The sequence below is a fragment of the Anaerobacillus sp. ABR4_321 genome (assembly GCF_056158505.1).
In genome coordinates this window covers 3,164,222-3,622,221 of record NZ_JBSWTK010000001.1, presented here as the reverse complement: position 1 = coordinate 3,622,221, position 458,000 = coordinate 3,164,222, and the positions used below count along the sequence as shown (strand labels likewise).

The 458,000-nt window shown below is 42.4% G+C and carries 510 protein-coding genes, 6 pseudogenes and 1 riboswitch (2 of these 517 running past the window's edge); of the genes and pseudogenes, 374 read left to right on the top strand and 142 right to left on the bottom strand.

Annotation, left to right across the window (positions count from 1 at the left end; genetic code table 11):
• Window positions 1-766, bottom strand: the 5' portion of a protein-coding gene (locus ACXADT_RS19070) for a multicopper oxidase family protein (protein WP_474832380.1). 776 nt of this gene lie to the left of the window's left edge; 766 of the gene's 1,542 nt are visible here — the first part of the coding sequence; the start codon lies at window positions 764-766; the stop codon falls past the left edge of the window.
• Between the two features lie 98 nt (window positions 767-864).
• A complete protein-coding gene (locus ACXADT_RS19065; protein WP_474832379.1) occupies window positions 865-1,167 on the bottom strand; it encodes a hypothetical protein in 303 nt (100 codons plus the stop codon).
• Between the two features lie 291 nt (window positions 1,168-1,458).
• Here ACXADT_RS19065 and ACXADT_RS19060 point away from each other — a divergent pair, with 291 nt between their 5' ends.
• Window positions 1,459-2,157 carry a DUF421 domain-containing protein gene (locus ACXADT_RS19060; RefSeq protein WP_474832378.1) on the top strand — a complete coding sequence of 233 codons (699 nt, stop codon included), beginning with the start codon at window positions 1,459-1,461 and terminating at the stop codon, window positions 2,155-2,157.
• Window positions 2,158-2,308: 151 nt separating this feature from the next.
• Here ACXADT_RS19060 and ACXADT_RS19055 read toward each other — a convergent pair whose 3' ends face one another.
• Window positions 2,309-3,232, bottom strand: a complete 924-nt coding sequence (locus ACXADT_RS19055; RefSeq protein WP_474832377.1) for a DUF6612 family protein — start codon at window positions 3,230-3,232, stop codon at window positions 2,309-2,311.
• A gap of 431 nt (window positions 3,233-3,663) precedes the next feature.
• Between ACXADT_RS19055 and ACXADT_RS19050 the strand changes: the two genes are divergently transcribed.
• From ACXADT_RS19050 to ACXADT_RS19035, 4 genes are all read left to right on the top strand, one after another.
• Window positions 3,664-4,776, top strand: a complete 1,113-nt coding sequence (locus ACXADT_RS19050; RefSeq protein ID WP_474832376.1) for a YVTN family beta-propeller repeat protein — start codon at window positions 3,664-3,666, stop codon at window positions 4,774-4,776.
• Between the two features lie 587 nt (window positions 4,777-5,363).
• Window positions 5,364-5,654 (top strand): hypothetical protein, encoded by a 291-nt coding sequence (locus ACXADT_RS19045; RefSeq protein ID WP_474832375.1) that lies wholly within the window; start codon window positions 5,364-5,366, stop codon window positions 5,652-5,654.
• A gap of 253 nt (window positions 5,655-5,907) precedes the next feature.
• Window positions 5,908-7,107 (top strand): hypothetical protein, encoded by a 1,200-nt coding sequence (locus ACXADT_RS19040; protein WP_474832374.1) that lies wholly within the window; start codon window positions 5,908-5,910, stop codon window positions 7,105-7,107.
• 93 nt (window positions 7,108-7,200) lie between these two features.
• Window positions 7,201-7,563, top strand: coding sequence for a hypothetical protein (locus ACXADT_RS19035; RefSeq protein ID WP_474832373.1), 363 nt, complete (start codon window positions 7,201-7,203; stop codon window positions 7,561-7,563).
• A 195-nt stretch (window positions 7,564-7,758) separates the two neighbouring features.
• Here ACXADT_RS19035 and ACXADT_RS19030 read toward each other — a convergent pair.
• The 4 genes and pseudogenes from ACXADT_RS19030 to ACXADT_RS19015 all read right to left on the bottom strand — a co-directional run bounded on the left by ACXADT_RS19030 (window position 7,759) and on the right by ACXADT_RS19015 (window position 11,126).
• Window positions 7,759-8,874: pseudogene (locus ACXADT_RS19030) on the bottom strand (IS3 family transposase).
• A 118-nt stretch (window positions 8,875-8,992) separates the two neighbouring features.
• Window positions 8,993-9,184 carry a hypothetical protein gene (locus ACXADT_RS19025; protein WP_474832372.1) on the bottom strand — a complete coding sequence of 64 codons (192 nt, stop codon included), beginning with the start codon at window positions 9,182-9,184 and terminating at the stop codon, window positions 8,993-8,995.
• A 427-nt stretch (window positions 9,185-9,611) separates the two neighbouring features.
• Window positions 9,612-10,700: a hypothetical protein gene (locus tag ACXADT_RS19020; protein WP_474832371.1), complete on the bottom strand. Its 1,089-nt coding sequence runs from the start codon at window positions 10,698-10,700 to the stop codon at window positions 9,612-9,614.
• A 294-nt stretch (window positions 10,701-10,994) separates the two neighbouring features.
• Window positions 10,995-11,126, bottom strand: coding sequence for a helix-turn-helix domain-containing protein (locus ACXADT_RS19015; RefSeq protein ID WP_474832370.1), 132 nt, complete (start codon window positions 11,124-11,126; stop codon window positions 10,995-10,997).
• Window positions 11,127-11,613: 487 nt separating this feature from the next.
• On the opposite strand from ACXADT_RS19015, the gene ACXADT_RS19010 reads away from it, so the two are divergent.
• The 10 genes from ACXADT_RS19010 to ACXADT_RS18965 all read left to right on the top strand — a co-directional run bounded on the left by ACXADT_RS19010 (window position 11,614) and on the right by ACXADT_RS18965 (window position 20,512).
• A complete protein-coding gene (locus ACXADT_RS19010) occupies window positions 11,614-11,829 on the top strand; it encodes a hypothetical protein (RefSeq protein ID WP_474832369.1) in 216 nt (71 codons plus the stop codon).
• 214 nt (window positions 11,830-12,043) lie between these two features.
• Window positions 12,044-12,796 carry an SHOCT domain-containing protein gene (locus ACXADT_RS19005; protein ID WP_474832368.1) on the top strand — a complete coding sequence of 251 codons (753 nt, stop codon included), beginning with the start codon at window positions 12,044-12,046 and terminating at the stop codon, window positions 12,794-12,796.
• Window positions 12,797-12,808: 12 nt separating this feature from the next.
• Window positions 12,809-13,963, top strand: coding sequence for a thermonuclease family protein (locus tag ACXADT_RS19000; RefSeq protein ID WP_474832367.1), 1,155 nt, complete (start codon window positions 12,809-12,811; stop codon window positions 13,961-13,963).
• Between the two features lie 171 nt (window positions 13,964-14,134).
• The gene (locus ACXADT_RS18995; protein ID WP_474832366.1) at window positions 14,135-15,142 is read left to right on the top strand and encodes a DUF3895 domain-containing protein; all 1,008 of its coding nucleotides are present in this window, start codon (window positions 14,135-14,137) and stop codon (window positions 15,140-15,142) included.
• On the top strand, window positions 15,135-15,434 hold the full coding sequence (locus ACXADT_RS18990; RefSeq protein WP_474832365.1) for a hypothetical protein: 300 nt from the start codon (window positions 15,135-15,137) through the stop codon (window positions 15,432-15,434). Before ACXADT_RS18995 ends, ACXADT_RS18990 begins: the two co-directional genes overlap by 8 nt.
• Window positions 15,435-15,772: 338 nt before the next feature.
• Window positions 15,773-15,997 (top strand): YolD-like family protein, encoded by a 225-nt coding sequence (locus ACXADT_RS18985; protein WP_474832364.1) that lies wholly within the window; start codon window positions 15,773-15,775, stop codon window positions 15,995-15,997.
• A 439-nt stretch (window positions 15,998-16,436) separates the two neighbouring features.
• The gene (locus ACXADT_RS18980) at window positions 16,437-16,673 is read left to right on the top strand and encodes a hypothetical protein (protein WP_474832363.1); all 237 of its coding nucleotides are present in this window, start codon (window positions 16,437-16,439) and stop codon (window positions 16,671-16,673) included.
• Window positions 16,674-18,149: 1,476 nt separating this feature from the next.
• Window positions 18,150-18,440, top strand: coding sequence for a hypothetical protein (locus tag ACXADT_RS18975; protein WP_474832362.1), 291 nt, complete (start codon window positions 18,150-18,152; stop codon window positions 18,438-18,440).
• Window positions 18,441-19,170: 730 nt separating this feature from the next.
• Window positions 19,171-19,656 carry a transposase gene (locus ACXADT_RS18970; RefSeq protein ID WP_474832361.1) on the top strand — a complete coding sequence of 162 codons (486 nt, stop codon included), beginning with the start codon at window positions 19,171-19,173 and terminating at the stop codon, window positions 19,654-19,656.
• Window positions 19,649-20,512, top strand: coding sequence for a P63C domain-containing protein (locus ACXADT_RS18965; protein WP_474832360.1), 864 nt, complete (start codon window positions 19,649-19,651; stop codon window positions 20,510-20,512). The genes ACXADT_RS18970 and ACXADT_RS18965 overlap by 8 nt, the downstream gene beginning before the upstream one ends.
• Window positions 20,513-20,562: 50 nt before the next feature.
• Here ACXADT_RS18965 and ACXADT_RS18960 read toward each other — a convergent pair whose 3' ends face one another.
• A complete protein-coding gene (locus ACXADT_RS18960; RefSeq protein WP_474832359.1) occupies window positions 20,563-21,432 on the bottom strand; it encodes a DUF7687 domain-containing protein in 870 nt (289 codons plus the stop codon).
• Window positions 21,419-21,670: a helix-turn-helix domain-containing protein gene (locus tag ACXADT_RS18955; protein ID WP_474832358.1), complete on the bottom strand. Its 252-nt coding sequence runs from the start codon at window positions 21,668-21,670 to the stop codon at window positions 21,419-21,421. The genes ACXADT_RS18960 and ACXADT_RS18955 overlap by 14 nt, the downstream gene beginning before the upstream one ends.
• 87 nt (window positions 21,671-21,757) lie before the next feature.
• Here ACXADT_RS18955 and ACXADT_RS18950 point away from each other — a divergent pair, with 87 nt between their 5' ends.
• From ACXADT_RS18950 to ACXADT_RS18940, 3 genes are all read left to right on the top strand, one after another.
• A complete protein-coding gene (locus ACXADT_RS18950; RefSeq protein WP_474832357.1) occupies window positions 21,758-22,639 on the top strand; it encodes a DNA adenine methylase in 882 nt (293 codons plus the stop codon).
• A gap of 97 nt (window positions 22,640-22,736) precedes the next feature.
• Window positions 22,737-23,120, top strand: a complete 384-nt coding sequence (locus ACXADT_RS18945; RefSeq protein ID WP_474832356.1) for a hypothetical protein — start codon at window positions 22,737-22,739, stop codon at window positions 23,118-23,120.
• Window positions 23,121-23,285: 165 nt separating this feature from the next.
• The gene (locus ACXADT_RS18940) at window positions 23,286-26,456 is read left to right on the top strand and encodes a DUF3427 domain-containing protein (protein WP_474832355.1); all 3,171 of its coding nucleotides are present in this window, start codon (window positions 23,286-23,288) and stop codon (window positions 26,454-26,456) included.
• On the opposite strand, the gene mutT is transcribed toward ACXADT_RS18940, so the two are convergent.
• On the bottom strand, window positions 26,445-26,837 hold the full coding sequence (gene mutT / locus ACXADT_RS18935) for an 8-oxo-dGTP diphosphatase MutT (RefSeq protein ID WP_474834589.1): 393 nt from the start codon (window positions 26,835-26,837) through the stop codon (window positions 26,445-26,447). The genes ACXADT_RS18940 and mutT overlap by 12 nt on opposite strands.
• 76 nt (window positions 26,838-26,913) lie before the next feature.
• Here mutT and ACXADT_RS18930 point away from each other — a divergent pair, with 76 nt between their 5' ends.
• The 7 genes from ACXADT_RS18930 (at window position 26,914) to ACXADT_RS18900 (ending at window position 34,397) form a co-directional block, all read left to right on the top strand.
• On the top strand, window positions 26,914-27,240 hold the full coding sequence (locus ACXADT_RS18930) for a pyrophosphohydrolase domain-containing protein (protein ID WP_474832354.1): 327 nt from the start codon (window positions 26,914-26,916) through the stop codon (window positions 27,238-27,240).
• Entirely contained in the window at window positions 27,233-29,653 is a 2,421-nt protein-coding gene (locus ACXADT_RS18925) for a DEAD/DEAH box helicase family protein (protein ID WP_474832353.1), read from the top strand. The genes ACXADT_RS18930 and ACXADT_RS18925 overlap by 8 nt, the downstream gene beginning before the upstream one ends.
• Before the next feature lie 172 nt (window positions 29,654-29,825).
• Window positions 29,826-30,863, top strand: coding sequence for an HNH endonuclease (locus tag ACXADT_RS18920; protein ID WP_474832352.1), 1,038 nt, complete (start codon window positions 29,826-29,828; stop codon window positions 30,861-30,863).
• Between the two features lie 263 nt (window positions 30,864-31,126).
• A complete protein-coding gene (locus ACXADT_RS18915; RefSeq protein WP_474832351.1) occupies window positions 31,127-31,285 on the top strand; it encodes a hypothetical protein in 159 nt (52 codons plus the stop codon).
• Window positions 31,286-31,735: 450 nt separating this feature from the next.
• The gene (locus tag ACXADT_RS18910; RefSeq protein WP_474832350.1) at window positions 31,736-32,218 is read left to right on the top strand and encodes a DUF1643 domain-containing protein; all 483 of its coding nucleotides are present in this window, start codon (window positions 31,736-31,738) and stop codon (window positions 32,216-32,218) included.
• Window positions 32,219-32,275: 57 nt separating this feature from the next.
• Window positions 32,276-33,364, top strand: coding sequence for a serine hydrolase (locus tag ACXADT_RS18905; RefSeq protein WP_474832349.1), 1,089 nt, complete (start codon window positions 32,276-32,278; stop codon window positions 33,362-33,364).
• 199 nt (window positions 33,365-33,563) lie between these two features.
• Window positions 33,564-34,397: a hypothetical protein gene (locus ACXADT_RS18900; RefSeq protein ID WP_474832348.1), complete on the top strand. Its 834-nt coding sequence runs from the start codon at window positions 33,564-33,566 to the stop codon at window positions 34,395-34,397.
• A gap of 82 nt (window positions 34,398-34,479) precedes the next feature.
• On the opposite strand, the gene ACXADT_RS18895 is transcribed toward ACXADT_RS18900, so the two are convergent.
• On the bottom strand, window positions 34,480-34,857 hold the full coding sequence (locus tag ACXADT_RS18895; RefSeq protein WP_474832347.1) for an iron chaperone: 378 nt from the start codon (window positions 34,855-34,857) through the stop codon (window positions 34,480-34,482).
• Between the two features lie 457 nt (window positions 34,858-35,314).
• Between ACXADT_RS18895 and ACXADT_RS18890 the strand changes: the two genes are divergently transcribed.
• The 9 genes from ACXADT_RS18890 to ACXADT_RS18850 all read left to right on the top strand — a co-directional run bounded on the left by ACXADT_RS18890 (window position 35,315) and on the right by ACXADT_RS18850 (window position 42,859).
• Entirely contained in the window at window positions 35,315-36,088 is a 774-nt protein-coding gene (locus tag ACXADT_RS18890) for a metal-dependent hydrolase (RefSeq protein WP_474832346.1), read from the top strand.
• 286 nt (window positions 36,089-36,374) lie between these two features.
• Window positions 36,375-37,733 (top strand): SLC45 family MFS transporter, encoded by a 1,359-nt coding sequence (locus ACXADT_RS18885; protein WP_474832345.1) that lies wholly within the window; start codon window positions 36,375-36,377, stop codon window positions 37,731-37,733.
• A gap of 192 nt (window positions 37,734-37,925) precedes the next feature.
• Complete coding sequence (locus ACXADT_RS18880) at window positions 37,926-38,834, top strand: collagenase (protein WP_474832344.1); 909 nt, start codon at window positions 37,926-37,928, stop codon at window positions 38,832-38,834.
• A gap of 476 nt (window positions 38,835-39,310) precedes the next feature.
• The gene (locus ACXADT_RS18875; protein WP_474832343.1) at window positions 39,311-39,610 is read left to right on the top strand and encodes a rhodanese-like domain-containing protein; all 300 of its coding nucleotides are present in this window, start codon (window positions 39,311-39,313) and stop codon (window positions 39,608-39,610) included.
• Between the two features lie 13 nt (window positions 39,611-39,623).
• Entirely contained in the window at window positions 39,624-40,196 is a 573-nt protein-coding gene (locus tag ACXADT_RS18870; protein ID WP_474832342.1) for a sulfurtransferase TusA family protein, read from the top strand.
• Window positions 40,197-40,220: 24 nt separating this feature from the next.
• A complete protein-coding gene (locus ACXADT_RS18865) occupies window positions 40,221-40,619 on the top strand; it encodes a DsrE/DsrF/DrsH-like family protein (RefSeq protein WP_270181144.1) in 399 nt (132 codons plus the stop codon).
• A gap of 21 nt (window positions 40,620-40,640) precedes the next feature.
• Window positions 40,641-41,774, top strand: coding sequence for an MBL fold metallo-hydrolase (locus ACXADT_RS18860; RefSeq protein ID WP_474832341.1), 1,134 nt, complete (start codon window positions 40,641-40,643; stop codon window positions 41,772-41,774).
• A gap of 19 nt (window positions 41,775-41,793) precedes the next feature.
• Window positions 41,794-42,021: a sulfurtransferase TusA family protein gene (locus ACXADT_RS18855; protein WP_270181146.1), complete on the top strand. Its 228-nt coding sequence runs from the start codon at window positions 41,794-41,796 to the stop codon at window positions 42,019-42,021.
• 52 nt (window positions 42,022-42,073) lie between these two features.
• Entirely contained in the window at window positions 42,074-42,859 is a 786-nt protein-coding gene (locus ACXADT_RS18850) for a sulfite exporter TauE/SafE family protein (protein WP_474832340.1), read from the top strand.
• Window positions 42,860-42,937: 78 nt separating this feature from the next.
• Here ACXADT_RS18850 and ACXADT_RS18845 read toward each other — a convergent pair whose 3' ends face one another.
• From ACXADT_RS18845 to ACXADT_RS18835, 3 genes are all read right to left on the bottom strand, one after another.
• On the bottom strand, window positions 42,938-43,672 hold the full coding sequence (locus tag ACXADT_RS18845; RefSeq protein WP_474832339.1) for a potassium channel family protein: 735 nt from the start codon (window positions 43,670-43,672) through the stop codon (window positions 42,938-42,940).
• A 55-nt stretch (window positions 43,673-43,727) separates the two neighbouring features.
• Window positions 43,728-43,934, bottom strand: a complete 207-nt coding sequence (locus ACXADT_RS18840; protein ID WP_270181149.1) for a zinc ribbon domain-containing protein — start codon at window positions 43,932-43,934, stop codon at window positions 43,728-43,730.
• Window positions 43,935-44,109: 175 nt separating this feature from the next.
• A complete protein-coding gene (locus ACXADT_RS18835; RefSeq protein WP_474832338.1) occupies window positions 44,110-45,045 on the bottom strand; it encodes a hypothetical protein in 936 nt (311 codons plus the stop codon).
• A 355-nt stretch (window positions 45,046-45,400) separates the two neighbouring features.
• Between ACXADT_RS18835 and larE the strand changes: the two genes are divergently transcribed.
• The 11 genes and pseudogenes from larE (at window position 45,401) to ACXADT_RS18780 (ending at window position 57,661) form a co-directional block, all read left to right on the top strand.
• Window positions 45,401-46,219 carry an ATP-dependent sacrificial sulfur transferase LarE gene (gene larE / locus ACXADT_RS18830; RefSeq protein WP_474832337.1) on the top strand — a complete coding sequence of 273 codons (819 nt, stop codon included), beginning with the start codon at window positions 45,401-45,403 and terminating at the stop codon, window positions 46,217-46,219.
• Between the two features lie 18 nt (window positions 46,220-46,237).
• Window positions 46,238-47,005 carry a nickel pincer cofactor biosynthesis protein LarB gene (gene larB, locus ACXADT_RS18825; protein WP_474832336.1) on the top strand — a complete coding sequence of 256 codons (768 nt, stop codon included), beginning with the start codon at window positions 46,238-46,240 and terminating at the stop codon, window positions 47,003-47,005.
• Window positions 47,006-47,018: 13 nt separating this feature from the next.
• Window positions 47,019-48,350, top strand: a pseudogene (gene larC, locus ACXADT_RS18820) (nickel pincer cofactor biosynthesis protein LarC).
• Between the two features lie 26 nt (window positions 48,351-48,376).
• Window positions 48,377-50,140, top strand: coding sequence for a PrpR N-terminal domain-containing protein (locus ACXADT_RS18815; protein ID WP_474832335.1), 1,764 nt, complete (start codon window positions 48,377-48,379; stop codon window positions 50,138-50,140).
• A gap of 289 nt (window positions 50,141-50,429) precedes the next feature.
• Entirely contained in the window at window positions 50,430-51,746 is a 1,317-nt protein-coding gene (locus ACXADT_RS18810) for a four-carbon acid sugar kinase family protein (RefSeq protein ID WP_474832334.1), read from the top strand.
• A gap of 20 nt (window positions 51,747-51,766) precedes the next feature.
• Entirely contained in the window at window positions 51,767-52,798 is a 1,032-nt protein-coding gene (locus ACXADT_RS18805; protein WP_270181155.1) for a TRAP transporter substrate-binding protein, read from the top strand.
• Window positions 52,799-52,870: 72 nt separating this feature from the next.
• A complete protein-coding gene (locus tag ACXADT_RS18800) occupies window positions 52,871-53,362 on the top strand; it encodes a TRAP transporter small permease (RefSeq protein WP_270181156.1) in 492 nt (163 codons plus the stop codon).
• On the top strand, window positions 53,359-54,636 hold the full coding sequence (locus ACXADT_RS18795) for a TRAP transporter large permease (protein WP_474832333.1): 1,278 nt from the start codon (window positions 53,359-53,361) through the stop codon (window positions 54,634-54,636). Before ACXADT_RS18800 ends, ACXADT_RS18795 begins: the two co-directional genes overlap by 4 nt.
• A gap of 17 nt (window positions 54,637-54,653) precedes the next feature.
• The gene (pdxA, locus tag ACXADT_RS18790) at window positions 54,654-55,655 is read left to right on the top strand and encodes a 4-hydroxythreonine-4-phosphate dehydrogenase PdxA (RefSeq protein ID WP_270181158.1); all 1,002 of its coding nucleotides are present in this window, start codon (window positions 54,654-54,656) and stop codon (window positions 55,653-55,655) included.
• 69 nt (window positions 55,656-55,724) lie between these two features.
• Window positions 55,725-56,969, top strand: a complete 1,245-nt coding sequence (locus ACXADT_RS18785; RefSeq protein ID WP_474832332.1) for a nickel pincer cofactor-dependent isomerase, group 22 — start codon at window positions 55,725-55,727, stop codon at window positions 56,967-56,969.
• Between the two features lie 80 nt (window positions 56,970-57,049).
• On the top strand, window positions 57,050-57,661 hold the full coding sequence (locus ACXADT_RS18780) for an urease accessory protein UreH domain-containing protein (RefSeq protein ID WP_474832331.1): 612 nt from the start codon (window positions 57,050-57,052) through the stop codon (window positions 57,659-57,661).
• Between the two features lie 61 nt (window positions 57,662-57,722).
• On the opposite strand, the gene ACXADT_RS18775 is transcribed toward ACXADT_RS18780, so the two are convergent.
• Window positions 57,723-58,802 carry a CdaR family transcriptional regulator gene (locus tag ACXADT_RS18775; protein WP_474832330.1) on the bottom strand — a complete coding sequence of 360 codons (1,080 nt, stop codon included), beginning with the start codon at window positions 58,800-58,802 and terminating at the stop codon, window positions 57,723-57,725.
• Between the two features lie 143 nt (window positions 58,803-58,945).
• Here ACXADT_RS18775 and ACXADT_RS18770 point away from each other — a divergent pair, with 143 nt between their 5' ends.
• From ACXADT_RS18770 to ACXADT_RS18755, 4 genes are all read left to right on the top strand, one after another.
• Window positions 58,946-60,109: a glycerate kinase gene (locus tag ACXADT_RS18770; protein WP_474832329.1), complete on the top strand. Its 1,164-nt coding sequence runs from the start codon at window positions 58,946-58,948 to the stop codon at window positions 60,107-60,109.
• On the top strand, window positions 60,106-61,227 hold the full coding sequence (locus tag ACXADT_RS18765) for a 2-keto-3-deoxygluconate permease (protein ID WP_474832328.1): 1,122 nt from the start codon (window positions 60,106-60,108) through the stop codon (window positions 61,225-61,227). Before ACXADT_RS18770 ends, ACXADT_RS18765 begins: the two co-directional genes overlap by 4 nt.
• Window positions 61,228-61,286: 59 nt before the next feature.
• A complete protein-coding gene (gene larA, locus ACXADT_RS18760) occupies window positions 61,287-62,549 on the top strand; it encodes a nickel-dependent lactate racemase (protein ID WP_474832327.1) in 1,263 nt (420 codons plus the stop codon).
• Between the two features lie 128 nt (window positions 62,550-62,677).
• Window positions 62,678-62,932: a hypothetical protein gene (locus ACXADT_RS18755; protein ID WP_474832326.1), complete on the top strand. Its 255-nt coding sequence runs from the start codon at window positions 62,678-62,680 to the stop codon at window positions 62,930-62,932.
• 483 nt (window positions 62,933-63,415) lie between these two features.
• On the opposite strand, the gene ACXADT_RS18750 is transcribed toward ACXADT_RS18755, so the two are convergent.
• Window positions 63,416-63,946, bottom strand: a complete 531-nt coding sequence (locus tag ACXADT_RS18750; RefSeq protein WP_474832325.1) for a hypothetical protein — start codon at window positions 63,944-63,946, stop codon at window positions 63,416-63,418.
• Between the two features lie 163 nt (window positions 63,947-64,109).
• Between ACXADT_RS18750 and ACXADT_RS18745 the strand changes: the two genes are divergently transcribed.
• The 16 genes from ACXADT_RS18745 (at window position 64,110) to ACXADT_RS18670 (ending at window position 74,189) form a co-directional block, all read left to right on the top strand.
• Window positions 64,110-64,376, top strand: a complete 267-nt coding sequence (locus ACXADT_RS18745; RefSeq protein WP_474832324.1) for a hypothetical protein — start codon at window positions 64,110-64,112, stop codon at window positions 64,374-64,376.
• A 200-nt stretch (window positions 64,377-64,576) separates the two neighbouring features.
• Complete coding sequence (locus tag ACXADT_RS18740) at window positions 64,577-64,777, top strand: helix-turn-helix transcriptional regulator (RefSeq protein ID WP_270181172.1); 201 nt, start codon at window positions 64,577-64,579, stop codon at window positions 64,775-64,777.
• Window position 64,778: 1 nt separating this feature from the next.
• Window positions 64,779-65,090 carry a hypothetical protein gene (locus tag ACXADT_RS18735; protein WP_474832323.1) on the top strand — a complete coding sequence of 104 codons (312 nt, stop codon included), beginning with the start codon at window positions 64,779-64,781 and terminating at the stop codon, window positions 65,088-65,090.
• Between the two features lie 197 nt (window positions 65,091-65,287).
• Window positions 65,288-65,593, top strand: a complete 306-nt coding sequence (locus ACXADT_RS18730; protein WP_474832322.1) for a SunI/YnzG family protein — start codon at window positions 65,288-65,290, stop codon at window positions 65,591-65,593.
• A 240-nt stretch (window positions 65,594-65,833) separates the two neighbouring features.
• Window positions 65,834-66,040: a hypothetical protein gene (locus ACXADT_RS18725; protein WP_474832321.1), complete on the top strand. Its 207-nt coding sequence runs from the start codon at window positions 65,834-65,836 to the stop codon at window positions 66,038-66,040.
• A 26-nt stretch (window positions 66,041-66,066) separates the two neighbouring features.
• Window positions 66,067-67,008 (top strand): phosphotransferase enzyme family protein, encoded by a 942-nt coding sequence (locus tag ACXADT_RS18720; protein WP_474832320.1) that lies wholly within the window; start codon window positions 66,067-66,069, stop codon window positions 67,006-67,008.
• 40 nt (window positions 67,009-67,048) lie between these two features.
• Window positions 67,049-67,666, top strand: coding sequence for a hypothetical protein (locus ACXADT_RS18715; RefSeq protein ID WP_474832319.1), 618 nt, complete (start codon window positions 67,049-67,051; stop codon window positions 67,664-67,666).
• 29 nt (window positions 67,667-67,695) lie between these two features.
• Window positions 67,696-67,953 carry a hypothetical protein gene (locus ACXADT_RS18710; RefSeq protein WP_474832318.1) on the top strand — a complete coding sequence of 86 codons (258 nt, stop codon included), beginning with the start codon at window positions 67,696-67,698 and terminating at the stop codon, window positions 67,951-67,953.
• Window positions 67,954-68,274: a GNAT family N-acetyltransferase gene (locus ACXADT_RS18705; protein ID WP_474834587.1), complete on the top strand. Its 321-nt coding sequence runs from the start codon at window positions 67,954-67,956 to the stop codon at window positions 68,272-68,274.
• Between the two features lie 179 nt (window positions 68,275-68,453).
• Entirely contained in the window at window positions 68,454-69,302 is an 849-nt protein-coding gene (locus tag ACXADT_RS18700; RefSeq protein ID WP_474832317.1) for an ABC transporter ATP-binding protein, read from the top strand.
• Window positions 69,299-70,018: a hypothetical protein gene (locus ACXADT_RS18695; RefSeq protein WP_474832316.1), complete on the top strand. Its 720-nt coding sequence runs from the start codon at window positions 69,299-69,301 to the stop codon at window positions 70,016-70,018. The genes ACXADT_RS18700 and ACXADT_RS18695 overlap by 4 nt, the downstream gene beginning before the upstream one ends.
• A gap of 17 nt (window positions 70,019-70,035) precedes the next feature.
• On the top strand, window positions 70,036-70,569 hold the full coding sequence (locus ACXADT_RS18690) for a DUF6773 family protein (RefSeq protein WP_474832315.1): 534 nt from the start codon (window positions 70,036-70,038) through the stop codon (window positions 70,567-70,569).
• Between the two features lie 6 nt (window positions 70,570-70,575).
• Window positions 70,576-70,770 (top strand): helix-turn-helix transcriptional regulator, encoded by a 195-nt coding sequence (locus ACXADT_RS18685; RefSeq protein ID WP_270181183.1) that lies wholly within the window; start codon window positions 70,576-70,578, stop codon window positions 70,768-70,770.
• A gap of 359 nt (window positions 70,771-71,129) precedes the next feature.
• Window positions 71,130-72,143, top strand: coding sequence for a tripartite tricarboxylate transporter substrate binding protein (locus ACXADT_RS18680; protein ID WP_474813034.1), 1,014 nt, complete (start codon window positions 71,130-71,132; stop codon window positions 72,141-72,143).
• A 63-nt stretch (window positions 72,144-72,206) separates the two neighbouring features.
• Complete coding sequence (locus ACXADT_RS18675) at window positions 72,207-72,656, top strand: tripartite tricarboxylate transporter TctB family protein (RefSeq protein WP_474813032.1); 450 nt, start codon at window positions 72,207-72,209, stop codon at window positions 72,654-72,656.
• 15 nt (window positions 72,657-72,671) lie between these two features.
• Window positions 72,672-74,189 (top strand): tripartite tricarboxylate transporter permease, encoded by a 1,518-nt coding sequence (locus tag ACXADT_RS18670; RefSeq protein ID WP_442865182.1) that lies wholly within the window; start codon window positions 72,672-72,674, stop codon window positions 74,187-74,189.
• 58 nt (window positions 74,190-74,247) lie between these two features.
• On the opposite strand, the gene ACXADT_RS18665 is transcribed toward ACXADT_RS18670, so the two are convergent.
• The 12 genes from ACXADT_RS18665 to ACXADT_RS18610 form a co-directional block, all read right to left on the bottom strand.
• Window positions 74,248-74,934 carry a response regulator gene (locus tag ACXADT_RS18665; RefSeq protein ID WP_474832314.1) on the bottom strand — a complete coding sequence of 229 codons (687 nt, stop codon included), beginning with the start codon at window positions 74,932-74,934 and terminating at the stop codon, window positions 74,248-74,250.
• A complete protein-coding gene (locus ACXADT_RS18660) occupies window positions 74,927-76,534 on the bottom strand; it encodes an ATP-binding protein (protein WP_474832313.1) in 1,608 nt (535 codons plus the stop codon). Before ACXADT_RS18660 ends, ACXADT_RS18665 begins: the two co-directional genes overlap by 8 nt.
• 147 nt (window positions 76,535-76,681) lie before the next feature.
• Window positions 76,682-77,896: an MFS transporter gene (locus tag ACXADT_RS18655; RefSeq protein WP_474832312.1), complete on the bottom strand. Its 1,215-nt coding sequence runs from the start codon at window positions 77,894-77,896 to the stop codon at window positions 76,682-76,684.
• A 5-nt stretch (window positions 77,897-77,901) separates the two neighbouring features.
• Window positions 77,902-78,579 carry an ArsR/SmtB family transcription factor gene (locus ACXADT_RS18650; RefSeq protein ID WP_474832311.1) on the bottom strand — a complete coding sequence of 226 codons (678 nt, stop codon included), beginning with the start codon at window positions 78,577-78,579 and terminating at the stop codon, window positions 77,902-77,904.
• Window positions 78,580-78,793: 214 nt separating this feature from the next.
• On the bottom strand, window positions 78,794-79,924 hold the full coding sequence (locus ACXADT_RS18645; RefSeq protein WP_474832310.1) for an ABC transporter ATP-binding protein: 1,131 nt from the start codon (window positions 79,922-79,924) through the stop codon (window positions 78,794-78,796).
• Window positions 79,925-79,951: 27 nt separating this feature from the next.
• Window positions 79,952-81,232, bottom strand: a complete 1,281-nt coding sequence (locus tag ACXADT_RS18640) for an ABC transporter substrate-binding protein (protein ID WP_474832309.1) — start codon at window positions 81,230-81,232, stop codon at window positions 79,952-79,954.
• A 27-nt stretch (window positions 81,233-81,259) separates the two neighbouring features.
• The gene (locus ACXADT_RS18635) at window positions 81,260-82,087 is read right to left on the bottom strand and encodes a carbohydrate ABC transporter permease (RefSeq protein WP_474832308.1); all 828 of its coding nucleotides are present in this window, start codon (window positions 82,085-82,087) and stop codon (window positions 81,260-81,262) included.
• 15 nt (window positions 82,088-82,102) lie between these two features.
• Window positions 82,103-83,065, bottom strand: a complete 963-nt coding sequence (locus ACXADT_RS18630) for a carbohydrate ABC transporter permease (protein WP_474832307.1) — start codon at window positions 83,063-83,065, stop codon at window positions 82,103-82,105.
• Entirely contained in the window at window positions 83,046-83,507 is a 462-nt protein-coding gene (locus ACXADT_RS18625; protein ID WP_474832306.1) for a hypothetical protein, read from the bottom strand. The genes ACXADT_RS18630 and ACXADT_RS18625 overlap by 20 nt, the downstream gene beginning before the upstream one ends.
• Complete coding sequence (locus ACXADT_RS18620) at window positions 83,429-84,331, bottom strand: alkaline phosphatase family protein (protein ID WP_474832305.1); 903 nt, start codon at window positions 84,329-84,331, stop codon at window positions 83,429-83,431. The genes ACXADT_RS18625 and ACXADT_RS18620 overlap by 79 nt, the downstream gene beginning before the upstream one ends.
• A gap of 1 nt (window position 84,332) precedes the next feature.
• Window positions 84,333-85,130, bottom strand: a complete 798-nt coding sequence (locus tag ACXADT_RS18615) for an HAD-IIA family hydrolase (RefSeq protein WP_474832304.1) — start codon at window positions 85,128-85,130, stop codon at window positions 84,333-84,335.
• A 16-nt stretch (window positions 85,131-85,146) separates the two neighbouring features.
• Window positions 85,147-85,707 (bottom strand): glycerol-3-phosphate responsive antiterminator, encoded by a 561-nt coding sequence (locus ACXADT_RS18610; RefSeq protein ID WP_474832303.1) that lies wholly within the window; start codon window positions 85,705-85,707, stop codon window positions 85,147-85,149.
• 473 nt (window positions 85,708-86,180) lie between these two features.
• On the opposite strand from ACXADT_RS18610, the gene ACXADT_RS18605 reads away from it, so the two are divergent.
• The 14 genes from ACXADT_RS18605 to ACXADT_RS18540 all read left to right on the top strand — a co-directional run bounded on the left by ACXADT_RS18605 (window position 86,181) and on the right by ACXADT_RS18540 (window position 95,641).
• Window positions 86,181-87,167, top strand: coding sequence for a bile acid:sodium symporter family protein (locus ACXADT_RS18605; protein WP_474832302.1), 987 nt, complete (start codon window positions 86,181-86,183; stop codon window positions 87,165-87,167).
• A 279-nt stretch (window positions 87,168-87,446) separates the two neighbouring features.
• Window positions 87,447-88,175: a PAS domain-containing protein gene (locus ACXADT_RS18600; RefSeq protein WP_474832301.1), complete on the top strand. Its 729-nt coding sequence runs from the start codon at window positions 87,447-87,449 to the stop codon at window positions 88,173-88,175.
• Window positions 88,176-88,280: 105 nt separating this feature from the next.
• Entirely contained in the window at window positions 88,281-89,156 is an 876-nt protein-coding gene (locus tag ACXADT_RS18595) for a phosphotransferase family protein (RefSeq protein ID WP_474832300.1), read from the top strand.
• A gap of 156 nt (window positions 89,157-89,312) precedes the next feature.
• Complete coding sequence (locus ACXADT_RS18590; RefSeq protein ID WP_474832299.1) at window positions 89,313-89,714, top strand: hypothetical protein; 402 nt, start codon at window positions 89,313-89,315, stop codon at window positions 89,712-89,714.
• Window positions 89,715-89,750: 36 nt separating this feature from the next.
• Window positions 89,751-90,638 (top strand): EamA family transporter, encoded by an 888-nt coding sequence (locus ACXADT_RS18585; protein ID WP_474832298.1) that lies wholly within the window; start codon window positions 89,751-89,753, stop codon window positions 90,636-90,638.
• Between the two features lie 13 nt (window positions 90,639-90,651).
• Window positions 90,652-90,834, top strand: coding sequence for a hypothetical protein (locus tag ACXADT_RS18580; protein ID WP_474832297.1), 183 nt, complete (start codon window positions 90,652-90,654; stop codon window positions 90,832-90,834).
• Between the two features lie 2 nt (window positions 90,835-90,836).
• A complete protein-coding gene (locus ACXADT_RS18575; RefSeq protein ID WP_474832296.1) occupies window positions 90,837-91,355 on the top strand; it encodes an N-acetyltransferase family protein in 519 nt (172 codons plus the stop codon).
• Between the two features lie 51 nt (window positions 91,356-91,406).
• Window positions 91,407-92,243, top strand: a complete 837-nt coding sequence (locus ACXADT_RS18570; protein ID WP_474832295.1) for a DUF2785 domain-containing protein — start codon at window positions 91,407-91,409, stop codon at window positions 92,241-92,243.
• 131 nt (window positions 92,244-92,374) lie between these two features.
• Entirely contained in the window at window positions 92,375-92,851 is a 477-nt protein-coding gene (locus tag ACXADT_RS18565) for an N-acetyltransferase family protein (RefSeq protein WP_474832294.1), read from the top strand.
• Between the two features lie 223 nt (window positions 92,852-93,074).
• Window positions 93,075-93,458 (top strand): DUF4181 domain-containing protein, encoded by a 384-nt coding sequence (locus tag ACXADT_RS18560; protein ID WP_474832293.1) that lies wholly within the window; start codon window positions 93,075-93,077, stop codon window positions 93,456-93,458.
• Window positions 93,459-93,539: 81 nt separating this feature from the next.
• The gene (locus tag ACXADT_RS18555; protein ID WP_474832292.1) at window positions 93,540-94,034 is read left to right on the top strand and encodes an N-acetyltransferase family protein; all 495 of its coding nucleotides are present in this window, start codon (window positions 93,540-93,542) and stop codon (window positions 94,032-94,034) included.
• A 23-nt stretch (window positions 94,035-94,057) separates the two neighbouring features.
• Window positions 94,058-94,969, top strand: a complete 912-nt coding sequence (locus tag ACXADT_RS18550; protein WP_474832291.1) for a helix-turn-helix transcriptional regulator — start codon at window positions 94,058-94,060, stop codon at window positions 94,967-94,969.
• A gap of 70 nt (window positions 94,970-95,039) precedes the next feature.
• Window positions 95,040-95,291 carry a zinc ribbon domain-containing protein gene (locus tag ACXADT_RS18545; protein ID WP_474832290.1) on the top strand — a complete coding sequence of 84 codons (252 nt, stop codon included), beginning with the start codon at window positions 95,040-95,042 and terminating at the stop codon, window positions 95,289-95,291.
• Window positions 95,292-95,461: 170 nt separating this feature from the next.
• Complete coding sequence (locus ACXADT_RS18540; RefSeq protein WP_270181210.1) at window positions 95,462-95,641, top strand: YjcZ family sporulation protein; 180 nt, start codon at window positions 95,462-95,464, stop codon at window positions 95,639-95,641.
• 121 nt (window positions 95,642-95,762) lie between these two features.
• On the opposite strand, the gene ACXADT_RS18535 is transcribed toward ACXADT_RS18540, so the two are convergent.
• Together ACXADT_RS18535 and ACXADT_RS18530 are read right to left on the bottom strand one after the other, a co-directional pair.
• Complete coding sequence (locus tag ACXADT_RS18535) at window positions 95,763-96,311, bottom strand: CBO0543 family protein (protein WP_474832289.1); 549 nt, start codon at window positions 96,309-96,311, stop codon at window positions 95,763-95,765.
• Between the two features lie 83 nt (window positions 96,312-96,394).
• Entirely contained in the window at window positions 96,395-97,516 is a 1,122-nt protein-coding gene (locus tag ACXADT_RS18530) for a GAF and HD-GYP domain-containing protein (protein ID WP_474832288.1), read from the bottom strand.
• A gap of 154 nt (window positions 97,517-97,670) precedes the next feature.
• Between ACXADT_RS18530 and ACXADT_RS18525 the strand changes: the two genes are divergently transcribed.
• Window positions 97,671-98,018: a DUF3307 domain-containing protein gene (locus tag ACXADT_RS18525; RefSeq protein ID WP_474832287.1), complete on the top strand. Its 348-nt coding sequence runs from the start codon at window positions 97,671-97,673 to the stop codon at window positions 98,016-98,018.
• An 18-nt stretch (window positions 98,019-98,036) separates the two neighbouring features.
• Window positions 98,037-99,824 carry an adenylate/guanylate cyclase domain-containing protein gene (locus ACXADT_RS18520; RefSeq protein WP_474832286.1) on the top strand — a complete coding sequence of 596 codons (1,788 nt, stop codon included), beginning with the start codon at window positions 98,037-98,039 and terminating at the stop codon, window positions 99,822-99,824.
• 35 nt (window positions 99,825-99,859) lie between these two features.
• Here ACXADT_RS18520 and ACXADT_RS18515 read toward each other — a convergent pair whose 3' ends face one another.
• Window positions 99,860-100,381 (bottom strand): CPBP family intramembrane glutamic endopeptidase, encoded by a 522-nt coding sequence (locus tag ACXADT_RS18515; protein ID WP_270181215.1) that lies wholly within the window; start codon window positions 100,379-100,381, stop codon window positions 99,860-99,862.
• 523 nt (window positions 100,382-100,904) lie between these two features.
• On the opposite strand from ACXADT_RS18515, the gene ACXADT_RS18510 reads away from it, so the two are divergent.
• The gene (locus ACXADT_RS18510) at window positions 100,905-101,627 is read left to right on the top strand and encodes a DUF421 domain-containing protein (protein WP_474832285.1); all 723 of its coding nucleotides are present in this window, start codon (window positions 100,905-100,907) and stop codon (window positions 101,625-101,627) included.
• A 119-nt stretch (window positions 101,628-101,746) separates the two neighbouring features.
• Window positions 101,747-102,124: a VOC family protein gene (locus ACXADT_RS18505; RefSeq protein ID WP_474832284.1), complete on the top strand. Its 378-nt coding sequence runs from the start codon at window positions 101,747-101,749 to the stop codon at window positions 102,122-102,124.
• A 51-nt stretch (window positions 102,125-102,175) separates the two neighbouring features.
• Here the strand turns inward: ACXADT_RS18505 and arr are convergent, their stop codons facing one another.
• Window positions 102,176-102,589 carry an NAD(+)--rifampin ADP-ribosyltransferase gene (arr, locus tag ACXADT_RS18500; protein ID WP_474832283.1) on the bottom strand — a complete coding sequence of 138 codons (414 nt, stop codon included), beginning with the start codon at window positions 102,587-102,589 and terminating at the stop codon, window positions 102,176-102,178.
• A 450-nt stretch (window positions 102,590-103,039) separates the two neighbouring features.
• Here arr and ACXADT_RS18495 point away from each other — a divergent pair, with 450 nt between their 5' ends.
• The 10 genes from ACXADT_RS18495 to ACXADT_RS18450 all read left to right on the top strand — a co-directional run bounded on the left by ACXADT_RS18495 (window position 103,040) and on the right by ACXADT_RS18450 (window position 114,898).
• Window positions 103,040-103,846, top strand: a complete 807-nt coding sequence (locus tag ACXADT_RS18495; protein ID WP_474832282.1) for a nicotianamine synthase family protein — start codon at window positions 103,040-103,042, stop codon at window positions 103,844-103,846.
• Complete coding sequence (locus ACXADT_RS18490) at window positions 103,843-105,090, top strand: opine metallophore biosynthesis dehydrogenase (RefSeq protein WP_474832281.1); 1,248 nt, start codon at window positions 103,843-103,845, stop codon at window positions 105,088-105,090. The genes ACXADT_RS18495 and ACXADT_RS18490 overlap by 4 nt, the downstream gene beginning before the upstream one ends.
• Window positions 105,087-105,965: a DMT family transporter gene (locus tag ACXADT_RS18485; protein WP_474832280.1), complete on the top strand. Its 879-nt coding sequence runs from the start codon at window positions 105,087-105,089 to the stop codon at window positions 105,963-105,965. Before ACXADT_RS18490 ends, ACXADT_RS18485 begins: the two co-directional genes overlap by 4 nt.
• Before the next feature lie 24 nt (window positions 105,966-105,989).
• Window positions 105,990-107,513 (top strand): nickel ABC transporter substrate-binding protein, encoded by a 1,524-nt coding sequence (nikA, locus tag ACXADT_RS18480; protein WP_474832279.1) that lies wholly within the window; start codon window positions 105,990-105,992, stop codon window positions 107,511-107,513.
• Complete coding sequence (gene nikB, locus ACXADT_RS18475) at window positions 107,510-108,451, top strand: nickel ABC transporter permease (RefSeq protein ID WP_270181224.1); 942 nt, start codon at window positions 107,510-107,512, stop codon at window positions 108,449-108,451. Before nikA ends, nikB begins: the two co-directional genes overlap by 4 nt.
• Complete coding sequence (gene nikC, locus ACXADT_RS18470; RefSeq protein ID WP_474832278.1) at window positions 108,448-109,260, top strand: nickel transporter permease; 813 nt, start codon at window positions 108,448-108,450, stop codon at window positions 109,258-109,260. The genes nikB and nikC overlap by 4 nt, the downstream gene beginning before the upstream one ends.
• A gap of 2 nt (window positions 109,261-109,262) precedes the next feature.
• Window positions 109,263-110,060 carry an ABC transporter ATP-binding protein gene (locus ACXADT_RS18465; protein WP_474832277.1) on the top strand — a complete coding sequence of 266 codons (798 nt, stop codon included), beginning with the start codon at window positions 109,263-109,265 and terminating at the stop codon, window positions 110,058-110,060.
• Entirely contained in the window at window positions 110,057-110,815 is a 759-nt protein-coding gene (locus ACXADT_RS18460; RefSeq protein WP_474832276.1) for an ABC transporter ATP-binding protein, read from the top strand. The genes ACXADT_RS18465 and ACXADT_RS18460 overlap by 4 nt, the downstream gene beginning before the upstream one ends.
• 141 nt (window positions 110,816-110,956) lie before the next feature.
• The gene (locus tag ACXADT_RS18455; protein WP_474832275.1) at window positions 110,957-112,873 is read left to right on the top strand and encodes a BglG family transcription antiterminator; all 1,917 of its coding nucleotides are present in this window, start codon (window positions 110,957-110,959) and stop codon (window positions 112,871-112,873) included.
• Between the two features lie 102 nt (window positions 112,874-112,975).
• Entirely contained in the window at window positions 112,976-114,898 is a 1,923-nt protein-coding gene (locus ACXADT_RS18450; protein WP_474832274.1) for a fructose-specific PTS transporter subunit EIIC, read from the top strand.
• A 70-nt stretch (window positions 114,899-114,968) separates the two neighbouring features.
• Here the strand turns inward: ACXADT_RS18450 and ACXADT_RS18445 are convergent, their stop codons facing one another.
• Window positions 114,969-115,304, bottom strand: a complete 336-nt coding sequence (locus tag ACXADT_RS18445; protein ID WP_474812968.1) for a winged helix-turn-helix transcriptional regulator — start codon at window positions 115,302-115,304, stop codon at window positions 114,969-114,971.
• A 132-nt stretch (window positions 115,305-115,436) separates the two neighbouring features.
• Between ACXADT_RS18445 and ACXADT_RS18440 the strand changes: the two genes are divergently transcribed.
• Both ACXADT_RS18440 and ACXADT_RS18435 read left to right on the top strand, forming a co-directional pair.
• Entirely contained in the window at window positions 115,437-115,931 is a 495-nt protein-coding gene (locus ACXADT_RS18440) for a lactoylglutathione lyase family protein (RefSeq protein ID WP_474832273.1), read from the top strand.
• A 136-nt stretch (window positions 115,932-116,067) separates the two neighbouring features.
• Complete coding sequence (locus ACXADT_RS18435; RefSeq protein ID WP_474832272.1) at window positions 116,068-116,307, top strand: hypothetical protein; 240 nt, start codon at window positions 116,068-116,070, stop codon at window positions 116,305-116,307.
• A gap of 37 nt (window positions 116,308-116,344) precedes the next feature.
• Here ACXADT_RS18435 and ACXADT_RS18430 read toward each other — a convergent pair whose 3' ends face one another.
• Window positions 116,345-116,605, bottom strand: coding sequence for a hypothetical protein (locus ACXADT_RS18430; RefSeq protein ID WP_270181233.1), 261 nt, complete (start codon window positions 116,603-116,605; stop codon window positions 116,345-116,347).
• A gap of 111 nt (window positions 116,606-116,716) precedes the next feature.
• On the opposite strand from ACXADT_RS18430, the gene ACXADT_RS18425 reads away from it, so the two are divergent.
• Window positions 116,717-117,490 carry a phosphotransferase family protein gene (locus tag ACXADT_RS18425; RefSeq protein WP_474832271.1) on the top strand — a complete coding sequence of 258 codons (774 nt, stop codon included), beginning with the start codon at window positions 116,717-116,719 and terminating at the stop codon, window positions 117,488-117,490.
• Window positions 117,491-117,501: 11 nt separating this feature from the next.
• On the opposite strand, the gene ACXADT_RS18420 is transcribed toward ACXADT_RS18425, so the two are convergent.
• From ACXADT_RS18420 to ACXADT_RS18410, 3 genes are all read right to left on the bottom strand, one after another.
• On the bottom strand, window positions 117,502-118,638 hold the full coding sequence (locus ACXADT_RS18420; RefSeq protein WP_474832270.1) for a glycerate kinase: 1,137 nt from the start codon (window positions 118,636-118,638) through the stop codon (window positions 117,502-117,504).
• 25 nt (window positions 118,639-118,663) lie between these two features.
• On the bottom strand, window positions 118,664-119,383 hold the full coding sequence (locus ACXADT_RS18415) for a GntR family transcriptional regulator (protein WP_474812961.1): 720 nt from the start codon (window positions 119,381-119,383) through the stop codon (window positions 118,664-118,666).
• An 84-nt stretch (window positions 119,384-119,467) separates the two neighbouring features.
• Window positions 119,468-120,562 carry a tartrate dehydrogenase gene (locus ACXADT_RS18410; RefSeq protein ID WP_474812958.1) on the bottom strand — a complete coding sequence of 365 codons (1,095 nt, stop codon included), beginning with the start codon at window positions 120,560-120,562 and terminating at the stop codon, window positions 119,468-119,470.
• Window positions 120,563-120,755: 193 nt separating this feature from the next.
• Here ACXADT_RS18410 and ACXADT_RS18405 point away from each other — a divergent pair, with 193 nt between their 5' ends.
• The 7 genes from ACXADT_RS18405 to ACXADT_RS18375 all read left to right on the top strand — a co-directional run bounded on the left by ACXADT_RS18405 (window position 120,756) and on the right by ACXADT_RS18375 (window position 125,139).
• The gene (locus ACXADT_RS18405) at window positions 120,756-122,390 is read left to right on the top strand and encodes an SLC13 family permease (RefSeq protein WP_474812956.1); all 1,635 of its coding nucleotides are present in this window, start codon (window positions 120,756-120,758) and stop codon (window positions 122,388-122,390) included.
• Window positions 122,391-122,651: 261 nt separating this feature from the next.
• Window positions 122,652-122,879 carry a hypothetical protein gene (locus tag ACXADT_RS18400; protein WP_474832269.1) on the top strand — a complete coding sequence of 76 codons (228 nt, stop codon included), beginning with the start codon at window positions 122,652-122,654 and terminating at the stop codon, window positions 122,877-122,879.
• Window positions 122,880-122,929: 50 nt separating this feature from the next.
• Window positions 122,930-123,097, top strand: coding sequence for a hypothetical protein (locus tag ACXADT_RS18395; protein WP_270181235.1), 168 nt, complete (start codon window positions 122,930-122,932; stop codon window positions 123,095-123,097).
• 36 nt (window positions 123,098-123,133) lie between these two features.
• A complete protein-coding gene (locus tag ACXADT_RS18390) occupies window positions 123,134-123,340 on the top strand; it encodes a hypothetical protein (protein WP_474812952.1) in 207 nt (68 codons plus the stop codon).
• Between the two features lie 132 nt (window positions 123,341-123,472).
• Entirely contained in the window at window positions 123,473-123,970 is a 498-nt protein-coding gene (locus ACXADT_RS18385; protein ID WP_474832268.1) for an SRPBCC family protein, read from the top strand.
• 38 nt (window positions 123,971-124,008) lie between these two features.
• The gene (locus ACXADT_RS18380) at window positions 124,009-124,590 is read left to right on the top strand and encodes a type 1 glutamine amidotransferase family protein (RefSeq protein WP_474832267.1); all 582 of its coding nucleotides are present in this window, start codon (window positions 124,009-124,011) and stop codon (window positions 124,588-124,590) included.
• 39 nt (window positions 124,591-124,629) lie between these two features.
• The gene (locus tag ACXADT_RS18375; protein WP_474832266.1) at window positions 124,630-125,139 is read left to right on the top strand and encodes an N-acetyltransferase family protein; all 510 of its coding nucleotides are present in this window, start codon (window positions 124,630-124,632) and stop codon (window positions 125,137-125,139) included.
• A 52-nt stretch (window positions 125,140-125,191) separates the two neighbouring features.
• On the opposite strand, the gene ACXADT_RS18370 is transcribed toward ACXADT_RS18375, so the two are convergent.
• Window positions 125,192-125,794, bottom strand: coding sequence for a TetR/AcrR family transcriptional regulator (locus ACXADT_RS18370; protein ID WP_474832265.1), 603 nt, complete (start codon window positions 125,792-125,794; stop codon window positions 125,192-125,194).
• A gap of 164 nt (window positions 125,795-125,958) precedes the next feature.
• Between ACXADT_RS18370 and ACXADT_RS18365 the strand changes: the two genes are divergently transcribed.
• The 4 genes from ACXADT_RS18365 to ACXADT_RS18350 all read left to right on the top strand — a co-directional run bounded on the left by ACXADT_RS18365 (window position 125,959) and on the right by ACXADT_RS18350 (window position 130,132).
• The gene (locus tag ACXADT_RS18365) at window positions 125,959-127,146 is read left to right on the top strand and encodes a YhgE/Pip domain-containing protein (protein ID WP_474832264.1); all 1,188 of its coding nucleotides are present in this window, start codon (window positions 125,959-125,961) and stop codon (window positions 127,144-127,146) included.
• A 30-nt stretch (window positions 127,147-127,176) separates the two neighbouring features.
• The gene (locus tag ACXADT_RS18360) at window positions 127,177-128,673 is read left to right on the top strand and encodes an FAD-dependent oxidoreductase (protein ID WP_474832263.1); all 1,497 of its coding nucleotides are present in this window, start codon (window positions 127,177-127,179) and stop codon (window positions 128,671-128,673) included.
• Window positions 128,674-128,762: 89 nt separating this feature from the next.
• On the top strand, window positions 128,763-129,818 hold the full coding sequence (locus ACXADT_RS18355) for an NAD(P)H-dependent flavin oxidoreductase (protein ID WP_270181242.1): 1,056 nt from the start codon (window positions 128,763-128,765) through the stop codon (window positions 129,816-129,818).
• Window positions 129,819-129,841: 23 nt separating this feature from the next.
• Window positions 129,842-130,132, top strand: coding sequence for an RNA polymerase alpha subunit C-terminal domain-containing protein (locus ACXADT_RS18350; RefSeq protein ID WP_474832262.1), 291 nt, complete (start codon window positions 129,842-129,844; stop codon window positions 130,130-130,132).
• Window positions 130,133-130,157: 25 nt separating this feature from the next.
• Here ACXADT_RS18350 and ACXADT_RS18345 read toward each other — a convergent pair whose 3' ends face one another.
• Both ACXADT_RS18345 and ACXADT_RS18340 read right to left on the bottom strand, forming a co-directional pair.
• Window positions 130,158-130,736: a TetR/AcrR family transcriptional regulator gene (locus ACXADT_RS18345; protein ID WP_474832261.1), complete on the bottom strand. Its 579-nt coding sequence runs from the start codon at window positions 130,734-130,736 to the stop codon at window positions 130,158-130,160.
• Window positions 130,737-130,739: 3 nt separating this feature from the next.
• Complete coding sequence (locus tag ACXADT_RS18340) at window positions 130,740-131,651, bottom strand: DMT family transporter (RefSeq protein WP_474832260.1); 912 nt, start codon at window positions 131,649-131,651, stop codon at window positions 130,740-130,742.
• A 210-nt stretch (window positions 131,652-131,861) separates the two neighbouring features.
• Between ACXADT_RS18340 and ACXADT_RS18335 the strand changes: the two genes are divergently transcribed.
• The 6 genes from ACXADT_RS18335 (at window position 131,862) to ACXADT_RS18310 (ending at window position 134,956) form a co-directional block, all read left to right on the top strand.
• The gene (locus ACXADT_RS18335) at window positions 131,862-132,062 is read left to right on the top strand and encodes a hypothetical protein (protein ID WP_474812932.1); all 201 of its coding nucleotides are present in this window, start codon (window positions 131,862-131,864) and stop codon (window positions 132,060-132,062) included.
• 31 nt (window positions 132,063-132,093) lie between these two features.
• Window positions 132,094-132,375 (top strand): hypothetical protein, encoded by a 282-nt coding sequence (locus ACXADT_RS18330; protein WP_474812930.1) that lies wholly within the window; start codon window positions 132,094-132,096, stop codon window positions 132,373-132,375.
• Window positions 132,372-132,980, top strand: a complete 609-nt coding sequence (locus ACXADT_RS18325; RefSeq protein ID WP_474832259.1) for a hypothetical protein — start codon at window positions 132,372-132,374, stop codon at window positions 132,978-132,980. The genes ACXADT_RS18330 and ACXADT_RS18325 overlap by 4 nt, the downstream gene beginning before the upstream one ends.
• A 76-nt stretch (window positions 132,981-133,056) precedes the next feature.
• A complete protein-coding gene (locus ACXADT_RS18320) occupies window positions 133,057-133,452 on the top strand; it encodes a VOC family protein (RefSeq protein WP_474832258.1) in 396 nt (131 codons plus the stop codon).
• 132 nt (window positions 133,453-133,584) lie between these two features.
• Complete coding sequence (locus ACXADT_RS18315) at window positions 133,585-133,755, top strand: hypothetical protein (protein WP_474812924.1); 171 nt, start codon at window positions 133,585-133,587, stop codon at window positions 133,753-133,755.
• Window positions 133,756-133,852: 97 nt separating this feature from the next.
• Window positions 133,853-134,956 (top strand): NADH:flavin oxidoreductase, encoded by a 1,104-nt coding sequence (locus ACXADT_RS18310; RefSeq protein WP_474832257.1) that lies wholly within the window; start codon window positions 133,853-133,855, stop codon window positions 134,954-134,956.
• Window positions 134,957-134,996: 40 nt separating this feature from the next.
• On the opposite strand, the gene ACXADT_RS18305 is transcribed toward ACXADT_RS18310, so the two are convergent.
• Complete coding sequence (locus ACXADT_RS18305; RefSeq protein WP_270181252.1) at window positions 134,997-135,293, bottom strand: DMT family transporter; 297 nt, start codon at window positions 135,291-135,293, stop codon at window positions 134,997-134,999.
• Window positions 135,290-135,637, bottom strand: coding sequence for a DMT family transporter (locus tag ACXADT_RS18300; protein ID WP_474832256.1), 348 nt, complete (start codon window positions 135,635-135,637; stop codon window positions 135,290-135,292). The genes ACXADT_RS18305 and ACXADT_RS18300 overlap by 4 nt, the downstream gene beginning before the upstream one ends.
• Before the next feature lie 183 nt (window positions 135,638-135,820).
• Here ACXADT_RS18300 and ACXADT_RS18295 point away from each other — a divergent pair, with 183 nt between their 5' ends.
• A complete protein-coding gene (locus tag ACXADT_RS18295) occupies window positions 135,821-136,648 on the top strand; it encodes a LysR family transcriptional regulator (protein ID WP_474832255.1) in 828 nt (275 codons plus the stop codon).
• A 32-nt stretch (window positions 136,649-136,680) separates the two neighbouring features.
• On the opposite strand, the gene ACXADT_RS18290 is transcribed toward ACXADT_RS18295, so the two are convergent.
• Genes ACXADT_RS18290 through ACXADT_RS18280 form a run of 3 tightly spaced genes read right to left on the bottom strand, consistent with a single transcriptional unit; the run spans window position 136,681 to window position 140,358 of the window.
• Entirely contained in the window at window positions 136,681-137,823 is a 1,143-nt protein-coding gene (locus ACXADT_RS18290; RefSeq protein WP_474832254.1) for a Ger(x)C family spore germination protein, read from the bottom strand.
• Window positions 137,820-138,911, bottom strand: coding sequence for a GerAB/ArcD/ProY family transporter (locus ACXADT_RS18285; RefSeq protein ID WP_474832253.1), 1,092 nt, complete (start codon window positions 138,909-138,911; stop codon window positions 137,820-137,822). The genes ACXADT_RS18290 and ACXADT_RS18285 overlap by 4 nt, the downstream gene beginning before the upstream one ends.
• Window positions 138,904-140,358 carry a spore germination protein gene (locus ACXADT_RS18280; protein ID WP_474832252.1) on the bottom strand — a complete coding sequence of 485 codons (1,455 nt, stop codon included), beginning with the start codon at window positions 140,356-140,358 and terminating at the stop codon, window positions 138,904-138,906. The genes ACXADT_RS18285 and ACXADT_RS18280 overlap by 8 nt, the downstream gene beginning before the upstream one ends.
• Window positions 140,359-140,472: 114 nt before the next feature.
• Here ACXADT_RS18280 and ACXADT_RS18275 point away from each other — a divergent pair, with 114 nt between their 5' ends.
• From ACXADT_RS18275 to ACXADT_RS18265, 3 genes are all read left to right on the top strand, one after another.
• Complete coding sequence (locus ACXADT_RS18275) at window positions 140,473-140,994, top strand: DUF6886 family protein (RefSeq protein WP_474812911.1); 522 nt, start codon at window positions 140,473-140,475, stop codon at window positions 140,992-140,994.
• 35 nt (window positions 140,995-141,029) lie between these two features.
• Window positions 141,030-141,218, top strand: a complete 189-nt coding sequence (locus ACXADT_RS18270; RefSeq protein WP_474832251.1) for a hypothetical protein — start codon at window positions 141,030-141,032, stop codon at window positions 141,216-141,218.
• Window positions 141,219-141,423: 205 nt separating this feature from the next.
• Window positions 141,424-142,233 (top strand): alpha/beta fold hydrolase, encoded by an 810-nt coding sequence (locus ACXADT_RS18265; RefSeq protein ID WP_270181259.1) that lies wholly within the window; start codon window positions 141,424-141,426, stop codon window positions 142,231-142,233.
• On the opposite strand, the gene ACXADT_RS18260 is transcribed toward ACXADT_RS18265, so the two are convergent.
• A complete protein-coding gene (locus ACXADT_RS18260; RefSeq protein ID WP_474832250.1) occupies window positions 142,187-142,798 on the bottom strand; it encodes a hypothetical protein in 612 nt (203 codons plus the stop codon). The two genes, ACXADT_RS18265 and ACXADT_RS18260, sit on opposite strands and share 47 nt — an antisense overlap.
• Window positions 142,799-142,908: 110 nt before the next feature.
• On the opposite strand from ACXADT_RS18260, the gene ACXADT_RS18255 reads away from it, so the two are divergent.
• Complete coding sequence (locus ACXADT_RS18255) at window positions 142,909-143,676, top strand: SMI1/KNR4 family protein (protein ID WP_474812907.1); 768 nt, start codon at window positions 142,909-142,911, stop codon at window positions 143,674-143,676.
• Window positions 143,677-143,704: 28 nt separating this feature from the next.
• Window positions 143,705-143,977: a DUF3986 family protein gene (locus ACXADT_RS18250; RefSeq protein WP_474812905.1), complete on the top strand. Its 273-nt coding sequence runs from the start codon at window positions 143,705-143,707 to the stop codon at window positions 143,975-143,977.
• A gap of 108 nt (window positions 143,978-144,085) precedes the next feature.
• Here ACXADT_RS18250 and ACXADT_RS18245 read toward each other — a convergent pair whose 3' ends face one another.
• Window positions 144,086-144,721 (bottom strand): spore coat protein, encoded by a 636-nt coding sequence (locus ACXADT_RS18245; RefSeq protein WP_474812904.1) that lies wholly within the window; start codon window positions 144,719-144,721, stop codon window positions 144,086-144,088.
• 182 nt (window positions 144,722-144,903) lie between these two features.
• Between ACXADT_RS18245 and eutH the strand changes: the two genes are divergently transcribed.
• The 5 genes from eutH (at window position 144,904) to ACXADT_RS18220 (ending at window position 148,996) form a co-directional block, all read left to right on the top strand.
• Window positions 144,904-145,980, top strand: a complete 1,077-nt coding sequence (eutH, locus tag ACXADT_RS18240; RefSeq protein WP_474832249.1) for an ethanolamine utilization protein EutH — start codon at window positions 144,904-144,906, stop codon at window positions 145,978-145,980.
• 273 nt (window positions 145,981-146,253) lie between these two features.
• Entirely contained in the window at window positions 146,254-147,123 is an 870-nt protein-coding gene (locus ACXADT_RS18235; protein WP_474832248.1) for a DMT family transporter, read from the top strand.
• Window positions 147,124-147,383: 260 nt separating this feature from the next.
• Complete coding sequence (locus ACXADT_RS18230) at window positions 147,384-147,794, top strand: hypothetical protein (protein WP_474832247.1); 411 nt, start codon at window positions 147,384-147,386, stop codon at window positions 147,792-147,794.
• A gap of 417 nt (window positions 147,795-148,211) precedes the next feature.
• On the top strand, window positions 148,212-148,559 hold the full coding sequence (locus ACXADT_RS18225; protein WP_474832246.1) for a hypothetical protein: 348 nt from the start codon (window positions 148,212-148,214) through the stop codon (window positions 148,557-148,559).
• Window positions 148,560-148,789: 230 nt separating this feature from the next.
• Window positions 148,790-148,996 carry a hypothetical protein gene (locus tag ACXADT_RS18220; RefSeq protein WP_270181268.1) on the top strand — a complete coding sequence of 69 codons (207 nt, stop codon included), beginning with the start codon at window positions 148,790-148,792 and terminating at the stop codon, window positions 148,994-148,996.
• A gap of 366 nt (window positions 148,997-149,362) precedes the next feature.
• On the opposite strand, the gene ACXADT_RS18215 is transcribed toward ACXADT_RS18220, so the two are convergent.
• The 3 genes from ACXADT_RS18215 to pdxR form a co-directional block, all read right to left on the bottom strand.
• Complete coding sequence (locus tag ACXADT_RS18215) at window positions 149,363-150,577, bottom strand: M20 metallopeptidase family protein (protein ID WP_270181269.1); 1,215 nt, start codon at window positions 150,575-150,577, stop codon at window positions 149,363-149,365.
• Window positions 150,578-150,594: 17 nt separating this feature from the next.
• Window positions 150,595-152,154, bottom strand: a complete 1,560-nt coding sequence (locus tag ACXADT_RS18210) for an AbgT family transporter (RefSeq protein WP_474812889.1) — start codon at window positions 152,152-152,154, stop codon at window positions 150,595-150,597.
• A 101-nt stretch (window positions 152,155-152,255) separates the two neighbouring features.
• A complete protein-coding gene (gene pdxR, locus ACXADT_RS18205) occupies window positions 152,256-153,671 on the bottom strand; it encodes a MocR-like pyridoxine biosynthesis transcription factor PdxR (protein WP_474832245.1) in 1,416 nt (471 codons plus the stop codon).
• Between the two features lie 267 nt (window positions 153,672-153,938).
• A riboswitch (cyclic di-AMP (ydaO/yuaA leader) is annotated at window positions 153,939-154,088 on the top strand.
• An 89-nt stretch (window positions 154,089-154,177) separates the two neighbouring features.
• On the opposite strand from pdxR, the gene ACXADT_RS18200 reads away from it, so the two are divergent.
• The gene (locus ACXADT_RS18200) at window positions 154,178-155,506 is read left to right on the top strand and encodes a TrkH family potassium uptake protein (RefSeq protein ID WP_474832244.1); all 1,329 of its coding nucleotides are present in this window, start codon (window positions 154,178-154,180) and stop codon (window positions 155,504-155,506) included.
• A gap of 52 nt (window positions 155,507-155,558) precedes the next feature.
• Here the strand turns inward: ACXADT_RS18200 and ACXADT_RS18195 are convergent, their stop codons facing one another.
• Window positions 155,559-155,873, bottom strand: a complete 315-nt coding sequence (locus tag ACXADT_RS18195; protein ID WP_270181273.1) for a winged helix-turn-helix transcriptional regulator — start codon at window positions 155,871-155,873, stop codon at window positions 155,559-155,561.
• A gap of 145 nt (window positions 155,874-156,018) precedes the next feature.
• Between ACXADT_RS18195 and ACXADT_RS18190 the strand changes: the two genes are divergently transcribed.
• Genes ACXADT_RS18190 through wrbA form a run of 3 tightly spaced genes read left to right on the top strand, consistent with a single transcriptional unit; the run spans window position 156,019 to window position 158,005 of the window.
• On the top strand, window positions 156,019-156,435 hold the full coding sequence (locus ACXADT_RS18190; protein WP_474832243.1) for a DoxX family protein: 417 nt from the start codon (window positions 156,019-156,021) through the stop codon (window positions 156,433-156,435).
• Window positions 156,425-157,279: a VOC family protein gene (locus ACXADT_RS18185; protein ID WP_474832242.1), complete on the top strand. Its 855-nt coding sequence runs from the start codon at window positions 156,425-156,427 to the stop codon at window positions 157,277-157,279. The genes ACXADT_RS18190 and ACXADT_RS18185 overlap by 11 nt, the downstream gene beginning before the upstream one ends.
• A gap of 60 nt (window positions 157,280-157,339) precedes the next feature.
• Complete coding sequence (wrbA, locus tag ACXADT_RS18180) at window positions 157,340-158,005, top strand: NAD(P)H:quinone oxidoreductase (RefSeq protein ID WP_474812880.1); 666 nt, start codon at window positions 157,340-157,342, stop codon at window positions 158,003-158,005.
• Between the two features lie 99 nt (window positions 158,006-158,104).
• Here the strand turns inward: wrbA and ACXADT_RS18175 are convergent, their stop codons facing one another.
• The 6 genes from ACXADT_RS18175 to ACXADT_RS18150 all read right to left on the bottom strand — a co-directional run bounded on the left by ACXADT_RS18175 (window position 158,105) and on the right by ACXADT_RS18150 (window position 165,659).
• Window positions 158,105-159,403: an allantoate amidohydrolase gene (locus tag ACXADT_RS18175; RefSeq protein WP_474832241.1), complete on the bottom strand. Its 1,299-nt coding sequence runs from the start codon at window positions 159,401-159,403 to the stop codon at window positions 158,105-158,107.
• Complete coding sequence (locus ACXADT_RS18170) at window positions 159,396-160,580, bottom strand: amidohydrolase (RefSeq protein ID WP_474832240.1); 1,185 nt, start codon at window positions 160,578-160,580, stop codon at window positions 159,396-159,398. Before ACXADT_RS18170 ends, ACXADT_RS18175 begins: the two co-directional genes overlap by 8 nt.
• Window positions 160,581-160,596: 16 nt before the next feature.
• The gene (locus ACXADT_RS18165) at window positions 160,597-161,868 is read right to left on the bottom strand and encodes a TRAP transporter large permease (protein ID WP_474832239.1); all 1,272 of its coding nucleotides are present in this window, start codon (window positions 161,866-161,868) and stop codon (window positions 160,597-160,599) included.
• Window positions 161,865-162,362: a TRAP transporter small permease gene (locus ACXADT_RS18160; protein WP_474834585.1), complete on the bottom strand. Its 498-nt coding sequence runs from the start codon at window positions 162,360-162,362 to the stop codon at window positions 161,865-161,867. Before ACXADT_RS18160 ends, ACXADT_RS18165 begins: the two co-directional genes overlap by 4 nt.
• Window positions 162,363-162,429: 67 nt before the next feature.
• Complete coding sequence (locus ACXADT_RS18155; RefSeq protein WP_474832238.1) at window positions 162,430-163,455, bottom strand: TRAP transporter substrate-binding protein; 1,026 nt, start codon at window positions 163,453-163,455, stop codon at window positions 162,430-162,432.
• Window positions 163,456-163,583: 128 nt separating this feature from the next.
• Window positions 163,584-165,659 carry a helix-turn-helix domain-containing protein gene (locus ACXADT_RS18150; RefSeq protein ID WP_474832237.1) on the bottom strand — a complete coding sequence of 692 codons (2,076 nt, stop codon included), beginning with the start codon at window positions 165,657-165,659 and terminating at the stop codon, window positions 163,584-163,586.
• A gap of 194 nt (window positions 165,660-165,853) precedes the next feature.
• Here ACXADT_RS18150 and ACXADT_RS18145 point away from each other — a divergent pair, with 194 nt between their 5' ends.
• The 12 genes from ACXADT_RS18145 (at window position 165,854) to ACXADT_RS18090 (ending at window position 172,503) form a co-directional block, all read left to right on the top strand.
• On the top strand, window positions 165,854-166,897 hold the full coding sequence (locus tag ACXADT_RS18145) for a beta-carotene 15,15'-monooxygenase (RefSeq protein ID WP_474832236.1): 1,044 nt from the start codon (window positions 165,854-165,856) through the stop codon (window positions 166,895-166,897).
• Window positions 166,894-167,676 carry a class I SAM-dependent methyltransferase gene (locus tag ACXADT_RS18140; protein WP_474832235.1) on the top strand — a complete coding sequence of 261 codons (783 nt, stop codon included), beginning with the start codon at window positions 166,894-166,896 and terminating at the stop codon, window positions 167,674-167,676. Before ACXADT_RS18145 ends, ACXADT_RS18140 begins: the two co-directional genes overlap by 4 nt.
• A 17-nt stretch (window positions 167,677-167,693) precedes the next feature.
• The gene (locus ACXADT_RS18135) at window positions 167,694-168,443 is read left to right on the top strand and encodes a phosphotransferase enzyme family protein (protein ID WP_474832234.1); all 750 of its coding nucleotides are present in this window, start codon (window positions 167,694-167,696) and stop codon (window positions 168,441-168,443) included.
• 128 nt (window positions 168,444-168,571) lie between these two features.
• Window positions 168,572-169,117 carry a GNAT family N-acetyltransferase gene (locus ACXADT_RS18130; protein WP_474832233.1) on the top strand — a complete coding sequence of 182 codons (546 nt, stop codon included), beginning with the start codon at window positions 168,572-168,574 and terminating at the stop codon, window positions 169,115-169,117.
• 61 nt (window positions 169,118-169,178) lie between these two features.
• Window positions 169,179-169,658 (top strand): GNAT family N-acetyltransferase, encoded by a 480-nt coding sequence (locus tag ACXADT_RS18125; protein ID WP_270181286.1) that lies wholly within the window; start codon window positions 169,179-169,181, stop codon window positions 169,656-169,658.
• A 9-nt stretch (window positions 169,659-169,667) separates the two neighbouring features.
• On the top strand, window positions 169,668-170,237 hold the full coding sequence (locus tag ACXADT_RS18120; RefSeq protein WP_474832232.1) for a 2'-5' RNA ligase family protein: 570 nt from the start codon (window positions 169,668-169,670) through the stop codon (window positions 170,235-170,237).
• Between the two features lie 4 nt (window positions 170,238-170,241).
• Window positions 170,242-170,424 (top strand): hypothetical protein, encoded by a 183-nt coding sequence (locus tag ACXADT_RS18115; protein WP_270181288.1) that lies wholly within the window; start codon window positions 170,242-170,244, stop codon window positions 170,422-170,424.
• Complete coding sequence (locus ACXADT_RS18110; protein ID WP_474832231.1) at window positions 170,424-170,948, top strand: histidine phosphatase family protein; 525 nt, start codon at window positions 170,424-170,426, stop codon at window positions 170,946-170,948. Before ACXADT_RS18115 ends, ACXADT_RS18110 begins: the two co-directional genes overlap by 1 nt.
• 33 nt (window positions 170,949-170,981) lie before the next feature.
• A complete protein-coding gene (locus ACXADT_RS18105) occupies window positions 170,982-171,485 on the top strand; it encodes a GNAT family N-acetyltransferase (protein WP_474834583.1) in 504 nt (167 codons plus the stop codon).
• Entirely contained in the window at window positions 171,482-171,670 is a 189-nt protein-coding gene (locus ACXADT_RS18100) for a hypothetical protein (RefSeq protein ID WP_474832230.1), read from the top strand. Before ACXADT_RS18105 ends, ACXADT_RS18100 begins: the two co-directional genes overlap by 4 nt.
• A 33-nt stretch (window positions 171,671-171,703) precedes the next feature.
• Window positions 171,704-172,126: a FosM family fosfomycin resistance protein gene (gene fosM, locus ACXADT_RS18095; protein ID WP_474832229.1), complete on the top strand. Its 423-nt coding sequence runs from the start codon at window positions 171,704-171,706 to the stop codon at window positions 172,124-172,126.
• 20 nt (window positions 172,127-172,146) lie between these two features.
• On the top strand, window positions 172,147-172,503 hold the full coding sequence (locus ACXADT_RS18090; protein WP_474832228.1) for a hypothetical protein: 357 nt from the start codon (window positions 172,147-172,149) through the stop codon (window positions 172,501-172,503).
• A gap of 113 nt (window positions 172,504-172,616) precedes the next feature.
• Here the strand turns inward: ACXADT_RS18090 and ACXADT_RS18085 are convergent, their stop codons facing one another.
• A complete protein-coding gene (locus ACXADT_RS18085; RefSeq protein ID WP_474832227.1) occupies window positions 172,617-174,425 on the bottom strand; it encodes an LTA synthase family protein in 1,809 nt (602 codons plus the stop codon).
• A gap of 187 nt (window positions 174,426-174,612) precedes the next feature.
• On the opposite strand from ACXADT_RS18085, the gene ACXADT_RS18080 reads away from it, so the two are divergent.
• The 8 genes from ACXADT_RS18080 to ACXADT_RS18045 all read left to right on the top strand — a co-directional run bounded on the left by ACXADT_RS18080 (window position 174,613) and on the right by ACXADT_RS18045 (window position 179,826).
• Window positions 174,613-175,194, top strand: coding sequence for a YdeI/OmpD-associated family protein (locus tag ACXADT_RS18080; protein WP_474832225.1), 582 nt, complete (start codon window positions 174,613-174,615; stop codon window positions 175,192-175,194).
• A gap of 128 nt (window positions 175,195-175,322) precedes the next feature.
• The gene (locus tag ACXADT_RS18075; RefSeq protein ID WP_474812852.1) at window positions 175,323-176,876 is read left to right on the top strand and encodes a flotillin family protein; all 1,554 of its coding nucleotides are present in this window, start codon (window positions 175,323-175,325) and stop codon (window positions 176,874-176,876) included.
• 360 nt (window positions 176,877-177,236) lie between these two features.
• Window positions 177,237-177,443: a hypothetical protein gene (locus ACXADT_RS18070; protein ID WP_474832224.1), complete on the top strand. Its 207-nt coding sequence runs from the start codon at window positions 177,237-177,239 to the stop codon at window positions 177,441-177,443.
• Window positions 177,444-177,469: 26 nt separating this feature from the next.
• Window positions 177,470-177,937 (top strand): GNAT family N-acetyltransferase, encoded by a 468-nt coding sequence (locus tag ACXADT_RS18065; RefSeq protein ID WP_474832222.1) that lies wholly within the window; start codon window positions 177,470-177,472, stop codon window positions 177,935-177,937.
• A gap of 97 nt (window positions 177,938-178,034) precedes the next feature.
• Complete coding sequence (locus ACXADT_RS18060; protein ID WP_474832221.1) at window positions 178,035-178,241, top strand: hypothetical protein; 207 nt, start codon at window positions 178,035-178,037, stop codon at window positions 178,239-178,241.
• A gap of 96 nt (window positions 178,242-178,337) precedes the next feature.
• Window positions 178,338-178,826: a hypothetical protein gene (locus ACXADT_RS18055; protein ID WP_474832219.1), complete on the top strand. Its 489-nt coding sequence runs from the start codon at window positions 178,338-178,340 to the stop codon at window positions 178,824-178,826.
• Window positions 178,823-179,356 (top strand): DUF4489 domain-containing protein, encoded by a 534-nt coding sequence (locus ACXADT_RS18050; protein ID WP_474832217.1) that lies wholly within the window; start codon window positions 178,823-178,825, stop codon window positions 179,354-179,356. The genes ACXADT_RS18055 and ACXADT_RS18050 overlap by 4 nt, the downstream gene beginning before the upstream one ends.
• The gene (locus ACXADT_RS18045; protein ID WP_474832216.1) at window positions 179,353-179,826 is read left to right on the top strand and encodes a DUF4489 domain-containing protein; all 474 of its coding nucleotides are present in this window, start codon (window positions 179,353-179,355) and stop codon (window positions 179,824-179,826) included. Before ACXADT_RS18050 ends, ACXADT_RS18045 begins: the two co-directional genes overlap by 4 nt.
• Before the next feature lie 192 nt (window positions 179,827-180,018).
• Here ACXADT_RS18045 and ACXADT_RS18040 read toward each other — a convergent pair whose 3' ends face one another.
• Together ACXADT_RS18040 and ACXADT_RS18035 are read right to left on the bottom strand one after the other, a co-directional pair.
• Window positions 180,019-180,105, bottom strand: a complete 87-nt coding sequence (locus tag ACXADT_RS18040) for a YjcZ family sporulation protein (RefSeq protein WP_270182026.1) — start codon at window positions 180,103-180,105, stop codon at window positions 180,019-180,021.
• A 188-nt stretch (window positions 180,106-180,293) separates the two neighbouring features.
• A complete protein-coding gene (locus ACXADT_RS18035; RefSeq protein WP_270181302.1) occupies window positions 180,294-180,533 on the bottom strand; it encodes a hypothetical protein in 240 nt (79 codons plus the stop codon).
• Between the two features lie 207 nt (window positions 180,534-180,740).
• On the opposite strand from ACXADT_RS18035, the pseudogene ACXADT_RS18030 reads away from it, so the two are divergent.
• A pseudogene (locus ACXADT_RS18030) lies at window positions 180,741-180,809 on the top strand (YjcZ family sporulation protein); the annotation flags it as partial.
• 247 nt (window positions 180,810-181,056) lie between these two features.
• Window positions 181,057-181,335 carry a hypothetical protein gene (locus tag ACXADT_RS18025; RefSeq protein ID WP_474832215.1) on the top strand — a complete coding sequence of 93 codons (279 nt, stop codon included), beginning with the start codon at window positions 181,057-181,059 and terminating at the stop codon, window positions 181,333-181,335.
• A 9-nt stretch (window positions 181,336-181,344) separates the two neighbouring features.
• Here ACXADT_RS18025 and ACXADT_RS18020 read toward each other — a convergent pair whose 3' ends face one another.
• On the bottom strand, window positions 181,345-181,812 hold the full coding sequence (locus ACXADT_RS18020) for an Lrp/AsnC family transcriptional regulator (protein ID WP_474832214.1): 468 nt from the start codon (window positions 181,810-181,812) through the stop codon (window positions 181,345-181,347).
• A 198-nt stretch (window positions 181,813-182,010) separates the two neighbouring features.
• On the opposite strand from ACXADT_RS18020, the gene ACXADT_RS18015 reads away from it, so the two are divergent.
• The 9 genes from ACXADT_RS18015 (at window position 182,011) to ACXADT_RS17975 (ending at window position 190,343) form a co-directional block, all read left to right on the top strand.
• The gene (locus tag ACXADT_RS18015; RefSeq protein WP_474832213.1) at window positions 182,011-183,621 is read left to right on the top strand and encodes a gamma-glutamyltransferase family protein; all 1,611 of its coding nucleotides are present in this window, start codon (window positions 182,011-182,013) and stop codon (window positions 183,619-183,621) included.
• 26 nt (window positions 183,622-183,647) lie between these two features.
• Window positions 183,648-184,208, top strand: a complete 561-nt coding sequence (locus tag ACXADT_RS18010; protein ID WP_474832211.1) for a chromate transporter — start codon at window positions 183,648-183,650, stop codon at window positions 184,206-184,208.
• The gene (locus tag ACXADT_RS18005; RefSeq protein ID WP_270181308.1) at window positions 184,205-184,735 is read left to right on the top strand and encodes a chromate transporter; all 531 of its coding nucleotides are present in this window, start codon (window positions 184,205-184,207) and stop codon (window positions 184,733-184,735) included. Before ACXADT_RS18010 ends, ACXADT_RS18005 begins: the two co-directional genes overlap by 4 nt.
• A gap of 207 nt (window positions 184,736-184,942) precedes the next feature.
• A complete protein-coding gene (locus ACXADT_RS18000) occupies window positions 184,943-185,869 on the top strand; it encodes a helix-turn-helix domain-containing protein (protein ID WP_474832210.1) in 927 nt (308 codons plus the stop codon).
• Between the two features lie 178 nt (window positions 185,870-186,047).
• The gene (locus ACXADT_RS17995; protein ID WP_474832209.1) at window positions 186,048-186,455 is read left to right on the top strand and encodes a carboxymuconolactone decarboxylase family protein; all 408 of its coding nucleotides are present in this window, start codon (window positions 186,048-186,050) and stop codon (window positions 186,453-186,455) included.
• An 84-nt stretch (window positions 186,456-186,539) separates the two neighbouring features.
• Entirely contained in the window at window positions 186,540-186,788 is a 249-nt protein-coding gene (locus ACXADT_RS17990) for a hypothetical protein (protein ID WP_474832208.1), read from the top strand.
• Between the two features lie 8 nt (window positions 186,789-186,796).
• Window positions 186,797-187,243: a hypothetical protein gene (locus ACXADT_RS17985; RefSeq protein WP_474832207.1), complete on the top strand. Its 447-nt coding sequence runs from the start codon at window positions 186,797-186,799 to the stop codon at window positions 187,241-187,243.
• 40 nt (window positions 187,244-187,283) lie between these two features.
• Complete coding sequence (locus tag ACXADT_RS17980; protein WP_474832206.1) at window positions 187,284-187,535, top strand: hypothetical protein; 252 nt, start codon at window positions 187,284-187,286, stop codon at window positions 187,533-187,535.
• A 351-nt stretch (window positions 187,536-187,886) separates the two neighbouring features.
• A complete protein-coding gene (locus ACXADT_RS17975; RefSeq protein WP_474832205.1) occupies window positions 187,887-190,343 on the top strand; it encodes an EAL domain-containing protein in 2,457 nt (818 codons plus the stop codon).
• Here the strand turns inward: ACXADT_RS17975 and ACXADT_RS17970 are convergent.
• A complete protein-coding gene (locus tag ACXADT_RS17970) occupies window positions 190,340-190,564 on the bottom strand; it encodes a hypothetical protein (RefSeq protein WP_270181315.1) in 225 nt (74 codons plus the stop codon). The two genes, ACXADT_RS17975 and ACXADT_RS17970, sit on opposite strands and share 4 nt — an antisense overlap.
• A gap of 137 nt (window positions 190,565-190,701) precedes the next feature.
• Here ACXADT_RS17970 and ACXADT_RS17965 point away from each other — a divergent pair, with 137 nt between their 5' ends.
• Window positions 190,702-191,073: a VOC family protein gene (locus ACXADT_RS17965; protein WP_270181316.1), complete on the top strand. Its 372-nt coding sequence runs from the start codon at window positions 190,702-190,704 to the stop codon at window positions 191,071-191,073.
• A gap of 255 nt (window positions 191,074-191,328) precedes the next feature.
• On the opposite strand, the gene ACXADT_RS17960 is transcribed toward ACXADT_RS17965, so the two are convergent.
• Window positions 191,329-193,113 carry a M3 family oligoendopeptidase gene (locus ACXADT_RS17960; RefSeq protein WP_474832203.1) on the bottom strand — a complete coding sequence of 595 codons (1,785 nt, stop codon included), beginning with the start codon at window positions 193,111-193,113 and terminating at the stop codon, window positions 191,329-191,331.
• 123 nt (window positions 193,114-193,236) lie between these two features.
• Between ACXADT_RS17960 and ACXADT_RS17955 the strand changes: the two genes are divergently transcribed.
• Genes ACXADT_RS17955 through ACXADT_RS17945 form a run of 3 tightly spaced genes read left to right on the top strand, consistent with a single transcriptional unit; the run spans window position 193,237 to window position 194,805 of the window.
• Window positions 193,237-193,794 (top strand): GNAT family N-acetyltransferase, encoded by a 558-nt coding sequence (locus ACXADT_RS17955; RefSeq protein WP_474812814.1) that lies wholly within the window; start codon window positions 193,237-193,239, stop codon window positions 193,792-193,794.
• A gap of 4 nt (window positions 193,795-193,798) precedes the next feature.
• Window positions 193,799-194,251 (top strand): NUDIX hydrolase, encoded by a 453-nt coding sequence (locus ACXADT_RS17950; RefSeq protein ID WP_474832202.1) that lies wholly within the window; start codon window positions 193,799-193,801, stop codon window positions 194,249-194,251.
• Window positions 194,248-194,805, top strand: a complete 558-nt coding sequence (locus tag ACXADT_RS17945) for a DEAD/DEAH box helicase family protein (protein WP_474832200.1) — start codon at window positions 194,248-194,250, stop codon at window positions 194,803-194,805. Before ACXADT_RS17950 ends, ACXADT_RS17945 begins: the two co-directional genes overlap by 4 nt.
• 51 nt (window positions 194,806-194,856) lie before the next feature.
• Here the strand turns inward: ACXADT_RS17945 and egtD are convergent, their stop codons facing one another.
• A complete protein-coding gene (gene egtD / locus ACXADT_RS17940) occupies window positions 194,857-195,822 on the bottom strand; it encodes an L-histidine N(alpha)-methyltransferase (RefSeq protein ID WP_474832199.1) in 966 nt (321 codons plus the stop codon).
• Complete coding sequence (egtB, locus tag ACXADT_RS17935) at window positions 195,819-197,102, bottom strand: ergothioneine biosynthesis protein EgtB (RefSeq protein ID WP_474832197.1); 1,284 nt, start codon at window positions 197,100-197,102, stop codon at window positions 195,819-195,821. The genes egtD and egtB overlap by 4 nt, the downstream gene beginning before the upstream one ends.
• A 193-nt stretch (window positions 197,103-197,295) precedes the next feature.
• On the opposite strand from egtB, the gene ACXADT_RS17930 reads away from it, so the two are divergent.
• The 6 genes from ACXADT_RS17930 to ACXADT_RS17905 all read left to right on the top strand — a co-directional run bounded on the left by ACXADT_RS17930 (window position 197,296) and on the right by ACXADT_RS17905 (window position 200,782).
• Entirely contained in the window at window positions 197,296-197,604 is a 309-nt protein-coding gene (locus ACXADT_RS17930; protein ID WP_474812806.1) for a hypothetical protein, read from the top strand.
• Window positions 197,605-197,619: 15 nt separating this feature from the next.
• Entirely contained in the window at window positions 197,620-198,114 is a 495-nt protein-coding gene (locus ACXADT_RS17925) for an NUDIX hydrolase (RefSeq protein ID WP_474832195.1), read from the top strand.
• Window positions 198,115-198,490: 376 nt separating this feature from the next.
• Window positions 198,491-198,973 carry a competence protein ComK gene (locus ACXADT_RS17920; protein WP_270181325.1) on the top strand — a complete coding sequence of 161 codons (483 nt, stop codon included), beginning with the start codon at window positions 198,491-198,493 and terminating at the stop codon, window positions 198,971-198,973.
• An 89-nt stretch (window positions 198,974-199,062) separates the two neighbouring features.
• On the top strand, window positions 199,063-199,413 hold the full coding sequence (locus ACXADT_RS17915; protein ID WP_474832194.1) for a DUF805 domain-containing protein: 351 nt from the start codon (window positions 199,063-199,065) through the stop codon (window positions 199,411-199,413).
• 107 nt (window positions 199,414-199,520) lie between these two features.
• Complete coding sequence (locus tag ACXADT_RS17910) at window positions 199,521-200,309, top strand: hypothetical protein (protein WP_474832193.1); 789 nt, start codon at window positions 199,521-199,523, stop codon at window positions 200,307-200,309.
• On the top strand, window positions 200,306-200,782 hold the full coding sequence (locus ACXADT_RS17905) for a hypothetical protein (protein WP_474832191.1): 477 nt from the start codon (window positions 200,306-200,308) through the stop codon (window positions 200,780-200,782). The genes ACXADT_RS17910 and ACXADT_RS17905 overlap by 4 nt, the downstream gene beginning before the upstream one ends.
• Before the next feature lie 38 nt (window positions 200,783-200,820).
• Here ACXADT_RS17905 and ACXADT_RS17900 read toward each other — a convergent pair whose 3' ends face one another.
• Together ACXADT_RS17900 and ACXADT_RS17895 are read right to left on the bottom strand one after the other, a co-directional pair.
• The gene (locus tag ACXADT_RS17900) at window positions 200,821-201,672 is read right to left on the bottom strand and encodes an STAS domain-containing protein (RefSeq protein WP_474832190.1); all 852 of its coding nucleotides are present in this window, start codon (window positions 201,670-201,672) and stop codon (window positions 200,821-200,823) included.
• A gap of 181 nt (window positions 201,673-201,853) precedes the next feature.
• Window positions 201,854-202,741: a TetR/AcrR family transcriptional regulator gene (locus tag ACXADT_RS17895; RefSeq protein WP_474832188.1), complete on the bottom strand. Its 888-nt coding sequence runs from the start codon at window positions 202,739-202,741 to the stop codon at window positions 201,854-201,856.
• A 187-nt stretch (window positions 202,742-202,928) separates the two neighbouring features.
• On the opposite strand from ACXADT_RS17895, the gene ACXADT_RS17890 reads away from it, so the two are divergent.
• The 15 genes from ACXADT_RS17890 (at window position 202,929) to ACXADT_RS17820 (ending at window position 215,576) form a co-directional block, all read left to right on the top strand.
• Window positions 202,929-204,416, top strand: coding sequence for a DHA2 family efflux MFS transporter permease subunit (locus ACXADT_RS17890; protein WP_474832186.1), 1,488 nt, complete (start codon window positions 202,929-202,931; stop codon window positions 204,414-204,416).
• A gap of 96 nt (window positions 204,417-204,512) precedes the next feature.
• On the top strand, window positions 204,513-204,857 hold the full coding sequence (locus tag ACXADT_RS17885; protein ID WP_270181332.1) for a PadR family transcriptional regulator: 345 nt from the start codon (window positions 204,513-204,515) through the stop codon (window positions 204,855-204,857).
• The gene (locus ACXADT_RS17880; protein ID WP_474832185.1) at window positions 204,844-205,803 is read left to right on the top strand and encodes an HAAS signaling domain-containing protein; all 960 of its coding nucleotides are present in this window, start codon (window positions 204,844-204,846) and stop codon (window positions 205,801-205,803) included. The genes ACXADT_RS17885 and ACXADT_RS17880 overlap by 14 nt, the downstream gene beginning before the upstream one ends.
• 63 nt (window positions 205,804-205,866) lie before the next feature.
• Window positions 205,867-207,030: an iron-containing alcohol dehydrogenase gene (locus ACXADT_RS17875; protein WP_474832183.1), complete on the top strand. Its 1,164-nt coding sequence runs from the start codon at window positions 205,867-205,869 to the stop codon at window positions 207,028-207,030.
• A gap of 199 nt (window positions 207,031-207,229) precedes the next feature.
• Window positions 207,230-207,676, top strand: a complete 447-nt coding sequence (locus ACXADT_RS17870) for an LPXTG cell wall anchor domain-containing protein (RefSeq protein ID WP_474832182.1) — start codon at window positions 207,230-207,232, stop codon at window positions 207,674-207,676.
• A gap of 135 nt (window positions 207,677-207,811) precedes the next feature.
• Window positions 207,812-208,615, top strand: a complete 804-nt coding sequence (locus tag ACXADT_RS17865; protein WP_474832180.1) for an MBL fold metallo-hydrolase — start codon at window positions 207,812-207,814, stop codon at window positions 208,613-208,615.
• A gap of 97 nt (window positions 208,616-208,712) precedes the next feature.
• On the top strand, window positions 208,713-209,564 hold the full coding sequence (locus ACXADT_RS17860; RefSeq protein WP_474832178.1) for an arylamine N-acetyltransferase: 852 nt from the start codon (window positions 208,713-208,715) through the stop codon (window positions 209,562-209,564).
• A 365-nt stretch (window positions 209,565-209,929) separates the two neighbouring features.
• Window positions 209,930-210,583 (top strand): ABC transporter permease, encoded by a 654-nt coding sequence (locus ACXADT_RS17855; protein ID WP_474812791.1) that lies wholly within the window; start codon window positions 209,930-209,932, stop codon window positions 210,581-210,583.
• 16 nt (window positions 210,584-210,599) lie between these two features.
• A complete protein-coding gene (locus ACXADT_RS17850; RefSeq protein WP_474832177.1) occupies window positions 210,600-211,592 on the top strand; it encodes an ABC transporter ATP-binding protein in 993 nt (330 codons plus the stop codon).
• 4 nt (window positions 211,593-211,596) lie between these two features.
• The gene (locus ACXADT_RS17845) at window positions 211,597-212,334 is read left to right on the top strand and encodes an ABC transporter permease (protein ID WP_270181340.1); all 738 of its coding nucleotides are present in this window, start codon (window positions 211,597-211,599) and stop codon (window positions 212,332-212,334) included.
• A gap of 24 nt (window positions 212,335-212,358) precedes the next feature.
• A complete protein-coding gene (locus ACXADT_RS17840; protein WP_474832176.1) occupies window positions 212,359-213,267 on the top strand; it encodes a glycine betaine ABC transporter substrate-binding protein in 909 nt (302 codons plus the stop codon).
• A gap of 110 nt (window positions 213,268-213,377) precedes the next feature.
• Entirely contained in the window at window positions 213,378-214,007 is a 630-nt protein-coding gene (locus ACXADT_RS17835; protein ID WP_474832174.1) for a DUF6944 family repetitive protein, read from the top strand.
• Window positions 214,008-214,117: 110 nt separating this feature from the next.
• The gene (locus ACXADT_RS17830; protein WP_474832173.1) at window positions 214,118-214,618 is read left to right on the top strand and encodes an MMPL family transporter; all 501 of its coding nucleotides are present in this window, start codon (window positions 214,118-214,120) and stop codon (window positions 214,616-214,618) included.
• Between the two features lie 4 nt (window positions 214,619-214,622).
• Window positions 214,623-215,180 carry a DJ-1/PfpI family protein gene (locus ACXADT_RS17825; RefSeq protein ID WP_474832171.1) on the top strand — a complete coding sequence of 186 codons (558 nt, stop codon included), beginning with the start codon at window positions 214,623-214,625 and terminating at the stop codon, window positions 215,178-215,180.
• A gap of 24 nt (window positions 215,181-215,204) precedes the next feature.
• Window positions 215,205-215,576: an iron chaperone gene (locus ACXADT_RS17820; RefSeq protein WP_474832169.1), complete on the top strand. Its 372-nt coding sequence runs from the start codon at window positions 215,205-215,207 to the stop codon at window positions 215,574-215,576.
• Between the two features lie 49 nt (window positions 215,577-215,625).
• Here the strand turns inward: ACXADT_RS17820 and ACXADT_RS17815 are convergent, their stop codons facing one another.
• Entirely contained in the window at window positions 215,626-216,993 is a 1,368-nt protein-coding gene (locus tag ACXADT_RS17815) for a LuxE/PaaK family acyltransferase (protein WP_474832168.1), read from the bottom strand.
• 244 nt (window positions 216,994-217,237) lie between these two features.
• On the opposite strand from ACXADT_RS17815, the gene ACXADT_RS17810 reads away from it, so the two are divergent.
• The 21 genes and pseudogenes from ACXADT_RS17810 (at window position 217,238) to ACXADT_RS17710 (ending at window position 233,833) form a co-directional block, all read left to right on the top strand.
• Window positions 217,238-218,173, top strand: coding sequence for a sigma-70 family RNA polymerase sigma factor (locus ACXADT_RS17810; protein WP_474832166.1), 936 nt, complete (start codon window positions 217,238-217,240; stop codon window positions 218,171-218,173).
• 125 nt (window positions 218,174-218,298) lie between these two features.
• Window positions 218,299-219,108 (top strand): aminoglycoside adenylyltransferase domain-containing protein, encoded by an 810-nt coding sequence (locus ACXADT_RS17805; RefSeq protein ID WP_474832164.1) that lies wholly within the window; start codon window positions 218,299-218,301, stop codon window positions 219,106-219,108.
• On the top strand, window positions 219,108-219,452 hold the full coding sequence (locus ACXADT_RS17800; protein ID WP_474832163.1) for a VOC family protein: 345 nt from the start codon (window positions 219,108-219,110) through the stop codon (window positions 219,450-219,452). Before ACXADT_RS17805 ends, ACXADT_RS17800 begins: the two co-directional genes overlap by 1 nt.
• Before the next feature lie 15 nt (window positions 219,453-219,467).
• Window positions 219,468-219,802 (top strand): annotated as a pseudogene (locus ACXADT_RS17795) (VOC family protein).
• Between the two features lie 20 nt (window positions 219,803-219,822).
• Window positions 219,823-220,566, top strand: a complete 744-nt coding sequence (locus ACXADT_RS17790; RefSeq protein ID WP_474832161.1) for an alpha/beta fold hydrolase — start codon at window positions 219,823-219,825, stop codon at window positions 220,564-220,566.
• A 47-nt stretch (window positions 220,567-220,613) separates the two neighbouring features.
• Complete coding sequence (locus tag ACXADT_RS17785) at window positions 220,614-221,195, top strand: sugar O-acetyltransferase (protein WP_474834581.1); 582 nt, start codon at window positions 220,614-220,616, stop codon at window positions 221,193-221,195.
• A 28-nt stretch (window positions 221,196-221,223) separates the two neighbouring features.
• Window positions 221,224-221,970: an SDR family NAD(P)-dependent oxidoreductase gene (locus ACXADT_RS17780; protein ID WP_474832159.1), complete on the top strand. Its 747-nt coding sequence runs from the start codon at window positions 221,224-221,226 to the stop codon at window positions 221,968-221,970.
• Window positions 221,963-222,514, top strand: a complete 552-nt coding sequence (locus tag ACXADT_RS17775; protein ID WP_474832158.1) for a DUF4269 domain-containing protein — start codon at window positions 221,963-221,965, stop codon at window positions 222,512-222,514. Before ACXADT_RS17780 ends, ACXADT_RS17775 begins: the two co-directional genes overlap by 8 nt.
• Window positions 222,515-222,654: 140 nt before the next feature.
• Window positions 222,655-223,668 (top strand): serine hydrolase domain-containing protein, encoded by a 1,014-nt coding sequence (locus tag ACXADT_RS17770; RefSeq protein WP_474832156.1) that lies wholly within the window; start codon window positions 222,655-222,657, stop codon window positions 223,666-223,668.
• A 34-nt stretch (window positions 223,669-223,702) separates the two neighbouring features.
• Window positions 223,703-224,278: a histidine phosphatase family protein gene (locus ACXADT_RS17765; RefSeq protein WP_474832154.1), complete on the top strand. Its 576-nt coding sequence runs from the start codon at window positions 223,703-223,705 to the stop codon at window positions 224,276-224,278.
• Window positions 224,279-224,301: 23 nt separating this feature from the next.
• On the top strand, window positions 224,302-224,502 hold the full coding sequence (locus tag ACXADT_RS17760; protein ID WP_474832152.1) for a hypothetical protein: 201 nt from the start codon (window positions 224,302-224,304) through the stop codon (window positions 224,500-224,502).
• A gap of 59 nt (window positions 224,503-224,561) precedes the next feature.
• Window positions 224,562-225,272, top strand: coding sequence for an alpha/beta hydrolase (locus tag ACXADT_RS17755; protein WP_474832151.1), 711 nt, complete (start codon window positions 224,562-224,564; stop codon window positions 225,270-225,272).
• Between the two features lie 109 nt (window positions 225,273-225,381).
• Window positions 225,382-225,951: an RNA polymerase sigma factor gene (locus tag ACXADT_RS17750; RefSeq protein ID WP_474832149.1), complete on the top strand. Its 570-nt coding sequence runs from the start codon at window positions 225,382-225,384 to the stop codon at window positions 225,949-225,951.
• Window positions 225,926-226,702 carry a hypothetical protein gene (locus tag ACXADT_RS17745; protein WP_474832147.1) on the top strand — a complete coding sequence of 259 codons (777 nt, stop codon included), beginning with the start codon at window positions 225,926-225,928 and terminating at the stop codon, window positions 226,700-226,702. The genes ACXADT_RS17750 and ACXADT_RS17745 overlap by 26 nt, the downstream gene beginning before the upstream one ends.
• Window positions 226,686-227,558 carry an ABC transporter ATP-binding protein gene (locus ACXADT_RS17740; RefSeq protein WP_474832146.1) on the top strand — a complete coding sequence of 291 codons (873 nt, stop codon included), beginning with the start codon at window positions 226,686-226,688 and terminating at the stop codon, window positions 227,556-227,558. The genes ACXADT_RS17745 and ACXADT_RS17740 overlap by 17 nt, the downstream gene beginning before the upstream one ends.
• Complete coding sequence (locus ACXADT_RS17735) at window positions 227,555-228,682, top strand: hypothetical protein (RefSeq protein WP_474832144.1); 1,128 nt, start codon at window positions 227,555-227,557, stop codon at window positions 228,680-228,682. The genes ACXADT_RS17740 and ACXADT_RS17735 overlap by 4 nt, the downstream gene beginning before the upstream one ends.
• Before the next feature lie 125 nt (window positions 228,683-228,807).
• Entirely contained in the window at window positions 228,808-229,365 is a 558-nt protein-coding gene (locus tag ACXADT_RS17730; RefSeq protein WP_270181360.1) for an MEDS domain-containing protein, read from the top strand.
• Window positions 229,366-229,503: 138 nt separating this feature from the next.
• Window positions 229,504-230,544 carry a zinc-binding dehydrogenase gene (locus tag ACXADT_RS17725; protein ID WP_474832142.1) on the top strand — a complete coding sequence of 347 codons (1,041 nt, stop codon included), beginning with the start codon at window positions 229,504-229,506 and terminating at the stop codon, window positions 230,542-230,544.
• Between the two features lie 116 nt (window positions 230,545-230,660).
• Window positions 230,661-231,995 (top strand): FAD-binding oxidoreductase, encoded by a 1,335-nt coding sequence (locus ACXADT_RS17720; protein ID WP_474832141.1) that lies wholly within the window; start codon window positions 230,661-230,663, stop codon window positions 231,993-231,995.
• Between the two features lie 115 nt (window positions 231,996-232,110).
• Window positions 232,111-232,680 carry a nucleotidyltransferase family protein gene (locus ACXADT_RS17715; protein ID WP_474832139.1) on the top strand — a complete coding sequence of 190 codons (570 nt, stop codon included), beginning with the start codon at window positions 232,111-232,113 and terminating at the stop codon, window positions 232,678-232,680.
• 73 nt (window positions 232,681-232,753) lie between these two features.
• Entirely contained in the window at window positions 232,754-233,833 is a 1,080-nt protein-coding gene (locus ACXADT_RS17710; RefSeq protein WP_270181364.1) for an AI-2E family transporter, read from the top strand.
• A gap of 53 nt (window positions 233,834-233,886) precedes the next feature.
• On the opposite strand, the gene ACXADT_RS17705 is transcribed toward ACXADT_RS17710, so the two are convergent.
• Window positions 233,887-234,228 carry a DUF192 domain-containing protein gene (locus ACXADT_RS17705; RefSeq protein ID WP_474832138.1) on the bottom strand — a complete coding sequence of 114 codons (342 nt, stop codon included), beginning with the start codon at window positions 234,226-234,228 and terminating at the stop codon, window positions 233,887-233,889.
• 393 nt (window positions 234,229-234,621) lie between these two features.
• On the opposite strand from ACXADT_RS17705, the gene ACXADT_RS17700 reads away from it, so the two are divergent.
• From ACXADT_RS17700 to ACXADT_RS17660, 9 genes are all read left to right on the top strand, one after another.
• A complete protein-coding gene (locus tag ACXADT_RS17700; RefSeq protein ID WP_270181366.1) occupies window positions 234,622-234,786 on the top strand; it encodes a Flp family type IVb pilin in 165 nt (54 codons plus the stop codon).
• Window positions 234,787-234,854: 68 nt separating this feature from the next.
• Window positions 234,855-235,346, top strand: a complete 492-nt coding sequence (locus ACXADT_RS17695) for an A24 family peptidase (protein WP_474832136.1) — start codon at window positions 234,855-234,857, stop codon at window positions 235,344-235,346.
• Window positions 235,343-235,717 carry a TadE family protein gene (locus ACXADT_RS17690; protein WP_270181368.1) on the top strand — a complete coding sequence of 125 codons (375 nt, stop codon included), beginning with the start codon at window positions 235,343-235,345 and terminating at the stop codon, window positions 235,715-235,717. The genes ACXADT_RS17695 and ACXADT_RS17690 overlap by 4 nt, the downstream gene beginning before the upstream one ends.
• Window positions 235,717-236,616 carry a pilus assembly protein TadG-related protein gene (locus ACXADT_RS17685; RefSeq protein WP_474812743.1) on the top strand — a complete coding sequence of 300 codons (900 nt, stop codon included), beginning with the start codon at window positions 235,717-235,719 and terminating at the stop codon, window positions 236,614-236,616. Before ACXADT_RS17690 ends, ACXADT_RS17685 begins: the two co-directional genes overlap by 1 nt.
• A 26-nt stretch (window positions 236,617-236,642) precedes the next feature.
• The gene (gene cpaB / locus ACXADT_RS17680) at window positions 236,643-237,233 is read left to right on the top strand and encodes a Flp pilus assembly protein CpaB (protein ID WP_270181370.1); all 591 of its coding nucleotides are present in this window, start codon (window positions 236,643-236,645) and stop codon (window positions 237,231-237,233) included.
• On the top strand, window positions 237,230-238,426 hold the full coding sequence (locus ACXADT_RS17675) for an AAA family ATPase (protein WP_474832134.1): 1,197 nt from the start codon (window positions 237,230-237,232) through the stop codon (window positions 238,424-238,426). Before cpaB ends, ACXADT_RS17675 begins: the two co-directional genes overlap by 4 nt.
• 13 nt (window positions 238,427-238,439) lie before the next feature.
• On the top strand, window positions 238,440-239,771 hold the full coding sequence (locus ACXADT_RS17670; RefSeq protein ID WP_270181372.1) for a TadA family conjugal transfer-associated ATPase: 1,332 nt from the start codon (window positions 238,440-238,442) through the stop codon (window positions 239,769-239,771).
• Window position 239,772: 1 nt separating this feature from the next.
• Entirely contained in the window at window positions 239,773-240,732 is a 960-nt protein-coding gene (locus ACXADT_RS17665) for a type II secretion system F family protein (RefSeq protein ID WP_474832133.1), read from the top strand.
• A 3-nt stretch (window positions 240,733-240,735) separates the two neighbouring features.
• Window positions 240,736-241,656, top strand: a complete 921-nt coding sequence (locus tag ACXADT_RS17660) for a type II secretion system F family protein (protein ID WP_474832131.1) — start codon at window positions 240,736-240,738, stop codon at window positions 241,654-241,656.
• Between the two features lie 63 nt (window positions 241,657-241,719).
• On the opposite strand, the gene ACXADT_RS17655 is transcribed toward ACXADT_RS17660, so the two are convergent.
• Complete coding sequence (locus ACXADT_RS17655; RefSeq protein ID WP_474832129.1) at window positions 241,720-242,403, bottom strand: bacteriorhodopsin; 684 nt, start codon at window positions 242,401-242,403, stop codon at window positions 241,720-241,722.
• Window positions 242,404-242,617: 214 nt separating this feature from the next.
• On the opposite strand from ACXADT_RS17655, the gene ACXADT_RS17650 reads away from it, so the two are divergent.
• The 5 genes from ACXADT_RS17650 to ACXADT_RS17630 all read left to right on the top strand — a co-directional run bounded on the left by ACXADT_RS17650 (window position 242,618) and on the right by ACXADT_RS17630 (window position 247,674).
• On the top strand, window positions 242,618-243,154 hold the full coding sequence (locus ACXADT_RS17650) for a DJ-1/PfpI family protein (protein ID WP_474832128.1): 537 nt from the start codon (window positions 242,618-242,620) through the stop codon (window positions 243,152-243,154).
• Window positions 243,155-243,222: 68 nt separating this feature from the next.
• A complete protein-coding gene (locus tag ACXADT_RS17645; RefSeq protein ID WP_474832126.1) occupies window positions 243,223-243,906 on the top strand; it encodes a response regulator in 684 nt (227 codons plus the stop codon).
• A complete protein-coding gene (locus ACXADT_RS17640) occupies window positions 243,906-244,910 on the top strand; it encodes a sensor histidine kinase (RefSeq protein ID WP_474832124.1) in 1,005 nt (334 codons plus the stop codon). The genes ACXADT_RS17645 and ACXADT_RS17640 overlap by 1 nt, the downstream gene beginning before the upstream one ends.
• Before the next feature lie 99 nt (window positions 244,911-245,009).
• Complete coding sequence (locus tag ACXADT_RS17635; RefSeq protein WP_474832123.1) at window positions 245,010-245,771, top strand: ABC transporter ATP-binding protein; 762 nt, start codon at window positions 245,010-245,012, stop codon at window positions 245,769-245,771.
• Complete coding sequence (locus ACXADT_RS17630; RefSeq protein WP_474832121.1) at window positions 245,761-247,674, top strand: FtsX-like permease family protein; 1,914 nt, start codon at window positions 245,761-245,763, stop codon at window positions 247,672-247,674. Before ACXADT_RS17635 ends, ACXADT_RS17630 begins: the two co-directional genes overlap by 11 nt.
• Before the next feature lie 32 nt (window positions 247,675-247,706).
• Here ACXADT_RS17630 and ACXADT_RS17625 read toward each other — a convergent pair whose 3' ends face one another.
• The gene (locus tag ACXADT_RS17625) at window positions 247,707-248,342 is read right to left on the bottom strand and encodes an STAS domain-containing protein (RefSeq protein ID WP_474834579.1); all 636 of its coding nucleotides are present in this window, start codon (window positions 248,340-248,342) and stop codon (window positions 247,707-247,709) included.
• Between the two features lie 6 nt (window positions 248,343-248,348).
• Window positions 248,349-248,552 carry a hypothetical protein gene (locus tag ACXADT_RS17620; RefSeq protein WP_474832120.1) on the bottom strand — a complete coding sequence of 68 codons (204 nt, stop codon included), beginning with the start codon at window positions 248,550-248,552 and terminating at the stop codon, window positions 248,349-248,351.
• Between the two features lie 122 nt (window positions 248,553-248,674).
• On the opposite strand from ACXADT_RS17620, the gene ACXADT_RS17615 reads away from it, so the two are divergent.
• Window positions 248,675-249,454, top strand: a complete 780-nt coding sequence (locus ACXADT_RS17615) for a GNAT family N-acetyltransferase (RefSeq protein ID WP_474832118.1) — start codon at window positions 248,675-248,677, stop codon at window positions 249,452-249,454.
• Between the two features lie 72 nt (window positions 249,455-249,526).
• Window positions 249,527-250,489, top strand: a complete 963-nt coding sequence (locus tag ACXADT_RS17610) for a ring-cleaving dioxygenase (RefSeq protein WP_474832117.1) — start codon at window positions 249,527-249,529, stop codon at window positions 250,487-250,489.
• 83 nt (window positions 250,490-250,572) lie between these two features.
• Here ACXADT_RS17610 and ACXADT_RS17605 read toward each other — a convergent pair whose 3' ends face one another.
• Window positions 250,573-251,184 carry an acetate uptake transporter gene (locus tag ACXADT_RS17605; RefSeq protein ID WP_442865184.1) on the bottom strand — a complete coding sequence of 204 codons (612 nt, stop codon included), beginning with the start codon at window positions 251,182-251,184 and terminating at the stop codon, window positions 250,573-250,575.
• Between the two features lie 160 nt (window positions 251,185-251,344).
• The gene (locus ACXADT_RS17600) at window positions 251,345-252,673 is read right to left on the bottom strand and encodes a hypothetical protein (RefSeq protein WP_474832115.1); all 1,329 of its coding nucleotides are present in this window, start codon (window positions 252,671-252,673) and stop codon (window positions 251,345-251,347) included.
• A 351-nt stretch (window positions 252,674-253,024) separates the two neighbouring features.
• Here ACXADT_RS17600 and ACXADT_RS17595 point away from each other — a divergent pair, with 351 nt between their 5' ends.
• The 3 genes from ACXADT_RS17595 to ACXADT_RS17585 all read left to right on the top strand — a co-directional run bounded on the left by ACXADT_RS17595 (window position 253,025) and on the right by ACXADT_RS17585 (window position 255,949).
• On the top strand, window positions 253,025-254,245 hold the full coding sequence (locus ACXADT_RS17595; RefSeq protein WP_474832113.1) for a GrpB family protein: 1,221 nt from the start codon (window positions 253,025-253,027) through the stop codon (window positions 254,243-254,245).
• Between the two features lie 19 nt (window positions 254,246-254,264).
• Window positions 254,265-254,459 carry a hypothetical protein gene (locus ACXADT_RS17590; protein WP_270181386.1) on the top strand — a complete coding sequence of 65 codons (195 nt, stop codon included), beginning with the start codon at window positions 254,265-254,267 and terminating at the stop codon, window positions 254,457-254,459.
• Between the two features lie 287 nt (window positions 254,460-254,746).
• Complete coding sequence (locus ACXADT_RS17585; RefSeq protein WP_474832112.1) at window positions 254,747-255,949, top strand: alanyl-tRNA editing protein; 1,203 nt, start codon at window positions 254,747-254,749, stop codon at window positions 255,947-255,949.
• 34 nt (window positions 255,950-255,983) lie between these two features.
• On the opposite strand, the gene ACXADT_RS17580 is transcribed toward ACXADT_RS17585, so the two are convergent.
• Window positions 255,984-256,193, bottom strand: a complete 210-nt coding sequence (locus ACXADT_RS17580) for a DUF2642 domain-containing protein (RefSeq protein WP_474832111.1) — start codon at window positions 256,191-256,193, stop codon at window positions 255,984-255,986.
• Window positions 256,194-256,356: 163 nt separating this feature from the next.
• On the opposite strand from ACXADT_RS17580, the gene ACXADT_RS17575 reads away from it, so the two are divergent.
• On the top strand, window positions 256,357-256,740 hold the full coding sequence (locus ACXADT_RS17575; protein WP_474832109.1) for a VOC family protein: 384 nt from the start codon (window positions 256,357-256,359) through the stop codon (window positions 256,738-256,740).
• Between the two features lie 14 nt (window positions 256,741-256,754).
• Window positions 256,755-257,146 (top strand): annotated as a pseudogene (locus ACXADT_RS17570) (VOC family protein).
• A gap of 28 nt (window positions 257,147-257,174) precedes the next feature.
• Here ACXADT_RS17570 and ACXADT_RS17565 read toward each other — a convergent pair.
• Complete coding sequence (locus ACXADT_RS17565) at window positions 257,175-258,611, bottom strand: MDR family MFS transporter (protein ID WP_474832107.1); 1,437 nt, start codon at window positions 258,609-258,611, stop codon at window positions 257,175-257,177.
• A gap of 179 nt (window positions 258,612-258,790) precedes the next feature.
• Window positions 258,791-259,213 (bottom strand): organic hydroperoxide resistance protein, encoded by a 423-nt coding sequence (locus tag ACXADT_RS17560; protein WP_270181392.1) that lies wholly within the window; start codon window positions 259,211-259,213, stop codon window positions 258,791-258,793.
• A 156-nt stretch (window positions 259,214-259,369) separates the two neighbouring features.
• Between ACXADT_RS17560 and ACXADT_RS17555 the strand changes: the two genes are divergently transcribed.
• Window positions 259,370-259,819, top strand: a complete 450-nt coding sequence (locus tag ACXADT_RS17555) for a MarR family winged helix-turn-helix transcriptional regulator (RefSeq protein ID WP_474834577.1) — start codon at window positions 259,370-259,372, stop codon at window positions 259,817-259,819.
• 36 nt (window positions 259,820-259,855) lie between these two features.
• Here the strand turns inward: ACXADT_RS17555 and ACXADT_RS17550 are convergent, their stop codons facing one another.
• Window positions 259,856-261,370: an esterase/lipase family protein gene (locus ACXADT_RS17550; protein WP_474832105.1), complete on the bottom strand. Its 1,515-nt coding sequence runs from the start codon at window positions 261,368-261,370 to the stop codon at window positions 259,856-259,858.
• Window positions 261,371-261,650: 280 nt separating this feature from the next.
• Between ACXADT_RS17550 and ACXADT_RS17545 the strand changes: the two genes are divergently transcribed.
• On the top strand, window positions 261,651-262,115 hold the full coding sequence (locus ACXADT_RS17545) for a hypothetical protein (protein ID WP_474832104.1): 465 nt from the start codon (window positions 261,651-261,653) through the stop codon (window positions 262,113-262,115).
• Between the two features lie 86 nt (window positions 262,116-262,201).
• On the opposite strand, the gene guaC is transcribed toward ACXADT_RS17545, so the two are convergent.
• A complete protein-coding gene (gene guaC, locus ACXADT_RS17540; RefSeq protein WP_474832102.1) occupies window positions 262,202-263,185 on the bottom strand; it encodes a GMP reductase in 984 nt (327 codons plus the stop codon).
• Window positions 263,186-263,305: 120 nt separating this feature from the next.
• Here guaC and ACXADT_RS17535 point away from each other — a divergent pair, with 120 nt between their 5' ends.
• Together ACXADT_RS17535 and ACXADT_RS17530 are read left to right on the top strand one after the other, a co-directional pair.
• Window positions 263,306-263,731 carry a GNAT family N-acetyltransferase gene (locus tag ACXADT_RS17535; protein ID WP_474812694.1) on the top strand — a complete coding sequence of 142 codons (426 nt, stop codon included), beginning with the start codon at window positions 263,306-263,308 and terminating at the stop codon, window positions 263,729-263,731.
• Window positions 263,732-263,872: 141 nt separating this feature from the next.
• Window positions 263,873-264,763 (top strand): annotated as a pseudogene (locus tag ACXADT_RS17530) (alpha/beta hydrolase); the annotation flags it as partial.
• 379 nt (window positions 264,764-265,142) lie between these two features.
• Here the strand turns inward: ACXADT_RS17530 and ACXADT_RS17525 are convergent.
• Window positions 265,143-265,547, bottom strand: a complete 405-nt coding sequence (locus tag ACXADT_RS17525; protein WP_474812692.1) for a TipAS antibiotic-recognition domain-containing protein — start codon at window positions 265,545-265,547, stop codon at window positions 265,143-265,145.
• Between the two features lie 456 nt (window positions 265,548-266,003).
• Here ACXADT_RS17525 and ACXADT_RS17520 point away from each other — a divergent pair, with 456 nt between their 5' ends.
• Window positions 266,004-267,107, top strand: coding sequence for a histidine kinase N-terminal domain-containing protein (locus ACXADT_RS17520; RefSeq protein ID WP_474832101.1), 1,104 nt, complete (start codon window positions 266,004-266,006; stop codon window positions 267,105-267,107).
• Between the two features lie 145 nt (window positions 267,108-267,252).
• Entirely contained in the window at window positions 267,253-267,468 is a 216-nt protein-coding gene (locus ACXADT_RS17515) for a hypothetical protein (RefSeq protein ID WP_474832099.1), read from the top strand.
• 30 nt (window positions 267,469-267,498) lie between these two features.
• On the opposite strand, the gene ACXADT_RS17510 is transcribed toward ACXADT_RS17515, so the two are convergent.
• A complete protein-coding gene (locus ACXADT_RS17510) occupies window positions 267,499-267,675 on the bottom strand; it encodes a hypothetical protein (protein ID WP_270181398.1) in 177 nt (58 codons plus the stop codon).
• Window positions 267,676-267,933: 258 nt separating this feature from the next.
• Window positions 267,934-268,212, bottom strand: a complete 279-nt coding sequence (locus ACXADT_RS17505; protein WP_270181399.1) for a hypothetical protein — start codon at window positions 268,210-268,212, stop codon at window positions 267,934-267,936.
• A 181-nt stretch (window positions 268,213-268,393) separates the two neighbouring features.
• Between ACXADT_RS17505 and ACXADT_RS17500 the strand changes: the two genes are divergently transcribed.
• Together ACXADT_RS17500 and asnB are read left to right on the top strand one after the other, a co-directional pair.
• Window positions 268,394-268,984 (top strand): peroxiredoxin, encoded by a 591-nt coding sequence (locus tag ACXADT_RS17500; RefSeq protein WP_474832098.1) that lies wholly within the window; start codon window positions 268,394-268,396, stop codon window positions 268,982-268,984.
• A 377-nt stretch (window positions 268,985-269,361) separates the two neighbouring features.
• Window positions 269,362-271,275, top strand: a complete 1,914-nt coding sequence (gene asnB, locus ACXADT_RS17495) for an asparagine synthase (glutamine-hydrolyzing) (RefSeq protein WP_474832096.1) — start codon at window positions 269,362-269,364, stop codon at window positions 271,273-271,275.
• A 259-nt stretch (window positions 271,276-271,534) separates the two neighbouring features.
• Here asnB and ACXADT_RS17490 read toward each other — a convergent pair whose 3' ends face one another.
• The gene (locus tag ACXADT_RS17490; protein ID WP_474812682.1) at window positions 271,535-272,932 is read right to left on the bottom strand and encodes a DUF2254 domain-containing protein; all 1,398 of its coding nucleotides are present in this window, start codon (window positions 272,930-272,932) and stop codon (window positions 271,535-271,537) included.
• A gap of 222 nt (window positions 272,933-273,154) precedes the next feature.
• Between ACXADT_RS17490 and ACXADT_RS17485 the strand changes: the two genes are divergently transcribed.
• The 7 genes from ACXADT_RS17485 to ACXADT_RS17455 all read left to right on the top strand — a co-directional run bounded on the left by ACXADT_RS17485 (window position 273,155) and on the right by ACXADT_RS17455 (window position 276,943).
• A complete protein-coding gene (locus ACXADT_RS17485; protein ID WP_474832095.1) occupies window positions 273,155-273,637 on the top strand; it encodes a CBO0543 family protein in 483 nt (160 codons plus the stop codon).
• 196 nt (window positions 273,638-273,833) lie between these two features.
• Window positions 273,834-274,160 (top strand): DUF3889 domain-containing protein, encoded by a 327-nt coding sequence (locus ACXADT_RS17480; RefSeq protein ID WP_474812678.1) that lies wholly within the window; start codon window positions 273,834-273,836, stop codon window positions 274,158-274,160.
• 104 nt (window positions 274,161-274,264) lie between these two features.
• On the top strand, window positions 274,265-274,561 hold the full coding sequence (locus ACXADT_RS17475) for a hypothetical protein (RefSeq protein ID WP_474832094.1): 297 nt from the start codon (window positions 274,265-274,267) through the stop codon (window positions 274,559-274,561).
• 123 nt (window positions 274,562-274,684) lie between these two features.
• A complete protein-coding gene (locus ACXADT_RS17470; RefSeq protein WP_474832092.1) occupies window positions 274,685-275,599 on the top strand; it encodes an AEC family transporter in 915 nt (304 codons plus the stop codon).
• Window positions 275,600-275,852: 253 nt separating this feature from the next.
• Window positions 275,853-276,125: a YkvA family protein gene (locus ACXADT_RS17465; protein ID WP_270181407.1), complete on the top strand. Its 273-nt coding sequence runs from the start codon at window positions 275,853-275,855 to the stop codon at window positions 276,123-276,125.
• 254 nt (window positions 276,126-276,379) lie between these two features.
• The gene (locus ACXADT_RS17460) at window positions 276,380-276,550 is read left to right on the top strand and encodes an FbpB family small basic protein (RefSeq protein WP_270181408.1); all 171 of its coding nucleotides are present in this window, start codon (window positions 276,380-276,382) and stop codon (window positions 276,548-276,550) included.
• A gap of 3 nt (window positions 276,551-276,553) precedes the next feature.
• A complete protein-coding gene (locus tag ACXADT_RS17455) occupies window positions 276,554-276,943 on the top strand; it encodes a sporulation protein (protein WP_474832091.1) in 390 nt (129 codons plus the stop codon).
• 32 nt (window positions 276,944-276,975) lie between these two features.
• Here the strand turns inward: ACXADT_RS17455 and ACXADT_RS17450 are convergent, their stop codons facing one another.
• The 4 genes from ACXADT_RS17450 to ACXADT_RS17435 all read right to left on the bottom strand — a co-directional run bounded on the left by ACXADT_RS17450 (window position 276,976) and on the right by ACXADT_RS17435 (window position 280,185).
• Window positions 276,976-278,139 (bottom strand): FAD-dependent oxidoreductase, encoded by a 1,164-nt coding sequence (locus ACXADT_RS17450; protein WP_474832089.1) that lies wholly within the window; start codon window positions 278,137-278,139, stop codon window positions 276,976-276,978.
• Window positions 278,140-278,149: 10 nt separating this feature from the next.
• On the bottom strand, window positions 278,150-278,749 hold the full coding sequence (locus ACXADT_RS17445; RefSeq protein ID WP_474832088.1) for a TetR/AcrR family transcriptional regulator: 600 nt from the start codon (window positions 278,747-278,749) through the stop codon (window positions 278,150-278,152).
• 141 nt (window positions 278,750-278,890) lie between these two features.
• A complete protein-coding gene (gene splB / locus ACXADT_RS17440; protein WP_270181412.1) occupies window positions 278,891-279,919 on the bottom strand; it encodes a spore photoproduct lyase in 1,029 nt (342 codons plus the stop codon).
• Window positions 279,920-279,948: 29 nt separating this feature from the next.
• Window positions 279,949-280,185 (bottom strand): transcriptional regulator SplA domain-containing protein, encoded by a 237-nt coding sequence (locus tag ACXADT_RS17435; RefSeq protein ID WP_270181413.1) that lies wholly within the window; start codon window positions 280,183-280,185, stop codon window positions 279,949-279,951.
• Window positions 280,186-280,385: 200 nt separating this feature from the next.
• On the opposite strand from ACXADT_RS17435, the gene ACXADT_RS17430 reads away from it, so the two are divergent.
• The 8 genes from ACXADT_RS17430 (at window position 280,386) to ACXADT_RS17395 (ending at window position 287,422) form a co-directional block, all read left to right on the top strand.
• On the top strand, window positions 280,386-280,589 hold the full coding sequence (locus ACXADT_RS17430) for a hypothetical protein (RefSeq protein ID WP_270181414.1): 204 nt from the start codon (window positions 280,386-280,388) through the stop codon (window positions 280,587-280,589).
• Window positions 280,590-280,660: 71 nt separating this feature from the next.
• A complete protein-coding gene (argH, locus tag ACXADT_RS17425; protein WP_474832086.1) occupies window positions 280,661-282,160 on the top strand; it encodes an argininosuccinate lyase in 1,500 nt (499 codons plus the stop codon).
• A 53-nt stretch (window positions 282,161-282,213) separates the two neighbouring features.
• The gene (locus ACXADT_RS17420) at window positions 282,214-282,780 is read left to right on the top strand and encodes an HD domain-containing protein (RefSeq protein WP_474832085.1); all 567 of its coding nucleotides are present in this window, start codon (window positions 282,214-282,216) and stop codon (window positions 282,778-282,780) included.
• Between the two features lie 229 nt (window positions 282,781-283,009).
• Window positions 283,010-283,255 carry a biotin/lipoyl attachment domain-containing protein gene (locus ACXADT_RS17415; protein ID WP_270181417.1) on the top strand — a complete coding sequence of 82 codons (246 nt, stop codon included), beginning with the start codon at window positions 283,010-283,012 and terminating at the stop codon, window positions 283,253-283,255.
• Between the two features lie 90 nt (window positions 283,256-283,345).
• The gene (locus tag ACXADT_RS17410) at window positions 283,346-283,984 is read left to right on the top strand and encodes a FusB/FusC family EF-G-binding protein (RefSeq protein ID WP_474832084.1); all 639 of its coding nucleotides are present in this window, start codon (window positions 283,346-283,348) and stop codon (window positions 283,982-283,984) included.
• Window positions 283,985-284,143: 159 nt separating this feature from the next.
• Complete coding sequence (locus ACXADT_RS17405; RefSeq protein ID WP_474812659.1) at window positions 284,144-285,334, top strand: dicarboxylate/amino acid:cation symporter; 1,191 nt, start codon at window positions 284,144-284,146, stop codon at window positions 285,332-285,334.
• Window positions 285,335-285,615: 281 nt separating this feature from the next.
• Complete coding sequence (locus ACXADT_RS17400) at window positions 285,616-286,659, top strand: M14 family metallopeptidase (RefSeq protein ID WP_270182032.1); 1,044 nt, start codon at window positions 285,616-285,618, stop codon at window positions 286,657-286,659.
• 202 nt (window positions 286,660-286,861) lie between these two features.
• Window positions 286,862-287,422, top strand: a complete 561-nt coding sequence (locus tag ACXADT_RS17395; RefSeq protein ID WP_474832083.1) for a GNAT family N-acetyltransferase — start codon at window positions 286,862-286,864, stop codon at window positions 287,420-287,422.
• A gap of 14 nt (window positions 287,423-287,436) precedes the next feature.
• On the opposite strand, the gene ACXADT_RS17390 is transcribed toward ACXADT_RS17395, so the two are convergent.
• Window positions 287,437-288,561: a CapA family protein gene (locus ACXADT_RS17390; RefSeq protein ID WP_270181421.1), complete on the bottom strand. Its 1,125-nt coding sequence runs from the start codon at window positions 288,559-288,561 to the stop codon at window positions 287,437-287,439.
• Window positions 288,562-288,685: 124 nt separating this feature from the next.
• Between ACXADT_RS17390 and ACXADT_RS17385 the strand changes: the two genes are divergently transcribed.
• From ACXADT_RS17385 to ACXADT_RS17355, 7 genes are all read left to right on the top strand, one after another.
• The gene (locus tag ACXADT_RS17385; RefSeq protein WP_474832081.1) at window positions 288,686-289,309 is read left to right on the top strand and encodes a hypothetical protein; all 624 of its coding nucleotides are present in this window, start codon (window positions 288,686-288,688) and stop codon (window positions 289,307-289,309) included.
• Between the two features lie 70 nt (window positions 289,310-289,379).
• Window positions 289,380-290,006, top strand: a complete 627-nt coding sequence (locus tag ACXADT_RS17380; protein ID WP_270181423.1) for a class I SAM-dependent methyltransferase — start codon at window positions 289,380-289,382, stop codon at window positions 290,004-290,006.
• Between the two features lie 89 nt (window positions 290,007-290,095).
• Window positions 290,096-290,380, top strand: coding sequence for a hypothetical protein (locus ACXADT_RS17375; RefSeq protein WP_474832079.1), 285 nt, complete (start codon window positions 290,096-290,098; stop codon window positions 290,378-290,380).
• Between the two features lie 49 nt (window positions 290,381-290,429).
• Window positions 290,430-291,380 (top strand): hypothetical protein, encoded by a 951-nt coding sequence (locus tag ACXADT_RS17370; protein WP_474832077.1) that lies wholly within the window; start codon window positions 290,430-290,432, stop codon window positions 291,378-291,380.
• A 202-nt stretch (window positions 291,381-291,582) separates the two neighbouring features.
• Window positions 291,583-292,518, top strand: coding sequence for a UDP-N-acetylmuramate dehydrogenase (murB, locus tag ACXADT_RS17365; protein WP_270181426.1), 936 nt, complete (start codon window positions 291,583-291,585; stop codon window positions 292,516-292,518).
• Between the two features lie 69 nt (window positions 292,519-292,587).
• A complete protein-coding gene (locus tag ACXADT_RS17360) occupies window positions 292,588-292,758 on the top strand; it encodes a hypothetical protein (RefSeq protein ID WP_474832076.1) in 171 nt (56 codons plus the stop codon).
• Between the two features lie 28 nt (window positions 292,759-292,786).
• Window positions 292,787-293,284, top strand: coding sequence for an N-acetyltransferase family protein (locus tag ACXADT_RS17355; protein ID WP_474832074.1), 498 nt, complete (start codon window positions 292,787-292,789; stop codon window positions 293,282-293,284).
• Between the two features lie 78 nt (window positions 293,285-293,362).
• Here ACXADT_RS17355 and ACXADT_RS17350 read toward each other — a convergent pair whose 3' ends face one another.
• A complete protein-coding gene (locus ACXADT_RS17350) occupies window positions 293,363-294,919 on the bottom strand; it encodes a catalase (protein ID WP_474832072.1) in 1,557 nt (518 codons plus the stop codon).
• Window positions 294,920-295,201: 282 nt separating this feature from the next.
• Here ACXADT_RS17350 and ACXADT_RS17345 point away from each other — a divergent pair, with 282 nt between their 5' ends.
• The 14 genes from ACXADT_RS17345 (at window position 295,202) to ACXADT_RS17280 (ending at window position 309,542) form a co-directional block, all read left to right on the top strand.
• Window positions 295,202-296,965 carry a PTS mannitol transporter subunit IIBC gene (locus tag ACXADT_RS17345; protein WP_270181430.1) on the top strand — a complete coding sequence of 588 codons (1,764 nt, stop codon included), beginning with the start codon at window positions 295,202-295,204 and terminating at the stop codon, window positions 296,963-296,965.
• A gap of 23 nt (window positions 296,966-296,988) precedes the next feature.
• Entirely contained in the window at window positions 296,989-299,097 is a 2,109-nt protein-coding gene (locus ACXADT_RS17340) for a BglG family transcription antiterminator (RefSeq protein WP_474834575.1), read from the top strand.
• A 1-nt stretch (window position 299,098) separates the two neighbouring features.
• On the top strand, window positions 299,099-299,536 hold the full coding sequence (locus ACXADT_RS17335; protein WP_474832070.1) for a PTS mannitol transporter subunit IIA: 438 nt from the start codon (window positions 299,099-299,101) through the stop codon (window positions 299,534-299,536).
• A gap of 2 nt (window positions 299,537-299,538) precedes the next feature.
• Entirely contained in the window at window positions 299,539-300,678 is a 1,140-nt protein-coding gene (locus ACXADT_RS17330) for a mannitol-1-phosphate 5-dehydrogenase (RefSeq protein WP_474832068.1), read from the top strand.
• Between the two features lie 355 nt (window positions 300,679-301,033).
• Window positions 301,034-301,942 carry an ABC transporter ATP-binding protein gene (locus tag ACXADT_RS17325; RefSeq protein ID WP_474832067.1) on the top strand — a complete coding sequence of 303 codons (909 nt, stop codon included), beginning with the start codon at window positions 301,034-301,036 and terminating at the stop codon, window positions 301,940-301,942.
• On the top strand, window positions 301,939-302,679 hold the full coding sequence (locus tag ACXADT_RS17320) for an ABC transporter permease (protein ID WP_474832066.1): 741 nt from the start codon (window positions 301,939-301,941) through the stop codon (window positions 302,677-302,679). Before ACXADT_RS17325 ends, ACXADT_RS17320 begins: the two co-directional genes overlap by 4 nt.
• Entirely contained in the window at window positions 302,680-303,075 is a 396-nt protein-coding gene (locus tag ACXADT_RS17315; RefSeq protein WP_474832064.1) for a hypothetical protein, read from the top strand. It abuts the gene before it with no gap.
• Complete coding sequence (locus ACXADT_RS17310) at window positions 303,072-303,419, top strand: DUF4260 domain-containing protein (protein WP_474812631.1); 348 nt, start codon at window positions 303,072-303,074, stop codon at window positions 303,417-303,419. The genes ACXADT_RS17315 and ACXADT_RS17310 overlap by 4 nt, the downstream gene beginning before the upstream one ends.
• A gap of 237 nt (window positions 303,420-303,656) precedes the next feature.
• Window positions 303,657-305,624, top strand: a complete 1,968-nt coding sequence (locus tag ACXADT_RS17305) for a phospholipase D-like domain-containing protein (RefSeq protein ID WP_474832062.1) — start codon at window positions 303,657-303,659, stop codon at window positions 305,622-305,624.
• 129 nt (window positions 305,625-305,753) lie between these two features.
• Window positions 305,754-306,155 (top strand): hypothetical protein, encoded by a 402-nt coding sequence (locus ACXADT_RS17300; RefSeq protein ID WP_474832061.1) that lies wholly within the window; start codon window positions 305,754-305,756, stop codon window positions 306,153-306,155.
• Window positions 306,155-306,364 carry a helix-turn-helix transcriptional regulator gene (locus tag ACXADT_RS17295; RefSeq protein ID WP_270181439.1) on the top strand — a complete coding sequence of 70 codons (210 nt, stop codon included), beginning with the start codon at window positions 306,155-306,157 and terminating at the stop codon, window positions 306,362-306,364. Before ACXADT_RS17300 ends, ACXADT_RS17295 begins: the two co-directional genes overlap by 1 nt.
• Before the next feature lie 144 nt (window positions 306,365-306,508).
• Window positions 306,509-307,342, top strand: a complete 834-nt coding sequence (locus ACXADT_RS17290; RefSeq protein ID WP_474832059.1) for an alpha/beta fold hydrolase — start codon at window positions 306,509-306,511, stop codon at window positions 307,340-307,342.
• Window positions 307,343-307,357: 15 nt separating this feature from the next.
• On the top strand, window positions 307,358-308,992 hold the full coding sequence (locus ACXADT_RS17285) for a glycoside hydrolase family 13 protein (protein WP_474832058.1): 1,635 nt from the start codon (window positions 307,358-307,360) through the stop codon (window positions 308,990-308,992).
• A 10-nt stretch (window positions 308,993-309,002) separates the two neighbouring features.
• Complete coding sequence (locus ACXADT_RS17280; RefSeq protein ID WP_474832057.1) at window positions 309,003-309,542, top strand: GNAT family N-acetyltransferase; 540 nt, start codon at window positions 309,003-309,005, stop codon at window positions 309,540-309,542.
• 34 nt (window positions 309,543-309,576) lie between these two features.
• Here the strand turns inward: ACXADT_RS17280 and ACXADT_RS17275 are convergent, their stop codons facing one another.
• The 4 genes from ACXADT_RS17275 to ACXADT_RS17260 all read right to left on the bottom strand — a co-directional run bounded on the left by ACXADT_RS17275 (window position 309,577) and on the right by ACXADT_RS17260 (window position 311,255).
• Window positions 309,577-309,993, bottom strand: a complete 417-nt coding sequence (locus ACXADT_RS17275; RefSeq protein WP_474832055.1) for a VOC family protein — start codon at window positions 309,991-309,993, stop codon at window positions 309,577-309,579.
• A 101-nt stretch (window positions 309,994-310,094) separates the two neighbouring features.
• Window positions 310,095-310,484, bottom strand: coding sequence for an SRPBCC domain-containing protein (locus tag ACXADT_RS17270; RefSeq protein ID WP_474832054.1), 390 nt, complete (start codon window positions 310,482-310,484; stop codon window positions 310,095-310,097).
• A 23-nt stretch (window positions 310,485-310,507) separates the two neighbouring features.
• Entirely contained in the window at window positions 310,508-310,948 is a 441-nt protein-coding gene (locus tag ACXADT_RS17265; protein WP_474832053.1) for an SRPBCC family protein, read from the bottom strand.
• Window positions 310,923-311,255, bottom strand: coding sequence for an ArsR/SmtB family transcription factor (locus ACXADT_RS17260; protein ID WP_474832051.1), 333 nt, complete (start codon window positions 311,253-311,255; stop codon window positions 310,923-310,925). Before ACXADT_RS17260 ends, ACXADT_RS17265 begins: the two co-directional genes overlap by 26 nt.
• A 255-nt stretch (window positions 311,256-311,510) precedes the next feature.
• On the opposite strand from ACXADT_RS17260, the gene ACXADT_RS17255 reads away from it, so the two are divergent.
• Window positions 311,511-311,945: an AhpC/TSA family protein gene (locus tag ACXADT_RS17255; protein WP_474834573.1), complete on the top strand. Its 435-nt coding sequence runs from the start codon at window positions 311,511-311,513 to the stop codon at window positions 311,943-311,945.
• Window positions 311,946-311,996: 51 nt separating this feature from the next.
• Here ACXADT_RS17255 and ACXADT_RS17250 read toward each other — a convergent pair whose 3' ends face one another.
• The 5 genes from ACXADT_RS17250 to ACXADT_RS17230 all read right to left on the bottom strand — a co-directional run bounded on the left by ACXADT_RS17250 (window position 311,997) and on the right by ACXADT_RS17230 (window position 316,684).
• Complete coding sequence (locus ACXADT_RS17250) at window positions 311,997-312,203, bottom strand: hypothetical protein (protein ID WP_474832050.1); 207 nt, start codon at window positions 312,201-312,203, stop codon at window positions 311,997-311,999.
• Window positions 312,200-313,303 (bottom strand): GerAB/ArcD/ProY family transporter, encoded by a 1,104-nt coding sequence (locus ACXADT_RS17245; RefSeq protein ID WP_474832049.1) that lies wholly within the window; start codon window positions 313,301-313,303, stop codon window positions 312,200-312,202. Before ACXADT_RS17245 ends, ACXADT_RS17250 begins: the two co-directional genes overlap by 4 nt.
• An 11-nt stretch (window positions 313,304-313,314) precedes the next feature.
• Complete coding sequence (locus ACXADT_RS17240) at window positions 313,315-314,466, bottom strand: Ger(x)C family spore germination protein (protein ID WP_474832048.1); 1,152 nt, start codon at window positions 314,464-314,466, stop codon at window positions 313,315-313,317.
• A gap of 4 nt (window positions 314,467-314,470) precedes the next feature.
• Window positions 314,471-315,895 (bottom strand): spore germination protein, encoded by a 1,425-nt coding sequence (locus ACXADT_RS17235; protein ID WP_474832046.1) that lies wholly within the window; start codon window positions 315,893-315,895, stop codon window positions 314,471-314,473.
• A gap of 132 nt (window positions 315,896-316,027) precedes the next feature.
• Window positions 316,028-316,684: a peroxiredoxin gene (locus ACXADT_RS17230; protein WP_474832045.1), complete on the bottom strand. Its 657-nt coding sequence runs from the start codon at window positions 316,682-316,684 to the stop codon at window positions 316,028-316,030.
• A gap of 162 nt (window positions 316,685-316,846) precedes the next feature.
• Here ACXADT_RS17230 and ACXADT_RS17225 point away from each other — a divergent pair, with 162 nt between their 5' ends.
• The 5 genes from ACXADT_RS17225 to ACXADT_RS17205 all read left to right on the top strand — a co-directional run bounded on the left by ACXADT_RS17225 (window position 316,847) and on the right by ACXADT_RS17205 (window position 320,358).
• Entirely contained in the window at window positions 316,847-317,695 is an 849-nt protein-coding gene (locus ACXADT_RS17225; protein ID WP_474832044.1) for an MBL fold metallo-hydrolase, read from the top strand.
• 73 nt (window positions 317,696-317,768) lie between these two features.
• On the top strand, window positions 317,769-318,023 hold the full coding sequence (locus ACXADT_RS17220) for a hypothetical protein (protein ID WP_270181450.1): 255 nt from the start codon (window positions 317,769-317,771) through the stop codon (window positions 318,021-318,023).
• 86 nt (window positions 318,024-318,109) lie between these two features.
• Window positions 318,110-318,994, top strand: coding sequence for an aminoglycoside 6-adenylyltransferase (locus ACXADT_RS17215; RefSeq protein ID WP_474832042.1), 885 nt, complete (start codon window positions 318,110-318,112; stop codon window positions 318,992-318,994).
• A 70-nt stretch (window positions 318,995-319,064) separates the two neighbouring features.
• Complete coding sequence (locus ACXADT_RS17210) at window positions 319,065-319,298, top strand: hypothetical protein (RefSeq protein ID WP_270181452.1); 234 nt, start codon at window positions 319,065-319,067, stop codon at window positions 319,296-319,298.
• A 22-nt stretch (window positions 319,299-319,320) separates the two neighbouring features.
• Window positions 319,321-320,358 carry an STAS domain-containing protein gene (locus ACXADT_RS17205; protein ID WP_474832041.1) on the top strand — a complete coding sequence of 346 codons (1,038 nt, stop codon included), beginning with the start codon at window positions 319,321-319,323 and terminating at the stop codon, window positions 320,356-320,358.
• Between the two features lie 32 nt (window positions 320,359-320,390).
• On the opposite strand, the gene ACXADT_RS17200 is transcribed toward ACXADT_RS17205, so the two are convergent.
• Window positions 320,391-321,005 (bottom strand): PH domain-containing protein, encoded by a 615-nt coding sequence (locus tag ACXADT_RS17200; protein ID WP_270181454.1) that lies wholly within the window; start codon window positions 321,003-321,005, stop codon window positions 320,391-320,393.
• 170 nt (window positions 321,006-321,175) lie between these two features.
• On the opposite strand from ACXADT_RS17200, the gene ACXADT_RS17195 reads away from it, so the two are divergent.
• The 6 genes from ACXADT_RS17195 to ACXADT_RS17170 all read left to right on the top strand — a co-directional run bounded on the left by ACXADT_RS17195 (window position 321,176) and on the right by ACXADT_RS17170 (window position 326,691).
• Entirely contained in the window at window positions 321,176-322,063 is an 888-nt protein-coding gene (locus ACXADT_RS17195; RefSeq protein ID WP_474812595.1) for a diacylglycerol/lipid kinase family protein, read from the top strand.
• Between the two features lie 144 nt (window positions 322,064-322,207).
• Window positions 322,208-323,152: a nucleoside hydrolase gene (locus ACXADT_RS17190; protein ID WP_474832039.1), complete on the top strand. Its 945-nt coding sequence runs from the start codon at window positions 322,208-322,210 to the stop codon at window positions 323,150-323,152.
• A gap of 130 nt (window positions 323,153-323,282) precedes the next feature.
• Entirely contained in the window at window positions 323,283-323,891 is a 609-nt protein-coding gene (locus ACXADT_RS17185; protein ID WP_474832038.1) for a serine/threonine protein kinase, read from the top strand.
• Between the two features lie 9 nt (window positions 323,892-323,900).
• Window positions 323,901-325,001: an AI-2E family transporter gene (locus ACXADT_RS17180; protein WP_474832036.1), complete on the top strand. Its 1,101-nt coding sequence runs from the start codon at window positions 323,901-323,903 to the stop codon at window positions 324,999-325,001.
• Window positions 325,002-325,199: 198 nt separating this feature from the next.
• Window positions 325,200-326,102, top strand: a complete 903-nt coding sequence (locus tag ACXADT_RS17175; protein WP_474832035.1) for a zinc-dependent metalloprotease — start codon at window positions 325,200-325,202, stop codon at window positions 326,100-326,102.
• 169 nt (window positions 326,103-326,271) lie between these two features.
• Window positions 326,272-326,691, top strand: coding sequence for a DUF4181 domain-containing protein (locus tag ACXADT_RS17170; protein WP_474834571.1), 420 nt, complete (start codon window positions 326,272-326,274; stop codon window positions 326,689-326,691).
• 69 nt (window positions 326,692-326,760) lie between these two features.
• Here ACXADT_RS17170 and ACXADT_RS17165 read toward each other — a convergent pair whose 3' ends face one another.
• A complete protein-coding gene (locus ACXADT_RS17165) occupies window positions 326,761-327,561 on the bottom strand; it encodes a peptidoglycan-binding protein (protein WP_474832034.1) in 801 nt (266 codons plus the stop codon).
• 191 nt (window positions 327,562-327,752) lie between these two features.
• Between ACXADT_RS17165 and ACXADT_RS17160 the strand changes: the two genes are divergently transcribed.
• The 4 genes from ACXADT_RS17160 to ACXADT_RS17145 all read left to right on the top strand — a co-directional run bounded on the left by ACXADT_RS17160 (window position 327,753) and on the right by ACXADT_RS17145 (window position 330,250).
• Window positions 327,753-328,016, top strand: coding sequence for a hypothetical protein (locus tag ACXADT_RS17160; RefSeq protein ID WP_474832033.1), 264 nt, complete (start codon window positions 327,753-327,755; stop codon window positions 328,014-328,016).
• 86 nt (window positions 328,017-328,102) lie between these two features.
• The gene (locus ACXADT_RS17155) at window positions 328,103-328,765 is read left to right on the top strand and encodes a type 1 glutamine amidotransferase domain-containing protein (protein WP_270181462.1); all 663 of its coding nucleotides are present in this window, start codon (window positions 328,103-328,105) and stop codon (window positions 328,763-328,765) included.
• A gap of 333 nt (window positions 328,766-329,098) precedes the next feature.
• A complete protein-coding gene (locus ACXADT_RS17150; protein WP_270181463.1) occupies window positions 329,099-329,377 on the top strand; it encodes a hypothetical protein in 279 nt (92 codons plus the stop codon).
• 24 nt (window positions 329,378-329,401) lie between these two features.
• Entirely contained in the window at window positions 329,402-330,250 is an 849-nt protein-coding gene (locus tag ACXADT_RS17145) for an aldo/keto reductase (protein WP_474832032.1), read from the top strand.
• A gap of 93 nt (window positions 330,251-330,343) precedes the next feature.
• On the opposite strand, the gene ACXADT_RS17140 is transcribed toward ACXADT_RS17145, so the two are convergent.
• Entirely contained in the window at window positions 330,344-330,859 is a 516-nt protein-coding gene (locus ACXADT_RS17140) for a cupin domain-containing protein (RefSeq protein WP_474832030.1), read from the bottom strand.
• A gap of 250 nt (window positions 330,860-331,109) precedes the next feature.
• Between ACXADT_RS17140 and ACXADT_RS17135 the strand changes: the two genes are divergently transcribed.
• From ACXADT_RS17135 to ACXADT_RS17115, 5 genes are all read left to right on the top strand, one after another.
• Window positions 331,110-331,610 carry a PTS sugar transporter subunit IIA gene (locus ACXADT_RS17135; protein WP_270181466.1) on the top strand — a complete coding sequence of 167 codons (501 nt, stop codon included), beginning with the start codon at window positions 331,110-331,112 and terminating at the stop codon, window positions 331,608-331,610.
• Between the two features lie 61 nt (window positions 331,611-331,671).
• Complete coding sequence (gene treP, locus ACXADT_RS17130) at window positions 331,672-333,075, top strand: PTS system trehalose-specific EIIBC component (RefSeq protein WP_270181467.1); 1,404 nt, start codon at window positions 331,672-331,674, stop codon at window positions 333,073-333,075.
• A 108-nt stretch (window positions 333,076-333,183) separates the two neighbouring features.
• The gene (treC, locus tag ACXADT_RS17125) at window positions 333,184-334,863 is read left to right on the top strand and encodes an alpha,alpha-phosphotrehalase (RefSeq protein WP_474832028.1); all 1,680 of its coding nucleotides are present in this window, start codon (window positions 333,184-333,186) and stop codon (window positions 334,861-334,863) included.
• Window positions 334,864-334,874: 11 nt separating this feature from the next.
• The gene (treR, locus tag ACXADT_RS17120) at window positions 334,875-335,591 is read left to right on the top strand and encodes a trehalose operon repressor (protein WP_270181469.1); all 717 of its coding nucleotides are present in this window, start codon (window positions 334,875-334,877) and stop codon (window positions 335,589-335,591) included.
• A gap of 100 nt (window positions 335,592-335,691) precedes the next feature.
• Entirely contained in the window at window positions 335,692-336,183 is a 492-nt protein-coding gene (locus ACXADT_RS17115) for a GNAT family N-acetyltransferase (RefSeq protein WP_474832026.1), read from the top strand.
• A gap of 33 nt (window positions 336,184-336,216) precedes the next feature.
• Here ACXADT_RS17115 and ACXADT_RS17110 read toward each other — a convergent pair whose 3' ends face one another.
• Window positions 336,217-336,348: a hypothetical protein gene (locus ACXADT_RS17110; RefSeq protein ID WP_270181471.1), complete on the bottom strand. Its 132-nt coding sequence runs from the start codon at window positions 336,346-336,348 to the stop codon at window positions 336,217-336,219.
• A 138-nt stretch (window positions 336,349-336,486) separates the two neighbouring features.
• Between ACXADT_RS17110 and ACXADT_RS17105 the strand changes: the two genes are divergently transcribed.
• Window positions 336,487-337,071, top strand: coding sequence for a kinase (locus ACXADT_RS17105; protein WP_474834569.1), 585 nt, complete (start codon window positions 336,487-336,489; stop codon window positions 337,069-337,071).
• 254 nt (window positions 337,072-337,325) lie between these two features.
• Window positions 337,326-337,520, top strand: a complete 195-nt coding sequence (locus ACXADT_RS17100) for a hypothetical protein (RefSeq protein WP_270181473.1) — start codon at window positions 337,326-337,328, stop codon at window positions 337,518-337,520.
• Window positions 337,521-337,541: 21 nt separating this feature from the next.
• Here the strand turns inward: ACXADT_RS17100 and ACXADT_RS17095 are convergent, their stop codons facing one another.
• Window positions 337,542-338,180, bottom strand: a complete 639-nt coding sequence (locus tag ACXADT_RS17095) for a LysE family translocator (protein WP_270181474.1) — start codon at window positions 338,178-338,180, stop codon at window positions 337,542-337,544.
• Window positions 338,181-338,350: 170 nt separating this feature from the next.
• Between ACXADT_RS17095 and ACXADT_RS17090 the strand changes: the two genes are divergently transcribed.
• From ACXADT_RS17090 to ACXADT_RS17040, 11 genes are all read left to right on the top strand, one after another.
• The gene (locus tag ACXADT_RS17090; protein WP_474832025.1) at window positions 338,351-341,587 is read left to right on the top strand and encodes a DEAD/DEAH box helicase; all 3,237 of its coding nucleotides are present in this window, start codon (window positions 338,351-338,353) and stop codon (window positions 341,585-341,587) included.
• A 104-nt stretch (window positions 341,588-341,691) separates the two neighbouring features.
• Complete coding sequence (locus ACXADT_RS17085) at window positions 341,692-341,976, top strand: HNH endonuclease (RefSeq protein WP_474812568.1); 285 nt, start codon at window positions 341,692-341,694, stop codon at window positions 341,974-341,976.
• 174 nt (window positions 341,977-342,150) lie between these two features.
• Window positions 342,151-343,710, top strand: coding sequence for a glycine betaine uptake BCCT transporter (locus tag ACXADT_RS17080; protein ID WP_270181477.1), 1,560 nt, complete (start codon window positions 342,151-342,153; stop codon window positions 343,708-343,710).
• 140 nt (window positions 343,711-343,850) lie between these two features.
• On the top strand, window positions 343,851-344,561 hold the full coding sequence (locus ACXADT_RS17075; RefSeq protein WP_474812564.1) for an NAD-dependent deacylase: 711 nt from the start codon (window positions 343,851-343,853) through the stop codon (window positions 344,559-344,561).
• A gap of 142 nt (window positions 344,562-344,703) precedes the next feature.
• Window positions 344,704-345,300 carry an LOG family protein gene (locus ACXADT_RS17070; RefSeq protein WP_270181479.1) on the top strand — a complete coding sequence of 199 codons (597 nt, stop codon included), beginning with the start codon at window positions 344,704-344,706 and terminating at the stop codon, window positions 345,298-345,300.
• Window positions 345,301-345,533: 233 nt separating this feature from the next.
• Complete coding sequence (locus tag ACXADT_RS17065) at window positions 345,534-347,093, top strand: fatty acid--CoA ligase (RefSeq protein WP_474832023.1); 1,560 nt, start codon at window positions 345,534-345,536, stop codon at window positions 347,091-347,093.
• Window positions 347,094-347,251: 158 nt separating this feature from the next.
• Entirely contained in the window at window positions 347,252-348,493 is a 1,242-nt protein-coding gene (locus tag ACXADT_RS17060) for a DHH family phosphoesterase (protein WP_474832022.1), read from the top strand.
• Between the two features lie 277 nt (window positions 348,494-348,770).
• On the top strand, window positions 348,771-349,445 hold the full coding sequence (yknW, locus tag ACXADT_RS17055) for a YknW family membrane protein (RefSeq protein ID WP_474832020.1): 675 nt from the start codon (window positions 348,771-348,773) through the stop codon (window positions 349,443-349,445).
• Between the two features lie 4 nt (window positions 349,446-349,449).
• A complete protein-coding gene (locus ACXADT_RS17050) occupies window positions 349,450-350,568 on the top strand; it encodes an efflux RND transporter periplasmic adaptor subunit (RefSeq protein ID WP_474832019.1) in 1,119 nt (372 codons plus the stop codon).
• Window positions 350,565-351,254, top strand: coding sequence for an ABC transporter ATP-binding protein (locus tag ACXADT_RS17045; protein ID WP_270181484.1), 690 nt, complete (start codon window positions 350,565-350,567; stop codon window positions 351,252-351,254). Before ACXADT_RS17050 ends, ACXADT_RS17045 begins: the two co-directional genes overlap by 4 nt.
• Window positions 351,251-352,438 carry an ABC transporter permease gene (locus tag ACXADT_RS17040; RefSeq protein WP_270181485.1) on the top strand — a complete coding sequence of 396 codons (1,188 nt, stop codon included), beginning with the start codon at window positions 351,251-351,253 and terminating at the stop codon, window positions 352,436-352,438. The genes ACXADT_RS17045 and ACXADT_RS17040 overlap by 4 nt, the downstream gene beginning before the upstream one ends.
• 308 nt (window positions 352,439-352,746) lie before the next feature.
• On the opposite strand, the gene recQ is transcribed toward ACXADT_RS17040, so the two are convergent.
• Window positions 352,747-354,825 (bottom strand): DNA helicase RecQ, encoded by a 2,079-nt coding sequence (gene recQ, locus ACXADT_RS17035; protein ID WP_474832017.1) that lies wholly within the window; start codon window positions 354,823-354,825, stop codon window positions 352,747-352,749.
• 147 nt (window positions 354,826-354,972) lie between these two features.
• Here recQ and ACXADT_RS17030 point away from each other — a divergent pair, with 147 nt between their 5' ends.
• The 4 genes from ACXADT_RS17030 to ACXADT_RS17015 all read left to right on the top strand — a co-directional run bounded on the left by ACXADT_RS17030 (window position 354,973) and on the right by ACXADT_RS17015 (window position 356,835).
• The gene (locus tag ACXADT_RS17030) at window positions 354,973-355,668 is read left to right on the top strand and encodes a DUF421 domain-containing protein (RefSeq protein WP_474832016.1); all 696 of its coding nucleotides are present in this window, start codon (window positions 354,973-354,975) and stop codon (window positions 355,666-355,668) included.
• A gap of 11 nt (window positions 355,669-355,679) precedes the next feature.
• Window positions 355,680-355,859 (top strand): Fur-regulated basic protein FbpA, encoded by a 180-nt coding sequence (gene fbpA / locus ACXADT_RS17025; protein WP_474832014.1) that lies wholly within the window; start codon window positions 355,680-355,682, stop codon window positions 355,857-355,859.
• A 182-nt stretch (window positions 355,860-356,041) separates the two neighbouring features.
• Complete coding sequence (locus ACXADT_RS17020; RefSeq protein ID WP_270181488.1) at window positions 356,042-356,233, top strand: aspartyl-phosphate phosphatase Spo0E family protein; 192 nt, start codon at window positions 356,042-356,044, stop codon at window positions 356,231-356,233.
• Between the two features lie 359 nt (window positions 356,234-356,592).
• A complete protein-coding gene (locus ACXADT_RS17015) occupies window positions 356,593-356,835 on the top strand; it encodes a type B 50S ribosomal protein L31 (protein WP_270181489.1) in 243 nt (80 codons plus the stop codon).
• Between the two features lie 34 nt (window positions 356,836-356,869).
• Here the strand turns inward: ACXADT_RS17015 and ACXADT_RS17010 are convergent, their stop codons facing one another.
• On the bottom strand, window positions 356,870-357,346 hold the full coding sequence (locus ACXADT_RS17010) for a sigma-70 family RNA polymerase sigma factor (RefSeq protein WP_474832013.1): 477 nt from the start codon (window positions 357,344-357,346) through the stop codon (window positions 356,870-356,872).
• A 597-nt stretch (window positions 357,347-357,943) separates the two neighbouring features.
• On the opposite strand from ACXADT_RS17010, the gene ACXADT_RS17005 reads away from it, so the two are divergent.
• A complete protein-coding gene (locus tag ACXADT_RS17005; protein WP_474832011.1) occupies window positions 357,944-358,777 on the top strand; it encodes an STAS domain-containing protein in 834 nt (277 codons plus the stop codon).
• On the opposite strand, the gene ACXADT_RS17000 is transcribed toward ACXADT_RS17005, so the two are convergent.
• The 3 genes from ACXADT_RS17000 to ACXADT_RS16990 all read right to left on the bottom strand — a co-directional run bounded on the left by ACXADT_RS17000 (window position 358,772) and on the right by ACXADT_RS16990 (window position 360,229).
• Window positions 358,772-359,107, bottom strand: a complete 336-nt coding sequence (locus ACXADT_RS17000; protein WP_270181492.1) for a hypothetical protein — start codon at window positions 359,105-359,107, stop codon at window positions 358,772-358,774. The two genes, ACXADT_RS17005 and ACXADT_RS17000, sit on opposite strands and share 6 nt — an antisense overlap.
• 212 nt (window positions 359,108-359,319) lie before the next feature.
• A complete protein-coding gene (locus tag ACXADT_RS16995; protein WP_224882924.1) occupies window positions 359,320-359,406 on the bottom strand; it encodes a YjcZ family sporulation protein in 87 nt (28 codons plus the stop codon).
• Window positions 359,407-359,560: 154 nt separating this feature from the next.
• Entirely contained in the window at window positions 359,561-360,229 is a 669-nt protein-coding gene (locus ACXADT_RS16990; RefSeq protein ID WP_474832010.1) for a haloacid dehalogenase type II, read from the bottom strand.
• 180 nt (window positions 360,230-360,409) lie between these two features.
• Between ACXADT_RS16990 and lepB the strand changes: the two genes are divergently transcribed.
• Together lepB and ACXADT_RS16980 are read left to right on the top strand one after the other, a co-directional pair.
• Window positions 360,410-360,964 carry a signal peptidase I gene (gene lepB / locus ACXADT_RS16985; protein ID WP_270181494.1) on the top strand — a complete coding sequence of 185 codons (555 nt, stop codon included), beginning with the start codon at window positions 360,410-360,412 and terminating at the stop codon, window positions 360,962-360,964.
• 300 nt (window positions 360,965-361,264) lie between these two features.
• On the top strand, window positions 361,265-361,993 hold the full coding sequence (locus tag ACXADT_RS16980) for a CAP domain-containing protein (protein ID WP_474832008.1): 729 nt from the start codon (window positions 361,265-361,267) through the stop codon (window positions 361,991-361,993).
• 49 nt (window positions 361,994-362,042) lie between these two features.
• Here ACXADT_RS16980 and ACXADT_RS16975 read toward each other — a convergent pair whose 3' ends face one another.
• The 3 genes from ACXADT_RS16975 to ACXADT_RS16965 form a co-directional block, all read right to left on the bottom strand.
• Window positions 362,043-362,726, bottom strand: a complete 684-nt coding sequence (locus tag ACXADT_RS16975; protein ID WP_474832007.1) for a DNA alkylation repair protein — start codon at window positions 362,724-362,726, stop codon at window positions 362,043-362,045.
• 635 nt (window positions 362,727-363,361) lie between these two features.
• Window positions 363,362-364,378, bottom strand: a complete 1,017-nt coding sequence (locus ACXADT_RS16970; RefSeq protein ID WP_474832005.1) for an SEC-C metal-binding domain-containing protein — start codon at window positions 364,376-364,378, stop codon at window positions 363,362-363,364.
• A 111-nt stretch (window positions 364,379-364,489) separates the two neighbouring features.
• Window positions 364,490-366,145, bottom strand: a complete 1,656-nt coding sequence (locus ACXADT_RS16965) for a PAS domain S-box protein (RefSeq protein ID WP_474832004.1) — start codon at window positions 366,143-366,145, stop codon at window positions 364,490-364,492.
• Window positions 366,146-366,318: 173 nt separating this feature from the next.
• Between ACXADT_RS16965 and ACXADT_RS16960 the strand changes: the two genes are divergently transcribed.
• Window positions 366,319-367,332: an LCP family protein gene (locus ACXADT_RS16960; protein WP_474832002.1), complete on the top strand. Its 1,014-nt coding sequence runs from the start codon at window positions 366,319-366,321 to the stop codon at window positions 367,330-367,332.
• A gap of 232 nt (window positions 367,333-367,564) precedes the next feature.
• A complete protein-coding gene (locus tag ACXADT_RS16955) occupies window positions 367,565-368,410 on the top strand; it encodes a YihY/virulence factor BrkB family protein (protein WP_474832000.1) in 846 nt (281 codons plus the stop codon).
• 77 nt (window positions 368,411-368,487) lie between these two features.
• Here ACXADT_RS16955 and ACXADT_RS16950 read toward each other — a convergent pair whose 3' ends face one another.
• The 4 genes from ACXADT_RS16950 to ACXADT_RS16935 all read right to left on the bottom strand — a co-directional run bounded on the left by ACXADT_RS16950 (window position 368,488) and on the right by ACXADT_RS16935 (window position 371,154).
• Window positions 368,488-368,697 (bottom strand): heavy-metal-associated domain-containing protein, encoded by a 210-nt coding sequence (locus ACXADT_RS16950; protein ID WP_270181501.1) that lies wholly within the window; start codon window positions 368,695-368,697, stop codon window positions 368,488-368,490.
• A gap of 77 nt (window positions 368,698-368,774) precedes the next feature.
• On the bottom strand, window positions 368,775-368,900 hold the full coding sequence (locus tag ACXADT_RS16945) for a DUF6254 family protein (RefSeq protein WP_270181502.1): 126 nt from the start codon (window positions 368,898-368,900) through the stop codon (window positions 368,775-368,777).
• 59 nt (window positions 368,901-368,959) lie between these two features.
• Window positions 368,960-369,787 carry a polysaccharide deacetylase family protein gene (locus ACXADT_RS16940; RefSeq protein ID WP_474834567.1) on the bottom strand — a complete coding sequence of 276 codons (828 nt, stop codon included), beginning with the start codon at window positions 369,785-369,787 and terminating at the stop codon, window positions 368,960-368,962.
• A gap of 89 nt (window positions 369,788-369,876) precedes the next feature.
• Window positions 369,877-371,154, bottom strand: coding sequence for an NCS2 family permease (locus ACXADT_RS16935; RefSeq protein WP_270181503.1), 1,278 nt, complete (start codon window positions 371,152-371,154; stop codon window positions 369,877-369,879).
• A gap of 192 nt (window positions 371,155-371,346) precedes the next feature.
• Between ACXADT_RS16935 and ACXADT_RS16930 the strand changes: the two genes are divergently transcribed.
• Both ACXADT_RS16930 and ACXADT_RS16925 read left to right on the top strand, forming a co-directional pair.
• Window positions 371,347-372,624, top strand: a complete 1,278-nt coding sequence (locus ACXADT_RS16930) for a purine/pyrimidine permease (RefSeq protein ID WP_474834565.1) — start codon at window positions 371,347-371,349, stop codon at window positions 372,622-372,624.
• A gap of 84 nt (window positions 372,625-372,708) precedes the next feature.
• Window positions 372,709-373,143, top strand: coding sequence for a universal stress protein (locus tag ACXADT_RS16925; protein WP_270181504.1), 435 nt, complete (start codon window positions 372,709-372,711; stop codon window positions 373,141-373,143).
• 30 nt (window positions 373,144-373,173) lie between these two features.
• Here the strand turns inward: ACXADT_RS16925 and rpiA are convergent, their stop codons facing one another.
• Complete coding sequence (gene rpiA / locus ACXADT_RS16920; RefSeq protein WP_474831998.1) at window positions 373,174-373,836, bottom strand: ribose-5-phosphate isomerase RpiA; 663 nt, start codon at window positions 373,834-373,836, stop codon at window positions 373,174-373,176.
• A gap of 226 nt (window positions 373,837-374,062) precedes the next feature.
• Here rpiA and gndA point away from each other — a divergent pair, with 226 nt between their 5' ends.
• The 3 genes from gndA to ACXADT_RS16905 all read left to right on the top strand — a co-directional run bounded on the left by gndA (window position 374,063) and on the right by ACXADT_RS16905 (window position 377,461).
• Window positions 374,063-375,475, top strand: a complete 1,413-nt coding sequence (gene gndA, locus ACXADT_RS16915; RefSeq protein WP_270181506.1) for an NADP-dependent phosphogluconate dehydrogenase — start codon at window positions 374,063-374,065, stop codon at window positions 375,473-375,475.
• Between the two features lie 146 nt (window positions 375,476-375,621).
• Window positions 375,622-376,890 (top strand): MFS transporter, encoded by a 1,269-nt coding sequence (locus ACXADT_RS16910; protein ID WP_474831997.1) that lies wholly within the window; start codon window positions 375,622-375,624, stop codon window positions 376,888-376,890.
• A complete protein-coding gene (locus tag ACXADT_RS16905) occupies window positions 376,844-377,461 on the top strand; it encodes a TetR/AcrR family transcriptional regulator (protein WP_474831995.1) in 618 nt (205 codons plus the stop codon). Before ACXADT_RS16910 ends, ACXADT_RS16905 begins: the two co-directional genes overlap by 47 nt.
• Before the next feature lie 26 nt (window positions 377,462-377,487).
• Here the strand turns inward: ACXADT_RS16905 and ACXADT_RS16900 are convergent, their stop codons facing one another.
• Window positions 377,488-378,111 (bottom strand): cyclase family protein, encoded by a 624-nt coding sequence (locus tag ACXADT_RS16900; protein ID WP_270181509.1) that lies wholly within the window; start codon window positions 378,109-378,111, stop codon window positions 377,488-377,490.
• 74 nt (window positions 378,112-378,185) lie between these two features.
• Window positions 378,186-379,682, bottom strand: coding sequence for a glucose-6-phosphate dehydrogenase (gene zwf / locus ACXADT_RS16895; RefSeq protein ID WP_474812522.1), 1,497 nt, complete (start codon window positions 379,680-379,682; stop codon window positions 378,186-378,188).
• Between the two features lie 378 nt (window positions 379,683-380,060).
• Between zwf and ACXADT_RS16890 the strand changes: the two genes are divergently transcribed.
• The 6 genes from ACXADT_RS16890 to ACXADT_RS16865 all read left to right on the top strand — a co-directional run bounded on the left by ACXADT_RS16890 (window position 380,061) and on the right by ACXADT_RS16865 (window position 386,216).
• Complete coding sequence (locus ACXADT_RS16890; protein WP_270181511.1) at window positions 380,061-380,651, top strand: putative periplasmic lipoprotein; 591 nt, start codon at window positions 380,061-380,063, stop codon at window positions 380,649-380,651.
• Window positions 380,652-380,773: 122 nt separating this feature from the next.
• Window positions 380,774-381,304 carry a DUF420 domain-containing protein gene (locus ACXADT_RS16885; RefSeq protein WP_270181512.1) on the top strand — a complete coding sequence of 177 codons (531 nt, stop codon included), beginning with the start codon at window positions 380,774-380,776 and terminating at the stop codon, window positions 381,302-381,304.
• A gap of 422 nt (window positions 381,305-381,726) precedes the next feature.
• On the top strand, window positions 381,727-382,434 hold the full coding sequence (deoD, locus tag ACXADT_RS16880) for a purine-nucleoside phosphorylase (RefSeq protein ID WP_270181513.1): 708 nt from the start codon (window positions 381,727-381,729) through the stop codon (window positions 382,432-382,434).
• A 117-nt stretch (window positions 382,435-382,551) separates the two neighbouring features.
• Entirely contained in the window at window positions 382,552-384,003 is a 1,452-nt protein-coding gene (locus ACXADT_RS16875; protein ID WP_270181514.1) for a spore germination protein, read from the top strand.
• A 37-nt stretch (window positions 384,004-384,040) separates the two neighbouring features.
• Complete coding sequence (locus ACXADT_RS16870) at window positions 384,041-385,126, top strand: GerAB/ArcD/ProY family transporter (RefSeq protein WP_474831994.1); 1,086 nt, start codon at window positions 384,041-384,043, stop codon at window positions 385,124-385,126.
• Window position 385,127: 1 nt separating this feature from the next.
• The gene (locus ACXADT_RS16865) at window positions 385,128-386,216 is read left to right on the top strand and encodes a Ger(x)C family spore germination protein (protein ID WP_474834563.1); all 1,089 of its coding nucleotides are present in this window, start codon (window positions 385,128-385,130) and stop codon (window positions 386,214-386,216) included.
• On the opposite strand, the gene ACXADT_RS16860 is transcribed toward ACXADT_RS16865, so the two are convergent.
• Entirely contained in the window at window positions 386,217-386,834 is a 618-nt protein-coding gene (locus ACXADT_RS16860) for an NAD(P)-dependent oxidoreductase (RefSeq protein WP_474831992.1), read from the bottom strand.
• Window positions 386,835-387,065: 231 nt separating this feature from the next.
• Here ACXADT_RS16860 and ACXADT_RS16855 point away from each other — a divergent pair, with 231 nt between their 5' ends.
• Window positions 387,066-388,250 (top strand): amidohydrolase, encoded by a 1,185-nt coding sequence (locus ACXADT_RS16855; RefSeq protein ID WP_474831990.1) that lies wholly within the window; start codon window positions 387,066-387,068, stop codon window positions 388,248-388,250.
• 30 nt (window positions 388,251-388,280) lie between these two features.
• Entirely contained in the window at window positions 388,281-390,131 is a 1,851-nt protein-coding gene (locus ACXADT_RS16850; protein ID WP_270181518.1) for a helix-turn-helix domain-containing protein, read from the top strand.
• Here the strand turns inward: ACXADT_RS16850 and ACXADT_RS16845 are convergent.
• Entirely contained in the window at window positions 390,122-390,406 is a 285-nt protein-coding gene (locus ACXADT_RS16845) for a hypothetical protein (RefSeq protein ID WP_270181519.1), read from the bottom strand. The genes ACXADT_RS16850 and ACXADT_RS16845 overlap by 10 nt on opposite strands.
• Window positions 390,407-390,607: 201 nt before the next feature.
• On the opposite strand from ACXADT_RS16845, the gene ACXADT_RS16840 reads away from it, so the two are divergent.
• Entirely contained in the window at window positions 390,608-392,410 is a 1,803-nt protein-coding gene (locus ACXADT_RS16840; RefSeq protein WP_474831989.1) for an ATP-binding protein, read from the top strand.
• A 98-nt stretch (window positions 392,411-392,508) separates the two neighbouring features.
• Here the strand turns inward: ACXADT_RS16840 and ACXADT_RS16835 are convergent, their stop codons facing one another.
• Window positions 392,509-392,745 carry a helix-turn-helix domain-containing protein gene (locus ACXADT_RS16835; protein ID WP_474831987.1) on the bottom strand — a complete coding sequence of 79 codons (237 nt, stop codon included), beginning with the start codon at window positions 392,743-392,745 and terminating at the stop codon, window positions 392,509-392,511.
• A 395-nt stretch (window positions 392,746-393,140) separates the two neighbouring features.
• Here ACXADT_RS16835 and ACXADT_RS16830 point away from each other — a divergent pair, with 395 nt between their 5' ends.
• The 10 genes from ACXADT_RS16830 (at window position 393,141) to ACXADT_RS16785 (ending at window position 402,414) form a co-directional block, all read left to right on the top strand.
• Window positions 393,141-394,064, top strand: coding sequence for a metal ABC transporter solute-binding protein, Zn/Mn family (locus ACXADT_RS16830; RefSeq protein ID WP_270181522.1), 924 nt, complete (start codon window positions 393,141-393,143; stop codon window positions 394,062-394,064).
• Window positions 394,065-394,094: 30 nt separating this feature from the next.
• Window positions 394,095-394,847, top strand: coding sequence for a metal ABC transporter ATP-binding protein (locus ACXADT_RS16825; protein ID WP_474812510.1), 753 nt, complete (start codon window positions 394,095-394,097; stop codon window positions 394,845-394,847).
• 15 nt (window positions 394,848-394,862) lie between these two features.
• Complete coding sequence (locus tag ACXADT_RS16820) at window positions 394,863-396,194, top strand: metal ABC transporter permease (protein ID WP_474812508.1); 1,332 nt, start codon at window positions 394,863-394,865, stop codon at window positions 396,192-396,194.
• A gap of 2 nt (window positions 396,195-396,196) precedes the next feature.
• Entirely contained in the window at window positions 396,197-397,081 is an 885-nt protein-coding gene (locus ACXADT_RS16815; protein WP_474831986.1) for a metal ABC transporter permease, read from the top strand.
• 242 nt (window positions 397,082-397,323) lie between these two features.
• Complete coding sequence (locus ACXADT_RS16810; protein ID WP_474831984.1) at window positions 397,324-398,166, top strand: DUF1206 domain-containing protein; 843 nt, start codon at window positions 397,324-397,326, stop codon at window positions 398,164-398,166.
• Between the two features lie 4 nt (window positions 398,167-398,170).
• The gene (locus ACXADT_RS16805; protein WP_474812505.1) at window positions 398,171-398,503 is read left to right on the top strand and encodes a thioredoxin family protein; all 333 of its coding nucleotides are present in this window, start codon (window positions 398,171-398,173) and stop codon (window positions 398,501-398,503) included.
• 254 nt (window positions 398,504-398,757) lie between these two features.
• Window positions 398,758-398,904, top strand: a complete 147-nt coding sequence (locus ACXADT_RS16800; RefSeq protein WP_474831983.1) for a hypothetical protein — start codon at window positions 398,758-398,760, stop codon at window positions 398,902-398,904.
• Window positions 398,905-398,921: 17 nt separating this feature from the next.
• Window positions 398,922-399,836 carry an aldolase/citrate lyase/malate synthase family protein gene (locus ACXADT_RS16795; protein ID WP_474831982.1) on the top strand — a complete coding sequence of 305 codons (915 nt, stop codon included), beginning with the start codon at window positions 398,922-398,924 and terminating at the stop codon, window positions 399,834-399,836.
• Window positions 399,837-399,857: 21 nt separating this feature from the next.
• Window positions 399,858-401,132 (top strand): isocitrate lyase, encoded by a 1,275-nt coding sequence (gene aceA, locus ACXADT_RS16790; RefSeq protein ID WP_270181530.1) that lies wholly within the window; start codon window positions 399,858-399,860, stop codon window positions 401,130-401,132.
• 101 nt (window positions 401,133-401,233) lie between these two features.
• Window positions 401,234-402,414, top strand: a protein-coding gene (locus ACXADT_RS16785; protein ID WP_474831670.1) for an IS3 family transposase whose coding sequence is annotated in 2 segments (ribosomal slippage) — window positions 401,234-401,525 and window positions 401,525-402,414 — 1,182 coding nt in all. Because the reading frame shifts where the segments join, the coding sequence is not laid out codon by codon here.
• A gap of 56 nt (window positions 402,415-402,470) precedes the next feature.
• Here ACXADT_RS16785 and ACXADT_RS16780 read toward each other — a convergent pair.
• Both ACXADT_RS16780 and ACXADT_RS16775 read right to left on the bottom strand, forming a co-directional pair.
• Complete coding sequence (locus tag ACXADT_RS16780; RefSeq protein WP_474831980.1) at window positions 402,471-402,695, bottom strand: hypothetical protein; 225 nt, start codon at window positions 402,693-402,695, stop codon at window positions 402,471-402,473.
• Window positions 402,696-402,734: 39 nt separating this feature from the next.
• Complete coding sequence (locus ACXADT_RS16775) at window positions 402,735-403,208, bottom strand: glycine/sarcosine/betaine reductase selenoprotein B family protein (protein WP_474812500.1); 474 nt, start codon at window positions 403,206-403,208, stop codon at window positions 402,735-402,737.
• Window positions 403,209-403,379: 171 nt separating this feature from the next.
• Here ACXADT_RS16775 and ACXADT_RS16770 point away from each other — a divergent pair, with 171 nt between their 5' ends.
• Together ACXADT_RS16770 and ACXADT_RS16765 are read left to right on the top strand one after the other, a co-directional pair.
• Entirely contained in the window at window positions 403,380-403,583 is a 204-nt protein-coding gene (locus ACXADT_RS16770) for a YuzI family membrane protein (protein WP_474814827.1), read from the top strand.
• Between the two features lie 124 nt (window positions 403,584-403,707).
• Window positions 403,708-404,022 carry a hypothetical protein gene (locus ACXADT_RS16765; RefSeq protein ID WP_474831978.1) on the top strand — a complete coding sequence of 105 codons (315 nt, stop codon included), beginning with the start codon at window positions 403,708-403,710 and terminating at the stop codon, window positions 404,020-404,022.
• 36 nt (window positions 404,023-404,058) lie between these two features.
• Here the strand turns inward: ACXADT_RS16765 and ACXADT_RS16760 are convergent, their stop codons facing one another.
• On the bottom strand, window positions 404,059-404,898 hold the full coding sequence (locus ACXADT_RS16760; protein WP_270181534.1) for a superoxide dismutase: 840 nt from the start codon (window positions 404,896-404,898) through the stop codon (window positions 404,059-404,061).
• Window positions 404,899-405,032: 134 nt separating this feature from the next.
• On the opposite strand from ACXADT_RS16760, the gene ACXADT_RS16755 reads away from it, so the two are divergent.
• Window positions 405,033-407,825 (top strand): transglycosylase domain-containing protein, encoded by a 2,793-nt coding sequence (locus ACXADT_RS16755; protein ID WP_474831977.1) that lies wholly within the window; start codon window positions 405,033-405,035, stop codon window positions 407,823-407,825.
• A gap of 73 nt (window positions 407,826-407,898) precedes the next feature.
• Here the strand turns inward: ACXADT_RS16755 and ACXADT_RS16750 are convergent, their stop codons facing one another.
• The 6 genes from ACXADT_RS16750 to ACXADT_RS16725 all read right to left on the bottom strand — a co-directional run bounded on the left by ACXADT_RS16750 (window position 407,899) and on the right by ACXADT_RS16725 (window position 409,869).
• On the bottom strand, window positions 407,899-408,114 hold the full coding sequence (locus ACXADT_RS16750) for a spore germination protein GerPB (RefSeq protein ID WP_474812496.1): 216 nt from the start codon (window positions 408,112-408,114) through the stop codon (window positions 407,899-407,901).
• A 14-nt stretch (window positions 408,115-408,128) separates the two neighbouring features.
• Entirely contained in the window at window positions 408,129-408,344 is a 216-nt protein-coding gene (locus ACXADT_RS16745) for a spore germination protein (protein WP_270181537.1), read from the bottom strand.
• A 43-nt stretch (window positions 408,345-408,387) separates the two neighbouring features.
• Window positions 408,388-408,795 carry a spore germination protein GerPE gene (locus ACXADT_RS16740; RefSeq protein WP_474812493.1) on the bottom strand — a complete coding sequence of 136 codons (408 nt, stop codon included), beginning with the start codon at window positions 408,793-408,795 and terminating at the stop codon, window positions 408,388-408,390.
• Window positions 408,792-408,968 (bottom strand): spore gernimation protein GerPD, encoded by a 177-nt coding sequence (locus ACXADT_RS16735; RefSeq protein WP_224881323.1) that lies wholly within the window; start codon window positions 408,966-408,968, stop codon window positions 408,792-408,794. Before ACXADT_RS16735 ends, ACXADT_RS16740 begins: the two co-directional genes overlap by 4 nt.
• Entirely contained in the window at window positions 408,965-409,576 is a 612-nt protein-coding gene (gene gerPC, locus ACXADT_RS16730) for a spore germination protein GerPC (RefSeq protein WP_474831975.1), read from the bottom strand. The genes ACXADT_RS16735 and gerPC overlap by 4 nt, the downstream gene beginning before the upstream one ends.
• Window positions 409,577-409,647: 71 nt before the next feature.
• The gene (locus ACXADT_RS16725; RefSeq protein ID WP_270181540.1) at window positions 409,648-409,869 is read right to left on the bottom strand and encodes a spore germination protein; all 222 of its coding nucleotides are present in this window, start codon (window positions 409,867-409,869) and stop codon (window positions 409,648-409,650) included.
• A 204-nt stretch (window positions 409,870-410,073) separates the two neighbouring features.
• Here ACXADT_RS16725 and ACXADT_RS16720 point away from each other — a divergent pair, with 204 nt between their 5' ends.
• The 9 genes from ACXADT_RS16720 (at window position 410,074) to ACXADT_RS16680 (ending at window position 416,460) form a co-directional block, all read left to right on the top strand.
• Window positions 410,074-410,733, top strand: coding sequence for a DUF4397 domain-containing protein (locus ACXADT_RS16720; RefSeq protein WP_270181541.1), 660 nt, complete (start codon window positions 410,074-410,076; stop codon window positions 410,731-410,733).
• Window positions 410,734-410,791: 58 nt separating this feature from the next.
• A complete protein-coding gene (locus ACXADT_RS16715) occupies window positions 410,792-411,043 on the top strand; it encodes a hypothetical protein (protein WP_474812487.1) in 252 nt (83 codons plus the stop codon).
• Between the two features lie 48 nt (window positions 411,044-411,091).
• Window positions 411,092-411,298 carry a DUF2188 domain-containing protein gene (locus tag ACXADT_RS16710; RefSeq protein ID WP_474831973.1) on the top strand — a complete coding sequence of 69 codons (207 nt, stop codon included), beginning with the start codon at window positions 411,092-411,094 and terminating at the stop codon, window positions 411,296-411,298.
• Window positions 411,299-411,387: 89 nt separating this feature from the next.
• Entirely contained in the window at window positions 411,388-411,870 is a 483-nt protein-coding gene (locus ACXADT_RS16705) for a ribonuclease H-like YkuK family protein (RefSeq protein ID WP_270181544.1), read from the top strand.
• 119 nt (window positions 411,871-411,989) lie between these two features.
• Window positions 411,990-413,009, top strand: coding sequence for a GTP 3',8-cyclase MoaA (gene moaA / locus ACXADT_RS16700; RefSeq protein WP_474831972.1), 1,020 nt, complete (start codon window positions 411,990-411,992; stop codon window positions 413,007-413,009).
• A gap of 5 nt (window positions 413,010-413,014) precedes the next feature.
• Window positions 413,015-413,803 (top strand): formate dehydrogenase accessory sulfurtransferase FdhD, encoded by a 789-nt coding sequence (gene fdhD, locus ACXADT_RS16695; protein ID WP_474831970.1) that lies wholly within the window; start codon window positions 413,015-413,017, stop codon window positions 413,801-413,803.
• A gap of 90 nt (window positions 413,804-413,893) precedes the next feature.
• Window positions 413,894-414,166 carry a hypothetical protein gene (locus ACXADT_RS16690; RefSeq protein WP_270181547.1) on the top strand — a complete coding sequence of 91 codons (273 nt, stop codon included), beginning with the start codon at window positions 413,894-413,896 and terminating at the stop codon, window positions 414,164-414,166.
• 132 nt (window positions 414,167-414,298) lie between these two features.
• Window positions 414,299-416,137 carry an LTA synthase family protein gene (locus ACXADT_RS16685; RefSeq protein WP_474831969.1) on the top strand — a complete coding sequence of 613 codons (1,839 nt, stop codon included), beginning with the start codon at window positions 414,299-414,301 and terminating at the stop codon, window positions 416,135-416,137.
• A gap of 68 nt (window positions 416,138-416,205) precedes the next feature.
• Window positions 416,206-416,460 carry a hypothetical protein gene (locus ACXADT_RS16680; protein ID WP_270181549.1) on the top strand — a complete coding sequence of 85 codons (255 nt, stop codon included), beginning with the start codon at window positions 416,206-416,208 and terminating at the stop codon, window positions 416,458-416,460.
• 376 nt (window positions 416,461-416,836) lie between these two features.
• Here the strand turns inward: ACXADT_RS16680 and fosB are convergent, their stop codons facing one another.
• The 4 genes from fosB to ACXADT_RS16660 form a co-directional block, all read right to left on the bottom strand.
• Complete coding sequence (gene fosB, locus ACXADT_RS16675) at window positions 416,837-417,259, bottom strand: metallothiol transferase FosB (RefSeq protein WP_270182345.1); 423 nt, start codon at window positions 417,257-417,259, stop codon at window positions 416,837-416,839.
• Between the two features lie 56 nt (window positions 417,260-417,315).
• Complete coding sequence (locus ACXADT_RS16670; RefSeq protein WP_270182346.1) at window positions 417,316-418,089, bottom strand: carbon-nitrogen hydrolase family protein; 774 nt, start codon at window positions 418,087-418,089, stop codon at window positions 417,316-417,318.
• A gap of 85 nt (window positions 418,090-418,174) precedes the next feature.
• On the bottom strand, window positions 418,175-419,395 hold the full coding sequence (locus tag ACXADT_RS16665; RefSeq protein WP_270182347.1) for an MFS transporter: 1,221 nt from the start codon (window positions 419,393-419,395) through the stop codon (window positions 418,175-418,177).
• Between the two features lie 351 nt (window positions 419,396-419,746).
• A complete protein-coding gene (locus tag ACXADT_RS16660; RefSeq protein WP_474831967.1) occupies window positions 419,747-420,184 on the bottom strand; it encodes a hypothetical protein in 438 nt (145 codons plus the stop codon).
• A gap of 403 nt (window positions 420,185-420,587) precedes the next feature.
• Between ACXADT_RS16660 and ACXADT_RS16655 the strand changes: the two genes are divergently transcribed.
• From ACXADT_RS16655 to ACXADT_RS16615, 9 genes are all read left to right on the top strand, one after another.
• Window positions 420,588-421,433: a transporter substrate-binding domain-containing protein gene (locus tag ACXADT_RS16655; RefSeq protein ID WP_442865160.1), complete on the top strand. Its 846-nt coding sequence runs from the start codon at window positions 420,588-420,590 to the stop codon at window positions 421,431-421,433.
• A 16-nt stretch (window positions 421,434-421,449) separates the two neighbouring features.
• A complete protein-coding gene (locus tag ACXADT_RS16650) occupies window positions 421,450-422,127 on the top strand; it encodes an amino acid ABC transporter permease (RefSeq protein ID WP_270181550.1) in 678 nt (225 codons plus the stop codon).
• Window positions 422,128-422,269: 142 nt separating this feature from the next.
• Window positions 422,270-422,995: a SurA N-terminal domain-containing protein gene (locus ACXADT_RS16645; protein WP_270181551.1), complete on the top strand. Its 726-nt coding sequence runs from the start codon at window positions 422,270-422,272 to the stop codon at window positions 422,993-422,995.
• Between the two features lie 46 nt (window positions 422,996-423,041).
• Window positions 423,042-423,674 (top strand): HD domain-containing protein, encoded by a 633-nt coding sequence (locus ACXADT_RS16640; RefSeq protein ID WP_474812481.1) that lies wholly within the window; start codon window positions 423,042-423,044, stop codon window positions 423,672-423,674.
• 63 nt (window positions 423,675-423,737) lie between these two features.
• A complete protein-coding gene (locus ACXADT_RS16635; RefSeq protein WP_270182040.1) occupies window positions 423,738-423,908 on the top strand; it encodes an H-type small acid-soluble spore protein in 171 nt (56 codons plus the stop codon).
• A 646-nt stretch (window positions 423,909-424,554) separates the two neighbouring features.
• Window positions 424,555-424,704: an aspartyl-phosphate phosphatase Spo0E family protein gene (locus tag ACXADT_RS16630; RefSeq protein ID WP_270181553.1), complete on the top strand. Its 150-nt coding sequence runs from the start codon at window positions 424,555-424,557 to the stop codon at window positions 424,702-424,704.
• Between the two features lie 69 nt (window positions 424,705-424,773).
• Window positions 424,774-425,013 carry a hypothetical protein gene (locus tag ACXADT_RS16625; RefSeq protein ID WP_270181554.1) on the top strand — a complete coding sequence of 80 codons (240 nt, stop codon included), beginning with the start codon at window positions 424,774-424,776 and terminating at the stop codon, window positions 425,011-425,013.
• Window positions 425,014-425,123: 110 nt separating this feature from the next.
• Window positions 425,124-426,986 (top strand): PAS domain-containing sensor histidine kinase, encoded by a 1,863-nt coding sequence (locus ACXADT_RS16620; protein ID WP_474831965.1) that lies wholly within the window; start codon window positions 425,124-425,126, stop codon window positions 426,984-426,986.
• Between the two features lie 113 nt (window positions 426,987-427,099).
• A complete protein-coding gene (locus ACXADT_RS16615; RefSeq protein ID WP_270181556.1) occupies window positions 427,100-427,237 on the top strand; it encodes a hypothetical protein in 138 nt (45 codons plus the stop codon).
• A gap of 51 nt (window positions 427,238-427,288) precedes the next feature.
• On the opposite strand, the gene ACXADT_RS16610 is transcribed toward ACXADT_RS16615, so the two are convergent.
• The 3 genes from ACXADT_RS16610 to ACXADT_RS16600 all read right to left on the bottom strand — a co-directional run bounded on the left by ACXADT_RS16610 (window position 427,289) and on the right by ACXADT_RS16600 (window position 430,179).
• Window positions 427,289-428,698 (bottom strand): SulP family inorganic anion transporter, encoded by a 1,410-nt coding sequence (locus ACXADT_RS16610; RefSeq protein ID WP_270182041.1) that lies wholly within the window; start codon window positions 428,696-428,698, stop codon window positions 427,289-427,291.
• A gap of 231 nt (window positions 428,699-428,929) precedes the next feature.
• Window positions 428,930-429,697 carry a DUF3891 family protein gene (locus ACXADT_RS16605; RefSeq protein WP_270181557.1) on the bottom strand — a complete coding sequence of 256 codons (768 nt, stop codon included), beginning with the start codon at window positions 429,695-429,697 and terminating at the stop codon, window positions 428,930-428,932.
• Between the two features lie 35 nt (window positions 429,698-429,732).
• Window positions 429,733-430,179 carry a protease complex subunit PrcB family protein gene (locus ACXADT_RS16600; protein ID WP_270181558.1) on the bottom strand — a complete coding sequence of 149 codons (447 nt, stop codon included), beginning with the start codon at window positions 430,177-430,179 and terminating at the stop codon, window positions 429,733-429,735.
• A 183-nt stretch (window positions 430,180-430,362) separates the two neighbouring features.
• Between ACXADT_RS16600 and ACXADT_RS16595 the strand changes: the two genes are divergently transcribed.
• From ACXADT_RS16595 to ACXADT_RS16575, 5 genes are all read left to right on the top strand, one after another.
• The gene (locus ACXADT_RS16595; RefSeq protein ID WP_270181559.1) at window positions 430,363-430,581 is read left to right on the top strand and encodes a transcription initiation factor IIE subunit beta family protein; all 219 of its coding nucleotides are present in this window, start codon (window positions 430,363-430,365) and stop codon (window positions 430,579-430,581) included.
• Window positions 430,582-430,816: 235 nt separating this feature from the next.
• Window positions 430,817-431,335 (top strand): hypothetical protein, encoded by a 519-nt coding sequence (locus ACXADT_RS16590; protein WP_474831963.1) that lies wholly within the window; start codon window positions 430,817-430,819, stop codon window positions 431,333-431,335.
• Window positions 431,336-431,419: 84 nt separating this feature from the next.
• A complete protein-coding gene (locus ACXADT_RS16585) occupies window positions 431,420-432,775 on the top strand; it encodes a hypothetical protein (RefSeq protein WP_474831962.1) in 1,356 nt (451 codons plus the stop codon).
• Window positions 432,776-432,985: 210 nt separating this feature from the next.
• Window positions 432,986-433,441: a pyridoxamine 5'-phosphate oxidase family protein gene (locus ACXADT_RS16580; RefSeq protein WP_270181562.1), complete on the top strand. Its 456-nt coding sequence runs from the start codon at window positions 432,986-432,988 to the stop codon at window positions 433,439-433,441.
• 121 nt (window positions 433,442-433,562) lie between these two features.
• A complete protein-coding gene (locus tag ACXADT_RS16575) occupies window positions 433,563-434,177 on the top strand; it encodes a TVP38/TMEM64 family protein (protein ID WP_270181563.1) in 615 nt (204 codons plus the stop codon).
• A 1,084-nt stretch (window positions 434,178-435,261) separates the two neighbouring features.
• Here the strand turns inward: ACXADT_RS16575 and cotJC are convergent.
• From cotJC to ACXADT_RS16555, 4 genes are all read right to left on the bottom strand, one after another.
• Window positions 435,262-435,831: a spore coat protein CotJC gene (gene cotJC / locus ACXADT_RS16570; RefSeq protein WP_270181564.1), complete on the bottom strand. Its 570-nt coding sequence runs from the start codon at window positions 435,829-435,831 to the stop codon at window positions 435,262-435,264.
• A 20-nt stretch (window positions 435,832-435,851) separates the two neighbouring features.
• Window positions 435,852-436,118, bottom strand: a complete 267-nt coding sequence (locus tag ACXADT_RS16565; protein WP_270181565.1) for a spore coat protein CotJB — start codon at window positions 436,116-436,118, stop codon at window positions 435,852-435,854.
• A 2-nt stretch (window positions 436,119-436,120) separates the two neighbouring features.
• Window positions 436,121-436,330: a spore coat associated protein CotJA gene (locus ACXADT_RS16560; protein WP_270181566.1), complete on the bottom strand. Its 210-nt coding sequence runs from the start codon at window positions 436,328-436,330 to the stop codon at window positions 436,121-436,123.
• 114 nt (window positions 436,331-436,444) lie between these two features.
• Window positions 436,445-436,642: a hypothetical protein gene (locus ACXADT_RS16555; protein WP_270181567.1), complete on the bottom strand. Its 198-nt coding sequence runs from the start codon at window positions 436,640-436,642 to the stop codon at window positions 436,445-436,447.
• A gap of 189 nt (window positions 436,643-436,831) precedes the next feature.
• Here ACXADT_RS16555 and addB point away from each other — a divergent pair, with 189 nt between their 5' ends.
• The 8 genes from addB (at window position 436,832) to ACXADT_RS16515 (ending at window position 453,018) form a co-directional block, all read left to right on the top strand.
• Window positions 436,832-440,338, top strand: coding sequence for a helicase-exonuclease AddAB subunit AddB (gene addB / locus ACXADT_RS16550; protein WP_474831960.1), 3,507 nt, complete (start codon window positions 436,832-436,834; stop codon window positions 440,336-440,338).
• A complete protein-coding gene (gene addA, locus ACXADT_RS16545; RefSeq protein WP_474831959.1) occupies window positions 440,322-444,041 on the top strand; it encodes a helicase-exonuclease AddAB subunit AddA in 3,720 nt (1,239 codons plus the stop codon). Before addB ends, addA begins: the two co-directional genes overlap by 17 nt.
• A gap of 75 nt (window positions 444,042-444,116) precedes the next feature.
• Window positions 444,117-445,277 carry an exonuclease SbcCD subunit D gene (locus ACXADT_RS16540; protein WP_474831957.1) on the top strand — a complete coding sequence of 387 codons (1,161 nt, stop codon included), beginning with the start codon at window positions 444,117-444,119 and terminating at the stop codon, window positions 445,275-445,277.
• Window positions 445,278-445,295: 18 nt separating this feature from the next.
• Window positions 445,296-448,637, top strand: coding sequence for an AAA family ATPase (locus ACXADT_RS16535; protein ID WP_474831956.1), 3,342 nt, complete (start codon window positions 445,296-445,298; stop codon window positions 448,635-448,637).
• 151 nt (window positions 448,638-448,788) lie between these two features.
• The gene (locus tag ACXADT_RS16530; protein ID WP_474831954.1) at window positions 448,789-449,439 is read left to right on the top strand and encodes a hypothetical protein; all 651 of its coding nucleotides are present in this window, start codon (window positions 448,789-448,791) and stop codon (window positions 449,437-449,439) included.
• A 19-nt stretch (window positions 449,440-449,458) separates the two neighbouring features.
• Window positions 449,459-450,589 (top strand): efflux RND transporter periplasmic adaptor subunit, encoded by a 1,131-nt coding sequence (locus ACXADT_RS16525; protein WP_474831952.1) that lies wholly within the window; start codon window positions 449,459-449,461, stop codon window positions 450,587-450,589.
• Window positions 450,590-450,648: 59 nt separating this feature from the next.
• Window positions 450,649-451,527, top strand: a complete 879-nt coding sequence (locus ACXADT_RS16520) for a fumarylacetoacetate hydrolase family protein (RefSeq protein WP_474831950.1) — start codon at window positions 450,649-450,651, stop codon at window positions 451,525-451,527.
• A gap of 66 nt (window positions 451,528-451,593) precedes the next feature.
• Window positions 451,594-453,018 (top strand): NAD-dependent succinate-semialdehyde dehydrogenase, encoded by a 1,425-nt coding sequence (locus ACXADT_RS16515; RefSeq protein ID WP_474831949.1) that lies wholly within the window; start codon window positions 451,594-451,596, stop codon window positions 453,016-453,018.
• A gap of 39 nt (window positions 453,019-453,057) precedes the next feature.
• Here ACXADT_RS16515 and ACXADT_RS16510 read toward each other — a convergent pair whose 3' ends face one another.
• Window positions 453,058-454,251, bottom strand: coding sequence for an ornithine--oxo-acid transaminase (locus tag ACXADT_RS16510; RefSeq protein WP_270181576.1), 1,194 nt, complete (start codon window positions 454,249-454,251; stop codon window positions 453,058-453,060).
• Window positions 454,252-454,417: 166 nt separating this feature from the next.
• Here ACXADT_RS16510 and ACXADT_RS16505 point away from each other — a divergent pair, with 166 nt between their 5' ends.
• The 3 genes from ACXADT_RS16505 to ACXADT_RS16495 all read left to right on the top strand — a co-directional run.
• Window positions 454,418-454,768, top strand: coding sequence for a DUF1516 family protein (locus ACXADT_RS16505; protein WP_270181577.1), 351 nt, complete (start codon window positions 454,418-454,420; stop codon window positions 454,766-454,768).
• Window positions 454,769-454,974: 206 nt separating this feature from the next.
• Window positions 454,975-456,723, top strand: a complete 1,749-nt coding sequence (locus ACXADT_RS16500) for a sensor domain-containing protein (protein WP_474831947.1) — start codon at window positions 454,975-454,977, stop codon at window positions 456,721-456,723.
• A gap of 129 nt (window positions 456,724-456,852) precedes the next feature.
• Window positions 456,853-458,000, top strand: partial view of an FAD-dependent oxidoreductase gene (locus tag ACXADT_RS16495; protein ID WP_474812444.1) — the 5' portion only. Its footprint extends 181 nt past the window's final position; the window shows 1,148 of its 1,329 coding nt (coding positions 1-1,148); the start codon lies at window positions 456,853-456,855; its stop codon lies beyond the right edge, outside the window.

The following is a 458,000-nucleotide window of genomic DNA, read 5'->3' as shown; positions in this document are numbered from 1 at the left end:
CATTCGCCCCGTTCAATATTCGAAAGCGATATTTCCGAGGTTCCACTTCAAGATAAGGCCAAACCTTCCCATTAACAAGATTCGTTTTACCAAAAAAGTCAGGAATAACAGATGGATCAACGCCTTCCACTGGAGGAGTAGGTTCTGAAGGGTAATACAAAGACCCATCATTGTGAAAAGACCGATCTTGTATAACGAGCGGGATATCATACTCTCCTCGTGGTAACGGGAGAGACAGTTCCACCTCATCATGCACGATATACATCCCGGCAAGCCCCGCATATATGTTCAACCTTGTGATACCCATCGCGTGGTCATGGTACCAGAGGTTCGTCGCAGCCTGACCGTTCGGATACTCATATACCACATTTGTGAAATAGGGACCAACCTGTTGAAACCCTGGCGTAAACCACGCTTCCGGATACCCGTCGCTCGTATCAGGTGTCACCCCGCCATGTAAGTGGACAACCGTACGAACTTCAGGAGCACCATGGTCCGCTCCGTGAACCGTCTTATCGATCGGAAGAAAGTGCTTCTCCGGGAGTTCGCTTTTCCAAAGAACACGTACAGGGTGATCCCGGAACACATGAAACGTAGGACCTGGAAACAGACCGTTATACCCCCAGACTCGCGTCGGTGGTAAATCACGATGAAGCTTCAGCATGCTTTCTTTCATCGTCACTTCATAAAAGGAAATCTGATCTTTAAATGATTGAGGTTGAATCACTGGCATGATGGGGAGGCGATCCACAAACTGTTCGAGCATGTGTGCCACTCCTTCCAAAACACGGTTTTATAAAAGCATATGTGTTGGAAGTGATATTTTGCGTCTTGAAGAAGAGAAGGGGGAGAAAGAGAAAAGGATTAGGATGCGCTAATCCCAACCCATATAAAGTAAAGCGTGATGACGACGTTGAAGATTGTAAAAAGGAGTGCAATACTTGCTAGTCCTTTTTTCTCATCACTCGATCGAAAAACGATAAAAGCGAACAGAATAGAAAGCGCACAACCAACAAAGATAAAGATGAGAACATTGAGGGCAAGGGCTTCACCTGAGTTATTTGCGATTGGATCGATCAGGAACATCGCGAGTGTTGTTAACAGGCTTATGATTAAGAAGAGATATGATTTCCAGGTCGTCATCTTTGATCGATACATGTTGTACATGAGTGGGCTCCTTTCCAAGTTGACCGGTGTAAGTGACATCGTAAGGAATACGTTTTAAACGATAGTTTATGTAAGTAAAGTAAAATGAATACGCTTTAATTCTTATATCTATTTGATCGTAACATAATTATATGAAAAGAGACGAACCAATGACTTACCTATTGTTGGGGGACAACGGACCTGCCCCTGCGTCTAACCCTGCTTGCATAGTCCTAAAGGATATAACAGATAGTACATATAGATGCTATATATACATAGTGAGGACTGTTTAAGATAGAAGGGTGATTTACCATGAGCATGTCAGAACTATTACTTCGATTAGCGGTTACATTTGTTGTGCTATTTGCTCTCGCGAGAATAGCCGGCAGGAAAGAAATCAGTCAGATGACGTTCTTCAATTGGGTATCATCTGTAGCAATTGGATCTCTAGCTGCGGATATCGTAGTCAATAAGGAACTCAGTTTATTACAAGGGGTAATTGTGCTTGTGGCATGGCTTGCAATCCCAATACTGATTGGGTTTATCGATATTAAATTTAAAGCCGCACGTAAGGTGACGACGGGGGAGCCAATCATTGTCATTAGAGAAGGCAAGATTATGGAACATTCTCTTCGCAAAACCCGTTTGGATATTGATACGCTACGAACGCTCTTAAGAGAGAAAGATGTCTTCCAATTATCAGAGGTTGATCTTGCGATATTTGAAACGAATGGGAAGCTGTCTGTTTTGAAAACTGATCCTCATCAGTTCGTAACGAGAACCGATATGAATGTTTCTATTAGACCAAAGCAGTTTCCAATCGCAACGGAGGTCATCTCAGATGGTGTCGTTAACTTTAAGAACTTATTGTTGTTGAATCTGAATGAGAAATGGTTGACTGAACAAATGGAGCGAGCAGGGGTTACTTCACCTTCCGAAGTTTTCTATGCAGAGGTGCAGCAAGATGGGACACTTCATGTGGATATGAAGGATGGTTATATTGTTCGTTAGAGGCGAGGGGATAGTAGGAACGCTTATTTGATCATATGTAGGACGGTGAACCTGTCCCTTTGTTCCATAGAATTAGAAAACCTGTATCATTGGTTGCATAATCAACGATACAGGTTTTGCATTTTTAATGCTCTTAGCTTTTTTTATTTAGTTAAATAGTGACCCTCCGTCTTCTGAAAACTAGTAAGCTACCTCCGAGAGCAATTAATGCTAATCCGCTCAATGCAAGAGTAGGGTATGGGGTGGCTGTATCAGGTAATTCTCCGCCTTCTTCCGTTGGTTCCAGGGGTACTGCCGAATCGATTACATCTTGTGGAATGGTAATTGTACCAACTTGGTTGTAATTAGTAAGTGACATTTCCATTGATTGCTTCATATTTATAGTTTTATCTTCGATCGTCATTTCCATATCTAAATCCATCATAATTTGTTGTACATAATATGTTTCTTTATCAATGGTCACTTTATAATTTACGTTGTTAATCGTAATCTGTTCCATAAGACCTTCCATTGGGGGTGACTCTTCATTCCCTGACATATTCTGTGTAAGCATCTTCATGGACGATTCTAATAGTGTTTCTCCATCTCCCTCATACGTTAACACGTATGCGTCATCTGTATCTTCAACCTTCATTTCTTTAGCAAGTTCTTTTGCTTGAGCCATTTGTCCTTTGGCGGTCGACATGCCTTGAAGTTTCTCTAAATCCTGAGTGAGTTCATCAGGCATTTTTACCCAACCTTTTTCAGGATCTTCTTGATAAAAACCTTCCTCTGTCCAGTAAGACTCTAATGTGATCTCTCCTTGTTGAGCGGAAGATGTTGTCATCGTTTGGTGCATTGCAAAAGGTTCTAAGGTGATGTCTGCTTTTGATTGGCTTGAGGTCATCATTGATTCTCCCTCGATAGGGCTAGACTGTTCTGTCTTCATTTCGGTAGAGTAACTTTTCACTTCTGTCATCGCATCACTAGACTTTACTAAGATGTCTGAGGCGCTCATTTCATTCGCAGACGTGTGAAAAGGGGCTCCTACAAAAACGATTGCTGCTACTGATAAAGGGACTAACTTCTTTAACATCCAAACACTCCTATTCGTTTATTTGGCAAAAGAAAGACAAAGAAATAGTGTGGCAGTAAGAGTATGTATTGTGCTACCTGGTGATGCACATTAATCTCTAGCTCCTTCGACCTATTCCTTATTTTCCCAAGTAGTTAGAAATAAAACATTTATTTACATTTTTATAGGCACAAGGGGACGGGTTGCTTGTCCCACTTAAAAGTCTAAAAGTGATGGAATTTATGGGTGAGTGTTACTAGCCTGCTAGCAACGTTAATTCTATTTGCAAATGAAACGTATGATTCAGTCCATTGCATATAGCATACTAGATAATTGTTGGGACGGTGCCCCTGCCCCTGTGTCCTCCAGGTGTTGATAAACGCTATTGTCTATACCAAATTACATTTACTGCATATATTAATAGATATACAAGCTTAGGAAGGAGGAAAGTCATGGATCCTTTAAATCCTTCATGTATTTGTAATTTGTTTAAAAGAATTCAGTCAGGTAAAGTAGTTAGTGTAATATTTAAAGGCTCTTTATTACCTATAGCAGTAGAATTCCTTGAAATTAAAGAACATACAAATTGCGTAAAATGTTTAAGGGACGGGCAGGTTTTTATCTTTGATTGCAATACGGTTTTGGGAGTGAGCAATAATCCTGCTATAACGTGTGGATTTCGTGCTTATGTCGGAAATCGATTAGATGATACTATATCCGTAATAGATACGGCGACAAACATGGTAATTGAAAATATAGCTACCGGAAACTCTCCAACTGGAGTAGCACTAACCCCAAACGGAAAGAGAGCTTATGTTTGTCTTGAAGATGACAATAATGTTTCTGAAATAGATACAGTAGCGAACATGGTAACTAATACTGTTTCCGTTGGAGTTTCTCCACTCGGAATAGCCATTACGCCTGAGGGAAACAAAGTTTATGTCACGAATGCTAATGGAAACACAGTTTCGATTATTAGTACTTTAACAAATACGGTTGTTGATACAATTTCTGTCGGAAACACCCTACGTGAAATAGCTTTATCTCCTATTGGAAACAAAGCCTATCTTGTCAGTAGAGGTGATGATACAGTATATGTAATTGACACAATAAGCAATATGGTAATTGATACGGTTATAGTTGGAGATGATCCATTTGGAATATCAATAAACTCGAGTGGAACCCGGGCTTACGTAACCAATCAACGAGATAACACTGTCTCAGTTATTAATACAATAACTAATATGATAACCAACACTATTAACGTTGGTGATAATCCGCTAGGAATAGCAATAACGCCAGATGGAAGTAAAGCTTATGTAATCAATGTGGGAGATGACACAGTTTCCGTGGTAAATCTTGCTACAAATTTAGTAGTAGATACTATCCCTGTTGGGAACGCCCCTCTTGGAATAGCAATAACGCCAGATGGAAGCCGAGCTTATGTTACCAATGCAATTGATAATACAGTATCTGTCATAAACACGATCACAAATTTAATGATTGATACTATTCCTGTTGGTAGAAATCCATTCGGAATAGCTATTGGTACTGTCTGTGAATGATGTAATAACATACCTATCTATTCAAATGAGACTAAAAAGAATTGAAAGGTTCAATTTGTAATGGTTAATACAGCCGGTTAAAAATAATTAGAGGGCGTAGGTCTTCCTTCGCCTTCTTTGTTATACACTATTTTATTCCTCGTCGTCTTACACAGCTTCATAATCCATTGTTCTAATTTCTTCAATAGAAGGTTTTTTCCCAAAATGTTTTTCAGCCAACGTGTTGAGAAGTTTGAAAAGATCCCCATTATCCATTTTATCAATTGCCTTAATGATGTGTTCAGCGGTCATTTTATCTTACATGGTAGGTACCCCCTAGTGAAACAAGGGGACAGGTTGCTTGTCCCGCTCAATAGTCTAAAAGTGATGGGATTTATTTGTGAGTGTTACTAACCTGCTAGCAACGTTAATTCTATTTGCAGAAGAAGCGTATGATTCGATCCATTGCATATAGCATACTAGATAATTTTTGGGACGATGTACCTGTCCCTGTGTCTTATCGACAGCAATCCTAACTGGATATTTATGTTAATATAGTTGTAACATCTTTTGGAAATCGATCCGAAGAAAGAAAGGATGTGGTCTTGATGAAAATAAACATCACTTACATCATCAATTCGATTATTAGTGGCGTGCTGGCAGTCCTGATCTCTACCTTTTTTGCTGGTGGGGCGATTGCCGAGAACTATACGGATAAAACGTGGGTTGCACCCGAGTTTTTTATGATTCTCCTTATCTGGGTCCTGGGATTTCTAGTCGGTTTGCTCATTTATCGTGGAAAAGCTCGTGGGATGTATTTGTTTTTGTCTATCTTAATCACCTGGGCATCAATTCCACTCGGAGTACAGTTGGGCGCTCGTTTAGCTACAGCATCGTAGATTTGTAGTTTATTAGATTGAAAATTATCATGTTTAGAGGTAAATGATGAGCAATCATAAACAGACTTCTAGATTCAAATTATGGCGAATGAAATATGGATTTTTTGTAATTGCGCTATGTTGTTTAGCTAGCACAATCAGTGTTTGGGGCGTAAATTGGATACTTGCCTGTGTACTCCAAAAAAATACACATATAAAGACAATTATTGTAAAATAAAATCAACAAATTTATACAGAATGGGAACGTGATCTCATGAATCAAGATGTCTTAACAATCCCGGCGAGTGGAACGATTAACATCTTACGTGAGCACAGTATCCATGCCTATCCCCACGCTCGCCCCTACCGCGACACTCCTTATGTAGCCTTTAGAGAAAAAGGCGGTTATATGAATGAATTGTACAATGTGTATGGTCAAGTAGTTCTTCACCCAACGAATGATAACCTTGAAGAAAAGCTAAGTCATTTAGATCACAACTCAAGAAAAAGGATTCTATCATACATTAATGCTCGTAAAGCGGGATTTGGGTTTGAAAAGCCAGATAAGCACTACATGTTCTGGTTATTAGAGCGAGAAGAAGTCCTGCAGCACAAACCAAGATTAATACAAAATACACCTTCTCACCAATATTTTGACTACCACTACCTCAAAAACAATGCTGAAATACGCTCAACGAAAGGCACCCATTCAAAAAATGGCGTATTCGAGTTCCACGACTTTCGAGACAACCTGATCATCGATAAATACCATCCAACACTTCAAGCCATGAGAAGCATGAAAACTAAACATCTCAGTAGCGAAAATAGTGAAGACGCCATCACATGGAATGTGTTCAAATCTCTTCAACAAATTTATCCCGAGCACTGGTTTCCTCAATTGATTTCAAAAGGAATAAAACGTATACCAGAAGACGGCACAACAAAGCAAACCTTTCATCAGGTTCCAGAAAAGCTTGAAATGAAACTCTGGCAATCTATTAAACCACCAGCTGCACTACATAAAACCGAGGGAGCAACTGAAGTTGATATCGTGATTGAGAGTGACGCATTTGTGTGGGTGATTGAAGCGAAATACAAATCAGATATATCGACCGGAACGACTCACAATAGAGAACGGAATCAGGTACTGCGCAACATCAATGTGGGATCGAACTATGCAGGAAAAAAGGACTTTTACTTTTCGTTGTTAGTATTTGGTGAGAAGCAGTCCCCTAAAGGTGTGAGGACAGTTAACCAATACTACGAAGAGATTGTTCAGGATAGGGAACAATTCTTAGAGCATTTTCAATATCGTAATAGGAGTCTCCAAAAACTCAAAGGACTCGGAGTGCTTTATTGGAAGGACATAACTGAAATCTTTAAGCATTGTACAGATAATGTGAGTGATGAGTTTGAGAGTTATGTTGCTGGACGGGCTTATGATTGGTTGGTGGGGAAGGGACTCGACAACTAGGGTGATTGGTTCCTAATGATGTTAGACTACCAAAGTGTGAGTGGGAGTGAGTGTATGTATGGAATATAAAACCGTAAAAGATATATCCCTCTGATGAAAGATGATTATCACCGAAGGTTGGCCGAAAAGATCTACTATCAAATAGAAGAGAACTATGAAGTTATAGAAGTGGTGTCCCTTAGGTCATGTATTTCAATTGCTAAGAAAGGCTTTATAAAATTTGTTACCATTACACCGAGTAATTCTAACGCCTTACTGCTTCACTTTCCCCACCAAGTGAGAGATAACCTTTTGAGGAGAAGAGAGGAGTTAGGTGTACAGTTTGATGAGCCAGAGCGGGCACAGTATATCAATCAAATCAATATCCCATTTGCAAATATTCATGAAGTGAACCAGTTAAAAGAATTAATTAAAATAGCTTACGAAAATCCGAGGATGAAGAGGCATAGAAAGTAATAGACGAGGTGAAAGAAGTGGAGCGGTGATAGCTGGTTCACTTCAAAAAGTTTAGCCAAATCCTTCCTTTAACCTTTATAGGGTAACTACTTGAAAACAAGTGTAATTGCATTATAAGAATTGTGGAATATACTATGATATAAAAAACAAGGAGCGAAATGGAGTGACACACTTAAGTAAGACTAAATAAAACACCTAGGCTGCCATAGTCCTGAATTCAACAGGAGTATGGCAGTTTAGTTTTGTGAAAGGTCGACTATAATTATAGTAATACATGTACGTGTCCACTTTTTCTCGTACTGTATGGCTATCTATTTTTCCTCGGCTATGAGGGCTGAATTCTTCCGACTTTAACGAGGAGTGGAAGGATTCAATGACGGCATTATCAAAGCAGTTTCCCCGGCGGGACATGCTTGTGATAATGCCTCTTTTTTTGGCTTCTTCCTAATAGTCGTATGACGTATATTGCGCACCTTGATCACTGTGAAGGATCAATTCATAGACGTCTCGCCCTCTACAAGCTTCTCTCAATGTCTCTAATACAATTTCTTTATCTTGTTTATCACTAATGGTATAAGCAACGATCTCGTTATTATAGAGGTCCATAATCGTTGATAAATATAACATTTTCTCCCCATATGGAAGGTAGGTAATATCTGTCACCCACTTTTCATTAGGCTTAGAAGCGTGAAAGTCACGCTCTAAATAATTCGGTACGATCACCTTACTTTCCCCAGCTATATAATTCTGCCTCTTTGGTTTTACGCGACATTGAACCTGGTATTTCTGCCTGATTTTTTGAACCCCGTGTTTCGGTTTACCAAAGTGTGATCTTCCTTACGTAAAAGGTCTCGGACCATCCGGTGACCCACTCTAAATTTTAGATCCTTACACATGGTTATGATCTTTTTTTCTAAGTCAGATGGTCCCCATGACTTTCCCCGCCAACGGTAATAAGTGGCTTTCGCAACACCAAAACAGTCACAGATCATCTTGACTGTATATTTGTGCTTTAGCCCTTCGACGGTTTGGATGAATACTTCCTGGTACTTTCCCAATAGTTCTTCTCGCATCTCATAGTAAGCAATTTTCTTCTTCAAATTCATAATCTCGCTCTCATCTTCTGGTCCTTTACCGTAAGCATACTGTTTACCTAAGGGTTGAGCGAACCGATGGCTTTCCCCGTTTCGAAACCATTTGACCCACGTTTTAATTTGAGAAACATTCTTGATCCGAGTGTTTGCCCTCTAACTTTAGTTGAACAACTTTCTTTTTTACCTCTTCAGGATAATGGACTCTTTTTTTACCCATAAGAAAAACACCTCCAAGTGTAAGTAGTATTTACAACTTTGAAGGTGTTTTATTAAGTCTCAGATTATTAGGTCACTCTAAAATGCTCCCTATCTTATAATGATTTTTATGTAAGTTATTAAACTTCAGTAACTTTTTCAATCCTATTTTCTGCTGTGCCTACGATTCCATATTTTTCATTAAATATTTTTTTAGCTTCTTCCTCACTGTTAGCCTCAATTTCTTTGTAACTGTTACTAGTAACTCCATAGTTTTGCCCAGGTTCCGAGTCAGTCTCAATTGAAGAATATTCAATTTTGTATTTTGTCATTTTACATTCACCTCACTTTTAGAATATTATACCATTTATTTTGCGGATTTTCATAGTTTCATAATTGAATATAAATGAAGAGGGACAGGTTCATCGTCCCATCCAAAGATTCAAAAGCGATGAAAAGTTACTAACCTTGCTCTTTGGTTTATTAGATCATTGTTGGGACGGTGTACCTGGTCCAGTGGTCCTCTAGTACTTACTATTAATTTTATTTTCAAATATAATAGTATCTATCTTAAAAGTTCTGATAAAGTCTAATACTTATCGATATCACACTATCTGTTAATGTAGTACATATAAGTTTATTAAATGAATATGAATTTATTAAAGGGCAACCACCTAATGGAGTTAGTGGTGCCCTTTTGTATAACAATTAATCTGAGTTTTTTGTTTTGCGAATCTATGCTTGAAATTCACATTTATTCTATATATGCTCAATAACCTTATGTTTAGCTTGTTGATTCGTACCATTGTTTAATACTCCAAAATGCTTTTCGGCTTTTATTACATATGCAAGGGGATTATTATTTAAACTTTTTCTATTGTCTAAGCCTCTTTTCAAGACATCAAATCCACCTTTGGCAATAGTGGTAGAATAAGCTAATGTTGTTAATAAACTGTCTTCTATATTCGTATTCGAGAGAAGGCTAGCTGTTGGAGTCAACCATATTAGTGAACCGAAGTCACCCACCGACCAATACCTACTCATTTTTTCTCTTATTAAAATTTTTTCTTCGTTTATCTCTTTTAATGAATCATCTATCCTTAACCTCTGTTTTTCCTCAGAGAAACAGTAAGTGTCAGATACAGTTTTCTCGATTAATCTTCGAAAATTTAATAGTAATTCATTGTTTTTTTGTTTAAAGTCGATAATTTTATGAGTGTCAGAAGTAATATCTAGGGGGATAGAAAATACCCCTTCAAGGATATGAGTGCGAATAGCACTTTTTTGTATATTATCTTCATTTGATGTATTTTCTGAACTGAATGGTGTTCTGACTTCATTATATATAGGGCTTATATAATTCATAGAATCAGTCGCAGGTGTTAGCTCACTGTTATTACCAATTAATATTGCTAAATAATTCATAAAATCTCTAGCAATATCCTGTCTAACTAATAACCATTTTCCATTGCCTCTATATGCTAATCCCTCTTCTCTCAAAAAGCTTCCTAAACGATAGTTCATTTTTTCTAAATGTATTTTTGTGTAGCTATAATCATCAATAGGTATTCTTGTGTTTTGATCATTTGAATTACTTAGATAATTACGTCTAATAAGTTTAATAAAATTCCCTTCAAAATTGCTTATATGGTGGATGTATGCAGAAGGAGAAAACTGCTTTACTAAGCCTTCTCTAATCAACAATTGCATATGTTCTTCAAACTTATTCGGAAAATCAAGATATTCAATAGGAGTTATGGTGTGGATTGTATCTGAATACAATAGCGTTTTACATAGCCATGGTGACTTTTGAATTGATATATATGGGAAATACAATAAATTTTCCATACTATCGTTCCTTTCTTTTCAAAAATAATTAATATAACCAAGTGTGTGAAATTAATAAAACATTGATTTAAATGAAATTTGTTTTAGGAATAATTTATTGAAAAGGGTTCATGCCTCACCATCTAGTAATTATATTGAGTTTTCCATGATCCTCAAGAACAATCTTAAGCGTTCAGGTCAGCCTTTGAGACAGCAGCTATTTTGTGTTTAATTTTTTGAAGATGTAAATTCAGTTCCTTTTCCAGCTCAATAGAATTAAAAATGGAGTATAGCCTATCTCCTGGATCATTTTATTTAAAATGGTGAATGAATCTTTTCTGTTTTGCCATTCTCTAATTTACTTAGATATCCTGATGGAACCTTTAGTCTATTTGCTAGCTCTTTTATGTCTATACCTTTTTGCTTCCTTATCTTCCTTAGTTCCATCCCTACTTGGTATGCAACATTATCCCCTCCTTTTCTTTAGTTTTAAATTCTAGAAATGAATACACTATACCTTTGAAAGAGGGGCTGTTATTTGTTTGTATATCCACCTGAAATTTATTGTGATGAAAGTCTTAGTAGTTATTTATTTAGAATTTCAAATGCAAACTATTTAAAAAACTGTAAGGGTTTTGAAAGAAACTACTAGTTTATTAATATCAAAGTAAATATTGGGCAATATATATGAGAAATGTTATTGATCACCTTGCTAGGATGTTATACGAGCTACAACTTCTCTCTTACTAAAAGTGGTGAATGGTCTTTGTTTACAGCAAGGTTGAATGATAGTGATCTAAATCTAATCTTCGAAGAGTTCTTGCTACGGTTCTATCATATTGAGTAAGATCAATATCATGTTCAATCCGAAACATTGTAATGGGAGCTTAATGGGAACATATCTCTACTACCTGGAATGCGGACTGATGTGTCGATGATGCATAAGAATGGAAAAGAAAAGATCATCATCGATGCTAAGTTTTATAGAGAAATCTTTCAGACTTACTATGATAAAAGTTCATTTGGCATCGTCTGCGAATGGAACTATCAGACAAGCAACAGTGCCAGTAAGAATAATAGGTTCTGCCTACGAAGCATTCCAAATGCACCAAAGTCATTAGTTGAGTGGAGTCTAGATTTTAAATATTAGCAGTGGAACCAATGATGGTAGATGTGTTGCCATCATTGGTTTTTTATATTTTTAAGACCTGAAAAGGGAGACACTTTTACTGATTATCTATCTTTGTAAGACCTATTATGTGGTAAAATAAGGATATAATTTGTATTTTATAACTTTTTCCAAGCATTTCTTTTTTAGGAGGTTCGTCAAATAGTTTATAAGAGTAAAAAAGGAGGAAGGTTGGATGAGTTTTTGGAAAAAGGTGATTGGCAGAACTGAATTGACTACAGAGGAAAGAGCCAGAAGAGAGAAAGAACAGGAAGAGAAAAAGAAACGAAATGCTGAAGCAGCGCAACGTTATCAGGAAGAGCAAGAAAGGAAGCGAGAAGAAAAGCGAATTGAGAAGGAAAGAAGAAAATCTGAGGAATTAAAAGCAGTCGAACGGTTCTTTGGTCCTGCACCAGGTATGGGGAAAAAGGTAACCTACTCTGTATACAAAGAGGCTTTCCAATACGTCGATCATCACTTGCTACGTGCAGATGAAGAAGTCTTAGGTGTTCTTCAAGCTGAATATGACAAGACGAAAAAGCGTGAGATAAAAGGTGTACTCATAGCAGCTGAAGAGAAGATGATCTTTGCATTTGTTAAAGGTAGTAACCAGTATATTGAAGAGTTCGACTACTCAAAGATGAAGGGTATTACCCTTGCGAGAGATGGATTTGCATCTAAAGAGCTTTATATAGATTATGGATCAGGTAGAAAAAAGTTTGATGACATTATTGATGATGATAACTTTAAGTCGTTTTTAGCTGTAATCAACGGAAAAATCACTGAGTTTAGACAAAAGCCTGTAACGAAGACTACAAAACGAAAAACTCCTAAAACCGAAGAAACATCGGATAGGTACGAACAACTTGAACGAATTGCTGAATTGAAGGAGAAGGGCATTTTAACTGACGAAGAGTTCCGTGCTGAAAAGGAAAAAATTTTAGGATAATGAGGTGAATGTATGAAATTCATTCGTTGGTTTTTAGCTGTTTTAGCAATACTTTTCACATTGTTTTTTACTCTTTTATCTCCCTGGGCATGGCTAGGATTGTTGATACTTGTTTTTGGGTTATATCAAAGTGCTCAGAAGAGAAAAGGAATGATGACCTTCTCAAAACCAGGTTGGTTTATTGCAATTGGGATTATATTTACTGTCATAATGTCAGCGGTCACTCCACAGCCCGTTGAGGAAGCAGCAAAGGTTGTCCAACAGACCGAAGTAGACAGTGAAGAGGCCGAAAATAAAGCCAAAGAGGAAGCTGAAGAAGAAGCAAAAGCAGAAGAAGAGGCAAAGAAACTAGCCGAAGAAAAAGCGAAAAAAGAGGCCGAGGAAAAAGCTAAAGCTGAAGAAGAAAAAAAACTAGCTGAAGAGAAAGCAAAAAAAGAGGCTGAAGAAAAAGCTAAAGCAGAGGAAGAAGCAAAGAAACAAGAAATGGTGAATCAGTTCAACCTTGAAGCTGTCACCATATCAAGAGCTGTAGATGGTGATACCGTTGAATTAGAAGATGGTCGGAAGATTCGCTTAATCGGCGTAAACACTCCTGAATCCACCAGCAGACAAGAAGAATATGGAAAAGAAGCAAGCAATTATACTTCTGAGCAACTTGAAGGTAAGCAAGTATGGATACAAAAGGATGTGTCTGATACCGATCGGTACGGTCGTTATCTTAGGATCATCTGGATGGATATTCCCGAAGATGATATGAATGAGGAAGAGATCCGCTCCAAAATGTTCAATGCCAACCTTGTTTTAAATGGTTATGCAGAACCTTCTACCTACCAGCCGGATGTAAAATATAGCGAGCACTTTGTTAAATTCGGACGTGAAGCTCGTGAAGAAGATAAAGGTCTATGGGCGTATGGAGAGAATGGTACGACAAAAGGTGATTTAGACCCGAAAGAAGAAAAGAAGACTGTTACAACAACCAAACCGTCTTCATCCTCTAGCAGTTCAAATGAAAATACAACAAGTCCGCCAAGTACAGCACCTAAGCAGGAATCATTTAAAAACTGTACTGAATTACGAAAGGTATATCCTAATGGTGTAGCTTCAGACCATCCCGCGTATGCATCTAAGCATGATCGAGACAAAGATGGATGGGCTTGTGAACGGTAAGTAGAAACTAAATGAGCTCATAATAATCTGACCCTTAAATGAGTTAGCGATAGCGTAGAGCTATAGCTAGCTCGTTTTAATAATAGAAGTAAATAAATTACAATAATTTCTAGGAATCTGCCAAAAAGATGAGTAAAATAAGGATAAGACAATCTAAGTGGAGGATATATCATGGGGGATACTCTTACGATTACGCAGCGTGATCAATTGCTTAACCAACTTAATGAAGAGCAACGTACATATCTAACTCAATATTTGAAGCGCGGTAGAAAGACTGCTTTTGCTAATGTTCTTGCAGGGAGTAAGGGGAGGAATATACCGCCGGGTGCAACTGATGAAGAAATTGAAATGCTTATGGATGACTGGATCTTAGATGACTATATTGATGCGGGGGTTGTATCTGAAGACCATAAGTGCGAGTGTGGCCGACCATTGAGGTATCAATACATCGTCAGACATTTAGGTACGAATGAAACAAAACGTTTTGGTATCACACATTTTGAGGAACATACTGGACTACCCTCAAAAATTGTGAAGGATGTTGTTCGAGGATTTAATAAGATTGATTACGAGCTAGACGAAATTCTAACAAAGGTTAGTAATGGTCGAGATGCTAAATACGATATTCCATCGGACATTGAACTACCAAAAGATATTAGTGAGATGCTCGAGTTAAATCTCCCATTGTTAGATAGGCAACAAGACAGGTTATTCATATTGTTGAGGAGAAAGAGGGAGGAAAGAGAACCGACTAATAAAGCACCTATTCCGTCTCCAATGCACTATTCAAATGGTTCAATGGACAGAGACGATGAAGAGAAAAAAGAGAAACCATCTCAACCCTCTTTTGATTTTTTTGAACCAGAACCGGTTGCTGCAGCACCTGTTAAGAAATCTGTTAAGCGCATTGAACCAAGTGTAGAAGAACAACTTCCAACAGAGATACAAGATGCCATAGATGGGTATTTGGATACGGGTGTAGAAAGCGCTCTGATAGTTTGTGAGCTCCTAATTAAGAATCATAACTTGTCCAATAAGCGGTATATTACGCAAAAGCCTAAAATATATTATTCTGTTTGCCGATACTTAGATTCATATGTTCTTTCAGATCAAATGACAGTGGAACTAGTAGGGTTAGAAGATAGGATATATAGGAAAAAGGTAAACTCAAATGGTTAAGTTAGGTACGGGAGAAGATGCAATTTTATCCTTAGATCTTGTTTATGAGTATTTGTTACATGCAGAAGAAGCGCTCTCAAGCCCTGAAGCTGTAACAAAACTTAGAAAGATGAAAAGCGATGTTCTTACTTTAATGGATGAGATTCCTAAAATGGAAAGTGATTCAATGAGATACTCTCGTAACCCTCTTCAACAGGGTTCTGGTCTCTCCTTCAAAACTCCTAGTAAGGTACATAACGTCACAGGATCACGTGCACCTTTGGTAGAACAAAGGGGGAAGCGGTTCTTTTAATGGGGACCGGGTAGTAACTTTCTGGAGGTGAAAAATGAATAACAAGGAAGAACATACAAATAAGTCCAGGGTAATTCATTTTAAATCACAGAAAAACAAATTAATGATGAGCGTAGGCGCAAGATCGATGATAAACTCAAAGCTTTTAGAGCCCGTGTGGAAGAGATTAAAAAAGCAATGAAATAATGCAATAACCTCTACGAAAAGTTACCACTCAGTTTGGTAGCTTTTTTATTATCCTGAAAAAACTTTAAACTAATAAACATCTTGTTTAAAGAACGTATGTTCGTTATCTTATAATAAAGAACATAACTAATAGGGGAAAGGGGATGATGTGTTTGATTCAAAAGACTAAACCTGAACAAAACATTCTACCGAGGATATATTCTGCAATGGAGACAGTTGAGGAGCTGTATCTCACAATTAATAATAATAAGGAGCAGTTAAATAAAGTAATTGGTACCGTTCATTTTATTGATTTCCCAAAGAAAGAAATAAGAGTAGTGGATCGACAACACAACGTTATTTATATACCCTGGTCCAACATCGTACATATTAAATAGTAAGTAGATGTAATTAGTTCGATAGGGGGCGGAATTAAAATTGAGCAAAGTAGAAGTTATACGAAATCCTTGTGCGTCATGTCAATTTTGCTTTAAGGTTGTTGGCAATGAAATAGATGCTGTTGGAAAACTGTATAGCTGGTCTGACCTAGAACATAAAAGACCTCCGCATATATTGTGTAGGGAACACTATGTAATGGCTCAAAAGGAGCAAACTAAGGAGATACTACGCTTTCTTGAATGTTATAGCTTAGCAGAAAGTCGTAAAGTTCTGCCAGCAGCTTCATTAAAGCTTTATCACTATTTAGTGGAAAAATATACTTAGTAAAGGAGCTTATTTCAATGTGGTAAGAGGAATTTAATGACAAAAGTAGTATTCTTATATAGATAGCTGAATTTCTGTCTGAATAAAAATATCCTATCCTGGGAGGTGCTAAACTTGACTCAATCACAAACTTTTAGGAGGAAAGAAATTCATAGGGCTGATAGGACTATTACTTTTGTGGTGAATTTCTGGCAAGACAAAAATGACAAAGAAAAGATTTGGGTTGGTTCTAATGGAATTCTAGCTCCAACAGAAGTTAACAATCATTCAAATTCGGTAAATTATCATCCTAAAATGTTTAGGAGATTAAAAGACATTTTAATCAATGAAGACAGGTGGGTTGAAGAGTAAATACAGGTGGTCTCTAATCTTACCTATCTCATATTTACGGAGTTATAAAATAACTTCATAAATATGAATTTGATGGACTTTATTCCTCAGTTTATTAGTGATAAAATAATTTACACACTTTGTACTTATAGCCCAGTGTCCAGCGTGTTAGGTTCAATTCCTGATGGCTTAATGATTGCAATTACGTTATTACTGACAGCAATCCTACTGGAGGTGGTTAATATGACAAATAAAAACATAGTTAACAAAGCAATATGCACTGTGATGACCGGCATCTTAGTGAATCTCACAACTGATAAACTAAAAGCGGTGGCTCCAGCGCTGGGCTAAAAGTATACTTGAAATAAGCCAAAAGCTTCCTAAAAGGGAGCTTTTGGCTTATTTTAACATCTCATGTTACTGTTCAATTAGCTGTACAAAGTGCAAATGGAACATACACAGCCGGATTTAAATACAAATCTTGTTACTGTTCAATATTTATGTGTTACTGGACCTGATAGACGCAGTCTAATTTAAATACAACAAATGTTACTGTTTACACTAATTATATCATCTACATATTATTTATAAACTATACCAAGGTGTTTTCCAAAACAAAGGGGCTTCGAGATACCTAACTAGTAAAACCTTCTATTTGTTATTAACGGGTTTACTTCAAAGGTGCACTTATACGAAATCGCATATAAATTCACATTAAAAATCACGTCCTATTTCACCGGTGTGATTTTATTGTTAAATCAGTGTTTTAGGAGGTTTCACACACCAAATCACATATCATTTCACAGCTTAATTCACCCTGATGAAAAATCTGAAATAAATATTTCAGATTGAAAATAGCTGTGATTTCAGGTGTGAATACAGTAGCTTGCAGGGAGCATGGAATTAATCTTATAGCACCGTTTACAAAATCGTATTGATAAACCGCAAATGACCGATTTGAAAAATATGCAGGTGGACCTCCAATAAGAGCATGCTAAATTAGTTTCTGCCATGTATTCAGTTGAAATTCCTAATAATTTATGTGAAACAATTAAATGAACTATTGAAACAAACAATGATAAATTTTGAAAAAGTTATTGGTGAAAATTATTTTGTGCTCGCATTTTGGCAGTAAGAGTATGTATTGTGCTATCTGGTGATGCACATTAATCTCTAGCTCCTTCGACCTATTCCTTATTTTCCCAAGAGATTAAAAATAAAACATTATATACATTTTGAGACAAGGGGACAGGTTGCTTGTCCCACTCAAAAGTCTAAAAGTGATGGAATGTATTGGTGAGTGTTACTAACCTGCTAGCAACGTTAATTCTATTTACAAATGAAACGTATTATTCGATCCATTGCATATAGCATACTAGATAATTGTTGGGACGATGAACCTATCCCTTTGTCCCTGTAATTAGATATTTATGTTAATGTAGTTGTAACATCTTTTGGAAATCAGCTCGATTCGAAGAAAGAAAGGATGTGGTCTTGATGAAAATAAACATCACTTACATCATCAATTCGATTATTAGTGGTGTGCTGGCAATCCTGATCTCTACCTTTTTTGCAGGTGGGGCGATTGCCGAAAACTATACGGATAAAACGTGGGTTGCACCAGAGTTTTTTGTGATTCTCTTAATCTGGACGCTTGGATTTCTAGTCGGTCTGCTTATTTATCGAGGAAAAACTCGTGGGATGTATTTGTTATTGTCTATTTTAATCACCTGGGCTTCAATTCCACTCGGGGTACATTTGGGCGCTCGTTTAACTACAGCATCGTAGGTTTGTAGTTCTTTAGATTTATCACGTCCAGAGGTGAATAATGAGCACTCATAATCAACCTTCTAGATTCAAAATATGGCGAATTAAATATGGAGCTTTTATATGTTTCTGGCGAAAATTGGATACTTACCTGTGTCCTCGTAGTGAATGTAGTTGTTCTTAATGTGATTGGTATTGATGATATGAAGAAAGTATAAATAACCATTCGCTGAAAGCAATGCCTTTATTGAATTTGCAATCTTGGTGTTTGGGGGAAACAGAAGATTTAAAGGTCGTAAAGACGAGTTCAAAACGTCTTGGATTTTTAAAATCAACTTAGAGCAGTATGGAAAAGATCAGCCACAGGTTGATCTTTTTTCTATGCAGTGGACATTAGTGAAACTTTTATCAAGAGTGATTGAAACTTCTGCACTTCCTGATGCTGCGTTCCATGAATAAGTGTTCAGAGAAGAGGACCTCATGAGTTGAACGTGGATGAGTAATGCTTAGTAGAATAAATGGAGCGAGTGGATGTTACTTCACCTTCCGAAGTGTCCTATATAGAGGTGCAACAAGATGAGTTAAATGAGAGGGATAGAGGGAGAGCTTATCTGATCATTGATGGGACGGTGCCCCTGTCCCTGTGTCCTAATGGAGAGTAAATTCTAATTTTGTATTACTTAACGGTAGAAGATTGTATTTTCAAAAAAAACAAAAAAATGTATAATTGTTTTCAAAGAGGTGGGTTTAAATGGAAATGACAGATGTGTATAAATCTTTTGGAAACAGATCCGATTGTATTCACTTATTGGAGAAGGTTCGCTGGAATGGAAATGCATCTTGTCCTTACTGTAGTTCTTTTTATAAAACCTCAATGTATAGCGAGAATAGGCATCACTGTAATACATGCAATACATCCTATAGTGTAACCACCAAGACAGTCTTCCACAAGACAAAGGTAGAGTTGCAAAAATGGTTTTTCTCTATGTACTTAATTGTAAAGTACGATGGCTATATCTCTTGCCGAAGACTTGCTAATGAAATTAAAGTTAGCGTGAAAACAAGTTATTATATTATTCAAAGAATTAATGCAGTGATTCATGATAATCAACTAGAGTTTCAAAAATTGATAGAGACAAATGTTATTGGTGAATTGGATAAAGAATTATTCAATGAAAATACAATTCTCAATAAAGGAATTGAATTCTTATTGCTAGGAGGAAATAGATTTGAGTAAACCATTAAAGGCAACACATTATGGAAAGTTAACAATTGGTGACAAGGAATTAAATTGTGCTGTTTTAGAAGATAACTCCAGAATTATAAGTTACACGGCAGTATTTGAAGCGTTTGATAGACCTGTAAGAGGCCAAAGGAAAGTTAAAGGGATTATAAAATCTGAGATGCCAGGTTTTGTGGATGCTAGTAATTTGCAAGATTATATTACTCCAAAGCTTTATGACATGCTTCAAAACAAAGTATCCTATTATGCTAAAAATGGTAGGGTGGTAAATGGATTTAAAGCTGAGATTATTCCTCTATTATGTGAGGTGTATTTGGCAGCTAGACAGCACAACAAATTAACTAAAAAACAAGAGTCCTTGGCATTTTCCAGCGAAATAATAGTACGCAGTCTTTCCAAGGTTGGAATTGTAGCTTTAGTGGACGAAGCAACAGGGTATCAATATGAAAGAGAACGTCATGAGTTGCACAAAATATTAAGTGCATACATTAGTGAGGAATTATTACCATGGACTAAGCAATTTCCTGACGAATTTTATAAGCAAATGTTTCGCTTACGAGGTTGGAATTATGATCCCTCAAGTGTTAAGAGACCCCAATATGTTGGTAAACTAACTATGGAACTTATTTATGACAAATTACCAGAAGGCGTTGCAAGTGAGTTGAAAGGGAAAGTTCCAAAAAACAAAAAATTACATCAGGGATTAACAATTGATGTTGGGAATCGACATTTACAACAGCAACTGACAAGTGTAATTACTCTTATGAAAATTTCGCCAAACTGGAAAACATTTATTCAACATTTTAATAGAGCTCATGGAGACAGTGAACAAATCGAATTCGACTATTAATTACATTATAACACCTATTCAAAAAAGCTTCGTACGAAGCTTTTTTGAAATCATTTATTGAATGAAAGTTCATCTTTCACAATACCATCTAAAACATCTCTCCACCTTGAAACAACTTCTTTACCAACTATAACTTCATCAACGAGGCCGATATGAAGCATGTCAATGATCCTACACAAATATGATTTTCCATCCTTCCACCAACAATCTCTTGCATCAATAAAGTAAACATGCTTTATATCTCCCTCAACTTGATGCGATAATTCATTAATTTCAAAACCATCAAGTTGGGTTTCATACACTCCATCAGCTATTCTGCTACCAAAAGTCGTAGTATAGTAATATTCTTTTATCTCCCAGATAGCTTTGGGATTTATTGTATTTGGATAAGCTCCATCAAATCTTCTTGAAAGAGTGCCTAGGATTTCATTATTGCTGTCCTTCAGATAAGTTAAGTTTGAAGGGTCATCATTAAAACATATATCAAATCCATAGGTAAGATTGTTCATAGAAGCGAAATTTCTAAGGTGATTTTCAGTTAATATATTTATAATACATGTAAAGAATGCAAAGTCAGATTTTTCATTTTTTTGTTTGTTGTATGGGAGCTTGCAAGTGAAATTGTTATCTCTGTAGATATTGTGCAAATGAGTAAAAAGAGTTCGAGCCTCATTTAGATCCATAAGGTTGTTACGGACTTCATTATTAATAGTATTGGCCCTATATTGTAAGTAAGAGATTATATCGTCTATTAAACTCGGTGGTATACTAATGTCAACTTGCTTTAACTTTTTATAAATTTCATGTTCATCAGGTTCTTTAACAATGCCTCCTTTTGAATATTTTATCTTCTCTGATATTACTCGAACATAACCCCAGAATTGCTGTGATTTACCTAAAAATTGCTTATTTGGTTGCATTTATGAACTCCTTTTCCATAGTCGATAAAAGGAATGATGATTTTACACCTAATCCCTGTGAAATCTTAATTATATTTATTAATGAAACATTTCTAACTCCACGTTCTATTTCACTTATGTACGTTCTGTGAAGTCCAGTCTTTTCTGATAAGTGCTCTTGAGATATTCTTCGTATACTCCTCAAGTGTTTGACAGACTTTCCGAAGCTTTTTTTGTAATTAAATGACTCGTTATCCATAAATTACTATTCACTTCTCCTTTTGTCTACAGACTATAAGTAACATCTGTTATAATGAATTTGAATATTGAATTGAGAGGTAACTATATGACAACTACAACTTACACAAAGGTACCACAATTATTAAAGTGGATAGGTAATAAACATAGGTTCGCTAATGAAATTCTCGGTTATATGCCTGAAAATATCAATACTTATTTTGAACCTTTTCTTGGTAGTGGAGCAGTATTAGCTACATTAGCAGAAAGCAATAATACATTAACTCCTTCAACTAAGTATAAACAAGCCATAGCTTCTGATGTCTTGGGTCCTGTCATTCAGATATTTAATCATGTTAAATTTGATCCTGAAATTTTAATAAATTATTATCGCGAGCACATTGAAAATTACAATGAAAATCGAAGCGAGAAATATTTAGAGATACGAGATAGATTTAACAAAAAACGGAGTCCGTTAGATTTCTTATTACTCACTAGGACTTGCTATTCAGGTATTATTAGGTTTAGAAAATCTGATGGGTATATGAGTACTCCGATCGGACCTCACAAACCAATATCACCAGATGAATTTGAAAAAAGAGTATTAATATGGAATAAACTTGTGCAAAACACAATGTTCTTTGAATCGGATTATAAGAACATCATGAGCCTTGCTGGAGAAGGTGATTTGGTATATTGTGATCCACCTTATACACATAGTCAGACGATCATATATGGAGCACAGTCATTTAATATAAACGAGTTATATGAGGAAATAAGAAAGTGTAAAGCTAGAGGAGCTAAGGTAATACTATCTATCAATGGAAAACGTAAATCAGGAACACTCGATTCAGAACTAAGTTTACCTGAAGGATTGTTTGAAAGGGAGGCTTATGTTAACTGTGGAGTCTCCATGATTAATAGACTTCAGAGGCAGGGGCAAACTATGTTAAACGAGAATGTGCAAGATCGACTTTTACTAACTTGGTGATAAATTAAGGGATGAAGCATTTTAGCTTCATCTTTTATTTTGATAAGTAAAATATATAAAGAACTTAGTGAATACATGCTGAAGGTGTGATGCAAGTATGGATTTTTCCTTAGCACAGTTACACCGTATGAGAGATGGCTACCTATGTCTATTCTTAATTGAAAATAATTTAAGAAGATTAGGTGCATACATACTAGAAATGAACTTTGGAGCTAATTGGCAGCACAACACTCGAAAAAAATATAAAATGAAGATTTTAAGCAAGAATTTATTTGAAATGGAATTTTATGAGCTAATTATTATTATTAATTTACCAGAGATGAAAGGTTACTTTAGCGATCAACTTATCTTAGATTTGAAGAAATTATTAAATACGAGGAATAAACTAGCTCATTCCAGGTTGATTGACGAGAAAGAATTGGAGTTACTCAAGAACGTTTGTCTGAAAATTAAGAAAACAAAAGAAGCTTGGACAGTATAGTGAATAGTTTATCAGAATAGCTTAATCGAATAAATTCAAATGAAAATTTTTAGATGATTACGTAAATAATATTAATTTTGATGAAAGTTTTATTGGAAAAAAACTTTCTTGAAGATGTATTCTTAAAAATAAATAATAATTTTTTTTAATAAGGAATGACAAGATATGACTTTAAATCCAGGTACTTTTGAAGAAGTTAAGAGAGCAAATAAAGATTATCCGCATAACCAAAAACAATATACAGTTTCACCTAATGACTATAGTGAGTCGTTAATCCATCAAAGTGCACTCGCAATTGGACGGAAATTTAAAGATATGTTACAAGATGGAGATTTAGAAGAAGCGATTAAACTTACGCAAAAAGTTATAAAGGTTATGGGTAATAAAGACGAAAACTTTGCACTTCCACTTACGAACGTACTTTATCGGTACGATGACCAAGAGATACCAGAGTTTGATGATCAACAATTATCTTCGATCAAACTCTTATCAAACGATAAGCAAGGAATGCAAAACTTATTTAAGTCATTGAAGTTTGAGATGCTAACAGCTGATTCAGCTTTTTTTATGGTGAGTTTCATTAGATGGTCTGGATTGCAACTGCTGATTCGGTCTTTGAATGAATTATGCAACAGAGGTGTAAAAGTAAAGATAATAACCTCATTCTATATGAATATAACGGAACCAAAAGCGCTTCGCATGCTCCTTGCGTTTCCTAATGTTGAAGTCCGAATATTTGATTCTGGAAAAGAATCTTTTCATACGAAAGCCTATTTGTTTGAAAGAGCATCAGGTCTTCATACTGGCATTATAGGTTCTTCAAACTTATCACAAGCTGCTCTGACAAATGGACACGAATGGAATGTTAAAATCCCAGACACTAGCTATCTACCAATTTTTAGGCAAGCTATGGAGAAGTTTCATGATGCCTGGGAAGATAAGCGGTCATATGCTTTAACTGAAACGTTGTTAAACCGTTATGAACAGTACATAGGTTTACAAGAAAAGAAAACAAATAATCTGCAAACATTTCAGGTTTCTCAAGTGGGTGAGGATTCTTTTAAATATTCTTATCGATCAAATATTAAGCCGAATGATATGCAAAAAAAAGCATTACAAGCCTTGAAGCAAACTCGGGAAAATGGACATCAAAAAGGTGTAGTTATCGCGGCGACAGGTACAGGTAAGACTTTTTTATCAGCGTTTGATGTACATGAGATGAAACCGAAGAGAATGTTGTTTCTAGCTCATAGAGAAGAGTTGTTAGATAGTGCAAAGGAAACGTTTGAATTAGTATTTAATTCTGATAATATGTGTGGGAAGTTAACAGGAAGAGAGAAGGATATAAATAAACCGTTTCTCTTTAGTACTGTCCAGTCACTCCATACTGAGAGTGCACTGCAACAATTCGAACAAGATGATTTTGATTACATTATTGTTGATGAATTTCATCACGCAGAAGCACCGACGTACTTAAGAATTCTCCAGTATTTTAAGCCTGGATTTTTACTTGGATTAACCGCAACACCAGAGCGTATGGATGGTCGTGATGTGCTAGCACTATGTGATTATAATGTTGTTTATGAGATAAGATTACGTGATGCTCTTGAGGCTGAACTATTGGCTCCCTTTCATTATTTTGGATTAGCAGATGATACTGTTGATTACAATGAGATTAACATTCGTAATGGATTATTGGATGAGCGCCAGCTGGTAAAGGCATTGAAAACGAATGAGCGCGTTGATTATGTCGATAAAATGATAAAACGGTATGGCTATGATGGAGACCGTCTTATTGGGTTAGGCTTTTGTGCAACGATAGAACATGCGAAGTTTATGAGTGAATCCTTTAATCGCAGAGGCTATGTAACGACGGTATTAACAGGACAAGATTCTGCTCGAGAGAGAAGGTCAGTGATTAAGAGATTAGAAGATGATACCGATCCGCTACAAATAATTTTCTCTGTGAATGTTTTCAATGAAGGCGTAGATATTCCGCGTCTAAACCTTATTTTGTTCTTAAGACCTACTGAATCTTCAACCGTATTTATTCAGCAGTTGGGTCGTGGCTTGCGCAAGGTAAAAGGAAAAGACTTTGTTACGATTTTAGATTTCATTGGAAACTACCAAAAATCGTTTATTGTGCCATTAGCTTTAGCTGGAGAAACAAGTTCAAAGGCATTTGATAAGGATGCCCTTCGCATTGCTGTTCAGCATGAATTCGCAGATCTTCCAGGGGCGTCATATGTCGATTTAGATCAAGTCTCACAAAAGCGAATCTTAGAGAGAATTGATAGCATTCGAATGGACTTAGTTGCAATGTTAAATAACCTTTATGCACAGTTTAAGAGAGAGCTAGGTAGATCTCCTGATGTGATTGACTTTCTATATTCTGAAAGTGCTCCAAATCTTCACTTCTTCATTAGAAAGTTTGACTCATGGGTAAACACCAAAAAGAAAATGAAGGACTTAACTGATATAGATCAGGCTGTCTTAGAAAATAAGCAAGTAAGTGAGCTATTCGAAAGAATAGAAAATATGTATCCAATAAAATGGCCATATGAGTTGGCAATTATAGAAGCTGCTACACAAAAAAGATTTGTAACTCAGACTGTAGTATTGCAAGTGCTTAAAAAAAGGTTCGGTTTAGAACTAGAGGAAGAGAAGCATCGTACTCTAATAGAAGACGCAATGGTAAAGCTTACGCAACAGTATAAAAGGCATAAATACAAAATAGGAACTGTAGATAATGGCTCTTTTGTTTTGGATGAGGATTTATGTAATTCTTTAAGAAATCAGGTTATGTATAAGCAACTTATGGAGCGGGTTGAGTATGGAATAGTTGAGTTTAGGCGTACATTCAAACCGGAGCGTTTTTTAGGAGAAGGAGAACGAATTATTCTCTATCAAAACTATACGCGTAATGATTTAATCTTCTTGTTTCAAGCGGGAGTACAAGAAGGATCGTGGCGTGAAGGTGTTAGTAAAGTAGGAAACGACTATCTGTTATTTATTAATTTAAATAAAGATGAAGAAGTGTCAGACCATCTTGATTACAAAGATTACTTTATTGATCAGAACCACTTTCATTGGCAAAGTCAAAATCAAACTTCTCACAATTCTTCAGTGGGACAAGCCTATATCTATCATAAAGAGAAGGGTATACGTATTCACTTGTTTGTTAGAAAGTTTGATAGTATGCACGGAATGACGTTGCCATTTACGTATCTAGGAGAAGTCGATTATGTTTCCAGTCATGGAGACAAGCCTATGAATATCAAGTGGCAGCTCCACCATCCCGTGCCAGAAGACCTGTTCATCGATTTAATTAGATAGCAGTTTATCAATTGTAGGGATATCAGCCGGAGCCCAGTCAAGAGAACGAAGATTTTCCAGTGTTACCCACTGCAGTTTAGCGTGTTCCTTGGCTTGCGGCTCACCGCTAATAATCTGTGATTCATATGTACTTAGGTTTACAAGTACAGAAGGATATTCATGACTGACTTCTTCAATTTTTTGAGTGACTGTAATCTCGCAGCCTAATTCTTCATTGATTTCTCGTACTAGTGTCTCCTCAGGGGTTTCTCCATCTTCAATTTTTCCACCAGGAAACTCCCAATAGTTTGGTAGTGACATAGTTGGAGATCTTAATGCACAAAGAATTTCATTGTTTTGGTTTCGTATTACAGCACCGACTACGTTAACTTTTTTCATAATGACAGCAACTCCTTTTTTGCAATTTCTCATTCTATATTATCATTTAATCATCTTAAAATGCGAAGGGTGGATAATTATGCCAACTTACAACAAACTCATTCGAGATAGAATCCCTGAAATCATTGAAGCATCAGGAAAAGAATACACTTCTAAAATTCTAAACGAGAAAGAGTACAAGAAAGAGCTCCAATTAAAACTAAAAGAAGAACTTCAAGAATACTTAGAAGCAATTGAAGACAATGATTCTATCGAAGAACTCGCAGACATATTAGAATTAATTCACTCGTTAACCTCAGTACACAATTCGTCTATAAATCAGCTTGAACAAGTACGAAAAGACAAGAAAGATAAACGCGGAGGGTTCGATAAAAAAATCTTTCTAATCGATGTTGAAGATGAGTAATATTAAATTAATTACAGATAGATTATACGAATTTTTAACTCCTGAGATTGAACGGTCAGATTCGATTTATATTCTTACATCCTTCATTATGCGTTCAGGTGTTGAGTTGCTCTATCCTTATTTGAAGTCAGCTCTTGATAAGGGAGCAAATGTTAAGATATGCGCTGGAGACTATCTTTATATTACTCAACCGGAAGCTCTAGAGATGCTACTTGAACTGGAAGGTATTGAAGTTCGACTTTATCAAAGTAACGGTCGTTCTTTTCATCCGAAAGCATACATATTCGGTCAAGAGGAAGGTGAAGGAGCATTTCTAGTTGGCTCATCTAATCTCTCGAGATCAGCTCTTACAGGTGGAATTGAGTGGAATATCTACCTGCCCGAGAGTAGTTCTCCTTCTACCTATGAAGAAGCAGAAGATCAATTCTTACATACGTTTTATCATGACAACACGCTGCCTTTAAACAAAGAAACCTTAGAGTTGTATCAAGACCGATATTCACATTATCATCTCAAGCATCCAGAACTAAAAGATACTTGGACTAAATTAGAAGAAGTTGATATGACTCTGGGAACTTCAGTTGAAAATTCCTCAATAAAAGAAAGCCTAGGTGTGTATAACGTTCAAGCCGAGGAGAAGTTAACACCTAGGCCAGCTCAAGTTGAAGCACTTGAAGCGCTGGATACAACCTTAGATGAAGGTTATTCTCGGGCAATGGTAGTTTTACCAACAGGGATAGGGAAGACCTATCTTGCTGCGTTTTTTGCTCGTTCATTTAAGCGAATTCTTTTTGTGGCGCATCGTGAAGAAATCTTATATCAGGCAAAGAGTTCGTTTAAACATGTTATTCCGGTACGTACTACTGGAATATACAATGGTAAGCAAAAAGAGATGGCAGATATGATGTTTGCTTCAGTTTTTACTATTGGACAGAAGAAGAATCTGCATCAGTTTTCTCCTGATGAATTCGACTTAATTGTAGTAGACGAGTTTCATCACGCAGCGGCTCGTTCCTATCAGGGAATTATTGATTATTTCAACCCAGACTTTTTACTCGGGATAACAGCTACTCCAGACAGGATGGATAGTAAGGATGTATATGGGCTGTGCGATGGTAATGTCGCTTACCAGATGCATTTTACAGAGGCTATTGAGAAGGAGTGGTTAACGCCATTTCGTTATTACGGGGTTTATGATGAGACGGATTATGCTAGTATCACTTGGTTAGGAAATAAGTATGATAAGGAAGAGTTGCTGCAGGTTCAATTGAAGGAGGAACTAACTGAGAAAATATTAGATGCTTGGCTGAAGCATAAACAATCTCGTTCAATAGGATTTTGTTCTTCTATTAGGCAAGCAGTCTTTCTAGCAAATTATTTCAGTGAGAGAGGTTACTCAGCTATTAGCTTACATTCCCAATCTGATTACAAGAGAAGCGATGCAATTAAAAAGTTAGCTTCTGGTGAGATTGAAATCATTTTTACAGTAGACCTTTTTAATGAGGGTGTCGACATTCCTCCAGTTGATACGTTGTTGTTTGCACGACCAACGGAGTCCCTTACTGTATTTACTCAGCAGGTTGGGAGAGGCCTGAGACTATTCGAAGGTAAGTCACACTGCAACATTATCGATTTAATAGGGAACTATCGTAATGCAGATATCAAACTTTCTTTATTCGATACTAATCCTTCCTCTACAAAAGGTAATATTAATATTCAACCTGATGTTCCAGCCAATTGCGAGTTGAATCTGGATTTAAAAGTTGTAGATCTACTTCAAGAACTGAGTCGTAAACGACAGCCTCGTAAAGAAAAGTTGCTGGAAGCTTTTCGTGATTTGAAGTTAGAAATGGGGCGGCGACCCACGTATTACGAATTACACCTCTACGGTAAAGAAGACAGCAAAGCTTATAAGCAGGAGTTCAAGTCCTATGTTGGCTTCTTAAAGTGGGCTGGAGAGCTTACTGAAACAGAAGGAACCGTCTATAAAGAGCAAGGCAGCTGGATACATGAGGTAGAGAAAACAAACATGTCGAAAAGCTATAAAATGATCGTCCTTCAATATATGTTAAGTAGAGGTTTGGAGGACTGGCTAAAGCCAGTAACCCCTAATGAAGTAGCACCTTATTTTCATGAGTACCTTACAAAGAAAGAGTATCGTAAAAAGATAGATTTCTCAGATAAAGGCTCAAAGAGATTATGGGAATACGATGAAGCAAAAGTTAGTAGGCTCATTGCCACTATGCCTATGACCAAATGGAGCAGTAATTCTAAGGGGTTAGTGTCTTTCGAAGATAACGAGTTTAAGCTTAATTTAAATTTTTCAGATGAAGAGAATCGTTACTTGTATCAATGGACGAAAGAGATATGTGAATACCGTTTACATGAGCATTTTGAAAGGAAGGCTAAGTAAAAAATTATTTGGCTCTGGAAGAGGCGGAGGAGTTTATCTTAAAAAAGATAAACTCCTTTTTGCTTGGTGGAATAATAGATTGCGTGATTAAGTTTTTTTGAAATAATTGGTAGAATGGTTGAAGAATAACTTATTACACAATCTAAAATATTATGAAGAAAGAGGTAACTACGTGGCTACTCCTATAACGATTATAAAAAATGATGATGTTTTGTTCGAAGCAAAGGGTATCCAAGATGCAGCTAGATTTCTGGCAGAGCACCTTAGCATATCAAAATATAAATGCTACGATCCTATTGAACGCGGCTATGCTTATAGTATTCCATATTCACATCAAAATGACCAATATCGATTCATAGCTCCTGAATCATTGGCGTATAAACGTCGCTCAGAACTTGAAGAAAGCGATCATAAAAATGCTCGTCGTATTTGGTTAGTTTCAGCAAACCCAAGTGACTTTGATTTGGAAGGTGCTTTTAGTAGTCACGACGAAATTGACTGGAAACGATCTGCTAAATATGAAAATGGCGATATCTTTTTCTTTTATATATCAAAGGCGTTTCAAAAGGTTAGATATAAAGTTGAGGTAGTCCAAGGTAAAGTCCCAATAGAATCTGTTAACTATAACGAGAAATTCTGGTTAAATAAAGAGAAGTTAGAGGACGCTAAACAATCAGATTGGACTCGTATTAGAATTTTAGATGAGGTAGATAGTGATGAGCTTTCCCTTGAGCAATTGCGTAATCATGGGCTTAGAGGTAATCTTCAAGGACCTATGAAACTGCATGGAGAGCTTTGTGACTTTATTATGTCTTACTTTGATAGAGATATGACCAATGACTATTTCCCGGATGAAGTCCCTGAAGAATTAGAAGAAGGTAAGCGTAAAAGTGTTACTGTAAATGTGTATGAACGTAACCCGATAGCTCGAAAAAGATGTATTGAAAAGCATGGAGTTAAATGCAAAGTATGTGAGTTAGACTTTGAAGAAACGTATGGAGATGTAGGGAAAGACTTCATTCATGTGCATCATCTTAAGCCGCTTCACGATATTAGGGAACATTATGTTGTTGATCCTGAGAATGACCTCATTCCAGTATGTCCAAATTGTCATGCAATGCTACATAGGAAGGAAAACGGAGTGTACCTTTCTGTGGATCAGTTAAAAGAACGAATTTTAAATACGCGCTTAGTTTACGAAACTAAATAAGTTAATTATTGGAGAACAATTTTTGCATAGCCACAACAAGCTATGCTCTTTTATTTATATCCAATAATTATTGTATTCTTGTAACAAGCGACAGAATCAAATAGGGAAGATCTAATCCTAAACAAGTATACTTCAAACCGATCCTACTCTTAGTTTTGCAATTGTTAAAAATACTTTCCAATCAAAGGAGATAAATGCATAGACTGTAGTTAGATGCCTTTTCCTTAAGAGCAATGAAAATACCTTAAAAGGTTGTGAATTTGTTGGAGAGAAAATCCGAGGACATACGAAAACGTCATCAAGAAATCCTGCGAAATTTAGATGAAACGATTCATATCTTGCGAAAAGCCATAAAAGAAGACGAGGCAGAAATTAAGAGGTTAAAAGAGAAGATGAAGAAGGATGAGAGAAGTCAGGAGTGAACCTGAATTCTTTTTATAACATGTTAATAATTAACTTATAATAAAAGGAACGAATGAAGTGGAAAAAGAAGCTTGGATACAAATAAACTACTGGTTAAAGAAACGCCTTAAGAAAACTGGGGAAAGAAGAACGCTATGAATTAGGGAAAGGCTGGCACATACCCATTCCTCTTAACCCACATCATATTAATCTTTTAGGAGCCTAGGATAGGAAATGCTTATCCTAGGCTTTTTGTGTAACAAAACATTAAATGAAGTTTTAAAAAGGAATATAAGGTTGAGTGTAAAATTACTTAACTAACAGGAAATGTAAATTTGATATTTAATAGGAATGAAGGCTCTGAACATAGCGACGAACCAGGTGATGATGCTTAGGGTATTGATTGTGAGACGTGAGGAGGTGTGAATGAGTACGTTGAAGGGGTTACGTACATTTCAAAGGAGGATAAAATGGGAGCAATTATAAGTTCCTGTGGAAGTTATCGATATGTTCTTGAACGACCTTCTGAAGTAGAACAGCCTCAATTCGGTCCAGCACTTTTCATTATGTTAAACCCTTCAACCGCAGATGCTGAAAAAGATGACCCAACAATTAGACGGTGTAGAAGGTTTGGTAGAGATTGGGGGTATGCTGGAATAAAAGTTGCAAATTTATATGCACTGCGAGCGACAAAGCCAAGAGAGCTATGGGTTCACGATGACCCGGTTGGCATTGAAAATAATCAGTACTTAATGAACCTATTACTAGAACACAAAGATATTATATGTGCTTGGGGAGTGAATGCAAGGAAGAAACGAGTAGACCATTTTATTCGGTTAGCTCAACAAGCAGATGCTCGGTTGTGGTGCCTCGGAACAACCAAAAGCGGAGCACCGAGACACCCACTCTACGTGAAACGCACAGAACCTTTAAGGCAATGGGTTCGTTACTAATCCACCATCAAGCTAATAACATTCTGTTTTATGTTCACAGATAAAAAGGAGTTTATCATGAAACTACTATTCACACTTATTGTAGGGGTGCTGATTCTCTTCATCATTACCCCTATACTTATGCTACTTTTCGTAAAAAAGAAAAACGCATCCAAAACGAAAGAAGACCTCCTCACCTACATCGAGGAGCACAGAGACGCCTGCTCAGTAACGTTACTAGAAAATAAGTATAAGCTGCTCACTTTCAACGAAACGAAAGGAATGCCGCTCGCCAGTACCGTTAAGTTGATCTACCTAATCAACTTCGTTGAAGCGGTAAGAGAAAAGAACGTGACGCTCGATGAAAAGGTGAAAGTCGATGACCTTGACGCTCTCTATTTCGAAAATACGGATGGAGGGGCTCATCCAAGATGGAAGAAAGAGCACAACATCGGAGAAGAAGTTACCTTGTTTCAAATCGCACAGGGGATGATGCAGTTTAGCTCGAATGCGTGTACGGACTTTCTTTTTCATAGATTAGGTGCTGATCGTATCAATCACACGCTTACGAAGTACGAGCTCAATCCTCATTCACCGATTTATGCGATCAGTTCAGCGATGTTGGTTCCTGCTTATTTAAAGGTTGAGTATGGCTTGAAGAAAGCTCAGATTGCCCAGGCAATGAAAGAGATAGAGCAGCATGAATTTGAAAGCTTAGCCAATACGATGCTACATAACGTGTTGAACGAAAAGGCTGCACCTTTTCTTAAGGAATTATCGACCATCAACGATATGACCATTCAGCGCGTTCTGATGGACAAGTTGCCTTCTTCAACCACAGAGCAATACGCAACTTTCATGATGCGAGTAGGGGAATCGAATGATTTATCGATCGATGACAAGGAATTGATTGACCGCATACTTGGAGGGGCAGAGGAGAGCGGAAAACGACGCTGGTTTAAGGGAGGATCCACGGCGTTTACGCTGACTTCGGCGATGTATCAATGTGATGGTGAAGATTCTGTAGCGCTTTCGGTGTTCGTTCAAGATGAGAAGCGGTATGAGTTGTTGTGGATTCGGAATGTTTTTCATGATTTTTTGAAGGCGTTGGTAGAAGATCATGCGTTTAGGGAGAGAGCAATTCATAAGTTAGGGAATATGAACTAGGTGGTCTGGCATTATGCCGGACCACCTTTTTTGCGATGGAAGTAGCTTTCATCTTACAAAACCTACTGGTACTTGTAAAACAGGTGATTGAGGTGAAAGGTATAAAGAACTATTTTATCCCTGGAATTCATGAGACCTGCATTTTCGGTGGTGAGGTACATAGCTTTAATAGAGCTATGGTGGAAGGAGGAAGTGGTCGTTGAAAAAAACGCTCGTTGTTTTGCTTATTGTTTTACTAGTTGGAGTGGGAGGGTTTGTGGTTGATCAGTTTTTAGATGATGAATCAGTACCTGCGGTGTCTGAGGTCGAGGAAAATGAGCGAGTGGAAGAGGAAGCGGAGGAAACATTAGAACCAGCTGTTGAAGTGAAGCCAGGTGACTTAACAGGAAAATGGACTCGGAATATCCTCCATTACACGGGACATCTCAACATAATAGACGTAACGGAAGAGCGTTTTCGATTCACGCTGAATGTCATCGCAGGTGCGAATGTTGGGGGTATGGAAGGGGAGGCGGTGATTTCAGGGGACAGTGCAACATTCAAGACGTCTGAAATCGATTGTGAGCTTACGTTTCATTTTTCAGAGGACCTCATCACGATCGAACAAAGTGATGAATGCATGATCTGGGGTGGTGTCGGAACGTTCTTCAACGGAGAGTATGAGCGAGGGGATGTGAAGATCGAGACAGATCTCATCGAGCAAGGCGTTCTCTCTGAATCAGAAGATCAACTTTTTAAAGATGTGGTTGGGAACGACTATGAGCTGTATTTAAATAATTTCAATGTCTATATGGAAGTTGAAGATCACGATGGACTTGAAACAAAAGTGATAAAAGGCTTTGTGAGAGGAATCGCGGCTTCAAATGGCGGAATCATCATGATCAACGAGCAGTATGTTTATGCTGCTGTGACGGATTCTGATGTGATTCGTTATCACTCGAACGATCCAGAGTACAAAGGGAAGTTGCCGGTTACGATTTCGGAGTGGGTAGATGAGATGGTGATGGATGAGGTTGTGATGGAGAGTGACTAGCTAGTACCAAAAATAAGAGCCTGGAGGCATGGTGCTATTCCGGGCTCTTCGATATAACAGTAGCGTTATAGCTATTACGTAATTAACAGGATGTGTCTTTGCCGGTCTTCCATGTTTCAATCGTTTTCTTTATAAAATCCTCAAGCCCGCTGTCCTCTAATGTCACAGTTTTTTTGATGCGCACACAACCCTTACCATAGTCCAACCCATTAAGGAGCTGTTTGGCATTCTCGATTTTTTCTACATTGCCAACATACACACTGACATAAGATTTCTGGGCGTTTAGATGAAAGAGATTGAATGATTCATCGCCGTAACAAAGCATTTTGTATTGAATGCCTTCTTGAAGCTCAGGTCCGTTTTGTAAAATGAACTGTCTGATCTTTAGCAGCTTGTCTTTTCTCCAATCATCTTCTAGCGCTTCAAAATATTGTTCTGGTGTGTCTACCTCGTATTGCAATGGTAATCCCCCTTTACAGTAGGTTTTGCGATTCTTTTATGAATACTCCTCGTACTTTATTTTACTTAAAAGAATCATAGAAGTCTTCTTATTAGTAGAGAAGATGAGGAATCTTAGAGAAGCTGATGAAGTGGTGAAACAAAATCCATATTCAATCGTATATAAGGTAAACCAACGATCAAAAGGTGGGGTAGCGTGGATACTGCTTTCTGGATTGCTGTTTTCTTTGTACTCTTTTTAGCGTTCAGTAGTTTTAGGAGGAAGAAGAAGTAGTTGTTGTAGTTCATTCTCATATCTAATGGAACAAACAAATTACTAAGGGACGATCCAGAAACGCTCACAAATTTGAGCGTTTTTTATTATGATTTGATGGAAGGTTTAGATCGAAGCACACCGAAGTTTTATTAAGTGAAATAGGATTTTTAGTCTGAAGGTATTATTCAAAGGAGGAATTCGTATGAAACTCACTCGTCTTGGTCATGCGATGTACTTGTTCACAAGTAAAGGTGGAAAGCGGTATTTGGTTGATCCATTCTTTGATATGAACCCTGGGTGTCCGGATGACTTTCAAACTGAGGAATTTATGAAAAGTATCGATACGGTGTTTTTGACGCATGGGCATTTCGATCATGCAAGCGGGCTTGAGAAATTGCTTGTACATAATCCGGAGTGTACTGTTGTGGCGCAGTATGAACTAGCGATGATTTTGATGCAAGAGGGTGTTCAGAATGCCTACCCACTCAATTTCGGTGGAACGCTTCAGCTAGATGGTGTGGCAGCAACGATGGTACAGGCGAAGCATACTTCGAGCTACAAGGAAACAGAAGGGACCCCGATCTATGCTGGGGAGTCGGCAGGTTATGTGTTTACTTTTACAGATGACCATACCGTCTATCATTCAGGCGATACCTCACTCATGATGGATATGAAGCTGATCCAGGATGTGTATGAACCGAACATCGCGATTCTGTCATCATCCGGTCAGTTTACGATGGGACCTAAGGAAGCTGCGTACGCGGTGAAACATCTATTGAATGTGGAAACGGTAATTCCGAGTCATACCTTTCCGACGAAAGAAACAGCTGCTCAACCTGAAACACTAGAAAAATTGCTGGATGCATTTCCTGTTGTTCAAAGCATGATGGGGAGAGATGATGAGCTTGCACATGAGTTGGCGGGAACGAATACGAAGGTTCTCGTGATGGGGTACGGGGAAGAAGTTGAGCTGTGATCGGCGGAAGAGAAGAAGGGTGGCCAACAGGGCTATCCTTCTTTTTACATACCTTTTCATTTTTTTACTATTCAATTTTGTGCAAACGGTTGCTTAACTGCACTACTTTGGTATATACTGTTAAAGTATAATTTTCCAGTGACGTAAAAGGATAGATTCATTGCACGCAGTCAGTCGATCAATGTGGAATCAGCCTACTTTTTTAATCTTTAATGCAAGCGATTGCACAAAACTATAATAAACACATTTCACTTCGCAGCTGTTCGTGCACGTATAGGAGGAAATCATGCTACAAGAAACAGTAGAACAAACAAATGACCAAAGGTATCAAAAAGAATTGCCGTTTCTCCCGATCACGACGATCTGGTTGATCAGTTTCGGGTTTCTAGGCGTACAGATGGCATTTTCACTGCAAAGTGCCAACATGGGGCGTATCTTTCAAACAATCGGTGCGGACCCGCATAATTTAGGAATCTTCTTTATCCTGCCACCACTGGCTGGATTAATCGTTCAACCGTTAGTCGGGTACTTTTCCGATCGAACATGGATGCCGAGGCTCGGTCGACGAATTCCGTATCTTTTAGTTGGAGCGGTGGTTGCGGTCATCGTGATGTGTTTATTGCCGAACTCCGGTAGTTTTGGGTTTAGTGCCGTTACGGCGATGACGTTCGGTGCGATTGCGATCCTGTTTATGGACCTTTCGTCAAACATGGCGATGCAGCCGTTTAAGATGATGGTTGGGGACATGGTCAACAAGGAACAAAAAGGATTCGCTTATTCGATTCAAAGTTTTCTATCAAACAGTGGTGCAGTACTCGCGAGTATTTTTCCGTTTGGATTAACGCTGCTTGGTGTATCGAATAGTGCACCTAAAGGCGTCGTGCCACAGTCTGTTGTTATTTCATTTTACGCTGGTGCGGTGATCCTCATCGTATGTAGTTTGATCACAGTCATCAAAGTGCGTGAGTATGACCCAGATGAGTATGCGATGTATCATGGCATTACAAAGGAATCGACGAAGGAAAAAGTAAACTTTTTCAAATTACTTGGAAGCGCTCCAAAAGTGTTCTGGACAATCACACTCGTTCAGTTGTTCTGTTGGATGGGATTCCAGTATCTATGGACGTACGGAACAGGCGCGATTGCGCTTAACGTGTGGAATACAAGTGATCCGTCAAGCCCCGCGTATCAAGATGCAGGGAACTGGTTCGGTATTATGACAGCGGTTCAATCGATCGGCGCAGTTGTCTGGTCGCTCGTGTTGGCGCGTATTCCAAACAATCAGAGAAAGCCGTATTACTCGATCAGCTTGTTGCTAGGTGGAATCGGATTTGGCTCGGTCTTCTTCATTCAAGATCAATGGGCATTAGTTATTTCGTTCACACTGATCGGAATCGCTTGGGCAGCGATGATGACGTTCCCGTTCACGATCTTAACGAACGCCTTGAAGGGAAGCAACATGGGTACATACCTTGGCCTGTTTAACGGAAGCATTTGCTTGCCGCAAATTATCGCTTCACTATTAAGCTTCGTGTTATTCCCACTGATCGGTTCTTCCATGCCGTTCATGATTTTGATCTCAGGAATCTTGCTTGTTCTTGGGGCGCTGTCAGTACCGGTGATTAAGGAGACGTATGCGAAGTAGGATTTATGGAGTAAGGTTATAAAGAATGAATGTAAAAGGGGGTGCAGATTGCATCCTCTTTTTGTATGTAGGGACGGAGGGACAGGTTCCATGTCCCAGTGGATGTAACAGGTGAGAGGGACAGTGAACCTGTCCCCGTGTCCCTCTGAATTATGGTACGATTACACATATAAAATGGACGAGAGGGTACCTATGAACGCAACTTTAAAAATAACGCTAATCGTTATCTCAAGTGTTCTGACACTCACGCTGCTACTCGTAGGAACTGCCGTTTTCTTCATTCATAGTTTCATCGAAGAGAGTGCGGGTGAGACTGTGTCCTACTATCATGCCGTTGAAGCGATCGTTACGTTAAACTTCGATGGGGAGTTGGAGAAGGAAGCAAAGCAGTCGAGGGACGAAATGTTAGATAGGGACGTCACGATTTATGTAGAAGATGAAGATACAGATCTCTTTCCACTCGTAAAAGATACACTCAAGCAAGCAAGAACGACAACGAAGGCGTTAATCGGTGAAGTGGATGAGAGAAACGTCGACCTTATTCTGTTTACGAATGAAGAAGAATTTAATGGATTGAGTGAATTGAGTCACGTGGAAGGTTTCTATGATCGCTTTGCGATGATGATTGGTGTGCTCGTTGATGACAAACAGGGCGTAGTAGAAGGTAATGAAAAAGCGCTTTATCATTTTCAACGTAAGATTCTGCACGAATACACGCATTATGCGTTAGATCGTAAAGTAGAAGTGACGAACGCTGGGCTGCATTTCTATCCACTATGGTTCCAAGAGGGCGTAGCGGATTATGTAGCGAACAAAGGTAGTAACGTAGAAACGTGGGACTATGAACTCGTCCCGTTCGATCAGCTCATCACTCACGAACAGTGGGAAGAAGCAGGGGCAAGAGAGATGACAGACGTGTACAGGCAGAGCTACTTCACCGTTACGTACGTGATTGAAGAAAATGGGGAAGAAGTGATCAAAGAGATCATCGACGCGACGAGTGAATCGGGTGATTTTGAACAAAGCTTCGAAACCATAACTGGATTGTCTTATGGTGATTTATATAAGAAGCTAAAAGATGATACAAACGATATCAATTAGTACGTCTTCCTTTTATACAATTATTTATATAGTGTACAAACTCAAAGCATAAAGCTTTGAGTTTTTTTATAAAATGATGTTTATTCAGTACCCATACGGGTTATAGCATTACTGAAAGCATTGATGGGGCAATAATAGGCACAAGCACCTCTGTTTGACAATATACCTGTAGGGGTATAAAATAACAACTGTAAATCGCAAGAAAAACCATGCCTCATGTACCCTGGTAGGTTTAAAGCGGATTGCAGTAATCTAGCTTTAAGAGGGTATTAGGAAAAGTGAAAATGCTGTGATGAATCCAATTTTAGTTAGAAAGTGGTAGAACTACTGCGTTTGACAATATACCCACCGGGGTATACAATTGCATCGTAGTCGACAGAAAAGTGATAAAAAATTTTTAGTTTTTCTTATACCCCGTAGGGTAATTATGAAAAGAGATTACAAGGTAATACTACGAATTCAAGGAGGTACGAATGATGAAGGAAATTAAACCAGAAGAAGTAGCGAAGAAAGTGAAGAACAATGAGGATGTAAGCATCATCGACGTGCGTGAGGATGAAGAGGTTGCTCAAGGTAAGATTGCTGGTGCAACGCACATCCCATTAGGAGAACTGGAAGATCGCTTGGATGAGATCGATCAATCGAAAGAGCATATTATGGTTTGCCGCTCTGGCGGTCGAAGTGGGAAAGCTTATCAGTTCCTTGAAGAGAAGGGCTACAATGTTCAGAACATGACGGGCGGTATGCTCGAGTGGAAAGACGACGTAGAAAAATAAGGAGGATTTCAGCATGAATCTTGTAGCGAATGAAACGCTTGATGCAAAGGGCCTTGCATGCCCGATGCCGATCGTAAAAACGAAGAAGGCGATCAAGAACCTTGAACCAGGTCATGTGATCGAGGTTCAGGCAACGGATAAGGGTTCAACAGCTGATATCAAAGCATGGTCAGAATCTACCGGGCATCAGTATTTAGGAACCGTAGAAGAAGGTGACGTGCTAAAACATTACATCAGAAAGGCGAGCGAAGCAGAGACATCTGAAGAGAAGAAGCATGGGGATGTACTCGATTTAGATGGTCTCCGAAGTAAGATCGATGGCGATGAAACCATTTCGATTCTTGATGTTCGTGAGCCTGCTGAATATGCATTTAGTCATATTCCTGGCGCAATTAATATACCCCTCGGGGAGTTGGAAGAACGCTTTGAAGAGTTGAATAAAGACGATGACATCCACGTCATTTGCCGTACGGGAAGCCGAAGTGATTTAGCTGCACAAAAGCTAAGTGAAAAAGGCTATCAGTATGTAAAAAACATTGTTCCTGGAATGAAAGAATGGCAGGGACCGACTGAAACAAATAATTAATTTTATTATGGGAGGATTTTTAAAATGGCAGACACAAAGGTAGCGATTATCGCAGCAAACGGAAGTCTTTTCGATGCATATAAAGTATTCAACGTTGCAACAGCAGCGGCAGCTTCTGACGCAGAAGTAGGGATCTTCTTTACATTTGAAGGCTTGAACTTAATTCACAAAGAAGGACACAAGAACCTGCCTATTCCTGAAGGAAAAGAGCATTTCAAAGAAGGCTTTGAAAAAACTAACGTACCGTCGATCGAAGAGCTTGTTGGCATTGCACAAGAACTTGGCATCAAACTAATCGCATGTCAGATGACGATGGACGTTATGGGTCTTGAAAAAGATGAATTTGTAGACGGCATCGAAGTAGGCGGTGCTGCATCATATATCGAATATGCGAAGGATGCTAACATCTCGTTAACATTCTAAGAATAAAGGAGGATTATTGTTTTGGCTGTAAAGCATATTACGACGAAAGAAATCGCAAGAAAAGTTGTGACGAATGAAGAGACAACAATTCTTGATGTTCGTAACACGGATGAATTCGATGATTGGAAAATTGAAGGCGGAAGTGTGCACGTGATCAACGAGCCATATTTCAACCTTCTTGATGGGATTGAAGATGTGGAGCATAAATTGGACAAGGATCAGGAAATCATCGTTGTCTGTGCGAAGGGCGGTTCATCTCAGATGGTTGCGGAGATGTTCGATGAAGCTGGCTTCACAGATGTTTATTCCCTTGAAGGTGGAATGAAGGCATGGAGTGAGCACCTTGAACCAACGAAAATCGCAGACCTTAACGGCGGAGGAAGCCTTTATCAATTCGTTCGTCTAGGAAAAGGGTGTCTTTCATACTTCATCGAGTCAGACGGAGAAGCTGCAATCGTCGATGCGAACCGTATGATCGATGTGTATGAGAAATTCGCAGAAGAAAAAGGTGTGACGATCAAGCATACGATCGACACTCACCTTCACGCAGACCATATCTCAGGTGGACGCAACCTAGCAGAAAAGGCTGGTGGAACATACCACCTTCCTGAAAAGGATGCGACAGAAGTAACGTACGAATACTCGCCGCTTGAAGAAGGCAACGATATTACAGTCGGAAATACAACGGTTAAGGTTCAGCCTCTCTATTCACCTGGGCATACGATCGGAAGTACGTCACTCATCATCGATGATCAGTATCTTTTAACAGGTGACATTCTGTTCGTCGAATCGATCGGCCGCCCTGACCTTGCTGGTAAAGCTGAAGACTGGGTCGGCGATCTTCGTAACACGCTATACAGTCGTTACAAGGAGCTCTCGGATGATTTGATTGTTCTCCCAGCACACTTCTCGTTCTCAAGCGAACTAGGAGAAGGCGGACAGGTATCTGCGCGCCTTGGTGAACTTTATGAGAAGAACAAAGGTCTACAGGTTGAGGATGAAGAGAAGTTTAGAAGTATGGTGACGGATAATCTCCCGCCACAGCCTAACGCTTATGAAGAAATCAGAAAAACAAACATGGGTAAAGTTACCCCTGATGATGAAGAACAACGTGAAATGGAAATTGGACCAAACCGCTGTGCGGTTCACGAATAAACGTAAGGAGGATAAGACAATGGAATCAACAAAAGTATTAGACGCAAAAGGACTCGCATGCCCAATGCCAATCGTTAAGACAAAGAAAAGCATCCAGGAACTAAACTCTGGTGACGTACTTGAAGTCCATGCTACAGACAAAGGCGCAAAAAGCGATATCGCAGCATGGGTGAAATCCGGTGGCCATGAGCTTCTTCAAGATACGGAAGAAGACGGCGTACTGAAATTCTGGATTAAAAAAGCATAAATCGAAATAAGGACCTTGAACGGTCCTTATTTCAATAAGAAGGTGAACGGACATGGACTATAGCATTTATTTTTTAATCGTCATCTTTCTAATTGGTTTCATCGGTTCATTCGTATCTGGAATGGTAGGAATCGGTGGATCGATCATCAAGTATCCGATGCTGCTTTATATCCCAGCACTTCTCGGACTCTCTGCATTCACGGCGCATGAAGTAGCGGGGATCTCGGCCGTCCAGGTGCTATTCGCCACCATCGGCGGCGTTTGGGCATACCGAAAAGGCGGTTATTTAAACAAGACGTTAATACTCTATATGGGTGTTAGCATTTTGATCGGGAGCTTTATCGGTGGATTTGGCTCTAAATTCATGAGTGATGATGGCGTCAATCTTGTCTACGGGGTCCTCGCGACAATCGCTGCGATCATGATGTTCATTCCGAAGAAGGGCATCGACGACCAGCCTTTGGATGAGGTAACCTTCAATAAATGGTTAGCTGCATTCTTTGCGTTTCTCGTTGGAATCGGTGCAGGAATCGTCGGCGCAGCAGGTGCGTTTATTCTCGTGCCGATCATGCTGCTCGTGCTGAAGATTCCAACCCGCATGACCATCGCATCATCGCTTGCGATCACATTTATTTCTTCCATCGGTTCGACGGCTGGTAAGGTGTTTACAGGTCAGGTGCTGTTTATTCCTGCGATTGTGATGATCGTCGCAAGTCTGATCGCATCACCGCTCGGAGCGAACTTCGGGAAGAAAGTAAATACAAAGATCCTGCAGGTGATCCTCGCGCTCTTGATCTTAGGAACCGCGATCAAGATCTGGATGGAACTCCTTATGTAACGATAATTCGACAGGTACCAGGCACTAGGAAGATTCGACAGGTGACAGGCACCACGAAAAGAAGGATAGCGCGCAGCGCTATCCTTCTTTCATTTTCTTGATTTGCTTTACCATCTCATCGTAATCTTCATCCGTCAGTACCGGATACTCATCAATCTTATTATGAACGTATTCGAGTTCTGGAGGCAGCGTCGTCTTCTTCTGTTTTGTAATTAAGGAAGCGACGGTACCCGTTACGATCCCGATCAATGAAATCCCGACAAGCATATAGAAGATCGCGATGATTCGACCGATACCCGTTACAGGATAAAGGTCACCATACCCAACAGTCGTCGTCGTAACGATTACCCACCATAATGCATCCCCATAATGTTCGAAGGCAGGTTCTAACCACACCATCGGGAGTGATGCGATGAACATCGATGCGATGAGAAGGATGATGTAGCGGTCGATGTTCAATCGACTGAACACTTCGTTCAAGGACGACTTCCGCTTCTTGATGATCGCAAGCAGTCTTATCACTCGGAAGAGGCGAATTAATCGTGCGGATTGGAAGATCTCGCCTAGAGGGATGATAGCGATCAATTCCAACACATTCGATTTCACGAATTCAACCTTGTTATCACTAATGATAAGACGAGTGAAGTAATCGATCACAAAGATCCCCCAGATGAACCAGTCTAAGCTGTAGTTCGTATCCACAATAATGGAATAGATCACGAGAGATGCAAGCGTGACCTCATAAATAATATGTAATCTTCCGGCAGTATTCGAAGTGATGTACCGTTTAAAGAAGTCGATCAGAGAAATCACCTCACAGTTTGTTATGGTCGTTAGTAGAGCACTCTAGGTGAGGCATTACAATGAGTTAACCGCCGAAGAAAAAGTCTAACACGTTTCCAGCTTTCGAGGCGTCCTTCGAGTAGAATTCAGAGTATCCACAGTTCTTGCAGTACACGACCTTGAATTTATTGTTTTGTACATCGAGAAACTTGGCAACGCCTGCTCCCGTCATCGCCACTTCTTTCTCCCCAGCATCGGTGCTTCCGCATTTGATACAGCCTTTTTCGCTCATAGTCAACAACTCCTTTTTACTAATCAAAACTAAGCTTTCTTTCATTAATGGAAGAAAAACCTATGTTCTAGGTCTAGTTTAACATGAAGTGGAGAGCGTCTACCTGTCTATGAAAACATCGTAAGCGTCTAGAACATAAAAAGAACCTTCGCAATGAAGGTCCTTTTAATTTATCTTACTGTGATTCAGGATCACCCGCAGGATGTGTCTCGATATACTCTTTGTATGCTTCAAAGGTATGAACGTTAAACTGCTTGAAGCTATCATAGGTGTGAAAAACGCTGTACCCATTGCTCAGGTAATCGTTCAATTCAGCACGCGTGAAGGAAGACAGAGAGATCCAGTCTAGCTCAGGCGTACCACTTAAAAACTCGGAACCTATTGAGACTTGCTTACCTGCAGCCTCAGCTGCCTTCAAAAATTCTACGCCTGCATCAATATAAACACTGTTGAATCTCGTATAATTCATGACCGCAACTTCATCAACGATACCGAATAGCTTCGGAAGGAACTTGCGTCCATCTGAAAACTTGTAGTCGTGAAGCCAGTATGGAACAACGACGACTAACCGAAGCGAGTCTGAAGCAGCGATATTATGCTGATCGATTAAATTCCTTACCTTTCTCAAGTTCGCCAAGTACTGTGTTAAGTACGACTCTTTGTTTTGCTCCCAGTCTGCAAACGTATGAGGCTCGATATCGAGATGGAGCGCATCGAACCGGTTGGAGTAGTCACGGTTGTAATCGAGTACGATTTGTACATTCTTTCTTAAGTGCCAGTAGTAGGCATCTAGCGCCCAGTCGGAATTGCCGTAAAGCGCTTCGACTTCTCGCCCTTGTTCATGCAGCGTCTGGATAAAAGAATCATAGCTTTCAGGTTTTGACTGTAGCACGTGCGCCTTTAGGTTCGGGTCATACCCGACGTTCATGATCGCCGTGTCGATCTCGAGCGCGTCTAACTCACCGAAAAATGTTTGGTCCTGGTTGTACATGTAGGAGGCATCCCACATCCAGGATCCGTACCGAGCATCGTTATGGGTACTAGCCGTTGCAGTTGAATGAATAGGGAAACACATCAAGACGATTGTAAAACCGAGCAGCCAACGTTTCATGAAAAGTTCTTCCTCTCTAATGATGTTACTATCATTATCGGTTGGAAGTTGAAAGTAGTGTAGTGTTTGGTGTGAAAATGGTAAGAAACGCATAGGGGTATAGGCGAAAGAGTTTACTAGTTTCACTAGTATGCATCTGTTCTACTTTTACTATAAAAAAGATAAATCCATCCTTTTACTTTCTCCAGGTATTGGTTTATAATTGGGGTGTTGCAAAATGCATAAGGGTAGAATTGTTGTTTAATAAAACGTAGATGAACCGACTTATTTTGCAACGTTTTTTTATATCATTGTTGTAAACGGTTACAGTCGGCTTTTCTTAAGACGATACATAAGTCGGAGAGGTGATGAACGGGTGTTAGAACATAAATACGAAAATTTGAAAGCGATTTTACGAGAAATGAAGAGTGTGGTCGTCGCGTTTTCTGGCGGTGTGGATAGTACGTTCCTATTAAAAGTAGCGATCGACGAACTTGGAAAAGAGAACGTTCTCGCGGTAACGGCGGATTCTGAGACGTATCCGAGCAGTGAGTTAGAAGAAGCGAAGGAGCTTGCGGTCTTAATCGGTGCGCATCATCAGGTGATCGAGACGTCAGAGCTTGCGATCCCAGGGTATACGCAGAACGATGAAAATCGATGCTATTTCTGTAAAAACGGTTTGTTCGAAGAAGTGATGCCGATTATGAAAGAAAAAGGATTTGAGAATGTCGTGTACGGTTTGATTGCGGATGACATGAGTGAATACCGACCTGGTGCGCGGGCAGCGAAGGAACATAACGTGCGTGGACCGCTTCAGGAAGCGGAGTTTTACAAAGAAGACATTCGTACATTGTCAAAAGAACTGGGACTCCCGACTTGGGAGAAGCCTTCCTTCGCTTGTTTATCATCGCGCATCGCGTATGGGGAAGAAATCACGCAGGAGAAATTGACGAAGGTCGATAAGTCTGAGGCGTATGTGAAGAGTCTCGGCATCAAACAAGTTCGCGTTCGGACGCATGGGGATATGGCGCGTATCGAAGTCGAGCCGAAGGATATGCAGGTGGTGATGGACAATCATCGCAGCATTTCTAAGAAGCTGCAGTCGTTTGGATATCAGTATGTCACGATCGACCTTGAAGGATATAAGAGCGGCAGCATGAACAAAGTGTTAGAAGTCGAACAATCTACTATATAAACGAAGAGGTGTTTCACGATGAGAGAGAGAAACGTAGATGACGTTCTACAGCGAGTGAAGGATGGGAGTCTAGGAGTTGAAGATGCGAAGAGCCTTCTCTCGAAGTTTGAAGATATCGGGTTTGCAAAGGTCGACCATCAGAGAGAAGAGCGGACGGGCTTTCCTGAAGTCGTGTACGGAGAGGGCAAGACGCCTGAACATATGGTCGAGATCTTAAGTTCTCTGAAGCGCCATACAAACCGCGTTCTTGCAACGAGGATCTCACCTGAGAAGGCGGCATTTGTGATGGAACAAGTAGAAGATCTTACGTACAATGAAGCAGCTCGAACGCTGTACTGGAAGCATCCAGACGAACCAGAGGTCCTCTATGGCGGGTACATTGCAGTCGTGTGCGCAGGCACGTCCGATCTTCCTGTTGCAGAAGAAGCAGCTGTCACGGTTGAAGCGTTCGGTGCATCCGTCAAACGGATTTATGACGTTGGTGTAGCAGGCATCCATCGCCTTTTCCATCACCTTGACGAGATCGAGAACGCGACGGTCGCGATCACGGTCGCTGGGATGGAAGGCGCGTTAACGAGCGTTGTTGGCGGGTTGATCAGTAATCCGATCGTAGCTGTGCCAACAAGCATCGGGTACGGAGCAAACTTCCAGGGGCTCTCCTCTCTTCTTTCCATGCTTAACGCCTGCTCACCAGGCATCAGCGTGATGAACATCGACAACGGCTTTGGAGCAGGATACTATGCGACATTAATTCATAAAAATCATCGTGATACGATAATCGATTAACTGGGGGAAGAAGATGAAAACACTATACCTTGATTGTTTCTCAGGAATCAGCGGCGATATGACGATCGGAGCGCTCCTCGATCTAGGTGCGGACTACTCCGTTCTTGAGCGAGACATCGCGAAGCTTAATATTGAATCAGAATACAAGTTAAAAACGTATAACGTGGTGAAGCAGGGCGTTTCTGCAACGAAGTTTGATGTGCTCCTTACACATGAGGAAGAGCATCACCATGACCACGACCACAGTCACGATCACGGTCACGAACACGAACATAGTCATGACCACGACCACGGTCATCATCATGGCCACGATCATGATCATAGTCACGATCACGATCACCACCATCGCCACTACACGGACATCGTTGACATGATCAATCGTGCTGAACTGAATGAAAACGTGACGAAGATGGCGCTTTCTGTTTTTGAAAAAATCGGCCGAGCGGAAGCGAAGATTCACAACATGCCGTTTGAAAAAGTACATTTTCACGAAGTGGGAGCGGTTGATTCGATCGTGGATATTGTGGGTGCGTGTATCTTGATCGATTCTCTCAACGTGACGAGGATCGTTTCTTCTCCTGTTCCAGTAGGCAACGGGCGTATCCGCATCGCGCATGGGATTTATCCGGTACCGGCGCCTGCGACGTTAGAGTTACTGAAAGGGATTCCGATTCAAGAGACGGCGATCAAAGGAGAAGTGACAACGCCGACAGGGGGCGGTATATTAGCTGCGCTTGCGAACGATTTTGGTCCGATGCCTTCGTTTGTTGTCGAGTCAGTCGGGTATGGAGCGGGTACGAAGGATTTCCCGGATCACCCGAACGTTCTCCGAGCGGTTCTAGGCAGTTAAGAAAGGAGGTCGGTTTTGATGTCTCAACCTTTTTCGCATAAGGAGGAACATATCGACGACGAGATGCTGAAGGTCGAAGTGAACCTCGATGACATGCCGGGCGAGTGGCTTGGGTATGTGATGGAAAAGCTGTTCGATCACGGTGCGAACGACGTGTTTTATTCGTCGATCTATATGAAGAAAAACCGTCCTGCCATTTTGCTTCAATTACTATGTGACAGGGAAAAGTTAGATGACATTAAGCGTGTGCTGTTCGAAGAAACGACGACGTTTGGGATTCGTTACTACCCGATCTCCGTTCATCGCCTCGAGCGATCGTTCGATGAAATCGAGACGGAGTGGGGACCTGTGACGATTAAACGAGGCGTCCATCGTGGAGAAGCCGTCGAAAGTGCTCCTGAATACGAGGATTGCAAAGCGATCGCGGAGAAATATGAGATTCCGATCAAAGAGGTATACCGCGTCGTATGGGAGAAGCTTCGTCATCAGAAGTAGGAATTTTAACCAGAAGGTGAAACGATATGATTAAAGCATTAGTAATCGCTCCTTACGAGGGGCTTATCGAAATCATGCGTGACATAGACGTTGAAGATTTCGAGATCCATACCGCGCTCGGGAACCTGTATGAAGGGGTAGAGGTCGCGAAACAGTATGAGAAGAATGGGTTCGACATGATTATCAGCCGTGGGGGAACCGCTTCACTCGTTCAAGAAGTCGTGTCGATTCCGGTCATCGATATACAGGTGTCGGGCTATGATATCCTCCGTCTTTTGACGCTCGTGAAGGGCTTTTCAGGAAAAGCTGCCATCGTAGGGTTTCCGAATATTTCTCAAGGTGCTTCAACGATTTGTGACCTCCTCGATCTTGATATCAATACGCTCACGATCGAGAAGGACCATGAAGTTGAGGAAAAGTTGAAGAGCTTGAAAAACGACGGATATGAAGTTGTGATCGGAGACGTGGTCACTATTGAAACAGCGAAGCAGCTTGGCATGAACGGGGTGCTCATCACATCTGGCAAGGAAGCTGTGATGGAAGCGCTGGATGAAGCGCGACGAGTGTTTGGCCTATTTTCAGAGCTACATAAAGAAGTATCGCTGTATCAGTCGATCATCGACTCTGATGAGCGGTTGATCGGTGTGATGGATAGGAAAGGGAAAGTGATCTGTTCGAATAAACGGTTTGAAAACGCGTTTTCTAGAGAGAAGATCGAGAATTCTCCTCCGATTCTAGACATCGTAAAAAACACGTCATCTACGCTGCAAAAGAAAATGGTGACGGTTGAAAATCAGCTCTGGCACCTCACGACGAATGAGGCGGAAGAGCGCGTGATCCTGTATATGGAGAAAGCTTTTCCGAATCAATCCCAAGGTGGGATAGAAGAGCGGAAGGAATATGCGATCGATGTTGTCACAGCCGTTCCTCACTTTCTCTTGACTGGAAAGAGTGAACAGATGCAGGAAGTGATCAAACAGGTCGAAAAGTATAGTCGAATGGACGAGCCGCTGTGGGTGATCGGAGAAACCGGCACAGGGAAGGATTCGGTCGCTCAGTCGATCTACTTGAAAAGCAAGCGAAACAATGAACCGTTCATTACGATCAACTGTGAATTACTAAAAGAAGGTCAGATATCTGATTTGATTGAGGAACAGTTCTTTACGAACCATGCTGAAGGGGTCGTGCACCTGAAGCGAATCGACCGGTTAGACGTACGGGCTCAAAAAGAACTGTATCATTATTTGCGTAATGAAACAGATAAGCTTCCAAGGTTGATCGTTTCATCGAAAGATGAGCTTCGTATGGATGAAGGGGATGCGACGATCGATCATGATTTATTCACGCTCCTCGCACGCTTAATCATCTATCTTCCACCTCTTCGAGAACGTGCGCAGGATATCGAGAACTTGATTCCTGTGTTCATTTCTGAATTTCATTCGAAATATGGAAAACAGATCGTCGGGGTAAGACAGGATGCGATGCATGAGCTGAAGGAATATGACTGGCCGCGTAACGTCGATCAGCTGAAGCAGGTAATCGAACAACTCGTGCTCCACTCGAAATCGTACTACATCGAGAAAGACGCCGTATTATCACTGATCGACCTGTTAAAGCAGCGTCCGAAGGTTGAAGGAGATGGCAGCTGTACGATTGAAGTTAGCGGATCATTAAAGGATATCGAAAAGAAAATCATTCAGAAAGTTCTTGAGGAAGAAGAGATGAATCAATCCAAGGCTGCGAAGCGGCTTGGTATTAATCGATCCACACTTTGGCGCAAGCTTAAATAAAGCTTGCGTCTTTTTTTTGTTGTAAAGAAAAGGAAATGAAGCACTGAAAAACAGCTCTAGTGTTTCAATTTGCAACGAATATGAGGTGTTTGCTGAGTTTTTAGAAAATAATTCGGTTTTTTACTAGATTTGTTTGAAATTTGTATTGTTAAATGCAACGCTTTCATTTACTATAATTCTTGTAAGCGTTTTAATGTGTTCGAAAATAAAACATCATGACTTTGTTGCTGGTCTAAAAGGCTTAGGTTTAGAGAAAGAGAAACATAGCGGAAAGGGGGGAGAAGCGGGTTTGAAATTAGCAGTGATCGCAGATGATTTAACAGGAGCAAACGATACGGGCGTCCAATTTGCGAAGCAAGGGTTAGACACGACCGTCTTGTTTCCAGATACGGTCTTACAGCCAGCGCATCTTGATGGAGACGTCATCGTGTTGAATTCAAACAGCAGAGCGCTGCCAAGAGAGAACGCGTATCGCATCGTGAAAGACGTATCGTCACAGCTTTATGAGTTAGGCGTAACATCAGTCTTAAAGAAGATCGATTCTACGATGAGAGGAAACGTTGGTGCAGAAATCGACGCCGTGATGGATGTGTATGATTTTACAACAGCATACGTTGTTCCGGCTTTTCCGAAAAGCGGACGCATCACCGTTGAAGGTGTCCACTATGTCGATGGCATTCCGCTCGATGAAACTGAAACGGCGAACGATCCGACTTGCCCGGTCAATAAGAGTTACTTGCCAGAACTATTGCAAGAGCAGAGTAAACGAGAAATCGCGCGTATTTCGATAAGTGATGTTCGAGAAGGAAAAGAACAGCTCGCATCAAAAATGAAAGCGCTGTCCCGTGGGGGATCTAAGCTGGTCGTCGTCGATGCTGAAACGGACGAGGAGTTACATACGATCGTCGAAGCGAAGAAGCTTTTAGATGAAGATGTCCTTTGGGTCGGATCGGCCGGAATCGCGTATCACCTTTGTAACTCGATTCAAGAACGCGCGAAATCGCAGCATCAGGTTGAGACAGAGCTTCCATTACTCGTGGTTGCAGGAAGTATCAGCGCTATCACCCAAAAGCAAGTGGAGGAATTAAAGAAAAAGACGGCGATTCAAGAAGTTGTGATTTCGCCCCATCACTTTTTAAGTAACGAGACGCGAGGAAGTGAGATCGACCGAGCTGTCGAACTCGGAAACGCGTACTTGGAGCAAGGTGATGTGATCGTCTCCACAAAACGTGATCCTGAAGCGATCGACGAGGTGAGGAAGGTTCAGCAGTCGCTCGGCATCACGAACATGGATGTTGGCAGCCGAATCGCAGATGCGCTAGGTGAGATCGCGGGTCGTTTGATCGACAGGAAACGAATTCAGGGCGCTGTCTTAACGGGTGGCGACATTGCCGGCGCAACCTGCAAAGTTCTGAATGGAAAAGGCATCCGCATCATTGGAGAAGTGGAAGACGGACTTCCTTATGGAGAGTTGCTTGGTGGCCGATACAACAGGCTGCCGCTTGCGACGAAAGCAGGGTCGTTCGGCAGTGAACAGGCACTTGTGAAAGCTCTTGAAACGTTACGGGCCGTTACGAAACACGCATATGAAAAGGTTCAAAAATAACTCATATTGGAGGAAACAAGATGAAGAACATTAAGAAGAAAGTATTGGGTGCTGTGTCAGTACTAAGTCTGGGTGCACTTGTTGCTTGTGGTGGAACGGATCAGGAAGCAAGTTCGAACGGTGAAGCGGCTTCTAACGACACGAAAACGCTGCAAGTCGGCATCACGCTTGCTGAGGATTCTCATTACTACAAAGGTCTTGAGCATTTTGGTGAACTCGTTGAAGAAAAGTCTGACGGTGAGCTTGCGATCGAAATCTTCCCGAACGGTTCATTAGGTGGAGAGCGTGACATGGTTGAAAGTCTACAGGTTGGCTCTCTTGATATGGTCTTATCTTCAACTGGTCCTCTAGGTGGATTCGCGCCAGAGATCAACGTCGTTGACCTTCCATTCCTTTTTGAAAGTCGTGAACATGCGTACAAAGTCCTTGACGGTGAAATTGGACAAAGTCTACTAACAAACCTTGAAGACCAGAGCTTAAAAGGCCTAGCATGGTGGGAAAATGGATTCCGTCACGTGACGAACAGTGAGCGTGCGATCGAGAAGCCTGAAGATCTTGAAGGCTTGAAGATCCGTACGATGGAAAACAACGTACACCAAGATTCCTTTAAAGCACTAGGTGCAGACCCGACTCCAATGTCCTTTACTGAGCTATTCACAGCACTACAACAAGGCGTTGTCGATGGACAAGAAAACCCAGTTCCGATCATTTCGACTTCTCGTTTCTATGAAGTTCAAGATCACTTAACGCTAACGGGTCACTTCTATTCTCCAGCTGCACTTCTCGTAAGCTCTCAAGTGTTTGATGGTTTAACAGAAGATCAGCAAAAAGCGCTACAAGAAGCAGCAGTTGAAGGTGCAGAGTATGAGCGTGAGCTTGTTGCTGAGATGGAACAAGAAATGATTTCTGGATTAAAAGACGAAGGCATGAACGTGGTTGAAGAAGTTGACAAGAAGGCATTCCAAAAAGCGACTGAATCTGTATACGAAACATATGCGGATCAAGTTGGAGAAGATCTGATCAAGAAAATCCAGGATGCTGCAAACGAATAAGAAAGCATGAGACTTATGATGCGGGGATGACCTCCCCCATCATATTGTTGTATGGGGGAGGTTTAGATACATATGAATGCCATCATAAAGACGATCGATCGATTTAATAAACTACTAGGTGTCGTCCTTGCTCTTCTCATCATGGTGATGTCCGCCGTTATTTTCTATCAAGTTTTCTCGCGGTTTGTTTTAGAAGATTCATTGCGCTGGTCAGAAGAATTGGCAAGGTACATCATGGTCTGGAGCGTGTTTATCGGTTCTGCACTTGCGATCAGAAAACGCGATCTCATCTCGGTCGATGCGATCAAAGAACTGATGTCCGCTCGCGCAAGGAACATCTTGAATATTGCCGTCTATTTAGTGAGCATCGTGTTTCTGGCGATTCTCGTAAACTATGGATTTGTTTTAGTAGGAAATATCTCGGCACAGCTTTCTCCTGCGATGAATATTTCGATGGCGTGGGCGTATTCAGCCATTCCGATCGGCTCTCTGTTGATGATCATCAACTGTGTGGCCGTGATTTTAGAAGTGATCTTGGACCTAAAGGGGGGCAGTGAACAATGACAACGGTATTATTAACAACGATGTTAGTTCTGTTCCTCTTCACGGTTCCAATCGCGCTTGCGATCGGATTAGCTTCAGCGATCGCCATTTGGCTAACGAGTGATCTCCCGATGCTCGTTATCGTTCAGCGTATCTTTACGTCGCTCGATTCGTTCCCGCTGATGGCGATTCCGTTCTTCATTTTGGCAGGTGCCTTGATGGAAACGGGAGGCATCTCAAAACGACTCGTCCATTTCGCAAATACGCTCGCTGGTTCCATGACGGGTGGACTTGCAGGTGTAACGGTCATCACGTCGATGTTCTTTGCTGCGATTTCTGGATCGAGTCCAGCGACGGTAGCGGCGATCGGTTCGATCATGATTCCGGCGATGGTTGCGAGGCATTATGACGTAAACTTCGCATCCGCTGTTCAAGCTGTATCGGGTGCGCTCGGCGTTATCATCCCACCGAGTATTCCGATGATCCTCTACGGAGTAGTCGTAGGTGTTTCAATCGGGGACTTGTTTATGGCAGGCATCATTCCTGGTCTATTGATCGGGTTCTCATTGATTTTAACCGCGTTTATCTTTTCAAAGCGACGCGGGTACAAAGGAACAGAGCACTTTACATGGGGGGAGCGCTTCACAGCATTTAAAGATGCAATCTTCGCCCTGTTGATGCCGACGATCATCCTTGGTGGAATCTACGGAGGGATCTTCACACCAACGGAGGCAGCGGTCGTCGCTGTTGCATACGCCCTCATCATCGGCGTGTTCGTTTATAAAGAAATCAAACTGAAAGACCTGATTCCAGTGTTTGTGAAATCAGGGTTAACGACGTCCGTGATCATGCTGATCATCGGTACGGCAGGTCTACTAGGCTGGCTGTTGACGAAGGAGCGCATTCCTCAAACGGTCGCACAGTCCTTTATGAGCTTTTCGGATAACCCGTTCGTGTTTTTATTGATCGTGAACATCTTCCTACTCATCGTAGGAATGTTCTTCGAAACGTCTGCATCGGTCATCATCTTAGCGCCGATCCTCGCACCGATTGCGATCCAACTCGGTGTTGATCCGGTCCATTTCGGAATCATCATGGTCGTGAACCTTGCGATCGGAATGGTAACACCACCGCTTGGCGTCAACTTGTTCGTTGCGATGCAAATATCCAGGATACGATTAGAAACGTTATCAAAAGCGGTCCTGCCGTTTTTATTCATCTTGATCGTCGATGTGTTACTCATCAGTTATATACCGGAGATATCACTATTCCTAGTGGAACTTTTCGATAAGTAAAAAAGGAGGACGAACGCATGGCTAAACCAATTATTGCGATTACGATGGGCGATCCGTCTGGCGTAGGACCTGAAATTATCGTAAAATCATTTCAAGACAAAGCGGTACATGAAAACTGTGACCTATTTGTGATCGGTGATGAAAAGATGCTCAAGAGGGCGATCGACGTAACGGGTGTCGACCTTCAAGTGAGAAGCATCACTTCACCTGAGGAGGCATCATTTACACACGGAACGATCGATGTTGTCGATCTTGATCTCGTTAGTGAAGACCTTCCGTGGGGCGAAGTGTCAAAAGAAGCTGGAAACGCAGCGTTTCGCTATTTAGAAAAAGCGATTTCGTATGCGAACGAGCAAAGCATCCAGGGCATCTGTACGGCACCTCTTAATAAAGAAGCGCTTCATAAAGCGGGGCATATTTACCCGGGCCATACCGAAATTTTAGCAGAGCTTACAAATACGAAAGACTTTGCGATGATGCTTTCCGCTCCAGGACTTCGCGTCATCCATGTGACTACACACATCGGTCTCATCGATGCGGTGAATAAGATCGACGTTGAGCGTCAGTACACGGTGATCAAGCTTGCACACGAAACGCTCCAAAAAGCTGGGATCGAGAAGCCGAAGATCGCGGTTTGTGGGATCAACCCTCATGCTGGGGAGAACGGGCTTTTCGGAAACGGTGAAGAAGAAGAGAAGATCATTCCTGCCGTTGAAAAAGCGCAAGCTGAAGGCATCGATGTTGTCGGGCCGCTCCCAGCAGATACGCTTTTCTTCAGAGCGAAGCGCGGGGACTTCGATATCGTCGTCGCGCAGTACCATGATCAAGGTCACGGACCGATCAAGGTGCTCGGGCTTGAGTCTGGCGTGAACATCACGGTTGGACTCCCAACGATCCGTACGAGTGTGGACCATGGAACGGCATTCGATATCGCTGGGAAAAACATCGCAGATGAAAAGTCGTTGAAAGAAGCGATCCGGATGGCCTATGAGTTAGCGCCGACAAAGGTAGTAAAATAAAGAACTCAGCGATAGCAAGAGACACCTCTGTCTCTTGCTATAGTCGTTATAAAAAAGGAGTGGAGACAGATGGCATTTCCAAAGGTTGCGAAGATCAGGCAATCGTTTGACGTTGAAAGCATTCAAGACGTTTCAACCGTCATCGAAGAGCAGTTTTCATCGATCGAAGCGAATCAGAAAATAAAGCCAGGGATGGAGATCGCGATTACAGTCGGAAGTCGCGGCATCGCAAACATCCCGACGATCGTGAAAGGAATCGCGGATGAAGTGAAGAAGCGTGGCGCGACACCTTTTATCATTCCTGCGATGGGAAGTCACGGTGGCGCGACAGCGGAAGGTCAAATCGAAGTGTTGGACGGACTCGGGGTGACGGAAGCGTCGACGGGTTGTGAGATTCGGTCATCGATGGATGTTGTTGAGATTGGGAAAACATCTGCAGGGATTCCCGTCTACATCGATAAGCATGCGTATGAAGCAGATGGCATCATCGTCATGAACCGCGTCAAGCCTCACACTGATTTTAAGAAAGATATCGAAAGCGGCGTCCTGAAGATGGCTTCGATCGGCATGGGAAAACACAAGCAGGCGCTCGCTTTACATACACACGGAATCAAAGGTATCCGAGACATGATGCCTGAAGTCGGGCAAGTTGCAATCCAAAACTCGAAGACGCTTTATGGTGTTGCAATTGTAGAAAATGCGCACGAAGACACGGCAATCATCAAAGTAATGGAGCCAGAGAACATTCTTGAAGAGGAAAGAAAGCTTCTAAAACGTGCTTTTGCGTTCATGCCGAGCTTACCGGTCGAAGACATCGACATCCTCGTCGTCGATGAAATCGGGAAAAACTACAGCGGAACCGGGATGGATACGAACATCATCGGACGCATCCGCGTGCTTGGAGTCGAGGAGCCTGAGCTTCCTCGAGTGAAGTATTTGATCGCATCGAACTTAAGTGAAGCGAGCCACGGGAACGCGCTTGGTATTGGACTTGCTGATCTCACAACGAAAAGACTCTACGAAAAGATCGATATGAAAGCGATGAACGAGAACGTGATCACGAGTACGTTTCTTGATCGCGCAAAGATTCCGATCGTGCTTGAAAACGATCAAGATGCACTGAAAGCTGCCCTTCGCGCGACATGGGGAGTTGAGGATGAAGAAGCGAGAATCGTTCGGATTCCGAATACGCTTCATATCGGTGAGATGTTTGTTTCAGAAGTGATCTATGATGAGCTGAAACATCTTAATAATATTGAAACGTTAGAAGAACCGCGTGAAATGGTGTTTGATGAAAACGGTTATTTTGTATAGGATTAAAGAACAGCTTTAGGTAGAGCTGCCTCTTTTAGGCATCTACCTTTTTCTATTGAATGTAAGAAAAGAGGGAAGATATGGTCAGCAGCTTAATGTCGGTTTTATTCGTTGGACTTATTCTTGGTATCAAACATGCGATCGAACCCGATCACGTGATTGCGGTTTCGACTGTTGCGAGCAATACGAAGAAATGGTGGCGTTCCTCCTTGGCGGGAATTTTCTGGGGGATCGGTCACACAGCGACGCTTTTTATCGTCGGCATCATGGTCATCGCGCTGAAAGGCACGATACCTGAGGGATGGTCACTTTGGATGGAAGTGATCGTAGGTGTGATGCTCGTTTATCTTGGATTTAAGAGTATCGTACTTGCTAGAAAGCAGAAAGCTGGTCACGCACACGATCAGAAATCTCCGTATTTGAAGTCAGTCGTAATCGGGAGTATTCATGGGTTAGCGGGAAGCGGTGCGCTCGTTCTTCTCACGATGTCATCCGTCGATCACATCTGGGAAGGCGCGTTGTACATTCTTATGTTCGGACTTGGGACCGTTGTTGGTATGCTCTTTTTCACGACGGTTCTCGCGGTACCATTTCTGCTGAGTAAATCAAAGAGCATTCACTACAACCTGACGCGATTCGCAGGCCTTGTCAGCGTAGTGTTTGGGGTTTATTACATGTATAGCGTGTGGTAGGAAAACATTTTTAGCACAAAAAAAGCATCTGTTCAACAGGTGCTTTTTCTATAGCGTATCGTTAATCACTGCTCTCCGGCATCCACAGTGCCATCTGAAGGGTTAGCGCATCTCGAAATTCCCTCGGGTCGTAGCCGGTGTCTTTTGTGATTTTGTTCAAGCGGTACACGAGCGTATTTCGGTGGATGAACATGGCTTCAGACGTTTGTTGGATGTTGAGGTTGTTTTCAAAAAAGGCTGTTAACGTACTTGCATACTTTTCGACGGTGTCCGTGACGATTCTTTTTCGAAACCGAACGGCTTCAGTGGAATTCGTTTGATGAAGAAGGGCCTGCGGTTCAATGTCCGCATAAAAAATAAGCTGTTGATCAGTGACGATCTCGAGTGCGAGCTTACAGTCCTGATAGGCCTGGCTAAAGTCATCGAACGTGGTAATCACATTACTAACGGCAAGTCGATAATCAAGAGACAGTCGGTTCAATTCTAAAGAAATTTGGTCAAGAGGCTTTTTCTCATCCCCAACGCCACAGAGGCTAATAAACAACGTGTTCACATTGATGAATCCAACGAGCGCATCGTGTTGAGAGATGCAACGTTCGATCCGTTGAATCAACTCATGATTCGGCATGGAGCGGTTGCCGATCTGAACGACTAAAATCGTATAAGGAGAAGGGAGGTTGAGTTCGATCAATTTCATCCCACGTTCAATTTGTTCGTAGGAAGGGGCGGACCTCAACAGTTCCTCGATGATCATCTCTTTCGTTCGCTGCTTCCATTCTAGCTGCCGTGCGATAAATTCCTGTTTGATCATGAGTTCTGTCGTCATTTTTACAAGGCCGCCAACATCGTTCATTTCATCAGGATTTCCGGTGATTCCGATAACACCGACCACTTGGTTTTGGAATGAGATGGGAAGGTTGAGACCAGGTTGGGTGCCGCGCCATTTTCCATCATCATTTTTGTAGATCGCTAAAGGCTCTTTTGTATTCAGTACTTCGAGGGCACCTTCATGGATCTGGTCGATTCTCTCAGCGTCTCCAGAACCGATGATGACGCCCTTTTCGTTCATGATGTTCACGTTTCGGTTCAGGCGGAGTGAGGTCTCGATGACAATCGTTTTGGCGATTTCTCTCGTTAACATGGATGACGAACCTCCTTTTAGTTACTATTGACAAAATATTTAGATGAATCTGTATCTTTTTTATACATTATAGACAACGCATTCATTCGTCAAGGGACGTATAATTGGTTGTAAGATGAAAGCGTTTTCTAGGAGGTGCAGACATGAAGATTGTTATTGCTCCAGACTCATTTAAAGGGAGTTTATCGGCCGTTGAAGCTGCTGAAGCAATCGAGCGGGGAGTGAAGAAGGCTCTCCCTGAAAGCGACGCGATGATGGTTCCGATCGCAGATGGCGGCGAAGGAACGTTAGAGACGCTTGTCGTCGCAACAGGCGGTTTTACGAGAAGCGTTACGGTGATGGGACCGCTTGGTGATGACGTGGAAGCGATGTACGGCATTCTGGGTGATGATGAAACGTGTGTGATCGAGATGGCGAGTGCTTCAGGAATCGGCCTCGTGCCGAAGGGGGAGTTAAACCCATTTCTCGCGACGACATACGGTACAGGTGAACTGATCGCTGAGGCGCTTGATGACGGATACCGGAAATTCATTCTGGCGATCGGAGGATCTGCGACGAACGATGGCGGTGCCGGTATGCTGCAGGCATTGGGTGCTCGTCTTCTAAATGAATTAGGTGGCTCAGTAGGCTTTGGAGGCGGTAATCTAAAACACGTTCGTAAAATCGACCTGGAGGGATTTGACGAGAGAGTTGCAGACAGCACGTTTCTCATCGCTTCGGATGTTGAAAACCCTCTGATCGGACCGACTGGTGCTTCTTACGTATTCGGTCCTCAAAAAGGTGCGAGTGCTGAAGGTGTAGAGGTATTAGATCAACACCTCGAACACTGGGCAGACGAAGTTGAGCGCACAACAGGGGTTAGACTTCATGACAAGCCTGGCGCAGGTGCAGCAGGAGGAATAGGCGGTGCGTTTCAAGCGTTCTTCCCTTCTAGGATGGAACGAGGGATCGACGTTGTGATCGCGTATACGGATCTTGAGGAAAAGCTCGTCGGCGCGGAACTCGCCATAACCGGTGAAGGACAGGTGGATTCACAGACCGCATCCGGTAAAACGCCGATGGGTGTTGCGCAAGCAGCGAATGACCTTGGTATTCCAACGGTCGTTATCGCTGGTTCTGTTGGGGACGGAATCGAAGCTCTTTACCCTTATGGCGTCATAGGCGTACATAGTATGGTGAACCGGCCGATGACGTTAGATGCCGCGATGAAGGAAGCGTCACGTTTATTAGAAAGCAGTACAGAACAAGTCGTTCGATCGTTTTTCCATAGTCATGTTCAAAACAAACAAGGGGGTCTTGTTTTATGAGAATTAAGCAGACGATTGAAAAAGTTCCTGGTGGTTTGATGGTTGTCCCATTGATGTTTGGTGCCTTGATCAACACGATCGACCAGATGCACCTTCCTTTTATCATGAATGCGTTAGAAGCGCTCGGCGTTTCTCCAACTGAAGAAGGGTATTACGAAATGCTTCGTATCGGAGGCTTTTCTGAAGCCCTCTTCAAAAACGGTGCACTCGTGTTGATCGCACTCTTCCTATTCTCAGCTGGTAGTCAGATGAACTTACGTATCGGCGGATCCGCACTGAAAAAAGGTGTGCTCCTCACGACGACGAAGTATCTTACAGGGCTATCTGTTGGTCTATTGTTCGGTTATTTCTTCGATCCGATGTCAGGCTTATTCGGACTATCCACGCTTGCGATCATCGCAGGGATGACGAATGGAAACGGCGGAATGTACGCCGCATTGACGAGTCAGTATGGAAACCGTTCAGATGTCGGTGCTGTCGCGATTCTATCGTTAAACGATGGTCCGTTTTTAACACTTCTTGCGCTAGGATTATTAGGTTCGAGCTTCCCGATCATCGCCTTTATCGCAGTGCTTCTACCGATTGCGATCGGAATGCTGCTTGGTAACCTAGACAGTGAGATCAGAGAGTTTTTAAAGCCTGGAGAAATTCTACCGGTTCCATTCTTCGCATTCGCGTTAGGGGCTGGAATGAACCTTGTGAACTTCTTTAACCCAGAAGTTGTAGCAGCAGGTCTAACGATCGGTATCCTAACGACCGTTCTGACAGGTGGTACAGGAATTCTTGTCTTTAAACTATTCAAAGAAAAAAGTTACATCGCACCGGTTTCAGAAGCGTCAACGGCAGGTAACGCAGCGGCAACTCCAGCCGCGATCGCAGCAGCCGCGTCCGTTTCAGCAGGTTCAGGCATGATGTCCGCTGGGGAAGCGGCGTCGTTTCAAAGTATCGCTGCGATTGCGACAGCACAAATATCCATCGCGACACTTACAACAGCGATCTTATGTCCGATCGCCGTCATCCTCGTCGATCGTTATCAGCGGAATAAAGGCATCGACGGAACGGCTGAACAGACTGAACAAAAGAAAACAGCTGAGCGTAATGCGGTTGAATCTGCGTAGTAAGCGCCTTTTAGGGTATACAACGAGTAATCTTTGCTAGAGAAAGAGAGGGAGCGCACTTGGAAACGACATTACTTTATGGAAAAGAGAACTTGACCATCGATTTGCCTGAAAATGCATTCGTGGTCGAACCAAAGAACCTGAAGCCTCTAGAGGACGAAAAGGGAAGCATTAAAGATGCATTTAAGAATCCGATCGGCACACCGCCTCTAAAAGAGATGGTGAAGGAGTCCGATACGGTCGCGATCGTCATCAGTGACATCACACGACCAACGCCGAACCATATTTTAGTTCCACTTTTGATTGAAGAACTAAGCCATGTTCCGCTAGAAAACTTCGTGATCATCAACGGAACTGGTACTCACCGCGATCAGACGCGTGAAGAGTTCGTCGGGATGCTAGGGGAATGGGTCGTCGATAACATCCGCATCATAAACAACCAATGTCACGACAAGGAGACGCTCGTGAACCTCGGTGAAAGCAAGTTCGGTTGCGATGTGTATTTGAACAAAGAATACGTGAACGCAGATTTCAAAATCGTAACGGGATTCATCGAACCGCATTTCTTCGCAGGGTTTTCAGGAGGTCCAAAGGGGATTATGCCTGGCATCGCCGGAATCGAAACGATCATGACGTTTCATAACGCGCGCATGATCGGTGACCCGCTCGCGACCTGGGGAAACATGGTCGATAATCCTGTTCAAGATATGACGAGAGAGATCAATGCGATGTGTAAAGCAGATTTCATGCTGAACGTGACGTTAAATAAAGAAAAAGAAATTACAGAAGTGTTCGCAGGAGAACTTTACGAAGCGCATGACAGAGGCTGTGAGTATGCGAAGGAGCATGCGATGGTTAAGTGCGATGAACGGTTTGATGTTGTTATCACGTCGAACTCCGGTTATCCGCTCGACCAAAACTTATACCAAGCTGTAAAAGGTATGAGTGCGGCGCATAAGATCGTAAAGGAAGGCGGCGCGATTCTCGTCGCGTCTGAGTGTTCGGATGGCTTACCGAGTCACGGAAATTATTCGAAGATCTTCGAAATGGCAGACAGTCCACAAGAGCTGCTCGACATGATCAACAACCCGGAATTCAAGATGTTCGATCAGTGGCAGGTACAGAAGCAAGCGGTGATTCAAGTGTGGGCGGATGTACACGTGTACTCGAAGCTTACGGAAGAACAGGTGAAGGGTGCTATGTTGAAGCCGATCCACAACATGGAAGAGACGTTAGATGAATTAAAGAAAACGTATGGGGAAGATATGTCGGTCGCGGTGCTGCCGCTCGGACCGCTCACGATTCCTTATGTTGAAGAATGACTCCTGGATAGGGGTCATTTTTATGGGACGGAACCTCCAGGGGAATTCACTTCTATAGGCTTTTGCCCAATCGCCTCTCCGCCACACCACATAGACTATCGTGTAGGAACGAATGAGGGGGGCTTTTGGTGTATCGAGCGTTTGGAAGACCCGTGTACCATACTGGTCACGGCGGCTATATTCCTGGGTATGGGTATCATCACGGGCATGGCACCTATATCCCAGGCTACGGGTATCATCACGGGCACGGCACGTATGTACCAGGGTACGGCTATCATCATGGTCAAGGCGGATATGCTCCTGGATACGGCTATCATCACGGACAAAGCGGCTATTCCCCGTGGTATGGGTACCACCACGGACATGGATCGGTTTATCGATAGGGAATCTGGAATCATGGGGTAGTGCTCATGGTTCTTTTTTGTTTTGGGGCTATAAAAACGGGGCGTGGATTCTGGTTTCGCCGATAAAATCTCGGTTTCGCTGATAAAATTGATGTTTCGCCGATAAAAGTAGTGAAATCGCTGATATACGCTCTTATTTCGCTGATAAAATGAAAAGATCGCCGATATGTGCTCCCTGGAGTGCTCCGAGCACCCTAGGGAGCGCTCAAAATAACCGAAAGTCCGCGCGGGACTTTCGGTTTAGTTCGTTAGCGAGTCTTTCAAACAGCTTCGACAGTAAATCGTGCCGTTTTCTTTGTAGTATCTTTTTAAGTTCGTCATTCCAAGACCGGTTTGTAGGTTACTTTGGAAAAAGTAGTCTTCTAAGTACTCAATTTTCTTTTTGCATACGTCACAATAAATTTTTGCGGTAAACAGAGTGATCCCTCCAACATGTTTTCTTGATAGTTTACTAACTGATTTCTACTTCCTTTGCTGAATGATTGAGTTTGCAATCTCCACCATATTTTCTTCATTGAAAGGTGATTCTTCACCAGGGGCCACAACGCCTTGTATTGAGAATAGTGCATTCTCGTTTTTACTCAGCCACATGAGCTCCCTTATCCCGTCGCTTTCATTGTAGAAACCATCGATATCATTACTAAGTTGTTGATTTGGCTCACTGCTCATCGATACGCCTATGTCTTTTTGATTTTTTATCCATAGATTCAATTGCTTCTTGCCATCTTGGTAATAGATGTCCATCGTATTGGGGGTGAGCTTTGTTCCTGCTTCTCCTTCAATCGTAGGATCATCAAGAGGAATGGCATCGATATCTGGAACCGTAATTTCATTTCTAAATTCCTCTGGTAGTTTTTCAAGTTCGCTTTCTATTTCAGGATGGTTGTCCTTAAGCGCTTCGAGTTCATTTTCAGTGGAGCTAGCACCGCTCGTATTGCAAGCAGCTAATACGATGAGTAAACCAGCGATTAAAAAAGTTAGTTTGAATTTCATATGTAGATCCCTCCTAAATAAGGTTACGAAACAGAACGGCATTCGTTTCAAAAGAATAGGAAATGAACTGGAAAGGGACCAAAAGTCACAGCACTGTCAAACTTATTCCCAAAGAGTCCTGCTATAATTAGGTTAGAAGTCATGACAGGAAAGAGGGAATGGTATGAGTACAGAAGCACAGTCCAAACTATTATATTCATTAAGTATTGTTCAGGTGGTTCTTGCTACCTCAATTCTCTTCTTACCACTGATGTACCTAATGTATCCTGAACAGGAAAGTCTTCTATTAGGAAGCTTGATCACGTTTGGTGCGCTGAATCTACTAGCTGGTCTTTCGAATCGAATCAAAGGCGACAACCGTTCCGGCTTATTCTTTTCGATTGCAGGTGTTGTGATTTTTGCGACGGGTGTAAGTCTATTACTCTTTTAAATATAGGACGATCGATAAAGGGAACTTCTTGATTACTCAAGAAGTTCTTTTTTTTGAGTTAATTCGACAGGTACCAGGCACCACGACAGGTTCGACAGGTGACAGGTACTTGTCGAATGTGTCAAAACATTTTGACACACGGTTGGTATTATATTACAGTATTGGTGTAAAGAGTATTTGACATATGAGAGGTGATGGATGTGGAAAATAACATTAAGTTGCTTCGCCAGAAAAGGAACCTCTCGCAGAAAGATCTCGCAACGGCTTGTTCCGTTTCGCGCCAAACGATCAATGCGATTGAGAACAATAAGTATGATCCTACGCTTCATCTTGCGTTTGAATTGGCTTCTGTTCTCGAAACTCCGCTAGAGGAGTTATTTAACTACAAAAGGAGTGAATAAGATGCAGTTATTAATCCAAGGAGTCGTCGTTATTATCTGGATATTCTTAGCAGGATTTCTAACCGGCAATCGAGACTATCCATTTGGTAAGAGTGACGATGAGAGGAAGCGTGAAATCAAGAAGCGCTCGATTACACAGAGTTGGTTAACGGTCTTGTTATTCCTCGTGATCAACGTTCTTTATGGGCTTTTTAACGTACGTGGTGGTGTCACTGAAATCAGTAATACAAACTTGGAGTTGTTTTACATAGGGATTGCGATCTTGTCGTACATCATGTTTTATGGGATTAATTCAAGAAAGATGAGTGCGTAATCTTACCACAAAGATTGAATAAGAATACGAAAAAGTGCTACAGGAACTGTGTAAGATAGGTTCCTGTTTTTTTTTATGGATTCCTTGTCGAGAAGATTTCTTCATATAACGTTTATTACAACCTGTACCATGGAAATTAATTGAAACTTTTCACCCAGCCATTCGTATCTAATACTAAGATGACGGGAGTGAATCACATGCACTTATTTGAGGTTAATGTGACGAAGAAAGATGAAAACCTTGTGATTAAATGGCAGCTAAGTAAGATTGAGATTCCATTATCGGAAATCGTTGAAGTCAATTATGACAATACGTTTGGTGGGAAAGTGAAATCGGCTATTCGGATTGGCAACCCTTATGCCAGCACGGATACAGTCGTGATTAAGACTACAAAAGACACATACATTTTATTTACCAATATTGGTGGAATGAAGGAAAGAATTTTATCGTACGTAGCGACGTTGGAGTATGAGCTTAACATTAAATTGAAAGGAAGTTATTAAATGGAGATCTACGTGGTGGTTCTATTTACGGCAGCTTTTCTATATGTAGCCAATAAAGTAGGAGAAAAAGATACCTACCATATTCATTTACCTACCATTCGATAAGAAGCTTATTCAAGGTAAGCTTCTTTTTTCATGGAAACAACAATTGCGGAAACTACCCTGTTTTGAAATAATTGGTAGGTATACTCAAGGAGGACAATTGCCGCGAACTACCTAATTCCTTATGGAGGGAGACGTTTGAAAAAACTAGTAAGGACTGCCATCTACTTGATCATGACATTCTTCATCTTCTTTATCGAGTGGAGAGTGGTAGGGTGGCTTTGGAATAAGTACATACCCTTTCATTATAAGACCGATCTGATTGGACTCCTTTTCGTATTACCGGTAATGGTTGGGAGCTCCTTCTTACTAGCAAGTCTCGCAATGAAGGTTTTAAGAGAATAATAGATTTCATGAAGGGATGAATGACGTTGGTAGAAACGATACGTGAACGACTAAATGAACGATACCCAGTTGATCTAAACGATGTAGAAGAAGTCACAGATGAGATGTACCGGTGTCATGCTGAAGATGGAACGTACTATGCGAGAGTTACAAATTACAAGAGTTTCGATGAGCAAGCAGAGGAAGTGCGCTATACGGAATTTCTACGAAACGAAGGCGTCGGCACATCTCCTGCAATACCGTCACGAAATGGTAACGTTGTTGAAACCCTTTCGCTTCCAGATAAAGATGTGCTAACGGTGCTGTACGAAGCTGCGCCTGGCAAACACCTGCCGATGAGTCAATGGGACGCAGATGTGTTAAAAGAGCTGGGGCGTCAGATTGGACGCTTGCACCTTGCTTCTAAAAAGTTTGAACAAACGCATCCGACCGAGCACATCGATGACTGGTATGCTAGCGGGGAATATGACTTTCTTGCTCATATTCCAGAGGAAGAACGTGCGATCCGAGCAATTGCGGAAGACGTTCATACAACGATTAAGAACATACCGAGAACAGATGAGAATTATGGATTACTGCACGGCGATATCTGGCTAGAAAACACCGTTGTTGATGATGATGGGAATATGACGTTTATCGATTTTCAAGATTGCGAGAAGCATTTTTATATTTTTGACCTAGCCGTACCGATCTATAGTGCGATCGAATATACGTACACAGGTGGAGGCAACATGGTGGACTTTGGACGTGAGATTACGCGTGCGATCCTCGAAGGGTACGAAGAGGAGAATGAACTTTCACAAGAGATGGTGGAGAAGCTTCCTCTATTTATGAAGTTAAAAGAACTCTTTGAGTACAGCTTGATGCACATGTACTGGGATAAAGAGAAGCTTACTGAGGACCAGATGCGGATCATGAATCATTTTAGAATGAGGATCGAACGAGAGCATTCGTTTCTTGATCTGTAAGGTTCACTTCTATGAATTTTAGTTGAAAAGAGGAGTGCAGATGAATTTACGATCGAAAAAACTAGGAAGTGTACTAACAAAGTTTCTATGGGTGGATATTATCCTATCGACGATTTTATTAATCAATATTTCTATAGTGAGAACGATTGGTGTTAGTGAATCTTTCTTGTACTATGATTCCGCCGTCACAGTTATTTTGAGCATTAATTTTCTTACTTGTATCGTGCTTTACCTTGTATGGCTTTACAAAGTACATAACGATTTACGAGAAATGAATGCCTCGTACCCAATCACTCCAGGTGGAGCGCTAGCACGCGTGATGATCCCGATTTACAACCTATACGGTTTATGGAACGTGTACGCCACGATGGCGAAGTATTTTAAAGAGAGCTCTCCAGCCTTTGAAGCAGGAAAGAAGCTCGCAATTTACACACCAATCTATTATTTTCTCTACGTGATTACGAGTGTTATCAATTCGTCTCTCAACATGCAGTCAGATTACGATCCCTTTACGTTCATTTGGGTCGTTTCGTATATAGGAGATGCTGTGCTAGTCTTTATGTTTATTCTGATTGTAAAAGTGGTGGCTACTGCTTTAATGAACTTGTCTGAGGAGCATTCAAACCAGGATGAAGAAGAGAATGCTCATTCGCTCTAACTGAAGGTTACTTGAAAAGAGGAGAGCAGATGGTTAATCAAGTGAAAAGTGAAAACATCACGGATGACGCGGTTCAATCGTTTTTGCAACAAGGCTATGAATTAGTATTTATGGAATATGTGATGGAACATGACTTGTCAGAGATTCCTAAACTGGTCCACTCAGTTCCTTTGACACTTAAAAGTTGGACAGCATCTTCTCAAAAAGACTTTTACGATGTGTATACTGCGTCGTTCAAAGATCGGCCAGGATTCCCAGGGTGGTCGATGGAGAAATGGGTGGAGTGAATCTCATCGAGTCCGACCTTTCTTCCTGAGCGTTCGTATCTCGCAATTGTTGAAAATGTAGTAGTTGGGTTTATTGCGACCGATGCTGACGAGGAGTTTCCAGATGAGAAAGGGTATATTGTTCAAGTTGGGGTTATCCCGAAGTGGCGTCGTAAGGGGATTGCTGCGGAGTTAACTTGCTGCTGTTTAGAGGCGTTTCGTCAAGAGGGAAAGAACTCGGTCGTGCTCCATGTTAATCAAAATAATCCAGGTGCGATCCAGCTATATGAAGAGTTGGGATTTAAGACGATACGTAGAAGAGGAACGTTTGAGCGAGTTTAATAATGAGAGCTTGGAAGGCAAGACTGCCTCCAGGCTTTTTTTTATTAAACACTGGAACATCAAGGGATTTTAATTAATATACTAATCTAAATGACATATATATGTTGCAAAAAGACATTCTTATTATATAATGGAAAAAGAAGGTATTTACTAACAATTTGTGGGGTGGGGAAATGAGTATGGAATTGAAACGTCTTTCAAAGTCGTTCAAGAAGGGTGAGTTTGCCCTGTCTGAGATCGACTTTACGCTACAGAGGGGAGAAATCGTTGGGTTAGTTGGTCCTAACGGAGCTGGGAAGACGACATTGATGAAAGTGTTATCAGGACTGATCGTTACGTATGATGGGGAGTTCGTTCACGATTCAGTGAAAGTCGGAAGCTTGATCGAGAAGCCAAAGTTTTTTCCAAGTAAGAGTGGGGCGTACAACATCAAGTACTTTCGTGCACTGTATGGAGCTAGCACTGAGCAGGTTGATGAAGTTGTTCAGTCACTTGGAATGGCTCCTTATTTAAAAAAGAAAGTAAAGCATTACTCGCTCGGTATGAAGCAGCGATTGGGAATTGCGCTTGCGCTCGTCTCGAATCCGGACTACCTCATTTTAGATGAGCCGACGAACGGGATGGATCCTGATGGGATACGAAATATCTTAAACTACCTCAAACGTCTTGTGGAGGAGAGGAACATCGGATTGCTAATTTCGAGTCACATCTTAGAGGATGTTGAGAACATTAGTGACCGTGTTTATGTGATTAAAAACGGGGCGATCATCAGCGAGTATACCGGTAAGCAAGTTGAGCGTATCTTGAGCATCACGCTATCTAAGCAAGATCGACAGAAGGCGGTCGCCACTTTAAGTCAGCGCTGGGATGTGACGCATAACGGGGCAGAGGTAAGTGTACTGTCGGAGGATGTAAAAAGTGTGTTGAAGGAGCTTGCTGAGAAAGGTATCTATCCAGAAAACGTGGAGAAAAAGCAGGCGACGTTAGAGGACTTTTATTTTGAACAGATGGAGAGTGAAGCGACATGAACGTTGGAAAATTCCTAGCACTTGAACTAAAACGAAATGTGATCAGTCTTCCGTTATTTTTATCGATCGTACTTTCACTTGCACTTGGGAGCGGCATCATTTATTCGATCCATGAACTAGGTGGACCATTTCAGCCAAGAAACGTTGCGGGTCTATATGCGACGATCGCGATGGTTGCACTTGGCATCTACTCTGCAAAGGTAGTTGTCGCTGATCTTCATCACGGTACGATCTACCTGCTTTTTTCTTCTACTCGTGACCGTATCACGTACTTGATTTCAAGGCTTGTCGTGATGGGGGCTGTATCGACGCTGTTCGGAATCGGCTGCGGAGCACTTCTGTATGTGAACCATGTGCTGAACGGGCAGGCTTTTAGCTTGAGTGACGTTGGGGCGGCTATTCTTCATTACGTGCTATTCGGACTGTTTTTCACGCTCCTGTTTTTCGTCATCTCGATGTTTTATCAGAAGACGATGAACATCATGATTATTGCGCTTGTGACGATTCTCGTTTTACCAGGCATCCTCGGTATGGTCCAAATGGTTGAAAGCTTGCCTGCTTTTGCGAGAGAGTTCATCGGTCATCTTCCTCTGTATACGCTGCCGAATAAAATTGGCTTTCTTGCGATGGAAGGGTACGATATGATGATTACGGTGCTTGTGACGCTCGGCTTATTCGCGTTCGCTTTTATAAAACTACCTAAGGTCGATTATTGATAGGAGGGGGAAGAGGCATGGGATTGTTTAGACGAAAAGTGTTAGATGAGCGGGTAACGGCGCTTCAGGACGGTATTTTTCGAGAACTTTATGCGATCGTCGTAGGGCTCTGTGGATTGTCGATTTTCTATGAGCAGTTCTTTGGAGACATTAGTTTGGGGAAAGTCTGGCTTGAGCTCGTGATCATTATTGGGGGCGGGGCTTATTATCTTCTACGTTCGTCGATGCTCGGCATTTTCACAGATGAGGTTGAGATGCATGATCGGTCGAGTAAGTGGAAGATGAATACGAAAAATATGGTGATCAGCGTGCTTGTTGGATTGGGGATTTCGTTAACATTCGCAACAATCAATTCACAGCGATTTGGTGAAACGAGAGCAGAGACGATAGAGTTTTTCTTCGTTATCTTTTTCGTGAGTATGATGATTTATATTCCCTTTATGTTTGCCATTCTTGTCCTTCCTTACGCGATGGCGAAGTACCGGAGTGATAACGTGAACGAGGAAGAACTCGAGGACATGGACGATGAAGATGAACAGGATGTGCGGTGATCAACGTTGAAAAATAAAAAGCTGAAAATGGCCAGAGTCGAACATGACTTATCGCAGCAGGAGCTTGCGAAAAAGGTAGGTGTCTCAAGGCAAACGATCGGACTGATCGAACTTGGAAAGTATAACCCTACGCTTCAACTATGTGTAGCGATCTGTAAGGCGCTCGGAAAGACGCTGGACGATTTGTTTTGGGAGGAGTGAGGGACGGGGGAGGGACTGAGGGACAGGTTCCTAGGGACGGAGGGACAGGTTCCTTGTCCCAGCTGATGTATCGAGGGAGAGGGACAGTAAACCTGTCCCCATGTCCCAACAAAAACCGGAGTGTATGCGAATGATGCATACACTCCGGTTTTCGTTTAGCTTTCAACCTCCGTCTACACTTGAAACGTCAGACCGGAGGGACATAGGGACAGGTTCTATGTCCCTGATGAACTTTATGAACAAAATGCTCAAAATGAAACAAACCTTTCTTATTTCCGTTTTATTAAAATCTTACAAAAGATTAGATATAGTTTGGTTATCGGGAATGTAAGCGATTACAAATTAGGAGGGTTATCAAGATGAAAAAAAGAAAAAGCATGTTCATGTCACTATTGTTAGGAAGCGCACTTGTCTTGAGCGCGTGTGGTAGTAGTGAAAGTTCTAGTAGTTCATCAGCAGATGGTGGTGAATGGAGTCCAACAAAACCGATTGAGATGATCGCACCAGCCGGAGCGGGTGGTGGTTGGGATACCACGGCTCGAACCATCTCAAAAGTGATGGAGAAAGAAAACGTGATCGATAAGCGTATGGCTGTTGCCAATAAACCTGGTGGTGGAGGAGCCGTAGGTTGGTCTTATGTGGATAAGAAAGGCGGCGATCACACCCTTTTCGTCACATCACCGCCGATCTTGTTCGTTCCGTTAAACGGTCAATCTGATCTTGGTCATAATGATTTTACGCCGATCGCTGGTGTTATCGCAGACTATTCAGCTTTTACAGTCCCTGCTAATTCACCGTACGACTCTATGAACGATCTTGTTGAAGCTCTAAAAGAAGATCCAACTTCCGTTTCGGTTGTGGGGGATTCTTCTCCTGGTAGTATGGATCACATGGCCTTCGTTAAAGCGGTAAAAGCAGCAGGTGTTGATATTAAGCAGCTGAAATACGTGTCAGCTCAAGATGGCAGTGGGATGAGCATGCTGCTTGGTAACAAAGTCGATGTTTACTCAACGGGCCTCGCTGAAGCAACGGAACAGGCACGCGCTGGTAAAGTGAAAGTGCTTGCCGTGACGTCTCCTGAGCCGCTTGAAGGTGAAACGGTATCAGAATTTCCAACGCTAAAAGAACAGGGAATCGATGACGAATTCATTGTTTGGAGAGGGATTATGGGACCAAAAGATATGAGTCCTGAAGCGAGAGCATTCTATGAGCAAGCTGTGAAAGATATGATGGAAACGGACGAGTGGAAAGCTCAGCGCGATAACTTTGGTTGGAATGATAATTTTATGTCAGGTGAAGAATTCCAAGCGTTCCTTGATCAAGAAAAAGAAACGATGGAATCACTTTTGAAGGAAGTCGGTCTAGCAAAATAAGAAGGGAACGAAAGGTTAGCACATGCTGACCTTTCGTATTACATAAAAGGCAGGTGACACGCTATGCTCGCTAGTGTTGAACGAAAAGTAGCTTTGTTTTTGTTCGTATTTTCGTTTGCATATCTCGTCTTTACTTTTAACCTACCAACATTTCCGTATGCCATCGTCGATGCTGATGCGCTTCCGAAAGGACTCGGATTTTTACTCGCGGCACTATCAATTCTATTGTTTATTCAAAATCCTGTTCATGACAGAAAGAAAAGTAATATGAAAAAAGATGAAGTGCTGATGTTGCTTGCAGTTGCTGGCCTCATATTCGTCTATATTCTTTTATTTGAGCTACTTGGATTTGTTGTGGTCACGATTCTTTTCTTACTCGTTACGTCGCGATTGTTAGGTTATACAAAATGGAAGTCGTTGATTGCCGTTGCGGTTGGCTTTACGCTTGTGCTCTATTTTTCCTTTAATTACTTACTACAAATCTATTTACCTCAGGGGATCTTACCCTTTTAGAAAGGAGGAAAGATGATGGATACGATTTCGAATATGCTGTATGGCTTTCAAGTTGTTTTAACGTTCCAAAATATCCTGTTTGTCTTTATCGGCGTTCTTGCTGGGACACTAATCGGAATGCTCCCTGGACTTGGTCCTATCTCAGCGATTGCGATCATGATTCCGTTAAGTTATGGCATGGACCCGGCATCTGCTCTTATTCTCATGGCTGGGGTTTACTACGGGGCCGTTTTTGGCGGTTCAACATCATCCATTTTATTAAACGCACCGGGAATATCGGGGACCGTTGCAACCTCCTTCGACGGGTACCCGCTCGCGAAGCAAGGTATGGCAGGGAAAGCACTAGCCATTGCCGCCATCTCATCATTTGCGGGTGGGACAGTGAGTGTCGTTGCCCTCATGTTAGTTGCTCCCCTGATGGCAAGCTTTGCGGTCTCGTTCGGACCAACTGAATACTTTGCTCTCATGCTGCTCGGGTTAACAGCCATCGCGAGCTTGTCGGAAGGCTCAACTGTAAAAGCATTGATATCTGCTACAATTGGATTGATCATCGCTACGATTGGCGTCGATCAGCAGACAGGGACACAGCGTTTCACGTTTGGTAGCCCGAATCTTCTTGAAGGTATCGACTTTTTGATCATTGCACTTGGACTGTTTGCGCTTGCTGAAGTATGCTCACTAATTCTGTCTAGGAAATCGAAAATGATGGGCGGAAATACGAACGTTGGCTCGTTGAAAATCACGAAAAAAGAAGCAAAAGACATCTCGGGACCGATTGCGAGGCACTCAGTGCTCGGATTTATCCTTGGAGTGCTCCCAGGTGCTGGTGCAACGATCGCTTCGTTCATGTCGTATATTACAGAGAAGAAGATTTCAAAGGACCCTTCTTCGTTTGGAAAAGGGAACATCAAAGGACTAGCTGCACCTGAGACGTCGAATAATGCTGCAACGAGCGGGGCTTTCGTTCCACTTTTAACACTAGGGATTCCAGGGTCTGGGACCACTGCAGTTCTTCTTGGGGCTCTCCTCGTTGTTGGTGTTCAACCTGGACCTTTGATGCTTACTGATCACCCGGATGTATTTTGGGGTGTGATTGCAAGTATGTATCTCGGTAACATTTTCTTACTTGTCCTAAATTTGCCGCTCATTCCGTTTATCGCGCGTATTCTCTATATTCCAAAAGCGCTGTTGATCTCGCTTGTGATTATTTTCTGTATGATCGGAGTGTATGGGGTTAGCTTCAGCACGTTTGATCTTTATCTTCTACTAGCATTTGGGATAATCGGGTTTATTATGAGACTCATAAACTTTCCAGCAGCGCCACTCATCCTTGCATTTATTCTAGGAGGAATGATGGAACAATCCTTTAGGCAAGCACTTACGATTTCAAACGGAAGCTACATGACGTTTTTTGATAGCACGGTAACCGTCGTTCTACTTGTTCTTTCAGTTCTTTCTCTTACGCTGCCTTTCATCAAAAGCAAGCTAAGTAAAAAGAAAGAAGAAGAGGAGAAAGAGCATCTAGCATCTTAAAAGAAAGAGAGAGAGCCGCTTTCATGATAGTTTGAAAGCGGCTCTTTACATTTATTAGTTATACTGGATGATAGCGTCGCTCAGGTCGGCCTACCGATCCATAGGACAGATCAGCATCCACATTTCCTAGCGAAACCATGTATTCTAAGTATCTTCTTGCAGTTGTTCGACTACATCCCATCACACTGCCAACTTCTTCTGCCGTCATGCCTTGAGGCGTGTGCTCTAGCAGAACTTCTTTCAATTTCGATAGTGTTAGAGGATCGATTCCCTTTGGAGCGGCTTCGGTTACAGTAGCCCTTTGAGCGCCATGTCTCGTAAACAAGTGATCTACTTCTTCCTGACTCACGATTTTCTGACGGTTCATTTCTCCACGGGTTTGCTTGAATTTTTCAAGGGTTTGCTTAAAACGATCAAAGATAACCGGTTTAATGATGTAATCGATCGCACCGCCACGAAGCGCTTCTTGAACTGCTTCTATTTCTTTTGCAGCGGTTATCATCATGACGTCCGTTTCTTTGTAATGTTCACGAATGTGCCACAGCAATCCCAGTCCGCTTTCTTCTGGAAAAAAGATATCGAGTAGAACGAGGTCTGGCTCTAGAATTTCAAGAAGTTCTTTTCCTTCGGTAATGCTTGAAGCAACTCCAATAACAGTGTAACCAGGGACGTTTTCCGTGAACTTCTGGTTGATTCGAGCAATTCGCTGATCATCCTCAACAATCAATACTTCAATTTCAGACATTGGTATCATCCTCCTTAGGAATCACAACTGTGAAAGCAGCGCCACCGTAACGGCTTCTGGATATCGTGACATATCCGCCGAGATAATCGAGTGCATTTTTCACGAGAGAAAGTCCGATTCCTCGATCTTTTCCATCCTTACGACTAAACCCTCTTACAAAGATCTGTTCCATTTCATCATCATGTATGCCGTTCCCCGAGTCTTCTATTTCAAAGATCAAGTCTCTTCCAATATCCGTCATGAAGAGGTGAATCATTCTCTCATCTTCCTTTTTCTCAAGGACAGCATCCATGGCATTATCGATTATGTTTCCAACGATCGTAACGATTTTTTCTTGCTCCAGCCATTCAGGAAGGTCACTCATATTGCTTTCTTCATCGATTGAAAACTGAATATGCAGCTCATGAGCTCGGTGGTACTTACCCAGTATTAGCGCTGAGATGATAGGGTTTGGCACAGCCTTCACTAATAGCTGAACAACCTCCTGATATCCAATCGCTTCCTTATGTACTAAGTCGATGGCTTCATCATATGCACCTAACTGAATCAATCCTAAAATGGTATACAGCTTATTGGCGTATTCGTGTGTTTGAGAGCGAAGCACATTCGCGTAGCTTTGGACTTGAGAGAGTTCTCGTGATAGCGCTTCGATTTCAGTTTTTCTTCTAAAACTAGAAACAACGCCCGTGACCTCACCTTTTTGAATGATTGGAATTCGGTTCACAATGACATGATCTTCCCCTATGATGCTTTCTTGATCATATTCTGCTTTTCCGGAATGTAAAACATCTGGCATTCTTGTGTTTGGTAAAACGGACAGAATATGTTGTCCTTCTAAACTTTCTTTTTCATCTCGATTCAGCATGCGATGCGCCTCTTGATTGGCAAGTGTGATTTCACCCTTCTTATCAACCGCAATAATGCCTTCTCGAATCGTTTGAAGAATGGTATTTCGCTCTAAAAACATCGCTCCGATTTCGGAAGGTTCGAGACCAAAAATAGACCGCTTTACGTTTTTTGCAATGAAAAAACCACCTGCTAAACCGAGTAACAAGATCGTTCCTATTAAACTCATCACTTTTAACTCGAATCGATCGACTTTCTGTTCGATATCCTCTATTAGAAAGCCTACGGAGACGATGCCGATAATCTCTCCATCGTCAAAGATTGGAGTTTTTCCTCTTAAGGAGGACCCAAGAGATCCTTTTGCTTTTGAGACGTAGGATTCCCCGCCTACCAAAGCTTGCTGGCTATCTCCACCTACCATCGGTTTTCCAATCCGATCAAGTACAGGGTGGGCTACACGGATGCCATCTTTATCGCCAACCACAATAAATTCAGCTTCTGTTTTAGACCGAAGATCCTCAGCGATCGGTTGAATGATTTCTGATGGATTCTCTGACTTCATCGCTTCGATCACCGCTGGCATCATCGCGACAGATTGCGCTACATTTAACGCCCGCTCTCCCATCTGCTCCTCAACACTTGTTGAATATAAATGTGTAAAAATCAGTCCAATACTAAACAAAACTGTAAATAAGAGTGCCAATATCATTAATGATAATTTAGTTTGAAGAGAAAGTGATTTCATTCTATTCATTTAGTTGCATACACTTCCTGACTGAATTGTCTTACTATTATTCTACCGATGACATTGGAAGAGTACAAGGAGGGACGTAGGGACAGGTTCCATGTCCCAGTTGAGATAACAGGTGAGCGGGACAATGAACCTGTCCCCATGTCCCTCCTATGTGAGCGTCTCTCTCATCCTCGTCATAGCCAGAACACCGGCTAAGATAGGAAGGAGGGCGACGAGTCCGATCGCCCAGGATACTGATAGCATGTCGGCGACGACTCCGGCTATAATTGCTCCGAACGCATAGCCACTGTCACGCCAAAAGCGGTAGATTCCTAGTGATGTCGCGCGCCATTTCGGATGAGCGACATCGCTGACAGAGGCGATGATAGTCGGATAGACGAGTGCTGTTCCGATTCCTAACAAGATGGCTGAAGATAGCCACAGAGAAAACGTGCTGACGAGCAGCATAAGCCAGAGTGAGAGTCCTTGGAGTAGCATTCCCGATACGATGAGCTTCTTTCGTCCGATTCGGTCACTCCACATCCCCGTGAAAAGCTGGAAGAAACCCCAGGCGGCAGGATATGCGGCGACCACCGTTCCGATTTGGCCAACGGTTAGCCCGCTTGTTGCGAGGAAAATTGGAAACAGTCCCCACGCCATGCCGTCTTTGAGGTTTGTCGTAAGCCCAGCGAAGCTGCTCGTAGATAAATTACGGTCACTCCAGGAGGTTCGCTTAAAGACCTCTATCGAGGAAAGAGGATCTTCTGATTCTTGCTTTGCTTGAACGTTGACGTGTTCGTCGGTATTTTGGACGGCGAGTGATAAAACGAACCCGATTACGACGAGAGCGATGCCGATATAGAACGGTTCTGGACTTAGAGAATAGACGGAGGCAATGTATCCAGAAACGATCGCCATAAGAGCGACGCCGATGTAGCCTGCGAATTCGTTCAAGCCAATTGCTAGCCCCCGTTGATTCGCTTTTGCGAGGTCGACTTTCATGTTGACCGTCATCGACCACGTCAACGCCTGGTTGATTCCAAGTAATACGTTCGCGGCGACGACGACCCACCACGCATGAGCGAAGATGACCATAAGAGGGACGAAGAATCCGAACGCCCACCCAATGAGAAGGACACGCTTTCTTCCGTAGCGATCTGCAAGTTCCCCAGCGAAAAGGTTTATGATTGCTTTTGAAAATCCAAAGCTCACGATGAAGGAAAGAGCTGCACTCGTGGAAGCGAGCCCAAACCGCTCTTCACCGATTATTGGGAGGATCGTTCGCTCAAGCCCGACCATCGACCCGACAAATAGGTTGATAAGGACGAGAAGAGAAAACGGTATGAGATTTTGTTTAATTCCAATTTCCACAGGTTTTGTCAAAGGTATCACCTCTTTCTTACGAAGTCGTCTGTTTGTTTATGATAATGTTCGCGCCATTCATGTACACCGGCCTCTAACCGGACCGCTTGATAGCCTAGAACCTTCAGACGCTCGACGGCTTCTGTCGCATACACGCAGTATGCTCCACGACAGTAGGCGATGACTTCTTTGTCCTTAGGCAGGAGACTGATGTGCTCGTTCAATGCCTCGATTGGAATTGATAACGCGCCATCGATATGTTCGTTCACATATTCTTCTTGAGGGCGGACGTCGATGAGAACATGTTCGTTCGTATCTCGGCGGTTAAGCCATTCCTCGAGCGTGATCGTTTCAAGATCGTCGCTACGGACGATAAATTCATCACGTAATCGAGTGACGTCCTCGATCTGTTCTTCTGCAATTGTCTTGATTGCGAAAAGGAGGTCGACGACTTTTTCGTTCGCAAGTTGGTAGATGACGTAGTTTTTTTCTTTCTCATAGCGGACTAGCTGCGCTTCCAATAGAGCGTGGAGATGCTTGGACGTGTTCGCAGTGCTCATCGCTGTCTCCTTCACTAGCGTTTCAACGGTTTTTGGGGATTGCGAAAGCAGATCGAGAAGCTCGATTCGTTTAGGGCTCGATACTACTTTTCCAATTTGTGTGAATCCCGCATAGATTTGGTCTTTGAACGTTCTTGGATCCAATGGAAGTCCTCCTATCTATTCAACTAATTAGTTGAATAGTAGCGTATGGTTGCTTCTTTGTAAAGGAACATGTTTGTTAGAGAAAGCGTAAGACAGCGTTAGTTTGATGGATAGTATAGAGGAATACTTAGAATATTTTTTTTTGGTGAATAGTGAGAGGATATTCATAAATGCAAAAACCACCCGCCTCACAAAAGGAGGCGGGTGGTTTTCATTATCCAACAGCAACTATCTCACGAACTTCTTCGAGCTGAATACGCTGCTCTGTCTCATAATCGAAGTAGTGACAGCGATCCATGTCGAGCTTCAGGGTGACGGGTTCCCCTGATTCCGGACGGATTGCGGCGTCCACTCTTGCAAGGAGAGGGAGGTCCGTTGATTCTGTGTACAAGTACGTTTCGGCACCGAGTGATTCAACGACGTCGACGGTGGTGGTAATCGTGGTCGCGTTCGTGAGCTCAGTTTGATCATTCTCGTGATACAAGTCTTCCGGTCGGATGCCGAGCGTGATTGGCTTGTTCAGGTAGCCGTCTGCCTTTAGCTTCGTCATGTGAACATGTGGAACGGTTAGGTTTGTGCCCTTGATCTCCACGTACCCGTCTTTCAAAACACCGGTTACGAGATTAATAGAAGGAGAGCCGATGAACTGACTTACGAACGTGTTAACGGGATAATCGTAAACATCCTTAGGTGAGCCAACTTGCTGGATCACACCGTCCTTCATGACGACCATGCGGGTTGCCATCGTCATTGCCTCCGTTTGGTCGTGCGTAACGTAAATCGTCGTCGTCTTCAGCCTGCGGTGCAGCTTAATGATTTCCGCGCGCATTTGACTACGAAGCTTTGCATCGAGGTTTGAGAGCGGCTCGTCCATGAGAAACACCTTCGCATCTCTCACGATGGCCCGTCCTAATGCGACGCGCTGTCGCTGTCCGCCAGATAGTGCCTTTGGCTTCCGGTTTAGCAACGCTTCGAGTCCGAGAATTTTCGCTGCTTTTTGAACGCGTTCATTGATCTCCGCTTTCTTCATTTTTCGAAGTTTTAACCCAAATGCCATGTTGTCGTACACGGACATGTGTGGATAGAGGGCATAGTTTTGAAACACCATGGCGATATCACGATCTTTTGGTGCAACATCGTTCATGTGCTTTTCGTCGATGAACAGGTCACCGTCTGAGATTTCTTCAAGCCCAGCAATCATCCTGAGTGTCGTCGACTTCCCACAACCTGATGGCCCGACGAGGACGATAAACTCCTCGTCTTTGATGTCGATGGAAAAGTTGTCGACGGCTTTTGTTTTTCGATCATAATATTTGTTAACGTCATGTAGCTTTACTTCAGCCATTGGAAGACCTCCCGTTACGCTTAGTCTTTACTTTACGATGTTCTCAGCTTTCTTTTGGGCATCGTCGAGCGCTTTGTCCGCTGAGATGCCTTCTACGAAGACTTGATCGAACGCCTTGTTGATCGCTTCGGTTTCCACTTGGTTCCATTTCGGGAAGAGTGGGGTAGGGCGAGCGTATTTCAGTTCATCGACCGCGACTTCGAAGTTTGGATTCTCACTTAAAAATTCCTGCATGTTTTCTTTCGCTGAGTATCGGACTGGTAGATAGCCGGTACCTTTCGACCATTGTGCGGTCACTTCTGGTTTTGAGAAGTAGGTCATGAATTGAAATGCAGCCTGTTTCTGTTCATCAGATGCTTCCTTTGGTATAACGCCGCTCGATCCACCGATCGGAACGCTGAGCTCTTCTCCTTCAAACTTCGGGAAGAACGCCGCCCCGATGTTCTCATCCATCGCAGCCATGTCCGCCGTTGATCCTGTTACCATTGCGGCTTTTCCTTTAGACAAATCTCCGATGGTGTCATACCAGTACGCCCAGCCTTCACCGCCGTAGTGCACCTTGCTGACGCCGTCCTTATGAATCATGTCGCCCCAGAACTGGAGTGCTTCTTTCGCTTCTGGTGAGTTAAGCGAAACCTGTTCTGCCGTATCGCCTAGCTCTGCGCCGTTAGACCAAGCGAGTCCTGAGAAAAACCATGGGTAGCGGATCGGTTCGAAACCAATGTCTACTGCGCCTTTTTCCACGAGTTCGTTCGAAACGCTTCTCACACCTTCCCACGTTTCAATGCGAGAAGGATCGATTCCATTTTGTTCAAACATGTCTTTTCGATAGTAAAGCATCGGTACGCTTCGGTTTAATGGGAGGCCATAAATACTGTCGTCCTGTGAAGCTGCTTCAATAAAACCATCTACATAGTCATCGAGTTCGAGATTGCTTTCTGTAATCGAATCGTTTAGTTCGTGTAGGTGACCGGAAGACGCAAACGTTTGAAGGGTCGCATCATCTAACTGTAAAAGCGCCGGATACTGTTTAGACTGAAGAGCGAGTTGGAACTTGTTTGTGATTGTCGGATAGTCTTTCATAAAAACGAGTTTCACGTTGATGTCCTCGTGCTTTTCGTTGAACTCCTTCGTGATCGCTTCAAGTTCTTCCCCGAGGTTTCCACTCATCGCATGCCAGAATTCAATTTCAACAGGCCCAGAGGCGTTGGTGTTTTCACCCGAATTGGTAGTGCTTGATCCACAGCCTGCTAGAACGACGAGAAAAAGAAGTGCGAACGTAAACAGTTTGAACGGTTTGAAAGTCATGAGAAAGCTCCTTTTTGGATGGTTTTGTTAATCCTTCATGCCCTGGTACATAACACCTTGTATATAAAGCTTTTGTAAAAGCAAGAACAGCACCATGACCGGTAGAACGCTGACGGTGTTTGCCGCCATGACGATCGGCCACTGGATGCCGTAAGCCCCGTCAACCTGAACGAGCTCAGATAGCGCGAGGGAAATCGTCTTCACGCTGTCGCTCGTTGTAACGACGAGCGGCCAGAAGTAGTTGTTGTATTGATACGTAAACACGATGATGCCAAGCGTTGCCATCGTTGGGAGCGTGAGTGGCGTGACAATTTTAAAAAGGATGCGGAGGTGCGAAGCCCCGTCAATTTTCGCCGACTCAATTAATGCCTTTGGAATTTGTCTCAAGCCTTGATACATAAGAAAAATGTTGAACCCTGTCACGGCACTCGGGATGATGAGTCCTTTGTACGTATCGAGCCAGTTAAGGTTTGCGAGCGTCAAATACGATGGGATGAGCGTCATGTGTGCTGGCAAAAACATCGTAAAAATGAAGATGATTAATAAGAGTTTTCTGCCTTTGAACGAGATGAACGTGAGCGCGTAGCTCGCAAACAGCGCGAACAAAACGGAAAGGACCGCGACAGAGGTGGCATACACCATCGTGTTGGATAAGTATTGTAGAATCTCACCAGATCGGAACACTTCCACGTAGTTTGACCACTGTGGGTCTGATACCCAAAGGGACATGCGGGATGAATTCGCTTCGTCCTGCGTTTTCAAGCTCGTTAAGATCATCCAGAGGAGCGGAATGCTCATGAGAAAGCTGATGATCGTGAGCACAGTATATTTTGTGAATTTGGCTGCAATAGACACGTGTTTCTCTCCCTCCTAATGGTGAACCCATTTTCTTGAGATGACGTATTGAACGATTGTAAATGCGATTAAGAACAAGAAAATAATGATCGCAATCGCAGACGCATAGCCGATGTTAAAGAACTGAAACGCATGTCGGTAAAGCATATAGACGAGCACGTTCGATGAGTTCGATGGTCCTCCTTGCGTCATAACAGCGATCTGGTCGAACGTTTGGAACGCTTCAATGATCGCGACGATCACGACGAAAAACGTGACTGGTGAAATGAACGGTAGTGTGATGTAGCGGAAGAGCTGCATCCGGTTCGCTCCGTCAAGTTTGCCTGCTTCAAAGAGATGGTGCGGTACCGACTGGAGTCCAGCCAGGAAAAACATCATGTAGTAGCCGATCGCCTTCCAAAGTCCCATGATGATAAGGGAGAGGAGTACCGTGTCTGGCGAAGAGAGCCACGCGCTTTCTGGGAGTCCGAGTGCTCGTAGTATCTGGTTGAACAGCCCATCGTCGACATCGTAAAGGGACATCCACACAATCGACACCGCGATAATCGGTGTGATGTGCGGCGAGAACAAAAGCGTACGGTACAGCGAAATGCCCTTGATGTTGTCATTGACGAGTAGGGCAAGAATGAGCCCTAGCACAACGACTCCTATCACATAGAACGTCGTGTAATAAAATGTGTTCATCATCGACTTAACAAATGCTGGATCGTTTAAGAGCGCATCGTAATGCTCGATCCCGATGAACTGCGGCGTGCTCAACATGTCCCAATCGAAAAAGCTCAAGTAAAACGAATACCCGATTGGATACAGCCAGAACACGGCGAGAAGAACGAAGGCAGGGAGGATGAACAACCAACCTGAGATATTTTCGACAGTAAAAATTGCTCGTCGTTTTCTTGGACCCGTCTTCTCCCGCCTCTTATCAAGAGAGGAGGAGCGAGGAATCGCGTAGTTGGAATTAGTAAGCTGGTTCTTCAATCGTGTTTCCTCCTTTTGTCAGAATCGAAGAGAGCGGATCGCCGTCCATTTTATGAGGCGTGATGTCTCGTGTTACTGCGATTGTCGGTGCGATGTCCACGATGTGCGCCTCATTGATGTTACTTCCTCTGGAGAAAGAAGGGCCGCTCGCAATCATAAACCCTTTTAAAAGTGGATGTTCAGGTGAGTAGCCGTGCGTTGCCAAGTAAGAACTATCACCTAGAACATCTCCCTTTTCTCCGTCATCTTTTGAAAGGTAGCCTTCTTTTAGCTCAACGATAAAGTCAGGCGTATGACCAAATTCGTCGAGGTCGATCTTCGGTAAGCCTCGTTCAGGGAAGGCGTCCGTTGAAAGAACGTCAGCTACGTACGGCAGCGATTGGAACAGGTCCTTTGCTTCCTGTTGGCGGTCGATCGTCTGGTCCGTTCCGTAAAGAGGCACCCGTCGTTGCTGACAGCAGTGAAGGAATCGCCGAGCCCGTTTTCGTTCAGTAGGCGGTTCGGATAAAACGCCGTATGCACGTCGAGGTGACCGTGATCGGAATAAAGGATCACGTCCGTCTCTTGCTGATCAAGGTACGCCATCAGTTCGCCAACGAGTTCGTCGATATGGGTGATGGCGTCGTACACTTGTGATGAACGATTCCCATAATCGTGTAGCAAGCTGTCGATGGAGAGGAAGTGTCCCATGATGAAATCAGCGTCTTTTTCTTTAAGGATGTAGAGCAAGATTTCCTTTGTGAGCCAGTCCTGTTTATCTCCTAGTGTAAAATCTGAACTCCACTCACCATAGCGATCGACCGGGAGAGTTTTCTTCAGCTCTTCCCAGAAGTCTGGCGTAGCGTATTGCTCAAAAAGCGCCTGGTCATAAAACTCAGGAATGTTGTAAGAAATGTTTGTAGCCTCTCTCGTTAGCGGCCAGCACACCGACGCCGTCTTCATTCCTTTTTCAGCGAAGAGATCATAGAACGTTGGAACTTTGATGATGTCCTCTTTCGACCCAAGCTGATCGCCCCAATGATGCTGAATTTCGTTCGTTGTTCGGTCATAAACAGAATTGCCTAGAACCCCATGACGATCAGGATGACATCCTGTGATTGCACTCGTGTTCGCCGTCCATGTTACGCTCGGATACGTCGTCATCAATCTGGAAACGAGACTGCCTTCTTTGATCAACTTTTTAAGATGAGGCGCATTTACGGAAGGGTCTTCCAAATATGCTCCAGCTAATCCATCGATACAGATGAGAAGCGTTCGGTTGTTCATTTCACAATCCTCCTGTTACAAGTGATTGACGATAGGCAACATAAAGGTCCTTGAGTCGTTCGACGGTGCGAACGTCTCCCGTCATTGGACGCATTTTCTTACCATGTAAATCGATTAGAACGGAATGGAGACCTGCGTTGATGCCACCCTGAATGTCTGTAAGCGGGTTGTCGCCGATCATCACCGTATCCTCTGGCGTAAGCCCGAACCGTTTCAAAGCGGTATCGTATAAGTAGGCGTCAGGCTTTCCAATAATAAGTGGCTCGACGCTCACGGTTGCCTGTATGGCCGCAACGAGTGCACCTGTTTCTGGAACGTCATCACCCGTTTGAATTGGATGCGTGTGGTCCATGTTTGTAGCTACGAGCAGAGCGCCTTTTTGAACATGGATGGACGCCTCCTCGAGCTTCCTGTAAGTGAATTCGAGGTCTCTTCCGACGAGGACGACGTCACAATGGGCATTTACGCTATCTAAAAGCGAATGACCGCTTCGTGCGACGTTTTCCTTAAGTGCGTCTGAGCCAATCACGTATACATTAGAAGGACCGAAGTGGTCGGTTAAGAATGTCCCTGCGCAATCGGTTGGGCAAATGATTTCCTCTTCTTCAGCGGGAACACCGAACTTTGCGAGCTTCATTCTGATCTCTGCAGCGTTCAACGTCGAATTGTTTGTCATGAACGCGATCGTTTTTCCTTCGTTGCGTAAAAGGGTAAGTAAATCAGTTGCCCCGTCGATCAGCTTTGTGCCGGCATAAATCGTGCCATCTAAATCAAATATAAATCCTCTGAAGTTGTTCATCCTTACTGCTCCAATCCTAAAGTTTCAAGTTCCAAAGCTCTGGTTTCCCAGATACAACTGCGCTTGCTCCGGCTTTGAGGATTTCCTCGATCTCTTCCTGTGTGTTCAACAACCCACCGACGATGAGTGGTTGTTCAATCTCCGTTTTTAGATCCCGTATCACACGAGGCATCAAGCCTGGCATGATTTCAATCGCATTCGGTTGATTCTGCTTCACAGAACGAATGCTCATCGCGAATGCCTGCGTGTCGATAATGAAGTTATGCTGAATTGCGAGAAGTCCGGACTCCTTCGCCCGTTTGATCAAGCGTCCCTTCGTCGTCACAATGCCTGTTGGCTGAACTCTATTTGCTAGGTAGTCGACAGCTTCGTTGTTGTTTGCGAGCCCTTTGATGAGATCGACGTGAAGGAAGGAGTATTTTCCTGCCTCATGGATTGTCTTCACAATGTCTTCGATGTTCGACAGGTTCCCCGTCATCATCGAGATGATATCGACGTTCGAATCGATCGCCTCCTGTACGTGCGCTTCTTCGCGAACGGCAGCGACCATCGGGTTTAGATCAGTTAATTGAATCATGTAAATTCCCTCCTGAACTCACGAAATAAAAAAGAGAAAATCCATCCATGTCAAAAGAGGACGCGCCGAAAATAAGAGCATAGTGCTCCGGAACGTGTTTCCTTCTTTTGACATGAACAAGATTTTCTCCGTATGATCTCCACTTGTTCTATCAATCAGTTATTCAATTACAACTACAGCTTACAACGTGTTTATAAAGTCGGTATTAAGGAAAACGTCGAATTTTGTAAATAAATATGGAGGGTTTGTAAAGAGGAGGGACGTGGGGACAGGTTCCTTGTCCCAAATTAGTAGAGATGGAAGAGAGGGACGTGGTACCTGTCCCTCCGTCCCAAAGAATTGCGATATTACTATTGAAATATTTAGATTATTGTGTATAATTCGATTCATTAGCTATTCGACTTGTCATACGAGGTGAGCATTTGATCCGTCGATTTACCTGTCGAAACCACTGGCATAAGGGAGTGTAGTCTATGAAAATCTTAGAATCAATCAGTAATCTTGCAGGAAAATACTTCGCTCTATGGGTGATTGGAGTAGCGCTAATTGCTTACTTCATTCCAACACCGTTCTTAGGGTTAGGAAGTTACATTACGATTCTATTAGGAGTCGTGATGTTTGGGATGGGACTTACACTAAAGCCAGTAGACTTTAAATTGGTTCTAAAAAAGCCTGTTCCTGTCATCATAGGAGTTGCGGCTCAATTCATCATCATGCCTTTGATCGCCTTGCTTCTAGCCATCGTCTTTCAGCTGCCCGCTGAATTAGCTGCTGGTCTCGTATTGCTAGGATCTGTACCTGGTGGAACATCGTCGAACGTGATGGTTTATTTAGCAAAAGGGAATCTTGCTCTTTCTGTTGCGATGACATCGTTGTCTACTATGCTCGCACCGATCGTAACTCCACTCATATTGTTAGCACTAGCAGGGCAATGGTTACCAGTGGATCCCATCGCTATGTTTCTATCGATCGTACAAGTCATCATCGTACCGATAACTTTAGGGGTACTCGTTCGAAAAGTGTTTCCAACCGCGGTTGATAAAAGTTCTGCCGTTATCCCTCTGATTTCAGTCATGGCGATCATTATCATCGTGTCTGCTGTTGTTTCAGCAAACGTTGAAAGTATTACAACGTCAGGTTTGTTGATCTTCTCAGCTGTGATGGTTCATAATCTATTAGGACTCTCGCTCGGCTACGTTACAGCATTAGTGATGAAGTTAGATGAAAGTAAGCGCCGTGCGATTTCGATAGAAGTCGGTATGCAAAACTCTGGACTCGGTGTTGCCCTCGCAACAGCTCACTTCGGTCCACTAGCGGCACTTCCAAATGTTATCGCAGCAGTTTGGCATAATATATCGGGGCCGATTCTTGCTACGATTTGGTCGAAGAAACCGATTGAAGGAAAAGAGAGTGATTCAAGCACTCAGGTTAAAACTGAATTGCAAAGAACCGGAATTTAAACGAAAGCCCAGGTCATATCGTCGATGACCTGGGTTTTCTATGAATAAATAAGCCATAGCGTGTCAGACCGACAAAGTCTGACACGCTATATGTTTAGTAGATGGATCGCTTCAAGCATGTTCCACGCTCCCTGTAGGTGAGAGGGACAGTGAACCTGTCCCTCCGTCCCCCAAAAAAAGGAGACATGACGAACGATGACGAATTAATAGAGAATAGTTCCTATATCTAAAGGACGGCATAAAACAACAAACACTCAAGTAGTGAAGGGGGAATTAAGGGTGGACAGCCTTTCTCGTGCTGTGCTAGATCACGTTTCTTACGGAGTCTTAGCCATCGACACGGAATATCGAATCACGTTACTTAACAAATCCGGAGCAAGTTTACTAGAATTATCACCTGAAGAAGTGCTGGGGAGAGACATGTATGAGGTGTTCCCTGATGCTCCTGAAGAGGTTCGGCATGTAGAGAGGACGGTTAAAACTCATAAAGAATATCACATCGATGTGATGCCTTATCAATATGGGAAATACGATACATTCCTCTCGATTCAAACGAGACTGCTAAGAGAAGATGACATCGTCGTCGGTGCAATGGTTGAGTTTACAGATGTCACGGACCTCTATAAAAAACAATTGCAGCTCGTAAGTCGTGTCGAAAGCTTGTCAGTAAACGTCATTCCTCTTAGTGAAGGAATCGCGGTACTTCCTCTTCAATCCACGATGGATGAAAATGAGTTTAATCATATCATCGATAAAGGGGTCGAAAGGGTTTCGGAGCTCAGGGTGAGTAGATTGATCCTCGACCTTTCCTCGATTGGAAACATTGATCCAGTTCTTCTCGCTAACATTCAAAAGCTAGTGAAAACAGTTTCTCTTATCGGTACGAACGTCATCATCACTGGAGTCCGTCCGTCTGTCGCAATCGAGTGGAGTAAATCGCATGAAGAGAACGTTCAAGCTGCTTTTTATCAGAATTTAGGAATCGCTTTAAGAGACGTGTTTGGGTGAGGGACGAAGGGACAGGTTCCTTGTCCCAGTGACATATCAGATGAGCGGGACAGTGAACCTGTCCCTGGGTCCCATGTCCCTGGGTCCCAGAAAAGAGGTATGCCCATGGATGAATTACAGAAAGTAATCGACACCTTCAAGTTGAACGTGCTAGCAGTCGAGAATGTTCCAGAGTCATTTAGTTCGACTGTATATAAGGTGAAACTCAGTGATCAACACCTTGTATATATTAAAATTCCATACTCCAAGGTCAAACGGGACCGTGAAGTAACGGTTCTCAAGCGTTTAGATAACGAGCTGCCTGTGCCGAAACTGCTAGATTACTGGGAAGGTGATGATGACATCACTGGAGCACTATTATTATCTGCAATCGATGGGATTCCTCTTTCTGAAAAAGTTGATCCCGCTTTGGCGTATGATATCGGTGTTCATCATGCCAAACTACATGCCATCGTTCCAGAGAAATCGGATTTCGAGAGCGCAGTTTCGAACGAGTATGACGAATGGGCTCAGTTCATTGAACGACAGTTTTATTCATTTGCGGAGGATGTGAAGGAAGTGATCGATCACAGGTTGTATGAGCGATCACTTCACCATTTTCACCAGCTCCAGCATTCTCTTCCACCTAAAGATGGTCCGAGTTTTGTACATATGGATTTTCGTCCAGGAAATATTTTGGTTAATGAGAACCGCGTTGCAGGGATTATTGATTTTGAAAGTGTCAGAATCGGTTCAACAGAAATCGACTTTACAAAGATCAATCGTGATATCTTCAGCGTCTTTCCTGGGACATTAGAAGCCTTTGAGGAAGGGTATCGAACGGTTCGCCCACTTATCGATCTAGAAAAAGTGTTACCGTTCTACGCATTCGTCGATGCGTTCAATTCGATTGGCTGGTGCAAAAGAAGAGGGGTTGAAAAGAATCGGTCATTTATGGAGCGGAACTATGGTTTGTTAAGAGGGTTTCTCCATAAGACTTGAGGGACAGAGGACCTGTCCCCGTGTCTTGCAATCTGTTAAACTATGGAAGGAGAGAGGGACGTAGGGACAGGGTCCATGTACCAGTAAAACTAATTGATATTCACGTGAGAGGGACAGTGAACCTGTCCCCTTGTCCCGCAAAAGGAGCAAATTACGTTGAGAAGACTACATAAAGTAAATGTCACATTGTTTAGCTTATTACTGATCAGCTTAATGCTCATGATGCTAATCGTCTACAGAGACATAAACAGCAACCTAGGAATAGGATTCGTGATCGCTGGTTTGGTGTTCCTGTTTCTCTATGTTTTCTATCTTGCCATCCTTGCAATCGTGAAATTGTTTGGAATGGACCGAGATGAAAAGAAGGGGAGGCTTCTAAAGTTTTTAGCTTGGTTTGGAGGTCTGACCGTGATGGATGTTGCGGTCTCGTTGATCACGTCAACGGACATCCGTCCCCTTGATTTCTTCACGTCGTTCGGGATTGCAGTTGGGATCACGTTCTTCGATGTGTTGTTTTTCAAGCGGCAACGGTACGACAAAGGCGTAACTCCTAAGTAGGGGTGCGTCTTTTTGTTTAGGGAAGGAGGTAACGGTATGAAGATAAAAGGAATCACCTATGTCCTAATCGGGGCAGGAAGCTTTGGATTCACGCCGATCTTCGTGAAGACAGCCTTTGGCTATGAGTACACATTAGGGCAGGTCAATCTTGTTCAAATGCTACTCGCCTTTTTATTATTGCTCGGTTTATGCCTGTTACAAGGGTTAAGAGTTAACCAGTCGAAAAATGATTTGATAAAAATCATGATGACAGGGACGGCGATGGGACTAACGAGCATCTTCTATTACGGTGCCATGTTGTATTTGAGCGCATCATTAGCCATCATCATGCTCTTTCAATTCGTTTGGATCGGCATGATCTACGAGTGGATTTTCAGCAAGGTCAAGCCGACAAGAATGAATTTCCTCTCATTGCTCGTCACGTTGACAGGAGTTGTGTTCGCATCAAATATCATCGTTAGCGGGGTGTCGTTACTTCATCCCCTCGGCTTATTGTTAGGATTTCTCGCAGGTGCATCTTATGCCGGGTTCATTTTCTTTAGCGGACAGGTTGCAACAGAGTCCAATCCAATCGTACGGAGTATGCTGATGGTGGCTGGTTCTCTCGTTCTCGTCATGATCGTGTTCATTCGAGACATCCCAACGATCGCCGTGATAGACGGTCGTTTGTGGTTATTAGGGGTAGGACTCGCGCTTGTTGGAGGCGTTATCCCGACGCTGTTCTTTGCGAAGGGCGCTCCGCTCATTACAGGAAGGCTAGCGAACGTATTAAGTTCCATCGAACTGCCTGTTGCCATCATTTCGGCGATGATCGTGTTGTCGGAAGCCGTTTCGTTTTTACAGTGGATAGGGGTGCTGTTGATCGTCGCAGCGATCGTAATCAATGAACTCGGGGATATGGTGAGAGACAAAGCTCATGGGTAAGGACGTGATAAATATGGATGTTATTGCAGTTGCCCTGATGTCGATCGGACTCATACTAGCCCCGGTAATCGGATTCTTTTATCCTGCTTGGTTAAGGATGAAGGGAGAAGAGGTTAGTGAGAAGAAGCTTTATGGGATACGCGCTGCTGCTCATGTATGTGTTAACGCAGGCAATAAGGTGATGAGAGGGGGATAACGTTGATCAGAAAGATGACATCAGAAGATCTACCAGAGTTGGTGGATATCTATATAGAAGTATTTCTATCAAGTCACGCAGTCATTCTACCACGAGATTTCTTAGAAACAGTTACATATAAAACGGTTCTCGATCGATTTGAGCGCATCTTCCAAAGTGATGTCCGACGTCCTTTTGCCTTCGTAAAAGTATGCGATGAGAAAATCGTAGGATTTGTTCTTGGAACGTTCGCGGTACATCCTCCAAAAGGTCATAAAGGTGAAATTAAGATGCTCTATGTCTTGCAGGAGTATCAACATGTTGGAATAGGGAAGCAGCTCATACAAAAAGCGGTTCAGCATTTCTTAAAACATCATGTGGAATCGATGTTTATCGGGACTTTCAAAGCGAACGAAGCTGCCAGAGCTTTTTATGACCGATTGGATGGGGAGGTTTTCAGTGAGCAGACCGATCTTATCAACGGCCATCCTCTTGTCACGGTAAACTATGGATGGTCTTCGATTCGTCGGTTGTTAGATTAAGTCTGACATTCGTAATAAACCTGTTAAACTATGGAAAAAGGGGTGTTGTCAGTGAGTGTTGAAACGCTAGAGAAGACGTTACGAGAGTTAGATTGTGAAGCCGTTGACATGGATGCGCTTCTTCAAGAGATGCTAAGTGAAATCGGGACAACGGATCCGGTGCTACGGGATGAGTTAATCTATCGCACGTTTTGTCATCTTGTGATGGAGAACCATCTAAATGAAGAGCAGTTAATCGAAACGTTGAAGACATGTCTTGATGATCAGCATCTTTTCTATAAAATAGTTGAGGAAAAAGGTGATGCTGTTTTTACTCGCTCATTTTCTGTACTGGTCATCGCATTGATTTTACATAAAGACCGTGAATCCTCTTTTTTACCAGATGAACTGATTCAAGATACAACTGAAGCAGTCGTGCGCTACCTTCAGGAAGAGTGTGATGTAAGAGGTTATGTGAAGGGGAAGGGCTGGGCGCACAGTATCGCGCACGGTGCTGATGCACTTGATGAAGCGATTCGTCATGATGCGTTTCGTAGAGAACAGATCGATACTTGTATGAATACGATTGCGGGCTGTCTCTTTAAAAAAGGTGTGTACGTTGACGATGAAGACGAGCGGTTACTGATGGCGATAGAGGCACTTCTTCATAAAGGGTTAAAAGATAATGTCCTCGCAACATGGGTGAAGCGAGTTGACGATGAGCTCACTTCTTCGTTCGACCAAGAAGGATTTAGCGCCGCGTTTTCTCATACAAAAGCGAACGTATTAGGCTTTCTTAAAAGTTGTTATTTCAGACTAAAATTTCGTCATGAGGCAGAAGAAACAATGACTGCGATCGAGCATGTACTAGAGAAATGGATGAAGAAGTTTTATGGAAGCGGTGAGTAACGGTGAGAAAGCGGAAAGAAAAAGGGCTTCTACGGGAACTTGGAGAATATACGTTTCTCGAGATCATCGCAAATATCCTCATGTTCATTCCACGCATGATCATGCGATTTTTCTGTAAAAGGAGAGGGAGAATGATTACATTTGTACCATGTGATGGCACGCAGCTCGAAGTTGAGAAGGAGATTTTCAATCGTAACCCTGCTTATAATGTGATCGCGTTTGATAAAGAAACGCTAGATGACTCAGATCTACAAGAGCAGTATCGTGATGTGGAGGAGTTTCATACTGAACGGTACTTGGTGAAGGAGAATGAACACGTTCTAGGGGTCATCGAATACGGCATGGAGAGCCCGCAATCTCGAAAGCCGTGGTTAAGTTTATTGATAATCGATGGGCAATACCAGGGGCGAGGCTATGCTAGGAAAGTGTACGGTCTTTATGAGAGTAAGATGGTTGAAAAAGGTGCCGATCTCATTCAGATCGCTGTTCATGCGGAAAATACATACGCGTTACGTTTTTGGCGTTCGATTGGGTTTGAAGTTTATGATGAGCGGGTGTACGAAGGGAAGCAGTACTATAGTTTAGATAAAACGTTAGCGAGGTTCTAAGAATGAAAGAAGAGGAGAATAAGAAAAAAAGCAGGTTTTTTGTTACTTTTGCTAGTTTGTTTTTAGGTCATCTTACTGTAGATACCTTCAACGGAAGCCCCTTCACGTGGGGGGAATATTTCATGGTGTCGTTTTTAGCGATGCTCATTCATATGTTTTTCTCTTGGGCATGGAATTCAAAGGAGTATAGGCAAGAACAGTAGATTGTAGAGGAGGCGGTACTGTGTTGTTCTTCTATTTAATCGTTTTAACCGTCATCTATCTCTTCGTAAGCGAAATTTACATGAAGCGAATGCTAGGTATTAAAGAGCGTAGTAGATGGATTTTCCATGATGAGCGGTATAAAGTTTCGATGATCATCGATGTTGTGATTGTGCTTGCCTTCATTTTTACTTCATTTGAATTCATCGTTGAGAGACCAAATTCCCCAGCGATCGTGATGTTAATGCCATCGATGATCATGGCCTTTCTCATATCCATCAATCGTGGAGTGGAGGATTATCTTCAAGATCCAACGAGTAAAGCACATTACCATGAGTGGTTAGCTGCATGTATGGTCGTTCTTGCATTTGGAGTATTCTATTTATGGGAAAGAGGAAGCATTTGAATTGGATGAACTTCTCGCTAGGAAGTTTTCTGCTTTTAGGTCGTATAAATACCGCTAGTCGATCAAATAAGGAGTTTAACAATGACCAACATTCGAGAAATGACGAGGGAAGACTGGGAAGAAGTGAAAGAAATCTATCGGTTCGGAATCGAGACGAGTAACGCAACATTTGAGCATAGCACACCTACCTACGAAGCGTTCATCTCGAACGCTGTTAATGAATGTACCTTGGTCGCAGTGGACGAACGTGGTGTTCAAGGGTGGTGTAAATGCAATCGATCGTCGAGTCGGTACGTGTATCGCGGAGTCGGAGAGGTGAGCGTCTATGTTCATCCGCGTGAAAAGGGGAAGGGAATCGGGAATTTGTTGCTGCAAACGTTAATCAAAAGGTCTGAAGAGGCGGGCTTTTGGACGCTAAGTGCTGGGATCTTTCCTGAGAACATCGGTAGTATTACGTTACATAAGAAGAATGGTTTTGAAAAACTAGGAATTCGGAAAAGGGTGGGACGCATGCAAGATGGGCGATGGCGAGATGTGATTCTATTCGAAAGAAGAAGTGATGTGGTAGGTGTTTAGTGCAGACGGTGGGGTGTTGATTGATGAAGACAGAGCGTTTACTCGCCATTGTGATTAAACTCTTGAATCAAAAGAAGATGACGGCAAAAGAACTAGCGGATTATTTCGAAGTTTCCGTTCGAACCATTCAACGTGATATGGAGTCCATTGAACTAGCGGGTATTCCAATCACTTCTGAAAAAGGGGTGAACGGTGGGTACGCTATTTTGGAAACGTTCAAGATTCATAACGGCTACTTTAACGACGTCGAACATCAACTTTTAATGACGGCGTTGGATGGTGTATACAAAACGTATGACGATAAGAACTTAAAGAACATCATTGAAAAACTTGCAACGATAAAAATGAGCCAACCCGTTTCAACTAATCGGTCTCTTATTCTCGATTTCAGTGCTTGGGGACCGGAATTGAAAAAGCAAGAGAAAGTGAATGTGATACAAAAAGCGATTGATCAGCAAAAAGCCATTCATTTTCAATACATCGATATTAACGGGAATGTTACGTCTCGTGAAGCTGAGCCCGTCTCCTTAATTTTAAAAATCAACAAATGGTATCTATATGCGTTCTGTAACCTTCGAAATGATTTCAGATTGTTTAAATTAGGCAGGATGTATGAGGTGCAGACGACAGAAAGAACCATCGATCAAAAAAGAGAGGTTCCGCCATTCGATTTTACTGAGGATGAACGTGAACGAGTACTTGTTCGATTAAAGTTCAATAAACAAGCGCTCAATCAGTTGGAGGATTATTTCGAGCTCGATCGCTTGGCGTTTCATGAAGATGGCTTCATTTATGTTTCGGAATATTATCCTGAAGATGAATGGGTATATGGGATGATTCTCCATTTTGGAGATCAGGTGGAAGTGATTGAACCAAACCATATTCGATCGATAATCAAAGACCGTGCGGAGAAAACGTTGAAAAAATATCTGTAATTACGACATAACGGTGTCGTTTTCCTTTCTTATAATAAGGTTAGATTTTACTTATTAAGGAGGAGTCAAAATGAACAAACCAGTATGTCAAAGTTGTGCAATGCCGATGGAAGATGAAAAGCTTTTTGGTACAAATCAAGATGGATCCAAAAACGAAGAATACTGCGTCTATTGTTATGAAAATGGATCATTCACTGCGAATGTCACGATGAACGAAATGGTGAACATCTGTGTTCCTCATCTCGTCGAGGAAGGCATGAAGGAACCCGAGGCGCGAGACATGATGAAAGACGTTTTACCAAAGTTAAAAAGGTGGGCGTAATTTAGAAAAGGCGGACTCTATGAGCTCCGTCTTTTTCTATGGATTCTTAAAGATATGATAGACAGTACTAGAGGTAGATGCCTCTTTTCGCGTAACTTCAATTCCTGCCTATCCAGTCATGGTAGCTTGGACATACACTGTATAGAAACTAGAATAGGGAGGTTGAGAAGATGGGTGCTGACAAGAAGCATAGACGCGATGATGGCAGACTATTTGCTTTAGTTGTGGTTCTATTTATTCTATTAATTATCGTTGGTGCTGCTGGCTACGCAGGCGGAAGAGGTCGTTGCTGTAATGTTGGAGGCAACTACGGCGGAAACTACGGTGGTTTCGGAGGCGGCTTCTACTAAAATGAGCTGCTGGGCATTGGACATGCCCTTATAAAACCAGTGGAAAAGAGCGTTTCGTTTATGGAACGCTTTTTTTATTGGATGCGAATGCGATCTTTTCATACTTTAGCAGATGGTTTTCTTACGAGCGGATCGATGCTTTACTAAAGATAGTCATCTGAACTTTCACGATGATACCGATCAATAAATAAGCAATCATGGAATAAACATTATTCCATTTGATATATTCGTACACGTTCACCCAGCGAAGAAGGTTTTCTACAATGAAAGCGAGTAGTAACGATGTGATAATCATAGCCAGCATATAGCTCTTCCAAGTGAAAAAGTATTGATATAACAGCATGAAGATCACTGGTAAAACGATGTAGGTTGAAACAAAAAACGATGGGCTTAATGGTGTTATACTTGTTGGATAGGCAGTAAAACCATATTGTATCAGAATAACATCCATCAACGTACTGATGGCGATGACGATTCCACCAACAGTCAATAATTCAAATAAACGTTTGCGATCAATGAGTTTGAATGCTACATATAGAAAGATTAGATTGATGATCAGTATTAACCACCAACCAAATGAAAACAAATCATCATGTAACCAATGGTTCCAATATTGTACTTGAAAAGACTCTCTGATGGATGTAATCGATTCCCATGAAGGTGCTCCCATTTCCATATTACCTCGCCACTATTATTTTTTCGGTTAGTACTTAAAGTTGGCTAGTTTGTTATTTTTATACACATAATCCTTCATTACGAATACTGCTCTTTAATCTTCACAAACGCTTCAACATTCCGAAGAAACATATCGACTAACATCGGATCAAAGTGTTTGCCTCTTTCTTCTCTAAAGTATGTAAGGATGCGATCGAGCTCCCATGCTTCTTTATACGGGCGGTGTGATGCAAGGGCATCGAAGACATCAACGACGGCGACGATCCTCCCATATAGGTGGATGTCTTCTCCGCTCCGGCCATTAGGGTAACCCTTACCATCCCAGCGCTCATGGTGTTGCTCTGCGATGATCGCAGCGGCTTGAAGAATCGATCTTTTTGAGCTCTTCAATAAGTCGTACCCAATCTTTGAGTGGTTTTTGATCAATTGAAATTCTTCCGTAGATAGCTTTCCTGGTTTATTCAGTATAGCGTCTGGAATCCCGACTTTTCCGATATCGTGCATCGGAGAAGCAACTTTGATCAGTTCAGCTTCATCTTCATCTAACCCTGCCTTTAATGCGAGGAGTTTCGCATACTCAGCGACACGTTTCACATGTGCACCGGTTTCCTTCGAGCGTCCTTCTCCGATCTCTCCCATCTTGAAGAGGATTTCCTTTTGCGTTTCTTCGATTTCGATGTTGACGAGCATCGCTTCTAGTGCTTGACCTGTATAGGAGGCTGCAAGACTTAAGTACTTCAAGTCATTCGGATGAAATATAGACTCTTCCGTTAGCTTATTGATCACCTGATAAACACCGATCGTTTTATTGAGTTTGTTCTTCACAGGGATCACCATGACGGATTTCGTTCGATACCCGGTCTGTATATCGATGACAGAATGAAATCTCTCATCTTGATAAGCATCATCGATTACAAGAGGTTCCCCGGATTGGAATACGTGTCCCGCGAGACCTACTGATGAAGGGACCCGAACTTCTTCCATTCCATGGGCGACCCGTGCCCATAGCTCATTTTTTGTTTCATCATAAAGCCAAAGTGTACACCGATCCGCTAAGGTCATCTTTCGTCCCATATCTGCCATCAACATCAGCAAACGATCGAGGCTGTTTTCGGTCGTGATCTGTGCAGCATAATCGAATATGATTTGGAGAAGTTCTTCAGAATTTAATTCACTTTTATGATACCGATTCGATTCCAAAACTCGAGACCTCCTCGTCTACCTATTTGGGATTCTAGTCTATTCGTTCTATTTCTTTCTATAAAAAATGGTATGATAAGAAAAATAAGGATTTGTAGGATAATTCTATCATACACGCTGATGTATTAAAGCGGTAGGTAAAGGAAGGCAAAACATGACTCCGTTTGAATATTTATTTATCGCCCATTTGATTGGAGATTTTCTTTTTCAGACGAAATGGATGGCTGAGCATAAGCATAACAGGTGGCTTCCGCTGTTATCTCACGTCTCGATCTACACAGCCGTGTTAGGTACCGTTGCCTGGTTCGGATTCGGAGGCCTTTCGATGTTACAGCTCGGCTTCATCTTCATCACTCATGTCATTCTCGACCGGAGAACGTTCGTTACATGGTGGACGAGGACTGTAATGAGGGATGTTGATGATTCTGTAGGGTGGTTGAAAGTAATCACAGACCAAGTGTTTCATCTTATCGTTATTGCGATCATCGTATCGATTTTATAATGTCTGGGAGGTTACTAGATGAAGGAACGTCACTTTTCACTTGTGAAGCAATTTCCAATACGGAAAGAAGAAGCGTGGGATATTCTCGCAACAAACGATCATTTGAACAGGCTCATCGGTTTGTTTCCAGTAGAATTCTCAGATGCGCGATTCGATGAATCTCTTTTTTACCGTCCTGCAAAGGCAAAGCTAGGTGGCGTCTCGCTTGAATGGAAGGAGTATCCGTTCGAATGGGTGAAGGGAGAACAGTATTCGGTTCAAAGGCTGTACACAGCAGGTCCACTCGCTGAATTTTATGCAGGAATCAAAATGAGGGATGTATCGGTCGATGAGAACCCAATGACAGAAGTCGAGGTTTTTTCGATGTTACGCCCGGCAAACATCATCGGAAAACTCGCGATCCCTGCAATTGCGATTCCTGGTATGAAAAAAACGATCGCATATATTGAAAAATACATAGCGCTCGACTCACGAATCGTTGTGTTGCCTCCACCAAAACACCTTTCATCCACAAACAAACAAGCCCTTTCCTATGCGATGGACAAGCTCGAACCTTCGAAAGCAAAAGAGTTCCTCAAGCAGCACATCAATCAGTCTCATGATCAAGCGCTTGTTGAGATGCAGCCGTATAAACTTGCAGATCAATGGGGGATCGATCGCGAAGAAGTGTTAGTGCTGTTTCTTGAAGCAACAAAAGCTGGCGTTCTAACCTTATCCTGGAGCTTGATGTGTCCGACGTGTCGTGTCGCAAAAGAGAGCGCGTCTTCCCTTCGAGATGTGAAAAACGAGGTGCACTGTGACCTTTGCGGCATAACGTACGACATGACGTTCGATGAAACGATCGAACTGCGATTTACGGTCCACCCGGCGGTTCGAAAAGCCGTTTCACAGACTTATTGTATCGGAGGGCCAAATATTACGCCGCATATCCTTTTGCAGAAACGCATCCGTTCAGGGACTTCAAGTGAACTCCCTGCGATTCATTCAGAAAAAGACGTGAGGCTCCGCATTTTAACAAGGAGTCATCTCGTTTCTCAACGTGATGATGAGGGTGTGGCGCTAACGTATCGTGATGATGGATTTGATAGCGATCATTTTTCAATTCAAGGCTGCACCCTTCAAAATGAGAGCAGCCGCGATATCGTAGCGGTGGTTGAAGAAGTCGAGCGCGATCCGAACGTTGTGACCGCTGCTAACGTAACGACGATGACAAAGTTTCGACGACTCTTTTCGTCTGAGGTACTAGCAGAAGGCCAGGAGATCGGCGTTGAAAATGTGACGATCGTTTTTAGTGACTTGCGAGGCTCAACTTCCCTTTATGAATCAGCAGGAGATGCGCGCGCTTATCGCCAGGTGAACGATCACTTTCAGTTTCTATCAGAGAAATTTAAGAACCATAAGGGAACGATTATCAAAACGATCGGCGACTCTGTGATGGCAGCCTTTTTTGTACCAGAGAATGCGGTAAAAGCGGCGCTCGACATTCAACATTCGATCGGCGATTTCAATGCAGAGCATGGAACGAACTTAACGATTAAACTCGGCATGTATACAGGTCCCGCGATCGCGGTAACGGCGAACAACCAACTGGATTACTTCGGTCATACCGTCAACATGGCTTCAAGAATCGAGCAAGAAAGCAAAGGGAACGATATTATGTTTTCCTCTGATATGCTTGAACGGAAGGAGATTCGAGCGATGCTAAAAGTGTACGAAATGGAATCGTACGAAGCAGCGTTGATGGGAATTCGAAAGGAAGTTCCGCTTGTTCGAATAAAGACAACGAGGGCATTTGTTACTGTGTAAAAAGGAGCTTGCCTTCGCAAGCTCCTTTTTTATATCTAAAGCAGTGGAATAAAGACGAGGATGAGTAGGTCGAACAAAATATGTGAGAGAAGCGGCACCCAGAAATTCTTCCGTTTCTCATAAATCCATCCCCACACGATCCCGCCAACAAGAGCGGCGACAATGAGAAGCGGTGCACCAGAATAAAGGTGCGCGACTGCATAGAGAAGCGTTGCGAGAACGATGGTATCCCCACTTTTGTATTTTTTGAACTGCTGCTGGACGTAGCCTCTCCAGTAAATCTCCTCACCTGGAATCACGATGAGAATAAGACTGATGAAGTGCCAAGGTTTAACAGGCTGCACGATATCATAAAACTGTTCCATGTTATCAAATAGAGAGGGAGTCGCCCAGATGATGAGTTCGATCCCTACATAGCTTAATCCGTACAGGAAGAGTGCACTGACGATGATGTATATGAGGTCTGTTCCTGTAATCTTCTTAAATACCAGCTTGCCGGTCGTGATGCTGATCACGATTAAGATCGCAAGCGTTACAGAGAAAACAGGCCAAAACATGATTGGAAAGTAGACGAAGCTAATAAAAAGAAGTGCATGAGCTAGAAACAGAGAGCTGAAAAGTATTGTTTTTTGAATATGTCATCATCCTATCTGGTCTCTGATTTCTCCGTATCTACCTATGATTACCCATGGAGTGATGCAATCATGCTGAAAGGAGCACATCGTAGCACATCGTAGCACATCGTAGCACATCGAAGTGAAACGAAAGCCGTTCTGTATCGTAAACACTACTACGGGGTGATTGTATGAAAAGATTTGTCGTATTTATCGCAAGTTTTATCGTGGTGTTTTTTTCTTTTACAATGGGGCTCAGGGTTTCTCCTAACGGCGTTCCATACACCGGGTGCTGATGAGTCCACGTTCCTACAAACGGTTCAATTTGGAGAAAACAGCGTCTCATTCATCTTACTCTTACTCAGTGTAGCGATCGCTTACGTTGTGTCGAGAGTCATTAAAAGCGTTTAATGGATTAAGGAGAGTTTGGGAATGATGAGCGTAAAGAATGAAAGAGGTGCTCATCATGGACATTTTAATGGACTCCTTGAAGGTTATCTTTCGTATTGCGACAATTCTTCCGCTCATGCTTGCGATCGGACTATATATGGGGAAGCGCTCGATCGGAGAGCTCCCAGTTTTTGATTTTCTCGTCGTACTCGTATTTGGTGCTGTTGTCGGAGCGGATATCGCAGATCCTAAGATCGACCATGTTCATACGGTTATCGCGATGATTGCGATTGCGCTTTTACAAAAGTTGATTATTAAAGTGAAACTAAAGAACCCAAAGCTAGGGAAGCTTTTTACTTTCGAGCCAACCGTTGTGATGTACCAAGGTACGTTTCTAAAGAAAAATATGAAACGCATTCAGTATTCGGTCGACAACATCCTGCAGATGTTACGAGAAAAAGATGTGTTTCATACGAGTGACGTTGAGCTTGCGATTGTTGAAGCCAACGGACAGCTGAGTGTAAAACTCTATCCAGGTAAAGAAGGCATTTTGCGGGAAGATATGCAGATTTACAAAGCTGGGAACGACTATGAAATTCCTGTGATTTTAGATGGCAAGGTGCAGAGGGATCTGCTTGAGCGAATCGGCAAGACGGAGCAATGGCTATTGAATGAACTACATACGACTGGAAAAGGCGACGTAAGTGAGATTTTTTATGCTGGTGTTACGGACCAGGGAGAGCTTTCCGTATCAAAGAAAGATCTTCAAACGAATGATGCTCCTCCTATTGAGCATTAATCGGGCTTATTTTCCTACCGACTTTCTTCTCATCATTTCGACATTTAAAGGATATCTTTAAGCGCTTAGAGAAAAGAAAAGGCGCAAGAAAGAATTGAAGGAAACGAGGAGGGAAATCCATGATCGCAAAGCTTGGACAGGTAATGGTGTATGTGAAGGATCAAGATCAAGCCGTCACGTTTTGGACAGAGAAAATGGGGTTTGACGTTATCTCAGAAGAAAATAAGGGGATGCGTTGGATCGAAGTAGCACCGTCTACATCTGCAGAAACGAGCATCGTTCTTCATAACAAAGACGTTATCGCAAAAATGCAGCCAGATATGAATCTCGACACGCCTTCACTCATGTTTTTTACTAAAGAGCTCGATCATCTGCATGAAGACCTCAAACTGAAAGGTGTGAAGGTTGGGGAAATCGTGAAGATGGGAACAAATCGCGTTTTTAACTTTTCGGATTTAGAAGAGAATTATTTTGCGGTTGGGGAGAGGGCGGAGTAGTTGCAAGAGAGTCTGGTTTAAACCAGACTCCCTTTTTTATAATACAAAGAATCAGTCATAGATTACGTCTTTTCCTTCTTCACGCAATTTTTTCAGTGAAGTAAGCATTTGGTTGATTTCTTCATCTGAGTGCCTTTCCCATGACTTTAACTCCGCTATGATCTTCAAAGGTGATTTCGAGCGATAAGAGCGTGTTGGGTTTCCTGGAAATCTTTTGTCCGTTAGATTTGGATCGTTTTCAAACTCACCTAGTGGTTCAACGATGTAAATCCTTTCTTTTTCGGTTGATTTCGCTAGTTCAGCACCCCATTTTGCAGCATTTAACGTCGCGGTAAAATAAATGTGGTTCGATTTTTTGTCCTGATAATTTGATAAATGCTGCGGCTTCAAATGGTCTCCGATGTTGAGTTTCGCTTTCGTTCCATGAAAGAAAGGACCGTTATCCAACACATCTTTATCATTCATTCGAATCCACCTCTCATTTGATTTGTAAGTAAGAGTATAGGGGAGAAATATTAAAAAAAGTAGTCTATAAATTTTCTGATTTCAGGATTATAATAAAAGTAGAAGGAAGAAATGTAAGTCGTTTATAGGATGAATTAATGAGCAGTGCCGTTTTTGGCGGTGCTTTTTTCTATTCTGTGTACATACGACCGGTAACGAATCGTGAATAGGTATTTTGACCTGTTCATCACCTTTTACTCAGTAATAAAAGAAATGTATAGATCACGCCAACACCCACGTTTGAGAATGATACCGTGGGTGTTTTTGATGGAGTCAGCGTTACAAAGACTATTGGCTCATTTATATAGAAATTGGAAAAAAGAATTTACAGAGCAAAAGGGTTTACCTATACTATAGCTTATAAATCGAAACGATTTCGATTTGTGAAAACATTATTGTGAGGTGAACTTATTGAAAGAAAAATATGAACTACTTTGTTCGTTGAAAGTAATCGAAGTCGAAATTGCAGAACTCGCCAGGTATGCAAAGGAATTCGATGGTTGCTATGATCTCTTAAAGAGCAAGTTGGATGATTTGTGTACGTTCATCACGAGCAAAGAGAACGACCAAAAATGGGACCAATGGGGCGCGATCGAAGAAGTTCAAGTCCTTTCGCATCAACTCCGCGAAACATCAGTCAATGCGTTATGTGACGTAGAGAAATACCAGTCCATTCGCGCTCAGCAGGTGGGACTTCCCGTCGGACAATATTTATCCTCGTTAGCGAAAACGGTAAGGGATGAGTACAACAACTTCGGTATACATAGTGATTCAAACGTTTTATTTATTGGCTCTGGTGCATTTCCAACGACAGCTTTAACGATCGCGAAAGAGACGGGTGCTGCGGTGATTTGTTTGGACATCGATCAAGAAGCGATTACCTTATCTCGAGAAGTGGCGCGTGCTTCAGGACTAGAAGAGAAGATCTCATTTTTCCACGGTGACATCCACGCTCACCATAGCTTCGAGGGCATCACACATGTTTTTATTGCTTCACTTGTGAAAGACAAACATGAAGTCATCGAGGTGCTTAAGGAGAAGGTATGGGAAGGTACAAAAGTCATCGTACGATTCGGGAACGGTTTGAAGTCGATCTTTAATTACCCAATCGATAACATAATCACAGGAAACTGGGTTCAGACGTACATTCACACTGAAAACAGTGACAGAATCTATGAAACACTCGTTCTTGAGAAAAAGACTCAGGTGATCTCATGAGTGGAAGGCATACATTGATTGTCGGGGCAGGTCCTGCGGCCATCCAAACAGCAGTTGCTGTTAAGAAGAGCTGGAAGGGAGACGTATCGATTGTAAATCGTAATGGATCCTATTCAGGACGCGTGCAAAATCAACTAAAGAATACTCAACATGTGGTCACGGCAATCGCCCCGAATTGGCCTTCCCTTTCTGGAAAAGTAGAAATCTCTCGTTTCTACAATGGCTTAGAGAGCGTTGAAGATCGGTTCGACACGATGATCGTCTGTGTTCCAAGCTACAGTTATGAAGATGTCCTTCGATCGATTGGGATTGGAAGGCTAACAAAACTTAACAAGATTATTTTGCTGTCACCCGTAATCGGATCGAACGAACTTGTTAGAGAGATCGTTTCTGAAACAGATAAGAGCATTGAAGTAATTAGCCTTTCAAATTATTATGCCGCAACTAAATTCGTGCCTGAGGGCGACCTTGTTGCGTTTACGAAGGCGGTAAAAAAACGGGTTTACTTAGCTACGAGTAAAGAAGGGTCTCTAGCTCTAGAAGAAGTCAAAATGTTATTACAGGAAGCTGGGGTCGAGACCGTTGTAAAAGAAAACCCGATCGATGCGGAATGTCGGAACATCACGACCTATGTGCATCCTTCATTCTTCATCAATTCTTTTTCATTGAATGAGATCTTTTCAGAGAAGAAATCCTTGAAGTCCCTCTACAAGCTTTATCCTGAAGGACCGATCACGAAAGAAACGATCATGGTCATGGTGAAGCTGTGGAAAGAGATCTCAGCGCTAACTGTGAAATTAGGAGGGGAACCGATCAATTTACTTCAATTCCTTAACGATGATAACTACCCTGTACACGAGGAGTCGCTTTCCCGTTCGGATCTTGATGGCTTTCAAGAGTTCGAAGCTGTGAAACAGGAGTATTTACTTTACATTCGCTATGCGTCGATCTTGATCGACCCCTTTTCACAACCTGATAAAAACGGTGCATACTTTGATTTCTCGAAAGTACCTTTTCCACAAATTTCAAGGACGCCTTCTGGGGAATGGTGCGTTCCTAGAATTCCATTCGAAGATTATATGAACTTAAAGCAAATGCACCACCTTGGGTTTGAAAGGGGAATCAGATTACCAGAAATGTTTCGCTTGATTCAATCTTTCGAGCAAAAAGTCCATGAGTGGCAAAGCTTGAAGGGTGAACAGGTAAGAGGGTTTCAGAGACTTGCAGAAAGGGAGATTCGATGAAAAATGGCGTCCTGCTTGCAATACTATCTTCCTTGATCTTCAGTATCATGAACGCCCTCGTGAAAAGTATAAGTGACACGGTGCCGACTTCTGAAATCGTGTTTTTTAGAAGTTTCATAGGAACTGTGCTGATTTTCTTCTTTATGAGGAGCAGAAAGGTTTCTTTCTCGAGAAAAGGAATTCCGTTTCTGATGCTGCGAGGTGCGCTTGGAGCGCTGTATTTGCTCGCATATTTCTATACGATTTCTAAGATACCGCTAGCGGATGCGAGTATTCTCGCGCATCTATCACCTTTCTTTGCGGTGTTCTTTTCATACATGTTCTTAAAAGAGCGGGTGTCTAAGCAAGTTTTGGTCATCCTACCGCTTGTTCTTGTTGGGATCGTGCTGTTAGCGAAACCTGGTGCGTATTCATCATACTCACTCTATGCGCTCGTAGGAGTCGTGAGTGCACTATTTGCGGGTGCGGCGGCAACGAGTATCCGATTCTTAAGTAAAACACATCACTCGTTTGAAATCGTCTTTTATTTTCTGGCAACTGGGACACTCGTCTCCATTCCGTTGATGTGGAATGATTTTGTGCTTCCAACTGCCGCAGACTTAACGATTCTTGTGGGAATAGGGGTCGTCTCCTTACTCGGACAAGTGTTTTTAACGAAGGCCTTTACTCATGAAAGTGTGGTCGTCGTTGAAATCGCGCGCTACATAGGGATTGTCTTCAACATCCTTTGGGGCTTTCTGTTCTGGGCAGAAGTGCCAGATCTACTTACGATTTCTGGAGGGATTTTCATCGTCTCCGCGTGTATTTTACTATCGAGAAAAAAGAAACAGGTGAGGACGAAGGTGTCCTTACGACCTGTATTGAGAAGGCAATGACATGATAAAAAGGAGCAACAGTTGATGACTAGAAAAAAAGGATTTTATATCGTTGTATTATGTTTAATCACGCTTCTTTCTGCTTGTTCGTCTGCTTCTAACACGAGCGAGACAGAAGGAGATAAAGAGATTACGTTTTTATCGAATTTTCCAAGCGATACGCTTGATCCACATTTAAGCTATACGCCAGTACGAGCAGGAATCAATGAAACGCTCGTTAAGATCAATGAAGACCTTGAACTAGAGCCATGGCTTGCGACAGGCTGGAAGAGTAAAGATAACGGAAAAACTTGGACGTTCACGATTCGAGAGGACGTTACATTCCAAAATGGTAAGACGTTAGATGCAGAAGCTGTGAAAAAATCACTCGAACGAAGTGTTGAAGTTAGCGAATCTATGAAATCCGCATTGAAACTTGATTCGGTTGAAGCGGAGGGCCAGACGCTTACCGTCACATTACAAGCCCAGGTTCCTGAGCTCCCATCAGAGCTCGTGCATCCTAATACCGCAATCGTTGATAGTGAGGAGGACGATATCGAACAGAACCCGGTTGGAACTGGATCGTTCGCAGTCGCATCATTCTCACCAAGCAGTAAAGTTGAGTTGAAAGGAAATGCTGACTATTGGGACGGAGAGCCTAACCTCGATCGTGCAACGTTCACATTTAATGAAGACGCGAATGCACGAGCACTTGCGCTTCAGTCGGGTGATGCTGACATCGTCTATCGCCCTGCCTTTGAAAGTCTTGATGTATTAAAAGAAGATGGATCCATCAAAGCAGACGTGGTGCCAGGCATTCGATCCCAGCTGTTTCTCTATCATTTCGGCAGTGTCTTCAAGGATGAAAACATGCGAAAAGCATTTGATCTTATGATCGATCGAGAAGTCGTTGCAGAAAGTACACTTGCTGGTTATGCAACAGCGGCCGGTGGTCCGTTCTCCACAGAGCTCCCGTTTGCATCTAACGAAGAAAAAGCGTTTGATCTCGAACAAGCGAAGAAATACCTCGAAGAAGCAGGAGTCGAAATGGAAGATGGAAAGGCGATCAAAGATGGAGAGCAGCTTTCGTTAAAGGTGTTGACGTATTCGTACCGACCTGAACTACCATTGATGGCACAAATTCTTCAGTCGAATGCAAAAGAGCTTGGAATCGACATCAAGATTGAACAAGCGGAAAACATCGATGAAGCAATGGCTACCCAAGATGATTGGGACCTTGCAACTTACAGCTTATTAACAGCCCCTAGAGGCGATGCGAGCTATTTCATGAATGCGGCCTATCGACCAGGCGGTTATTTGTATGAAGCAACAAGACTGAATGACCCAGAGATCACGAAGGTGGCAGATCAGCTCAATGCCACTGTTGAGCGAGAAGAACGACAAAAGCTAGCCATCGAAGCAAGTCAACACATCAATGAACATGCGCTTCACTCATTTATCGTGCATCCGAGTAATGTTGTTGCTTACAAAGACAGTGTGAAGAATTGGGTGACGAGTAAGAGTGAATTTTATGTGTTAACAAAAGACCTAGATGTAGAGACAAAATGAAGCATGTAATAAGACGCATCCTTGAGCTAATCATTTTTCTCATGTTTCTATCATTCGTAAGCTTCAGTTTTATTAAGATGGCTCCTGGTGATCCGGCTATGTCGATGATGAAAACAGATGAAGTAGCGGTTACAGATGAACAGCTGAATCAGCTTCGGGAAGAGCTAGGATTCAATGAGCCGATCTATGTTCAATACTGGAAGTGGATGCAAGGGTTCTTTCGCTTTGATTTCGGCAACTCGTATATGACGAAACAACCTGTGGGAGAGGAACTGTTAGAGAGATTACCAGCTACCCTTGAGCTGACGATTGCCTCCCTCTTCATCATGGTGGTCGTTGCTTTTCCGCTCGGTAGTCTCGCAGCGATCTATCGAAACACATTGCTCGATGAAGCGAGTCGTCTGTTTGCACTTCTTGGAGCGTCAGTCCCTAGCTTTTGGCTAGGGCTGATTTTCATTCATCTCTTTGCAGTAGAGTTAAACCTGTTTCCTTCGATGGGGATGGGGTCATGGGAGCACCTGTTTCTACCATCACTGACGCTCGGGCTTGCGATGGCAGCTGTCTACGTGCGCATTCTTCGATCAAGTTTATTGAATAGCTTCGGACAAGAATTTATACGAGCTGCCAAGGCAAGGGGGTTATCTCGCCCCCGCGTTTTCTTTCACCATGCATTTCGCCATAGCTTGCTTCCTGTTATAACGATCTTCGGCGTTAGTCTTGGAAGTCTACTAGGTGGGACGGTCATCATCGAAGTGCTTTTCGCTTATCCGGGGATCGGTAAGTTAGTGGTCGATGCGATTATGAAACGAGATTATCCAATCATCCAAGGTTATATTTTTCTCATGGGGATCCTCATCATGCTAATTAATCTAGCTGTTGATGCTTCCTATCATCTGGTTCATCCGGAGCTTCGCATTAGAGAGGTGAAGCAGAGATGAAGCGACGTAGGTTACGAAGAAAAAGCATCGTTGTCATTTGGTCGTGTTTGGTGTTGGGGTTTATCGCGGCTACATATCTTGCACCTCACGATCCGCTTTCGATCGATCCAACGAATCGCTTGCAACCACTAACTCTTGAGCACATGTTTGGGACCGATCACCTCGGGCGCGATGTCCTGTCACGAATTCTCCACGGTGCAAAGACCACGGTAGGAACGAGCATACTCGTGATTCTCATCGTTCTTAGTATCGGTGTTCCGATTGGAATTATCGCAGGGGGAATCGGTGGTGTAGTAGACCGAGTATTTATGAGGATCACGGATGCGTTCATGGCGTTCCCTGATTTTATCGTTGCCATCGTCTTAAGCGGGCTGCTTGGTCCTGGAATGGTTAACTTAATGATGGCAATCATCCTTGTAAAATGGACGAGTTACGCTCGACTCGTACGAAGTACCGTCATCGAAGAAAAAGGAAAGAATTATATTTTAATAGCGGAGTTAAACGGTGTACCGCCTTTGATTATTCTCTTTAAACACCTTTTTCCACACGTGATCGGAAATGTGCTTGTGCTAGGGACGCTCGACATTGGAAAAGTCATCTTGATGATCGCTTCGTTATCTTATATCGGCTTAGGTGCACAGCCGCCGGCACCTGAATGGGGAGCGATGTTGAACGAAGGACGAGCGTACTTTCAACTAGCACCACATCTTATGGTGGTGCCAGGTCTTGCGATCGTCCTCGTTGTGTTAGCAACAAACCTACTTGGTGATCGTTTACGAGATCATTATGATGTGAAAACGGGGGGATGATGATGCTAGAGATAGAGAATTTGTCGATCACTTCAAAGGAAGAAACGCTCGTGAAGAATCTATCGATGTCGATCCAACCGAAAGAATGGTTTGCGCTCGTAGGAGAAAGTGGGAGCGGGAAGAGCCTGACTGCTTCAGCGATTGGAGGGCTGCTTCCTAGTAATCTTTCTATCAAAAGCGGATCGATTCGAGTATGCAACCAAGATACTTTGACGTTAAAGAAACGTCAGAGCCTTCTCGGAAACACAATCGCTTATATTTTTCAGGATTATAGCGGTGCGTTTACCCCTTTTTTAAAAATTGGAGCGCAGTTAGACGAAGTGCTTAAAACACATACGAGCTGGTCACGTTCAGAAAGGCGAATAGCAGTGGAAGAGGTGTTACAAAAAGTAAAGCTCCCTGAAACGGTGTATGATAAATACCCTCTTCAACTAAGTGGTGGACAGCTGCAGCGAGCTGCGATCTCGTCTGCGATGATGCTCAAACCTTCTTTGCTCATAGCTGATGAACCGACAACAGCACTCGATGCTTTAACAGCACAGCATGTTCTTACTCTTATTCATGAATTAGCGTCTGAAGCAGGGTGTGCGGTGCTATTCATCACTCACGATCTAAGGCATGTCAAAAAACACGCAACACGAGTCGGCGTGTTGAAGGAGGGAACCTTAGTGGAGACAGGTACGAAGAAAGAGGTGTTTACGAACCCAAAACATCCCTATACGAACATGTTGTTGAGGTCGATTCCTGATTTGAAGAGTGAGACAACGAGATTGATTACGAGTGAGTATGATGCCTTATGACTGAACCTCTCCTAAGCGTTACGAATCTATCAAAGAGCTATCATCCTGGACATCCAGTCATCGAAAATGTAACCTTTTCGATTGGAAAAGGGGAGTGTCTTGGGTTAGTAGGAGAAAGTGGAAGTGGGAAAAGCACCATCGTTCGCTGTTTACTTCAGATGCAGCAAGACAGTGGGGACGTACAGTTTCAATCGCATAATCTACACAGATTAAAAGGCAGCGCACTACGCCGAGCGAGGCAAAACATGCAGGTTGTTTTTCAAGACGCTTCAGAAGCGTTGAACCCTAAATTAAAAATTCTGGACTCGCTTATGGAGCCCTATGACGTTATGAGAAGAAAACTTTTTCATCGAAAGGAGAGAAGGGAGAAAGCGATCGAGTTGCTACGGATGGTGAAGCTTCCACCATCCGTTCTCGATGCCTATCCGCATCAACTAAGCGGAGGCATGAGGCAGCGCGTCACGATCGCCCGTGCGATCAGTACGAATCCGTCTCTTCTTCTACTCGATGAACCCACTTCAAGCTTAGACGTTTCGGTTCAAGCATCGATCTTAAATTTGTTGAAAGACCTTCAAGATAAACATGGGTATTCCTACTTGTTTATCTCGCATGATCTATCAGCGGTAGCATTTATGAGCGATCGAATCATGGTAATGAAAAATGGAAGTCTTGTCGATTCCTTTAAGAAAACAGAGCTGTTTCGTCCAAATCGGAATACGTATACGAAAGAGCTGTTGAGTGTTTATGAGAGTTGATTAAAGGTGAAGTAGTCATTCTTTATGGGTGACTGCTTTTTTTCTTATGAAGAATGCTTGCAATAGAGGAAGTATTCCTTTTATCCTAATACTTTTGATATACTACCTATATTTAGGAAAGCAATGAAGTAGGTGGATAGGATGAATCGTAGACAACAGAAACTGTTGCTTATGTTACTAGAAAGCAAAGAAACAGAACGAGTGAGCAAACTTGCGGAGCATCTTTCTTGTTCTGAGAAGACTGTCCGGAACGACCTTGGGACGATAAAAGAATACGTTGAGAACGAAACGAACGGTGAGCTTGTTAAGAAGCCGGGGCTAGGGGTTTACATACAGGTGGATGAATACGAACGTTCGAGGCTTTATCAAACGTTCAGCTCAGTAGATACGAAGAAAGAAGAAGTCATCGAACGGCAGCGAAAAGTTGAAATCGTCTATGAGCTGCTGATGACGAAGGATCCAGTTTCAATTCAGGGTCTTTCAGAGCGCTATTACGTGAATCGACTCGTTATCCGAAAAGACCTTGAGGATATCCGCACCTGGTTAGAAGAGTTTGAACTTGTCCTTCATTTTAAGCAAAAAGTTGGTGTGTTGGTAGATGGAGAGGAGATGGCAAAAAGGAGGGCACTCGCTCGTTTACGGGAGTTTGTACATGATGACACTCTTGTACAATCCTTCTTTAAAAAGCAGTTTTCACCTTATGAAATCAGTCTCGTCGAAACTGAATTACGCACGCATCAAGCCGAGCATGATATTTCGTATACAGATGAAGCGTATGAAAATCTTCTCATGCATACGTTGTTTACGATCAAACGGGTGAAGCAAAGACACGTGGTTACACTTCGTGAAGAAGATGTTGAGAGAGTGACGTCAACTGCGGAATATCAGTGGGCGAAAAGCCTGTTAAAGAAGCTTGAGTTTGTGTTTGTCGTGCATTTTCCACAAGAAGAAATCGCCTATCTCGCCCTTCATTTTATCGGTGCCAAACGACGAGGTATGAAGGAAGATGAGCTAGAAATCGATCCCATCGCAACAGACCTTGTATATAGGATGTCGGAACTGACGTCTCTTTCTTTTCATGATGACGATGATTTGCTAGAAGGACTGCGCGTTCATTTGTATGCTGCTCTTAACAGGATTACATACGGTCTGTCTGTCACAAATCCGATGCTTCAAGAAATTAAGCAGATGTATCCGTATTTATTCGATCTTCTCATCGGACTATCTACAGAATTTAGTGAAAAGCATGGGGTGATGATTCCAGAAGATGAAGTCGCCTATTTAACGCTGCATTTTGAAGCGGCTGTTGAACGGCTTCATTCAAATAGAGGAAAGCAAAAAAGAGTCGTCATCGTGTGTCATCTCGGTGTAGGAATGTCCCAGCTTTTACGAACAAAGCTTGAGCGGAAGTTCGCATCGCTTACGATTTTGGACTGTATTTCCCAGGTAGAACTTCCTTCATTTTTGAAAAAAGAAGAAGTCGATCTCGTTATCTCAACGGTCGAGCTTAAGTCCGTGCAGGCTGTTCCGTCGATCGTGATTTCGCCGTTACTGAACATCGAAGAAGAAAGTAAACTAGAGGCATTTATTCAGGAGATCGATCAAAGCAGCGCGATATTTACGGACTATGTAAAGCCTGAATTTGTGTTTATTTATGAAGAACCTGTTCATCGATTCGACGTCATTGAAGAACTGTCGAACGCACTCTCTCGGAGCGGGTATGTCGCGAAGGAGTATGCGACGCGTGCGCTTGAAAGAGAGCGAGCTTCATCCACAAGCATCGGGTCTGGTATTGCGATTCCACATGGTGATCCTAAGCTTATTCATAAGTCAGCGATTGCGGTAGGAATCATGAAAGAACCTATCGAATGGGAGAAAGAAAACGTGAGCCTCGTCTTTCTATTAGCGGTAAAGAACGATAATAGTGAGGCTACGAGAGCACTGTTTAGGGAGATCTCCTCTCTGAGTGAAAACCCGCATTTGCTTAGGGAAATTGTGAGTAAGAGTGACCCTGAATCCGTAATCGACATTCTTGGTGGAAACCGTTCATCACAATAAATAGTCATATTTCCGGAAGTTCCGGTAAACTTTCTTTCTTTTTCCCTACTCTTTATAAGATACGATATGTGTAAGCGATATCAAAGAAAGAGGGGGAAGCACATGAAGTTGTTAGCGATTACATCCTGTCCGAACGGGATCGCTCATACGTATATGGCAGCTGAGAATTTACAAAAAGCTGCAGAGAAATTAGGCGTCGAGCTAAAAGTAGAAACGCAAGGGTCCATCGGCGTTGAGAATGAGTTTACAGAGAAGGACATTCAAGAAGCCGATGGCATCATCATTGCAGCCGATAAAACGGTAGTGAAAGATCGCTTTCACGGTAAAAAGGTACTTAGCGTTGGTGTTCAAGAAGGAATTCGTAATCCTGAAGGGTTGATAAAAAAGCATCAAAACGGTGACGTACCTGAATTTCGCAGCAGTGGAGCAGAAACGGCGAAGGATGATAAGAAAGGAAAAGAAAATCCGATCTACAAACACCTTATGAACGGCGTTTCGTATATGATTCCGTTTATTGTGGTCGGAGGGCTATTGATTGCGATTGCACTAACGATCGGCGGAGAGCCAACAGAGAACGGTCTAGTGATCCCAGAAGGTTCCTTCTGGAAGACGATCGAACAGCTAGGCGGGGCGTCGTTCACGTTCATGATCCCGATTCTTGCAGGATTCATTGCTTACAGTATCGCGGATCGTCCTGGACTCGCACCTGGTGTGATCGGAGGGTTCATCGCAGCAAACGGCAGCTTTTATGGAAGTGAAGCAGGAGCTGGGTTCATCGGCGGGATTATCGCTGGTTTCTTGGCAGGTTACGTTGCACTTGCGATTAAGAAAATCAAGGTTCCAAAATCTGTTCAGCCGATCATGCCGATCATCATCATCCCGGTTCTTGCATCACTGATCGTTGGACTCGCATTTGTCTTTATCATCGGTGCGCCAGTTGCGCAGGTATTTGAAACGTTAACGAACTGGCTTGCAGGCATGCAGGGAACGAGTTCAATCCTTCTTGCGGTCATTCTTGGGGCAATGATTTCCTTCGATATGGGTGGCCCAGTAAACAAGGTTGCGTTCTTATTCGGAGCTGCCATGATCGGAGAAGGAAACTATGAAATCATGGGACCGATCGCAGCCGCGATCTGTATTCCACCGATCGGAATGGGCCTAGCAACATTTCTTAAGAAACGGAAGTATCAAGAAGCTGAGATTGAAACTGGAAAAGCGTCGTTTACGATGGGGCTTTTCGGAATCACGGAAGGTGCAATTCCGTTCGCAGCTCAAGATCCACTCCGCGTTATCCCGAGTATTATGGTCGGTTCGATTACAGGGTCTGTCATCGCAATGATGGGGAACGTTGGGGACCGTGTCGCACACGGTGGACCGATTGTAGCGGTACTTGGTGCTGTTGATAACGTGCTCATGTTCTTTGTGGCAGTGATTGCAGGTGCACTCGTGACTGCGCTTCTTGTTAACACATTGAAAAAAGACGTAGCTGCGATGGAAGTCGTAGGCACTGATGTACAGGTCGAAGCGGCACCAGCAGAGGAACAGACGGTATCAAGGGTTACAGAGGTAACGAAACTAACAGACATTACGAACGAACGATTGGTGAACATTGCGTTAAAAGGATCTAAGAGAGACGACGTGATCGATGAAATGATCGACATGCTTGAAATGGAAGACGTGCTCGATTCAAAAGAGAGCTTTAAGGAAGCGATCATTGCGAGAGAAAATGAAAGCTCAACTGGAATCGGCATGAACATCGCCATTCCTCATGGGAAGTCGACGGCTGTACGCGAACCTCGGGTCGTGTTTGGAATCAAGCGCGATGGCATCGATTGGAACAGCCTTGACGGTACAGAAGCGAGACTGATCTTCATGATCGCGGTACCGAAAGAGAGCGAAGGAGACGCACACTTAAAGATTCTTCAGATGCTTTCAAGGAAACTTATGGATGATGAGTATCGAGAGAAGCTGCTTGAAGTGAAATCTGATGAAGAAGCGTACGAGTTGTTGAAAGAAGTTCAGTAAAGTCAAATGAGCGCCATTCTCGATCGAGAATGGCGCTCTTTTTCGCATAAAACCGTTTGTTTAGGAAAATCTATTGATTGTCCATCTGTTCGGTTCCCCATTTGTGCATTTGTTCGAGAATGGGCAAAATCGTTTTTCCTTTTTCCGTCATCGAGTATTCCACTTTTGGCGGGATTGTGTTGAACTGTTTCCGGTCGATGAACCCGTCATCTTCTAATTCTTTTAACTGCTCACTGAGGACTTTATGCGTAACGCCTGGTAATAACCTGCGTAACTCGTTATATCTAAAATTCCCATCGACTCCGAGGTGCCAGAGAATGACCGTTTTCCATTTCCCGCCGATTTTCTTCAATGTGTATTCGATCGAACAGTTTAGTTTTCCATCTTGATTGATCGGTGCGTCCATCTTTTTTCAGTCCTTTACTTACTTTTAGGTTAGTGTCTCACATAAAAGTGCCTTCTTCTCATGTATAAAAACTCATTATATAATGTGTTCTGTAATCAAATAAATTACAATTTCTAAGGAGGAATTACTACTATGGTAACATATCCAAGAAACTTTTCTCATATTGGACTATCTGTCCCAAACGTTGAAGACGCGGTTAAATTTTACACAGAAGTATTCGGTTGGTACGTCATTATGGAGCCTTCCGATGTAGAAAATGACGATACACCGATTGGCCAAATGTGCCGTGATGTGTTCGGTAACGACTGGGAGAAATTCCGAATCGCTCACCTTTCAACGGGCGATAAGATCGGTGTCGAACTATTTGAATTCCCAGAGAACGAACAGCCTGAAAACAACTTCGAGTATTGGAAAACAGGTATCTTCCATTTCTGTATTCAGGATCCTGATATTGAAGGAATGGTTGAGAAGATCAAAGCACACGGTGGTAAACAGCGTATGCCGATCCGTGAATACTACCCTGGTGAAAAACCATTTAAGATGGTGTATGTAGAAGATCCATTCGGTAACATTTTTGAGATCTATACACATAGCTATGAGCTAACGTATTCAGAAGGTGCTTACTAGGAAAATGCAATAATGAGCAAAGGAGCTTACTTTTAGTAGGCTCCTTTTTTGATGGAATAAAGTATTGAGTTCGTCTGCTCATTTTGAAATAATTGGTAGGAGTGCGTACAACACAATTACATAAGGAGTATACACAATGAAATTAAGAGTAACGTTAATCATTTTAACCTTATTGTCCATGAGTGCGATGGTTTGGGCTGGGTTCACGAGACAGTCAGAACTTTTTCCACTTTTATTAAGTATTACAATCGCATTCTCAATGGCTAACATATCTTTTGATAAGAAGAAGGAAGAAAGGGAGAAGACGATTTATAAGGTTGCGATGAGCTTAGCCATTTTCGCTGCGATACTAAGCGCCGGGAATTTTTTCTTTTAGAGATCTAAGTGAAAAAACACCCTCTACTTGAGGGTGATTAGGCATTGATCGTAAACCCATCGATACGGTGACAGTCGATAACAAAGGGACTCGCGCCGCCACCGGCATCAAATGTTGCACAGCAGTCGGTATGGTCGAAGCTTTGTAAAATCAACGTGCCACTTCCAGGTACTCTGACGCCAGACACTCTTAATGCGACAGATGTACCTGGTTGGAGCCTGCTTAACCTCTTGCAGATGCTGCTCGTACATTTCTTGTGTGAAGGTATTCCGCAAGGCTGTTGCTCGAATAAGCTCATACTACTCAGTCCTTTCTTAAAAGATTGCTATAGTAGTAGTAGATTCAAATTTCTTACATATTGGCACGGCGAATGGACGAGTAGTTCCCGTGCGTTAAAGGAGTGGCGTGAGTGAAGGAAGCTGTTCAGATCGCAGAAGGAAATACTGCGACCATCTATCTGCAGGATGATCGCGTGATCAAAGTGTTTAAGGAGCATTTACCAAGTTCTGAAGCTGTCACTGAAGCTGATAAACAAAAGCACGCATATGCTTGTGGTCTACCTGTTCCGAAGATTTACGACGTAACGAAGGTCGATGGAAAACAGGCGATCATCATGGCGTACATCAAAGGCAAAACGCTTGGTGACCTTGCTCTTGAAAATATGGAGAAAGCGGAAGACTACATGAAGCTATCAATCGATATCCAGTGCGGGATCCATGACATTACGACGGATTCGCTTGAACCTATGAATGAGAAATTAAAACGACAGATTCAGTCAGCTTCGGTGTTAGAAGGTCGACAAAAGCTTGCGCTTCTTAGAAAACTTGATCGGATGAACGTAGAGAATAAGCTTTGTCACGGTGATTACCACTTATTTAATTTAATCCAATCGGATAACGATGTGACCGTCATCGATTGGGTGGATTCGAGTGCAGGTGATCCTCGTGCGGATGTGTATCGAACGTACTTGTTGTATGCGGGGTTTTCTATGGAGTGGGCTGAGCGGTATGTAAAACTAGCATGTGATCGTAGCGGCTTCTCCTTGGACGAGGTGTTTGAGTGGGCGCCGATTATTGCGGGGGCTAGGCTTGCTGAAAATGTGGCGTCTGAAAACAATCATCGATTGAAGGAAATTGTAGAGCGTCATATCTTGAATGAAAACGAAGAAAGGTCTTCCTATTAGGAAAGACCTTTTTATGAAGCGTTGCTTTTGTATACTCTCATCACGTTTTTAACCGCTTCTTCTACAAGCTCACTTGCGTTGTCTCTCAATTCTTTCAGAGAGGCAGGGGAGTTTGCGATACTAAAAAAAGCGTTTATTCCATGTTCTTCTAATACCGTATAGCCTTCGCTCAGACTGCCGGATATGCAGAAGACTGGTATGCCGTGCTTTTTCGCTCTAAGCCCGACTCCCATCGGTGCTTTTCCATAAGCTGTTTGGTTATCGGTTTTGCCTTCTCCGACAAGAACGAGGTCCGCATTCGTTAATTCATCTTCAAACTGAATAAGATCTAGAATAAGATCGATGCCTGGCTGTAGCGTTGCATCAAGAAATGCCATTAGTCCGCCGCCTAAACCTCCGGCAGCGCCAGCGCCTTTTTCATCCATGATTTTCTTATGAAGGAAGACCTCGATTTTCTGACCATAGTTCGCTAAGCTTTCATCAAGTTCCTTTACCATTTCAGGGGTAGCACCTTTTTGGGGACCGAAGATGGTTGACGCGCCTTCTGGTCCACATAGCGGGTTTGTTACATCGCACGCGACGATGATTTCTGTAGCGTGAACTCTTGGATCTAAATTCTCAACATCGATCGTATGCAGGTGTTTGAGAGCCTGACCGCCAGGAGGAAGAAGGGTACCTTTGTTATCTAAGAACGTGACCCCTAGAGCGGAGGCCATACCAGCACCTCCATCGTTTGTCGCACTTCCTCCGATCCCTAAAATGATTTTACTGCATCCATGATCGAGCGCTTTTGTAATCAGTTCTCCTGTTCCATATGTGGAGGTACGCAGTGGATTGAGTTCAGCTTCTGACAGCAGTGTTATTCCTGAAGCTTCCGCCATTTCGATGACCGCGGTCTTCCCATCTCCTAATATTCCCCACTTTGCATTTACTTTCTTACCGAGGGGGCCATTGACTTCATGCCTGAAAGATCTTCCGTTTGTAATCGTTACGAGCGAATCAACTGTTCCTTCGCCGCCGTCAGCTAAAGGAAGTGTTTTGATTTCGCTTGTTGGAAAGACTTTTTTAATGCCTCTTTCCATACTTTGTGCTACTTCTAAAGCAGACAAACTCCCTTTAAAAGAGTCAGGAGCCAGGATACATTTCATATACCTTTTCCTTTCTGGGCATCATTTATAAAGCTTTTAAAATTTCATTTCTAGCACGTTGACGGTGAGATTGCATGGACATTTGTGCTGCCCCACCATCGTTTGCCCGCATACAAGCGATGATTGCGCGATGCTCGATGATCGATTGGTAGGGGAGTGGTCGATTGTTTATTGTGATTAATCTAGCGCGATACAGTTGATCATCGTGAACTTCAATCACACTTGAAAGCCTTTTGTTTTGGGCATATTGAATAATGTTAAAGTGGAAAAGATTATCAAGCTTTGCCCATTCACTAAGATTATTTTCATCGATTGCTTTTTCTTGAAGTTCGATTAAAGTCTCTAATTTTTTCAGTTCTTCAGAAGTGATCGTTTCGGTAGAGAGCTTAGCAGCTAAGCCTTCGAGCATCTCTACAACTTCATAGATTTCACGCAAGTCTTTCGCTGAAATCGGTTCGACTTCAAAGCCCTTTCTAGGTATTAGGTTCACCTTCCCTTCAGCTTGAAGACGAATTAGCGCTTCTCTGACAGGAGTACGGCTCATGCCGAGAACTTCAGCAATCTCTCTTTCCAAGATCGTATTACCAGGTAAGAGTTTGAGCTCCCTAATCGCTAATCTAAGAATTTGATAGGCGCGCTGTGGAAGCTTTCGTTCCGTTACAGTTGAGAAGATCGGCTCTAATTCTTGTTGGACCTTTACAATATCGATTGATCCTTCTGTGTTCATCACATGTTGATTTGTCATTATGCATCACGTCACCTTTGGTCTTTCTACCAATTATAACAGGAAGAGAAAAGGAGGGCAGTCCCTCCCAAATCCTTCAGACATTTAAACCTTTGCGTAAAGGCTGGAAAGGTGAGAGATAATTGAATCGGTCACTTCCCTTGTTGTACTTGTTCCACCTATATCCGCTGTTAGGATACCGTCTCTTGTCGTAGAGCGAATCGCTTCATTAATGAGGTTCGCTTCTTCTGCTAAACCTAAATGTTCTAACATCAATGCTGCACTGCCGATTGTTCCAATCGGGTTTGCGATCCCTTGTCCAGCGATATCAGGAGCGGATCCATGTACGGATTCAAACATGCTTGGGAAACGACCATCGAGATGAAGGTTCGCACTTGGAGCGATACCAAGACTTCCAGCAAGTGCACTCCCAAGATCAGATAGAATATCTGCATGCAAGTTCGAAGCAACGACCACTTCTAGTTCTTCTGGATGAAGGACGAAGCGGGCTGCCATCGCATCGACTAACCACTGATCGGTTTCTACCTCAGGATATTCCTTACTTACGCGCTTAAACACATCGTCCCATAGGACCATACCGTACTGCTGTGCATTGCTTTTCGTAACGCTTGTTACTTTCTTTCGATCCCGTTTCATGGCCAGTTCAAATGCGTGGCGAATGATTCGCTCGCAGCCTTCTTCAGTAAAGACAGAGGATTGAACGGCTACTTCTTTCCCAGGACCTCTACCTGTAAAGTTGCGTCCGCCAACGCCTGAGTATTCACCTTCTGTATTTTCTCTTACTAGAATCCAGTTTAACTTTTCTTTATTAGGGTGGTTCAGTTTGCCTTCAACACCAGGGAGGAATTCAACTGGTCGAATGTTTGCCCACTGATCGAATCCTTGACAAATCGCTAGGCGCAGGCCCCAAAGACTGATGTGATCTGGTACAGTAGGGTAGCCGACAGCACCAAAGTAAATCGCGTCGTGATTCTTAATTTGTTCTAATCCATCTTCCGCCATCATCTTTCCTTCTTCTAAATAGTACTCACATCCCCAAGGGAAGTAATCGCTTTCAAAAGTGAACTTGTTAGACATCTTAGAGAGGTGTTCTACCACACGAAGACCTTCGCTGATAACTTCTTGACCAATTCCATCACCAGGGATAACAGCTAATCGAAAATGTTTCTTATTTTCCATACATCGTTCCTCCTATTAGGGTAGAATTTTATTAACTATTCTAAATATTAAATAACGTATACGTAAATGTCAATTAAATAATACAAAACAGCACTTTTATAATAAATTATCAGAAAACATTGACTTTAATGTATACGTAAAGTATGATTCGAATATGAAAGCGTTATCAAACTGAAGGAAGGATGATAGGTGAATGTACATACATTCCGTATGGCAGCAATTATGGCGATGGGATCATAAGATCAGGAAAGACTTTCGGAGTATGGTGTCTTTATCATTTATTAAGAGTTCAGGCAGTGCAGCGATGAAACAAGATGTCGACGAATCGAACGGTGAAGTGGGTGACAAACCACCTGAGCCAGGAAAGTATACGTTTCCTCAGCGAGTTGGACTTTTTCTAGGACCGTTTCTTTATTTTTTGATCACCTTACTTCTAAGTCCTGAAGGAATGAGCGGAGAGGCAGTCCAAATGCTAGGTTTAATTTCGTGGATTGCGACATGGTGGGTAACTGAAGCACTACCGATCCCAATCACTTCGTTGCTTCCACTACTGTTGTTTCCGATTACAGGTGTTATGGAAACAGGCGACGTTTCTTCTTCATATGGAGATCCTCTAATCTTTTTGTTTGCAGGAAGTTTCATGATCGCCTTAACGATGGAAAAATGGAACCTTCATAAGCGAATTGCACTAGCCATCATTGCTTTTATTGGAAGCAGTCCAAACATGATCATTCTTGGCTTTATGACGGCTACTGGATTTTTGTCGATGTGGATTTCAAACACTGCGAGTACGATGATGATGGTACCGATCAGTTTAGCCGTAACAAAACATGTAGCGAATTCTTTCAAAGATAATAGTGGTACAGATACATCACCTGGAAACTTCCCTTTTGGAACGGCGATCATGCTAGGAACAGCGTATGCTGCAACGATCGGAGGGTTTGGGACACTGATCGGTGCTCCTGCAAACACGATCTTAGCAGCAACAGTTAATAATTTATACGGTATCGATATTTCCTTTGCAAGATGGATGTTATTCGGCGTTCCGATGGTCGTGTTACTCATTCCTTTGATTTGGCTCTATCTTGTTAAGATCGCTTATCCGATGAACGTTAAGAATATTCCTGGTGGAAGAAGCATCATTAAGAAAGAGCTAAAAGAGCTTGGTAAGATGAGTTACGAAGAAAAGATTGTGTTGACGGTATTTTCCATTACGGCTTTAGCATGGATTACTAGAAGTCTTTTCTTGCAGAAGTTTATCCCAGGAATCGATGATACGCTAATCGCTTTGTTTGGTGCATTTCTACTTTTCTTGATCCCCGCTAAAAACAAGAGTGGCAGTATCCTAGATTGGGAGACGGTTTTGAAGTTGCCTTGGGGAATTCTCTGGCTATTTGGAGGTGGTCTTGCACTAGCGGCGGGTATCGTAAGTTCTGGTCTAGATAAGTGGATCGGGAACCAACTCGTTAACTTTAGTGATGTGCCATTCTTTCTCATGGTAGGCTTGATCATCGCAGTGATCACGTTACTTACAGAGTTCACGTCGAATACAGCGACATCCACGATGGTGTATCCGATCGTTGCTGCGGGTGCAGCGGCGCTTGGAACAGATCCGATTATCTTAATGGTTGCGGCTTGTATGGGGGCAACGTTCGCATTTATGTTCCCAGTAGCAGCCCCACCAAACGCAATTGTGTTCGCGACTGGGTATATCAGGATGGGGAAAATGGCGATGACAGGAATTTGGTTGAACCTTAGTTGCATCATTTTTTCAGTAATCATAGTGTACTATTTTGTACCTATAATCTTTGGTTCGTTATTGAAATAGTATCTATGAGCAGTTCAGATTGGAGCGTATTGTTCCGAACTGAACTGCTTTTACATTTTAAATGAAATAATCGTATTTGGAATGGGTGGATAATTTTGGGTTATGGAGAGGTTTGTCTCATTCAATATGGAATTATGTTAGAAGGAGGTTTTCATAGAGTTAAAGGAGGACAATCTCATTCGTGATTATTATGTTGAAAAAGTAGGGCAAGGTGAACCAGCAATCCTCCTCCCTGCCGGTGGTTTTACTGGTAATGAAGGTTTGAATATTGCTAACCTGCTTAAAAAGGTAGAGGTGCCGACTTATTTAGTTTACGGTACGTTTGAAGATATGAACGAGAAAGAGTGCAGAAGCACTGCTCAATACATACGAAAAATAAAGCAGCATGACCTTCCGATTACCTATCACCCAGCAAAAGGTGGTCATTACGTTCATTGGAATAGAGAATTATCGTTAAGTGAGCTGAGGACTTTTCTAACATCAGCATAACAGGGAAGGTATTGAAAAAGGTAAACTCTTTAAAACGTTTGGAGGCAGAAATGCTAAAGAAATGGATTAAAATGATATTAAGAACCACGCCGTTAGGAATTGGGATCGCAACGATTAGCTTAGTGATGCAAGGGGCTATCAAAGCAAGCAGTCCGATTACGTTCTTATCGATCGGAATGATCTGTTTAGCTCTGTTACATTTTGATGATAAGGAATGAACCGAGCATTGGGAATTTCATATAGAGGAGGCAATCATGAGGCAACTCATAAGTAAATACTTACACTGGATAATACTTGCGATCGTCGGAATTAGTTTTATTACGATGTTCTTTCCATTTGAAGGTTCTGCACATCATATTATCGCGTTAACCATGAGCGGAATCGGATTTGTTTTCCTCATTTACGTAACTTATACGATAGAGAAAAATAAAAGAAAAGAGAAAGACAAGGCTGCTGAATAAAGGTATAGACTACGACTCTTCAAGTTTACTTCTTCCTTTTACGAATAAGAAAAGGAAGAATCTCTATGACTGGATCGCTGGAACAGAAGTGGTTCGCTGATAAGAATCTAGAATAGTAAAGGAGATGACACGATGGATAATGTCTCAACGGTACCATTAACCATGGAGAGAACGTTCAAGGAAAAGCCTGAAACGGTTTATGAAGCATGGGTGAATCCAGACATGATGAGAAAGTGGTTATTCACGTTAGAAGGAACGAACAAGCTCGTCCACAATGATCCGAAGGTCGGAGGCAGTTGGGAAATCATCGACCATCGAGAGGGCGTCGATTACCGAGCGGTAGGGGAGTACCTCGAACTCAACGCTCCAAACCAATTGGTCTTCACATTCAAAATGCCGCAGTTTAGTGAGTTAGAAGATAAGATCAAGGTTGAGATTATTGAGAATGTTAGCGGAGCACAGATGACGTTTACTCAGCTTATTCACGTTGAGCGAGAAGAAAGTTGGACAGACGCTGATATGGAAAAAGCGCTATCTGAGTACCATGACGCAACAGAACATGGATGGGATTTAATGTTTAGAGGACTAAAAGAATTAGTTGAGACAGGGGATACGAGCTACAAAGGGTAGCGTGTTACACTATTTTTTGGAAAAGGGAGCGTTTTGAAATGAAAAAAGTATTAGTTGTGCTCACGGATGGTTTTGCTGATTGGGAAGCAAGTTACGTCACGCCAGAATTGAATAAGTCAGGTACGGGCTACTATGTTCAAACCATTGCGATCGACAAAGATCCTAAAACATCGATGGGCGGGTTCACTGTTCTACCTGATTATAGTTTACAAGACTACTCGGTTGCATCAGATTTAGCGATGGTGATCATTCCTGGTGGAACAGGGTGGAGAGAAGAAAAGAATCAAGTGGTAAAAGAGCTCGTTGCAGCGTGCTTTAAGAACGACATTCCTGTTGCAGCAATCTGTGATGCGACTACGTTCCTCGGCATTCATGGCTTTCTCGATCACTATAAGCATACAGGGAATTCATTGCCTTATTTAAAAGAAAGTGCACCTCACTACAAAGGTGAAGAGAACTACATAGAGAAACAGTCGGTTAGTGACGGAGGTTTGATCACCGCTAATGGAAGTGGCGCAGTCGAATTTTCAAGAGATATTTTACGAACGTTAAGCGTGTTAGAAGGAGACGCGCTTCATGAATGGTATGAGATGTTCAAGAAGGGTTTCTTAAGCGCGTAATGGATTTGCTGTTCTTAAATGAATGTGAGGTGGATCCCGATGAAAGATTCGGTGACAATCAGAAAAGCTCACAAAAATGACACAGTTAAACTGATTCAGCATACAAAAAAGGTGTTGAGCGAGAACGCTCACTTTTTAAGTTCTACGTTAGAAGAGTTTACGACAACGGTTGAGGAAGAAGAAGAATGGATCAACGCTCACGATTCAAACGGTTTAGTGTTAGTTGCGGAAGTAAATAGTGAAATCGTTGGCATGCTTAACTTTCGTCGTTCCACTAGGAAAAAGTTCTGTCATCAAGGAATGTTCGGAATGAGTGTACAAGAACAATTTTCGGATAACGGCATCGGCAGTTCGTTACTAACGGAACTATTGGACTGGGCGAAAGAAAACGAAGTAGAAAAAGTATCTCTCGAAGTATTTTCAAACAATCCGAGAGCCTTTCACTTATACTCTAAGTTTGGGTTTACTGTAGAAGGTAGACGAGTAAGGCAAGGGAAACTCGGTCCAAACGAGTATGTTGATGATATTTTGATGGGGAAATTTCTATAACGGCAGAAACCCGCCATTCTTTAAAAGAGTGGCGGGTTTTGCATGGAATAGGCTAGTTCAATCCAGCCTCAATCCCTGGTCCTAGAATGGTGAGTCGAGATAGGATGAGGGCAATTTCTCGTGGCGACTCGTTCATCCCAGATTTCAGCCAGTGCTGAATCACGCCTAAATTGGCGGAACTCACGTATGCGATCAAATAATCAGTAGGAATAGGAGAGTCGCTTAACCGTTGTTCGATGAGCACGGTGAGGTTCTTCTTCATGAGATCTTTCAGCTTCTCCTGAAAAGATGGATCACCTTTTGGGCCTAAGATGGTCTTTAAGAAGGCAGAGTTATCACTAAGGTATTCTACTAGTTTGAGGATGTGTGTAAGGGGGTCTGTCTGAACGAGCTTTCTATAGTCATTCTGCTGAGTTGGGAAACCTTCACGCACAATTCGTTCGAACTCTTTCAGGATTTCATCCTCACATCTATCCAACAGGTCATATTTATCTTGATAGTGAATATAGAAAGTACCACGATTGATGTCCGCTCTTTCCGTTAAACTGCTTACCGTTAATGCTTCAAATCCCTTTTCTTCCATAAGCTCAGTTAAAGCCTGACGCAGCATCCGCTTTGTACGTAGAATTCGTCGATCGGTCGTATCTCTGTCCATCGGTTCTTCATCGCTCCCTTTTTAATCAACACTTTCTACAGTTGTGTTAAGTACTGTTCATCTCGACTAGTATTGTGCATTGTAATCACTTGTAAACAAATTATAATATACAGTGTGAACGTTATTCAACACAGTGTTTATTAAATAGATAAGGGGGAAGGATCATGATAGATCGCAAAATGTGGGTGGTTTTACCTGTAATCGTATTGCTTATTCTAGCTATTTTTTCGCTGACACTTATTCCATCTGTTAACCAGACACCGAAAAACATACCGGTAGCCGTCGTAAATTTGGATGAGGGAGCAGAGATTCCCGAGCAGGGGAAACTAAATGTAGGGAATACCATCGTAGAATCGATGCAAAAGATGGCAGCATCAGCGGAGGAACCGCCAGTTCAGTTGGTGGAACTTAGTAGCGTTGAGGAAATGATGAAAGGGTTCGATGACCAAAACTACTATGCTGGATTGGTTATTCCAGAAACGTTTAGCATGAATCAAGGTTCATTACAGTCACCAAATCCTACTTCACCTCAATTAGACGTGTATACCAATGAAGGAATGAACAGAATGGCGACGATGGTCGCACAATCGATGTTGGATCAAGTAGTTACCAACCTGAACGAAAACGTTCGGAAGCAAGTGATCACTGGTTTTGAACAGCAAGGGATGACCCTTTCACCAAGTCAGGCTGAACAGCTAGCAACACCGATTACAAAACAAGACATTCAGGTAAATGAGGTTGGTGAAAATAGTGCGAACGGTAATGCGCCTGTTTCTCTGTTTCAACCTCTTTGGATGGCCTGTATGGCGGGTGCTGCGCTAACGTTCTTCTTTCTTCAGAAACGTTCGCGTAAGCAAGATTTAAAAGCAAGAGGGATTCAGCTAGTGCTAGGTCTTGTTCTCGCACTAACGGCAGGCTTTGGATTAACCTGGTTAGCTGAAGTGATGGTCGGTTTAACGATTCCGAACTTTGTAGATATGGCTTTCTTCTTATCGCTCGTCTACTTCAGCTTCTTTGTGATGATCTCTGCAGTGTTATCGTGGATTGGGATAAAAGGAATAGGAATCTTCGCGCTGTTACTATTCTTTGGAGCGCCACTCTTAACGATTCCAACCGAATTTATGACTTCTTTTTATCATGATTGGATTTACCCTTGGATGCCGATGCGCTTCATGACAGAAGGTTTGAGAGATTTATTTTACTTTGATAAAGCCTTGGAATGGAATGAACCTACGTCTGCGCTCGTTTGGATCGCTGTTGGAAGTCTCGTTGTCCTTTTTTCTTCACGTTTTAAACGGTCATCTGTCGAGATGAAAGAAGGGGCTTCCGTACAAAAACAAGAATTGGTGTAGGAGGAACTTTTTTAAAGAGGAGTTGGGAGGATGAAAGCAACCGTATTGATCGTAGGAGCGGGGCCAACTGGTCTAGCGATGGCGTTAACCCTTACCAAGCTTGGCGTACCGTTTCGCATCATTGAGAAAAATAAAGGGCCAGGTGAAACATCGCGTGCTTTAGTAACCCAAGCTCGTATCCTCGAACATTACCAGCAGCTAGGTGTTTCTGATAAGTTCGTGAAAGAAGGGATTCCGCTTACTGCTGTTCACATTAGAAATGGAGGGGAAGACAAAGCGGAACTGAGACTGAAGGACATAGGGGGCGCATTAAGCCCGTTCCCCTATGTGCTGAGTCTGCCTCAAGATGTTCATGAAAGATTGCTAGTGAAAGAGTTGGAGAATGCGGGAGTTGAGATCGAGTGGAATACAGAGCTCGTTTCGTTCACAAATCAGGAGGACGGAGTCAAAGTTATTCTTAAACAAGATGGTCATGAGGAGTGTCAGTTCGATTATATTTGTGGCTGTGACGGCGCACATAGTACGGTTCGCCACGGAATGGAAACCGATTTTCCTGGTGGAACGTATGACCAGCAGTTTTTTGTCGCAGATGTTGAAGCAGAGAGTGACTCTCTCGTACTAGGTGACATGTATATGAACATGGAAGCGAACGGCTTTTTTGTTTTTATGCCGGTGAGAAAAAAGGGGATCATCCGTCTGATCGGAATCGTACCGGAGGACGTTCGTGCGATCGACTTCTGGGAGATCTACCCGACAGTTCAGAAAAAGCTTGATCTTACTGTATCTCAAGTAAACTGGTTTTCTACTTATAAAGTCCATCATCGAGTAAGTGAGAAATTTAGAGAAGGAAGGGTGTTCCTTGCAGGTGATGCGGCTCATATTCATAGCCCAGCAGGAGGGCAAGGGATGAATACGGGGATCGGAGATGCAGTTAATCTAGCTTGGAAACTAGCGAGCGTGGTAAAAGGAAAAGCGTCACGTGATCTATTAGAGACGTATGAACAGGAACGCCGTGCGTTTGCGAACAGTCTCGTTTCAACGACGGATCGTGCATTTACTAACATCATCGGTCAGCATCGAAGAGGGAAAGTGTTACGAACCGTTTTCTTTCCTTATGTTCTACCATTTCTATTGCGATTCCCATCAACACGTAAAGGCGTATTCAAGACGATCTCGCAAACGCGCATTCATTATCATGAAAGTATGCTGAGTGTAGGCACAGCCGGAAAACGTCGAGGAGGCGATCGGCTGCCATGGGTACAAAACCACAATAATTATGAAGCGTTGCAATCGTTTGATTGGCAGATTCATGTTTATGGAACGGTAAAACAACAGGTGAGAGACGAACTATCTTCTGTCTCGATACCTGTGCATGCATATGAATGGGACTCTTCTGTGGAAGCTGCGGGGTTGCAGGAAAGTGCGCTATATCTCGTTCGTCCAGACGGTTATATCGGCTTTGTGGGTGAGGACGTGGAAGATATGAAGCGCTATTTGAATAAGTTCCAAATAGAGACGTTTTTTTAATAGAGAAAGGTACTAGCTTTCTTTTCCTACGTCAGTATGCTCCGTAATCGTGGTAAACTGTAAAAAAGGTTACGGAAGGAGAAGATTGCATGTGGAAGCATAGCCGGTTACTTGAACTTCTGAAACTTGAACATCCGATCATACAAGCAGGAATGGCTGGAGGCGTTACGACGCCAGCGCTCGTTGCTACCGTTTCTAATGCAGGAGCACTCGGTACGCTAGGGGCTGGGTATATGACACCAGAGGCGATGAAAGAGGCGATCGAAGAGATCCAGACGTTAACCAACAGGCCGTTTGCTGTGAATGTGTTTGTCCCTGAATACCCTAAGGCTACAGAGCGAGAAATGAAGCATGCAAACGAGCTTTTGAACCCTTTTCGAGACGAACTAGGACTAGCGGAAGAACCCTCTCCAGAGATAGATAAATCACTTTTTGAAAACCAAATTGAGGTGATCAAGGAGCTGAACGTTCCTATTGTAAGTTTTACATTTGGACTACCGGATCAAGAGGTCATTCAAGACCTTAAGGGTGAAGGAATCATCTTGATTGGCACAGCGACTTCCGTGGAAGAAGCAATCGTGAATGAGAAATCTGGTATGGATGCTGTCGTCGCACAGGGTAGTGAAGCTGGCGGTCATCGTGGAACGTTTTTAGCGACGAACGAAGGCGTTGGGACGATGTCACTCATCCCTCAAGTCGCAGATGCAGTGAAGATTCCTGTCATCGCAGCGGGTGGCATCATGGACGGAAGAGGGGTTTGTGCTTCCATGGTTCTAGGGGCAGATGGCGCGCAGCTCGGGACCGCGTTTGTCACTTGTGATGAAAGTGGAGCGAACCCACATCATAAAGAAGCGATCGTACATACGAAAGAAACAGAAACCGTACTAACTTCTTCCTTTAGCGGGAAGCCAGCGAGAGGCATTCGAAACACCTTTATCGATAGAATGGAAGGTCATGAACACGAGCTGTTGGCTTATCCCTTACAAAACGCGTTAACAAAAGGTATTCGAAAAGAAGCCGCAAAACAACATAATCCCGAATTTATGTCTCTCTGGTCAGGGCAAAGCCCTCGATTAAGCCGCCAAGAATCAGCGTCTAAAATCATTATGTCGATCGTTGCTCAAGCAAAGAGGATCAATAGCTGAACGGTGCTTGAAAGGAGCTGCTCATGTCTTCAAAAACGAAACGGATTTGTGAAAAGGGACACTGTTATTTCAAAAGCAGTGACTGTCCAACTTGCCCGATCTGCGAACAGGAACGAAAGCCTGAAAGCGGGTTTCTTTCATTGCTTTCAGCACCAGCGAGAAGAGCTCTCGAAAATAATGAAATCACAACGTTAGAAACGCTCTCGACTTATAGCGAGAAAGAGCTGCTAACGTTTCATGGGCTGGGACCTTCCTCCATTCCAAAGCTAAAGGAAGCTCTTGCGAACAATGGATTATCGTTTAAAAGACACTAAAAAGAAGGGCGGCGGCCCTTCTTTTTTATCGATTCGCATTAATGAGTAGTGCTGCTGTCTCTTTGACTGATAAAATGCCGTCTTCATAAAGGTTCATGGAAAATGTCACGGTTACCCCTTCGTGCAGTACGAGAAGACGTTCACCGAGCTGTTCAGCGTTCTTGATTTCTAGCTCTTCGAGGTACGTTGTGAAAAGCTGTTTCATCCATCTTTTTTCTTCGATGATAACTTCCCTTCCAGGGTGAGACTCTTCTGGAAGTTCGGCTAATGCGTTTACGAACGCGCAGCCTCTTTTGTTGTGCGTTTCTAACCAGTTTTCTAGTGCGTCAAAGATGCTTTGGATTTTTTCATAAGGCTCGTCATCTGAAACACGGTCTAAATAGGAAGTCAGGTGCGCTTTATACAGTTCGTCCCTATTTTTCAAATAAGCTACGATCAGCTGATCTTTTGAACCGAAGCGGTCGTACAATGTCTTTTTCGTAACGCCTGCTTCACTCGCGATCGTTTCGACCCCAATCATATGGATCCCTTTCCAGTAAAACAAATCTGATGCTGTTTCTAGAATGCGAAGCGCTGCAGGCGTCATTTTGATGTTTTCATCCATCTATTACACAACCTCTTTCTTAAATTCACGTTTTTTCAAATTCGATGAACGATCTCTACTGATCACCCATACTCCTAATGAACATACTACCATTCCGACAATCGTTAAGAAACCAATTCTATCCCCGAACATCGCGTAGGACCACACCATCGTCACGGGTGGCGTCAGATACAAGAGACTGCTGACTCTCGTGATGCTTCCTAGCTTAAGGTTCAACCAGTAAAATCCATATCCTCCAATCGTAGATAAGCCAGCTACCCACGCGACTGCGATCCAGAAACCAGTTGTTGCTGGCGGTGTCGCTTGGCCAGTGTTCACGGCGATGATCGTAAAGAATAGTGCACTGATCAACGTTTGAATCGGCAGTGCATCTGTAATGGAGATGGAGCTCTTAAGCGTCTTTTCATAAAGCGTCGCAAAAACGAGGCTGATCATCGCCATGAATGATAGCGCATATGCCCATAAAGGAACGGAAGTAGAACTTCCAAGATCTCCGTAAACGACGAATAACACACCGAGGATCCCGAGAACTAATCCACCCCATTGCTTCTTTGAAGTCGACTCGTTAAGAATGGGACCTGCGAGTGCAGCGGCGACGATTGGCTGAAGTGTCGTGATTAAGTTTGATGTCCCCGCAGAAACCCCGTTTTCAACAGAGAGAAACACACAGTAAAGGTAGCCGCTTTGAGCAAAAAGTCCGATGAGTGCCTGCGTTGCAACGCTCTTCACAGAAAGCTTCTTCCGTTGTTTCCATAACCACCAAATCGCAAGAATACCTGATGCGACGATAAATCGCCACATCAAGATCGTCATGGAACTCGCTTCCGCTGTCCCTAATCGTGCGCCAACAAACCCCGAGCTCCACATGATGACAAAGCCTACTGCTGCTATGATGCTATGTTGTTTCGAAAGCATCTTACCACTCCTTTATTTTACCAAAAAATAAACCGATCGGTATACTTACTACCAAGTATGTAACCATACCGGTCGGTTTACTGTCAAGGTGTAAGTTTTTATATGCATATTCCTAAAGTTATACCTCTTTTTAATAAAGGAGATTGTTCTTTTTAAGAAAATTTGAAATAATTGGAAGGGGCGAACCTTAGTATGGGGGGAGGTAAAGGAATGAAAGAAAACTTAACACTTGCGTGGATTGCGACTTGGTTTGCATTGGTTGGGCAGCTTGTGTTCTTCATTATCGTGGCATCCTTAACAGGTGAATGGCGGTATGTGATGTGGAGCTTTATTGTCAGTATGATGGCCGGCGTGCCATGTTTGATTCAAACGTTAAGAGCTCAGAAAAAGCGTAATAACCTTGAAGTGTGAGCTTCCGTAGCGTAGGTAAGGAGGAAGGATATTGGGGTTTTACATTGTCACGATCGGCTTATTAATTGGAAGCTGGACTCTTTACGTTAAGAAGAGTATAAATCACTATCTTCTCAGTTTCGTAGCGATGGCTTCAGCAGTCATCTTCCATATTGTTGGTTTACTTGTATCAGGGATGTTGCACAGCCAAGGAGCGGCGTTCGTCACGGCTTATTGCGCGATCGGTCTACTTCTAAATGGAATCCTGATGTTAGTGGTGACCATTATTAGAAGCGTTTTTGGAGGGAGATTCAGTAAGGAGAGAACGGGATGAAGCAACTATTGACGCTGCTCTTGGTGCTCGTTTTAGTAGCATGCACGAATGAAGAGACGACCGGTACAGAGGAGAAGACTTCAGCAAAAAGCGATTCAACGTTGACGATTAAGTCAGCATCATTAACTGAGCGTGAGCAAAGGATCATCGATCAAATCGGCATCGATTACAAAACGTTTTTTACCGTTGATGGTGAACTAGCGGATGGTGAGCATTTAGTTAGTTCAATCGTTGTTTTTCAAAATGGTGACGGTGGGAAGGAACAATTCCAAACGTATGGTGACGATCAAACGTTTAAAAAAGCGCTGCATTCCTTTCAACTTCACATGGAAGAAGGCACCGCTTTTTACACGATGGGATCACCGACTGGCTACAGCAAAGGTTCGACCGAAATGCCTCGTGATCTTCAAGGCTATGGGTTTGAACAGCTCGAAGGAGAAGTCACGCTAAAAAGTGGAGAAACCGTTTATCTCGCTTACGTAAAGGGGTCGAGTGAGAACCACATGGATATAGGAGGGCTTGATGACTATAAAACCCTTCCTGAATCAGTGAAAGATGCAGAGTATGCAGTTGTCGCTCAACTTTACATAACGGATAAACCATAAAACTGGAGAAGGAGAATGTACCGAGTAAGCGAATATAGTTAGGTGAACGCTAAGGCAAAACTATTTGGAGGTTTTTATGGGTAGAGTCATTCATTTCGAAGTTCATGTTGACGACATGGACCGTGCAAAAAAGTTTTATGGAGAAGTGTTTGGATGGACGTTTGAAGACTGGAGCGAGTACGCTGGCATGCCTTACTTTGGAGTCGTAACTGGCGACTCGAACGAGCCTGGAATCAACGGCGCGTTGATGCAGCGACAGACGCCTCCTCCAGAAGTGAACAGCGCGATGAACGGGTATGCATGTACGATGGGATCAGAAGACATCGAAGCGACGGAAAAGGTCATTCTAGCGAATGGCGGAAGAGTTGCCCTTGCAAAATACGCGCTCCCAGGCATGGCTTGGCAGGCCTATTACATGGATACTGAAGGGAATATTTTCGGTGTTCATCAACCGGATGAGAACGCAAAATAAACGGTAAACAAAAAACCCTGTGAAAAGGGTTTTTTCGTTGGGTAAGAAAGGATGAACAGAAAGTTTTTACGGATCAACGTTTGGCATGAAAGTATTAACGATAGAGAAAAGCTATTAAAAAGGAGCAACTGTATGAACGTAAATATTGGAGATATTCTTTATCAGCTCTTCGCATTTATGATGCTGTTATCCATTCCTACCCTTATAATTGTGCTGGTATTGGTATTAAAGGGAAGAAAATCTAGACTGGATCGCCTGGAGCAGAAGGTCGACCAGCTGCTTTCTCAGAAAGAGGAGAGGTGAGGGCAACCGGCTAACCTCTACCTACAAACAGATTACTTTCTTTCCAATAATGAATCTGTAATAATAAAAATTGCATTAATGGAAGGAGAGGAAACCATTGAGTAAAACAACGAGTTCATTAAAACCACTATTCGAATCATTTACAAGTGAAAACCTAAACTTAGAAAACCGCACGGTGATGGCCCCGATGACGCGCGGCTTTTCTCCTGCTAACGTGCCTGGAGAGGATGTTGCAGCGTATTATCGTAGACGCGCGGAAAACGGTGTTGGTCTTATCGTGACAGAAGGAACTGGAATCAATCATCCTGCCTCTGTTTCTGGTGCGAGTATCCCTGTCTTTCACGGAGAAAAGGCACTGAGCGGCTGGGAAAATGTTGTGAAAGAAGTACACGAAGCAGGCGGAAAAATCGTGCCACAGCTTTGGCATGTTGGAATGACACGTAAAGCAGGCGACCTACCTAATGAGGAAGCACAGCCAGTTGGCCCATCTGGTCTTGATCTGTCAGGAGAAAAGGTGAACGAACCGCTGACTGAAAAAGAAGTAGAAGAATTAGTAGAAGCGTATGCGCAAGCTGCAGCTGACGCAAAGCGAATCGGCTTTGACGGCATCGAACTGCACGGCGCACATGGTTACTTGATCGACCAATTCTTCTGGGAAAGAACAAACAAGCGTACTGACCGTTACGGCGGTGACCTTGTTGGTAGAACGCGATTCGCAGCTGAGATCATCGAAGCGTGTCGACGTGCAGTTGGACCGGACTTCCCGATCATTTTCCGTTTCTCACAATGGAAGATGTTCAACTTTGATGCGAAGTTAGCGGAAACACCAGAAGAACTAGAGCGTTTCTTACAGCCGCTCGTTGAAGCTGGCGTAGATATCTTCCACTGCTCAACGCGTCGTTTCTGGGAGCCAGAGTTCGAAGGGTCTGATCTGAACCTTGCTGGATGGACGAAGAAGCTAACAGGTAAGCCTGTTATTTCCGTTGGTTCAGTTGGACTTGACGGTGAGTTCACGAGCTTTGAAGGTGCAAACACGACGAGCCTTGATGGCCTTGTTGATCGATTAGATCAAGATGAATTCGACCTTGTCGCAATCGGACGTTCTCTATTGATGGACCCTGAGTGGGTGAAGAAAGTTCGTGATGGAAGAGCGGATGATCTACTTCCATTCGATAAGGAAGCATTAAAGAAATTAACGTAAATATAAGGAAGCCGATCGTGCACGCTACGATCGGCTTTTTTTATAGAATAACAACGCCAGCGATGATGACGGCGATCGATAGAAACTTTCTTTTGTTTGCTTTTTCATTAAAAAGCAGGATGCCAGCAAGCGTGGTACCAGCGATGGATACACCTGACCAAACGGCGTAGGCGATTCCGACATCGATCGTTTGAACAGCGAGTGTGAGAAAATAGATACAGAAGCCAAACAAGAGGAACGACATCACGCTGGGGATGTGCTTTTTAAATCCTTTAGACAGTTTGACACTGATACTTCCTAACACTGAGCAGATAAGTGAGATGGTTAAAAACATCATGTCGGTTGTCCTCCTCTTTCAGCATGTTTACCTGGTGTGTTCAACCCAACGATACCGATCACGATGAGTGTGATGCCGATTAGTTTTGTAACGGTCGTTGCTTCGTCGAAGAGTGCGATTCCGATGACGGCGATCGTAACCGTTCCACCACCTGACCAAAGTGCATTGATGATCCCAAGATCGTGGTCTCTTGTTAGAATGATATAGAAGGTGAGTGCTAAGGCATAGCTCAGAAAAACGATGCCGCTATAACCCGTGTTCGTAAACCCGTCTGCAAATTTCATAAACGTTGCGCCGATCACTTCAAACAGAATCGCGACAATGAGAAGAACAGAATGTTTCATAATGAAGTCTCCTTTTGAGTGCGCTGGTTTTATACTTCTAGAATAACGGGTGTGAGTAGAAGTGTGGTAATACATAAAATGCATTAAATGATAACTTCAGGTTATGATAAAGTGTTAAGCAGAGTGATATTAAGAAATGAGTGTTCCGTTTAAATAATGTGAAGTTATGGAGGCCGTGGGGACATGCTACTGCATAAACTGAAGTATTTTATTGAAATTGCAGATAAAAGAAGTTTTACAAAGGCGGCCGAAGCGTGTTTTGTTTCGCAGCCGGCGCTTAGTAAACAGATGAAACTCCTTGAGGAGGAGCTAGGTTTTGCGCTGTTCAATCGTTCGATCAGAGGGGTGGAGCTAACGAGAAAAGGTAGGTCGCTCTATGAAGATCTCTCTCCATTGTTTTCAAAAATCGATCAAACTGTCCATCACTATAAGCAGTTTGATCATATCCGGTTTGGTTCTACGCCACTGTTAAGTTCGTACTTTTTACCGAGTTATTATAAAAAGCTACAATATACGAACCTGCACGTAACTGTTGTTCAGAATGACAGCCGTGATCTCGTTCCATTATTAAAAGCGCACGACATCGACGCTGCAATCGTTCAAGATACGCCCTCGATCGAAGGGATATATTCAACGTTATTGTTTCAAGAACCTTTCGTGGCAGCGATTCCGGTTTCTTACGCACTTTCTTCAAGAAACGAGGTAACGATGGAGGAGTGCTTTATTTATAAGCAGATCCTTCCCCCAGAAGGGAGCCTTTCAGAACAAGTTACGAACATGATGCAGGAAAAGGGCATTGAAATAGACGTGCTTGAAACCCACTACCTCGGCATGGTTGGACTTGTATCGATCGGGATCGGAATCGCTTATCTTCCAAAGATGATGGCTGATGCGATCGAACATAAAGGCGTTACGTTCGTACCTATAAAAAGCGGCGTTTTAGAAAGGAAGATGTACCTTCATGCGGTTTCTCCTTCTATATTAAAGCTTTTATCAGATACGATGCGCTAGAAAAAAGCTCCTCTCATGATGTTAAGAGGAGCTTATTGTAGATCCTGCGTTCCATATCCATCGACATCAACCTTAACGTCTACAGAAATGGGGACATCTCTAAACGTCTCGTTCCAGTTCTTTTTATGAGACTTGTAGAAGGCAGGTTCTTTGATCTTTACCCATTTAGATAAACCAAGAAAATCTAACTCATATTCGTTTTGAGCTGGTTCAATGACTTTTTGTATGGACCTTTCAATGTGGTTCTCCGCATCCTTTGTTATCTTATCATCCCAACCTTGCTTAAACACATCTCTTTCAATGTTCCAATCTTCTCCTAGACGGACAGTCGTCTTAACCATAACTCCTATCTTTAGCTTACCGTCTTCTACCTTAGGATGGATCTCTGTACCAGATTTAATAATTTCGAGAACAACATGGTCTTCTGAATTCTTTTCTTTTTGGTCAGTTAAGGACACTAAACCGCCTTTTACGGTGTCGGTAAGCCACTTGAGACCCTCCACTTGCTCACGGTTTAGCCAACCTGCAAGTTTGAAATCTTGATCTGAAATGACAGCTGCTCCTGATAATCGAATACGGTTTTGGTTGATTTCAATTTCAGGGATAACAAAGCTCACATCTTCTGAAATATAACTTGAAAGTTCGCTGAACTTGGTGTTCTCTAAAATCTCCAAACTTTTATCATTATTTTGTGTAAGTTCCTTAATTTGGACCGCAGGGAAAATTTCCTTTGTAGGCTCAACGCTCATGATATCTTCCACTTTTTCTTTCGTAACAAATACGGCGACTGTTCTTCGGAATTCATGATCTCGTAAAAAGAAGCTGATCAGTTTCCGAACAGATTCTTCTTCAATAAGTTTCTCTGAAAGAACAAGTGATTTTAAATGTGTAAAGTTTGGTGGACGATCGGTTTCAAGAGAATTTTCTCTTATGATTTCAAAAAACGATTCTCCTTCAAGGGTCAGGTTTTGAAATGGTTTTCCGGATGCCTGACTGCCTTGGGATCCTTGGATGTTATTCGGCACGACATACTGGTGTGTCATTGAAAATTTTTCATCCTCCCCAAAATCAAGTCCAACTCCAATGATCAAGCCAACATCTTCAATTTCATTACTATCCCAGCAGGCTGAAAGAAAGAGTAAACAAGCAATGGTAAACACCATCTTTCTTATCATCGTAAAGACCTCCTAATGGATGAAATGAGTAAGAGGATGAAAGGAATACCAATTAGTGACGCATAAGACAAATAGTTGATGTATGTTCCATACGAAAACAGTTCGGTTATTCCGTCTGGGAATATAGACAGAACAATGATAATAGAACCGATCAGGATGTTTAGGTAAATATTCTTATTGCAACGTAACGTTTTACATAAACCTAATAAAGCAGCGTAGTAATAGGCAACGACAGTCGTGAAGATGGTGATGATCCATCCGAACAGAAACAATAGCTCGAAGCGTTCAAAAAAGAACCCTTGAAATTCGATCGACTTTGCCATCTCGATGGTTGGAAACGTGGTCACCTTCAGTTCCTCGAGGCTCAGAATCCCAATATTCAAAATAAAAAAGAGAACGTAGATCGTACATACAGTACCAAGGCTTATTAACATGATAATCGACATCGATTTCCACCCCGATATTGACTTCCGATTCGATAGAACCATGATCAGTTCATATCCAACAAAAGAGAAGAATGTCGTTTTTGCACCTATGATGAGAGGAACAATGTCATTTACGAAAACTGGACGTAAGTTTGTAACTTCAATGTTCCGGACACTAAGGATGGTCAATAACAGGAACATCAGCAAAATGATAGGAAAATAAAGTTGCAAAAAAGCCATAATATTTGTGATTCCAGTTTGAACAAGGTAGACACATGCGACGATTAGAACGGAAATGACGACCAATCTAGGTGTTAAGTCAAGCAGATAATAATTTACGATTTCAGCCATCATTCTCATAATAAAAGCAGAAATGCAGATCGCGTACAAAACGAATATGATGTTGAATACACTCCCGAGAAGTCTACCTACGACGTTTGGTCCAATATCATAGATCGTCTGTTCAGGGTAGCGCTTGATGACAGAAAAAATCAACAGCCCATTCAGAAAAGCAATCGCAGCACCTAGTACAACACTGACCCACATATTCGGTTGATCGATAACATTAGCAGCTTCACGTGGTAACGTTACAATTCCGACACCGATGATCGTCGAGATGATGAACACAATGATGGGGAAGTTGGACAGTTGTTTGTCATTCATGTAGCTTCCCATCCTTTTTACCTAGTCTGAAAAACAAACGAATTACTGAGTCTTTGAGTTGTCTGAATCGAATTGGTGCAAAAGGTTCCATGTATGGAACGTTAAAGCTTCTGAGTGAAACCAGATGTGTTGAAAGAATAAATAGCGCGATTAGGATTCCATAGATGCCGAGTATCGCAGCAAAAAACAACAGGAAAAACCGAATCGAACGTAGTGCAAGGCTCAGCTGATAATTCGGTACAGTGAATGAACAGATCGCTGTAAATGAAATTACCATCACCATCATGGGGCTTACGATTCCTGCACTCACAGCCGTTTCACCAATAACGATCGCTCCGACGATACTCACCGTCGAGCCGATTGGCTTCGGAAGGCGTATACCAGCTTCTCGTAAAATTTCGATTGTAAGTTCCATCAAAAACGCTTCAATTACCGATGGAAACGGCACGCCCTCTCTTGTTTTTGATAAAGAGATGGCGAGGTCCGTTGGAATGAGACCGTGATGAAAGGAAATGAGCGAAATATAAACAGCAGGCAAGACGAACGAGATGATTGCAGCAAAATAAGTAAGGATTCGTGTAAGAGAAGCCGGAATCCATTTGAAATAATAGTCATCAGGGGTTTGAAGCAGCATGTTTAGTGTGGTAGGTGCAATGAGTGCTGTAGGCGAACCATCTGTCAAAATGGTAATTTTCCCTTCCATCAAAGCGTTTGTTACTTTAAGAGGGAACTGCGTATTCGTTAATTCTGGGAATGCTGAGAACTTGCTTTTCCCAATCGCTTGCTCGAGCAATCCAGCGTCTCCTAAGTATTCTGCCTCAACGGATTGAATTCGCTCTCTAGCTTCTGTTATTAACTCTTCCGAGGCTTTCCCTTTTATATAAGCTAATTCAACATACGTTTTGACTTCCGTCCCTACAGCAAACCGTTCAAAAACTAAATCATTCGAATGAAGGTGCATCCGAATCAGTGATTTGTTATCTTGAATCGATTCAACAAACCCATCACGTGGTCCACTGATCGTTGGTTCATTAACGGGTTCATTCGTTTTACGTTTTACGAAATTACACGTTTCAATCGCATAGACGACTTCTGTTTCTCCTTTTGCTATGATGATCGTAAAGCCATCCATCAAGTAGGTGTTGATCTTATCGTAGTTCTTTACAACTTCCATCGATTCTACTGGTAATTTGCCAGTGATCGAAAATGGGGTAATGGGTTCATTTTCTTGTGCTAGAAACAGAAGTGGCGCTATGATCAGTTTTTGAATCGTTTTTCGATTGGTGATATCTGCGATAAACAAAATTGTGATCTCGATCTCTGGCACTTCAAAAGACTTGCAGTGGAGATCACTGCTATGATGAAAATCGTCCATGATTCGTTCTTTAATGCTTTTGCTTTCTTTTGAAGAATCTTGTTGTTTGTTTGAATGTCGTCTTATTTTCATGTCAGAATCACTCCGAACATAAGCTATCTGTTAGTATTCACAGACTAAGGTATTCTATCCAATGTAGCTTCGCGTTTTTATTTGTAGAAAGAATTAATGAGGGAGAGATCTTCAGTGAGGTTATTTCATGTTAGCGAAGAAAGTGACATAGAAGTGTTTGAACCAAGAATTCCAACACGTAAGGATCTTGATCAAACAAAAGGGCTCGTGTGGGCGGTTGAAGAGAGGTGCTTACCGAATTTCTTAACACCGCGAGATTGCCCGAGGGTTTGTTATCACGTTGGAAGGGAGACGACCGACAACGATAAACAGCTTTACCTTTCACCACAGCAGCATCATCATGTGGTCGTCATCGAACAAAAGTGGCTAGAAGCCATGATGAACACGACGTTAGTTTTGTATGAATTTGCCCCGACGTCTTTTCAAAGTTTCGATGAGAACGCTGGGTACTACATAAGTGAGGAAGCGCAAATACCGATTGCTAAACACAAGATCGATGATTTGTTTCAAGAACTGTTTTCGTACGGCGTTGAACTTCGGATCACACATGACTTATGGGAGATGCATGATGCGATTCAACAAACGACGTTTCATTGGTCGATGTGCAGGATGAGAAACGCATTGCCGAGGGGGTAAGGCTGCGTTAGGTTTGTTTGCGTTAAGGGTAGAGTATGAGTAAAATCTCGGCAAAGGAGATGGACCATGCTAACATGCCCTTATTGTGGAAACAAAGCGATGTCGTGGAAAAGAAAACTGGTGACGAGCCCTATGATGAAGGAAAGGTGTCGCTCGTAAGGGTGTGGACGAGGCTAGTGAGCTTTAATTGCTTACGTCAAGATGGCGATTACTCGTACGATTAAAGAGAAGTCTTCTAACTGCAAGTAAGAGGTTTTTTTCCCTTATAAAGGTAAATTTTTTTAAAAAAGTGTGACGAACCTCGCAAAATCCGACAAAAAGAGCACATTTGTCGCGTTTGGTTATTTATTTCTTTACCCTTTTAAGGTTATACTTGTTCTTTAGAAGAAGGACACAACACCCCTTTTTTATAGAGAGGATTGTATCACCATGCTTGATTATAAATACTACAAATGTAACGACAAAAATAATGAAACGATCGTTTTGCTACACGGTCTTGGAGGTAACTATGGTATCTTTAGTAAACAGATCGCAACGTTTAAAAAACAGTTTCATGTATTAGCGATCAATTTACCTGGACATGGAAAATCACCTGGGACTTCAACTTATGATAAACCATTTACCAGTGACTTAGTTGTCGATAAACTTTTGCATACTCTAGATGAACTTAAAATAGATAAGGCTCACGTGGTAGGAATTTCACTAGGATCTGTAGTTGCTCATCACATGCTACAACGTGCGCCAGAGAAAGTGAAAAGTGCAGTACTTGGAGGGGCTATTACACGGTTCACCCCACTCGCAACTTTTCTCTTATTGGCTGGCACTGCGGTGAAACGGTTTGTGCCTTATATGTGGTTGTACAAGCTGTTTGCTTACATCATGATGCCAAAAGCAAATCATGCAACAGCAAGAAAAGTGTTCATTAGAGAAGCTGTTAAAATGAATCGTCAAGATTTTTTAGCGTGGTATAATTTAGCGTTTACCGTGAAAGAAACGTATGCGGATGTGCAAAAGAAAGGAAAGAACGTCCCGAAGCTATACATTTCTGGAGAAGAAGACCACCTTTTTGTAGAACCATTGCTAGAAGACACGAAGAGCGACAAACTCGCCCGTCATTTGGTATTAGAAGAATGTGGCCATGTATGTAACGTTGAAAAGCCAAAAGAGTTCAATGCTGCTTCGTTAGAATTTTTTAACAAGCATCGTTCGAAGCATGAGCCCGTTTCATCTGCGCTTTAAGCGTTTGAATAGTAGGAGAGAGACTCGTCGATGACGAGTCTCTTTTACGTTGTAATTCTGAGATTGTGGTGAACATTCTATTATAGACGTCTAGTATGTTTTCTTGAGACATTTCCTGATTATAGAGACCGTAACCCCAATGGAGATGACCATCTTCTTGAGCATAATAACCTACCGCATATTCTGAATTACTTAGACTTGGAGCACTTTCGTAAGTTGAATCCGCATTCCAGAAAGCGTAGGGTATTTTTTCTGATCCTATGAAAAAGAAAGGAAGGTCCGTTGTTTTGTATAGTTCGGCATATTCCCTTTCCGCAGCCTTTTGTAAGTGCTTTTTCATAATGAATACCGCGTCAAAATCGAATGGGTCGATCTCCTTTAAACCTTCGAAATCCATCGGAACGAATGTGATCGACCGCTCTTCTTTTATCGTTGGTTCCGTTCCAACAACAGCGATGGTTAACGGTGGTCCGTCATAACTTTCAAATTTTGTTTTACCGCTATCGTTCGCTTGACACGAGGCTACTACCAGAATTGAAAGACATAGTAGTAAAAAACGTTTCAATCCTATTCCTCCCTTGCAATCGACTTCTACTATTCTACCATAGTATATTGCCATCATATGGAAGGGAGGTATACTAATAGAGTAAGCTTTTTCAACGAGGAGGAACGTTTTTGGAAGTATGGGATGACCAAAGAGGAAGCATGTATAAAGTAAAACCTATGACTGAACGTACAATAAATAGGTATGAGAAGAAAATAAACCGTACATTGCCAGAGAGTTATAAGGAGCTCGTGCTGAAGCAGAATGGTGGATACATCAAGCAAAATGCAGTGAAAATTGCTGATGAAACCTATCTAGCAATAGACCATATCTATGGTATCGGTCGTCCTGGTTTACTCGATAGTCCAGACCTCATTAAAGAGTGGGGACTTAAAGACAACATCATCCTTTTCAGTGGAGAGGGGAACGATTGGTTTGCCTTTGATTATTCCACTGAGTCGCCTGCGATCATCTACATCGAAGGAGAAAGCAATGAAGTGATAAAGGTGGCTTCTAGTTTTGATGAATTTCTGACGAAGCTGAGTGTCGGTTTTCCCGAAGGTGATGAGGAACTTTCGTGGACAAGAGAAGAAGCTGAGGTGATCTTCTCAAGTAAGGACGAATCTCTTATTCAAGAGGTCCTCTTTTATATGCAGCATGCAGGTGATCTCGATTGGGTTGTGACGAAACTTTCGCAGCTCAGCAAGCATTCGAGTTTACTCGTGAGAGAAGCGGTGGTCAGTGTGCTTGAAACGAGTATGGATGAATATATCCATGAGTTACCTGAAGCTTCATTTAATCATATAAACAAAGCTGTGAGCAATCTAACAAACGATGATAATGAAGAGATTCGAAGGATGATAGAGGAGTTAAAAGAGGAGCATCCGTTTTTAAGATAAGACGGTTCAAAGAGAAGGAGGTCGGATCATGTATGACGCTAGCCAGCACCTTCATATAGGCTATTACGAAGACGGCTATGATTATGAAGTGATCGCTTATAAAAGGGAGAAAGAAGCTGTATGGGATGTCTTTGTAGAGGAGTATGATCCAAAGCTGTATCGATCTGTGAGTAAGGTGGGGAATTGGGTATCTGTTAAAGGTCACGGGTTGCACATCTTTTCAATCTCAGACAACGACCTCTCATATGAACATGGGGCTCGTTTGTTTAAGTGTTTTCTTATTGATAACGGTATTGTTTAAGCGGTTAGTACTTTCAATGGTCGAGCACTGCCATTTTGATGGAACAACGTTAAACGAATGTATTTGGATATAAAAAGCTGAACGATTTTATCCGTTCAGCTTTCGTCATTATTGAAGCGTTCCCTGATCAGAGACAGGAGTATAGCTTTGCAGCATGAGGTTCATATCCTGGCCTGAAAGTTGTGGAACTTGGTAGTAGCTATGCTTGTTCTGATAAAGAAAGATTTCATAGCTTAATTCGATCAGGTTCGGCACACTGTCACTGACAACTCGACGTAATACGGGGTTCGTCATTTCAAGTGCAGTCATTGTAAATAAGGACGCTAACGACTTCGTGTGACCTAACATATAAGCTGACAATCCTTGATCAGATAAGTCACGGACTGACTGATTTGGTTTCTTAGGTGGGCTAGGCTTGATCCCATACACAACCTCATTCGACTGTTGCATCGTATAGTTTCCTGTAGGGTTCACTGGATCTTGTCCGGTTTGAAAACTTTGGACGATTGAATTGTACATAGTCGTGATGAAGTTCGTTTGATGATGTAGAATTCCTTTTAATTCAGGATCTTGTATATGCTGGTCATACATCTGATACTGATCGAGCAAATTGATCATGCTTGATATGATTTCATGGGCGTCGTACAACTCGTGACCGCCATGATTAGTATGTGCTGTTTCCCCTGTGTCTGGCGGAGGTTGTTGGACGTTTGGCATATTCATTTGATTTTGTTGATGATTCATCTTCTTCCCTCCTATGTTATTCATCTGTTGTATTATCTCTAAAGGAACCCGTCATATGTATGGCGTGATTAAAAATTACGCGATCACTCACACCAAACCGAACTTTCCGTGTTACCATAAATGGCAGTTGTCACTGCATAGAAGAATAGTGATCTAAGTGATTGAAGATGGGGGATAGAAGGTTGGGAATCAATGACATCATTGTCTATATCGTTATCGGCTTTTTATGTATAGGTGCGATCGATAAAGTAATGGGAAATCGATGGGGGTTTGGTGAAAAGTTTACAGAGGGATTTATGACGATGGGGTCGTTAACCCTTGCGATGGTGGGAATCATTTCATTGGCTCCTGTTCTAGCAAGTATCTTGACCCCAATTGTAGCTCCCATTTATGGGTTGGTTGGAGCAGACCCTGCTTCATTTGCGAATACCTTGTTAGCTCTTGATATGGGAGGGTACTCGCTAGCAACAGAGATGGCAGAAAGCAAGGATGCTGAACTTTTTGCATGGGTATTTTTAGGAACGATGATGGGGCCGACGTTAGCATTTACGATTCCCGTAGCATTAAGCATTATTACAAAAGAAGATCATCCGTATTTCGCTAAAGGGATATTAGTAGGCTTAATCACTGTTCCTATTGGCTGCTTAGTAGGTGGAATCGTTGCAGGTTTGGATCTTCTCGTTATTGTAGCGAACTTGATACCTACGATCATTTTGTCTGTTCTTATTTCAATCGGATTATTTAAATATACGAATAAGATGATCGCTGGATTCGCTGTGTTTGCGAAAGGCATACAGGTAGTAGCGATCATCGGGCTAGCTGCGATCAGTGTTGAAACGTTTACGGGTTTCGTTATGATTCCGAATATGACACCACTGATTGAAGCTATTGAAATTGTGGCCAAGATCGCTGTCTTTCTTGCGGGTGCATTTCCGCTAGTCACATTTATCTCATTCATCTTAAAAAAACCACTGAATAAAATAGGGAAATCGATGGGGATAAACGACGTATCAACTGCCGCGATGATCGCAAGCTTGGCACATAATATCCCAATGTTATCGTTACTTAAAGAGATGAACCCAAGAGGAAAAGTTATGAACGTCGCATTCGCTGTAAGTGGGGCGTTCGTATTGGGAAGCCATTTAGGGTTTGTAGCAGGAGTGAATAAGGAAATCGTTTTTGCCATGATCGTTGGAAAATTGGTCGGTGGAATGAGTGCCGTCGTGTTAGCTGTTTTTGTAACTAGAAAAGAGGTCTAGCTTGTAATTTTTGAATATGCCACAGCAGCAGGGGATCAAATTAGATTCTTACAGGAATCTTGATCATCGGTGTTTTCGTCTGTGGGATGTTCGGTGTGTATGATTTCAAAAAAGCGAGAACGATGACGAAATGATTTTCAGAGAAACTTCCCCTGAAATTGATGAATTTAACAAAAAATATACCAGTAATCTCCTATTTCGAGTTTTATTCAATGTATGTGTGGGAATTGCTTCTGAACATGAAAGCAATCACATCGATTAAAGGAGAAGAAAATGCATTATTTTGGTATATGGTTCGTGGTGTTAGCAGCGATGTTATGGGGAATTTCTGGTGGTCTTGCAGGAATTCTCATGGAGAAAGACTGGGATCCTCTTGTTATCTCGTTTTATCGAGGAGCAGTTGGACTTGTGTGTCTTTCCATTTGGCTTTTATTCAAACCAAAGCTTAAGGGCGAGGTGAACAAGAGAAAAACCTTCCTCTGGTCGATTTTAGCGGGAATTGGAGTAGCAGGAAACTTTAGCTTCTATTTTCTAAGTATTTCGCAGTCTGGCGTGGCGGTTGCGTCCACGCTAATGTATACAGCGCCACTGTTTGTTTTTATCATTTCCTTTTTCTTGCACCTTGAGCGTGCGACAACATTCAAGGTGGTTTCGATCTTTGTCGTAATGATTGGCATTATGCTATTAACGAATGTCTTTGAAGTAGGACTCGGAAGCTTAAATCTAATCGGAATCATAAGTGGATTACTATCTGGTCTTTCATATGCGCTTTTCATATTTGGTTTTAAGTTTGCGACGGAACATGGCCATCCGCCGTTTGTATTAACAGTAGCATTCGCTGCGTTTACCGCCTTGATGCTGACAATCATCGATCTAGACGAAACGGTATCTGTGCTTCGTTCAGATGATCTTGTTTGGTTTATTACGCTAGGAATCATCGGAGCGGGGATCTCGTTCTTCGCTTACTTAGAAGGATTGAAGAAAACGAAGGCGTCTCTTGCGGCTGTGATCGCCATGGTGGAACCTGTGACAGCTTCCTTGTTCGGTGTGCTGATCTTAGGTGAAGTGCTTAATGGTATTCAAGTTGTTGGGATCGTGATCATATTAGTCACCATCACATTGTTAAGTAAAAAGCAGAGCTAGGTTTATAAAATAGTAGAGGAAGAAGCAGTTCGTTTATGGAGCGTATCGCATAGTCCATATTTGAACTGCTTTTTTGTTAGTTTAGCAGGAATATAAAGGAAGTGTTTATCTTCAATCTACTATTAGATGTGCTAAAATATGGTAATATATAAATGGCTAATTATTGGAACGCTTTAGTCAGGGAGTGTAAGAGGGTATCATTTTAGGATTATTCAATATTAATGATAGGAAAGCACATTTTACAGGGAAGAGGAATGTAAATGGCGGTATTTCTAAAAAGAAAAGATAAAACATTTTCACTGAGAGATTTGCATTTCTATCTGTTGTACTTGTTGTTAGCAGGTGTATTCTTCTATTATTTTGTATTTATGTCTCCTAAAAACTCAGTGGAGTTGTACGAGACCATTTCATTCTCAGAGGATTATGAGGCAGTACAAAGTCTTGTTTTAAAAGGGTATGAAGCCAATTTCAAAGAAGAGGATTTTATTTCATTACAAAAACTAGGCCCAACTATGAACAGAGTTAGTCAAGTTACTCTATTGGAATATGAAAACAGAACATTTTTAGTCATGACTTCCCCAGGTACAGAACAATTAAAAGTGCTTGCAGTTGAAGAGTTGCCTGAAGAGATTAGAAGTTACTTCCTTGGGCTGGATCCATCAAGCAGGTAAAAAACAAACCATTGATTTAGGGGGAAGATATGACAAAAGATAAAATGAGCAAGTTAATCGTTATCTCGGTGTATCCACTTTTTCTATCTTTTTTAATCTATGACATAAAAAGCATCGAATTATGGGGTTACATAGGGATAACCATGGCAATTTTTCTAATGATATTTTATTTAGTAGAAATAAGAATGTATTATCCAAGAGTTTCTTTTGCAGTAGGCGCGGTCATTTGGACAGTGTTATGTTCGTTTTTGTTTAGTGACACATTCATAAGCATAGGGTTATCTATCATTTTATTAGGTAGTGTAGGAGTATTTATCCTTTTATATAAAAGAAATTAAATTAACTCAATAGCGCAGGAACCGTTCATTCACTCAGATTAGTTCTACGTAGTTAGAAACAGGGAAAAGGGGGGATCCTTTGAATCAACTATTTCTTGTTCTTTTCATAATTGGAACGTTACTTGTAATTCTTGCTTGGTATCGGGGGCGTGGAGAAGGTAACAAACAATATACGTGGCTTAGTTATCTTTCGTTAGGGGTTCCAGTAATCATAATCCTTCTGGTGTACATCATACCTAAAGGTTCAATGGTAACAATCTATCTAACACCTTTTGGTACTCTCATTGCATTTATTCTTATAGGGATTGCACTATTTAAAAGAAATGAAAAAAACCTTCTGGCTGCAATTGGCTTATTTCTATCATTACTATTGCTTGGAATCATAATCATCTTTGGAATATTTATCATAACGCCACTTCAACCTTAATGTATACATGCTAGAACAGCTCATAGGTAATTTCCTGTATAAAATAGTTCGATTTTGAATTTATGGATAATATTAGTTTAGTAAATTGTGATTAGTACGATTGCTCTACCGGTTTTCCTACATATTTTAGCAAATAGGTATTAAATCCGTGAAGAACGTGTTAGGGTGTATGACAAGAGAATGGCTCCTCTTCTCCAAACATAAATGGAAAGAAAGGAGCATACTGATTGATGCTAGTTAGTAGATATAGCATGATTTTCTATCAGACTAGAACTGCAATTGACCGTTTGCAGCGAGAATCAACAGAAAAAATCAAGATTGGAACGTTGTCTGTTATTACAGGTTTCTCGGAAGAATCCATTCTTGAATCTCTAGAATTTGGAAATATTCCTGCAAACCACTCTGCAGAATTACAATCAAAGATAGCCTCTTCTTAATGTCATGATGGAAGAAGAGGAGGGTTCTCTTGTAAGAATCGAATAACGACTTCTATTGATCTTATACTAACGGTGAGTATAGGATGTTTTTTTTGTTTTTTTATAGACTAATAGCGATGATCAGGAGATTTCCTGCTTAACATTCAGTGTGATGGAAGTTGATTGAGAAGGAATGAGCTTATATCAGCGAAATTTTGCTTTTATCGGCGAATTTGGAGAAGATATCAGCGAAATTTTCAATATATCAGCGAAAGTCAGCCATTTATCGGCGAAACGGTGATTATATCAGCGAAACCGTTAGAAAAGAGCTTGGGACCGAATCCCAAGCTCTTTTCGTTTAACTACGCATTCCGCTTTAATCATTCCCTAGCTGTTCCCTTGAGCGATCTCCTCGCGAGTGGAAGTTTTATTGCCCTCAAGAAAATCCAGCGTCACAAGTGCAAGTGTTTTCGCCGCGATCAGCATCGCTCTCTCATCAAAGTTAAACTTCGGATGGTGGTGAGGGTAGGCGTTCGCTTCGTCTTCCACCATCGCTCCAGTAAAGAAGAACGTGCCAGGGACGTGCTCTAAGTAATAGGAGAAATCTTCTCCGCCCATCTGTTCTTTATATTCTCTGATCGTAGTCGCTTCTTCGACTTGAGTCGCGACGTTTGCCAGCTGAAGCGTTTCTTTCGCGTGATTTATCGTTGCAGGGTATCCGTCGACATAATTGAGCGTATAATCAGCATCCGCTGCAAGACACGTCCCTTTAATGATGCGCTCCAATTCTTCCTTAATCATTTGCTGAACTTCCTTCTTGAACGTGCGTACCGTTCCTTTCAGAACGACTTTATCTGCAATAACATTGAAGGCATTCGTTGCATCGAATGAGCCGATCGATACGACAGCTTGATCGAGTGGATCCACGCGTCTTGAGACGAGCTGTTGGAGGTTGACGACAACTTGAGAGGCGATCACGATGGAATCCTTCGTTAGGTGCGGCTGAGCGCCATGACCTCCTTTTCCTTGAATGACCAATTCGAAGCGGTCTGCTGCAGCCGTTAACGGACCTTCTTTGTATAGAATTTCTCCTAGTTTTTCAGTAGCCCATAGGTGCGTACCATAGATTACGTCGACACCCTCCAAACAGCCATCCTCAATCATAGCGATCGCCCCACCCGGCTGCATTTCTTCCGCATGCTGGTGGATAAATACGACGCGACCTTCTAATTCGTCCTTGATGCTATTCAATGCTTTCGCTACTCCTAAAAGGGTTGCGGTATGACCATCATGACCACAGGCGTGCATGACTCCGTCCACTTTTGATTTATAATCCACATCGTTTTGTTCTTGAATCGGAAGGGCGTCGAAGTCAGCTCTCAACCCAACCGTTTTACCGGGCTTTGCGCCATTAAGAATCGCGACAACTCCTCGTCCACCAACCTGTTCTCGGACTTCATGTCCAAGATTCCGGTGGTATTCTGCAATGAACTTCGGGGTTTCAACTTCTTCAAAGGATAGTTCAGGGTTCATATGAAGGTGACGCCTTACTTCCACCATTTCGTCGTAAAGGTTTTCGAGTACAGCTTTAATTTTCATCATGCAAAACTCCTTTTCAATTAGTTAAGTCTTATATAAGCATCTGGGCCAATTGGTAGCCCTAGAAGATACCACACGGTGAAAAGTAGGATCCAGAAGACCATGAATGCTAGCGAGTAAGGCAGTAACGCTGAAATTAACGTTCCAACACCCATCTTCGGATCGTATTTTTTCGCAAAGGTTAAAATGATCGCAAAATATGCAAGCATCGGCGTGATCATGTTCGTGATCGAGTCTCCAATGCGGTAAGCGAGCTGTGTAAATTCTGGGCTGAATCCTAAGATCATGAGCATCGGAACAAATACAGGCCCGAGGATTGCCCATTTTGCGGATGAACTTGCGACGAGTAGATTGATTAATGCTGAAAGTAAGATAAAGCCAATCAGAAGTGGTAACCCGACTAGTCCAATATTTTGTAACCACTCAGCGCCTTTGATCGAGAGGATGGCTCCAAGGTTACTCCATGCAAAGTATGTGATCATTTGCGCGGCGATGAACGTAAGGACGATGTAGTATCCCATTCCAGACATCGCTTTTGTAAGGTGACTAGCGACATCTTTATCTGACTTGATCGTCTTCGCTCCGATTCCATACGCTAACGCCGGAAGGAAGAAGAATAAGAACATGATGGCAACGAGTGAACTCATGAAAGGAGAGTCCATGATAGCACCAGTCTCCTGGTTCCTTAAGATCCCGTTTTCAGGGATAATCGTTAGGGCGATGAGTATGGAGAAGACAGCAACAGTGATCGTTGCAAAACGCAGGCCTTTTTTCTCTGCACGAGAAAGTTCTGTTTTCTGGTCATCCATGACGGTTGAAACTGGTAGTGCTCCTAATCTTGGTTCAACAACTTTGTTTGTAATCCAAACCGTAATCGGTAATAAAACGAACGTGGATGCAAAGACGAAGTAGAAGTTCATCGCTGGATTCGCTTTATAAGATGGATCGATGATCTGAGCACTTGATTCAGTAAACCCTGCTAAGAGAACATCGAGGGAGGTGATAATCAAGTTAGCACTGAACCCTCCAGCAACTGCCGCGTATGCAGCGACGAGTCCTACGATAGGGTTCTTACCGAGAGTGTAGTAAATCAAGGCTGCGATCGGAGGAAGTACGATTACTGCAGCGTCTGCAGCAGCGTTTCCAAGAATCGCGATCAAGACGATCGTAGGTAGTATCAATTTCTGAGGTGCGGCAAAGACGATTCTTCTCATGAAGCTCGATACGAGTCCTGTTGATTCTGCTAGACCGACACCTAGCATGACGACGAGCACTAAACCGAGTGGTGGGAAGGAGACGAAGTTATTAACCATTTCTGTCATGATTCTCCGAATGCCATCTCCGTTCAGGAGATTAACAGCATCGAGCCGTTCATTCGTTGCAGGATTGATCGCACTGACTCCTAATGTCGAAGCGATCCAAGACGAAATGAGGATGATGGCTGTAATGATGGCAAAAAGCGTGAGAACATCTGGAAACTTATTGCCTCCTCGTTCGATCAGATCTAAAAACTTTTGAGTTACTGTTTTCTTTTTTGTACTTACGTTTCCCTTCTCAGGCGAAGGATTAGGTAGCGCCATCGTGTTGTCCCCTTCCGTTTTAATTTTCTGAATTTTTATTATCATAAAGAAAATCTGTCCCTCTTAAAAGGGGCAGATTTAGAAATTTTATAGGGGGCAGATTAGTTGTGGAACCAGACGTTTCGAAGTGATTCAATTCCTTCTTCGATCTGTTCCTCACTCAACGCGGTGAAGCAAAGCATATAGATGTGGTGAAAATTGGAGGGATGAGTTTTATCAAGGAACAGTTCAACAGAGTCTAGAGCGATTCCGCTATCAGAAGCGAGGGAGTGATAATCGATATCCTTGTCAGGTTCGTTTAGTTTGATCACAACATGATGTCCCGCATGATCTCCGAGAATCGTGACATGATCTCCCATATAACGCTGGATGCATTTTTTTGTCCACTCAAATTTCTTTTTGTAAATTTTCCTCATCCTGCGTAAGTGACGGATCCAGTAGCCTTCTTTCATGAATATCTCAACGGTCTTCTGCAACACCCTTGAGGTGGTTTGTTGATAGATGATCAGCTCTTTTTGATAGATTTCTAAAAGACCAGGCGGCAGAACCATATAGTTGAGTCGAATACTTGGCAAAAGCGATTTGAAGAATGTTCCCATATAGATGATTCTTCCATGATGATCAAGATGCTGTAGAGCTGGGATAGGGTCGCCACTATACCGAAACTCGCTGTTTAAATCGTCTTCGATGATGTAACGATTTCCCTCTACGGCCCATTCGATCAATTTTAGCCTTTGTTGGACGGGCATGATGTACCCTAACGGAATTTGATGGGAAGGGGTCACATATGCCATCACTGCTGAACTTTTATGTAGGTGATTAAGGTCGATCCCGTTCTTATCGACAGGAATGGAGTCAATTTTGTAGCCAAGGAGACGAAACACTTCCCTTGCAGCGTAATAGCCGGGATTTTCAAAAGCGATGGTTTGCCCATTCAAGCCGATCATCTGGCATAACAGGTTGAGAAGGTACTGCGAATGGGGGCCGATGATGATTTGTTCTTCAGAACATGTGACACCACGAGCTTGCTGCAAGTAATGCGCAATTTCCTTTCGTAAGCCGATTTCTCCCTGCGGATGCCCAAAGTGAAACAGTTCATCGACTTGATCTTTCATGCTTTGGTTCGTAATCTTCCTCCAAGTGGATAGGGGGAAATTCGTCGTATCGACTCGATTGCCTCTAAAGTCGTATGTAATGGATGAAGAATCGTTAATTTTATCACTACTGCGGATGGGACTTTCTTTATCGATTTCTCTCATCACATCTGTAGCGAGATCTTGAATAAAATAACCGCTTCTCGCCTTGCTATAAATGTACCCTTCTGAAAGCAGCCGCTCATAAGCTGTCTCCACAGTATTTCTACTGATCGCTAAGTTCGATGAAAGGAGTCGAACGGAAGGCATCTTACTATCTTTAGGCAACGTGCCTTTTAGGATTTGTTTTTTAACTTCATCGTATAGTTGTAAGTAGAGTGGGATGGACCGATCTCGGTCTAATTGGATCATGAACTCATTCATTTCATCACTCCTCATGATCAAGTCTTGTTACTAGTCTACTGTAAAGGATTGAAGATGACTAGCTTAGTAGTACTAACCTCTGAGGGGAACGAGAGAAGCTGTGAAAACAGGAGTAAGGAGGTCCTAGCTAATCAAAAAGCAATATGATTGCGAAGTTTTTGTCGTATATTGCAAAAATTTGAATCGATACGGGGTTTTTTAATTGTTTACAAACGTGACACCGAGGAGTAGACTATGTCTCATTAAGATATTAGTTTAAAAGTTTCTCATTCGAAATCGCTTAATCCAATCGGAGCGGACGACCCAATGATTGATGCAGTAAAGTTACTGCTAGGGGTGAATCCTGTTTAACAGGTAGGGCTACTTCTATGGCCCGAATCCGACAGCTAAGTCCGTAAGCGTTATGGGAGAGGACGGTGAAACTTGTGATCTAGCAATCGGCCACAGGTTTAGTTACCTGTGGTCTTTTTGTGTTCGATTTTTAAAAAAAATTGGAGTGTAATAAAATGACGATTCGGTCAAAACGGTTTAAACGGCTAGAACCTCCACAGGTGCTCATTCTTGTGTTTGGCTGTTTTATTTTAATTGGAGCAGCGTTATTGAAGCTTCCTTTCGCAACAACGGAAGAAATAGGCTGGATCGATGCTTTGTTTACCTCAACTTCTGCGATGACGGTGACGGGACTCGTTGTGGTAGACACCGGTCAGGCATTCACGCTGTTTGGAGAACTTGTTATCGCCTCCCTCATTCAACTCGGTGGACTTGGAATCATGACGTTTGCGGTCATCACGTTCATGATGTTAGGAAAAAAGATTGGGATGAAGCAGAGGCTTCTTGTGCAGCAAGCCACAAACCAGAATTCACCTGGAGGCGTCATTCGATTAGTAAAGACAATCTTCCTTTTTTCTTTAACGGTCGAGGCGATCGGCATGATCATTCTCGCATTCAGGTGGGTACCAGAATTAGGAGTGAAAGATGGCCTTTACGCGAGCTTCTTTCATTCGATCTCAGCTTTCAACAATGCGGGGTTCTCCATCTGGTCTGATAGCTTGATGGGCTATGTTGGAGATCCTGTCGTAAACATTGTTATCTCTGCCCTTTTTATTGTGGGAGGGATCGGATTTACGGTATTAGACGACCTTGTTCGAACAAAGCGGCTGCGTTCTCTCGCGCTTCACTCGAAGATCATGCTCATAGGGACGCTCGTTATCAATGTAGTTGCGATGTTTGGTTTTCTTTTTCTTGAATTCCATAACCCTAATACGCTCGGAGACTTAACGATGTCAGAAAAGCTGTGGAGCTCGTATTTTCAAGGCGTAACGACGAGAACGGCGGGGTTTAACTCGGTAGATATTGGTGCGATTGGAACAGGGACTGCCTTTCTTATGTTTGTTTTAATGTTTGTAGGAGCGGGGAGTACTTCTACTGGCGGAGGGATTAAACTAACGACAGCGGTTGTGATCATTCTTGCTGCATTCACGTTCCTTAAGAGAAAAAGCGATCCTGTGTTGTATGGTCGCACCATTCGGAAGGAAGTTGTTCTGAAATCCTTAACCATCTCGATCATGAGTATCCTCTTGGTTTATCTGTCCATCTTCATATTGGTTCAAACAGAAAACGCAGATGTAACTACGATCATTTTTGAAGCAGTCTCAGCGTTTGGCACGGTCGGTTTATCAATGGGCTTAACGGGTGATCTTTCGCAAGTCGGGAGGATCGTGATTATTTTTCTCATGTTTCTCGGAAAAATTGGACCCCTTACCCTTGCGTTCTCACTTGCTCAGCCTGATCGATCTCGCATTCGCTATCCGAATGAGGACTTGTTAACAGGATGAGTTTTAAAAAAATTGAAAGTAAAAAAGCATGGATGCGGAATCCATGCTTTTTTTATTCTTTTTCTAACCAGTTCTGAGACCAGTCTTCAATGTTTTTCATTAAGGGTTCAAGGGCATACCCTTTATCAGTTAGCGCATACTCGATTCTAACAGGGGTTTCTGGATAGACGTGGCGTTTAACGATGCCTTCTTCTTCAAGGTCTTTCAACCGTTCTGAAAGGAGTCTGCCGCTTATTCCGATCGATTCTTTAATCGTGCAGTTTCGCTGGGGACCGGACAGTAGTTGATAAATGATCAGTCCTGTCCATCGTTGACTAAGAATCGTAATGGCTTTTTCAAACCTCGGACATATCTCTGATTGATTCACTTTAAACTCCTCCTTTCCAATAATAGTATACCACACATAATAATTAATAATAAATTATTTACTTGACGTAATAAAGTTACTTGTTTATAGTTGGTTACATAAAGTAACTTAGTTAATAAAAATAATTAAAGGGGAGTTGCAGAGAATGGTTTCAGAAAAAATTGGCGTGCTCTTACTAAGGATCGTACTAGGCACAACATTTATGATTCATGGGTTCGCAAAGTTTCAAGGAGGAATTGAGAATACCGTTGGATTTTTCCAATCGGTCGGCTTACCGGGGTTTGCAGCGTATGTCGTAGCACTCATCGAATTAATAGGCGGAATTGCAATCATACTCGGACTCGGAACAAGAATTGTTGCAGGGTTATTCGCAATCATCATGATCGGAGCAATTTTTACAGTGAAGTTAAGTGCTGGATTTTTAGGCGGTGAAACGGCGGGCTATGAATTAGATCTTTTATTACTTGTCCTATCTTTTTATTTCGTTACGAGAAAACCGGTCGATCTTTCACTAGATCACATGCTGTTCTCGAATAAAGGAGTGCGATCAGATGTTTCATAAAGCACCGAGCACGTATGTTGGAGGAGTCACATTGAACGTCATGGACATTGACCGATCACTCCAATTTTATAAAGAAATGATCGGTTTTCAAGTTTTGAATCATCGTTCAGGGGCGGTAGAGCTTACGGCGGATGGTGTAACACCATTACTTACGTTGTACCAACCTGAAGAAGCACAGCCTAAGCAATTGCATACGACAGGTTTGTTTCACTTTGCGCTCTTATTGCCGAAACGAGCTGATTTAGGAAGGGTTCTCAATCATCTTGCAGAAAAGAGGGTCCCGATCGGTTCTTCAGATCATCTCGTTAGTGAAGCGATCTATTTAAATGATCCTGATGGAAATGGTATTGAGATTTACTACGATAAACCTTCTTCTACTTGGACGTGGCAAGGTGAACAGGTAAAGATGTCCGTAGATCCGCTCGATACGCAGGCGGTATTAGAAGAAGGAAGAGGGGAAGCGTGGAGTGAGCTCCCAAAGAACACTGTTATGGGGCATATCCACCTGCAAGTTAGTGAACTAAGAGAGGTTGAAACATTTTACACTGAAGGTCTAGGGTTCGTAGTCGTCAATCGCTTTGGAAATCAAGCGCTTTTTCTATCAACAGAAGGCTACCATCATCATATCGGTCTCAATACGTGGAATAGCCTTGGCGGCTCAAAGCCTTCAGAAAAAAGTGTTGGGTTGCAATCGTTCGAACTGATTTATCCAAGTAACGAAAAGCTTCAAGAAACCGTTTTTAACTTAAGAAAGGTCGGAGCAGAGGTTGTTGAAGAAGGTGCGATTGTAAGAACAGAAGATCCTTCTGGAAATCGGATTGATTTAAAAGTAGCGTTCGTCTGATAAAAAAAGTTTTCGAGTAAATAATAGTAGCAGTTCACATTGGGAAGGTAAGGTGCAAGAATGGGCTTTTTAGAAAAAATCTTTGGGAAATCACCTGAAAAGGAGCAAAATAAAATGGAAAACGTTAAAGTCGCAATTATTTATTACAGTTCTACAGGTACAAATTATAAAATGGCTAAGTGGGCAGAGGAGGGCTTGAAGGATACCGGTGCTGAAGTAAAGGTACTTAAAGTTCCGGAACTAGCTCCAAAGGAAGCGATCGAATCGAACGATGCGTGGAAAGCGCACTTGGAAGAAACGAAGGATGTGCCTGAAGTGACGCTTGATGATTTGGAGTGGGCAGATGCGTATATCTTTAGTATTCCTACTCGTTTTGGTAATTTGCCTGGTCAAGTGAAGCAGTTCCTCGATACAACGGGCGGACTGTGGTTTAATGGTAAGCTTGCGAATAAGGTTGTAAGTGCGATGTCTTCAGCGAGCAATGCGCACGGAGGTCAGGAGCAAACGATCCTATCGCTCTACACGACCATGTTCCACTGGGGAGCGATCGTAGCGAGTCCAGGATATACAGACGACTCGATCTTCGCTGCTGGAGGGAATCCTTATGGTACGAGCGTTACAGTTGGTCAAGACGGGAAGATGCAGGAAAACGTCGAACCCGCTGTGAAGCATCAAGCAAAACGTACAGCATCTGTAGCGGAGTGGGTTAAGAACGGAAATCGTTAATTACGGAATATTGTTAGGTCGATCGATAAGCGAATAGCGATGATCATAAATAAATGCGAGCCCACCACAATAGTGATGGGCTCGCATGGTTGTGGAGCTTTAGCTTTCTTTATAACCTGATAAAATCTTCCCAATCGTTCGTTCCATCACAAGAATGCCGTCTAAGCATTCTGTTAACGATGTCCATTCTTCAGGGGTATGACTTTTCCCGTTCTTACTCGGAACAAAAATCATACCTGTAGGAATTTTTTTGCCGACAAGCATGGCATCATGTCCAGCGCCGCTTGGCATTCTACGATACGTTAAGTTTAATTCGTTCGTTGATTCTTCAATCATATTCGTCATCTCATCGTTCATATGAACAGGTTCAACGCGAATGCTGTTTGACGTTTCAAGTAGAAGTCCTCGTGTTTTTGCGATAGAAGATGCACGCTCTTTAATCGCATCGATCAGGTTTTCCCTTGCGTCTCGGTCAATGTCTCGAATATCAACCGTTACCGTTGTTTTCCCTGAGATGACGTTCGTTCCATTTGGAGAGTTGGTGATCTTTCCAACTGTTGCAACGGCGGTATCGCTGTATTTGGCAGGAAGCTGTTCGATCGACGTGATGAGTTCACTTGCGCCGATCAGGGCATCTTGCCTCATGTTCATCGGCGTATTTCCTGCGTGATCTGCGCTTCCGATAAACGTAAACGTTTCTCTGGCAGGACCCGCGATTCCTTCTACAACACCGATCTGCTGCTTGTTTGTTTCTAACACGAGACCTTGTTCGATGTGGAGCTCGAGGTAGCCGATAAACTCGTCCATGTCTCGTTCAGCGCTTTTTAATCCATCAGGATTCAAACCGTCCGCTGTCATCGCTTCACTGAGCGTCGTACCTTCATCATCACGGTATGTGTGGAGCGCTTCTTCGTCGATTTCACCGATCATCGCACGGCTTCCTAACAAGCCATGGTTGAAGCGTGATCCTTCTTCGTCGGCGAAAACAGCGACTTCGATCGACCACTTTGGCATTCCGTTTCGTTCGATGAACGATTCAACTGCTGTTAAAGCGGATAGCACGCCCAACAGGCCATCGAACATGCCGCCGTTCGGAACGGTATCGATGTGAGAGCCTAGCATGAGGCTTTTATGTGTATGGATGCCTTTAATTTTTCCATAAACATTGCCGATCGCGTCCTCTTGAACGGACATTCCGATTTCCCTCATCCATTTCTTAACCCATTCGATCGCTTCTCTGTATTCAGAAGTATAGGGGAAGCGGCTATTGCCGCCGGCTTCCGTTGCTCCAATACTATTGACGGCATCGAAATAGGTGATGAAATGATTCATAGGTAAGTGGGTGTGACGAGGAAGAGGCTTATATTCCTCCTTCCATCGTCTGACTCGGTTATCCATCTGAAACACCCTCCTCATGACTAACTTCGATCAATTTGATGAACATCTTACTCGCTTGTAGCATCGCTTTTTCTTCTATATCGAAGTTCGGATGGTGGTGGGGGTAAGCTTCTTTATGACCTGCTCCAGTAAAGAAGAACGCACCTGGTTTATCCAACAAATAATAAGCGAAATCTTCTCCACCCATCATAGGATCCATCTCCAGTGAGTGTTCAGCTCCAAATAAGTCTTCAGCAGCGCGCTTTACATACGTCGTTTCTTTCTCATGGTTGAATAGGGCTGGATAGCCTTCTTCATAGTTCAAAGAACACGTAGCGCCGTATGCTTTTCCTGTATGTTCGACGATTTCAGCCATCCGCTTTTTCACGGAAACCTGAATGTCTCGTGAAAACGTACGAACCGTTCCTAAAATACTCGCGTGAGACGGGATGACGTTAAAGGGGCCACCTGACTCAAATGCGCCTAGTGAAAGCACCGCTGACTCTAGTGGATTAACGTTTCGACTAATAACCTGCTGTAGATTTTGAACAACGGCAGATCCACAGACGATCGGATCGATCGTTTCGTGAGGAAGAGCACCATGCCCGCCTTTTCCGTCGATTTCAATCGTGAATCGATCGGACGATGCCATCAATGGACCGCTTTTCGTGAACACAGATCCTACTGGGAACATCGACCATAAGTGAGTTCCGTACACTTCATCGACACCTTCGAGGCATCCTGCTTCTATCATAGGCTTTGCACCGCCGGGTGTTTGTTCTTCAGCGAACTGATGGATCAGAACGATCGTTCCATTAAGGTGTTCGCGATTATCGTGAAGAACTTTTGCTGTATGAAGCAGCGTGGAGGTGTGAGCGTCGTGTCCGCAGGCATGAGAAACACCATCCACTTTTGATTTATACGGTACGTCTTTAGCATCCTGAATGGGGAGAGCATCGAAATCTGCTCGAAGTGCGATTGTTTTACCGGGAAGACCTCCGTGAATCTTCGCGACGATTCCTCGTCCACCTACACCTTCTTCGATTTCTTCGATACCGATGTCTCGTAAAAAGCCTGCAATTTTCTTCGGTGTTTCGACTTCTTGAAACGAAAGCTCTGGATTTTCATGGAAGTGACGGCGCCATTCGACCATTTGTGGGTATTCTGTTTCTAGTTGTTCGATCATTTTTCCGTACATGAACAGCGTCCTTTCTTTAATCAAATAGACTTGGAATCCATAGCGTCAAACTTGGAATGTATGCGATCAGTAGGATTGCGATAATTCCAGTGATGAAGAATGGAAATATATCTTTAATTGTATTTTCAATTTTAACTCGAGCGATGTGGCACGAGATGAATAGGGTAGAGCCTACTGGTGGTGTGAATAGTCCCAATGCGAATGAACAAAGCATCACGATTGAGAAGTGGGTAGGGTCCATTCCGACACCAGTTGCGATCGGGAAAAATACCGGAATAAAGATAAACAAGTTTGGAACAAGTTCCATCACCATTCCAGCACCAAGCATGATGACGATCAACAGTAAGATCACGAGTCCATCAGAAAGGCCAAGACCTAAAATCCAGTTTGAAATCAAGTTTGGAATGCCTTCTGAGATCAGCGCATACGTGAAGATCATCGACGTACAGATCATGAGCATCACGACCGTTGTACCGTATACGGTTTCTTTTAATGATTCATAAACCCCTTTAAATGATAGCGAGCGATAGACGAATTTCCCGATAAGGAACGCGTAGATCGCCGCTAGGGCTGCTGCTTCTGTAACGGTTGCGATTCCGAATACGATGGCTCCGATCAAGAAGATAGGAAGGACGAGTGCCCAGAAAGCTTTGAAAAGACTTACGAAAAACTCCTTAAAAGAAGGCATCGATTCACGCGGATATCCACGTTTGACCGAAATGATGACTGTCGTGATGAGATACGTTAACCCGATTAAAATTCCTGGGATCACACCTGCTAGGAACATTTCTGCAACAGAAAGGTTTGCTAGCCATGCGATGATGATCATCGTGCTACTCGGTGGGATGATGATTCCAACTACAGAGCTCGATGCGTTGATCGCAGCTGAGAAGGAAGAAGAGTATCCTTTCTTTTTCATAGAAGGGATCAACACACTACCTGTTGAAGCGGCGTCTGCGACAGAAGAACCAGAAACGCCTGCCATACCCATACTCGTGATGACGGATACGCAGCCAAGACCACCTGGCAGTTGGCGAACCATCGAATCTGCGACTTTGATGATTCGTTGAGCGATATTACCATGGATCATTAAGTTTCCGGCGAAAATAAAGAATGGAATCGCAAGGAATGCGAATGATTGCGTGTTTGAAAAGAAACGCTGTGCTGCGAGTTCCATCGGAATACCGTCGACGATAAAGAAAAGAACGGCCGATATTCCCATGGAGAACGCAATTGGGACTCCGAGTAATAGCATAACGAAAAAGCTGATAATCATAATGGCAATCATTGGGTTTCTCCTCCTTCCATCCACGTACTTTTATTTCGAATAAGTAAACTGATTTGAAGAATTAAAAGGATTGCAACTAAAGCAAACGATACGGTTACAGAGACGTATAGCCACGACTTTGAGATCTGCAGCATCGGTAGAGGCTGCATGCGAATAGCATCTGCTAGTAAGTAACTTGCATAAACCATATAAACCGAGAACAGGAGCATGATGACTTTTGCGAATATCTGTAGCACCCACTGAACGCCTCGGCCGAATTTCTCTTGTAAAACGGTAATTTTCAAATGATCTTCATTCTTCGTAACGGCGATCGTTCCGAGGAAGATCATCCAAGGGAAGAAGATTTGCGTCAACTCAGTAGAAGATGAAATAGGATAGTCGAAAACATATCTTGATAGGACTTCTGCAAACACGACGAGCGTAAGCAAAACCATAAGGATACTTGCGATGATTTCAGTAACCTTCACAAACCTCGATGTGATTTTTTCTAGCATTTCGTTCACCAACTTTCTCCTATAATGAAAATTCAGCGAGCAGAAGACCTGCTCGCTGAATGATGTGTTATTGTTCAGAGCGGTATTCTTCTAGGAATGTTTGAACCTCGTTCATGATTTCAGGTGACATTCTTTCTTCCATTTTTCCGTAAACAGGCTCTACTGCTTTTTGGAATGGTTCTACGTCAGGTTCAGTGATTTCCACGAAAGAATCTTGCATTTTATCTAACATTTCTTTATCTTTGCTTGCTGTGAACTCATAAGATGCATCACGTGCTGCATTCGATGCTTTTTGTACGATTTCTTGAAGCTCGGGCTCAAGGCCGTCAAACGTGCCCTGGTTCATGATGAAGTATGAATAGTAGTAAGTGAAGTTCAGGATCGCAAGGTGATCTTGTACTTCATGGAACTTGGTTTCATAAATCGCATCGAGCGGGTTGAACTGACCATCGACTACTCCTTGGGATAGGGCAAGATAAACTTCAGTAAACGGCATCGTTGAAACAGAGCTTCCTAGTGTCTTGAATGTCTCGATCAACGTTACGTCGTTCGGTGAACGCATCTTTAAGCCTTCTAGATCTTCTGGAGTATTGATCGGGTGGTCGTTGTTCGTGATTTGAGCAAAGCCTAGTTCAACATCAGACAATACTTTCAATCCTTGCTCAGAACCGAGTTCTTTCAATTTATCGCCAGTTTCACTTTCAAGTACTGCATGTGCTTCATCGAAGTTTTTAACTAAGAAAGGAAGCGATAGCGTCGCGTATTCAGGAATCGTGTTCGCCATCATGTTGGCACCAGCGATCTGCATGTCTAGTGCACCGACTTGTACCGATTCGATCATTTCTTGCGCGCTGCCTAGCTCTTCGTTAGGGTAGATTTCAACTGTGACTGCGCCGTCTGTTTCTTCTTCTACAACTTCTTTAAACTTCTTAGCAGCGACATCGCGGACAGAGCCTTCAACCGTGTTAAAGCCGACTTTCCACGTTCTTTCTTCAAAACTTCCGTCTCCTGAATCAGAAGCAGAATCGCTGCCGCTTCCACATGCACCGAGGAAAACAGTTAGAGTTAATAGTAAAACAAGTAATCGTTTCATCTCACGCACTCCTTATTTTTATAATGTTTTTTGAATATTTAAAACCATTGTATCGGACATGCGCTTTCTTTTTATTGTGTGTTTTAACAAAAAAATAATAATTTTACTGAATTTTAAACAAATAGGTGTTAAGAACGGAAGAGCCACTCTTCTTTTGTTCCTAATAAATTCATAATGTTCCACGCCATACGGAGGTGGAAGATGACCTCGGCATCTCGGATATCGACGGATAGAATATCGCTGATTCGTCTTAGTCGATAGTTGAGCGTATTGCTATGAAGGTGTAACGCATCCGCAACTTCTTTTAAATGCTGATGATTGAATAAGTAATGTTCGAGTGTATCGAGTAGCTCGCGCTTATTCTGTTTTGTGTAATCCATCAACGGCTTCACTTGATCGATGACAAATTGGTAGAGCTCTTCTTCCGAACTGTTCATCATCATCTTCGCAACGCCGACTTCTCGATACGTCATCCGCTGATTGGGGCGTTTATGCCGGTTAAAAATCTCGATGCAGTACCACACATCTTTATAGGACGTCCTGATTTCTTCTAGGGAGGTTAATCTTCCTAACGCATAGGAAAACGTTCTTTTCTCGAAATGTCTACGGATATACAGGTCTAGCTGATCGATGAACGTATCCATCTGACTTCGTACAGACTCTTCAGTTGTATCAGGTGGAAATCCGATGATGCCTCGGAGGCCGTTGTTTCGTTTGAAGATGATGTTGCTGTTGTAGTAGTGTGCGATAAACTTCTCAACGATGTGGTGAAGACTCTTCGTTTCTTTGACGCTCCATTCGCTTTGCTGTTGATCGATATGAAGTCCGAAGAACAGGTAGTTTTCTCGATCACTTAAACCAAGAAGTTTTGCTTGATCGATCAATACACTGATGTCCACTTTTCCTTGAATATCCTCTAGAAACTCTCCCTGAATTCGCTGTTTCGTTTCGTAAACTGCTTCTTGTTTTAAAAGCTCGATTGAAATGATGTTCTGCGCTTCTTCGATAAGCATCTTTTCAAGATGGTCGAGAGGAAGCTCCTTGTTTGAGATTGCGAGGAAGCCTCTAGGTTCCCTTCTTGTGATAATCGGAATGACAACAACATCGTAGGTATCTAGCTGAACCGGCTTCAACAAGTCAGGCGTTAATGTATCTAGAAATGGTGGGATCGCAGCTTCGAACGGAACACCGTCTTTTTCATACGATGACACGAGCTGTCTGAACTCATCGTACATAAATACCGAGGCGTTTAACCGCTCGCTGAGAAAAGCGATGATCGGATCCATTCCCTGCTGGTCGATCGCGATCTTCATCAATTCATTATGATTGTGCTGCGTCTGTTCGAGCGTCTGGTTTTTTAGCTGGATGTCATGATTCAGCTTCATCAATTTATCCGCTTGGTTTTCTAGTTCAGTGAAGAGGTACCCTCGATGAACAGCGAACGCTGCCTGGTTACAAATCGCTTTTAGGAGATCGAGGTCTTCATCTGTGAAATGCCCTGTCTGGCGGAACGAATTGATGCTCACGACACCGATACAGTCGTTTTGAATCATAAGAGGACAACACATCGCGCTTTGTGCTTTCATTCGTTCGCCGCCTTCGATCGGCGTCGACTCCTCGAAGTGCTTCCAGTTTTCCTTCGACATCGACTCCATCCCTTGGTACACCTCATCAGTGTGATGGAAGATCTGCGGGCGCTTCGATTGAAACGTGAACCCTGTTAACGATTCGCCCGGCTTAAAACGGATATGCTGCAGATGCTTCCATTTAAAACCGCGCGTCACCCGTGGAATCAGGGTATCTTCCTTGGCATCATATATGTATAGACTGCATGAATCGGATAGTGGAAGAACTTCCATCGCCATGTCCATGATTCTTCTCAGGATTTCATCGAGCCGTTGATAGAGCGCGAGCGTTCTTGAAAGATTTAGGAGGAGATCCTTGCCTTTTTGTTCAACTCCTACGGTCGTGGACATGAGCTGACTTTGCTTTTTGACGAATTCGGTGAGGTCTGAGGATTCTTGTTCTGCTTTGATCACGATCGTATAGCGGCCATTCTCTATCTTGGTAGTCGCACCGCCATGTGTGTCGAATTGTTTCGTGAACACGTTCGTTTGTTTGTAAAAAATAGTGATTTCGGATATTGGTAATGCAATTGCTTTCGCATATTGGATAATTGAGTCGGCGAGTAAAGGATAGACCATTCTTCTACGATTCCTCCGTTACAAGTTTTTATCTCTATCTTATCATGTCGAATTATCTCGAAACTTAACAGGAAGACAACTTTCTATAGAAGGAAAAGAGGAATTTAGATAGAGAAAGGCTAGAGGATTGTCGGACATCGAGGAGAATAACATAGAGTAGATAGCTAAATATGGAAAAATGAGGTGGAGTCATGGTGGCATTGCGTTTTGATACAAAACATTACGTATTATCGATGCTTCTCGTTTTTGTACTCGCAGCAAATTTCCTTGTCTACAGGTTACCAGTCTCGCTGCCCGTTCCTCGAGAGGCCCAGCTGCTCGTGATGGCTTCAATCGTTGATCTAGCCATCGTCGCGCCTATTTTCATACTAGCAATAATAGGAATGTTTTCTGTGAAGCGGCTGCTCCTCACGATGGCAGGTGGACTCCTTCTCGTCAGGTGGGTTATTCCAGTAGAATACCTTTCTTCAGTTTTTAACATGTCTCAAATCGATATGGCGTTAGGAGTCCTTGTTTTCGCGCTTGAAATCGGGTTGCTTATCGCGCTGATCCGCTATGTTCCTTCTATTGTTAGAGGAGTGAAACAAAGTAAAGAAACCTTTTTATTTTCTTTTCCAGTTGCTATGGAACAAAACGTTCGTGATCATTCCGTTATCCGAATCCTCGTCTCAGAAATCCTCATGTTCTATTATGCGTTTTTCTCATGGAAAAAGAGTGCGGATGAAACGAACTTTACGTTACATAAAAAATCAAGTCTTATCATGATTCACATCATGACTATCCACGCGATCGCGATCGAAACGATCGGACTTCACTATTGGTTACATGAGCAGTCAGCGAGCATTTCTCTCGTGTTACTCATCTTAAATGTGTATTCCATCGCCTTCCTCGTTGGAGAAATCCAGGCGATTCGCTTAAACCCAGCAAGATTAGAAGGTGAAAGACTTTACTTATCTCTTGGTTTAACGAAACGAATGATCGTTTCTTTGGATGAAATTGAGTCAATTACGGTTGATCGTGCTTCTTTAGATAGCGCGATCGACAAGAAGACAACCATCGCATTCATCGCAAAAGATTTTGAAGAAGTAAAGCCAGAACTAATTTTAGAACTAAAGAATCCTTGTAAGGCCACGCACCTCTTCGGGATCCAAAAGTCTTATACGAGAGTTGCGTTACGTATCGATGAGCATCACGAGTTTCTGAGTAGATTAGTTAATCATTTGGAGGGACAGGCGTGAACAACATAGAGGAGCAGTATAAGAAATCGACGAACTTACGTACACGCATCAGTATTCACGAGCGATTCAGCACAAACAAAGAAGATTGGCATCGATGGCTCTTCGACCGATACAACCTTCCTGATGAAAGATTGCGCATTCTAGAAATCGGATGTGGAGATGCAACATTCTGGGTGAAAAATCGCGAGCGGGTATCAGAGCGATGGAGCATCACACTGTCTGACTTTTCAAGAGGTATGGTGGAGGCAGCAAAAACGAACGTGAGCTGGTTGGCAAACATTTCTGTGGAGCAAATGAAAATTGAAAACATTCCTTATGAAGAGAACCTTTTTGATGTCGTTATTGCGAATCATATGCTTTACCACGTTCCTGATCGTAACAAAGCGTTATTTGAAGTGCGGAGAGTGTTGAAGGATGGTGGTACGTTTTTTTCTTCTACAATTGGAGAAGAGCACATGAGGGGATTTGGAGACCTTTTAAAAGGGTTCTCTCCTCAACTGGATTATCCATCCGCCACCGTACACGCAAAGGAGTTTGGATTAGAAAATGGAGCGGATCAATTGAGAAGTTTATTTGATAATGTCGATCTCATCGATTTTCCAGGTGACCTCAGCATCACCGATGAGCACGCCATCATCGACTATTTACACTCAACGAATGTACACCGATTTGGTGAGGAAGAAGTGGCAGGTTTTCTACAGTATTTACAGGAAGTAAAGGAAGCGAATGGCGGTGCGATACCGATTACGAAATCTACTGGATTGTTTGTTTCGCAGTAGTAGAAAGGAGAGAGCTTATGCGAGACCAAGAAGAAGTTTTAGAAGGTGGAAACGTGTCGAACGTCTATCGATCAGGTCAAACGGTGAGACGAGAATTGAAGGAAGGCAGCTACAGAATTCATGCGCTGCTCGATCACCTCGAACGTAAGGGATATCTTCATTCACCGAGGTTCCTATGTATCGATGAGCAAGGGAGAGAAGTGCTGACTTTTATTAAGGGAGAGGCGGGAAACTACCCTCTAAAAGAATACATGCTTTCAGACGATTCACTTGTCGAGATCGCGCGGATGCTTCGCACGTATCATGATGCTGTGAGTGACTACGCCTACGATCCCGACTGGCCACCGTTAGAGCATACACCTCCACATCATGAAGTGATCTGTCACAATGATTTTGCCATCTATAACATTATTTTTCACGATAAAGAACCAGTTGGAATCATCGATTTCGATATGGCGGCACCAGGTCCAAGAATCTGGGATATCGCTTATACCCTTTACACGTGCGTACCTTTGAGCAGGTTCATGGTTAAGGAAGGTTCTGAGATCAAGAGGCGGGTCTCCATGTTCTTCGAAGCGTATGGCGAAACGTTTGAAGACGATTGGGTAGAGGTTGTGGTGGATCGATTAGAAGGTCTCTGTCAGACCATTACGAGAAAAGCGTCAGAAGGTGACAAGGCGTTTCAAAAAATGATCGAGGAGGGGCATGTCACGCATTACAAGGAAGAGATCGCGTTTATTAAAAAACATGGTCATGCGTGGAAGTAACCGCTTCGTTTACAAGTATTTCTAATCGTGTTAGAATTTTTAAAAAATGATGGCGTGCAGCTTCACAGATAATCTCGTCCCAAAGCGAGGGGCGGGATTTTTTTATGTTAGCGAAAGGGGGGACCGTGATGCAGCCACTAGATTCAGATCGAATCACATTAAGACCATTTGAAATGGAAGATGCACCTCGCATCCAGCAGTTAGCCAACCATAAAGATGTGGCGAACATCATTGGCTTACCTTATCCGTATCGCTTGGAGCATGCGGAGGAGTGGATCAAGATTCAGCCGGAATTGATTGGAAGCGGCACAGAGTACCCGCTCGTTATGTACTCTAAGGATCACGATGAACTGATTGGGACGATCTGTATACGTGTTGACAAGAAAAACAATCGAGGTGAGCTCGGGTATTGGATCGGAAGGTCATACTGGGGAGAGGGTTTTGCGACAGAAGCCGTCAAACGAATGATCACATTTGGATTTACTGACCTTGAACTAAACAAGGTGTGGGCAACAGCGGTCACTCGAAACAAAGGATCGATCAAGGTGCTCCAGCATGCTGGGATGGTACGAGAAGGCGTCCTGAGAGAGGATCGAATCGTGTTAGGAACCTATGAAGATGCTGAAGTGTATGGGATGTTGAGAAGTGAGTTTGATAGGTCGCGGAATTGCTAATCTATCATTATAAAAAAACAACTGCGATTTTGCGCTCGAGTTTTGAAAGGGGGAGATCACGTTGCACGTGCGGAACGTGAGAAGTTCAGATTATGACCAGCTTGCACCTTTGATCAACGAGTGGTGGGGTGGCAGACAGATGTCAGACCTTTTACCAAAACTGTTTTTTGATCATTTTCAACCTACTAGTTTTGTAATAGAAAAAGAGAATAATATCATCGGCTTCCTCATCGGATTTCTTTCTCAATCGAACTTAAAGGAAGCATACATACACTTTGTTGGCGTCCATCCGGAATTTAGGCAACATAACGTGGGTAGTTCGCTTTACGAGCGATTTTTTAAAGCAGTAACATTCGAAAATCGAGATACTGTAAGAGCGGTGACGTCCCCGGTAAACAAAGCTTCCATCGCTTATCATACGAAGATGGGTTTCGAGATCGTTAAAGGGGATCGATTGGTCGATCGGGTACCGGTTCATTCAAACTATGATGGAGAAGGAAAAGATCGAGTGTTATTCGTAAAGAAACTACGTGATGAATAGAGGGGTAGCATGGATAGAGCTTACTTTATCGGCATCGTACCGCCGGAAGGTTATTTAAAAAGAATACAGCACTTCCAGAATAAGTGGAATGAACATACAGGAGTTGAGCCTCACATTACGTTAAAAGCGCAAGGGGGCTTAACTGCTGATCGAGAGTGGGTCGAAAAAGTGAAGGAAGTGTGTTCGAAAAGTACGCCGTTTCAACTAACGCTCGAGGGTCCTGCGTATTTTGGAGATATCGTTTTATACTTACAAGTTCGTTCACATGAATTGATCGAACTGCACCATCAGCTTGTGAGGGCGGTTTCACCATCAAACGAGATGATCAAGCAGTATTTTGAAGGTGAGGATTTTGTCCCTCACTTAACGCTAGCAAAAGAGACGTATAGTGGCGGTATTTCTAAAGGTGTCTCAAGATCTGATCTTAAGGAAATGGAGAAAAAAGCAAAGGAAGAACTGACGTCTTATCCAACGTTTGACGTGACGTTCATTCGGATTTATGAGCTAAATGCCGATGAGCGTAAGTATGAGCCGTTATTGGATGTGCCTTTGGGTGAGATGATGGAGAGTGGAGGATAAAAGAATGAAGAATTGTTTAAGGTGTGATTCGAAGATGGTGGAAGCAAAATTAGATAGCTCGCCTATTCGCGTTTATAAAGCTTCAGTGAAGCCGAATAAAGAGACGATGAGCAGTGTGGAGGCTTATGCATGTCCAAAGTGTGGCTATATTGAGCTTTATGCATCTTCTCCAGAGAAGTTATCCTGATGATTTACGTCGTTCGCCATGGTCAAACTGACCTGAACAAGGAGAGAAGACTGCAAGGAAGACGTGGTTTGCCACTGAATGAGGTTGGTGTTCATCAAGCAGAACGCGTGAAGGAGAAACTTCAGGATGTTGAGTTTGATCTCGTGTACTCCTCACCGCAGGAACGTGCTGTTCAAACTGCAGAAATAGTGGCAGGGAAAAAAGCCACGCTCGATGATCGATTGAATGTGTTCGACCTTGGGGCAGCTGATTCCTTAGTGGTTAGCGAAGTGAAAAGAGTGAATGGAATTCCTGACCCCTCTATCTACAATGGAGTAGAAGACCCCCGGCTATTTATGAAACGGGTGTTTCATTTTATGAGCGAGCTCGAGACGAACTTTACCGATAAGCAAATTCTTATTGCGGGCCACCGATGTACCACGGGAGGAATCGGTGCTTATTTTAGAGGGATTCCTGAAGATGAAAACATCTTACAATACTCTTCTGATAATGGAGATTATAGGGTTTATGAATTTAAGATTTAAGAAACGATTCTGACCAATGAGAGGTGAAAGATCATATTTAAATTGAATTTAGTGAAGTTCCAAAAGGATGATTTTGAAGACTATTATCGCCTTGTTTCCAATGAAAGCGTGATGGCTCAAATCACCGAGCGTGCCATTCCGTTAGAAGAAGCGCGGTCGAATTATGAGAAGGTATTATTGAGTAACAAGGGTAGTGATTTACTAGGCTCTTATAAGATCATGAGTGAGGACCAATTCCTAGGTCTTGGTCACGTCACGTTGAAAGAAGCTTACGAAGCTGAAATCGGTTATATGCTGCTGCCGCCATTTTGGGGGAGAGGATATGGAACTGAAGTGGCAAGAATGCTGATCGAGCTTGCTGAACAAACAGATGTGAAAAAGCTCATGGCGACGATTGATCCAAATAATATAGCTTCTAGAAAAATTTTGGTCAATCAGCAGTTCGTATCAGAAAAAGTTGGTGAAATAGACGGATTACCAGGTGAAATTCTGAGCAAACGTTTATCGGAATCCATTCGAAAAGAGATCGAACGATGAAAAACAAAGAGAACGTATTGAATGGGATAGGGGTCGTCTTTTTCTTTTTACTGTTTGTCGTGAGCATGTCTTTCTTAAATGAGATGCCGCTCTTAACGATTACTGGTATCTTAGGATTAAGCGGTGTTTCGTATTTTGTTTATCGGTTTGTTTCATTACAGATTAAAAAAAGCGTAGTAAAATGAAGCTGATATCGTTATTAAGGTTAGGGTGGTAGGATGTCTATAACGGGTATAAATCATCTTTTATTTTCGGTTTCTAACTTGGAACATTCTATTACGTTTTACAAGAACGTATTTAACGCTAAATTGTTAGTGAAAGGTAAAACAACAGCATATTTTGATTTAAATGGAATATGGCTTGCTCTTAATGAAGAAAAGGACATACCTCGAAATGAAATAAAGCAATCTTATACGCATATTGCATTTTCGGTAGAAGAAGACGACTTCGAAGAGATGGTCAATAAATTAATAAGTCTTGAAGTCAACATTTTGTCAGGCCGTCCAAGAGCGGAAGAAGATAAGAAATCGATTTATTTCACTGATCCAGATGGCCATAAATTTGAATTTCATTCAGGAATGATGAAGGACAGATTAGATTATTACAGAAAAGAAAAAACACATATGGAATTCTATGATTAAAGAAAGGTGACTTGTATTTAATGACTAGCCCAGAAGCCAAAGAGATGTCCATTAAATCGCTGGAGTCCACTTACAATAAACTTTCAAATGCTTATAAAAGCATAAGCGAAAAAGGTTCAAATACGACGCTCGTCTTAAAGAGACTTAACGCCGTAGAGATCGGAATAAAAAGTTTAAAAGACAATTGGAACAGTGAGGGGTTCTTTTATGACGAAGAACCAATAAGGAATTCTAAAGAAGTTCTAGAAGGCATTATTCCATCTATTGAAAAACAGATTGAACGAGCAAAAAAAGGTAGTGCGCAAAAAACAATAAATGAGCGCCGTTTAACTGCGCTTAAACTAGCAATCGAATCATTGGAGCAACGTCTAAACTAAACCGTCCCTTAACCGTTTTAGAAAAAAGAGCTAAAAACCTATAAAAAAAATAACGATCAGAGGCATTTGGCCCGCTGACCGTTATTTTTGCGATTTTACGGTATATGTTTCATTTACTCAAGCGCATTATTCTCGATGATAGCATCTGATAAGCGCAGTTGCTCCGCGGACTTCTCAATTTGTTCCTCACACTTACTATGGGAAACTTCTTTTTCAGCGGAAACAGAGTAACATGTTCCTTCTCCAGACGCTTCCGTTAAATTGGCTTTGTAATAAAGGTCTTGATAACGGAACGAGCCATCTCTGAAAACGGTCATGTTTTCTTTGTCATCGAGTAATGAGTTTCCAAGCATGAATGTTGGTTCGATGTCTAATACATCCAGAATCGTAGGTGCAATATCGATCTGTCCTCCGTTTCCTTCCATCACTTTTCCTCCGTCTTCATTCGGCAGCTTGATGAATAACGGCACTTGACGGTCGAGTTCGAACGCATCGATATCGTTCTCAACGTTTGCTTCTTCTGCCATTTCATCGTCTGGCATCGTAAGGCCGCTGTCGTGGTCTCCATAAAAGATGACGAGTGCATCGTTCCACATATTCTTCTGCTTCAGCTCCTCGATCATCACCCCAACTGCTTTATCAACAAAATGAACCGTCTGATAATACTTCTTCAGCTGCTCATCTTCATAGCCTTCAAGGTTAAGTTCTCGCTTCTCTTTTGGAATATCGTAAGGCGTATGACTCGAAAGAGCGACCATGAAGGCGAAAAAAGGCTTTTTCAACTTTTCCATCTTTTCGATCGAGGAGGTGAAGAAGGTTTGGTCGTTCAACGCCATCCCCACTTTATCTCCGTCTGGATAATCTTTTTCACTGTAAAAGTGATCAAATCCGACGTTCTCATACACATCATCCCGGTTCCAAAACCCTTCCTTAAAGGCATGCATCGCTGCCGTTTCATAGCCGTAGTTCTTAAGAAGGTCAGGGAGCGCTTTGTATTCGTTCGTTGGAAAGCGCGTGTAAACGGACCCTGATTTCAGCGGGTAAAGTGATGTTATTGTCGTGAACTCAGAATCCGATGTTCGCCCTTCATGGGTTTGGTGATAGAAAGATGGAAAGTAAAGTGATTCTTTTTTCAACTCGTTTAGATTCGGTGTTAACACCTGGTCGTTCACGAATTGGTCGATGACAGAATCCTGAAACGATTCGAGCTGCACAAGGATGATGTTTGGCTTATCAGTTACCTTCTTAGGGTCTGTCTCTTTGTTGAGAGACTTTTTAATATCTGATTTCACTTCGCTCGAAACGTTCGGTTCGTCGTCGATTTGCCGCTTTAGTTCAGTGACAACATCCAGTCCATGATAGCCCCAGAACCCAAGCTGGTAATACTCGCGCATGTTCGAAATCGATTCATCCATCAGCCATTTTTCTTTATTAACGAAACTCATAACGAGCGGTGTCGCAAAAATAACGATTGCCGCGGATAACGAAAGGCCAGCGATCAAGCGCTTTTTCTTTTTTGGTAGTGGATTATCTTTATGACGTAATAGAAAAATTACGACTCCAAAGATGACGAGATCAGTGAAGATGAGAAAATCCTTCACCATGATGAGCTCCATAAATGCACCACCAACGTCACTCATCTGAAGCATCTGTGAGATCAACGCGACCGACAACAGATCGTCGAAGTAGCGGTAGTACCAGAGGTCAGAGAGAATGAGCGTACTATGTAAAAAGAGAAGGATGAAAAGAATCCATCGTCTTTTTTTCGGTTTTAAGAAAAGGGTCCAGAACGAGATCATCACCATGCCTGCTACATTCACAAGGAGGAAATCAAACTGAAACGCTGTGTTCGTATACAAACTAAATAGAAACAATTTTAAAAGTGATAGTATGAGATAAATCCAATAATCGAGCGTTTCCATTTCAACACCTCCTATGATTAGTCCTTGTACTAAGTTATCTCCTAAATTTCCTTTTTTAGTTAACTAGGAAACATTCGGATGTGCTTACAGAAAATCATACGAGATTGAAGAAGGAGTATGGGTGAAGATGAGAAATAGTAGTAGTGAGACGTGAAGAGGTGCACGATCTAAAAAGGAGTGTGTTCAAATGAATGGTAGAAGTCGAAAAGTAGATGGTTTTCTTAAGAAAGCGAAGCAGTGGAAAGAAGAATTTGAGACGTTGCGAGAGATCATTTTAGACTGCGGCTTAACAGAAGACATGAAATGGATGCACCCTTGCTACATGTATGATGATAAGAACATTGTGCTGATCCACGGATTCAATGAGTACTGCGCGATCCTTTTTCACAAAGGTGCGTTACTTAAGGATCCTCAAGGCATCCTCATCCAGCAGACGGAAAATGTGCAGGCTGCACGTCAGGTTCGGTTTACGAACGTGAACGAAATTGTAGAATTAGCGCCGATACTGAAAGACTATATTAAGGAAGCGATCGAGGTGGAGAAAGCAGGACTGAAGGTTGAAATGAACAAAGATATTCAAATTCCTGAAGAGCTTCAGCAAAAATTTAATGAGAGTCCACAATTGAAAAAAGCGTTCGAAGAACTGACGCCAGGACGTCAGCGCGCGTATGGCTTTTACTTTTCAAAAGCGAAACAATCGAAGACAAGGGTTTCTCGCATTGAGAAATATGTGCCACATATTCTTGAAGGAAAAGGATTGAATGATTGATTCATTCATTCATTCATTTCCTTTTTTCTGGGTAATTCGGTAAAATCTGAAACTTTTCTTGTTCTAGTCCGTAGAAAAGGTAAGGCAATTACATAGATTGCAAACCAAGAGAGGATGATGAACGGGATATGATGGAATTTATCGGACTGATTATTTCAGCGGTCATTTTGTTTTTCTTATTGATCGCAGCCGGAATCGGCTTTTTTATTTTCAAAAAGCGGTATAAGACGGCAAGCTCCAATCAAGCGCTGATTATCACGGGGCCAAAACTTGGAGATGCAGAAAAAGACAATCGCATTTTCGTCGATGACAACGGCAGAAGCATGAAGATCGTGCGAGGTGGCGGTATTCGCCTCAAGATGTTCCAAACGAGTACGCCGATCGACCTTACGTCGTTCCAGCTCGAGATCGCTTCACCAAAAGCATACACGTCTGAAGGGGTACCGATTAAAGCGACGAGTGTTGCGGAGATCAGTATCGGAAGCAAGCTCGAGATCGTTGCGAACTATGCAGAGAAATTTCTCGGTAAGGAACAGAAGGAAAAAGAACGTGAGCTGAAGGAAGTTCTAGAAGGTCACCTTCGTGCGATCATTTCTTCCCTTACCGTCGATGAAATCTACAAAGATTTTAATTCAGTAAACAAAAAGGTTAAAAATATCGCAGAAGAAGATTTGAAGAACCTAGGTTTTGAGATCACATCGTTCGCGCTTAAAGAGTTAAAAGATGATGACGAAGAGAACGGCTATCTTGAAGCGCTAGGACGTCCAAGAATCGCAGAAGCACGTAAAGATGCGGACATTGCTGAAGCGAACGCGAGACGTGAAACGCGTATGCATAAAGCAAAAACAGACCAAGAAGCAGAAGAAGATGAGATCAGACGTCAGATCGACATCGCGCAATCTCAAAAAGATAAAGATGTGAAAGAAGCGGAATATAAAGCAGAGGTTGAACGTGGACGTGCGCGTTCTGAGCAGTCTTACAACCTCGAGCAAGCTACGCTTAACCAGAAGGTAAAAGAAGAAGAGATGCAGGTTCAATACATCGAACGTAAGCGTCAGGTTGAACTAGAGCTTGAGGAACAGAAGCGTAGACGAGCACAAGCTGATGCGGACGCATACGATATCCGTGCGAGAGCAGAGGCGGAAGCTGAGAAAGATCGGATCGATGGTGAGACAAAAGCAGAAATCGAGAAGCAAAAAGGGCTTGCAGAAGCTGAGGTTATTCGCGAACGTGGTAAAGCCGAAGCGGAAGCAAAAGAACTGATGGCTCAGGCGATGGAGAAATACGGAGAAGCAGCGATCATAGAAATGGTCGTAGAGATGCTGCCGAAATATGCGCATGAAATTTCTCAGCCGCTTTCTCAAATCTCAGACATGAAAGTGATCGATATGGGCGGAGGAAGCAGCAATGGCTCTGCGAAGATCACCGATAACGTAACGAAAACGATGACGGGACTTCAAGCGAGTCTTAAAGAGTCGACAGGTATGGACTTAAAAGCCATGCTTGAAAGCTTCGTATCGAGAGGAAACTATAATAGTTTCGCTTCAGAGGAGAAGAAGTCTGAAGCAGAAGAAACGGAAGAAGCTGAAGATGCTGAAGCGCACGAGCGTGAGCAAAAGCAGTATGAAAGTGAAGTCGCTTCTGCGTATGAAGAAGAATTAGAGAAAGAACAAAAAGAGTAACGGTAAGCGCGTCGAATTCGTTCGGCGCCTTTTCTTTATACATGCGACCAACATTAAGATAATCGTTACGATCGATAAGGAGAGTGTGTATCTATCAAGAGTCTCTTAAGTAGCGGATTATTCATTATCACTTTTATTGTGGTGACGACCTTAGAATCTTTAACGCCTTTATACAACATGTTGCTTTGTTGTGTATTACTGTATGTGATCTATCAAAGTGAAGAGAAGTTATCTCCATGAAAAAGTAAATGTCATCGCTAATGCTATGTAAGTTGATCGTCTTTCGATAACAGTATTGCGGCATATGGAATAGTTTGGAATAATTAAGAGTGGAGCATGTTTTACGCCTTAGGAGGAACGGTGAACGGAATGAACACAGACGAAAAGATTCTAGAAGAATTGAAAGAAATAAACCATCGATTAGGGAAGATAGAAGAGGCAAATGAAGAGCAACCATCAAACCTTGTTTTTAGTATGATAAAGTCGCTGTTAACCGGTCTATTGATTGGTGGAGTGATTGCTGTAGGATTTGGAATGGTTCAAATCATCGCAAGTTGGATCATGTAACGTTTTTTAAAAGGGGAAATTCATAAATGAATTACGAATTTAACGTGATGACACAAAATCAAGCTGAGGAAATCGCGCGCAACTGGCATTATGATGGGCAGTACGCCTTTTATGATATGGAAGCAGATGAAGAGGATCTTGCTGAATTCCTTGATCCAAATGCGCGGGGAGAATCGATGTACGCTGTGACGAATAACGATGAGCTGATCGGGTTCTTTAGTGCGAACCAGGTTGCTGACATCATCGACATCGGATTAGGGATGAGACCTGATCTTACTGGAAGAGGACATGGAAAAGCGTTTTTGGAGGCTGGCATTTCTTACGTAAAATCTACATATGAACCAAAAACCATCACGCTTGCTGTAGCCACCTTTAATCAGCGAGCGATTTCGTTGTATCGAAAGCTAGGCTTTCAAGATGTAGAAACGTATATGCAGGATACGAATGGGAGTACATATGATTTTCTGAAGATGCGTTATGAGTGCTGGGGCTAACGGTGGAAACACTGGACATTATTAGAGCAGCCACAGCGGATAGTTCAGTGTACGACAACGGTTTTGGAACTCAAGATTGAAAGGAGACTGTTTTTGTATGACGATAAGTAAGAACCGTAACTATACAATTTTCTTCCTCATGCTGGCACCTGCCTTCATCGCAGGTGGTATGGCATTAAGTGACATTGTTCCTTTTTCAATCGTGATCGGTTGGCTAATGGCACTCGCGAGTCAGATCACTGCGATCGTCTTCGCAGTTAGACGTAATCGAATCCATCGTACAAATCAGAACTTGCCTCGTTAGGGAAGTTCTTTTTATTTGCATCAATATAGTCGTAAAGCCCTTAACCTTTTGCATAGGCTGATAGTAATAGCGTATCGATGAAGGGTGGGAATTTTATTGAAAAGTGGACTACCTTTATTAACTTGCGGAAAAACGTTTGCTCCAGAATTGCCAGAACAGCTTGATCGAAGTGAGCCTCCGATTACCATTGCCGAGGTTTTCGTCGATTTGAAATCGATACAAACCCCTTGTGTGCTAACAAAGTATTCAGAGTTTATCCAGTTTACGCTATTTGGATTGAATCCGAAGCTGCGTATTTGTTACCGACTGATTAGAAAAGGGGTTAGAGACGCACAGATTTTACAAGAATGGGAGTTTCTATACGATGCTACCGATCGAGTGGGATTTGGAGATATAAATGCGATACAACCGACGGTTCTCAATAACTGTGATTGCTTGAAGAAGGGGAGAAGGAAGCTCGCGTATCACATTCAAATCATTGAGATTGAGACGAATGGCGTTCGGAGCTATCGTCTTCAAAATCAAAGCTTTACTGCGACTGCCATCACAGGTGAGTCTCAGCATGAAAGGAAGGGAGCTCGATGAGAAAAAAGCGTCCTTCAGTTGTTAAGTCGTATAAGCCTGTCCCAAGCGTGAAGTCCGAAGAGCAACGGTACGTAAACCCTTTTATTGCGTGCGGGAAAGTATTTAATCCAGTGTTACCTTTTGAACTTTCTCAAGATGATCGACCTGTACCATTAACGCGTGTATCGATCACGGTGAAGAGTTCGCTACCTACAAATGTTCTTATTAATTTTTCTTGTTTTATCACATCAGCTCTAAGAGAAGCGGGGGCATTCAACAACCTTGTGTTTCGTCTGGTCCGTGAATGTTCCTCAATGAAAGTACCGTTAAGAGAGTATTCGTTTCAAAGGCAGCTGCCATCTCCTACTGATATAAAGGAGCCGCTCGTCTACAATTTTTGTGATGAGAATCCGCCGATGAGGACGTGTACGTATACACTTTTTCTTGTAAAAGCAAATGTATCGAAATCATCCTTTTACGATATTACGAACAAGAGCATGACGGGACTCGTTTTTCCTGCCCCGATTAAAAGGGAGGATGAAAGGATATGAAGGAATTTGGCATTCCAACATTAGCGTGCGGTGAGATTCTTAAGAAAAAGATTCCTTCTGAGCTCTCGAGAAAAAATCCACCTATCACGCTCGCAAAAGTTGTGGTGAATCCTCGCACCGTTTCGTCTCCTTGCGTGCTGTTGAATTATTCGTTGAATATAAGGTTCGTTACTGAGGGTGTTGAGCCTATTATTAGCCTCCGTTTCCAGTTGGTAAGAACACCGAAAGCCACAAAGAAGACGACCGTACTCGAAGAATGGCAGTTCGAGGGTGCTGAAATTATTCCGACTGATGTTCCGAGTACGAAGACGATCGAACCGATTGTCTTTAACAACTGCGATTGCAATCATTTTTCTAGTCCAGTTATGTATCGCATGCAGCTCGTTGAAATCGTGACGAATAACGTGCGTTTTGTGATCGATGATGAGGAATTTTCAGCCATTGTGATGAGTGGAATGGATCAACGCTAGCGTAAAGGATAACGATATCCGCGAAAAATTCATTTTATCCGCGATAACCAGGATATATCCGCGCTTTTCGCTATTTATCCGCGAATATCAAATTATATCCGCTAAAACGAGTTTTTATCCGCGAAACGAAATTCCCCACTATATTCAATACGAATGAAGGCACCTATTTAGGTGCCTTCACTTTATGAAATCTTACCATTTACAGTAAGCAGTACCAACGATGATCAACAAAATGAACAATACCACGATCAACGCGAAGTTTTTGTTGTATCCTGACATGAATATCCCTCCCAAATCCTAAATAAGAGGAAATTCCCTCTCTTACTACTAGATTATGTAGAAGTTTGAAAGATGTGAAGACAAGCTAAAACTAGTTTTATAAAAAAAAGAAACCTCTCGGATCCTGATCCGGGAGGTGAGGGGTGCGACGAATAGGTCTATCTAATCTACTAAAGGCTACTTCTAGATTACCAGAAGAAAGGTCCGTAGCTAAAAGCAGCGATCGAAGCGAATGCTACTGCGATAAGCGCAGCACCGAAGAAAAAGTAGCTTCCATACCCTGGACCACTGTCTCCGCCGTCTAATGGACGAAGGTAGACGTGGTTGTTGTCGCAGTGATCAACATATCCGCGATGTACTTTTCCATCATGACAGCGAATTTCTACGCATCTGCCAACGTTACTACCGAAATGATCTTGATAAGACATAATTTCACCTCTTCTATAATTCGTAGTATTCGGTACTAGTTTATGTAACCAAGCCATCATTCGCATGGACGGGTAGCCGGTATTCAATTAAAAATATAAATTTGCTGAGTGCCCGAACAAACCATTCACCCATTTCATACGCTGTAAAGAAATGAAAAGGGGGGAATCAGAATGAGTGAAAAGTGTGATGTTCAAGGAGCTTACAGAGGTGGAGCTGGAAAAGGCTTTGCTTTGATCGTTGTATTGTTTATCCTTCTAATCATCGTAGGTGCAGCTGCACTTGGCGGTGCTTATGGATGTAACAATGTAGCGCCTGCATATGGAAAAGGCTGCGGATACGGTGGCGGATACGGCTACTAATCGCCGGAAGAATCGGACCAAACATACAAAAAGGTCCGTACAAAAAGAGGGTGCCAGTGGCGCCCTCTTTTTATATAAAAAAATCTTGAATTCAAATATCTTTAGTTTGAGTTTTTCGGAATAGGGAATTTATCATAGTATTCGGTACCTAGGAGGAGTAAAAATGATTTCAGATCTTGATCTGATCAGTCGCATCATGAATAAGGAGAAGGACGCATTGACACTCCTCTATGATCAATATGATACCCATCTCTATCGAATCGCCGTAAACATGGGATTCGATGAAGCGGTAATCGAGGCAACGATAACAGATTTTTATCGAACGATATGGAGATCGCCTGATATCCTTTTGAGTAAGAAAACACTTTCTTACGCCATGACCCATCTTTACATAGAGATTTGTTTAAAAAGAGATGATAACAAAAAAGCAATTACTGTTTAAAGGCTTAAACTATAACTTTAATCCACTTCTGCTCTTAAACCTTCTCAGCAAGATATGCGATTCCACTCTTGTGATTCCCTCAAGTGCATATAATTCATTGTTTACAAACGACTCCAATTCAATGAAATCCTGTACAAGTACGTGCATATGAAGGGTGCTTGGTCCAGTCATCTGGTAACAGCTCGCAACATATGGATTGTTTGCCAGGTTTTCTGCCACCTCAACGAGCGCCCTCGGTTCACAATCCACTTCGAAAAAGGCTGACACCCCTTTACCTACTTTTTCACTGTTTACCACACATGAAAATTTCTCGATCACCCCACATTCCATAAGCTGATTCACGCGAGACCTCACCGAGACACGGGAGAGGTCTAATTCTTTTCCGATGTCCGCGTAAGACATACGGCCATCCTCTACGAGCAGTACGATGATTTGCTTATCGATGTCATCGATCTTGAGCTTACCGTCCTCTTTCATCGTTTCACATCCTAACTCAATTTTATGTTTTTCATAAAAAGGATTCAATTTTCAAAACATTTCATCTATAATTGGATGTATCCGTTTGTTAATTAAAATAACATAATTGATTAACAAATAGTATAGATATATGAACAACTATAAACAAATTGAAAATAAGTGAATCAGTGAACTGGTAATGAAAGGAGCTTATTAACGATGACAACCGATTATCTTCACCACCCTTATACGTCTCAACGGATGACGACCGTCGCCAACAAAGGCATGGTCGCAACGTCTCAGCCTCTTGCAGCTCAAGCGGGTCTGGATATTTTGAAAAAAGGGGGCAATGCGATCGATGCTGCGATTGCAACGGCTGCAACGCTTACTGTAGTTGAACCGACATCGAACGGAATCGGTGGTGACGCTTTTGCGCTTGTTTGGACGAAAGGAAAACTTTACGGTCTGAACGGGAGCGGTCCTGCGCCAGCATCGATTTCAATCGATTCCTTAAACAGTAGAGGTTACGATGAAATTCCAAAGTATGGATGGGTGCCTGTCACCGTTCCGGGAGCTCCGGGAACATGGGCTGAGCTATCTCGCGAGTTCGGAAAGCTCTCCCTTAAAGAGACGCTCGAACCTGCAGTACGCTATGCAGAAGAAGGATATCCGTTATCACCGGTATTAGCTAAGTTCTGGAAGAATGCGTACGAACAGTTTCGTGAAGCGCTGACAGATAAAGAGTTCGAGCATTGGTTCGAAACGTTTGCGCCGAATGGTAGAGCACCTGAAGTAGGTGATGTGTGGAGGTCTCAAGGTCACGCAGACACTATACGAAAAATTGGCGAAACGAATGCGGAATCGTTTTATAAAGGTGAACTAGCTGATAAGATCGCTTCTTTTTCAAAAAAATATGATGGATACCTCACGAAGGATGATCTCGCTTCCTATAAACCAGAGTGGGTTGACCCGATTTCTGTTAACTATAAGGGTTATGATGTGTGGGAGATCCCTCCAAACGGCCAAGGGTTGATCGCACTATCTGCACTTAATGTCTTGAACGGATTCGAGTTCGATCATAAAGACTCGGTGGAAACATACCATAAGCAGATCGAAGCGCTGAAGCTTGGGTTTGCTGATGGACAGAAATATATCACAGAACAAAGTGAGATGTCGGTTTCAGTTCAAGGGTTGTTATCAAAAGAGTATGGTGATGAACGTAGGAAGCTCATCTCTGACGAAGCGCTGATGCCAGCACCAGGAGAGCCTCCAAAAGGAGGAACGGTTTATTTATCGACGGCTGATTCAGAAGGCAATATGGTTTCGTTCATTCAAAGTAACTATATGGGCTTCGGTTCAGGGTTGGTCGTGCCAGGTACAGGAATTGCCCTGCAAAATCGAGGGCATAATTTTTCTATGGATCAAGACCACGACAACGCGCTTAAAGGCGGTAAGCGTACGTACCACACGATTATCCCAGGATTTCTTACGAAGGATGGGAATGCCGTCGGACCGTTTGGTGTCATGGGTGGCTTTATGCAGCCGCAAGGTCATGTACAGGTCGTTTCAAATCTAATCGACTTTCATTTAAATCCACAGGCTGCACTCGATGCACCGAGGTGGCAATGGACAGAGGGGAAGAAGGTATGGGTTGAATCTACATTCCCACCATACCTTGCGGAATCACTAAGAAGAAAAGGGCACGAGATTGAAGTTCAGCTCGAAAAAGGTGCGTTTGGAAGAGGGCAAATGATTTGGCGCGACCACCAAACTGGTACACTGTATGGTGGAACCGAATCTCGAACAGATGGTTCAATCGCAGCTTACTAACGCGAGAAGTAGAAAGGTGGTACTTCATGAAACAGTGGCAGCTATTCCTTGCCTTTTTTAGAGTGGGGATGCTTGGATATGGAGGCGGGCCATCATCTATTCCTCTTGTGCATAAAGAAGTAGTCGAAAAGTATAAATGGCTTAGTGATGATGAGTTTGCGGATATTCTTGCTCTAGGTAATTCGCTACCTGGGCCGATCGCAACGAAGATGGCCGGCTACATCGGTCACCGCGTTGCCGGAATCACCGGAATGATGAATGCCGTTCTGGCAACGATCGTACCAACGATCACGATCATGATCGTCCTCTTAACCTTTTTGTCCAGTTTCCGTGACAAAGCCTGGGTTCAGGGAATGACGCAGGCGGTTGTTCCTGTTGTCGGTGTGATGCTTGCCGTATTAACGTATGACTTCTTTCGTAAAGCACAGGGGAAATTGGGGTGGGTCCTTACGTTAGTGATGACGTTCGTTTCGTTTGTAGTAATCGAAATCGCTGGCGTTCACCCTGGAATCGTCATCGGGGTGTTGTTGCTTTATGCGCTTCTTAAGCCTTCAAAAAAGGATGAAAAAGGAGGGGAGGTGTCATGATTTATTGGGAGATCTTCGTCGCCTTTTTCATACCAGGGATTCTTGGCTATGGGGGAGGCCCTGCATCGATCCCTCTCGTCGAGAATGAAGTAGTCGGACGCTTCGGATGGATGAGTGTGAACGAGTTCAGTGAGATGCTCGCGATGGCGAATGCATTACCAGGGCCTATCGCGACGAAGATGGCAGGTTATATCGGTTTTCAACAGGGAGGCGTTCTCGGTGCGTTCGTAGGCGTATTCGCAACAGTCGCTCCGTCGCTCATCTTAATGGTCGTCTTATTGAGCATCCTCTATAAATTTAAGGATTCACCGAAGGTCAAGCTGATGACAGCGCTCATCAGACCTACGATTGCCATCCTACTCGGCGTTATGGCATTTCAATTCTTTGCAAGCTCTTACGAAGGAGCGGGCTTCTTGCAAACGATCTTTCTCATCGCCGCCAGCTTCATACTGATGGAACGGATGAAGGTACACCCTGCCTTCGTAATCGTGGGCTCCCTTGTATATGGCGCCGTGTTCTTAGGGTGACAGGTACCACCCGGTTTTAGTCAAAGAATGTCATACTGAAGGAGGTTCTCTTCTTGAGAGCCTCCATATTTGTTTCTATCGTCTCTTTTTCAAAACTACTCAATTTCTAGTTGAGTTATGTAACGTCTATCACTCAAGCAGAAGTTGATAGGCAGACCTCTATGAAAACGATACGATGAATCTATACTAATCAAAGAGGTGATTCACATGTTCGACATGAAAAAGGTAGGGAAGCAAATTGCGTTTTTGAGAAAAGAAAGCAATGTTACACAAATGGCATTGGCTGATAAGTTAGGGGTAAGTTATCAAGCCATCAGTAATTGGGAACGGGGGCTTACGATGCCTGATATCGCAAAACTTCCGGAGCTGGCTAGTGAGTTTGGTGTTACAATCGATCACATTTTGCAAGGGGATATTGGAACGGAACTAGTTAAGACTATTGCTGAAAGTGACACCCTCATCATACACTCGGTGGAAAAAGAAGAGTTGTTGAATGCAGCACCTCTTCTTACGACAGATCAAGCAGAGCGTGTGTATCAGCAGCTAAACAGTGAATTTTCAATAGATGATATCTCTCATATCGCCCCTTATATTAGCCAGGCGTCTATCGATACGCTCGTAAAGAAGCATATGGAATCTAGTGGTCTTGAAGGGTTGTCTTCTGTTGCGCCTTATTTAAGTGATGAAACGATTGATTACATTGCCGTAAAGGGTTTTGAACAGGATGGTCTTCATTCGATCACTTCAATCGTCCCATTTGTAAGCCTGGAGATTCTTGAGGAATTAGCAGGGAAAGAACTTGAGCATAAAGGGATAAAGACATTATCATCGGTCGCCGCATTTTTAAACAAAGAGTTTATCGACGAGTGTGCTAGAAGGGAATACGAATTACGCGGCGTACAACACTTACCGGCACTCGCACCATTTATGAGTGAAGCAGCTTTGAGTGAGCTTGCGAAGAGGAGTGTTGAAATAAATGGAGTGGACTCCATCACAGCAATCGCCCCATTCTTGAAGAAAGAGCTGTTAAATCGTATTGCGTTAGAAGCTATAGCGAATGGAGGCATAAAAGAAGTGAATGCCATCTTGCCATTCATCGACCTAACAGCCATCGAGGAACAAATGAGGAAGTAGTGGTGACAGGTACCACACGGTTTAGCTCGATTGGTGTCGACTAGTTTTATTGCCCTGTGCATTAGCACAGGGTAATTTTTTCTTTGCTAGAATGCTAGTGTTGCTATTTTTACTCAAAACGAATTATGAGTATGGTAAAATGTGGTTGAAAGATAAACTGAACTTATAGGTGATGAAGATGACGATCATACAAAAATCTGATGTAGGGAACACACCGTTCCAAAAGCTTCTAGGACATAATCCTGATGTGATGAAGGCATGGTCATCGTTAGGAGATGTACTTGAAAACGATGGTATCCTTACTTCAACGTTAAAAGAACAAGTAAGAAGAACGTTGGCTCAACAGAATGGCTGTGAATATTGTAAAGCGAAGGGGAAACCAGATCCATCCCTTTTCGGTGAGAAAACCTCTCTTGCGGCCGGCTTTGCTGAAGTATACTTAAAACAAAACGGCGATGTGTCTTCCTCCATAATCAATGTATTAAAGGAGTCTTTTTCTGAGGAAGAGATAAGCGAGCTCTTCGCGTTTATCTGCTTCACCACTGCTCAACAGCACTTCGGAGCGTTAATGAAATTGCAGCCTTAAACGAAGAGTGGACAAGGTTCGCGAACTGTGGTGTGAAAACAGTGATGCGTTCTACAAATCTATTAAAAATGAGGAAGAGACATTATGAAAAAGTATTACCTTGCTGTGACCTATGATGTTTGTGAACATAATGATTTGTTTGTAGATATGAATGAGTATCCTATTAATTCGTCATCAGAAATGGAAGCTCAGGTAAAGGATTTCGCGAAGCAAGATGTTGCACCACTTGTAAGAGTGTATGAGTCAGAGACGAGTGATTTTAAAAACATCACGTTACATAGAGAATTTACATTCAAAGAGTATGAGTGTCGTTGTGAGTCAGATAGCATGTGAGGTGAAACATGAGTGAAGATGTCTTAAAGAAAATCAGGCTTGTTCTTTTCTACATAGGATTTTTAATTATTGCGGTTTCAGTGTCTTATTTTATTGCATATCCGGTTGGGTTCGCACCTAATGGTTACGAATTGATAGAATCAACAGAAGACAAAGCGACCCTACAAACTTATACAATAATGGGAATGAAAGATGAAGAGATCACCTACCGCCCGGAAGAAGAAAATGAGTGGAGGATGACTTACCTGAGTGAGCGAATCGATCAACTGCCACAAGACTATTTCTTTTTCTTCACGTCGGTGACCGTGGCGATTTTTTGGGCAGGAATCGACTTTATTAGAAGGCGTTCCCTTAAAAGGAGCTTGCTTCAGGCAGGGGCATTTATGCTATTTCCTACTTTAACGTTGGTTGGGAGCATCAATGACATTAAGGACGTTATACAGCATTCACTCTAGGGTTCGGTTATGTGATCGATGACAAGTTAGGAGGTATACAATGGATCAAGATAAGCTTCGAGCTGCCTTGATTTTAGGTTCATTAGTAGGATTGATTGGCATAATCATGCTTTTCTTTAGTGTGGATTTCGGTACAGAGATAGCTGAGAACTGGTTAGCTGAAGAAGGAGGGGCAAATATGGAGTATTACCATATTGCTGTCCAGGGCTTTATCAACAACTTTATAGTCGCTGGAGGAATTATGTTTGCTTTTGGACTAATCGTGACATCGGTTGCGCTATACCTCAGGTGACAGGTACCACCCGTTTTAGCTCGATTGATGTCGAACCCCGTCATGTAAGGGTTTAGCGTATGTATGCAAAATGTCCTGTATATCAATACAGGGCATTTTTGTATGCTTTAGTATGGTAGAATATGGGTTGGTGAGTGTTTGTGTTAAGGACCCTTCCAATCGTCCTATTGGAAGGTTCGTCAACGGAGGAAAACACATTTGCTTCACCTACAAAATAGTCGTTATACAAAACTAATGATAAGATTAACTACTAGCAACCTACAAGGGGAGAACGTTCATCCATCTTATAAGGGAGTTAGGTTGGTTACAACATATCGAAAAACGTCGTTAGGGATTAGGGAGAGATGGATGATGGGGGATCAGTTTAGTCAGTATAATGTTTGGTTGGTATCATTGTCTTTCGCAATTGCGGTCCTATCTGCTTTTACATCGTTACATATTGCGAGCCGCTTGCTAGGTTCGAAAGGGAACGATCGTATCGTTTGGGTATCGATAGGGAGTTTTACGCTGGGTGCTGGGATTTGGTCGATGCATTTTGTGGGAATGCTCGCTTATGACACCCACATGACGGTAACCTACGACCCGTTATTGATGTCCATCAGTATTCTTTTCTCCATCGTCTCAAGTGCGATCGCGTTTTACGTGATCAGTTTAGAGGTTAATAAAACGAGTACCTATTTACTTGGATCTGGTCTTATCGGAATGGGGATCATTTCGATGCACTATATTGGGATGGCTGCGATGCAGATGCCAGCAGCCATTACATACAATGGGAAGTTAGTAGCACTCTCTGTCTGTATTGCATTTATTGCTTCTTATACTGCGTTAAAACTTTTTCTTTCTTATGCTCAAACAGCTAGTTGCAAGTGGAGGCTATGGACGAGTGCGTGCGTCATGGGAGTCGCGATCACAGGGATGCATTATACAGGGATGGCAGCGGCTTCCTTCGACGGAATGAGCGTAGCTATTCTTCCTCAAATGGATTCAAGCATTGATCAAGATACATTAGGCTATCTAGTCGTTGGTGGCGTTTTATTAATCATGGCGTTTACGGTCATCGTCATTAAATATCAGGCAAGGATTGAAGATAGCAATCATCGTTTTGCGATTATTGACCGTATGCATCGTTCGATCATCGAATCCGCGAATGATGCCGTCATAACTGCTGACCATGAGGGGAACATCTTATCTTGGAATAAAGCTGCGGAGAGAATTTTTGGGTATCATTCGAAGGAAGTCATCGAGGCACCTCTTGAGAAAATCTTGCCAACTGGTTTTCAAAATGCGCACCAGGATCAGGGAGAGGGAAACGATGAACGAACAGGTCAAACCGTAGAATTAGAAGGTATACATAAATCAGGCCGCGCATTTCCGATCGAACTTTCTTTATCAACGATCAAAGATGGAGCGAATGTTTACTTTACAGGAATCATTCGAAATATAACGGAACGAATCGAAAGCCAAAAGCGAATTGAAGAGCTCGTCTATCGTGACGACTTAACGCATTTGCCGAATCGAAGGATGCTGTATGATCACTTATCTTCATGTATTGAAGAAGCAGCTGCTCGTGCTCAAACCATCGCTGTTATGTTTTTAGATTTAGACCGTTTTAAGCAAATAAATGATGTTTACGGTCATCGCGTTGGGGATCATTTTTTAAAAAAGGTTGCCAGACGAACGCAGTCTTGCCTCACTTCAAACGATTTATTAGCAAGACAAAGCGGAGATGAATTTGTGATCGTATTAACGGAAACGAGTGAGGATCAGGTTAGAAACGTTGCGAAGGAAATCATTCAAGCAATCGCTGAACCTTTCTTTATCGATAAATTAGAACTCTATACATCAACATCTGTTGGCATCAGCTTATATCCCAAGGACGGTACGGATGCGGACACGTTGTTAAAGCATGCGGATACCGCTATGTATGAAGCGAAGAAGGAAGGCGGGAATCAGTATTCCTTTTTTACGAACGAGCTCGACCAAGTGATTTCAAGGAAAATGATGATTGAAACAGGCCTTCGTAAGGCGATTGAACGAGAAGAACTGGAAGTCTATTATCAACCGCAGGTCAATGTGGCCACACAGAAGGTTATAGGATTTGAAGCACTCGTTCGCTGGAATCATCCTGTGCTCGGTCTCGTCTCACCAGGAGAATTTATTCCTCTCGCTGAAGAAGCAAACTTAATCATTCCGATGGGAGAGTGGATCTTACGGGAAGCTTGCATTAAATTTAAGGAATGGGTAGATGATGATCATACGTTGACTCATATTTCAGTGAACATTTCTGCCATCCAGTTTAAACAACCGAACTTTCCTGACATCGTCAAGGCGACTTTGAAAGAAACCAATTTAGATCCATCTTATTTGGAGCTTGAACTAACAGAAAGTAGTGTCCAAGAACCTGAACACGCAATTCCTACCATGCATCGTTTGAAAATGATGGGCGTCAAACTATCACTTGATGATTTTGGAACAGGTTATTCTTCTCTTAGTTATTTAAAAGATTTCCCATTAGATACATTGAAAATCGATCGATCGTTCACGCAGGCCATTCATGAGAATCAAAGGGACAAGGCAGTTGTGGAGACAATCGTGCATATGGCTCTGAAGCTTGGTTTGAATGTGATCGCGGAAGGTATTGAAACGCCTGAGCAGTTGAATAAGATCATTGAAAGTAAATGCCATGAGTATCAGGGGTATCTGTGTAGTCCGCCTTTGCCGCAGCATCAGATCGCAGCGAAGTTTATTAAAAAGGAATTGAGCTTAAACATACAAAAGGAGCCTCTCAATCAAGAGGCCTCCAGTTAATATAACGGCTGTTGGTTCTGACAAGGTGGAAAACCATTGATATCCTGAATCATCGAAAAATCGTATTGTTTCAGGGCGAATTGGGCTTGATACAAATATTCCATCACTAACACTTTACCTTGTGACGTACCGCATAACACGCCAGACGTCCCCTGGCCATTCGTTAATGAGATGCCCACAGGGTGACCGATTAAATATTGAATCTTCTGATGCCAAGGCATAGGCAACACTCCTTCACATCATCTTATTGAAAGGGGAAGTATAGGTGCATGTCTAAATACAAGAAGGAGTAGCGGTCTTTTTATTGAATAAGTGGAAGTGAACCATCGTTAAAATACGTATTACATAAGGAGGAACTATGAATTTAGGAGCATTCTCGATCAGTTTAACGGTAAAAGACCTTGAGAAGTCAAAGGCATTTTATGAGAAACTTGGCTTTAGTGACATGGGCGGAGATATGTCTCATAATTACCTCATCATGAAGAATGGCAATTGCATCATCGGCTTATTTCAGGGCATGTTCGATAAGAATATCCTCACGTTCAATCCAGGATGGGATGAAAATGCGGAGAACTTGGATTCCTTCACGGATATCCGCGAGTTGCAGAAGCATCTGAAAGAAAGCGGCATCGAATTGATTTCTGAAGCGGATGAATCTGGAGAAGGTCCTGCAAGCATCACCCTCGAAGATCCTGACGGAAATCCAATTCTTCTCGATCAGCATCGATAAATTGTAAGCAGTTCAGAAAAGGTATATCGTACGCGGTATCCTTTGCGAACTGCTTTTCATTTGCACGTTTATTAAAAAGCTACTCCGATAGGAGGTTGAGTAGATGGGCTTGTTATACATCGGTGCATTTTTTGCAGGGTTAGGTATTTTTTTCATTGGGATCGCCTCTCTATGGGGGGTATCGCTTTATGATAAGAAAGTGCGTCGTAAATAGAATGAAAGAAGCCCCTCGCATAGGGGCTTCTTTTGCCGGAGTTACTCCTTCACATACTTATCTGTTAGTTCAATAAACTGATCGATTGCGTCGTTGATCGGTTGAAGAGACTGTTTCCAGAATTCACTTTTAGTTAGATCTTCGTTAAGAAACGTTGCGCCTAGCTCTTCGATCGACATTTTACCTGTGTGTCGAAGAAGCTCTACATACTCGTCGGAGAAACCTTCGCTCCCTTGCTTCGATTGTACGTAGATTCCGTTGCTGAAAAGGTATCCTACCGTATACGAAAGGGTGTAGAACGGCTTTTCAGGAGAGTAGTAATGTGAAATCGTCATCCAATTGTATGGATTGTATTCTGCTAACGCATGATTTGTCCAGCGCTTTTCCGTTTCAACCATAAGGTCTGAAAGCTCGTCAGCACTGAGCTTGTTTGATTTGCGCTTTTCATAAAACTGCTTTTCAAAGTCGAATGTGTAAGGAATGTTGGATATGTATTTATTTCCATTCGTAATCTTCATTTCGAGAAGTGACAGTTGATCTTCGACTGTCTCGGCATGTTGAATGGCAGCGTCTAGAACAAGGTTTTCAGCGAACGTTGACGCGCTCTCGGCAAGGGAAGATCCGGTTTCTTGTGAAAATGCCTCTTCCTTTTGTAGAATCGAATTGTGATAAGCATGCCCGAGTTCGTGCGCTAATGTTACGACATCTTGATAATCACCGTTGAAAGAAAGCAGGATACGACTTTGGTCCTCTAACGGCATCTTTGCACAGAATGCACCGAACTGTTTCGTCTTCCTCTTCTCGGCATCGATCCACTGTTCGTCAAACGCACGCTCGGCGAACGTCCCCATATCCTCACTAAACAGATGAAACTGCTTTTTCACGATTTCTGCCGCTTGTTCATAGTCGATGCTTGCTTTCGAAGAAAAGTACGGAACGTCGATATCGTAGTAACTGAGTTTCTCAAGGCCCATAAGCTCCGCTTTCCTTTGTAAAAAACGCTGTTCCTTCTCATTGTGTTCTCGAAGAGCATTCATCATGCTTGTGATCGCTTCTTCGCCGATCCGATTCTTTTCATAGAATTCAGCTTGCGTCTTTTCGTAGCCTTTTAATGCGTATGTATCAAGGCGAAACCCAGCAAAGTGATTGAAGATCGACGCAAAGGTATCTTTTTGTGGCTCGAGTACCCGACGGATCGCTTTACTAGCAGATTCCCTTTTGTTCCGGTCTTGATCAAAATGAGATTGGATGAATGCTTCGTATAGTGATAGATTCTTCGTTTCATCTCCTTCAGAAAGAGGCACTTCTAGCTTGTATAAAAGCTGTTCGAAATGATCTTCCCAACCATGAATGCCGTTGATCGAGAGCGTGTTGATCGCATTTTCAATTGACTGTGGCAGCTTCTTGCTTTGTTTTTTCTGTAAAAGGTAAGGCTTAACGGATTGAAGCGAATCACATTCCAATAACTGATGCCATTCTTCTTCATTTAGTTTCGAGAACAAGCCATCAAGCTCCGCTTTTAACGTTTTCACTTTCGTTTGAAGCTTCGTGCTTCGCTCCGTTAATTTCATTGATTCTTGATCCTGTGTATCTTGTGAAGAGAGGCAAATGCAGTACTCATCGATTTGAAAAGCCTTCAAGATGATGTGTTGAACCTTTTGTAAAAGCTGCTCAATCTCTTTTGTAGGGAGAGGCCAATGCATTTGATCAATTAAAACTGGTATCTCGCTCTCTAGTTCATTGAAGTGCTGGTGTAGTTTGTCTGAGTGTTTTCCACCTGGATAAATACTGTCTAAATCCCATCGTTTTGTTAATGTATGTTCCAACGATAATCCCCCTTTTTTCACTCTACGTACTAGGTTACTAGAAAAAGGAAAAAAATTCATGTATTTGAGAGAAAATTATGATAGTTTTGTATGTAGTGTAAAATGAAGGTGTGAGGTGAGAGTATGAAAGAATTTAGTCCGATTCAAAGTGCACGATTAGCATTAAGACCATTCAAAGAGTCCGATCTCGATGAGTTCGTCGCGTACCGCGCTGATCCTGACGTCGCGCGATATCAATCGTGGGACGATTATACGAAAGAAGATGGCATCGCGTTCTTTGAAGAGATGGCGAATGCTCGTTTCGATGCACCCGGTGAGTATTATCAAATTGCATTCGAGCTCATGGAAACGAATGATTTGATCGGAGATTGCGTTGTGCATCCTTTAGCAGAAGATCCACGTCAGGTTGAGATCGGATTTACCCTAGCACGCAAGTTTCAAGGAAAAGGGTATGCTTACGAAGCGTTAACAACGCTTTTAGACTATTTATTTGTAGACCTTAAGAAGCACCGCGCATTCGCTGTTACGGATGTGAAAAATGAAGGGTCGGTAAGGTTACTAGAAAACCTCGGAATGAGAAGAGAAGGTCATTTTGTTCAAAACATCTGGTTTAAAGGTGAGTGGGGAAGCGAATATTTGTATGCGATCTTGAATAAGGAATGGAGTCGCGGAAGGAGGTAAATCATTGGATTATGTAAAAGAATTAAGAGAGCTTGTAGGTCATAGACCGCTCATCTTACCTGGGTCTGTTGTGATTATCCTTAATGATAAGGATGAACTGCTGCTTCAGCATCGAACTGATGGAGGATGGGGACTGCCTGGTGGCATCATGGAACTCGGTGAGAGTCTTGAAGAAACTGCAAGAAGAGAAGTGAAAGAAGAAACCGGATTAACGATAGGGAGCCTGGAGCTCGTGGATGTCTTTTCGGGATCGGATTATTACCTCAAGGTTTCAAACGGTGATGAACTATATTCGGTCACCGCGGTTTATGTAACGAGGGATGTTAAGGGTACGATCACGATGGATGAGTCGGAGTCCTTAGACATGCGCTACTTTTCCGTAGAGAATCTCCCGGATGGTTTAACGAATGAGTACCGTCATTACATCGAAACGTATGTAGGGAAGAGCGGCGTATGAAGTTTGTCTTGATATTCGGACCGCAGGCCGTTGGGAAAATGACGGTCGGAGCTGAGTTAGCGAAGCTAACGGGACTGAAACTTTTTCATAACCATATGACCATCGATCCACTCGCGCCGCTATTTGGGTTCAGTTCAGAAATGTGGCGACTCTCATCATTGTTTCGCGAGGAAATATTTAAAACGTTCGCGCGTAGCGAGCAATACGGCATGATTTTTACATACGTATGGGCCTTCGATGAGAAGAAGGACTGGGATAGCGTCGAGAAGATGTGTAGGTTTTTTACCTCGGAAGGCGCAGAGCTATACTTCGTAGAATTAGAAGCGAATGTTGACGAACGGTTAAAACGTAACCGTACTCCGTATCGTCTTGAACAAAAGCCTACGAAAAGAAACATCGAACAATCTGAACACAACCTGCTTGAAACGTTGAAAACAAACAGGTTAAATTCGTATGAAGGTGAGATCGATCAACAACATTATCTTCGGATCAATAATGAAAACCTGAAACCAGAAGAAGTGGCACATATGATAAAGGAACGGTTTATGTTATAGAGAAAAGAGAGCGAATCGATGTGATTCGCTCTCTTTTACTAGATTGAGAAGTTATTCAACCTTAAGATAGTGGATGCTGAACAATTGATCGTCATCTGTCCAGATCGCTTCAGACAGGAACCCTGAACGCAATGCGAGTTTCTTAAACTCATCGATGCTATATTTATAGGAGTTCTCGGTATGAATCGTCTCATGCTCTCTGAAAGAAATCAATTCGTCTCCAATCGTAACGGTCTGCTCGATCATGCTGACGAGATGCATCTCGACCCGTCCCATCGGCGCGTTGTAATACGCATAGTGTTTAAACGTATCGAGGTTAAAATCGGCGTCGAGCTCCCGGTTTAAGTGTTCAAGCATATTGAGGTTAAAACGTGATGTCACACCTTTTCTATCATTATAAGCATCATGGAAAACGGAAGGATCTTTCTTTGTATCGACTCCGATCAATAACCCATCTCCTGGCAATAGTAGATTCGCGATAGTTGATAGAAAGCTTTCCGCTTCTTTTTTCTCAAAGTTTCCGATCGTCGAGCCTGGAAAGAAGACGGTTTTTTTCTTTGAAGGATCAAGGATTTCTTGAGGGAGCTTCAGTTCTCCGGTATAGTCGGCCACGATTCCGGTAATGTCGACGTTAGGATAATCAGTAGCAAGCTGCTCTGAAGATTCCTTAAGGAACGATTTTGCGATGTCGATCGGTACGTATTCAGAAATCATACCTGACTCGAGCAACAGACGGATCTTTCGACTCGCGCCGCTACCAAACTCGATGATTGTGGAACCCGTTCCGATGAGACGCATCATCTCATCGAGCGATTCTTCCATAATCGAGAGTTCTGTTCGAGTAGGATAATATTCTTCAAGCTTCGTGATCTGTTCGAACAACTCTGATCCCGTCTGGTCATAGAGAAACTTAGGAGGCAGGGTTTTCTTTTGTGCTGTTAAGCCTTCGAGAGCTTCATGAAAACGATCGGGCTGTGTAGTGAGCTGGTCGATGATTCGGAGGCTCGCGTTGATCATGTCTGGTCTCCTGCAAGGCGAATGCCTGTAAACTGCCAGCGTTTGTCAGGTCCGAAGAAGTTTCGGTACGTTGGACGTATATGAGACGCAGATGTAACGCAAGACCCGCCGCGCAGTACCATCTGACTGCTCATGAACTTTGCGTTGTATTCACCGAGCGCGCCGTCTAGAGGTTTGTTCCCTGGGTACGCCATGTATGGACTTTTCGTCCACTCCCACACGTCGCCGTACGCTTTTTTGATCTGGCCTTCGTCGTCTTTAATAGAGGCGACTGGATGATAGATACCGTCTTCAACAAAGTTTCCTGAAATCGGTTGATCTCGGACGGCAACTTCCCATTCCGCTTCAGTTGGAAGACGTTTCCCTGCCCAGCTTGCGAATGCTTCTGCTTCATAGTAGCTGACGTGTGTGACAGGATCTTCTTTGTTAAGGGGAACGAAGCCATGCATTGTGAGCGTGTACCATTCTCCATTTCGCTCTTCCCAATGAAGCGGTGCCTTCCATTGTTGATTCTTTACCGTTGCCCAGCCGTCTGACAGCCAGAATTCAGCTCGTTCATACCCGCCGTCTTCTATAAAAGCAAGGAACTCTCCGTTCGTAACCGTTCTTGTCGCTAGTTCAAACGGGTTTAGCCAAACCTTATGTACCGGCCGTTCGTTATCGAACGAAAAACGCTCTCCTTCATCGATTCCGATCTCAAAAAGTCCACCTTCAAAACGTGCCCATTCGAGCGGAGGTGCTACGTCTTTTGTGGTCGTTTCGAGTTCAAGGTAAATTGGCTTCAACGGATTGATCGAGAAATTGTATTTCACGTCTGTCATAAGAAGTTCCTGGTGCTGCTGCTCATGATGCAGTCCGATTTCAATTAAATTCGCTACTTCACGTAATTTCTTTTCGTCGAGTTCTTCGATCAAAAGAGTGATCTCAGAATCGATATCAGACCGATACTGCTTTACCTTTTCAACGCCTGGTCGACTTAATAGTCCTCTTGAATGTCTCGGAAAGAAGCTGCCGACGCTTTCGTAGTAGGAGTTGAACAAATACTCAAACTCCTCATGAAAGGAAACGTAGTTTTCACGGTAGTCTTTTAAAATAAATGTTTCAAAAAACCATGTCGTATGTGCCATATGCCACTTAGGAGGGCTGACATCAGGGTGCGACTGGATCACATAATCTTCTGTTTCGAGTGGTTGAACGAGTTTCATCGTCATCTCTCTTACGTCTCTATAAGACTTTCGCAAATGATTTCGTAACTCAGTGGATTCAATGTGTTGTAACATGTGTTCCTCCTCGAATCGGTTATGGATTATCAAAAGAAAATACTTTCCTGCATTCTTACAATTACACACCGTCTCTTAAAAATCCTGTTTTTCAAGTGTGATGTGCGATAATCTATTATTCTGTTGCTCTAGTTGGATAAGTTTGGAATAATAAAGTGGGAATTGCCAAACTTGGATGGAGTGAAGAAACAGTATGAATGATGTATATGAGCCAATGTATATTCCTATTTTGTTGCTTTTGTTAGGAATCGGTTATCTTGTTGTATTTTCGACGGTCGTGATGAAATACCGGTTCGCGCTTTCTGGGAAGATTCTCATCTCGATTTCTGTAATGATTTATCTTCTTGTTGGCATGTATATGATTGGTGGTGGTTATTACACCGATGGCCATAATGAAGGACCGATGCTCTTCGGAATTGGATTTCTTGAGATGATCATTCTTTCGTATGCGTATATTTTCATTGGATTAGCGGTTGGGATAGGGAAGCGGGATTCGAGATAAGAGGATGGTGATGAGGTGTTAACATCTACGGTCGTAACATGGGGAGAGTCACGTCTAACGTTAACGTGGAGACCGGGCAGTGAGCTTCCCGAACGTGAGCTCATTACGAGCGTACACGGCTTTTGTTTTAAGGATGGTGAGCTTCTTCTTGTGAATCTGAATGATAGAGGATGGGATTTCCCGGGCGGGCACATTGAAGAGGGAGAAACAGCTGAGACATGTTTTCGACGAGAAGCTTTTGAAGAGGGGTATGTGTCTGGAAACTGTACGCTGCTCGGCTCCATCGTCGTCGATCACAGTGAAAATGAACAGTGGAATGAGTCGAGCCGCTATCCTAAAGTAGGTTATCAAGTGTTCTACAGCATGGAAATCACGGACGTTCATCCTTTTGGCGGTGAGTATGAATCAAGTGAAAGGCGCTTCATCTCCCCGGAAAAAGTAAGTGCCTACTATCCGAAATGGAATGCCGTGTACCAAGAAATCATTCATGAAATCGAGAGAAAGTCTTAATGCTGGTAACCTTTGAACGGTTATCAGCTGTTTTATTTTACAATGAAAATAAAATAGGTAAAATCTACCTAAAAAGTATTCCTAAATTTCAGATAGTTCATTATAATCGGATTAGGAGGTGTGAAAATATTCCAGAAATTAAAAAAGGAGTTGGCAGTCCTCGTGTTCGCATGAGGGTTTTGAAGTGTGCAATTTTTGATGTCGATAGGAGGATGGACTGGTACATAAGAGACCTCTGAATGCAGTTCCTGGTAAGAGTACATTCAGAGGCGTCGCTGGTTTAAGAAACCAACTTTCATAAGTATACCGCTTCTTAACCATAAGTGGAACTGAAATGGGTGTTCCTGAACAATATACTGAAGGGGATAAAAAGAGAATGACAATTTTATGCGAAGAAATGGTTTTAGAGTACGAAATCAGCCGTACAACGGAAGCGTTGCTACCGGCAAAAGAACTTGTGAACGAAACGAGAATCTACGATCGATCAGGCGTTTATTTATCGAAACGAACTCAGATCGATTTGATTCGAGATGCTTGCCTTGAAGGGGGATCTACATATGAAGGACGACGAAAAGCGATGGTGTATCACCTGAAATATGAGCACCAAACGCCAATCGTCATCTCTACCTCAAACGGAATATGCGCCTTTCCTACTGAATCCCCTGATAATCTTGAGTGTTCCTGGATCTTCTATCACCATGTGAGGAACATGACATCACTAACTAAGAATTCGTCGATGGTCCATTTTCATAGTGGTTTAAAGCTAGAAGTCCCCGTATCGCTTTCGAGGCTTCAGAAACAAATGGAAAGGATGGGACGGTGTATCAGTCACTACTCAAATAATCCGGTCTATTGTTAGCACAAAAAAAGTCGTACATTCCTCTCTGTCCGAATATACATTTAGTTGTAGCTTGCAAATCATCAATGTGAGACAGAGGAGGAATCGCGATGAGCTGGTATTTGAAGGTGCTAAAGGATTATGTGAATTTTAAAGGAAGAGCTCGACGGAAAGAGTATTGGATGTTTTTTCTAGTTCACGTCATCATTTGTGTTCTTCTTTCATGGATTCAAACTGCAGCGGATATGGGGGTTGTGCTCACTTCTATCTATACACTCGCCGTTTTCCTGCCATCGTTAGCCGTCGCCGTTAGACGCTTGCATGATACTGGTAAAAGTGGTTGGTGGGTCCTGATTTCACTCATCCCGATCATTGGTTCGATCATTTTGATTGTTTTCCTAGTACTCGATAGTGAGGATGAAAACAAGTACGGTTCAAGTCCTAAACTTGCTCAGATTTAATGAAAACTGCCAGTGCTTCGGTGCTGGCAGTTTTTTTTATGAAATGGATAGTATTTTCTAATATAAGTAAAATAAAGAATGACTGATAAATAGAAGGTGTTTAAAACATGGACAGTTATTCGAACGACAATACAGCAAGGCGCTATAGGGCACATGTGAGTACGTGGGGAACCACACAACTTCATTTGCGGAATCCGTATGTAATGGCATGGTGGTCAGCAGCGTTTCCCGGGTTTGGTCATTTGCTGCTTTCAAAGTATATACGAGGGTTCATGTTATTTGCTTGGGAAGTCATCGTAAATATGAATGCACATGTCAATACCGCTATGATTTATTCATTTCAAGGTGAAATACAGCAGGCAAAGGAAGTATTGGATACAAGGTGGTTACTTATCTACATACCAGTCTACCTTTTTGCGATATGGGATACTTACCGAACGACCGTAGATATGAATAAAGTGTATATTTTAGCTGATATGGAGGATCATCGAATCAATACATTTAGTATGGGTGCGTTTGAGGTGAACTATTTGGATAAACGGAGTCCAATCATGGCTGCATTATGGTCTTTCTTAATGCCGGGCCTAGGGCAATTGTATATTCACCGCATTTTCACAGCCTTTTTTATTGTTGTATGGGGGGTAACGTTTTTCTACTATTCACAAGCTCTTGAGGCTGTCTCCTTACTTTTCTTAGGTGAAACGAGTAAAGCGACTTCAGTAATCCAGCCTGATTGGCTGTTGATGCTTCCTTCTCTTTATGGTTTTGCGATTTTCGATGCATATATAAATACCGTAGAAAATAATAAGCTTTATAAAAAAGAACAAAGGAGATATCTCCTAAAGACGTATCAGTCTCCAAGTTTCATTATTAAGAAAGGAACGAAGATGTCATGAAGCGTGTGCAACTATTCTCCACGTTCGAAAATCATTCCTACCTTGAAATTGCAATTTCAAACCTTGAAAAGCAGGGCATCTCACGTGAAAAAATATACGCAGTGCCGCTTGACAAACGAGCAGAAACGAAAAAGCTTTTTGATACACTACACAGCTCTGATGGTATATCCCTTATCGACATTGGCTTGCCGTTAGCTACTGCATTTTCCGTTATTACTGCAAGCATCGGATTTGAGTTAGCATGGGGACCGATCTATTGGGGGCTGATCGGAGCGGCATCGGGTTTCGTATTAGGTGTTATCATCAGGTTAATCATCTTTTGGCAAACAGAGAAGGGGAAGAAAAGAGTGAGGCGGAAACAAGCGGATTTAATTTTGATCGTAGAGTGTGAGTCATCTATTAGTGAAAAGGTAGAGAAGATCTTATGGGAACATTTTGCGATGGGTTTAGCAAAAGTGGAAAGCGGCTCGTAACGATAAAGGCTGTAGAGATGCACTCTACAGCCTGTTTTTTATTCTTCAATTTCCATGTCTGTACTATTTGTCATTGCCTGAGCAAGGTTCGATGTGATGTTCACTGATCCGAAGTCGATACCGAGCTGTACGGCGGTTTGAGCGATCTCAGGGCGAATGCCTGAAAGTGTAGCTGATACACCGATGAGCTTGAGACCTGTGAGCAATTGGAAGATTTGTTGAGCGACCATCGTGTCGACCATGTAGACGCCTGACAGATCTAAGAACAAATGATTGACACCTTTTTCAATACAGCCTGTCAGCGTGTTATCGATGATGGCTGAAGCGCGTTCATCATCGATGTCGCCGATGATCGGAAGAAGTGCCTGTCCCTTTTGTAAAGAGATGAGTGGAGAGCTTAAGTCATTGATCGTTTTCTGCTGCTCTTCAATTCTCTTGTTGAGATGCTCCGCCTTTCCTTCAAACACACGCATCATGACGATATCAAACGAGTCATAGATCACCGTTTTCCAAAGATCGATCTTTTCTTGTGGAATCGGGTAGTCTTGCTGGTTGATAAATTCTTGTATGTACGTAAGGTACTGCTCACGAACCCTTAAAAACTCCCTCATAATCAAATGGGTAGGGGTTTTAATGTGCTCTGCATCCGTAGCAATCTCCATGATCCATTCATCGAATTCTTTAAAAAACTGTTCTTTTTCCATCACAAATATTTTGCAAAGATGGTGATGAAACGCCATGTTTTGAGCTTTAAGGTTCTCGATCACCTTCGGATCATTTGATGAGTAAACGCCCTCTGGATCTGATTTATCAAGTGATTGGTACCATTCTTCGTTTAGCTGCTCTGCTTTATTTAACAGAAAATCATGGAGCTCTATATTACGTTGCATATCATTTTCTCCTCTCAAACCTTCTCGATCTCGTATCTGATTTAACCTTAGGTCTAGATGTACAGTGGTATATCATTCAATAGAAGACAAAATGAGCGTGCATTCGTCAAAAGATTGCATCATTCCTTCTCATGTTACTGAAGAAAATGGAGAAGTGCAAACATTAAATAGTAAAAGGGAGTTAGGCGCGTGCCTGGCTCCCTATAATAATCTTTTCTACTTTCTCAAGGTCGCGAGAAACAGAGGAGGGAATAGAAGATTGAAGTGTTGTGAGGGCGCTCTTCATCAAGTGATGACGAGGGTCTTTTGACTGCGTGAATTCGTCTCTAATAAATTCAAGAAGCTCATTGTACTGCGCATAATCATTTGAAGATTTTAGCTTCTTCTTCATACATAGGATCGCGTCGTTCAGTAACTCTTTCCGAGATTGGTCTTTAAGCTCTGCATCAGGAAGCCAGTTTTTGAGATCATCTGGTTCGATCAATTGTTCACCGCTCTCAGTTACTTCTTTCACGATTCTCTCAATTCGGTTAACCGTGTAGTTCACGACGAGCTGAATGTTCACGGTAGAACCGTGCGTGCGCGCGTAATATTTTGTGTTGTGGTGAAGAATGCCTAGAAACATAATCGCACAATCGAGTAAGTAAGGTTTAGCATCCACGCTGAACAAATCCTCAAAACGATGATAAACCCACTGCAGCATCCTTGCCTGACTTTCCTTGATGTACTCTTTAATCTCTTCATCTGGTGATAGAACAACTTCTTCAAAAAGCGTGAGAAGGCGGTTCTTTCGATTCGTGTTCATTTGTGTTTCGATCTGCTTCTTAAAAACTTCGATACTTGCAGAATCTTTTCCAGTTAATAAGCGATCGCGCTTTGCCTCCATCTCATTCAATAACGTTTTGAAGAGCGCGATCAAAAGCTCGTTCTTTGATGAAAAGTAGTTATAGAACGTTCCTTTTGAAATACCTGTATAGTCGAGAATATCTTGAATCGACGTTGCGTGAAAGCCTCTGTCGATGAAAAGTTCATGAGATTTAATGATTACCTGTTGTTTTCGATCGTTCACTGTATCATCACCCTGTGTATTAATGTACTACCTGTATAAATTTGATAATACATCATTTTCTGATAAAGAACAAATGCCTTTGTAGAAGGAGATACAAAGGTGTTGATTAAAATGAACCGATGGTATAAAATAGTCGTAGTGAACTTATGGTATAAAAAATGAACTGGTAGTATAGGAGAGGATCAACATGAATGCAGCAGTTAATGAAACACCTCGTCCACAGTATGGCGTTCTTGCTGTACTCATCGTCGGAGCGTTCATTGCATTTTTAAATAATACACTTTTGAATATCGCACTTCCGTCCATTATGGCGGATTTACAAATCGGTACAGCTACCGTTCAGTGGCTGACGACTGGATTTATGCTCGTGAATGGAATCCTGATTCCTGCCACAGCTTTTTTAATTGAAAAATTTTCTGTGCGACGCTTGTTTTTAGTAGCGATGGCATTGTTCTCAATCGGAACGATCATTGCGGGGATGGCAGATGTATTTCCTGTTCTGTTAGGAGGAAGAATGCTGCAAGCGTCAGGGTCAGCAATCATGATGCCGCTACTGATGAACGTAATGCTTGTTAGTTTTCCGATCGAAAAGCGCGGCGCAGCGATGGGGGTTTTCGGCTTAATCTTGATGGCAGCACCAGCAATCGGCCCAACCCTATCAGGGTGGATCATCGAACATTACGACTGGAGAATGCTGTTTCACTTCGTCACGCCGATCGCAATCAGTGTGTTACTGCTAGGTTTCTTCTTATTAAAGGATAAAAAAGAAAAAGTAACGTTAAAGCTCGATCTTATGTCACTCGTTCTATCTAGTGCAGGTTTCGGAGGCATTCTTTATGGATTCAGTTCTGCAGGCAGCAAAGGATGGGAAAGCCCGCACGTGACGGTCACACTTGCTGTAGGCGTCATTTCACTCGTTACTTTTATCATCAGACAGTCGAAACTAGAACGACCGATGCTGAACTTTACGATTTTTAAATATCCAATGTTCGCCTTATCGTCTTCGATTACGATGGTGATCAATATGGCACTGTTTTCTGGCATGCTGCTATTGCCGATTTATGTTCAGACCATTCGTGGAATCTCGCCGTTTGATGCTGGACTCATGATGTTACCAGGTGCGCTCGTGATGGCACTCATGTCACCGATAACCGGTAAACTTTTTGATAAATATGGTGGTCGCATCCTAGCGATGACCGGTCTAACGATTACGGTAGCAACTACTTACTTATTTAGTACGCTATCGTTCGAAACGACCTACACGTATTTAATGATTCTTCATGCCGTACGAATGTTTGGAATGTCGATGGTGATGATGCCTGTCTCAACGAATGGGCTGAATCAGCTGCCAGCGAAGTTTTATCCGCACGGAACAGCTATGAACAACACGTTGAATCAGGTTTCTGGTGCGATCGGTACGGCACTGCTCGTTACGGTGATGTCGACTCGAACCGAATCAACAGCTTCAGAGCTAGCTGTTTCGGGAGTGAGTGAGCAGCAGATCATGATGAAAGCGATGCTTGAAGGCATTAACTTTGCTTTCTTCGTCGCAACATTTATAGCGGGTGTCGCACTGCTGCTAGCATTCTTCATCAGGAGACCAGGAAGAGTCGAAGAGCAATCAGACAAACAATCAGACGAAACGATCATCGTAAGGGGTCAGGCGCGTGCCTGATCCTTTCTTTATTTTCTATTGCTGTTTCTCACACATTACTGTATGATACATAGTATAGATAGTGTACGACATACAGTAATAGAAAGCAGTGATGGTATGACGTTGTTGAATTCTTTAGTAACCGAGCTTAGAAGGGGGACATTAACCCTTGCTGTGCTCAGTCAGTTGAGATCTCCGCAGTATGGGTATTCACTCGTTCAGTCTCTTGAAAAGTCAGGGGTCACGATCGAACAAAGCACGTTATATCCACTTCTACGAAGGCTAGAAAAGCAAGAGCTTGTCACGAGCAGTTGGGATACGACGGAGAAGAGACCAAGAAAGTATTATGTACTGAGTGAATTTGGAACAGAAATTTATGGCCAATTAAAGGAAGAGTGGGAGAAGACTTCTGCGGAACTTCACTCCCTTCTGAAAGGAGACGAATCACGTGAAGTTGATTGAAGCGTATATTGGAGAAGTGACGAGAAGGCTGCCAGAAAAGGAGCGGGAAGATATCGCCCTAGAACTAAGGTCAACGATCTATGATACGCTGCCTGAAGATTACAGTGAAGAAGAGGAGAAGGCTGCATTACGTGAACTTGGAAGTCCGTTTATGTTGGCGAACGGTTATAAAAATTGGCCTATGCATCTTATTGGGCCGAAGTATTTTGAGTCGTACGTTTTGCTACTGAAAATTCTTCTGCCAATCGTCCTCCTCATTTCTTTTCTTTCGTTATTAACCGTGGATTTCATCGAACATTCCGGAGTCATCTCGGTAATCGAGATCTTCTGGATGGCGATAGGAAATGCGTTCGCTGTCTTCTTTGATGTTACGCTCCAGGTCCTCTTCTGGGTGACGCTTGGGTTTGTGATTTTTGAAAGAACAGAGCATAAAAAGGAAACGATAAAGAAATGGTCACCTGACGACTTGAAAAAATCACCGAGTTATTTAACTGAGAAAGCTGTTAAGAAGATGGAGATCTTTTGGGATCTTTTTTGGACGGCTGTACTTGCGGCACTTTATTTCAATGCATCGAGTCTGATCGGTGTGATCCAAAATGGAGAAATGGCCGCACCTCTATTCAATAACGACGTGTTGCTTTCATATTGGCCGCTTGCCGTAGCTGCTTTGATCGGTGAGGTTCTCCTCGCAGCGTATAAGCTAGTGGCTGGGGTTTGGACGAAGCGAATGGCGATTCTAAATACGCTTCAACTTGCCTTTTCGACAACCGTCTTCCTCTTGATCATTTTTAATAACAACATTATTCATTCCAAGATCGCAACTTATTTTCCATTACCGGAAAGTTATCTAGAACGTACTCTCATCATCACTGCGATTGTGGTGGTTGGGATCAACGCATACGAAGCTTGGAAAGGATTCAAAAGAGGGAGTCAGGCACGTGCCTGACTCCTTTCTGTTTCTATATGATAAACTAACTAACGTAATCAAACTTAAAACTGAGGTGCAACCATGAATACATTTCTACAATACAATCCAACAAAGCTTTATTTTGGTAAAGGTCAGATGGAGCAGCTATCATCTGAAATCAAAAAGCAATCGAACGTGCTCGTCGTATACGGAGGCGGAAGCATTAAGAAAAACGGTGTTTACGATAAAGTGATGGAGCAGCTCTATTCTGTAGGTGCAGAGATTCATGAGTTATCAGGCGTAGAGCCAAACCCGCGGTTAACCACAGTTCGTAAAGGGGTCGAGATCTGTAAAAATGAAGGGATCGATTTTCTTTTAGCAGTAGGTGGAGGTAGCGTGATCGACTGCACGAAGGCAATCGCAATCGGTGCGAAGTATGATGGTGATGTGTGGGAGCTCATCACGCAAAAAGCGCCGATTGAGGATGCACTACCGATCGGAACGGTACTTACGCTAGCCGCTACAGGTTCAGAAATGAACTCCGTATCAGTAATCACCAACTGGGAAACGAAAGATAAGCTCGGCTGGGGATCTGTGCTTGTTTATCCTACGTTTTCGATTCTAGACCCTGAGAATACATTCTCAGTACCAGAAAATCAGACGGTGTACGGTATTGTCGACAGCATGTCTCATGCACTCGAGCACTACTTCCATCGAACGGAGAACACGCCGATGATCGATGGGTTCATCGAATCTCTTTTACGTACTGCGATCGAAACTGGGCCGAAGCTCGTAAACGACCTTCACTCGTATGAGCATCGAGAAACGATGATGTACATCAGTACGACGGCGTTTAACGGGACGCTGATGAACGGTACTGACGGTGGGGACTGGGCGACACACCGCATCGAGCATGCGATTTCAGCTGTGTACGATATCCCGCACGGTGGAGGACTTGCGATCCTATTCCCAAACTGGCTCGAACATGTGCTTGAAGAAGATCCATCTCGTGTGAAGCAGCTTGCGGTTAACGTGTTGGATGTCGCTCCATCAGGCAAGAGCGATGAAGAGGTTGCACGTGAAGGGGCGCGCAAACTTCGAGCGTTCTGGAACTCGATCGGAGCACCGAGCACGTTGCGTGATTATGACATCGATGACAGTGAGTTCGAAACGATCGTAGAGAAGACGTTCATCAAGCCAGGGGTAGGGACGTATAAAGAGCTTGATGGTGAAAGTGTAATGGATATATTGAATCGTTCGAAGTAAGGAATAGCTTTGAGCCACACCCTAATCTACTAAGATTCAGAGTGTGGCTCATTTTTATTCGGTTAGATTCTGCAGGTTCTGGACGTAGATACTTCTTACCATTTTTATGGATATCAAGCCCTATTGTGTGACTTTCCAATTTATGGTTGATAGTCTGGTGGTGGGATGATTTAGAAAATTCTGAACAAGGAGGAGTTTTATGAAGAAGGTAGTATCTACAGTCGTTACGCTTTTGATGGTGTTTGGTTTTGCTAACATTGGTCTTGCAGAAACTGACAAAGATTGTGGAGATTTTAGCACTTGGCAAGAAGCCCAAACTTTTTTTAACAACAATGACCCAGCAAACGATCCACATGACTTAGATCGAGATGATGACGGCATTGTGTGCGAAAGTTTAAGTGGCTATGACAGTACATATGTCGCTGGCACACCGGTAAATGGGTCTGACGACGCAACGTCGGATGAATCTTCTGATGAAGCTTCAGACGATTCAGCAACGGATGATACAACAGAAGCAAGTGACTCTGAAGAACAAGGCGATGCAATGCCAGACACTGCTACGAACTACCCTGCCTTTATGCTTTTAGGAATGCTCGTTATCGTGATTGGTGCATTACTTTTTGTTAAACGTAAAGCTCATGAATAAAGTGTAAATCATCCCAAATGAAAGACAGGCTGGCGCCTGTCTTTTTTTGTGGGATCTGTCACAGGAACCACCCGTTTTTTGTCGAAGGGAATGTGGAATAGGAAAGAGAAATGTTAGTTATAGGAGCGTGAAGGTATGATTCAATTCCAGAAGAAGAATGTAACCGTGTTTCAAAGTTCGTTGTATATGACGACCTCAGCAGTGATCGAGACAGATGATGCCGTGATCATAACGGATCCGAACTGGCTGCCGGTCGAGGTAGAAGGGATTAAGAAGTACGTTGAAAGTCTTCTCGGCAGCAAGCAACTTTATATCATCTACACACATAACGACTATGACCATATCATTGGAGCGGGTGCCTTTCCTAATGCGGTCGTTTTCGCTTCTGAAGCGTTCGCTACGTATCCAGATAAAGAGAAAATCGTTCAAGAAAACCGAGAGTTTGATGAAGCTCGTTATTTAGAACGCTCGTATGAGCATGTTTATCCTGAAGTCGATGTGGTCGTAACACATGATGAACAGAAGCTTGAAGTGGGAGACGTCACGTTAACGTTTTACAAAGCGCCGGGACACACAGACGATGGGATCTTCACCGTCGTCGAACCGTACGGCATCTTTCTGTCGGGTGATTACTTATCAGACGTCGAATTTCCTTTCATAACAGGCAGCTATCTCGATTATGTTCGGACGATCGAGAAAGCTGAGATGATTTTTTCTCGATACGATATCAAGCTGCATGTGCCAGGACACGGTCGAACAACGGAAGAGAAGCGTGAAATGGAGAGCCGCCTCGACTTTACGATGCACTACCTTCAACAACTACCAAATGAAGATGATGGATTACAAGAACACATGAAGGAGAAGTTTACGTTCTTCAATTTTATGAGTGGTGTTCATGATGATAATAAAATGGTCGCTAAGCGGGAGCTCGGAAAGTGAAGCGTCTAGATACAAAGTCTAAGGTGAATTTCCTCCTTTAGAAGGCTGAACGATGAGTCTTTTTGAAATAAGATAGAAGACAGAGAGGAGGAACACGATGACGTTACCGTATTGGGCACAGAGATATCTAGAGCGATTAGGGATCGAACAGGAGCCGCCAACATTATCTTTTCTTGAAAAAGTGTGTCGAGCACACTTAAACGCTGTCCCCTTTGAAAACATTAGTAAGCTTCTGTATTTGAGAGATTTTGAGAAAAATGGCTTTCATATTCCGCCGATCGACGTATACGTAGAAAACATGTTTCAGTTCGATTATGGCGGCACGTGTTACACAAACAACTCTCATGCTTTGACTCTATTAAAAGAGTTAGGATTCATAGGCTATCATGTACAGTTAGGTTCTTCTCATATCGGCATTATCATCGAGCTCGATGGAGAAAGGTGGTATGCAGATTTTGGTTCTGCCTCTCCTTTTTTCAAGCCGGTTAACTTTGAGAAGGATCATGATAATCTGACCGCATATGATATCGAGGAAATAAGAATTATTCCGGACCCAAACCAAGAAGGCTTTTATCGCTTCGTACGCTATCGAGATGGCAAGGTTGTGAAAGATGACTGGGACTTCAAGCCGGATGAAGGGAAGGAGTTTGGAGAGTTCACTGAAACAGTAGAGCAATCCAATAAATCAGGTGCTTTCTTTCTTACTCATTTACGCTGCCACCACTATCAGTTAGAACAAAACCGGACGCTTTCTCTCATCAACAACAAGCTGTCGATCAAGTATGACGACCAGCGTGTGGAAGAAGTAATGTTAACTACGCGAGAAGAAGTCAAGGAAGTGATGGAGAAAGAGTTTCACCTCCCTAACCTTCCTGTAAAAGAAGCGATCGATGTCCTAGGTGAATTAGGAGTCGATGTATTTAATAGAGAGAACGCGACGAAAGTTTAAGAAGTTTATGTTAATCCCAGAATGTGGTAAAATTAATGATAAACACTGCATGAAAGGAGGGAATGCGGTGGGATTTATCATTGCCCTTTTAACGATCCTATCATCTGCAGGTTTCCTTTATTACATGGGGAAGTCCGGACAAAAGTGGGACATGAGTCAGGGTGAAGAAGAGTAACCTCTTCTCTTTTGATCGTGTTATTAAGGGATTTAACAAGTTGATTAGGAAAGCACATTCCAAGCTGAGGAATGTGCTTTTTTACGTTCTCGAATGAGCGTATTCTTGGGAAAGAAGACGAATTACAGTTATTATGTTAACATGGTACCTGTTGTAATTTTAGGGAATTAAAGGTTAAGGAGGGATTATATTGGATAAATGGTTTAAGTTTCTTGAGATTAATGCACCGCGAATCTTTGATTTAACGATAGAACACGCCATCTTGGTCGGAGCAGCGATCCTTGTTGCACTATTGATCGGAGTTCCTCTTGGCATTTATTTAACAACGAATGATTATCTGGCTGAGACGGTTCTTCAGATTGCGTCAGTCATGTTGACGATCCCGAGTATCGCGCTATTTGGCGTTATGATTCCGATCTTTTCGATTGTGAACCTTGGTATTGGATTCGTGCCAGCTTTCGTTGCGCTAGTGTTATACGCGCAGCTACCCATTATACGGAATACATATACCGCAATCCGTAACGTAGATCCTGAGATGAGAGATGCAGCGATCGGGCTTGGGATGAAGCCGATTCAGAGGCTGTTTCGCGTCGAAATACCGAACGCTTTTCCTGTCATTATGGCAGGTATTCGAACGGCAGTCGTGATCAATATTGGTATCGGTGTAATCGCAGCTTATATCGGGGCAGGTGGTCTCGGCGTTCTGATCACGCAGGGAATCACGCGTGGAGATAATTACTTAATCATAACTGGGTCTGTTGCAGTAGCAATATTAGCAATGATCGCAGATGGATTCTTGATGTGGATTCAAAAAAGGTACACACCAAAAAGCATTGCGAATTAAAGAGTGAGGTGCAGAGATGATAACTTTCGATAAAACGACGAAAACATACGATGGCGGCGTCACTGCTGTTAAAAGTGTGGATTTTACAGTTGAAAAAGGAGAAATCGTTGTGTTGCTCGGACCATCTGGGTGTGGGAAAACAACGCTACTCCGCATGGTAAACCGTCTGGAATCGATATCTGATGGGAAGATCATGATTGATGGTGAAGATTCGATGTCACTAGATTCGATCGAATTACGAAGAAAGATCGGGTACGTGATTCAAAGTAACGGATTGTTCCCGAACATGACGATCGAAGAAAACGTCATGATCGTTCCAGATCTTCTAGGATGGAGCAAAAAGGATAAGAAAGAACGATTCAAAAAGTTGATGAACATGATTAGCATGGATAGTGAGAAATTCGGTAAGCGCTACCCGCATGAACTTTCTGGTGGACAGCAACAGCGAATCGGCGTCATTCGTGCGCTCGCTGCAGATCCTCCCGTTATGCTCATGGATGAACCGTTCGGTGCGCTCGATCCGATCATTCGTGAAAAGATTCAAGATGAATTTCTACAGATTCAAAAAGAAGTGAAGAAAACGATTCTTTTCGTTAGTCATGATATCGATGAAGCGATCAGAATGGCGGATAAAATCGTGCTACTACGTGGAGGCGAGCTGATGCAGTACGACACGCCATCCGAAATGCTCGTTCGACCGAAGAGTGAATTCGTGCGAGAATTTTTTGGGAAGGACCGGGCGATCAAGAGCTTGAGCCTCCATACCATCCGTGAGCTGCAAGACATCATCGGTCTTGCGGAGTTTGATGAGGGCATCACGGATACAATCACGATCAATGTAAACCATGACCTTCGTAATACGCTCTCGATGCTATTAAACCAGGAAGCAGATCAGGTGATCGTTGTCGATGATGAAGGAAATAAGCTCGGTGCGATCACAATCGATATCGTGCAGAAGTATCTACACTTCGAAATCAAAGCGAAGCCGACCCTGGTAGAGAAAGGGTGATGGTATGAATAAGAAGAAGGTTATTAGTCAAATCGTTCGCTATTCTGTTTATGGACTGGTCGCTTTGTTCTTTTTCTACGCGATCAGTAACAATTATTTTGGCTATATTTTCAGTGAAACATCGACGTTTCTATTACTTGTGAAGCAGCATATGCAGCTTGTCTTACTCTCTTCTGGACTCGCTTTGATCGTAGCGATTCCTGTAGGCATTCTTGTTACGAGGAAAAGCTTTCGACGAGCTGAGTGGATCGTTTCGAATACGGTGAACCTCGGTCAGACGATTCCGAGTCTCGCTGTACTCGCTTTGATGATCAGTATTCTTGGTATCGGATTTCAAACAGCGGTTTTCGCCCTGTTCGTTTATTCATTGTTACCGATGTATCGAAATACGGTAGCTGGCATCGACTCGATCGATGAGAATTTAATCGATGCTGCAAGAGGGATGGGGATGAAGCCCCTTCAAATCCTTTTAAGAATCGAGCTTCCGAATGCGGCGTACTCGATTTTAGCTGGTGTTCGAACAGCAATCGTATTGAACATCGGTACGGCAGCCCTTGCCTATGTTGTTGGAGGCGGAGGTCTTGGCGTTTGGATCTTCACTGGAATTCAACTTTTCGATAACGGCTACTTAATATCAGGGGCGATTCCTGTCACGCTACTCGCCATTTTTGTTGACTACTTACTGCGTCTACTCGAGCGACGAATCGTGCCAGAAGGGTCTCGTCCACCGCAAGAATTGTAACGGTTATGACAGGAGGTGTTTTTTATGAAAAGAAAATTAATGAGCGGCGTCCTTCTCGTCGCGATCATTTCGATGCTGACCTCTTGCTCCACACTTGGAATCGGAGGGAAGCAAGTTTCTGTTGGGGGTAAGAACTTTACTGAACAGTACCTTCTTTCTGAAATGACGACGTTCTTATTGGAGAAAGAGGGGTTTGATGTGAAGCAGATGAACAACTTGGGAAGCTCGGTTGTTCGAAAAGCACTCGAAAACGAACAGGTCGATTTGATGTGGGAATATACCGGAACAGCTCTCATCACGTACATGGGACAAGATAAGATCTCTGATCCAGTTAAGGCGTTCGAAAAAGTAAAAGAACTCGATAAGAAGAATGATATCGACTGGATGAACATGTCTAACGTGAACAATACGTACGCGATTGCGATGAAAGAAGAGAAGGCAAAACAACTCGGAATCGAATCGATCAGTGATCTCGCAGCGTATATCAATGAGAACCCAGGAGAGCTTTCGATCGCTTCCGATGCAGAGTTCGCAAACCGACCGGACGGTATTCCTGGCGTAGAAAAAACGTATGGCTTTGAATTTGATTCGAGTCAAATCAAGCAGATGGACATCGGATTAACGCAACGAGCGCTGGATAATGGACAGGTTGATCTCTCAGTAGCTTATGAAACGGATCCAACGATCGTAAAATACGGCTTGGTTACATTAGAAGATGATAAGAACTTCTTCCCGCCGTACCGAGCAGCTCTAACGATCAATAAAGAAATCTATGAAAAATACCCAGAGATCGAGGAAATTACTGCACCACTAGCTGAAGAATTAAACAGCGACATCATGCGTGAGTTGAACTACAAAGTGGATATTGAAGGAAACCCTGTTTCGATCGTTGCCCACGATTGGCTTGTGGAAAATGGATTATTGGAGGAATAGGGAGAAGGTGGCAGACATCAGCGTCTGTCACCTTTTTTGTGAGTTGGGGGAAAGCTGTTACGCGTTCGTTTTTCTAGAATAAGATAAAGAAGGTGAGGAGCGTGTGTAGAATGGAGGGGAACGGCGAAGGATTAATCGTCACAGGAGCATGGATTCAAACGATCGGGGCAGCGGTGGCTGCGATCGGGAACACGATTGCTGCTATGGATAGAAGCGAAGAAGATGAACGAGTCAGCAGCGAACTTTATATTCTAGGTAACGCAGTCGAAGCAACGGGAAATTCCCTCCAAGCGGTTGGTCAAACGAAAATTCAGGAAAGTGAAGCAGAAACGCTCGGGATTGTAGGAGACTGGTTTCAGGCTGCTGGAAATATTGCAAACGTAGTCGGCGGAACGATCGTACTCAATGATGAAGTGGAGGAAGGACTGAGCATTGATATTCTTGGTGACGTTATCCAATCGATCGGTGCGAGCTTCGAAGCTCAAAGTTCTAGTCTGCTAGATTCAGATTATGCGGCGCTCATTGCAGCAGGCCAGAGGGTGCAATCGATCTCTGTTGCGATCGAGGCGATTGGTCTCGTGTATATAACGAAAGGAAAAGATAAGGTAGGACAGCAGCTGATCGCGATCGGAAGCTATGGACAAACAGCTGGTGCCGCGCTTTCTGCAATCGGGTATACGAAAGAGTACAACCGACCGCGGTTATTCCATGATTGGAATAGCGGATATTATTATTTGTAGGTAATGCCTTTATGAGAAAAAATGGAACTTCATGCTTTTCAAATTCGTACATAGTAGTAGCGCTACTTTTGGAGGTGGTTTAGTGGAGCTGCTCGTGATAGAACAATACGATGTTGTCATGCGGAATCGCGATACTATTGATCTTTTTGTATATGGTTTGGAATTACCTTTATCTGGGGATGATTTCGGTTCTTTGCATGGTAAGCTACCTGTATTTGACGTTCGCCATCTTTGTATTCTTAGAAGGTGTGCTCACGCTAACAGGATTGGCAGCGTTTATTCTTGGCCTCGGGATGGCGGTCGATGCGTCGATCCTAACGTTTGAGCGTTTGCGGGAAATCAAGAGAAGGGGAGCTTCGTTCGAAACGCTCGTGATGGAAGCCTCTAACCGTTCGTTTATAACGATTGGGGATGCACAAATAACGACCGCAATTGCTGCTTGTGGACTGTTTATCTTTGGCGTTGGCGCAGTAAAAGGGTTTGCGGTCATGCTATTCATCTCAATTGTTGCTGGGTTCTTAACCTGTTATGCATTGTTAAGACTGCTACTCTACATGATTGGTGAGGCGAGAATCGTAGAGTGGTATGAGAGAAGAAATAGAAAGGGTTGAAGGGATGAAGGCATTATTTTTACTGTATGATGGCTATGTAGAATGGGAAATCAGTACGCTTAGCTATATTTTTAGTGAAACGGACGTCGATATCGAGACCACCGCTCTGTACCGTGAAGTGACGAATAGCGGGAAGTTCAATATACGTGTGAGCAAGACCGTGAGCGAGTGTTCACCAGACGACTATGATATTTTAGTTATCCCGGGTGGTGACCCAGTGCCACTATTAGAGGAAGAGAAGTTTTTGAACCTTATCCAGAGTTTTGATGAGAAAAAGAAGTGGATCGCGGCGATATGTGGAGCTTCAACATTCCTCGGCGCGAGTTCAGTATTAGGTGAAAGGAAGTATTCGACTTCAATTGAAACAGAAGAGTTTCCAACGATCTTTGAGGTTGCAAACAAAAACAAATCGGACGTAACGGTTTGTGAAAACTTGATTACCGCTGAAGGAAATGCGTACATAGAATTTGCGGTAGCAGTCGCAAAACAGCTAGGTCTGTTTGAGGACCGTGAAGATGAATTGGAAACGGTCTTGTTCTTTAAGAATCAGCTGAGAGGCTAGCGCTTTAGTAGAGGAGGGAATGGAGTGGAAACGTTTGAAGACTATCTTAGCAAAATCGAAGAGCCTGAGCACCGCGCTCGAATGGAGGAAGTGTTCGATTGGGTTGAGGAGAAGTATCCAAACTTAGAGCGAAGGATTGCATGGAACCAACCGATGTATACCGACCATGGCACATTTATTATCGCTTTTAGTAAGGCGAAGAAGCACATGTCGGTCGCACCAGAGCGGGTCGTGATGGAGCATTTCGCTGATGATATCGATGCAGCTGGATATGATGTTACAAAAGAGCTCGTGCGAATTCCGTGGAACAAACCGGTGAATTATGGGCTGCTTGAGAAGATGATCTCGTTTAATATTCGTGATAAAGCGGAATGTACGAGTTTTTGGAGGAAGTGACTGTGTTGCAAAAGACGCCTGCTTTATAAGCAGACGTCTTTTTGTGTACCTAGTTCTGTTCGACAGCCTTCGAGCTAATCCGGGTGGTACCTGTCACCGTAGCGGTGCGATGGTCAAAGACTCGCTTTGCTTTTCCTTCAGAGCGGGGAAGGGCAGACGGTTCTTTTAAGAAGACTTCCATCGAGACGAGTGCTTCGGTTTTCACCATCAATGCGATTCTTGACGTTAGCTCTTGTGCAGCCGGATGGCTGAACGTTTGGTCGTTAAGAGACGTATAGAATTGTTCTGATACTTCGACGTGGAGTTCCACGTGATCCATAGGGCCTTTCTTATGAAGGTGAATTTGGTAGTGAGGCACCAGTTCATCAAGGCTACAGATGAATCGTTCGATCTCAGATGGAAAGACGTTAACGCCACGAATGATCAGCATGTCATCGATCCTGCCTTTTACCCGGCTCATCCTCGTCGTCGTCCTGCCACATTCACAAGGCTCGCGCGTTATCGAAGCGATATCTCCAGTTCGGTAACGGATCGTTGGTAACGCTTCTTTTGTAAGGCTGGTAAACACAAGCTCACCGTCTTGGCCGTCTTCAACAGGCTCTAGCGTATTTGGGTCAATCACTTCAACGAGAAAGTGGTCGTCAGCAATGTGAAGGCCATCCTGACAATCTACGCATTCTTGTGCAACGCCTGGACCGATCACTTCACTGAGACCATAAATGTCGGTCGCTTTAAGGTCGAACATCCGCTCGATCTGACTCCTCATCCCTTCTGACCAGGGTTCGGCCCCTAGTATTGCGATTTCTAGCGAAGTTGAAGCAGGGTCGATTCCTTGTTGGATCATTGCTTCTCCGATACTTAATAAATAGGATGGCGTACAACATATGACCCTCGGCTTAAAGTCCTGTATGAGGGAGATCTGCTTTACGGTGTTTCCACCAGATACGGGAACGGTCGCACAGCCTAGTTTTTCTGATCCTACATGCAATCCGAGGCCTCCCGTAAAGAGTCCATACCCATAAGCATTATGAAGAATATCGCCTTTTCGACCGCCTGCTAACGCGATTGCTCGAGCGACGATTTCGCCCCAGCACTCTAGATCGTTCTTCGTATAAGCGACAACGGTCGGCTTCCCGCTTGTGCCTGAAGAAGCATGAATTCGGACGATGTCTTCCATTGGACTTGCTAGTAGATTAAAAGGATAGTTTTCTCTAAGGTGATGTTTTTGCGTGAATGGGAGTCGGCGGAGATCGTCTAACGTGTTGATCTCTTCTGGGGTGATATGAGCTTCCATGAATGAATCGCGGTAAAACGGGACGTTTTGAAATGCACGCTTTACGGTGTTCTGTAATCCTTTTAGCTGATGTTTTTTCATTTCACTAGGATTCCAACCTTCACACTCTGAGTAAGTAGCCATTTCCCCATCTCCTTATATGAGATTTTTTTCACGGTTTATGTATTACGCGTTATATTTAAAGTAGTCCTTTATGGAAGCGCTGTCAATTTATTTTGAAAATTTAGACACCAATTAATTGGAAATAGTTCGAAAGTCGTTGTCTTCATGCATTCGACAAATTCCGGGCGGTACCAGGCACAGATTTCTGTATAATTTTCGTGTGCTCATACGTTATACATAATGAAAACATTCTAAGGAGGATTCGATGGAGAGGTATCAAAAGGAAAAGGATCTACAGACCTTTACTGAGAGGAACCGTGATTTAAAGTCTGAATTCGATGGATTGATCGAAGAGTACAAACAAGATCTATGGAACTACTGCCGTTATATCACTGGGTCACCGTGGGATGGAGAAGATTTATTTCAAGAAACCATTCTGAAGGCGTTCGGTGGACTTTATCAAAGATGGCATCCGACAAATCCTAAGTCATACCTTTACCGTGTCGCAACAACCACCTGGATCGACCACTGTCGGAAGCAAAAGCGGATCGTCGGAACGTTAGAAGAAGGGGACATGCCTACTGAGGAGTTTTCAGATCGATTAGATGTAGAAGAAGCGTTGACGCATCTAGCAAATCTTTTCACACCAAGAGAGTCTGCTACCTTTTTACTAAAAGAAGTTTTCACTTTCAGCGCGAAAGAAGTTGCGGGGATCGTTCACACGACGCCAGGAGCTGTGTATGCGAGCGTGAGACGGATGAAAGAAAAGCTACGTGAAACCAGCTTAGAAGAGCGCAGTAAGGAAAGCGTTGACCATAACAATCCAGTAATTAAGAAATACTTGAAGGCGTTAAGCGATGGAGACGTGGATGCTGTATTTAGCCTCTTTAGTGAAGAGGCGCAAAACGATGTAGGTCTAGGGTTTCAAGAATATTCAAAGAACGAGATGCGTTCCGGGTCTATGCAGTTTGGGTTACCTGGCTTCCGAGCGGAGCCGTTGGTGCTTTGGGAGAAGCCGGTTATCGTGGTCTTTTATGAAGATGAAGAAGGAGCAAAGATTCATGATATCCAGTATCAAGAAGTTGAAAACAATAAGATCGTCTACCATCGTAGCTTCTACTTCAGGAAGGAAATGATTTTTGCTGCAGCGAAGGAGCTAGGGTTTCAGCCACAGGTGAATAAGCCCGCTGCCGATTGGTAAAGAGAAGGTGCCTGGTACCGCCCGCTTTTGCTCGATGTTTGTCGAACGAGAGCGGGCAGGTTTTTTGGTGATTATGTTGAACGTGATATAGGTGAGCAAATGAGTAGAGAAATAGGAGTTGTGTCATGAGTAGTAGCTGGAATAACTGTTCAGATGAAGTAAAAGAGTTTGTGCAGAATGCAGTAGACGAGATGAAAGCCATTCTGAAGGAAGGTTTTGTTGGTTTTTATCTTCATGGGTCTCTTTCGATGGGTGGATTTAATCCTTCGAGAAGTGATATCGACATGATCGTTGGAGCCAAAAGGGAGTTAACGAGTGAGGAGAACGAGAAGCTGGCAACATACCTCCTTAAGGCTTCAAACAACCCATATCCAATTGAAATTAGTATTCTCACACTAGAGCATTTACAAGCATGGAAGCATCCGTGTTTTTATGAGTTTCACTATAGTGAAGACTGGCGTGAGCGATATGAGCTTGCAATACAAAATGAAGATATCCAGTACATCGCAGATTTGAAAGGAGAAGACCCTGATCTCGCAGCGCACCTCACAATCTTAAACTCTAGAGGGGTCTGCATTGAGGGACCTCCGATCAAAGAGCTTTTCCCTATGATTCCGTACAAAGACTATGTTGCTTCTATTCTATATGATTATGATGACTGTCTAGATGATATAGAGGAAAATCCAGTGTACTGTGTTCTAAACATCGTACGCGTTTATCGGTACTTACTCGATGGAGTGATTTCATCAAAACAAGAAGCAGGGGACTGGGGCAGGAAAGAGTTTACTGGAGCAATTGGTAAAACGATCGAAAAGGCTTACGAAAATTATGCAGGTATGAAAGAGCGTTCGTTTGAGAAAAGCGAACTTTCAGCAGTGAGAGAATATTTTCGACCAAGAGTAAAGAGTTTGATTAACTATAAGGAGGGCATGTGATGCTCGAACGAATCGATACGTTTTGTTTAAGAGTGCGTGATGTTGAGCGAGCGAGTGAGTGGTATCAAAAGAATCTAGGTTTGAAAGAGACCTTTCGTGATGATGGTTATCGCATTTTAAGTGTGGGTGATAGTAGCGTTCCAATCACGATTGAGGAAGGTGAACCGTCTAAATCTAAGCACCAGAACTATCCGATCTTCTTCACATCAGCGATTGCTGAGACTTATGAGACGTTTAAGAGCCGTGGTGTTGAGGTAAGCGAGCTGCAGCGTGATGAAGTGAATACGTTCTTCGACCTTTATGACCTTGATGGAAATCGAATGCAGGTTTGTTTCTGGGAGTAAAAGAAGTGGGGCGAAATGAAAGTTAAACGTATTGTAGCCCCGGTTGATTTGGGGAAAGCAAAGGCGTTTTAAGGAGATCTCCTCGACCTTGAAGAATTGATGAATCTTGGTTGGATCGCGACATATGGTTCAGCGGACGGCGCAAATCAATGCAGCTATAGATGGAGGTTCCAATATTCCTACTCCTGATCTTTCTATTGAAGTGGATGATCTAGAGGAAGCACTTTGGGTGATGAAAGAAGCGAGAGTTTTAGCATGGTCCAGTAGATGAGCCATGGGGAGTCAGGCGTTTTTTCGTAAGAGATCCTTTTGGAAAGATGCTCAATATTCTTTGTCATGCTAATGAATGAGATCAACAGGAGGAGATGAAATGATTTTACATACAAAAACATACGGAGAAGGCGAACCTGTTGTTTTATTGCACTCAGGATTACAAACTGGAGAAACTGACTTCATCGAACAAAGAAACGCATTACAGCAAAGCAGAAAGGTTATAGTGCCGGATCTAAGAGGCCATGGGAAATCAGTGAATGATGAATTTTCCAATTATTTCAAAGACGCTGCAGAGGATTTGAGAGATACGATAGACCATTTGCATCTAAATCAGATTCACTTAGTCGGTTGTTCGTTAGGTGGACTAGTTGCTTTGCTATTTGCCAAAACGTTTCCGAATCGACTGCTGAGTGTAACCTTATCAGGGATAACAGCTGATCGACCGGATCATTGGAACGAATCTCATGCAAAAGAAGTGACGTTTCAAACAGAACTTCTTCAAAACCAGGAAGTTGTTGCTCAACTTGATCAGCTTCATAGTGGTGATTGGAAGCAGTTTATCTATATGGCTCGCGATGTGAATTGGTATCCGTTTGAACTTACTTCAGATATCGACGGTGTCCATGTACCTGTATTGTTCATGGTCGGTGAAGGAAATCATGATGAAGTGAAATCTGCTTCAAAATACCAGCGGATGCATGAAAATGTTCATGTGAGTGTCCTGCCGTTTGCTTCTCACCTTGTCCATAGTGAGCAACCTTCCTTGTATACAGAGATGTTAACAGCATTTTTGGATGGAGTAGATAAAAAGAATCGCAATCTGTTGGAGTCTACCAGTTGAGTGGTAAGCTCCTATTGTATTCGTTTGATGAATGGGGATGAAAAATGATGAAAACCGAAAAACAAAAGATGCTAGACGGAGAACTGTATAATCCAGGTGACGAAGAACTAATCATCGATCGCCTTCGTGCTCGACGAATGACGAGATTGTATAATCAAACGATCGAAACAGATCACAAAGAGCGCTCACGGTTAATAAAAGAACTATTTGGTTCTACGAAGGAAAACGTGGGCATCGAACCAACGTTTAAATGTGATTATGGGTACAATATACACGTTGGAGAAAACTTCTTTATGAACTTTGATTGTGTGATCCTCGATATTTGTGAGGTGCGTTTTGGGGATAATTGTATGTTAGGTCCAGGGGTTCATATTTATGGTGCGACGCACCCTCTAGATCCAGTCGAACGTAATTCTGGAAAAGAATACGGGAAACCAATCATCTTCGGTGATAACGTGTGGATTGGAGGAGGTGCAATCATTAATCCAGGAGTGACGGTTGGAGATAATGTTGTCATCGCTTCCGGAGCAGTTGTCACAAAGAGTATACCAGATAACGTAGTCGTTGGAGGCAATCCAGCGAAGAAGATAAGAGAGGTGACACACCGTTCGACAAATAGCGGGCGGTGACAGGCACCACGAAAGAAAGAGGGGTACTATGCCAGATTTAAAGAACCAAATTATACTTATCACCGGCGCTAACAGAGGTCAGGGGCGAGCGATTGCGGAGCACCTCGTCACGCTCGGAGCAACAGTTGTTGTCGCAGCCCGAAACTTTGAAAGTGCAGTGGCCGTTTGTGATGAGCTAGATGACGAACGAGCTTATCCGATGCAGCTAGATGTTACGAGAGAACAACAATGGCAGAATGCTATGGCTGAAATAGAAGAGAAGTTCGGGAAGTTAGATGCTCTCGTGAACAATGCTGGCGTCCTAAAACGAAAAGCGTTTCAAGAAATAACCGTTGAAGACTACCAGGAGCTCATCAACGTAAACCAGCTCGGTGTATTCCTCGGCATGCAGGCAGTTCTACCTTTGATGGAAAATCAGCAGAAAGGATCGATCATCAACAACGTCTCGATCTCTGCGTTTGCACCGATCGGGAAGTCCACTGCCTATGCTGCGACAAAAGCGGCTGTTGTAGCCATGTCAAAAGCAGCAGCCATCGAAGTGGGACCTAAAGGAATTCGGGTGAACATGATCCACCCAGGTGGAGTGGAGACCGAAATGGCAACACAGGGGCAAGGTGTACCATCTTTCTATGAATCGATTCCTCTTGGTCGAATCGGCCAGCCGATCGAGATCGCAAGAGCTGTTGCCTTCCTTGCTTCAGACGAAAGCTCTTATTGCACAGGAACTGAAATTGTGGTGGATGGGGGCATGACGCTAGGATCTGCGAATGTGTAGTACAGAATCGATCGGCCGCAGTCTTTTTTCCTCGATGAAATTTGGTAGTGAGAAGCAAAAGAGCGCTTATCGTGCAATCGATGTATTAGGGATTATGAAGGATCTAAAAACGTATCATCCAGTACTTTGCGGAACCATTCCGATCGGGATCGACCTTGATAGTTCAGATCTTGATATTGTGTTGGAAGTGAATGATGCTGAAGAGTTCGAGCGGAGAGTTACAGAATTATATGGGACGAAAGATGACTTCAGATTAAAGAGAACGGTGATCAGAGGGAGAACCATCATTAAAGCTAATTTTTGGTTTCAAGGGTTTGAATTTGAACTGTTCGGACAAGCGGAACCAGTACATAACCAATATGCGTATCTTCACATGGTGATCGAGTATGAACTCATGAAGAAGCAACCTGGTATGAGGGAACGTGTGGTCGAACTTAAGAAACAAGGATACAAAACAGAGCCAGCTTTTTGTAGATTGCTTGGAATTGAAGGTGATTCGTACGAAGGGCTGATCCAATATGGTAAAGAGTTTGAATTAATCTAAACGATCGCTTTAAGCAAGAAGGAGGGAAGATACCTCCTTCTTTTCTTTGAGAATCGAGAGTTGCATTTGGAATTTTATGCTAAACTTATGGTGGAGATTCTTCGACAATATATCGTAAAAAACGGGTGGTGACAGGTACCATGAACGAGACAGGTACCATGAATGAGCTTCTTTCATGGGTAGAAGACATTAAGAACAAAAATGCTAGTTCAGCTGCTTCACTTCTTATTATGAAAAACAACGATATTCTATTTGAACATTATAGTGGCACACACAATAACACGAAGGGTGCTCGTATGGTCGATCACCATTCACGGTTCAACGTCGCATCTGCAAGGAAAAGCTATCTTGGTCTTGCTGTTGCGTTTGCTGTCTATGAAGGAAAGATTACGAGTTTAGATGATCTTGCGAGAGACTACTTCTCAGAAATAGATCCTGAGTTGCTCGGGGCGACCACCATTCGGCATCTCGTTACACATTCACATGGTCTAGATGAGGACGCCGATGGTACCGTATATAGAGAGTTCGAACCTGGTGAAAACTGGGCTTATCGAAACATCAATGTTGTCATGATGACAAAGCTCATCCACCATCTTTACAGTAAACCCTTCCCTTCACTATTAAAAGAACGAGTCTTTGAACCACTGAGTTTTACGAAGACGTGGTGGGAAGTTTCGGATGCAGAGGAGCTCGTTAGGGTGATCGTAAATCCTAATCAAGAAGGGGAACGTGCATTAGGAACAGTTGAAGATGGTCTAGATAAAAATCTCTTCGTAAATACAAGAGAGTTTGCAGAGTGGGGTAATCTTTTTCTAAACAGGGGAAAGGCGAATGGGCAACAAATCGTGCCAGAAGAGGTGATTGATCTGTCAGCGACGATTCAAAATCCACCTTACACTGATAAGGAACTACCCCAGAACGGCTTCTTCTGGTACGTTCAAGACGTTCCGCGTGAACGGAGTGAGCTTGGCAGCCGCGTTCCTAGCGGATCTTATCAAATTCTTGGTGTAACAGGACCGACGCTTCTTGTTATTCCTGAATATGGTGTGGTGGTCGCGAAGATGTACAACAAGCGGTATAACTATGGTGGTGAAAACTACTTATACTATTTAAAAGAGTTTAGTAATCTTGTAGCAGATGTTTTTAATAGATAAAGGGGATACATAAAAAGAAAGGGTAGGGGATACTATGCCGACAGTAGGACTAGTAAGACACGGCGTAACAGAATGGAATACGTTAGGAAAAGCACAAGGACATGCGAATGTGCCTTTGAACGAGGAAGGAAGAAAGCAGGCGTTAGCGCTCGCTGAGAGACTCTCACAGGAAGAACCATGGGATGTTATCATCACGAGTGACCTTATGAGGGCGAAGGAAACGGCGGAGATAATCGCTACGAAACTGAACACGCCTCTGATCGAGCAAGAGTGGATTCGAGAAATAAATTGTGGTGATATCGAAGGAACGACAGAGGATGAAAGAGTGGAAAAATGGGGTGAGAATTGGCGTGATCATGACCTCGGAATGGAAGAGCGATCTGATGTAGCGATCAGAGGTAACGCATTTTTAGAAGAGTTAGCGAAGGATCATCAAGGAAAAAGAGTTCTCGTCGTGAGCCACGGGGCTTGGATCGGAATCACGCTAGAACATTTATTTCCTGAAGAGTACACTCATGCGTTGATCGACAACACGTCACTTTCAATCATCGAAAGAGCGGGTCAAGGTTGGCACAACCCACTATTCAATTGCATCAAGCACTTATCATAGTGCTCAATTCTGGAGGGGAGTTTTTGAGAAAAATTCTTTCTAGTAAGTGGTTCGGCTATCCGTTTATTTTATCTCTACTATTCGGAGATTACGGCAGCCGATCTATTCCATCAATTTTCGGCCATGTAGGAAAAGCTCTAGTTATTGGGGTAATTGTATCCCTAATGGCTTATTCCATCCAAAATCGTTCAATCATTAAAATGTTTGAAAGGAAGCAAGAGTGACCGTTTAAAATTAGGTGATCTATATGTTCAGCGTCGTTTTTGCCTAATGGAGTGAAAATATGGTGAAACGCATTGAGAATAAACATTTGCCTTATCATACAGCAACTATTAAATCGAAAGCTTCCAAAACAATCGTCTTGTATCACGGCTGGGGGAGCAAGGTGGAAGGCTTGCTGGATGTAGCAGAAACCCTTTTTGAGGAAGGCTTTTCAGTCGTGATTCCGGAGCTGATCTACCACGATTCTCGAGACCCCTTTGCCAATCATTTTCAACCGAACATCATGCAGTCGTACTTTTGGAAAACGATCTTCCATAGCATTGACGAATTTCCAAAGCTTCTTCAGTCGATCGATGAAAAAATGGAAGACGTCGTTCTCCTTGGAAGTTCGATGGGTGGCTTTATTGCGAATGGGATTGCAAGTAAGCACTCGGTAGGAGGGCTAATAAGTGTGAATGGCTCAGGTTCATTCGTACGGTCTGAAACCTTATTCCGAAAGCGTGATCGCCGAGGAGAGATCCCGAATAACCTTTTAAAAGGGTTGAAAAATTATGATCCTGTTGAGCAGTCGTGCTCGTTAACGCCTACGCTACTTCTTCATGGTGAATGCGATGTGATCGTTCCGATATGTGGGCAGGAAGATTACTTTCGCAAAGTGATGGAAGAGAATCGAAGTCATGCAGAATTCCGCCGCTACCCTAGTGTTGGTCATGAATTCACGGGTGAAATGGTTAACGATGTGTTAGCGTGGTTACATAAGCTTTCTTACTAATAATGGTTTACGGAGCTTCCTAAGGGAAGTTCCTTTTTCATGCCTGTGTGAATAAAAACTTTTAAAACTTTTTTTAAATCCATTACGTTTATTTGGATGAGGTGAAAACATGTTAACTGATCAAAAGCTCGTAAAGGAGATTCAGTCTGGAAGTCAATCCGCCATGGACGTTCTAGTAAAACGACATTACAAACTCGTCTATTCTTATGTGTATCGAAAAACGTCTGATAAGGAAATTGCGTATGACCTTACTCAGGAAATCTTTATCAAGATGCTAAAAAAGATCGATTCGTACTCTGCGACAGGTGAGTTTAAAAACTGGCTGCTTACAATGACTGTTAATCATTGCCGAGATTATTATCGATCGAAAGCGTTCAAGGAGGCATCTAACAGCAATGAATACGAAGATAAAATGTTCCGCGAGAGGGATGATGTTACCTACATTTTCGATAAAAATGAAACGCGAAAAGAAATAAAAGACGCGCTCAGCACGTTGCCGGCGATGCAAAGGGAAGCGATTATCTTAAAGTACTTTCACGATTTGAAGATAAATGAGATCGCGAAAGCAACGAGTGCGACTGATTCGACCGTAAAATCAAGGCTGCGTCAGGGCATGGAAAAGTTAAAAGTCAGATTGAAAGGAAGTGAAACGCATGAGAAAAGAAAAGGAAAGTGTTGAAGAAGAGATCGCGGATTATTTTAAACACTATACGATCGAATACCCAGATGAAACTGCGATCGACCAAACGATCGAAAGCCTTCGTAACTATGTTCCAGACCCTCAGACAAAGGGTGACACAATGGGAGGAAGGTTAGCAGGTCTCATTAATCATTCTATTAGAGAAATGTCGTTCATCGGATCGTTCTTCTGGGTGATGAACATGATGTTCTTCGTTTGTGGGTTTAGTTACGTGATATTTTTCGAAGGAGATCCGTACGGTACGATGCTTTTCCTTGCGCCACTTCCTCTTTTGATCGGACTTGGTGAAGTGTTTAAAGGAAGAGAGAGTGGACTAATGGAAATCGAACTAGCGTGTAAATATTCAGCACAGCAAATTATGCTATCCCGTTTGTTTATTATCGGTACTTACAACTTTCTAATCAGCGTGGTATTGATCTGTGCGATTTCGTTATCACTTGAAAACCTTCTTATTCTAAAATTAGTCGGATACTGGATACTACCAATGACACTCATGTCAGCGCTCGGCTTATTTTTGACCATTCGATTCAGAAGTTCAATTGCAGTGCCTAGCATCTTAATGATCTGGATTACAGCAAGCATGATGATTCTGCAATCGGTCGACATCAAGGCATACCTTGAATCGCTCTCGGTCGGGTCGTATATGACCGCATTTTTCCTATCAATGCTGTTTCTAAGTTTTCAAATCAAACGAGTAAAGCGAGGGGTACATTTTGAAACTAACGGCTGAACGGCTTACGAAATCATACGGTGATCAAGTGGCGGTAAACGATGTTTCGTTCGAATTAACGGAAGGTGTTTATGGATTTCTAGGAAGTAACGGGTCAGGTAAAACCACGCTGATGAGAATCCTTGCAAGCGTCTCACAACCATCATCAGGAAGGGTTCTTTTCGACGGTGAAGATATTGGAGTGTTAGATGAGAAATACCGTGAGCTGCTTGGCTATTCACCACAGCACATCGGCTATTACAAGAACTTCACCATTCAGAAGTTTCTTCTTTACATTGCATCACTCAAAGGCATCGAAAGGTCTCAAGCGAAAGTGAAGATAGAAGAGTTGGTTGAGCTTGTGAATCTGAAGGCTCATCAAAACGTGAAGATGAGTAAGCTATCTGGGGGAATGAAGCAGCGCGTTGGTATCGCGCAGGCGCTATTGAATGATCCGCTCATCTTGATCGTGGACGAACCTACGGCAGGACTTGATCCGAAAGAGCGCGTTCGCTTTCGTAACTTGCTTTCCAAGATTTCAGCGAATCGAATCGTTCTACTTTCCACCCACATCGTTTCAGATATTGAGTTTATCGCAAAAGAAGTCATGATTTTAAAGGAAGGAAAGCTTATCCAAAAAGAAGCGCCCAAAATGCTGCTTGAACGAATGAAAGAGAAGGTGTGGACTGCAGTTGTTGATGAAGAAGAAGTGGTGAACCTCCAGAAGCACTACCGATGTGGAAATATCGCGCATAGTGACCAGCGGTTCGAACTTCGCCTTCTAAGTGAAACGAAGCCCCATCCGAATGCGGTCCTAACACAGCCAAACCTTGAAGATTTGTATTTGTATTACTTCGATGAGGACGGTGTCGCATGATCAATTTAGTAAGATTCGAACTGTATAAGCTTTGTAAGCAAAAGATGATCTATATCACATTTATCGGTTTGCTTCTCATTTCATCAAGCTATATGCTGAATTTCGATAAGACAACAGAAGCTGAAAAGGAGCTTTACAGCAAGTGGAAAGGAACGTTGACGGAGGAAAAGATCGAGCGGTCAAAGATAGAGAATGAAAAACTGAACCAGCTATATGAAGAACGTGTGAAGGAAATGGAAGAGAAAGGAGAGTTTGCGGTAGCTTTTTCAGAAGAAGAGGGGAATAAAGCAGGATTATATGAGACGATCGCTTTCATTCAGAATGCGAAAGAGCGTACAAAGCTAAGGTTGAGTGAGCTAGAAACAGAAGATACTTATAGTACAGCTCTTGAAACGAGTATTCTAGAGAAGAACAATTTTTCTCACTTTGCTTATAACAAAGCCCCACGAGAAATCATCGACTATACGAGCACCTTCTCACTCTTAGTAACGGGTTTGATGATTTTGATCGGGTTGTCCGGTATGTATTCAAGAGAATATAGCTCTGGTGTAGACAACTACATGCTTAGTTCGAAAAGAGGAAGAAAAGACCTCGCTCGCGCTAAAATGGCAGCAGCGCTGCTTTACACATTCGTCGTTGTCTTGATTGGTGAGGTATGGAATATCGTGAGCAAAGTGTTTCTGTTCGGGAACGAAGGATGGTCAACTGCGATTCAATACACATTCAAGTATCACTTTTCACCATTCGGTCTAAGTATGATCGAGTATCATGGGATTCAACTCGGTATTCACTTACTTGCTGCGCTCAGCTTTGCGTTGTTTGTTCTCTTCATTTCATCACTCTGCAGAAGTGTCATCGTGTCTCTAATCGTGAGTGGTGCTATCTTCAGCATACCATTCGTTTTCGTAGAGTTAGTTCAAATGCCGGTGTGGTTACGTGACACCTTTGAATTTTCATACTTTTACATTATGAGAGTCGAGTTCTTGTTCAGAGATTTCAATGCGATCAATGCCTTTGGACAACCCATTCTCTATCCGTTCATCGCCATTTTGTGGATGAGTGTCCTTGGGCTCGTGTTTGCATTTATGACGATTAACGTCATGCGAAAAAGGCAAATTGCATAGTTAAAAGGTAGCAATTTAGGAAAAGAGCAAATCAAATAAAGGATTCGCTCTTTTTTTGTCTAATACTTTAAGTGAGCAACGTCCTCGTAGTAAGAAAGTCTTAAATAAACTAGAGGGGTGATGTATTGAAAAGTGAAATGAATCGGTTGTTTGAGGACAAACGGTGCGTTCATGTGCTCTATGCCTACCAGGGAAGATCGAATTATGTTAAACAGGTGCTCGGTTTTATCCAAGATGGTATCAAAGCGGGTGAACATGTAATCCTGATTGAAAACGAACCTGTTTATCGTCTTATCGAGAAAGAACTTTCCAGACTGTTAACAGAAGAAGACAGATCATACGTCCACCGGATCAACAACTTTGATTTTTACTTTTCAAGCGGCAGCTATCATCCTCCAGCGATTGTAGAGCATTTTCAAAAATCCGTGGAACCTTTTGTAGAGAATAATGTTTCGTTCAGGTCTTGGGCGCATGTCGAATGGGCCTCGATGGAAGAACCACTGCATATTATAGAAGATTTCGAGAGAATTGTTGATCGCGCCGTTCATGAATATTCGTTTCCGCTCATCTGTGCATATGAAGATGAACGGATGCCAGATTATCTCATCGATATTCTCATGGAAACCCACCCGTACGTGCTGATGGAAGAAGAATTTATAACGTCGAAGCAATACCAGGCTTAACATTTATCTGCTTAAAGCAACTTCCGTGTTAATAAAGAAGACGAATGATATAATGATTCACACTGTGAAAGACTATGAAGAGCTAAGGCTCTTTTTTTATTTGTAACAAGACTACATAACGCGAAAGGTGAGGAAGAAATGAAAGCTGTTCAAGTAACAGGGTACGGTGATGTTGATAAGCTACAGGTTGCGGAGGTACCGATCCCAGAACCAAAGGATCATGAAGTGTTAGTAAAAGTAAAAGCTTGCGCGATCAACAATACAGAGATCTGGATGCGAGAAGGTGCATATGGAACGGGATCAAAGTCCGGCTGGCGTCCTGAAGGGGTACAATTCCCGCGTACGCCAGGGTCGGATATTACGGGTCAGGTTGTAAAAGTTGGAGCGAGTGTCGATGGGGCGATGAAAGGTAGGAACGTCGTTCTCTTTCCTTTTACCTCGAGTGGGGAAGAAGGCGCTGAACATATTTCTGAAGACATGTCTTTTATCGGATCGGAATACGATGGCGGCTATGCGGAATACGTTGTGTGGCCAGCAGACCTATGTTTTGATATGCCGCTATCGAACTATATTGAAAGTGCCGTATTCTCCGTAAGTGGGATGACCGCGTGGCACATGGTTGAACAAATCCAGCCAAAGCCTGGAGAGACGATCATGGTTACAGGTGCGAACGGTGGAGTAGGATCCTTAAACGTGCAGATTGCAGCGAACGTATTTGGTGCAAATGTCGTAGCGATCGTCGGTGATTTTGAACTAGAAGAACGCATGAAGGAGCTTGGAGCGACGCACGTGCTTTCTTATAAGTCTGAAACCCTTGCACAAGACATTCTCGATGCGAATGGCGGCCCGATCGACGCTGTTCTAGACGTTGTTGGAGACGCGCTCTTCGCGACCTCTTTACAAGTATTGAAAAAAGGCGGAAAGTTTTGTACGTCAGGTTCTGCTGGTGGACAGAAGACTGAGCTCGATTTTCGTACGCTCTATTTAAAACATATTACTCTTTACGGATCTGTACTCGGAACGCGCGCTGAGTTTGAGAAGATGTTAACTGCCATTTCAGAAGGGAAGATCCAACCTGTCATCGATCGAACGTTTCCACTTGATGCAGCGAGAGAAGCACAGACGTACTTTAAGAATGCTGGTAAGTTAGGGAAGATCGTTCTACTGCCAGAGGAATAAACGTTAAGACCCGTCCGAATAGGCGGGTCTTTTTATCACTTTTTTATATACAGAAGCTACCCAACGTCCTCCGCCCACATACACTGCTGTATGAATAAGAAAAGGTGGGCGAGAGGATGGCGACTGAATTAACCGGACGGGTCGTGTTACCTGGTGATCCAGCGTATGACAAAGCAAGGGAAAATCTGAATCTGTATCAATCGAAGTTTCCTGGAGCGATCGTATTTTGTCAGGAGGAGAAGGATGTCTTACATGCCTTAACATTTGCTCGTGAAAAAGGTCTTCCTTTTCGAGTGAGGAGCGGAAGACATAGCTATCAAAACTTTTCGAACCTAGATGGTGGATTGGTGATCGACATTAGTGAGATGAACGAGATATCGGTATCTGTACCTACCAAGACAGCGAAGGTATGTGCTGGAGCGGATTTAGGAAAAGTGTATAACACGCTATGGAAATATGGCCTGGCATTACCTGGTGGAACAGAGTTCAGTGTAGGTGTCTCGGGTGTAACGCTAGGTGGCGGCATTGGATATTTGTCGAGAGAATTCGGATTGACGTGTGATCATGTAGAGCGCATGAGAATCGTCGTCCCAAAAGGTGAGAGAGGTGCCGAAATCATTGAGGCAACAAAAGATGAAAATAGCGATTTGTTCTGGGCTTGCTGCGGTGGAGGCGGCGGGAATTTCGGTATCGTCACATCGTTTACTTTTCGAACACATCCGATCGACAACGTCTCCGTTTTCAAAATCGAGTGGGAGTTCGATCAGCTCGAAGATGTATTCGAAACGTGGCAAAACTGGGCTCCGTTCACTGATCATAAGCTTACCTCGACGCTAGAACTTCATGCGAAAAGTAAGAACCTCATCCGCTCTGAAGGTCAGTTCTTGGGGTCGAAGAAACGGTTGATTGAACTGATCAAACCGTTGCTGAAGGACAATAAGCCAAGAAAAGTCCAGGTTGGATCCCTTCCTTTTAATAAGGCGTTCAATTATTTCAATGAGCCTTCAGGAAATAAGCCGTCATTCTTTAAAAGGTCTGGGTCTTTCGTGTATAAGCCTATTCCGGAGCGAGGCATTTCGATTATGAAACGATTCCTCGAACACGCGCCGAATGAAGATGCGGTTATTTGGCAGCAGTCACTAGGTGGCGCTGTTTCTGATGTTCCGCCATCAGACACTGCTTTTTTTCACCGAGATGCGAAGATCGCACAAGAATATAACACAACGTGGACGAATGAAGAAGAAGCTAGGGATAACGTTCAATGGGTAGTTGGGTTAAGGAAACAAATGAGACGGTATACGGAAGGTGACTATGTAAACTGGCCAGATGAAACGATTAGGGATTGGCAACAGGCTTACTATGGGGAAAACGTTCACAGGTTACGAAAGGTCAAGACAGAAGTGGATCCATTAAACGTGTTTCGCTTTCAACAAAGCGTTCCACCATATTAAACTGAAGCACTCTCGTTTGAGAGTGTTTTTTATTTTCGATTGTGGTTCCTTCCATGTTTTGAAATAATTGGTTTAGCAAAGAAGACAGGCTGCAATTAGCGAGAGGGGAATCAAGATGTTACATACTGAAGAAGACTTGCTGACTAGTGTAAAAAAGGATTCTAAGATGATGGAAATTTTGAGAGCAGTAAAGTCACTAAACCTTCCAAATTGGTGGGTGTGTGCTGGTTTTGTGCGTTCAAAGATCTGGGATATTCAGCACGGCTATGAAGAAGCTACGAAGCTGCCAGATGTGGACGTCATTTATTTTGACAAGGATCATATCGACGAAGGTGAAGAAGTAATGCTAGAGAAACAGCTTTACAAGATCGTTAAAGACGTGCCTTGGTCGGTGAAAAACCAAGCAAGAATGCACGTGTTAAACGACATGGCACCCTACCATTCTTCAGTGGATGCCATCTCAAAATTTCCTGAGTCAGCTACTTCGCTTGGGTTAAAGCTAGACGAACTAGACCGCTTAGTCATTGCTGCCCCTCATGGGCTAGATGATGTCCTTCAAATGAAGCTGCGTCCAACTCCAGCTTTCTTAAATAACGAGCGTAGTTGGATTTATGAAGAACGACTCCGTAAGAAAAACTGGATTTCTAAATGGCCTCTTCTAGACGTTACTTATGGAAAAATTTAAATTCCCTGTTATGAAGACTCCTTCTTGTGGAATATAGTAAAAGCTATCACTTTTACGTAGAGGAGTTATGACGATGTGGATGAAACACAATTTTTTTAAATATATGACTGGTGCGATACTCGTACTTATCTTATTCTTTTTTCTTGCTGAATTAGAGTTTGTAAAGCCGGTCATCACAATCATCAGCACGCTTTTTTACCCAGTGCTGATCGCAGGATTTTTCTATTACATTCTTAAACCGGTCGTTCGACTCGTTCGAAAGATCCCATTCGTTCCAAATCTTGCAGCGATTTTGATCGTCTTTGCATCGATCGGTGGACTCGTATATATAGGGTTTAAGCTATTAGCTCAAACGATCGCGGATCAGGCGACCAGTATTATGAAGGATCTTCCGAAGAAGCTTGAGAAATCAGCTGAAGAGGCACAAAAAGCAATTGAGAAAAATGATATGGGCATGGTTTCAGTTGGAAACTTGAGACATAAAGCAACAAGTTTTCTAGGAGACGTCACACAAAATTTCGGAGATAACATCACGCAAATCGTTTCGACTCTTACTAGTGCGACAACAGTACTGATCGTCGTACCTTTCGTTCTCTTTTATTTTCTAAAAGACGATCATAAGTTGATTCCATACTTATTGAAGTTTGTTCCTGGCCATCACCAAGAAGAAGGGAAGAAGATTTTACAGAACATCGATGATACGGTGGCAGCTTACATTACAGGTCAAGTGATCGTGGCAGTCGTCGATGGTGTACTTATGTATATCGCCTATCTCATACTCGGGCTTCCTTATGCGCTTATACTTGGAATGTTTGTTACGCTTACAGCCGTCGTGCCATTCTTCGGGCCGATCATCGGCGTTATCCCGGCACTTGTTATCGCTCTAACACAAGACCCGATGATGGCTTTTTCAGTGCTCGTGGCACTCGTTATCGTGCAGCAGCTTGAAGGGAACTTAGTCGCACCGCTCGTATTAGGCAGCAGGTTGAACATCCATCCATTAACCATCATTCTGCTATTGATCGTGGCGGGAGCGCTTTATGGGTTTATCGGAATGCTGATTGCGATTCCGTTTTACTCTGTCTTAAAGGTAATCATCAAAAACATATATGAGTTGTATCGTCTGAGGCAGATGCGAGAGATTAGTGAGTGAGGAAGATCGGTGTAGTGCATAGCGCTATACCGATCTTTTTATCTATCGTTAAACTAGAACTGAAGATAATCGTTCACCTTGAGTTTAAACTCTGATATGGATCCTGCGGGAAGTTCAAGAACTGAGCGTGCTTCTTTAACCGGCATCGTAAAACGCCACGGAGTTAAATTCGGTATGAGTTTAATCACTTTATTTTCGCTGTTAAGGAAAACAGCATCGATGGAAAAGGTCATGAAGCACATATGGATGGCGTTACACGGTGTGATCAGCAGTCCTTCTAAGTGGAGAGGTCGTTTACGAAACATCAATCCTCTAAACCGTGTTGTGAATGAGTCAGCGAACATAATCGAATGAGGAAGTGTTCTATATATCATACGTCCAGAGGGTTCTCTCATGTTCTTCATACCTCCTAGAGATTTCGTTGTATATACTATATAACAAGGGATCAACATTCACAACTGTATGTAACGACTTTCTATTATTCTCAAACATTTACAATTAAAATAAAAAAATAGGTTTACAAATTCGTTATTGAGAACTACAATAAAAGTACAGATAGTTCTTTAAAAAGAACGAAAACTCAGAATCGAACACTATAATGAACGATCGTAAACGTATACTGACGTTCATTAGTAAAAGGGGGTTTGAAATGAGGATAGCGTAACTGCTTCATCTTGCTATGTTATTACTTTCTTTCAAGGTCTCTAAAGCATACTTACTGAAATCCGTTTCATTTGTAGCCATAAGTATCTCACTAAATAAAAACAACCAAATAGGGAGGAAATGAAATGTTAAAGAAGATGGCAGCGTTCGTTCGAGAAGAAGAAGGTCAAGGGATGGCAGAGTATGGATTAATTCTTGCTGGGGTAGCGATCGTAGCAGTTGGCGCGTTTAATCTACTTGGTGGTCAGGTTGATGCATTGATCGATAAAGTAACAGCTAAACTTCAATAGTACGAACACCTTCTTTCTCTAGCCCCACTTTCATAGGTGGGGCTAATTTTAAAAGGAGATGCATAGGGATGATCTTTAGTATCTTGGTCGTTACGTTACTCTTATCTTTCTATACGGATATAAGAAGTAGGAAGATCTTAAACATCGTCACGTTCCCAGCCATGCTGATTGGCTTGGTTTACCATACGGTGACACAAGGGTTCGATGGCTTTTTATTTAGTGGAGCTGGTTTATTAGTAGGATTATTGCTGCTTTTCATTCCTTACTTATTAGGAGGAATGGGAGCGGGTGACGTGAAGCTACTTGGAGCAATAGGAGCCCTTACAGGCGTAACCTTCGTCTTTCAGTCATTTATCTACACGGTACTAATAGGTGGATTGATCGGGCTTATCTTACTTGTCAGAAAAATAGAACTCAAAAGACTTTCTCCCCTCTATCTATTTTCTTTCTTTTTTTCTTTAAAAAGCTCTCAGAACGACAAACCAAAAATCACCTTTCCATATGGAGTAGCCATTACAGTTGGGACGTTGTGTGCGTCTTTCTTAGGAGGGATGATGTGAAATCTGAAAAGGGTCAATCGATGGTTGAATTTGCATTGGTTCTTCCTGTGCTCATTGTATTATTGTTCGGCATCGTTGATTTTGGGCGAATCTTCCATGCCTACCTCACCATCGATCATGCAAGTCGAGAAGCTGCTCGTTCAGCAAGCGTTGGAGAAGACGATGCGACGATTCGGGCAGTAGCAGTTGATAATGCAACGAGTATCAATCTTTCTGGCTCTCAAGTATCGATCTCTCCTGGTGGAAAGAAAACATCAGGCAGCGAAGTTAGGATCACCATCAGTCACAACATTGATTTCCTCACTCCTGTGATCGCCTCATTAACTGGTCCGATCGATCTGACGAGTACAACGGCGATGAGGGTGGAGTGATGAAAAGAATAGTTAAGCTACTATTAAATGAAAGCGGCGGTACCATGGTGATGGTTGCGGTCAGTATTACAGTTTTACTCGGTGCAGCGGCGATGGTAGTTGACGTAGGGCGCCTCTATCATGAAAAGAGTACATTGCAGAACGCAGTTGATGCAGCAGCCCTTGCAGGGGCTCAAGAGCTGCTCACTAGCAGAAGTAAAGCAACGCTGGTTGCTGGAAGCTATGCGAATAAAAATGGTTATCCGGTTTCTTACTGCGATGTACGGACCGGAGCTGACACGATTCATGTTTCTCAGGCTACAAATGTGCCGATGACGTTTGCGAAAGTACTCGGCATTAAGGATGCGAAGGTAAGTGCCTCTGCAAAAGCAAAAGTTGGACCTGTTTGGCCAACAAAGGGGATCACGCCAATTGCACTAGAGTATACAGCAGTACCACATCAAACGGAATTGAAGTGTAGCAACCCAGGTGAAAAAAACGGAAACTGCGGCTATCTTGATATTGGCAGCAATGGTGCAAAGGGACTTGCGAACAACATTATAAACGGTGTAGAGATACCAAAAGGTACTAAAACCGTACAAACTGAGCCAGGGCAAAAGTGGGGACCGGTTAAGAGTGCGTTTCAGACGCTAATCAATAACGACGCAGGAAAAGCTCATTGTCAAAGTGCGACGTCAGCAGACGCATCGTGCGATCGGATGATCATTATCCCGTTAATCAAGTCTTGGGACGGAGTGAATGGGAAATCGACGGTTGAAATTGTAGGATTTGCTTCTTACTGGGTCGATCGCATCGACGAACCAAAGCGTATTGTTGGAAAGTTCAAGAAGATGATCACATCTGGGGAAATCGATGGGTCACAAACTGGGAACGTTTACGGCGTGAAACTTATCAAGTAAAGACAGGAAAAGGTAAGGAGGAGCATATGAAAACGAAGCGAATCTGGATGTGGTCTCTCGTCTTCGGAGTGATTGCAACGTGTATCGTCTACGTAGCACTTTTCTCAAACATAGGGATCGTTGCCTCAACAGGTTCTGACTCAGATGTGGAAGAGATGCCAGAGGTTGTTGAGGTCGCAGAAGCTGCCCCGACGGTCATCGAAAGGGAAATGAGCAATGAAATGCTCGAGGTCAGTGAAGGAAAGCGAGCCATTTCAATAAAAGTAACGCTTGAACAAGGGGTATCGGGTTATGTTGTACCAGGATCATTCGTAGATGTTGTGGCGTTTGAGACATCTGTGAACGAAGAAAAGAAAGAAGAGCTTCGATCAGCGAAGGTTGTTCTCCAAAATGTTAAAGTCCTAGGCTCCGGAAAAGCTTCGGATGCTGGTGAAGAGTCACTTCTGTATGAAACTGTCACATTAGAAGTAGATGCAAAACAAGGTGTTCAAATAAGTCTAGCTTCAACGGATGCGAACGGTTTTTACTTAATGTTACGAAATGAAACCGACAAAGCGATCGAGAAGGCAGAACTGAAAGAAACAAGACAGGTTGTTGAAGGAGTTGTTGCGAAATGAGTGTAGAGTGGTACTTTTATTGCGACTCAAACGGCCGAGCAGAAAAAATTGAGACGTTCCTTTTGAAGAGAGGACAACATTTAACGTGTTTTCAAACTCTTACAGACCTGCAGTCACGTCTTGAGGATACCTCTAATGCTACTCTCTTTTTACAGCCAAACAATGTTTACAATGTCTATGAACTTAGCGAAGAGATTTCGATCAAGCACCCACATATCTACATCATCATCATCTCTGAAGAAACGAATGAAAATACAAAGAAAGCGATGCATTCTGGTGCCTCGAACGTATTGACACTCCCGATCAAAACAGAAGAGCTCGTCGATGTGGTGACACAGGCTCACCGATACATGAACTATCGTGCTGAACAGCAAGGTGTAAAAGAGAATCATGAACCTAAGAACGACAGTCGTGTGATTTCCGTTTGTAGTCCACGTGGTGGAATCGGGCGAACGGTAACTACCGTGAATTTAGCGGCGAGTTTCGCACGTGAAGGAAAGTTGGTCGCTGTGCTCGACACGAACATTCAATTCGGAGACGTCACAATGTACTTTGACGTGAAACCGAAAAATACGATTTATGAATGGGTGAAGGAAGGGTACGACAAAGGGAGATTTTCAGTCACGCATTATTTAACAAAACACGATTCTGGTGTTGCGATTCTAGCTCCACCACCTCGACCAGAGTTTTTTGAGATCATTACCGAGCATCACATCGAGATGGCGATCACCGAACTTAGGAAAGATTACGATGTGATTTTAGTTGATACAACTTCTACGATTTCAGAAATCCATCTGAAGAGCCTCGTTCTTTCTGATGATATCTTATTGCTGATGACGAGCGACATACCAGCTGTTCGTAATACGAAGCTCTACATGGAAACGCTTGAACCACTGAAGTTAATCGAGAAGGTAAGCGTTATTTTGAACAGAGATTCTAGAAAAACGACGATCGATCAGAAGCGTTTAGAAGAGATTCTTCAAAAATCGATCCTCTCTATGCTTCCAGACCAACCAGGACCTGTTGCAACTTCAATAAACGAAGGGTATCCGCTCGTATTAAAAGATGCGAAAAACGCTCTATCAAAAGCGATCTTTTCGCTTTCAAAGCAACTGTTGCCGGAAGAAGAGGAGTCCGTTCAATCTGGATTAAAATCGATCAAGTCTATGCGCTGGCCTTTATTGAGTAGGTAAGGGAGGGAATCGAGTGTCTCTTTTTAAACGTTATGTAGATGTTCAACCTGTAGATGCTGGCGAAGGCAAGGTTAAAGTTCCTGTTAAGACGAATGAATACATTGTGATGGAAACAAAACTCCAAAACTATTTATTAGAAGAATTAAAGAAAAAGCAGTTTGATCGAGATGAAGAAACGAGAAAGATTCGTGAACTTGGTAAGGCGTTCATCGACAAAGAAGGTGAGCGGTTAACGTTCGAAGAGAAGAAGAGTCTCCTTGGAACGGTCGAGCATGAGCTTTTAGGGTATGGACCCATCACGCCTCTACTAGAAGACTCTACGGTTTCTGAGATCATGGTGAATGGCCCATTCGATATTTATTACGAACATCAAGGGAAAATCTTAAAAAGTGAATCATCGTTTCGTGATGATGCACATGTTGAGCGTGTAATCGAGCGGATCGTATCCCCCCTTGGGCGTCGAATCGATGAGAGTTCGCCGATGGTAGATGCGAGATTACCAGATGGCTCTCGTGTCAACGCGGTTATTCCTCCTCTAGCACTTCGGGGTCCGTCTTTAACGATTCGAAAATTCTCAGCGACTCCTTTCCAAATTTATGATTTGATCGATTACAATACGCTCAGTACCGAAATGGCAGATTTTCTAAGTATGTGCGTTAAGTCACGGTTAAACATCTTCATTAGTGGCGGAACAGGTTCAGGGAAGACGTCCTCATTAAACGTATTATCATCGTTCATTCCAAACGATGAGCGAATCGTAACGATCGAAGATGCTGCCGAACTTCAGCTTTCACAGGATCACATCGTTGCACTCGAATCGCGTCCCTCCAATATAGAAGGAACAGGAGCGATCACCATTCGTGACCTCGTTAGAAATGCCCTTCGTATGCGTCCAGATCGTATCGTCGTAGGGGAGGTTCGTGGTGCAGAAGCGCTCGACATGCTGCAGGCGATGAATACGGGTCACGATGGAAGCTTAAGTTCAGGACACGCCAATTCTCCTCGTGATATGCTGTCTCGTTTGGAAACGATGGTATTGATGGCAGGGTTCGATCTGCCGCTTCGTGCGATTCGTGAGCAGATTGCAAATGCACTCGATCTTATCGTTCATCAAGTTCGCTTGAAGGATGGTTCAAGAAAGATGGTAAAGATCACTGAAGTTCTCGGTATGGAAGGAGAAACGATCGTACTTCAAGATCTATTCGTTTTTAAAGAAGAGGGACGTAATAGCAAAGGGAAAATCGAGGGCCGCTTCGTATCGACTGGGGTAAGACCAGGGTTTGCCGAAGTGCTCGAACAAAATGAATTTACGATTCCAGCTTCATGGTTCAAAGAGGAGTGGTGAGATGAATGAGATCGTTCTATTGATACTGATATTTTTGGCTTTCTCTTTGACATTTTACTTCATTACGATGAGTTGGAAGAAAAGGAAGAAGGCCAATACGAGAATCAAAGAGTTCGTACCAGCTGGTCCGTCGGTCGTTGAAAAGAAGAGCGAGGATAAGAAGGAACTACTGAGGCCACTGATCATTAAACTTTCCAACCTTTTTAATGGAGTGAAGTTTAGCAAGGATACGGAAATAAAGCTTCAGCAGGCAGGAAGTACATTAAAGGTCGAGGAGTTTTTTGTCGTACGACTTCTTGTCGCTGCTGCAACTCCTATCGCACTTTTTCTTCTCACGGTTCCATGGTACTTCTGTCTTTTAGCGATTGGAATCGGGTATATTCTGCCTGAACGATATATGGTCAATAAAGCAAGAAAACGAAACAAACAGCTGTCTTACCAGCTAGTAGAAGCCTTAGCAACAATGTCGAACTCTCTTAGAGCAGGGTTTAGCTTTGTTCAAACGATGAAATTGATCGGAAAAGAAATGCCAGATCCGATCGGTCCTGAGTTTGAGCGTGCGGTTAGGGAAATTGGGATGGGGATTCCGATGGAAGAAGTGTTTGAAAGCCTGATCGCTCGGGTTCCAAATAAAGAGCTTGAAGTTGTCATCCAAGCGATTTTAGCACAGCGTAAGAGCGGAGGAAATTTAGCAAAGCTCATGGATAACATGGAGGAAACCGTTCGTGGAAGAATCCGGATACTAGAAGAGCTCAATACATTAACTGCACAAGGCAAACTCTCATCGTGGGTCATTACAGCACTACCGGTCGTTTTAACGTTGTATCTTTATTTTGTAAGCCCTGACTACTTTCAACCAATGATCGATTATCCAATAGGATGGGTATTGCTTGGTATTGGGTCGATTTCCCTTATTCTAGGTTGGTTCATCATTCAAAAGATTGTACGAATCGAGGTGTAGCATATGATCAGCATGTTGTTTGTGATCTCTTCCGTCGTTTTCTTCATGCTCTTTTTCACTGCGGTGTTTTCTACAATTTATCAACGAGATATAGCGATTGAATCCCGTGCAGATGTCTATTTTGGTAAATCTGAAGGTGGTGAGAAACGGACCAAAAAGACATCGAATGGAATTACTCAAACGCTATTTCGTAAATTGTGGAATATAAGTGTTACGCGTCTTGGAAGGCTGCTTGAGCGAAAGGATCATCGAAAGCTAGAGCTGATGATTCGGGAAAGTGGCTATGAAAAACTATCACCTATCGAATTTCGTCTGATCCAAATTCTTGCGTGTGTTACCGGTGGTTTTCTTACGCTATTGCTGATTGGACCGACCTCTGATGGCCTATCTACTTTATTTTTTGCGATCGCAGTATCTTTCTTGTTTTATCGCTATCCCATCTTTTATATAGCTAAGAAGAGAACGCAACGGATAAAGCTTATTAACAGAGAACTTTCTGACTTTTTCGATATGGTGAGCTTACTACTAGAAGCTGGTGTTGGTCTAGAAGGAGCGATCACGGATGTATGTGACCGTATGAAAGGACCGCTATCTTCTGAATTTAAGAAAACGTTAGATGAGATGAAACGAGGGAAATCGAGGCGTGAAGCTTTCTACGATATGAAAAGAAGGGTGCCTTCTGATAGTTTTAGAAGCGTGATGACATCGATTATTCAAGCTGATCACCTAGGCGTGGGAATGACTAGAGTTATCGTGAGTTTAACGACGAGGTTAAGAGAGCAGAGACGTGAGATCGCAAGGGAACAAGCGATGAAAGCACCTGTGAAGATGCTTATACCGATGATTTTATTTATCTTCCCTCCGATTTTTATCGTCATCTTAGGTCCTTTAGTCGTTAAGGTATTCATGGAAGGATTGGGGTAAGAATCGTGGAGAGAGAACATACATAGAAAAAACCAGTATCGTCTGCATAGATACTGGTTTTTTCTATTGATGCAGTCTTCTCAGTCCATGTAAATCAATGATCCCAAACCCGATTTTTGAGAACAGGGGCAGGATGATAAAGGAAAGGGCACTGACCATTTCCTGGGTTATATTTAAGCCTGTGGAGCCAAGCAGCCATGCTGTTGGATAGAGCACCCAGAAGGATGTTAAGTAAAGAGCGGTTATGTTGTAATGGCGGTAAAGTCGCTTACCACCAGCTCGCGCTAGTTTTCGTAAAGGCATCCATAGGATGAATAAGACGATGACGAGTGCAATGATTCCGAACGCATACCAGATGTATTTGGTTCTTTCAGGAGAAAAGTCAGCGATCAGCCCGGTTAAAATCATAAACACGTCAGCAGAAACTAAGCCGATGAGAAGTCCTTTGTTTTTCTTTCTCTCATAAAACATAGCGGTCAAGGCGAGCGATAATAGGAGCAGCGGGGTCGTGACAACCCAGTCAAGGTAACGTGCGAAATAAATCGTTCGATCCGCACGTTCAACAACGCCTTGTCCTAAAGCGATCGAGAGGTAAGCTGTCCCAGACCAGGCGGTGATGATGATTGGGATGACGTATTCATAAAGTGGCACGTTCTTTGGTTTCCGACTTAGGATGAAGAAGTAGATAGCGGCAGCGATCATTAAAATAAAATAGATGATGTGTAATGTGATATCCAAATTTGACATTGCTTTCTCCCCTATACGTAATCTTAGTGGTATCCAGTATAGACAAAACTCAGTTCTATTAATCCTATTCTAGTAAAAGGTGCTCCATTTGAAGGTTAGAAGAAAGGAAAACGTGATGACGTTGCAGAAAAGGTACTAGTGTTTGGGAAAGTTGAACAAAAAATAGTTTCGTGTCGCTTTTCTGCATTGTCAATATGAAGAAGGAGCGTGAGTCATGTATACGGGTATTCTCTTATACCATGGATTCAGTGAGTATGAATTATCGGTTCTTGTTTCTGTGCTTAAGCAAGGAAAGAAGACGGTCGTTTTTATAGGACTTGATCACGGACTTGTTTCAGGAGAAGCTGGGATGCCTTGTTATCCACAGTTTAGTATCAATCAGGTCGACCGATCAAAGTTAGATAGTCTCGTTCTTCCTGGGGTTGATGATTTCGAACATCTTGTTGAGCACGATGAGTTAAAAGCATTCTTAAAGAGCTTGAAGGAAGAAGATTTGTTGATCGGGGCGATTTCGAGTGCTCCATATTTCTTAGCGATGAGTGGATTGTTAGAGAACAAACGATACACGACGGGCCTGACGCGCGAGCAGCGAACGTTTCTAGCAACCTTCGATGAAGACTATTACAGTGATAAGCCAATACTTGTAGATGGACAGATTATTACAGCAAGGGGTTCATCTTATGTTGACTTTGCTTTTCAGTACGGTGAATCGTTAGGGCTTTCATTCGATCGAAGCTGGTATGGAAGATAGAGGCGTCGAGCGAATGTGTGGTAGGATAGTAGTTGGGTAAAAATGACAGATGAGCGTGGTGAAGTATGGTGTTCAAGGTTTTTCTGATCGAAGATGATCAGTCGCTGTTTAGTGAGATGAAAAAACGCTTAACCCAGTGGTCGTATGATGTACATGGGGTGAGTGATTTTAATCATGTTTTTAAGGAATTTGTGGAGCTGAAGCCGGAGTTAGTGATCATCGATATCCAGCTTCCAAAGTTTGATGGCTTTCACTGGTGCCGGATGATTCGAGAACATTCAAACGTTCCGATCATCTTCTTATCGTCTCGGGACCATCCGACAGATATGGTGATGTCCATGAATCTTGGGGCAGATGATTTCATTCAAAAGCCGTTTCATTTTGATGTTCTCGTTGCTAAGATTCAAGCGATCTTAAGACGTGTATACAATTACAACACCGAAGAGACTGGCGTGAAGACGTGGCTTGGAGCGACGGTAAATTATGAGCGGAATCGCTTATCGAATGAACAGGGCACGATCGATTTAACAAAAAACGAAATCTATATTCTAAAAATCTTGATCGAGCAGAAGAATAAGATCATTAGTCGGGATGAAATCATCACGGTGCTATGGGAAGATGAACGATTTGTGAGCGACAATACGCTAACAGTCAATGTGAACCGATTACGAAAGAAACTAACAGAGCTTGGACTTGGAGATTCGATCGTAACGAAGGTTGGTCAGGGATACATGGCTGTGGAGCGTGTGTAATGATTAAAACCTTTCTTATCGAACGTAGAAGTTGGATCGGTCTATTTCTTTTTCTGCAGCTTTTGCTGCTCCTAACCTCGTACGTTGATCAGTCGATTTCGTTCTCGTCGATTCTGTACGTTGTCTTTCTTTCTACGCTCATCATGACGATTTTTCTTGTCATGAGATATCGAAACGAAACAACATTTTACGGAGAATTAGAACAGAGGGAAAACGACCTTGAAAGATGGAGTGTTCCTGAGGCAAACAGTCCCTTTGAGCAAATTGTTGAACGTAATTTAGTTTCAGAAATCGAAAAGCTTCAAGAAGAAGTATCAAGAAAACAGGTGGCGATTGAACAAGAAAAGGATGATATGCTTTCGTGGATTCATGAAGTGAAAACACCTCTTACTGTCTTGTCGTTAATGATTGAGCGCCTCGAGGATAAAGAGGCAAAAGCTCAGTTAACGTACGAGTGGCTTCGGATTCACCTTTTGTTAGATCAACAGCTTCATCAAAAGCGCATTTCATTTATTGAAACCGACGTGTACATCGATCGGGTAAATCTTGAGTCAATTCTTTTCGGTGAAATTAAGACACTGCAATCGTGGTGTATCCGAAAAGGAATCGGATTTGAAATTGATCTTGATGTAGAGGAAGTGTTGAGTGATGCGAAGTGGCTTGCGTTTATCATAAGACAGCTATTATCGAATGCTGTGAAATATAGTGATTCATCCGATTTGAATATTACGAGTACGATGATTCAGGATCAAGCTGTTCTCATTATTACTGACTATGGACGAGGAATCGACTCGCAAGACTTACCTCGTATTTTCGATAAAGGGTTCACCTCGACAACGAGGCATTCCGATCATGCTGCGACTGGAATGGGTCTTTACCTTGCGAGGAAAGTTGCAGATGCGCTACATAGTAAACTAGAAGTGGAGTCAGAGGCTGGTGTTGGGACGACTGTTATGGTGATCTTCCCTAACGCAAATAAAGTTGAATCGATTAGAGGCGTGTGACAAAAGTGTCACATGCTTTTGTGTTTTGTTAGGTGATTGAAAGGAAACCCGTTCTCACCTCATTTACACTTAAGACATCAAGTAAGGGGAGGTCATCACATGATCGTATTAGAAGCAGCAAAATTACATAAAAGCTATGGAAATAAGTTCACGAAACATGAAGTGTTAAAAGGGATCGATTTACAGATCGAGCAAGGGGAGTTCGTCAGTATCATGGGGGCATCTGGGTCTGGTAAAACAACGTTGTTAAACGTTCTCTCATCAATCGATCGAATCAGTCATGGGTCGATTAAGGTACAAGGAAAAGAAATATCAAAATTAAAAGAAAAGGAGCTAGCAAACTATCGAAAGCATGAGCTCGGCTTTATCTTTCAAGAGTATAACCTGCTCGATACGCTTACAGTGAAAGAGAACATTCTTCTACCGCTATCAATCAAGAAGGTATCGAAGAAAGAAACGAATGAAAAATTTAAAGAAGTGGCGGGAGAGTTGGACATCGAGAGTATCGGTGATAGCTACCCAAATGAAATCTCTGGAGGACAAAAGCAACGGACGTCAGCAGCACGTGCATTCATCCATGAACCGAGCATTATATTTGCTGATGAACCAACAGGTGCCCTCGATTCGAAATCTGCTTCAGACCTGTTAACCAAATTGAGTGAGATGAATGAGAAACGAAAAGCAACGATCATGATGGTCACGCATGATCCTGTGACGGCAAGTTTCAGCTCACGGGTAATCTTTATTAAAGACGGAAGCATCTACACCCAGTTGAATAAAGGAGAGCAGTCGAGACAGGCATTTCTTAAGGACATCATGAAAACGCAAGGTGTGCTTGGCGGTGTGACGTATGAGTACTAAACAACTCATATTCCGTAACCTTCAGAAGAACGTAAAAAACTATTATCTTTACATTTTTGCACTCGTCTTCACTGTTGCGCTTTACTTTACGTTTGTTACTTTGCAATTTGCCCCGGCCCTTAGCAATGACAGTTCGATCAATGCTACAGCAGCTATCCGAACAACATCGATCTTTTTGATCGTCATTATAGGAGTCTTTCTTCTATATGCGAATAACATCTTCATCAAACGGAGAAGCAAGGAAATCGGGCTATTTCAGCTGATCGGGATGACGAAGAATCGCATTTTTTTCATCGTTAGCATTGAAAATGCCATCGTGTTCGTATTGTCGATCTTGATAGGAACTTTCGTTGGTTTTGCTTTATCAAAGCTCATCCTAATGATCTTTTTCAAGGTAGTAGGCATAGAAGAAACAGCAAGTCTCTACTTTTCTTTGGATGCGTTCTGGTTAACTCTTGCAGTGTTTGGGTTCATCTTTCTTCTCCTGATAATAAGAAACTATTTCTTTATAAAGAAGAGAACAATACTATCACTGTTTAGTGTTTCAACGACTGCTGAAGAACGAGTGAAACGAATGTCAGTTTGGGAAATCGTCATGGGCGTTTTAGGAATCGCATTTATTCTCCTCGGCTACTATATATCATCACGGCTATTCGAAGGAGATATCACCTCTCTCGTTCAGATGATGATCGCCATGGTGTCGATTCTTACGGCAGTCATCGTTGGAACCTATCTTTTCTATAAAGGATCTGTTCGCTTCATTACGAATATCATTAGAAGACAAAAGCGTGGTTACCTCGATATCAATGCAGTGCTGTCTCTTTCATCGATCATGTTTCGGATGAAATCGAATGCTTTCATGTTAACGGTCATTACCACGGTTTCAGCAGTTGCAATCGGTTTATTATCTTTGAGCTACATTTCGTTCTATTCAGCAGAGAAAAATGCTGAGATCAGCATACCCGATCATTTTGCGTTTACAGATGTTGATGATGCCGAACGATTCCAGAAATCACTTCAGAAAAACGCCATCCCATTTGAAGAAAAAAGGGTGGAGTATGTTCAGAAGGAAGTAGACATCTCATCGCTAATCGATACTGATCTGGAATTAGCCATGGATCCTTCAAAAACATTCATGACCTTAGTAAGTGAAAATGCTGTATCGAATAGTCTAGAAGAAAACGAAGTGATGTTTACAGGATACAATCATGTGGTCGAGGCGATCATGCCTCTTAAAGAGAAAGGAAAAATCAGTGTAAGCAGTGAAGGATCTTCATTACCACTGACCTATATCGGTTTAGAAGAAGAATACATCGTAAATAATCGTGTGTCTCTTGGAGGGTTACCGACCGCTGTTGTAGATGAGAAGCTTTTCTCAACCTTACGAGAGGAAGAATCAAACAATGTTTATGTGGGGATCAATGTGACCAAAAGCAGTACGCATGACGAAGCCAATACATTGTTTCATGATCTCGGTTTCGGTAACATCTATCAGTCTCAGTCAGATCTTGCAACAGATCAAAAGCAAAACATGGGCTTGGTGATGTTTATCGTAGCGTACCTTGGCCTTACGTTCCTTATCACGTCAGGCTGCATCCTTTATTTTAAACAAATGGATGAAAGTGAGGAAGAGAAGCCAAGCTATCGTATTCTTCGAAAGCTAGGGTACTCAAAACGTGATTTGCTCCGTGGAATCGCTGGTAAGCAGGTGTTCAACTTTGGAATTCCGCTCATCGTCGGGTTACTTCATAGCTACTTCGCTGTTCGGTCAGGCTGGTTCTTCTTTGGTACAGAACTATGGACACCGATGATCATAGTGATGGTATTGTATACAGTTCTCTATTCGGTCTTTGGGCTGCTTTCGATTAAGTACTATAAACAGGTTATTAAAGAAGCGCTGTAATCAAAAACAGACCAGGAGCGTCCCTGGTCTGTTTAAGTTTCTTTTACGAGTTTGTATCCGATATAATCTAAGGCTTGCTCCAAGTTAGATCGTACAGTAATGTCTTCAAGATCACTATCCGATTGAATGGCTCTCAAGGCAAGCTGAGGCCGAATGCCGGTTATGATCATATGAACACCCACAAGGTCGAGGGACTTGCTGATTTTCAATAGGTTGCTCATATTGCTCTCATCAATATCAATAAGACCCGAGAGGTCGAGTAATATGTATTCGAGATTTTTCTTCACACTGTGTGCTAAGGTAGTTTCGATAATTCGCTCTGTGCGTTCGTTATCGACGTCTCCGATTATCGGTAGAATCGCTACTTCACTTGAGATGGGAACGAGCGGTACAGATAGCGTTTCGATGTTCGTCTGTGCACGATCTAGTTCTAAAACGTTTCCTAATAAATTTGCCATCGATTTCATGAGCGCAACATGGTCTTCACTAAAATGATAAGGACGACTGTCCATCCCGCAAAGTGTTCCGAAGTTTTCGCCGTTTTGAAAATTGATCGGTACTCCGATCAATGAGCCTCCACCAAGACTTTTTGTAACATCCATATCTTTTGTAAAGGCATTTGTCGTTAGATCTTCAATGATGAGCGGTTCACGACCAGCTCGTACGATGAATTGTCAGTAAGAATCACGATATAACGTTTCGAAACCGGATTCGAGTAGAATTTCATTTCGATTAAACGCTTCGAGGATATCAACGTCTTGTTTATCGTTTCTAGCGACGAAAAACGTATTCACGTCGATAAACTTGCTGATTAGTTCTAGTACATCTTTTGCTGCGTCATGAATGCTTTTGTATGCAGGGGTTTGCGTCATCTTCATCTTTCGCTCCCTTCTTCATTAAGAATGTGTTTCTTGTATAATTTAATCGTAACATAATTTGGAGAAAAAGGGTTTATCAACGCTGACAAGGATTTATTTCCAACAGAGAAGAGGGGATCTTTATGACGTACAAAAACCGATTAGTAAATAATTTTATTTATAAAGTTTCTTACTTTGCGAAACGCCTAAAAACGATGGAAGTAATCGAAACCATGGACGCGACAATTGTTGACTCTGGTTACCCTTCAGATACGTTTAATGTTATTGCGATTCGACAAACGCTCTCAGAAGAAGTCTTCTTAGGAGCAATATCTAGGTTTAAAAATAAAGAGTATCCTTTGAGCGTATGGTGTTGGAATGAGGAAAGTACACGTAAGAACGATTTCAATAACCTTGGATTGGTTGAGACAGAGACCAATGTTGCAATGGTTAAGGAAATGGATGATACCGAGAATGAACCGGTACTTCCAAAAGGTTTTGAGATTAAAAAAATCGAATCACCTGAAGACATCGTCTTGTTCGGAGCGTTGATTTCTTCATTTTTCGGAGATTCATTAGAAGGAAAAGCGGTCAAGTCATATTACGATGACGTCGCTTCTCTCAGCATGAAGTCTTCGGATTTGACGTTATACATTGGGATTGCTGCAGGAAAACCCGTCACGACTGGTTCAATAATCGTTAGCTCAGATAGTGTTGGCATTTATGATATGGGAACATCGGATGAAGAACGTGGAAAAGGGTACGGTACTGCCATGTTTCGTTATCTTCTTTCTGAAGCAAGTAAGTACGAGAAGGACGCCTGTTTCTTGCAAGCATCTCCGGACGGATTTGCTATTTACAAAAGTGCTGGCTTCAAAGCGATTGGAGAAATGAAAGTATATGGATGGGGATGTGACAGTTAGTTTGAAATCAAGTATATTGAATTCGAGATAATTTTGGTTTATACTAGTGGTGAACACAAAGGAGGGATCACGATGCACTTATTAGGACTACATCACGTGTCCATTTTGACTGGAAAAGCAGAACGAAATTATGAGTTTTTCACAAAGATCCTTGGTATGAGATTAGTTAAAAAAACAGTGAATCAAGACAATACAGAATCTTACCATCTATTTTATGCGGATGGGAAAGGTACACCGGGTACAGACATTACATTTTTCGATATTCCAGGGTTAGGGAAATCATATAGAGGAACATCAGATATTTCGTATGTTTCATTGCGAGTAAAAACTACGGAAGCACTTCACTTCTGGAAAGAACGTTTTGAAGCTTACAATGTGAAGCATGAAGACATACAGAAGCGAGCAGGTCGTCAATCGCTCGGTTTTGAAGACTTTGATGGCACGAGACTGATTCTTGTTGCTGACGATGGTGAAGAAGGTGTAAGAGCCGGAACGCCTTGGGAGCGGGAGGATATTCCAACAGAACACAGCATTGTAGGACTCGGACCTGTGACATTAACAGTTGACGATCCTAAACCTACAGTACAAGTGTTAACAGAAGTGATGGGTTTTAGAGAAGATGGAACGTATCCCGCACCAGAAAATAAGAAAGATATTCTCGTTTATTCAACGGGGGAAGGTGGAAGTGGAGCTGAAGTCCATATCGAAGTTCGCCCTGATCTTCCTAAAGCTCGACTTGGAAGAGGTGGCGTCCACCACGTAGCATTTCGTGTTCCAAATGAAGAAGAGTACGATAAATGGGCTGATCGCTTGAATCAATTTAGATTACCCAACTCTGGAAAGGTTGAGCGATATTATTTCAAAGCGCTTTACTTTAGGGAGCCGAATGGCATTTTATTTGAGTTATCCACTGATGGACCTGGATTTGCGACGGATGAACCGTTAGAGTCGATGGGTGAAGCGTTAGCTCTTCCGCCATTTCTTGAGCCAAAGCGAGCTGAAATCGAAGAGAAGTTAAGACCACTTGAGTTTTAATACACAGAAGGACCTCTCTAGAGGTCCTTCTTTTTTGTGTGGCTTTGCGAAAAAAAAGAGACCTAAAAGGTCCCTCTGTCATGCTATTTAAATACCCCAAATGGCTTTCCTACTGGTATCGTTACTTTTCCGAAATGCGTGTTGAGCACACTTGCAGCAGATCCATAGAAACTGAAGATCGCGATGAGGAACTCAGCAATCGCTGCGACTAAGTGCATCGCTTCAGGAGCGATTCCTAGCGTTGATAGAGAAAGTCCGATGAAAAGAAAATCAATGAGAACGAAAATGATGAATAGCACTTTATGTGTTTCCATGGCACCGATCGTCATGAATAAGCTGAAGATCAAGTACCCGATGTAGGCGATTCCTAGTTGGTTCGGATCAACTGCGCTTGCAGCCGCATCTCCAAAGACTCCAAATTGGATCAACCACGAAGTGCCGACACCCATCCAAAATAGTCCGAATGCGCCAAAAGCAGTTGTGCCAAACGTATTGTTGTGCTTTGCGTCTAACACGCTAGCGAAAAGTTGTGCGATTCCTCCAAGAAAGATTGCCCATGGTAATATGAACGAAACGCCGTCCGTCAATCCGAGTTTTGCAGATGAAGCGACGAGTGTCACCATCGCTAATCCAAATAACCCGATTGCGGAAGGGTCAGCTACTTTAATTTGAACTTGCTGTGTTTGATTCATGATGTAACCTCCTATAAAACATACTTGACCACTTTACACAATAAAAGCTTTGTATGCAATAGGAAATTATATGGAAGCGCATTCTTTTTTTAGCACCGAATGAAGGGGTCAGTAGCTATTATCCGTCAAGAACCCCCGTGCACAATGTGCGCCTTGGTCACTGTTAATGGGAATCTTTATGCTCTTGCAGCTTATCATCCTGAGACTCTAGTTCGACAGCATTGATCGAGCCATTCTCTTCTGATGAAATGAAAGAAATCATATTATCGCCTGCATGATACACATGGTAATATTCTCCTCTAAGCTCGTTTAAGAAAACTTCATCTGGCTCACCGAACTGACAGGTCAACAGTTCATAAGGGATCGCAGGACCTTCAGATAATGCGTTGTAGCGCATATTGAAGACTTTATCGTCTACCGTCATGTAGGCATACGTATTATCAAAGAAAGCAGGAATTCCTTCAAAATACCAATCATCATATTGAAGGGAAGGATTTGAAGCTTTTAATTCGTCTTCCGTCATTCCGAGAAAGATCGAAGCGTTCTTTAAGTGTCCTTTCTCTGCAAAGGATAAGAGTCCAGAATGAAATGGTTCAGCTGAACAGCTCTTGTCTGCTTTTGCTGTTGGAAGTTTTGGAGGATCATCAGTCATAGTGAAGTCACCAGAGAATTCAACGGCAGCACCGTGGTAGTAAAGGCATGAATCTTCTTTAAAAGTGATCACATTATCATTTATTTCGAACGTTCCTTTGCATTCTGGCTGATCATTATCTTGGAAGATCGCTTCGTTTCCGTTTGCTTTCGCCTTTCCAGTAAGCTGTCCAACATGTGCTCCATTGCTTACGTCAAATGAGAACATAAATGAATCAGGTGTTACGTTATACACGCTTAAGTTACCGGTGTCGAAGCTTCCATCGATGTAGAGGGCTTCTTTCCAGTGTGAGATATCCTCTTGTTCGTCAGCTTCTTCGGTCGTGGCTTCTGCATTATCTGAAGGTTCTTCTTCAGATGATGCTTCTTCTTCAGAGGAAGACTCTTCTGTTGTTTCTGTACCTATAGGAATAAACGTATAAATGCCGTTAAACGATACATCAGCGACGTTTTGACATCCCTCTGTAGTTGCTACTGCGACCGCTTCTTTTTCTTTCGTGAACGTGACCGTACATTCATTATCATCAGGGTGCGTATAGACAGCCTGATCATTTCCGCTTGAGGTACCAGCTAGTTCACCGACATCTTGTCCATCGTAAGCAAATAACGAAAAGGCAAAAGAATCTCCGCTTGGGTCCGTAATATCAAGAGTTCCCATGATATTTCCGTTTTCTTCCCATTTGTACGTTCCTTCTGTCCATGATGGTGTTGTGCCGACTTCCACTGCTTCAGTTGGCTTTTCAGCTTCGCTTTCCTTTGAGGCGTCCTTTCCAGGAAGAAGGTTACAAGAAGCGGTTAGAATGAGAGAAAGAAATAAGAACATGAGGCGCAAAGGTCGCATAAGATTCCTCCCGAACAATAGATTTGGACTTATTATACATAAACCCTAGTAAAAGAAAGGGCTATCGGTGTCGAGTCGGAAAAATTTTTACTGTCTAATCTAGCAGAATTCCAATGTCTGCTTATAGGAGATTTCCAGGGAAATGATTGCAGAAAGTCGAATGATTTTGGTGGAAAGTCTTGAACGGTAAGCGTACATTGAAGCCGACAAAAACCTCCATGTCTTTTTAAAGTCTTTTTGGAAAGGGTTTCTCCCACTTTGAATGGAAGATAGTAGGACGAATGTAAATGCTAGATTAAGGATGGTACCGATGAAGGGTACAAGTGAGAGAAACAGAAGAGGAGTATCGGTATGAGAGAAATCGTTGAATTTGTATATGAGGAAACTTTAAGGGAGAGCGCAGAGAACGTCTATCGCAAACATAAAGAGATCATCACACGAGCGATTCCGGGTGCTGAAGTTTATCATGTTGGCAGTACAGCCGTAAAAGGATCTTTAACGAAAGGTGATGTGGATCTCCAGGTTCGTGTAGATGAAACTGGATTTGAACATGCGAGGACGTTCTTAGACAAAGCGTACGCTCTGAATGAAGGAAGTAGTCAAACATCATTCTTTGGAGCTTATGAAAAGAATGATGAAGTGTTACCGCTCGGGCTACAATTGACGCTGAAGCATTCTGAGGTCGATCACTTTTTGAAAGTCACTGGTTATTTCAAGGAAAACCCGAGTCTAACGACGAAATATAATTCATTAAAATCTACTTTTCATGGGAAAGAGATGGAAGCATATCGTAATGAAAAAGCATTGTTTATGGCGGAGGTACTCCGGTCACCTGGCTATCTAGCTCTTTCACGAAGGTATGATCTTTATGAGAAGGTGAAAATTGTAACAGGTGAGAAGTTTGTAACGATCGAGGAGCTTGATCACGCATCCGAAAATGAGGTGGAAGAGCTTCTTGCAAATGTACTGAGCGATCCTGCTTTTAAAGAAAAAGAAACGCTGAACATTGTATGCAGCGGAGAAGAGATATGCAGTTTCCTCGTGGAGGAGGGATTTGTTCTACATGATGAGACGGTCCAGGTGACACATGATCTTCAGATGGAAATTGCAGAATCATCCCCTTTTACGTTCGTCTCGCTAAACGGCGGAGAAGAAGATGTATTCAAAGATGTATGGGCTGATGCGATGTCTGGTTCATTCAATTCCAAGTCTTCTCTTACGATCGAGGATCATCTGAAAAGCGTTGAATGTGAGCTTGGAGAGGGATGGAGAAAGAGCTGCCTGACTGTTTATGAAGGTGAAAAAGCAATCGGCGTCATGATGCCTCATATCGAACCCGGAACAGAAACAGAAGGACGGCTGTTTTATTTTGGATTAGTACCTTCTGAGAGAGGTAAAGGAAAAAGTAAAGAGATTCATAGACAGGGCTTGCGCTTTCTTCGAGACGATTTTGGTGCCAAATCTTATGTAGGAAATACGAGTCTTCGAAACATTCCCATGATACAAACGTTTAAAGCGAACGGCTGTCGTGAAATATCGAGAAATAAGGTCTATACGTTACGAAGAAAATGAGGCGGGTAGGTGATGAAAGGTGATCGCATATTTATTGAGGCATTGGGTTCCGTTTGCGATCGGATGTATCGTAGCGATCTCTTTAGTGGATCTACTGAAAGGTGAGCGAATAAGCTGGCCTTTCATCACGTTATTTTGTATCGGTAGTTTGATCATGTATATCATCCTCTGGCAATTTAAGAAAGGCGAAAAGGACAGCCATTATTCCGGTTGAAGATTGAGTGAGGATTATCGGTACCTTTCTTTGATGTGGTATCCTTTTACTATCGGTAACAAATTGTGAAAGGTAGTTGTACACTATGGATATTATTTCAGATAACATCATGGCGTTTGGAATTTTGTTTTTAATAATTGCCATTTTGCTTTCAAAGTTTACAAAGAAGAAGTGAGGGAAAGGCTTGAGGATTCGTTGCCTCAAGCTTTTTGTTTGGAGAGAAAAGGTGCAGGGCGTGCACTGGACGTGATACGATAAAAACTATTATGTAGAAAGAAGGGTATCGATTGACGGAAAAATATTATTATGAAGATCCATACATACGCACATTTGAATCAACGTTAGAAAAAGAGCAAACGGACGAGAACGGTCACTATGTTGTTTTGACATCAACAGCTTTTTATCCGACAGGTGGCGGGCAGCCTCATGATGTGGGAACGATCGATGGTGTTGTTGTAAAAAATGTTGAAGAAGTCGATGGAGAAGTTCGTCACTATCTTGAATCACCTCTCAGTGGCCAAGAGAAAGTGAGAGGTGAAGTTGATTGGAACCGTCGCTTCGATCACATGCAGCAGCACGCTGGCCAGCATATCTTGTCTGCTGCGTTTGAAGATCTGTTCGGGTATAAAACGATCAGCTTTCACCTTGGAAAGGATACATGTACGATCGATCTCGACATTTCAAACCTCGTTGAAGAGGAAGCGAAGCGTGCTGAGGATGTTGCGAACAATGTGATCCTCACAAATAAAGAGATCGTTGCAAAATGGGTAGCTCCAGATGAAGCTAAACAGTTTCCACTTAGAAAGAAGCTTTCTGTTACGGAGAACATTCGTCTCGTCATGATTCCAGATGTTGATTACAGCGGATGTGGTGGAACGCACCCCGCTTCTACTGGGGAAGTAGGCGGCATCAGTCTTTTAAAATGGGAAAAACAGAAGAAGCTTGTTAGAGTAACGTTCGTATGTGGGAAGAGAATCATCGATGAGCTTTATCAAAAGCAAAAAGTGATGGAGAAGTTGACGAAAACGCTTAGCGTTCCTCAAGAAAACGTAGCGGAAGCGGCACAGCGTTTGGTTCAGCAAACGAAAGAGCAGGAGAAAGCGATGGACGATTTACGTGAAAAGCTCTTAGCTTTTGAAGCTGAAGCGCTCGTGAATTCGCCACTTCCTGTTGGAGATTATAACGTAGTTCAGCTCATCACAAAAGAATATGGAATGAAGGAGCTTCAGAAGCTCGCGAAGATGATGCTGAATGAAAACTCTTCCGTTATCGTACTCCTCGTTAGCGAGGTAGGAGAGAAGATTCAAATCGTCTGTGGTAGAGGGACAGATGTTAACCTGGATATGAACCTTGTCCTAAAGGAAGTCTTACCTGTGATCAACGGGAAAGGCGGCGGAAAGAAAGATTTTGCGCAAGGTGGAGGAGAAGCGATTCGATCTGCAGAGGATGTTTTAAAAGAGTTGATCTCGCAATGTACTGTCGAGGTTTAGTTAAGAGGGGAAGCACGTAACGTGCTTCCTCTTTTTATTCTGGCATAATCAAAACGATTTGTTCAGTGTGTACGATCCGTTCACACCCAGAGTCATAGAGCACGATGTGATCAGGCTGAACGTGAATAAGACTTCCTCGAAGCGTGTCTTTCCTCGTTTGGATGAGTAACGCTTTTCCTAGGGTAGCGTATAAGCGGTTCAGCATATATGGGTCAACACAAGCAAAACGGTTTTTACAGTTCATACTTTCATCCCCTTACACGGAAGCATTCGAACTCATCGTATGCACTAATGGATTATTTTGATCTGAAGTAAACTGAATAATTAAAAAATAACTAGCGAAGGAACAAATGTTCTGGTAAGATAAAAGAGAGTTTTGTATACATAATTTAGGAGGCGATCGAGCAATGTTTGAAATGACGATTCAACTACGTGTATCTGATATGGAAGAAGGTTTGGCTTGGTACAAAGAACTTTTTCAGCGTGATCCTGATTTTGTTCCACACGAAGGTTTCGTTGAATGGGAGATGCTGCCCGGAAGTTGGCTGCAGCTTGCTGAAGGAACACCGACGGAAGGAAGCGGTCCGCTAAGATTAGGGGTAGAAGACATTTCAGCAGAGCAAGAAAGAGTTATGAAGAAACTAAACGTTGCTCATTTCGAAATACACTCGAGAGAAGAAGTTCCGGTAAAATGGGGAACATTTACGGATCCATGGGGAAATCGCCTAGGGTTTTATGAGTACCTTAACAAAGAGATGGAAGCGGAACGCATGCAAACGATTTTGGGATAAATGGAGGGAGCAGGTTGAGTTCTTTATTAAAGCGAGTCGGCACGACCTATATTCCAGTTGCAAATCCTAAGAATTCTTCAAAATGGTACCAAAATGTTCTAGGTGCTGTTGAAAACTATGTGGATCATGATAAAGCGATCATCGATGTTGCTGATCAAAGTTTTTTCTCGTAAGAGCGAGGGATGGGGAACGATTAGGGTTTACCGATTATAAAGGAAATCAGCATTTTGGTGTAACGTTTGAAGTGGATGGTTTGAATGCACTTCAAGATTTGCGCGCTGAATTACATGAAAACGGTGTGAGGGTAGGAGAAGTGGAAGATCGTGGGCATGCAGGTAATAATTTTGTGTTCAAAGATCCTGATGGCAACGTGTTCGATGTGTGGAGCGAATTACGCAAATCATAAAGAAAACTCGTCCGATGTGGACGAGTTTTTACATATTCACTGATTTTGGTTCCGCTGCTTCTTGCTCTTTGGCCATTTCTTCAGGGCTTTTCTTGTTGATAAAGAACGAGAGCAAGAGCCCAATAAAGGTGAGTGCGACAATGACGATAAACGCGACTTTTACACCATAAATATCTGGGTTAGCAGTAGATCCTTGCTGTGCGGTTTGTGCTGTTGTCGTCATGACCGTTACGAGGATGGCTGTACCGACAGACGCTGCGATCTGCCGCATCGTATTATTCATCGCTGCACCATGCGGGATGAGTCGTTTTGGCATCTGATTGAGTCCTGCGGTCGTAACAGGCATCATCACCATGGAAAGCCCGAACATGCGGATCGCATACATAACGGTAAGGTAGGTGATGGTAGTCGTTGGATCGATGAATACAAAACCGACTGTTGAAGCGGTAACGATCGTTAGCCCCACAATAGCAAGTAATCTCGCACCGAACTTATCAAAGATTCGACCAGTGATCGGAGACATGAACGCAACGATGACCGCTCCAGGTAAAAGGACTAATCCTGATTCAAAAGCTGTAAAGTCTCTCATGTTCTGCATGTAGAGTGGAATTAAGGTTTCTGCACCGATCAAGCCAAGGAACATGATCATTCCGATTATGGTTGTGATTGTGAAAATTTTATCTTTAAACACTCTGAATTCTAGCATCGGATGAGACATGCGTAACTGTCTGGTGATGAAGATCGCGAGGGTAACGACACCGATCGCTAGGACGATAAGCGTAATTGGGCTATCCCATCCATTGTTTCCTGCGCTTGTGAATGCATAAAGTAAACCACCGAAACCGATGGAAGATAAGATGATTGAAACAGGATCAACCTTAGGACGTGAAAGCTCTGTCACATTCTTCATGATGAAGTATGCGATGATGATGATCATGATGGAAAGCGGTAAGATCGACCAGAATAATAAGCGCCACGAATAGTTAGCCGTCAACCATCCGGAAAGTGCTGGCCCGATCGCCGGAGCGAACGAAATGACGAGCCCGATATATCCCATTGCGGTCCCTCGTTTATTAACTGGAAAAATCATTAAGAAGACAGTTTGCATCAATGGGAGCATCACACCCGCACCAGCGGATTGAATCACCCTGCCCATCAGCAACATGCCAAAGTTAGGGGCTAATCCACCGACAACGGTTCCGACTGAGAAGATCCCCATCGCGGTAATAAATAGCTGTCTTGTCGTAAATCGTTCGAGTAAAAAAGCACTCACTGGAATCATGATTCCATTCACTAGCATAAAAACGGTCGTCAGCCATTGACCGGTATTGGCTGTGATACTCATTTCTTCCATAATAGGCGGAATGGCAGTGATCATAAGGGTTTGGTTCAATATCGTAATAAACGATCCTGCGAGTAATAAGGCAGCGATCAGTAATTTATTATAAGGTTGAGTGGTCGTCATTTAAACGCCTCCTTTCTAGTTGACCGTTGTTAATTTAAGAGTTTCGTTTACTAGTTTAACTGCAATCAATTATCAAATTATACTCCTTATTCAACCTCGTGACAAACACTCTGATCGATAGAATAGTAGAATTTTTCACCCAAAAAAAGAGCCGCCGAATCGGCAGCTCTATCGTCCATCTATTTCGTAATCGTATTTAGTTCAACTTCCATATTGCCGCGAGTTGCTCTTGAATAAGGGCATGTTTCGTGAGCGGCTTTTACTAATTCCTCTGCAGTTTGTTGGTCGATGTCTGGAATCGTAACCGTTAATTTCGCACTGAGTCCAAATGCACCATCTTCTTCTTTTCCGATGGAGACATGGGCTTCAACAGAGGTATCGTTTAGTTTAACTCGCTTCATTCTTGCCACCATATTGAGTGCGCTATCGAAACATGCTGCATAGCCAGCTGCAAAAAGCTGCTCTGGGTTCGTAGCTTCTCCACCTTGTCCACCAAGCTCCTTAGGCATACGAAGATCCATATTGATCACACCGTCTGAGGACTCAACCTTCCCTTGACGACCACCGTGAGCGAATGCTTTTGCTGTGTATAATGGTTTCATTCTAATCTCCTCCTGTTATTTAAGTTGTGCACAATTTAATTTTACAAAATATAATATACGGCACATCTTTCACTTTGTCAACGATTTAAAGTTGACTTCCTTGGCTCTTCAAGATAAATTGATTGTGCACAACTTTTGTAAAAGAAGGTGTTAAAGATCGAACGAAATGATCAATTAAAATTAGAAAATCAGCTTTGTTTTTCTGTTTATGCCTGTTCAAGAGAAATTACAAAGATGTATCGTCCATACTTAGATAAGCTTGGAATCACTTATCCTCAATACCTTGTGTTACTCGTTCTGTGGGAACATCACGAAACAACCGTCACAGCTCTAGGTGCAGAACTTTATTTGGATTCTGGAACGTTGACGCCACTGCTTAAAAGGATGGAAGAGGCAGACCTTGTTAAGCGCGAACGCTCTAAAGAGGACGAACGAAGAGTGATGGTAAGGTTAACAACCAAAGGAGAAGAACTAAGGGAAGAAGCTTCGATTATTCCGGATGCGATGGCTACTAACAGCGGTTTGTCAAAAGAGGAGTTTAAAAATGCGTTGACTGGTTTTCAACAGCTACTCGATCACATTCATTCTATTAATGATAAGAAATAAGAAAAGACCCGAAGCACATCGCTTCGGGTCTTTTCGCTATGGCCTATAAACCTTCCCGTTTTTATCAACATAGATCGTATAAAGAATGGTTCGCTCGAATTGTTTTCCTTTCTTAGTATCACCCTCAACGTCGATCATGATGTGATAGATTCCTTCACCCGCTTTTTTAATAGGGAAAGATTCTAGTGCATGAAATTTCTTTGAGCTGATCTTCTTTTGTTTTACTTTGCCATTTTTACTATATTGAATCACGATGTCTCCTTTTAGAGATTCTGTCTCGATTGCAGAAGAATCAACTACTAATTTTACTTCGCTAGATTTCTGTTCATCGACTGTAATCCCATCATTAAGCTCACTATCGTAGGATACTTGCATCAAATAGCTTTCCTTCTTCTGCTGTTTAACGATGGCCTTCCATTTACCTGAACGTGGTGAATCTACTTTTACCTGATGGTGATAGGCACCTTGAAAGACTCCGCTGTCTTTGGTTGCTTTCAAGGTTGTAAATCTTTTGCCTTCAGGACTTTCAATGATGACGTCAGAGTCTTTGTTTTGACTCATCCAATCGAACGCAATGCTCTTAGCACCTTCTTCAACTTCGAAGGTTTCAACCTTTGTTCCTGTAAATTCGCCGCCCCTAACTAGTACATTCCCCGTTTCAGTTTCTTCATTAGTACCATTGAACGATCGGTGTGATGTAAAGGCAGGAACAGACTGATTGAGGTAAGGCTCGAACAAGTTGAATGTAGCGTTACCGTTCTTTATTGTTCCGTGATCCCACTCCCCAACTCGAACTTCATTCCCATATGGCAGTCTAGAACTTTTGACCGTAACTGCTCCATCATTTGCTCCGTATTGTCTTAAGTAAAGACCACCCCAGTAAAGCGAGCCACCGAAGCTACCCCAATCTGTACCACCGAATGTGTAGTAGGGCGTTAGCATTGTTTTTGAATTTGAATCTGTGATCGAACGAAAGTAGCTCATATATCCGGTTTGAAGAGAATAGGTTGCATCGTTTTTGGTACCGATGATTGCAGATAGCCATCCGGCCCAGCTGCTGTAGGCAAGGTCTGCGAGTTGTGAGCCATGGTGAGGGGTTGAAAGCGTGATGATCTTATCAACATACTGATGTGCATTAGAATGAACGAGCGCGGACTGTGCATCGATTCCGCCTTTACTATGAGTGACGAGGATCATTTTTTTACCAAAATAGGTGTACATCTCTGATAGTTTAGTGGAAAGGAGCTGACCGTTGTCCCACATGTTTTTCGTCGGGTAAAGGTCGATGAATGCGGTTTGATAGTTCTTGTTGTATGTTATTTCATCCATATCGTTCTCGTCGATCCATGTGTTAGAAGAGCTGTTCAACCCATGTACGAACACGATTGGAAGCGACCCTGACCGCGTTGAAAGTGGCTCATCTCCTATGTACCATTCACCAGGTGTCCCAGTAGCATCACCTTTTCCAAGAATTCCTGCGTATGCATCGTTAGCGAGGGGCGGGGCAAAAAAGAGAAGGAAAACAAGTAACGGAATCAGTCTTTTTTTCATAAAACCCTCCTAATTACTTTATTTCATATTCTAACTGTATGAATATTCCATCAATACAACAAGAAACGATATCACTAGTTTAAAGAAATTTTTGATAGGTCTATTGGATTGAAATGACCGGTATATCGACATATATCTAGAAGATGTGAGAATGAATGAAAATGGTATTGAGAAAGGTGGGTATATTGCACTAACTAAAGAGCTCCTTTTAGAATAAATGGAACTTTATGGGAGGGGGAATCGTATACCTTAGTAAATGCTACAAGGGGAGGGCACAACCATGCATATTCGGATGATCCTTATTGCGGTTGTACTTTTTACGCTGCCTGCTTGCATTCAGTGGGAAGAAGGAGGCCAGAATACGCCTGAAGAAGCTGTGAAAACATACGACCGAATAGAAGATGAACGTTTTTATGAAACCTATAAAGTGAATGACGAGCTAGCGTTAGTTTTTCTGAAAGGAACGTATACAGAAGAAGCAATATGGCTTGCAGAAGTTCACTTTGTTCGTGACAAAAATTTGTGGAGCGTACGGTCGATCACGAATATGAAAGAACCATCTGATGACATAGGAACGTTTAAAAGAATGTTTCTTAGCAAAGACGATGGATATAGCGTTGGTTATGTAAAAGGTGACATTGACAAGAGTAACGTCGAAGAATCTGACAACTATCAAATTGTCACGGAACTAGAAGAGTATGAAGAATGGAAGATTTGGGTGAACGAAACGCCTTTATTGTTTTAGGGAAGTTAGGATGAAGCCAGCGGCACAAAGATACCATCCATCTGAAACATGAAAAAAGCCACACCTTATCGTGTGGCTTTCACTGTTTAGTATACTTTGTCACCATTAAAAATGGAGTTCTTTACAACCACATAATCAACGTGGCGTAGTGCATCAAGGTTCGTACCACCTGCATAAGAGATCGCAGACTGCAGATCTTGTTCCATTTCAATGAGGGTGTCCTGAAGGGAACCTTTATGTTCTACGAACATTTTCTTGCCTTCAACGTTTTTCTTCTCACCTTTTTGGAATTCAGATGCTGATCCAAAGTACTCTTTGACAAGCTTTCCATCACGTTCTGTCGTTTCACCAGGGGATTCTTCGTGTCCAGCGAAAAGTGAGCCGATCATGACCATCGATGCTCCAAAGCGAATGGATTTTGCAATATCACCATGAGTGCGGATTCCACCGTCAGCGATGACCGGTTTGCTTGCAGCTTTCGCACACCAGCGAAGAGCGGCTAGTTGCCATCCGCCTGTACCAAATCCTGTTTTGATTTTCGTAATACATACTTTACCTGGTCCAATTCCTACCTTTGTTGCATCAGCACCAGCATGCTCGAGCTCTCTGACTGCTTCTGGTGTACCAACGTTTCCAGCGATGAGGAAACTGTGTGGCAAGTTCGTTTTGATGTGTTTAATCATTTCGATCACGGCTTCAGAATGTCCGTGTGCAATATCGATTGTGATATAGTCAGGGGTCAGGTTTTCTTCTGCAAGCTGCTCGACAAAACGGTATTCTTCTTCTTTCACTCCGATACTGATCGAAGAGATAAGACCTTGCTTCTTCATATCACTCACGAAGGACAGGCGTCGCTCCGGTTGAAAGCGATGCATGATATAAAAATAGCCATTTGTGGCTAAATAAGTAGCGATTTTTTCATCTATGATCGTCTGCATGTTGGCAGGAACAACTGGAAGCTTAAACGAATGCTCACCTAGTGTGATCGTTGTATCACATTCAGAGCGACTGTTAACCACACATTTAGCAGGAATTAATTGAATATCTTCATAATCAAACACGTTTTCCATAATACACACCCCTAAATACGAATAATCATTGATAGTATTAAAATATTGTTCGTCTATTACTTAATGTACATGACAAAGGTTTCCATGTCAAAACTTATTTCAGCGATTGGAGGAATCATTGTGATTAGAGAAGCAAACAGTCGTGATGTGAAAGGACTCGCACATTTGATGGGAGAACTCGGGTATCCGACGAGTGTTGAGGAAATGGAAAAAAGAATGTGCATTATCTTTGAGAACCAGTACTACCAGACTTATGTTTATGTTGATGGTGATGTGGTTGTAGGGATGATCGGTTTTATGCATTGTTATCGGTATGAAAGTAGCGACTCGTATATTAGGATAAACGGTTTTGTCGTGGACTCACATGCTCGAGGAAAAGGTATCGGAAAATCCCTTCTACACTTTGCAGAATCTTGGGCGGAAGAGAACGGAGCATCGTTGGTTACGTTGAATAGCGGTAACCGTCCTGAACGAATCGATGCTCATGCGTTTTATGAGCGGTGTGGGTTTGTAGGAAGTGCAACGGGATTTTATAAAAAGCTCTAGGCAAAAGTTATTATTCTCGTCCAAACCGAATATAGTTTACTAGTATTCGCTACGAGTCCTGCTTGAAGGGAGAGGACGGCTATTCAACAGCAGTCGATAGGTGATTTTCCGGTAGTGTTTGTACCTGGGTTATTTGGTTCGATGGGTGACGAGATCATTCCAGGCACAGGAAACTGGCACTTTGGCCTCGCAGGAATTGTGTACAAACCTTTCGTAAAGTTACTTGAAAGAGAACTTGGTCTAAAAGAAGGAGAAAATTTCTTCGTCTCCTATTACGATTGGCGGAAACCGATCGAGCATTCAGCGAGGCGGTATTTATACGATACGATCCAGCATGCGAAGAAAATAACGGGCAAGAAAAAGGTTGTCATCATAAGTCATAGTATGGGCGGATTAGTGAGTCGCTCCTATGTCGAAAGCAACTACTACAAATTCGATGTAAGTCAGATTATCATGATGTGTACACCGAATGCTGGCTCACCTCCTAATTTTAGTTATTGGACCGGTGGGTCATTACCTGGCGAATCAGGGGAGAAAGTTAACCTTGTCCGCCTTTATATGGATGCTTACCTCTGGCTTTTACCGAGGGTGACCAACATGAGTAGAGTTGATGCGATTCATGAATTTTTTAAAGGATTGAAAGATATTACGCCAGGGGCTGCTTACGGGAATTACCTTTTTATGAAAAATAACGATGGAGAATTTGGTGTCGTCCCATATCAAACGATGAATACGAAGAACAACTTCCTTGATGGCTTAAACAATAAGAGAGAAGTGATGAAGAAAAGGCATATTCCAATCACACTGATCGGAGGCATCGGTGAAGAAACCATACGGTATTTGGAAGTTGAACCGTCTGATTCACCTGATATCTGGATAGATGGAGAAGTGACGAATTCGTTGAAAACAGAGCTTGGAGATGGAAATGCGACGCTGAGTAGCGTGTTTTCGCTCGAAGGTGATAAACACATCTTTCAAGGTAGTCATAACGAAGTGCTGTATAAGAGCTTGCCGCTTCTTGCAAAAAAACTTGGACGATCATGTGGGGAAGAGAAGCCATATCCATCTTTCAATGATTATTCACTGATCATCTTGAAAGGGAAAGGGCACATTAAGCTGAAAGAGAAGACTGAACACATTAGTCATTTGTTGAGGCCAGACACATCGACGTCGATCGAACACCATATGTCCGTCGTTCGGATTAAACAAATGTCTTGCCTAGTCGTTTCTCAAGAGTTTCTACGTACGTACACGGTTAACTTTGTGCCTCACGAGCTACGAGATGTGGAATATCTCCTCATTAAGAAAGGGAAGAGAACGGAGAGTCGTATACACGTCAGTTCGAAAGATCCGATTCCTGTGAATGCATTGCTCACACTTTAAATTCCATAACGCAAAATGAAACAACGGATTATCCCGTTGTTTCATTTGGTTCAACGCCGATATAACATGCGATCCCTTTACGCATATACTCAGCGAGGCCTGCTCCATATTTGTCGATGTTACGTTTGAATCGAGCGTCCTTCACATAAAGATCTCCAAGTCGATAGAATTCCTCAAGAGTATACGAACCGTTAAAATAATCGCATAAGAAATGATACCATTCATCGATGATGCTCTGTGTTTCAATCGAATGTGGGGGAATCGACGTTAGACTAGCGATCTTTCTGTAAATGGTTTCGAGTGAAGTTTGCAATTCTTTCTTTTCTTCATTTGATAAATGGTTCAACTGACTCATGCGAGCTTTCCTCATCTTCTGGCTTGCATACTGGCTGCGGAAGAACGCAATCGCTTCAAACCTTCCCTTTTTATCCATAATACGACCTCCTTCCATCCTTAAGGAGAAGGGGAATGTTATTTTAAAATATATTCTAGGGAATCAGGGAGTATGACTTTCTGAATCGCGGCTGGTACGTTCGCGAATAAAATTTTCGGAAATGCACAGATTTCTTTTCAGAATTAATGTAAACTTATTATGATAGCTTGTCGATTGTAATAACTTCAGTAATGACATCGTTTTTTATTCGAGACGATTGTTATGATATACAGAAGTGTTAGGCTAAACTTGGTCTGGGGTTGAATGAGCTTTTACGAATAGTAAGAGTATCGTGTAAGCTGAGGCGAAAATGCTTTTGTGTACAAAATGATGTTCATGATCGTATTAAAAGCCTAAGTTGAGTTGATCATTTCAACATTTCGGTATCATTGTTATACTAGTAAGAAAGTTCTGTATATTTTCGTCTTTTACTATAAATAAATGAGGGATGAGGTTATGATTGCACAAAATCAATTAGTAGACTACCTCGACCAAAACCTAGACGAATATCTTAATAGCTGGAAACGTCGAGTTAGAATCTCTGACGATGATATTTATAAGGATAAGGTAGTCGCGAATGGAAAATTAATGTATCAACTTGTTAGAACCAATATCGTTGAGCCGATCGATGAAAATAAAATCGCTAACCTTGCGAAGCAAATAGCGAGGGAACGAGTTGAAGCGAATATCAACATCGGGGATTTTATTTATAATGTAAACTTAGGGAGAAGTGTGTTATTTGACCATATGACGCGATCGGATGTTTCTTCTGATGATCTTCTTCCGATCCTTCAGTCGTTTAATGACTTGTTCGACACGTTTGCCTATCATGCGGTAACGGAATATACGAAGATCAAAAGTGATGAGTTACAGGAAAAGATTTCATACATAGATGAAACTCATCAAGAAAAGCTATCGATTTTGGGACAAATGTCTTCAAGTTTTGTTCATGAATTTAGAAATCCATTAACAGCCATCATGGGTTTCGTGGCAATCCTTAGGAAAGAAAATCCTGAAATGAAGTATATTGATGTGATTGAGCATGAATTGAAACAGCTAAACTTTCGGATTTCTCAGTTCCTCCACGTATCGAAAAAGGAAATCGATGGGGTGGAAGAGGAAGAGTTTGAAGTGGGGGAAGTCTTCAATGAAATGATCGACTTCATTTACCCAAGCGTAGTGGACGTAGATGTTCACATTTCGAATAACATACCTAAAGGGTTACGGATTTTCGGACAAAAAGATAAGATCCGTCAAGTTCTTTTAAATATCGTAATGAACTCGATCGATGCGCTTAAGGAAATCCAAAGAAACCGGAAGATCAATCTTTTCGGTGAGAAGCTAAAGGGTGAGATGAAGCTTCATATTTCCAACAACGGACCAGCGATTCCTGAGAAAAAACTCGATACGATCTTTGAGCCGTTTTATACGACGAAGGAGCTTGGCACAGGAATCGGTCTCTATGTTTGTCAAAAGATCATTCAGAACCATAACGGTCAGATCTCATGTAAATCCGATGAAGATGAAACAACGTTTACTATTACGTTACCTCTTTGTTAAGCTAACGTGAAAAAGATGTCATTTGCTGATGATAAGTAAATGGCTTTTCTTCGTGTGGAGATAAGGCTGAGCGGGTATTTTATTTATAGAAGAGGGAGTTAATTCGAACCCTTCGAATTTAATCGTAAAGGTAACGGAGGAAACGATGATCACTAAAAATGCAGGAAAGATGAGTAAGCATTATTTCGTATCTTATTTCAACCTAGTGATGAATGCCAGGGGGTTTACGATAGACGAAGCAAAAGCATTCACATTTAGGGAACTGTTCGATAACGACCAGAATGTTTATGGGGAGAGTACGTATCTAGAATTTGAAAAAGCGTATGAAGAGCTGAAAGAGGACGCTGACAGGACAAACTGAAAGGACAGGCAAAGCCTGTCCTTTTAGAATTTAGAGAATCGTATATTCGTCGTGCTTCGCAACAACACGTTTTTCTTCGTCTTCAGATACTTCATGCCATTCGGCTACGATCGTGTTGTTTAAAATGCTGATAACCTTAGCTTTACGGCTACCTATTTGTACGTCACTACCGATTTCTGGGAGTATAATATCGTTCTCTACCTCCACGTAAAACCCCTCTTTTCCATTTAGAGTAGATACTATGATAACATAAATTATTTCGCATTCCTAATAATCAGGGAAAATTACCCTTTATTGATAGTGACAGGTTAGATAGCGCTTGCATTTTTTAGAGGAATACATAGATCACACCGATCATATAATGAACAATAGCCTATTCTCTCCCCCCTCGTTTAGAGGGGCTTTTTATGTAGAAAAATAACATGCAAAAGCTTCTGCACTCATGTACAGAAGCTGCTGTGAGTTCTAGTAGTTACGGTCACGTCTGTCCTGGCGTCTTTGCTCGGACGGTTCTTCATCCAAATCTGGCTCTTCTTCATCCATATTGTTTGGAGTATCACGTTCGCCCGGCTGACGAATGTGACGTCTGTCCATGTCGTCATCTCTGTTGTTGTCGTAACGAACTGGATCGTAATTCACATCTTCAGGCTGTTGATTCATATCGTCTTGCTCTGGCGTACAAGCTGCTAATGAGCCTGTAGAAAGAGCAGCTACCATTGTTAATACTAGTGCTTTCTTCTTCATATCTTTTCCTCCTTAAATTTGATGGAATCGATTCTTAATATCACCAGAGAAAAAGTTTTTACTCTAAAAAAAAGCAGGATATTATTGTCAATCACAATCTCTTTGATCATACAAAGAAACGAATGATTTAAGTGGGGTTCTCATATGATATAGGGCATGTGAAAAGAGGTGGAGAGTGGATATGTCAGAGGAGAGCCTGCCGTTTTGCGCACAAACGAACGATGTTGCGCCATTATTTCGAGCAACTGCTTACGATCCCATCAAAAAAGTAATCGTACAGGTTAGTCTAGAAGATTATCGCGGTAGCTGGGTCATCCTATTTTTCTATCCCAGTGATTTCACATTTGTTTGACCAACAGAGTTAGCAGCGGTCGCTGCTAGTTATCCTGAATTAAAAGCGATCAACACGAATGTACTAGGAATTAGTACCGATAGTGTTTATTCTCACAAAGTTTTTACAGAAGTTTCTCCTTTAGCGGCAAAAGTCCGATATCCCCTTGTCAGTGACCGGAATCATCAAATAAGCAAATCATATCGCGTTTTAGAAGAACAGACAGGAACAGCTTTACGTGGAACAGTGATCATCGATCCTGTTGGTATGATTCGTTCGAAAATGGTCTATCCTCCAGAGGTAGGCCGGAATTCATTCGAGTTAGTAAGACTTATTCATGCTCTTCAGTACCATAAAAAAACGGGAAAAGGTGTCCCGGCAAATTGGACGCCTGGTCAAGAGGGAATCATGATCACAACACAAAATATTGGTCAACAATAAAAGTAGCGAACTATTTTGCTGCTTTTTTCGTTGTATTATGTGAAGAGAGTGTGAAAAGAATGAACAGATTAGGTGAGACTATCTTCCTAATACGGTGGTTTGGGTCAAAAGAAGGGACAATTTACGGTAAGAATGTGCTTTAATAGAAGTAATAGTTGGAATATCAATGGATAATCATTACTGAAATTGGAATTGAACGCAGCAATCTTCAAACAACGGTTATTTACATACACCTCTTTGATTATTTGCTGTTATGACGCAATCGATTCTACAGTATAAATAGAACGGCTTTACCAAAATATTCACTCAACTGTTACGTAACCATTACTTAAATGTTACAATTGTATTACTATCCCAAAGAAAGTGTGGCTATAGTTATGTGTGGTTTTATAGGTGTTCTACGTACGGAACCAGAAAAATCAAAATATCACTCACAATCTGATCTAGTTAAAATGAACCAGGTCATTGCTCATAGAGGCCCTGATGATGAAGGCTATTATACCGATGACTATGTTTCGTTAGGGTTCAGGAGACTAAGCATCATCGATATTGAATCTGGACATCAGCCTTATCACTACGAGAACGAACGGTATTGGATGGTTTTTAACGGGGAGATCTACAACTATGTAGAGCTTCGTGAGCAGTTAAAAAAGCAAGGCAAAACGTTTCAAACGGAATCTGATACAGAAGTGATCATCGCGTTATTCTCAGAAAAGGGTGTAGATTCGTTCGCTGATTTGCGCGGAATGTTCTCTATATTGATATGGGACAAACATGAAAACACCCTTTTTGGTGCGAGAGATCCGTTTGGAATAAAACCTCTTTACTTTAAAGAAAAGGATCATGATGTAATCTTTGCTTCTGAAAAGAAAAGCATAACGCTTCTGCAAGAATTTGAAGAAGTGGATCCAATAGCACTTCAACACTATTTAAGTTTTCAGTACTCTCCGGAGCCAATGACACTCACTGACGGAATAAAGAAGGTCGAGCCAGGTCATTATTTCGTAAAGGAATTGAATAGACCTCTTCAGTTTCATCGCTATTTTCATGCGACATTCAACCCAATTCTCAACAGAGATGAGAAAGAGTGGACGAAACGTATTCAAGATGTCCTCATCGATTCGGTGAATGTACATATGAGAAGTGATGTGCCAGTCGGTTCGTTCCTTTCTGGTGGTATCGACTCTTCCATTATTGTGTCACTGGCGAAACGAGTTAATCCGAACATCAAGACGTTTTCTGTTGGGTTTGAAAGAGATGGGTATTCAGAAGTAGATGTTGCGAAGGAAACGGCAAACAAGCTGAATGTAGACAATTATTCCTACATGATATCGGCCAAAGAATACATTCAAAAGCTCCCGAAGATCATGTTTCACATGGATGATCCTCTCGCTGATCCCGCGTGCGTTCCATTATATTTCGTCGCGAGAGAAGCTCGTAAGCATGTAACCGTCGTCCTTTCAGGAGAAGGAGCTGATGAGTTATTCGGTGGGTATAACATCTACCGTGAACCAGAAGCGCTTCGCATGTTCCAACCGGTTCCAACCAGTTTGAAAAAGATGATCAACAAAGTCGCGACCGTGTTACCAGAAGGAATGAAAGGCAAGAGCTTCTTAGAACGAGGGTCAACGGCACTTTCCGAGCGCTATATCGGAAACGCGAAGATGTTCGAGGAAAAAGAGAAAGAGAATCTGCTTCAAACCTATGATCCGCAAGAAACGTATCAGCAAATCACAAAACCGTTTTATCAAAACGTGCGATCAGATCATCCAGTAAATCAGATGCAATATATCGATATTCAAACATGGCTGCGTGGGGATATTCTTCTTAAAGCTGACAAGATGACGATGGCAAATGCGCTTGAGCTGCGCGTGCCTTTCTTAGATAAAGAAGTCTTTAAAGTGGCGAGTGAAATTCCTGTGCATGAAAAAATCGCTAACGGAACGACAAAATCAATTCTTAGAAAAGCAGCTCGTGGCATCGTTCCTAACCATGTACTCGACCGTAAAAAACTTGGTTTTCCAGTTCCGATTCGACACTGGCTTCGAAACGAACTCTACGATTGGGCAAAGCAGCTGATCCATGTCAGTGAGACGGATTATCTCATCGATAAGAAAGTCGTGGCGGACCTATTGGAAGCTCATGTTCAGAAGAAGGGTGACTATTCTCGAAAGATTTGGACCGTCCTAGTCTTCATGCTTTGGCATCAAATTTTTGTAGAACGGATTTATTCGTTTGAAGAATTGCAGATGGAAGATGAGATCGAAAGCAAAATAGCGGCTTTTCGTTAAATGAGAAGCAAAGCCTGCCATCATGTTGGCAGGCTTATTTTGTTTTGTAGCCGCTGGCGGCACGTGGAATAAAGCTTATATCAGCGGAAATCTGAATTTATCGGCGAAATCCTCCGAGTTATCAGCGAAACCGCTGTAGTCTTCCCTGCTCAGACTGGCGTTCGAGGACCGGAAAGCAAAAGGATTACATACTTGTTATGGATTACATGCTTCTCAATAAGCAAAGCCTGCCACAGTGTTGGCAGGCTTTTTCATATTCTTAATTTTCCATTTTATGGCCCTCTGAACCGCTCTCACCAAACCGTTTCTCAATTTGGTGGAAATCATCTTCGTGACCCGTGTAATAGGCGAGGCTATACAGCTTTTCGAGTAAATAATCTCGATCCAGATCATAGATGAGTTTTTCATCGATGTGATCCATGGTATTCTTACCAAATTCCCAAACTTCCTTCAACTTGTCCTTAGAAATCGATTGTGCAACAAGACTGAGGGCAAGGATAATTTCTGAGATGATAAGATAATTTTCACCAGCGTAGTGACGAATGTAACCGTAGCCGCGGTATAAGTAATAGCTAAAGCTTTCAGACTCCATAATGACCCGCACACACCCATCAGAATCAGCGAGGTATGGAGTGAACGTGATATCATTTTCGACTTCAAGCAATAGGTCAGCCATCTGGTGAATGATGGTGATTGCCGTCTTAGGGTCATCGTTACCAAGTGACTTTACTCCGATCTCAGAGAGCTTCGTCATACCCATCTTAATATCTTGGATCTCAGTTTCTTTATAACCGATTTCAAGAAATTTATGATACTTTTTCACGTTGATGTCTTTTGCACCTTCGCCCCAAAATGTAAAAAGGGAAGTGCCTCTTAAAACATAATCTCCAACTTTTTTCTGCAGCTGTATCACAATGCGGTCTTTTCTTGCTTCTTCAATCATACTTCGAAAGTCAATCAATTGAATGTAGCCTGATTCAAGGGAACACGCTTCTTTTTCATTGATTCTTTCTTCTTTATCAAAATGAACGGGTGTTTCACTTCTGAATTCTTCGAGCTCATCTGATAATGACGTTCTCACGATCGAGATGGATTCTTTCTTCATGTTGGTCGCGATGTTATGTACCTGCATCCAGCTCGTTGCATGGTTGATGAATAGGATAAACGTCATCACGGTAATGAATGCAAGCATAAATGTGACTGCAGGTATGACAACAAAATTTTCTTCAGACTGGCTAGTGAGGAATAGGAACGTAATAAGTACGTACACGAAGCTTCCGTGGAAGATCCCAACAAAGTGTTGTGTGGTTCGATCTGCAACGAAATTAAGAAGCATCCGCGGTGAAAACTGTCCACTAAACGTTGTTAACACAACGAGTACGGAGTTTAAGGTGAAAGCACTTAGTGTTAAGATTCCACCGATCAGCGAGCTTACGAGCAATCTCGTCGGTTGTGTGCTTGCATGCATGAGCTCGGGAGTGAATTGCGAAAGATTAACTTTTAAATCGAGATATAGAGTGAGTCCTGAGAATAAGATTGCACAGATAATATAGATAGCTGGCATATACCAAAGGGTGGATTGAAGCTCATGCTTTCGCACACTCCTCGGCATATCAAAATATTTGCGCAGCTGCCAGGGTAAGAATTTTTTGAACATGACTGCGACTCCCTTCTACCAATGTCTATAGCGTTTTTCCCTTGGTACACAATGGTAAAACTTGAATTCTTTTTTTATTTATTTTACATAAACGTGCAAAAGTGATACTCACTTCGACCACGTTTAACGACTAGTGTTAAGAATGGATAAAAGGAGCGCATTCCGGAAAAAGTAAGACGTGAATCATCAATCTTAATCTTAGCTGGTAAAGTAGGTGAAAAAATGGGAGCCGAAAAAGTCATACTTTATGCCATGTTTGTAGGTGGACTCTTGTTCTTTTTCTATAGTTTGCGCAAGCCCCCGATAAAGGATTGGCTACTCGCCTTCTTTATTACAGGATATTTTGCACTGATTCTCGGAGTCATGGTCGTGGAAAGCGGCATGCTGTCCTATCCCGTAACGATCTTTCCCTATTTTGATAGCAGCCCTCTGTTTGAACTCGTACTGTTTCCTGTATTAAGTCTTCATTATTATCAAACAACGTATCATTATTCGTTTAAAGGTTACCTTCTAAAAGGGTTTATGTATACGTCGATCCTAACCATTACTGAAGTTTTACTTGAAAAATTTACAGATTTAGTTCAGTACAATACGTGGAAATGGTACTACACTTTTATAAGTGTTTATGTATTTTTTGTCATTATCCGATGTCTTTTACAATTCATTAGTAAATTGCCTGATCAAGAACAAAAAGGAACACACTAGAACGCTCTAGCGTGTTTTATAAATTCGTTCCACCAGATTATTGAAAGAAAGGGGAACCATCTACCTTACTTATAGAGTATGTCCAGGGAGTGAAACTTGCTTGGACGAGCAACCTGATGCATGTGTCACGAATGTATGAATGACGCCAAAGTATTAAATACTATCTCCATACCAATAAAGAGTGGGGGTACACCTTATGTTCAAGAAAGTTACCTGGTGCCTGAGCCTCATGTTAGGTCTCGCACTATTGATTCAAGGACCTTTTGCAAGTGCACAGCAACCTTCTTATGCGGAATGGGGAAAGATTGCCATTCAAGAAACGAAGAAGCAGTATCCTGAGGAAAGTGTTACGGAATATACGTATGATGGCAAGGTGTTTATTTCTGATGAAAGGCATCAATATAATTTCGACTTCACCTTAAAATCGAATGGGGTAAAGAAAAATGTTCGTGTATACGTACTCGTAAACGATAAAAAGAAAGAACTGATCGACGTTTATTTCGATGATGTAGAAGAGTTTTAACGAGTAGCAGCTGGAGACAGCTGCTTTTTCTGTGGTAAAGAAGGGATTTTTACCTTTAAAGGGAATTATTATCTAAACCTACTGGGAACAAAGGAGAGAGAGGAATGAATGTAATCAGAAGTAAGAAAGATATCGAAGAGCTGCTCTTGAACTTTAAAAAAGTGGCAAACTATGATCCAACCGGGGAGAAGCATTATATTGTTTTTAATGACAACGATCGAAATGGCCAATGGACGGTGATGAAATATGATGAAGCGACCTATTCCGTACATGGAAAGGGAGAGTCCTATTGTGATAAGGAAGAAACGTTCGTATCGATAGAGGATCTTCAAAAGATGCTTTGGGAAAACCGAAAAGCTGTGAATAAGCTGGTGAGAGAGGCAAGGGCGTTGATGGCGTGAGTCAACGCTAAGCTTACACGTTTTTGTTCAAGCGTGAACAAGCACGTGCGAAGAATTCTATACGTGATTCTGTTATTATTAACCTTTACAGAAATTCACATCGTATAGATTTGAGGATTTAGCATGATTGGTGTTTTTATCGATATTATTGTACCAGTATTTATTTTGATCGGAATCGGTGTACTGCTTCACCGGATCTTTCGGTTAGATCTTTACACGTTAGCGAAAGTGAACATTTATTTCATCGTACCTGGCTTTATCTTCTTAAAGCTCTACGAAACAACGTTTTCTCTTTCGCTCTTCATCTCTGTTCTGTCGTTCTTTTCATTTTTCGTTGTGCTCCTTTATGTGATCTCTTTGATCGTTAGTAAAGTGTTTCGGTACAGTAAGAGTGTACGGGCATCATTCACGAACAGCATTTTGTTTTATAACTCTGGAAACTACGGCGTACCAGTAAACGACCTTGTCTTTAAACATGACCCGTTTGCAATGTCGATTCAGGTCATCATCCTTACTTTTCAAAACATCTTAACGTTTTCATGGGGAATCTTCACGTTAAAAGCCGTCGATGGCAACAAGCTGAGTGCGGTTATCGGATATTTCAAAATGCCTGTTCTTTATGCTATGGTTTTTGGAATAAGCCTTAATGTAACGAATGTAGATGTGCCGGAATTCATCTTGATTCCAGCTGATTACATTGCAGATTCCATGGTTGCGATCGCGCTAGTAACACTTGGTGCTCAGGTCGCACAGCTTAAATTTTCAAAAAACCTTTCTGTCGTGTACGTGAGTTTGTTTATTCGTTTGATCCTAGGTCCGGCTATCGCGATCGGGCTGATCTACGCTCTTGGTATGGAAGGGGTAACCGCACAAGCGCTCTTAATATCATCTGCGATGCCAACAGCGGTCAACAGCGCCATCATCGCACAGGAATATCGAAACGAACCGGAGTTGTCTGCTCAAATCGTACTCGCGTCCACCGTTTTCAGCATGGTGACCGTAACCGGCGTTATTTCTGTCAGCAGACTGCTGTTTTAACGCTCAATACTTTTTACTTGACGAATCGATCTTGCTGATCTAAAGTTAGAATTACAAACGAACGTTCGAAGGGGAGTAGCTTTTACAGTAAAGTCGTCATTTCAGAGCACGGTGCTCTCGGCTTTATTGGCAGCGAATAGCTGTTAGCAAGACCTTTACCGTCTATGTGGTAAAGGGCTCCTCATGAATAACCTTTGCCAGATGTGGCAGAGGTTATTTTTGATTTGGAAGTAGAATTGAAAGGGGTGAAAATATGACTGCAATCGTAAAACGAGCAAGATTGTTCTTCAAAGTGAAGAAGTTTATCCCGTTTTTGTATGAGTACTTTACGCGCCATGGTGGTAGGAGGAAATGGCTCTCGCTACTCGCAATCCTTGGTTACGTTATTCTTCCGTTCGATTTGATACCAGATTTTCTCAGTATCTTTGGAATGGTGGATGATGTTATGATTCTGACATTCATTCTTCACCAAATCGTGAAACATGCACCAGCAGAATTAAAAGAGAAATATGATTTTGACTATTGACACTATTTCATGAATTCTATAATATTAAGATAACAATTTATCGTTTCTCCTAAAGGGGAGTAGCTTTTACAATAAAGTCGTCAAGACAGAGCGCGATGCTCTCGGCTTTATTGGCAGCAACCAGCTGTTAGCAAGACCTTTACCAGACGGTAAAGGTCTATTGTTTGGCCTTTACCACAGTGGTAAAGGTCATTTTTTATTGGATGATAAGTTGTTTCTCCAACCAAAATAAAAATGAAGCAAGGGAGATCATTATGAGGAAAAACTTATACTCACAAAATAAATCACTTTCATTTAAAGAACTTGTTAAACAAAATAAAGAAGATTTGATGCATGACAAGAAAGAAATGGACCGTATCGATCGTCAGCTTGATGAAAAGTATGATCGTTTTCACCGAAAATCGGTTGTTAAAGGAGGGAAGTAGCACGTGCTCCTAAGAAAATCGATGTGTTTATTAGGAATTGGAGCAGCTAAAATCGATCTTGTCCTTGAGAAGCTAAGCTTCAAGCGAGGTGAACTCGTGACGGGTAGCTTTGAAATCACCGGTGGGACGATCGAGCAACGAGTCAAACGTGTAGAATGTGATCTCGTTTACATTAATCATGCTGAAAAAACGTCTCGGATCGTTGATTCTGTCACAATTTTAACGGTAAAAGATGTACGGAAAGAGCAACGCGTTACGATCCCATTTTCTTTCCGAATTCCTGAAAATATTCCTGAAACTGAAAAGCGTACATCTTACAAGTTTTCAACACGACTTGTGTTCAATGAAGGTGTAAAAAGCGTGGATCAAGATCAAATAGCGATACAAGTTTAGTAGAAGAAGGGGGCGAAATGCCCCCTTTTGAACTATTGCGGCAGCCGTACTGTTTTAAAGTTTACAAACTTCCTGATTCCAGGCAAAACTGAAGCTCGAGTAAGCACATCTCTTACATAAATGCGCCACCATGAGTCAGGTAGGAAATAGTTTGCGAACTTTCTGGCGGAGCGCTGTAAGGCTTCGATATCACTATGTAAAGACTGTTCATAGTGAGCGAGGGCTTTTGACATGTCAGTTTGGTTTTCTAAAGATTTTGCGAGAGTGTAAGCACCCGCCATCGCCATGGAAGCCCCTTGTCCGGCAAGTAATGAAACGCATTGGCACGAATCCCCAACAAACGTAATTCTCCCGTTTCTCCATTCTGGCAGTTCCACCTGTGACACTTCATCAAAATAGAAATCATCCGCATCTACACTTGCTTTTAGTAAATCCGGAACGATCCAATTCATATGACCGAATCGCTCAACCAGTTGATGAAAGGCTCTTTCCTGGGTTACATGCCCTTGTTGTTCAGGGTAGGTATATAAAAAGAATGTCGCTACTTTGTTACCTCGAATCGGGTAAACAGATACTTGAGCGCCTGGCTCAGAATACGTATAAAAGCTTCGTCCAGTTTTTGATAGAACGGCGGGATCATCAATGATATACGCTGCAGTGTAATAGCCGATGTAACGAATCGAATCGTTGAAAGTTTCATTGAATGCTAGGGAGCGAACGGAAGAACGCATTCCATCTGCACCGACTAGAAGATCAGATGTTAATGTGGACTCGTCAGACAAGGTGACGTATACATGATCGTCATCTTGGTCGATTGAAACTGGCCAGGAATCGAACTTCACGTTTACTCGGTTTTTAACCTGCTTATATAAAACACTTTCGAGGTCACCTCTCATGAAGTTAAAGTGTTTATCGTCCATCAGTTTTCGTAGTTTTGGATAAGGGATGTCATATTTTTTCTCTCCGTCGTTCTTCATGAATACAAGCGAGTCGATCGGATAGTGGATGTTACGAAGTTCATTCATCAAGCCCATTTTTTCAGCTACTTCATAACCTGGGCCAAAGAAATCGATCATATAGCCTTCTGTTCTTAAGGATGATGATTTCTCTAGGACCGTTACGTTGTCTCCTTTTTCACTTAGCCAATAAGCTAACGTCAAACCTGCAATTCCTCCCCCAACAATGCAAACGTCCATTTTATTCGCCTCACTTAAAAATAAATTTAATCTTTTCCCGAATTCGTTCTGTCGTTTCTGAAATCTTTTTTTCCTCGATATAAAGAAAGAGGAGGGCTTCATACATCACTGAGCTATAGATCACTTCAGCTGCTGTTGAAGAGTCAAACTGGTTCTCTAGTTTGTTTGTGTTCTTTAACTCCTCAAGTAGTTCGACCAATTCATCGATGAACATGAAATCTAATTCCATCAGGCTCGATAGGAACTCAGGTCTCTTTTGATAGGCATTCATTGAGGCTGTGAGCACTTCACGAAACAGCCGTTTATCGAGTAAGCTGATGGTTTCAAGACTGTGGAATAGATAGGATTGAACCGTCTCTTCAGCTGTTTCCTTCATATGATAAGGGGGAGAGTGGTCACCACTACGGATAAAATCATCTTTCATCACTTCGATCAGGATATCCGACTTCGTTGGAAAATAATTAAATACTGTCCCAGAGCCTATTTCAGCATGCTTTGCGATTTGCTCTGTCGACGTATGATCAAACCCATGCTGTAGGAAGAGCTTTTTCGCAGATTCAATAATTCTCCTTCTTGTCTCCTGCTTCTTCTGTTCACGTAATCCACTCATGTAAGATTCCTCCTAAATTAAAAATATGAGTGCGCTCATAAATGAGTACACTCATATTTTAAGGTGTTACGGAATGAAATGCAAATGGCACGTTGCTCTCGACACCATTCGACCTAAACCGGGTGGTGACAGGCACCGTCTTTACGTAAAGTATTCCAGTTTTGCATCGGGGAAGAACTTATCGATATAGCCTCCAAGTGTTTCTTTCATGTCTTCTTGCTGCTCTTTTTGGTAGACATACTTACCGATTCCGTATTTACCCCATTTCCATTGGCGTTTTTCTTCTTCCATCTCAAGCTTTGACATCGGATAGTTCTTTTGAATAACGCGCTTGGCTGGTTTTGTAAAGCGATGTTGGATAAGTTCGAACGTTAAGTCCTTTGTAGCCTTCTTCGGTAGTTTTGCTTCGAGTTGTTCAAACAACTCGAGGTACCCTTGTTTCCAATCATCATAAAGGTAGATCGGTGCAACGATGAAACCGAGCGGGTATCCTGCTTCAGCGACTTTTGCTGCAGCTTCAATCCTCTCATCGAGTCTTGAAGTACCAGGCTCAAGAAACTTAATCACATAGTCTGCGTTCATGCTGAAACGAAACCTTGTTTTCTTGTTATGTTCCGCATCAAGAAGGTGATCAACATGCGCGAATTTCGTTACAAAACGAAGTTTTCCGTATTCTGATTTCCCAAAGTACTCGATCGCGCTCTTTAAAGTGTGCGTAAGATGATCGATCCCTACGATGTCAGATGTACAAGATGCCTCAAATCTCGTTTGCTCTGGAGCACGTTCCTGCATATACTTCTCAGCCGCATCGAAGATTTCATCCGTATTCACATACGTTCGTATGTAAGGTTTGCTTCCCATCGTGGTTTGTAAATAGCAATAGTGACAATGCCCCATACAGCCTGTAGCAAAGGGAATCGCGTATTCTGCAGAAGGCTTCGATGTATCGAACTTCAGCGTTTTCCTAACTCCAACGACAAGCGTTGACTTTGCCACTCGATACTGCTGGAAATGGTTATCACCCGGTAGGTTTCTTACTTGGTTATGAGAGGTTGTTTCACGTATTTCGATGCCCATCTTCGTAAACTTTTCTTTTAACTGGCGACCGAGGGGATATTCGGTAGCGCGGGGTTCTATATATACGAGCTGTGGAACAAACGGTTTAACCAATACAGTTCCTCCTTCCTTAAATGGTTTTATTATCCGAAGTACATATCGAAAGCTTGCTGTGCCTCTGTTTCTGATTGGTAAATCGCAATATCTGAATTCAATGGATAATAGGTTTCATACAGAAAGAGTGCAAGTTCACCAGGGTGGTCGGGATCATTCACGACTGCTGCTTGTTGGATGTTAGCGACGTCGTATGTATGTGGATTTCGATACATCACATAAACGATATCTCCCGCTTGGTATTGTGTTGGATCGTTGAGATTCATTTTTCATTCACTCCTTTTTCTACCTTCATTGTTCCTAATATGAGGAAATTGTTGCAAAAAAACGGTTGGTAATTCTTGTTATCTCGATGTGAGGCGCAATGTGAAATTGTAAGGTAGTCGAAGGCCTTTTTTTAACATCTTTTCACTCCTTCTTACATATTGTGTTCTGTTGACCTATTATGAAGGAGGTGCGTGGAGGTATGCTGAAGTTTCTTAAGAAATTACTGCCTTCACTTAATGAAAAGTTCTTGTCACGATTTAAGCTCTACAGAAGGCTAAGAGGTGGCGTATGGTACAAAGTGTCTGATCGCGTTGTGCCAAAACACAGCCTTTGGGTAAGAGAAGTCGACCACGAAGCGTATTATGTATGGAAAAAAGAAAACTACAACAAAACGGGCAATTGAGCGAACAGCTCAATGCCCGTTTTTATTCTTTCGACATATGATGAGTAAAAACGGGTGGTGACAGGCACCAAATGAACAAAGAAGAATTCACTAAAAAAGAAGGTAGCGTCTTTCCTGGTAAGACGTATGTTGAGGCGCTATTGACATATGTGTTCGAAGATCAGCGTGATTATTTATTTCATGCGATGTTTCAAATCCACAGGGCTCATGTTGTGATGCTCTCTGAACAGGGAATCATCAAGAAGAAAAATGCTAAGGTGATCCTTGACTGCGTGAATCGTCTTGAAGAGATGGATGTACGTTCACTATCCTATTCACCAGAGTTTGAGGATCTGTTCTTCATGATGGAATCGACGATAAGTAAGGAAATTGGTCCGGATTTAGCAAGCGCGATGCATATTGCGAGGAGTCGAAACGATATGGGTGAAGCGATGTACCGTATTGTGCTGCGTGATCACGTTCTTTTGCTCATCGGTGACTTGATTTCGATTAAGGAAGGTATTATCCAGCAAGCAGGTGACCACATCGATACAGTAATGACTGCTCATACGCATACACAGCCCGCACAGCCAACAACCCTCGGGCATTATCTAGTAGCAGTGTACGATGTTCTTGAGCGTGATTTGAATCGGTTTTGGGATGCATTCCATACCATAAACCATTCCCCTATGGGAGCAGCGGCGATTACGACGACTGGCTTTCCCATCAACCGTGAGCGGGTTAGTGAATTGTTAGGTTTCGAAGGTGTGATGGAGAACTCATACGATGCGATCGGCGGCGTTGATTATTTACTCGATCCTGCTACTGCCATTCTCACATCGATGACGAATACCGGTCGCTGGATACAAGACTTCTTAAGGCTTGCTACGGTTGAAGTGGGGATCTTACACGTTGCAGCACCTTACGTGCAAGTAAGCAGCATCATGCCGCAAAAACGAAATCCTGTATCGATCGAGCATGCTCGCGCAATTGCTAGTAGTGCTGTAGGTGAGGCGCTAAGTGTGATTCAGATGATTCACAATACGCCCTATGGAGATATCGTCGATACGGAAGATGACTTACAGCCCCATCTTTATCGCGGATTCGATAAAGCCTCACGAGTGTATCGCTTGATGAATGCCGTTATTAGGACGATGGAAGTAAATAAACAAAGAGCGCGTTCCGAAGCGTCTCAACACTGTATTACGATTACAGAGCTCGCAGATGTATTGACGAGAGAGAAGGGTGTATCCTATCGTGAGGCTCATAAGGCTGCGAGTCATTTAGCTAGAAAATGTGTTGATGAAAATCGTGAGTTAGCTGATTGGAACGTAGGAGAAGTAAACGATTTGTTGAAAGCGCAAATAAAGATGACAGTGGCTCTTTCAGATAAAGAGTGGAAAGGGATCGTTTGTCCTGAAGAATTTGTTCGCAGGAGAAGTGTAAGAGGAGGCCCCAACCCTACTGAAGTAAAGAGAATGATCGAAGTGCGAAGAGCTACATTGAAGAAACATCACGATGAGTGTGAGAAGATAAAGGGACGCCTAAACGAAAAAGAGCAGCAGTTGAAAAACGTTCGACATTCGACATGAAACGGGTGGTGACAGGCACCAAACAGGGCACCAAACAGAGGGGGTTAGCTACGGTGGATGCGAAGGAAATCGTCACGTTCATTAAGGAGTTAGAGAGACTGAAGGAAACGACGAGATCTGCGTATACGAAGAAGGGAAGACGAGAGAGCGTTGCTGAGCATTCTTGGAGGCTCGCGATGTTTGCACTTGCACTAAAGGATGAGCTAGAAGGGCTCGACATGAATAAAGTGATTCAGATGTGCCTCGTTCACGATCTTGGAGAGGCGTATGATGGAGACATTTCAGCAACGGTGAAGGTGAATCATGATAAAAAGATCAAAAAAGAGGAAAAAGGTGTCGAGCGGTTAACGGATGCTTTGCCAGAAGAAAACCAAAGCGCGATCTTAGCGTTATGTAAGGAATATAACAAAGGAGAAACGAGCGAAGCAAAGTTTGTAAAGGCACTCGATAAGATGGAAACGATCATTCAGCATACTCAAGGAACGAATCCACCAGGGTTCGACTACGAGTTCAACCTTACTTATGGGAAAGAGTATGAGCTCGATCACCCTTTAATGAAACAGGTCAGAAAACTCATCGACCTCGAAACGAAAAACAAAATTGATGAAGGGAAGCCGTAAGCGAGTATCCATAAGGTGCTCGTTTTTTACGTTGAATTCGGTTGCATTTTTCTGAAATGTATGGATTTTAGTTTCGGGGTTGCGATTCTTTCAAATGCCGGTAAAATAGACGCGAGGTTTTTCAGTAAATGTTTCACATCATACTTGGCCATGTGAAACATATCATGATAGTAAACTGACTTTCGTCCTCATTCGAGGAACAATACATGTCAGAAAGGGGCACAATAACATGAATCGCACAGTGGTCTGTCCATGTGAAGGGATTGTTGAAAAAGTTTATGTGAACCATTCATCCCGTGTGTACGAATGGGAGCCGATGTTTGTCATTCGCGATGGACAGGGCAACGTTGAGGATGTCACGCTCAACGTAAGTGGGCAAATCTCTGAACTACACGTACAAGAAAACGATCGCGTGACGTCTGGCGTCATTCTTGCATCGATGAAAGAAGATGACTTCGTAACAGGTAGCGATTGATCTCGCGTTTTAAAGCCGGCATAGCCGGCTTTTTGTGTAGATGGAACACTCTGATTGTGGTATAAAGAAAACACAAGGAGGGGTGCTTTTATGCTTCAGCCGTTTTTGTATAATCACCATCTGAATGTCATTAGAGAACAAATCGATGTTTTATTATACAACGTTAGTCATCTCGTTGATGCCGACGTGAAAGCTGCCGTGCAGCATACGATCGCAGATAAACTACTCGCTCTGTTTCCTACCCTTTCGAAAGAACAACATGCCTTCATCGACGAAATCCGTTACTTGGACGTTTCTGAAATCGAACACTTTCTTGAAAGAGCACAAAAAGTCGTTATTCCTTTCCCAGAGCTAGCGCAGAACGAAATAGAGAAGCTTTTTCGTAAAAGTAAAAAAGTAAAGCTTCCCTATTCTTATCCTAGAACGATCACCTATCTTGGTTGGAATGATATACAATCAAAACGAAAGTATCTTATTTATCCATATAAAGGCGACCTCCTCGGCGTGGAAGGATCTTATACGATATTAAATCAGAGGACAACCTGTTACTTATGCGGTCGGTATGGTGAAGTTGCGCATGTATCGTCCCGGGTTTATGATCATGAAGACTACCACACGGTCGGTCACTATATGTGTGTAGACAGCGTCTTGTGTAATGAGTACCTGAAAGATACGGCTCCGCTTGAAGCTTTTTTTGAAAAAGTTCATAACGAAGCGTTGAACGCATGAAAAACACCGCCTTTTCAATTGTGAAAGGGCGGTGATTTTTTATTGGAAAAAGTTTTTAATCCTTTTTTGCGTTAAAAGCTTGCTAGAACCTCGATTATCTTGTAAAGTACTCCGTAGATTACATCTCAGATGGACAAATGTTTTTGTTTGGAGGACACTATGAAGAAGATTGGACTACTACCACGAATTCTTATCGCAATTGCTTTAGGTGTATTAATTGGAGCATTTCTACCAGAATGGACAGTAAGATTATTCGCGACATTCAACGGTATATTCGGTAACTTCCTTGGATTCGCTATTCCGCTGATCATTATTGGATTCATCGCACCAGGAATAGGTGAAATTGGTAAAGGTGCTGGAAAGCTGATCGGGGTCACGACGACGGTTGCGTACCTTTCTACTTTTCTAGCAGGATTACTCGCATTCTTTGCAGCTCGTAACCTTTATCCTATTTTTCTTACAACTGGCGGCGCAGCTTCAGAGATGGAAAACCCTGAAGAATCACTTCTAGAGCCATTTTTCCAGGTGGAAATCCCGCCGATGATGGGCGTTATGACAGCTCTTGTACTAGCGTTTACGCTCGGTTTAGGAATGGCAGCGATGAAAGAAAATAAGCTTAAAGGCGTTATGGTTGAATTTAGAACGATCATCGAAAAAGTGATCAGCTACGTGATCATTCCGTTACTGCCACTGCACATCCTTGGGATATTCGCGAATATGACGAGTGCTGGTCAGGTGCAAACGATCTTAAGCGTGTTTGCAAAAGTTTTTGTCATGATCATTCTACTTCATCTAACGATGCTGTTGATTCAATATAGCGTGACGGGTGCTGCTACATCGCGAAATCCTTTTACATTATTAAAAGGGATGATTCCAGCGTATTTCACAGCTCTCGGTACACAGTCATCTGCCTCAACCATACCGGTTACGCTTAGGCAGACAAAGAAGAACGGCGTACGCGAAAAAGTGGCGGACTTCAGTATCCCGCTTCTAGCAACGATTCATCTCTCAGGAAGTACAATCACGATCGTCTCCTGTGCGATGGCTGTGATGCTATTAAATGGACAGGACCCAACGTTCGCTTCTATCATTCCTTTCGTCTTGATGCTAGGGATCACGATGATCGCAGCACCTGGTGTACCGGGTGGAGCGGTGATGGCCGCGATCGGACTTCTTGAGAGCATGCTAGGATTCGATGCAACGATGGTATCTCTTATGATCGCACTCTATCTTGCACAAGATAGCTTTGGTACAGCAACGAACGTTACGGGAGACGGAGCACTATCAGGTCTTGTCGACAAATTAACGTCGAAAAAGAAGAACGTACAGTCCGTTGCAAAAGCGAATTAGAAAGAAAGTAAGAGCAAGCTCAATATGAGCTTGCTCTTTTTTCTATCGTTAGCCTCATTTTTTTAGAAGAAGGATGACGAAAGGTGATTCTATTCTCTTATGTGAGTGATGGTTGCGCTCATTGATCATGAGTATTGTACTAAAAATCCAGCTAAACAATCTTCTTCTTCCATTTTTTCGAAACCGAACAGGTCTAACGAATCAAATCCTATTATTTGACAGGAAAGGAAAAAATAATAGCGAAAACATGACAGGAATCTTTTAAAACTGGAGGACTTATGATGAAGAAAAAAATGATTCCGATTGTCGTTTCAGGGATGTTGGTCGTTTCAGGAGGACTGTTAAACGGTGCTACCGTGGGAGCTACTGGAAATGGTCCGGGGTATAACGGTAATGAAACGGTGAAGAATGAGCGATTACATAGCTATGAGGAAATGGTAAAACTGCTCGAAAGGATCGATAAGCAGTCTGATGCACTTGAGCTTGAAGTTTATGGTCAATCTGTTAAAGACAGGGATCTTTACCTTGCTAAGTTTGGAGAGAACGAAGAAAACCCTACGATTCTCTTTTTAACTCAGCAGCATGGAAACGAAACGCTCACTACAGAAGGTGCGTTAAAGGTTATCAAGTATTTGAGTACGAACAATAAGGAAGTGAGAGAGCTTCTCCAAAACGTGAACGTACTCATCGCACCGCGATTAAATGTAGATGGTGCTGAAGGGGACGTGAACTTTTCCCTTGAAGATTACGCAGCTGGTACACATACACGATACAATGCAAACGGCGTAGATTTGAATCGCGATCATGTTGAACGAAATCAGCCAGAAACAAAGGCATTGCATGAGAATGTTCTACAGAAATATGAGCCGGAATACATGGTGGACCTTCACCATCAAGGTACCGAAACGACGCTAGGGGATACTGATGAACTTGTATCAGGTTCGATTCTTTACCCAACGAATGAAAACGTAGATGCTGAGGTGCGCGAAAAATCTAAACAGCTTGGTGGCGTGTTGTATAATGCGATCGAAGCAAAAGGATATGGCACCTTGTCCAAGTACGTAGGGGGAACAGCCCCTACGATCAGTCGAAATGGTCTTGCAGTCGAGTATGGGATTTCTACGCTTCTTTTTGAGATGAGAGGAATGGCAGATCATTATTACGAGCCATATATTCTTGGTCAAAAAAGTAACGGTTATTTGATCAATCAGGCTGTTACCGGGATGAAAGCCGTGATCAAAGCGATAGCGGATGGATCGATCGAGTCTCAAGATACATCGTTCTGGGATACGCTGCCTGAAAGTGGACATAAAGATAGTGAATGATCGTTAACGGTTGTTAGGATGATAATAATTGAGGTGGAATGATGAGGAGCGAATTGGCTTCTCACTTTGAAGACGAGGCAAACGCCTCGTCTTTTTTTATTGTATAAAGATAGTGATTTTTTAAAATATTACCCTTTATTTCCAAAATCTACTATGCCTATAATAGAGCTATTACATTTACCAGAAGGAGCTAAAGAAGCAGATGAACCCGATTTTAATGGATGTACGCACTGAGCTAGAAACGGAACGATTAATCCTACGTATGCCTCAACCAGGTGATGGTAAAGTCATCAACGAAGCGATTCACTTTTCAATGAAGGAACTATCTCCATGGGTAGGATTCGCAAGGGAAAATCCAACGGTTGAAGATACAGAGATCAATGTTAGAGAGGCACATATCAAGTTTTTAAAGCGAGTAGGGTTCAGATTTCTGATATTTGAGAAGAAGACAGGTGAATATGTTGGCACAACGGGTCTTCATAATCTTGATTGGGATGTGCCGAAGACGGAAGTTGGGTATTGGATCAATACGAAGTTTGGCGGACGCGGTTACATAACAGAAGCCGTTGGTGAACTGACAAACTTTGCGGAGAAAGAACTCGGCATGAAACGAATCGAGATTCAATGTGACCTGAAAAACAAAAAGAGCCGTGCAGTACCTGAACGACTCGATTACGTGCTTGAAGCGACTTTACGAAACGATGATGTTTTGTTAGATGGATCTGGATTATCGGATACATGTATTTACGCAAAGGTGTTCTAAGGAAACGCTTTCTATCATTCGCCTGCTTTTGCAATCATTAATGATTGTGCGCTTCCTTCAGATACAGCAAAATCAGTAGTTTGCGAGATTAAGCTAGAACGATAAATCATCTTATCTGTGATGCGAGTGGCGTTTTGTTTATCGGCGAGAGTAACAGTGCTGTCATGGATGACTGCAGGGATAAAGGTAACTTCATAGTTGTCCACAGTGACGTCGATCTTAGCGATAACCGTGTCAGCGGTGTCACCCTCAACGTAGTCTGGGAATAAAAAGTTGCCGAGTGAGTATAAGATCGGCTTCCCATCATAGTACTCCATCCCTTGCAGCACATGAGGGTGTGCACCAATGATGATGTCGGCCCCCGCGTCGATCATGCTGTGTGCAAAGTTTCGTTGACTATCGCTAGGCTGGATCGTCCGTTCAGCTCCCCAGTGGATATACACGATCGTCGTATCACAGGTGGCTGCAGATTGTTTGATATGCTCGATCACTCGGTCTTGCTGGTACCCGCTAGCGAGTCCTCCATTTTCATTTGCGTACCATGAGATGGTTGGCAGAACTTGCGAAAAACCAAGAATATCGACTTTGTGATCATTGATCGTTTGCGAGTGAGCACGGTACGCCTCACTTTCGTTCGTACCAGCTCCGACATAGTTCAGGTCTGCTTTTTTCAGTAAGTCGATCGTCTCATGTAAGCCTTCACGACCGAAGTCCATCGCGTGATTGTTTGCGAGTGAGACGACGTCAAAGCCAGCGTCTTTAATTGCTTTGGCTGAAGCGGGTGGGGATTGAAACGTGTACAGCTTGTTCTCTTTTATCCCTGCTGTTCCGATCGCTGTTTCTAAGTTCATGATGGCGAGATCAGAATCCTTGATGATCGGGGAAATATGTTGAAGTGGAAAGTTTGCCCCCTTCGAGCTCATCGCTTCTTTGATCGACCAGTCGAACATCGTGTCCCCTACGACTGTAATCTCATAACTAGACGATTTCCCTATAAGCTCTTTCGAAAGATCTCTTGAAATCTCTGAATGAACGTTAGAAGAGTTGACTGCTTCTGATTGGTTGAAAGGATTTACAGCTACTAGACTCAGCACACCAACGACGAGCAACAAACTTACTAGAATAACCAAACGTTTCATATCTACACCTCAAAGTTATAAAAAATTAGGAGTACAAGGTAAATTATAACATGGAAATAAAAGTCTTTAGACCTATTTTTAGGGAGTAACTGGTAAAATTTTTACAGGTGAGAGGAGGAGTGTTTTGAAAAAAAGGTTCTGGTTATTGTTAGTTATGTTCCTTCTAGGAGGCTGCAGTGTTGAGTTTTCGATGGAAGATGAGCACCTTGCTTACCTTTCTCACAAGGTGGGAAACGACCATGAAAAGATGTTTGAAGAGATGAATATGGGTATCCTATTAAACTATGATCTTAAGCTTACAAAAGCGGATAAAACGTGGGTCACAGTTTGGGTCGAAGGCTACCGCGATGGAGAGCCGATGACACCGTCACGTCTAACTGAGCTCTCTTATGGGTTTAGTCAAGAGGAAGAACAAGAAGGGAGCGTTGGGTTCGGCATCATCCAACCTGAATCAGGAGAAGAGTTAGTTTCTCTGTATGCACCAGGTGCCACAACAGGTCCTGAAGCGATACCAAATAACCCCATAAATACAGACAAACCACACGGATACGGATATACGCTGGAAGAGGAGATCACGCTTGATTCTGGAGATACAAAAGTGATTGGAGCGTACTATGAAAGTGAGCAAGATAATATGATCAGGTCGGTTGATATGCAAACGGAAGAAGGCATTGAAGAAATGATTCATGATGAGCATGTTGTCCTACTTTTGAAGATTAAGGTCGAGGAACGAGCGGGAGAAAACTGAAATGTGTTAGTATTTAGATAAGTCGAACTCCAAACGTAATAGATAGACACATAAATGTAGGAGGATTTTGATGCTAAGTAAACAAGGATTTGATCTATGGGCGAATGAGTACGATCATTCTGTACAGGTAAGTGAAGAAAGCGATTCTTATCCATTCGCTGGCTATAAGGAAATCTTGAATGCCATCTATAACGAGGTCATGTCGACCGAAAAGGCAAACATCCTCGATATCGGATTTGGGACAGGTGTTCTTGCGAGCAGGTTGTACGAAGCCGGTCACGACATAAACGGTATCGACTTTTCGAACGAAATGATTCGGATCGCTCAGTTGAAAATGCCATATGCGCAGCTGATCGAATGGGATCTTACACACGGACTTCCTGAACATTTTAAGAAAAAGCAGTATGACGTTATTATCAGCACATACGCTTTGCACCATATTTCTGATCGTGAGAAGGTTGCATTCATTAAAGAACTTCTTCCACAGCTATCAGAAAACGGAAAGATTTTGATCGGTGATGTGGCGTTTGAAAATCGCAGGAAATTAGAAGCGTGTCGAAGCGAAAACCTTCATCACTGGGATGATGATGAATTTTACTTTGCTTTTGATGAACTAAAAGCGGAGTTAGAAGGATCGTGTAAACTCGAATTTCACGATTTCTCACACTGCGGCGGTGTGATACAAATCTCAAACTAAGAAACAGGTGAGGATGCTTAGGCATCCTTTTTTTATGGAGGATTTTCACGTTGCTCATCGAAACAACTATCAACATGTGAGGTGATCCGTTGGAAAGCTCGACTTTATACCGTAAGCAACTAGCACACAAATTGTTTGTAACCATCTTGATAAGCTCCTATTTCGTTTTCGGAATCCTATCCTTCTTTGAAGCTGAAATCTCACAATCTCCTATACTTACCACTATGTTTTCAGTAGTCGTGATTATCGTTGGGGTAGCAGTCGTTTACTTCATTAAACTAGCAATGAAAAAAGGAAGGGCTGCCGTAGTAGGTTTGTTAGCTTTTTACCTATTCTTTCTAGTAACAAAAGTCATTATCTACGTAGCAACATAATGTATCATTAGATGTAGTTGCTTTTTAAACTAGAAAGTGAGGGTACACGATGAAAAAGTGGATCATTGCTTGTTTTGTCATGTTGTTATTGACCGGTTGCGCGGTGGATGTGGGCCAACCGAGCACCACTTCAGTGTCAGATGTGCCTGAAATTGAAGAAGGCGATCGGTATTTAAGCGAAATCAATGCGCTAAAAGGGGATTTTTTAGATATCCCTGAGTCTTTAGAAGAAGAAAGAGAAGCTGTAGAAACACAAGTTGTATTATACGATATCGTCGGAAATCACATAGAGAATCGTAATGTTCTAACAGAAGAAGAGGCGTTCCTACCTTTCACAGAAGAGAATGCAGAACATGAGCAGCTCTGGAGGTTATTTGCTGACTTGATCCCTTCGGAAGACCGAAGTATGGTAAAGGAGTTTTTGATCTTTACAGATGGGAAGGATGAAGTCCTCGGGTATGTGGAACCACTAGACAATTCGAAAGAGTGGCGTCTCGCGATCGATTATGAAGATACAACGAACGAGAAGGATTTCTATTATACGCTCGTGCACGAATATGGTCATCTTCTGACTTTGAAAGATGATCAGGTGAATGCGACGAATTTAGAGGATGAAGATGAAGTAGAAGAAGCCTTCATGGCATGTGATGATTACTTTGCATTCAATGGGTGTAGTAAGGAAAATTCGTATATGAACGCCTTCTTCCAAACGTTTTGGTCCGATTATTATGAGGAGTGGCTCGATAAGGAAGTTGAATGGAACGAAGAAGCGCAGGTCGCGTTTTATGATGATTATGCGGATCACTTTTCAACCGACTATGCAGCGACACATCCTGAAGAAGATATCGCAGAAGCGTGGACACATTTTATCTTTTCTACGAAGCCAGAAGGTGATACGATCGCTGAGCAGAAAATAGCTTTCTTTTATCAATTTCCTGAACTGATCGAACTTAGAAAAGACATTCTTTCTCAATTGAATGATTCATTAAAGGAAAAGTAGTAGATAATCGTAATGAGAGTTTGTATTAGAGATGAAGTATTTGCCCATTAATGGTAAAATAAATGATTGTGTAAAGCTGTTTTTTGCGGTATGCCGTAATAATAAAGATTTTAGACACGAACAGTTTTGATTATAACTATAATAAAAATAAAAGGTTCGAGTACGATTACACAATCGAACATGTTCATAAGTGAGGTAAGTAATGGATAATCAACGTGTGTTTAACGACCTGAGAAATAGTTTGCCTACAGCAGATGTCAGATTGAATGAACCACTGAATGTGCATACGTACACACAGATGGGTGGAGAAGCAGATGTGTTTGTTTTTCCAGGTGGTGCGGAAGATGCAAGAGCAGTGGTGGAGTATGCCAACAAGCATGATTTACCGCTAACCATTCTCGGTAAAGGATCGAATGTCATCATTCAGGATGGTGGAATCCGAGGAATCGTGTTGAATATCTCGACGCTTGATAAAATTGAACGTACGGAAGATGCGGTCGTTGCAGAAGCTGGCGCTCGTATCATCGAAGTATCACAGTTCGCATTGAAAGAACACTTATCAGGATTAGAATTTGCATGTGGTATTCCTGGTTCCGTTGGTGGAGCTGTGTATATGAACGCTGGCGCGTACGGCGGCGAAGTAGCAGACTGCCTCGAAAGTGTGCTAGGGGTAACAAAAGACGGCAAGCTTGTTCGTCGAAAAGCAGAAGAGCTCGACTTATCGTATCGTCATAGTAACGTGGATGAAACAGGGTTCCTCGTACTTGAAGCAACATTTCAGTTGAAAAAAGGAAACTATGACGACATCAAAGCGATTATGGATGATCTAACGTTTAAACGCGAAAGCAAGCAACCGCTCGAATATCCTTCTTGTGGAAGTGTGTTCAAGCGCCCGCCAGGCTTATTCGCTGGAAAGCTCATTCAAGATTCAGGCTTGCAGGGAACAAGAATCGGTGGAGCGGAAGTTTCCAAAAAGCATGCAGGCTTTATCGTTAACATCGACAATGCCACTGCAACAGATTATCTGAACGTGATCCATCACGTGCAGAACACTGTAAAAGAAAAGTTTTCGGTCGATCTAGAACGTGAAGTAAGGGTCATCGGTGAGCCGTTGAAGGAAAAAGATGCTTCAGAATAGAATATGGTGAAAGGTAAGAAGGGATGATGTGATTCATCCCTTTTTGCTTTATATAAAGGAGGATCGATCGTGAGAAAAACGACAGTCGGGGTGGTCATCATCTTATTTCTCGCCATTGCTTTTTATTCAAATAACTTCAGTTTGCAATCTACTGTAGATAGCTGTATAAAAACAAACGGGGAAGCGAAGATAGAGAAGGACTTTCTCGGAATGAATTGGAATGTAAAGTGCGAGCTTTAATAGGAACTTTTAAAGGAGTTGGAAGAGGATGAAGGTTAGAGAGATAAAAGCAGAAGACGTTGAAGGGTTCTGTAAGATTAGAAATCAGGTCGACGCGGAGTCACGATACATGCTGTTTAGTGCTGATGAGCGAAAAGTCGATGTTGAGGAAGAAAAGAAGAAGATTGTGTCGATGTTGAAAAATGAAACGTCTACGATCTTTGTCGCTGAACAAGATGAGGAATTGGTAGGTTATTTAGTCGCTGTTGGAAGTGAAGCAAAGAAAAAGCGTCATGCAGTTTACCTCGTCATCGGTGTACTCGAAAAGGCTCAAGGCACAGGAGTCGGAACGGCCCTTTTTAACAAATTAGAGGATTGGGCGGAGAGTAAAAACGTACATAGGTTGGAGTTGAACGTCGCGACCCCGAACGAAGGAGGGCTCGCGCTATACAAAAAGTTCGGCTTTGAAGTAGAAGGGTTGAAGCGACATTCGTTGCTGATGGATGATACATATGTAGATGAGTATTATATGGGGAAGCTGCTGTAAAGAAAAATACGAATCATAAATTCAGTTTAAACGCTATATAAAAAAGCTTGGCAACGATGCCAAGCTTTTTTCAACTGTTTAGTACGGATCTGATGGATGACTCTTGTCCTCAGCTTCACATACAGCTTCATCGAGTACAGAGCCGGTAGACTTCTTCATTTCCTTCAATCCGTTCATGACTCGTTCCCCGTATTCTTTATCACACTGTGTAAAGTGTTCGATCATCTTCTCTTGAATCTCTTCTCGGCAGTCCATGAGTGCACTGACGAGGTTTGAAATCAGTTCCTCTTGCTCCCAGTCGTTCAGTCTGCGATACGTTTCTCCCGCTTGACCGTAGTTGTTTTCACGAGGAATGCTTTTTCTCGATAAATTTCCTTCAACAAATGGTTCATGTTCCACACCTGGATTCGCTGCTTCTTTCAACCCGCCGATCAAAGAAGGCTCATAGTTGATATGTGGGTTTTCATCTTTCCCATAATCAGTACGGTTGTCCATCTGGCCGCCGCTCTGGTTCGTCGAAACATGTTTCTTCGGCTTATTGATCGGAAGTTGTAAGTAGTTTGAACCAACACGGTATCGCTGCGTATCAGAGTAGGAATACGTCCTGCCTTGCAGAAGCTTGTCATCAGAGAAGTCGAGCCCATCGACCAATACCCCAGTACCAAATGCTGCTTGTTCCACTTCAGCAAAATAGTTTTCAGGGTTTTTGTTGAGCGTCATCTTCCCAACCTTATGCCAAGGAAAATCCTCTTTGTACCAAAGCTTCGTTGGATCGAGGGGATCGAAATCTAGTTCTGGATGCTCACCATCCTCCATGATCTGTACATAGAGCTCCCATTCTGGATAGTCTCCATCTTCGATCGCTTGATACAAGTCAGTTGTCGCATGGTTAAAGTTCATCGACTGAATGTGATCCGCTTCATCTTGTGAAAGGTTGCGAATTCCTTGGACGGGTTCCCAGTGATACTTTACAAGTACAGCTTTTCCTTCTTCGTTCACCCATTTGTATGCATGGACACCAGATCCTTGCATATGTCGAAAGTTTGCTGGAATGCCCCATGGAGAGAACAGGAAGGTAACCATGTGCATCGATTCAGGAGATTGGCAAAGGAAATCAAACATTCTCTCCATATCCTGTATGTTCGTTACAGGATCAGGCTTGAAGGAGTGCACCATATCAGGAAACTTCAGAGGGTCACGGATGAAGAATACTTTTAAGTTATTTCCTACAAGGTCCCAGTTTCCGTCTTCTGTATAAAACTTAACTGCAAATCCTCTAGGGTCTCTCAGCGTTTCTGGTGAATGTGTGCCGTGCACGACCGTTGAGAACCTTACAAAAACAGGCGTTTTCTTAGCTTCCGTAAACACTTTTGCACGTGTATACGTCGAAATCGGTTCGTCTCCTACTTTTCCATACGATTCAAAATACCCATGCGCACCTGCCCCTCGTGCATGAACGACGCGTTCAGGGATTCGCTCTCTGTCGAAATGGCTGATTTTCTCAAGGAAATCGTAGTTCTCAAGAGTGGTTGGCCCGCGACTCCCTACTGTTCGGACATTCTGGTTGTTCGTGACAGGATGTCCCTGCTGGTTTGTTAACGTCTCGTCCTGAGGCTTTTTCTTCTTTTCATCCATAAAGCTCCCTCCTTTTAATCACGATTTCAGTTATCTCCAACCAGTACCTTCGTATTCACTTTGCATTACAATTTATTGGGTCATTTTGTCCATTATTTAAAAATGTCAACAAGTCATCTGCCGAATTTGAGTTTGGAATTCATTGCGAACGCTTTCTTATGGCCTTACTATTGGAATTAACAAGTAAAACATTTCGCAAGGAAATCTAACGACAACGTTTTTGACAGGATCTAATAAAACATGTCAACAAGTCTTCCCTGCGAAAGAAGAGGAGGAACTATCATGAGCGACCAAGAAAAATCCGGTTTCAAAGTGAAGATTCAACGGTTTGGTAGCTATCTAAGCGGCATGATCATGCCGAACATCGGTGCATTTATTGCATGGGGACTTATTACAGCATTATTTATTCCAGATGGTTGGATTCCAAATGAACAATTAGCATCACTTGTTGGTCCAATGATCAACTACTTATTACCACTCTTAATCGGTTACACTGGTGGTAAAATTGTTTACGGCGCACGAGGCGGAGTAGTCGGTGCGACAGCGACGATGGGTGTGATCGTCGGAGCGGATATTCCGATGTTCCTAGGTGCGATGGCGATGGGACCACTCGGTGGTTATGCGATTAAGAAATTCGACGAAGCGATCAAAGGCAAAGTCAAATCCGGTTTTGAAATGCTAGTTAACAACTTCTCAGCAGGTATCATCGGTGGTATTCTGACGATTCTCGCTTCACTAGCGATCGGACCAGTTGTACTAGGTTTAAACAAAGCACTTGCAGCTGGAGTAGAAGTCATCGTAGATGCTGGACTGTTACCACTAGCTAGTATTCTAGTTGAGCCAGCCAAAGTATTGTTCTTGAACAACGCGATCAACCACGGGATCTTAAGCCCGCTAGGAATCGATCAGGCAGCTAGCGCAGGAAAATCGATTCTGTTCCTATTAGAAACGAACCCTGGACCTGGACTTGGAATTCTTCTTGCTTTCTGGTTTGCAGGAAAAGGTTCAGCAAAGCAATCAGCACCAGGTGCTGCGATCATCCACTTCTTCGGTGGTATTCATGAAATTTACTTCCCGTACATCTTGATGAAACCAGCATTGATCATCGCAGTGATCCTTGGGGGAATGAGCGGCGTATTCACATTCGGTATTCTGAATGCAGGATTGATCGCACCACCTTCACCAGGTAGTATCTTTGCACTCATGATCATGACACCACGTGGAGGATACCTTGGGGTTATCGCAGGTGTTGTCGTCGCTACACTCGTTTCATTCCTAGTTGCATCCTTCATCCTTAAGCGATCAAGTGACTCTGATGAAAATCTTGAAGAAGCAGCAGAAAAGATGGAAGCGATGAAAGGGAAGAAGAGTAGCGTAAGGTCATCGCTAGGCGCGAAAGAAGAAACGTCATCCGACGCAACTGTTAACTACAAAGACATCAAAAAAGTTGTATTCGCATGTGACGCAGGTATGGGCTCAAGTGCAATGGGTGCGTCCGTGTTGAGAAATAAATTTAAAAAAGCAGGTCTTGAGCATATCGAAGTGATCAACACATCGATCAGCAATCTTCCGAACGATGCAGATCTTGTTGTCACTCATAAAGACTTAACAGATCGTGCAAAAGCAAAGCTTCCAAAGGCGCATCACATTTCAGTAACAAACTTTATGAACAGTCCGAAATATGATGAGCTTGTAAGTGATCTTTCAGGGGATAAGCAGGAGGAAGAAACAACTAGCACGAAGGACACTGAAGTGGCTGCAAAAGACATTCAAAAAGTCGTGTTTGCATGTGACGCTGGAATGGGGTCAAGTGCGATGGGGGCATCTGTTTTACGAAACAAGTTCAAGAAAGCAGGACTTGAAGAGATCGATGTATCGAACACATCTATCAACAATCTACCAGATGATGCAGACTTAATCGTGACCCACAAAGACTTAACCGATCGTGCAAAAGCGAAGCGTCCAGACGCTGAGCACATTTCAGTGGCGAACTTCATGAATAGTCCTAAGTACGATGAACTTGTTAACATGCTAAAAGACCGTTAACAAAAGGATAGAGGTGAACTCACATCTTTATATCAGCAAGGGAAAGAAGTATTCTACAACTTTTGCTTGAAACAGACGATTTCTTTACGGTGAAAGAAATAGCTAAGCAACTCAGTGTTAGTGAACGGACCGTTCATAGAGATTTAGCGGGAATAGAAGATGTTGTGAATCACTACGGATTGACATTAATAAAAAAGGCAGGGGTGGGTGTCCAATTCGATGGACATCCCTCTCAGCGTGAAGAGCTCAAACGGTACTTGTACAATTTAAACATTACCGAGTATACACAAGATGAAAGAGAAACATTGATACTCTGTAAACTTTTAGAATCCCATGAGCCTATTAAACTCGTCAGTCTTGCGCATGATCTCAGGGTCACCGTGGCAACGATCAGCAACGACTTGAACAGAGTAGAAGAATGGCTACAGAATATGCAGCTTTCTTTAATTAGAAAGCGCGGGTATGGTGTTCAGGTAGAGGGTGCAGAAGCATTGAAGAGACATGCGATCAGTTCTCTGCTTGCGACAGAGTATAACGACTCAGACTTCTTTACATTATTGCAGCGTTCGATTCAAAACAAATCAAAAGGTGACGTGATGGAGTCTGCTTCAAAGCAGCTTCTTGGGCTTGTTGATCACGAAAAGCTGCATCAAGTCGAAACGATCGTTAGGGAAGTAAATAATGACCTATCTCACATGATGGCAGATAGTGCCTACATTGGTCTCATCGTTCATTTAACACTTGCGATCGAACGAATTCAGCAAGGTGAAAAAATCGAGATGGAAAGAGATTTTCTTTCCACTATGAAAGAAACAAAAGAATTCACGATTGCAGAAACGATCAGCAAGCGAATGGAAGATTATTTCTCTGTTCCGATCCCTGAAGCTGAGGTCGGGTATATCACGATGCACCTCAGAGGAGCAAAGCTTCGGAATTCAAGCAGTTATTATTTAGAAGAGTCGAATTATCCGATCACTGTAAAGGCGAAACAGCTGATTAGAGAAGTTAGTGATAAGACGAACGTGGATCTTGTGTCGAATGATTCTCTATTTCAAGGGCTTGTGACACACTTAGGTCCAGCGATGCATCGTCTCAACCAGAAAATGAGCATCCATAATCCACTTTTAACGAAAATCAAAGAAGATTATCAAGAACTTTTCGTTATCATCTCGGAAGCTGTTGAAACTGTCTTCAAAGGGCTTTCCGTTCCCGATGAAGAAGTTGGATTTCTAGTCCTTCACTTTGGTTCTGCGCTTGAAGGTCGAAATAAGAAGAACGATCTAAGAATTCTTGCCGTTTGTTCTAGCGGAATCGGAACGTCAAAGATGCTCGCTACAAGGCTCAAGCAAGAATTTCATGAGATACATGATGTGAAGAGCGTCTCGCTCTTCCAACTAGAAAAAGAAGATGTCCATGCGTTCGACCTGATCGTGTCGACGATCCCTTTAACGGAGTTGGATGCAGACTATATTGAAGTGAGTCCGTTTCTATCTGAAAAAGAAGCAACAGGCATCCGAACAGCCCTTCAACGATCGACTGGATCAAGCAAAAGAGTACTTGAACGTAAAGAAAGCGCCTTTCAGTCAGGGAGAGAAGCTGTATCCTGGTTTACGCAAACAGCCTCATACAGCGAGGCAGCAGCTTCAATTATGGACCATTTCCTTCTAACACAAGCTAAATCAGATCAACTAGAAGACTTGTTAATAAACGAATGCAGCCGACTGCAAAAGGGTAATACCATTACGAGTTCAGCTTCAGTAACGGAAGCAGTTCTAAAACGCGAGGAATTAGGCGGCGTTGGAATACCGGAATCTTCTCTTGCGTTGTTTCATGCGCGTACAAAAGAGGTTCTTAAGCCGACATTTTCAATGATCAGGTTGGAAAGTCCGGTTAAGCGAAGCGCGATGGATGGAACAGAAATCAATATGAAAACGATTCTGTTACAGCTTGCACCAGAAGAAGCAACGCTAGAACAAATTGAAGTGATGAGCTTTATCAGTACCATCATTATCGAAACTGGTGAAACACTCGCTTTGTTTGAACAGAAAGATGAGGAACAAATCAAGCTCTTCTTAGCAGAGCGTTTAAAAGGATTCATCACTGAAAAATTAAAATCAAAGGGAGAGAAATAATATGGCTAACGGCATTTTAACGAAAGAAAATATCGTATTGAACGAAACTGCAGCAACGAAGGAAGACGCGATCCGTCTTGTAGGAAACATTCTTGTGGAGAAAGGGTACGTTGAAGAAAGCTATATCGACCAAATGTTTGAACGTGAGAAGATCACGACAACTTATATGGGGAACTTCGTAGCGATCCCTCATGGTACGGAAGATGCGAAAAAATCAGTAAATCATTCAGGTCTTTCCATCGTACAGCTTCGTGAAGGCGTTGATTTTGGTGAAGGAAATATCGCGAAGCTTATTATCGGAATCGCTGGAAAAGATAACGAGCACCTTGAAATTCTATCTCAAATTGCAATCGTATGTTCAGAAGAAGAAAATGTGGAGAAGCTCATTCAAGCAGAAGATAAAGAAACATTTATCTCTATGTTTAACGAGGTGAACTAATCATGCTAGCTGTACATTTCGGAGCTGGGAATATCGGGAGAGGGTTCATCGGTAAGCTGCTATCACAATCAGGCTATGAGGTTTGTTTTGTTGATATCAATGAAACGGTAATCGATGAACTGAATGAAAAGAATCAATACACTGTAGAAATTCTTGGCCAAGAGCGTAAAGAAATCAAGGTGGATAACGTACGGGGGATCAACAGTAAAGCAAATCCTGAAGAGGTCGTTGAGGCGATTAGTAAAGCTGACCTCATCACGACAGCGGTTGGTCCAACCGTGCTAAAAATGATTTCTAGTAGTATAAAAAAAGGCATCGAAAAGCGCATCGAAAGAGGGAAAGCTCCCGTTAACATCATCGCATGTGAAAACATGATCGGCGGAAGTACGATGTTGAAAGAAGCGATTCAGGAGCAAATGGGCGGAGACGGTTCACTCGAACAGTATGCTGGTTTTCCAGATGCAGCGGTCGATCGTATCGTACCCAACCAAACGCATGACGATCCTTTAACAGTAGCGGTCGAACCGTTTTATGAGTGGGCTGTCGACAAGACGATGATGGTGGGAGAAGTCCCGGAAATTAAGGGAATTACGTACGTTGACGATCTCGCGCCTTACATCGAGCGCAAGCTGTTTACTGTGAACACGGGTCATGCGATGACGGCGTATCTAGGTTACCTTGCTGGTGCAGAAACGATTAAAGACGCTCTTGAAAATGAAGCGCTCTATGCAGATGTGAAACGTGCCTTAGAAGAAACGGGTGCATTGCTAAACCATAAATACAGCTTTGACTCAGAAGTTCACAGTGCGTATATCGAGAAGATTCTTGCGAGATTCGAGAATCCTCATCTTGTAGACGAAGTTACACGAGTCGGTCGTGCACCAATTCGTAAACTCGGTCCGAACGATCGATTAACCGGGCCCGCAAGTCAGCTGATGAAGATCGGTAAAGAGCCAACGTACTTAGCAAAAGGAATTGCGGCGGCACTTCTTTTCGATCCAAAAGGTGACGAAGAAGCTGTCCAAATCCAAGAAGCTATCCAAACGAATGGCCTGTCAAACGCTATCACAACTTACACAGGCATTGAAGAAGGCTCATCCCTATTCAACCTAATCAAAAAGCACTACGATGAATTGAGTTAGAACATAGCTGCCGAGGTAATCTCGGTGGCTTTTTTATGCTGTCTGAACCAATAAGGTTTCGCTGATAAAAAGGAAATATCGCTGATAAAACAGCACTTTTCGCTGATATAAACTTCTATTTGGCTGATAAAAACAGAATATCGCTGATATATGCTAACGATCGCCGATAAACCTCTTGAGGAGGCTACTCTGGCATATGGTATTTGTGCCTAAATAGGTTTCCATAGCCCGTTATGGTAATCTTCCTGATATTTTAACTGTTTTGAAACTATTCTGAAGGATTAACGTATTAGAAGTTGAAGACTATCATATCAATTAGCAGGTATCCGCGAAATTTAAGCAAGGGGGACTAGGAATGGAAGAAGTGATCAAAGCTGACCATCTAGTAAAGTCATACGGTAGTATTCAGGCAGTAAAAGACATTTCACTTACAGTTAATAAGGGAGAGATCTTTGGCATCATCGGACCGAATGGTGCGGGTAAAACAACGACCATCGAAATGCTTGAAGGCATACGAAAGCCTGACGGTGGAGAACTTTCGGTTCTTGGCCTAACGCCTCATAAACAGCTGCGAGAGTTGAACAAGAAAATTGGTGTTCAGTTTCAGGCAACGGCCATTCAGAAGAAGATGAAGGTAAAAGAGGCGATCGATCTATTCGCATCATTTTATCCAACTACTCAAAAAGATCATCTTATCGATCTTTTGGGGCTTCATGAAAAACTAGGTGTGATGTTCGATGACTTGTCAGGTGGGTGGAAGCAGCGCGTTACGCTTGCACTCGCTACCCTTCATAAACCGGAAATCTTATTCCTTGATGAACCGAGCATGGGGCTTGACCCTCACGCTAGGCGAGAACTGTGGGGCTTGATCAATGCACTGAAAGAACAGGGGTGCACGATCGTTCTTACAACTCACTATATGGAAGAAGCAGAAAAGCTTTGTGATCGCGTTGCGATGATCTATAGCGGTCAACTAAGAGCACTAGGTACTCCTCAACAGCTCTTAAATCAAATTCCTGCTCACTACCTTACGTTTGATAGCGAAGAGCTGCTGTACGATTTCCTCATCTCCTTACCAAGCGTAGTTAGCGTTGAAAACGAGAACCAATCATACAAGGTGTTAAGCAATGATCAGCAAACGACTGCGTATTACATTTTTAAATATTGCTATGATAACGAGATTCTGGTTCAAGACTTTAGGTTCGAAAAGGGATCACTCGATGATCTGTTCGTCCATTTTCTTGAAAAGGAGGCGTCCGCATGACCGCGATGATGAAGCTAGCTAGTTTAGAAACAAAAATGTTTTTCCGAGATCGTCTGAGCGTGTTCTGGACATTTCTTTTTCCTGTTCTCATGATCTGGATGTTCGGCTCTATGTTTGGAGATAGCAATCTGAATGGACTTTCCTTCGCAGAAATGTTCGTTCCTTCTTGGATTGGTGTAAACATCGTGACGATTTCCTTCTTTACCCTAGGAACCGTTTTAACGAACTATCGAGAGACGGGGGTTCTAAGGAGGTACCAATCCACACCGATTCGATCATGGATGATTCTTGCTGCACATACGTTTCAAGGTTCCGTCATCTTCGTTATCTCCGCACTATTGCTTATGGTCTTCGGAATGTTGATGTACGATCTCACGTTACCAGTATATATGGGAAGCACGTTGCTAGCCCTTCTTGTTAGCATTCTAGCGTTTTTCCCGTTTGCATTGTTTCTGACGTCGCTTGCAAAAAATTCGCAGGCAGCCGCAGCGATCAGCTCATTATGTTTGAACGTGATGCTCTTCTTATCGGGAGCTGCTTTTCCGCTTGAATTCATGCCGACTATCCTCCAAAATGCTGCAAAAGTTCTTCCGCTTTACTACGTAGTAGAATTGCTTCGCGGAACGTGGAACGTTGGTCCGATTACCGATTATGGTCTTGAAGTAGGGGTGTTGCTCGGTATTTCCGTCGTATCTACGATTCTTGCATCACGGTTTTTCCGATGGAGTGACAAGTGAGTGAATCGAAAGCTGCTTACTCTCTTATTTCTTTTTGTTCTAACAGGATGTGGCGACCCCTCTCCTCTTAAATCAAACATCGAGGTCGAGATCAACCAAATGTTTGGAACAGAATTCGGCGTAATGGACCAAGTCTTTGTACAACATGAGGGTGAAACGATTGCGGTTTTAGGGGCAGAGGAGTTCTTGGAAGCAATACGAGACTCATCAAAAAGCAGTCGGAGTAAAGAAGGGGATTATGCGATCGTCCTCCAAACTTCTGAAGGTATGAAAGAGTTTAGTAGAAAGCAAACTCGAGAAGTGCTTTCCTATAACAGTCAGTCTCAAAAGCTCTGCAATTCGAGTCATTGCTATACCGTACCTTCAGCTTTTCAATCAGAGGTGATACCAAAGTGACTAAACCACTCTTGCATATAGAAGGTTTCGTAATCTTAATTCTATCTCTATACTTTTTCTCGACAATGGACGTAAGCTGGTGGACGTTTCTTCTTTTATTATTCGCACCGGATGTCGCGATGTTCGGTTATGCGATGGGTAAGAAAGTAGGAGCTTATTGCTATAACGTCTTCCATTCCTATAGTCTACCGTTAATCATGATCTTGATAAGTCTGATGATCGATCAGCCCCTTTTTGTAGCCATCGGACTCATTTGGACCGCTCATATCGGCATGGATAGGATGATCGGCTATGGCTTGAAATCTACAGAAGACTTTAAAATTACGCACTTGCAAAAGGCGTAAAGACCGTCGGAACCGTTTCGACGGTCTTTTTTTCTATCTGTTTTTATCCCTTCATAGTAGCTCTTAATGGCAATTATGTAAGCGCTTACCTTTTATTCGGGCTATTCGAACTAGTGCATAGTATGTAAATTTATAATTTACAAAATATTTTCATTAAAAGTATATTAAAAATTCGTCGAAAATTGTAGGATAGTGTGGAACGAGTTACATAAAGGACATCTTAGGGAGGGAAACACGATGAAGAAATTGGGAATGATTATTGCGTCGATCAGTATGGCACTTACTGTTGTTACGCCATCGATGACGCCAAATGAGGTTCATGCAGCAACGAATGGCGATGTTGTTGTCAATGAATTAGCATGGATGGGGACGACGGTTGATTACAACGATGAGTGGATCGAGCTTTACAACAATACGGGCAGCACAATTTCACTAGATGGCTGGACGCTAAACGCAACAGATGGCAGTCCTTCTATCAACTTGACTGGCAGTATCCCAGCAGACGGTTATTACATACTTGAAAGAACTGATGATAATACAATATCTGGCGTTAGTGCTGATCATATTTACAGCGGCGCACTTAGTAACTCTGGCGAAAACTTCGAACTTCGCGATGGTAGCGGCGCATTGATCGATAGCGTTGACGCATGGCATGCGGGTGATAACGACACGAAGGCGACGATGGAACGAGTAGACCCTGGAGTAGCAGGCACAGATGCTTCTAACTGGGTTACTTCTACTGGTTCATACACTGAAGGTAAAGGAACGCCTGCTTCATCGAACACGAGCGGCAGCTCAGGCGGTTCTGGGGGAGCTTGTACAGATACAACAGAGCACCTGAATCAAGTTTCTGAATCACCTGACGCAATCAACGTTTATTTCAATAAATGTGCGATGGCTCAATATGCTGATGCAGGTAACGAAGCAAACTACAATGTAAATCTTGAAGATCGTCTCTTAAAGCGTATTAATGCAGCAACGACAAGCATCGATTTCGCGACATATGAGATCAACCTTCCTAAAATTGTTGATGCTCTTATCCAAAAGGCATCTGAAGGTGTAGACGTACGTGTGATCGCAGACTCGAAAGACGCGACAGATCCTCACTACGTAGACCGCTTCAAGACAATGAGACTTTATGTTGAAGAAATGGTGCGTGGAAAAGATATGGTTGTCGGAACGGCAGACGATATTCACGTATTCTCTGATTCTCCAATGCTAGCAGTCGAAGACACAAATCTACGTGCGGACCATAACCTACCTTCTTCACCAGATGATTTCCCACAGCGTACGGTTATGATCGGGAACACTGAAATGACAGGCTATTTATTCGTTGAAGCGGAACAGCAATCTGACGGGACGTATTATTCTCCTGACGATCAAATGCACAATAAATTTGCACTCGTTGATGACCAGTGGGTGTTTACTGGAAGCTGGAACTTTACAGTGACAGGTCTTTATGGGTCTGAAGAAAACATGGCGAACGGCGTTCTTGATGGTAACCAGCAGCACGTTGTGGAAGTGAATTCTTCGGAATTGGCATCAATCTATGAAACTGAATTCAACGAAATGTGGGGAACATCAACATTAACACCAAGCACAGCGAATGCTAACTTTGGCTCTCGTAAAACGGATAACACACCACATCAAGTAACGATCGGAGGGAAAACAGTTGAGGTTTACTTCTCCGCTGGAGATGATGCGGTCGGTCGTATGGCTGAACTAATCAAAACTGAAGCTGATCTCAACACGTATTTCACGATCTTCGCTTGGAGTGATCAGACTCTAGTCGATGAGCTGAAGTACAAGTGGGAAGGTTCTTACCAGGACCAGCAAGGAACACTTACTGGCTTCGATGTAAAAGGCGTATTCTCAAGTGATTTCTGGAATCAGTGGTGGTCAGCGAGTATCGAAATGACGGGCCGCACGGTAACGGGAAGTCAAAACAACCCGAATATTCGCTGGGCGAATGCTGCTCCAGTATACAAGGATGCTGAATCCCGTAAGCTTCATAGTAAAACGATGCTTGTGGATGCAGAAACGAACAGTGATCCAACCGTCATTGTCGGTTCAACGAACTGGAGCACAAACGGTAACGACGTGAATGACGAAAACATGCTGATCATTCATGATGATGCAATCACGAACCAATTTGTACAGGAATTCAACGCACGGTACATTCAAGCAGGTGGAACAATAAATTAACAAAGATGAGCATGAAATCGTATTGATTTCATGCTTTTTTTATTTCTAGAAAAAATTTGCACAAATCAGTTATAATGTTATATATTTATAACATAAAGTTAATTATTTCTAACAAAAGGAGTGAAAGAATTGAAATCAAAAACGGCGTTGATGCTCTTTTCTATTCTGTCAGTTTCCCTTGTAGGTGGACTCCTTTTTCAACTGTACTCGCTGTTTAGTAGCGATAACATGACGTCAGCACAGCTGCTACTAACTGCTGCAACCGTGGTAGTGATGGTGATCTTAATCCCAGTACTCTTAAATCTAAGAAAAGATGTGAAGGCTGGAATACCTCATGATGATGAGCTCTCAAAAAAGGTGAAGATGTTTGCCGCTGGCTATGCGTATTTTTCATCTCTTATCATTTGGCTTGTCCTATTTGCCTTCCATTCTTATCTCCAAAAAGATGACCTCCTCATGGTAGGGCTCGCTTGCATGATCTTAAGCTTCGGAATTAACTGGTTGTTTGTTAGAAGGAAAGGGTTTCAGTAATGATAACAAGAATGAAAGAGCTGCGCGCAATCCGCAAGTTAACACAAGCAGATCTTGCAAAGCGGGTTAACGTGCGAAGAGAAACGATCGTTTTTTTGGAAAAAGGGGAGTACAATCCATCTCTTAAGCTTGCTGCGAAAATTGCAAAACAGCTAGAGTCACGGATAGAAGACGTGTTTATCTTCGATGAAGAAGAGTTAATAGAATAAACACCTGACAAAATTGAGCGCGCAATTGATTGACGCTCAATTTTTTTGGTTTCTCTAAATCTACAGGCGGCCCCCTTTCTGAATTGTCAGTCTGTTACAATAATAGAAGCGTTGTGCGGATCAAGCTTACGGGAGGATAAGTAATTGAATCGATTTTACATAAATGTAAATGAAAAGAACGTCCGTGTTACGGAGTGGGGAAATGAGGATAAACCGACTATTTTCTGTTTGCACGGACTTGGGAGTACGAGCCTTAGCTTTATTGAAATTGCTGAAGGATTAAAAGAGCGATACCACATCATCGCGGTTGACGCCCCCGGTCATGGGAAATCGGAATCTTTCGATCGAGAAGAAGACTATGAGATGCCCAAAATGGTAGAGTGGTTGAACCGTGTGCTCGATCGCTTGAACATTCACGTATTTTACTTTTTATCCCATTCATGGGGAAGTTTTGTTACACTCTTTTATTTGAAGGAAAACAGAGAAAAGGTAAAAGGTTCACTCTTACTAGATGGAGGTTATCAAAGTAAACGAGAGTCACAGCTTTCGATGGAAGAAGAAGCCGCTTCGTATGAAATCGATTTTGAAGATTATATGGAATCGTGGGAATCGTTTAGAGAGCATGCTGCGTATGGAGCGGTTACGAGGAGAACTCCATCTTTAGATCTCGCAGCAGAAGATCTGCTACTGATGAAAGGTGGTAAGTATTACTGGCACGCGAGAGGGAAAACGGGAAGTAGTATTGTAAAAGCCATGCACAAGCATGAGATTATGGATATGTATAAAGCGCTCCCAGCAGAAATCATTTTACTGCGCGCTACTCTCCCGGAGGAGCGGGAGAGTGAACGTTCGAGGATGGCGAGTGTATTTGAGAAAGAAGCGAGGGCGATCGTGGAACTTGTTCCTTATAGTACACATATGCTCCACTGGGATCAGCCGGAGTATGTTATTAGCGTCATTACACAGAGATGGGTTTAAAAGGAGAGAAGCGGGATGGAACGAACATGGTGGAAAGAAGCAGTCGTATATCAAGTTTACTGGCGCAGTTTCTATGATAGTGATGGAGATGGATATGGCGACTTAAGAGGCGTGATCGAAAAGTTAGATTATATCAAGAAGCTTGGGGTATCTGTCGTTTGGCTCAATCCCTTTTACGAATCACCCGATCGTGACAATGGGTATGATATTTCTGATTATTACTCAGTGATGGAGAAGGCCGGTACGATGGAGGACTTTGAGGAGCTGTTACATGAAGCCCACAAGAGGGACCTAAAGGTAATAATGGATCTCGTGGTGAACCATACTTCAGACCAACATGACTGGTTTACACAATCAAAGTCCTCAAAAGAGCATCCGAAGAGAGATTGGTACATATGGAGAGATCCTGTGGATGGAAAAGAACCGAATAACTGGCGCTCTTATTTCACCCCATCAACTTGGGAGTTTGACGAAGGCACAGGACAATATTATTTTCATTCCTTCGCAGTTGAGCAGCCAGATTTGAACTGGGAGAACGAAGAAGTGAGAGAGGCAATCTATGAGATGATGCGCTTCTGGCTTGAGAAGGGGATCGATGGTTTTAGAATGGACGTTATTAACCTTCTAGCGAAGGTCGATGGTTTTCCGAATGCTGAAAATCCCGACTACACTGATTACCTTGCAAATAATCCAGGTATCCATGAGTATTTGAAAGAGATGAACGAAAAGGTTCTCTCTCATTATGACGTTTTGACAGTTGGTGAGATTCCGTTCGTTACACCTGAGGAAGGCTTAAAGTACGTAGCAGAAGACCGAGGAGAGTTAAAGACGCTCTTTCATTTTGAGGTAGCTGACGATATGCCGACTTGGGATATGGTCCGGTATAAGGAAATTCAGGAGAAGTGGCATGAGACTTTTTATGGAAAAGGGTGGAATTCGCAGTTTTTGAATAATCATGACCACACACGTCAGGTAACGAGATACGGGAATGACAATCGTTATCGAAAAGAATCGTCCAAGCTTCTTGCCACAATGATTCATACACTTCCAGGAATACCCTATGTTTTTCAAGGGGAAGAAATTGGTATGACGGGTGTTCGATTCGATTCGATCGAAGATTACAACGATATCGCGATGAAAAATAAATTTAGAGAAGAAGTTGAAAAGGGCCGAAACCCTGTTGAGGTATTTGAAACCTTATTGCCTTTGAGTCGGGATAATTCGAGGACACCTATACAGTGGGATGAAACAGAACAAGCTGGCTTTACAGAAGGTGAACCATGGATCAAGGTAAACCCAAACTATAAACAGATCAACGTCAAGCGTGACCTTTCTGAAGAGGACTCGATCTTTGGTTATTATCAGGAGCTTATAGCACTACGAAAAGAGCATCCGGTTATGATTTACGGTGATTATAAAGATTTATCAAAAGGACAACAAAGGCTATATGTATATACGAGGGAGTACGGTGAGTCACGCTGGCTCATCATCTTAAACTATAGCGACGATCATACGATTTTTCATACCGATGTAGCGATCGATGAGAACAGCAAGCGATTAATTCTTGCAAACTACCGTGATGTTACTGGGGACGATGTATTAAAGGGGACTTCTCTTAGACCTCATGAAGCAAGGATCTATGAACTATGAGAGGTGGCGTATGAAGATAGCTGAACGGTTTGGCGATATCCCAACGATTGAAACAGAACGACTCATCCTAAGGAAAATAACGCTCGATGATGCAGAGGATGTGTATCATTACGCTTCGAATGAAGACGTAACTCATCTCGTCACGTGGCATACTCACGAAGCATTGGAGGACAGTATCGAATTTATTCATACATTTTTACCTCGATATGATGCTCCGTGGGGAATCGAACTCAAACAAACTGGTAGGTTGATCGGTACCGTTCACTTCGTCTGGTGGGACCCTAACGATAGAAGCGCAGAACTTGGTTATGTTCTTTCTCATGAACATTGGGGAGAGGGAATCATCACCGAAGCAGGTAGCGCGGTAATAAGGTTTGGTTTCGAGAGCATGGATTTAGTGCGAATTCAGGCTAGGTGTTTTTTAGAAAATATCGGATCCGAAAAGGTTATGAAGAAATTAGGGATGTCCTATGAAGGGATAACGAGAAAAGCAATGCTTGTAAAAGGGACACATCGTGACTTAAAAGTATATGCGATCGTCCAGGAATGAATAACTAAAGCGCCCAAGCGAGGGCGCTTTTATGTTAGAGCTTGTTCTGTGCTTTCCGTACCTCATCACGATGATATGGAGAGTCCTTCACTTCATTTACTACGCTGAACGTATTGCCGTCTAAATCATAGAAATCAAATACCTTCATGCCACCAAATGCATCGATTTCAGTTGTCACGACGCCATTTTCGTGTAACTTCTCATAAGCTTCTTCAATATCATCGACGAGAAAATTATAATACCCGTTCTTTGAATCAGTCGAAATTGTGAATTCAGTTGACTGTGACTCACCTACTTGAATTAAGGCGAGCTGTGTATCATCGTTTGGAAAATAAAATCCAACACCGCCATCCCAGCTGTCAATCTTCGTCACACCGAGGTTGTCTTCGTACCACTTTACCGCTTTGCCCAGATCAGTTACAGGAATGAAAATACTGCCTACTTTGAACATGTCGTTCCTCCTTAGTGATGGGATTGGCTTGTATACGAGTTACTGGGTCAAAAAGTTTCGTGAAAGTAAAAAAGAGCTTGAAGATTCAAGCTCTTTACTATTTATAAACTTAAATATTTCTTGAGTGGTTTCCAATAGTTTTCTTCCCAACCGATCTTCAAGTGTTCGCCTTGTCCTTCAGGAAATCCGGTATGATCAAAGATGAGTTCTGTTTCATTACCTACTTGCTTAAATTCGAATTTGACGATGGAGTAGACTCCTGAATCCCAATTTCCTGCACGCCACGCTTGGACGATCCGTTCGTTAGGGATAAGTTCGATCGTTCTTCCTTCAATCATTCCACCAAAGCATGAAAATGAGCCACCTGCTTCTGGAGTAATGTCTGCAGGTGCGCCACCTGTCATTTCGCTAAACTGCTTAGAATCAAGAAGCACATTGTAAAGTGCTTCTGCCTTTGCATCAAATCTGATATCTTCATGAATGTTGTTCATTTCTTATTTTCCTCCTCTTTAGTTCATATTGACCAAGGATCAGCGCCTAGATCGTGCCCTTCACCAAGAAGCTTCATCCGCTCCATATAGTGTGTCCATCCCTTTTTGTTCGAAGGGACTTTTTCAACTGGGATATCATAATGAGTTAGTACAAGGAGAGTACCTTTCTCCTTGCCTTCTAATATAAACTCTACTGTACTAGAACCAGGCGGCATAATGTCTGAACCTTCCCAGCCCCAAGTCATAACGACCTTCTTATTCTTAACGATCTCTTTGTACTCTCCGATCGCAACATTACCTTCGTTGATAGAGATGCGGTACTTACCACCAAGGACCGGTTCTAGCAACACTTGTCTTCCCATCCAACGAATCATTTTTTCTGGGTCGATGAAGAAAGGGAAGAGTGTCTCAGGACGGCATTCGATAAAAATTTCTTTTCTAAGATTCTCTGTCGGTTGCTTCATCGCTTCTCCTTTCCTCTTCTTCAGCAGCTTCTTTAAGTCGTAGTAAGCTGTTGTCCCAGAATTGATCGATGAATCCCTTTAATTCTGCAAAACCTTCCCTTCTTATTCGATAGTAGCGTTTCGTCCCTTCCTTTCGTAAAGCAAGAAGTCCCGACTGCTCCAAGACTTTCAGGTGTTGCGAGATCGCTGGTGCTGACATGTCAAAATGTTGTGCGATGTCACTTGATGTCAGCTCATGATCTTGTAGAACATGCAATATTTCACGACGTGTTGGTGCGGATAGTGAGTGAATCGCTTTTTCTATCATGCCTATAATGTAGCATTCGCTTAATTAAGTGTCAACTTAAATAATAAAAGTAGAAGGACCCAAAATATGGATGGAGTTAGGTGGCTTTTTCTTGATAACAGGATGTGAACATCGATACAATTAGTAAGATTGGAGGGATCTAAAATGAATAATATATTCTTTGAAACACAATCTACCAATTTCATTTCATTTGATGAGATCATCGAAGAGAAAAATCCGACTGTCGTTGTCTTTGTTCGTCACCTCGGTTGACCAATCTGCCGAGAATATCTCACGCAGTTGCGTGAGCGAATTGATGAATTTCATGATAAAGGTGTTACTGTTTATGTAATCGCGCCGTCGAATGCAGTGTTCATTAGCAAATTTATAGAGGCATTTGCACCTTTTCCATACCCAATTCTAGGTGATCCGAATAAGGAAGCATATTATCAGCTAGGGCATAAAACATCACCGAAATGGAAGCTACTATCACAAGCCGCATTCGGCTTCTTATTTGGAAAGGTGAAAAACTTTATTCCAAAAGATGAGCGTCAGAAGCATGTTGTCTTAACTTCAATGAAGAAAGCAGACGTGTATATCCAAGGTGGAACATATGTATATTCTGAAAACGGAAAGCTGATCTGGCATCATGTTGATTCGTCACCAGAAGATCATGCAAAAATTGATGCTGTTCTTAAAGTGCTATCGTAAGCGTTTAAGTTCAACCCCTGGCATGTTGCCTGGGGTTATTTTTATTTTTTCTCAAAGGTTTTGAAGTCCTTTTGCAAGCAGCTTTATTGGATAGAGTGGATCGATGAGCTTGTCCATTGACCACGTCCACCAAATCCATCCGGTTACAAGGGACATTAATAAAAACTTTATCAGGTTTATTTTGTCTTTCTTAACGATAAGGTAGATCACTGTAATGAGTATGAAAGCAAGAAATGGGAAAAACATGAACACATTCATGACTGAACTCCCTTTCGTACATATGAAATGATTAGCAATAACAGCGGGAGAAAAATACCGAGGATTACAGAATAGATCGGTACGAGTGTTTTAGCATAATGGATGTTTTCAACGATATTAGCGTGAGCACCCATTGAAAAAGCGGTTGTCGTAAATAGAAGGGTAAAAAGTATGGGAGTTTTGTATGGAAAACGAAAGACGCATTTTATAAAGATAAAAGCTGCGTAGAGCAGAATCGAAACTTTGATCAATACAGTCGTTATCAAGATCGATGAAACAAACACGTCAAGGTTCTCAATTGTTTTAAATAGACTAATTTCTTGAGCGGAAGCCATGGTAGGATACGTTAAGTTTGATATACGCATACAACCGATCGTTCCTACTAGGAGGAAAATGACCCCGATCGTAGATACCGTCGTAACGGTGCTCGCTAAATACACACTCTTCCTTGTTCGTTTGTTATTTCTTGTGAGTGGAATCAGCATGAGAATCGGAAGGAATTCAAGATATGGAAAGCTGAAAAACGAGACCGTCATGCTGCCGATCGCTTTCAAATCGAATGACCCAGGCAATGGAATGAGGCGTTCCGTGTCCCATTCCCCGATAACGAGCAAGAGTGAACCCCAGAATATAACGAAGATTAATGGAGTTAGGATCTCTACTGTACGACCTAGTGTACGTATTCCTTTTGAAAGTACATAGATGGCGACCGTAATGGTAAGGAGGTTAAACACGACGGTTGGCGTAAAATCCATCGCCACCGTATTGATCACATCACCAACATTTCTAGTTGCAAGAGATGCAATTAAGATGAAGAAATAAATAAAAATCAAGGAGATAACGAACCCTATTTTTTGCCCAAGCAGGTTAACCGTAATTTCTGCAAGGTCTTTTCCTGGATGTCTTTTCAGGAGGTGTAACCAAAGCCAAATAACACCGAGGCTCATGATGAATGCAAGAATAGGTGGGATCCATGACCATTGTTTTGTTGTTCCGATCAACCCGCTCATTTGGACGAAATAGGTAGGTCCGATCAAGTAGTTCGTTGCAAGTAAGAAGAATTGCCACGTTGTCAAATGGTTGACGCTTGAATCCTTCATCTCTCTTCCTCCTAGTCGCTGTATGGATTGATGATGTTTCCGACGTCATCAATTTTGATGGTAACGTCATATGAAATCGTAGCGTTCTTGAATGCTGCACGCTTCTCTTCAGTGTTCATCGAAGGATACCTCGCAAAAAGCCCGAGTAAGTCTAGCTCTTCCTCTTGCAGCTTTTCAGTTAACTCTTTCAGTTTTTCTTCAAGAGTTTCATTCGCGCTATTCTGGATGTTATCGATTGTATTGATCGTTATAGATTTTGAAACTTTACTGTTTAAAAAGTCAGCATTGCATTTAATATCGAATGAAAATGCAAAAGGATATTTTTTTGTGGTTTTATGGTTTGTTTCGCATCGATTGATATCTAAAAAATGAGCATCCTTCTCATCTTCCATTACCGTGATCGGCATTTGATTCAGTCGATTCGTTAACAGGTGATACAATGCCATCTCTTCATTTGAAAGTGAGACGGGATCAGCTTTTTTCTGATATGCCACTCCACCTACAAACTGAGCATGGCCACTACTCGTGTCCACTTCTTTTAAGAATTCAAGGTTTTCTGCTTCTTGGTCTAAGAAGATTACTGCAGGGAACAAAAGGTTACCGTCTCTGTAGTATTTTTCTACGTTGTCTCTGATTCGATACTTCGTATGTGTTGCCGTGTAATGCTTTTGAGAGGCTTCGAAGTTATCATAGAGCCACTGCCCTGGGATAAAATTTATCTTTGTGAGCCGAAACATCGTTTCACTTAGGGGTTGGAGAGAGACTGCAGTTTGAATAGGTGCTCTTGTTTCGCTATTTCGATCAAGAAAGTTAAAAATCTCGATCATATCCGATACTTCTAACTCGTTTGATAACAGTAGTATTTTTGTTTTAGCAAAAAACATGTGTCTCGGAACTTGTAGACTCGCCTTATCTACCGCAGCTTTTAATGACTTATGTCTGCTAACGTACGTATAGACTGGACTTGATTCTACTCTTCTATCCTGTGTTGCAAAAGATGTTGGGTTGACCACTTGAAAGTAAAGGATAAATTCATCGGTCGTTTTATCTTTTTCGATACCCATCATGTCCACGATCACGAGTTCTGAAATATCCCCCTGATCCCAGCATCCAGAAAGGAGCACGAGGATAAGAAGAGGGAGAAGAGCAGTGATTTTTCTCATCTTCCTACTCCTTTCTTTCGATTCCTTTAGGTAGTTGGTTTTTTACCCAGTTACTAGGTAAACGTACGAACGTATCTTGTAAATCACGCAAGTTTATTGGTGCAAAAGGTGTGAGGTATGATACTCCAAATGATTGAAGGGAAGCAGCGTGGATCAGGACGATCAAAAACAAGAAGAACATGCCATAAAATCCCAGAAATCCGCCTGCTAAAAGGAAACCGAATCGAAGTATTCTTCCAGTGACACCGAAGTTGTATGCAGGACTAACAAAGTTTGCGACGGCTGTGAGTGACACGACAATAACAACCGCAGCAGAAATTAAGCCTGCTTGTACCGCTGCCTGACCTAGGACAAGTGCTCCAACGATCGAAATGGCAGAACCGATCGCAACAGGCATCCGAACCCCAGCCTCACGGAGCACTTCAAAGATAAACTCCATAATGAGAACTTCCACGAGGGATGGATAAGGAAGACCCTCACGCTGTGCTGCAAAGCTATATAAGAGATGCCCGGGGATCATTTCTTGGTGATAGGTTGTGAGTGCTACAAATAGCCCTGGTACAAGTGTGCCCCATATGAACGTTGTAAACCGCAACAATCGAAGCAGCGATGCAATGTCCCAGCGCTGATAATAATCTTCTGGGGCTTGAAAGAACTCGGTAAAAAGAGAAGGGACAGTTAGTACGAATGGAGTCCCTTCCGTGAGAATTGCAACTCGCCCTTCGATGAGTCTAGAAGCTGCTTTTGCAGGAAGTTCTGTATTTGAAATGGTTGGGAAAAGCGATATTTGTTTATCTACGATCGATTCTTCAATCATCTGGGATTCAAGAACGATATCAATATCGATTTGATTAAGTCTACTGAATACTTCTTCCACAATTTCTGAAGGAGCTGTACCTTCTATATAGCTCACAACTATTTTTGTTTTTGTCACGTTTCCTATATGGAAAGTGACTAACCGTAGTTTAGGGTTTCTTAGACGCATGCGAAGTAAACCAAGGTTCTTATCGAGTCTTTCAGTAAATGCTTCATGAGGACCTCTAATGTTGATCTCAGTTTCTGAAGGGACGATATCTCTTCCTTCAGTCGATGCAACATCACACATCACGTATGCATCTGAATGACTCACGATCACAACGGCCATTCCTTCTAAAAGGTCATCCAATATTTCGTCTTGCTCCTTAAGTGAAGCGGGTGACGTCACGACGTTCATGTAGTTTTCTAGAAAGTCTTCATCAACGGAAGAAAGCTGGATCTTCTTGACGATTTCCCTTTTTAAGGCATCTTGTTCTACAAGGCTTTTAAAGTAGATGATGGCAATAGCAATCGATTCTTTTTGGACAATATGAATGATTAAGTCATCAGGTTGTCCGAACGTCTGCTTTATGTTCTCGATTCGTTTATGAAAAGATTTTTTCTTATTGAACATCACCATCACCTCGCTTTTTTTACGTATATAGCTTTACTGTGTGCAATCGTCGCAGGAATATGCCATAAGATGAAATTTCAGGAATGGATTGGACATACAAAACGGCCGCTCATTTGAGCAGCCGTGCACCTGTTATTCTTTCAGTTCTTTTTGACAAAGGTACCAGTCGATGCACTCGAGGTTTGGATCCATCTTCCGTTCGTTCATCGCTTTAACCGTTTTAGGTGGAGAGACGAGTACCTTATCTCCAGGTTCCCAATTTGCAGGAGTCGGGACTCCTTTATCATCCGTTGTTTTTAATGCTTTCACGAGTCTCAAAATTTCCTTCATGTTTCTCCCGGTTGTTAACGGATAATAGATGATCGACCTGACGACCTGCTTATCATCGACGACGAAGACTGCTCGACTCGTTTCAGTTTGACTCTCTCCAGGCATGATCATGCCGTATTTTGTTGCGACTTCTCGGTCAAGGTCGGCGATGACTGGAAACTCGATCTCTTTGTTAAAATTCTTCTCGATGTTTCGGATCCATGCGAGGTGAGAAGATACGCTGTCAACGCTCAATCCGATAAGCTCGACTCCATAGTCTCGAAGCTCAGGATAAACCTCCTGAAAAGCGACGAACTCAGTCGTGCAAACAGGTGTAAAGTCTGCAGGGTGAGAAAAGAGAATGAACCACTTGTCTTTATAGTCTTCAAGAGAAATCTTTCCATGTGTACTTGTTGCTGTAAAGGCAGGTGCTGGTGAACCAATCCTTGGCAGTTGGTAAGTCGTTTCAGTTTCAGGCATAGAGCTAACATCCTCCTTTAAGTGATTCTATAGCAAATCTTCCACCGACAGTGAGAACTAAACTGAGGAATCCGTTGTGTATTTTAAGTAAAACTTTACTACTATTTCTCTTTTTTTCCATAACGAACTTCTGTAGACTTATTGCAAGAGAGGAGTGGAGTTATGAAGATCGAGTTCTTAGGAACAGGCGGAGCGATGGCTGCACCGCGTCCGCTTTGTCATTGTCATGTATGTAATGAAGCGAGAGAGAAGGGAGTTCCATATAGTAGGTCTGGCCCAAGTGTTTTTATTCATGGTCCGAACGTCTTGATCGATACACCAGAAGATAGCTACATGCAATTGAATCGCTCATCCGTTCAGAAGATCGATGGTGTTTTGTATTCTCACTGGCATCCTGACCATGTGATGGGAAGAAGGGTACTAGAGACGATGAATGCAGATTGGATCAACTACCCACCGAATGGAACGACGATGGATGTGTATTTACCTGAACAAGTAGGCATCGATTTTAATACGAGATTAGGTTCCGGTGAGCACCTTTCCTTCTTTGAAAGTCAAAACTACATAGCAATTCATCATCTTACGGATGGTGAATCGATCACACAAAATGGGGTGACGATCACACCATTCCGTTTATCAGAGGATTATGTGTATGCCTTTTTATTTGAAGGAGATAAAAGGGTCTTGATTGCCCCAGACGAGCTATATAGCTGGAATCCACCAGACTTAGGAGAACTTGATCTCGCAGTTGTTCCATCAGGCGTGTTTGAGTTCAATCCATTAACAGGTGAGAGACAAATCTTAGAAGAGCACCCTGTTCTTTCTGAAGAAGCAACGTTTGAACAAACGTTGGAGATTATTGGGAAGTTAAATGTGAAGCAGGTTGTGTTTACGCATATAGAAGAACCAGACCGCTTGGGATACGATGATTTAGTAAAAGTGGAAGAAAAGCTTAAACTAGAAGGAAAGAACGTGTCGTTTGCTTACGATACGCTTTTGGTGAATGTTTAAGATAAGGATTTATTCTGTTTATTTAAAAATTCAATAGGGTATCATTTTACCAACAGAGAAGTGAGGTGAGGACATGGAACTGTCATTTAGTTTATTAATTAATATCGTGATCGCTATTTATTTATATGTTGATGCAAAAAAACGAGATAAAAGCGCTATTCTTTGGGCGATTTTGGGATTGATTATTGGTCCGCTCGTACTTGGTATTTATTTTATCCAAACAGGCAGAAAGCTTATTGGTTGGATCATTGTTATCTTTGCGATCTTCTGGGTGATTCTAATCATCATTTTAGGAGTGCTTGGAGCGATCGCTGGAGTACTGTTTTAAATTTAAATAAAAGATCCGAAGCATGAAGCTTCGGATTTTTTATACATAATGGCAGACAAAAGAATAAGGGAGCGGGTGAAGCAGAAGTGAAGGATCAAAAAAGAATGTTGATGGACTTGATGGAATGGGGAACCGCAGATGAACATGTTCGAGCGTTATTGATGACGAGCTCTCGTGCAAATCCGCATGCATTTCGCGATGTGTTTACAGATTATGATATCGAAGTATTTACAGACAGCTTGGACCGGTTCCTAGAAGATGACACATGGCTGAATCGGTTTGGTGATCGTTTGACGACTGTCCCGCTAGTCCCAAGAGAAAGTGATGGGTGGGTGACGAGGCTCGTCATGTATATGGATGGTACTCGGATCGATTTCCAAATCTCAAGTACAGCGACTTTAAAAGAAATCGCACAGTTACAAGAACTGCCACCTCACTATGACCTGGGTTATAAGGTTTTATTAGATAAAGATCAGATCGTTGAGGATATGGTGACGCCTAGTAACAAAGCATTTCAGGTGAAAAAGCCGACACAAGATGAATTTCAAGAACTCGTCAATAGCTATTGGTGGGACACGACGTATGTGGCCAAAAGCTTGTGGCGTGATGAACTTTTTTTTGCAAAATACATGCTCGACAATGTGATGCGGTTTAACTACTTACAAAGAATTCTTGAATGGTCATTAGGGGTCCAGTTTAACTGGGAAGTTAACCCTAATAAATGCGGGCGCTGGTTTAAGCGCTATCTTGATTCTGAAACGTGGGAAAAGCTTGAGGAAACGTATGCAGGGGCAGATATTGAGGATAATTGGAACGCGCTTTTCAATATGAATGACCTTTTCATGGATCTTTGTAGACACGTCGCTAATGAGTTAGGTTTTGAATGCCCACAAGAAGTCGAGAAGAATATCACTCATTACTTACAAAAAGTACACAACCTCGATCCAGACGCAAAGGAAATTGAAATCTAACAATTAATGGTTTTGGAACCTCCGATATGTGGAAACGTAGTGTTAATAAGCTACATCTTAGGGGGAAGTTATGGATGAGAATGAAGCGGTGATGGAGTGGATCAGGACAGAATTAAATTGCGATTCTCTACAAATTAACGAGTATCCATTGTATAATTGTGGTAAGCGTATGAAAGATCAGAGTGGAGACTATCTAATTGTCTACTTTCATCCTGAGCAAGAAGAAGTTGTTTATACATTTAAAGATAATGAAGATGTTTATTTCTCTGGATATGCATATCAATGGGGTCAGGCGCGTGCCTGACCCCATTTTAGGAGGTTTACCGATGGGGAATGATTTAAGCACGAATCACCACTATCTAGATGTGAACGGCTCGAAGTTCGAGTGGGATACAGACGAAGGAAGTTTTACGTATGAAGGAGATGGGGCATTAATCTTCTGGATCAATACCGCGTTTAAAGTTTTTCTGGATTCCATTGAAGAAATAGCAGGGGAAGACGAGGCAGCACTCGTGTTAGAAACGGCAGGCTATCGAACCGGAGAAATCGTAAGCGATTTCTATCATGAATCGATTGGGGATATTGAGCTCATCGTAAGTAGTTTACCTAATACTTACAAAACAGCTGGTTGGGGCATTACGACGATACTTGACGTTGACCAAGCAAGAAACAAAGCTATTGTTCGTGTGAAGAACAGCTGGGAATACAAGGTTAATAGAGAACAAGGGAAACATGAGGAAGGAACGTTTATTCCAGGACATTGGGCAGGAGTTTTCAGCGGCTTGTTCAAAGAGAAAGTTTGGTATAACGTTAGGAAAAGCCAAATTAAAGGCGACAGCTATTCAGAGTATGAATTCGCGCCATCATCCATAACGCCTAAAGAACACATCACGGATATGATTCAGGAGAAAAAGCGGCTTGAACTTGTGGACCTAGAGAAAAAAGTATCAGAGCGTACCAATGAGCTGCAGCAGATGATCAAGGAGATTTCGGCACCGATCATTCCGGTATTGGATCATATTCTCGTCATTCCACTCATAGGGAAATACGATGAAACTCGAATCGATGAGTTGATGACAAAAACGCTTAAACAGCTTCCAGACTACAAAGCGAATACGCTTATTCTCGATTTAACAGGAATAAATGATGTCGATAACGTGACCATCGACTTACTGCATAGCATGGTAAAAGCGTCAGAATTATTAGGCGTAACATGCTTGTTGGTAGGGATCTCCCCTAAGCTTAGTATACAAGTTGTTCAATCACGGGCAGAACTTGAAGGACTTACTTGTTTTTCAACGTTACGTCACGGTATTCATTTTGCACTAGCGAGAGAAGGATTGACGTTAGAAAGTCAAAGATAAAGGGTCAGGCGTATTGCCTGACCCATTGTTCATTAATTGTTGATGTAGCGTTCAAACACATCTCCAAAGTCTTTAATCGTGTATTGTTTCTTTGATTGTTCGAGCCAGTTGAATGCAATCTCGTTGATCTGCTTAAACTCTTCATGAAGGTTTGTGTTGCTGTGGCGCATACTCGTCAAAGTAGAGGAAGCTAAATCTAGACTTTTTCTTGAGAATTCGTGATACGTTTCGTTTTCTCTAGATAGTTCAGCGATTCGGATGAGAGACTTATAGAGATCTTTCAGCTCCTCAATAAACTTCTTATGTACATCGATTGAAAACACTTCATTCCCTAGCTGAAACTTGATTTCAACGTCAAGATCGACTGTACCAGCTGTTTCAAGAGCTACGTTCTTGAACGTGTTGTGGCTGTATTCATAGCGTCTTAACGTACGCTTGCTGCTCGTTGCGCTCTTACCATCGACATGAATTAAAGCGAGATTTGTGAAGCAATATTCATCAGCTTTCGATTTAATCAAGAAATAAATCTTTTCTCCATCTTCGTGAAGTACGTAATCATCTGCATCTACCTTGTCGTAATCAGCAGGTTTGATGACACTTCCTACATCACTTAGTCCTAATACGTCTGAGGCAACCTTTTTAAACAATGAGATCATCCTTTCAATTGTGAGGTACATTACGTATACGGATGAAGGAAAGAGAAGGTTTCATATAAGATGATCGATACTCCTTGATCACGTTGTTTCATCAATTTCCATAATGGGAAAAGAACCATAGCTTTCTACCTATCAATTAGTAAGAGAAATGGGGATGTTGTATGAAAAAAGCGATGTTGATCGTGAATCCTTCTTCAGGTAAAGAGAAGGCAGTGGAATTTGAAGAAGAAGTTGTAGCGATATTGAAAGAGAATCACGATGAGGTGACCGTACGTTTTACTGAGAAAGAAGGAGACGCCACAAGGTTTGCGGTGGAAGCGTGTGAAGGACCATACCAAACGCTCATTTCCCTAGGTGGAGACGGGACGATCAATGAAAGTATCAATGGCCTTGCTGAAAGAGAAGACAGACCTGACTTTGGATTTATCCCACTTGGAACGGTCAATGATTTTGCGAGAGCACTCGGCATACCGATGCAGCCGGAAAAAGCTCTCGACATCTTAAGAGATCGTCATACGAAATCGGTCGATATCGGAAAGATCAACGATCAATATTTCATGAACGTTCTTGCTGTCGGAGCCATTGCTGAAGCGGTGTATGATGTAACACCTGAAGAAAAGTCACGTTTTGGTCCACTCGCTTATTTCATCGAAGGAGGAAAAGCGCTCAGAGACAAAACACCTTTTGATCTCAAGGTTACATACGATGACAAAGAGTGGCGCGGTGAAGGTTATCTGATGCTTGTAGCGTTAACGAATTCAGTTGGTGGCATCGAGTCGTTCGCATCACATGCTGAAGTGAACGATGGGTATTTTCATGTGTTCATTCTTAAGAAACTTTCGATTCCGCATGTGATCAAACTGATTCCAGACCTCTTCAATGGCAAGCTGCAGAGTAACGAGCAGATCGAGTATTTCCCAGCTTCAAACCTTGAAGTAAAATCCTCGGTGGACCTCGTCGTAAACATCGATGGAGATGAAGGCTTTCCCCTTCCGTTCAGCGCGAAAGCCTTGCACAATGAGCTAACGATTTTTGTGAAAGAGCAGTAGGTGAGAACTGCTCTTTTTCTTGTATGAATGTAATGACTAAGCAGGTTTTACAAGGCTCCGGTTCTATGATTCTTTTCGAATACGTCTATATGCCAATCTCATTGAATAAATTCCCATAAGGATGAAATTGGATGAGGTGGATCTATGGGTCAGAAGGTACTGTTTTTTGGAGACGTAGGGATCGATGATACAATTGCACTTCTATATGCTCACTTATCGAGTGAAATCGATGTGATTGGGATCGTTGCCTGTTATGGTAATGTTCCGAAACAACAAACTGCGAATAACGTTCGTTACCTTTTAAAGGAAGTAGGGCGTACGGACATTCCCGTGATGGGTGGTGCCGAAAAACCTATGACCGGTGAAGTTCCTGTTTTCTATCCCGACGTTCATGGACCAGAAGGACTCGGGCCCATCACACCACCAACGATTCATTCTCCACCGCTGGAAAACTTTTTTCAGGTGATTCCGTTAATCGAAAAGTATGATGATCTCGTAATCGTGAACGTCGGGAGAATGACGTCACTTGCGACGCTGTTTTTGTTGTATCCTGAGAAGATGGAGAGAATCAATGCTTTTTACGTAATGGGTGGTGCGTTTAATGTACCTGGTAATGTGACACCGAGTGCAGAGGCCAATTTCCATGCAGATCCGGTCGCAGCGAACATCGTGATGCGATACGCTCAAAATGTGAATCTTTTTCCGTTAAACGTGACACAAAGCGCGATCATTACGCCTGGGATGGTCGATTATATCGATTCGAAAGGCAAGTCTGAGTTGATCAAGCCACTTCTTGATTACTACTACTTTGAATTTTATCAGAAAAAGGTACCTGGTTTAGGCGGATCACCAGTTCATGATGCGGCAACGATCATGGCGGTTGTTCATCCCGAATTGTTTACGTTTTTTGAGACGCCAGTTGCGGTTGAAATCGATGGTGTGGCACGAGGACTCAGTATCGGTGATTTCAGGCAAAGTTTTGAGCAGGAAGAATTTGATGGTAGGCCGGTACAAAACGTTGCGATAAAACTGGACTATTTCAACTTTTATCGATATTTCATGGAGATTATGACAGGAGACTCATTCTAGCTATGAAACTTTTAGTATAGAAAAATCGTAAGAAATGTATATGGTACTGCTCGTGAACCGTTACCATAGTGGTAGTGGTTCTTTCGTATATAATAGAGATAACGGCAGGATCAGGAGAGGAAGAGACCCTATGACAACAGCAGTCGATCTCGTTAACAGCATTCGTTTTGAAGGGGCATCCATCGTTGCGTATCCAGACGGACTCCATCCGATAGGGAAAGGGAGGAGTGCAGCGGTATTTAAACTTTCTGGTGAAGAGAAGGTAGTGAAAGTCTTTTATCCTGAATTTCATAACCTAGCAGTTCAAGAAGCAGAAATTTATAAAGAACTTGATAATGACGTCTACTATCCGAAGCTCTACGAAGTTGGGGAGGGCTATCTCATTCTGGAATATTTGGATGGCATCACGTTCTATGATTGCTTGATCGAAGGGGTCGAAATCACTAGGGAAATGGTGGAGGTCGTTGATGAAGCCCTCAATTACGCTAGAATGAAAGGGTTGAATCCAAGTGATACACATCTTCAAAACGTTATGTTGCTTAAAAATGGAGAAGTGCGTGTGATCGACGTTGTTCGTTTTCGCCAGACGAAAGAATGCAGCCATTGGGATGATTTGAAGACAGCGTACGATACGATTTACTGCAATTCTTATTTTCCGAAGAAAGTGCCAGCATGGATCGTAGAAACGGTCATCAGATTATATCGAAAAGGGATCATCAAATTTAACAAAGGAAAGTGAGGGATGGTTATGATTGAACGGTCGCGTTTGTTTCGTTTCCTCATATGGCTTCTATTGATTTTTACAGTGATATGGGTCGGAAGTAAAATCGAATTCCTATTTCGGCCGATCGGGATTTTAATTACGACACTCGCATTCCCTATCATTGCTGCTGGAGTGTTCTACTATTTATTGCGCCCAATCATCGCTTTACTAGAAAAGGGGAAGATTCCGAGACCGCTTGGAATATTGATCGTATATCTCGCTCTTGCTGGTGGGATTACAGGTCTCGTGCTGAGCATCGGACCCATACTGACAGAGCAGTTTAATAGTCTTGCTCAAGGTGCGCCTGCACTTGTCGCAGACCTTCAAGACGCACTAACAGAGTGGGAAAGCAATCCTTACATAGCGAACCTTTTACAGAGTGAGATGGTGTCGGTCGATGGATTGACAGAACGGATATCTGGATCGATCGGAGAGATCAGTTCATCGTTCGGTAACTACTTACTATCGTTCTTAACCATCGTGACGGATGTTGTAATAGGAATTGTCCTTCTACCTTTTATCCTCTATTACATGTTGAAGGATGGAAAAAAGCTTATGCCTTCTTTGTTACGCGTTGTGCCTCGTGCTCATCGCAAGGAAGGTGCGAAGATTCTTGAGGATATGGATGATGCACTCAGTGGGTTCATTCAAGGGCAGCTGATCGTAAGCCTATTTATCGGAACGTTTGTCTATATCTGGTATGTGATCATCGGCCTCGACTATGCGCTGATCCTAGCATTCATAGCGCTATTCTTAAACGTTGTACCGTTTATTGGTCCGATCATCGGGACAGCCCCAGGTGTGATCGTCGGATTTATTCAATCTCCATTAACTGCGCTTTACGTCGTCTTAGGTGTCATCGTGATACAACAAATTGAGAGTAATTTGATCTCACCTCAGGTGATGGGGAGAAGACTCGATATTCATCCTCTGACGATCATTTTATTATTACTCGTTGCTAGTAGTCTAGCTGGGTTTCTCGGACTCATTCTAGCCATTCCGACCTATGCCGTTCTAAAGGTGATCGCTACCCATACCTATAGACTCATAAAGCTCCAGCAGCGCGGCAAACATAGCGGTAGTTAAACAAAAACTCTCCCCATTAGGAGAGTTTTTTTCGTTAATGAGGTAATTTTATTAACATTTTATATCAAAAAAACAGTTCCTTGTTCTTAGACAGAAACTTGTTAGATTCGACCAATAGCCCCCTGAAATCGTGTGTTTAGTTGTGCTAGATTAATAGTTGTTCGAATTTAAAATAAAAAAACTTGGGGGAAACATCACATGAAACGTAAAGGGTTTGTTGCACTATCTCTAGCACTTACGCTAGCGATCGCGCCAGGGTTTTCAACACATGATGCGCATGAAGGGGAAACTACGATCGATTCTGCAGGAAATAAAGTCATGATCGAATCACTTCCAAAAGCGAAGAACAAAGGGAAAAAAGAATTCGCTGAAGCTGCTGAAGTAGAGAATGATTCCGTTGCAGAGATCGTGAACGAGCAAGGCGAGAAAATCGGAGAAAAGAAAATCAAAAAGAACGTGAAACAAAAGAAAGAAGATAAAAATGTTGCTAAGAACAAGAAAGAAGGAGAGCTTATCTGCTTGTTCTGTGGCGGCGGTGGAGGTGGATCTGACGACGATGGCGATACGGGTTCAGGAGATAACGGAACGCGCGTCGTAACGGTCATCGTTGCAGCTGACGAAGAATACCGTGCAGCACACAGTGACTGGCAAACGTATACTCAAAACATTATTGAAAACGCAGATAACGGATTTACTCGTGACCACGATATTGATTTTCAAGTGAAGACTTTCGCACAATGGAACTCAGAAGGTGCGAACGCTTCTGAAATTCTTCAAGACCTTGACCGAGACTGGAATGGAAATGGAGAAGATTTCTTAGTAGGCTTCACGCGTGATGCGAACTTTAACTCTGGTGGAATCGCATATGTGTACTCCAACGACCCATATCAGAGTGCAGTTTCAGTAAACCTTGACCAAGGTGCAGAAAACACATGGCATGCAGCTCAGCATGAATTCTCTCATAACTATGGCCTAGGTCATGACCCGCAAGGAAGCGGCATCAAGTGCATTATGAACTACGATTATGCTTATAGCGTCGACTACTGGGATCAAGAACATGACGACCAAATCGAAGCAAATAAGAACTGGTATGGAAAATAAGATAGTTTAGCGAAAACGCCCGGTGGAAACCGGGCGTTGTTTGTATGGAATACTGAATGATCGTTATGAAAGAGAAATTCTATGATAAGCTTGTCTTATCAGGATTTTCCAGATAAGAAGAGAAGATAAGCTGGTTTGCGGGGGAAAGGATTGGTTTTAATTGTATGGCGTGGAACCATATTTTTGGCTGAAGTTACTGATTGTGCTGATGATCTTAGTTTTCTTAATCACATCTTTCAATGCGATTATGGGAAGGGTGCTAAAGGTTGAAAAGAAGAAGCTTTACTCCAATACCATTGTGAATGGCACACATAAGAAAGTGGATCGGGTTATGAGAGGGGTAGCAATCGTCCTTATCCTTTTTGGGACCTTCTATAATATTACAAGAGCTAGAGAAGAGTGGGTATGGTTTCTCGAACCTTGGTTTTTATTAATTCTATTGATCATTATTTCTGAATCGTTTACAGCTTTCATGGAATGGAAGTATGCAGCGAATCGAAAAGATTACCTGTTTACGATAAGTCAACTAATCTTTTTAATCTTCGTGATGGTGTCAGCGTTCTATAGTGATTTCTTTTGGCTATTGTAATACATAAAACATTAACGTAATAAAAAAACCGTACCGCCTCCTAATCTCAGGAAGCGGTACGGTTTATGGTTACTTGATTACTTTTATTTTCACGTCTTTACGACCCCAAGCCATTGCATCGTCTTGATCTTCAATAAAGACATCGATTTTCTTTCCGTTGATCGCGCCGCCTGTGTCAGCAGCAATCGCACGGCCGTAGCCCTCTACTTCAACGATCGATCCCATTGGAATCACTTCAGGGTCAACGGCGATCAGGTTTGCATCAGGGTATTTCTTTAAGTTCACACCCATACGCGTTACTCCTGAGCAGCCGTCACAATGAGCTGTATAAGCTGTGCTTTCTACAGTAAGTTCTTTTCCTGCAGCTGTACTTTTTGAAGCAGCTTGATCAAGAGCGGAGCGGGTGCTTGGTCCAGCGATTCCATCGACTGTAAGCCCTTTTGCTTTTTGGAAGCTCTTCACAGAAGATTTCGTTCCGCTTCCATAAACTCCGTCAAGGCCTGACGTGTGATAGCCTGTTTTTTCAAGCTGACTCTGGATATGTATGACTTGCTTTCCGATATCACCATAGCGAAGCACTTTGATTTTACTGTTCGTGTTCGGTCCAGCGATGCCATCTACTTTCAGATTACGAGATTCTTGAAATTCTTTCACTGCATTTTTAGTGATCTCTCCATAGTACCCTGTTGCCGTATGATACGGAAACACACCTTTTGTTAGGAGATAGTTTTGAAGTTCCACAACATCAGAACCTCTGTCTCCTTTGTTTAATGTTCGATCCCCAAGCTCGGCCGATGCAAGCGCGGGCGTTGCCATCATTACGAATGCAGCAACTACGAACATCATGATCATTTTTGATTTACGAAACATCATGTTTCCTCACTTTCTGCAATTGTATTCACAGAAAGGTATTCGGCAATGTTCGCTATGTAACGACAATCGAAGAGGAAAACACTACCTTTTAACCAGAGAACGACCAGAAAATGGTTTTACAAAGAAGGCGACGCATTGTTATATACTAGAAAAGGAGAATAGTAGGGATAGCGAAAGGAGAATTAGTATTGAAGCCGCTTGAAAAGAAATGGATACATATTATAAACGGAATTCTTGGAATCATCATCGTCCCTTACTCGATACTCGAGTTGATCGGCGTTATTGTTTTAAGATCAGATAACGTGTACGGCTTGATTCCGATGGGGCTTTTGCTCATTTGGCTTGTTTTGTACATCATACAGGTGAAAAAGCAAAACACGTTACTCGTCTTCGGAGCAGTTTTCTTGAATGTTTTTTATATGTTCTTTATCATTCCAAAGGTACTGTATTAGTCTAGCCACTTCGGATGATTAAAAATTATTTCATCGGGTAATATACAAAAGTGGTTAGATCATAGAAGATAAAGGAGAGGATTTCAATGAGTAAAAAAGTACTAATGGTCGTAACGAACCATACAGAAATCGATGCAGAAAATAAAACAGGCCTTTGGCTTGAAGAGTTTGCAGTTCCTTACAATATCTTCAAAGAAAAAGGTTACGATATTAAGGTAACGTCAATAAAAGGTGGACGAGTAGAACTGGATCCAAACAGTATTCCTGAAGAGAACCCAGCAGAGTGGGAGGAAGCGCAGGAAAAGCTAACGAATACAACGCAATTATCAAATGAAGATGCGAATCAGTTCGATGCAGTATTCTTGCCTGGTGGACACGGTACGATGTTCGACTTCCCAGATAGCGAAACGCTTCTTCACGTTCTTCAGGAACAAGCAGAGAATGACAAGGTCATCGGAGCTGTTTGCCACGGTCCAGCTGGACTCGTAAATGTAACGTACAAAGACGGCTCACCCCTCGTACAAGGTAAGCAAGTGACTGCATTTACAGATTCTGAAGAAGAAGAGATGCAGCTAGTCGAAAAGATGCCGTTCTTGCTTGAATCCACGCTCCGTCTTAAGGGCGCAGATTTCACTTCTAAAGACAACTGGGCTGACTATGCAGTTCGTGACGGCAAGCTCGTAACAGGGCAAAACCCTCAATCAAGTGCTAGCGCAGCAAATAAAGTCGTCGAAGCATTAGAAGCATAAGCATATATGGAGAGCGAATCCTCGAGATTCGCTCTTTCTTTGTTTTATCGTGGGTTTTCAATGACGGAAAATAAGGGAATAACAGACATATCGGCGAAAAACGAAAGAATATCAGCGATTTTTGCTTTTTATCAGCGAAACATGGGTGGATATCGGCGAAAAATGAATTTTATCGGCGAAATCTCCCTTATATCAGCGAAACCGTGTTACATGTGTTCCAAAAGAAGGAGCTAGAGGGCACGGTGTAGAAGTGGATTTTTACTGCAGGATTAAAACATGGTATAACAGGCATATAGTAGTAACTGAGATTATGTAAAGAAAGCAGTGACGAACATGACATTTATCACTTCTCATCCGTTTATAGAGATGGTTCGTAAGATCGAGCGGACCGGTCAGCATACGGTAGAAGAAAAATACGAATTAGAGCTCTATGAAGATAGCATTCGCTCCACGTCTCAGTATTATCGGTTGAACGATGTGTTCGATGTATCGTATCGTTTCACATCGGAAAGCTTTGGTTTTCTTTATCTCCACACAAACAGAGGCGTCATCTCTTTTATGATAAAAGAAGATCCTCGTTCGTTTGTTGAAGAATATAAGAAGTTGATTTAACCATAGGGGGAGGATGAAGAGGGGATGGGAATAGCACGCGTAACACTCTCAAACGGTGTGAAGATGCCACAGGTTTGTTTTGGTGTTTTTAAGCTAAATGGAAACGAAGCTGTTCAAGCTGTAACCGAAGCGCTTCAGTGCGGATACCGAGGTATCGATACCGCTTCTTACTACGGAAATGAAGAAGCAGTTGGCGAGGCGATCAAGCAATCAGGGATTCCTCGTGAAGAACTCTTTATAACCTCAAAAGTTTGGAACGATGAGCAGGGCTATAATGAAACGCTAAACGCGTTCGACCGGTCACTCGAGCGGCTCGGTACTGACTATCTCGATCTTTATCTAATCCATTGGCCCGTTCCTGAGCTGTACCAAGAGACATGGCAGGCTCTAGAGAAGCTGTATCATGAAGGAAAAGTTTGCGCGATCGGTGTAAGTAACTTCGAGAAGCATCACCTCGAAACGCTCCTTAAGAATTCAAGTGTGACGCCTGTCATGAACCAGATCGAGTTTCATCCTGAACTGATTCAAGAAGACCTTAGAGCCTATTGTGAAGCGAAAAATATTCAAGTGGCGGCATGGTCTCCTCTGAAACGAGGCAAGGTATTATCGAACAGGGCGATCAAAGAGATCAGTAAGAGTGTTGGAAAGTCACCGGCTCAAGTTGTATTGAGATGGTGTCTAAACCACGATGTTGTTGTGAACGTAAAGTCATCAAAGCCCGAGCGGATAAAAGAAAACGCTGACTTGTTCGATTTTAACTTAACATCTGAACAAATGAAGAAGATCGATGCTTGCAATGAAGATAGCAGGCTTGCTCATCATCCAGACCATAAACCCTTTTATGATGAAACGGTCCCGGAAAGAAAAGGGTAGTCGTATTTGAAATAACATGACTCTATACCAACAAAACCGACCAGAGGCATTTGCCACTGGTCGGTTTTTGTGTACGTCTATTGAACGGCTTCCTTACGATCCTCTATTTACATTCGACCATATCTCTATAAGCGGACCATCGCCACCGAAGATTGGATCTGTCTCTGGAAACGGAACGTGCTGGATTGTTTCAAGAGCATCTCGTTCGTTCGGATCACCGGTTTTCAAGTCATGATCTGCTCCATTCGGGTACGCACCAACGACCTGGAAATCTGAAGATGCGCTTTCTCTTTTATGTCCGACGCCTGCGGGAATAACGACTGCATCGCCCTTTTTAACGTCTACTTTTTCACCGTTTTCGCCACCGAACGTGATGGTAGCTTCTCCACTTACAACACCAAGAACTTCGTGCGTATTGCTGTGGTAGTGATGGTAATCGAACACGCCGTTTTGCCAGCTGTTCGTCCAGTTGTTCTTTTTGAATTGATCCGCGCATTGGTTCTCAAGATCTACTAAACTTCCAGGATAAAGGATAAGAGGAAGGTCTGGGTTGTTCGGTATGTCCCCATTCTCCTTTAAATAGAGCGTTTCAACATCCACTTTGTTCATTCTTTATCCCTCCTTCATGTCTAATACATATATTAAACGATTTCACACAACATAAAACATCTTTTCGTTTAGCAGGAGAATAAAAGGGAAAAGGATTATTGATTTCATTGGAAATTGCTTCTTCCCCCGATTATCGATTAAAAAACGTTCCAGTTGACTAACTTGTATATACAAGGTAAACTACGAATTGTATTGAACATGTATAGACAAGTTAAACAATAAATGAAAGCGGTTGAAAGGAGAATACATGATGCTTAAAAAATTATTCGGTAAGAAGGAAACGCCTACAGAGGAGAAGATTCTTGCTCCGATGAACGGAAAGGTCGTTGAACTTGAAAACGTACCGGATCCGACGTTCGCACAAAAAATGATGGGTGATGGTGTTGCGATCGAACCGACTGATGGTGAAGTTGTTTCACCAGTAAACGGAAAGATCATTCAGTTCTTCCACACGAAACATGCTGTCGGCATCGAGTCTGAATCTGGACTAGAACTACTCATCCATGTTGGTTTAGAAACAGTTGGTATGGGTGGAGAAGGTTTTGAAGGACACGTGAAGGAAGGCGACAAAGTTAAGGTCGGCGACCCATTGATCTCAGTAGACCTTGATCTTGTGAAGGAAAAAGCAGCAAGTACGATCACGCCTGTCATCATCACAAATGCAGATATTCTTGAGAATGTTGAGAAGTCTTATACAGATGGCGCTACTCGTGGTGAAGTCGAAATTATGCATACAAAGGTTAAGAAGTAATTGATGAATGACAACAGGTCGTTCGTAGGCGGCCTGTTGGTTATGAATAGGGGGAAGAAGCATGGCTATTGACAGAAAGTCTGTCGAGCAGATCGTTGAAGCGATCGGTGGTAAAGAAAACGTATCAACTGCTACACACTGCGTAACAAGACTACGACTCGTATTACATGATGAAAGCAAAGTCGATCAGGAAGCACTTGAACAAAATGATCTCGTAAAAGGTTCTTTCTCGGCTAACGGTCAGTTTCAGGTCGTCATCGGGCAAGGAACTGTTGATAAAGTGTTTAAGATCTTCGCTGAAATTACAGAAATTGAGAGCGCATCCAAACAGGATGTAAAGAACGCTGCAGCACAGAAACAAAATATGTTACAACGTGCTGTTAAGACGTTAGCAGATATTTTTATCCCAATTTTACCTGCCATCGTAACTGCAGGTTTGTTACTCGGTATCAACAACATCCTTACTGCTGAAGATATCTTCTTCAGCGCACCACTCGTTGAGGTATATCCTCAGTGGGCTGACCTTGCAAGTATCATCAACTTGATCGCGAACACCGCCTTTGTGTTCTTACCAGGACTGATCGGTTGGTCAGCAGCGAAACAGTTTGGCGGTAGTCCGTTACTCGGAATCGTTCTTGGTCTTATCTTAGTCCATCCTGATCTACTTAACGCTTGGACTTATGGTCAGGCAGATGACATTCCAACTTGGAACTTGTTTGGTCTTGAAATTGAAAAAATCGGTTACCAAGGGCAGGTCTTACCAGTTCTTGTATCCGCGTATATATTAGCGAAAATTGAAACGTTCTTAAATAAACGGGTGCATGATTCCATACAGATGCTTGTCGTTGCACCAGTCGCATTGCTCGTAACTGGATTCCTTGCGTTCACGTTGATTGGACCTGTTACATTCTGGATTGCAAACCTCTTGACTGATGGATTTATTGGCTTGTTCGATGCAGTACCAGCGATCGGAGGCCTTGTATATGGTGCACTGTATGCTCCTCTCGTTATTACTGGTATGCATCACACATTCCTAGCAGTCGATCTTCAATTGATCGGAAGTACAGGAAGCACGTTCTTGTGGCCGATGCTAGCTCTTTCTAACATCGCTCAAGGTGCAGCAGCACTTGCGATGATGCTCGTTACGAAGCAGGAGAAAACGAAAGGTCTCGCAGGAACATCTGCAGTTTCTGCATTCCTAGGTGTAACCGAGCCAGCACTTTTCGGTGTAAACCTTCGCTATCGTTTCCCATTCTTTGCAGCAATTATCGGTTCTGCCATCGCAGGACTCGTTATTACGGTAATGGGAGTAGAAGCACAGTCGATCGGTGTTGGGGGCGTTCCTGGATTCTTATCGATCTTTAAAGAATATTGGGGAGCATTCTTCCTAGGAATGGCAATCGTTCTTGTTCTACCATTCCTTCTTACACTCATGTATGGGAAGATAAGAAAAGTAGAGAATTAATTAGGACGTACGATATCACCTGGAATGTCTACCGGTTCATATGACAGTTCCGGTGATATCGTTTTTTCGTATTGAAATCATTGAAATTGAATTAGGGAGTTGAGTTTCGTGCAAGCATGGTGGAAAAAGTCAGTCGTGTATCAAATCTATCCAAAGAGTTTTAATGACACGACAGGAAATGGTACAGGAGATATCAACGGAATCATTGAGAAGTTAGACTATTTAAAAACACTAGGTGTGGACGTAGTGTGGTTAACGCCGATCTATGATTCCCCTCAAAATGATAATGGATATGATATCCGTGATTATTTCAGTATCTATGAAGAATATGGGACGATGGAAGACTTCGATCGTTTGCTTGAGGAAGCTCACGCACGTGACATTAAAATCATCATGGATATCGTTGTAAACCATACGTCGACAGAGCATCAGTGGTTTGTTGAATCACGTAAATCAAAGGATAATCCATACCGTGATTATTATATTTGGAAAGATCCTGTGGACGGTGAGGAACCTACGAACTGGCAATCTAAATTTGGTGGCTCGGCATGGCAGTTTGATCAGGAAACAGGACAGTATTATCTTCATCTATTCGATGTGACACAGGCTGATTTGAACTGGGAAAATGAAAAAGTACGTGATGAAGTCTATAACATGATGACGTTCTGGTTTGAAAAAGGTGTTGATGGGTTCCGTCTCGACGTCATCAACCTTATTTCGAAAGATCAAGATTTTCCGAACGATGATGGATCCGTTGCCCCTGGAGATGGGCGTAAATTTTACACAGATGGACCTCGTGCTCATGAATTCATGAACGAAATGAATCGAGAAGTGTTTATGAAGTACAATCCGATGACAGTCGGTGAGATGTCGTCAACAACGATAGAGGATTGCATCAAGTATTCTAATCCTGAGCGTAATGAGCTAAGCATGACGTTTAACTTCCACCATTTGAAAGTGGATTATCCTAACGGTGAGAAGTGGTCGGTCGCAGACTTTGATTTCCTCAAATTAAAAAACATCCTGTCGACATGGCAAAAAGAGATGCATGAAGGAGGAGGCTGGAACGCGCTATTCTGGTGCAACCATGACCAGCCAAGAATCGTTTCCCGTTATGGGAACGATGGTGAGTACAGAAAAGAGTCAGCAAAAATGCTGGCTACGACGATGCACATGATGCAAGGAACGCCGTACATTTATCAAGGCGAAGAGATCGGAATGACCAATCCGAAGTTCGACGATATTTCTTCTTATCGTGACGTTGAATCGTTGAACATCTATTCCATTCTTCAGGAAAAAGGGTATAGTGAAGAAGAGATCCTTGAGATTTTACGACACAAGTCTAGAGATAATTCTCGTACGCCTGTACAATGGAACTCAGATTCTCAAGCAGGATTCACGACAGGTGAACCTTGGATACCGGTCGCAAAAAACTATAAGCAAATCAACGTAGAAGATACGCTTCAAGAAGAGAATTCGATCTTTGAACATTATCAGAAGCTGATCGAGCTACGTAAGACCGTTGAGGTTGTAACGGAAGGTAGCTATGAACTCATCTTAGCGAAAGATCCACAGATTTTCGCTTACGTACGTGAAACCGATCGAGAAAAGCTGCTCGTTATTAACAACTTTTATGAAACTGAAGCAACGGTTGAACTTCCTGATCATGTAGAGGTTGACGGGTTCGAACGCTTGCTTTCAAATTACTCCGAAGATCCACATGAGGAGATCGATGGTAAGGTGCTAAGACCATTTGAATCCGTCGTGTACTATGTCAAAAAGTCATAGGTGATGGTGGAATGAAACAAACGAAATATGCTCAGATTTATCAAGAGCTATCAGAGAAAATTCAAGATGGGACGTACAAACCGAACAGTAAACTACCTTCTGAACACGAACTAGCAGAAGCGTATGGAACATCTCGAGAAACGATTCGAAAGGCATTGAACCTCCTCTCACAAAATGGATTGATTCAAAAAATCAAAGCGAGAGGTTCCGTTGTAATCGATGTCAATCGATATGAGTTTCCTGTTTCGGGTCTCGTCAGTTTTAAAGAAGTATCTAAGCGAATGAGCAAAACGTCTAAAACAATCGTTCATTACCTGGAAAAAGAACAGCCCACAGAATGGGTGAGAGAGCAACTTGGTCTTCGTAGTGGCGATTCTGTGTGGCATGTAGTCAGAGCAAGAGAAATAGACGGAGAAAAAATCATTTTGGATCGAGATTATTTTCCTGTACAATCCGTTCCCGAATTAACAAAACAGATCTGTGAGAACTCGATCTATGATTATTTGGAAAACGACCTTGGATTATCGATCAGCTATGCGAAGAAAGAAATCGTTGTTGAGGATGCACACGAAGATGACAGGCGCTATCTAGATTTAAAACATTATGAGCACGTCGTTGTCGTGCGGAACTATGTGTATTTAAACGACACGACTTTAATCGAGTATACCGAATCTCGTCACAGGCTAGATAAATTTCGGTTCGTTGATTTTGCAAGAAGAGAGAAATGACATGTTGGCAGCATACACCTCGTATGCTGCTTTTTTTATTAGAAGAAGGTTTTTCGATATGTTAAATAGAATGAGTATGGTGCGAAAGGAGAGAGAAGTGATGACAAAGCAGGCTACGGATCAACTAAAACTAGCAAGAACACAAGGATTTCACCTTGAAGCACTACGGAAATTCACTCTTTCAGATGATCAGATGAGGTACACTTCTCTGCCGATGCCAGCATTTGAAACGTGTATGAAAGATCCTGAACGGCATCCAGTCGTCATTTTATCAGGAGAGAGAGTCGTTGGTTTTTTCGTATTACATAGTGGTGAAGGTGCGAAGGAATACACTTCAAACAAAAACGCTATGCTGTTAAGAGCGCTCAGTATCGATCAGAAGGAACAGGGAAAAGGGTATGGAAAACATGCCATGTTTCTTGTTAAAGACTATGTAAAATCTAATTTCCCTGAAATTGATGAAGTGGTGTTAGCCGTTAATGTGAAAAACGGGGTGGCTCGATCGATCTACCTTGAACAAGGATATGTGGATTTAGGTAAAAAGAAAGAAGGCAGATCAGGGCCTATGTCCATTCTTCATTTGTTTCTATAAAATCCCCAACGTCTTTCCGTTGGGGTTTCTTATTTATGAAGACTTTTTAAGTGAAGTCTCTATTTCTTTTAAGTAAGCAGCAAATTCTTCTTTCGTAGTGGATGAATTCATCGCTTCTTCCACCAGAGGTAGCCAGTCTTCTGGCAGCGTTTTGGTTTTATGCATTCGTTCAATCCCCCTAAACTGTTCTTTTTATCGAATGTACTATCAGTTTATCCATTGCCTTGTTGGAAAGCAATAGAATTTGTGAAAAATGTTGAAAATTAGCAAAATTTCTGAGGTGAGTGAAGCGTGAAGGAAGTAATGAACGATATTTTATCAAAGTTTCCAAAACAAAACAGGGTGGTAGTAGGCATCGATGGATTGAGTCGATCAGGGAAAACGACTTTTGTGAATAACATGCGTGAGAGGGTTACTGAACGAGAAGTCATCGTGATCCACATCGATGACTTTATCGTGTCAAGGAGTAAACGATATGGAACAGACTATGAGGAATGGTACGAATATTACTATCTCCAATGGGATGTTTCCTACTTACGAGATCACTTGTTTGATAAGGTTAAACAGACTTCTGTATTAACCCTTCAGCGTTTTGATGAAAGGAACGATACCCACATCTCTTACGTTCAACAGATTCCAGAGAATGCGCTTGTCCTTATTGAAGGAGTCTTCATTCAGCGGGAAGAGTGGAGAGAATATCTCGATTACGTTATTTATCTTGAATGTTCTCGTAGAGCGAGGTTTGAAAGAGAGAGTGAGGAAACGAAAAAGAACCTTAAAAAGTTTCATGATCGTTATTGGAAAGCTGAAGACTACTATTTTGAAAAAGTAGACCCCGTGCTCCATGCAGACTTCGTTTTAGACAATGGAACAAGCCCCTCTAAGTAGAGGGGCTTTTCAAGGGACTTGCTTGTGGTACGGCCGGCCATCTGACAGCATCTTCATTATAATGAAAGATAATGACCGACTGTATAAAAAAGTGTTGTCATAAATCCGGAATCAAATACGTTAAAAAAATAATTAAATTTTGTGCTCATGTTGTAAGGCTGAAAAATGCCCGGGGATTTTGTAAGAAAATCGATAAATTCCTTGTTCCATCATATCTCCAATCCAATGTATGATAAAGAAGAGGGGGGAAAGATATGATACAGGTAGCAACTGGTTTAATCATATTTTTTATCGTGTTAATTTTGATCGGTACGCTTATGGTAGCAGGAAAAAGTGATAGTGGGTACGATAAGAAAGCGAAAAACACGAGCATTACGATTTTTTCTATTTATGTTGTAGTGAGTATATTAGCTGTTGCAGGAATCGCAATTTATGTGTACATGATTTAAGAGCGGCTAAAGCTGCTCTTTTTATTTTGAAGCTACAAATAGCATTTCTGCAGCGAGGTAACCAAATCGAAGACCGAAGAAGAGTAAGACAAGGCTTGCAACAACGCTTATTCCTCTTAGCGTTGCTGGTTTCATAAGTGTCTTGCCAAAATGGACGGTCAACGACATATTCAAGTTCCAAAGACCGATCCCGACGAAAACGAGTGTGGAAAGAAAGAATGCTTCCCATTTGTCAGGGCGCTGCAAGGATTGACTGAGAACTGAACCGTAAATCCCAAGCCAAAATAGAAGGTTCATCGGATTGAAGGCAGCGATCATGAAGCCTGTTGCATATGAGTTGAAAAGTCCCGACTTATCTTTGTCTCTCGCCTCGTCAATACTGACAGAAGACAAGCACCCCTGAAGTCCAGATAATGTAAGAATCACACACCCGAGTACGAGTAAAGCTATTTGTACATAAGATATTTTCACAAAAGCAGCGATTCCAAAGTACATCAAACACATCAGGATGAGATCTGCACTCATCCCGCCTCCGCCTACGAGAAGGGAAGACCAGAATCCTTTATGTATTCCTTGCTTCATGATCTCAATATTAATAGGACCGATCGGTGCTGCAATCGATAAACCAAGAATGATATGACCTACCACAGTTTCTAGCATCGATAGCATTCTCCTTTTTGGCATGTCTCTAATTAAATACATGTCCCAAAGTAGAAAAATAGAAGTGATGCATGAAAAAATATCTGAAGAAGCGGTTAAGATTTTGTGGAATGCATAGAAGATTGTATAATGAAGGGTACTACTACGCTGAGAATTGAAGTGATATCGAGATGAACCAATACTCAATGTTTTCGAAGAGTGAAATAAAAGAACGGTTTCCGGTGAGCTTCTATCAAAGAGGTCTCACTTACTATCAGGACGGTCGCGTGCATGTCCTGAACTATGATACAGAGAAAAAGTCGTATACGGCACACGTACATGGAACGGATGATTATGAAGTTGTTATCGAGCTTTTGAGCGATAACTGGTTCGGCTCGTGCGAATGTGCCGCATTCGATACGTATGGAACGTGTAAGCATATCGCCGCTGTCCTAATCGCGATCAGCGACTCTCATCCACCGGATCAAGAAGAGAAGAAAGAAAAAAGCACTGCGCCACCCAAGAACTACGATGAAACAGATCAGTTGATCCGAGCTTTGAGCGATTATGATGTGGATTTGTCTGATATCCCTTCATCCAAAAAGGATCGCCTGCAGGTGGAGTTTACGATTAAAGGAACCTCCTATCCATCGCTTAGACGATCGAGGGGAGATGCCCCGTGGACGATCGAGATGAAAGTAGGGGTCGATCGCTTATATATCGTGAAGGACATTAGGGCATTTCTAGATGCTGTGCTAGCTGAAGAATCGTTATATTTTACTAAGAAATTTAGTTATGAGCCACATGAACAAGAATTCGATGAGCGGGATTACCCCTTTATTGAATTGTTGCTAGCTGTTAGAAGTAACGAGAAAGTGTATTTAAGCATTCCGGATAACTGGGGAAGGTTTACAGATAACAGAGAGTTGATCTTGCCTCCTTTGACGGCGAATGAGTTTTTAGAAGAGCTTTATAGACAGGACCGTTCGCTACGTTTTGAATTTAATCGTGAATTATTTGAAGGCGTTACGCTCTTTAAAGATAAGCATCCTTTCGACTTTGCTGTTGAGCAAGTAGAGTCTGACTATGTTTTACACTTGAATGGGTTTGAAGAAGCTGCTGTATTTGGAACATACGGATGGGTGTTTCACGATGAATCGCTTTACAAAGTGAGCCAAAGGCAGCAGAAACTTCTAAGAGAGTTAGCTCCCTTTCGAAATTCAGCTGCAAGTTCTGTATCGATTTCTGGTGACCAGATCGAACCATTCCTATCTCAGGTCGTCCCGCGTTTAAAGAAACTAGGGGACGTCACCTTATCAGAAGATATTTCAGAGAAGATCGAAAGTCCAGCGCTTCGAGCGAAGGTCTATGTGAATGCAGAGGGTGAGCGTCTTCTCGTTAACGTTACGTATAAATATGGGGAAGATCGAATCGATCCGTTCGACAGCGCTTCGCGTATTGAGAACAAGGATGGAGGAATAATCTTAAGAGATAGTGAAAAAGAACAGCAGATCATGGCGCTAATCGAGCAAGCATCTTTAAAATTCAATGGCCGAGAACTGTACGTAGACGATGAAGCATTAATCTTTGATTTCTTATATTGGACGCTTCCTCGGCTGGATGAACTTGCAGAAGTGCTTTTAACAGATTCTGCAAAGAAATGGTTACTTGATGAAGAGTCTGTTCCGGTCACATCCGTCGACGTAGATAGAACAGGAACCTGGCTCGACGTTAGTTTTGATATGAAAGGCATCGATGAGGGCGAAATCTCGAATGTGCTGAAAGCGATGATCGAAAGGAAACGGTATTATCGTCTTGAGAACGGTTCGTTCGTTTCGATCGAAGATGAAGATTTCCAGCACGTTGGAAAGCTCTTGGACGAATTGAACATTAAAGAAAGTGAAATCAGTCGAGGAGATCTCAAGCTTCCACTTTATCGAGGCTTGCAAATCGATGAAACGATGGGAAAAGAGAAGCGAAGCTCTCGTTATGGCAAAGCTTTTCGTGAACTGTTATCGAGACTGAAACATCCTGAAGACCTTCAGTTCAGCTTGCCAGAAGGGCTGGATGCTGAATTGCGGTCCTATCAACTGACAGGCTTTCAGTGGTTGAAGGCGCTTGGATATTATCATTTAGGCGGTATTCTTGCTGACGATATGGGGCTAGGAAAAACGCTGCAAAGCATTTCCTATCTCCTTTCAGAGAAGGAAGAAAATCCGAATGCAAAAGCACTTGTTATCGCACCTGCTTCGCTCATCTATAACTGGAAGAAAGAATTTGAGAAATTCGCACCTGGCATGGAAGTAGCTGTCAATGCCGGCGCACCTCCTGAACGGAGAGAATTGTTGTCTCAATCGGAGCCAGATGTGTGGATTACATCTTACCCAACGCTCAGGCAGGATATTTCTCATTATGAAGCGATGGAGTTTGATTCAGTGATTCTAGATGAAGCGCAGGCGATTAAGAATCCTGCTACAAAAACGTCCCAAGCCGTTAGGCAGTTGAGAGCAAGAAAAAGGTTTGCGCTCAGTGGTACGCCGATCGAAAATTCACTAGATGAACTGTGGGCATTGTTCCATTCGATCATGCCGGGATTTTTTCAAGACTTAAGTTCTTTTAAAAAGCTACCGCATGAACAAATATCTAGAATGGTTCGCCCATTCATCTTGAGACGTGTGAAGCAGGATGTATTGAAAGAACTGCCGGACAAAATCGAGACTGTTCAAGTTTCTGAATTAACAAAGCAGCAAAAAGAACTTTATCTCGGTTACTTGCACCGAATTCAGGAGGAAACAAAGGAGAGTCTCAGAGGAGAAGGCTTCCAACGCAACCGAATGAAGATTCTTGCAGGACTGACAAGACTGCGTCAACTATGCTGTCACCCGTCATTGTTTCTTGAAAATTATGATGGGTACTCAGGTAAGCTAGAACAGCTTATGGATATCGTAGCAACGTCTATTCAAAACAAACAGAGGATACTGATCTTCTCTCAATTTGCAAGCATGCTGCGCATCATTCAGGATCATCTTACGGCCGCGGGACACGAAGTGTTTTATTTAGATGGTCAAACACCATCTAAAGAGCGAGTTGAGATGACAGAACGATTTAACGACGGTGAAAAAGAAATCTTTCTTATTTCATTAAAAGCTGGAGGAACTGGACTCAACTTAACGGGTGCCGACACTGTTATCTTATATGACCTATGGTGGAACCCAGCCGTTGAAGAGCAGGCAGCTGGAAGAGCACATCGAATCGGTCAGAAGAAAGTTGTTCAAGTTCTGAGATTGATCACGCAAGGAACGATCGAGGAGAAAATATATGAGCTCCAGCAAAAGAAGAAAGAGTTGATTCAAAAAGTCATACAGCCTGGTGAAACGATGATTTCAAGCCTTTCTGAGGAAGAAATTAAAGAGATTTTAAGTATATAGCGCAAGAAGCCTTCCGAAACATCGGAAGGCTTTTTTCTTTTGATTAAGTGGTATACGTAATAACAAAGAACAAATAATAACGAAGAGTTGAGGGGTGGTTAGGAATGGAATGCGAACTGTGCGGGCGAAAAGGAGTATCTAGTACGGTTCATCATTTAACACCAAAAGAAGAGGGAGGGACCTTTGGACCAACTGCAAATTTATGTCCTGCATGTCACAAGCAAATTCATGCGTTATACACGAATCAAGAGTTAGCAATTAGACTCAATACGATAAAAAAGTTAAAAGAGGACGACCAAATTCGACGGTTTTTAAAGTGGATAAAAAAACAACCACCTACAAAACGAGTCAAAGTGTCGAAATCGAACGAAAAAAATAGAAAAAAATAGTCCCGCTATAGGTCGCATGTTATTAGGGTTTTTAGTAAATAGTGGGTAAAAGAGATCGCCTTAACTTGAAATTCGGTGTTTCGACCTATTTTGTAGTGGTATAGATAGATAGAGGTAAAAACGTACTAAATTCTGTTTTAAAACAGAAAATTAAATGAAGTTGAGGTGACAACTGTGACAGGAAAAATTTCATCAGTGTTTTGGAGTACGCTGGTTATCAGTTTAATGATGGTCGTGTGGGGATCGATTTCTCCTGGCAGTCTCGAGTCCATTTCGGCCAGTGCCCAAACGTTTATTTCGAATAAGTTTGGTTGGTATTACTTAATATTAGTAACGCTTCTCGTTATTTTTTGTGTATTTATCATTTTTACACCGTACGGTAAGATCAAGCTTGGTAAACCGGATGAAAAGCCGGAATTTACAACACTAAGTTGGTTTGCCATGCTGTTCAGTGCTGGTATGGGGATTGGACTTGTTTTCTGGGGAGCAGCAGAACCGATCTATCATTATGCTGTGAATGCTCCAACAGCTGAAACAGGAACACCAGCAGCAGTAAAGGAATCCATGCAGTATGTGTACTTCCACTGGGGAGTGCATGCTTGGGCAATCTATGCGATCGTTGCACTCGTGCTCGCTTATTTTAAATTTAGACATGATAAGCCAGGGTTGATCAGTGCGACACTTTACCCGATCTTTGGTGATCGCGTGAACGGTCTGCTTGGTAAAGTAATCGATACGTTAGCTGTCTTTGCTACGATCGTTGGGGTAGCAACTACACTTGGTTTTGGTGCAGTACAAATCAACGGTGGACTTTCTTACTTAACAGGCGTTCCTAACAATTTTACCTCTCAATTGATTATTATTGCTGTCGTAACTGTGCTATTCATGATTTCAGCATGGACAGGCATCAGTAAAGGAATCAAGTACTTAAGTAATGCGAACATTGGTCTTGCTGGATTTTTATTCCTCGCAATGTTCATCCTTGGACCAACGATTTACATTTTGAACATGTTTACAGATACGATCGGATCGTACTTAACAAACATTTTAGCGATGAGTTTCCGCATTGCTCCGCTAAACCCTGAGAATAGAGAGTGGATCAACAACTGGACCATCTTCTACTGGGCATGGTGGATTTCGTGGTCTCCGTTCGTTGGAATCTTCATCGCGCGTGTTTCTCGCGGAAGATCCATCAGAGAATTTCTTGTTGGAGTATTGTTAGTTCCATCTATCGTAGGGTTCCTTTGGTTCTCAACTTTTGGTGTTTCTGCGATCAACCTTCAGCAAAATGGAACAGCAGATATCGCGTCACTTGCGACAGAAGAAGCGTTATTCGGAACGTTTCAGAACTATCCGTTTGGTGTAGTACTTTCCATCATCGCGATTACATTGATCGGAACATTCTTCGTAACGTCTGCAGACTCTGCAACATTTGTTCTTGGAATGCAGACAACGTATGGGTCACTAAATCCTGGTACTAGTGTAAAGCTCACATGGGGAATAACACAGTCAGCTATGGCAGCCGTGTTGCTTTATAGTGGCGGGTTACAGGCACTGCAGAATGTACTCATCCTCGCTGCAATGCCGTTCTCAGTCATTATGATTCTCATGACCGTCTCCTTCTATAAGGCGATAACGAAAGAGAAGCATCTTGTTGCCAAAAGTCCTAAACCTAAAAAGGATAAGAAGCGAGATCAAAAGGTTTCAGAAGACCCATCTCCTGCAAAATCGTAACATTTGACAAAACAATGAGGCACAATCGCCTCATTGTTTTTTTTATTACAAAGAAATAACAAAATATGGGGAAAAAGGTTTGAACAATCGAAAATATGTGAATGGTTAATTATTCGTACTTCTAAGGCAGGTGAATGATAATGCTTGCAAAATGGTTTTATGAAGCGAAACATACTGTTGTGCTGACAGGTGCTGGGATGAGCACTGAGAGTGGCTTAGCTGATTTTAGATCGGCACTCGATGGCATGTGGAATGAGTATGATCCATTGCTTTTTGCTAGTCGGGATGCCATGACATATGAACGCGATCTGTTCGTCCGTTTTTATAAAAATCGAATTGAAAAATTACAATCTGCAATGCCTCATGAAGGGTATTACTATTTGTCAGAATGGGAGAAAAGCGGTCATATTAGCTCGATACTAACTCAAAATGTTGATGGTTTTCACAAAAAAGCTGGTAGTAAAAACGTCGCAGAAATGCACGGCACATTATGTGAAGTGTATTGTGACGATTGTGGTGAATCGTTCGAAAACGCTCATTTCTTAAACGATGACAATATTTGCGAATGTGGGGGATTTAAACGACCGGGAGTGGTGTTGTTCGGAGAGCCGTTGCCTATGAGCGCGATCCACTTAGCGAAGCAAGAAACAAGAAAAGCGGATCTTTTCATCGTGCTAGGTTCATCTTTAAGTGTTTCACCAGCAAACTTGTTTCCGGTAGAAGCGAAGCGCCATGGTGCCAGAGTGATCATCGTTAACGATGAAGAAACAAAATATGATACGATGGCTGATCTCGTCATCAATCGGAAAATCAAAGATGTATTAACAGAGCTAGCAGAAGAAAAAGGGTGATGGGGAGACTGCCAACGTTGGCAGTCTCTTCTTTTGGATTATTAGGCATCACTTTTTTGTGAGTATTTCCTCTATTTTTCTTTCATATAAAATAGTACGATTACGATATAGTTGGGAAGATCTTACGAAAGGGGCGCTGTGAATGACGAACTTAAATCGTATTACTGTATTTTGTGGTTCTAGTGAGAATGTAGACAGGCTCTACTATGAGGCTGTCGAAAAACTTGGAGAGCAACTAGCACGCCAAGGAATCGAAGTTATTTATGGCGGTGGAAACGTAGGGCTGATGGGTGCATTAGCTCGTACGGTGATTAAACACGGTGGGAAAGTAACTGGCATCATTCCTAGAAAAATCTATGATAACGTTGCACACATAGAGTTATCGGAACTGATCATCGTAGAAACGATGCATGAACGGAAAGCAAAAATGTACGATCACGGTGATGCGTTCCTAGCACTGCCCGGTGGAATCGGTACATTAGAAGAGCTAACAGAAATATTCACTTGGTACCAGCTCGAATACCATAACAAGCCGATCGCGTTGTTAAATACAAAAAATTACTACGCACCTTATCATTCCATGCTAGAACACATGGTAAGCGAAGGCTTCCTAGCGAAACAATATATGGAACCTCTCCTTTCACACGAAGACCCCGTTCAATTACTAGAGATGATCAAGCATCATCACGTACCTAAGATGAACAAATGGAGTCAAGACGACCTGACCGATCGAATATAACTAATGAGACTGTCGATTCACGACAGTCTTTTTAATTTGTTGATGCGGTCTCAGGGAAAATCCTCTCTATTCTGTCATGGGTCTCAAAAGTCTTTTTGACAGTCTTAGGCTCCATTTATATCAGAATTTTCAGATATAAGAAGGATTTTTAGCAAAGAAAACGGAACTATACACAGTGGACACATACATACGAGACCAATCATCGTCACACTATTCAAATGAGGAGGATGTACATGTACGTAACGATCGGTTCTCTATTTATGCAAACGGTAAGAAAGTTCGGTCCTAAGGAAGCTCTTGTCGATAAGACAAAGGGGATACGGTGGACATATGAGCAATGGAATGTCGAAGTAAATCGAGTGTCGAATGCGCTTTTGGATGCAGGTGTAAAAAAGGGTGACCGTGTTTCTACACTGCTGTTTAACAATACTGAGCTCGCTTGTCTGTTTTTCGCTTGTGCTAAGATCGGTGCCGTTCTTAACCCGATCAACTTTAGGTTGAAGCCAAATGAAGTCGCTTACATTTTGAAAGACGCTGAGCCTTCCGTAGTTGTTTATGAAAAGATGCTCGAACCTGTCATAACAGCTGTGCAAGAGAATTTTCCTAATGTCTCGTTCTGGTTAACAGAAGGAGAGCCACAAGCGTTTTCTGAAAGCTACGAAAAGCTTGTACGCCTTTCGTCTGTAGAAGAGCCAACGATCGAGGTAGATGAAAACGATACGTATGCCATCATGTATACGAGCGGAACGACAGGAAGACCTAAAGGAGTGCTTCATAAGCATAGAAGCATGGTGGAGCAAAGTTTAATATGTGGAGCTAGCTTACATGTGAAAGATCATGACATTGGACTTGTCGCTGCTCCGATGTTTCATTGTGCTGAACTTCATTGTAATTTCTTGCCTCGTGTACATTTTGGAGCGGTTAACGTCATCCTTCATCATTTCGAACCAAAGAAGGTGTTAGAAACAATTCAAGAAGAAAAAGTAAGCATCTTCTTTGGTGCACCTACGATGTGGAACATGATTCTTCAAGAAGACCTTGCTTTGTATGATATTAGCAGCCTTCGAATAGGGCTATATGGAGCTGCCCCAATGGCACCGGCGATGGTGAAGATTATTAAAGAACGGCTCGGTATCAATCTCCTTCAGGCTTATGGCATGACAGAGATGGGACCTGCAGTGACGTTCCTTGATCAGCATGAACAGTTATCTAAAGTTGGTTCAGCTGGGCGAGCCGCGATCAACCATGAGGTGCGAGTCGTGCACCCTTCTGAAGAAGGACCATCAGATCCAGAAGCCATTCTTCCGCCGGGAGAAGTGGGAGAAATCATCGTGAAGGGACCATGTATGATGATGGGCTACTTTAACCGTCCGGATGCGACAGAACAGGCCCTTTATAAAGGGTGGTACCACTCTGGAGACCTAGGTTATATGGACGCTGAAGGCTATCTATACGTCTCCGACCGAGTAGATGATATGGTGATTTCTGGTGGAGAGAACGTGTACCCAAGAGAGATCGAAGACGTTTTGCATGCCCATGATGGTGTCTTAGATGTAGCGGTGCTTGGGCAGCCAGATGAAAAGTGGGGCGAGGTCGTAACGGCGATCGTCGTGAAAAAAGACGCATCTATCACTGAAGAAGATCTTGATCGTCACTGTCAAGAAAGTCCTAACCTAGCGACTTATAAGAGACCAAGGAAATATATTTTTGTTGATGAACTACCGAGGAATGCAAGTGGGAAAATTCAAAAGTTCATGCTCCGTGAACGTTTTGAAACAAAAACTAACGCATGACCACCTGTTGTGTCATAAACCGTTCAGATGTATAATTTAACGGGTTGTCAGGTTGTCAGAAAAAGCGAGCTACCGTGCTCGCTTTTTTTTATGAGGTGGATTTTCGTAATGATTTTAAACACCAAGCACATACTAACGTGGAATAGGAGGAGTGGGCGATGATAAAACTTTTTACAGATAGTGACCTAGATGGATCAGCATGTGCACTCATTGCAGAACTTGCGTTTGAGAAAAGTGCTGACATTACACATTGTACATATCGAAACTTAAATGAACGCGTAGAATCTTTTCTAGAGAAAAACGATGAAAGTCCACTTTTTATTACAGACCTTTCTGTGAACGAAGAGATCGAACAACTGTTGGAGAAGCGTTTCCAAGAAGGCAAACATGTACAAATGATCGATCATCATGCGAGCGCAATGCATTTTAATGAGTACGAATGGGGATATGTAGAGCCTGGTGATGACAAAAAAACGTGCGCAGCTACATTGTTTTATCAATACTTAGTAGACCGTGAAAAGATTGAACGAAGTGAGGGATTAGAACATTTCCTAGAACTCGTACGTAAATATGATACGTGGGAATGGGAAGAAGACGATGATACGGATGCCAAACGCCTGAACGATTTGTTTTCGATATTAGGGAGAGAAACGTTCAAAGCAGAAATGATAAGACGTTTGACTCGTGATCCGGACTCATTCTCATTGAGCGAATCCGAAGAAATGATTCTCGATTTAGAAGAGCGAAAGATCAGTCGCTACATTCATAAGAAGAACTTTCAAATCGTACAAACGTTCATTGACGAATATTGCGTAGGAATGGTGCATGCTGAATCTTATCATTCTGAGTTAGGAAACGAACTGAACAAACGCCATCCTCATCTCGACCTCATCACGATCATCAACATTGGAAGCAAGCGTCTTGGTTTTCGAACGATTCATGATGAAGTGGATGTTTCGGAGTTTGCCGGTCGATTTGGAGGCGGTGGCCATCCAAAAGCTTCTGGATGCGAATTAACAGAAGAGACATTCGAAATCTTTATCGCAAAACCATTTCAATTAAAGCCGTTAAAAAGCGATGCTGATCGTAATCGTCTAAACCAAAGAGATGGTGAAAGTGGTTCATTCTATGAAAATCATGAAGGTGACATCATTTTTATTCGACAAGTCGATGAGACGTTTGAGGTAGTAAGACAAGGTGAAGTGGAAGACTGCACGTTCCATACGTTCGATGACGCAGAACGATACGTTAAGAGACAGTATAACGCTTGGTTAAGGTCAGATGAGCGTGTGGTGGAAGACCTTACAAGAGTGCTACCTCTTTCAAAAGAACAGCTCTTTGAACGCTATGATGAACTATTAACTGTACTAAATCATCAGAAGGAAGACGCTCTTAGTTGAGCGTCTTTTTTTATCATGGAACTGAACATCGATGCCATCATACGATGAAGGAATCATACCTAAAGGAGAGCATCTTATGAAAAGAGTTCTATCGCTCACACTATTGAGTGTTGCTGGATTTATCATCAACGCGGTCAGGAAGTATGAACGTGTTCTAAAAGATGCCGAATATGAGAAAGAGTGAAGGAAAATCAAAACATTTTTTTATAATTTTTGGGAACCTTTCAAAATCCTTGTGCGTATATACAGGTGAGTAAATTAGAAAGGTTGTGACGAGATGAACGAGAACTCAACAAATCCATCAATCCTAGGGATGATCTTTAGCCCAGGTGAACAATTTGAGAGGATCCGCGAAAAGCCAAAGGTATGGGTACCACTTCTGATCGTAGTGCTCGCTTCACTTTTTGCGGGCTGGTTGATGGTGATGAGTCCTGACTTTGAACAAGAAATGATGGCTGGTAACATGAACGGCGCAGAAGGTATGGAAGGCATGGAAGGCATGCTGACTTTCATTAAGATATCAACTGCGATTTCGATCGGTCTCTCCCCAATATTCGGTGTATTGATCGGAAGCTTTATTTACTGGTTGATTTCAAAAGCTACACCTTCTGAAGTGACATTCAAGCAGTTATTTTCCATGAACTTATTCATTACTTTTGTTGGTACGATCGGACTTTTATTGAACGGTGGTTTGATGGCATTACTAGGCGGATCCATCGATTCGATGTATACGAGTATCGGTAGTCTAGTAAATGCAGATGGAGCTGCAGGCGGCATCTTGAATGGTTTTGAAATCTTCGGAATCTGGACAACGATCCTAACGGCGATCGGTCTTAGAATTACAGCTGGATGGCCAAAAGCACTTGCATGGATCATTCCAATCATCTTCTTCTTGATCGGTATCGGTTTCGCAGCGATCGGTGCGATTATGAACAGCATGGCAGGTATGTAATCGAATGAAGAAGAAAGTATGGATTTCGATTTCTGTAGTAGCAGTATTAGCTCTGATAATAGGATTTAACGTATACAGAACGTCAGCTAGTAAATCAGCTGAGGTTGAAACAGGAACATTAGAAAGTGAAAACATCAATACGACGGTCATGACTCCTGGGACATTGACCCTCGCAAATGAAAGTCTTTTGTTTGAAGACCCATCGAAAGGTGAACTAACGACGGTCCATGTAGAAGAGGGAGACGCTGTTAAGAAGGGTGATAACGTATTAACGTACGAGAATCTTGATCTAAAGATGGAGAAAGAGCAGAACGATATTAACATCGAATCGCTCTACCTTCGCATTAATTCACTCGACAAACAAAAAACGAGATTACAAGAAAAAGAAGATGAACTAGCAGACGACGTAGGAAGAGAAGAAGCAGAAGAGACGATGGAAGCTGAGCTCGACCAAATACAAATGGATATTCGCATGGCAAATCTTGACCTTCGTCAAGCGTTGCTGCAGCGTGATCGTCTGAAAGAACGCATGTCTGAATTAACAGTGACGAGCGAAATCGATGGTGTCGTGATTGAAGTGAACGAAAGTAGCTCGCCAACGACTCAGGGTGAGAAGCCGCTCATTCGACTCGGGAGTATGAACGATCTTGTTGTAAAAGGCAAGCTTTCTGAATATGACACGTTGAGCGTGGATGATGGCCAGAGTGTAACACTTACGTCAGATGCGGTTCCAGATCAGGAATGGAAAGGAAAAGTTTCTGAAGTCGCTTATTTACCGGAAACCACTGCAACAGAGAGCGGATCTTCTGCTGTTCAGTTCCCTGTCACGGTTACGATCGATGATGGGCAAAAGCTTAACCTTAAACCGGGCTTTCAAATGATTGTAGAGATCGAAACTGAATCACATCAAGCGATGACGCTGCCGTTTAGTTCAGTCCTTCAGGACGGTGATGATCAGTATGTCTACGCTGTTGAAGGTGGAAAAGCTGTTCGAAAAGACATCAAAACAGGTTCTTCTACCGCTGAACGAATCGAAGTAACAAGCGGTGTTACGAAGGATGATCAGGTTGTCATCGACCCTCCTGGTAAACTTAAGGATGGGATGGATGTGAGTGTTAAATGATCCAACTAGAAAAAATCGTCAAAAGCTACGCGCTAGGTAAAGAAACGGTCGAAGTATTAAAAGGGATTTCCGTTGATATTGAGAAAGGTGAGTTCGTTGCGATCATGGGGCCGTCTGGTTCAGGAAAATCAACGTTGATGAATATCATCGGCTGCCTAGACCGTCCGACGGCAGGATCCTATTATTTAGAAGGAGAAGATGTTTCGAAACACTCAGATCCTGAACTTGCGAAGGTCCGTAATAAATCGATCGGATTCGTTTTTCAGCAGTTTCAGCTTCTGCCTAGGTTGACCGCTTTAAAGAATGTTGAACTTCCAATGGTCTATGCAGGGGCTTCGAAGAAAGAGCGAGAAGAACGTGCTAGTGATTCATTGACACGCGTCGGCCTTAGAGATCGAATGGGGCATCTTCCAAACGAGTTATCCGGTGGGCAGAAGCAGCGTGTCGCGATTGCAAGAGCGCTTGTTAATGATCCATCTCTCATTCTTGCGGATGAGCCTACAGGTGCCCTCGATACGGCTACGAGTGTCGCGATCATGGAACTTTTCGTTGAACTGAACAAGGAAGGTACAACGATCATCGTCGTAACACATGAACCAGAAGTAGCGGCGTATGCGAATCGTGTGATTTACGTTCGAGATGGTTTGCTCGGAAAACAGCCTACGACTGGAGGTTTCCCTTCATGAGTCTCTTAGAAAATATTAAGATGGCTCTGATGTCCGTTAAGGCTCACAAAATGCGATCGATTTTGACGATGCTCGGCATCATCATCGGTGTAGCCGCTGTCATCGTCGTCGTTGCGATCGGTCAGGGTGGCGAAGCGATGCTAAAGTCTCAAATTGCTGGAGATGGAAATACGATCGAAGTCTTTTATCAGCCATCAGAAGAAGAGATGCAGCGTGGCGACTGGGAGCAGAACCCATTTACTAACGATGATATCAGAGAGCTTGAAAAGATTGAAAAAGTAACGAAGGTCGTAGCATCGACTTCAGAATACTCCACTGTTCGGCTCCGAGAAGAATCGACCGATACATCGATCATCGGCATCAACCAGGCGTACATGGACGTCAACAAGCTTGATATTGCAGAAGGTCGTGGGTTTACTTCCGCTGATTTCCTTGGCGGGAGAAGAGTGACGGTAGTTAGTGCTGCCATGAAGGAAGAGCTTTTTGAAGGAAAATCACCAATCGGAGAAATCATTCGAGTAGGCGTTCAGCCCGTCGAAATCATCGGTGTACTTGAAAAGCCTACTGGGTTGTTTGCATTTGGATCTGTCGACACGTATCTCCCATGGTCTGCAATGCGGAACATGTTTGGAACGAATAATTATAGTCAGGTAACGTTACAAGTAGGAGATACAGATGACCTTAAGCCGACAGGAGAGCAGGCGACAGAAGTTTTGAATCGCTTGCATGATACTGAGGATTCCTATCAAGTGATGAACATGGAGGAAATCGCTGCAGGTATCGGTCAGGTCACGACGATCATGACGACGATCATCGGTAGTATTGCAGGTATCTCGCTGCTCGTTGGAGGAATCGGAGTCATGAATATCATGCTCGTTTCCGTTACGGAGCGAACAAGAGAAATCGGAATAAGAAAATCACTCGGCGCAACGAGACAGCAGATTCTGCTTCAGTTTCTCGTGGAGTCGATCATCTTGACGTTGATCGGTGGCACGATCGGCATCTTGCTTGGTGCAGGTACGGCATATCTCGTATCGTTTTTTGCGAACTGGCCATCACTCATCTCCTGGCAAGTTGTCGTAGGAGCCCTCGTGTTCTCGATGCTGATCGGTATCGTCTTTGGCATCTTACCAGCAAACAAAGCGTCACGACTCGATCCAATCGATTCGTTGCGTTATGAATAAAGGTAATGAAAGAGGAAGAGCGATTTGCTCTTCCTTTTTTTTGCTGTGTTTCAGATGTGATTATATATATAGCAAAGGAAGAGCACCCCTGCTCTTCCTCAGAGTGTAGAGAAAGTCTCCAATGTAGATGAAAGTAGATGATTATTTCCATTCTAATTATGTTGATGGATAGTGAATATCCGCCTGTTAAACCATTGGACGTTCGTCCGCGGAAAGCATGCGATCGTCATCGACTACGGTATCGGGAGCACCGAATAATGAAATAGGTTCTCGACAAGCTGAGGAAGAGCAAATCGCTCTTCCTCTTTTTATTTCGTTACTTTTCTCTTTTTCGTCAATACAGCTTTAATTTGCGTATAGGTAATTTCTTCTGGCAGTGCTTCTTTCAATGGCTTGAGTTTCTCTACTCCAATTCGATCTACTTCATTCAAGATGAGCTCTTCCGTTTCAGGAGCTACTAATCGATCGATTTCCAACAATCCTTCTTCGATTGCTTTTAAAAGGTGACCTTCGACGGTTGATTCACTTAGTCCTCTTGAAGCAGCGATCATCGGAATCTCTTCTCCATCTTGAAACAGTTCGAACGTTGCGAGATGGCTAGGCTTTTCATCTTGATGACGAGAAGAGAGAGAGTCTAATAGGTCAAGAAATGCTTTTCCGTATTTTTCATACTTCATTTCTCCAACACCTTTGACCTTCAGCATCTCGTCACGTGATGTAGGGAGCACCTCGGATAATTCTCTTAACGTACTATCAGCAAAAACGACATACGGTGGAACGCCGTCTCGGTCAGCAATTTGCTTCCGGAGCGTTCTGAGTTTTTCAAACAGCTCATCGTTTCCTTCGATCGCTTGAGGCGTTCTCGATACTTTCTTATGGATAGCCGTTTGTCCTTTAAGCACGGGCAAGGTTTTCTCTTGGAGAATGAGTGTAGGGTATTTACTATCTGTTAACGTGATGAATTGCTCAGCCGTGAGAAAATCAATCATATCGATGATGTCCTGTTGCGTTCGACGTGCTAGGAGACCGAACGTTGTAACTTGATCAAGCTGAAGTTCTTTTATTCGTTTTGATCTAGAGCCTTTTAGAATCTGTGCGATGATGGTTTTCCCGAACCGTTCGTTCACTCGCTTGATCGTAGAGAAGATCATTTGTGCTTCTTTCGTAATATCGACAGCTTCTCGCTCGTCAACACAGTTGCTGCATTTTCCACAGCGATAGTTCGGACGTTCATCACCGAAATAGTGTAAGATCGCGCCTTGCAGACATTTTTCAGTATGGCAGTAATCCACCATCGCTTTTAATTTTGCAAGATCCGCTGACTTTCTTACAGCGTCATGCTGGTTTTCTTGAATGAGGAATTTCTGAATATGAATGTCTCCTGGTGAAAATAAAAGAAAACAGTCACTTTCCTCCCCATCTCTTCCCGCACGGCCCGCTTCTTGATAATAAGACTCCATGTTCTTAGGAAGGTTATGGTGAATGACAAATCGCACGTTGGATTTATCAATTCCCATACCAAAGGCGTTCGTAGCAACCATTACCACAATATCATCGAATAAAAATGCTTCTTGAGCGGCCTTTCGCTCGGTTTCTGATAATCCAGCGTGATATTTGCCAACCTTTATTCCAAGCTTCTCAAGTGAGGAATGCAGCTGATCTGCTTCCTTTCGAGTGGCCGTGTAGATGATGCCCGATTGAGAAGCATTTTGTTTCAAGTACGAGGTAATGAAGCTTTTTTTCTTTTCTCCTTTTACAACGGAAAAATGTAGATTTTCTCTCTCGAAACCCGAGATAAACGTCTGTTCTTCCTCGATGTTAAGGATGCGCTGAATGTCATGAACGACTTCTGGAGTAGCGGTCGCAGTTAACGCGATAATCGGCGGGCGTTCAGAGAAAGCGTCCATCATGTGGCTGATCTTCATATAGCTAGGGCGGAAATCATGTCCCCATTGAGAGATACAGTGGGCTTCATCAACCGCGATCAAGGAAACCGACGTTCGTTTCAATAACTGTTGGAAAGAAGGTGCTTCTAATCGTTCAGGTGCGATATAAAGAAGTTTTACCTCACCGTATTCTGCTTCTTGCATTGTCGCTCGTATTTCTGTTTCTGTTAATGAACTGTTTATATAAGCAGCATCGATACCATATCCAGATAGGGCATCTACCTGGTCTTTCATCAAAGAAATCAACGGTGAAATCACAATCGTTAACCCATCGTTCATAAGAGCTGGGATTTGATAACAGATCGATTTACCTCCACCAGTTGGCATGATTCCTAGGGTATTTTGCTTTGTAAGAATACTTTTGATGATGTTCGTTTGACCGGATCGGAACTCATCATATCCAAAATAATGTTTCAGCTGACTTTTTGCTTGATCGAGCATGGTATCTTCCTTTCTGTCAGAACGGACAACTTTAATCTTATCGTACACCACGGTAGCTGTACAGGACACATAAATTCCAATTCAGTTATGCAAACTAGTAGAAAATGTTAATGAGATGTTTCAAGTTGAAAAAAAGGGGAAAATGAGATGAGTGATTGGTTAGAAATCGTTGGAAGGTCATTTTTTACGCTGATCGTCTTATTTTTATTAACAAAATTTCTTGGTAAAAAGCAGCTCTCAAAACTGTCTTATTTTGAATACATCGTCGGTATCATTATCGGTGATATCGCAGGTACGTTGACAATGAGTAAAGAAGCGAACCTGTTCAATGGACTAACGAGTCTGTTTATTTGGGCAGGAGCATCAGTTGTGATCAGTATCATCTCGCTAAAAAACAAAAAGTTTCGAGATATCGTTGAAGGGAAAGCAACTGTGTTCATCAAGGATGGAAAGATTCTTGAGAAGAACTTAAGGAAGGAGCGCATCTCTACAGATGAACTATTAGAGATGTTACGTAAGAAAGATGTTTTTTCAGCAAGTGAAGTTGAGTTTGCATTACTAGAAGCAGACGGTGAGCTCAGCATCCTCTTGAAACGGGACTACCGTCCGGTACGACCGTCAGAATTATGGCTACACCTTCCTGAAGAAAAGGAGCCGAAGTCATTGATCATGGACGGAGACGTCATGACAGAAGTGCTTGCTAATATTGGAAAATCGGAAGGATGGTTACATGCAAAACTTAAAGAGAAAGAAGTCAGCATAGAAGAGGTCTATTTAGCGCAATTGCACTCTGATGGAAGGCTGACACTTGATTATTTTGATGATGCTAAACCTGATACCTAGTAGTTGGAGGAATGTACGTGGCAAAGGTTACACGCTCGAAAGATGAGCTTATCTCCCTTTTATTAGAAAAGGGAATATACAAGATAAAGCATAAGCAATTATACGAATGTTCTACTACAGAATTATTTTATTACTACTTGTCGCTTACTAAAGAAACGCTTCAGGTATTAAATTCTAAAGTTAGTTCCTAACAGCTTCTCATTTAGAAGCTGTTTTTTATTTCAAAAATATGGTCGTAAATTGGAAGTTTGTGCGAATGAATGTATAGAGATTAAACACAGCAGGAGTTTTTGTCTAGTTTTGGCGAAAGGGTTCACAAGTCGAGTGAAAATTTGGATAATAGAGTTTGTACAAATTGAAGGAGGGACCTGGATTGTTGTATGTTGACTATGATGCTAGGGAAGTTTTGCTTGATTGGATAAAACGTAAACAGGAGGAAATGATTGAGATCGGGGTAAAAAAAGGAATATCGCATGAGGAAACGTTACAGTGTAGTCAAGAGTTAGATAGTTTGTTAACGTCTTATCAAAGATTTCAGTTTCAACAGAAAGAAGCAGTTCGATAGATATCGGTTCTTCTATTCATCAAGACGCGTTATACACAATCACTTCTACTTCTAGAGCTACGTCGCTCAACAACCTCCACGATAAGCTTATCATAACTATTCCATTGAATCTCTATCGATTTTTTCATACGGTTTTTATTAGAAGGTGTCGTCCGTATACACGAGTTGATAAGATCGTTACATACCATAAAATAAATTTTTATTAAAAATCTGTGATTCAATGTTTGAACAAATTGCTCAAAGATTATATACTAGGAAGGACGGGTTTTGAACTCATCGTATGTTGAAGTCAAAATCTCTTAAGTTATACCCTTCATTTAAACGTAAATGATGATTCGATCGATAAAGGAGGTCTACTAATGAAGCAAGGAATTCATCCTGAATACCAAAAAGTTGTTTTTCTAGATGTAAGTAGCGGATTTAAGTTTCTAACTGGTTCTACTCAAGGATCAAACGAAACAATCGAGTGGGAAGACGGTAACGAATATCCACTAATCAAAGTTGATATCAGTTCTGAGTCTCACCCGTTCTACACTGGTCAGCAGCGCTTTAACGATGCTGGTGGTCGTGTTGAGAAGTTTAAGAAGAAATACAACCGCTAAGCATGAAAACACCCCGTTCCCACGGGGTGTTTTTTTACTTTAGTGCTTTCCTCAGTTTCATGATCGCACGCTTTCGCCACGATTTTACCGCTTCAACCGTCACGCCTTCTTTCATTGCAATGTCGCTAACGGAAAGTTCTTCGACAAGTGACAGTTCGATCCACTTCCGCTGATTCGACGTTAATAAAGTAAGGTAGTGGGACAATTCATACTCAGAGCGAACAGAAGCTTCGGCAGAAGGAAACTCAGTGATATCATCAGAACTAACGAATCGGGTAGATCGCGTTGCTTCTCTTCTTATCTCATCGATCAATTCCCCTCGTATTTTTACATAAGCAAATGATGAAAAACTGCCTTTTGATGCGTCATACCTAGTAGCGCACTCCCATAAAGCGATCATAGCCATCTGTTCATAGTACGCATAGTTTTTCGTAAGACGCAGTTTAGCAATCTGACTTTTTATGAGAGGCGTGTATTGCGTAACGAGCACTTCGAATTCATGATCTTCCACCTATACTTCTCCAGTGAGGGTGCACCCTTTTCAAATTCCGTCGGTAAGGCAACTTTAGTGTATTTCAGTTTGATCTTCACCTTAGTAAACAGAATGTTTGATCGAAGTAAAGGTTTCAAATGGCATGTTTCACCGAAGCAAATGAGGAATATTGAGGAAGTGGAAGAGTTGAAATAAGCCGTTTGTGTCTATTTTAGGACAAAAAAAAACGACCTTTTGGAAGATCGCTCAGAGTGTCCTATGCTTTTCTGTAGCAGAGCTGTGCTTTAACACCTTTTCCTTGAAGGTCACGTACGATTCGTCGAAGTTCCTCTTTCGTTAATAGTTTTTCTTTTAGCATGTGGCACCTCCGGGAGAATGTATGATACAGGGCAAGAGCCGTTGACTTCCGATTATCATGTCAAAATACTGTTTCCCTTTGCTTGCAATTACTAAACGTATCGATATGAAATAAACTCTCCACCTTATACTATTCCACTTTAATAGGCTAATACCTTTAAAAAAATGGCACATTCTTCATGGTAGTAAAGTGTATAAAATGAAAAAAGGGGGAATCAATGTACTAACAATAAATTCTAAAAAATGGGAGAAGAGATCATGAACAAAGTTGAACGAAGGTATGTAGATTTCTTCCAAGATCACATAGGAGAAATCGGTGAAAAGTGGATTGCAAGACTACATTTGCTTGTTAACGAAAAAGAGGCGACTGATACGGGAGTCATCGATGATGCAGAGCTTAAAAGAGAAATCGAAGCGTTTTGCTCAGATTTTGTGCGTCAAATGATTTTCCTCGAATCAAATGAACGTGATGTTATGCAGTGGGCGAGTAGGATCGTAGAAATATTTGTGAACCATACGTTTTCCTTGCAACAATCTGTGGCGAGTCTTACGTATTTAAGACAGATTCTATGGGATATTATGGTTGAGTTTAGCCAAGAAACAACAGAAAATATCCAAGCGAGCCAGCTGGCTGAATGGGGCAGCTTCATGAACAAGTCCTTTGACCTACTTCTTCATAAAGTGACGGTTTATACGAATCAGCTTAATGAAGAGAGGATGAATGCACAGGATACGAAAATTTCAGAATTGAGCGTTCCGATTATTCCACTATCAAAAAACGTTGCTGTACTCCCCTTGATTGGGACGATCGATACGTACCGTGCGTCTCTCATTCAACGTAGAGGAATTGAGAAAAGTGCTGAGCTTGGCCTTTCTCACTTAGTAATCGACTTATCCGGCGTCCCAATTATGGACACGATGGTCGCGAATGAAATCTTTCAGCTGATTAAGATACTAGAGCTATCAGGTATCGATGCAACGGTCACAGGAATTCGACCAGAGATTGCACAGACAACAGTGAGCTTGGGGCTGGATTTTGATCGCGTTAAAACATACGCCCATTTGCACCAAGCCATACATGAAATTTTATAATGAAAAGGTAAGATACCCACTTAGGTGTTCGTAGTTACCGTGCTTTAATAGGAAAATGGCTAAGATGTATTTATGATAGCGCTTAAGGGTCGATTTATTAAATAAATAGTGCTGCACAAGCTCTCGGTATGGGAGCTTTCGTGTTTGGATGACACGGTCTGAAAGCTTAGGAAGCTCGATCAGCTTGTATGCCACACCTTTGCACCAGTTTCGTACAGATGGTTCTACTGGTGTGTGAACACTTAGCTGTTGAAAAGAAATTCGATATTGTTTCAAATGTTCCTGATAACGAATGATTTCGCTTTTGAATAAACCGTTTTCTTGCATCATACCCATCCCTCCTTACCACGTTTCATCAAACTTGTACTATGCGAAGATTATAAGGCTAAGAGGTGAAAGAATCAATGGGTATAAAATGGGAAGTTAGCTCGTCCCACTTGGGTCTAAAGACCCGTTCTTTTTGAAGAACCTATGTTACTATAATGATGCAACGTAAGAAGTAATAAAAAGAAGAGGGAGTTTCCCTCTTCTTTTAGCACAGATTAATAAACGAAAGCAGCACCTACAATGATAAGCAGAATGAAAAGAACTACGATAAGCGCGAATCCTTGGCCATAGCCGTAACCCATTCTAGTCACCTCCTTTAACAAGCTTTTGTTGATCTGTAATAGTATTGTATGTAAGAAGTTATAAATGGTTTGGGCAATTAAGAATGAAAAAAGTCATCAAAAAACTGCCGAGGTTTTCTCTCGGCAGTTTCGTATTTCTATATAGGATTGTCGTTTACATCCATTTCTTTAATCCAGTTAAATCATGATAGATCGATGTAGGTGGAAGGCTCAGTTCTTCAACTGGCTGTTCTTTTCGGTTGATCCAGGCTGTGTGGAACCCGAAGTTCGCTGCACCAGAAATATCCCAACCATTTGAAGACATGAATAAAACGTCGTCCCTTTTAATCCCTAAAGAATCGATCACATGAGTGTATGATGCTGGGGTTGGCTTATACTGTTTGACGTCATCAGCGCTAATAATATGATCGATATATTCAGAAAGAGGCGACTGTTCTACGAGAGGGTCTAACATATCATGGGACCCATTGGAGAATATTGCAATCGTTGCGTTATGTGCTTTAAGCTCTTTTAATACTTCAGCTACTTCTTCATATACATGAAGCTCTTTGTATGCATCCAATAGCGCTTGTTCATTTTGATACGTTAACTCCTGCCCAGCTTCTGCAACGGCGTAGCGAAGCGCATCCCTCGTGACTTCAGAAAAAGGCCGATACTTTCCCATCATCTGTCTTAAATAACTGTACTCTAGCTGCTTTTTCCGCCATGTTTGGCTTATTGCCTCTCCTCTCTTAGGGAAAAGCTCTTCACATTTCTCTATGACTGAGAATACATCAAATAACGTTCCATAAGCATCGAAAACGAATGCTTTGCTAGTATCCATAGATATCCTCCTAAACGTGTGATACGTTAAGTTCATCATAAACTGGTGTAAAAATGAAATCTAATGCTCAAAAAATAGGCAGTTAGACGGTGGCATAGACTAGAAAATTATAGGAAAATCATGCTAGAATATACTGGGAATCTCATCAGGTTAGGATATTATGCATACTAGGAGGATCACATGGAGAAAGAATCTCAAACAAAATGGGTAAAAGAGTGGGCAAGTCCTTTATTATTTGCGGTCGCTCTAGCCTTTGTGTTGAAAATGTTTATCGTAGCACCCTATATCGTGGAAGGTGCTTCGATGGATCCAACCTTGCATGACGGTGATCGTCTATTAGTAAATAAATTGATTTCATATGTACAAGACGAACCTGCAAGAGGTGATATCGTCATTATAGAAGATCCTGAGAAAGACAAACACTATGTCAAACGAGTAATCGGCTTGCCTGGTGATACGGTAGAAATGAAGAATGATAGCCTCTTAGTGAACGGAAAAGAATTAGAGGAACCTTATCTTACGACGAACCGAAATAAAGCGGAAACGATGGGAATGCAGTTAACTGAAGATTTCGGACCTATCGAAATACCTGAAGGCCAATTGTTTGTCATGGGTGATAACCGGCTTAGAAGCATGGATAGTCGAAACGGTCTCGGTAAGATTGCAACGGATGATGTAGTAGGGCGAGCGGAAATGGTTTGGTATCCGTTCACTGACTTTAGATCAACAAATTGAGTGTTTAAGAGAGATGCTGTTACAGCTCTCTCTTTTTTGTTACGATTTTGAAATAGTTGAAAAGAATAGTTAATGGCTATTCATCTCCTATAATATGGAATAAATTCCAAGTGACGTTCGCTATAAAATGGGCGAGAAATGAACTGAACCCTTGATATTAAGGGTTTTTTTCGTGTTTATGAGTTTAATAGTCTTTACCAGATATTTCAGTCGCAGGAATTTTTTACGGTCTTACATGCTCGTTTTCATATGGTACGTTCAATGTGCAAGACATTTTCACCAAAACAAGGAGGAATACCATTGAAGAAATCAATTTTGCTAAGTGTCACAGCGGCAGCAGCTCTGTTGGCAGCAAACCCAGCAACAAGTTCAGCGAGTACAGGAGCTGAACAAAACTCCAATATCGACGTGAAGACACAGTCTTATCAATTTGATAACATGAAGGATTTTCAGTCGTTCATCGAGCGATTCGAAAACCAATATAATATATCGATCCAGGATTCAATCAACTTTTCAAATGGAAAAGAGCAAAAGCCTGCTTCGAAGCAGAATGAAGAAAAAGCTACACCGCAGGCACCGAGTGAGTCAGCTTCAAAGAATGAAGCTCAAAACAACAAATCTCAAAATAACGAATCAAAGCAAGGAAATGAGCTTTCTCAATTTGAACAAGAAGTAGTCGAGTTGACGAACGCTGAAAGACAGAAAGCTGGTTTGCCAGCACTAGAAGTTGATACTGAACTTAGTAAAGTAGCGCAAGCGAAGTCAGAAGATATGAAAGCGAACAACTATTTTGCGCATAACAGCCCAACTTACGGTTCTCCATTTGACATGATGGATCAGTTTGGCGTTGAGTATCGAACAGCAGGAGAGAACATTGCGAAAGGACAGCAAACTCCTGAAGAAGTTGTAAATGCTTGGATGAACAGTGAAGGACACCGTAAGAACATTATGAATGAAAGCTTTACTCATATCGGTGTAGGTTATGTTGAAGAAGGAAACATCTGGACGCAACAATTTATCGGAAAATAACGATTTGCATAGAAAAGGCTGTTGAGACAATGTTCTCAACAGCCTTTTTTTATCTGTTAATAGTAGCTTGTTTCTTAACCACTTTCAGCCCTTCACGCTTACTTAGTGGAGCGAGTTCATGCTGTTCAATAAACTGCTCGACAGCATTAGGGTCTGTCTTCGAATATTCTCTCAACGCCCATCCGATCGCTTTCTGTAGAAAAAACTCTTTTGATTCAGCGTGAATTAAACAGTAGTCTTTTAAAAGTTCAAAATCTGTTTTCTCTTTATACTTTAATTGAAAAAGGATAGCTGTTCGATTCAGCCACATGTTTTCATGATGAATCCATTTTCCAGTAAGCTCTTCTGTCCGTTTTGGGTATTGCATGAAATATGTACCGGCTGTGTTGGAAGCAAGTCCATCGACCGTATCCCACCATGATTTTGTCGTAACAAGAAATTCGATCAGTTCATCGTCATCTACCTCGAGCTGTTTTTTACGAGCAAGTAGTTCTTGAGCTACGTATTGGTATTCTCGTTCTTCTGCATGCCATAGTTCCTTTACAATCGGAATGATCTGTTCTTTAGCAGGTGCGCCATAATCTTTTAAGACAGATCGATAAGCCTGTTTTCTTTCAGGGGTTTTAACACCTAGAAAAGGAAAGAGGTTCCGCATGTATTTCTCCATTTTCTCTGCATTTTCACGATTTCTAAGCGGTTCGAAAGTGGAATAAATATGTTCTGCCGTAAGCATCTTCATCACCCTCCTAATGTCTATCATACAGGAAATAGGAAGGGGAATCTTTGTTGCAAGAGAAAATGTTTACGGAACGAGCCTTCTACAAATACGAAAGAGGCGCGTCTCGCGACGCGCCTCTTTCTAGCTTTAAGAATAAGGAGGTTTTTCCGGGGGGAAAGGGATGCACTTACTTACTTCTCCTATCAACACCAGTTCCTTTCCGGGTTGAGAGAAAGGTTAACTGGATTGATATTAGTATAGCAGGGGAGGGAAGAGGATTTGGTCTTTATGTGTTATTTTCGATAACCATTACAAAATCTTCGATAATGTTACAAATATGATTCATGGTAATAAAAAAGAGGCTAGGACAAAACCAACATACATGAAGGAAATCGCGAATGTAGAATGGTAAAGAGTAAGACTTAGCGTAGCCAACATACGTAGACTCCTGCGGGAACAGCACGAGTCCGAAGGCCCCGCAGGAAAGCGTTTTTTGCTTTCTGAGGAGACTGAGGCCGTGCCCGCGGAAAGCGAAGTATGTTGGCGAAGCGGCGGTTTTCTATCTGTAAATTACAAAAGACCCGATCTAATTCAAATGAATTGATCGGGTCTTTCTCATGGTTATATGCTTATGTCCCAGCCTCTTTCAATTACTGTGGTACAAGCTCAAATTCTTTTGCCATCGCTTTATACTTACTTGAAATACTAGATGCTGACGTTTCATATTTTTTAGCAAGTGCGCTTTGGCTTACTGAAATGCCGTATTGTTTCGCTGCTAAATACTCGAGTGCAGCTGCGAAAATCGCAGGCTTTCTAATAGAAGGAGATTCTGTTTCACTGTATCTCTTCCAGAATGAGAGAATTTCATGTCGCTGATCAGTACTTATTTCATCGCTTAGCTTAGTAAAGAGGGATGCCACTTCCTGATCTTCTTCTCGTTCCCATTGAAGCTCTGTTTTTTCGTTCTCTTTGCTACCGCTTTTCAGTTTTACAATGTCGCTCAAAACTTCAGGGAATGCAGTATGCATGAGCGTGCGGATCGTTTGCTGATCTTGCTCAAGTTTCGTGATGATCGTCTTCATCGCTTCGTTTGAAATCTTAAGTAGCTCGATGAATGGCATTGCTCCGCCTTTTACAGGTAACATGATACCTGCTACGATTTCTCCTCTTGTAAGATCTGCGCCATCTGGAAGTAAGATACTAAATGGCTGTGAAGCACTGTATTCTTTTACCACTGCCGTGTTCCCTGTTGTTTCTTCAACTAGATAGACAGACATGTAAGCATCGCGCCAATCTTGAACAGCTTCTCTAACTGTATCAGTTGAAAACGTGCTAGCGTAGCGCTGAATGTATTCTTTTACGATCGTTTTATTCCACTGATTAACAGATTGATGGAAGATCGCCCATGGGAAAATGCCGTGCATGTACGTTTCTTCTAACTCTTTTGGAATGTTATAGCGAATGAATAGTTCATTTGCAAGTGTGACCATCTTATAATCATGTTCGCTCATCGCGTATTCAACAAGCTGTGCTTGAATCGTGTAGAGCTCCTGTGTGTAGAGCTGTTCTTCGATTTGACCTTGTGCTGCTTCTGATCCCATACAGCACTTTTTATATTTTTTTCCGCTTCCACAAGGACACGGATCATTACGTTTGATTTTATCCAATGTTGCTTCCTCCTTCAGGTGAACCTTATTCGAACATAAGAGACGAAAGATATTTTAGCATAGATTGGGAAGGAAGGACAAAAAAATTCAAATTGAAACGACTAGTTTGGGCTATTCACACGCCGATTCAGCAAGGGGCAGCTTTACTGTTACCCTTGTACCGATGCCTTCTGTGCTATCAAAAAATAGAGATCCTTTGTGATTTTCTACGATACGAAAGCTAGATAGAAGACCAAGACCTGTACCGTCATCTTTCGTTGTATAAAAGGGTTCACCGAGTGTTTTGATTTTATGAGCAGGAATGCCTACTCCTTCGTCTTGAATCGTTATCGTTACCTCGTCATCAACATGATCTGTTTCAAGTGTTACCGTCCCGCCAGTCGGCATTGCTTCGATCGCATTTTTGATCAAGTTGATGAATACTTGCTTCAATTGATTTTCTTCTCCGTAAATACATAGACACTCATCTGTTAACTCCATCTTGAAAGAGATATTATACAGGGAAGCCTGACTGTTCAATAGCTGGACGACGTATGAGAGTAAATCGTTTATCGAGAGAGTCGTGTAACGTTCAGCCTGAGGCTTTGCAAGGACTAAAAGATCTTTAATGATATTATCCATCCGATCGATTTCAGATAGAATGATACTGAGATATGGCGCATTCTTTGCAATCTCTTCATCACGCTGTAGTAATTGAATGAATCCTTTTACAGAAGTGAGCGGGTTCCGTATTTCGTGAGCAACACTTGCAGCGAGCTGCCCAACAGCAGAAAGCTTCTCCGTCTTCAACAAGGCTTCTTCGGTTTTCTTCGTATCGGTCACATCCATAAAAGCAGCCATGATTCCGTTGATCTCTCCCATTTCGTCTTCGATAGGAGCAGTTGATAAAACGGTGTAGACAATCGAGCCATCTTTTCTTTTTCGTTTCACTTCTTTATTTACGATATGGCCATGCTGAACGATTTCAGCGATCGTAATATCTTTTTCATCTTTTGGAACGATGGGGTTCGGTTTTCCGATGATTTCAAAACTACTCCAGCCAAAAATCTTTTCAGCGGCAGGGTTCCAAGAACGGATGGTCGAGTTTAAATCGAGCGTCACGATCGCGATCGGTGAAGCGGATATGATGGCTTGAATCATTTGCTTTGCTTCCCACAGTTCCTTCAAAGCTGATTTATGTTCTGTGATATCTTTTGTCTGAATGATAACCGCATTCTTATCTTTAAAAGAAATAGGGGTAAACGTTGATTCCACATCGATTACATATCCTTCGTCCTTAAAAATTTGGTATTCAAAGCTTTCTGCGACACCATGATCCTTTTCCTGCAACCGTTTAAGGATCTCTCTTATATGTACAAGATCGACAGGGTCAACGACTCGTGGATGAGTTCGGTCATCTAATACATCCTTCGATCGAACGCCAACCAAATCTAGTCCCGCTTGATTCGAATAAACGATTTTCCCCTCCTGATAGAGTACGATCGCGTAAGGAGACGATTCTACAAGTCTTCTGTATCGTTCTTCACTTTCAGTCAATCGATCCTGCGTGCTTTTATTTATGGAAAGAAGTTGTTTCAATAGAAAGTAAAGTAGAAGACAGGTGATTAAGACAAAAAACCAGCCTTTATACAATCCGATCTGTTTACTGACCATGAAATTATCTGTAATCTGATAAAGGATGGTGTCGGAGAGCAGGATCCATAGAGAACCGAATACGAAATAGCTTCCTATAATAATCCACGGTACATATTTAATTTTTATCTCCACTGCGCTCCATCCCTTCTATTTGGCCTACTTATGTATTTTACAGCTATAAAGCGTGAAACACAAAAAACTTAGTGATCTCAACATTTAGAGCGTGTACCGTCTTTTTTTACCTGCTACTTTCGAATGATCTAAATGTTTCGAAATGAGACTGTTTTAAAGGGGAATTTAGAACAATGAACAACCGATATGGAAAGCATAGAAGAAAGAGAAGATTAAAAAGAAGCGTTATCCTCGTATTATCACTGCTCTTAATCGGAGTCACCGGCTACGGGGGTTACTTATTTTATAAAGTTTCAACGGTTTCAAAACAGTCTGTGATGGAGCCGGATAGAGGGGCACAATCTACTTTAAGAGAAGAGGGTGTGGACATCGGGAAAGACCATTTCTCTGTTCTGCTTCTTGGTGTGGATGATCGAGAAGCATCATCTGATGGGAGAAGCGATGCGATGATGGTCGCTACGTTTAACCAGGATGATAAGTCGATGAAGTTATTGAGTATCCCTCGAGACTCATATGTTGAAATACCAGGGCAGGGGATGGATAAAATCACACATGCTCATGCATATGGAGGCATCGATTTAACGATCCAAACGGTTGAAGGGATGCTCGGCATTCCGATCGATGAAGTGGTCAGAGTCAACTTCGATGCGTTCAAAACGGTCATCGATGAGATCGGTGGTATCGATGTTGCGATCGAGAAACAAAGTATTGTGGATCAATTATATAAAGAATCAAAAGGTGAGGTGGCCTTAAAAGTCGGGCAAAATACGCTCGATGGAAAAGAGGCATTGGCATTCGCAAGAACTCGTAAAGCGGATTCTGATCTTATGCGTGGACAGCGACAGATGGAAGTTATTACGTCTTCGATCGATAAACTAAGTTCGCTTTCGTCGATTCCAAAGTACGGTGGCGTACTCGAGCGAATAGGTGAAAACCTCACGATGAGCATGACGTTTAAAGAAGCACTAAGTCTTTATCCGTTTATTTCAAACCTTGATTCGATCGATAAGATTCAGCTTTCAGGTGAAAATTATCAACCCGGCTCCACATACTATTTAAAGTTAGATGAACCAACGCTAAGTAATGCAAGAATGGAGTTAAGGGATCATTTGGATATTGAAGGAGCGAGCGATAGCTTAAATGCGATCGAACATCAAGATGAGGAAAATAAAGAAGGTCACAGTTGATCTTCTATTTGGAATAATGCAAAGAAAGATTTAGCATAAACGTTCGGAAAGTTTAATTTCGTTAGAGTGTATTCTAGCAGGAGTCAAGAGGTCTTCATACTCCTGCGGCATAGGGACCACAAATTAAACAAGCGAGGAGCAGGCATTCAGCCTGCTCTTTTTCTTTTGAAAGATTACATAGCGATCAATGAGGGTATGAAAATTAAAGACTGAGAGAAAGGGGAAAAGCGACATGATGTCTTTTGTTAAGAAACTCGGAAAAGAAATTGGAGAAGATCGGGTAACAAGTCTAGCAGCTGAACTTGCCTACTACTTTATGCTATCGATCTTTCCTCTGCTCATATTGGTCATCTCAATCCTCCCATATTTATCGATAGAAAAGCAGGAGGCGGTTGACTTTATCACGAAATTTGCCCCAGGAGAGATCGGAGGCATCCTGCAGGATAATGTTGTTTCGATTATTAGTGAACCACAGGGAGGGCTGTTAACGGTCGGTATTCTTGGTACGATTTGGTCTGCCTCAAACGGAATTATGGCGCTTATACGAGCATTGAATTTGGCCTACGATGTGGAAGAAACGAGGTCATTCATTAAAGCTCGCCTTCTTTCCATTCTTCTTACGATCGGACTAATCTTAGCGTTTGTTGTTACACTCGTTTTACCTGTATTCGGTGATCTCATCATCGACACTGTAACGAGGTCCTTGTATTTACCTGAGTCAACGGAAATCTTGTTTCGAGTTCTTCGCTGGGTCGTAGCAGTAGCCGTTATGGCATTAGTGCTCTCTGTATTGTATCGCTATGCTCCAAACAAACATTTTCCCTTTAAAGAAGTGTTCATCGGATCGATCGTCGCTACAATTGGATGGCAGGTGATTTCACTCGCTTTCTCTTTCTATGTAAGTAATTTTGGGAACTATTCTGCAACATATGGAAGTCTTGGGGGCGTCATCATCTTAATGCTTTGGTTTTACTTAACGGGACTCATTCTTCTTGTTGGAGGAGAAATCAATGCCCTAATCCATAAGCGAAAAATTGGTGTAAGTGCTCCAAATGAGGGAAGTTCTTTAGATGTTTAGGGGTACTGGTATTCTGAAGAGTAGGCACTTGCCTACTCTTTTTTTGATGGAAAAGAAAAAGCCTGCATGGATGCAGGCTATTGTGCAGGCTCGAAGCCGATTCCTTCGATTGTATTGATAATCACGGATACGTCGATCGCCTCTTCATCATATTCGATCGATACCATCTCTTCCTTTAAATCAGCTAGAGCTCTTTCCACTCCACTAAGAGAAAGTAGAGCTTGTTCGATTTCTTGTATACAGTCCTCGCCCTTCATGCCGGCTACTGACACTTTAATTTCGTTCATATGGATAAACTCCCTTCAAATTGTTCACTCTTTGCGTAGTTACCCGATATGAGTGGAGTTTAATCGGCTAGATTGGTTTATGGTGTTTTTTTAGAATCCGTTTCGTTAGATAGCTGCTCAAGAGACTTGATCTTGCCGTGAGGATTCTGTGCTTCTTTCCGTTTTCGGAATTGACGCTCGCGCTGTCCTTTTGATTGACTCATCTCATCATCACCCCTTTTCAGTTGATGATAATTAACATAGCCAGAGGACCTTGCTTTTATTAACGTAATTTATGGTTAGAAAGCTGGACGAACGAGAAGCCCTTTTCTCTAAGAAGCGGTACCGCTTCAATCACACCTTGAGCTGTTCCGCTATTCGGCTGATTCATATGTAATAGGGCAATATCGCCAGGTGAAGCACTCAACAAAGCGGTCTTTACTTGATGACTCGAATAGGTCGCACCGGCATCTCCAAGAATAGAGTAGTTCACAACGCTAATCCCCAAGTCATCTGCGATTTCAACTGCCACTTCATCATAATAAGCAGTCCCTGAGCGAAACATGTTTGGAGACCGTCCTGTTAGCTCAGTGATTTTTTCATGGTTTTTTGTGATTTCATCAAAAGCTTCACCAACGGAAGAGGTACCATGAATACCCCAGGCAGTTTGCCCTGTAACGGATAGTGGTTTGTGGTCAGTCCCATGGTTTTCAATTTGGAAAAGTGGATCTTCTGCTAATTCTAGAAACTCCTGCTTGTTTTCTTCAATCCAGCGGCTGTTCACAAAAAGGGTCGCTGGAACCCGTTCATCCTTTAGATAAGAGAGAAGCTCGTGGTCGATGTCACTTCCGAATGGACCTCCGCATGCATCGAACGTCAGCGCAAGTTCACGTTCATTCGTTTGAAAGGACGTTTTCACACCCGTCACATGTTCTCCCCATTCGTTAGGCGTTTTGTTGATGAAGGTGGAGAGGATCGTTTCTTTATCTTTTAGTGTTGAACGTATTGGGAGCTCTTTCTCTTTAGGGATCGTATTTACGATATTGGAATGGAATACAACGTTTTCCTGGTCACAGCCAACAAGCAAGAAACAAAGTAAAGCGAAAGTCATTTTTTTCAATATCATCACCTATTTACCAGAATATCACAGGTTTTTAGGAAACGTTAGACAAAAAAACGCCCCCGGTGGGGACGTTTTTGTTAAATTCCGTGGAGGAAGAAGTTGATGAAAAACAAGCTCGCGATTACATACATTGGAACCGGTACATCTTTTCCTTTACCAAGCGCTAGCTTCATGAAAGGATAAGCGATGAAACCGAACGCAATTCCGTCAACGATACTGTACGTAAGTGGTATCATCACGATGATTAAGAATGCTGGAAAGCCTTCTGAGAAATCCTGCAGCGAAATGTTTTGAATCGACGTGATCATCAAACCACCAATGATAATGAGCACTGGTGCAATCGCTGAATCAGGAATCATCTTGAAGACAGGTATGAAAAACAGCGAGGTTAAGAACAGTAGTCCTGTCGTCACGGACGTCATGCCTGTTCGACCACCTGCTGCGATTCCAGAAGCACTCTCTACCGTCGATACAGTCGGGCTTGTTCCGAAAAGTCCAGCTGATATAGCAGAGATCGAGTTCGCTTTGTAGGCTTTTGAGAACTTAGACTGATCTGGAAGCAGTCCATGAAGAAGACCCATGTTTTCAAAAACGAGGATCATCGCCATCGAAAACGTTGCGATCCAGAACGGTAATACTAAGAAGTCTTCAAAAGACATCGCTGCGAAAACCGATGCATATGAACTGAACGAGAAGCCTTCCTGTTGTTGACCTGTTTCGATCAATCCCATGCTCCATGCGATAGCAGTTCCGATCAGCATGCTGATCAAGAAATGACCTTTAATGTTTCGAATGAAAAGCAAGGCTGCGATTGCTAATGTTGCAAGCGTTGCAAGAACGTGGGCTGATCCTATATCTCCGAGTGCAACGAACGTTGAGTCACTCGACACCACAATTCCACCTTTTTGAAGACCGATGAAGGTAAGGAAAAGTCCTATACCAACTGTAATTGCTTCTTTAAGTGAAACTGGAATCGCTTTTGAAAGTAACCCTGCTAGTGGTGTGAATGCCGTGATCGCAAACAGAATTCCTGCAATAAACACGGAGGCAAGCGCAACTTCCCAGCTTAAGCCCATCGACTGTACCATCGTGAACGTGAAGAACGCATTTACGCCCATTCCTGGAACGAGTATGATCGGTGCGTTTGCATATAGACCAACGAGCAAACACCCAAAGACCGAGGTGATGACCGTTGCGATCATCCCAGCTTCAAACGGAATGCCTGCATCTGCGAGGATCGAAGCGTTGACAGCTGCGATGTAAACGATCGTAAAGAACGATGTTAAACCTGCGAGTATCTCCTTTTTCAGTGAAGTATCGTGAGCTTGAAAATCAAAATTAATTTTCGTTTTCACTATATTCCCTTCTTACTTTTTTATCCCTCTCCCACCCGTGACTTTGATAAAAATCAAATCACCAAGAAAACAGTATAACAGAGGGAAGGTACGTTGCCCAGTGGAAAAATTCGTAATGACCGCTCAAGTACCGTTTGTTATGATGGAAAAGGAAGTTTGGAACGTATCACCATGAAATGAGGATTCAATATGATGAGAAACACGTTATCTGCTCTTCAATGGGCTGTCTTTATGATTGCAGGATCGATTGTTGCACCAGTTGCGATTGCGAGTTTGTTTCATTTAGATCCGACTGCTGCTGCAGGGTTTGTACAGCGAACAATGTTTGTATTAGGAGTAGCAGGAATTCTACAAGTTACCCTAGGTCATCGCCTGCCGATTAACGAAGGACCTGCCGGATTATGGTGGGGAGTTTTTGTCCTTTACGCGGGATTAAGTGCAACGTTGTTTGGTTCTGAAATCAAAACACTACAAGCACTTGAACTAGCTATGATCGTAAGTGGAATTCTTTTTATTCTATTGAGCGGGCTAGGACTAGTTGAGAAACTATCAAAACTTTTTACACCTGTTGTAACGGGGGTGTACCTATTACTTCTTGTAGCACAGCTCAGCGGGTCTTTTCTAAACGGCATGATGGGAGTAGGCTACTTAAAAGAAGGACTCGATCTAAGAATTGCAGGTTTGTCACTCGTTCTTGTGATACTATCGATCTGGTTCTCACGCAGAATGCCACCCGTTATTCAGCAATATTCCATCCTGATCCTTATGATGGTAGGGTGGGCGATTTTTGCTTTGTTAGGCTTAGCTAAACCGGTCGTTTTATCAGAAAAGTCACTCTTAAAGCTACCTGAAATCTTTGCTTTTGGTATGCCGATTTGGGACTCCGGTATGATCGTAACAGCAGCGCTCGTCACGCTATTGCTTCTTACGAACATGATCGCGAGCATCAGGGTAGTGGAAGAGGTATTGAGTAATCTGAATAACGAGCGGCCGAAGTCTCGGTATAAGCAAGCAGGGTTCATTTCAGGAATCAACCAGCTCCTTGGTGGCGTATTCTCAGCAGTAGGGAGTGTTCCAATATCAGGTGCTGCTGGATTTATTATCACAACAGGCATTAAAAAGCGGCTTCCGTTTATAATTGGGAGTGCATTGATCGTGCTCATCAGTCTCTTTCCAGCCGTGATGGCCTTTTTTGCGGCTCTTCCTGAACCTGTAGGATATGCCGTTATCTTTCTAGTTTTTGTGAAAATGGTGGGAATTGCTTTCAATGAGTTTAATAAGGACACTTCTGAGGGAAAAGCATTTATAATAGGCATTTCCTTTATGGTTGGTATTGGTACGATGTTCATACCGCCAGAAGCCTTTCAAAACACGCCGCCTATCATGGCGTCAATCTTAAATAATGGTTTAATATTAGGTTCGATCACTGCGATCGTCACTGAGCAAGTGTTGTATAAGAAAAAAGCATAAAGGGTTGCCTATTGTGATCATTGTCACAGACTCCGGACGTAAGACTTGGTATGTTTTAAGCAGATCAGGAAAGGAGAATGACGTATGAAACAATATAGTAGAGTCCTGGTTGCTTTTGACGGATCTGAATTGAGCGTAAAGGCACTCGAGGAATCCATTAAGATGGCTCAGGAGAACCCAGAGCTTCATCTCAACATCGTAACGGCTCTTAATCCTACAGCTCAAATCAGTTCAGCGGTCATTTATGCGAGCGTATTGAACGAATTAAGGAAAGATGCTGTTGAGATGTTGGACGAAGTAAGTAAAAGCGTGAAAAAGCGAATTCCACAGGATGATTTAAGTACGATGGTGCTTGAAGGAAATCCTGGCGAAGAGATCGTCAAGTATGCAGAGGAAAATGAATGTGATCTTATCGTGATGGGGAGTAGAGGGCTCAGTGGAATCAAAGAGATCTTCCTTGGTAGCGTAAGTCATAACGTCTTACAGAGAGCAAGCTGCCCCGTACTCGTGATTAAATAGGAAATCCCGGCTGATCAGCCGGGGTTTCTTTTATTCGATAACCGTTACGCCGCCATCGCGACCGATAAAGGCTTGTTCAGCCATTCCGATGAATAGCCCGTTTTCAACGACACCTGGAATGGCGTTGAGCCACTCATGGAGCTTAGGAGGAGAAGGAATACTGTCGAACGAACAATCCACGATCATATTCTCGTTGTCTGTAATGAATGTTTCTTCTCCGTTCATTCGTAGCTTAGTTCGACAGCCAAGTCTTGAAAGAGCGTCCATCGTCTTCTGATATCCAAACGGAACTACCTCGACTGGAAGGGGGAATGCTCCAAGCTGTCTCACAAGTTTATTTGAATCTGCAACGACGATCATCTTCTTCGAGTGATAGGCGATCATTTTCTCACGGAGTAGTGCGCCACCGCCACCTTTAATAAGTGTTAGCTGCCCATCCAGTTCATCAGCACCATCGATCGTTAAGTCGATCTTCTCTACCTCACCTAACGTGACGAGTGGAATGCCATGCTCACGAGCTAATAATTCTGTTTGTTTAGATGTTGGGATACCTGTGATCGAAAGGCCATCCTTTACCATTGATGCAAGCTCCAATATTGTATAATGAACAGTACTCCCCGTTCCGAGGCCGACGACCATTCCATCTTGAACGAGGTGAGCAGCACGCTCACCAGCTACTTTTTTCTCATTCACTCTAGTCACTCCTTTTTTGTTACCTTCTTTTATTTTCCCATTCATTCTAAAATTACTCACCCTGAGGTTGTAACCTTTGCACCAAAAGCATGAAAGACGTATAATGCATACTGTCAGGCTGTATGAGTAACCGTAAGGCGTGCATACTATAAAACACTGTTTATGGTATACTTTCAAGTGCAGTCACCCGAGTAGAGTATTACAGTATAAAGTTGGAGGGTAAAACATGTCAAAACAACAAATCGGTGTAATCGGTCTTGCCGTAATGGGAAAGAACCTTGCCATGAATATCGAAAGTCGCGGTTATTCTGTTTCTGTCTATAACCGTTCAGAAGGTAAAACAAAAGAAATGATGAGTGAAGTTGAAGGACGTAACTTCCAAGATACATATAGCATTGAAGAATTCGTTCAATCACTAGAAAAACCAAGAAGAATTTTGCTGATGGTCAAAGCAGGCGGACCAACAGACGGAACGATCGAACAGCTTATTCCTCATCTTGATAAAGATGACATCATCATCGACGGAGGAAATGCATTCTTCAAGGATACGCAAGCTCGCTCTGAGCAATTGAAGGAAAAAGGCATCCGTTTCATCGGAGCAGGTGTTTCAGGTGGAGAAGAGGGGGCGCTTAACGGCCCATCGATCATGCCTGGTGGACAGCCTGATGCTTTCCGTGAAGTTGAAAATATCTTTACAGATATCGCTGCAAAAGTAGACGGCGAAGCGTGTACAACGTATATCGGTCCAGACGGAGCGGGTCACTATGTGAAGATGGTGCATAATGGCATCGAGTATGGTGATATGCAGTTGATCTGTGAAGCTTACTATATGATGAAGCACGTGTTAGGACTATCAACTGATGAGCTTCATGAAGTATTCAAAGAGTGGAATGAAGGCGAACTCGATAGCTACCTGATCGAGATCACTGCTGACATCTTCACAAAGAAAGATCCTGAAACAGGCAAAGCGCTTGTAGATGTAATCCTTGATACTGCTGGTCAAAAAGGAACTGGTAAATGGACGAGTCAAAGTGCGCTTGACCTAGGTGTGCCTCTATCGATTATCACAGAATCTGTATTCTCCCGCTTTATTTCTGCAATGAAAGACGAGCGCGTGAAAGCAAGTAAGATTCTGAGTGGCCCAGATGTAAAACCATTTGATGGCGATAAGAAAGAGTTGATCGAAAAGATCCGTAAAGCCCTTTACCTAAGCAAAATCTGTTCGTATGCACAAGGTTTTGCTCAAATGCGATCTGCTTCAGATGAGTACGATTGGAACCTCGACTACGGCAGCATCGCTATGATCTTCCGTGGTGGTTGCATCATCCGTGCAGGCTTCCTACAAAACATCAAAGAAGCTTATGACCGTGAAGCTGGCTTAACGAACCTACTACTAGATCCTTACTTCAAAGAGATCGTTGAATCGTACCAGAGCGCTGCACGTGACGTTGTATCACTTGCTGTACAGCGTGGGATCCCAGTTCCTGGTCTATCTAGTGCACTTGCTTACTACGATAGCTACCGTAGCGAAACATTGCCAGCGAACTTACTACAAGCACAGCGCGACTACTTCGGTGCTCATACGTATCAGCGTATCGACAAAGAAGGCGTCTTCCACACAGAGTGGCTTGAAGATTAATCGTAATCGAAATAACACGCTTGACCTACTAAGGTCAGGCGTGTTTTTTTTATGTTCTGAAAAAGAGGGTTGAAAAAAAGACACGGGTGTCGTTATAATGAGAGTAACAAAAAAAGACACTAGTGTCGTTTTGAGGAGGCGTTCGTATGGAAGGATCACTACTACGTAACAAAGGGTACATTACGCTTATGGTTGCACAGCTCATCTCAAGCATCGGCGACTGGTTAAGTATCGTTGCAATCATCACAATGGTTGGATTAAAGTGGAACGCATCACCGATCGAAGTATCGCTTATCATCCTTTGTCTTGCTGTGCCAATGGCGTTGTTTGGACCGTTTGCTGGTACATTTGCTGATCGATTCAACCGAAAAACATTGATGGTGGTTTCGGATCTCGTTAGAGCAGGCCTCGTCATCATGCTGATCTTTGCTACAACGATTTGGATGGTTTACATTTGTTTATTTGGTATCGGTTTGTTTGCTGCACTCTTCATCCCTGCAAAAAATGGAAAGTTAAAAGAACTAGTTCCTGATCATCAAATGAAGAGTGCGATGTCGATTACATCGATGATCGATTCTGGAACGAAAGTGCTTGGACCACTACTCAGTGGATTGCTCGTAACAGCATTTGGTTCTACACCTGTATTCGTCATCGATTCAGCAACTTTTATCTTATCCGCAATCCTTCTCATCACGTTGCCTGCTAGCGCATTGGACGAACCTTTAGAAAGTGAAAAGAGTAAGAGCTCATCGTTTAGAAAGGATTTTGTAGAAGGTGTGAATTTCATGAAAGGGAATCAGTTCTTGTTAGTCGGCCTTTCGATTCTCACGATCAGCCTCCTTATTTTGCAACTATCGGATTCACAAATCATCGTCTTGATCAGAGAGTTAACCAACGCATCTCCTGACTTGTTCGGTATCATTGTGACAGGTTCTGGTCTCGGAATGTTTTTCTCCGGTTGGATCCTCTCAAAAAAGACAGACTATAAACCGATTCTCCTCATGCTGTTTGGTGTTTTTGGAATGGGCGTAAGCTTTGGTTTATTAGCAGTCCTCACTGGTATGGACCTCGCACACTCAATTTTATGGGGACCTGGTCTTGGACTCGTAGCCGGTTTCTCGGCTGGGATCGTATTTATTCCTTTCCAAGCTGCTGTTCAAACGGATACACCGGTACACATAACGGGAAGAGTATTTGGGGTGATCAATAGCGCAACAACAACAGCTACGATTATCGGTCCATTATTAGGCGGAATTCTCGTAACGGTATTCGGGGTGATCCCAATGTTTATCACAACAGCATCATTACTTGTTATCATGTCATTAGTAGGACTGCTGTTTAGATCAAAAATAGAACGGAGTGAGAACGATGTCTCCAAAGGTGAGCAAGGAGCACAAGGAGCAGCGTCGAGCTGAGTTGTTAGAGGCGGCTAAAACTGTTTTCATAGAACGTGGCTATGAGCGTGCAACGATGAAACACATCATGGAAGAAGCGAATGTAAGCAGAGGGGGTCTCTATCAGTACTTCTCTAGTAAAGAGGATGTTTATGAGGCAATTCTAAAAGAAGGCCTAGAAACGGCTATGGAGGACACTGAGGAAGTTCTTAAGAAAGAGGAGCTCACTCACTGGGCACTTCTTATGAAACGGTTATTCGGAGAAGAGCAAGAGCTAGATGAGATGGATCCGATGGCACCATCGAATCTTGAATTCTTCATAACGGGTCGTAACGATGAACGACGAAGGAAGTATGGAAAAGAGCGCTACTTTTATGGGTTAAGCATTTATCATGACGTGATTAAGAAAGGACAGGAGAGTGGTGAGTTCAGCTCGAAGTTCGACAGTGAGATGATCGCGCGGTCAATCATTTCATTCGTTGATGGACTTGCGCTCGATTACGCGATCCTAGATCGAGAAGATATCAAGCTAAAAGAGCAGTCGTTCATGTTCATCGAGTATTTAAAGATGGCGCTTGAGGTAAAAGAATAAGCCGGGGAAGTATCCCCGGCTTTTTATTATGCTTCTTTTAGGCCTTCGAACAATAGCACACGTGCTGGTGATGCATCCGTGCCTTGAAGTTTCAGTGGTGCTGCGACCATGAAATACTGACCAGCATCGACATCTTTCAGGCGAAGACCTTCCATGATGATGATATCTTTCTCGAAGAGGGAACGGTGCGTTGGGTGATCCGGCTGGCTTCTTTCGATTCCAAGACCATCGACACCTACACCTTTAATACCGCATTCTGCAAGGTGACGTGCTGCATCTTCACCTACGAATACAAACTCGAAGTTAAATTCTTCTTCAAACGAGTTCTGTGACTTGAATAGAATGAAATCATCTTTTTGAATATCTTCAGACTCGATATCAGATTTTGTGATTGCCCCTTTAACGTTTGTAACGTCGATCACCTTTACCGTACCGACGAGGTCTTCTTGATTAATCGTTTCAAACGTTGCACCATCGTTCATCATGTGAAGAGGAGCATCAACGTGTGTACCAGTATGAACGTCAAGTGAAAGGCGAGATTCCGTAACATGACCATTCGTCTTCGTTTCGATTTCTGGCTGCTTTTCTTCTTTGTTCTTATAAACTGCCATTCCTTTAAAAATTGGTGCGCTTACATCATACATTTTCATCGCATTGCACTTCCTTTCATAGTAGTGGATATGAGAAAGAAAAAGATACGCTGTGCACGTATCTTTTTCTATTCTTATTTGTTTTCTGGTAACGGCCACCAGTGGAAGCCGTCTTTTTCAAGCAAGTCATCAGATGCCTGTGGCCCCATCGATCCTGAAGCGTAATTAGGGAAGGTAGGCTCCTTCTCATTTGCCCAAGCGATCGAGATCGGGTCGATGAACTTCCAAGAAAGCGCTACTTCATCCCAGCGAGTAAAGTTTGTTGCATCTCCTCGCATCACATCGTGTAGCAGGCGCTCGTATGCTTCAGGAGAGTTGATGTAGTTCTCCTGTTTGTTGTTAAAGTTTAATTGAATTGGCGTCGTTTTACGCATATCTCCTGTGTCTTTCGCATTCAAGTGAAGAGTCATGCCTTCTTCAGGTTGAATGTGAATCACAAGAAGATTTGGACCGAGCTTTCCGCTCTGTTCCTTGTAGAGGTTCATCGGCATATCTTTGAACTCGATGACGATTTTAGTAGATTTACTCGTCATACGTTTACCAGTTCTGATATAGAACGGTACGCCAGCCCAGCGGAAGTTATCGATCATCAGTTTCGCGCCAACAAATGTTTCTGTATTCGATGCTTCATCGACGTTTTCTTCTTCACGGTAGCCTTGTAAATGGGTACCGTTCACTTCACCAGCATCGTACTGACCGCGAACGAAGTATTTGCTAACCTCTTCAGGTATAACGGCTCTAAGAGCACGTAAAACTTTTACTTTCTCACTACGAATTTCTTCTGTCGATAAACTAGCTGGTGGCTCCATAGCGAGCAAGGACACCATCTGAAGCATATGGTTTTGCACCATGTCTCGTAAGGCACCTGATTTTTCGTAATAGCCGCCTCTGTTTTCAACGCCAACCGTTTCGCTAGAGGTGATCTGGATATTTGATATGTAACGATTGTTCCAAAGCGGTTCGAACAGTGCGTTCGCAAAACGAATCGCTTCGATGTTTTGTACCATTTCTTTTCCTAGATAATGGTCGATACGATAGATTTCATCCTCTGAGAACACTTGGCGAATTTCATCGTTAAGCTTTTGAGCAGAGGAGAAGTTATGACCGAATGGCTTTTCGATCACAAGACGATTCCAGCCATCGCCTTCGATCAATCCTTCAGCATCAAGGTTAAGTGCAATCGTTCCGAAGAACTCTGGCGCCATAGCCATGTAGAAAATACGGTTTCCTGGAATATTGAATTCTGTATCAAGCGATTCAGTCAACGCTTTTAAATCTTGATACGATTCACTTTTTGTCACATCGAAAGGTTGATAGAAAAAGTGATCGCTGAATTGTTTATGCTTATCATCCTTGTCCATGCATGCCGTATCGATCACTGCATCATGTACACGAGAACGAAATTCTTCATTTGAAAGCTTTCTGCGAGCTACACCAACAACAGCAAAATCTTCTTCAAGTTCACCTTTGCAATATAAGTTATACAACGAAGGGAAAAGTTTACGTTTTGCTAGATCTCCCGTAGCTCCAAATATGACGATAACAGAAGCCTTTTTGGATGGTTGATTCATCTTTCTGACCTCACTTTTCATTATTGCTGTTCCAGAGGGAACGGATTCAAACGGAACAGTGCGACATTTGTATCGTTAATCACGAAACAGACACTACAATTTGATTCGAATGATTAGTGCGACGATCCCATAACTTATGAGTTATCGGGTTCCCAAGTAAAAATTTTATAGCTTTTTCCTACTAAAATCAAATTGTGAGATTGAGGATTACTCTCTAGTTACCCGTTTGAACCTATCATCATAGAGATGTAAGCGATGACAGAACGAATAAAATTTATTTGGAAAATTCCCGTCTTTTAGACGATATGAATGATTGTGGGCTCGAACGGCGAATATAGTTAACAACGAATCAGCTTAACAAAAGGGGGATGATTGACGATGCGTAAAGGAGTCATCTGTTTGTTCCTTGCAGTATTATTGGTAGGCTGTACGAACGGACACGTTGAGGAAAAGCCTGTGGAAGCAGAGAAACCTGTTAGTGTGATGGAGCGGTCGTACAACGTCCTTTCCGCAATAAAGAACGAAGAAATGGAGGCACTTTCGAACGTCGTTCATCCGACGAAAGGATTGCTGTTCTCACCTTATACGACGATCGACAAGAAGAGAGCACAAGTCTTCATGAAAGGCCAGGTCGAAAAGCTCTTGGAGTTTGAAAAACAGTTTGAGTGGGGTGTGAGTGCTGGGAAAGGAGATCCGATTCGGTTGACCCCACGTGAGTATTTTGATCAATATGTATATGATGTTGAATTTCTAGAAACAGATTTTGTAACGCAAGACGGGATGTACAAACAGACAAACAGTGTCGAGAACATCCATGAAGCATTCCCGGAAAGTACGTATGTGGAATATTTTGTTCCCGGATCTGAAGAGTATGAAGGGATGGACTGGAAAAGTCTCAAACTCGTTTTTAGCGATTATGAAGGTGAGCCGCACTTAGTCGCGATCGTTCACGATCAATGGACGCCGTAATGTGAACAAAACGTGAATGGAGAGGAAAATATCTTTCTACAGTTGACTGCAAGTAGTTGCTCAATAAGGTAAACTTTCTTATCCTTAGTATGTACATCTCAGTGATAAGGAGTAGAATCCCAATGAATGAAGTAAAACAACGTAACTATACACCATGGATCGTAGGGCTATCGATCGCTGTCAACGTGCTCGTTGTCGTTCTGTTTTTACTACCAGAATACAACGGTGAAGTAGGATTTGATATTACGATCCTTCCATTATTAAACGCGATTTTAAATAGCTTCACGTTTGTGTTTTTACTAGCTGCCCTGATTTTTATTTTACAGAAAAACGTGAAAGTGCATCGACGCTTTATCTTTGCTGCCTTTACGACGACGGCATTATTTTTACTATCCTATGTGACGTATCACGGTTTATCTGAATCGACTTCGTTCGGTGGAGAAGGAATCATCCGTTCGATCTATTTCTTCATTCTCATCAGTCATATCATTCTTGCTGCAGCGATCGTGCCGCTGGCGCTGATCACAGTAGCGCGTGGTTTGAACATGCAAGTCGAGAAACATCGTAAGATCGCACGGTGGACCATGCCGATCTGGCTGTATGTCAGCCTGACTGGTGTGATCGTGTACTTGATGATCTCTCCGTATTATTAAAAAGCGCTGACTCGAGCGCTTTTTTTGTTTGGGAGAGGGTGGTCGAGGCGGTTTAGCCGATAAAAGTGGAATATCGCTGATAAGTATGTGATTTTCGCTGATATATTTGAAAAATCGCCGATATAATGAATTTTTCGCTGATATCCAGTTGCATTTCGCTGATATCTGCTAATCCGCATTTCCAATACATCGCCTCAGCGCAACTGATTGTCCAAACCGCACACGTTATTAGCTAAATTCAAGATTTATTAGCTAAAATCGCTTTTTATTGTCCAAACTTCAAATTTTATTGGCGGAAACTACCCAAAATCCGCATACCATTCTGTAAAATATGGAAACGTAACAAAAGGCGATTCATACTGGATTGTCTTGTCATCTTATGCTACTTTTGATAGTGAATGAAACTCAAGGAGGAAACACAAATGAGCGTACATATTGGAGCAAAACAAGGCGATATCGCTGAAACGATTTTACTACCAGGAGATCCACTTAGAGCAAAATTCATCGCAGAGACGTTTCTTGACGATGTGGTTTGTTTTAATGAAGTAAGAGGAATGCTCGGGTTTACGGGTACATACAAAGGCGAACGAGTTTCTGTAATGGGAACAGGAATGGGTGTACCGTCGATCTCGATTTACGTAAACGAATTGATCCAGAGCTATGGCGTTAAAAATCTTATCCGTGTTGGGACTTGCGGTGCGTTGAAGAAGGAAGTAAACGTGAGAGACGTCATCCTAGCGATGAGTGCAACGACTGATTCTGGCGTGAACCGTCTTCAGTTCGACGGCATGGACTTTGCACCGACTGCAGATTTCAACCTACTGAAGAATGCGTATGACGCTGCAGCAGAAAAAGAAATGAGCGTACATGTTGGGAATGTGTTCACGAGTGATTCATTCTATCGTGACAACCCAGAGATCTTCCAGAAGTTATCTGATTATCAAGTGCTAGGTGTAGAGATGGAAACTTCTGCTCTTTACACGATCGCAGCGAAATACGGCGTGAACGCACTTACTGTATTGACGGTAAGCGACCATATCGTGACAGGAGAAGAAACAACTTCTGAAGAACGTCAAACGACGTTCAAAGATATGATGGTCATTGCGCTTGAAGCATCGTTAAAAAAATAATACATCGTAAGAGGCTGTCCAAACGACAGCCTCTTTTTTTTATGGCTCACAAAGTCCAACGCATATTCTTATTGTTTAGCGTCATGCTAAGAAGAGCTAACAGTTGGAGGATTCGTTATGGTTAGAAGGTCGATAAAGCGAAGAAGAAAATTACAAGAATCAGAAGAAAAGGATCTTACCAATGAAGCAACTCTTCTAGAGCAAATTGAGCATCAGTTTGAAGGATGTGCAGATCTCTCTAAGAGGTTTTTGCCTGATTTACAGCTGCATCTATTTTATTTTCAACATTTACTTGATGACGAGATGTTTCAAACAGAATTGTTAAAACCTCTTTATCAGGTTAGAGAAGATGAGATGTTGACCGTCTTTAATCGCTTTACATACATGGCTTCCGACGACATACATGAGATCACTCAAAAGATTTTAAACGGTTATGCCGGTATCTTGTTTCAAGACAAGGTGTATTTGATCGATCTCTACGGTCCAAAAGAGAGAAGCATTGAACCGTCTGAGACTGAGGGAACGATAAACGGCCCACATGATGCATTTGTCGAAAGTAGTTCAACGAACCTCTCCCTGATTAGAAGAAGATTGAAGAGTTCAGATTTAAAGGCTTTGGATGTTTCTGTTGGGGAAGTTACGAACGGGACGGTTACCTTACTCTATATTCAAGGAATCGCGAACGAGGAGCTCGTCGAGAGACTTAAAACTCGTGTTCAGTCGATCAAGATCGATGGTGTGTATGATTCTCATATGCTTTCACAGTTAATTGAAGATCATCCATACTCGCTCTTTCCTCAACATGTGTTAAACGAAAAGCCGGATTCAGTAACGGCTGAGCTCGTTGAGGGGAAGGTCGCCATACTTTTTGATGGCAGTCCGTCTGTCATCATCACGCCGTCTACGTTTTTTGATTTTTTCCAAGCTGGTGATGATTACTACCAGCGCTGGCTTACAGGTTCAGCGACAAGACTATTACGTTTTGCAGCATTTCTTATCACCATTTTATTAACTGCTCTATACGTATCAGTCACAACGTATCAATATGAAATGATACCTGAATCTCTTCTGCAGACACTCGTTGAGTCACGGAGTCGCGTACCGTTTGCACCGATTTATGAAGCGCTGATGATGGAGATCACCCTTGAACTTCTTAGGGAAGCTGGAGCGAGATTACCTACGAAAATCGGACAGACGATCGGAATCGTAGGGGGTATCGTGATCGGACAAGCAGCTGTACAAGCTGGTTTTACGAGTAACGTTCTTATTATTGTAGTTGCAAGTTCAGCGATCTCCTCTTTTGTCATTCCGAGCTATGTGATGAGTGCAAGTATTCGGTTAACGAGGTTTGGTTTAATTATTCTTGCTGGAATTCTTGGGAATTTTGGGATTATGGTCGGACTTACTGTTCTAATCATCCATATTTGTGGGTTAACTAGTGCTGGTGCTCCTTATACTGCACCTCTATCTCCTTTTTTTAAAAAGGACTGGAGAGACTTTTTGATCAGAGCTCCTTTTTCTTCTATGAAAACGAAGCCGACGATTTCAAAGAGCTCACAAAAACGATGAGTGTATAACGAAACGCATAGGGAACTGAGGGATGAGTATGTCTGAAAAGATTGCTCCTTTTCATCTAGCTATCTTAATCTATATGATCCAATCGGGAGTAACGCTTACAAAACTACCTCGTTTGCTTGCTGTTGATTTTGGAACGAATGGATGGATCATGGTCATCCTCGTTTCATTCGTTGCGTGTTGTAACATCTTTCTAATCGGTCTTGTGAATCGAATTGGTGAAGGGAAGGACCTGTTCGATATCATGGAAGCGCTGATTCCTCGAGGTGTTATGGCACCTTTTTATCTTCTACTCGCATTTATCTATTCCGTGTTAGTCATTCTCATCGGAAAAGATTATGTTGTGATCACACAGGTGCTTTCATTCCAAAATACAAACGCATATTACTTTATCATCATCATGCTGCTTCTAGTCATTTATCTAGTAAGTAAAGACGTGTATACCATTACAAAGGTGACTACTGTGTTTTTTGTTTTTACGGTTTGGATGACATTACTTATGTTCTATCACTTTCCATATATGTCTTTTACAAGAATGACGCCATTCTTTTTAGCAGAAGGAGAGAACTTTCTCTTAGGATTTATCAATCTCTTCACAGCATTTCTTGGTTTTGAACTTGTGGTCTTCCTCTTTCCTTATATCGATCGGTCGAAGAAAAAGTGGTTTCGAAGTGTTTATATCGGAAATATGATCACAACCTTCATTTATTTAGCGATATCGATCGTCTCCTATATGTTCTTTTCACTTGAGCAGCTAAAGTTAACGAGTTTTCCCGTCCTAAACTTAATTGCTTTCATAGAAATAGAGTTGATCGAGCGAATAGAAAGCTTTATCTTTACGCTGTTTTTGATGAAAATTGTGGTGTCGATCGTGATGTATATTTGGGTTGCAAAACTCCTATTTAAGAGAGCTCTCCCAGTCGTTCCGGATAAATGGGTAACCCTCATTCTTATTTTCTCAGGACTAGCCATTACCTTTAATGCAAACTTGGAGTATGAGATAGGAGAGTGGTTGAATATATTTGGCCTGATAGGAGCTAGCATCGCAATAGCATTACCTCTCATCTTGCTTACAGTGTTAGGCATTCTGAAAATAAGGAGGAGAAATCGTGCGTAAAATGAGCTGTGTGGTTACCCTTGCCTTCATACTGCTAACAGGTTGTAATGACCAAAAAATCATCGAACAACTTGGGATCGTTAGTTTAATCAGTTATGACGATATTAGTGAATCGGAAGAGCACAAGATGAAAGTAACGGCTGTGATTCCTGATTACTCCATCGAAGCAACATCAGAACAAGAAATACTTGAGGCAGAAGCAAGCCTTATGAAAGAAGCTGAAGAGAAATTGGCGAATCAGACGCGCCAAAAATTAGTGAATGGGCAAATTCGTTCTGTGATATTCGGAGAAGAATTAGCATCTAAGGGAATTAAGGATATCATTCAAGCGATGGAAAGGGAGCAAGAAATAGGTTCACGTGTGAAGGCGATGGTTGCAGAGGGCGAAGCTGTAGCCATCTTAAAGTCAACAGGTGTTGAAAACATCGGTGATTATATGGAAAAAATGATTAAGAAAGCTGCCGAGGAATATTTAGTTCCTAATTCAGACATCCACATTTTTTACAGAGATCTCCTCGATGATGGGATTGACCCTGTAACGCCTTTAATAGGACTGACAGAGGGGAGAGCTAATCTAAAGGGTACAGCGTTATTTAAGGACGATCGGTATGTAGGCAGTTTGAATTCAGAGTTATCTCGAATCTTCTTAACACTATACGGCAAAGTGAATTCGAGTGAGTTAACGGTGAAGATGCCAGACGGAGAGCATATGCGCTATATTAACTTTAACTATAATGAAAGTGATCGAGACGTTAAGGTGAAGAAGAAGGGAAAGGACATCACTGGAATCGAGATTAAGATCGATTTAAAAGGCTCGGTCCTTGAAGATACAAAAGAGGGCGTGATCTCCTCTCCTGAAGAAAGTAAAAAGATTGAAAAGCTAACAGAAGACTATATCACACAGAATGGAGAAAAAGTTCTTTCCATTTTAAAAGAGAATCGCACAGACAGCCTTGGGTTAAAGCAGTATGTGCGAAATTCATTATCCTTTAAGGAATGGAAAGCGTTAGATAAAGACAGTATCCTTCAAACGACACCGATCACGTTATCGGTCGATGTGAAAGTGAAGGACACTGGAATGATGCAATGATCAGTAGCAAATGCCAACTCGCTTATGAAGATGGTTTCTTTCAAAGAGTTCTTTGTAAACAAAGTCCGCAGTATCTCCTACAGTAATTTTCTTGCCGTCTTCAGGTAAAACATCTTGTTCCGTACGGTAATGTCCAAGAGCTTCACCGTCAGGTAAGTAAGTTGGACAAATAATCGTCCAGTCTAGGTCCGTTTCTTTTAATGCTTCGTAGACGCTCCGGTGTTCTTCAGCTGCTCTCGTCGTTTTCCTTTTTGATTCTGGTGATTCATATCGGAACAGCTCCGGGTTTGTCCGGCTATTCAGTATTCCTGCTGTTCCAACAGTAACGATCCTCGTAATATCATGCCTCTTCATCGTATCGATGATGAGCGGAGCGCTTTCAGATAACGTTGTTGTCTTATCTGTACTAAGAGCACTAACGATTACGTCAGCATTACGTGCAGCTTCATCGAGTTTCGATGCATCGAGCACATCACCTTCGATAATCGTAAGCCCTTCCTTCATTTGTAGCCTCTCTTTAGAACGGACGAGGACGGTCACATCATGTCCGTCTTCGACTGCTGATCTTAGTACGTGACTTCCGACTCTCCCAGTGCTACCTAATAGTAAAATATGCATCGTATAAACCTCCTTGTACTCTTCCATTATTTTAGAAAAGTTCCATTATGATTGCAATGCAACCGACTTCCCGTAACAAACGACGCGCATCGTTCGAATCGTTATGGTAAACTGTTAGAAAATTTGCGATTTTAACAGAAAATTATTGTAATTAGCCTTTTTTTACCAGTCTTTTTTGTTAAACTACTCATAAGTCTAATCAACTTTGAACACAGGAGAGGGGTTAACGACATGAAGGAAACGTTACATAACAGACTCGAAGAACTATACCCAGATATGGTGTCACTCAGAAGAGATCTTCACCAGCATCCAGAACTTTCATTCGAAGAAATTCGAACTCCTGAATTGATCGCATCCTTTTACGAAAGTCTCGGGATGGAAGTGCGAACCAAAGTAGGAGGAAGAGGGGTCGTGGCGACGCTGAAAGGAAGAGAACCCGGAAAAACCGTCGCGCTTCGAGCAGATTTCGATGCTCTTCCGATTCATGATCAAAAAGAAGTTCCGTATAAGTCTACGGTTCCAGGCGTCATGCACGCTTGTGGACACGATGGCCACACCTCAACATTGCTTTATTTAGCCCAAGCGTTTTATGAGCAGAGAGAGAACCTGACAGGAACGATCGTTTTCATCCATCAGTTTGCTGAAGAGCTTGCACCAGGCGGAGCAAAACCGATGATAGAAGACGGTTGCCTCGACGGAGTAGATGCTTTATTTGGAACGCACCTTTGGTCTGGATTTCCTACAGGCACGATCGCTTACAGAGCGGGCGAACTGATGGCAGCAGCAGACTCATTTGAAATCGTCATAAAAGGTAAAGGTGGCCATGGCGGTATTCCGCATGAGGCGATCGATTCCATCGTCATCGCGAGTCAGCTCGTCGGAAGTCTACAGCAAATCGTCAGCCGTTCGATCGACCCTTCTAAAACAGCAGTCCTTTCTGTTGGGTCATTTCATGCTGGCTCTGCTTACAACGTCATATCTGAATCGGCTACGTTAACAGGGACTGTTCGAACCTTTGATATGGAAGTGCGTGAAGACATCGTAAAAAGAATGGAAAGAATGATCAAAGCAGCTTGTGACGCAGTTGGAGCCGACTATTCCTTCACATATAAAAGAGGGTATCCTCCTGTCGTTACTCATGAAGAGGAAACAAAGCTGCTCGCATCAGTTGCAGAAAAGATTGATGATGTGAACGAAACGATTGAAACAGACGCATTGATGGTAGGGGAAGATGTATCATACTACTTACAGCAAGTCCCAGGCACATTCTTTTTAACTGGAGCAAGAAGTGAAGAAATAAATGCCGTTTATCCGCATCATCATCCGATGTTCGATATCGATGAGAAAGCGATGCTGATCGCAGCGAAAACGCTTTGTGATGTTACATTAAAATATTTAGAGAAGACTCATAGATAGAGAGAGTTTACACGGATTGGGAGTGGACGTATGTCGAAAGGGTTACTAAACAATGAAGCTGAACTAAGTAAACGTCAACTTCATCTACTCATGGAAGTTTCCACGATTTTAAATTCATCTTTAAATTTTTACTCTGTTATACAGTCGGTGATTGAAGAGGCAGTTTCTGCGATCGATGCCGCTGAAGGAGGCATTCTTTTTCTGTTAGACGAAAACGAGGAGGGGCTGAAAGTCGCTGCTTCAACAGGGTTCAATAAAACGAGCCTGAATGAAGTCGTTTTGTATCCTGGAGAATCGATGACGGGGCTTTCGTTTGAAAGAAAGAAGACAATGCATTTTCCTACGAGTGAAAAAGCAGCCGAGGCGATGAGCACGATGACCTCACGTAATAAGGAGCTGTATCATGAGTCGGCAATCCGCTTACCGATGAGTACAGTTTGTGTTCCGATCAAGAAAGAATCTTCTTGTACAGGTGTGATCGTACTCGATAATTTTAATGAGATGAAGCAGTTTGAAGAGGAGGATATCAAGCTCGTTGAAGCGATCTCTTCACAAGCTGCAATCGCTATTGAAAATGCAGGGCTTTATGAAAATAAAAAAGCTTCGATCGAGAAATTAAAGACGTTTAATAAAACAGTCGTTGAACAAAACGAAAATCTATCAAAATCGGTTGAAACGCATCAATCTCTCTCTGATTTTGGGATGGAAGAGAACTCTTTTCAGAATATCTGTACCTTCCTAGCAAATTCAATCGACCGTCCAGTCGTGTTGTTTAGTGCTTTTGGAGATGTTCAAGCAACGAGCATAGAGGAGTTTCCTCACGTTGAAGAAATAAGGGAAGCCATTCATTGTAATATACGTTCTACTGAGAGAAGCATTGGAAAGAGTATGTTCCACGGAGACGGCTTTATGCTGTTCGCTTTAGGAAGGTTAACGTTTCCAACAGGCTATCTAGCGATCTTATCGAACGGCACTCAACTAACAAGGTTTGAACACTCTGCTATTTGGCATTCTTGTACCGTTGCTGGATTGCAGTTAATGAAGAAAGAAGGGGATGAGAAGGAAAAGCATCGGCTTACGAATGAGCTATTGATCAACATGATGTCAGTCGAAGGTGAGGATGCTGATGTTGACTATCTTGCCACGCGACTACATACGAGTGAAGACGGCTTATATACGATCTCACTTATCGATCTTCCTAAGGAAACGGGTCCAGATAAGGAAGAGTGGTTGAGGCAGTGTGTTCATGCTGCGATTCAGTATTCTATTTCTCAATCTCAATGTAAAAACATCCACGTTACGGAGTGGGGAAGGCAAATCGTTCTGCTCTTCTATTTTGACAAGGAGATAGAGCGTCACGATGCAATAGAGAAAGTCGACACTTTTGTTAAAAAGCTAACATCGCTACTGAACACAGTGATCGATGACCCGCAATACAGAATCGGAATAGGAAAAACTGTTAAAGGAATGCAGCAGCTGTTTGAAACGTTTAAAGAAGCCAAGAAAACCGTACTGTTTTTACGAAGGTTCGCCTTTGAGGGAAGTGTTGCTTCATATGCAGATATCGGAGCACTAAGGTTGTTGCTGAACAATAATGAAAAAGAGCTTTCCGATTACACCCTCGACTATCTAAGTCCACTATTGACGTACGAGAAACGTAGGAAAGGCGACCTTTTTCATACACTCTTCATCTATCTTTCTACTGGACAGGATTTAAGAAGAGCATCTGAATTACTTCATATCCACGTCAATACGATGAACTATCGCATACAAAGAATACAAGAAATCTTATCTGTTGATTTTAACTCACCTGGGGATTTATTAAATATTCAGGTCGCATGCAACATCTATAAATACCTTTATGATGTGAATCAATCTTGATCAGGTTCTAAGAATGGACGAAGTTTTCTAATGTATCTTCTAATATCAAACAATAGCTTCGTCTGCGTTTTTTTATCGCTTGTAAATGAGCGAACGTGTGAAATCGAAGGAAAGGCACCATGTTCATTGAAGCGGACTGGTAGGACAGCTTGTTTGAGCAAATCTCCTGATTTGCGATCGATCAACTCTACTTCTACCTCCGCTTCAAGCGTGCCTGGTATATGATAGTTTTCGAGTCGTATGACTCTCTGTACTTTGAATAGTAGTTGATCCATGAGAAGCCTCCTCTTCTATGATGGTACTGTTATTATAAAACACTCAAGAAGTCGTGCCTATAAATGGATGCGCTGCTTTGAGAAATTTAGGATATTTTGCTGAAAGATGGAAGGGTATTACAAAGAAATGTCTAATAGATTACATAACAATTCTATTTTTACATTGTGTTGCAATCATCCACAATTTGAGCGGGGTATTCTATGGGGAATTTCACCTATACATTTCACTTCTTTATTGTTGCACTGTCTATCTTCATGGTGGTGAGCTATGCCTATACGGCATTCGACTTTCATGAGCGATCATTAAATGCTACTTACAGAGCGAAGAGGCTATGGGTGATCGGAAGTTCGATTACGCTTGGTTCTGGTATTTGGATTCTTTATTATATAGGCTTGCATGGGTACTCGAGCAATATTACATCACAGTTCGATACACCGCGTTTCATTATGCTTTCTTTTATGCTACCGTTGCTCGGTTCGATCGCGACGTTTTTTTTACTTTCATTAAAGCTCGGTCGTTTTATTACTGTTTTGTTGTGCAGTATCTCTTTAACGATGACTTTGCTAGCTCTTCAGCTTTTGAGCTCTGTTTTTATTCTAGGCATATCTTATAGTTTAGGGAACGTCTGGCAATTGGTCGTGACTGCTTTTATTGCTTTATTTTCATCGTTTAGTAGCTTTTGGATCGTATACGGTATGAGGAATGAAAAGCGTCAGTTTATTAATAACTTAGTCGGTGCTCTAGTAATAGGGTTAGGGATCGCATCTGTTCATTACTTCTCGATTTCTTATGCTTCTTCATCAACATCGTTTAACCTTGAAAACTACAGTGAAAACTCTATGATGCAATATCTTGTTTTAACTGCTGTTTTTATCGTAACGGTCCTTCTTCTAATTAGTGTCGTTAGAGATCGAAAGTTAGCATTAAAGACAGCTCAGCTGCGGGAAAGTGAACGACGCTATCTTTCTCTTGTAGAAAACAACCCAGATGGCATCATGCTCGTTGATCTTGAGGGAATGATCATCAACATCAATCCTGCTTTAGAGAAAATATCGGGCTATAATTTAAAAGAGGCTACAAATCTCAACTGTTATAACATCCTTTCAGGTGAAACGAAAAAAAGAACTATGAAGTGCTTTATAGAAGTAAAGAGAGGAGTTTCACAAAAATGTGAGTCAGCGATCCTGCACAAGATGGGACACTCTGTCAAAGTTAGATTGATAATGATTCCTCATGTGATCGATGCTAGCATTAAAGGGGTTATCGTCATTGTAGAAGATATCACTGAGATAAAAGAAACAGAAGAGCTTCTCAGAAAATCAGAGAAATTAACTGCAGTAGGTGAATTAGCTGCTGGTGTAGGACATGAGATTCGTAATCCACTCACATCGTTAAAAGGTTTTGCAAACATCCTTTCAACTTCTACGACAGACGTGAAGTCGAAAGAGTTTTTACAGATCATGCTCTCTGAGATCGATCGGATCAATGTGATCGTTAGTGAGTTCATGCTCCTCGCTAGGCCTCACGATAAAGAGTTCGCTCGAAGTGACCTGATCTCACTCCTAAGGCATGTGGTTACATTGCTAAAAACACAAGCGATTTTAAATGACGTTGTGATTCGAACGCATTACGAATTTGATCGTCTCCTGATCACATGTGAAGAGAACCAGATCAAACAAGTATTTGTTAACCTTATTAAGAATGCGATCGAGGCGATGCCTGATGGCGGAATCATCACGGTGAAGGTTTTGCTGAATGAGGAGAACGAAGCGTTAGTTAGTATAACAGATCAAGGTGTGGGGATTTCAGATGAACAGCTGAAACGGATCGGTGAACCGTTCTACACGTTGAAGGAAAACGGTACGGGTCTAGGGATGATGGTAAGCTTCAACATCATCGAGAATCATGGTGGTACGCTTCAGCTGACAAGTAGTGAGGGAAAAGGAACCACTGTCGAAGTCGTCTTGCCTTCTGTTGAAGAAAATCTAATCATAGTCAATTAAAGCGCTGACAGTTGTCAGCGCTTTTCCTATTGTAGAAACATATTACTTTTTTTATTATTTGACCAAAAATCGGTTCCAGGGCGTAACGCTTGTGCGATCTAACTTCCATTTTTCGTCGGCTGCTCGAGATGCGGATGATCAAATCCTTTGAATTCTGAAGCGGGAATATCTAAAGCGGTCGAAATTTTTAAAAGCGTTTGCCCGTCAGGAGATTTGCGGTTTTCTTCAATCGCCTTCATCACACCTTTTCCAATGCGGACTTTCACGGCAAGCTCTTCAATCGTTATCCCTTTTTCAAGTCTATGTCTTCGGATAATTTCAGATAATCCATTCATTTTCTCTTCCTCCTATCAAATTTTTATTGCGGGCATTTGCCTATCGAGTAGCAGTTTATAGTGCTATTGTATAGACTGATTTGAAAGAAAACTGTGACATTCATCACGCATATGATTCTAAACGGCTATAAAATGAATAAAATAATGTTGACAAAGATGGCAGAACGCGATAGTTTTGTACTAAGGAAACATTTGTGTGTGAATGCATAGTGTGATAAAAAGTTGAAAGTCATAACTGACTTCCTTTTTTTTAACCAAGTTTTGCCCGGGGGAAACAAATATAAACGTGGCCAAGATTACTTGTCACAAATGCACCAAGCCACCTTTTTTTCCGCTATGCACAATATCACAACCGAAGAATACTATTTTAACTAATCGAAAGTGAGGAACAAATCATGAAGAAATTTATAGGACTATTTCTAGGGGCGGTACTTGCGGTCGTTCTTTCAGCTTGTGGCAGCACAGATGCAGGGAGCGAGAACGAAAAGATCGTTGTTACAACTACGATCGGTCAGATTGCAGATATCGTTGAAAATGTAGGTGGAGAGCACGTAGAAGTGGATGGACTAATGGGACCAGGTATTGACCCTCACTTATACAATGCTTCACAGGGAGACATCAATAAACTTTCAAAAGCTGATATTATCTTTTACAACGGTCTTCATCTTGAAGGAAAGATGGGAGACATCTTCGCAAAGATGAAGAAAGATAAGCCAACATATCCGATTGCTGAAGCCATTCCGGAAGAAAAACTTCTTCAAGATCAAGCTGACGCATCTGCAATCGATCCACACGTTTGGTTTAACATCGATCTATGGAAATATGCAGTTGAAGAAGTGCGCGATGGTTTGATCGAATACGATCCTGAGAATAAAGAAGAATATATGAAGAATACGGAAGCTTATATTAAGGAATTAGAAGAAGTACAGGCAGAAGCTCAGGAGAAGATCAACGAGATTCCTGAAGAAAGCCGCGTGCTAGTAACTGCACACGATGCATTTCAGTATTTCGGTCAGGCATATGGAATGGAAGTAAAAGGGCTTCAAGGACTAAGCACGGATTCAGAATACGGCTTGCGCGATGTGCAAGACCTTGTGAACGTTCTTGTTGACAGAAACATTAAAGCAGTATTTATCGAGACGAGTATCTCAGAACGCTCGATCAATGCAGTAGTCGAAGGTGCAAAAGAAAAGGGTCACGATGTGAAAATTGGCGGTGAATTGTTCTCAGATGCAATGGGAGAAAAGGGAACGCCAGAAGGTACGTACACAGGAATGTACCGACACAACATCGATACGATCACGAATTCGTTAAAATAAGGATGTAAGAAGTCGAAAGGAGTTTCAGGAATGAATCCCGTTGATATATCTAACGTAACAGTTGCATATGACAGAAAGCCAGTTCTTCAGGAAGTGACATTCAATGTCCCTGAAGGAAAGCTTATTGGAATCGTAGGTCCTAACGGTGCAGGCAAATCTACATTGATCAAAGCCATCTTAGGGCTGGTTCCAACAGCTTCTGGCACTGTTCAGATATACGGCAAACCCTACAAGGCACAGAGAAAACTCGTTGGATACGTTCCTCAAAGAGGCTCTGTCGATTGGGATTTTCCAACGAATGCGCTTGATGTCGTTCTGATGGGGAGATATGGCCACATCGGATGGTTTAAGAGACCTGGTAAGAAGGATACTAAAATCGCGATGCAGGCACTCGATAAAGTTGGAATGAAAGAGTATGCGGATAGACAGATCAGCCAGCTTTCAGGTGGACAGCAACAGCGCGTGTTTCTTGCAAGAGCTCTCGCTCAAGATGCAACCGTTTATTTTATGGATGAACCGTTCGTTGGGGTAGATGCTGCTACAGAAAAAGCGATCATCGCGCTATTGAACGAGTTGAAAGCCCAGGGTAAAACGGTGTTGGTGGTCCATCACGACCTCCAAACAGTCAAAGAATATTTTGATTGGACCCTACTATTGAATAAAAGGCAGGTAGCACTTGGACCGACTGAAGAAGTGTTTACGATCGATAATTTACAGAAAACGTACGGAGGAAGACTTGCGTTTCTAGATCAGCAAGTGAATCAACCGTTCGTTCAACAGTGATAAGGAGGACCGGCAATGTGGAATGAGATACTCCTGACTCTACAGGATGCTAATACACAATGGGTCCTCTTTGGATCCATACTTCTCGGTATAGCGAGCGGCGTGCTCGGTAGTTTTGCGCTGCTTCGTAAACAAAGCTTGATCGGAGATGCGATGGCCCACGCGGCATTGCCGGGGATCTGTATCGCTTTTCTCCTATACGGTACGAAGTCGATCGGTTGGTTTCTTATTGGTGCCGCGCTATCAGGTTTGTTAGCGACCTATTTCATCCAATCGATCATCCATCATTCAAGAATCAAAGAAGACACGGCGATCGGTCTAGTGCTCTCCGTGTTCTTTGGTTTTGGTATCGTACTTTTAACAAAAATTGCACAATCGGAAAACGGAAATCAAAGTGGTCTAGATGATTTTATTTTTGGGCAGGCGGCATCATTAGTTGGAAATGATGTAAAGGTCATCTCTAGTGTCGCAATTGTACTACTGATCATCACGTATCTCTTGTTTAAAGAACTAAAACTGTTTACGTTCGACCGTCAATTCGCAAAAGGAATCGGATTACCGACAGGGCTGTTGAACGCTCTATTGATGACGTTGATCGTTAGTGCTGTTGTAATCGGTCTTCAAGCAGTAGGTGTTATCTTGATGGCTGCGATGCTGATTACGCCAGCAATATCCGCTCGCTATTGGACGGATCGTCTTGATCGCATGGTTATCATTGCAGGAGGAATCGGAGCGCTATCAGGAACTCTCGGCACGATTTTGAGTTCGATGGCGAATAGTCTTCCGACTGGTCCAGTCATCGTCATTGCTGCGACATTGATGTTTCTTTTTTCACTCGTCTTCGCTCCAAAACGCGGTTTAGTTTCAAAAGGTGTGAAGCTATATAAACTACGTAAGGAGGTCGCTCGTGAAACGGTTCTCCAAACGCTGTATGATTTAACGGAGTCGACAACCACGAGCGGTGGAGAAATCGAATTTACACCGCAAGCGATTGCTGAACGCAGACCGATGAGTGATCGAAAACTTCAAGCGAATCTTTTATCACTTGAAAAAGAAGGCTTGGTTGTTAATTCGGGAGACAAATGGAAATTAACATCTAACGGTGCGGTAGAGAGCTATGAAATCACATTAAACAATCGATTGTTCGAAACGTACTTGATGTATGAAATGAAGTTCGCACATCTTCAACTAGCCGCAAACGATTCATGGAATTATAAAGAACTTCCAGCGGAAACGTTAAACGAACTTAAGGGATACATGGCAGTTCACGACCGAACGCCAAAATTAGATCCAGAGTTATTTGCGACTTTTGGAAATCATGATGAGCAGAAAAGGGAGGTGAACTGATCATGAGCTATGGCGCATGGATTATCCTAACAGGCTCACTCGTAGGAGTATCGTGTGGAATCGTTGGTTGTTTTCTAATATTGAGGAAGATGGCGATGTTAGCTGATGCGATCAGTCACACCGTCTTATTAGGAATCGTACTTGCATACCTTGTAAGTCACTCCCTCGAAGGAATATATATGCTTGTAGGGGCTGGAATAATCGGACTTTTGACGGCCTTCTTAGTACAGGTCCTCGATACGTCTGGCGTTCAATCTGATGCAGCGATCGGCGTTGTGTTCACATCGTTGTTTGCTCTTGGAGTTATCTTATTATCAGCTTTTGCAGGAAAAGTTCATCTTGACGTCAACCATGCATTGATGGGTGAAATTACATTCATTCCATGGGATACGTTAACGATCAATGGAATGGATCTTGGACCATCTGCTGTATGGATGCTTGGTTTTGTCCTGATACTGAACCTTATCTTAATCTTTTTCTTTTATAAGGAAATTAAGATCAGCTCATTCGACCCTGCTATGGCAACAGCGATCGGGATTCCGGTCATCTTCATCCACTACCTTTTGATGTCGATGGTATCCATTACGACGGTAGCATCTTTCGATAGTGTTGGTGCGATCTTAGTTGTTGCGATGTTGGTCGTACCTGGTGCCACCGCGTACTTGTTAACAGATCGATTGATCATCATGCTTTGTATCAGTGCTGTAATCGGGGTCGCTTCTGCAGTCGGAGGCTATTACGCGGCGCTTGCATGGAACATTTCGATTTCAGGTTCTATGGCTTCGATCGCTGGTTTGATCTTTGGTCTTACGTTTATTTTATCTCCGAAACATGGACTCTTAGGTAAGGTGCTTGCTAGAAGGTCGATATCTACACAGCACTCATAATCCATTTAACGCGATAAATTATAGAAGAAATGATTCGAAACTATATGAAAATTTAGAGACTTATAGTATAGTAAGTTCATATCGATAGACTGTACCCACGGGTCTATCTCCTCAATTGAAGGGCCATCCTAACGAATGCTGGATTCGTTAGGATGGCTATTTCTTTTTTTATTTTTAGATTGAAATGAAATTTCACAGGGAATATACCTGTGGAATGGAATTGATTGAGAGGAGAAATAGAGATGGATGTAGGTACAGAATCAAGAGTGAAGGCTCAGCAAGCAAAAAACGATGTAAAGCCCTGGATCAGAGGACTGGCAAGGATGGGCTATATTGCAAAAGGCGTTGTGTATTTGATTATTGGTGTTCTGGCCTTTCAAGCCGCAATTGGTACGGGAGGAAAAACGACTGATTCGAAGGGAGCTTTCGCAGCGGTCGCCTCAAAACCGTTTGGAGAAGCACTTCTTTGGGTCTTAGCTGTTGGATTGCTTGGGTATGCGATGTGGAAGTGTATTCAAGGCATTAAAGATCCTGAGAAAAAGGGAAATGGGACGAAGGAATTCTTCTTACGCGTTGGATTTGTCGGAAGTGGGATCGTTCATGTATTTTTAGCCTACAACGCTGTTCAGATCATCTCAAGAGCTGGGAGTTCTTCTTCTGGCGGAAAACAGTCATGGTCTGCTATGTTATTAAGTAAGCCTTTTGGACAATGGATCATCGCATTAATTGGCGTTGGATTCATCATATTCGGCATTTCTCAAGTTGTTCGAGCATATAAGAAGTCGTTTATGAAGAGTTTAAAAAATCACAATATGCATGACCAGGAACAGTGGTGGGGCAAGCGCTTCGGTCAATTTGGCTTGAGTGCTCGAGGTGTTGTATTCGCTTTGATGGGAATCTTCTTTATTCAAACAGCGATCACAGCAGATCCTGATAAAACAAAAGGACTCGATGGCGCCCTTTCAGAATTGTCGCAGCAGCCATATGGTACAGTTCTTTTAGCTATTGTTGCTCTCGGTTTCATCGCATATGGATTATTTATGTTTGTAAAGGCGAAGAATAGGAGAGTAACCGTTTCTTCATAGGTAGGTGGAATGTTTGAAAGAGATTTCGTTGAAAGATGCACAAGTAGCGATACAGGATGAAACATTGTTCTTTTTATACCTGTATGGAACGAACTGTTCAGTTTGCCATGCATTACTACCACAGGTAGAAGAAGTGATGAAGCAGTATCCAGAAATACAGTGTGGAAAATTAAACGTACATGAGGTTCCTGAAGCGGCAGGTGAGTTCTCCGTGTTTACGATCCCTGTTCTCCTCTTATATGTGGAGGGAAAAGAAACGATCCGAGAAGCACGATTTGTTAACATGGATTCCTTTGCTTCAAGTATCGAGAGAATCACGACTCTTATAAAAGGTTAAGGCTTTCCTGGTTCACAGCTAGGAGGGAAGTTCTGTATCATAACACGAAAATAAGAAAACAGCGCACAGCATCCCGCAGGATGCTGTGCTTTTCTGTGTTATCACACAAAAATCACTCGATAAACTCTGTGAAATTTGGGTGTTTATAATATTTTTTATTTTTCTGAAAAATAGGTTGAACCTTTTTGTTTTATTGTTATATAATACTAACATATTAAGTTAGTTGTACTATAACAGATAGGAGGAAGTAAATAATGAATTGTTATACGTGTTCTGGAAATGGTGAACTTTCTTGTCCTCATTGTCACGGTAAGGAAAGAACGGCTGAACACTGCAAGCATTGTCGCGGAGAAGGCTGTGTTGGATGCCACCGCTGCAGTGGCAACGGACGTTTGGATTAATTGAAAGGGGGCTACAAATGGGAACGGTGAATGTAAAAACTGTATCACTAACACGGTCAGATGAAGAAGCAAAGTTCCTATCGAGGCTCATTCATACATTCGATGTAGAACGCTCCCAGATACATGAGCCAAGAAACAGCGGATTGAACACAAACGTAAATCGTATCGACAGCAACTGGCACGTTAAGCCGGTGAGAAAAGATCTGCAAGATCAAAGAGTCGGTTTGATCGTAAGACATCATTCAGAAATGAAGAGATGCCTTGAATCGAGGGCGAAGGTGATTACGGTCGACTTTTTAGACTCATCAGATCGTCATTCCTCATTTAGCTATATTCAAAGCTCTATCGAAGAAGCAACGAGAAGCAGGAGCCAAATTCCAGCGATAATGTACGATGTAAAAGCAAACGAAAAGGAATCGGTCTTAATCGTTGGAAAGTACTTGTTTCAAAATGCTGAAGCCTTATTACATAGGCGGTCAGCACCATATTTTTCACTAAGAGGGATTGCTTCTTGTGAGATGGCGAGGGTATGGAGAAAGCTTTTCTCCTTCGCTGAAGCTGAACTATCACTTATAAGAGGTACTGTCAAAGTGGCGGTTGAAATTGACGCTGTGAATTATACCGACTGCGAACACATTCTTTATGAGTTTAAAGACCATTGTGCTGGTCTTAGGGTGGTGACTGATGATCGACACGTTGATAGCGAGATCGTACAAAACACCATTGCGATCGGCCATGCGCGAGGTACTCATGTCATCGCACTTAAAGAGCGAACGTTCACCGAGAAAGCAGCCGAATCAGAAGCGATAACTGGATTTGACGGAATTAGTATTAGCAATCATACAGCCATCGAAAGTATGGTAACCATTTGGAATCATATTATGCCAGAAGCAAATCAGTTATGGAAGAAACGAAAAGGAATCACTTGTTAACTTACATTAGGGGAGGAATTAATGATGAATGAAGGAAAAAAGTTACTGGATAGCTGGAAATCAGACCGTTTTACAGGTGTTGAGCGACCGTACTCACCTGAAGACGTAATGAAGTTAAGAGGATCGGTTCAGATCGAATATACATTAGCACGTAGAGGTGCTGAAAGGCTCTGGAAATCCATAAACGAAGAAGACTTTGTGAATGCGCTCGGTGCATTGACAGGAAATCAAGCCGTTCAACAAGTAAAAGCGGGCTTGAAGGCTATATACTTAAGCGGATGGCAGGTAGCTGCTGACGCAAACGTTTCAGGGCAAATGTATCCCGATCAAAGTCTATATCCAGTGAACAGCGTGCCGCAAGTTGTAAAACGAATCAACCAGGCTCTTCAAAGAGCAGATCAAATTGAGCATTCAGAAGGTAGCTTTAATCGTGATTGGTTTGTTCCGATCGTAGCAGATGCTGAAGCTGGATTCGGTGGTGCACTGAATGTATTTGAACTGATGAAGTCCATGATTGAAGCAGGTGCTGCAGGTGTTCACTTCGAAGATCAGCTATCTTCAGAGAAAAAGTGTGGGCACCTCGGAGGGAAAGTGCTGCTTCCAACGCAGCAAGCTGTGCGGAACCTTATCTCCGCAAGACTAGCGGCTGACGTGATGGGTGTACCAACCGTGATCATCGCTAGAACAGATGCGAACGCTGCTAACTTGATCACAAGCGATGTAGACGGCTATGACCGAGAGTTTTTAACAGGCGAACGAACACCGGAAGGCTTCTTTTACACGAAGGCTGGACTCGATCAAGCGATCGCTCGAGGGCTTGCATACGCACCTTATGCTGATTTGATCTGGTGTGAAACATCTGAACCAAACCTTGAAGAAGCGAAACGATTTGCAGAAGCGATTCATGAGAAATTCCCTGGAAAACTTCTTGCATACAATTGTTCTCCATCGTTCAACTGGAAGAAGAAGCTTGATGACGAAACCATTGCGAAATTCCAAAAAGAATTAGGGAAGATGGGCTATAAGTTCCAGTTTGTAACACTTGCTGGTTTCCACGCGCTTAACCACAGCATGTTCGAGCTTGCTCGGGATTACAAAGATCATGGAATGGCTGCCTATTCGAGGCTTCAACAAGCTGAGTTTGCAAGCGAAGCGGATGGCTACACTGCGACAAGGCATCAAAGGGAAGTAGGGACTGGTTACTTTGATGCGGTTTCTCAAGTGATTACAGGAGGAACTTCTTCCACGACAGCTCTCAAAGGGTCAACAGAAGAAGAACAGTTTTCGACGAATTAAAGTAAAAACCGGCTGATTGATATTATCCCCTTTAAGTAGACATTCAAAAAAACCTCCATGATATGGTGGAGGAAAGGATGATACTTGGAGGGGATTTTTCTATGGCTAAAAAAGGACAAACGTTTCAACAGTATACAGACGATTTTAAACATAATGCCGTGATGAAATACATTAACGGTTCCCAAAGTTATAAAGCTCTAGCGGAAGAATTGGGAATAAAGAATTGTACACAACTTAAAGTGTGGGTCAAGAAGTGGAAGAATGGTGAGCCGTTTGATATTCGAAGTCGCAGTGGAGAAAATCCTATGTATGGTAGGCCGCGTACAAACTTTAACACAATTGAAGAAGAGAGAGATTACCTGAAAGCGCAGGTGGATTACTTAAAAAAGCAGTATCAAAATCTCGAAAAGGAGGAAAAATCACGCAAAAAATAAAGTATGAAACCGTGGAAGGCTTAAGGGGCAAAGCACCTGTCACTTGGTTATTAGAGATTGCTTCCCTCCAACCATCAAGTTATTACAAATGGAGAGCCAGTCAAGCAAAGCGAGATGAAAAGGCCAATCAAGATCATGACATCCAAATGCATATGATGGGGATTCATTTTCTTCACCCGGAAACAGGTTATCCTACCATGACACGTTTATTAAAAGAAAGTGGTTACCACATTAACCACAAAAAAGTGTATCGCTTGATGACAGAAATGGGCATTCAATCGGTAATCCGTAAAAAAAGAAAAAGGCATGGATACACCCCGTCTGTCGTCTATCCAAATAGGTTAAAACGCAACTTTAAAGCCAAGGGAACGAATCAGAAAATGGTGACGGACATTACTTATGTGTCAGATGGTAAACGATTCTATTACTTATCGGTGATCCAAGATTTATTCAACAATGAGATCGTAAGTTGGCAGCTTTCTAAACGAAACGATTTAAAACTTGTATTAGATACAGTAGCCCAATGGACAAAGAAAAAAGACGTAACTGAAGCCGTTCTCCATTCGGATCAAGGCTTTCAGTATACGTCTAAGGCATACAACATACGAATAGAAGAATATGGCGTTAAGGGCAGCCACTCTCGCAAAGGAAACTGCCTAGATAACGCCTGTATTGAGTCCTTCTTTTCGCATCTCAAAACAGAGAAGTTGTATATCGAACAGTGTAAAACAGAAAATGAGATCAGACAAGCAATCGAGGATTACATCTACCACTATAACTACAGACGTTTCCAAAAGAAATTAAAACAACGCGCGCCGATTGAATATCGACACGCGTTGGCAGCGTAGTTTTTTTATACTGTCTACTTGACAGGGGTAAAACCAGATTTCAGCCGGTTTTTTCGTTACTTGAACTTTATGTTAGACTCCACGATCGTTCCGCCTTCAGTTACCTCTTTCAAGCAATCGAGTGCTTTATGAAGAACCTGTTGTTGTTGTTCTTTATTACCAGGTTGTCCTACAGCACTACCAAAAGGAAATCTGCTATATAGCGTGCGGGGGATGTTCACATAGTCTGCAATTTCTTTTGACATCGAGAGTGTAACGGTTGGAATTCCGTGTTCTTCCAATATGCGAGCGACCAGACCGGCCGACTGTTGGCAAATTGGTCAGGAAGGAACCAACAATGCGAAATCAACGTTTTGCTGAAGTAGTTTTTGTGCTACTTCAGGTGCAGTAACCTGTTTTAGTGGATGAGGAGTTGGGATATAGCCCATAAAACTATAGTGGGTATCTGCGAGTCCCCCAATTCTTCCTTCCTCCACCAGTTCGTTCATTCTTTCGAGCGGGAAGAGGACGTTAGGGTCCTGCCTCACGTTCGTTTGGTCATAATGTTCATGAGAGAAAGATAGATCTTTATTCGGTGTTGTTGCAGGTATTTCTCGGTAAGAAGGATCACCTAATCCGAAATGATCGGTAAAAGGTGTTTGTCCTTTTACATAAACCCCACCTGTTGTGATGATAGCACCTTTTGCATTACTTAGATCTTTTGTAAAAGGTGTGAAAGGTGTAGTTTCGTTCTTTTCGTATCGAAACGATGGAACCCAGTTTTGTCTTACTGCTTGTTCAACTTTTTCGATCAACTTTTTCTCCTCCTTTCGTATGTAATATCCCCATTCCGTTTTATCATTTATGCCAACAGATGAAAAGATATATGCTCTAACACTCATAATTAGAAGGACAAGTTAATATGATGGGTAATAAAAACGTTGGGAGGGACAGGCAGGAATGAAAAAGACGTTTGCCTATGTGACATGATCTTTCGTTTTTTCATTTTTCTAGTTGGCTTTGGTCTCTCTGTCGCAGGTGGCGTTACTTTAATACTCGAACTAAACTTTATTATCATCGGTCACACTGTTTTAGAATATTTACAATATGTATCAAGACGACCTGAGATGTTTTTATTCGCTTCTGGAATCATTGTGATTTGGGTAAGTGTATATTGGCCTAAGTTTTAATGTGTGAAATCCCAATATCTCCGCTAATGTCCCTTTCATAATCGAGCACTTTCCATAACCTATACTGTAGGCAATCGAACGGTAATGGAAAGGGAGATGACATGTGAGGTATATGGGACATCATATGAATTGTTATGATCCGCGTCTACACACGAGATACAATCATCAAATGAGACAGTTTGGCCTTGGATATCCTTTTCTCGGCGGTTTGGCAGGTGGGCTTGCTGGAGGATTTATCGGAAGTGCCATAGCACCCGGATACGGCTATCCTGGTCCAAGGCCTCCTTATTACGGTGGAGGTTATGGCTATCCACCGTATGGATATCAAAACTACCCAGGACAATATGGAGCAGGCTACCAAAGCGGGGGCTACCCAGGTAGTTACGGAGGATATGGAAGTCAGTATAGTTCACCATACTGGCAAGGTTCTTATAGATAAGTAAAGAAGCAAAGACGCTGTCTTTGCTTCTTTTATTTAAAACGATTCCCATTTCACAAGTTGTGCTGTTTCAAGACGATGAGTTACCTCGAGCCAGTTTACAACATTCCACCAGTTATCAATATACTCTTTCCGATTATTCTCATACTGAAGGTAGTAGGCGTGCTCCCATACATCGAGAACAAGAAGAGGGATCACATCCCATTGACTCAGGTTCTGGTGCTTTTCTGCTTGGAGAATTTCTAATCGTCTCGAAACGGGTGACCATACGAGAATCGCCCACCCTGAACCTTCGACTTTATTTGCAGCGTTCGTAAACTGTTCTTTAAATTGCTTGAAGCTACCAAAACTCTTATTGATTTCATCAAGCAATACACCAGAAGGTTTTCCTCCGTGTGGCGTCATCACTTTCCAGAAGATCGTGTGTAGATAGTGCCCTGCACCGTTAAAAGCTAGCTCCCTCTCCCAGTGTTTGATGAGCTCGTATTTTCCTTTTTTTCTTGCCTTTTCGAGCTCAGTTTCTGCTTGGTTTAAGCCATCTACATAGCTCTGGTGATGTTTATCATGGTGAAGCTTCATAATACGTGCAGAGATATAAGGTTCTAATGCATCGTACGCATAAGGCAGAGGAGGCAGTGTATGACCACCGATCGGTACACTCTCACGGCGAATCGCTCTCCATTCGTTGTATAGCTCTGCGGCTCTTATATAAAGAGAATTGTTAGGAGATGGGTCCTGGAGCTCTACATGATATTCTAAATCCCTTAACCAATTTTCTGTTAACGGGATGAGTGATTCGTACCGCTCATTGTTCATAATCTTTTCATAAAAATGATTTCCCCATATCAATAGCTCATCAGGTGTGGAACTGTCCATATTTCATCCTCCTTTACTTGCCGTTATTACTATATGAAAGGGAATAGAACTTTTATCATCAAAATTTAATGTTTTTTACAAGTAGTATGTGGGTATTCCTCCTTATAGACTAAGACCTTTAAGGTGGGATTATAATGGGGAAAAGCACGAATAAGGGGACGAAGCAGCCTAGAAAACGTACTTTTTTAAGATACATAGCATTGAGCATGGTGTTTATCATGATATTTGTATTATCTTTTGGTGGCTATAATACGTATGCTTATATCAATGATGCACCTAAACTTGATGAGAAAGAGTTAAACCTTGCACAGTCTTCAACGATTTACGATCGAGATGGAAATAAGATAAAAGATCTTATCGGTAAGGAGCATAGAAAAACAGTAGCATTTGAAGACATTCCAGACCACGTCGTGAACGCGTTTATCGCAGTAGAAGATGTGAGGTTCTGGGATCATAGCGGCGTCGACGTGAAACGAATAGGCGGTGCGATTCTTGCGAATATCAAAGAAGGTTTCGGCGCAGAAGGCGCTAGTACGATCACACAGCAAGTCGTGAAGAACATGCTTCTTGAACCTGAGAAAACGATGAAGCGAAAAGTCCAAGAAGCTTATCTTGCAATTGAGTTAGAAGAAGAGTATTCGAAAGAAGAAATCTTCGAAATGTATGTGAACAAAATCTATTTTGGTAATGGAGCATACGGTGTCGCAACCGCAGCTGATACATACTTTGATAAGAATTTGGATGAATTAACGACTGGTGAAGTTGCTCTATTGGCCGGATTACCACAAAGACCTTCTGGATATGATCCATACAAACATGAAGATCTTGCTGAAGAGAGAAGAGGAACCGTCCTCTATCTGATGGAGAAACACGGTTTCATTAGTAAAGAGGAACGAAAAGAAGCAGAATCTGTAGCAGTATCTGACTTGATTGTCGAGAAGAAAGCACCTTCTACGACCAATGACGCGTTTATTGATCAAGTGATCGTAGATTTGAAGAAAGCAGGAATACCTGAGACAGCACTTTTTACAGGCGGCTTGGAGATCCATACGACACTCGATCAAAATGCACAGCAAGTTGTTGATGATGCCCTCACAACGGATAAGGCAGTAGCGTATCCAGATGAGAAGTTTAAAGCTGGTATTGCGTTGATCGATACACAAACAGGTAAGATCAGAGCTATAGGTGGAAATCGTAACTCTGAGAAGAAAGATGTTCAAAAAGGGTTCAACTATGCAACACAATTAGAGCGTCAGCCTGGATCGACGATTAAACCTATATTAGATTATGCTCCTGGTATTGAAAAACAAAAGTGGTCTACGAACAAACAGTTCGTGGATGAAGAGCTTGAACTAAATGGAAAAGAATTTAGCAATTGGAACGATGAGTACCATGGCAGTGTATCCATTAGGACTGCATTACAGTGGTCATATAATATCCCAGCCATCAAGGCATTCATGGAAGTCGGTGGGGAAGAAGCGAAAGCATTCGCTGAAAATCTAGGAATCTCGATCGACCATACTTATCCTTCATATGCGATTGGAGGGTTCAATAAAGGGATATCTCCATTAGAACTTGCTGGAGCATACGCATCCTTTGGCTCTGGAGGAGTTTTTCATGAACCTTATAGCGTAGAGAAAGTCGTGTATCCAAATGGGAAAGAGCTGAATCTAGCATCTGAGGGAAGCCGTGCCATGAGTGAAGGAACAGCTTACATGATCACAGATATGCTTCGCACCGTAGTAAAAGATGGGACGGGTATGCAAGCGAGCATTCCAGGTCTTGACGTAGCTGGAAAAACTGGTACGACGAACTTACCAGAAGAAATCAATGCTGAAGGAACTTCAGATTCGTGGTTCTCAGGTTATACGACTAATTTTACGGCAGCAGTATGGACGGGTTATGATCAAACAACGGCAGAAACGTTTATAAAAAAGAAGGATGACGACATCGCAAAATTGTTGTTTAAGCATGTGATGGCAACAGTATCGACCGATGTAGAAACAGCAGCTTTTGAGAAACCAGATTCTGTTGTAGAGTTAAAGATCGACAAGAATTCAGGCTTGCGAGCAAACTTAAAGACTCCTAGTTCAGAAACGATTACAGAACTATTCTTCAAGGGTGAGGAACCAGAAAAAGCAAAGCTGCCTGAACCAAAACCGAAAAAAGAAGAGAAAAAGAAACCAGCTCCTTCTAACAATAGCGATAAAAAGGAAGCAGAAAAAGACAAAGAAACGAATGAACCTGAAGAGTCCTCTGAAACAGATGAGAGTAATTCTTCTGAAGATGCAAACGAAGAGAACAGCGGTGAACAAGGTTCAGAAGAGACCGAAAGTGAAGAAGACACCGAGAGTTCTGAATCAGGAGATTCCGGAAGTGAAGAAGGATCAGGGTCAGGAGACTCTGGAGGTGAAGATGGCTCAGGAACAGGAGACTCCGGAGGTGAAGATGGCTCAGGAACAGGAGACTCCGGAGGTGAAGATGGCTCAGGAACAGGAGACTCCGGAGATGAAGATGGTTCAGGATCAGGAGACTCTGGAAGTGAAGAAGGTGATGGCTCAGGATCAGGAGACTCCGGAAGTGAAGAAGGTGATGGCTCAGGATCAGAAGACTCTGGAAGTGAAGAAGGTGCTGGCTCAGGATCAGGAGACTCCGGAAGTGAAGAAGGTGCTGGCTCAGGGTCAGGAGACTCCGGAAGTGAAGAAGGTGCTGGCTCAGGATCAGGAGACTCTGGAAGTGAAGAAGGTGCTGGCTCAGGGTCAGGAGACTCCGGAAGTGAAGAAGAAACTGATGACTCAGATTCAGGAAACACTCGAAATGAAGAGGGTTCAGCAGAACCGGGAAACGGAAGCTCTAAAACTGATGAAGAGGATGAAGAATCAAACGATGACTCAACTGAAAATACGAAGCAGTCTTCTAACGGCTAATGTTGAAAACCTCCAGATTACATCTGGAGGTTTAGTTGTTTTTCATATGTAAAATACCGCCACTTTGGCGGTATTAAGATGGAGGAGCTAACGGTACATATGGGCTGAATTCAGACTGAAACTGTTGAGATTCAAACTCTGGAGCTGGCTCTGTATACGCTCCAGTATTGTAAAGGTTAGAAAGTGGCTTGATGACACCTGCACTACCAATTTGAAGAACTGAAGAGTTTGAAATTCCTTCGACTCTAAGCTGATGAATGACGATGTTTTGGTTTACAAAGAAATTCAAGGCTCTTCAGCTCCCTAATTATTTGCGGTGATATCTTGGTCAGCGATGTCAGGATCAAATGAGTTCGTCATACTGAATCCGTTGTTTACAACATGAAAATCTCCAGTATTAAACCCTCCTGAACCTGCGTATGTTTTCGAAGTCGATTTAGGTGTTGTATTGAAGCTGTCCCCGAAGTTTACGACTCCCCCTGCGCTGTTGATTTTTACTGGACCTACAATAGAAGGCATGGATAAACATCCTTTGCAGTGATAGTTATACCGTATACTATGTCTAATCTAGGGATATGTTCGACTTATCCTCTTCAGGATCAGAGAAGAATTCACGAACGTTCTTTACTCTCGCTTCGCTTCGAATGAATTGCGTGGAACCTACGTGTAGAACAGAAGAAGCTGCAACACCGATAATATCTATTCCGCCTACTTTGATTACAGGGTTTTCTTGTATCGTTATTTGTTCCACACACTCCGTAATTACAGGGAGAGGAATCTCTTGAGAATAAATAGGAAATTCGGATAAATCCTTTGCTTCATCGCCTTTAAAGATGGGGTACTCTCTTTGCACGGCGTATACCTGCGATTCAGGAGTAACTTGATTGCTATCCCCAATCTGCACTGTTGCAGCAAGGTCTACTGACGCGACGCGAATCCAGTTAACGAGTGAAGCTCTAGAAGGGATCATGTCGTAATCGGCACAAATGGTCTTGTGACGATTAATGATTCGGGAGGTGTATCGAATATTGATGAGCATGCGACAGTTTGCGTATCTCCAATCAATACGACTGATGAGCTCGCTACGGCCATGATCGAAAGCTGACCTACTGAAAGTCCTCTATTTATGACGGTGTACTTCACTGTGGTTCCATCCCCTTCGGTAAGTTTTTAATGAAAGCTTCCATTCCCTTTACGACATCCCGCTTGATTTTTGTTACGATTTCTTCCGTCACTTCTTCATTCGTTGCTGAAGAAGAACGAGTGCTCGAATCGTTCAAATAATGATTGATTCTTTGATCGAGCTGTTTTTGTATATCGTTTAATATAAAATGACGATAAGGATCGTCGAGAGGGTAATTATATTGTTTTTCCAATTCCATTAGTTGAGGCAACGCATCCCTCTGCATATAAGATTGGACGTTCTGTTGAATGGCTTGAATGGCTTCTGGTGAAGCTGCTGGAGCATTTGGTCCTTGTGGCTGACCATTGACCGTAAAGTCTTCTAACATTTCTCCATTTGCGCCTGGCGTCAGTCCGATGTTGAGGGTACCATCCAACCTTTCTATTTTAAGTTGGTCAAATTTATATTCAACTTTTTCAATATTTGTTTTAGGAGATTGCGCTTGCTCTTGCATTTTTAACTCGAGCCGCTTGATCTTTTTTTCAAGCTTGCTGATTCGATTGTCTTGTTGGGCAATAGTTTCTTGCATCCGTTGCAGTATCGCGTATAAGTTATCGTTTGGATACATAGACAATCCTCTCCCGTATAGGAATCTTACTTCAGTCTATGCTGTAACCGATAATAGGTGTTCGCCCTATTTTAGATATTTGCAACCACGTTCTGATCTGCAACATCGGAATCGTTTACTGTCGTTACGCTGTAGGAACTACTTACGTTAAGTCCGTTTCCTGTATTAAATGAACCTGCACCAGCAAATGTTTTCGCTGTGCTGATAGGAGATACGATAAACACGTCACCGACATGAAATACTCCGCTACTACCGATGCTGTTTACTTTGATTGCTCCAACTAATGCCGGCATGATTTCACATCCTTTTTCTAGCGTCTCTTGTTACTGTATGCGATAAAACGGGCTAATGTTCAGACAAGTGATTGGGCGGATCCATCCTCTTGTATTGAAGGGTCATCAGCATATTTAATAAAGATCGTTTCTTCTTTGAATATTTGACTTCCTTCTGATAAAAAATAGTCTCGTCAGATAATAGAAGAAAAAGGATGTGTTTGTATGAAGATGATCGCCTCATTACTCTTAACCGTATGTATGGTAATGGGATTAACCCAGATCACTCAAGCTGGCGAACAATCAAACGTAAGAGTGATTCATGCTTCTCCAGATGCGCCAGAGGTAGATGTCTATGTGGACGGGAAACCTGCTTTTGAAGGAGCGACGTTCCAAGCAGCAACGGACTATGCATCCGTAACACCTGGTGAAAGGAAAATACAAGTGTTTCCTTCATCTGCGGGAGGAAAAGGGGATGCAGTCCTCGAGAAAACATTAACGATCGGCAGCGGCAAAGACTATTCTGTTGTTGCTTTAGGAAAGCTTTCTGACCTTTCATTGCTTGTTTTAGAGGATGAGACAGCGACTTCAGAGAAAGCGGGTATCCGCGCTGTTCATGCTTCGCCAGACGCGCCGGCTGTCGATATCGCTGTAAAAGATGGAGATGCAATCATCAGCGATCTGTCGTTCGGTAAATCTTCCGACTACAAGACGGTTGACCCAGGGACGTATGATCTTGAGATTAGACCTGCAGGGAGTAGTCAATCCGTTTTAGATTTACCGAATATTCCTGTTGAAAGTGGGCAGAATTATACTGCGATAGCAGTAGGTTTCCTAGAAGATGAACCTAGTTTGAACGTTGTTCTTGTAAAAGACGGTAATTAACACACGACCGCAGCGATTCCGCTGCGGTTCTTTCTATCCAATATTAGGAGTGAATTGCATGCACACAAAGCAAACCGTTCGTTATATTTGCGAACAGTATCAAAGCGGAAATCACTATTATTATAAACAGGAGCTCATTACTCATGATTCCTGGCAAAATCCCTCTTCTATCCAATGGTCGGCAAGACGTCCGATCACGCGGAAAACCTTTCAAGCTAAAGAAAAAGAAGGGTATAAGACGCTCGTAATAAAAGTAGAGAAAGCGCCTGCAGAAATTCTCTTATTCACGAAGCGAAAGCAGAGCGTTTAAAAAAGGGCCGGAAGTGGTATTAACTTTTCAAAAAGGAGGTGGTTCTAATTGAAGACGATTTATCACGTTCAGAGCCATCGTGATGAGAAGTGGCAAGTGAAACGAGAAGGAGCTGAACAAGCTACCAAAACGTTTCCTACAAAAGAAGAGGCCTATCAGTTTGGAAGAGAGCTTTGTGATTCTAATAGACCCTCAGAGCTTATCATCCATAAGTTAGACGGTGAAATCGAGGATAAAAGCCTCTATAATGACTAGTAAATTTCGTTCGGGCGTACATATTTTTCAGCTTTTGAATAAATATAGTAGTACTAACTACTACTTTTAGATGAAAGAAGGGAACTGCGATGGATTTTATTAGTCCCTCAGCTGGAAGAGTGACGGTCGAACAAGTTACCGGATTAATCGAGTCATATACGAAAGAAGACCCTAAAGCGACTTATCGCATTGTTATAGGTACTGATTCTCAAACAACACGTAAAACGACGCAATTCGTAACTGCCTTGATCATCCACCGTGTAGGAAAAGGAGCAAGAATCTTCTACCGAAGAGAAAAACACAAACCCATTCATGAATTGCGACATCGTATCTATAAAGAAACTGAAATGAGTCTCGAGCTTATGGAATCGTTAAAGGAAGAAGGAATCGCTGAACTTTTAAAGAAATGGCCGATCGAAATTCATCTTGATGTAGGAAAACAAGGTGAAACGCGTAAGATCATCCAAGAGGTTGTTGGTTGGGTAACAGCAGTAGGGTACATTGCCCGTATTAAACCGTACTCATATGGAGCGAGCAGTGTTGCTGATCGTTATACGAAATCCATAAGTTAAACTGGCCATGCCAGTTTTTTTCTTTGGACAATCCTAATAAATTTGGGGTTATGGCTGGAAAAATATGCACGAACCCTTTAACATTAACCTTACTACCACATTGTGAAAGGAGTGAGGTTATGGCTCGTGAGCAAAAGGTTTATGATCGCTATCAGCGTCCGCTACGAGATTTACGAATCTCTGTAACCGATCGATGTAATTTTCGCTGTCGCTATTGTATGCCAGAGGAAACGTTTGGTCCAGATTACGAATTTTTACCAAAAGCAAGTTTATTGAGTTTTGAGGAAATCACAAGACTTGCGAAGGTATTTGTGGGAATGGGAGTCGAGAAGATCAGACTTACTGGAGGAGAACCCCTCCTTCGAAAAGACTTATCTGTTTTAGTACATATGCTTTCATCGATCGATGGAATAAAAGATATTGCTCTTACAACGAATGCATCTTTACTAAAGAAGCATGCTGTGAGCTTAAAAGAAGCGGGCTTAGATCGTGTCAACGTAAGCCTGGATGCGATTCATGATGAAACATTCGGGAAGATGAATGGAAGAGGAACGAAGATCAAGCCGGTCCTCGATGGGATACAGGCAGCAACGGATGCTGGCCTCAGAGTAAAGATTAATATGGTCGTACAAAAAGGTGTGAATGACCACGAGATCATCCCGATGGCAGCGTACTTTCGACACAGCGGACATGTCGTGAGGTTCATTGAGTATATGGATGTGGGAAATTCAAACGGGTGGAAATTTGACCATGTCGTAAGCAAAAAAGAGATCGTAGATGCTATTTCTGACCTGTACCCTTTGGAAGAGGTTGAACCTGCTTATTATGGAGAAGTTGCGAATCGTTTCACATACCTCGATGGAGCTGGTGAAATCGGTGTGATTTCTTCTGTAAGTGATTCATTTTGTGCGAATTGCACGCGTGCGAGATTATCAGCGGATGGAGCTCTTTATACCTGTTTATTTTCATCCAAGGGGACAAGTCTTCGAAATCCATTGCGAAACGGTGCGACTGACAGTCAGATGGCAGATCTTCTCCATTCCGTTTGGAAGGGACGAGACGACCGCTATTCTGATGAACGAACGGAAGAAGGAGTCGAAAAGCGAGAAAAGATCGAAATGTCCTTCATAGGTGGGTAAAAGAGATGAACAGTAGCAAGAGAAGAATCGTTAGCTATCAGGATGGAACGTTTGTTGAGAAAGAAGATACGATTGCGTTAGAAAAGCCGCTTACGATTAGAGTGAACGGTTTGGAGTTTGCAACGGTTGTGTGTACTCCTGATGATCTTGAGGAATTGGTCATTGGTTTTCTCGCTTCAGAAGGTGTTGTGACATCTCATAAAATGATTGAAGAAATGCTTTTCAACGATGGACAAGGAATAGTGAATGTGAAAGCTAAAACGAACGTTTCGCTTGAAACAAAGGCATATACAAAAAGAAAAATCAGTTCATGTTGCGGAAAGAGTCGACATTTTTATTTTGAAAGTGATTCGAAAACTGCTAGAACGATCATGAACGCGCCTACTTTGTCGGTTGAAGATTGTATAAAGTACATGAGCACGTTACAAGATGAATCTTCGACCTTTCATTCCACTGGTGGTGTTCATAATGCTGCTCTTTTTAACCGTGAAGAAATGATTGCGATTCGAACAGACATCGGTCGTCACAATGCGTTAGATAAAATATATGGATATATGCTTCAGAATGAGGTGCCACCGTCTCAATTAGCAGTAGCCTTCAGCGGACGGATTTCGTCAGAGGTCGTAATAAAACTATCCAAAATGGGAATCGGAGTTCTCTTATCTAAATCTGCACCTACAGATCTCGCTTTACGTCTTGCAGAAGATTTAGAGATCACAACAGTCGGATTTATAAGACGAGGCGGATTTAACGTTTATACGAGAGCCGACCGAATCAAGCTACGCTCAGAGTAAATTCTGAGCGTTTTTCTATCTGTTTCGCATGTTCTTGTGTGTATCGGCTCATACTACGATACATATAGAGTAATGAAAGGCGGATTGGTGATGGGTTGGACGATTGCTATGCTTCTTTGGGCATTTGGAATATTGTTCGTTGCAAGTCCAAGGGTATTGTTCCATAAACTTGAATTAAAGAAATCAGATACAGCCAATCATTCAAGAGCATCTAGAAACTCTGATCGAGGAGAAAGTATCCTGTTCTTTCTTGAGACGAAAGCACTCGATGCGATACCATGGTGGATCGTGACGCTCTTTTGTGTGTTTACTGGCTTAATCCTCATCGTACTTGGTGTGATCGCACTTGTTTTTTCATACTAAAACGAAACCTTCTCAGCAGATCATTCGTTTAACTAGTAATGTGAAAACAAGGGTAGCCGTTTGGTCTCCCTCTATTAGTGGTATTAATGTATAGAATAGAACGATACAGGGAGACGTAAGGGGTTGGAGTAGATGGAAGTAGAGAAAAGGAAAGAGCGAATATGGCAATTCTATTTTATATTAGTAGCACTGTTATTTGTGAAAACATATGTTGTCTACCGCTTTGAGTTTTCATTAACGATGACCGGGATTGGAGAAGAGCTGTTGTTGTTTATCAATTCACTAGGAGCAATTTCTTTGCTGCTTGGGATCGGCCTTTTTAAGAAACATTCAAAACCAGGGCTGATGTTAGCAGTTTATTTTTTGTTATCTGTGATTTTATATGCAAATGTGCTCTATTACCGGTTTTACATAGATTTTATAACGGTGCCTGTTCTTTTCCAGTTTGGTAACGTAGGTGGATTGAGTCAAAGTACGGTCGAACTGATCAACTGGTATGATCCTTTACTTGTCTTAGATTCGTTCGTATTGTTTTGGCTATTGAAAAAGTGGAAGATTCATGGGACTACCTTATCTAGCAAGCTAAAGAAGCGAACAGCTTATCTTGCATCGGGAATGTTTCTCGTGACAGCAGTGTTTGCGATTATGCTCCATCCATTACTATTTGAGAAATCCTACGACCGTGAGCTATTCGTGAAGTCGTTAGGAGCTTATACCTATCACGTGTACGACGTAGCTTTCCAATCGATCACATCTTTAAATAGCGTTTTCGCGGACGATACAGATATATCTGAAATACAGGACTTTGTAGATAAGAACAGTGGAGACCGGTCTTCTTTCTTCGGTGTTGCAGAAGATAAGAACATTATTCTTATTTCACTTGAGTCCACTCAAGCATTTATGATGGAAGAAGAAGTTGAGGGCAAAGAAGTTATGCCATTCTTGAACAGCTTAAAAGATGAGAGTTTTTACTTTCCGAATTTCTATCACCAGACTGCACAAGGAAAAACGTCAGATGCTGAATTTATGATCGATAATAGTTTGTACCCTCTTGCAGGAGGTTCGGTCTTCGTTAGGAAACCAGAAAACAACTTTCATTCTCTTCCGCTAGTATTGAAGGAGGAAGGGTATACGACGACATCATTCCATGGCAATGACCGCCAGTTTTGGAATCGTGAAGAAATGTATGAAACACTAGGTTATGATCGTTTTTATTCAAAGAAAGATTACGATGTTACAGATGAGAATTCAATCAACTATGGACTGAAGGATATCCCCTTCTTTGAACAGTCTATTCCTTATCTGAAAGAGCTTGAAGAACCTTTCTCAGCAAAATTTCTCACGCTCACAAATCATTTCCCATTCTTGCTAGAAGAAGAAGACACGTACATCCCATTACCAGAGACGAGCCAAAGCGTTGTGAATCGCTATTTTGCAACTGTTCGGTATGAGGATGAATCGATCAAAAAGTTCTTTGAAGACTTAAAAGCAGAAGGGCTTTATGAAGACTCAATCTTTGTTCTGTACGGGGATCATTACGGGTTATCTGAAACGTACAATAACGCGATCGGTGAATACCTCGGTAAAGAAATCGGTCCAGTAGAGCACATTCAGCTTCAAAAAGTACCGTTGATCATCCATATTCCAGGTCAAGAGGGAAAAGTATTTGACACCGTTGGAGGGCAGATCGACCTTAAGCCGACTATCCTTGAACTCCTGGGTGTTGAAGAGGAGAATGGCTTGAATTTTGGTAGAAGTCTCTTAGCACCTGATCGAAAAAACCTTGTGATCTTACGTGACGGAAGTTTTGTGACCCAGGATTATGTGTATACGAAGAACACATGCTACAACAAAGAAACGGGAGAGAAAACGAATCGAAACAAATGTGCAAGACACTTCGAACACGTACAAGATGAGCTAGATTATTCTGATCGCGTGATTTACGGCGATCTTCTCCGATTTATGAAGTAAGATGATGTAAAAAGGTTACCAATCGTGGTAACCTTTTTAATAGGACTAAAGGTAAGGAGTTTGAGTGTATGGATATTCAACGTTTGCAAATACTTGCTGAAGTAATTCGAGAATACAAAACAGCGATTCATATGGATCAAAGGAAGGATGAGATCGGTAGTGAAGTTCTTGAAATCATTATGAACTCACAAGATCTTGTACTATATGGTCATGTGAAGAGAGCGAAAGAGATCGACCGCTTTCCTGGTGAGGCGATCAAGCACCTTGACGAAGCTACCGCATATCTTCATGACAAGATCGATGAGCAAATGCGTCATCATTAGAGTTAAGCTAAGAAAGCACTTCCAGAAAACGTAAGTAGTTCAGTTTTGAAGTACAAAAAGTGAAAATGCATAGCTATATGAGTATCAAATTGCAGGTCAATTTGATACTCTTTTTTCATTGATGTGGTAAGGGATTTCATCATTTTCCTGTCAAAAATGTAATGGAAAACGCAGCGTAAATTAACACTGGACAATAATTATTGTTTGATTGTAATTTGGGGTGTTAAAATGGGTGTAATTTATCTCCAAAAACAAGGGGGGATTGTGGCAACAAGAAACAAGAATATAGAACAGGAGCTTGGAATATTCCAAGCTCCTGTTTGGTGACTTATTCAGTTAAAGCTCCCTTTAATTGAACACTCTAGTTCTACAATCCTCAATCATAGAATTCCATGTGTGTCTTTTCTTTTTTATAGTAGTCTAACCTCGACTCCAAAGTTCCTGTGTGAAATTCAAACTTATGACCATCAGGGTCAGTAAAATAGATTGATCTTCTATCTCGACTATCCCTTTTCCGACCTGACAGAATGTTTACATTTAACCGTCTTAACTCTTCATTTGTATGATCAAAATCATCTTCCTCAATCGAAAAGGCTATATGAGTGTAGGACTTTGATATGTCATTCCTACGTATATCCTTCTCTTCATTTAAAGCTAGCCAATATCCATTAAGATCAAAGTAGGCCGTCTTTCTTCCTTTTACAAGTAACTTAGCATTAAATACTTGCTTATAAAAATCTATAGATCGTTCCAAGTCAGATACAGAAAAGAGAAAGTGGTTAAGTCCTTTAATTTCCATGGCGTGCATCCTCCGCTCTGTCTCTAATTAATATTGGTTATCTTAATATGCATGGTTTAACTCGTCACAATATTAACAACGTCCCGACGAGTTTGGTTTACATACCAATTAGAATTCTCGTTTAAATCAATAGTAATTCTTTCAATGGATTCTACATCATCTTGGAGCTTCTTAATAATTTTCCCCTTAGGAGATACAATCATGGAGGAGCAGCCTTGCTCAGGGTGAGATATATTAGATGATACTACAAACCTTTGGTTCTCGGCAGCACGACTAATTAAATGCGCATTCCAAACAGATAGATTATCTGAATTGGTTACATTAGTTAAATAGAAAGTAATTTGTGAACCTTCTTGGGCCAAGGCTTTCCATTGCTCAGGAAACCTAATCTCCCGACATAGTTGTATTGAAGCAAGTATGCTTGAATCTCCTAGGTGTAACTCAAAACACGATAATTCACTACCTGGTTGCAACATACCCCTTTCTTGGTAGGCTAAATTTACTTTTTTATATGTATGCCTTTTTCTATGAGGTGCCATATAGATACCTGCGTTGTACCAACTTCCTCTTTCAAAAATACATGAGCCAAATAATAAATGTATATTTCTTTCATCAACAATGGATTGTAGCTGCTCGAATGACGACTCGATATGAAAAGCAACAGTAGAGTCCAGAAAACTCAAATTCTCGTCATATCCAGATAAGCAACCTTCGGGCATTACTACAATATCATTTTCTTTTGCATTGGATATTAATGCTATCATTCTTCCCAGATTCTCCGATACATTAAGAGTAGGAGAGAAATGAGTTAAAGCTATGGTTACTCTCACATTAATAACTCCTTTCAAATTTGCTCCCGATTGTTAAAGAAAAGACCACACCGTTGATTAGTGCAGTCTTCCCGTAGAGAAAATTTTATGCTTGATGATTATGTGCATACTTAGTTTTAAAATATTGTTTTGAAGCTAGAATATAAATAGCAGCGATCGCTAATAATGTTGCGGATAATAGAAATACCTGCTGTACACCAAAAAGATCCGCCATGCCACCTAGCAACAATGAGGACAGTCCAAACGTTAAAGAAGTCAAGGCTCCCTGTGCTCCATAAATTTTGGGCAATTCTTCGGTTGTCGCTTCATTCTGAAGGTAAGTTTCAATTGTAATCCCCTTAATCTGCTCTCCGATCCCATATAACACAGACAAAAGTAAGGCAATCCATGCAATATCATTAAAGCCGAAAAGAAAAGTTAATGCACTTGCACTGATTGAAGAATATAGCATTAACTGCTTCAAATTCTTTTCAATGACTGATGAGAAGGTGGTGCAAATCAAGCCACCAACAAGAAGACCAATAAAGAAGGTGGTATTAATATACCCCCACCATGCTTCACTTTTATGAAGAACTTGAGAAACGAAAACATAGATAATAGCAGCTATCCACACAACATTTGCTATCGATTCTATAAAGATCACAACATGAATTTTCCTAAATACAGGTGTCTCCCAAATCGTTTTCCAACCTTGCCTCAAAACCGCTCCTATAGGATCCTTTCCATTTCTAGAAGTAAATTCTGTTGGATCTTGAATCAGATGCATCATAGCACTAGATAGAGTAAATAAGATAACCGTTACCCATATGACGGTCTGACCTCCTATCCAGGAAACCAATACCCCTCCAAGTGCCCAACCACCTAGCTGATTCACATGATTAATAACAGAGAAAAAACTATTTGCTTTAACAATTTCCTTTTTCTCTACTAACCTTGGAAGCATTGCACGGCTAGCTGGTGCTGCCCATCCGTCTAGGAAGGCAATGATGAAAATAGAAAGCAGAATAATCAGCATTCCATCTTGAGAAAAAGTTGTGATGATGAACGCCAAAATAAACAGTACAACGGTTTTACTGCTTTGAGAACCGGATAAGAGTGTTTTTAACGGGTACCTATTAAATAATATGGGAGAGAGGTATCCGCTTATAAACCGTCCAATTGTATTAATAAATGGCAGCATAGCTAAATAGAATGCTGACTGTGAGGCTGCGAACATAATAGAGATTAATCCTACAATATAAAAAACATCGCCAAGATTAGCGAAGGCTTGTCCTATCCATAAATACCGAAAAGATGATAATTTCATTCTAACTACCCCTTTTTATCGTTTTTTGTTATCGATTAAAAAAGGGTGTATTTACATAAGGTGTTGAACCTCCTCGTTTACTACTATTTTAAGGGTCTTACTAAACATTCAGTACCATTAAATTAGATAATTTCTAGTAACTTCTCAATATTTTCGGGGTAGTGAAATGATCATTATCGGTCAGTTATCATAACTCATATGTAGATGATATATTGAGTAATTGTAACATAATGATAAAACGTTTTTTATTTATTCAGTAAATAAAGGCTATTACTTTCATACTATTGAATACAAAACAATGCAATTTATTTAGCAAACGCTCCCTATAATTGAATACTGAATCGAAGCATTTTATTCTTCATATACCTTTACAAATACAGAACCGTGTAACTGTTCGTCAACATAAGCATCCAATTTCCACATACCGCTTTTAGGTAGAGACATCATTGAAGGGGTATGGGCATCTGCACCATTGTGAGCTCCTCCTAATGGTAAACCTTCGATAACGGTAACCTGTTCATTAGATTTATTATGAGTAGCAGTAACTTTCAAATTTCCTTTTAAATTTCCTGGGTTACCCCATAGATGCCACATATACTTGTTTTCTCTGTCGGGATAAAATCGGGTCACTTCAGAATCATAAATAAATCCTAGTTTGTCTTCGACTCCAATCATTTTGTAGCTACCTGATTCAAAAATGCCGCTTTCCTCCCATTCCTCGTTAGCACAACCTGCAAAGATAACTAAACTCAGAACCAAAAGCAACGATTGAACGGAAATCTTATTCATCAATATCCCCCTTTAAATCCCGTATTTGACAACTAGAATTATACGAAACCCATTTTAGTTAAGTTTCTAAAGTTCCGTTAAACTGCTCTTTTACGGATCGATACTTCCACTTCATTTTACCATAATTCTTCCAATAAAACTGACATTTATGGTTGCAATTTTCCTTGTGAATTAGGGTGCAAATTAGTACACACTTTCATATGAAAAAAGCAGTTCATTTAAGGGTACAAATTGTGTTTTTGTACTCCAAAACTGAACTACTTACAGAAAACGGTCGTGCTTTTTATTTTGTGAAAAAAGCGAATACTTAGTATGTTGCAGGAAGTTGTACAATTTGTTGCATTTTGTCGTAAAAAAATGATATATTTTTAACTGTTTAGTATATTAAAGGGGGATTACTAGTATGTCTACGTACATAAAACGATTGGTACCTATGTTTGTTGTAGGACTACTCGTGTTAGCGATAAGTGCTTGTTCGAATGACGAACAAAGCGAAGAAACGACTTCAAAGTGGGATGAGATCAAGGAAGAGGGCAAACTTGTCGTTGCAACTTCAGGAACGCTTTACCCAACTTCGTATTATAAAGAAGGTTCTGATGAGATCACTGGGTATGAAGTAGAAGTTGTAAAGGAAATGGCAAAGCGCCTTGAGCTTGAAGTTGAATTTAAGGAAATGGGCTTCGATGGCATGCTGACAAGTCTAAAGTCAGGTCAAGTCGACCTTGCAGCGAATGACATTACAGATACGGAAGAACGTAAAGAAAAGTTTACTTTCTCTGAGCCTGTAAAATATTCTTATGGAACAGCGATCGTTCGTAAAGATGATCTGTCAGGCATCGAATCACTAGACGATCTTGAAGGGAAGATCGCTGCAGGCGCATCTACCACAGTTTATATGGAGATCGCTCGAGAGAATGGTGCTGAAGAGAAAATCTATTCAAATGCTACCAACGAACAATATTTACGAGACGTTTCTACAGGTCGTACGGATATCATTTTAAATGATTATTACCTTCAAACGCTCGCTTTAGCTGCATTTCCTGAACTAAATATCACGATTCACCCCGACATCAAGTATCTACCAAACAATCAAGCGATTGTGATGAATAAAGGAAATGACGAGCTTTTAGAAAAGGTTAATGAAACGATCAAGGAAATGAAAGAAGACGGTACGCTGAAAGAGATCTCTGCAGAGTTCTTCAACGGTGCAGATGTTTCAGTAGAGCCTGATGTTGATTTTGAGCAGTAGAAGGGTGTTGTAACAAATGGGGAATTTTCAACCTGAAAACCTATTTGATGCAGATCTTGCGATAAGATCGTTTCCCTATGTGATTCAAGGCCTAGGGTTAACCATGTTGATTTCGGTCGTCGGAATGATCGTCGGCCTGATCCTCGGCTTGTTTCTAGCTCTCGGTCGAATGTCGAAGGTCAAAATGTTACGGTGGCCAGCTCGGTTGTACATTTCGTTCATGAGGGGGACACCGATTCTAGTGTTTCTCTATATATTGTACTTTGGACTTCCGATGGCAGGAATTGAGTTTTCGGCCATAACAGCTGCGTTGATCGGATTCAGTTTGAACAGTGCAGCTTACATGGCTGAGATTCAGCGTTCTGCGCTTTCTTCGATTGAAAAAGGACAATGGGAAGCCTCAACAGCGCTCGGAATGTCCTACTGGCGAACGATGAAAGAGGTCATTCTACCTCAAGCAACCAGGATTGCGATCCCTCCATTATCGAACGTGATGCTAGATTTGATCAAGGCATCCTCTCTAGCGGCCGTTATTACAGTGCCAGAGCTGCTCCATCATGCTCAAAGAGTCGGAGGGCGCGAGTTTGATTTCATGACACTTTATATTTTGGTTGCCTTCATTTATTGGGGTGTTTGTGTCGCCGTGTCATTCATACAAGAATTGCTAGAGAAGCGGTATTATTATGTGAACTAAATCCCTGCATTAGCAGGGATTTTCTTTAGAGAAAAGTATCAAAAAATTACCAAAATACTCTTTTCTATGTCGTAAAAGTCATTGAATGTGTGATACCATTTACATAGGAAAATTGCCAAACGTGAAGGGAGAACGACACAGCATGAAAAAACAAATAAGTATGCTAGTCCTGTTAGCAGCCCTCTTACTAGCTGCTTGTTCAAACAATGAAGGGGACACGCAAGAGAAAGAAACTTCCGAGAATGATACGGTGTCTATGGAAGAAACGCAAAAACAACTCGAAGCAATGAAGGTTGAAGAAGATAAAATAGTTGCGACTGTTAACGGTGAAGAAATTAAAGGGAAAGACTACAATTCAATGTTGATGCAAACGCAACTACGCTATACGATGGAAGGAAAAGACCCTTCTGAAAGTGAAACTGCCGAGACGATTAAGAATGAAGTGATGGACAACCTGATCGGTCAGGAACTTCTATTGCAACAAGCTAAAGAAGAAGGCTATAAAGCATCTGATAAGGAAGTAGAAACAGAGCTTGAACAAGTGAAGTCACAGTTTCAAAGTGAAGAGCAGTTACAAGAAGCTTTGAAAAAGCAAGGGCTAACACTTGAACAGCTTGAAACTCAATATGAAAACATTGTTGTAGTTGATAAATATGTAGAAGAGAAAATTAACACGCCAGAAGTCACTGAAGAAGAAATGAAGGCATTTTACGATGAGCAGTTTACAAAGGACGCGGACAACCCGCCATCTTATGATGAAATGAAAGACCGAATCAAGAGCTACCTTGAAGAAACAAAGCTGCAAAAAGAAGTTCAAGAGCTTAGAGAAGAGCTGAAAGAAAAAGCAGAAATAGAAGAGATGATCTAGGTCAGCCAACAAGCTGACCTTTTTTTATGAAGCAGGAGGTAATGAAGTGGAGAATGTAATTATAGAAATTCGTGCGTATGTTCAACAAAAGCTTGAAAATGAAGGGAGCGGCCATGACTGGTCACATATCGATCGTGTAACAAAGTATGCAAAGACGATTGCTGAAGCAGAGGGTGCCGATGGATTCGTTTGTGAAGTGGCCGCACTCGTTCATGATCTTGTTGATGATAAGCTTGGTGATCCTGAAGAAGGGATACGAGAAGTCGAACATCTTTTAAAGAAAGTTAGCACTAAAGAAACAGATCATATCTTAAACATCATCTCCACCATCTCTTTTAAGGGAGGAGGGATGCCGCCAGTTGAGAGCCTTGAAGCAAAAGTTGTGCAGGATGCAGATCGGTTGGACGCTATCGGAGCGATCGGAATTGCACGAACGTTCGTGTACGCTGGATCCAAGGGGGATCAGATGTATGACCCGCACCTTCCACCTAGAGAAGCCATGTCGGTATCAAGTTATCGGAAAGGACGTTCTACAGCAATCAATCATTTTTATGAAAAGCTGTTAAAGCTAAAAGGCACGATGAACACGAAAAAAGGAAAAGAGCTAGCAGAAGAGCGCCACAAATTTATGGAGGCATTTCTTGATCAATTTTATAACGAGTGGGAAGGAAAAGGATGAATAATTGACTCTTACTAGTACAAACTGAAAACAAAAGACGAGAGGATGTTTTTAGTGGATGCAATGAGAGCCAAGCAAATATTAGCTTCAAAAGAAGAGATTCAAGTCCTTCATAACGGAAACCCAGTCTGGTTGACTAGCGTAAACGAGCAGAAGGAAACAGCGAGAATTCATGAAACAGATCGACCAGATCATGAGCATGATGTTTCGCTGTATCAGCTATTTGAACAGTAATCGAGAGCTTCTAGGATCTAGAGGATCAGTGTCTTGAACTCGTGTCACTTTGTTCCCTATACCGTAGGAGTTTGAATACCGCTTGCTTTCCTGCGGACGAGCGCCCGAGCCTCCTCCCGGACAAAGAACGTCCGGTCCGGGGTCTCTGACGCCCGTTCTTCCGCGGGAGTCAAGCGGTATTCACTCCTACTAGAATACAGTTAAATGAGATAAACTTTCCGAACGATTACCCTACCAAACCTTACTTGCCGTCATTTCAAGTTGATGTTTCTCTTAATACAACGCGTATTTGAGAAATCTCATTATCGGTAGATAGCTAATAAAGTTTTCTCGGCACTCTAAAGAACCAACACACCTGGTTCTTTTTTTATGATCAGGAAGGTATTCATAATATAGTAAGATTGATGTGTTTTGTTCATATAAAGCAATTCTATACTTCAAAATGCATGGTTTCCTGTTTTTTGGGGAATAAGACAAATAAGTAATTTAAATGACTTTCTTATAACATTCTTGATAAATAGGTTGCGGCGAAGCTTGTCTAATTTATGCACTATATGCAAAGTAATTAGAAGTTTAGTCGAATGCGTTTTGATTCCACTCAGTATTGGGCATAATGGTTATGTGTTCGATTGAGGAGGAATGCAGAATGTATGAGTATGAAGCAATCATCGAGAAAAAACGAAAAGAAATGTTCGATATAGCTGGACGGTATGGATTTGCTTCTGAAAAAACGATTCGCTGCAGTCAGGAGTTAGACCGGTTGTTAAATGCTCTTATGCAACGCCGGACTACGTAATAAGCGGGTTAGAGAAATTAGAGGTAAATATTTTTCTTCCTGTGTGGGTTAATTAAGGAGGAAATCATCATGAAAATTGACCTTAAAGCAATTCTAAACGAAGAGTTGTTTGATTGGATACAAGAACACCCTAAGCGAAATCAATTAATAGAATCGATCGAAGGCAGTATCTTTCAATCCATCGTACAATTTCGAGAATGCAATGATATTAATTATAATGGGAACGATGATTGGACGTTGTATGCTCTTCGAAATGAACAAATGTGGAAAGACGAAGTTGATCCACTTAACGAATGCAAAAGCCGTTAATTAGACACGGCTTTTTTTGTTGGATTTTTTTAAGAAAAGCAGGATAAAAACCTAATCTTGTAGAAAAGTGTAGGAAGATAATGATTTTACCATAAATTGGGGAGGAAATAATGGTCAAACAGTCAGAGAATATTCTCATAGAAAAACACCAGCTTCATGAGCTACATCGAGAATACGAGAAGTATCTGTCTCTCTTTACCCATTATCCTGGTATGATCTATTCTCTAAACCTCGATGGACTCGTCAAAAATATGAATAAGTTTGGTGAACAGTTTGCTCACAAAAGTGGTGAAACTGTTATTAACAAACATTATACAGAATTTATTATTCATCAAGATCGAGAGGAAGTCGACAAAGCATTTAGAGATACGCTAGCAGGACAGATCACTCAAATTCAAACGACCCTCTTACACGAAGTAAGAGTTACAGTAGATGTGGAGATCATTACGATTCCAGTCTACATAGATAATAAAATTGATGGTGCATTTAGTATCGTACGAGATATTACGTCAGAAAGAGAGACAGCCGTAGCTCTAAGAGAAAGCCAGGAGAAATACAGACTTATTGCTGAACATACTTCAGAGCTCATAAGTTTAGTGAATGTTGAGAGTGATCGTGTGATCTACGCATCTCCCTCCCACGAAACAATTCTTGGTCATCCACCACATTATTACCTGGGTGAATCCATCGAACTCGATGTGTATCCTGATGACCAGAGAAGTATCGTTGATTTATTAAAGGATGATCCACTTGATCACTCACCAGCTGTTGTGGAATTTCGAAGAAAACATGCCGATGGATCGTGGCTATGTCTTGAGGATCGAGCAACCCTTATACCTGCAGGAGTGGACAGTGAGCGAACACTCGTTGTCGTAACAAGAGATATTACAGAGAAAAAAGAAGCGGAGCGAGAATTAAAGCAGACCCTTAAACAGCTGAAGGATATGAAGTATGCGTTAGATGAAAGTGCGCTCGTATCGATTACAGATAAGCAAGGAAGAATTTCATCTGTCAATAACCGGTTTTGTAAAACCTCTGGCTATTCAAAAGAGGAACTGATGGGTAAAGAACATAAGATATTAGATTCAGGGTATCATCCCCCTGCTTTTTTCCATGAGATGGAGAAGAAGATCGCCAATGGAGAAGTTTGGAAAGGTGAAATAAACAATCAAAAGAAAGATGGAGAAATCTTTTGGGTTGATACGACAGTGGTCCCTTTTCTAGATGATAAAGGAGAACCCTATCAATATGTTTATATTCGAAAAGACATAACGAATCGAAAACAAACCGAAGAATTCCTAAGAACTTCTGATAAACTCTCGGTCATTGGTGAACTTGCGGCTGGAGTCGCTCATGAAATCAGAAATCCACTCACATCATTGAAGGGGTTTACACAAATTCTTAAGTCAAGGCTTTCTGATGAAAGTGATCAAGAATTTATTAAGATCATGATGTCTGAGCTCGATCGAATCAACATGATCGTAAACGAATTTATGGTATTGGCAAGGCCTCAAGCCGTTTCTTTTGAAAAAGCAAACATTCTCGATCTTATTGAGAATGTGCTGACATTAATTGAAACACAGGCGATCTTAAACAATGTACAAATCTACACACGCCTTATTAATACAGCCCCATCCATTACATGCAGTGAAAATCAAATCAAGCAAGTCTTGATCAATGTGATGAAAAATGCGATAGAAGCCATGCCAGACGGTGGGGAAATCGTTGTATCCGTTTATGTGGACTCTAAAGATATTATGATTGAAGTGAAAGATAACGGCACAGGCATACCAGATCATCAATTACCTCATGTAGGCGAACCGTTCTACACAACCAAGAAAAAAGGGAATGGACTTGGACTCATGATCTGTAGAAGAATTATTCAAAACCATCAAGGTGAGCTTACGTTTGAAAGTGAAGAAGGGATCGGAACAACCGTCTGCATCAAACTACCAATAGAGCTGCACAAATAAGCGTCCATGCGGGCGCTTATTTATATGAGAAGAATTCTTTACAAACATAAAGTAAGCGCTTACAATATAAGAAAGATATTTTCTGAATAGTTAAATAAAAGGATGTGTTGAGAGTGAGAAGCGAGACGAAATACCGACTCCTTGCCTTTGAAAAGTTCAACGCTGAGAATTGGAAAGAAGACAATCGCCTTTTTAATTATTCAATCGCAACTCTTGCAGTACTGATTTATGGCATCACATACTTATTGTAGAAATTGTATATAAAAAAGGCACTTCCTCAAAAAGGGGAAGTGCCTTTCCATTTAAGACGCAACTTTATCTGAATTATTATCGGATAGTTTGTTCATCAATGTTGTACTTGCTTCATTCAAGCCAACGAACTTAACAGAAATGCCGTTTTGAACAAATTTTGCATGAATCTTATCGATCGCACCAACTGCTGAATCATCCCAGAGGTGAGCATCTGATAGTGAGATCTCAACACGGTCGATGTTTTCTTTATAGTCAAATGCTTTCACGAGATCAGTGACCGAAGCGAAGAAGATTTGACCAGAAACTTCATAGATTCTGCGATTATTCGCATCATCAAGTGTGCTGTTAACATGAATCTTAGAGATTTTTGCAGCAAAGAAAATAGCGCTCAAGAGGATTCCAGCAAGTACGCCGTTTGCAAGGTTGTGCGTGAATAATACGGTTAATACCGTCACGACCATTACCGCTGCATCTGTTTTTGGCAGGCGGTGTAAGTTTGTAAGTGATGACCAGTCAAACGTTCCGACTGATACCATGATCATAACCCCAACAAGAGCCGCTAGTGGAATCTGACTCACGATATCTCCCATCACAAGGATCAAGAACATTAAGAACGAACCGGCAACTAGTGCAGAAAGACGGCCTTTACCACCAGACTTAACGTTGATGACAGATTGTCCAATCATTGCGCAACCAGCCATACCGCCAAAGAAACCTGTTACGATGTTTGCAACACCTTGCCCTTTTGCTTCACGGTTCTTGTTACTATCTGTATCCGTCATATCATCAACGATCGATGCTGTTAGGAACGACTCGAGAAGTCCTACAAGAGCAAGCGCTAATGAGTAAGGGAAGATGATCATTAGTGTTTCAAGGTTAAATGGAACAGAAGGGATAAAGAATGCTGGGAGTGCTTGGGTAAGCTCACCCATGTCTCCAACTGTACGTACTCCGCTTCCTGACATAATTGCGATGATCGTAATCACAATTATGGCAATGAGTGGGGAAGGGACAGCTTTTGTAAACCTTGGTAAAAGGTAAATGATTGCAAGAGCTCCAGCGACCATGAGATACATCGGCCAAGATTCTCCAACGAAATGTGGCAGCTGTGAGCTAAAGATCAGGATAGCCAGGGCATTTACAAAGCCTACCATAACCGAACGAGGAATGAACTTCATAAATTTACCGACTTTCAAGACTCCCATAGCAATCTGCAAGATACCAGTTAAGATCGTTGCTGCAAATAAATACTGCAGTCCGTGATCGGCGACAAGAGTAACCATCAATACAGCCATTGCACCTGTTGCTGCAGAGATCATTCCAGGTCTTCCACCAGTAAACGAAATGACGACGGCGATAGAGAATGAGGCGTACAATCCAACCATTGGATCGACTCCTGCCATTATAGAGAAAGCAATGGCTTCCGGGATAAGAGCAAGCGCTACGACTAGGCCTGCCATCACGTCACCACGGACGTTCCCAAACCATTCACTTTTTAATTGTTGAATTGACAAATAATACACTTCCTTTTTCTGCGTATTCCTTTCCTCCCCGGAAAGGTGAACCGGACAAAACAAGGTGAATTATACGCAGGAAATAGGAATGTGACGAGCCCCTAATAGTGCCGTGTAAGCGAACTCATGCTTAAAATACTTAAATATGCGTCGGTTTTCTCTGTTTTTCATTAGATTTTAACTTTTTGGGGGTGAAAATTGAAATGTGCGGTGTTCAACAGACGTTGCTTCATAAGCTGATGCGATCCCATCTTTTTGAACAAGCTCTTTTGGAACGCGCTTTATTTGAATTGAAAAACGCTCGTCTGTTGGAATCAGTGGATGTGATAATTGAATCGTATGGTCATCCTTCCAATTAGCGAGTATGCGTTCGTCCTTTTCAAGAAAATAAAACGACTGTGAAAAGCCTTCTTTAAACCACGTAAGTTCGTTTTCTTTCGTGACACCTGGTTCTTGAAAGCATACATATAAGGAAAGATCGTCGAAAAATTGAAGGAGCTGAAAGTGAAATGTAAAGAGGTCTTCCTGGACCTCGAAGTCATGTAGCAAATCTTTTTGGCGTTTGCTTTCATGATTGTAAAAGCTGACCCCTCTTCGCGAAGTAGCTTGTTTGAAGAAGGATTGATAATGTTTACTGCAAAGGTATGCAGCGTATGAGCTGTAGTTTAAAACCTCTTCGATTCCCTTTTGGTAGTAATCGAGCTTGATCGGAAGAGGGTAGTCCATGAAAGAGAATGGGAACTTTTCATCGTCATTCCATATTGGAACCGAATCCAGCGTTTTCCATCCACGATCGTGATGGTGAATCGCATAGAGAACATCATATTGATATGAAAGGTCTGGCCAGTACGTTCGGTTTAGCTTCTTGGCAAGCTGTCCTGATAGAAGCGCATGTTCGTGCTGCCTGATCATGACAAAGCAGTCATTATGTTCATAGACGATCATCCACTCATCCTTTCGAAAGGTTTAGAAAGCTCCGCCTAGTTAGGGGAGCTTTTTTTGATTTCCTGAAAGTTAATACGTGCATTCGTATGGTCGATCTTAGCGATTGTGAAAGGTTTCGTAATAGCCTGGGTCACCATGTCATCTTTTTTAGGGTCCGTCGTATAGTATGTAACGAGCAGCTTGTTTCCTTCTTTAGTTATATTATCGATTGTGACCGAGTACCCTCCTGTTGGCATTTCACCTCGCGTAATAATGATATAAAGGTGATCTCCTGAAGGAACGGCGAATGTCGCTCTTTCAATCCATTTTTGTTGCAAAGTGGTCTGTATATCGTTTGGTGCATTATTCATTTGGACGATTTCAAAATCAATCTCCTCAGACACTTCTTCACCCCCATTTGTATCTGTTGGCTCAGCATTGTTCTGACAGCCAGAGATAACGAAAGCGATCACAATTGTAAGTAAAAGAATAATGTGACGCACTGATCTTTCTCCCTCCTTACACATGCCTCTATACATGTGCTAGTATGTTTAAGTTTAGCGAAAATTAGATGAAATGGAAAGGGTTTACCTTGTTATACGGTTACATTACTTATTGAATGGGTAATGAACCTATGGAGATAATAATCAACCATGGAGTTAAAATGACAAGGAAGGGGACTTGATATGCAGAACGCAATTCTTGAATTTCTAAGAAATGTTGAAGAACCAGTTTCTACTCATGAAATCATGGAGTATTTATCAAACAAAGGGTATAGCCCTGATGAAGAGGAACTTGTAAGGGCAATAAAAGAAATTCCGCCAACAAAAATTCAAACAGAATTCGACGCATCCGTGGTGGATCCGGCACCATCAGTGTTATATAAGGCTGGGCCAGAAGCTTAATTTACTTCTTGCGACGAAACACATCGACTAAGTACAATCCAAACAGTAAAAAGAAAAAAAGTCCGATAGCAATCAATACGTCCATTACAATCGATAGCATGTGTGACATCCTTTCAGGTGAAGGTTTCCTTTTAGTGTAACAAACTGTTTAGAAAGTTTGTGTGATTCTTCATCCAACAAGAGAAAGAAAATGCTATACTAATAGCATTGAGTTAAGGGATGGAAGGATGTCAGCATGAAACGAATCAAGTTTAACGGTACAACGTTTATCATTGTTTTCTTTATCGTATTTGTTATCGTCGGAGCCACAAACGTTTTGATGAGTGACGGCAAAATGAACACGAGTGAGTATGTTCTAAGTGAAGATCAAAAGGATGTCGTATCTCGATCTGAAACACAACCAAAAATTCCAGTAGGGGGATTACTAAATAGTAAGCTGATCGATAACCAAGTTTCTTTAGTCGCTAAACTTCGATACAGCGGTGAAAAAGATGGTTCGTTTAAAGTGATCAATGGTGAGATGTTGAATTATCAAATTACAAAGCATAAAACGGATGAAGTTGTGATCCCTTTTGGCTCTGAAGAACCAACGGATACAGTCGAAGTAACACCAAAAGAAGTGATTGAAGGACAAGCACAGCTAACGCCAGAACTCGATCCCGGTGTATACCAAATTGAAGTCGCAGTTCCAATCGAATACGAAGGGGAAAAGGAACAGTTCGTATTCCGTATTCCTGTTGAAATTCAACCTTAAAAACAGCAGAACATCTGCTGTTTTTTTTTAGTTGAATTCAAAACGTATGCTAAACTAGAAGGAACAACACATAGGGGGATAAGAATGAAGAAACTCAATCTATATAAAATAGTCGGAATATTAATTACATTCGGATTGTTTCTGGTGATCTTCAACTTTCTGCAAAATAGAGAGCCGAATTTTGAAGTGAACTCAAAAGCATTTGATGTCGTTGAGTCTGCAGAAGCACTTGATGATCACATGAATCAAATGATCCCCCAATTCAAATTAGCGAAAGAGCTCGACCTTATCAATACATACAATAAATCTATTCCGATTCTCGACTTGGATCGAGAGTTGATCATACACGAAGCGATGGTGGTAGCATACGGTGGAATCTACCTATCTTATTCCTTTTCGCTTAATGAAGAAGACATGCCGTTCGACCTCCCGCGGCTTTCCATTGGAAGTATTAGCTATAGAGATGGATCAGGTGCAAAAAAATCAGAGTATGTGGAGCAACATCTCATTCAATCACAGAAACCGATAGTAAATGAATACCGTTTATATCAAGCCGTTATCTTGACCCCTGAAAGTAACCTGAATTTTATTACTGAAGAAGAAATGGACTTACTCAATTTGGAGGAATTAACGTTAAAAGACATCGTAGTAAGCCATGGTGAAAAGAAAAAAACACTGAACGATGTGACGTTAAAGGTGGAAAAGGGTTATAAAGGAACACCTTTTGCAGAAGCCGATTTAGATCAAGCGTTGCAAGTGGGAGATGGGACCATTGAGTTCAAAAAATTTACAGCTTCCTACACAAAAAATAAGCTGTATTTTGAATCAGACTTAAACGATCTCTCCTACATCTTAGTTAATGAGCAGGTTGGAGACCATACCTTTCAAAATGGGTACAAAGTCGAAAATGAAGGTGATCGTTTCTCAATAACGATGCAACCTTTTCAAGAATTACAAGAGAAGTTGAATCTTGAAATAGCGGGAATTCTTAGGGATAAAACTGGCTCGGTTGAATCAACATTAAGTTCTGAAGAGTTAACGAAGCTAAAAGATGGCGGTGTTGTCGAAGCAGGTAATTATGGTGGAGTCTCTTATGGGATCAGTATGAGAGCGAGAGGATCGTCGCACGCTCTTGCTCTTTCTTTAGAGGCGCAAGATTCCGTTGAACACGATGTCATTCGAATGCTACATATGATTAATGAAAACGAGATCAGTCAGTTTCCATATAAAGAAGATTTCATCACTCTTTCCATTAAAGATCGGAATGGCGATGATATCCTCATCTATGATATTGAAGAGTCAGATACAGGTTTTCTCATAAACCTCGATATGGGCCATGCCACATCGTTATCTCCAGTAACCGTTAAGCTATCTTACCTTCCTGACATTGTGCGTGTAAGGGAAAAGGTAAGCGCCTCATTAAAATTGTTAAAAAAATAAATTTTAAGGTTTTGAAACTAGAAAACCGGGTATAGTTAGTATCAAACCCCCTAAGTAATGATGTTTCACATTGATTTTCCCCCTTTTTGCCGTACTCTTCGAGTGCGGCAATTTTTTTGTTAACCTCCTTATTCTGAAGCGTTTCCATAATGAAGTATTCGTGCTAATCTTTTAGGAAAGAGTAGAGATAGAAGTGAAAGGATGAAGCGAATGGCAAAGAAAGATAAAGTTACCGAATTGACAGAAGACTTAGCATCGTTTCTTAATGGCGAAAAACTAGTCATGCTATCGACGATCGACTATGAAACAAGCACTCCGAATGTTTCAGCTATTTCCTGGGTGAAAGCGTTGGATAAGAACAATATTCGTTTTTCCGTGACGAGTAACTCTAGAACGGTGGAAAATGTAAAAGGTAACAAGGGTGTCGTACTATCCATCATCGGCTTAGAAACGGTATATTCTATTCAAGGGAACGCATCCATTTTAGAAAAGGCGATGAGCGGCGTTTCATTAAAACTTGCTAAGATCAACGTTGAAGTTGAGCAGGTGATCGAGTCTATGTTCTGGGGAGCCAAAATTACTGCAGACCCACAATTTGAAAAAACATACAACAAAGATAAAGCAGAAGCGCTGGATCTTGAGGTCTATACAGCTCTGATGAAATAGCTTCCAACTTTCTATCGATCTTTATTTATGCTTTAATATAGAGTAAGAAATGCAATTCGTGCTGTCACATTAAATGACACTCGCATCATGAAACGAGGTTGATTCCCATATGGAGTGGGGAATGATTATTGATTCTTTAAACGAAGAGACGATAAAAGAATGGCTTAACCAGTATGCTGCACTTGGTCCATTGCCAGGCATCCTGCTACCGATGCTAGAAGCAGTGCTCCCGATATTGCCATTGTTTCTTTTTGTGGCCGGTAATGCTGCAGCCTACGGTTTTTGGTATGGGTCACTTCTTTCATGGTTAGGTGCATCCCTAGGTGCATTGCTCGTTTTTATTGTCGTAAGAAAACTTGCAAGACAGCGGTTCATGGGTTTGATCACAAGGCATAAGAAGATCGATAAGACGCTAAGGTGGATCGAGCGACATGGGTTTGGCATGGTGTTCCTCTTACTGTGCTTTCCATTCACACCATCAGCCCTCATCAACGTTGTCGCTGGACTTTCAAATATGAGTATCAGAAGTTTTGTACTAGCTGTTCTTCTTGGAAAAATGGTCATGATCGCCATCGTTTCATTCATCGGACATGACGTGTTTTCGTTAATCCATCAACCACTGCAATTGGTGCTGATCGTCCTCGCCATCGGTTTATTATGGGGTGCAGGGAAGATCATCGAGCTCAAGCTGAATCAGCGACCAAGAAAAACAAGAATGGAAGATCAATCAAGATAAGCCATGCCGGTAGCGGCATGGCTTTTGTTTTGATGTTAGAGCGGTAAGTTAGCCAATAAAATTCGATTTTGGCTAATAAAACTTAGATTTGGACAATAAAACATGATTTTAGCTAATAAATAGAGATTTTGGACAATAACAGGTTTGTTTTAGGGTGTACTGCTTATTTCGCAGGGAGCTTTGGTAAAGATATCAGCGATAATTGGACGGATATCAGCGAAATTTCTGATATATCAGCGATAATGATGGTTTTATCAGCGCTTTTTTAAATATATCAGCGAAAATGAGGATTTTATCGGCGAACTGAGGTTTACAGGCTGCGACTGCTCCGTTTCTAACCGCTCGCCTCCGCTTTTCGTGTCCAGCTGCGGTGGCCAAATACTCCGGTAGTTTCAGAAGAGCGATTGAGACAAAAAGCGTCTCATTCGCTCTTCTTCCAACTCCCTGCGTATTTAAACCGGCCACCTCCGCTTTTCATGTCTAGCTGCGGTGGCCAGGCTCTCGAGACGCTTCAGCATTGTGGTTGAACACAAAAAGCGTGTTCATCCACAACGCTTCCAGCGCTTGTCGAGCCTAAACGGGCCACCTCCGCTTTTCGCTATGTCCAGCTGCGACTCGCAGAAACTACGCTATTTCACTCTTTCAACTGAACACAAAGAACGTGTTCAATTTCAAGAGTTCCAATAGCTCCGTTTCTAACCGCTCGTCTCCGCTTTTCATGTCCAGCTGCGGTGGCCAGGCTCTCGAGACGCTTCAGCATTGTGGTTGAACACAAAAAGCGTGTTCATCCACAACGCTTCCAGCGCTTGTCGAGCCTAAACGGGCCACCTCCGCTTTTCGGTATGTCCAGCTGCGGTGGCCAAATACTCCGGTAGTTTCAGAAGAGCGATTGAGACAAAAAGACGTCTCATTCGCTCTTCTTCCAACTCCCTGCGTATTTAAACGGGCCACCTCCGCTTTTCGATGTCCAGCTGCGCCTCGCAGAAACTACGCTATTTCACTCTTTCAACTGAACACAAAGAACGTGTTCAATTCCAAGAGTTCCAATAGCTCCGTTTCTACCCGCTCGTCTCCGCTTTTCGCACTAAAAATACTTCTTCTTATCCCTCTCTTCCTTCAGAATCTCCACAGCTTCTCTGAACCTTTGGGAGTGGACGATTTCTCGTTCTCTTAGGAAGGCGAGGGAGTCGTTTAGGTCTGGGTCGTCGGAGAGGTCGATGATCCATTGGTAGGTGGCTCGGGCTTTTTCTTCGGCGGCGATGTCTTCGTAAAGGTCAGCGATCGGGTCGCCTTTTGCTGCGATGTAGCTTGCTGTCCATGGGACGCCGGCTGCGTTTTGATAAAAGAGTGCTCTGTCGTGGTTTGCGTAGTGCGCGCCGAGTCCAGCTTCTTTCATTTGGTCAGGTGTTGCATCTTTCGTTAGTTTATAAACCATCGTTGCAATCATTTCGAGATGAGCGAATTCTTCTGTACCGATATCGGTTAGAAGTCCTACGACTTTATCTGGGATCGTGTAACGTTGATTTAAGTATCGGAGGGCAGCGGCGAGTTCGCCATCTGCGCCTCCGTATTGCTCAATTAGAAACTTCGCAAGCATCGGATTACATGTGCTTACCTTTACTGGATATTGCAGTTTCTTTTCATAAACCCACAAAAGCACTCATCCTTTCCAAATTAAACTTGCCACGGCCATGGGGTATCATTCCAGTTCCACGGGTAGCTGCTGTAGCTTAATCCGTACTGTAGAAGAGGTCCGTAATCTTTTTCATACCTCTTCCTTAATTGCTTCCTCAATTTTGCAAACTCATTGAACTGCTTGATCGCATCGATGTCATTCGGGTGGGTGTCGAGGTAGAGCGTTAGTTCTAACAGCACAAAGTCAGTAGCCTGAAGCTCTTCGAGTAACTCGTAATACTCGTTCGGTAGCTGTTTGTGCTTCATCGTTAGCCCTCCTTATTCTTTTCGTAAGGGTCATAGAACACTTTCCAGAGCGTTCCTGCTGCGAGCGCTTCTCGTGGCGAAAACTGCTCGAGTCCTGGAGGTTGGAAACCTAAGTAAAGGTTTGGAGGCGTAGAGTAAGATTTCACTCGAATCGGCTTACACGGGTCAAAGGGGCTAATATAAGGTTCGTAATATTTCCTATTGGTGTACATCGTTCCCCTCCTACAAATTCGATTGGCTACCTTATTAGATGTATGTTTTTTCCTTATAAAAGATGTTCGCTCCATGAAAAAAGCACCTCCACTCATTGGAGGTGCTTGGCTGGCTTACATTTTGTTTACGGTGTTATTCCATTTAGCTAACGCGTTTTTTAATTCGTGAAGATCTAACTCAAACGGATAGTTGTTGTGGACGCTCGTTTTCTGTGATTCATCGAGCTTTTCGTAACTATGCACAAATTCTGTCATATCTCTCGTAATCCGGTTGAGCTCCCATTTAAATGTATCCATCTCTTTATTTTCCATGTCCAAAACTCCTTTTCAAAAGTTGTGCTTAGTACTCTATACCCTTACAGTTTTCCCTGAAACCTACTGAGACGATCACTCAATAATTGGAAAACAGAATGCGAACGTATCTTCTTATGAAGTCTATTAAATTGCGAAAAAACGTGAGATAATGGGATAGTTAGTACACGTGTACGGGAGGAGAAACGAATGGGAGTTCAATTTATTATAGGTCGATCGGGGAGCGGAAAAACCGATCACTGTCTTACTGACATTCAGCGTGAGTTGACCGAACGTCCTCTTGGGGAGACGATGATCTACTTAGTTCCAGAACAGATGACGTTTCAGTCAGAGTATGAGCTCGTACATAACCGTAATTTAAAAGGCATGATTCGTGCTCAAGTGTTCAGTTTTACACGTCTTGCATGGAAAGTCCTTCAAGAGACAGGTGGTATGGCGAGGCCGCATTTAACGTCTGTCGGTACGAGTATGATGCTCAGACATATTATTGAAGAAAATAAAGCACAATTGAGAATTTATCAACGTTCGTCAGACAAAACAGGCTATATCGATCAGTTGAATGATATGGTCACTGAATTTAAGCGTTACTGCCTCGAGCCAGATCATATAAAAAGTTACGCTGATGATTACTATACAACCGACGATCGAAGTCTTCTACGAGACAAGCTCTATGACCTTCACCTTGTATACGAAGCATTTCAACGAGCGATGATCGGTCATTATTTAGATTCGGAAGATTACCTTCAGCTGCTAGCTGAGAAAATCTCTGAATCACAGTATCTAGAGAATGCCGCGATTTGGGTGGATGGGTTCCATAGCTTTACACCTCAGGAGCTTCTCGTTTTACAAGCTTTGATGAAAAAAGGTGCGGATATCACGTTTACCATCACGATGGATACCGAAATGAATCCAGCTTCTGTCCATGAACTAGATCTTTTTCACGAGCCAGCGACAACGTACCAGACCCTTCTTCAAATGGCGAATGAAGAAGGGATCGACGTAAAGGCACCAGAGCTACTAACCAACCAAAAGAGGTACCAAAACAACGAGCTTCGTCATTTAGAAGCAAATTACGGAGAACGCCCTCCTGTCCTTTATACAGGAGAGCTTCAGCATATAAAAGTCAATCATGCGGTGAATATTCGATCTGAAGTTGAAGCTGCAGCAAGAGAGACGCTCAGGCTTGTACGAGACGAAGGCTATCGATACAGAGATATCTCTGTGATGGTCAGGGATATGTCAACGTATTACGAGCTTGTTGAAACGATTTTTACAGATCATGGAATCCCTATCTTCTCTGACCAAAAAAGGACGATGCTCCATCATCCTTTGATCGAGCTTATACGATCGAGTCTCGATATCATTCAGTATCACTGGAGATATGAAGCTGTTTTCCGCTGTGTGAAAACAGAGCTTCTGTACCCTGACGACACGGAGAATAGCAAAGCAGATCTTAGAAATCGAATGGATGAGCTCGAAAATTATGTGATTGCAAAAGGGATCAAAGGATACCGGTGGAGATCAGGAGAGCGGTGGAAGGCGAATATCTATCGTCAACTAGAGGATAAAGAAACCGTAACGTCTGATGAAATCGAGCGAATGGAAGAACGATTGAACGAAACGAAAGAATGGGTTTCGAACCCTTTAGAAAAATTCGAGCGTAAGATGAAACAAGCAAAGACAGTACGCGAGAAGTGTGAAGTTCTATACTATTTCCTTGAAAACTGTAATGCTGCTGAAAAAGTAGATCGGCTAAAAGAACACGCTGAGAAAGCGGGACAATTAACGAAGGCGAGAGAGCATGATCAAGTTTGGGATGCAGTCATCGCTCTTCTCGATGAAACGGTCGAATTGATTGGAGACCAGGAGTTATCGATCGAACAGTTTACGAAACTATTAGAAGCTGGTATCGAAAGTATGAAGTTTGCACTTGTTCCCGCTTCTCTCGACCAAGTGGTGATCGGAAGCATCGACCGGACCCGTTTTACAAATGTAAAGTGTGGATTTCTGCTCGGCGTGAACGACGGGGTGTTACCAGCAAAACTTCAGGATGATGGACTTTTAAGTGAACAAGATCGAGAAAAACTTGAAGAACAAGGGATTCAGCTTGCTCCAGGCTTGAAGCGGCGATTACTAGATGAAGAATTCCTAATCTATCACGCCCTTTCAACACCATCAGAGAATTTATGGGTGAGCTGTCCACTTGCGGACGGCGAAGGGAAAGGCCTACAGCCTTCGATCGTCATGAATCGAATGCAGGAAATGTTCAGAGATCTATCGATTGGACTGAAGTTTGCTGAACCTGGCGAGGAAGCAGATGACGAACTCTCATTCATAACGAATCCGCTAAAAACGATCGGAAGGCTTACTGGCCAACTGAGACAGTGGCACAGGGGCTACCCGATCGATGCGATCTGGTGGGATGCGTATAACTGGTTCGTTGAAAACAGCGATCGCGAGAGTAGTAAACTGAGATTAGTAGAAAGCTTGTTTTACCGAAACAAAGCGACTAACCTTTCTCGTGAAACGAGCCGTGAGCTATACGGTTCGAAAATCCAGGCGAGTGTCTCAAGAATGGAGCGGTATCAGTCTTGTGCGTTCTCGCAATTCGCTTCACATGGCCTCAAGTTAAAAGAGCGCTCCACCTTTAAACTAGAAGCGCCGGATATCGGTCAGCTTTTTCATGCATCACTAAACATGCTTGCTGAAACAATCAAGCAGCGAGACTGGGATTGGAGTAAGCTTTCGACGAATCAATACTATGAGCTTTCAGGAGAAATCGTCGAACAGCTCGCGCCAAGGCTTCAAAATGAAATTCTGCTTAGCTCGAATCGCTATCACTATATTATGAGGAAGTTAAAGCAAGTCGTTGGGAGAGCTTCGTCTGTACTCGGACAGCAAGCAAAGCGAAGCGGATTTCAGCCTGCTGGGCTTGAACTTGCTTTTGGTCCTGGAGAAGCGATACCACCGATTCAATTTAAACTTAAGAACGGCGTTACGCTGCAGCTCATCGGACGGATCGATCGAGTCGATCAGGCGTTTAAAGAAGATCAGCTCCTCTTGAGGGTCATCGATTACAAATCGAGCGGAACTTCGCTCGATCTGTCAGAAGTGTACTTTGGCCTTGCACTACAGATGCTCACATATTTAGATGTCGTGATTTCTTATTCTCATCTATGGCTAGGAAGAGAAGCGGCAGCAGCTGGTATGCTTTATTTCCACGTTCATAATCCGATGCTTCAAACGTCTTCACCAGCTCAATCAGCCATACAAAGGGAGCTTTTCAAGAAGTTTAAGATGAAAGGCTTGTTACTTGCTGATAAGGATGTCGTTAGCTTGATGGACGATACGATCGAAAGAGATAAGTCAGATATCGTACCGGCAGCGCTGAAAAAAGATGGGAACTTTACAAAGAACTCATCTGTCCTTTCATCTGAAGATTTTGATGCGCTTAGGGCATATACGAGAAAGACGATCCAAAGAATTGGAACAGATATTTCGGACGGTAAAATCGATATCGATCCATACAAAATGAAAGATAAGATTCCGTGTACGTTCTGTTCATACCGATCGTTCTGTCAGTTTGACCAGGCGATGGAAGACAATTCGTACAAAGTGATCCCAGTAAAAGACGATGAAACGATTTTAAGAAATATGAGAGAGAAAGGAGAGGGCACGGATGACGGAGTACATTAAAAAACCAGAAGGTTCCCACTGGACGGATGCACAGTGGGATGCCATCGCGGCTAGAAACCAGGATGTGCTGGTTGCAGCAGCTGCAGGCTCTGGAAAAACAGCGGTATTAGTTGAACGCATCATTCGAAGACTCGCGGATGAGAAAGACCCAGCAGAGGTAGATCGGATTCTTGTCGTTACATTCACGAATGCTGCTGCAGCTGAAATGAGACACCGCATCGGTGAAGCACTCGAAGGGAGATTAAAAGAAGATCCCTCTTCGCTCTATTTACGAAGACAGCTATCCATGCTTAACAGAGCTTCCATCTCAACGCTCCATTCTTTCTGCATGGAAGTACTTCGTCGCTATTATTATGAAATCGATCTTGATCCTGCTTTTCGGGTAGCTGATCAAACGGAAGCGGCTCTTCTTCGAGAGGAAGCGATGGAGGAGTTATTCGAAGAACAGTATAGCGGTGAGAACGAAGCGTTCTTTGACCTAGTCGACAGGTACAGCAGCGATCGAAGCGATGTTGACCTTCAACAGCTCGTCGAAAAGCTGTATCACTTCTCCTCGAGTCATCCATGGCCAGATCAATGGTTGTATGAAAGCGTCGCTCAGTATGAAAATGCCGGGAAAGTGGCATTTGATGAACTCGTTTGGGTGAAGGAATTAAAGAAAGATGTCATTCTTCAGCTTGAAGGTATGAAGGAGCTCCAAGAAAAATCGATCGAGCTCGCATCTTCATCAGATGGTCCTGAACCGTACCTCGAAACGTTACAGTCTGAGCATAAGATGGTACTAGATGCCTTATCCTCAGCTCAAGCAACCTGGTCGTCATTAGCATCTAGCTTTGAAGCTTTTCATTTCGGTCGGTTGAAACCATGTAAAGGCGATCAGTATGACACTGCCAAAATCGATGCGGTCAAAGGGATGAGGGACAAAGTTAAGAAGACGATTCAGAGTTTGCAGGAAGAGTTGTTCCAGAGAACTCCTGAAGAGTACGTGGAAGATCTTGAACAGTTAGCGCCTGTTCTAGGTACGTTATCTGAGCTCGTTAAGCAGTTCAGAGAACGGTATACGCTTCTGAAAAAAGAAAAAGGGCTCGTCGACTATAGTGACCTCGAACATTATTGTCTTGCCGTACTACTCGACAAGGATTCTACCCCGGAAAATCCAATCCCTTCGAATGCAGCTCGTGAATATCAAACGCAGTTTGCTGAAGTGTTGATCGATGAATATCAGGATACGAATTCAGTCCAAGAAACGATTTTGAATGCGATCAGTCGAAGTGGTGAAGAAGCGGGGAACCGGTTCATGGTAGGCGATGTGAAGCAAAGTATCTATCGCTTTCGATTAGCAGAGCCGGGTTTATTTCTCTCTAAATATAAGACGTTCGGGCGTTCATCAGACGACCCTTCAAAGCGAATCGATCTTGCACGTAACTTTAGAAGCCGTGAAGAAGTTCTTAATGGGACGAACTACATCTTTAAGCAAATTATGGATGAACGTGTTGGTGAAATCGAGTACGATGAAGCTGCTGAGTTGATTCCTGGTGCCAGCTACCCTTCTTCAGAAGCGGTCGTTCCAGAAGTTCATCTGATCGACCAGAGTTCAGAAGGAGAAGATCAGGAAGAGGATGTCGAAAAGGTGCAGCTCGAAGCACGATTAATGGCATCTCGCATCAAGACGATGATGGGGAAAGGTGAAAGAGAGCGTGCCAAAGTATACGACCGAAAAGAAGAGCGCATGAGACCGGTTGAGTACAGAGATATGGTCATCCTGCTTCGCGCGACTGCGAGCTGGGCTCCGGTCATCCTTGAAGAGTTAAAACAGGCAGGGGTTCCTGCATACTCCGATTTAGCAACAGGTTATTTTGAAGCGACAGAAGTAGCTGTCATGATGAGCTTACTTAACGTGATCGATAACCCGTATCAAGATATTCCGCTCGCATCCGTGCTTCGTTCTCCTATTTTCGGTCTAACAGAGGAAGAGCTGGCTCAGATTCGAATTCATGAGAAAAATGGGAATTATTTTGAAGCACTACAAACGTATGCAGACGATGAGTCAGATGAGCTTGCAGACAAGCTTTCAGAATTTCTAGAGAAGCTAAATCAATGGCGGGATCAAGCGAGACAGTCTTCTCTTGGAGAATTGATTTGGCAGTTGTACCGTGAAACGAATTATTATGAGTTTGTAGGGGGAATGCCAGCGGGCCTTCAGCGTCAAGCGAACCTGAGAGCACTTTACGATCGTGCGAGACAGTATGAAGCAACGTCGTTTCGAGGTTTATTCCGATTTCTACGCTTTATCGATCGCATGAAAGAGCAAGGTGGCGATCTTGGGACTGCTAGAGCGCTCGGTGAACAGGAAGACGTTGTGAGAGTGATGACCATCCATAAAAGTAAGGGACTTGAGTTTCCGATCGTTTTTGTGGCAGGGATTGCAAAACAGTTCAATTTGAGAGATATGGTCAATCCGATGCTGATGCATAAAGAGCTTGGGGTAGCTTCCAAATTCATTGACCCTATCAATCGCATCACATATCCAACGCTACCGTATTTTACTCTTCAAAAGAGAATGCGACTCGAGATGCTTGCTGAAGAAATGCGTGTGTTGTATGTTGCATTGACGAGAGCAAAGGAGAAGCTCTATTTGATCGGTACCGTAAAAGAGTGGGAAAAAGAGCTCTTATCCTGGACAGGTGCTTCAACAGAAGAATGGTTGCTTTCTGATTTTGAACGTTCGAAAGGAAAATCATATTTGAGCTGGATTGGCCCTTCGCTACTTCGTCATCGAGATTTAGCACAAATTGTTGATGACGTGGCAGATATTAAGAAGCCAACTCCTGTCTTTAATCATACGTCAAGGTGGGACCTAGCGATTCACTCTGCAGCCGATTTTGCAGAAGTGGAATCTGAAGATGTTGCGAGGCAAGAAGAGTATGGGAAATTACTTCAGTCAAAAGAGACGATTCCTGAACGTAGTACACATCGAGATGAAGTCGTAAAACGACTCAGTTGGACGTACCCCCACACGGCAGCGACTGAAACGAAATCCAAGCAGTCTGTCACTGAAGTGAAGAGGCAGAGGGAAGTGTTTTCTGATGAGCGGAGTGACTCAACGATCGTTAGTGGGTTTAAACAGTCGCTAAAAGAGCGCCCTCGCTTCCTACAAAGTAAAAAGCTCACACCGGCTGAACGAGGAACGGCGATGCATGTTGTGATGCAACACTTGAATGTTACGAATGTAACGGATGAAGATGCAGTAAGAGATTTGATCGCTCGACTAGAACAAAAGGAATTATTAACACCTGAACAAACAGCTGCGATCGATGCGAACCAGATTTTGCAGTTCACGCAGTCATCTCTAGGTAAGAAGATGAGACACGCAAAAGCGATTCACAAGGAAGTTCCTTTCAGCCTTGGTGTTGATTCCACTTGGATTTATGCTGATTTTGAAGGTGAAGAGGAGACGGTCGTCTTACAAGGTGTCATCGACTGTATTATCGAAGAAGAAGATGGGTTAATCCTAGTCGATTATAAGACAGATGTGATTCAGAACAGATTTAGTTCAGAAGAACAAGTCGAAACGACCATGAAAAATCGCTATTCAACACAGTTGAAATTATACGAAAAAGCAATCGATGAAATATGGAATCTCCCATGTAAAGAAAAAGTACTTTACTTTTTCGATGGTGGACGATCGATTACGATCGATTAACATGCTGGCCGGGCTCATGTCCGGCTAGCTTATTTATTCAAACATACATAATCAACTAGCAGAGGAGTGAAAACGATGAAGTTGCTTCATACGGCAGATTGGCATTTAGGAAAAACGCTTGAAGGAAGAAGCAGATTACCTGAACAAAAAGCATTTCTTGATGAGCTCATCAACATCGCTGATGACGAAGAGGTGGATGCGATCTTGATGGCAGGAGACGTCTTCGATACGGTCAATCCTCCAGCAGCTGCAGAAACGTTATTTTACGATGCAGCTGTTAAGCTCACGCAAAACGGCGAACGTCCGCTTATCATTATTTCAGGTAATCATGATAGTCCAGATCGTCTAGCGGCATCTCGCCCACTTGCTGATCGAAATGGGATCACGATCATCGGTTTTCCAACAGCAGAACGCCTTCAGTTAACAGTGCGTAATGGACAAACGCTTTCGATCGCTGCTCTTCCGTACCCTTCAGAATCACGATTAAACGAATGCTTAACAGAAAGCCAGGAAGAAGGCGTCCTTCAGCTCGCTTACGACGATCGGGTGGAGAAGTTGTTTAATGACCTTTCCTCAGATGTTCCTGACGATGCAGTTCATATTGCGATGAGTCATATCTATGTTGCAGGAAGTAGAGAAACGGATTCAGAAAGGCCAATTCAAGTAGGAGGGGCTTACACCGTCTCTGCGAACTCGTTACCGAAGGAGGCGCAGTACGTTGCACTTGGACATCTCCACCGTCCTCAAACCATTACAAGAGGTTCTGCTCTTGCTCGTTACGCTGGTTCACCTCTTGCTTACAGCTTTTCTGAAGCAAGTCATGCGAAGTCGGTTACGTTGGTCGAAGTGGACCCTGTTGGGCTCGCACACATTGAAGAAGTCCCTCTCCAGTCCGGGAAACCTCTTGTGAAATGGGTTGCAGATCAAGGCATCGAGCAGGTCTATACCTGGCTTGAAGAAGGAAAAGATCAGGATGCCTGGGTCGATCTTGAAGTGCATTTAAACGATACGCTTTCGATCGAGGAAATCCATAGGCTTCGGAGCAAGCATGACGGGTTCATTCATATTCGTCCCGTTTTTAATAAAAGTGAAAAGAAGGATACCGCGGCAAAATCAAGTCTTCCGATCGATGAACTGTTCAAACGGTTTTATGAACAGCAAACGGATGGAGGCGAGCCGGATGATGAGCTCGTTCGCTTGTTTTTAGAGCTTTCTCACGGTGATGAAGATGAGTAGGAAAGGAGGAAACCACTTGTGAAACCATTACGATTATCTGTATCAGGTCTTCATAGTTTTAGAGAACCACAGGTTGTAGATTTTGAAGCACTTTGTCAAGGAGGCGTTTTTGGTATTTTTGGCCCGACTGGAAGTGGAAAATCTTCCTTGCTCGATGCGATGACGCTCGCATTGTACGGGAAGGTCGAACGTGCGACGAACAATACGCAGGGAATCATGAATCATGCAGAAGATACGCTGTCCGTGTCATTTACCTTTGAACTCAGTGAAGGGGTTCATTACCGTGTCGAGCGGAGCTACAAGCGTTCTGGAGACATATCCGTACGCTCAACGACCTCTCGTCTAGTAGAAATCACTGATGAAGAAAGCGTTTTGGCAGATAAAGATCGCGATGTATCTCAAAGAATTCAAGAAATTCTTGGATTGACGATCGATGATTTTACTCGTGCCGTCGTTTTACCACAGGGGAAATTTGCCGAGTTTCTTTCGTTAAAAGGTACTGAAAGACGTCAGATGCTTCAGAGGCTGTTTCAGTTAGAGAAATATGGCGATCAGTTCAACCGCAGACTGAAGGCCCGAGTCGATAAAGAAAAAAGCGTGTTGAATGAGCTTACAGCAGAGCAAACGGGTCTAGGAGATGCTTCTAAGGAGCACCTGAAGGAAGCGAAGGAATCGTTAAAAAGCGCTGAGCTAGCAGCTGAAAAAGCGAATGAAGAGCTTGAGGCATCGAAGAAACGAAGAAACGATGCAGAGAGAATCTGGTCACTTCAGAAAGAGCATACGGAATTATCGAATAAGAAATCGAAACTTCTATTGAAAAGTGAAGAAATGGATCATCTTAAGAAGAAGATCAAGCGGTCGTTTGCGGCTTCAGCACTCAAGCCATATCTGGATACGCTAGAATCGACCGACAAGGAAGAAAAAGAAGCGCGTCTCCGTTATGAGCGTACGAAAGCAATTTTAACTGAAGCGAAAACGTACTATGAAGATGCGAAGAAAAAGCATGATGATAGTAGAGCGAAACAACAGAGTGAAGAACCACAATTGATCAAAAGGTTGAATGACCTCGAACGTGGAATAAAGCTTGAGAAAGAAGTAGATGAGCTTAAAACGATACGAGAAAGAAATCTTGTAAAATGGAACAAGATCAAAGAAGACGATGACGAAACGAACAAAGCCATGACACAGGCTGAGCACGATTTAAACGTTGCGAGAAACTTACAAGAGGATTTAAATCGCAAGCTCGACGGTCTTCAGGTTCCGAATGATGAACGAAAGCGTCTTTCGACAGCACAGCAATTAAAGCATGAGTACGAAGGTGCTAAGAAGCAGATCGATGAAGTGATAGAGGAAGAACGGAAAATCAACGAAGAAAAAAACTCTTTAGAAGCTTCGCAGTCAGATTTGAATATGAAGCTCACAAAAGCGAAAGAAAGCTATCGTACCTTTTTCAAAAGAGTGTTGAGAAGCTATGAAGGTGTATCAGCATGCAAAACAGCGGTAGACCAACGTATAGCAAGATTAAGTAAAGAGATTCATGACGCTTATCAAAAGCTTGAGAACAGTCGGACTCATGCGATCGCGATCAAGCTTGCTTCAGAACTGCAGGATGGAGACGCGTGCCCTGTTTGTGGAGCAACCGAGCATGTTGATCTTGCAGATGGAGAAGACGAGACACTTGAATGGCAGCATAAAATCGAGCAAACGGAGCAGCAGAGAGAGGCTTTTAAAGATAGCCTTTTACATGGAAAGCAGTTGCAATACAAGCTCGAACAGCTCTCTGATCAAATGCTCGACCTTGATGAGGGTGTGAAAGAAATTACTTCCGATCAGCCTGTCGAGTTGTCGGACGATCTCCTCACCGAAATGAAATCATTCACTCAAGATGTACGTGAGCTTGAAGAGTACATCAGAAAACTAGGGAAAGAACTTCAGGAGTACAACACGGCTGTATCAAAAAATACCTACAGACTCGATCAGGTCAATCATAACCTGTCCGCCATCTTAGAAAAGAAGCATACGCTTTCTGTAAGAGCGGATGAAATAAAGGAACGTATGATGGAAGAGCTTTCCCTTACGATTGATGAAGTTGAAGAGAAAGTAACAAAGCTTCAGGAGATGGATGGCGAAGCCGAAGTCATTCGAGAACGCCTTTCAAAAAGCATTCCATACATCGAGAAGAAAGAAGAACGCTTTGCTAGTTTACAAGAAAACGTTCAAGCTCTCTCTGTTCAAAAAGCGGAAATCAAGAGTACACTTCAGCAAAATAAAGAACAGTTAGAACGACTTGAACGAGACCTTCATGAACTAGTAGGTGAAGGATCAGCGCATGAATCCTATATTCAAGTTGAACAGAGATTAACGGATCTACGTGCTGCAGAAAAGGCGGCTCAAGAAGAATTAACAAAAAAGAGTGAACACTACCAAAGCGCAGAAAGACAGGCTGCATCTGATGACCACTATGTTAAGGACGTACGTGAACGTTTGGAAAAAGCGAGATCTGCTTACGAGGAAGAACAAGAGGAATCGATCTTCCAAGATCGCGAGAGTGTGAGAGAAGCAGACGTTTCGAAACACTCTCGAGAAAAGTGGGAAGAAGAGGTAGAATCGCACGATAGAGAATGGAATCGCGTGATCCATGGAATTGAAGAACTCGAAGCAAGACTCGGTGGAGAGAAGATTACAGAAGAAGAATGGAAAGAAGCGGAGGATGTTCTGAAGCAAAAGCAGAAAGCGAGGGACGATGCCCACTCGCATGTTGCGGCAAGTCGTCATCATCTAGACGATGTTACGAAACGCCATGAACGCTTTATGGAGTTAGAAAGCGATCGAAAGAAAACGAGTGATGAGCTTGAGAAGCTAGGCAAACTTCAAGCTGTATTCCGAGGCAATAGCTTTGTAGAGTTTATCGCATCAGAACAGCTCGAGCAGGTAAGCCTCGACGCTTCACAGAAACTAGGAGATCTAACGGGTCAACGATATGCGCTTGAAGTTGATTCTTCTGGTGGATTCCTGATCAGAGATGATGCGAACGGAGGAGTGAAGAGACCTGTTTCAACGCTATCAGGTGGAGAAACATTTTTAACTTCACTTTCATTAGCCCTCGCATTATCGGGTCAAATTCAATTGAGAGGCGCACATCCGCTACAGTTCTTCTTTCTGGATGAAGGGTTTGGTACGCTTGATGAAGGCTTACTAGATACGGTGATCACATCGCTTGAGAAGCTGCAAACAGAAAGCCTTTCAGTTGGCGTGATCAGTCATGTACCTGAATTACGAGCGAGACTTCCTAGGAAGCTGATCGTCACCCCGTCTGAGCCTTCAGGTAAAGGAAGTAGAATCGAACTAGAAACTTTATAAGGTTAAGCGAGCTGCTGAGAGTATTCTCGGCGGCTTGTTGTTTAGATAGAGACAATAAATGTAAAGAATTGAAGAAAGAGACTGTCAAATTAACGCATTTTATGTAAAAATATGATTAGTAGTTGAGGTAATTAATGTAGGAGGAACATGGATGTTGCACTCTATGAAATTAGGAAAAGGAATTGTGAGGCCTTTTACTCACTTTCGAACATTACGTTCGGCTTACCGTATAAAAGGCTCGTGGTGGCGTCTTTTTTTACTTGCGTTACTTGCGTTTCTCGTAACGGCAGCGACAACATTTTTGAATATCAAATACGCAGGTGAGCTGCCAGAGTATGGGGGGCTAGCCTCAAGTGAGAAGCTGCTATTCGTATTGAGTGAAGTGATCTCAGACGGCATTTTAGCAATACTTGTCTTTTTATCTATCATTCTTGTAGGCGCTCTCTTGTTTTGGCCGTTCTTTCAGGATGTGGGGTATAAAAGATTAGCGTTTATACATAGTTATGGCGTGTTTATTTTGTTGATCGGCATGATCTTGCAGCTGCCATTTATTATGTTTCTCCATGAACCTTCATATATCTCACCTTTTAGTATCGGTGTTTATATCGATCTTTTCGTGGATGATTCATTCTGGCTTTATTTTAGCTATAGTCTATCGTTGTTTTTTGTATGGCTCATCATCGTACAGTATGCTGCCATATACCAATCGACCTCTCGAAGAAGAGGATACATTGTTACCTGGATCATCATTCTAGACATCGTGCTTGCTTTCGCGATGGCATATATACGAACGGCATTTTAAATGAGAGGTGGATTTCGTCTTGAACCGTAAGTCGGTCTTAGTCAGTATAAGTGTCGGTCTGCTTCTTGTGATCTTCGTAACTGTAAACACTTTTGTTATCCATCGTGTTCTTGCAGGTGAGAAGAAGCTCGAAACGGTATCGGTCAAAAAAGAAACGTTTGAAGATTTACATAGCTATGAAGGTCTCCTTGTTCCCCAAGATGAAGAAGTAGTCTACTATGAAAAGTCGAAGGGCGATATCTCAGCATTTTTGGTAAGTGAAGGAGAAGAAGTTTCAGTAGGAACCGCACTGTTTGAATATGAAGCAGAGAACGATGTGAATGTATCAGATCTTAAAGCAGAAGAAAACAAAGTAGAAACAGAGATCGATGTGTTGGATGATCAACTTGATGACCTTTCTTCACAGGCTTCAACCATACAACTTAATTCTGAGTTGAATGAGGAAGAAAGGATTCAACTCCTACTCGGGATCGATGAACAAATACGAGAGACCGAGTATAAAAAGCGTTTAGCAGAGTTAGAAGGGAAAGAGCTCAATCGTAAAATCCAGGAAGCCGAGAGCAGTGACGTTGAACGAGAAGTAGAGTCATCTCTTAAAGGGACTGTTGCTGAGTTAAACCGAACACCTGAAAATGGAGAAGCTGTAGCGAAAGTATTGTCGAACGAGCTTGCTGTTCAAGGGTCTGTTTCTGAACTCGACCTTCCCTTACTATCTGTCGATCAAGAAGTGACGATCAAAGCGCCTGCGTATCCTGGCCAATCACTAACTGGGCGTATCACACTGATTGAAAACCGTCCGTACGCCATCGAAGAGGGATCTAGCTATTTTAACTTTACTGTCTTGATGGAAGGAACAAACGAAATGAAAGCAGGCACGCACGTAGTGATCGAAGTACCGCTTCATCAAAACGTAGATGCCCCGGTCGTTCCTGAGGAGAGCATCATCATGAAAGATGATAAATCGTATGTAGTTGTCGTAGAAAAGGATAAGCTCGAGCTAAGAACGATTGAAACTGGAAGAAGAAAAGAAAACGCAGTTGAAGTGTTATCTGGTCTTAATGTTGAAGAGAACGTGTTAAAACGACCAAGAGAAGAGTTTACTGAGCTACTATCTGAGAAAAAAGAAAACGATCCTGAAGCAAAAGGATAGAGAGAAGACCTGCAACCTGCAGGTCTTTTTTAAACATATCTCGAAGGGAGAATGAAAAATTGAAATACGTATCATTTCTTTATGAGAAAGAACAGCGGTTTGGAGTTTGGTTAGAAGAAGAGGAAAAGGTTATCGACTGCTTTCAGTATTTCAAAGATAAAGGAAAACACATTTCAACCTTAGTCGATTTGATCAAGACCGATATGCATGATGAGATGATAAACCTTCTTGAAAAAAATGATCAGTATAGCATCTCAATAAACGCGATTACGCTTTTGGCTCCAATCCCGAAGGTGAATAAGAATGTGTTATGTGTTGGCAAAAACTACAGAGATCATGCGATCGAGATGGGAAGTGAAAAGGATATTCCATCTGACCCTATGATTTTTACAAAAGCACCGACAACCATCTCGAATCCGAATGAGGTGTTGTCTTTCTCGCAAGACGTTTCGGAGCAGCTAGATTATGAAGGTGAGCTAGCGATTGTTATTGGAAAGGATGGGAAGAGGATTTCTCGTGAAGATGCGATGGAGCATGTCTTCGGATATACCATCGTGAATGACATCACGGCTCGTGATCTTCAGAAAAAACATGGACAGTTCTTTATCGGTAAAAGTCTTGATCAGTCATGTCCGATGGGACCAGCCATTCTTCACCGAAGTGCGATCGAAGACCCTCATCAGCTGAATATCGTTACAGCAATTAATAATGAGGTGAGGCAAAACGGAAATACAAGCGATCTTATCTTTGATATTCCAGAGCTCATATCGGTACTTTCAAAAGGAATGACGCTCGAAGCAGGTGACATTATCGCAACGGGGACGCCTTCGGGGGTTGGAAAAGGGTTCAAACCTCCTAAGTTCTTAAGAGATGGGGATAAGATTACGATTTCTATTGAAGGAATTGGTTCCCTTCAAAATGAAATAAGTATAGGGTGAGCGTTTAACAGCTCGTTAAAAAAGGAAATGTATGGCGAGATTCCAGTTTATCAGGAGGGTTAGCAAATGGAGAAGTTGCATTACATTAACGGAGAATGGACAGGTCACGATTTAGAAAAGATCGAAGTAAGAAACCCAGCAACAAATGAAGTGGTTGGATCAGTTCCACTCGGTGGGAAGTCTGAAACGAAAAAAGCAATCGAAGCTGCACATGATGCTTTTCCTGCTTGGTCTAATCTTACTGCATACGAACGAGCTTCATACTTAAAGAAACTTCACGCTCTCATGATGGAGCATGAAGAAGAGTTAGCAGAACTAATGACGAAGGAGATGGGGAAACCTCTTCATGAATCGAAGGGGGAAGTCGCTTATTCGGCTTCATTCGTCGAATGGTTTGCAGAAGAAGGGAAGCGCGTATATGGGCGCACGATCCCTCCACATAAAGAAGGTAGAATGATGGAAGTCCGAAAGCAGCCTGTCGGTGTTGTCGGTGCGATCACACCGTGGAATTTTCCAGCAGCGATGATCGCGAGAAAGCTTGCACCGGCGCTTGCTGCAGGGTGTACGTTTGTGGTCAAGCCACCTTCTGCAACGCCGCTAACTGCAGTTCGACTCGTTGAACTTTGTGAAGAGGCAGGGATTCCGAAAGGCGTTGTGAACCTTGTTTCAGGGAAATCTTCAGAAGTTGCTGGAGAACTGATGAGTAATCCTCACGTGAGAAAGATGACGTTCACAGGTTCAACTGAAGTCGGGAAGAAGCTGATGGAGCAAGCTTCTGAAACGGTTAAAAACATTTCGCTCGAGCTAGGTGGCCATGCACCGATCATCGTGCTCGATGATGCCGATATCGAAAAAGCTGTTGACGGTGTCATCGCTTCAAAATTTAGAAACGGTGGGCAAACGTGTATTTGTGGTAACAGGGTTTATGTACAAGAAAAGGTTCACGACGAGTTCGTCGAACGGTTCGTAGAGAAAACGAAAGCGTTAAAAGTCGGTAATGGTCTTGAATCTGGAACTGATATAGGACCGATGATCGATAAAGATGGATATGACAAAGTTGATAAACATGTGAAGAACGCTACGAGCCAGGGAGCAACAGTTGCACTTGGAGGCGAAGGATACGAAGAGAACGGATGCTACTTCTATCGACCAACGATCTTGAAGGACGTTACACCTGGTATGCTGATCATGAACGAAGAAACGTTTGGTCCAGTGGCGCCGATTCAAAAAGTGTCTACTGATGAAGAAGCGATCAAGTATGCAAATCAAACACCTTTTGGACTTGCAGCTTACGTATTCAGTGAAAGCGTGCGAAGAGGCAATGCTGTCGTTAACGGTCTCGATTATGGAATCGTTGGATGGAATGACGGCGTTCCGTCTGCTGCGCAAGCACCGTTCGGTGGAATGAAACAAAGTGGACTTGGCCGTGAAGGTGGACATGAGGGAATCGAAGCGTATCTAGAAACAAAATATGTTTCGATCGGATTATAACATTGAATAAAGCCCCGCTGGCTAAGCGGGGCTTTAATTTTATGCTGAAAGTACCTCTTTAATTTGATCAATCGCCCAGTTTAGGTCTTCTTCACTGATGATAAGTGGAGGTGCGAAACGGATTACCGTCTCATGCGTCTCTTTACAGAGAAGGCCTCTTTCTTTCAACTTTTCACAGTAAGGGCGTGCAGCTTCATGAAGTTCAACGCCTATGAATAGGCCACGGCCGCGAACTTCTTTGATCACCGGATTATTGATTTCTTTTAGTTTCTGCTGAAAATAGTTTCCGAGCTCAAGAGAGCGATCGGCAAGCTTTTCATTTTCAAGCACTTCGATCGAAGCGATTGAAACAGCACAAGCTAGCGGATTACCTCCAAACGTAGAACCGTGAGATCCCGGAGTGAATACGCCGAGGACGTTACTGTTTGCTGCAACACAAGAAATAGGGAAGACCCCGCCTCCAAGTGCTTTACCAAGGATGTACATATCAGGCTCTACGTCATCCCAATCACAAGCAAACTTTTTCCCTGAGCGGCAAAGGCCCGCTTGAATCTCATCAGCAACGAAGAGAACGTCATGTTTTTTACAATATTCATAAGCTTCTTTTAGGAAACCTTCAGGCGGGATGTTGATCCCTGCTTCACCCTGGATCGGTTCAAATAAGAAACCAGCCGTATTCGGTGTGATCGCTTTCTTCAATGCTTCGATGTCTCCGTATGGAACGAGTTTGATACCAGGAAGCATCGGTCCATATCCGCGCTGATATTCTTCTTCAGAAGATAGAGAAACAGCTGTCATCGTACGACCGTGGAAGTTTCCTTCACAAGCGATAATTTCTGCTTTGTCCTTTTCTACACCTTTTACTTCGTAAGCCCAGCGGCGCATCGCTTTCACAGCTGTTTCTACAGCTTCAGCACCTGTATTCATCGGCAACACCATGTCCTTGTTCGTAAATTCTGAAATCTTACGATAAAATGGTCCGAGCTGGTCATTGTGAAATGCTCTAGAAGTTAATGTGACGCGATCGGCTTGGTCTTTAAGAGCCTGGATGATCTTAGGGTGTCTATGCCCCTGGTTCACTGCTGAATACGCACTGAGCATATCCATGTAGCGATTCCCTTCTGGATCCTTAACCCAAACTCCCTCTGCTTCTGCGATGACGATTGGTAATGGATGATAGTTATTAGCTCCGTATTGCTCTGTCATTTGAATAATGTCTTGTGTTTGTACCATGATACTCCGTCACTCCCGTCTATTTATTCATGTCACACTCCATTATTATAACAATGAAATCGCATCCTTCATATCGTTTGAGTCAAAATAATCTGATAGTTTCCAAGAGAATCCATCTTCATGATAAGATAGAAGCGTTGTAATCATTCTGAGGAGGAACATCACTATGCTTCATGCTCATTATACTGCATTCGGATTAACGCTATTGGTCTTTATCATTAGCTACTTTCTTATGAGAAAAGGGAAGGCGAAAGGGCAAAAGATCACTCATATGGTGCTCCGAACGTTGTACGTCTTAACATTGATCTCCGGAATTATACTAGTTTCTGGATATAATTTTTGGGGACCTTCCATCGTAAAAGCAGTCCTAGCGATCTGGTTGCTTTCATCTATGGAAATGATACTCGTAAGAGGAAAGAAGGGGAAATCGATCTGGCCATTTTGGCTGCAATTTCTATTTGCATTCTTTCTTGTCTTTTTTTATGGGTATTCTGTACTACATCTATATCAGCTGTAGACAAAAACCGCCAATACGGCGGTTTTTTTATTAAACAAATGGTTTTTTCTTCCGATATAAGGAATAGGGTAATAGACATATTTTTGCTTTAAAGGTATTCGGGCCCCTATACTTTTTGTTATTATGGACGTAACTAAACGTCATTATTTTACATAGAGACGGAAATCGAACGTATACTATCATTTAACATGCAGGAGATGAACGAATTGGATGGAGGAACAAAGGCATTATCTCACTTGATAAAGGCATCAACAGAAGAGTTGGAATCGTTGGCAGCGAGTTTGCAGCAGTCTGAGCAACGGTATAACTCCTTATTTGAACAAAATCCGAACCTCGTTTATTCTGTTGATGTTTTCGGTAAGATTACCAGCGTGAACCCTGCTCTTAAACCATTGTTAGGCTATAGGCCAGATGAGGTGATGAGCAAATACTCTCTAGATTTCGTAAGTCAAAATGATTATTCAAAAACAAGAGAAAAGTTTGAACTCGCTTTGAACGGAAATGCTCAGTCATATGATGTGCATTTAATCCACAAGTCTGGCGAAAGCGTTCTTTTTACCATAACGAATATTCCTATTATCGAGAATGGGGAAGTCGTTGGCGCTTATGGAATCGGTAAAAATATCATGAGGCAGCTTAGAGCAGAAGAAAAAATCGCACACCTTGCTTATTACGATGTCCTTACCGAACTACCTAATCGTCTCTTATTTGAGAATCTATTACAAGAATCTCTTAAAGCACCTGATGAGATGGTAGCTGTTATGTTTGTAGATTTAGATCGTTTCAAGCTTATCAATGATAGTCTTGGTCACCACCAAGGAGACCACATATTAAAACTCGTTACAGCGAAGTTGAAAGAAGCCGTTCAAGATGATGCCGTGTTAGCACGGTTCGGTGGCGATGAATTCACGTTGATTCTTTCAGGTATAAAAGCCGAGAATGAAGCCTTGTGTTTAGCAAAGAAAATCATCGATGAACTTAAAGAGCCGATCGTGTTTAACGATGTGGAATACTTCATGACGGTAGGAATCGGAATCAGTATGTTCCCTCATGATGGTGTCGATATGGATGAATTGATGCGAAATGCTTATATCGCATTAGACCGAGCGAAAAAGCAGGGCGCAAATCATATTGAATTTTACACAGATGAGATGAATGACCAGGCGTTTGAGAGGCTGGAGCTAGAAAGCTATTTACGCAGAGCCATCGAGAAGGAAGAGCTCACGCTATTCTATCAGCCTCAAGTGAATTTAGATGAACAGAAGATTTATGCCTGTGAAGCCTTAATCAGGTGGAATCATCCAAAGTTGGGCTTAGTATCACCTGCACAGTTCATCCCGCTTGCTGAAGATACGGGTCTTATTGAAGAGATCGGTATCTGGGTATTAAATGAAGCTTGTATGCAAACGAAAATGTGGCAGGATCTCGGATATGAGCACCTTTCGATCTCTGTGAACGTCTCGGGTAGGCAATTCCAGAGCGAACAATTTGTGGAATCTGTTCGTGACGCGCTTAACAAGTCTCAGCTATCGCCTCATTCACTACATTTAGAAGTAACGGAAAGCACAACGCTCGTGAACACAGACTATAGTATTTCGATGCTAAAGCAGTTGAGGAAGATGGGGATCAAAGTCTCGATCGATGACTTTGGCACTGGCTACTCTTCACTTAGTTATCTAAAGGACTTTCCGCTCGATATTTTAAAGATCGATCAATCGTTTATTCGCAACTTGAAGGAAAATAGTGCGGACGCAGCGATTGTAAAAGCGGTGATCACAATGTGTGAAGGGCTGAATTTATCGATCGTCGCGGAAGGGATCGAAACAGAGGAACAGGGCGAAATCGTCAAACGATTTGGATGTAATTTCGCGCAAGGGTTCTTTTATAGTAAACCTTTAAACAAAGAACACTTTGAGAAATTACTTACGTCTCGTAAATTCCCGCTCGCAACGTAACGGAATCTAACCACCTATTGAATCGAATTGGTTCAATAGGTGGTTTTTTATGTTAACGCACACAAGAGCCTCAAGCTGTTTATTCCCCTCAATTGAAGGGAAGAGAAGGGTATTAACGAGGTGATAGAGATGCGATACGATGTCTTGATTATTGGAGGAGGAATCGCAGGCCTGACCCTTGCTGTGAAACTTGGTCAGAGCAATGTGAAGACCCTGCTCGTAGAAAAAGATAAGAAAAGCGGCTTGATTTATAAAGGAGAACTTTTACAGCCGAAGAGTCTTGATATCTTAGATCGAATCGGCCTGCTTGAGAAGGTGAAAGCAAACGGAGTTGTTCTTCCATCCATTCAATTTCATGAATTTGAACGACTCGATGATTCCTCTCTTAAGAAGTTAAGTGAAAATGAATTTCGCTATGACGTGATCGATTCACCTTATAACACTTCCTTGATGATCCCGCATGAAAAGTTAAAGGAGCTTTTGTTTGAAGAGGCATCGAAGTACGACTCGGTCGAGCACATTCAACCAGCTAAGTTTACAGGATTTACAGATGAGGATCCTGAAAAGAAAAAAGCGCTGATCGAGACGAAAGAGGGCAGTCTTGAAGTTCAAGCGAAATTTTATATAGGTGCTGAAGGAAGAGCGTCACCGACCAGAACTGCCATGAACGTAGAGATGAAGAAAACAACCTACAACCATCAATTTCTAACGGTATCGTTTCCTCGTCCAGATAGCCTTGATCAATCGACGATCATTACGACACAGAATCGTTTCCTAGGGCTATTTCCTTTACCGAATAACGAGGTCCGCAGCGTATTATTGATAAAGCCTGGGGAGTTTAAGACGATGCGTAAAGAAGGGCTCGATTCGTTTTATCGTGCATATTGTGAACTCATCCCTGAATTAGATGGGTATGTGCAACAGATCGATTCTTGGAAAAAGATACAGCTCATGATCCCAGTAAGACACAATGTCTCGCAGTATGTGAAAGAGAATATTATTTTGACTGGAGACGCCGCGCATAGTGTTCATCCTATGGCTGGTGAAGGAATGAACCTTGCTATTCAAGACTCTGACGTTCTTGGGGAGCTCCTTTGCTGGATGTTTAAGACGAACCAAACGGATTGGAAGCACCTTGAATGGTACGAAAAAGTAAGAAAGCCAAGAGCGGAATTTGTTTCTCGTCTCAGCCATCAGGCGGCATTACTATATTCATTTCCGTACCGCACATGGCAAAGGCTTAGAATAAAAGGCGTGCAGCAAACGGAACATTCGTC

Bases quoted from the DNA above. Each gene is read 5' to 3' on its own strand.
- ACXADT_RS18905 (WP_474832349.1), top strand. From the start codon at position 32,276: ATGAAACTACTATTCACACTTATTGTAGGGGTGCTGATTCTCTTCATC.
- ACXADT_RS18620 (WP_474832305.1), bottom strand. From the start codon at position 84,331: ATGAACAACCGAACGCTTCTCATCTGTATCGATGGATTAGCTGGAGCA.
- ACXADT_RS18395 (WP_270181235.1), top strand. From the start codon at position 122,930: ATGCTAAAGAAATGGATTAAAATGATATTAAGAACCACGCCGTTAGGA.
- nikB (WP_270181224.1), top strand. From the start codon at position 107,510: ATGAAGCATGTAATAAGACGCATCCTTGAGCTAATCATTTTTCTCATG.
- ACXADT_RS17665 (WP_474832133.1), top strand. From the start codon at position 239,773: ATGAATGAGATCGTTCTATTGATACTGATATTTTTGGCTTTCTCTTTG.
- ACXADT_RS17470 (WP_474832092.1), top strand. From the start codon at position 274,685: ATGATTGGTGTTTTTATCGATATTATTGTACCAGTATTTATTTTGATC.
- ACXADT_RS17890 (WP_474832186.1), top strand. From the start codon at position 202,929: ATGAATGCAGCAGTTAATGAAACACCTCGTCCACAGTATGGCGTTCTT.
- ACXADT_RS16690 (WP_270181547.1), top strand. From the start codon at position 413,894: ATGGGTTGGACGATTGCTATGCTTCTTTGGGCATTTGGAATATTGTTC.
- argH (WP_474832086.1), top strand. From the start codon at position 280,661: ATGAACAAAGAAGAATTCACTAAAAAAGAAGGTAGCGTCTTTCCTGGT.
- ACXADT_RS17630 (WP_474832121.1), top strand. From the start codon at position 245,761: ATGAGTACTAAACAACTCATATTCCGTAACCTTCAGAAGAACGTAAAA.
- ACXADT_RS16860 (WP_474831992.1), bottom strand. From the start codon at position 386,834: ATGCATATTTTACTATTAGGTAGCACTGGGAGAGTCGGAAGTCACGTA.
- ACXADT_RS17850 (WP_474832177.1), top strand. From the start codon at position 210,600: ATGATAACTTTCGATAAAACGACGAAAACATACGATGGCGGCGTCACT.
- aceA (WP_270181530.1), top strand. From the start codon at position 399,858: ATGATGAATGAAGGAAAAAAGTTACTGGATAGCTGGAAATCAGACCGT.
- ACXADT_RS16565 (WP_270181565.1), bottom strand. From the start codon at position 436,118: ATGAAGCACAAACAGCTACCGAACGAGTATTACGAGTTACTCGAAGAG.
- ACXADT_RS17435 (WP_270181413.1), bottom strand. From the start codon at position 280,185: ATGAATCTCAACGATCCAACACAATACCAAGCGGGAGATATCGTTTAT.
- ACXADT_RS16955 (WP_474832000.1), top strand. From the start codon at position 367,565: ATGATGTCTTTTGTTAAGAAACTCGGAAAAGAAATTGGAGAAGATCGG.
- ACXADT_RS16910 (WP_474831997.1), top strand. From the start codon at position 375,622: ATGGAAGGATCACTACTACGTAACAAAGGGTACATTACGCTTATGGTT.
- ACXADT_RS17955 (WP_474812814.1), top strand. From the start codon at position 193,237: ATGAAAGAATTTAGTCCGATTCAAAGTGCACGATTAGCATTAAGACCA.
- ACXADT_RS17990 (WP_474832208.1), top strand. From the start codon at position 186,540: ATGAAAAAGTATTACCTTGCTGTGACCTATGATGTTTGTGAACATAAT.
- ACXADT_RS18430 (WP_270181233.1), bottom strand. From the start codon at position 116,605: ATGAGCTTATTCGAGCAACAGCCTTGCGGAATACCTTCACACAAGAAA.
- ACXADT_RS16720 (WP_270181541.1), top strand. From the start codon at position 410,074: ATGAAGATGATCGCCTCATTACTCTTAACCGTATGTATGGTAATGGGA.
- ACXADT_RS18940 (WP_474832355.1), top strand. From the start codon at position 23,286: ATGACTTTAAATCCAGGTACTTTTGAAGAAGTTAAGAGAGCAAATAAA.
- ACXADT_RS17785 (WP_474834581.1), top strand. From the start codon at position 220,614: ATGAAAACCGAAAAACAAAAGATGCTAGACGGAGAACTGTATAATCCA.
- ACXADT_RS17490 (WP_474812682.1), bottom strand. From the start codon at position 272,932: ATGTTCAAAAAATTCTTACCCTGGCAGCTGCGCAAATATTTTGATATG.
- ACXADT_RS16840 (WP_474831989.1), top strand. From the start codon at position 390,608: ATGGGGAATTTCACCTATACATTTCACTTCTTTATTGTTGCACTGTCT.
- ACXADT_RS18840 (WP_270181149.1), bottom strand. From the start codon at position 43,934: ATGAGCGAAAAAGGCTGTATCAAATGCGGAAGCACCGATGCTGGGGAG.
- ACXADT_RS17805 (WP_474832164.1), top strand. From the start codon at position 218,299: ATGAGTAGTAGCTGGAATAACTGTTCAGATGAAGTAAAAGAGTTTGTG.
- deoD (WP_270181513.1), top strand. From the start codon at position 381,727: ATGAGCGTACATATTGGAGCAAAACAAGGCGATATCGCTGAAACGATT.
- ACXADT_RS18300 (WP_474832256.1), bottom strand. From the start codon at position 135,637: ATGAAACATTCTGTTCTTCTCATTGTCGCGATTCTGTTTGAAGTGATC.
- ACXADT_RS17835 (WP_474832174.1), top strand. From the start codon at position 213,378: ATGGAGGGGAACGGCGAAGGATTAATCGTCACAGGAGCATGGATTCAA.
- ACXADT_RS18210 (WP_474812889.1), bottom strand. From the start codon at position 152,154: ATGGCGCTACCTAATCCTTCGCCTGAGAAGGGAAACGTAAGTACAAAA.
- ACXADT_RS16755 (WP_474831977.1), top strand. From the start codon at position 405,033: ATGGGGAAAAGCACGAATAAGGGGACGAAGCAGCCTAGAAAACGTACT.
- fosB (WP_270182345.1), bottom strand. From the start codon at position 417,259: ATGGAAATTAAAGGACTTAACCACTTTCTCTTTTCTGTATCTGACTTG.
- ACXADT_RS16830 (WP_270181522.1), top strand. From the start codon at position 393,141: ATGAAGAAATTTATAGGACTATTTCTAGGGGCGGTACTTGCGGTCGTT.
- ACXADT_RS17245 (WP_474832049.1), bottom strand. From the start codon at position 313,303: ATGAAGGATTCAAGCGTCAACCATTTGACAACGTGGCAATTCTTCTTA.
- ACXADT_RS17175 (WP_474832035.1), top strand. From the start codon at position 325,200: ATGAAACGTAAAGGGTTTGTTGCACTATCTCTAGCACTTACGCTAGCG.
- ACXADT_RS17905 (WP_474832191.1), top strand. From the start codon at position 200,306: ATGAAGCGTGTGCAACTATTCTCCACGTTCGAAAATCATTCCTACCTT.
- ACXADT_RS18995 (WP_474832366.1), top strand. From the start codon at position 14,135: ATGGGGGATACTCTTACGATTACGCAGCGTGATCAATTGCTTAACCAA.
- ACXADT_RS16620 (WP_474831965.1), top strand. From the start codon at position 425,124: ATGGTCAAACAGTCAGAGAATATTCTCATAGAAAAACACCAGCTTCAT.
- ACXADT_RS17840 (WP_474832176.1), top strand. From the start codon at position 212,359: ATGAAAAGAAAATTAATGAGCGGCGTCCTTCTCGTCGCGATCATTTCG.
- ACXADT_RS17475 (WP_474832094.1), top strand. From the start codon at position 274,265: ATGAATGTAATCAGAAGTAAGAAAGATATCGAAGAGCTGCTCTTGAAC.
- ACXADT_RS16745 (WP_270181537.1), bottom strand. From the start codon at position 408,344: ATGCCTTCTATTGTAGGTCCAGTAAAAATCAACAGCGCAGGGGGAGTC.
- ACXADT_RS16820 (WP_474812508.1), top strand. From the start codon at position 394,863: ATGTGGAATGAGATACTCCTGACTCTACAGGATGCTAATACACAATGG.
- ACXADT_RS19020 (WP_474832371.1), bottom strand. From the start codon at position 10,700: ATGGAAAATTTATTGTATTTCCCATATATATCAATTCAAAAGTCACCA.
- ACXADT_RS17165 (WP_474832034.1), bottom strand. From the start codon at position 327,561: ATGTTTCGTAAATCAAAAATGATCATGATGTTCGTAGTTGCTGCATTC.
- ACXADT_RS18175 (WP_474832241.1), bottom strand. From the start codon at position 159,403: ATGGATAACCGAGTCAGACGATGGAAGGAGGAATATAAGCCTCTTCCT.
- ACXADT_RS19035 (WP_474832373.1), top strand. From the start codon at position 7,201: ATGAAAGATGATTATCACCGAAGGTTGGCCGAAAAGATCTACTATCAA.
- ACXADT_RS18535 (WP_474832289.1), bottom strand. From the start codon at position 96,311: ATGGGAGCACCTTCATGGGAATCGATTACATCCATCAGAGAGTCTTTT.
- ACXADT_RS16825 (WP_474812510.1), top strand. From the start codon at position 394,095: ATGAATCCCGTTGATATATCTAACGTAACAGTTGCATATGACAGAAAG.
- ACXADT_RS18610 (WP_474832303.1), bottom strand. From the start codon at position 85,707: ATGATTCAATTAACTGATCTAAACCCGATGGTCGCTGCCGTTCGCGAA.
- ACXADT_RS16650 (WP_270181550.1), top strand. From the start codon at position 421,450: ATGGGGAATTTTCAACCTGAAAACCTATTTGATGCAGATCTTGCGATA.
- ACXADT_RS18485 (WP_474832280.1), top strand. From the start codon at position 105,087: ATGAAAAATGGCGTCCTGCTTGCAATACTATCTTCCTTGATCTTCAGT.
- ACXADT_RS16635 (WP_270182040.1), top strand. From the start codon at position 423,738: ATGAGAGCCAAGCAAATATTAGCTTCAAAAGAAGAGATTCAAGTCCTT.
- ACXADT_RS18200 (WP_474832244.1), top strand. From the start codon at position 154,178: ATGACGATTCGGTCAAAACGGTTTAAACGGCTAGAACCTCCACAGGTG.
- ACXADT_RS18785 (WP_474832332.1), top strand. From the start codon at position 55,725: ATGGCATTTCCAAAGGTTGCGAAGATCAGGCAATCGTTTGACGTTGAA.
- ACXADT_RS18045 (WP_474832216.1), top strand. From the start codon at position 179,353: ATGAAGGAATTTGGCATTCCAACATTAGCGTGCGGTGAGATTCTTAAG.
- ACXADT_RS18445 (WP_474812968.1), bottom strand. From the start codon at position 115,304: ATGGACGCACCGATCAATCAAGATGGAAAACTAAACTGTTCGATCGAA.
- ACXADT_RS17780 (WP_474832159.1), top strand. From the start codon at position 221,224: ATGCCAGATTTAAAGAACCAAATTATACTTATCACCGGCGCTAACAGA.
- ACXADT_RS17030 (WP_474832016.1), top strand. From the start codon at position 354,973: ATGAGTGATTGGTTAGAAATCGTTGGAAGGTCATTTTTTACGCTGATC.
- ACXADT_RS18490 (WP_474832281.1), top strand. From the start codon at position 103,843: ATGAGTGGAAGGCATACATTGATTGTCGGGGCAGGTCCTGCGGCCATC.
- ACXADT_RS16630 (WP_270181553.1), top strand. From the start codon at position 424,555: ATGTATGAGTATGAAGCAATCATCGAGAAAAAACGAAAAGAAATGTTC.
- ACXADT_RS19025 (WP_474832372.1), bottom strand. From the start codon at position 9,184: ATGACAAAATACAAAATTGAATATTCTTCAATTGAGACTGACTCGGAA.
- ACXADT_RS17045 (WP_270181484.1), top strand. From the start codon at position 350,565: ATGATCCAACTAGAAAAAATCGTCAAAAGCTACGCGCTAGGTAAAGAA.
- ACXADT_RS18930 (WP_474832354.1), top strand. From the start codon at position 26,914: ATGCCAACTTACAACAAACTCATTCGAGATAGAATCCCTGAAATCATT.
- ACXADT_RS18420 (WP_474832270.1), bottom strand. From the start codon at position 118,638: ATGAAATGTATCCTGGCTCCTGACTCTTTTAAAGGGAGTTTGTCTGCT.
- ACXADT_RS17450 (WP_474832089.1), bottom strand. From the start codon at position 278,139: ATGGACGTTTGCATTGTTGGGGGAGGAATTGCAGGTTTGACGTTAGCT.
- ACXADT_RS16850 (WP_270181518.1), top strand. From the start codon at position 388,281: ATGTCGAAAGGGTTACTAAACAATGAAGCTGAACTAAGTAAACGTCAA.
- ACXADT_RS17260 (WP_474832051.1), bottom strand. From the start codon at position 311,255: ATGATAGAAAAAGCGATTCACTCACTATCCGCACCAACACGTCGTGAA.
- ACXADT_RS16575 (WP_270181563.1), top strand. From the start codon at position 433,563: ATGATTATTGATTCTTTAAACGAAGAGACGATAAAAGAATGGCTTAAC.
- addA (WP_474831959.1), top strand. From the start codon at position 440,322: ATGACGGAGTACATTAAAAAACCAGAAGGTTCCCACTGGACGGATGCA.
- ACXADT_RS18710 (WP_474832318.1), top strand. From the start codon at position 67,696: ATGGTTAATCAAGTGAAAAGTGAAAACATCACGGATGACGCGGTTCAA.
- egtB (WP_474832197.1), bottom strand. From the start codon at position 197,102: ATGTTACAACACATTGAATCCACTGAGTTACGAAATCATTTGCGAAAG.
- ACXADT_RS18410 (WP_474812958.1), bottom strand. From the start codon at position 120,562: ATGGAAAATAAGAAACATTTTCGATTAGCTGTTATCCCTGGTGATGGA.
- ACXADT_RS18100 (WP_474832230.1), top strand. From the start codon at position 171,482: ATGAAAAACAAAGAGAACGTATTGAATGGGATAGGGGTCGTCTTTTTC.
- ACXADT_RS16995 (WP_224882924.1), bottom strand. From the start codon at position 359,406: ATGGGTTACGGCTATGGCCAAGGATTCGCGCTTATCGTAGTTCTTTTC.
- ACXADT_RS17350 (WP_474832072.1), bottom strand. From the start codon at position 294,919: ATGGATGAAAAGAAGAAAAAGCCTCAGGACGAGACGTTAACAAACCAG.
- ACXADT_RS18350 (WP_474832262.1), top strand. From the start codon at position 129,842: ATGTCTTCAAAAACGAAACGGATTTGTGAAAAGGGACACTGTTATTTC.
- ACXADT_RS18805 (WP_270181155.1), top strand. From the start codon at position 51,767: ATGAAGAACATTAAGAAGAAAGTATTGGGTGCTGTGTCAGTACTAAGT.
- ACXADT_RS18555 (WP_474832292.1), top strand. From the start codon at position 93,540: ATGACCAACATTCGAGAAATGACGAGGGAAGACTGGGAAGAAGTGAAA.
- ACXADT_RS17275 (WP_474832055.1), bottom strand. From the start codon at position 309,993: ATGTTCAAAGTAGGCAGTATTTTCATTCCTGTAACTGATCTGGGCAAA.
- ACXADT_RS17280 (WP_474832057.1), top strand. From the start codon at position 309,003: ATGAAGATAGCTGAACGGTTTGGCGATATCCCAACGATTGAAACAGAA.
- ACXADT_RS16585 (WP_474831962.1), top strand. From the start codon at position 431,420: ATGAAGAAACTCAATCTATATAAAATAGTCGGAATATTAATTACATTC.
- ACXADT_RS16760 (WP_270181534.1), bottom strand. From the start codon at position 404,898: ATGGACAGTTCCACACCTGATGAGCTATTGATATGGGGAAATCATTTT.
- ACXADT_RS17060 (WP_474832022.1), top strand. From the start codon at position 347,252: ATGATAAAACTTTTTACAGATAGTGACCTAGATGGATCAGCATGTGCA.
- ACXADT_RS17325 (WP_474832067.1), top strand. From the start codon at position 301,034: ATGGAAGAAGTGATCAAAGCTGACCATCTAGTAAAGTCATACGGTAGT.
- ACXADT_RS17000 (WP_270181492.1), bottom strand. From the start codon at position 359,107: ATGATGCAAGAAAACGGTTTATTCAAAAGCGAAATCATTCGTTATCAG.
- ACXADT_RS17485 (WP_474832095.1), top strand. From the start codon at position 273,155: ATGGGAGCCGAAAAAGTCATACTTTATGCCATGTTTGTAGGTGGACTC.
- ACXADT_RS17745 (WP_474832147.1), top strand. From the start codon at position 225,926: ATGAGAAAAGAAAAGGAAAGTGTTGAAGAAGAGATCGCGGATTATTTT.
- zwf (WP_474812522.1), bottom strand. From the start codon at position 379,682: ATGAATCAACCATCCAAAAAGGCTTCTGTTATCGTCATATTTGGAGCT.
- ACXADT_RS17225 (WP_474832044.1), top strand. From the start codon at position 316,847: ATGAAGATCGAGTTCTTAGGAACAGGCGGAGCGATGGCTGCACCGCGT.
- ACXADT_RS16765 (WP_474831978.1), top strand. From the start codon at position 403,708: ATGAATTGTTATGATCCGCGTCTACACACGAGATACAATCATCAAATG.
- treP (WP_270181467.1), top strand. From the start codon at position 331,672: ATGGCTATTGACAGAAAGTCTGTCGAGCAGATCGTTGAAGCGATCGGT.
- ACXADT_RS18745 (WP_474832324.1), top strand. From the start codon at position 64,110: ATGAGTACAGAAGCACAGTCCAAACTATTATATTCATTAAGTATTGTT.
- ACXADT_RS17410 (WP_474832084.1), top strand. From the start codon at position 283,346: ATGCTTCAGCCGTTTTTGTATAATCACCATCTGAATGTCATTAGAGAA.
- ACXADT_RS16900 (WP_270181509.1), bottom strand. From the start codon at position 378,111: ATGAAAATGTATGATGTAAGCGCACCAATTTTTAAAGGAATGGCAGTT.
- ACXADT_RS18665 (WP_474832314.1), bottom strand. From the start codon at position 74,934: ATGTCTGAAATTGAAGTATTGATTGTTGAGGATGATCAGCGAATTGCT.
- ACXADT_RS18435 (WP_474832272.1), top strand. From the start codon at position 116,068: ATGAAATTAAGAGTAACGTTAATCATTTTAACCTTATTGTCCATGAGT.
- ACXADT_RS16835 (WP_474831987.1), bottom strand. From the start codon at position 392,745: ATGAATGGATTATCTGAAATTATCCGAAGACATAGACTTGAAAAAGGG.
- ACXADT_RS17980 (WP_474832206.1), top strand. From the start codon at position 187,284: ATGGATCAAGATAAGCTTCGAGCTGCCTTGATTTTAGGTTCATTAGTA.
- ACXADT_RS18005 (WP_270181308.1), top strand. From the start codon at position 184,205: ATGATTTATTGGGAGATCTTCGTCGCCTTTTTCATACCAGGGATTCTT.
- ACXADT_RS17600 (WP_474832115.1), bottom strand. From the start codon at position 252,673: ATGCGACCTTTGCGCCTCATGTTCTTATTTCTTTCTCTCATTCTAACC.
- ACXADT_RS19010 (WP_474832369.1), top strand. From the start codon at position 11,614: ATGATGCATAAGAATGGAAAAGAAAAGATCATCATCGATGCTAAGTTT.
- ACXADT_RS17715 (WP_474832139.1), top strand. From the start codon at position 232,111: ATGTTACATACTGAAGAAGACTTGCTGACTAGTGTAAAAAAGGATTCT.
- ACXADT_RS18925 (WP_474832353.1), top strand. From the start codon at position 27,233: ATGAGTAATATTAAATTAATTACAGATAGATTATACGAATTTTTAACT.
- ACXADT_RS17070 (WP_270181479.1), top strand. From the start codon at position 344,704: ATGACGAACTTAAATCGTATTACTGTATTTTGTGGTTCTAGTGAGAAT.
- ACXADT_RS17190 (WP_474832039.1), top strand. From the start codon at position 322,208: ATGGGTCAGAAGGTACTGTTTTTTGGAGACGTAGGGATCGATGATACA.
- ACXADT_RS17355 (WP_474832074.1), top strand. From the start codon at position 292,787: ATGAAGGTTAGAGAGATAAAAGCAGAAGACGTTGAAGGGTTCTGTAAG.
- ACXADT_RS18510 (WP_474832285.1), top strand. From the start codon at position 100,905: ATGGACATTTTAATGGACTCCTTGAAGGTTATCTTTCGTATTGCGACA.
- ACXADT_RS16555 (WP_270181567.1), bottom strand. From the start codon at position 436,642: ATGGAAAATAAAGAGATGGATACATTTAAATGGGAGCTCAACCGGATT.
- ACXADT_RS18585 (WP_474832298.1), top strand. From the start codon at position 89,751: ATGAAGATAAAAGGAATCACCTATGTCCTAATCGGGGCAGGAAGCTTT.
- ACXADT_RS18375 (WP_474832266.1), top strand. From the start codon at position 124,630: ATGAAAGATTCGGTGACAATCAGAAAAGCTCACAAAAATGACACAGTT.
- ACXADT_RS18335 (WP_474812932.1), top strand. From the start codon at position 131,862: ATGAAAGAAAACTTAACACTTGCGTGGATTGCGACTTGGTTTGCATTG.
- ACXADT_RS17520 (WP_474832101.1), top strand. From the start codon at position 266,004: ATGATTGCACAAAATCAATTAGTAGACTACCTCGACCAAAACCTAGAC.
- fdhD (WP_474831970.1), top strand. From the start codon at position 413,015: ATGAACAGTAGCAAGAGAAGAATCGTTAGCTATCAGGATGGAACGTTT.
- ACXADT_RS17015 (WP_270181489.1), top strand. From the start codon at position 356,593: ATGAAGCAAGGAATTCATCCTGAATACCAAAAAGTTGTTTTTCTAGAT.
- ACXADT_RS16930 (WP_474834565.1), top strand. From the start codon at position 371,347: ATGAGAAACACGTTATCTGCTCTTCAATGGGCTGTCTTTATGATTGCA.
- ACXADT_RS17085 (WP_474812568.1), top strand. From the start codon at position 341,692: ATGGAATGCGAACTGTGCGGGCGAAAAGGAGTATCTAGTACGGTTCAT.
- asnB (WP_474832096.1), top strand. From the start codon at position 269,362: ATGTGTGGTTTTATAGGTGTTCTACGTACGGAACCAGAAAAATCAAAA.
- ACXADT_RS17095 (WP_270181474.1), bottom strand. From the start codon at position 338,180: ATGCTAGAAACTGTGGTAGGTCATATCATTCTTGGTTTATCGATTGCA.
- ACXADT_RS17405 (WP_474812659.1), top strand. From the start codon at position 284,144: ATGAAGAAGATTGGACTACTACCACGAATTCTTATCGCAATTGCTTTA.
- ACXADT_RS18970 (WP_474832361.1), top strand. From the start codon at position 19,171: ATGGAAATGACAGATGTGTATAAATCTTTTGGAAACAGATCCGATTGT.
- ACXADT_RS18235 (WP_474832248.1), top strand. From the start codon at position 146,254: ATGCATTATTTTGGTATATGGTTCGTGGTGTTAGCAGCGATGTTATGG.
- recQ (WP_474832017.1), bottom strand. From the start codon at position 354,825: ATGCTCGATCAAGCAAAAAGTCAGCTGAAACATTATTTTGGATATGAT.
- ACXADT_RS18220 (WP_270181268.1), top strand. From the start codon at position 148,790: ATGCTAGTTAGTAGATATAGCATGATTTTCTATCAGACTAGAACTGCA.
- ACXADT_RS17230 (WP_474832045.1), bottom strand. From the start codon at position 316,684: ATGCCTGAAACTGAAACGACTTACCAACTGCCAAGGATTGGTTCACCA.
- fbpA (WP_474832014.1), top strand. From the start codon at position 355,680: ATGTACGTGGCAAAGGTTACACGCTCGAAAGATGAGCTTATCTCCCTT.
- ACXADT_RS19040 (WP_474832374.1), top strand. From the start codon at position 5,908: ATGAATCAAGATGTCTTAACAATCCCGGCGAGTGGAACGATTAACATC.
- ACXADT_RS17845 (WP_270181340.1), top strand. From the start codon at position 211,597: ATGAATAAGAAGAAGGTTATTAGTCAAATCGTTCGCTATTCTGTTTAT.
- ACXADT_RS17065 (WP_474832023.1), top strand. From the start codon at position 345,534: ATGTACGTAACGATCGGTTCTCTATTTATGCAAACGGTAAGAAAGTTC.
- ACXADT_RS18990 (WP_474832365.1), top strand. From the start codon at position 15,135: ATGGTTAAGTTAGGTACGGGAGAAGATGCAATTTTATCCTTAGATCTT.
- ACXADT_RS17265 (WP_474832053.1), bottom strand. From the start codon at position 310,948: ATGAAGCAACCGACAGAGAATCTTAGAAAAGAAATTTTTATCGAATGC.
- ACXADT_RS18130 (WP_474832233.1), top strand. From the start codon at position 168,572: ATGCAGCCACTAGATTCAGATCGAATCACATTAAGACCATTTGAAATG.
- ACXADT_RS17810 (WP_474832166.1), top strand. From the start codon at position 217,238: ATGGAGAGGTATCAAAAGGAAAAGGATCTACAGACCTTTACTGAGAGG.
- ACXADT_RS17945 (WP_474832200.1), top strand. From the start codon at position 194,248: ATGAAGTTTGTCTTGATATTCGGACCGCAGGCCGTTGGGAAAATGACG.
- nikA (WP_474832279.1), top strand. From the start codon at position 105,990: ATGACTAGAAAAAAAGGATTTTATATCGTTGTATTATGTTTAATCACG.
- ACXADT_RS16975 (WP_474832007.1), bottom strand. From the start codon at position 362,726: ATGCTTACGGCAGAACATATTTATTCCACTTTCGAACCGCTTAGAAAT.
- ACXADT_RS16990 (WP_474832010.1), bottom strand. From the start codon at position 360,229: ATGGATACTAGCAAAGCATTCGTTTTCGATGCTTATGGAACGTTATTT.
- ACXADT_RS19060 (WP_474832378.1), top strand. From the start codon at position 1,459: ATGAGCATGTCAGAACTATTACTTCGATTAGCGGTTACATTTGTTGTG.
- ACXADT_RS17295 (WP_270181439.1), top strand. From the start codon at position 306,155: ATGATAACAAGAATGAAAGAGCTGCGCGCAATCCGCAAGTTAACACAA.
- ACXADT_RS17640 (WP_474832124.1), top strand. From the start codon at position 243,906: ATGATTAAAACCTTTCTTATCGAACGTAGAAGTTGGATCGGTCTATTT.
- ACXADT_RS18295 (WP_474832255.1), top strand. From the start codon at position 135,821: ATGCTACTGCATAAACTGAAGTATTTTATTGAAATTGCAGATAAAAGA.
- ACXADT_RS18775 (WP_474832330.1), bottom strand. From the start codon at position 58,802: ATGTTAACGAGAGAAATCGCCAAAACGATTGTCATCGAGACCTCACTC.
- ACXADT_RS16870 (WP_474831994.1), top strand. From the start codon at position 384,041: ATGTCTGAAAAGATTGCTCCTTTTCATCTAGCTATCTTAATCTATATG.
- ACXADT_RS17565 (WP_474832107.1), bottom strand. From the start codon at position 258,611: ATGACGACCACTCAACCTTATAATAAATTACTGATCGCTGCCTTATTA.
- ACXADT_RS17825 (WP_474832171.1), top strand. From the start codon at position 214,623: ATGAAGGCATTATTTTTACTGTATGATGGCTATGTAGAATGGGAAATC.
- ACXADT_RS16795 (WP_474831982.1), top strand. From the start codon at position 398,922: ATGGGAACGGTGAATGTAAAAACTGTATCACTAACACGGTCAGATGAA.
- ACXADT_RS18265 (WP_270181259.1), top strand. From the start codon at position 141,424: ATGCTTGATTATAAATACTACAAATGTAACGACAAAAATAATGAAACG.
- ACXADT_RS18450 (WP_474832274.1), top strand. From the start codon at position 112,976: ATGAAGTTGTTAGCGATTACATCCTGTCCGAACGGGATCGCTCATACG.
- ACXADT_RS16590 (WP_474831963.1), top strand. From the start codon at position 430,817: ATGAAACGAATCAAGTTTAACGGTACAACGTTTATCATTGTTTTCTTT.
- ACXADT_RS17140 (WP_474832030.1), bottom strand. From the start codon at position 330,859: ATGAACAAAGTGGATGTTGAAACGCTCTATTTAAAGGAGAATGGGGAC.
- ACXADT_RS18155 (WP_474832238.1), bottom strand. From the start codon at position 163,455: ATGAAACGATTACTTGTTTTACTATTAACTCTAACTGTTTTCCTCGGT.
- ACXADT_RS17635 (WP_474832123.1), top strand. From the start codon at position 245,010: ATGATCGTATTAGAAGCAGCAAAATTACATAAAAGCTATGGAAATAAG.
- ACXADT_RS18385 (WP_474832268.1), top strand. From the start codon at position 123,473: ATGGATAATGTCTCAACGGTACCATTAACCATGGAGAGAACGTTCAAG.
- ACXADT_RS18545 (WP_474832290.1), top strand. From the start codon at position 95,040: ATGAACAAACCAGTATGTCAAAGTTGTGCAATGCCGATGGAAGATGAA.
- ACXADT_RS18520 (WP_474832286.1), top strand. From the start codon at position 98,037: ATGAAGGAACGTCACTTTTCACTTGTGAAGCAATTTCCAATACGGAAA.
- ACXADT_RS18800 (WP_270181156.1), top strand. From the start codon at position 52,871: ATGAATGCCATCATAAAGACGATCGATCGATTTAATAAACTACTAGGT.
- ACXADT_RS18355 (WP_270181242.1), top strand. From the start codon at position 128,763: ATGTGGAAGCATAGCCGGTTACTTGAACTTCTGAAACTTGAACATCCG.
- ACXADT_RS17885 (WP_270181332.1), top strand. From the start codon at position 204,513: ATGACGTTGTTGAATTCTTTAGTAACCGAGCTTAGAAGGGGGACATTA.
- ACXADT_RS18010 (WP_474832211.1), top strand. From the start codon at position 183,648: ATGAAACAGTGGCAGCTATTCCTTGCCTTTTTTAGAGTGGGGATGCTT.
- ACXADT_RS17800 (WP_474832163.1), top strand. From the start codon at position 219,108: ATGCTCGAACGAATCGATACGTTTTGTTTAAGAGTGCGTGATGTTGAG.
- ACXADT_RS18950 (WP_474832357.1), top strand. From the start codon at position 21,758: ATGACAACTACAACTTACACAAAGGTACCACAATTATTAAAGTGGATA.
- ACXADT_RS18855 (WP_270181146.1), top strand. From the start codon at position 41,794: ATGGAATCAACAAAAGTATTAGACGCAAAAGGACTCGCATGCCCAATG.
- ACXADT_RS17465 (WP_270181407.1), top strand. From the start codon at position 275,853: ATGACTGCAATCGTAAAACGAGCAAGATTGTTCTTCAAAGTGAAGAAG.
- ACXADT_RS19050 (WP_474832376.1), top strand. From the start codon at position 3,664: ATGGATCCTTTAAATCCTTCATGTATTTGTAATTTGTTTAAAAGAATT.
- ACXADT_RS18230 (WP_474832247.1), top strand. From the start codon at position 147,384: ATGGCGGTATTTCTAAAAAGAAAAGATAAAACATTTTCACTGAGAGAT.
- ACXADT_RS18245 (WP_474812904.1), bottom strand. From the start codon at position 144,721: ATGAATCATCAACAAAATCAAATGAATATGCCAAACGTCCAACAACCT.
- ACXADT_RS17005 (WP_474832011.1), top strand. From the start codon at position 357,944: ATGAACAAAGTTGAACGAAGGTATGTAGATTTCTTCCAAGATCACATA.
- ACXADT_RS17660 (WP_474832131.1), top strand. From the start codon at position 240,736: ATGATCAGCATGTTGTTTGTGATCTCTTCCGTCGTTTTCTTCATGCTC.
- ACXADT_RS17460 (WP_270181408.1), top strand. From the start codon at position 276,380: ATGAGGAAAAACTTATACTCACAAAATAAATCACTTTCATTTAAAGAA.
- ACXADT_RS18540 (WP_270181210.1), top strand. From the start codon at position 95,462: ATGGGTGCTGACAAGAAGCATAGACGCGATGATGGCAGACTATTTGCT.
- ACXADT_RS16505 (WP_270181577.1), top strand. From the start codon at position 454,418: ATGCTTCATGCTCATTATACTGCATTCGGATTAACGCTATTGGTCTTT.
- ACXADT_RS18270 (WP_474832251.1), top strand. From the start codon at position 141,030: ATGAGTAAAATCTCGGCAAAGGAGATGGACCATGCTAACATGCCCTTA.
- ACXADT_RS18015 (WP_474832213.1), top strand. From the start codon at position 182,011: ATGACAACCGATTATCTTCACCACCCTTATACGTCTCAACGGATGACG.
- ACXADT_RS17580 (WP_474832111.1), bottom strand. From the start codon at position 256,193: ATGAACTGTAAAAACCGTTTTGCTTGTGTTGACCCATATATGCTGAAC.
- ACXADT_RS17735 (WP_474832144.1), top strand. From the start codon at position 227,555: ATGATCAATTTAGTAAGATTCGAACTGTATAAGCTTTGTAAGCAAAAG.
- ACXADT_RS18765 (WP_474832328.1), top strand. From the start codon at position 60,106: ATGAGAATTAAGCAGACGATTGAAAAAGTTCCTGGTGGTTTGATGGTT.
- ACXADT_RS18955 (WP_474832358.1), bottom strand. From the start codon at position 21,670: ATGGATAACGAGTCATTTAATTACAAAAAAAGCTTCGGAAAGTCTGTC.
- murB (WP_270181426.1), top strand. From the start codon at position 291,583: ATGGATAATCAACGTGTGTTTAACGACCTGAGAAATAGTTTGCCTACA.
- ACXADT_RS16845 (WP_270181519.1), bottom strand. From the start codon at position 390,406: ATGGATCAACTACTATTCAAAGTACAGAGAGTCATACGACTCGAAAAC.
- ACXADT_RS16945 (WP_270181502.1), bottom strand. From the start codon at position 368,900: ATGAGTCAATCAAAAGGACAGCGCGAGCGTCAATTCCGAAAACGGAAA.
- ACXADT_RS17770 (WP_474832156.1), top strand. From the start codon at position 222,655: ATGAACGAGACAGGTACCATGAATGAGCTTCTTTCATGGGTAGAAGAC.
- addB (WP_474831960.1), top strand. From the start codon at position 436,832: ATGGGAGTTCAATTTATTATAGGTCGATCGGGGAGCGGAAAAACCGAT.
- ACXADT_RS17205 (WP_474832041.1), top strand. From the start codon at position 319,321: ATGGGGAATGATTTAAGCACGAATCACCACTATCTAGATGTGAACGGC.
- ACXADT_RS17615 (WP_474832118.1), top strand. From the start codon at position 248,675: ATGACGTACAAAAACCGATTAGTAAATAATTTTATTTATAAAGTTTCT.
- ACXADT_RS17545 (WP_474832104.1), top strand. From the start codon at position 261,651: ATGCATATTCGGATGATCCTTATTGCGGTTGTACTTTTTACGCTGCCT.
- ACXADT_RS18890 (WP_474832346.1), top strand. From the start codon at position 35,315: ATGAAACTCACTCGTCTTGGTCATGCGATGTACTTGTTCACAAGTAAA.
- ACXADT_RS18185 (WP_474832242.1), top strand. From the start codon at position 156,425: ATGTTTCATAAAGCACCGAGCACGTATGTTGGAGGAGTCACATTGAAC.
- ACXADT_RS17965 (WP_270181316.1), top strand. From the start codon at position 190,702: ATGAATTTAGGAGCATTCTCGATCAGTTTAACGGTAAAAGACCTTGAG.
- ACXADT_RS17830 (WP_474832173.1), top strand. From the start codon at position 214,118: ATGTTGTCATGCGGAATCGCGATACTATTGATCTTTTTGTATATGGTT.
- ACXADT_RS17270 (WP_474832054.1), bottom strand. From the start codon at position 310,484: ATGAACAACATTCATGAAGATATCAGATTTGATGCAAAGGCAGAAGCA.
- ACXADT_RS18770 (WP_474832329.1), top strand. From the start codon at position 58,946: ATGAAGATTGTTATTGCTCCAGACTCATTTAAAGGGAGTTTATCGGCC.
- ACXADT_RS17400 (WP_270182032.1), top strand. From the start codon at position 285,616: ATGAAGAAAAAAATGATTCCGATTGTCGTTTCAGGGATGTTGGTCGTT.
- ACXADT_RS17875 (WP_474832183.1), top strand. From the start codon at position 205,867: ATGAATACATTTCTACAATACAATCCAACAAAGCTTTATTTTGGTAAA.
- ACXADT_RS16530 (WP_474831954.1), top strand. From the start codon at position 448,789: ATGTTGCACTCTATGAAATTAGGAAAAGGAATTGTGAGGCCTTTTACT.
- ACXADT_RS17370 (WP_474832077.1), top strand. From the start codon at position 290,430: ATGAAAAAGTGGATCATTGCTTGTTTTGTCATGTTGTTATTGACCGGT.
- ACXADT_RS18305 (WP_270181252.1), bottom strand. From the start codon at position 135,293: ATGATGTTTTTAACCATCTCACTTATCTGCTCAGTGTTAGGAAGTATC.
- ACXADT_RS16875 (WP_270181514.1), top strand. From the start codon at position 382,552: ATGGTTAGAAGGTCGATAAAGCGAAGAAGAAAATTACAAGAATCAGAA.
- ACXADT_RS18190 (WP_474832243.1), top strand. From the start codon at position 156,019: ATGGTTTCAGAAAAAATTGGCGTGCTCTTACTAAGGATCGTACTAGGC.
- ACXADT_RS17090 (WP_474832025.1), top strand. From the start codon at position 338,351: ATGAACCAATACTCAATGTTTTCGAAGAGTGAAATAAAAGAACGGTTT.
- ACXADT_RS18110 (WP_474832231.1), top strand. From the start codon at position 170,424: ATGATTTACGTCGTTCGCCATGGTCAAACTGACCTGAACAAGGAGAGA.
- ACXADT_RS17710 (WP_270181364.1), top strand. From the start codon at position 232,754: ATGTGGATGAAACACAATTTTTTTAAATATATGACTGGTGCGATACTC.
- ACXADT_RS18135 (WP_474832234.1), top strand. From the start codon at position 167,694: ATGCGAGACCAAGAAGAAGTTTTAGAAGGTGGAAACGTGTCGAACGTC.
- ACXADT_RS17155 (WP_270181462.1), top strand. From the start codon at position 328,103: ATGAGTAAAAAAGTACTAATGGTCGTAACGAACCATACAGAAATCGAT.
- gndA (WP_270181506.1), top strand. From the start codon at position 374,063: ATGTCAAAACAACAAATCGGTGTAATCGGTCTTGCCGTAATGGGAAAG.
- ACXADT_RS18515 (WP_270181215.1), bottom strand. From the start codon at position 100,381: ATGTTTTGGCCTGTTTTCTCTGTAACGCTTGCGATCTTAATCGTGATC.
- ACXADT_RS18440 (WP_474832273.1), top strand. From the start codon at position 115,437: ATGGTAACATATCCAAGAAACTTTTCTCATATTGGACTATCTGTCCCA.
- ACXADT_RS17620 (WP_474832120.1), bottom strand. From the start codon at position 248,552: ATGAAGATGACGCAAACCCCTGCATACAAAAGCATTCATGACGCAGCA.
- ACXADT_RS18380 (WP_474832267.1), top strand. From the start codon at position 124,009: ATGAAAAAAGTATTAGTTGTGCTCACGGATGGTTTTGCTGATTGGGAA.
- ACXADT_RS18645 (WP_474832310.1), bottom strand. From the start codon at position 79,924: ATGGCTGAAGTAAAGCTACATGACGTTAACAAATATTATGATCGAAAA.
- ACXADT_RS17750 (WP_474832149.1), top strand. From the start codon at position 225,382: ATGTTAACTGATCAAAAGCTCGTAAAGGAGATTCAGTCTGGAAGTCAA.
- ACXADT_RS18670 (WP_442865182.1), top strand. From the start codon at position 72,672: ATGGATACGATTTCGAATATGCTGTATGGCTTTCAAGTTGTTTTAACG.
- ACXADT_RS19055 (WP_474832377.1), bottom strand. From the start codon at position 3,232: ATGTTAAAGAAGTTAGTCCCTTTATCAGTAGCAGCAATCGTTTTTGTA.
- ACXADT_RS16715 (WP_474812487.1), top strand. From the start codon at position 410,792: ATGCACACAAAGCAAACCGTTCGTTATATTTGCGAACAGTATCAAAGC.
- ACXADT_RS16510 (WP_270181576.1), bottom strand. From the start codon at position 454,251: ATGGTACAAACACAAGACATTATTCAAATGACAGAGCAATACGGAGCT.
- ACXADT_RS18850 (WP_474832340.1), top strand. From the start codon at position 42,074: ATGGACTATAGCATTTATTTTTTAATCGTCATCTTTCTAATTGGTTTC.
- ACXADT_RS18035 (WP_270181302.1), bottom strand. From the start codon at position 180,533: ATGTCTTATCAAGATCATTTCGGTAGTAACGTTGGCAGATGCGTAGAA.
- ACXADT_RS17075 (WP_474812564.1), top strand. From the start codon at position 343,851: ATGCTTGCAAAATGGTTTTATGAAGCGAAACATACTGTTGTGCTGACA.
- ACXADT_RS18565 (WP_474832294.1), top strand. From the start codon at position 92,375: ATGATTACATTTGTACCATGTGATGGCACGCAGCTCGAAGTTGAGAAG.
- lepB (WP_270181494.1), top strand. From the start codon at position 360,410: ATGGAGAAAGAATCTCAAACAAAATGGGTAAAAGAGTGGGCAAGTCCT.
- ACXADT_RS18080 (WP_474832225.1), top strand. From the start codon at position 174,613: ATGAATGGTAGAAGTCGAAAAGTAGATGGTTTTCTTAAGAAAGCGAAG.
- ACXADT_RS18325 (WP_474832259.1), top strand. From the start codon at position 132,372: ATGAAGCAACTATTGACGCTGCTCTTGGTGCTCGTTTTAGTAGCATGC.
- ACXADT_RS17675 (WP_474832134.1), top strand. From the start codon at position 237,230: ATGAGTGTAGAGTGGTACTTTTATTGCGACTCAAACGGCCGAGCAGAA.
- pdxR (WP_474832245.1), bottom strand. From the start codon at position 153,671: ATGAATGAGTTCATGATCCAATTAGACCGAGATCGGTCCATCCCACTC.
- yknW (WP_474832020.1), top strand. From the start codon at position 348,771: ATGAACGAGAACTCAACAAATCCATCAATCCTAGGGATGATCTTTAGC.
- ACXADT_RS18215 (WP_270181269.1), bottom strand. From the start codon at position 150,577: ATGATGAAAATTAAAGCTGTACTCGAAAACCTTTACGACGAAATGGTG.
- ACXADT_RS17755 (WP_474832151.1), top strand. From the start codon at position 224,562: ATGGTGAAACGCATTGAGAATAAACATTTGCCTTATCATACAGCAACT.
- ACXADT_RS17285 (WP_474832058.1), top strand. From the start codon at position 307,358: ATGGAACGAACATGGTGGAAAGAAGCAGTCGTATATCAAGTTTACTGG.
- ACXADT_RS17110 (WP_270181471.1), bottom strand. From the start codon at position 336,348: ATGCATAAAACCAAAACGCTGCCAGAAGACTGGCTACCTCTGGTGGAA.
- ACXADT_RS18865 (WP_270181144.1), top strand. From the start codon at position 40,221: ATGGCAGACACAAAGGTAGCGATTATCGCAGCAAACGGAAGTCTTTTC.
- ACXADT_RS18085 (WP_474832227.1), bottom strand. From the start codon at position 174,425: ATGGAAACGCTCGATTATTGGATTTATCTCATACTATCACTTTTAAAA.
- ACXADT_RS18345 (WP_474832261.1), bottom strand. From the start codon at position 130,736: ATGGATGAAAACATCAAAATGACGCCTGCAGCGCTTCGCATTCTAGAA.
- ACXADT_RS17345 (WP_270181430.1), top strand. From the start codon at position 295,202: ATGAGCGACCAAGAAAAATCCGGTTTCAAAGTGAAGATTCAACGGTTT.
- ACXADT_RS17240 (WP_474832048.1), bottom strand. From the start codon at position 314,466: ATGAGAAAAATCACTGCTCTTCTCCCTCTTCTTATCCTCGTGCTCCTT.
- ACXADT_RS17395 (WP_474832083.1), top strand. From the start codon at position 286,862: ATGAACCCGATTTTAATGGATGTACGCACTGAGCTAGAAACGGAACGA.
- ACXADT_RS17330 (WP_474832068.1), top strand. From the start codon at position 299,539: ATGCTAGCTGTACATTTCGGAGCTGGGAATATCGGGAGAGGGTTCATC.
- ACXADT_RS18250 (WP_474812905.1), top strand. From the start codon at position 143,705: ATGTATGACGCTAGCCAGCACCTTCATATAGGCTATTACGAAGACGGC.
- ACXADT_RS17870 (WP_474832182.1), top strand. From the start codon at position 207,230: ATGAAGAAGGTAGTATCTACAGTCGTTACGCTTTTGATGGTGTTTGGT.
- ACXADT_RS18690 (WP_474832315.1), top strand. From the start codon at position 70,036: ATGGGATTGTTTAGACGAAAAGTGTTAGATGAGCGGGTAACGGCGCTT.
- ACXADT_RS18640 (WP_474832309.1), bottom strand. From the start codon at position 81,232: ATGACTTTCAAACCGTTCAAACTGTTTACGTTCGCACTTCTTTTTCTC.
- ACXADT_RS17575 (WP_474832109.1), top strand. From the start codon at position 256,357: ATGTTTGAAATGACGATTCAACTACGTGTATCTGATATGGAAGAAGGT.
- ACXADT_RS18120 (WP_474832232.1), top strand. From the start codon at position 169,668: ATGGATAGAGCTTACTTTATCGGCATCGTACCGCCGGAAGGTTATTTA.
- ACXADT_RS16770 (WP_474814827.1), top strand. From the start codon at position 403,380: ATGATCTTTCGTTTTTTCATTTTTCTAGTTGGCTTTGGTCTCTCTGTC.
- ACXADT_RS17720 (WP_474832141.1), top strand. From the start codon at position 230,661: ATGGCGACTGAATTAACCGGACGGGTCGTGTTACCTGGTGATCCAGCG.
- ACXADT_RS17515 (WP_474832099.1), top strand. From the start codon at position 267,253: ATGATCACTAAAAATGCAGGAAAGATGAGTAAGCATTATTTCGTATCT.
- nikC (WP_474832278.1), top strand. From the start codon at position 108,448: ATGAAGCGACGTAGGTTACGAAGAAAAAGCATCGTTGTCATTTGGTCG.
- ACXADT_RS17550 (WP_474832105.1), bottom strand. From the start codon at position 261,370: ATGAAAAAAAGACTGATTCCGTTACTTGTTTTCCTTCTCTTTTTTGCC.
- ACXADT_RS18870 (WP_474832342.1), top strand. From the start codon at position 39,624: ATGAATCTTGTAGCGAATGAAACGCTTGATGCAAAGGGCCTTGCATGC.
- ACXADT_RS16605 (WP_270181557.1), bottom strand. From the start codon at position 429,697: ATGATCGTCTATGAACATAATGACTGCTTTGTCATGATCAGGCAGCAC.
- ACXADT_RS17390 (WP_270181421.1), bottom strand. From the start codon at position 288,561: ATGAAACGTTTGGTTATTCTAGTAAGTTTGTTGCTCGTCGTTGGTGTG.
- ACXADT_RS17725 (WP_474832142.1), top strand. From the start codon at position 229,504: ATGAAAGCTGTTCAAGTAACAGGGTACGGTGATGTTGATAAGCTACAG.
- ACXADT_RS16680 (WP_270181549.1), top strand. From the start codon at position 416,206: ATGGATATTCAACGTTTGCAAATACTTGCTGAAGTAATTCGAGAATAC.
- ACXADT_RS17655 (WP_474832129.1), bottom strand. From the start codon at position 242,403: ATGTCAAATTTGGATATCACATTACACATCATCTATTTTATTTTAATG.
- ACXADT_RS16725 (WP_270181540.1), bottom strand. From the start codon at position 409,869: ATGCCGGCATTAGTTGGAGCAATCAAAGTAAACAGCATCGGTAGTAGC.
- treR (WP_270181469.1), top strand. From the start codon at position 334,875: ATGAAACAAACGAAATATGCTCAGATTTATCAAGAGCTATCAGAGAAA.
- ACXADT_RS18000 (WP_474832210.1), top strand. From the start codon at position 184,943: ATGTTCGACATGAAAAAGGTAGGGAAGCAAATTGCGTTTTTGAGAAAA.
- ACXADT_RS18285 (WP_474832253.1), bottom strand. From the start codon at position 138,911: ATGAATGACAAACAACTGTCCAACTTCCCCATCATTGTGTTCATCATC.
- ACXADT_RS17915 (WP_474832194.1), top strand. From the start codon at position 199,063: ATGAGCTGGTATTTGAAGGTGCTAAAGGATTATGTGAATTTTAAAGGA.
- ACXADT_RS19000 (WP_474832367.1), top strand. From the start codon at position 12,809: ATGAAATTCATTCGTTGGTTTTTAGCTGTTTTAGCAATACTTTTCACA.
- ACXADT_RS17180 (WP_474832036.1), top strand. From the start codon at position 323,901: ATGATTGAACGGTCGCGTTTGTTTCGTTTCCTCATATGGCTTCTATTG.
- ACXADT_RS17050 (WP_474832019.1), top strand. From the start codon at position 349,450: ATGAAGAAGAAAGTATGGATTTCGATTTCTGTAGTAGCAGTATTAGCT.
- pdxA (WP_270181158.1), top strand. From the start codon at position 54,654: ATGGCTAAACCAATTATTGCGATTACGATGGGCGATCCGTCTGGCGTA.
- ACXADT_RS17445 (WP_474832088.1), bottom strand. From the start codon at position 278,749: ATGAGTGGATTACGTGAACAGAAGAAGCAGGAGACAAGAAGGAGAATT.
- ACXADT_RS17900 (WP_474832190.1), bottom strand. From the start codon at position 201,672: ATGCAACGTAATATAGAGCTCCATGATTTTCTGTTAAATAAAGCAGAG.
- ACXADT_RS18280 (WP_474832252.1), bottom strand. From the start codon at position 140,358: ATGAAAATAAGACGACATTCAAACAAACAACAAGATTCTTCAAAAGAA.
- larB (WP_474832336.1), top strand. From the start codon at position 46,238: ATGAGAGAGAGAAACGTAGATGACGTTCTACAGCGAGTGAAGGATGGG.
- ACXADT_RS17920 (WP_270181325.1), top strand. From the start codon at position 198,491: ATGACAATTTTATGCGAAGAAATGGTTTTAGAGTACGAAATCAGCCGT.
- cpaB (WP_270181370.1), top strand. From the start codon at position 236,643: ATGAAAACGAAGCGAATCTGGATGTGGTCTCTCGTCTTCGGAGTGATT.
- ACXADT_RS16595 (WP_270181559.1), top strand. From the start codon at position 430,363: ATGCAGAACGCAATTCTTGAATTTCTAAGAAATGTTGAAGAACCAGTT.
- ACXADT_RS17415 (WP_270181417.1), top strand. From the start codon at position 283,010: ATGAATCGCACAGTGGTCTGTCCATGTGAAGGGATTGTTGAAAAAGTT.
- ACXADT_RS18525 (WP_474832287.1), top strand. From the start codon at position 97,671: ATGACTCCGTTTGAATATTTATTTATCGCCCATTTGATTGGAGATTTT.
- ACXADT_RS18320 (WP_474832258.1), top strand. From the start codon at position 133,057: ATGGGTAGAGTCATTCATTTCGAAGTTCATGTTGACGACATGGACCGT.
- ACXADT_RS16925 (WP_270181504.1), top strand. From the start codon at position 372,709: ATGAAACAATATAGTAGAGTCCTGGTTGCTTTTGACGGATCTGAATTG.
- ACXADT_RS18065 (WP_474832222.1), top strand. From the start codon at position 177,470: ATGAATTACGAATTTAACGTGATGACACAAAATCAAGCTGAGGAAATC.
- ACXADT_RS18580 (WP_474832297.1), top strand. From the start codon at position 90,652: ATGGATGTTATTGCAGTTGCCCTGATGTCGATCGGACTCATACTAGCC.
- ACXADT_RS17995 (WP_474832209.1), top strand. From the start codon at position 186,048: ATGACGATCATACAAAAATCTGATGTAGGGAACACACCGTTCCAAAAG.
- ACXADT_RS17985 (WP_474832207.1), top strand. From the start codon at position 186,797: ATGAGTGAAGATGTCTTAAAGAAAATCAGGCTTGTTCTTTTCTACATA.
- ACXADT_RS16625 (WP_270181554.1), top strand. From the start codon at position 424,774: ATGAAAATTGACCTTAAAGCAATTCTAAACGAAGAGTTGTTTGATTGG.
- ACXADT_RS17150 (WP_270181463.1), top strand. From the start codon at position 329,099: ATGACATTTATCACTTCTCATCCGTTTATAGAGATGGTTCGTAAGATC.
- ACXADT_RS18165 (WP_474832239.1), bottom strand. From the start codon at position 161,868: ATGATTGCCATTATGATTATCAGCTTTTTCGTTATGCTATTACTCGGA.
- ACXADT_RS18660 (WP_474832313.1), bottom strand. From the start codon at position 76,534: ATGAATAGAATGAAATCACTTTCTCTTCAAACTAAATTATCATTAATG.
- ACXADT_RS18945 (WP_474832356.1), top strand. From the start codon at position 22,737: ATGGATTTTTCCTTAGCACAGTTACACCGTATGAGAGATGGCTACCTA.
- ACXADT_RS16580 (WP_270181562.1), top strand. From the start codon at position 432,986: ATGGCAAAGAAAGATAAAGTTACCGAATTGACAGAAGACTTAGCATCG.
- moaA (WP_474831972.1), top strand. From the start codon at position 411,990: ATGGCTCGTGAGCAAAAGGTTTATGATCGCTATCAGCGTCCGCTACGA.
- ACXADT_RS17705 (WP_474832138.1), bottom strand. From the start codon at position 234,228: ATGAGAGAACCCTCTGGACGTATGATATATAGAACACTTCCTCATTCG.
- ACXADT_RS16685 (WP_474831969.1), top strand. From the start codon at position 414,299: ATGGAAGTAGAGAAAAGGAAAGAGCGAATATGGCAATTCTATTTTATA.
- ACXADT_RS17525 (WP_474812692.1), bottom strand. From the start codon at position 265,547: ATGGATAAAAAGGGAAGGTTTGAAGCGATTGCGTTCTTCCGCAGCCAG.
- ACXADT_RS16950 (WP_270181501.1), bottom strand. From the start codon at position 368,697: ATGAACGAAATTAAAGTGTCAGTAGCCGGCATGAAGGGCGAGGACTGT.
- ACXADT_RS18060 (WP_474832221.1), top strand. From the start codon at position 178,035: ATGACGATAAGTAAGAACCGTAACTATACAATTTTCTTCCTCATGCTG.
- ACXADT_RS17145 (WP_474832032.1), top strand. From the start codon at position 329,402: ATGGGAATAGCACGCGTAACACTCTCAAACGGTGTGAAGATGCCACAG.
- ACXADT_RS18675 (WP_474813032.1), top strand. From the start codon at position 72,207: ATGCTCGCTAGTGTTGAACGAAAAGTAGCTTTGTTTTTGTTCGTATTT.
- guaC (WP_474832102.1), bottom strand. From the start codon at position 263,185: ATGGAAAACGTGTTTGATTATGAAGATATTCAATTAATTCCTGCTAAA.
- ACXADT_RS16740 (WP_474812493.1), bottom strand. From the start codon at position 408,795: ATGATCCCTTCTAGAGCTTCACTCGTTAACTGGATTCGCGTCGCGTCA.
- ACXADT_RS18075 (WP_474812852.1), top strand. From the start codon at position 175,323: ATGATGGAATTTATCGGACTGATTATTTCAGCGGTCATTTTGTTTTTC.
- ACXADT_RS18960 (WP_474832359.1), bottom strand. From the start codon at position 21,432: ATGCAACCAAATAAGCAATTTTTAGGTAAATCACAGCAATTCTGGGGT.
- ACXADT_RS18455 (WP_474832275.1), top strand. From the start codon at position 110,957: ATGAATCGTAGACAACAGAAACTGTTGCTTATGTTACTAGAAAGCAAA.
- ACXADT_RS18365 (WP_474832264.1), top strand. From the start codon at position 125,959: ATGATAGATCGCAAAATGTGGGTGGTTTTACCTGTAATCGTATTGCTT.
- ACXADT_RS19065 (WP_474832379.1), bottom strand. From the start codon at position 1,167: ATGTACAACATGTATCGATCAAAGATGACGACCTGGAAATCATATCTC.
- ACXADT_RS17210 (WP_270181452.1), top strand. From the start codon at position 319,065: ATGGATGAGAATGAAGCGGTGATGGAGTGGATCAGGACAGAATTAAAT.
- ACXADT_RS18460 (WP_474832276.1), top strand. From the start codon at position 110,057: ATGACTGAACCTCTCCTAAGCGTTACGAATCTATCAAAGAGCTATCAT.
- ACXADT_RS17815 (WP_474832168.1), bottom strand. From the start codon at position 216,993: ATGGCTACTTACTCAGAGTGTGAAGGTTGGAATCCTAGTGAAATGAAA.
- ACXADT_RS18735 (WP_474832323.1), top strand. From the start codon at position 64,779: ATGCAGTTATTAATCCAAGGAGTCGTCGTTATTATCTGGATATTCTTA.
- ACXADT_RS18880 (WP_474832344.1), top strand. From the start codon at position 37,926: ATGAACGCAACTTTAAAAATAACGCTAATCGTTATCTCAAGTGTTCTG.
- ACXADT_RS17115 (WP_474832026.1), top strand. From the start codon at position 335,692: ATGACAAAGCAGGCTACGGATCAACTAAAACTAGCAAGAACACAAGGA.
- ACXADT_RS19005 (WP_474832368.1), top strand. From the start codon at position 12,044: ATGAGTTTTTGGAAAAAGGTGATTGGCAGAACTGAATTGACTACAGAG.
- ACXADT_RS18910 (WP_474832350.1), top strand. From the start codon at position 31,736: ATGGGAGCAATTATAAGTTCCTGTGGAAGTTATCGATATGTTCTTGAA.
- ACXADT_RS17975 (WP_474832205.1), top strand. From the start codon at position 187,887: ATGGGGGATCAGTTTAGTCAGTATAATGTTTGGTTGGTATCATTGTCT.
- ACXADT_RS18750 (WP_474832325.1), bottom strand. From the start codon at position 63,946: ATGAAATTCAAACTAACTTTTTTAATCGCTGGTTTACTCATCGTATTA.
- ACXADT_RS18605 (WP_474832302.1), top strand. From the start codon at position 86,181: ATGAAAATCTTAGAATCAATCAGTAATCTTGCAGGAAAATACTTCGCT.
- ACXADT_RS16705 (WP_270181544.1), top strand. From the start codon at position 411,388: ATGGATTTTATTAGTCCCTCAGCTGGAAGAGTGACGGTCGAACAAGTT.
- ACXADT_RS18715 (WP_474832319.1), top strand. From the start codon at position 67,049: ATGAATTTACGATCGAAAAAACTAGGAAGTGTACTAACAAAGTTTCTA.
- ACXADT_RS17220 (WP_270181450.1), top strand. From the start codon at position 317,769: ATGGAACTGTCATTTAGTTTATTAATTAATATCGTGATCGCTATTTAT.
- ACXADT_RS16815 (WP_474831986.1), top strand. From the start codon at position 396,197: ATGAGCTATGGCGCATGGATTATCCTAACAGGCTCACTCGTAGGAGTA.
- ACXADT_RS17865 (WP_474832180.1), top strand. From the start codon at position 207,812: ATGATTCAATTCCAGAAGAAGAATGTAACCGTGTTTCAAAGTTCGTTG.
- ACXADT_RS18815 (WP_474832335.1), top strand. From the start codon at position 48,377: ATGATTAAAGCATTAGTAATCGCTCCTTACGAGGGGCTTATCGAAATC.
- ACXADT_RS17430 (WP_270181414.1), top strand. From the start codon at position 280,386: ATGCTGAAGTTTCTTAAGAAATTACTGCCTTCACTTAATGAAAAGTTC.
- ACXADT_RS16885 (WP_270181512.1), top strand. From the start codon at position 380,774: ATGAATGAAGTAAAACAACGTAACTATACACCATGGATCGTAGGGCTA.
- ACXADT_RS18340 (WP_474832260.1), bottom strand. From the start codon at position 131,651: ATGCTTTCGAAACAACATAGCATCATAGCAGCAGTAGGCTTTGTCATC.
- ACXADT_RS17135 (WP_270181466.1), top strand. From the start codon at position 331,110: ATGCTTAAAAAATTATTCGGTAAGAAGGAAACGCCTACAGAGGAGAAG.
- ACXADT_RS17765 (WP_474832154.1), top strand. From the start codon at position 223,703: ATGCCGACAGTAGGACTAGTAAGACACGGCGTAACAGAATGGAATACG.
- ACXADT_RS17040 (WP_270181485.1), top strand. From the start codon at position 351,251: ATGAGTCTCTTAGAAAATATTAAGATGGCTCTGATGTCCGTTAAGGCT.
- gerPC (WP_474831975.1), bottom strand. From the start codon at position 409,576: ATGTATCCAAACGATAACTTATACGCGATACTGCAACGGATGCAAGAA.
- ACXADT_RS18505 (WP_474832284.1), top strand. From the start codon at position 101,747: ATGATCGCAAAGCTTGGACAGGTAATGGTGTATGTGAAGGATCAAGAT.
- ACXADT_RS17380 (WP_270181423.1), top strand. From the start codon at position 289,380: ATGCTAAGTAAACAAGGATTTGATCTATGGGCGAATGAGTACGATCAT.
- ACXADT_RS17610 (WP_474832117.1), top strand. From the start codon at position 249,527: ATGCACTTATTAGGACTACATCACGTGTCCATTTTGACTGGAAAAGCA.
- ACXADT_RS18465 (WP_474832277.1), top strand. From the start codon at position 109,263: ATGCTAGAGATAGAGAATTTGTCGATCACTTCAAAGGAAGAAACGCTC.
- ACXADT_RS17560 (WP_270181392.1), bottom strand. From the start codon at position 259,213: ATGAAACCATTATACACAGCAAAAGCATTCGCTCACGGTGGTCGTCAA.
- ACXADT_RS17105 (WP_474834569.1), top strand. From the start codon at position 336,487: ATGAACGATATTTTATCAAAGTTTCCAAAACAAAACAGGGTGGTAGTA.
- ACXADT_RS18370 (WP_474832265.1), bottom strand. From the start codon at position 125,794: ATGGACAGAGATACGACCGATCGACGAATTCTACGTACAAAGCGGATG.
- ACXADT_RS18595 (WP_474832300.1), top strand. From the start codon at position 88,281: ATGGATGAATTACAGAAAGTAATCGACACCTTCAAGTTGAACGTGCTA.
- ACXADT_RS16560 (WP_270181566.1), bottom strand. From the start codon at position 436,330: ATGTACACCAATAGGAAATATTACGAACCTTATATTAGCCCCTTTGAC.
- ACXADT_RS19015 (WP_474832370.1), bottom strand. From the start codon at position 11,126: ATGGAACTAAGGAAGATAAGGAAGCAAAAAGGTATAGACATAAAAGAG.
- ACXADT_RS16960 (WP_474832002.1), top strand. From the start codon at position 366,319: ATGAACAACCGATATGGAAAGCATAGAAGAAAGAGAAGATTAAAAAGA.
- ACXADT_RS18160 (WP_474834585.1), bottom strand. From the start codon at position 162,362: ATGCTAGAAAAAATCACATCGAGGTTTGTGAAGGTTACTGAAATCATC.
- ACXADT_RS18020 (WP_474832214.1), bottom strand. From the start codon at position 181,812: ATGAAAGAGGACGGTAAGCTCAAGATCGATGACATCGATAAGCAAATC.
- ACXADT_RS17250 (WP_474832050.1), bottom strand. From the start codon at position 312,203: ATGAATGTGTTCATGTTTTTCCCATTTCTTGCTTTCATACTCATTACA.
- ACXADT_RS18680 (WP_474813034.1), top strand. From the start codon at position 71,130: ATGAAAAAAAGAAAAAGCATGTTCATGTCACTATTGTTAGGAAGCGCA.
- ACXADT_RS18170 (WP_474832240.1), bottom strand. From the start codon at position 160,580: ATGTACGGAAAAATGATCGAACAACTAGAAACAGAATACCCACAAATG.
- ACXADT_RS16665 (WP_270182347.1), bottom strand. From the start codon at position 419,395: ATGAAATTATCATCTTTTCGGTATTTATGGATAGGACAAGCCTTCGCT.
- ACXADT_RS18360 (WP_474832263.1), top strand. From the start codon at position 127,177: ATGAAAGCAACCGTATTGATCGTAGGAGCGGGGCCAACTGGTCTAGCG.
- ACXADT_RS17235 (WP_474832046.1), bottom strand. From the start codon at position 315,895: ATGTTCAATAAGAAAAAATCTTTTCATAAACGAATCGAGAACATAAAG.
- ACXADT_RS18150 (WP_474832237.1), bottom strand. From the start codon at position 165,659: ATGGTCTATCCTTTACTCGCCGACTCAATTATCCAATATGCGAAAGCA.
- ACXADT_RS18700 (WP_474832317.1), top strand. From the start codon at position 68,454: ATGGAATTGAAACGTCTTTCAAAGTCGTTCAAGAAGGGTGAGTTTGCC.
- ACXADT_RS17790 (WP_474832161.1), top strand. From the start codon at position 219,823: ATGATTTTACATACAAAAACATACGGAGAAGGCGAACCTGTTGTTTTA.
- ACXADT_RS18885 (WP_474832345.1), top strand. From the start codon at position 36,375: ATGCTACAAGAAACAGTAGAACAAACAAATGACCAAAGGTATCAAAAA.
- ACXADT_RS18090 (WP_474832228.1), top strand. From the start codon at position 172,147: ATGACTAGCCCAGAAGCCAAAGAGATGTCCATTAAATCGCTGGAGTCC.
- ACXADT_RS17480 (WP_474812678.1), top strand. From the start codon at position 273,834: ATGTTCAAGAAAGTTACCTGGTGCCTGAGCCTCATGTTAGGTCTCGCA.
- ACXADT_RS19045 (WP_474832375.1), top strand. From the start codon at position 5,364: ATGAAAATAAACATCACTTACATCATCAATTCGATTATTAGTGGCGTG.
- ACXADT_RS16645 (WP_270181551.1), top strand. From the start codon at position 422,270: ATGAAAAAACAAATAAGTATGCTAGTCCTGTTAGCAGCCCTCTTACTA.
- ACXADT_RS17305 (WP_474832062.1), top strand. From the start codon at position 303,657: ATGAAGAAATTGGGAATGATTATTGCGTCGATCAGTATGGCACTTACT.
- ACXADT_RS16855 (WP_474831990.1), top strand. From the start codon at position 387,066: ATGAAGGAAACGTTACATAACAGACTCGAAGAACTATACCCAGATATG.
- ACXADT_RS18025 (WP_474832215.1), top strand. From the start codon at position 181,057: ATGATTTCAGATCTTGATCTGATCAGTCGCATCATGAATAAGGAGAAG.
- ACXADT_RS16515 (WP_474831949.1), top strand. From the start codon at position 451,594: ATGGAGAAGTTGCATTACATTAACGGAGAATGGACAGGTCACGATTTA.
- ACXADT_RS17185 (WP_474832038.1), top strand. From the start codon at position 323,283: ATGACAACAGCAGTCGATCTCGTTAACAGCATTCGTTTTGAAGGGGCA.
- ACXADT_RS16610 (WP_270182041.1), bottom strand. From the start codon at position 428,698: ATGGCAGGCCTAGTCGTAGCGCTTGCTCTTATCCCGGAAGCCATTGCT.
- ACXADT_RS18795 (WP_474832333.1), top strand. From the start codon at position 53,359: ATGACAACGGTATTATTAACAACGATGTTAGTTCTGTTCCTCTTCACG.
- ACXADT_RS17860 (WP_474832178.1), top strand. From the start codon at position 208,713: ATGACGTTACCGTATTGGGCACAGAGATATCTAGAGCGATTAGGGATC.
- fosM (WP_474832229.1), top strand. From the start codon at position 171,704: ATGTCTATAACGGGTATAAATCATCTTTTATTTTCGGTTTCTAACTTG.
- ACXADT_RS18875 (WP_474832343.1), top strand. From the start codon at position 39,311: ATGAAGGAAATTAAACCAGAAGAAGTAGCGAAGAAAGTGAAGAACAAT.
- ACXADT_RS17595 (WP_474832113.1), top strand. From the start codon at position 253,025: ATGAGAGAAATCGTTGAATTTGTATATGAGGAAACTTTAAGGGAGAGC.
- ACXADT_RS17970 (WP_270181315.1), bottom strand. From the start codon at position 190,564: ATGCCTTGGCATCAGAAGATTCAATATTTAATCGGTCACCCTGTGGGC.
- ACXADT_RS18405 (WP_474812956.1), top strand. From the start codon at position 120,756: ATGTACATACATTCCGTATGGCAGCAATTATGGCGATGGGATCATAAG.
- ACXADT_RS18415 (WP_474812961.1), bottom strand. From the start codon at position 119,383: ATGACAAATCAACATGTGATGAACACAGAAGGATCAATCGATATTGTA.
- ACXADT_RS16660 (WP_474831967.1), bottom strand. From the start codon at position 420,184: ATGAATAAGATTTCCGTTCAATCGTTGCTTTTGGTTCTGAGTTTAGTT.
- wrbA (WP_474812880.1), top strand. From the start codon at position 157,340: ATGGGCTTTTTAGAAAAAATCTTTGGGAAATCACCTGAAAAGGAGCAA.
- ACXADT_RS18050 (WP_474832217.1), top strand. From the start codon at position 178,823: ATGAGAAAAAAGCGTCCTTCAGTTGTTAAGTCGTATAAGCCTGTCCCA.
- ACXADT_RS18975 (WP_474832362.1), top strand. From the start codon at position 18,150: ATGAAAATAAACATCACTTACATCATCAATTCGATTATTAGTGGTGTG.
- ACXADT_RS16540 (WP_474831957.1), top strand. From the start codon at position 444,117: ATGAAGTTGCTTCATACGGCAGATTGGCATTTAGGAAAAACGCTTGAA.
- ACXADT_RS18290 (WP_474832254.1), bottom strand. From the start codon at position 137,823: ATGATAAGAAAGATGGTGTTTACCATTGCTTGTTTACTCTTTCTTTCA.
- ACXADT_RS18695 (WP_474832316.1), top strand. From the start codon at position 69,299: ATGAACGTTGGAAAATTCCTAGCACTTGAACTAAAACGAAATGTGATC.
- ACXADT_RS18315 (WP_474812924.1), top strand. From the start codon at position 133,585: ATGAACGTAAATATTGGAGATATTCTTTATCAGCTCTTCGCATTTATG.
- ACXADT_RS17685 (WP_474812743.1), top strand. From the start codon at position 235,717: ATGAAAAGAATAGTTAAGCTACTATTAAATGAAAGCGGCGGTACCATG.
- ACXADT_RS17700 (WP_270181366.1), top strand. From the start codon at position 234,622: ATGTTAAAGAAGATGGCAGCGTTCGTTCGAGAAGAAGAAGGTCAAGGG.
- ACXADT_RS18115 (WP_270181288.1), top strand. From the start codon at position 170,242: ATGAAGAATTGTTTAAGGTGTGATTCGAAGATGGTGGAAGCAAAATTA.
- ACXADT_RS16940 (WP_474834567.1), bottom strand. From the start codon at position 369,787: ATGACTTTCGCTTTACTTTGTTTCTTGCTTGTTGGCTGTGACCAGGAA.
- ACXADT_RS18040 (WP_270182026.1), bottom strand. From the start codon at position 180,105: ATGTCAGGATACAACAAAAACTTCGCGTTGATCGTGGTATTGTTCATT.
- ACXADT_RS17650 (WP_474832128.1), top strand. From the start codon at position 242,618: ATGTATACGGGTATTCTCTTATACCATGGATTCAGTGAGTATGAATTA.
- ACXADT_RS16865 (WP_474834563.1), top strand. From the start codon at position 385,128: ATGAGCTGTGTGGTTACCCTTGCCTTCATACTGCTAACAGGTTGTAAT.
- ACXADT_RS16655 (WP_442865160.1), top strand. From the start codon at position 420,588: ATGTCTACGTACATAAAACGATTGGTACCTATGTTTGTTGTAGGACTA.
- ACXADT_RS18730 (WP_474832322.1), top strand. From the start codon at position 65,288: ATGCACTTATTTGAGGTTAATGTGACGAAGAAAGATGAAAACCTTGTG.
- ACXADT_RS18780 (WP_474832331.1), top strand. From the start codon at position 57,050: ATGGTCAGCAGCTTAATGTCGGTTTTATTCGTTGGACTTATTCTTGGT.
- egtD (WP_474832199.1), bottom strand. From the start codon at position 195,822: ATGATCAACGCGAGCCTCCGAATCATCGACCAGCTCACTACACAGCCC.
- ACXADT_RS18550 (WP_474832291.1), top strand. From the start codon at position 94,058: ATGAAGACAGAGCGTTTACTCGCCATTGTGATTAAACTCTTGAATCAA.
- ACXADT_RS18390 (WP_474812952.1), top strand. From the start codon at position 123,134: ATGAGGCAACTCATAAGTAAATACTTACACTGGATAATACTTGCGATC.
- ACXADT_RS17320 (WP_474832066.1), top strand. From the start codon at position 301,939: ATGACCGCGATGATGAAGCTAGCTAGTTTAGAAACAAAAATGTTTTTC.
- ACXADT_RS16905 (WP_474831995.1), top strand. From the start codon at position 376,844: ATGTCTCCAAAGGTGAGCAAGGAGCACAAGGAGCAGCGTCGAGCTGAG.
- arr (WP_474832283.1), bottom strand. From the start codon at position 102,589: ATGAATGATAAAGATGTGTTGGATAACGGTCCTTTCTTTCATGGAACG.
- ACXADT_RS17100 (WP_270181473.1), top strand. From the start codon at position 337,326: ATGATACAGGTAGCAACTGGTTTAATCATATTTTTTATCGTGTTAATT.
- ACXADT_RS17930 (WP_474812806.1), top strand. From the start codon at position 197,296: ATGAATGATGTATATGAGCCAATGTATATTCCTATTTTGTTGCTTTTG.
- ACXADT_RS17335 (WP_474832070.1), top strand. From the start codon at position 299,099: ATGGCTAACGGCATTTTAACGAAAGAAAATATCGTATTGAACGAAACT.
- ACXADT_RS16800 (WP_474831983.1), top strand. From the start codon at position 398,758: ATGAATTGTTATACGTGTTCTGGAAATGGTGAACTTTCTTGTCCTCAT.
- ACXADT_RS17505 (WP_270181399.1), bottom strand. From the start codon at position 268,212: ATGAAGAAGAAAGCACTAGTATTAACAATGGTAGCTGCTCTTTCTACA.
- ACXADT_RS16810 (WP_474831984.1), top strand. From the start codon at position 397,324: ATGGATGTAGGTACAGAATCAAGAGTGAAGGCTCAGCAAGCAAAAAAC.
- ACXADT_RS17195 (WP_474812595.1), top strand. From the start codon at position 321,176: ATGAAAAAAGCGATGTTGATCGTGAATCCTTCTTCAGGTAAAGAGAAG.
- ACXADT_RS17910 (WP_474832193.1), top strand. From the start codon at position 199,521: ATGGACAGTTATTCGAACGACAATACAGCAAGGCGCTATAGGGCACAT.
- ACXADT_RS17775 (WP_474832158.1), top strand. From the start codon at position 221,963: ATGTGTAGTACAGAATCGATCGGCCGCAGTCTTTTTTCCTCGATGAAA.
- ACXADT_RS18835 (WP_474832338.1), bottom strand. From the start codon at position 45,045: ATGAAACGTTGGCTGCTCGGTTTTACAATCGTCTTGATGTGTTTCCCT.
- ACXADT_RS17695 (WP_474832136.1), top strand. From the start codon at position 234,855: ATGATCTTTAGTATCTTGGTCGTTACGTTACTCTTATCTTTCTATACG.
- ACXADT_RS16890 (WP_270181511.1), top strand. From the start codon at position 380,061: ATGCGTAAAGGAGTCATCTGTTTGTTCCTTGCAGTATTATTGGTAGGC.
- ACXADT_RS18615 (WP_474832304.1), bottom strand. From the start codon at position 85,130: ATGAACAACTTCAGAGGATTTATATTTGATTTAGATGGCACGATTTAT.